Raw genomic sequence first — 461,373 nt, 5'->3', positions numbered from 1 at the left:
CTCGATGTCCGGGGTGGCCGTGGGGTCGTCGAGGTCGATGGTCCTCGCGAGTTCGTCGATGCGATCGGCGGCAGCCAGGTATTCGGCCATGCCGGGGCCGTCGTCGGGACCGGCGCCGGTGTAGCGCCGCTGCACACCGTCGGGCCAGAGTTCGATGTGCTCGCCTGTGTTGTACGTCGGGAAGGTGGGGCAGTCGAAGCGCTCGGCGAGGGCGAGCAGATGCTTCTGGGTGGGGCCGACCCATTGTCCGCCGTGGTCGACGACGACACCGTGGCTTCTCCGTTCGGAGCACACCCTTCCGCCGACTCGTTCGGATCCCTCGAGGATCACGGAGTCGATGCCGTCGTCGTGCAGCGAGAGTGCGGCGGACAGGCCTGCGTACCCCGCGCCGACCACAACGGTCCGAACGCGGGCCGGTAGGGCAGTCGGGTGATCCTTCGTGTTCATCATGCCCAGCATCCTGTTCTTGATTGGCTCGCCAGTCAATACTCAATTCTGGTTTCCTGCGCGAGGATTCGAGGGTTGACACGATGTGACGCGTGCCACAGACTATTGATAACTGGCCCGCCAATCAGAAATGGGGATCGCGTGGACGACTCATTCGAACAGGAACTCGAGAGGCGATTGCTCCTCCTGGAATCCCCCGGCGGAGGCGGGATGATCCTGCCCGACCTTCCGTGGCGGGACGTCGCGGCGGCGATCGCCGGGATCGTCGCCACGATCTCCGTCATGCTGTGGTGGGGGTACTGATGCTGGAAGGGCAGCGGCAGGACAGCGCCACGGCAGTGGGAAGTGCGGGCGGAACCGGCGACGACGGCACGGACGCCACGCTGAACGAACTGCCACTGATGCCGGCGGAGCGGATCTGGGGTTTCTGGGACTACTCGGCGGTCAACATCGGCCTGGCCGTGGCCACCTGGGCGTTTCTGCAGGGCGCGGCCGTCGCGTACTACGTCGGCGCGGTACAGGCGATCGCGAGCATCGTCATCGGCTACGCGATCAGCGTCTTCCTCGTCTCGCTCGCGCCGTGCCTGCCGTCGGCGAAGTACGGCATCGAGCAGTTCGTCGGACTGCGAAGCGTGTTCGGCAGCAACGGCGCCCGAATCGTGATGGTCGTGATGTCCACGCTCTTCGCGGCGGCGTGGTCGGCAGTTCTGGCTATCATGTTCGGGCACGGCCTGGTCAACGTCATCGACAACGTCTTCGGGGTCGAGATCTCCCAGACCGGTGCGGCAGTGAGCCTGCTGGGGTTGGTGGCGGTGGCCCTGTCCTGGCTCGTCCTCGCACGGGGGCCGGTCTCGGTCGAGTCGGTGTGCCGGGTGATCGCACCCGTCCTCGTCCTCATCATCGTCGGGATTCTCGTCATGGTGTTCACCAAGCGATCCTGGTCCGAATTGGCCAGTCTGCCACCGCTCGACCCGGAGAGCGATCCGCACACCAGTTTCATGGTCGCGATCGAGCTGAACATCGCCGGTGGGTTCGCGTGGTGGCCGAATATCGGAAACCTCGCCCGGCTCACCCGTGGTCCGCGTGCGGCGTTCTGGCCGAACTGGCTCGGACTCTTTGCCGCGTCCGTGGCCGCGGCCGTCGTCGGTGTGTTTGCAGCGCTGGCGCTGAACCTCGAGGATCCCACCGAGTGGATGATCCCGCTCGCGGGAGTCGTGCTGGGCGTCCTGGCCCTGATCGTCATCGGTTTCGCCAACGTCACCGCCATCCTCTCCCAGGGATACGCCTCCATGGTGGCGCTCAAAGGCGGTGGCGGGAAGCTACTCCGCGGAACGCCCTGGCCGGTGCTGGTGGCATTCATCCTCGGACCCGCGGCGATCCTCGTCTTCTTCCCCTCGGCCGTCTACGACAACTACGGTCGATTCCTGTCCTGGGGTGCGATCCTCGTGGCACCGCTGTGCGCCGTGCAGATAGTCGACTTCTTCCTGCTGCGTAGAGGTGTTCTGCGGATCCGCGACCTGTACCTGCCCAGTGCCCGCTCCTGCTACGGGTACTGGGGCGGTGTCAACGCCTTCGCGTTCGCCTCCGTGGCGGCCGGCGCGGCGACGTACGCTCTGCTGCTCAATCCGGTCACCTACATTCCATCCTCGATCTTTCCGTACACCACCGCCTCGATTCCGGCGTTCCTCGTCGCCGGCACGCTCCATGCCGTGTTGACCAAGATGTTCGTGCAGCCGCTCGGACTCGGCGGCTACGACCGCCTGCCGCGGGTCGCAGCCGGTGTCGAAAGGTGAAAGATATGCCGTCACAGCTCTTTCCCCACCTGTTCTCCCCGCTTCGCATCGGGAACGTGACGCTCGCGAACCGTGTCGTGTCCTCCGGGCACGACACCGTGCTCGTGCAGCAGGGGAACGTGACCGACGAACTGGTCGCCTACCACGAAGCCCGCGCCGCCGGTGGTGTCGGCATGATCGTGGTCCAGGTCGCCGGTGTTCACGAGACCGCCCGCTACACGTCCCACGTGCTGATGGCGACGAACGACGACTGTATCCCGGGCTACCGGCGCATCGCCGACGCCTGTCACCGCCACGACTGCGTCGTCGTCGGGCAGATCTTCCATCCCGGCCGGGAGATCCTGGAGTCGCAGGACGGGTCCACTCCGGTCGCGCTGGCACCGTCCGCGGTGCCGAGCGAACGCTTCCACGTGATGCCGAGAGCGATGACGGCGGGCGAGATCGACGCGGTCGTGCAGGGGTACGGCGACGCTGCACGTCGACTGCAGCGCGCCGGACTCGACGGCGTCGAGATCGTCGCGAGCCACGGCTATCTACCCGCGCAGTTCCTCAATCCGCGCACCAACCTCCGCGTGGACCAGTACGGCGGGTCGGCGGAGAATCGCCTGCGGTTCCTCCGGGCGGCGCTCGCATCCGTCCGTGCGGCGGTCGGCCGCGACTTCGTGGTCGGGATGAGGATTTCCGGCGACGAGATGGGCAGCGACGGACTGCGGCCGGACGAATCACAGGCGGTGTGCGCGTCGCTGGACGCGGACGGACTGTTCGATTACGTCAGTGTGTGCGCCGGGAGTTCGTCGAGTCTGTCGGGCGCGGTACACATCGCCGCCCCGATGACCGAGTCCGCCGCCTACACGGCCCCGCTGGCGGCGGCCGTCAAATCCGTGGTCCGGGTTCCGGTGATCGTGGCAGGCCGGATCAATCAGCCCCACGAGGGCGACGCGGTGATCGCGCAGGGGCAGGCCGACGCGTGCGCGATGACCCGCGCCCTCATCTGCGACCCCGCGATGCCGGCGAAAGCCGAACGCAACGACGTCGATTCGATTCGCGCGTGCATCGGCTGCAATCAGGCGTGCATGGGGCATTTTCAGCGAGGGTGCGCGATCTCGTGCATCCAGCATCCGGAGACCGGTCGCGAACTGCGCTTCGGGACTCTGCAGATCACGCGCCGGCCGAAGAGCGTCATGGTGATCGGCGGCGGACCGGGTGGGCTGAAAGCGGCCGCGGTGGCCGCGGAACGTGGGCACCGGGTGACCCTGTACGAGGCGGCGTCCCGGGTGGGAGGCCAGGTGCTGCTGGCCGAACTGCTCCCGGGCAGGAGCGAGTTCGGTGGCGCCGTCACCAACCTGGAGGGTGAGGCGCGCCGGGCCGGCGTGCGGTTCGTGACCGGGACGACGGTCGATCCCGGACTGGTCAGGTCGGAGCAACCGGACGAGCTGATCGTCGCGACCGGCGCGCGGCCGTTCCGGCCAGAGATCGAGACCCTCGACGAGCCGCACGTGGTGGAGGCGTGGGACGTGATCCGCGGGCGCACACTCCCCGCAGGCAGGGTCCTCGTCGCCGATTGGCGCGGCGATTGGATCGGGCTGGGTGTCGCGAACCACGTCGCCCGGCTGGGCCACCGCGTCACGCTCGCGGTCACCGGATACGCTGCGGGCGAACACCTCCAGCAGTACGTGCGGAACGCGATGGTGGCCGCGGCGGTGGAGGCGAAGGTCGAGATCATTCCCAACGTCCGGCTGCGCGGTGCGGACGACGACACGGCCTATCTGCAGCACACGCTCACCGAGCGGCCGGTGCTGGTCGAGGGTGTCAGTGCAGTGGTACTCGCCCAGGGACATGCGTCGGTCACCGACCTGCTGGAGGTCGACGGGTTTCCGCGGGAGCGGATCCATGCCGTCGGCGACTGCCTGTCGCCGCGCACCGTGGAAGAAGCTGTGCTGGAAGGGCTCACCGTCGCATCGGCGCTCTGACGGCTACTTCGCGGTGCGTTTGGCGGCGGTCGACGCGACCCGGTGCTTGTCGACGGTGATGGCGTCGATGAAGTCGTCGCACACGGCCCGCATCCGCGTCGGAGTCATCAGGGTGGAGCCGGTGAGCACCTGGATCGCGAGGCCGTCGAGAAGACCGAGGAGCATGTCGGTGGCGGCCCCGGGATCCTTCACCCGCAGAGCCCCCTGTTCGACGCCTGCCTCGACGGTCTCCCGGACCACCCCGCGCCACTCTCCGTACACGGTGTCGTTGAGCTCCTGGAGTTCGACGTTGCCGAGTGCGGAGGCCCACAGCTCCACCCACACCCGCCAGGCCGTGATCGTCTCCGGTCCGGCGGGCAGGTACGACTCCACGAGCCGGTGGAGCCGCACGAGCGGAACGTCGCTCTTCTCCATGATCCATCGCCGTCGTTCCAGCGAGTGCTCGAAGTTGAACTGGAACGCCGCATGCAGCAGCGCATCCTTGGAGTCGAAGTAGTAGTGGATCGTCCCGTTGCTCACCCCGGCCCGCGCCGCGACGTCGGCGATCCGGACGGCGCGGAAGCCGAGTTCGGCGATGGCTTCACACGTCGCTTGAAGGATCTGTTCTCGACGTTCCGCTTCAACGCTGGGGCGTGGCATCGCGCTCTCAACTCCTTGGATGTGACGTTTCGTCTACAGAGACCGTAGTCGAGAGTTCGGCCGAACCAGCGTAGCCGTCACACCTGCTGCGTTGCCCTGCTGTTCTCGCGGATGTGCAGGAGAGTCGGGCGGTCCGCGTCGAACGCCGCCGTGATCGCGTCCGTCAACTCCCCGGAGGACTCGACTGTCCGTCCGTGACAACCCATCGCCCGCGCCACGGCGGGGAAGTCGATGCCGCCGAGCGCGACCGAGTGGACGGTGTCGCCGCGGTCCGCCATCTCGTTGCGGATCTCGCCGTAGCCGCCGTTGTCGACGACGACGATCGGCAGCGGCAGTCGGAGTTGCGCGGCCGTCGCGAGCTCGGGAAGAGTGAACATCACCCCGCCGTCGCCGAGAATCGCCAGGACCCGGGCGTCCGGGTCGGCCACGGACGCGCCGATCGCCGCGGGCAGACCGTATCCCAGCGTTCCCTGTCCCGTCGGGTACAGGAATCCGCCGGGGCGGTGCACGGTGAGGTTCGACAGTGCACCGTAGTAGCAGGCCATCGTGCTGTCCCCGGCGATCACCGTGGATTCGTCGACGGCCGGTGCGATGGCGGCCATCATGTCCAGCCACGGAGCGCCTTCGGCGGCGGCATCGGCATGCAGCCCCTGTCGGAGCGACGCAGCCCGCTCGTGGGCGCCGGAATCCTCGCGCATCTTCGTGACGTCGAGCAGTTGCAACACCGTGGTCCCGGCATCACCCAGCAGGCGGATGGCGGGATCGGCGTTCGTGGTCATCGACGTGGGGTCGACATCTATGCGAATCAGCTTGTCATCCAGTTCGACCGGGCCGTACCAGAAATCGGAGGGTGCGAATTCCGTGCCGATGGCGAGAACGCAATCGGCGGTCTCGAGCACCGCGCGGACCGATGGATGGTGAACGCCTGCTCCCACCGACAGCGGGTGGTCCTCGTCGAGGACTCCCTTCCCGTTGGTCGTCGTGATGACGGGCGCGGACAGACGTTCGGCGAGGGCACGAACCTGCGGGGCCGCCGAGCGGGCCCCGCCGCCCACGACCAGCACGGGAGACTGCGAGGCGGCGAGACGCTGCGCCGCGTCGGTCACCGCGTGCGGGGGAGCGGCGAGCGGAGCGGACTCGACCGGCGCCACGATCCGCCCGTCCGCTTCCGCGTCGAGGATGTCGACCGGGATCTCGATGTGCACCGGTCGCGGTCTGCCCGAGCGCATGGCGGCGAAGGCGTAGGCGATCGCGCGGGGGATCTCGGCGACGCTGGTCACCCGGTGGCTGTAGGACACGATCGCCTCGAGCGCGGCCTGCTGATTCTTCACCTCGTGGAGGTAGCCGTTTCCCCTCCCCGGATGGGTGAGCGGCAGGGCCGGTGAGATGAAGAGAACCGGAACCGAATCCGACCACGCCTGCGCCGCTGCGGCAGCGGCATTGAGGATGGCGGGGCCGGTGGTGGTCAGGCACACGCCGGGTTTGCCCGTCACGCGGGCATATCCGTCGGCGGCGTAACCGGCCCCCTGCTCGTGCCGGGTCAGGACGGAGCGGATCGGCGAGTCGGCCAACGCGGCGTAGACGGCGAGGTTGTGGGTGCCCGGAATTCCGAAGACCGTGTCGACTCCGTGTGCGGCGAGAGCCGCGACGAGTGCCCGGCCGCCGTTCTGGCTTGTCATCGATGCCCTCCCATGGGCTGTGCAGTGTTCGTGTGCGGATGGTGCGCGGGTACCCGGACGGGTGCGGGGCGAAGTCGTGTCTCCGCCCCGCACCCGTAGAAGTCAGTCCAGGTTCCGGGAAATGACGAGCTTCATGATGTCGGACGTGCCTTCCTCGATCTCCTCCAGTTTCACGTCGCGCATCCACTGCTCGACGGGGTACTCGCGGGAATAGCCCCAACCGCCGAGCGTCTGCACCGCGGCGTGCGTGACGAACATGGCGGTCTCGGACGCCGTCAGTTTCGCCATGGCGGCGATGCCCCGGGCGTTGCCGCCGCTGTCGATGATGCGGGCGGCGTGATGGACCAGCAGCCGGGCGGATTCGATCCGCGTCGCCATGTCTGCCAGCCGGAAGGCGACGGCCTGATGCTCGATGATCGGCACTCCGAACTGCTTCCGTGTCTTGGCGTAGTCGAGGGCGTACTCGTAGGCGGCGCGGGCGGCGCCGACGGCGGCCGCGCCGAGCACGACCCGCGAGATGTCGAATGTGCCCATCAGACCGTAGAAGCCCTGTCCTTCCTCGCCGAGACGATTCTCCTCGGGGACGAACACGTTGTCGAAGAAGATCTCCCGGCACACGATGGCGCGCTGGCCCATCTTCTTCATCGGCTCACCGAACGTCATTCCCTCGGCGCCCTTCTCGAGGAGGAACGCGGAGACGCCACCGGACCGCTGGGTGCGGTCGGTTTTCGCGAACACGACGTAGAACCGGGCGGCGCCGGCGTTGGAGATCCACGCCTTCTGCCCGCCCAGCCGGTAGCCGCCGTCGACGCGCTCGGCCGTGGTGACGATCGACGCCGCATCCGAGCCGGATCCCGGCTCGGTGGTGGCCAGCGAGGTCATCGGGGCGTTCGGTCCGGTGAGGGGGCCGAGCCACTGCTTCTTCTGCTCCTCGGTGCCGAGGACCATGATCGGATCGGAGAAGAAGCCGTTGGAGCACACGAGGTTTCCGATGCCGGGGTCACCCCAGCACAATTCCTCCTGCACCAGGCACTGGGTGAAGACGTCGCTCATGCCGCCTCCGCCGAACTCCTCGGGGATCATGAAATCGGTGATGCCCACCGCGGCGGCCTTGGCGAAGATGTCGACGGGCGTCACGACATCCGCCTCGTCGACCTCCCGGCCGCGCGGCCGGATCTCCTTCTGCGCGAAGTCCCGGCACAGCTCGATGATCTGCTTCTGCTCGTCGGTCAGGGGCCAGGCGGGGATGTTGGTGGTGGTCATGTCGCGGTTCCTTCGCTTCGAATATGGTTGTGTCGGTGCGGGACTGTGGACTCTGGGGTGTGTGGGGTACGACGGGTCAGCGCTGCACCGCCGTCAGCTCGGTGAACTCCTCGACGCCGAACCGGCCGAGCTCCCGGCCCAGGCCGGAGGACTTCCAGCCTCCGAACGGGGCCTCGGGGTTGAACGGGGCGCCGTTGATGTCGACCTGGCCGGTGTCCATCCGGGCCGCGACGCTCAGGGCCCGTTCCGGGTCGGCCGACCACACGGCGCCGCCGAGCCCGTAGTCGCTGTCGTTGGCGAGCCGGATCGCGTCCTCGTCGCCGTCGTGCGGGAGGACGACCAGCACCGGCCCGAAGATCTCGTCGCGCACGATCGGGTCGTGCGGTCCGACGTCGGCGAGCACGGTCGGTCGCAGGTAGTGGCCCGTCTCGAGGCCTGCAGGGACGCCGGACCCTCCCGCCGCCAGACGGGCCCCGCCGGCGACCGCCGCGTCGACCGCCTCCGCGATCGATCGTCGCTGCGCAGCCGAGATCACCGGGCCGAGCTGCGTCGAGCGGTCCCGGGGATCGCCCACCAACAAAGTGTCGGCGTGGTCGGCGGCGAGTTCGACCGCCTCCTCGTAGCGTGCGCGCGGCACGAGGAGGCGAGTCCACGCACTGCACGTCTGACCCGAGTTGAGCATGGCGGCATCGACGGTTGCGGTGACCGCTGCCGACAGCGGGGCATCACCCAGCACCACGGAGGCCGACTTGCCGCCGAGTTCGAGGCACGCGCGTGTGAGGGATTCGGCGGCGGCGTGTGCGACGCCCCTGCCGACGGCGGTGGAGCCGGTGAAGGACACCACGTCGACCCCGGGATGTGCGGCCAGTGCGGCCCCCACCGTGCGACCGCTGCCCGGAACCAGGTTCAGGACCCCCGCCGGAACGCCGGCATCGAGTGCGGCGTCGGCGAACAGGTAGGTGGACAGCGGGGTGAGCTCGGCCGGTTTGACGACGGTGGTGCATCCCGCCGCGAGGGCTGCTCCCACCTTGGCCGCGAGCTGGTAGAAGGGGTAGTTCCACGGCGTGATGCACGCGACGACACCCGCCGGGCGGCGCAGCAGCAGCGTCCGGCCCAGCCGTTCCCGGAAGGGAAGGTCCCTGGCCAGCCGCGCATACGATGCGAGGATCTCGATACCGAGGTCGATGTGCGCTTCCTCGGCCACGGTCACCGGGGCTCCCACTTCCGCGACGGTGGTGTCCACGAGGAGTTGCCTCCGCGCGCGCAGTTGGGTGCACAGATCGTCGAGAATTTCCGCGCGATCCTCGGGAAGGCTCGCACCCCAGGCTGTTCCGGCGGAGCGTGCCGCCGCGACGGCGGCGTCGACGTGGGCGGCACCGGCCGACCCGGACCGGCCGATCACGGACTCGGTGGCCGGGTCGTGCACCTCCGTGCACTCGGTGACGGGAATCCAGTCCCCGCCGACGAGGATCGAGTCGCGTTCCCAGGCAGTGTGAATCGTGGTGGTCATCGGGCCGCCGCTCGCGAATCCGTGTACACGGACTTGCCGAGCCACTGACCGCCGTCGGTGACGAGGACCTCTCCGGTGACGTAGCCGGAGCGGTCGCTGAGCAGGAAGGCCGCCGATTCGGCAACCTCTTCCGGCGTCGTGAAGCGAGCGGCCGGGACGCTCGACAGCACTCGGACGCGGTCCTGTTCGGTGGGCCACAGTGCCGCCCCGGCACCTTCGGTTTCGGTCGGTCCCGGTGCGATGCAGTTGATCCGGACGCCGCGGCCGCCCCACTCCACGGCCAGGGTGCGCGTCATCGCGACGACACCCGCCTTGGCCGCCGCACTGTGGACGGTGCCGGGATGACCGTGCCACGCGTAGCTGGCGATGGTGTTGAGGATGGTGCCGCGACCGGTCGCCAGCATGTGGCGGCCTGCAGCGCGGGTGCAGTAGAACGTGCCGTTCAGGACGATGTCCACCACAGCCTTCCACCCGCCCGGCGAGAGGTCCTCGCTGGGAACCACGAAGTTGCCTGCGGCGTTGTTGACGAGGGCGTCGAGGCGGCCGTAGCGATCGACCACCCCGTCGATCGCCGCGTCCACGGCGTCGGAATCCCGCACGTCGCACACCACGGCCTCGGCTTTGCCGCCGACGCGCTCGGCCGCCCGGACGGTGTCCTCGAGCGCGTGCTGCCTGCGGCCGAAGACGACGACGGTGCCGCCCGCGGCCGCCCACCGCATCGCGACGGCGCGTCCGATGCCGGAGCCGCCACCCGTGACGACGGCGACGCGGTCGCGGAATTCGTCGGCGGTGTTCGGGACGAGGCCGGGGGAGTGGGTCTCGGTCATCGCATGGTTCTCCTGTGCTGTCTCGGGATGTGGACTCACGGGGCGGGTGTCGGTTCGGCGGCCACGACGAGCGCGTCGACGGTGAGCGCTCCGTCCGGGGCGACGCGGACCGGATTCAACTCGATCTCGGCGATGTCGGGCCGTTCCGCGATCAACCGGGACACCCGCGTGACCACGTCGACCAGGCCGTCGACGGACACCGCGGGGCGTCCCCGCCATCCGCGGAGAAGCGGCATGCACCGAAGGTTTTCGAGCATCGCGAGGGCGTCCTCGGGTCCGACGGGGGCCGATTCGAGACGGATGTCCTGGAGCACTTCGGTTTCGGTGCCGCCTGCGCCCACCACGATCACCGGACCGAGGTCGGGATCACGGCGTGCGCCGACCAGGATCTCCACGGTGCCCGCCCGGGTGTCCTGCTCCTCGAGCACGTAGTCACCGTCGCCGAGCCGGGCATGCATGTCCTGGAAGGTGCGCGCCAGTTGTTGGGGACCGTCGATGCCGACCGCGACCCCGCCCGCCTCGCTCTTGTGCTCGAGCCAGCTCGCCTTGAGGACGAACGGGGCCCGCAGACGGCCGGCCAGTGCGACCGCCTCCTCGTGGGTGCGTACGACCCCGCCGTCGGGGAAGGTGACACCGAGTTCGGTGAGAAGTTCACGCGCGGCCCAGTAGCCGGACCGGAGCATGTCCTGCGGAACAGGCTCGGAGAGAGGGTGATTCGACGGCTGCGGCGGTCGCAGGCGGGACAGCCCGGACAAGGCGCGGACCGCGGAATCGACCGTGTCGAACACGGGGACGCCGTGCCGCCGCAATGCCTGCGCGGTGCTCGATTCCGGAGCCATGGTGTGGACGACGACGGGCTTGCCCGTCGCCGCGGATGCCCGGCCGATCCGTTCGGCCACGGCCGCTTCGCGTTCGGCGAGACTGGGAGCGTCCCGCGCGTAGCAGCCGAAGTACCCGGTCAGCACCACGGCGTCCGACTCGTCGGCACGGAGAAGGTGTTCGACGACGCTCGCGTAACTTCCCAGATCCTGCTCGCCGGCGCCGGCGAGGTCTACCGGGTTGTTGCTGGCCGCGCCCGTCGGTAGTTGCAGTGCAATGGATTCGGCGAGCCCGGGTGAGAAGTCGGGAACGGTCAATGCGCTCGCACTCGTCACGTCCGCGGCGATCGCGCACTGCCCGCCACTGTCGCCGACGATGGCGACGCGGTTGCCGGCGGGAACGGTGGTGGAGAGGAATGCCCGGGCGACGGTGATCAACTCGTCGGGGGTGCTCACGCGGAGTACGCCTGCCGCGCGGCACGCGGCGTCGACGACGTCCATGGCAGAGGTGAGGGAGCCGGTGTGGGAACGCGCCAGGCGGGTGCTCGCGGCGCTGGCGCCGACCGTCAGCAGCAGGGTCGGTCGTCCGGTGTCGCGCAGGGCGCACAACGTCCGGAACAGGGATTCACCGTCGCTGAAGCTTTCGAGGTACAGGGCGATCACGCGCGTCGGGTCGTGGCTGCCGAGATCGGCGAGCAGTTCGGCGGCGGTGACGTCGGACTGGTTACCGATGGAGACGAACCGGGAGACGCCCACGCCGTACCGGGCGCCGAGCGCGGCGAGTTCGGAGCCGAGTTGGCCGCTCTGCGAGATGACGGCGAGCGGCCCGGGTGTGAACCGTCCCCACGCCAGGGAGAGGTCGGTGGCGCTGTCGTAGATGCCGAGACTGTTGGTGCCGACGAGTCGTGCTCCGGCACTGCGGATCCGGGCCGCGAGTTCGGCTTCGCCGGGAACTCCTGCGGTGACGCCGAGGAATCCGCGGACGCCGAGTGCGAGGGCCTCGTCCACCACGTCCGAGACGAACGGCGCCGGCACGCAGAGGGCGACGAGGTCGGGGACCTCGGGGAGGGCGGACAGGTTCGGATGGCATGGGTGTTCGAGGAGGGTGTCGGTTCTCCTGTTGACCAGATGGACTCGGCGGCGGTGCTCGCCGGTCAGGGCGCCGCTCGCCAGCCAATAGCCCCACTTCGCGGGATCGGCGGAGGCGCCGACGACGGCTACCGAGGCAGGGTCGGAGAACACGCTCAGTTGTGTGACGGACTCGGCCACCACAGTGGTCATAGGGGACTCTCCTCGATCTCGCGTTGCTGTCGATCGGAAAATAGATAACTGGCGCATCAGTCAATTTAGATTGTGGCGGCACTCACAGGGGCTGTCAACCCACCTCTCTCCGTCGCGGCGGGGTGCCGCCCGGGGGTGGCGCGCTCTTGACATCGAGTGTGATCGCCCTCACGATGATTCATAACTGGCCCACCAGCCAACTATTCGACACCCTCTGTCCTGTCATCCGCGAGGAGCGTTCATGAAGACTGTGCATGATGGATCCACCACGGGGGACACGATGATGTCCTCGGCGGGAATCACCGACGCCGAGGCCGGTCAGCTGCCGCGCGGAATCCTCCCGACGTGGGCAGTGTTCGGCGTGTCGCTCGGCATTCTGGCGCCCGCGTCCACGCTGGCCCTCGCGATCGGTGTCGTCGTCACGATTGCCGGCAACCTCAGCTGGATCACCTGGGCCGTGACCTCGGTCCTGGTCCTCGGGTTCGCCGGCGGCATCGGCTGGCTGGCCAAACGCTTCACCACCACCGGAGGAACGTACGGACTCGCGGCCCGCGCGGCAGGGAAGCCCGCCGGATTCTTCGTCATGGTCACCCACCTCGCGTCGTCACTCGTCGCGGGACCCGCGTGCGTGATCGGCTCGGCGATCTACCTCGACGCCTTCCTGCAGAAGGTGGGTCTGCCCGCGAGCACGTGGACACTCGGCATCTGCGCCGGGGCCGTCGCGGTCGCGGTGACCGCCCTGAACCTTCGTGAGGTGAAGCTGTCCGCGAAGCTGCTGCTGGTGATCGAATTCTTCACGGTGGCAGTGATCGTCGTGCTCCTGATCGTGGTCCTCGCGAATTCGGACACCGGTCCGATCGACAGCAGGCAGTTCGACTTCCACGGGTTCAGTGCCACAGCGATTCTCGCGACCGCAGGATTCTCCGTGTTCTCCCTCGCCGGATTCGACCACGCCGCCACCCTGGGCCGCGAGGCGCGTCATCCCAAGCGGGCCATCAGCTTCGCCGTCGTCGGATCGGTCCTGGCCTGCGGGGTGCTCTACATCGTCGCCACCTACATCATCGTGCTCGGCTTCCGCGGGTTCCCGATCGAGAACATGAACGCACCCCTCGACACCCTGGCGGAGCACAACGGCGTCGGGTGGCTCGGCTATCTGATCGACATCGGTGTCGCCATCAGCTTCTTCGGGTCGACTCTCGGCGTCATGGCAGGCACCAGCCGGACCGTGTACACCCTGGCCCGCGACGGTCTGCTGCCCGCTCGCCTCGGCAAGGTCAGCGCCCGCCACGGCACCCCCGCCGGTGCGGTGACGACCCTCGGCGCCATCTATCTGGTGGCGGGGCTCCTCGGCGTGGTCGTGACCGCGGCGGAGACGTCGTACGGCCTGCTCGGGACGTACGCCGGCTACATGCTGATCGCCGCCTACGGACTCACCGCGCTGGCGGCCGGCTACTGCGCCGTCCGGTCGCGGTCGCTGCGCCTGGGCATCGGACTCGCGACCGTCCTCGCCGCGATCGGGTCCGTGCTGGTGTACTGGTACAGCTTCAACCCGTTCCCGTCCGGAGCACGAGGTGTGGTCGCGTGGATCTTCTTCGCGACCGTGCTCGGCTACATCGCCCTGTACTGCTACCTGCGGCTCCGCAAGCCGCTCGTCTTCGCGCGGATCGGTGAATCCGACCGGAGGACGACCCTCGAGGTCGATGCGGACGAGCAGGCGGGCGCGGTGCGCTGACGGTCCCGCACCCGGACGAACGGGACGCTCGTTGCGTCAGATCGAACGAGCGTCCCGTTCGTCCGGCGGTGGCAGGAGTCGGGCGCGTCCGGAGTCGTGCTCGGCGATCGCCGGTGCGACGAACTGCTCGAGCATCGTGCGTTCGTCGGTGTCGTCGACGCCCGGCACGGTGAGCAGTGAGACGATGATGCGAACGAGCCACCGTGCCTTCCGGGACGTCTCCTCTCCGGAGAACCCCGCCTGCCCCAGGAAGGCGGTGCCCAGCGACTCGATGACGTCCGACGAGTGGGCGATCTGCGCGGCGAGGCCGGAGTCGCCGAGCTGGAACCAGGCGGCCAGAGTCGGGTCGGCGCGCACCAGCCGGATCGCGGCCAGCATCGCCTCCACGATCACGTCCTTCGGGTCGCCGGCCGCTGGCACCTCGTCCGCGACCAGCGCGCCGATGCGCCGGGCCTCGCGGTGGACGAACGCCAGCTGCAACGACTGCCTGCTGTCGAAGTAGCGGTACAGCGTGGCGCGAGAGCATCCGGCCGCCCGGGCGACCTCGGCCATACCGACGGCGGCGATGCCGTTCTCGACGTACAGCTGGGCCGCGACGTCGAGGATGCGCTCGGCGGCGAGGCGGGGGCGTTCGTCCCTCATCCAGTCGGCGGTCATGCTTCTCGCACCCGGAACGGGACGCTCGTCGGGCGGCGCACGTAATTGCCGTCCGCGTAGACGACGGCGTCGATGTCGACGGTGAAGTCGGGGCAGCGGGCCAGCAGTTCCTCGAGCGCGATCCGCGCCTGCATCCGCGCCGCGGCCGCACCCAGGCAGTGGTGGGCCCCGTGGCTGAACGTGAGGATCTGCTTCGGACTGCGACGCACGTCCAGGACCTCGGAATCCGGCCCGAACCGGCGCGGGTCGCGGTTCGCGGAGCCGTACAGCAGGAGCACCTTCCGTCCCTCGGGAACGACGATGCCGTCGATCTCGACGTCGCGGGTCACCGTTCGGGCGAGGCCCTGGACGGGGGCCGTGAGCCGCAGCAATTCCTCGACGGCGTCGCCGACCAGCTCCGGATGTTCGATCAGATCACGACGCTGATCCCGGTGTTCGGTGAGCAACTGGACTGCGCCGCCGAGCATCCCGGTGGTGGTGTCGTTGCCGCCGGTGACCATCGTGAATGCGAAACCGAGGATGGAGAGCAGCCCGGTGACGTCGCCGTCGGCTCCCATCCCTCCCGCGACGAGGTGCGAGATCGTGTCGTCTCCGGGGTCGGTGCGCCGCCGCTCGATCAGTCCGGCGAAGTAGCCCATCAGATCGGTGACCGCACCCGTCGCCTGCAACGTGTCGCCCTGCGCATTGGCCGCGACGATGGCCTCGGTCCACCCGTCGAACTGCGCTCGGTCCTCTTCGGGGACACCGAGGTAGTGGGCGACGACCATGCTCGGCAACGGCTTGAACAGTTCTTTCACCACATCGCCGTCACCGGCCTCGCGCAGTCGTTCGATGCGCTCCACCACGAACGCCCGGACGTCCGGCTCGACGGCGGTGACCTGCCGTGGGGTGAATCCCTTCGACACGAGACGGCGGAACGCGGTGTGGTCGGGCGGGTCGAGCATCACCAGCGGCGGATTGTCCTGCAGGCCGATCTTCTCCAGCTCGCCGTACGTCGTCGTGAGGCCGGCCGCGGAGGAGAACGTCTCGGCGTCGCGGGCCGCCGCGTAGACGTCGGCGTGCCGGGACAACACCCAGTAGTCGTTCTCGGGTGCGCCCTCAGGGACGACGTGATGGACGGGGTCGTGGTCGCGCAGGCCGGCGTACATCTGCCACGGAGCACGCCACGATTGTCCGGACCTCGGCACGAACGAGACGCTCGACACATATGCGGTCATGTATCGATGGTGAGACACATAACCCATTGTGTCAATGGTGGGGCTACGACCTCTCTAGCCGAACAGGGCGAACGCCACGACAGCGAGGATCAGGACGAGTACCGGTGTGAGGATGAGCAGCAACCCGAGCAGTCCGGGATTCTTCACCGGCCGATGGTCGATGGCGCCCTTGCTGAAACTGCTGAACGGCGACGCGTAGTACACCGGGGGAGCCGGGTGGTACCGGTTGTCGACGGTGATCTGCGCCCTGCCCTGCTCCCAGATCCACGGGACCGAGATCTGGATGTGGTGCACGCCCGGCGGCGCCGGAATCTCGTTGTGGCCCCACCGAAGCGGCACGTGAAACCCGTTGATGCGGGCATTGGGGGTCACCAGCATCGGGCCCATCGGCGGCTTCTTCGCGTCGATGACGAGCGCGGTGGGTGAGGAGACGGGCTGCACGAAGGGCGACAGTATCACCCTGCGGCAGCCCGAAAGTGGTGGCCTACTGGCCGGCCGCGATCCGGGCCTTCTCCAGAGCCGCGAGGGTGCGGAGCACGGTGGCGCGCTGCTTCTCGAGGTCGCTGATCCGGGCACGCGCGGCGAGGCCGGCGGGCTCACCGATCAGGTTCATCTGGGCGTCGATGGCCGAGAGCTGATCGAGCAGGCCCGTGACGCGCGTTTCCAGTGCGGCGACGTCGACGGCGTCGGTGCGCACCGGTGCCACCGGCGGCGTGGCGGACGTGCGGGACGTGCTCGGGCGGGTCGACGCAGACGCCGACGACGTTCCGGAATGAGCGGTGCTGCGCGGCTCCGACACCACGCTGGCCGCCCGGGGACGGAGCGCCTTGCGCACGGCGGCCGGGTCCGGGAGTTCCGCGAGCTTCATCTCGTTGAGTTCGCGGCGCGCATCGCGGGCGTTGACCCGGTGCTCACGCTCTTCGTCATCGTCCGACTGCAACGTGCCGCCGAGCGGCCGCAGGCCGTACATGCCGAGGAAGCGGCGGGCCTCGTCGATGACCGATTCCTTCTCGCGGCAAGTGCCACAGCGAGGTTCGTTACGGAACATCTCGACGGCGTTGTCGTCTCCGCACCACACGCACGCCCCCGGCGACCAACGCCGGACGTTTCGAATTGCAGCGATATCGATAGGGCCGGAGAGAGTCTGCGCGTCGATCACGACGAGCCACAGTAGGGGAATTCGAGCGTGCGAGTCACATCGCCGTAAGTACGACCTGCGGTTCTGTGGCCAAGCGTGACGAAGATCATGCCGAGGCTCGCAAAGTGCTCCGCAAACGCTGTGTGCCACACGTGTTTTCCCGACCGGTAAGTTTCATTCTCCGGCGCCGATGACGGTGGTCAGCCAGTCGACGAGCGGCCGCATCGAACGCCAGGCGGTGCGCACTTCGTCAGCGGCGCGGGGAGTTTCGATCCAGTCGGGGGAGAGGTAGCTCCGGCTGGCGGTGAGAGACTTGTGACGCATCAGGTCGAGTCGCGGGTGGTCCTCGGCGACGCCGCGGGGACGGGTCTTGAGTGTGTCGCCACCGATCTCGAACCCCGACGATCGAACCTTCTTCACGAGCCGGACGAGTTCGCGGCCCCTCCGGTCGTCGTCGACGGCGTCACGGAAACGCCCGACCTGGACCGGGGTATGCGAGTAGAAACCGCCGGCGACGAACAGTCCGGCCGCATCGATCTGCACGTAGTAGCCCACACCGGGGCGGGTTTCGACGAATCCGCCCTGATGGGTCTTGTAGGGCGTCTTGTCCTTGGAGAACCGGACGTCGCGGTAGGGGCGAAACACCTTGCCCGCGCCGAATTCCGATTCGAGTTCCGCGAGCAGGGCGGTCATGGGTGCGCGCACGGAGTCGTCGTAGACGGATTTGTGCGCGGTCCAGAAGCTCTTGCTGTTGTCTGCCTCGAGGTCCTCGTAGAAGTCGAGAGCAGCGGTGGGGATCCCGGTGAACACAGGGGAAAGGCTACGCCTGTGAGTGGTTGACGAGTCCAGAGACTCGTCAACCACTCACAGGCGCGAAGCGCCTAGGCGTTGCCGTTGAACAGCGACGTGACCGAGCCGTTCTCGAAAACTTCCTTGATGGTGCGAGCCAGCAGCGGGGCGATGGACAGCACCGTGAGGGTCGGGAACTTCTTCGACTCGTCGATCGGAAGCGTGTTGGTGACGATGACTTCCTTGGCGCCACACGCGGCGAGACGCTCGGCCGCCGGATCGGACAGGACGCCGTGGGTGGCGGCGATGATCACGTCGCCCGCGCCGGCCTCCTTGAGGATCTTCACGGCGCCGGCGATGGTTCCACCGGTGTCGATCATGTCGTCGATCAGGATGCAGGTGTGGCCTTCGACGTCACCGACGACGCGGTTGGACTTCACCTGGTTGGGCACCAGCGGGTCGCGCGTCTTGTGGATGAACGCCAGCGGCGCGCCACCGAGGGTGTCGGCCCACTTCTCGGCGACCCGGACGCGACCGGAGTCGGGGGAGACGACGGCGATGTTCTCGGTGCCGTAGTTGCCGCGGATGTACTCGGCGAGCTGACCCTGGGCGTGCATGTGGTCGACGGGGCCGTCGAAGAAGCCCTGGATCTGATCGGTGTGGAGGTCGACCGTGATGATGCGGTCGGCGCCTGCCGTCTTGAGGAGGTCGGCGATCAGGCGAGCCGAGATGGGCTCACGGCCGCGGTGCTTCTTGTCCTGGCGTGCGTACGGGTAGAACGGCAGGATCGCGGTGATGCGCTTGGCCGATCCGCGCTTGAGCGCGTCGATCATGATCAGCTGTTCCATCACCCACGTGTTCAGCGGGGCCGGGTGGCTCTGCAGCACGAAGGCGTCGGAGCCGCGGACCGACTCCTCGAAACGGACGAAGATCTCGCCGTTCGCGAAGTCACGGGCAGTCTGCGGGGTGACCCGCACGTCGAGTTCCTTCGCCACCTGTTCGGCCAGCTCCGGATGCGCGCGACCAGAAAAAAGCATGAGGTTCTTCTGGTTGTCGATCCAATTCGCGGTCACTGCTCTATGCCATCCTTTAAATCTTGCTTCTCGGTTTCGTGCAGATCTGAACTGTGGTGCGGTCCCGCGGCGGCTGCCGCCTCGGCGGCGGCCGTACCGGGCCGATTTCGTTGCACCCAGCCGTCAATATTGCGCTGCTTCCCGCCGGAGACCGCGAGTGCCCCCGGTGGTACGTCGAAACGCAGCACCGTGCCGGCGCCGGTGTAAGCACCGTCACCGACCTGTACCGGAGCGACGAACATGGTGTCCGACCCGGTCCGGACGTGTGACCCCACCACCGTACGGCTCTTGGCGACGCCGTCGTAATTGACGAACACGCTCGACGCACCGATGTTGCTGTGCTCGCCGATCGTGGCGTCGCCCACGTAGGTCAGGTGAGGAACTTTGGAGTGCGCCCCGATGTCGGCGTTCTTCGTCTCGACGAATGCGCCGAGCTTGCCGGACGCACCGAGGACGGTGCCGGGACGGAGGTAGGAGAAGGGGCCGACGGTGGCGCTTGCGCCGATCGTCGATTCCGAGCCGTGGGTGCGCACCACGCTGGCGCCTTCGCCGACCGACACGTCGGTGAGCGTGGTGTCGGGACCGATCACCGCGTCCTCGCCCACGGTGGTGGTGCCGAGCAGTTGCACTCCCGGATGGATGGTGACGTCGCGAGCGAGCGTGACGCCGACGTCGATCCAGGTGGTCGACGGGTCGACGACGGTGACTCCGGCCCGCATCCAGTTCTCGACGGTGCGGCGGTTGAGTTCGGCGGCCAGCCTCGACAGCTGGACTCGATCGTTGGCGCCTGCGACCTTCGCCGAGTCGGACAGGTGGGCGGCGAAGACGGGTGCACCGGCCTCGCGGGCGATCTTGACGACGTCGGTCAGGTACAGCTCGCCCTGCGCGTTGTTCGCGTTGAGCTGCCCGAGCGCGGAGCGCAGGAACGCGGCGTCGAACGCGTACACACCTGCGTTGACCTCGGTGATGGCCGCCTGCTCCTCGGTGGCGTCGGCCTCTTCCACGATCTCGGCGATCTCACCGTCGTGGGGTTGGCGCACGATCCGCCCGTAGCCCCGGGGCTCGGGAGCGGTGAACGTCAGCACCGTGACCGCTGCGGGGGTGGGTTCGCTGTGGTGCTCGTCGACGAGAGCGTGCAGGGTGTGGCCGTCGAGCAACGGGACGTCCGCTGCGGTGACCAGCACGGTCCCGCGAAAATCGGCGGGCAGGGCGGACAGGCCGCATTCGACGGCGTGCCCGGTGCCGTTCTGCTCTTCCTGGATGGCGACCGCGATCGGGCGGCCCAGTTCGGTCTCCAGGGCGCTGACGGCGACCCCGACTCGTTCCTTGTCGTGCCCGACGACGGTGACGAGGTGGGTCGGATCGACCTCCGCGGCGGCGTGCAGGGAATGCGCCAGCATCGTGCGCCCGCCCAGGGTGTGCAACACCTTGGGGGTCTTCGACCGCATCCGAGTTCCCGCGCCGGCGGCGAGGACGACCACGGCGGTCTGCACTGGCATGAAGCTCCCTCTGGATCGTTCTGCTCTTACTGTTCTCGACAGCTCCACCTGCAGGAATTCGCTCCGCAGGCTCCGCTCCGCCGCCAGGACTCGAACCTGAACTATCTGAACCAAAATCAGAGGTGCTGCCATTACACTACGGCGGATTGCCACACACACGGGGTGTCACGCCCGTTTGCGCGAGAGAATCCTCGCATGCCGACCCGCCGCCCGTCGAACCGCTGCGGAAATTTGTCTCGAACGCCCCGATAGAGTGGGTGCTACCTGCAGTGTTTCGACGCTGCCCGCGGCACTTCGTCGTCGCGAGTGTCAGGAAAGGATGGTGCCTCGGTGCCCCGACCCACGGACGTGGACGCCACCCCCGAGAGGGCGGTCCGCACCCGGATGACCGGAACGCAACGCCGGGAGCAGTTGATCGAGATCGGTCGTGCCCTGTTCGCCGAGCGAGGCTACGAGGCGACGTCGATCGAGGAGATCGCACAGCGCGCGCACGTCTCCAAGCCGGTCGTCTACGAACACTTCGGCGGCAAGGAGGGCCTCTATGCGGTGGTCGTGGATCGGGAGATGTCGCGGCTGCTGGAGATGGTGACGTCGTCGCTGAAGCAGAACCGCTCCCGGATCCGGGTCGAACGGGTGGCGCTCGCGCTGCTGACCTATGTGGAGGAGCACACCGACGGATTCCGCATCCTCGTCCGCGACTCTCCGGTGGCGGCACCGGACGGAACGTATTCGAGCCTGCTCAACGAGGCCATCGGTCAGGTCGGGCACATCCTCGCCGGCGATTTTTCGCGGCGTGGCTTCAATCCCGATCTGGCCCTGCTCTACGCGCAGGCGCTGGTCGGAATGGTGTCCACCACCGCGACGTGGTGGCTCGACGAGCGGACGCCTCCGAAGGAGGTCGTCGCCGCGCATCTGGTCAACCTGTGCTGGAACGGGTTGACCAATCTCGAGGCGGATCCCCAGCTGGGCACCGATCGGCCCCGCACGACGCCTCAGTGAACGTGTTCTCGTTTTCCGACTCGCGGTTCAACTTCCGTGGGGCTGCGCCTGTCAAGTGCTAGGGTTCGCTGGAGTTTGCGCGCCCCGTCGGGGGGGTTGTTCGGGAGGCAGTCGATGGCGAGACAGGTTCGAGCAGAGGTAACTCGGGCTTCGGTCCTCATGGCGGCGGCCGACGTATTCTTGCGGCTCGGCTACGCGAACGCGGGTCTCAACGAGATCATCGAGCAGTCGGGTGTGACCAAAGGTGCGTTGTACTTCCACTTCAGTTCCAAGGAAGACCTGGCCCGCGGTGTCATCGACGAGGGGCAGATCCGGCTCACCGCCGGAATGACGTCCGTCAGCGACGGGCCGACGCCGGCGCTGGAAGCGCTCGTCGCCTTGTCCTACGTGGCGATCGAGGCGGCGAGTTCCGATCCGATCGTCGCGGCGATGTTGCGACTGCAGCACGAGATCGGCGACTACCAGGGGACGCACGGCAACGTGGTCTCCTCGTGGCAGCAGGGTTTCGAACGACTCGTGGCACGAGCGGTCGAGGAGGGCGACGTCCTCGCGGAAGACGACGTCTCCACGGGAACTCTGTCCACATTCCTACTCGGGTCGTTGCTGGGAGCCCACGTGGTCGCGACCGCGACCGGCGCCTTCGACGATCTTCCCCGTCGCATGGAACGGGTCTGGTACTTCATTCTTCCCGGACTGGTCGAGCCGTCGAAGCTCGTGTATTTTCGCCAGTTCGCATCCCGGCGCCTGCTGCGCTAGAAAACCGCTTCCGCGGGAAGAGGTTTCCGCGACCAGGTGCGGGATCGTCGCCACATTGTTAGGTGTGTCACAGGCTGGAGTCGGGCATTCGCATTAAACACACCTCGAATCCAATAGAATCGGCCGAAAAATACTTTGAGTATGTACTTTGCCAGACAAAACGGTTCCACATCCTAGTTGAAAGGAATGCGTCGGTACCGCCGTGGTTTGCCCAGTTAGGCACTGGGCTTTGCGAGGCCAATGACGCCGTCTTGGGTTACCGGAGGATGTATTGTGAAATCTCGTCCCCCGAATTTCCGGGTGGTCGAAAGATAACCGCCATTGCCAGCCCAATGAGCCGATGACATCGGAGGGTGCCCGATGCCGTTCGTCATTGTCGAACGCGAAGAGACGCTGGTCGCTGGACTGGCCGTCCGTAGCCCCAAGCGGGCGCTCGGAGAAGCCCGCGACAAGGCTCTCGAAAAGACGTGGTCGACTCTTCTATCGCAGAACGTGGATCGGCCTCTGGCCTCCGCCTATGTCGACCACGCGCCCGAGATCAATTCGTACTACACACAAATCGTCGGCTATGAGTGCTCCTCTCTCGATCAGGTCGGACGCGGGCATCTGGTGTCGCGGATTCCTGCGGGAACGTATGCCAAATTCTCCTCGGTCGGAACGTTTCCCGATCTCTTCGACGCCCTCTGGGGGCAGATTCGCGACGCGGAGGAATCGCATCAAATTCAGCGGTCCTACACCGGTGATTTCGAGTTCTACCCGCACGCATTCGGGATCGATCTGTACGTGGCGATAGTGCCACCCGCCACCAGGCAGGGGCAGCAATGAGTTTCGAGATCGTCAAGCGTGAGTCGACCGACTTCGGTGGGCTCACTCTGCCGCGCATAGAACTGGGTCCCTCGGCGCACGCCACCGACCTGATGAAGTTCACGCGTGAGCGTGTCCAGCAGCGAGGGGTCGAGGAACTGACCACCGTCTACGTCGCCGTCCCGGATCTGGGATGGACCGCGGTGATCGGATACCGCTGCATCGACCTCGATCACCTCGACATCGGCGACGTGCTGGTGCGCGTCCCGTCCGGCTACTTCGCCAAGTTCACCCCCGACGGGCGGTCGTCCGACCCGATCGAGGACGTGTGGATTCAGGCCGAGCTGGCGGAGAAGGAAGGGCGCATCGAGCGTGCCTACGCGGAGGAGATCGAGGTCTTTCGCGCGCCGAGCAGCGTCGAGCTGTTCATTTCCCTCAGCTAATAACAGGCGGAACTTACCGACCTGAAGTTTGTTTTTGGGCCCATTTGTGGCATCACAGGTGACAAATCCGGAGTAAACGCGGAAAATGGGTAGCCGCGGGGCTGTGACCGGGTGTTCGTGTGTCCAGTTCTTGGGGTCTTTACGTAACCCGTGAGTCCCCGGAATTGCCGCACCGACGCCCGATGGGAATACCAATGCCTGTTGAACAGCTGACGAATCCGCAGATGGATGTACGGTCGACGGAGACCATACTCGATCGAACTCTGAGTGTGTGGGATCCGCGGGCGGAGTGTCGCTTCGTCGTCGCCCGGCCCGCCGACGAGCCGACGCTCTGGGAAGAATATCTCGAGGGAGCGGTCGCGGGCTATCGCAAGTACGGGGCCGAGAAGGCGCTCGAGTACCGCCGGATTCAGGCCGGCGACACCACCGCACTCTTCTTCGTCGCCATCGACTCGAACGGCACGGTCGCGGCCGGCGTCCGCGCCCAGGGGCCGTATCTTGTCGCTGATCAGGCGCACGCGATCACGGAATGGGGAACCGATCCCGGCGCTCCCGCCGTCCGCCGGATGATCGAGGACCGGTTGCCGTTCGGTGTCGTGGAGGCGAAGGGTGCATGGGTGGCGGACACGGCCTCCCGGCGGGGTGAACTCGTCGGTGCACTGGGCCGTTTCGCCACCTTCTCGATGGATCTGCTCGACGTCCAGTTCATGCTCGCGACCGCCGCCTCCCACGTCCTGGACACGTGGCGAACCACCGGTGGGGTGGTGGCCGACCATATTGCTCCCGTGCCCTATCCGGATGACCGCTACGAGACGCGGCTGATGTGGTGGGATCGGAGTAGGCGCAGGGGCCGCGCCGAATCCATGCAGCTGGCCCAACTGTTACTCACGACGTCCCGACCGACGCCGTCGGCAGGCATCGCGACGGGGACGGGAGGAAACGTCGTCCGGCCGATGCGGAGCGTCTCGTGAACGAATCCCGCGGTGAGTACACCGCCCTGCTGCTCGACGAGGGCCACTCCGGGGACGCGGCGGTACTCGACCGTCTCCGCCGCGACCCCGCGGTAGTCTTCGTCGATCGGCTCGGCCAACAGTTCGACAGTCTCCGTTCCCTCGTGCCCACGCCGGGACCCGGTGTGCTGGACGAGGCTCCGGTGTGGGCGTACTACTCGTGGCGACGGACCGTGGTGCGTCTGCTCGGCCCCGTATCGTTCCGGCTGCTGCGGCTGGACCGGAATCGGAACAAGATCACCGTGCAGGAGCAGGAACGCCTCAGGGACGTGACCGTCGGGATCGTCGGTCTGAGCGTCGGTCACGCGGTCGCGTTGGCCCTCACGCTGGAAGGTGCGTGTGGGAGCCTGCGGCTCGCGGACTTCGACACCCTCGAACTGTCCAACCTGAATCGGGTTCCCGGAACGGTTCTGGATCTCGGCGTGAACAAGTCTGTGGTCGCTGCCCGCAGGATCGCGGAGATCGACCCCTACGTCACGGTGACGTTATGGGAGGACGGTCTCGACACCGGGTCGGTGGCCGAATTCCTGGACGGCACGGACGTGGTGATCGACGAATGCGACTCCCTCGACGTCAAGGTGTCCCTGCGACGGGAGGCCAGGCGGAGGGGATTGCCGGTGCTGATGGCGACCAGCGACCGGGGTCTGCTGGACGTCGAGCGATTCGACCTCGAACCCGATCGGCCGGTCTTCCACGGAGTGATCGGTGATGTCGACGTGGAATCGCTGGCGGGGCTCGGCTCGCGGGACAAGATTCCGCTGGTCCTCCGGATTCTCGACGCGGGACAGCTGTCGGCGACGATGGCGGCATCGTTGGTGGAGGTGGACGAAACCATCTCCACGTGGCCTCAGCTCGGAGGCGAGGTGCTGCTCGGCGGGGCGGAGGTCGCGGCGGCGGTGCGGCGCATCGGACTCGGACAGCCGCTCTCGTCGGGTCGGTGCCGCATGGATCTGGATCGGCATCTCGATGCCCTCACCGATCCGCCGAGACCGCACGATCTACCGGAGCAGCCCGCGGATCGTGCCGTGCCCGCAGCGGTCTCGCACGACCCCGTCGACGCGATCGTGCATGCCGCGTCCCGCGCGCCGTCCGGCGGCAACGTCCAGCCGTGGACGATCGCGGCGGACGAGGTGGGGCTGACCATCTCCGTGGCCCCGGAACATACGACGGCCATGGACGTCGGGTACCGCGGCAGTTGTGTCGCAGTCGGCGCCGCGCTGCACAACGCCCGGATCGCCGCGTCGGCCGCGGGACTGCTCGGCGCCGTGACGGTCCACGACGGGGACCGTGGACTTCCCGTCGCCACGATGACGTTCGGCAGCGGCAACGACCGGGAACTCACCGACCGCTACGAGCAGATGCTCGACCGGACCACCAATCGCAGGCCGGGCGTGCCCCGGCCGTTGGACGACACGCAGGCGGGACTTCTCGCGGAGGCGGCATCTCGCGAGGGTGCACGCCTCTGCCTGGTCACCGACCGGGACGACGTCGCGACGATCGGCGCCATTCTCGCGGAGTCGGACCGCATCCGATTCCTCACGCCGACCCTGCACCGCGAAATGATCGGCGAGTTGCGGTGGCCGCCCCTGGATTCGGTCGAGACCGGCATCGACGTTCGCGCACTCGAACTCGATTCGGCGGAATTGTCGACCCTCGCGCTGCTGCGGAGACCCGAGGTCATGGAACGACTCGGCGCACAGGACGCGGGACGCGCCCTCGGCAAGTCCACCGCGGACCGCGTCGCGTCGAGTTCGGCCGTCGCGGTCGTCGCGATTGCCGGCAGCACCCCTCGGGACTACGTGCGCGGCGGTGAGGCGACCGAGAGCGTGTGGATCCACGCCCAGGCGCTCGGACTCGCCGTCCAACCGATTTCACCGGTGTTTCTCTACGGTGTGGAAAGTGGGGAACTCGAGCAACTCTCACCACGGTATGAGGCACCATTGGAGAGGCTGCGGGAGGAACTGTTCGACGTCGTCGGAGCGAAGGCAGGTGAAGCGCTCGCCATGGTGTTACGGCTCAGCCATGCGCCGGGCCCGTCGGTTCGGAGCGAGCGCCTCGCCGACCGGGTTCGCAGGCGGATATCGTAAGGACAGGAGGGCCAGTGAACACCGAGAAGCAAACCGAAAAGCTCGAGACCCTGGTGACAACCGTGGCGTCCCGGCTCACGCCCGTCGATGCGGTCTCGTTCAGGAACGTGGCCACCCGCGTGTTGCAGGATCTCGTGGAGCACTTCGAGGTCGACACCAGCTTCCTCAGGTTCACCGACCACGAGATCGCGGCGACAGTCCTGGTCGCGGAATACCCGCTGCGGCCCTTCATCCCCGACCCCGACCCGCTCGGCGTCGTCTATTTCAAGGACGCCGACTCGACGTTCGCCCAGATCGAGCACCAGAAGGAAGTGGCCATCTTCCGTCCGGAGGTGTCCGGTCCGGACTATAACGAGCGGGTCCGTGAGGCTTCCGGGGTGCCGCAGGTGTCGCTCGCGGCCGTTCCGCTGCTGTCCGGTGACACGACGACGGGCACGCTCGGATTCATCAAGTTCGGCGACCGCGACTGGACCCCGCCGGAACTCGACGTCCTCAAGGCCATCGCCGCGCTGCTCGCCCAGGTCCAGGCGCGCATCGTCGTCGAAGAGCAGTTGCGCTACTCGGCCGACCACGATTCCCTGACCGGTCTCAGTAACCGGCGCGCGCTCTACCACCACCTGGACACCCGCCTCGCCGAGTCCGAACCCGGGCCGGTCGCGATCCTGTTCCTCGACCTGGACCGGCTGAAGCCTCTCAACGACTTCTTCGGTCACGGAGCCGGCGACGGGTTCATCTCGACGATCGCGGACCGGCTCAGATCGAGCAGCGAAGCCGACGACCTCGTCTCCAGGCTGGGCGGCGACGAATTCGTGCTCGTGCTCGGCGGATCAGTAGGTCTGGAGGAGGCGGAGGCGCGGGCGCAGCACATCCGCGACGTCGTGACCGAACGGGTGCGTCTCGGCCGCGAGGTGGTCAGCCGCAGTGTCAGCATCGGCGTCGCGGCGGGATATCCGGGTAAGGCCACCACCAGTTCACTTCTCAGCCAGGCCGACCAGGCCGTCATGGTCGCGAAGACCAAGGGCGGTAACGCGATCAGCGTCTTCACGGACGAGATGCAGGAGGAGAGCGAGAAACGCAACATGATCGAGCTCAGTCTGCGTGCGGCCATCGCGGACGAGTCGCTGTTCCTCGAGTACCAGCCCGAGGTCGACCTGCGGACCGGCCGCATCATCGGGGTGGAGGCCCTGGTGCGGTGGAATCACCCGCTGCTCGGGTTGCTGCAGCCGGCGTCGTTCATCGACGTCGCCGAGGCGACGAATGTGGCGGGGGAGCTCGGGCGCTGGGTGATCCGGAAGGCCTGCCGGCAGTGGGCCGACTGGCGGTCGCAGGTTCCCGAACTGGATCTGGATCTCCGCGTCAACGTCTCGCCGGGGCAGTTGGCCGGTCTGGATTTTCTCGACGTCGTCGCGAGTGCGTTGACGGAATTCGACCTTCGGAAGGGCGCGCTGTGCCTGGAGATCACCGAGAACGCTGTGCTCAGTGACCTGACCTGGACGCGTGAAGCGCTCGAAGGGCTGCACGCGATGGATGTCGAGGTCGCGATCGACGACTTCGGCACCGGGTACAGCTCCCTCAGCCACCTCAAGGCGCTGCCGGTCGGGACGCTGAAGATCGACAAGGGCTTCGTGATGAACCTCGACAGCAATGCGGGGGACCGGGCGATCGTGAAGTCCATCATCGGCCTTGCCGAATCGTTCGGCCTGGAGTTGGTCGCGGAGGGCGTCGAGAACGTCGAGTCGGCCCGGCAACTTCTCGACATGGGATGTCATCGGGCGCAGGGCTTCCTGTTCAGCCGACCGGTCTCGGCGGAGAAGATCGGCAAGTTGCTGGTGGCCGGAGCCATCGAGGTCGGGCTGTAGCTCGCCTACCCGCGCGGCGCGACGGCGAATTCTCGGAGGAATCGCTCGCGCCGCATTTGCTGTTTCATTGCGTCGTGAAGACAGCGTTACAGACTCGGGGTATGTTTATGCCCACACCGCAGTACCTCTTGTCTTGAATCGCCGGTGTGCGGTAACTTCTCGAAGGGTTTGCTGGAGAGTCGCTGAGGACAGCTTCCGGCACGGAATGTGGGACTGTCGAAGACTGGAGCAGGGGGATCGATGTCTGGTGGTTCTGTCTCGTCGATCCCCGAGTCCCGTATCGGATGCGACGTGATGACGGTCGGGCACGTGCGAAGCAGCGTCGAGCGGTTCGGCGACCGCTACCTGACCAGAATCTTCACGCCCCACGAACTGGAAACCTGCGAAGGGCCTGCGCGGGCCCAACGGCTGGCCGCCCGGTTCGCGGCCAAGGAGGCCGTGGTCAAGGTGTTGCGACCCGGGGACGTCGCCTTGCCGTGGCAGTCCATCGAGATCCGCCGCGAGAGCTGGGGCGGATGCGGAGTGCGCCTGTCCGGCAACGCGTCGGCCCTCGCCGAGCGGCAGGGGCTCGGCGAATTCCACGTCTCGATCTCGCACGAGGCCGACGTCGCGATCGCGATGGTCACCGCGTCCCGGTACGGGACACCACCCCATCACCAAGGAGAACGCCACCCATGAGCGAGCAGACGATCCGCAAGGTTCTCGGCGACCACGCCCGGTTGTCCGTCGATGCCACGAGCATCGCCGTCGGGGCCGACCTCTACGAACTGGGTTTGACGTCGCACGCGAGCGTCAACGTCATGCTGGCGCTGGAGGATTCGTTCGACATCGAGTTCCCCGACGAATTGCTGCGCAAGAGTACGTTCGCGAGCGTGGATTCCATTCGGGGCGCACTCGTCGAACTCGGAGTGGCATGAGCATCGCCCTCGCGAGCGGCACCGGGATCCAGTCCGCGCAGTCGTGGGGACCGGCGGCGCGAGCCGAGAGAGTCGTGGCCGAGGTGGCCGCGCGCTGGGCCGTCGATGTCGATCGGGACGCGCGCTTTCCGCAGGAAGCGCTCGACGCGCTCCGGGACCAGCGGTTGCTCTCGTGTGCCGTTCCCCCGGAGCTGGGTGGCGAAGGCGCGACGCTTCGCGAACTGTGCACGATCGCCCGGACCCTCGGGCGGCACTGTGCCGCGACGGCGATGGTGTTCGCGATGCACCAGACCCAGATCCTCTCGCTCGTACGACATCCGGGTGGCGACGGCGTCTCCGGCTTCCTGCGTGACGCGGTCGCCGGTCAGTATCTGCTCGCGTCGGCGACGACGGAACTGGGCATCGGGGGCGACGTGCGGCGCAGCACGTGCGCGGTGGAGCAGTCCGGCGGGGTGGTGTCGCTGATCAAGAACGCCCCCGTGATCTCCTACGGCGAGTACGCCGATGCGATCCTCGCGACCGCGCGGCGTACCCCCGACAGCCCGCCGAGCGACCAGGTGCTCGTCGTCTGCCGGCGCGCCGATGTGACGCTCGAGCGCACCGGTGAGTGGAACACGCTGGGGCTGCGCGGTACCTGCAGTCCCGGTTTCGTGCTGCGTGCCACCACCACAGCCGATCTCGTCGTCGCGGTCCCCTACGCGGAAATCTCGGCAGCGACGATGCTTCCGGTGTCGCACTCGGTGTGGTCGGCCGTGTGGCTCGGCATCGCCGACGCCGCGCTGGAAAAGGCGCGCCGGTACGTGCGAGTGGCAGCGCGGAAGCAGCCGGGTGTGGCCTCGCCCGCGGCGTCGCGTCTCGCCGAGGCGGCCGCCGTGCACCAGCAGTTCTCGGACGTCGTGTTCGCCGCGGCGCGCCGGTTCGACGACGCCGATGCGGCGCCCGCCGGTTCACCGGAGGCCGAAGTCGCGGGCGGAGTGGGCTATTCGCTGGCGATGAACAACCTGAAGGTGACGGCGTCGACGCTGGTTGTCGACCTCGTCGGCAGGGCCCTGCTGATCTGCGGGATCGCCGGCTACCGGGAAGACACTGAGTACTCGCTGGGCCGGCACCTGCGCGATGCGCACGGGGCGGCCGTCATGGTCAACAACGATCGAATCATGGCCAACTCGGCGCAGATGGCCACGGCATACCGGGGGACGATATGAGCACGGATACAGCAGTGGAGCGGGAAGAGACGAGCGAACTCGAGCGGGCCCGCCGTGCGTTCCGGGCGGAACTGCTCGAGGCCGGACTCCTGGTGGACACGTCCGTCGCCGGCCTCTACGGACGGTCCGGGTTGTTCGAGGACATCGTCGACGGCATCGACGCCGTCGTGCGGGCAGCGGGCCCGGGTGCGTCCGCGGCTCGATTCCGGTTCCCTCCGGTGTTCCCGCGCACCAGTTTCGAGCGCACCGACTACATCGCGTCGTTCCCCAACCTGACCGGTGCGATCAACACGTTCACCGGCACCAACGCCGAGCACGCCCAACTGCTGGCGGCGCGAGACGACGGCGAGAGCTGGGACAAGTGGCTCGAACCGACCGACACGATGCTGGTATCGGCGGCGTGCCACCCCGCGTACCCGATGTTCACGGGTGTGCTCCCGGACGGCGGTGCGCTGCTCGACGTGTACGGCTACTGCTTCCGGCACGAGCCGGCGTTCGACCCCGCCCGCATGCAGGCGTTCCGGATGCACGAGTTCGTGCGGATCGGCACGGCGGACCAGGCCGCGACCCACCGTGATTCGTGGATCGAGCGCGGGCTCGAGGTGCTGTCCGACCTGTGGCTGGACGCCGCGCCGGTGGCCGCCAACGACCCGTTCTTCGGCAGGGTCGGACGCATGCTCGCCGCCAACCAGCGCGAGGAGAACCTCAAGACCGAGCTCACGGTGCGCCTGTACGGCGATCTCGACGAGGGCACCGCCGTCGTCTCGTGCAACTGCCATCAGGACCATTTCGGTCTCACGTTCGACATCGCCACCGCGGACGGCGGTGTCGCCCACAGTGCGTGCGTGGGATTCGGGATGGAACGCATCGCGCTCGCGATGCTGCGGACTCACGGCATGGACCCGTCGCGCTGGCCGAGTGCAGTGAAATCCCGGATGTCGCTGTGACGTTGCGGCTGATCGACATCTCGCCGGACGGGTACGAACCGCACCCCATCCACTCCGGCGAACGGACGTGGACCGAGACCAACTGCTACCTCGACCTGTGGGTGGAGGTACTCCACTCGCTGGGGCTCGATCCGGTGCCGGCCGCGGCGTGCGCGTTCGGCGCCCGGTTCGACGGATCGCAGTGGACGTTCCTGAAGTTCAAGCCGGAGGATCTGTTCGCGCTCTACGGGATCGACGTGGGGGAGATGAACGTCTGGCGCCGGGTCCTCGACCACGTGGAGGACAATCTCGCGGCGGGAATGCTGTCCACCGTCGAGGTGGATGCGCACTGGCTCCCCGACACGGCAGGCACGGGTTACCGCGAGGGCCACATTAAGACCACGATCGTCGCGAACTACATCGACCGGGAGGGCGGTGTGCTGGAGTACTTCCACAACAGTGGGTATCACCGGCTGGCCGGTGACGATTTTCGCGGGTTGTTCGGGCTGGACGTCGCCGGGTCGACGACATTCACCCCCTACGTGGAGCAGGTCCGGTTCGACGGGGATCCGGGGTACCGGCCGGCGCGCTTCGAGGCGGTGCTGCGGCATCATCTCGCCACCCGACCGGACGGAAATCCGGTGCGCGACCTCGGTGAGCGGGTCGTCGCCGACGTGCCCTGGATTCGTAGCGCGGGCATCGACACGTTCCACCTGTGGACGTTCGGGGTGTTGCGGCAGTGCGGTGCCACCGCCGAACTGGCTGCCGACGTGTGCGAGTACCTCGAGCGCAACGGGTTCGCGGGGGCAGCGGCGTTCGCGCCGGGCTTCCGGGCGGTGGCGCAGGGCGCGAAGAGCGTGCAGTTCCAGATGGCGAGGGCCGCTCGCGGACGCAGTGTCGACCCGTCGGTGCAACTCGACGGGATGGCCGAGGCGTGGGAATCCTCGGTGGGTGGCCTGGCGCGAGTGGTCGGACGCGCGTAGTGGATCTTCTCGCCGACGCTCGGTGGCGTTGTGTGGCAACGGAACCGGGTTCGGTCACCGATCCCGCGGGTCTGGCTTGTGTGCCGGGTCCATGGTATGTCGCGCAGGTGCCGGGTACCGCGGCAGGCGCGATCCGGGCGACCGACGGCGCTGCGGCGGCGCGGGCGGCGAAGACCGATGCGGTGGACTGGTGGTTCGTCACCGACGTGTCCGGCGGCGGTCCGGGTCCGTGGCGGCTCCAGTTCGACGGCCTCGCCTCGCACGCGGAGGTGTGGGCCGGCGACGACCTCGTCCTGACGTCGGAGTCGATGTTCGTGCCGGCCTCGGTCGAGCTCGCCTCTCGCCCCGGCGGGGTCACGCTGGCGATCCGTTTCCCGTCCCTCGAGGCCGTGCTGCGCCGCCGGCGGCCACGCGGACGCTGGCGGTCGTCGCTGGTGAGTGCGCAGGGCCTGCGCTGGATCCGCACGAGCCTGCTCGGTCGCGCCCCGGTCTTCGGCGGTGTGCCCGCCCCGGTGGGTCCGTGGCGGGCGGTGCGCCTGAACGACCGCGCCGCGCCTGTCCTGTCGGACCGTCACGTGGTCACCGCCGTGGCGGACGGCACGGGCGTGCTGGACCTCGCCGTGCGCGTGCATCGTTCGGCCGGACCGGCCCCCGTCGTGCGGCTCGGCGACCTCGCCGTGGTCGCGACGATCGTGGACGTCGGGGACGCACAGGAGGTCCGCGCCCACCTGCGCGTCCCCGACGTCCGGTTGTGGTGGCCGCACACCCACGGCAATCCCGTGACGTATCCGCTGAGCGTCGATCTGGGGGAGCACGTCGTCGACCTGGGTGCGGTCGGATTCCGCACCGTGTGCGCGGCGCGCGGCGACGGCGGATTCCGGCTGTCGGTCAACGGGGTCGACGTGTACTGCCGCGGCGCCGTCTGGACGCCGGTGGATCCGGTCGGGCTGGGCGGCCGGGATCAGACGCGGGCCACCCTCGAGCGGGTGGTCGAGGCCGGCCTGAACATGGTCCGCGTGCCGGGCACGGCGGTGTACGAGGACGCCGCATTCTGGGACGACTGTGCCGAACTGGGTGTCATGGTGTGGCAGGACGCCATGCTGTCGACGTTCGACCCGCCCGACGACCAGCCGTTCCTGGACCTGTTGACCGCGGAGGTCGAGGCCGTGCTGCGGCCGCTGTCCGGTAACCCCGCGCTCGTCGTGTTCAGCGGAGGCAGCGAGACCGAACAGCAGCCGGCGATGCTCGGATTCCCGGCGCCGCACATGACGGCGGTACACGACGTGATTCCGGCGGTGGTCGGTAGGACGGCGCCGGGGGTGGTGCCGGTGTCGTCGTCACCGTCGCCGCCGCCGGGCGGCGACGCGCTCGCGACCCACGTGGGGACGGGTATCGCGCACTACTTCGGTGTCGGGGGCTACCGGCTTCCGCCGTCCGACGTCCGCCAGGCCGGGGTGCGGTTCGCCGCCGAATGCCTCGCGTTCTCGATCCCCCCGTCGGACGCGGCGATCGAGGCCGAATTCGGCAGCCTCGCGGCGGCCGGCCACCATCCACGGTGGAAGGCGGCCGTGCCGCGGGACAACGGGGCGTCCTGGGATTTCGAGGACGTCCGCGACCACTACGTGCGGACGCTGTTCGGCGAGGAGCCGTCGACGGTCCGCTGGAGCGACCCCGAGCGGTATCTCGCCCTCGGCCGGGCCGCCGTCTGCGAGGCGTTCGCGGCGACTCTCGGTTACTGGCGGCGGCCCGATTCGGGATGCGACGGCGCCCTGGTGCTCGCGCTCCGCGACCTCGAACCCGGTGCCGGGTGGGGGCTGCTCGACTCCGACGGCAGGCCGAAGGCACCGTGGTTCGTGATGCGGCGGATGTCGCTGCCGGTCGCGGTCCTGCTCGCCGAGGACGGGTTGGACGGACTGCGGATCGACGCGGTCAACGACTCCGACCACACGGTCGTGGGGGAGTTGCGGGTGCAGGTGCACACCCGCACCGGTACCCGGGCGTTCGACGTCACCGAACCGGTGACCGTGGCTGCGCACGCGGCGCGCCGGTGGTCGCTCGACACGGTGCTCGGCCGGTTCACCGACGCGACCCACGTCCACCGCTTCGGCCCCCGCGGCTACGACAGCGTGACCGTCACCCTGTCGAGCGAGGACGGTGTCGCCGAGTCCGTTCACCTCGTCGGCGGACCGGCGCGCGCCCTTGAACGCACCGTCGGCTTGACGGCGGTCGTGCGGCAGACGGCGTCCGGCGACTGGGTCGTCGACGTCGGGACCGACGGCGCTGCGCAGTACGTTCACCTCGACCTCCGCGGCTTCGAACCGGCGGACTCCTGGTTCCACCTGCCGCCCGGCGGAGCACGGACGGTGCCGGTGCGCAGGACCGGGACAACGGACGCGGTGACCGGGCACGTGCGGGCGTTGAACTCGATGACCGTCGCACCGGTGGTGCAGGCCTCCACCTGATACGGACCCCGGTCCGTCCGTGTGCGATATCGACTAGGCTGGCTCAGTCCGCAACTGGCCGCTCGTCCCGGCCCGAGCTGTTCGCCGGCAGTTCGTCATCACTGCTCAGGAGTGCGTCGTTGTCTTCCCCGCTCATCGCTGCCGAGCCCTCGTCCGACACCCCGCTCGCCGGTCTGGCGAAGATCGCGCTGGGCGACGCAGTCATCGCGCAGGTGACCGAGGCGCTCGGGCGGCATCACCTCGACATCGTCGCGCCCGCGCCCGCCCGGCCGTTCGTGGCCGCGGCTCTCGCCGAGCGCACCCATCTGCTGCTGGTCACCGCGACCGGTCGCGAGGCCGACGACCTCACCGCCGAACTGCAGGAGATGATCGGCGACGCCGTGGCGCAGTTCCCGTCGTGGGAGACGCTGCCGCACGAACGGCTGTCGCCGAGCGCCGACACGGTCGGTCGCCGCGTGGAGGTGCTGCGCAGACTCGCGCGTCCGGACGACCGCTCGTACGGGGCGCCGCTCCAGGTCATCGTCACCACCGTCCGCTCGCTCGTGCAGCCCATGGCGCCGGGTCTCGGTGAGATCGAACCCGTCACGCTGCGGGTCGGCGTCGAGCACGACTTCGACGGGCTGATTCAGCGGCTCGTCGAAATGGCGTACACCCGCGTCGACATGGTGGGCAAGCGCGGTGAGTTCGCCGTCCGCGGTGGCATCCTGGACCTGTTCTCACCCACCGCGGATCATCCCGTGCGCGTCGAGTTCTGGGGTGACGAGGTCACCGAACTGCGCGCGTTCTCCGTCGCGGACCAGAGGTCGCTGCCGGAACTCGACATCGACGCCGTGATCGCCCCGCCGTGCCGCGAACTGCTCCTCACCGAGGACGTTCGCGACCGGGCCGCGCAGCTCGCGGTCGACAACCAGGCCGACGCCGCGCTCGTCGAGATGCTCGACAAGATGTCGGCCGGCATCCCGGTGGAGGGCATGGAGGCATTGCTGCCCGTGCTGCGGCCGGGGCAGCTCCAGCTGCTCACCGACGTGCTGCCCGAGGGCGCGCACGTGCTGCTGTGCGATCCGGAGAAGATCCGGACGCGGGCCACCGACCTGGTGCGCACCGGTCAGGAGTTCCTCGAGGCGTCGTGGACGGCGGCCTCGATCGGCGGCGCCGCCCCGCTCGACACCTCCGTGCTGAAGGGCGACGGTATCGACCTCGGCGCCTCCGCCTACCGCTCGCTCAGCCAGGTCCGTGAATCAGCGGAGACGACGGGTCAGCCGTGGTGGACGCTGAGCCCGCTCGCATCCGGCAACGGCGAGGAACTGGAGCTGGCGGTCACGCCGGCGCCGCAGATCCGCGGTTCGGACGACCTGCTGTCGGAACTGTTCGTGAGCCTGCGCGCCCACGTCACCACCGGCGGGCGGGCCGTGATCGTGGTCGCGGGCGCCGGTACCGCGCATCGGGTGCTCGAGCGTCTGCGCGAGGCCGAGGTGCCCGCGGCGGAACTCGTGCCCGGTTCGGAGCCCCCGCGAGGACAGGTCGGGGTGCTGCGCGGTTCGCTCCACGACGGCCTGGTCTTCCCTGGCGACGACTCGACTGCCGGACTCGTCATCGTCACCGAGGCCGATCTCACCGGCAACCGGGTGGCGGCGGTCGGCGACGGCAAGAGGCTGCCGGCGAAGCGCCGCAACCAGGTGGACCCGCTGGCCCTGACGGCCGGGGACATGGTGGTGCACGACCAGCACGGCATCGGACGATTCGTCGAGATGGTCGAACGCACCATCGGCGGCGCCCGGCGCGAGTACCTCGTGATCGAGTACGCCGCCAGCAAGCGCGGACATCCGGGCGACCGTTTGTTCGTGCCGATGGAGTCGCTCGACCAGCTGTCGCGGTACGTCGGCGGCGAGCTGCCCGCGCTCAGCAAGCTCGGCGGTTCCGACTGGGCCAACACCAAACGCAAGGCGCGCAAGGCGGTTCGTGAGATCGCCGGTGAACTCGTCCAGCTGTACGCGGCGCGGCAGGCCGCACCCGGTCATGCGTTCGGCCCGGACACCCCGTGGCAGAAGGAGATGGAGGACGCCTTCGCGTTCACCGAGACCCACGACCAGCTGACGGTCATCAGCGAGGTCAAGGCCGACATGGAGAAGGCCGTCCCGATGGACCGCGTCGTCATCGGCGACGTCGGCTACGGCAAGACCGAGATCGCGGTGCGGGCGGCGTTCAAGGCCGTGCAGGACGGCAAGCAGGTGGCGGTCCTGGTGCCGACGACGCTGCTCGCTCAGCAGCATCTGCAGACGTTCACCGAGCGCATGGCCGCGTTCCCGGTGACGGTGCGCGGGCTCTCCCGCTTCACGGATGCGGGGGACTCCAAGGAGATCATCGCCGGCATGGCGGACGGCGAGATCGACGTCGTCGTCGGCACACACCGGCTGCTGCAGACCGGGATCCGGTGGAAGGACCTGGGCCTCGTCATCGTCGACGAGGAACAGCGCTTCGGTGTCGAACACAAGGAGCACATCAAGGCGCTGCGCACCCACGTGGACGTACTCACGATGTCGGCCACGCCGATCCCGCGAACACTCGAGATGAGCATGGCGGGCATCCGCGAGATGTCCACGATCCTCACGCCGCCGGAGGAGCGGCACCCCATCCTCACGTACGTCGGCGCGTACGCCGACAAACAGGTGGCCGCGGCCATCCGACGGGAACTGCTCCGCGACGGGCAGGTGTTCTACGTCCACAACCGGGTCAGCTCGATCGACAAGTCGGCCCAGCGGATCCGCGACCTCGTCCCCGAGGCGCGGGTCGTGGTGGCGCACGGGCAGATGAACGAGGACACACTCGAGCGGACCGTGCAGGGCTTCTGGGAACGCGACTACGACGTGCTGGTGTGCACCACCATCATCGAGACGGGTCTCGACATCTCCAACGCCAACACGCTCATCGTCGAACGCGCCGATTCCCTCGGCCTGTCGCAGCTGCACCAGTTGCGCGGTCGCGTCGGGCGTAGCCGGGAACGCGGCTACGCGTACTTCCTGTACCCGCCGGAGAAACCGCTCACCGAGACGGCCTACGACCGCCTCGCGACCATTTCGCAGAACTCCGACCTGGGCGCAGGCATGGCGGTCGCGATGAAGGACCTCGAGATCCGCGGTGCCGGAAACGTGCTGGGCGCCGAGCAGTCCGGTCACGTCGCGGGTGTCGGGTTCGACCTGTACGTGCGGCTGGTGGGGGAGGCGGTCGAGGCGTTCCGGGCGGCGGCCGACGGCAAGCCGATCACGACGGAGGACGCCCCGAAGGAGGTCCGTATCGACTTGCCCGTCGATGCGCACATCCCTCCCGATTACGTCACCAGCGACCGTCTGCGGCTCGAGGGTTACCGCAAGCTCGCGGCGGCCACCGAACTCGACGGCATCACGGCCGTGGTCGACGAACTCGTCGACCGGTACGGACCGCTCCCCGAGGAGGTCCGCCGACTGGTCTCGGTGGCCAAGCTGCGTCTGCTGGCCCGTGAGTACGGCCTCGAGGAAATCGCCGTGGTCGGGACGCAGCTGAAGATCGCGCCGATGGCCCTGCCCGACTCGAAGCAGTTGCGTCTCAAGCGGATCTACCCGAGCGCGCAGTACCGTGCCACCACCGGGATGGTGCAGCTGCCGCTGCCCCGGGCGGGTTCGGGCGGAATCGGCGCGGAGCGGGTGCGGGACGTGGAGTTGCTGCAGTACATCGCCGACTTCGTGCTCGCGCTGGACGGCAAGGCCGCCGGGTCCGTGGTGATGGAGGCCTGACCCGATGACGGTGGTCCTGCTCGACCCGTTGCGGCCCACGACGATCCCGATGGAGGCCGTCGGGGTGGTCGGTGACGGAGTGGAGTTCACCGACGAGGTACCCGAGGCCGTGCGGAGATTGCTGACCGAGGCGCCGGGGGCCGCCGTCCTGGTCAGTAGCAATCCCGACGATCCCACCGTGCGTGACTGGGTCGCGTCGGGGTCCCGCGTCATCGCGGCGCCGAAGGTCCCGGGCGACAACCTCGTCGAGGCAGCCGAGGTGATGGACCGATTGTGGAGTTACGGCGGCTGGGAAGTGACGCAGACGCACCGCACCCTGTCGCACTACCTCGTCGAGGAGACGTACGAGGTTCTCGACGCCATCGAGTCGTCCGAACCCGGTGATCTGCGTGAAGAGCTCGGAGACCTGCTGCTGCAGGTCCTGTTCCATTCGCGGATCGCCTCGGCGTCGGGCAATTTCGACGTGGACGACGTGGCCGCGACGCTGGTTGCCAAGCTCGTGCACCGCAGCCCCCACCTCGGGGAGGACGTCGTCGGGCCGATCGACATCGCGGAGCAGGAACGGGCATGGGAGATCCGCAAGGCGGCGGAGAAGGCGCGGAGTTCCTGCCTCGACGGCGTCGCGATGAGTCAGCCGGCGGCGTCGCTGGCTGCGAAGGTCGTGGCCCGCGCGAGCAAGGCGGGTTTGCCGTCCGAACTGGTGCCCACGGAGATCACTGCCGACAGCGCGGCGGTGGTCGCCGCCGAGTCGAGGCTGCAGGCGGCGACGCACGATCTCATCGCCCGGATCCGCGCGGCCGAGAATGCTGCGCGCGCGGCGGGGAAGACCGAGCTGGCTCCCGCGGACTGGCTCGGTTACTGGACCTCCTGATACAGGTTCGAACAGCCCTATCGTTCGAGTTTGCCAATATGTAACTGAGTGATGAATCACCCTCGTGTCTGTAGTGCGAGAAAAACAAACCTGAGGTAGTTTAAAGCGCGCATAGAAGACCGTTTGGTTGCAAACACGCGTTTCGAAGAACCGCGAGGTCCATCGACAGGGGTGTTTGTGGGCTTCGCGCACTGCACGTGGTGGGTACCTGAGCTCCCGGTCGGGCGAGGGCCGGTACCCACAGGGGACCACACATTGTCATGCTTCCGGGCCGACTCGATTGCCCGACGATGAGAGACGGACACATGAGCCTGTACACGCCTGACCGCCTGGAACCTTCCGACGAGACAGACGCGCACGACATCGACGAGGCCGGTACCGCCGACCGCGCGCCGGGCCGCCCGACGGTCACCGTCGTCGTGCCCGCGATGAACGAAGCGAGGAACCTCCCGCACGTCGCCGCGCGGATGCCGGCCGACATCGACGAGATCGTCTTCGTCGACGGACATTCCGTCGACGACACGGTCGAGGTGGCCAGGAGCCTCTGGCCGGACGCCACGGTCGTGACGCAAAGCCGAAAGGGCAAGGGCAACGCCTTGGCCTGCGGTTTCCTCGCCGCCACATCGGACATCATCGTCATGATCGACGCCGACGGATCCACGGACCCGGCCGAGATCCCGCTGTTCGTCGGGGCTCTCGTGGCAGGCGCGGACTTCGCGAAGGGAACCCGCTTCGCCGCCGGCGGCGGAAGCTCGGACATCACGTTCAGCCGAAAGCTCGGAAACAAGGCGTTGAACGCCATCGTCAACCTCAAATTCGGGGCCTCGTTCAGCGACTTGTGCTACGGCTACAACGCATTCTGGCGCCACCACGTCCCGGTGATGGCATTGCCGTCCGTCGACACGACCGAGGCACAGTGGGGCGACGGCTTCGAGATCGAGACACTCATCAACGTGCGGGTCGCCAACGCGGGCCTGAAGATCACCGAGGTGCCGAGTTTCGAACAGGACCGCATCCACGGCGAGAGCAATCTCAACGCGGTACGTGACGGGCTCCGGGTGCTGCGCACCATCAGGAGCGAACAGCGCACCTCCGCACCGGACGTGTCCCCGGCTCCCGTCTCGCGAGGCTGAGCACCCATGACGGTGTCCACTCTCGTGTCCTGCTCCGTCGTGATCTGCGCCTACACCACCGAACGGTGGACCGACCTGTGTGCCGCAGTCGATTCGGTGCTCACCCAGAACGTGCCCGTGCTCGAGGTCCTGGTGGTGATCGACCACTCCGAGGAACTGTTCTCGCGTGCCGAACGGCACTTCGCCGGGGAGACCCGGGTGACCGTGCTGCGTAACGCCGGGTCGAAGGGGCTCTCCGGAGCCCGCAACACGGGCGTGCGGGCGGCGAGCGGCGACATGATCGCGTTCCTCGACGACGACGCGCGCGCCGAACCCGACTGGTACCGCGTGTCCGCCGCCCACTACTCCGATCCCGACGTGCTCGGTGTGGGGGGATTCGCCAGTCCGGTGTGGCCCGCGGACCGTCCCGTGTGGATGCCCGCCGAGTTCGACTGGGTGGTCGGCTGCAGCTACGTCGGGCAGCCGACACGCATCGAGCCGGTGCGGAACTTCATCGGCTGCAACATGTCTCTGCGGCGCACCGTGTTCGACGCCGTCGACGGGTTCAGCGACGGGATCGGCCGGGTCGGAAAGACGCCGGTCGGGTGCGAGGAGACCGAACTCTGCATCCGGATCCGAGCCCACCAGCCCACTGCGCAGCTGCTGTTCGATCCCGCGATGAAGGTGGCACACCGCGTCAGCGACGACCGCACCACGTTCCGCTACTTCCTGTCGCGCTGCTTCCACGAGGGCGTGTCGAAAGCACTGGTCTCCGATCTCGTCGGGTCCGGCGACGCGCTCAGCAGCGAGCGGGTGTACACCGCGCGTGTCCTCCCGCGAGCCGTCGTCACGGGCATCGCATCCCCGCGGCACGGCGGACTGGCCCGCGCCGGCGCGGTGGTCGCGGGGCTCACGGCGACCACTGCCGGCTACGTCCGGGGTCTCGTCGGTCTGCGATCGAAGCGGGGGACGGCATGACCGGGACACTCGATCGCCGGATCGACCTGGTACCGGCTCTCGTGAGCGATCACGCGCCGACGTGGGACGGGGCCGTCTGGGTCGGCGAACTGCGCGGTCCCGTCCGGGAAGACACCGAATACCGGCTGGAGCGCGCCGAGGGGTATCGGCGCGCCCGGCTGCTCGTGCGAGAAGATCGCACCCTGCGGGGATTCGTCGAGCTGGACATCGAGGACGGCCGACTCGGGGCCGACGCATTGCGGCGCGCACTGGACGGGCTCCTTCCGGGAGCGATGGTCGAAAGCGCCGCCGCCACCGACGGATCCGGCCCTTCCGTCACCGTGGTGGTGTGCACCCGGGACCGGGTCGACAGCCTGAAGGTCGCCCTGGAATCGATCCTGTCGCTCGATCATCCCGGCTACGAGGTGATCGTGGTCGACAACGCATCCCGCACGGATGCCACGCAGCGGTACGTCGCCGGACTCGGTGACCCCCGTGTCCGCGTTGTGATCGAGCCCCGTCCGGGCCTGTCCAGGGCGCGCAATGCGGGCGTCCGCGCGGCGAGCACGGAGATTGTCGCCTTCACCGACGACGACGTCGTCGTCGACCCGCACTGGCTCACCGAACTCGTCGCCGGCTTCGGCGCCGGGAATGCGGTGGCCTGCGTGTGCGGGATCGTCCCGAGCGGTGAGATCCGCACACCGGCGCAGGCGTACTTCGATCAGCGGGTGGGGTGGGCGAGTTCCTGCGTCCCACGGTTGTTCGACCTCGCGCACCCACCCGCCGACGTGCCGCTCTTCCCGTTCCAGGTCGGGGTCTACGGCACCGGTGCGAATTTCGCCGTCGACCGGCAGGCCGTGTTCGCGCTGGGTGGTTTCGACGAGGCGCTCGGGGCGGGAGCCCCCACCGACGGTGGCGAAGACCTCGACATGTTCTTCCGCGTGCTGCACTCCGGGCGGCAGCTGGCGTACCGGCCCGGGGCGGTCGTGTGGCATCGGCACCGGGCCGACAACGAGGCGCTCGCCGTCCAGGCGCGCGGCTACGGACTCGGACTCGGCGCCTGGCTGGCCAAGATCGCCGTCGACCCCCGCACCGCCTGGCTCGCGGTGCGCATCGCCGTGCGGCAGGCGCCGACGTTTCTCCATCTGTCGCGCAAGATGTCCCGCGTCGCCACACCTCCGGACGGTCTCGCCGACGATCTCCCCGTGGGGATCGGAGCCACCGAACTGCGGTCCATCGCACGTGGCCCGTTCGCCTATCTGAAGGCCCGAGTGGAGGGCCGGCATCCGGCACCGATGAGAGGGATGACCCATGACTGCCCATCCTGATCTCGCAGGCACCCGGTTCGCCACCTGGTTCGGACCGGAGGACGCGCCGCTGTTCGGCGTCGTCGATCTTCCCGCCGACGGCCGCTGCCGCGGCGCCGTCGTCCTGTGCCCGCCGATCGGCAAGGAACAGGTCGACTCGTATCGCGGAATGGTCTACCTCGCCCAGCAATTGCGGGCGCGGGGGCTTCTGGTGTTGCGGTTCGACTACCGCGGCACCGGGGACTCGCCGGGCGCCCAGGACGATCCCGACGCGGTCGCCGGATGGCTCGACGGCATCCGGAGGGCCGTCGACTACGTGCGCAGCTGCGGCGTCACGGACATCGGTCTCGTCGGCCTCCGGATCGGCGCCCTGCTCGCCGCGCAGGTCGCCGCGACGTGCGGTCCGGTGCGGGCCGTCACCCTGTGGGATCCGGTGGTCCGCGGCCGCGCCTACCTGCGCAAGCAGACCGCGCTCCACCAGATGGTGGTCGGTCCCGAGGACACGGACGATCCGCGGGTCACCCTCATCGGTGCGGTGCTCGCACCGGCCGCGGCGACGGCCTTGTCGGCGATGAGTCTGCGGGCGGCCACCCCGCCGCCGGGCGCGAAGATCCTGATGGTGTTGCGGGAGAGCGAGGTCGATTCCGTCGGGATGCGCGAGGCCGTCGCTGCGTGGAACGCCGAGAACTTCACCGTGCACGACTACGAATCGTTCCTCGAGCCGGCGGACTTCGTGGTCCGGCTCCCGTTCGGCGACATCGACCGGATCGCCGACCGGATGTCTGCGTCCTTCAGCGACCACCACACCGGTGCCGCACTCGAACTCCGTACCACCGCCGTCGTGGATCGGACCGTCGACGGCAGGCAGGTCACCGAGACTCTGAGCTTCGCGGGAGCGTCCGAACTCTTCACGATCCGCACGTCCGTCGTGGCCGAGCGGGGTGCAGCGGACAACCCTGCGACACCGACGGTGATCTTCCACGGCACCGCCGGCGAGCACCGCGTCGGACCGGTCCGGCTGTGGGTCGAGACGGCGCGCGAACTCGCGGCCCACGGGATCGTCAGCGTTCGCTTCGACCGCCGCGGCACCGGCGACACCGGCATGGTTCAGCACGGCGAATCCACCACCATCTACACGGACGAATCCCGCGACGACGCCGTCGACATCATCTCCGTCAGCGGTGCGCAGCCCGAAGCGGTTGTGCTCGCAGGAATGTGCTCGGGGGCGTGGAATTCGAGTTACGCCGCCCTCCGGCGTCCCGTCCGGGCGGTGATCCTGGTCAACATGGCGGACTGGACCATTACCCGTCAGGCGTTCGTGAAACAGTCGACGATGGACGCCGACCGGGGGTCCCTGAAGGGCGCAGCGCTCACGCTGCTCCACCGGCACGCGGCGACGGCGAAAAAGCACCTGCGGGTGTGGATGCCGTACCGCTGCTGGTTGTGGCTGGGCCGGGCAGGCTTGCTGCAGGTGCCGGAGGTCATGCTCGCCCCGCTGAACGACCGTGGCGTGCACACCACCGTCCTCCTCTCGCCGATCGACTACACCGCGTTCGTCGAGAACCAGGGAGAGCGCAGCCTTCGCCGGCTCCGGCGCGCCGGCTGGAACGGACGCCTGGTGACGTACCCGTCCGGCGATCACTCGCTGTACAGCACCGCCCTGCGGGACAGAGTCCTGCGGGACGTCCTCGCCACCGTGCTCGGTGAACTGACCGTGGACCGTGTCGACGACGCCCGTGACGATTCCCGGCCGGAGTTGGTCGGGTAGCCATGGGATCCCCGACAGCGACGCAGTCGCAACTACGCGCGAGGCACCGTGCCGAGCAGCCACCGCGCTCCGCGGGGCGGAACCTGCAGATCAACTCGATGGCACTGATGCTGTCGAGTGTCGTCACCGGTGTCCTCGGCCTCGCCTTCTGGGGCGCGGCGGCGCGATTGTTCCCCGCCGACCAGGTGGGCGTGGCGTCCGCTCTCATCTCGACGGCGATCATGCTGTCGACGCTGTCGAATCTCAGCCTCGGCTCGATGTTCGAGCGCTTCCTGCCCGTGGCCGGCCACCGCGCGGGACCGTTGCTGGTCAAGGGTTTCGCCGCCGTGGCCACGCTGGCCTTCGTGTCGGCTGTCGGGCTCATCGTCCTCGGTCCGCGGGACACGCTGTTCGAGAACAACCTGGAAATAGCGATCTATCCGGTGTTCGTCGTCGTCCTCGCGCTCTTCGCCCTGCAGGACCAGACCGTGTCCGGGCTGGGCGTTGCCCGCTGGGCGGCGTCGAAGAACGTTTTCCACGCGCTGGCCAAACTGCTCGCGGTCGTGGTGCTCGCGGCGTCGGGGTCGGCGCTCGCCATCGTCGCGTCCTGGGGGGTCACCGCGGCGATCGCCGTCGTGGTCGTGTTGACGTCGATGGGCCTGCGCATCCGGTCCGACCCTCGATACCGGCAAGTGCCCTCGCTGCCCTCCAACAAGGAACTCGGAGTGTACTTCGGTTCCTCGTACGGCATTTCGGCGCTGGGGGCCATCGCCCCGCTCGTCGTCCCGCTGATCGTCGTCACCCGGGTCGGTACCGCGGCGAACGCCTACTTCGCGGTGACCTGGTCGATCGTCAGCGCCCTCTACATCATGGTGAACCTCATGGTGGGCCCGTTCGTCGCCGAGGCCGCTGCGCATCCGGACAAGATCGTCAGCCTGTCCCGCCGGTTCGTCCGCACCATTGCCGTGGTCGCGGTGGTGGGCGGATTCGGCCTGGCCTTCGTCGCGCCGTTGGCGCTCGGATTCATCGGTGACGAATACCGTGCGGAAGGGACGCCCCTGCTCCATCTCGCCGCGGTGTTCGTGCCCCTCACCGTCATCGGCGCCGTCTACGACGGTCTCGCGAGGGTGTACCGCCGGCTGACCCTCGCCGTCGTCACGCAGTGCCTGGCCACGGTGGTCATCATCGTCGGCAGCCTGGTCTTCAGCTCGTCGATCGGGGTCGCGGGTGTGGGCTGGGCGTATCTCGCCGCCGAGACGCTCACCGCCGTGATCCTCGCAGGACCGCTCATCTCCTGGCTCCGCCGACTCCGGAACCGCGCCAAGTGGGAGCGGTGGCTGGCGAAGAAGACCGTGAACCAGAAACCGATGTGGCAGGTGTCCGATGTCGACGCATAGCGCGAGCTACCGCGATCTGATGCGCAGCGCGAGCCGGATGATCACCGCGATCGGTCCCCTCCGGCTGCCGAGCATCGGCGAGATCCGGGACACGCTGACCCTGCTCGCGCACGCGGGCGGGCGGCACACCCCGATCGGCCTCGTCCCGACCACCGAGTCACGCCGATGGGAGCACCGACCGCAGGACTTCCTCGGGCAGATACGGGAACTCGGACCCTGTACCCGGGAGGAGGTGCCGCAGCTGCTGACCCGGCTGGCACGTTCGGGTGCGTCCGCGCACCCGCTGAACGTCGCGGTCGCGGGCGATTTTCTGCTGCTCGACATCTCCCACGGACTCGGCGACGGGAGGCTCGCGCTGTCGCTCGTCCGTGCCGTCGCCGGGGGACGCACGGGGACACCGGTTCCGGAATGGGCGCGGACGCGGGACACCGCACTGCCGCTCGCACGCGCCCTGACCCGGACGTTCGCGTCGTCCCCCACACGTGTCGCGAGGCTCCTCGAATCCCTGCCCGCTGCCGCACACGGCCCCGGATCGGCGGAGATGGTGCCGTGGCACGGCGCGCCCACCGCCGTCGTCGCGTCCGCAGCATCCGGGACCACTGCGGAACTGCGTCGCTGGCGGGATCGGGAGATGCCCGGGGCGTCGGTGTCGTCGTTGTTGTTCGCGGCCGTCGCGCGGGCGATGCGCAGCCACGGCCTGACGATCGACGACAAGGTCGACGTTCTCTTCGACTGCCGCCGGTATCTCCCGGAGGGTGCGACGGTGAACGGCAACTTCGCTGCCCTGGTGCGTTTCTCGCTGTCGGATCCGGGTGACCCGGCCGAGATGAGTGCGGCGATCGCACAGGCCACGGCGTCGGGCAGGCCGCTCGCCTCGCTGGCACTCAGCACCGCCACGTTCCGCAGGCGGGTGGCTGCCGGGAGCGCGCACGCGCGGGCCACTCACGTCGCGGCCGAACCCCGGACGAGGCTCGTGTACTCCGACATGGGCGAGGCCGCGCTGCTGGCAGACCTCGACTGGACCGACGAGCCCGGCAGGCGTCTCGTCACCGCGCTGAGCGAACCGGCCGACCCTGCATCGATCGTCTTCACCTCGGTGCGGCGCGGCCCGGAATTGGACGTGTCGGCGTCGTTGCACGACAACGTCTTCGACCCGGAACTCGTCCGCATCGCACTCGCGGACGCACTGTGCGACCCACTGTCTCTACTGTCTCGAAGGATCTTCTGACCATGCCCTCACACGTCCTCGAGACATCGAAGCGGACTTCGCTGTACCTCACCGTCGCCGTACTGCAATTTTTCGTCGTCGAATTCCTCGTCGCCGGCACGTGGCGCGGGCACTACAGTTACTCCGCCAACTTCATCAGCGACCTCGGTGTCCCGTTCTGCGGCACGGACGGAAACGCGCCGTGCAGCAAGACGTCACTGCTGATGGATGCGGCGTTCGTGGTGACCGGACTCGCCTACGTGGTTGCCGCCGTCCTCTGGCATCGCATCGAACGGGTGCTGCCGCTGGTCCCTGTCGTCTTCCTGGTGGTCGCCGGAATCGGCGGAGTGGTGGTCGGTCTCGCGCCGTCGAACACGCACTGGGAAGTGCATTCGCTCGGCGCCACGCTGTTCCTCATCTTCGGCAACCTCTTCACACTGACGACGGCACTCACCGTCTGGCCCCAGATATCCGGACCGGCAACGTACGTCGCGCTCGCACTCGGGACACTCGGACTGGTGGGGTACTTCTGCTTCACATACTCGTGGGACCTCGGTCTCGGCGTCGGTGGTATCGAACGCGTCGCGGCGTACTCGGCGATCTTCGGGTTCGTCGTCTGCGTTCACCTCGTGACACAACTGCAGTCGGTTCGACGTTCGGCTGTCGTCCAGGTCGGAGACAGCGCCGGTGCATAGACAGCTGAACCGTCCGCGCCGGACCCGCGCCGTGTCTTCGGCGATGGTGTTCGTCGCGCTCGCCTGCATCGGCGCCACCGGGTGGTATGCGTCGAGCGATGTCGCACAGGCATCGAGGAAGGGCGAGTCGGTGCTCATGTTCGACGATTTCGTCGGGCCCGCCGGAACCTCGCCCGACCCCCGGTACTGGGGACACGCGGTCGGGGGAGGAGGCTGGGGTAACGACGAGGCGCAGGTCTACACGGACGATCCCGCCAATTCCCGGCTCGACGGCGAGGGCAACCTCGTGATCGAAGCCCGTCCCGACGGGTCGGGCTACACGTCCGCCCGGCTTGTCACCCTCGACCGCTTCGCATTCCAGTACGGACGGGCCGAGGCCCGCATCAAGCTGCCGAGCGGGCAGGGCCTGCACCCGGCGTTCTGGTTGATGGGCACGGATGTCAACCGCGTCGGCTGGCCGCAGTCGGGGGAGATCGACGTGATCGAGACGATCAACGACGCGTCGTTCTACCACAGTGCGCTGCACGGCCCGTCCGCGGACGGCACACCCTGGGAGGTGAAAGCCGAAGGCAGCGGGAACATGTCGGACGATTTCCACGACTACTGGGTGGAGCGGTCGCCGGACCGGATCGCATTCGGCATCGACGACGCGGTGACGGGCGAGTTCTCGCGCGCCGACCTGGCCCCGGGGCAGGAATGGGTGTTCGACAAGCCGTTCTCCCTGTTGCTGAACGTCGCAGTCGGCGGACGGTGGCCGGGCGACGTCGGAGCCGATACGACGTTCCCCGCCGCGATGCTCGTCGACTGGGTGAGGGTGACCGATGAGTGATCTCCTCACTGCCGAGCGTCTCGACACGAGGGCTCCGGAGCTGACCCGGTACTACGACGTCGCCGCGTTGGCCTCGGCGGTCGCGGGACTGGCGTCCCTGGCGCCGCTGCCGTCGTCGGTGAGTGCGGTGCTGCTGGCGGTGTTCGTGTTGATCGGACCGGGTCTCGCGGTCGTGACGTGGTTGCGGCTACCGGTCGCCGCGGCCGTTGCGGCCGTCCCCGTCCTCGGACTGTCCGTGGTGACTGCGGCCACCACTGTCCTGGCCTGGTTCTACCGATGGCCCGCGACGGGTCTGCTGCTCGTGATCGTCCTGGCCGTCGTCGCGTCCGCGCTGCGGCATCGGTGGCACGACACCGGCGCCGAGCCGGTGCGCGCGGTGACCGTGCAGCAGGTGTCGTGTCGTCTGGCGCAATGGTGGCACGCTGCCCGCCGCAACCGGCCCCTGATCCTCGTTGCCGTGGCGCTCGCCGTGTGGGTGGCGGTCCTCTTCGGGCTCGGCTCGACCGCATATGCACAGTTCGGCCTGCTGTTCGTCGGAAGCGGTCCCGGCCTGGTGGTGTGCGCCCTGATGATGCTCGGCGCGTTCGTCTGGGCTCTTCGCGAGAGGGCTGTCGGGACCGCCGCCGCGGCCGTGCTCGGCGTGATCGTGGTGGAACGGCTCACCCCGACCCTCATCACCGACGTTCCCATCTACGGGTGGACGTACAAGCACCTCGGCGTGGTCGACTACATCCAGCAGTTCCAGACACTGCCGCCCAAGGGCGTCGACATCTACGGCGAGTGGCCGGGCTTCTTCACCGCGTTCGCGTGGTTCGGCGACATCACGTCCGCGGACATGATGTCGATCGCTCACTGGTTCGCGCCGGTGATCCACGTGCTGCTGGCGGTCGTGATCGCTGCGATCGCCCGGCTCCTCGGGTTCGGCATGCGGGTGGCACTGACGGCCGCGATGGTGGCGGAACTCGTCAACTGGGTGGGGCAGGACTACTTCTCGCCGCAGGCCATTGCCCTCGTCATGGCACTGGGTGTGGTGGCACTGCTCGTGGTGTCGACGGAGCACCGATCTGCGGCGTACCTGTCGATCCTCGTCTTCGCCGCTCTGGTGCCCACTCATCAGCTGACCCCGTACTGGCTGTTCGGCGTGACGGTGGCCCTGGCGGTGACGCGGAAGATCCGGCCCTGGTGGATCCCCGTTCCCTACTTCGCGATCCTCGTCGCCTATCTCGTTCCCCGGCTGGACATCGTGGCACCGTACGGGCTGCTGTCCGGTTTCAACCCGGTCGACAACGCCGCCAGCAACGTGACCGCCGTCGGCACGTTCGGGAAGATCTTCACCTCCGCCGTGTGCCGGTCCCTGTCCGCGGGCATCATCCTGCTCGCCGTGGTCTGCGCGATCCTCCTCTGGCGTCGCAAACGTCCCGCCTGGGTCGCGACCGTCATGGCGTTCAGCTCGTTCGCGCTGCTGGCCGGTCAGAGCTACGGCGGTGAGGCGATCTTCCGGGTGTATCTCTACGCCGTTCCCGGGTGCGCGATTCTCATCGCACCGATCCTCGTGGACGCTCTCACGATCAGGTTCCGGTCCGGACTGCTCCGTCGAGTCGTCCCGGTCGGACTCGCGAGCGGACTGGCATACGTGACATTCGCTGGCCTGCAAGGCTATTTCGGGCTGTGGTCGCTGGTCATCGGATATCAGTCCCAGGTGACGTTCGCGGAGGACATCCTCGCGAACGAGAAGCCGCCGGCGACGATCATCTCCCTCTATCCCGCCGGTCTCCCCACCCGGGTCAGCGCCGACTACCTCGAGTTCGCCGTCGTCGACAAGGATTTCGATCAACCCTTGCTGGCCTTGCCCCCGGCCGTGCTGGAGGGCTTCCCGCACGGCGGCCAGATCGAGATGCTCACCGCGGATGCGGCGGAACGCGACGGCGACACGTATCTCGTGTTCAACACGCAGGGCACTGCCGCCATCCGCTACTACGGCTATCTACCGGACGGATCCGTCGAGAACTTCGAGGACCAGATGCGGTCCAGCCCCGACTGGTCCGTGTACGCGCAGGACGACAACAGCACGATCTTCCGTTACACGGGGCCGCGCCGGTAACGGCCACGTCGCGTATTCGGTCACGACCGGTCGCGGCGACGCCTAGCATCGGCACATGCGGCGGATGCGCTCGGCCCTGTTCGAGATTTCGTTGACGTGCTCGGTGGCGCTGTGCGCGCTGTCCCTCACCCCGGCTGTTGCCGCCGCCGTGCCCGGCGGTGCAGGCGTCCGGACCGCCTACCCCGGATACACCGTGATCGGCAGCGACGAATTCGACGGACCCGCAAACGCGGCACCCAATCCATCGTTCTGGGGCTACGACCTCGGCGGCGGCGGGTGGGGCAACAACGAGAAGCAGGTGTACACCGACTCCCGGCAGAATTCGCGACTCGACGGCAACGGTCGTCTCGTCGTCGAGGCCCGCAGAAACGGTGGCGGATTCACGTCGGCTCGACTCGTGACCCGTGGAAAGTTCGACTTCACGTACGGGGTGATCGAGGCACGGATGCAGGTGCCGTCCGGCCCGGGAATCCATCCCGCGTTCTGGACGCTCGGAAGCAACATCAACAGCGTCGGGTGGCCCGCCTGCGGGGAAATCGACATCCTCGAGGTGATCGGGGACGGTTCGCGGTACCACGCGGGAGTGCACGGCCCGACCGTCGGCGGCGGACACTGGGAACGCTCGACGGACGGCTCGATCGGTGCGAACCTCAGCGCGGGTTTCCATGACTACGCCCTGATCAAAGCGCCCGGCCGCATCTCGGTGGGCATCGACGGGAACATCGTCGGCACCGTCACCACGGCGGACCTGCGACCCGAGGAACGCTGGGTGTTCGACGCCCCGGCATACCTGCTGCTCGATGTGGCCGTCGGCGGGAACTGGCCCGGCCCGGTCACGTCGTCGACACGCTTTCCCGCCACCATGCTGGTGGACTGGGTGAGGTTCTCCCAGTGACGTCCGGGACCCACGAGTTTCGGGTGTGAATAGAATCAAGTTCATGGCCGTGTCGAACTCAGAGTGCCGCTGCGGCCACCCATTCGCCGCTCACGAGCACTACCGCAAGGGCACGTCCTGCGCACTGTGCGACTGTCCGCGGTTTCGGCGGCCGCTTCCCCGGCTGATCCGGAAGCTCGTCGGCCGCTGACCGCGATCCGCGCACGGCAGCGGTGCGGATCAGGCAGCGATGTCGCACGTTCGTACTTGCCCATCTGCCTTACGGCGCGCAGAAACATACCATAGGTATCTTTTTGCACTATATTTCAGTATGCACATCGTGCAAAGATGGACCTCTGGATACTTTGAATCCGATAATTTACTGACGGCAGGCGGCAGTTCGGGTGGTGGCGATGGAACATCGGACAGCCGCGCGGGTGGGGACGTCGCCGAGTGCAAAGGCCGTGGTATGGAGCGGCGGTCTCTGGCTGATCGCGGCGATGTTTGCCGTACCGGCATTGCTGTTCGCGCTGGCGCTGTGGCGAGGGTGGGGTGGGACGTTTACGACCACGGTGGTTGTCGACGTCGGCTTGCTGGTGTTTGCTCTCGTCGCGACCGGGTGTACCGCGTGGGCTGCCCGGAGAGGACACGGCAGTCGCCGCCGCAGCTGGCTGGCGTTGGCGGGTGGGCTGGCGGCCTGGTCGGTCGGCCAAGCCATCTGGTGCTACTACGTGGTGTGGCAGGGCAGTGATCAGATACCGTTCCCCTCCTCGGCGGCTGCTGCGTACCTGCTGTTTCCGGTCGGCGCATGCGCGGCGCTGTTGCTGTTCCCGGCAGGTGACAGCGGACAGTCCCGTACCCGGCTGATTCTGGACGGAATCATCGTGGCCGGTTCACTGTTCGTGATGTCGTGGGTGAGCGTGCTCGGCAGCGTCTACCGCGCGGGGAGCGCCACCCCGGTCGCCCTCGTGTTGTCCCTCGCCTATCCTGTCGCGGATCTGGTGATTGCGACGATGGCAATTGTGGTGCTGACCCGAGCGCGGGCTGGGCAACGCTTGACCATGGGACTGCTGTGCATCGGGATCATTCTGATGGCGTTGTCGGCCAGCGCAGTCTCGTACTTGACCGCGTTGGGCACGTATCACAACGGCGGCGTTACCGACCTGGGCTGGGTGGCCGCCTTCGCCGCGATTGGGCTGGCGGCGCTGTCGAGCACCCGCGAGCAGTCACTCGAGCCGGTTCCGGCCCAGATTCCGTCTCGGACACGGTTGTGGTTGCCGTACCTTCCGTTGCTGCTGGCCGCCGCCGTCGGCCTGCAGCGGGAGCTGCCCAGCCTGGGCTCCGGGCCGATTCCCGCTGCGATCGTGGTCCTGGTGATCGCCTTGCTGGCACGGCAGTTCATCGTGTTGGCCGAGAACCGACGGTTGTTGCTCACCGTGGCCCGGCAGGCCTTTCGCGACCGACTGACCGGACTGGCGAACCGTGCCTTGTTTCTCGACCGGCTCGACCAAGCCTTACAGCGCCAGCGCCGGGAACTCACACCGATCGTAGTGCTCTGTGTGGATCTCGACGATTTCAAAACCGTCAACGACAGCCTCGGCCATCCCGCGGGGGACGAGCTGTTGATCCGCGTCGCGGAACGGCTCACCGGGTGCATGCGGAGCACCGACACCGTCGCACGGCTCGGAGGCGACGAGTTCGCGGCACTGGTCGAAGGCAGTGTCCAAGATGCCCTGTCGGCCGCAGACCGGGTACTGGAGGCATTCACCCCGCCGTTCATCATCGACGGTGTCGTGCTCTCCATCCGCCCCAGCATCGGGCTCACCATTTCCACGGTCGCCGGCGCGACGACCGAGAGCTTGCTCAAACAGGCAGATCTGGCAATGTATGCGGCCAAGCGCTGCGGTGGTGGTTGTCTGCGCAGTTACGTGCCGGACCCAGCCGACTCCGACACCATGGGCGCGCTGACCTGCGACGACAATCCGACTCACAGCCTCGGACCCGGGGAAATCACGAACGCACCGCGACACGCACGACACGTGACGGATCAGGCTGTAGCGGGAAGGGACATCGTGTCGGTGCCGAGGTCTGCACACAATCGACACCGACCGGGTCCGGTGAGCTGGGTGTCGCCATCCGATCGGGCGCGGCGGGGCGTCATGGCGGGGCTGGTGATTCTGCTGATCGGTGTGGTCTTGTTCGGGATCTTGATGGGGGCAGGTGATCAAACGGGTTGGATCGTGCTGCACCGAGTGCTCTACAACGGACTGGCCTTGTCGGCTGCCTTTCTGGTTGCGGCTCGCGCGTGGTGTATTCCGACCGAGCGACGGGCGTGGTGGCTGATCGCGCTGGGGATGACCAGCTGGTGTGTGGGCGATGCCGTGGCGATGTCGTGGCTGCCTGATGGCCAGACCCCATCGGTGGCCGATCTGCTGAAACTGGCGTTCTACCCACTTGTGTACGCCGGGTTGGTGGTGCTCGTGCGCGCGCAAGCGCGGCGGTTGCCGACCGAGATCTGGTGGGACGCCATCACCGCAGGGTTGACGCTGGCGGCGCTGGCAACGGCCGTCGCATTCGGTCCGATCGACTCGGTCGCCGACGGATCACCCGCGGCGGTGATCGTCGGGTTGGCCTACCCGGTGGGAGACATGCTTCTGTTGGCACTCGCGGTCGGGGCACTCGCGGTGCTGGGGTGGCGGGCCGAGCAGCGGTGGGTGCTGCTGGTCGCGGGGTTCATGATGTTTGCGGTGGCCGACACTGTCAACCTGTTCCGCACTGCTGCCGGTCACGGGGAGACTACGTGGATCGATGCGCTCCCGCACGCCGCCGCGATACTTGTGGCCGTGGCCAGTTGGCGAGCCCCTGGCCGAAGGCAGTCCGGTCAGCTATCGGGACTGGGTATCTGGATACCCCCGCTGGTGTGCACCGCCGCTTCGGTGGGGCTGCTGGTCCTCGACCACGATGCACGGTTGCCGGGATTCGCGGTGGTGCTCGCCGCGCTCAGCCTCGTCACGGTCGCGGCCCGATTCGCGGTGACGTTCCGGGAAGTCGTCGTCCTGGCCGACAGCCACCGCCAGGCGAGCACCGATGACCTCACCGACCTGGCCAATCGGCGGGCGATCATGGCGGCGCTGACGGCCGCATACTTCGACCGGGCGGCACAGTCGGGGACGGGCCCGGGCCCGGGGCCGGGCCTGCTGCTGATGGATGTGGACCGCTTCAAGGAGATCAACGACTCGTTCGGACGTAATGTGGGCGATCAATTGCTGTGCCAGATAGCGGACCGGCTGGCTCGGTCCGTGCGACCGGGTGATCGGCCGGCACGCCTCGACGGAGACGCCTTTGCGGTCCTGCTGCCGGCAGGGATCGACCTCACGGACGCCCGGGTATTGGCCGGCCAGCTCCTCGAGGCAGTAAACGAGCCTTTCGATCTCGACGAGGTCACGGTGCGCGTCGAGGCGCGGATCGGGATCGCCCTCTGCCCGCAACACTGCACAAACCCCCAGGATCTGCTGCAGTGCGCCGGAGTGGCTGTGTATCGCGCCAAGTCCACGCGCCGCACGATCGCCGTGTACGACACTACCGAGTACCAGCGCAGCATCGAGGAGAGACAGACCATCGACGAGCTGCGCACGGCGATCGCTGGTGGCGAGCTCACGTGCTACTACCAGCCGAAGGTCAGTGCCTGCGACGACCAGGTGCACAGCGTCGAGGCTCTCGTTCGGTGGGAGCATCCCCTCCGCGGCTTGCTCCTACCCGATCAATTCCTTCCTCAGGCCGAACAGTCAGGACTGATGCGTCCACTGACAGCGAGAGTGCTGGAGCTTGCGCTGGGTCAGGCGCGGAGCTGGCTCGATCGCGGTATATCGCTGACCGTCGCAGTGAATCTATCGGTCACGAATTTGCTCGACGCAGACCTGGTTGCAGAGATCGACCGACTCCTGGACGACCTTCGGTTACCCGCCGACACGTTGATCCTCGAGATCACCGAAAGCGTCCTGATGACCGACTACAGGCGCGCCAGAAGGGTGGTCGAGGCGCTGCAGGGTCTGGGAATCGGATTGTCGATCGACGACTACGGCACCGGCTGGTCCTCCCTTGCCTATCTGCAGGACCTCGCCGTCGATGAGCTCAAACTCGACCGGATCTTCGTCGCCCGCCTCGCCAGCGACCCTCGATCCGTCGCGATCGTCCGATCGACCGTGGAGCTCGCACACAGCCTGGGCGCATCTCTGGTCGCCGAAGGCGTCGAAGACGAAGACACCCTGCGTGCCTTGCGTCGATACGGCTGCGACGTCACCCAGGGGCACTACCACGGCCGCCCGCTGCCTCCCGACCAGCTCGACCTTCAGTTGCTCGGCCGACACCGTTGATGCATACGCGGTGTCAGGTGCGCGGGATCGAGAGGCCCTACGTGAACAGGCCCTGACCCCAGTACTGCCCCTCGGCGAGGCCGGGCGGGCACGCGAAGACGGCGGAACCGACGTGCTGGATGTACTCGTTCATCGCGTCGTTCCGGGACAGGTTGAGCTGCATCGGCACGAACTGTTCCTGCGGGTTGCGGCAGTAGGCGATGAAGAAAAGTCCGGCGTCGAGGTGGCCGAAACCGTCGGAGCCGTCGGTGAAGTTGTATCCGCGACGAAGGATCTGGATGCCGCCGAGTTCCTGAGCGGACGCCAGCCGCACGTGCGCGTCGACGTCGATCACCGGGTCGTGACCCTTCTTGGAATCGAGGTCGAGTTCGTCGAACTCCGCCTTGCCGCTCAGAGGAGCGCCGGTGCCCTTGGACCGTCCGATCACGCGTTCCTGCTCGCCGAGCACGGTGCGGTCCCACTGCTCGATGAGCATGCGGATCCGCCGCGCCACGAGATACGCGCCGCCGCCCATCCACGCCTGGTCGTCGCCGGACGCCACCCACACGTGCTCGTCGAGGACGCCGGGTTCCTCGGCCTTGATGTTGTTCGTTCCGTCCTTGAACCCGAACAGGTTTCGCGGTGTGTCCTGGGTGGTCGACGTCGACGAGGTGCGGCCGAATCCCAGCTGGGACCAGCGGACGGAGGCCGTCCCGAACGCGACGCGCGCCAGGTTGCGGATGGCGTGCACGGCCACCTGCGGGTCGTTGGCGCACGCCTGGATCGCGATGTCGCCGCCACTGCGGGCCGGGTCCAGGTTGTCCGCCCGGAAGTGCGGAAGCTCCTCGAGCGCGGCGGGTTTCTTGGACGCGAAGCCGAAGCGATCGTCGAACAGTGAGGGCCCGAACCCGATGGTGAGCGTCAGCTGCGATGCAGGCAGGCCGAGCGCCTCACCGGTATCACTGGGCGGAACGTAGACGCCGTCACCGATGGCACCGTCCGGGGTGGCCTCCTCGCCGGCGGTCATCCGCTCGGCCATCACAGTCCATTTCTTCAGGAGCGCTTCGAGTTCCTCACGGGACTTCGTGGTGACGTCGAACGCCACGAAGTGCATCCGGTCCTGCGCCGGCGTCACGATGCCTGCCTGGTGTTCGCCCCGGAAGGCCACGACGTCGGCGTGCGAGATCGGGGGTTCGGCTGCGGTGGCGCGCCCGACCAGTGCACCGGCGCCGGCGAGGGCGGCTCCCGCCCCGACGGCGCCGAACAGACGTCGTCGGGACACACCCTTGCGCTCGTCCACCGAGGTGGTCGTGTCGGTCGTACCGGTCGGATCAGTCATGATTATGCGCCTGCTACCACGCCTTGAACCTGGCTGACCTCTGCCGAGAGGGCGTCGATCTTGCGCGAGAGTTCTTGGCGCTGTTGTTCGTTGACAGTGTCGTAGAAGACGAACCCGTCACCCTGGCGGTATTGAGCGAGTTCGGCATCGAGGTCCGCGAAACGCTGCGTGATGTTCGCGGCCAGTTCGGGATTGCGTTCGTCGATGATCGGCTGAAGTGCGGCGACCGCGGCCTGTGAGCCGTCGACGTTGGCCTGGAAGTCCCACAGGTCGGTGTGCGAGAAGATGTCCTCCTCGCCGGTGATCTTCGACGTCGAGATCTCGTCGAGCAGACCCTGAGCGTCGCCGGCGATCTTGGTGGGATCGATCGTGTAGTCCTCGGCGTTCACCTGGTCGGCGAGGTACTGGACGTCGACGACGAGCTGGTCGGCGATCGCGTTGGTGTCGGGCTGGGGGCCGGTGACCCACAGATCCTTCTCGAGCCGGTGGAAGCCCGTCCATTCCTGCCCGGGTTCGAGGTCGGCCTCCCGCAGGTCGAGCTTGGGGTCGAGCTCACCGAAGCTCTCGGCCTCGGGCTCGATGCGCTCGTAGTAGGTGCGGGAGACAGGGAAGAGTGCCTTGGCCTGATCGATGTTGCCCGCCTTGACGGCGTCGACGAACTGCTGCGTGGTGTCCTGCAGGGCGACGACCTGACTGCGGATGTAGCGGCGGTAGCCGTCGGCGGCCTCGGCGAGCTGTCCGCTCTCGTCGGACGCGCTCATCGAGTCGCCGGTGACGGTGAACTCCTGGCGGATGCCGTCGCCGACCATGCCGGGCTTGCACGCGAGCTGGTAGGTGCCGGCGTCGGGCAGCGACACGATGAGCTGGCGGGTGAGCCCGGGACCGATGTTCTCGACCTCACCCATCGCCCGGTCGCCCTCGGCGAAGACGTAGAACTCGGTGACCTTGGTGCCGTTGTTCGTGACCTGGAACGTGCTGTTCCCGGTGGTCCCGGAGTCGGCGCTGACGTCGCACGTGTCGTCGTTCGCGGTGACGGTGATGTCGTCGGTGCTCGCGGTCGACTTCTCGGTGCAGCCAGCGAGCGCCAGCGGCAGCAGAGCGACGGAGGCGAGGGCGAAGCTGGTTCGGCGCGTGGTCTTCATGGGCGGAAGTTGCCTTTCATGAAACGGTTTCGTCGGGGGCGGGAGAGGCGGTGCGCTCGGGGGCCGCATCGGCTGCGGGTGCCGCGGGGGCCGGTGTGGGTGCGGAGACGGGCCGGAGGAACAGGAACAGGACCACGACGACGTACACGACCCAGGCGACGGCCTGCAGCACCGTCGGGTCGGGCCGGAAGTTGAAGATGCCGGCCAGGACGGTGCCGTACCAGCTGGACGCGTCGTAGCCGTCCGAGATGTCGAAGGCGAGTGCCGAGCCGCCGGGCAGGACGCCGCCGATCTGCAGGGCATGGATGCCGTACCCGAGGATTCCGGCGGCGACGATGATCAGGAAGATGCCGGTGTATTTGAAGAATTTCGCGAAGTCGAGCCGGACGGCGCCGAAGTACAACAGGACCGTCAATATCGCGGCGGCGACGATACCGAGCAGGAGGCCGACGAGGGGCCAGGCGCTACCCGCTGTGTTCTCGGCGTACCCGACCATCAGGAGCGCCGTCTCGACGCCTTCCCGGCCGACGGCGAAGAACGCGAGGGTGAGCACCGCGATGGGCCCCGCGACCAATGCTTTCTCCATGCCCGCCTTGAGGTCGTGCGAGATGGTCCGCGCGGCCTTGCGCATCCACAGCACCATGACGGTGACGATCGCGACCGCGACGAGGGACGCGACGCCGGCGATGATCTCCGCGGTGAGTCCGGTGACGGTGGACGTTCCGTAGTGGATGACGAGGAAAATCGCCGCCACCATCGCGACGGCGATGCCGACGCCGAGCCAGACCCACTTGAGTGCGTCCTTGCGCTCCGCTTTCACGAGGAACGCGGCAAGGATCATGACGACGATGCCTGCCTCGAGGCCCTCGCGCAGACCGATCAATCCACTGCCGAACAGCTGTGTGGCGATCGACGGCGCGGTCCCTGCGGCGAGGACTGACATGCACACTCCTGGGCGAGGCGGGGTCGAGCCGAGTGGTCCGCAAGGTTGGGTAGGCAACCTTGCGGTAGGCAAGGCGAACCTTAGCCCTGAAGAAAACATACACCGCGCCTGCTTGTCCGAAGAAGCCCTCACCAGCACTTTTATAACCCTTTACCTTTGGTGTGTTGCCTCGCCGCGACCCGGCGCGGTGTGTGGACCGTCCCGCGTGGCCGGGATCGGCGAGTTTCGTGTGGATGATGGAGACGTGAACCGATATCCCGCGCGGCCGATACGTCGTTCCCGATGGCCCGGACCGCTGTTCGCTCTTCTCGCGGCGACGGTGGTCGTGGTTCTCGCCTACGGCGCGTGCTCGCGGGAGCAGCAACCGAGGATCGCGATACCGGAAGGCATCCCACCCGGTCCGGGGGCGGCGACCCCTCCGATCGACATCAACGCGCCGGGACGTTCGGCGGATCAGATGCACCAATGGTCCGCCGGGTTGGCCGACTCGATCGGTGTCGGAAGTACCGCGCTCGAGGCATACGGCTACGCGGCGACGGTGATGGCCGAGACGAAGCCGGAATGCGGGATCGGGTGGACCACCCTTGCCGGAATCGCGAGCGTGGAGAGCCGGCACGGCACCCACGCCGGTTCGACGGTCGGGCCCACCGGTCAGGTCACCCCCGAGATCCGGGGAATCCCCCTCGACGGGGGACCCGGTGTCGCCGAAATCCCCGACACCGACGGCGGGGCGATGGACGGCGACCCGGTGCACGACCGCGCGATGGGTCCGCTGCAGTTCATTCCCGAGACATGGAAGCGGTGGGGTGTCGACGCGAACGGTGACGGCGTGGCCGACGCCGACAACATCGACGACGCGGCGCTGACCGCCGCCCGCTACCTGTGTGACCGGGGCGGCGACCTCACCGGTCCGGAGGGCTGGCAGTCGGCGCTGATGGCCTACAACCTGTCGGGGGAGTACCTCACGCTGGTACGCGACCGGGCGTCCGCCTATTCGGTGGGGGTTCGACCGTAATCGGTCCGTCACCCCTCCGTGGCGTGATCGACGCCACATCGGTAGGTGTCGCGCGGGCGGATCGCCGTCCGCGGGGCGCGCCATCCCGCGCCGGTTTCGGTGTGCCGTTACGCTGTGTGCTGGCACGATCTGGTGTCCCTGGCACGATCGGATCGGTCGGTGCACAGTGCGAAGCCCATATAAGGAGAATCAGCAAGTGTCCATCATTGAGCAGGTCGGAGCCCGTGAGATCCTCGATTCCCGTGGTAACCCCACGGTGGAGGTCGAGGTGCTGCTCGACGACGGAAGTTTCGCTCGCGCCGCGGTCCCGTCGGGTGCATCGACCGGTGAGCACGAGGCCGTCGAACTGCGTGACGGCGGCGACCGGTACGGCGGCAAGGGTGTCGAGAAGGCCGTCGAGGCCGTCCTGAGCGAGATCGCTCCGGCCATCATCGGGATCGACGCCACCGAGCAGCGGACCGTCGACCAGGCCCTGCTGGACGCCGACGGCACCCCGGACAAGTCGCGTCTGGGCGCCAACGCGCTGCTGGGTGCGTCGCTGGCAGTGGCCCGCGCGGCCGCCGAGTCGTCGGGTCTGGATCTCTTCCGTTACGTCGGCGGCCCCAACGCCCACGTCCTGCCCGTCCCGATGATGAACATCCTCAACGGTGGTGCGCACGCCGACACCGGTGTCGACGTCCAGGAGTTCATGGTCGCCCCGATCGGGGCCGCCACGTTCAAGGAGTCGCTGCGCTGGGGCGCCGAGGTGTACCACGCCCTCAAGTCGGTACTGAAGGAGAAGGGCCTGGCCACCGGTCTCGGTGACGAGGGCGGCTTCGCCCCCGACGTCGCGGGCACCAAGGAAGCGCTGGATCTGATCAGCGTCGCGATCGGCAAGACGGGCCTGGTGCTGGGCACCGACGTGGCGCTGGCGCTCGACGTCGCCGCCACCGAGTTCTACACCGACGGAACCGGCTACAAGTTCGAGGGCAGCAACCGGACCGCGGAGGAGATGGCGGCGTTCTACGCCGAGCTGGTCGATGCCTACCCGATCGTGTCCATCGAGGACCCGCTGGACGAGGACGACTGGGACGGCTGGGTCTCCTTGACCGATCAGATCGGCAACAAGGTCCAGCTCGTCGGTGACGACCTGTTCGTCACCAACCCGGAGCGTCTGGAAGAGGGCATCGTCAAGGGCGCCGCGAACGCGCTGCTGGTGAAGGTCAACCAGATCGGCACGCTGACCGAGACCCTCGACGCCGTCGACCTCGCGCACCGCAACGGCTACAAGACGATGATGAGCCACCGGTCCGGTGAGACCGAGGACACCACCATCGCCGACCTCGCGGTCGCCGTGGGCAGCGGTCAGATCAAGACCGGTGCCCCCGCCCGCAGCGAGCGCGTCGCCAAGTACAACCAGCTGCTGCGCATCGAGGAGAACCTGGGCGACGCCGCCCGCTACGCCGGCGAGGTCGCGTTCCCGCGGTTCGCGTTCGAAGGCTGACGTTCGACAGTCGAGTAAGGGGTGTTGGGGTAGGTGGCACAGCGCGGCAGGCCGCGGTCGTCCGGAGCGAGTCCGGGCGGCCGCGGCTCCGGGCGTGGTGAACGGGCCCGCGGAAACCGGGCGGACGGCGCTCCCGGAGCGCGGCGCCCCCGCACCACCAAGTCGACGACGCCGGGGGAGGCCGACGGCAAACCGGACGCAGTCGACGGCGCCGACACCGGCAAGGTGCTCCCCGGCCGCGCCCGCCCGAGACGGGTGGGCGCGGCCGGGGCCGCCCGCGCAATTCGATCCGAGCACACGATCCTCGGGCTGTCGACCGGCCGGGCGCTCGTCCTCGTCATGGTCGTGCTGCTCCTCGCGCTCACCCTCGCCGTTCCGCTGCGCAACTACCTCACCCAGCGTGGGGAGGCGGATCGTATTGCGGCGGAACAGGTTCAGCTCGAGAAGGATCTGCAGGAACTGCGGATACTCGAGGAGCGCTATTCCGACCCCGCCTACATCGAGGCGCAGGCACGCGGCCGGCTCCGGTGGGTGAAGCCCGGCGACACCCCGTTCCAGGTGCAGCTGCCCGGCGACTACAAGGAACCGGAGAAGCCGGAGGAGAAGGACGCCGAGATGGCAGGCCCCTGGTACTCCGACCTGTGGAAGACCATTTCAGAACCGCCGGCCGCACCCGACGTGCAGCCGGCACCGGCTCCGGTGCCCCCCGTGGTGCCGCCGCCCGTACCGCCAGAACCAGGAGAACCCACCGGGTGACCACTTCGTCCGACCCGTCCAGCCCCGTGCCGCAGGAAGACCTCGACGCCGTCGCCGCCCAGTTGGGCCGCGAACCGCGTGGAGTGCTCGAGATCGCGTACCGCAGTCCCGACGGCACGCCGGGCGTCGTGAAGACCGCGCCCAAACTTCCCGACGGAACCCCGTTCCCGACGCTGTACTACCTGACCGATCCGCGACTGACCGCGGAGGCCAGCCGGCAGGAGTCCGCGGGAGTGATGCGTGAGATGACCGAGCGTCTCGGGCAGGACCCGGAGCTTGCGGCCGCGTACCTGCGCGCCCACCAGTCGTATCTCGCCGAGCGCGACGCCATCGAGCCCCTGGGAACGGACTTCACCGGTGGCGGAATGCCCGAGCGCGTCAAATGCCTGCACGTGCTGATGGCCCACTCGCTGGCGAAGGGGCCGGGCGTCAATCCGCTGGGCGACGAATCGGTGGCCCTCGCCGCGTCCGCGGCAGGCGGCAAGCTGAGGGGCACCGCGATTCCCGCGGACTGGCCCGGCATCGACGACGTCGAAGGTCCCGAGCAGTGACGCGCGTCGCCGCCGTCGACTGCGGCACGAACTCCATCCGCCTGCTCGTCGCCGACGTCGACGAGCACGGCGCACTTCGCGACGTCCGTCGCGAGATGCGCGTCGTCCGGCTGGGCCAGGGCGTGGACGCCACCGGACGACTGGCACCCGAGGCCATCGAACGCACCCGAGTCGCGTTGAGCGAGTACGCCGGAATGATCGCGGACGCCGGCGCCACCGCCGTCCGGATGGTGGCCACGTCGGCCACCCGCGACGCGTCCAATCGGGAAGACTTCTTCTCGATGACCCGCGAGGTGCTGGGCGCCGTCATCCCCGGCGCCGGGGCCGAGGTCATCACCGGCGACGAGGAAGCACGGCTGTCGTTCAACGGGGCAGTCGGGGAACTCGATCCGTCGCAGGGACCGTTCGTGGTCGTGGACCTCGGCGGCGGTTCCACCGAAGTGGTCCTGGGTGACGAATCCGGCGTCCACGCCGCCTTCTCCACCGACATCGGATGCGTGCGCATCACGGAGCGCTGCCTCCACGACGATCCGCCGACACCCGCACAGGTCGAGGAGGCCCGCGCGTTCGCGCAGGAACGCCTGGACGAGGCGTTCGCGCGTGTCCCCGTCGAACAGGCACACACCTGGGTCGGCGTCGCCGGAACGATGACCACCATCGCCGCGCTCGCCGAAGAACTGCCCGAATACGACGCCGAGCGAGTGCACCTGTCCCGCATCCCGATGCCCCGGCTGCGCGAGGTCTGCAACTCGCTGATCGCCATGACCCACACCGAACGGGCCGCGCTCGGCCCGATGCACCCGGGCCGGGTCGACGTCATCGGCGGCGGCGCGATCGTGACCCTGACGCTGGCCGACGCATTCGAGAAGAAGGCGGGCATCGACCAACTCGTCGTCAGCGAACACGACATCCTCGACGGAATCGCATTGTCGATCGCCTGAGCTAGGGTGATCTGCGCACGGTCGCCGAGCGACACCCTCGGCGACCGGTAGCCCCTATAGCCCAATTGGCAGAGGCAGCGGACTTAAAATCCGCACAGTGTCGGTTCGAGTCCGACTGGGGGCACCCTCACTGAGGCGTGCTTCGGCGGCGGCTCAGGACGTTCGGGCGAGTTCCGCCCGCATCTGGGTGAACAGGAACAGTCCGGGGCGTCCGGAGATCTGCTCGTACTCGCGCACGACGTCGTCCATGAACTCCGGCACGGCTGCGTCGTCGAGGTGCGCGGTCCAGTCGGTGGATCCGACGGTGCACCACCGCGCGAATTCTTCCCGGGAACCGAAATCCCATTCGACGTCGCGCACGACGAGGACGGTGGTGTCGAGTCCTGCTGCCTTCGCGACGTCGCGGAACTTCTGCGGTTCGATGTGGACGAACGGCGCCGTGAAGTCGGTGAAGAACTCCGCCCATCGCGGGCGCGCCGCCACGGCCATCAAGACATCTTCGACACTGGTCCGCGGGCTCGCGCACACCATCTGGATGATCACCCGTCCGCCGCCCACGACGCTGCGGGCGATCGCCGCCAATGCCACCTGCAGATCGGGGATCCAATGCAGGGCGTTGAACGACACCGCGACGTCGAACTCGCCGTCGAACGGGAGGGCGCGGGCGTCGGCGATACGGAACTCGGCGCGGGTGCCCTCCGGCACGACTCTCGATTGGGCCTTCGCGATCATCCGCGGCGACGCGTCCACTCCGACCACCGAACCGCCGGGGAGCCGTTCGGCGATCCGGAGCGTGACGAATCCGTCGCCGCATCCCACGTCGAGTAGCCGTTCACTGCCCGCGAGGGCGAGTTCCGCGATCGATTGCTCCGCGACGGCGCGCTGGAGGGCGCCGACATCGGCGTATCCTTCGCCGTCCCAGTCGACCATGACGGCCAGGCCTCAGGCTCCCTGGTGGTGAGGGCTCGAGTGTGTGCCGCCGCCGGCCCGCGCGATAGATGCGCGGACGCGGGCCGTGGCCTGCCAGATCTGGGTGCTGTCGTGGACGCTGATAACCGGTATGCCCTGCTCACGGGCGTGCTGCATGCTCAGCGCGTCCTGGGGTGAGCCGACCCCGTCGAGGACGTCCTCGGTGACGATCGCGCAGAGCGCGGGGCCGTCCATCTTCCGGACGGGCTCGAGTCCGTGGACCACCATCCACTGCTTGACCATCGCCCAGTGCGACACCTCTTTGTACCGCGTGGGGTTGCCGATGAAGAGAACCCGACGGGAGCGGCGGGCGCGAGCGATATCGATGTGCGTGACGGTAGCCATGGCGGAGGGTTCCTGTCCGTTGCGGGATTCCGTACTGTCAATCCCCACTCGCAGCGGTTTCGTTACGCGTCGGTCCAAGAAGTTCGCCATTCCCGCGTACGTGAGTGAGAAAGAGTGCTCGAACACGCTTTGCCGCTCACGTACGCACGGTCCGTCAGCTACCGAACGGACTGCCGGACGAGCCTCCGCCGCCCGGTCCCGACGTCTCGGTGACGGTGACGACGGTGGGTTCGACGGTGCCGTTGGTCAGCGGCGGAATGCTTCCCCACTGCTCGAACGACGGCACGCTCGAGCAGGACCATTGCACCGCGTACTCGCCGGGGTCGACGGTGGCCCGCAGCTCGCCGTCGTCTCCGCCCATCACGACGGTCGGGCCCACGGTGGCGGCAGGCAGGGTTCCGTCGACGGGGACGATGTTCATCACGCACACCACCGCCCCGGACACGTCGTACCGGACGTCCATGACCACCGCATTCCCGTCGACGCCGATGTCGACTGTGACGTCTTCGGGTGCCGCGGACGCGGAGGGTGCGGCGAGCAGGCCCGCGCCGGCGACAGCGGCGGCGATACCTACGGTTCGTGCAATCGTGACCTTCATCGGTGCATCCTTCCGGACTTCTCGGTTGCCGGTTGATACGAGGCAAGAGCCACCCGGGAGTATCGCACCCCGAACCCTCATCTGCTGGGATGTGGAAGGTGGAACACTGCTGGTCTGGGAGTTCAGCGTGTCGATCCGACACCCGGTGCATCGAAGGAGACGGCGAAGTGCTCGGACGGAAGAACTACACGAGGGAAGAAATCGATCACGCCGAGGCGTCGATCGCGGAGCAGGTCGCCGCGTACACGACGCTGACGGGAGCGATTGCGGGCGAGGTCACGGGCAAGAAGGTCTTCGCCGCACTCGAGGACTTCGAGCCACTGTTCTTCGACAACATGGTCCTGGTGCTGGACCGCTACTTCGTCCACCGGATCCGGGCGGTGACGGGTAAGGACGGGAACCCGCTCAACGAAGTCGAGATCATCGCCGACTCGTTGATGAACAACGACGGCGTCCTGCGCGGCATCAGCGTCCTGAAGTACGCCCCCGGCCAGTCCGTTCTGAAGCTCGAGATCGGCGACCGGATCCGCTTGGGCGCCGACGACTTCGAGCGGCTGTCGGCGGCGTTCTTCGCAGAACTGCGGTCGCGGTTCCTGACATGAGCGTGTGGTTCACGTCCGATCTGCACCTTCGTCACGCACGGCTGGTGGAGATCCGCGGCTTCGACGCGGAGATCGACGCGCACGACGAATCCATCCTCGACGCACTGGGCGCCGCCGTCGGGAGCGGCGACCAACTCTGGATACTCGGCGACGTCACCGTCGGAGGTACGGCCGCCGAGGACTGGGCGCTGCGCACGCTCGACGAGTTCGCGCGGAACCGGAATGTCGAACTGCATCTGATCCCCGGCAATCACGACTCGTGCCACCCGATGGCGAACCGCAACAGTCACATCCGGCAGCGAGTGTTCCTGGAGACGTTCGCGTCCGTGCAGTTGTTCGCGCGGCGGAAGATCGCCGGCGAGACCGTGCTGCTCTCCCATTTCCCGTACGTCGGCGACCATACGGCCGAGGACCGGGGCGTGAAGTACCGGCTGCAGGACCAGGGAGACTGGTTGCTGCACGGGCACACTCATCAGGACGACGTGCTCGACCCGTCCGTGCATCCGCGGCAGATCCACGTGGGCTGGGACAGCTGGCGCAGGCCCGTGCACGTCGACGAGATCGCCGAGATCATCGGGTCGGACGCGGCGACTCGGTGACCGGTATGGCGTCGGCGCGGTATCTGCCGGGCGTCGATCCGTGCGCGTTCTTGAACAGCCGGGAGAAGTGGGCGGCGTCGGCGAAACCCCAGCGGGCGCCGAGGGCGGAGACGGGCAGATCGCGGTAACGGGGGTCGGCGAGATCGCGACGGCACTGCTCGAGGCGGCGGCGTCGAATCCATCCGCTCACCGTGTCGCCGTCGGCTTCGAACATCTTCTGCAGGTGCCGCACCGAGATGTGATGCGCGGCGGCGATCGAGTGCACATCCAGCTCCCGGTCTGCGAGCCGCTCGTCGATGAAGGCGGTGACCCTGGCGCGTAGTGCGTCCGCGCGCGACTGCGGCAGCGGCCCGTCGGCGAGGTGAAGTTGCTCGGCGAACGCGGCCGCGACCAGGTCGAGGACGGCGTCGCCGAGGTGCACCGCGACGGTGGGGGAGGCGTCGACGATCTGCTCGCCGAGCCCGCGCAACAGCGGGGTGACGACGGCGCCGAGCCCCTGCCTGCCCGACACCCGGCGCGCGGTGAGCTGGGCGATGCCGGCGGGCGGAACGCGGAGGAGGTGCCGGGGGAACATCACGACCAGCATCCGGAACCGGTCGTCGAACGACAGCTGATACGGCCGGGTCGTGTCGTAGATCGCGAAATCGCCGGGGGTGAGCGCGGCTTCCCGGCCGTCCTGGCTCAGGACGCAGTACCCGCGGATCTGCAGTCCGAGTTTGAAGTAGTCGGGGTTGGCGGCGCGGATGGTCCGGGGCGTTCGGCGAATGACGTGCGGGGCGGCCGTGACCTCGCTGATCCGGATCGCACCGACCGTCGCGCCGCGCACGACGCCCCGGAAGTCGGCGTGGTCCGCCGAGGTCATCTCCAGGGGGACGAACGCGTCGCTGACCGACTCGCGGAACTCGTCGAACGAGACGAGGCCGTGTTCGACCGGACGGATGAGCCTGCTCACGGCCACCATCTACCTCAATTGCGTTTGACGGCTTCGCGTGCGGCGGTGCCCGACGCGAGCTTCTCCAGCAGGCCGATCAGGTCGAGCCGTTCCGAAGGTGTCAGCGACTCCGTCCACGTCTGCTCGCGCTTGTTGTGCGCCGAGTACGTGCTGACGATGGCATCGTGCCCGGCGTCGGTCAGTTCGAGGGCGACCGCCCGGCGGTCGCCGGCGGACGGTCGCCGCGTCACGAGACCGTCGCGCTCGAGCGTGTTCACCAGGGCCGACACGGCGGACCTGCTCATCCCGGACAGTGAGGCGACCCGCTTGGCTTCGCACGGTCCGGCGAGCCACACCACGAACAGCACCCGGAATCCGGGCCAGCTCCACCCGCTGGGCCGGTGGACCGTCGACTCGAGATCGTAGACGAGGGCACTGGTCACGCGGTGCAGCGCGAGGACCAGCCGCATGGAGACCGGATCGACCTCGGGCAGTTCGTCGACGGTCTTGCCCACCGCGAAGTCCACGAAGGACAGGAAGTCCAGGTTGCTCTGGTCGGTCGTCTCCTCGGGCATGACCACAGGTTAGCGTCGGAACACGTATTGTCAAAGCATTGATCAACTAGCCCCCGTGAGTACTTGTCAACGCCGGGCGGTTAACAAGTACTCACGGGGCGTCAGCCAGTAACCCTCGCGGCGTTGCCCGCGTCGACGGGCAGGACGATGCCGCTGATGTGTGCGCTGCCCTCGGCGGCGAGGAACAGCACGACCCGGGTGATCTCGGCGGCGTCCAGCCACGCCACGGGCTGGGCGTGCAGGCTCCGGAACACCGGTTCCACGTCCTGTGCTCCCGGCATCTCCAGGTCCGGCCGCATCATCCGGTAGAGGGCGTCGTTGTGAATCATCGGTGTCGAGATATTGCCCGGTGCAATCGCATTCACCGTGATGCCGTGCGAGGCGAGATCGAGCGCCGCGCTCTTGGTGAGCCCGATGACGCCCCACTTCGACGCCGCGTACGCGGCCATGTTGGCGTTGCCGGCCCGGCCGAGCATCGACGAGATGGTGACGATCCGGCCGTATCCTCGCCGGATCATGCCGGGCGCCACCGCTCCGACGGTGTTGAAGACGCCGGTGAGGTTGGAACCGATCGCCTCCGACCACTGCTCCTGCGTGAGCGACTGCACCGGGGCGGCCACCGAGACACCGGCATTCGCGACCGCGACGTCGATTCGCCCGAACTCGGACTCCGCCTCCGCGACCAGTGCGTCCATCGCGACTCGGTCCGCGGCGTCTGCCTTGGCGGTGATGCACCGGCGGCCCGTGGCGCGCACCAGCTCCGCGGTCTCGTCGAGGTCGGCGGCGGTGGCCAGGGGATAGCTCACGGCCGGGCTGTCCTCGCAGCGGTCGCACAGAACTATGTCTGCTCCGCGTTCCGCCAGTGCGACCGCGTGGCTGCGGCCCTGGCCGCGGGCACCGCCGGTGACCAGGGCGACCCGGCCTTCGAAGTCTTTCATCGTCGCTCTCCTGTCCGGGCGGATCAGCGCAGCTTGATGCTGCCGCCGTCCGCCATCAATGTCTGTCCGGTCATGTACCGCGAATCGTCGGACGCGAGGAACACCGCGACGGGCGCGATGTCGGTCTCGGGATCGCCGATCCGCTGGAGCGGAACCTTCGCCACGGACGCGGCGGCGCGGTCGGGGAATCGTTCCTGCCAGGCGAGGACGCCCTCGGTGGCGGCGAACGGGCAGATCACGTTCACCCGGATCTGATCGGCCGCCCACTCGTTGGCCGCCACCCGGCTGACGCCGCGAATCGCTTCCTTCGCCGCGGCGTACGACGTCTGGGTGGGCATGCCGTCGAGCCCGGACCCGGACGCGAAGTTGATCACCGAGCCCTTCGCCGCCTTCAGCTGTTCGTAGCAGGCCTGCATGAGGTGCACGACCGGATAGAACCCGGTCCGGAACGAGAGGTCGAACATCTCCTGGGTGTGGTCGATCAGCAGTGCCTGCCGCGATGCGTGGGCGTTGTTGACCAGCACGTCCACGGATCCGAACGCCGCGACGGCGGCGTCCCGGATCTGTTCGGCGGACTCGCGCCGGGAGATGTCGACGTTCAGGAAGCGAGCAGACGATCCCAGTTGCTGCTCGAGATCCCGGCCGCGTTCGTCGTCGATGTCGACGAACAGGACGTTGGCGCCCTCGCGGACGAACACCGTGGTCACGGCCCGGCCGATGCCTCCGGCGCCGCCCGTCACGATCGCCGTCTTTCCGTACAGCCTCATCGTGTGCTCCTTCTGCGAGTGTGGCTCAGACACCGGCGGTGTCGCCGGTCGCCAGCGCGACCTTCTCCAATTCGGCGACGCTGAACGCGGCATAGTTCTCGTACGGTCCGCGGCCGGCGAAATAGGGTGTGAGAAGCTCCTCGAGCTCCTCGGGTGAGAACGCGGAACCCGCTGCATCGAAGCGGTTCTCGACCTTCGGTGCCGCCATCAGCGCGACCATCTTGCCGTACACGACGAACACCTGGCCGTTGATCTCGTCGGCGGCGGGGGAGGACAGGTAGCGGACGAGGGTGGCGACCCGTTCGGGGGACAGGGGGTCGAGTCCGGTGTCGGCCGCGTTCTCGCCGAACGCCTCGGCGGTCATGGCCGTCCTGGCGCGGGGGCAGATCGCGTTGGCGCGTATCCCGTAGCGGGACAGACCCTGTGCGGTCGACAATGTGAGTGCGGTGATCCCGGCCTTCGCGGCCGAGTAGTTGGGCTGGCCCGGCGATCCGAACAGGAACGCCTCGGATGATGTGTTGACGATCCGCCCGTATACCGGGCCTCCGGCGGCCTTGCTCGCCTCGCGCCAGTGCACGGCCGCGGCGCGCGAGGTGGCGGCGTGCCCCTTGAGGTGGACGCGGATGACGTCGTCCCAGTCCGATTCGGAGAGGTTGAAAATCATTTTGTCGCGCAGGATTCCGGCGTTGTTGACGAGGATGTCCATCGATCCGAAGGTGCTGACGGCCTCGTGCACGAGGCGTGCGCCCAGCGACCAGTCGGAGACGTCACCGGTCACGGCGGTGGCGCGGCCGCCTGCCGCCGCGATCTCCGCGGCCACCTCGTGTGCGCCGTCGCCCATGTCGTTGACGACGACTGCGGCTCCCGCGGCGGCGAGGGCGAGGGCTTCGGCCCGGCCGAGGCCTGCGCCTGCGCCGGTGACGACGGCGGTGCGTCCGGTGAGGCTGAGTGATTCCGTCATGGGAACTCCTGATTCGCGAGAAGAATTAGATTTCATTCTAGTTGTATCGCATGAACTACTGATCAGTCACTAGAGAAGCGCGATCTAATGGAGGAATGTTTTCTACTTTCCCTGCCGATTCGGCATCGACGACACCGGCCGCAGGCAGGTCTCGGTGAGTGGGAACTGTGGTCGACGTCACTGGGTGGCATGCCAGGTTGGGCGTGCTGATCCTCTCGAATCCCCCGGAGCCACATATGCATAACATGCCCCTGTCCCCAGGTGAGGCGGAGCGCGCACCGCTCTCACGCGGGAGGTCGTTCGCCCTCCTGGCCTTGATCATCCTTCTGGTCGAGGTCATCCCGCTCGCCTACAACTTCGTCACCCCCGCGCTGCCGGAGATCGCGAAACACTTCGGCACCGCGAACGTCGGCTGGGTGATCACGATCGTCACGCTCGTCCTCGCAGCTTCGACTCCGCTCGTCGGCAAACTCGGCGACATCTATGGCAAGAAGCGGATGATGCTCGTGTCCGCCGCGGTGTTCGGCGCCGGTTCGCTACTCGGTGCGCTGGCCCCCAACTTCGAACTCTTCCTCGTGGGCCGCGGACTCCAGGGTGCGGGCATGGCGATCCTCGTGCTCGCCTACGGGCTGATCCGAGACATTCTGCCCCCGTCCATCATTCCCGTGGCCGTGGGATTCGTCGCCACCGGAATGGGGGCCAGCACCATCCTCGGCCCGATCATCGGCGGCTACCTCATCGACCACTTCGGCTACACCGGCGTGTTCTGGGCGCAACTCCTCCACGTGGCGGTCGTCGGAATCGCGGTCGCGGTCTTCGTTCCCGAGACCACACTGCGGACGCGATCGAGGCTCGACGTGCTCGGCGCGGCCATCCTCGGCCTCGGTGCATTCGTGCTGCTGTTCGGCATCGGCAAGGCCACCGCATGGGGTTACACGGCCCCGCAGACGCTTCTGTGCGTGGGCGGCGGTCTCGCCATTCTCGCCGGCTGGCTGCTGTACGAACGCACGCCGAAGGAACCGCTCATCGACCTCCAGATGCTCAAGCACGGGCCTGTTGCGAAAACCCTGGCCGCCAGCGGTTTCGTCCAGTTCGTCCTGGTCAGCCATTCGATGCTCATCCCGATGTTCGTGATGACCGATCCCGACCTCGGCCTCGGCTACGGATTCGGAGTCACCGCGCTCGCCGTCGCGATCTACACCGTCCCCACGGGCGTCGTGTCGATGATCGCGGGCCCGGTCGGCGGATACTTCACCCGTCGCATCGGCCCGGCTCCGGTTCTGGTGTTCGGCGGCGCCTCCCTCGCGCTCGGGTCGTTCCTGCTCGCCACCCTGCACGACTCGACCGTCCAGATGATGTTCGGGCAGTTGGTGATCGGCCTCGGACTCGGTTCCGCGTCGGCGACGTTGCCGAACCTCATCATGCGCACCGTGCCCGCGGAGACGCAGGGGATCGCAGGCGGGATGCTCAACCTGTCCGGCTCGCTGGGCAGTGCGATCGGCAGTCAGGTGATGATCGCCATCGTCGCGATCCCCGGTGTCGTGCTGGTGGGACGCGCCGCGCAGTACTCGGAGAGGGGGTTCGTCTACGCCTTCTTCACACTCGCCGTCGCCGGACTGCTGGCATCGGTGATGGGACTTCTCCTCACCCGCAACAAGATCGAGCGTCCGGTCGACGTGGCGTCGCCGAAGACTGAGATGGTCGCCTGACCTCCCTGCCACGCAGACGACACGAGGCCCGCAGCATCTGCGGGCCTCGTGTCGGTGTGGCAGAGCCCGTGCTCAGACGCGCACACCCGCCGCCAGCAGGGTGCGCGCCTCCTCGCGACCGTCGAGCAGCCGATTGACGCGCCGGGTCACCTTCCACTCGCCGTCGATCTTGGCGAGCTCCCACCGGTTGGCGGTGATCCGGTGGACGCGGAACCCGTCGTCGTCGTGAATGATCAACTGCGACTTGCACGTGGCCACCGCGGTGTCACCGTCGACACGCACGTGCCCGGGCTCGAGCATGTGCGCGCAGCCACCGCCGATCCAGCCCTGATGCGCCTGCGACTGCACCATCGCCGTGATGGCCGCGTGCCCGCGCATCACCCCGGTGTCCACGTCGTACACGCCGTCCTCGGTCCACAGCCGCGCGACCGCGTCGGCCGAACCGCTGTCGATGGCGGGACCGTAGGCGGTCATCAGCTCGAGGATGGCGAGCTTGTCTTCGAGTGCGGTGACGCGTTCAGCGAGCGCGCGGACGAGTTCTTCGGTGCCGGTCATGGACGGATCCTGTCTTCGGTTACGGTGCGGAAGGAGAGGCCGAGTTCGTCGCCCAGAAGCCGGAGGGCCTCCAGTTGTTCGCAGTAGTGGGCTGCGCTCGTGGACGCGAGGGTGGCGCTGACGACGGTCGTGCCGGCGTCGCGTCGTCGTTCGAGGGCGCGGGCGACGGAGTCGCGGGAGCCGATCGGGTCGAGTGGCGCGCCCGCGCTGAGGACCACCTCGAAACCCTCGGGGAGGTCGACCTTGGCGAGTAGCGCGCACGACTCGTCGAGGGACAGGCCGAACGGCACCCATCCGTCGCCGAGCGTTGCAGCGCGGCGCAAGGAACGCAGTGTCCGCCCCCCGATCCACAGCGGGACCCGCGGCTGGACGGCATGCGGTTCGACGACGACGCCGTCGAAGTCGTAGAACGTGCCGTGGTACTCGGGCCGGGGTTGCGACAGCGACGCACGGAGCGCGGCGAGGGCGTCGTCGGCGCGGGCGCCCCGGTCGTCGAAGTGGGCGCCGAGCAGGTCGAATTCCTCGCGCAGGCTGCCCACGCCCAGGCCGAGTACGAGCCGGCCGCCGCTGACGACGTCGAGCGTGCCGTAGCGCTTCGCGATCGCGAGGGGGTGGTGATAGCCGAGTACCAGAACCTGGGTGGCGAGGCGGATACCGGTGGTCTGGGCGGCGAGGAACCCGAGGGTGGCGAGCGGGTCCCAGTAGGTGCCGCCGCGCTCGACCGCGACGTCGGTGGGCACGGCGACGTGCTCGCTGCAGGTGAGGTGGTGGTAGCCGAGGCGGTCGGCCGTGCGGGCGATCGCGGTCAACTCCGCGATGCCGGCGCCGAGTTCCCAGTCCGCGCGGACGGCGGGGTGCGCGATGACGATGGGCGGCGCGATTCCTATGTGCATCAGTTCGTTACTCCGCTGTCGGGGGTCGGTCTGTCGTCACCGTTGTAGTGGAGGCGCCCGGTGGGCGCGCGGGCATTCCCGGTGACCGGACGCGGCGAATGTCCGATTTCTTCCCCGCGGCGGGCACGGCTGGTACATTTTAAGAATTCATTTCAATTTTTGTCGGGCGTATGCGTGTGACCAGGATATTTGGAGGCGTCGATGACTGTCGTCGATTCGGATGATGCACTGTCGGTACCCGCTGCGAAGAAGGATCTGCCACCGTCGATGGTCGAGCGGATGACGCTGATCCTCGACGCGTTCGACGGCCGGACGTCGCGCCTGACCCTCGAGGAGGTCGCGTGCCGCACCCGCCTGCCGCGGTCCACGGTGCACCGCATCCTCGACCAGCTGGTCCGCCTCGACTGGGTGGACCACGCGAGCTTCGGTTACTGCCTCGGACGGCGCGCGATGGGGCTCGGAGGGGGCGACAACGGTCACAGCCAGGTCCGGGCCGCGGCGGCCCCGCTGCTGCACGAACTGCACATGCAGACCGGCATGGTGGTGCACCTGGCCGTGCTGGACGGCGCGGAGAGCGTGTACCTGGACAAGGTGGGCGGACGGATGGCCGCGAGCCTGCCGTCGCGGGTGGGTGGGCGCGTGCCCGCCTACACGACCGCGGGCGGCAAGGCGATGCTGGCGTGGGTCGACCCGGAGCAGGTCGACAGCATGTACGAGCCGCGGCTCAACCGGAGCACGGACCGCACGATCACCGAACTGTCCACGCTGCACCAGGAACTCAACCGGATCCGGCAGCGCCGCGGACTCGCGTTCGAGCGTGGGGAGGCGGTGCGCGGAATCGGGTGTGTCGGTGTCGCGGTCCGCAGCGCCGACGGGCCGGTGGCCGGCATCTCGCTGTGCGGCGACGCGCGCACCGTCCAACTCGAACGCGTCGCCCCGCTCGTCGTCGACGCCGCCAGGGAAGTCACCCGGACGCTCCACCCCGAACTGGGAACACCCCGCCGCGGCCGCCGGACCCCGGAGATCCCGGACAGCTCGTGGTCGACCGAGACCCTGGACCAGCTCCTCGCGGTGCAGTCCGGGCAATGGCTGTAGCGCCCGTGCGCGCGTGACGAGTCTCCGGACTCGTTACGCGCGCACGGGCCGCGGAGCGGCGTCGAGGCCGAAACCGCCCCGGAAGAACACCATCGGACGTTCCTCGCACACCGATTCGAGTTCCAGGACCCGTCCGATCACCACGTCGTGGTCGCCGGCGGTGTGCACCGACTGCACGCCCGCGTGCACGCGCACGAGGACCCCCGGCAGCGACGGCGTCGACCACCGCGACGGCTCCCAGGACAGGCCGTCGAACTTGGAACCCCGGCGCGAGCCGAACCGGAAGCAGAGGTCCGTCTGGTCCTCGCGCAGCACGTTGATCGTGAAACGCCCCGACCGCCGGATGCGCGGCCATGCCCGCCCGCGGTGATCGGCACAGAACAGGATCAACGGCGGCTCCAGGGACACCGACGCGAACGACTGACACGTGAAACCCACCGGACCTTCCGTGTCGAGGCCGGTCACCACCGTGACCCCGCTGGCGAATTGGCTGAGGGCACGGCGCATCTCGTCCGGTGACGGTGCGTCCGAGCGTGTCCCGGGCTGGGTGCCGGCCGGTTCGGTTGCCATCAGACCGCCTCCGATTGCTCTTCCGTCGCCGACCCGTTCGACGATCGTCCCCGAGGCTAGGGACGGCGCCGAACGGTCACGAGATGCCGTCTCGGTCAGTGGAAATCCCCGGCCGATGGCTGCGCGAGCAGGGCGATGTCTCGCTGACCGGGATCGCTTCTGTCCGAGCCGGGAGCGCGCTGGCAACGTGACCGACCATGACGACTGACTCGAGTTACGAGGGCACCCTGAAGGAGCTGAAGACCGACCTCGGCGTGCTTCGCTACCACGAGGCCGGCGACGGCCCGCCCCTCCTGCTGCTGCACGGCTCCGGCCCCGGTGTGACGGGGTGGCGCAACTTCCGCGGCAACCTCGGCGTCTTCGCCGAGCACTTCCGCACCTTCGTCCTGGAATTCCCGGGATTCGGGGTCAGCGACGACTTCGGCGGCCATCCGATGCTCACCGCAGGCGACGCCGTGCTCCGCTTCCTCGACGGGCTCGGACTCGACGAGGTCGCGATGCTCGGAAACTCGATGGGCGGCATCGTCGCCACCCAGTTCGCCATCGCGCACCCCGACCGGGTCGCCAAGCTGATCACCATCGGCGGCATCGGCAGGAACCTCTTCAGCCCCGGCCCCGGTGAGGGCATCAACCTCCTGATGGAGTTCACGGACGACCCCACCCGGGAGCGACTGATCGCGTGGCTGCACTCGATGGTGTTCGACCCCGCGATGGTCACCGAGGAACTGATCGAGGAACGCTGGACGCAGGCCACCGATCCCGAGACCCTCGCCAGCGCCCGCAAGATGTACAGCAGGGCGGCGTTCGAGGCCGGCGCCCGGGCCGCACTCGAGTCCGATGCGGCCCCGTACTGGGCTCAGCTGCACAAGGTGAAGGCGCCGACACTGCTCACCTGGGGTCGCGACGACCGGGTCAGCCCGCTGGACATGGCGATCATCCCGATGCGGTCGATTCCGCGGGCGGAACTGCACGTGTTCCCGAACTGCGGGCACTGGGCGATGATCGAGCAGAAGACGGCGTTCGAGAGCGCCGTCCTCGCCTTCCTGCTCCGCAAGGACGGCAGCGGGCGATGAGCGGCACCGAAGAGAACTTCGACACCACAGTCGATTTCCTCGTCGTCGGCAGCGGTGGCGGCGGCATGGCCGCGGCGATCACCGCGGCCGACCGGGGACTCGACACCCTCGTCATCGACAAGGGCGCCACGTTCGGCGGATCCACCGCCATCTCCGGCGGCGGCATCTGGATTCCCAACGCCCCCACACTGCGGGAGAAGGGTGTGATCGACTCGCGGGAGTCGATCCGCCGCTACCTCGACATCATCACCGAGGGCACGGTTCCCGCCGACCGTCTCGACGCGTTCGTCGACAAGGGCCCCGAGCTGATGGAACTGCTCGACCGCAGCCCGCACATGAAGCTCTACTGGGTGAAGGGCTACTCCGACTACCACCCGGAGTACGACGGCGGCCGTCCGCTCGGACGCACCATCGAATGCACGCCGTTCGACACCCGGGCGCTGAAGGAGGACGAGCAGTACCAGCGTCCGAACAGCATGAAGGGCCCGCTGGGACTGTGGGTCACGTCCAAGGACTACCACGACCTCGCCATGGTCAAGCGCACGTGGACTGGCCGCAAGGCATCACTGGTCGCGGCGTGGCGGGTGGCGTCCAACGTGATCCGCCGACGGCACATGGCCACCGGCGGACGCGCACTCGTGGCGCGGATGCGGATGGTCCTCAAGGACGCCGGGGTGCCGCTGTGGCTGAAGACGTCGATGACGGAACTGATCGTCGACGGCACCGGAGCGGTCGTCGGTGTTCTCGCCGAGCGTGACGGACGGACGGTCCGGATCGGTGCCCGTCGCGGCGTGCTGCTCGCGACCGGCGGGTTCGACCACAACCAGGACATGCGCGCGAAGTACCTGCCCAGGCACGGCGTCCCGGACGTCAGTGCCGGTGCCCGGGAGAACACCGGCGACGGCATCGTCGCCGGCCAGAAGCTCGGCGCCGCAGTCGACCTCATGGACGACGCGTGGTGGATGCCGTCGGTGTTCCACCCGATGGGCGCCGTGATCCCGCTCGTGTCGGAGCGGTGCATTCCGCCGTCGGTGATCGTCAACGGCCGCGGTGAACGCTTCACGAACGAGTCGTCGCCGTACGTGAACTTCGTCCACGACCAGCTCGACGGCGGCCACGTCCCGGCGTGGTTCGTGATGGACGGCAAGGCGAAGTCGCGGTACCCGTTCGCGCAGGTGCTGCCGGGTGTGCCGTTCCCGCAGGGGTTCTACGACTCCGGAGTCGTGCACAAGGCGGACACCGTGCGTGACCTCGCCGACGCGATCGGCGTCAAGGCCGACACCCTGGTCGCGACCATCGACCGGTTCAACGGCTTCGCCCGCACCGGCAAGGACGAGGACTTCGGCCGCGGCGACAGCGCGTACGACCGGTACTACGGCGACCCGACGATGAAGAACCCGTGCCTCGACGAGATCGTCCAGGGACCGTTCTACGCGATCCGGTGCGAGGCCGGCGACCTGGGCACCAAGGGCGGCCTCGTCACCGACGCCGACGCGCGGGTGCTCCGCGAGGACGGCTCCGTCATCGATGGCCTGTACGCCACCGGCAACACGTCGGCGTCGGTGATGGGCAACGAATACGCCGGTGCGGGCGCGACCATCGGTCCCGCCATGGTGTTCGGCTACATCGCCGCGCTGCACGTCGCCCACGTGAGTGGCAAGGCGTCCCCGGGCACACGACAGCACTCACGTGCGGGAGAGGTGGCGTGATGCTGAGCGATGCCCAGCGACTGTCCGCCGCCCACCTCCTGCGGAACGCCGAACGGGACCGCGCGCCGATCGACCCGTTGACCACCGTGTTCCCGGGGATCGACGTCGTCGACGCCTACGAGATCGCGCTGATCAACATCCGGGCGCGGCTGGGCGCGGGGGAGACGGTGTACGGCCACAAGGTCGGGCTGTCGTCCGAGGTCATGCAGAAGATGATGGGTGTCGACGAACCCGACTACGGGCATCTGCTGTCGAGCATGGTGTACGCCGAGGGGACGCCGATCGACACCGCCCGGTTCTGCTACCCGCGCATCGAGGTGGAGATCGGATACGTCCTCGGTGAGACCCTGCCGGGGGAGGGGTGCACCGAGGCGGACGTGCTGGCGGCCACCGAATACATCGTTCCCAGCATCGAACTGATCGACTCCCGCATCACCGACTGGAAGATCGGGCTCGCCGACACGATCGCCGACAACGCGTCCTCGGCCGGGGTGATCCTCGGCGCCGGACGGGTGGAACCGGCGAACGTCGACATCGGCGGGATCTCCGCCGTGCTGTTTCAGGGCGAGGAGGAGATCGCGCGGGGCGAGGCGTCGGCGGTGCTCGGCAATCCCACGAAGGCCGTCGCCTGGCTGGCCCGGAAGGTCGCGAGCTTCGGAGTGCGACTCGAGGCCGGGCACGTGATCCTGCCCGGGTCGTGCACCCGCGCGATCGACGCCCGGCCCGGCGACGTGTTCCGCGCCGATTTCAGTGACATCGGTTCCGTATCAGTAGAATTCAAGTAAAGGCGACAACTGTGACCAAGGCTCTCGCCGCGATCGTCGGATCCGGCAACATCGGCACCGACCTCCTGTACAAGCTCCTCCGCTCGGAGATCATCGAGCCCCGCTGGATGATCGGCGTCGACCCGGACAGCGAGGGACTGAAACGCGCCGCGGACCGGGGTGCGATCGCCAGCGCCGAGGGCGTCGACTGGTTGCTCGCCCAGGACGAGCGCCCCGACATCGTCTTCGAAGCCACGTCCGCCTACGTGCACCGGGTGAACGCACCCCGTTACCGGGAACTCGGCATCCAGGCCGTCGACCTCACCCCCGCCGCGCTCGGACCCGCCGTGGTGCCCGCCGTGAACATGGGCGAGCACCGGACCGCGCCGAACGTCAACCTCATCACGTGCGGCGGCCAGGCGACCATCCCGATGGTCCACGCCGTCTCCCGGATCACCGAGGTGGCGTACGCCGAGATCGTCGCCAGCGTCGCGTCGCCGTCCGCAGGCCCGGGCACCCGCGCGAACATCGACGAATTCACGATCACCACGAGTCGGGGCATCGAGACGATCGGCGGGGCGAAGAAGGGCAAGGCGATCATCATCCTGAACCCCGCCGAACCGCCGATGTTCATGAAGGACACCGTGTTCTGCTCCATTCCCGCCGACGCCGACCGGGACGCGATCACCGCGTCCATCCACGACGTCGCGGCATCCGTGCAGGCGTACGTCCCCGGCTACCGTCTGCGCGCCGAACCGCAGTTCGACGACCCGACGCCGATCAGCGGTGGCCTCGCCCGGGTCGGCATCTTCCTCGAGGTCGAGGGAGCGGGCGACTTCCTGCCGCCCTATTCCGGCAACCTCGACATCATGACCGCCGCCGCCACCAAGGTCGGCGAGAGCTTCGCGACGCAGATCCTCGGCGCAAGCGTCTGAGCGCGTCCGCCCCAATCACTCTTCGAAGGAATACCGATGCCTTACAGTGCTGATCTCGACATCCGGGTGACGGACTCGTCCCTGCGCGACGGCTCCCACGCCAAGCGACACCAGTTCACCGTCGAACACGTCCGCTCGATCGTTGGGGCGCTCGACACCGCCGGGGTCCCGGTCATCGAGGTCACCCACGGCGACGGACTCGGCGGTTCCTCGTTCAACTACGGCTTCAGCCACACCCCGGAGCAGGAGCTGATCAAGGCCGCTGTGGAGACGGCGGAACAGGCCAGGATCGCGTTCCTCATGCTCCCCGGACTGGGTGTCCAGTCCGACATCCGTGAGGCCGCGGACAACGGCGCGAGCATCTGCCGCATCGCCACGCACTGCACCGAGGCCGACATCTCCGTGCAGCATTTCGGTCTCGCTCGCGAACTCGGGCTGGAGACGGTCGGCTTCCTGATGATGTCGCACAGCCAGCCGCCGGAGGTACTGGCCGCACAGGCCCGGATCATGGCCGACGCCGGCTGCCAGTGCGTGTACGTGGTGGACTCGGCCGGGGCACTGATCCTGAACGCCGTCAGCGACCGCGTGTCCGCCCTGGTGGCCGAACTCGGCGACGACGCGCAGGTCGGCTTCCACGGGCACGAGAATCTCGGGCTCGGTGTCGCCAACTCGGTGCTCGCCGTCGAGGCCGGCGCCCTGCAGATCGACGGCTCGACCCGGCGTTTCGGTGCGGGCGCGGGCAACACCCCGGTCGAGGCATTCGCCGCCGTGACCGAGAAGCTCGGAATCCGCACCGGCATCGACACTCTGAAGATCATCGACGCCGCAGAGGACGTCGTCCGGCCGATCATGGACGGCGACTGCCTGCTCGACCGGCTGTCGCTGACCATGGGCTACGCGGGTGTCTACTCCAGCTTCCTCAAGCATGCCGATTCGCACGCCCGCCGGTACGGGGTGTCCGGTGCGGAGATCCTCATCGAGGCCGGTCGACGCAAGCTCGTCGGCGGTCAGGAGGACCAGCTGATCGAGATCGCCCTCGGTCTCGCAGACCGGAAGTCCGCGAGTTCCGCAGTCGCCGAGAAGAAGTCCGCCTAGGCGTTTCGCCGGGCACCGACACCAGAAAGCCGAGATCATCATGGGCCAGGTTCTTGACCGGATCGAACAGTACGCGGACGAGATCCGCGCGGAAGGCGCCGAGGGCGACAAGCTGATGCGCCTGTCCGACACCTCCGCGAAACGGTTGCGCGACTCCGGCGTGATGCGGATGCTGCAGCCCAAGGAGTACGGCGGCTACGAATCGCATCCGCGTGAGTTCGCGGAGACCGCGATGGGCATCGGCGCCATCGACGGGGCCGCGGGCTGGGTGAGCGGCATCGTCGGCGTCCACCCGTGGGAACTGGCGTTCTTCGACCGCAAAGCGCAGGACGAGGTGTGGGGCGAGGATTCCGACATGTGGATGGCCTCGCCGTATGCCCCGATGGGTGTGGCCGTGCCCACCGACGGCGGCTACGTTCTCAACGGACGGTGGTCGTTCTCCTCGGGCACCGACCACTGCGGGTGGATCATGATCGGCGCCGCGGTCGGTGACCGGGACGGCAACCGGGTGATGCCACCGAAGATCCTGCACGTGCTGCTCCCGCGCTCGGACTACGACATCGACCAGGACAGCTGGAACGTCGTCGGGTTGCGCGGCACCGGGTCCAAGGACCTGATCGTGAAGGACGCGTTCATCCCGCAGCACCGGACGCTGGCCGCCGACAAGGTGTTCGACGGCTCCGCGCCGAAGGAGTTCGGCCGCACCCAGACGCTCTACAACTTCCCGTTCTCGTGCATCTTCCCGCTCGGCATCACGTCGTCGTTGATCGGCATCGCCGAGGGCGCGCTGGCCTGCCACCTGAATGCGCAGCGTGAACGTGTCACCGTGTCCGGCACCGCGATCAAGGACGACCCGTACGTGCTGTTCGCGATCGGCGAGGCGGCGGCGGAGATCGCGGCGTCGCGCGCGGCGATCCTCGAGACGGTCGACCGGTTCTGGGACCTGACCGAGAAGGGCCAGGACGTCTCGTTCGAACTCCGCTCCATCGGCCGCCGCACGCAGACGGCCGCCGCGTGGCGGGCGGTGCGCGCCGTGGACGAGATCTTCGCCCGCTCCGGTGGCGGTGCGCTCCAACTGAAGACACCCCTGCAGCGCTTCTGGCGGGACGCCCACGCGGGCCTCTCGCATGCCATCCACGTGCCGGGATCGATCTTCCATTCCTCGGCCCTGACCCAGCTCGGCGGAGAACCTCAGGGTATCCACCGCTCGATGATCTAGGCGCTCCGCGCCCGTGCGTGGTTAGCGAGTCCAGAGACTCGTCAACCACGCACGGGCGGCGGAGCCGCCTTCAGGAAAGGACTTTCACATGACCGACATTCGAGGACTCGGCTACCTCAGGATCCAGACGAAGGACGTGCCCCGCTGGCGTGAGCTGGTGGTGGACGGGCTGGGCATGGCCGAGGGTTCCGGCCCCGAGCCCGACGGCCTGTACCTGCGCGTCGACGAGCGGCGGTCGCGGCTGATCGTCCTCCCCGGTGACACGGACACGGCACTCGCGGTGGGGTGGGAGGTGCGCGACCAGTTCGCTCTCCAGCGGGTGCGTGAGCAGGTGGAGAAGTCGGGTGTCACGGTCGACGTCCTGTCCGAGGAGGAGTCGCGCTACCGCGACGCCGAGCAGGTGATCGCGTTCGACGATCCGTCCGGCACACGGGTGGAGGTGTTCTTCGGGCCCGTGCTCGACCACAGTCCGGTCGTCACCCCACACGGCGGGCGATTCGTCACCGGCGCACAGGGTCTGGGGCATGTGGTCCTCCCGACGCCGGCATTCGAAGAGGCCTACACGTTCTACACCGAGGTGCTGGGTTTCCTGCCCCGCGGGGCGATCCGGCTCGGGCCGGCCGACGCCCCGGGACCGGCCCGCCGGGTGCGGTTCATGGGCGTCAATGAGCGCCATCACAGCCTCGCGTTGTGCCCTGCGCCGCACAGCGGCGAACCCGGGATGGTGCATCTGATGACGGAGGTCGACACGCTCGACGCCGTCGGCCAGGCGCTCGACCGGCTCGGCAAGCTCGGCTTCTCCATCTCGTCGACCCTCGGCCGCCACACCAACGACCGCATGGTGTCGTTCTACGTGCGTGCCCCCGGCGGCTGGGACCTCGAGTTCGGCACCGAGGGGATGCTCGTCGACGAGACGCACTACACCGCCGAGGAGATCACGGCGGACAGCTACTGGGGTCACGACTGGTCGGGTTCCGAGCCGCTGGCGGCGTTCTCGTGACGTTGTCGCGCGCCGGGATCGGAGCGGTGGCCGCGCTCGTCATTCTCGGTGGAACCGCCTGTTCCACGGCGACATCCGAGACGGCGACCGACCCGGCGGAGCTCCGGCCGGGCCAGCTTCTCTCGTCCCGCGCCGTCGCGGACGGTCCCGCACTGCCGAGCGCCGGACGGAACGAGATCATCACCTACGCGTCGCAGGACGGCAACGGCGAACCCGTCGTGGTGTCGGGGACCGTGTCGATTCCCCGCACGCCGGCACCCGAGGGTGGGTATCCCGTGATCAGCTGGGCGCACGGCACGACCGGAGTCGCGGACGCCTGCGCCCCGTCCGCGGATTTCGTGGGCGGCCCTGCCCACGGCTATCTGTCCGGGGTGAACGCGTCCCTCGACGATTGGGTCGCCAAGGGATACGCGGTGGTGAGCACGGACTACCAGGGTCTGGGCACGCCGGGTATCCATCCGTACATCAACGGTGACACGGAGACGAACGCCGTCGTGGACATCGTCCGCGCCGCCCGCGCGATGGATCCGGCTGTCGGCCCGACGTGGTTCGTGATCGGCCACAGCCAGGGTGGGCAGGCGGCGTTGTTCACCGCGGCGCAGGGCGGGGAGCGCGCCCCGGAACTGCATCTCGGTGGTGCCGTGGCGATCGCCCCGGGCAACGGGCTCGACCAGACGCCGCAGTACTTCCGCTCGGGTGTTCCGGGTATCGAAGCGGCCGAAGCCTTCCTCCCGCTGATCCTCCTCGGAGCCCAGGCGGCCGACCCCGCGATCGACCCGTCGGCGTTGCTGACGGAGCAGGCGCAACCGCTGGTGACGGCGGCGCGGACGGGGTGCATCGACGACATCCGGAAGGTGCCGCCCGTACCCGCCGGTCAAGTGTTCCGTCCCGACGCCGACCTGAGACCGCTGACGGACTACCTGGCCCGCCAGGAGCCGTCGCGAGTCCACGTGCAGGTGCCGACGCTGGTCGCGCAGAGCTCCGGCGACCTGGTGGTGAGCAAACCGTCGACGGACCTGATGGTGAAGACGTTGCAGGACAACGGAAACGAACTCACGTATCGGACGTACGAGGGTGCGGACCATCGCGGAACGATCGGGGTGTCGCAGAAGGATGCGCAGGATTTCGTCGCCGGGATCCTTGCTCGCTGAGGATGCCGGGACCTCACCCTGACCACCGGCCGTCATCAGCGTGTTGACAACACACTGTTGATTGTGTGGGGTGGTCGGGTGACCACCGAGGGTTCGGCGCAGGCTGTCCGGCAGCGGCTGAACCGGGTTCGTGCCCGGGCCGGCGACCGTGATTCGGAGGCCTGAGCGGTGCCGCTCGTCCCGCTGCCGGACGCGTCCGAGCGTTGCGGTGGCAAGGCCCGCAACCTCGGCCTGCTGCTACGTGCCGGATTCCGGGTGCCCGCAGGATTCGTGATCCCCGATCCGCTCGGCGATCCCGGGTGGGAGCGGGAGATCGAGGCCGGACTGCGCCGTCTCGGTCCGGGTCCGGTCGCGGTGCGCTCGTCCGCTCTCGCGGAGGACGGCCTGGAGTCGTCGTTCGCCGGACAGCTGGCGAGCACGCTCGGGGTCACCACCGCCGCCGAGGTGATCGAGGCGGTGCATCGCAGCGCCTCCTCCGGCTCCTCGCCCGAGGCCGTCGCGTATGCGGATCGCACAGATCGGGACGCCCCCGCGACGGCCGGGGTGATCGTGCAGGTGATGGTGCAACCCGAGACGGCCGGAGTCATGTTCACCCGGCACCCGGTCACCGGGGCCGAGCAGGTGGTGATCGAGGCGGCGGGGGGCCTGGGCGACGCAGTCGTGGCCGGGACCGTCACTCCGGAGTCGTACCTGGTCGACGGTGTACACGTGCAGACAGCGAGGCACCGGGGCGGGCAACTGCTGTCCACTGCCCGGGCCTGCGCCCTCGCTGCTTTGGGACGTGACATCGAGAATCTGTTCGGGCAACCGCAGGACATCGAGTGGGCGATCGCCGGAGACGAAACCTGGGTCCTGCAGGCTCGCCCGATCACGACCGCTCCCACCACCGCACCGCCAGTGCGAGCAACGCCGGGCGAGGTGCTGCTGACAGGCATCGCAGCCAGCCCGGGCACCGCCGTCGGGCCTGCGCGGATCATCGGCAGCCTGGACGACTTCGCCCGCTTTCGTCCGGACGACGTGCTGGTCTGCCGTACGACCTCGCCGGCGTGGACCCCGCTCCTGGCTCGCGCGTGCGCGGTGGTCACCGAGACGGGCGGGATGCTGGCGCACGCCGCGATCGTGGCCCGCGAGTTCGGCATCCCGGCGGTCCTGGCGGCGCCGGGGGCCATGACCGCCCTGGCCGAGGGCCGGCTGGTCCGTGTCGACGGCACCCGGGGGCACGTCGGCACCGCCACCGGGATCGGTGGGCGGAACTGATGTCGCACCGCACACCGACGGACATCCTGGTGCTGCACGCCGTGCGGATCCTGGGCTACGCGGAGACCGACCGCATCGCCGCCCGGTTCGCCCTGCCTGCAGGACTGGCCGACGAGCACCTGCTCGACGCCGAGGCGCGTGGGTGGGTCACCCACATCGCCTTCGCCGGGGACAGCGGATGGTCCCTGACCGAAGCCGGGAAGGTCCACGGCGAGCGACTGCTCGCCGCCGAGCTCGACCGATGCGGAACCCGCACCGTGGTGGTGCGGGTCCACCGGGACTTCCTGCCGCACAACGTCGCCGTGGCGGACAGTTGCACCGCCTGGCAGTTGGCCGAGATCGGCCTCGGCGAGGCGACCGTGACCATCGACGAGACGATCTCCCGGCTGGGGACCGCGGCGGACGCCCTCGCCGAACTCGAGGCGCGCCTGGTCGCCGGCCAGGACCGGTTCGCCGGGTATCACCAGCGGTTCGCCGGCGCCGTCGAGCGGGCGGGCACCGAGCCGTCCTGGATCACTGCAACCGACCGCGACTCCTGCCACCGCGTCTGGTTCGAGTTCCACGAGGACCTCATCGCTTCCCTCGGCCTGACCCGATGACACGGCTAGTCTCGAACTATGGGCCTACGACTGCGCGACAGCATCGGACGTCAGCTGCGCGAGCTTCGCTACGAGCCGACGGCGAAGCGGATTCGTGCGGTGCTGAACGGGACCACGGTGGTCGACAGTGACCGTGCGATCCTCGTCTGGGAGCCGCGGCGCGTCGTTCCCGCGTACGCGGTGCCGGCGGAGGACATCGACGCGGAGTTGTCGCCGGAGCCAACGGGTTCGGTGCCGGCGGGGGAGACCGGCGACGTCGGCTTCGCCCTGCCGGACGTGACGACGATGCCGGTGCTCGATCCGCGGGTGCCGTTCTCGGTGCACAGCACGGAAGGGGAGCCCGTTGCGATCCGCACCGCCGGCGCCGGGTACGCCCGGGGGTTCCGGCCCGGAGACCAGGACCTGACCGGGTACGTGGTGCTCGATTTCGACGGCTTCGACCGCTGGCTCGAGGAGGACGACGAGATCGTCGGACATCCGCACGACCCGTTCCAGCGCATCGACGTTCGCCGCACGTCCCGGCACATCCGGGTGATGCTGGGCGACACCCTCCTCGCCGACACCCGGCGGGCGAAAATGCTGTTCGAAACACTGCTGCCGGTCCGCTACTACCTGCCGGCCGGCGACGTCGTCGCGGAACTGCAACCGAGTGCGACGACGTCGTACTGCGCCTACAAGGGCGAGGCCGCCTACCGGTCCGCGGTCACCGCCGGCGGAGTGCTTCACGACATCGCGTGGCGATACGACGAGCCCCTCGTCGACGCGTCGGAAGTTCGGGGGCTCGTGGCCTTCTTCGACGAGCGGCTCGATCTGGTCGTCGACGGTGTGGCCCGCCCTCGGCCGGTGACTCCCTGGTCCTAGGTCTCCTCGCCGGCACCGGTGTCGGTGCGCCCGAGGACGACCTCGAGCGCACGGGCCTCGTGCGCGTGCCCGAGCAATTCGTATCCGACGACCGTGACGACCGGTGCCAGCATCACCACGATCAGACACCACGCCATCGACACGCCTTGCGCCGCCAGCACCAGTGCGAGCGCGATCGTGGCCGCGGTCAGGACGAGGAGCAGAATGTGGAACGGGTCGGGCACCCGCAGCAGATACGTGTACAGCGCGTAGACGCCCAGAAGGAAGATCGCGACGGGCGCGGCGACGGAGAGCACCGTCGCCGTCCCGCCGATATGGGAGGCGTGTTCGATGTAATACGCCGCCACGTGTAGTCCGGCCCCCACCGCGGCCAGCGACGCGAAGAGCGCGATGTGGCTGTAACCCCAGACGAACGACCGGCTGCGGTACACCTCGAGCACCTCGGCCGACGGCAGGGTGTAGTACACCCACCACAGTCCGAACGTGAGTCCGATGCCCGCCACCGCGACGAGTACCGCGTCCAGTGTCCAGCCCTGGTGTTCGACCACGGCGGACAGTGATGCCACGGTGCCGATCACACCCTCGCCGAGTGTGATGATGACGAGCAGGCCGTGACGCTCGACGATGTGGTGTGCGTGCCAGGGCGTTCCGCCCTTGTACCGTTCGGCGATGACGGGGCTGGTCAGCTCGACGAGTATGAGTATCGCGCCGAGGCCGAACGCGTATTCGACGGTGAGGGGAGCGATCACCAAGGCGACCCAGCCGATCTGCGCGATGACGAGCGTCGTGGCGTACGTCAGTGACGCGGAACGGTGCTCGGGGTCGTGTTTGGCGGCGCGCAGCCATTGAAACACCATGGCGACCCGCATGACGATGTAGCCGGACACCATCACGGAATTGTCGAGTTCGACTCCACGGTCGATGGACGCGAACATCGGAGGCATACCGAGCGCCAGGATGACGACGCCGATCATCTGGATCATGGTGGTGACCCGGTAGATCCAGTCGTCGGTGTCGTAGGCCGACGCGAACCAGGAGAAGTTGATCCACGCCCAGATGATGGAGAACATCGCGAACGCGAATCCCGCCAGCCCGGCGGCGACGTGTCCTTCGGCGACGAGGTGCGCGAACTGATCGCCCGCGACACCGAACGCGACGACGAACGTCAGGTCGAACAGCAGCTCCAACGGCGTTGCCGCACGGTGCTCCTCGTGTGGATCACGCCCGACCATCCTCTGGACACGGTGGGCGAGGTTCCTGCTGTTCGGTGCCGGTTGTCCGGGCGCGTTCACGGCGGTCCGCTACGGAGTTCCCTGGTCTGCCTGCACCACGAGGTCCGCGACCGCGCCGGGCTGGGACACCAGGACGGCGTGCGACGCCGGGATTTCCGTGATCCGGGCTCCCGCGCGCGTGGCCATGAACCGCTCCGCCGCCGCCGGAATCACACGATCGTTCTGAGCGACCAGGGCCCAGCTCGGTGTCGACGCCCACGACGGATCGGCGGTCGGTTCGAGGTTCGCGACGAGCGCCGCCGACTTCTGGTGCGCGATCATGCCTGCGACCGTGGCGTCCGGGACGTCCTGTGCGAACACGTCGTGGAAGCGGCCGGGATCGATGTAGCCGTCGAGGTTTCTCCCGGCGATTCCGGTGGGATCGTTCTCGACCACCTTCACCTGCAGCACCGGCGGGAGCAGTTGGCTGCCGGGGAACCGGATCGGGTCGAGGTTCAGCATGACCGGCTCGCCCTGCGCCGGGGCGAATGCCGCCACGTAGACGAGGGCCTCGACGTTCGGCGAATGCACATTGGTGATGACCGCGCCCCCGTACGAGTGACCGACGAGGACCACCGGTCCCGGGATGTCCGCGAGCACCTTCTCGATGGCGGCGGAGTCGTACGCCGGTCCGCGCAACGGGTTGTCCGGGACCACGACTTCATATCCTCGGCCGCGCAGTTCCGCGGCCACCGCATCCCAGCTGGTCGTGTCGGCGAACGCACCGTGGACCAGCACCACCGTCGGCAGATCCTGGGCGAGGGCCGGTCCGGCGCCCACGGTGAGCGTTCCGGCGGCCGCGATCGCGCATGCGGCAACGGCTGTTCGAAGTCGAAGAAGTCGCATCACTCGTCTCCCGAGTCAGGAAAGAACACAGTGGTCAGGGGTGAAGGGGCCTGCGCGCCAGGTGTAGTCGTGCGACGAGAGGCACCGTAGGAGGAGAGACGCCGTCGTACGAGAGCAACGCCGTGGCCTGGCCCTTCGTCGCTGAGGTTACTCGCCTGCAGCGCGGTCGGCATCATTTCGGCTAGCGTGATCGGAGGGGGACGTTCCACTCGTGTATGCACGCTCCGCCGTCGTCAGGAGGAACCCCGTGGATCTCGCGTTGCGCGGCACCGTCGCCGTGGTCACCGGAGCCAGCAAGGGTATCGGGCTCGCCATCACCCGGGCGCTCGCCGCGGAAGGCGCGTTCGTGGTGGCGGGGGCGCGTTCGCCCAGCCCCGAACTGGAAGAACTCGTCCGCAGCGGAACGGTGGAGGCGGTGAGCGTCGACCTGTCGACCCCCACCGGCCCGGGCGAACTCGTCGCCGCCGCCACTGCCCGGGGCAGTCTCGGCGTCGTCGTCAACAACGTCGGCGCTGCCCACCCGAGACTGACCGGTTTCCTCGACGTGACCGACGAAGACTGGATCACGACGATGAATCTCAACCTGATGTCGGCGGTGCGAACGATCCGCGCCGCCCTGCCCACGATGATCGCGGCGGGCCGAGGTTCCATCGTGACGACCAGTTCGGTCAACAGTTTCCTGCCCGACCCCACCGTCATCGACTACTGTGCGTCCAAGGCCGCGCTCACCAACTTCTCGAAGGCTCTGTCGAAAGAGGTGGGACCGTTGGGTATTCGGGTGAACACCGTCAGTCCCGGCCCGGTGTCGACCGCTCTGTGGCTCGGCGACGACGGGGTCGCCGCCACGGTGGCGCGCGCCGCGGGCGGCGACCCGGACGCAGTGGCGGAGCGTGCCGCGAAGCAGGCGGTCACAGGCCGGTTCACCCGCCCGGACGAGGTGGCGGATCTCGTCGTGTTCCTCGCGAGCGACCGGGCGGGCAATGTGACGGGGTCCGACTTCGTGATCGACGGCGGACTCGTCACCACCCTCTGACGTCGGCGGTTACCGGCGGCCCAGCAACTTCCGCATTCCCTCGGCTGCCCCGCGCACGAGTGCGTCGCGGGGGAAACCACTGCGCTTCCGGGCCGCGTCGTAGTTGCCGCCCGCCACCCAGACCGGCCCGTCGGCGATGTGTGCGAGCCCCTCACGGGCAACGTCTTCGGGTTCGGCGACCTTCATTCCGGGAAGGTCGAAGTTCAGGCCCGCCCGGACCATCGCCGGCGTGCGGGTGACGCCCAGGACCAGTTCGACCACGTGGACGCCGAACGGCGCGAGTTCGAGCCAGAGGCTTTCCGCGAAGATCCGGCCGAACGCCTTGGACGCGGCGTAGATGCTCTGGTCCTCCGAACCCAGGTACCCGGCCAGCGAACCGACCAGCACGATGCCGCCTCGGCCACGGTTCTTCATCCTCGTGCCGAAATGCTGCGAAAGGTGCAGCTGAGAGGTGATGTTCAGGTCGATGACACGCTGGAAGCCGGCGAGGTCTCCGCTGACGAACTCGTGTCCGTAACTGTTGGCTCCGGCGTTGAAGATCAGCAACCCGACCTCGACGTCGTCGGTGGCCGTGCGGATCCGGTCGAGGGCGTCCGGATCGAGGAGATCGAGCGCGAGGGTGCGCACCAGGACGCCGTGGGCGCGGACCGTGGCCGCGGTCTCCTCGAGCGGCCCGGGCTTACGGGCGATCAGCACGAGGTTGATCCCGGCGCGGCCCAGTTCCTCGGCGAAACTCGCGCCCACACCCTCGGAGCCGCCTGCGATCACGGCCCACGGACCGTAGTGTTCGGTGTCGATCATGTTGTGTCCTTACGGAAATCGTTCAGTGGGCGACGACGGGTGTCGGGACGGGGTCGGGATCGCGCACCGGGACGACGCCCGCCTCCGCGGCCCGGGTGATCGACGCCGTCAGCGCCGAACATCCTTTCCGGGGAGCGCCGGGGCGCCCCGGCCCCGCGCTGCCGATCTCGCGGCACCGGGCGCGGGCCGCGTCGTCCCACTGAACGGAAGTGTGTTCCCAGCTGTTCTTCTGGACCAGGACGCGCGCGCCGCACTCAGTGCACTGCAGCGGTTGCATCGGCTTCGCGCGCCTTTCGTGCGAGGTTCTCTTCCACTTCGCGCTTCCACGACTCGACCGGCCGGGTGGTGTCGAGTTCGAACTCGAATCGCTCGGTCATCTGCGGGGTCACCGCATCGACGTCGACGTAGAACTGCTCGTACCACCGGCGCAGCTGGTAGACCGGGCCGTCCTCCTCACACAGGAGCGGATTCTCGATGCGGGTCTTGTTCTTCCAGATCTCGATGTCCTGCTCGAAACCCTTCGCGATGAACGTGCCGAAATTCTTCGCCATCTCGGTGGCCGCGTCGCCGTCGAGATCCTTCGACTTCTTGACGATGATGCCGTACTGCAGCACGAATCTGTCGGCGCTGACGGGGTAGTGGCAGTTGATCAGCACGGAGTCGACCTCGTGCGTCTCGTATTGGTACGTCAGGTCGTCGACCATGAACGACGGGCCGAAATATGTGGCATCCGAGCGGCTTCCGGCCATCTTGGGTTGACCCGGCGCGTGCGGGCGCATGTCGTCGCGGGCCTGCCCGCGCATGAACTGGCTGGCGACGTGGCCCTCGAAGACGTTCTTGAAGTAGGTGGGGAACGAGTAGTGCACATAGAAGAAGTGCGCCATGTCGACGATGTTGTCGACCACCTCGCGGCAGTTGGTGTCGACCGTGGTCCGGTACCAGACCCAGTCCGTCCATTCGTCGTCGAGAGCGCCGTCGATGCGGGGAATCGTGACGTCCGCGGGCGGCGGATTGCCCTCCGGATCGTTCCACACGAACAACATCCCGTCCTGGTCGAGCGCGTGCCACGACCGGGTCCGGGCGAGCGGCGGAACCCGGCGCGCGTATGGAATCTTCTTGCACCGGCCGTTGGCACCCCACCGCCAGTCGTGGAATGGGCACGCCACCTCGTCGCCTTTGACCGTGCCCTGGCTGAGGTCGCCGCCCATGTGCCGGCAGTAGCCGTCGAGCACGGCGAGATCGCCCGCACTGTCGGCGAAGACGACGAGCTTGGTCCCGAACGCTTCGACGGAATGCGGCCTGCCGTCCCGGAATGCCTCGGACATTCCGATGCAGTGCCATCCTCGGGCGAATCGGGTGGGCGCTGCGCCCGTGTCGATTTCGCGTACCTCGACTGTCTCGGACTGTTGGGTGGTCACGATGCGTCCCGTCCTCTCCTGGGCTTGTGCGGTGCCCTGCACGCTAAGTGAGCGTGGACGGCCCGCATCGTGTGGTCCCACTGGACGGGACCGGGCGGTGGGGCGGCGTTTCCCGTTGAGCGAGATGCCTGTCCACGCACGGGTGTGATCGCCCTACCCTCCGACAGATGACGAACGAGGTCCTGAGATCGGTCCGCGGCCTGCTGCCGATGATCGCGGAACGCGCGGACAAGGTCGACGAGTCGCGGCGCGTGTCCGAACAGGTGATCCGTGAACTCGGCGACGCCGGATTGTTCAAGATGCTGCAGCCCAGGCGGTACGGCGGCACGGAAAGCAATCCGGTGCACTTCTACGAGGTGGTGCGCGCCGTGTCCGGTGTGTGCGGCTCGACGGGCTGGCTGGCGTCCGTGCTCGGGGTGCACCCGTGGCACCTGGCCCTGTTCGACGACCGGGCGCAGCGTGACGTGTGGGGCCACGACGATTCGGTGCTCGTGTCGTCCGCCTACGCACCCGTCGGACGGTTGGTCCCCGTCGAGGGCGGGTACCGGCTGACGGGGGACTGGCATTTCTCCTCGGGCTGCGAGCACGCGTCGTGGGCACTGCTCGGCGCGATGGTGGTCGGGACCGAGGGCCGCCCGGTCGATTTCATGACGGCGCTGGTGCCGCGGTCGGACTACCGCATCCACGACGTATGGGACGTGGTGGGGATGCGCGGCACCGCCAGCAACGAGATCAGCGCCGAGGACGTGTTCGTTCCCGACTACCGGATCAAGAGGAATTACGAGACGGCGCAACTGCGCGGACCCGGACAGAAGGTGAACCGGGGACCGCTGTACCGGCTGCCGTTCGCCACGCTCTTCACCACCGCCGTGGCGACCCCGGGAGTGGGTGTCGTCGCGGGATGCTACGAACGCTATCTGACGTTCATGCGGGAACGAGTGCGGCTCAGCCTCGGTGGCGGAAGATTCGTCGACGACCAGTTCGCCCAGGTCGCGGTGGCCCGGGCGTCGTCCGAGATCGACGCCGCGATCTTGCAGATGGATCGCAACGTGCGTGAACTGTGGGAACTGGCCGAGGCCGGTGAGGAACTCCCCATGGGCCTGCGGCTGCGGGTGCGCCGCGATCAGGTTCGCGCGACCGAGCGAGCCCTCGACGCGATCGACCTGCTGTTCAAGACCGCCGGCGGAAGTTCGCTGTCGCGCGGCAACGCGATCGAACGGTCGTGGCGCGACGCCCACGCGGGCAGCGTGCACGTGGCCAACGAGCCCGAACGCGCCCTCGCCCAGTTCGGCAGGGGCGCGTTCGGGCTCCCGGTGGAGGACAACCTCGTGTAGTCAGCTCCGCATGTACTGAACTGCCCGGTAGGAGAAGACCATTGCGGTGCCGAGCGGCACTCCCGGGCCGGGATAGAACCGGCCGCTGAGCGATGCGCTGGTGTTGCCCGCCGCATACAGTCCGTCGATGGGTGTGCCGTCGGCGCGCAGGACCCGGGCGTCGGCGTCGGTCCGGACCCCGCCCTTGGTGCCGAGATCGCTGAGCACGATGCGGGCCGCGTGGAACGGGCCCTGCGACACCGGGCTCAGTGCCGGATTCGGTGGCGCGTCCGCACCCGTGCCCGGCGGGCAGAAGAAGTTGTCGTACGGGTCCTCTCCCCGGTGGAAGGCCTCGTCGACGCCGTGCTTGGCGAAGTCGTTGAACTGTTCGACGGTACGGCGCAGAGCGTCCGCGGGAACGCCGATCTTCTCCGCGAGTTCCTCGACCGTGTCGGCCGAGACCCAGGTGCCCGCCGCGTGATGCTTCTCGGCGGAGATGTTCGGAATGGAGATGGCAGGCAACACCGGCCCACCCTCCTTCGAGTCGAACACGAGATACGAACTGCCGCTTCCGTGCTCGATCATCGCTCGACCGAACTGGTCGTACGGCAGGGACTCGTTGAGGTACCGCTCTCCGGACGTGTCGACGAGAATGCCGCCGCGCACGCCCACCATGAACGCGCCGGAGCCGTCCGGAAGTTCGACCCCGGGGCACCACCACGCCTCGTCGAGGAGTGCGGTGTCCGCGCCGATCTCCACCGCCGCCCGCAGGAGGTCGCCGGTGTTCGCGCCGCGCGGGCCCATGCTCCAGTCCGCCTTGCCCGGCGTTCCGTTCTCGGTGCGCAGCGCCGCGTTGCCCTCGATCCCGCCTGCCGCGAGCAGCACGCCGCGCGTCGCCCGGATTCGGACGGTCTCGCCGGCGGCGTTCGTCGCCTCGACGCCGACGACACGGCCGTCCTCGACGATCAGCGACCGCGCGGCGGTCTCGGTGCGCAGTTCCGCGTGCCCGGTGCCGTGCAGAGCCATGAGAAGACGGCCGATCAGGGCGCGGCCACCGTTCAGTGTTCCCTCCGGATGCGGTTCCCCGGCCCGGTCGACGTCGGCCTCGGGCCGGATGACCTCACGCAGGTCCCCGACCTCGTCGCTCGGCAGGTCGAGCGGGTTGATCGCGCGACCGTAGTCCATCCGGCCGGGCGCCTTGTAGTAGTCGGGGAACGCGCGCCACTCGAATTCGATGTGGGGATCGCGTTCGAGGAGGTCGACGACCTCGGGCGCGGTGGCGACGTACGCCTCCTGACGGTCGATTTCCTCGTCACCCACCACTGCGCGCAGGTACGTGCGCGCTTTGTCCGTGGAGTCGCCGATGCCGGCGCGCTCCTGCACGGCGGTGCCCGGCAGCCACACCGCGGCGCCGGAGTACGCGGACGTGCCGCCGAACAGTGGGGTCTTCTCGAGGACGAGGGTGCGCAAACCCTGCGAAGCGGCCGTGTAGGCGCCGGTCAGCGCGCCGCCCCCCGAACCGACCACCAGCACGTCGCACTCGGTTGTCCAGTCCTGCATCGTCGTTTCCTCCGTTGATGGTCTGTGGTGACTGGCGGTCCAGTCGTGGGGTTCACGCAATCGCATCCTGGGGACCTGCGGCACGTGCGGTCCCACTCACCGGACGAAATTCGATGCTTTCCCGAACCAATGCGAGAATCGACACCGGATCCGGGGCTGTGTGCGGAGTGAAGGGGGATCGAGGGTGCCGAGAATCGCCGAAGTGCGGGACGCTGCCGAACCGAGTTCGGAGGAACAGCGGGCCCGCCACGTCCGCATGCTCGAGGCCGCGATCGAACTGGCCACCGAGAAGGAACTCGCCCGAGTCCAGATGCACGAGGTGGCCAAACGTGCCGGCGTCGCGATAGGGACGCTGTACCGGTACTTTCCGTCGAAGACGCATCTGTTCGTCGCGGTGATGGTCGACCAGATCGACCGCATGGGTGTCGGGTTCAAGAAGAGCGCACCCCCCGGTGAATCGCCGCAGGATGCGGTGTACAACGTGCTCGTCCGCGCCACCCGCGGGCTGCTGCGACGGCCCGCACTGTCCACCGCGATGATCCAGTCCACGAGCACCGCCAACGTCGCGTCCGTGCCGGATGCGGGGAAGGTCGACCGGGCCTTCCGGCAGATCATGCTGGACGCCGCCGGGATCGAACATCCGACGGAGGAAGACCTCACGGCGCTGCGCCTGCTGGTGCAGCTGTGGTTCGGCGTCATCCAGTCCTGCCTCAACGGCCGGGTCTCGATTCCCGATGCCGAGTCCGACATCCGTAAGGCGTGCGACCTGCTGCTGGTCAACCTGTCGCACCGCTGACAGCTCGCCGGGGTCGGGTCGCGTCACCGTCGACCTCGAAGTGAAGTTCATTCCTGACACCTGAGCTGCGCCGAAAAGCTATTTCGCAAGGCAAAGGGCATTGATGTCTCTTCAAAAATAGAATACATTTCAAAAATGAGCGCGGACATGTCCGCGAGCCAGAAGAACCCAAGGAGCGGAACATGGGCAACGCCGTCATCGTCGACGCGGCACGGACACCGATCGGGCGCCGGCGCGGGGCACTGTCCGGACTGCACCCGGCCGAACTGCTCGGCGCCGCACAGCGGGGTGTCCTCGAACGGGCCGGTGTCGCCCCGGCGGACATCGGGCAGGTCGTCGGCGGATGCGTCACCCAGGCCGGTGAACAGTCCAACAACGTGACCCGGCAGGCGTGGCTGCACGCGGGACTGCCGTACGCGACGGCGGCCACGTCGCTCGACTGCGCCTGCGGGTCTTCCCAGCAGGCCGTGCACGTCGTGGCGGGGCTCATCGCGTCCGGCCAGATCTCCGCCGGAATCGGGTGCGGTGTCGAGGCGATGAGCCGGGTGTTCCTCGGCCAGGCCGTCACACCGGAGACCGGCAACCCGTACCCCGGCGACTGGTCGATCGACATGGGCGACCAGTTCACGTCCGCCCAGCGGATCGCCGACCTGCGCGGACTCGAGCGCGGCGACGTCGACGCCTTCGGGCTCGAGTCACAGCGCCGCGCCGCCCAGGCCTGGGCGGAAGGACGGTTCGACCGCGAGATCGTTCCCGTCACCGCCCCCGTCGTCGACAAGTCCGGCGCACCCACCGGTGAACTCGCGGTGGTCACCCGGGACGGGGGACTGCGGGAGACGACAGCAGAGGCCCTGGCGGCCCTGAAACCCGTGATCGACGGCCACATTCACACTGCGGGCAACTCGTCCCAGATCAGCGACGGCGCCGCCGCCGTCCTGCTCATGGACGGCGGCCGTGCCCGCGAACTCGGATTGCGGCCGCGCGCGAGGATCGTCGCGTCCGGCATGGTCGGCTCCGACCCGTACTACCACCTCGACGGGCCGATCGAGTCGACGCGGATGGTCCTCGGGCGCGCCGGAATGTCGTTGGGCGACATCGATCGCGTCGAGATCAACGAGGCGTTCGCGTCCGTCGTGCTGTCGTGGGCGCAGGTGCACGGGGCCGACCTGTCGAAGGTGAACGTCAACGGCGGCGCCATCGCCCTCGGACATCCGGTGGGCTCCACCGGGGCCCGGCTGATCACGACCGCCCTGCACGAACTGGAGCGCTCCGACACCTCCACCGCGTTGGTCACGATGTGCGCCGGTGGCGCACTGTCCACCGCAACCATCATCGAACGCATCTGACCCCGAACGATCGACGAGGCCGACATGACAATGGGATTGACCGAAGAAGAACGCGACCTACGCGACTCGGTGCGGGGCTGGGCCACGCGGACCGTGACCCCGGCCGTGCTCCGGGAGGCCGTCGAGGCCAAGACCGAGCGACGACCGCTGTTCTGGAAGTCGTTGGCGGACCTGGGTGTACTGGGACTGCACCTGCCCGAGGACGTGGGCGGGGCCGGGTGCGGGCTGGTCGAACTGGCAGTGGTCACCGAGGAACTGGGCCGGGTCCTGCTGCCCGGTCCCTTCCTCCCGACCGTTCTGCTCGGCGCCGTCCTGCACGAGTCGGGGCGCGCGGGTGAGCTCTCCGGGCTTGCGGACGGTTCGACCCTCGGCGCGGTGGCCCTGCAGCCGGGTTCGCTGCGGCTCGCCCGGGACGGCGGAGTGGTGACGCTGGACGGCGAGTCCGGGTACGTCCTCGGCGGGCAGGTGGGCGACCTGTTCCTGCTCGCGGCGAGGGACGGCGACGAGACCGTCTTCGTGGCGCTCGCCCGCGACCGGCTCGACGTGACCGACCTGCCCAGCCACGACGTGGTGCGCCGCAACGCGACCGCGGCGGCGAACGGACTCGAGATCACCGAAGCCGATGTTCTGCAGATCGATTCGCAGCGCGTCCTCGATCTGGCGGCCACCTTGTTCGCCGCCGAGGCCTCGGGCGTCGCGGACTGGGCCGTGACCACCGCCGCCGACTACGCCAAGGTGCGCCACCAGTTCGGCCGCCCCATCGGCCAGTTCCAGGGCGTGAAGCACCGGGTGGCACGCATGCTCTGCCTCGCCGAACAGGCCCGCGTGTGTGCGTGGGACGCGGCCCGTGCGATGAATTTCGGAAGCAGTGCCAGGGCCGCGACTGCTGCGCCGCGCTGCAGTGCGGCGGAGGAATCACTCGCGGCCGCGGTCGCCGGAGCCACCGCCCCCGACGCGGCGTTCTCCGTCACCAAGGACTGCATCCAGGTGCTCGGGGGCATCGGCTACACCTGGGAACACGACGCCCATCTGTACCTGCGCCGGGCGCAGTCGCTTCGGATCCTGCTCGGGTCCACCGCATCGTGGCGGCGGCGCGTTGCCCGCGCGACCCTGGGTGGCACCCGCCGGGTGCTCGGCATCGATCTGCCGCCGGACGCCGAGCGTATCCGCGCCGACGTCCGCGCGGAACTCGCGGCCGCCGCCGCACTGGACGAGACGGAGTGCAGGGCGTACCTGGCCGAGAAGGGTTACACCGCACCGCACCTCCCCACACCGTGGGGCAGGGGAGCCGGCGCCGTGGAACAACTCGTGATCGGGGACGAACTGCGCGCGGCCGAGCTGAAGCCCCACGACATGATCATCGGCAACTGGGTGGTGCCCACGCTCATCGCGCACGGCAGCGAAGAACAGTGGCAGCGCTTCGTGCCGCCGTCGCTGCGCGGCGACCTCGTCTGGTGCCAGCTGTTCTCCGAACCCGGCGCCGGATCGGACCTCGCCGGCCTGAACACCAAGGCCACCAAGGTGGACGGCGGTTGGGTGCTGCAAGGGCAGAAGGTGTGGACGTCGATGGCCCGGGACGCGGACTGGGGCATCTGCCTCGCCCGCACGGATGCCTCGGTTCCCAAACACAAGGGATTGTCGTACTTCCTGATCGACATGTCGGGCAGCGACGGCCTCGACATCCGGCCACTGCGCGAGATCACCGGCGAGGCACTGTTCAACGAGGTGTTCCTCGACAACGTGTTCGTCCCGGACGAACTCCTGGTGGGCGAACCGGGCGACGGCTGGAAGCTCGCCCGGACGACCCTCGCCAACGAACGCGTGTCGCTGTCGCACGACTCCTCGCTGGGTTCCGGCGGCGAGGCTCTGCTGACGCTGGCGAGCGAACTGCCCGGCGACATCGACGACGAGCAGTTGACCGTGCTCGGCAAGGTCCTCTGCGACGCACAGTCCGGCGGCCTGATGGGGCTGCGCACCACCTTGCGATCGATCGCGGGCGGGCAACCGGGCGCCGAGTCGTCGGTCGCGAAACTGCTCGGCGTCGAACACATCCAGCAGGTGTGGGAGGTGGCGATGGACTGGGCCGGACCGCGCGCCCTGCTCGGCGACCAGCCCCGGACGTCCGGCACGCAGATGTTCCTGAACTCGCAGTGCATGTCGATCGCGGGTGGCACCACCAATGTCCAGCTCAACATCATCGGCGAACGACTGCTGGGTCTGCCGCGTGACCCCGAGCCCGGAAAGGGAGTGTGACCTGACATGCCGATCGACGTGAACGCTGCCCTGACCGCGGAACCGGCGGTGCGGGAGGTGGCGTGGACCGAGCGCGACGTCATTCTCTACCACCTCGGACTCGGCGCCGGCGAGAACCCACAGGACCCCGCGGAACTGCGCTGGGTGTACGAGAAGGACTTGCAGGTGCTCCCGACGTTCGCGCTCGTCGCGGGGCACGGAATCTCGGCCGGCGACGCACCGGCGGCCGGGCTGAACCTGCCCGGCATCGACATCGACCTGCGCAGGATCCTGCACGGCGGACAGTCGCTCACCGTGCACGCGCCCATCCCCGCCTCGGGCAGGGCCCGGGTGTCCTCGCGGGTGGCGGATGTGTGGGACAAGGGCAAGGCCGCCGTCATCGTGCTCGAACAGACGGCCACCGACTCGGGCGGGAACCCGTTGTGGACCACGGGGATGCAGATCTGGGCCCGTGATGAGGGCGGGTTCGGCGGCTCCCCGGGACCCGAGTCGGTGGCCACGGTGCCCGACGGGGAACCCGACAAGGTGCTCGTATCGCGCACCGGGACGGCGCAGGCCCTGCTGTACCGGCTCAGCGGCGACCTCAACCCGCTGCACGCGGACCCTGATTTCGCGGCCGCGGCCGGGTTCGAAAGGCCGATCCTGCACGGGCTCGCGTCGTACGGTGTGGTGTGCAAGGCCGTCGTCGACGGGATGCTGGACGGCGATCCCACACGACTGCGCCACTACGCGGTGCGGTTCGCGGGCTCGCTGTACCCGGGCGAGACCGTCGAGACCGCGGTCTGGCAGGACGGCGACCGGCTGACCCTGCGGGCGACGTGCCCCGACCGCGACGGGCAACCTGTCCTGACCCAGGCGACGATGGAGGTGACCGGGTGAACGTCGATACACATCCCACCCACGAGAACAGCCCGCCGGGGACGGTGCTGACGTCGCCGCCCGACGGATCTCCCGTCGACCGGGCGACCGAGGCCGCCCGCCGCGTGGTCGACGCGCTGCTACGCACCGATCGTGGCAACGCCAACCTCGAACGTGTCGCGGAAGAGCTGAACAGCATCGCCGAGCACCTCGAGGAACACGCGCCTGCCGTCGCCGAACGGCTGATCGACATGTGGAACGGCGAGGGCGTCACCCGGCACGATCCCGTCACCGGACCCGAGAACGCGCTCGCGCCGCCCGTCGTCCTCGAGGGGCTGTCCGACGGATCGGTCCGGGGCACCGTCACGCTGACCATCCCGTACCAGGGTCCGCCGGGGCACGTCCACGGCGGTGTGTCCGCGCTCCTGCTCGACCACGTCCTCGGCGTCGCCAACGCCTGGGGTGGAAAAGCCGGCATGACAGCGCAGTTGAGCACCCGCTACCACCGCCCGACGCCGCTGTTCGAACCACTCACCCTGACCGGGAAGCTGATGTCGGTCGACGGCCGCAAGATCACCACCGTCGGCGACATCCGGACCGCGGACGGCCAGGTGTGCGTCTCGGTCGAGGGACTGTTCGTCGACAAGACCGTGCCCCGCCCACGATGACACCGATCAGGAGTAGACGATGAGCAGGAACAGACAATGACGTCACCCGCCCGTTTCGAGAACAAGGTCGTCTTCGTCACCGGCGCGGCGCGCGGGCAGGGCCGCGCCGAGGCCGTCCGGTTCGCGTCCGAGGGCGCCGACGTCATCGCGATCGACGCCTGCTCCGAATTCGCGTCCACGCCGTATCCCGGCGCCACAGAGGATGACCTGGCCGAGACGGTCCGGCTCGTCGAGGCGACCGGTCGGCGGATCGTCGCCGCCACCGCGGACGTGCGCGATTTCGACGGCCTCTCACGGGCCCTCGCGGATGGCATCGAACGGCTGGGGCGCCTCGACGTCGTGATCGCGAACGCGGGCATCTGCTCGGGGGCGTTGTCGTGGGAGATCACCGCGGAGCAGTGGCAGGAGACTGTCGACGTCAACCTCACGGGAACCTTCCACACCGCGAAGGCGGCGATCCCGTACCTCATCGAACAGGGGGAGGGCGGCGCCGTCGTTTTCACCAGTTCGGTGTCCGGGCTGAAGGGAACCCCGTTCACCGGGCACTACGTCGCCACCAAGCACGGCATCACCGGGCTCGCCAAGACGATGGCGAACGAACTCGGTGAGCACCGCATCCGCGTCAACACGGTGCACCCGGCGGGCGTGGACACCGGCATGAAGGTGCGCGACCTGCACCCGCTCATCGCCCGGTACGCGTCGACGCTCGGCTCCATCTACCAGAACTCGCTGCCCTACAGCATCCTCGCGCCCGAGGACGTCGCCGCCGTCGTCGCCTGGGTCTGTTCCGACGAGGCGAAATACATCACCGGGGCGCAGATTCCCGTCGACCTCGGCAATCTCATTCGCTGAGGTTCGCACGCTCGGTTGTCGCCGAATGTCACAGTGGTGCAGTGCGACTGCGCCACTGTGACATTCGGCGCCCTGCTGACGGTCAGACGGTGATGTCCCGGCGGACCATCTTGCCGGTCGCGTTGCGGGGCAACAGGTCCGTGGTGATCCGCCAGCGGGTCGGGACCTTGAAATACGACAGGCGATCGGCGGCGTACTCGCGCAGCTGCGCCTCGGTGGTCGCGGCACCCGGTCGCAACACCACGACGGCCGCCACCTCCTGCCCCAGATCCTCGTGGGGCGTCCCGATCACCGCGCACTCGAGCACATCCGGGTGTTCGTCGAGGCACTGCTCGATCTCGGTGGGGTACACGTTCTCCCCGCCGCGCAGAATCAGATCCGAGCGACGTCCGGTCAGCCGCAGGCGACCGTTCTCGACGAGTCCGTAGTCGCCGGTCCGGAGCCACCGGCCCGGGGCGATCGCCGCGGCGGTGGCGGCCTCGTCCTCCCAGTAGCCGAGCATCACGAACGGGCTGCGCACGCACACCTCGCCCTCGACGCCGTCGGGCAGCCACTCCCCGTACGGGTCGCGGATCTCCATGCTCACCGTGATGATCGGACGTCCCAGAGTGCCCGGGAACTGCTCGAGTTCGGGGGCGGTGGCGACGGCGATCGCCGTACTGCACTCGGTGAGCCCGTAACTGTCCACGAGGGCGTTGCGCGCGAACGGCACCTTCTCGCGCAGGCGTTCCTTGAACGCGACCGACGACGGTGCGGACGCCAGCGAGAACGACGTGAGCGACGACAGGTCGTACTTGCCGAGGTCGTCGTGTTCCACGAGACGCGACGCCATGGTGGGCACCGCTCCCCAGTTGGTGACCCCTTCCCGCTCGACGAGACGGAGCACGGCATCCACATCGAAACCGCCCTGGTGCATGACGACCGCGCCGCCCGTCGCCAGCCGCGGAATCACCAGATTGTGCAGGCTCGCGATGTGGAACAGGGGAGACGTCAGGAGGTAGCGAAGCGAACTCGGCACCGTCGGATCGACGGGCCGTCCACTGAATTCGCCGACCACGGCGTCGCTGAACCGGTGGTAGTCGACGACGGCCAGAATATTGCGCTGAGAGTGCAACGCTCCCTTGGGCCTGCCGCTCGTGCCGCTGGTGTAGAGGATGGCGGCGGGATCGTCCTCGTCGACGTCGGTGTGCGGCATCGGGGACCCTGCGTACCGCGCGAAGATCGCAGGCAGATCCGCCTCCGTCGTCAGGACCGGAAGATCGGTGCCGACCGCGGCGAGCGTCTCCGCGCGCTTCGCGTCGGCGACCACCACGGTGGGGCGACTGTGCGTCAGCCCGTACTCGACCTCCCGCGGCACCCACCAGCCGTTCAACCCGACGCTGATGGCGCCGAGCACCTGCGTGGCCCAGAACGCGACCACCCACTCGGGGGTGTTCGCGGCCAGGATCGCCACCCGGTCACCCTTCCGGACGCCGTAGTCCTCGCGCAGCGCCGTCGCCAGGGCCGCGACCGCGGCGGCGTGCTCGGTATAGGACATCCGGCGATCGGCGGTCACGAGGTAGTCGCGGTCGCCCCACCGGAGCGACGTGGTGAGGAGTTCGCCCACCGAGCGCCCGCGGTTCTTCATCACCGGCATCCGGGTGCCGAGTACCGGCTCCTCGACGAGCTCGAACCGGCCACCAGGTCCGGTGAGACGGGACATCACCTGATCCAGGTGCAACTGTGGATCTGTAGGGGCAGTCATCGGGGCGACCTTTCGTCCTCGGGCACTCGTACCGACACAAGATGGCACGCCGTGACGGGCGCCCGGACGTGGTTACCACTCAGCGAGACTGCCACGATCCGTGACATCCCGGCGCCGCTACGTTCGACAGCGAATCGCAGCTGGAGGAACTCATATGACGATAGATCTCGACCCGCCCACAGTGAAGGTCGATCCGCTCGCCCCGGCCACACTCGGGCCGATCACCCTGCGCAATCGCGTGATCAAGGCAGCGACGTACGAGGGCCTGACCCCGAGGGGGCTGGTCACCGACGAGCTCATCGAATTCCATCGGCAGCCCGCCGCCGGAGGCGTGGGCATGACGACCGTCGCGTACTGCGCGGTCGCCGCGGACGGCCGTACGTCGCCCGGCCAGATCCAGTGGACCGACGAGGCGATGCCGGGCCTGCGGAAGCTGACCGACGCCATCCACGCCGAGGGTGCGGCAGTGTCTGCGCAGATCGGCCACGCGGGACCGGTCGCGGCCGCAAAGTACATCGGATCCCCGGCCCTGGGTCCGTCCCGCGCGTTCCGGATGACCACTCAGAACTTCTCCAAGCCGGCCTCCACGGCAGATATCGCCCGGATCGTCGAGGCACACGCCGACGCGGCTCGCCGCGCGGTGGAGGCGGGATTCGATGCCGTGGAGATCCATTTCGGCCACAACTACCTGATCAGCTCGTTCCTCAGCCCGAAGGTCAACAAGCGCACGGACGAGTACGGCGGATCCCTGGCGAACCGCGCCCGGTTCGCGCTCGACACCGCCCGCGCCGTACGCGACGCGGTGGGGGACAGGATCGCGATCCTCGCCAAGCTGAACATGGACGACGGTGTGCCCGGGGGCTTCTGGGTGGACGAGGCCATCCAGGTGGCGCAATGGCTCGAACGGGACGGTTCGCTGGACGCGCTCGAGCTCACCGCGGGCAGTTCGCTGCTGAACCCGATGTACCTGTTCAAGGGCGACGCGCCGCTCCGTGAGTTCGCCGCCGTCATGCCGCAACCGACGAAACTGGGAATCCGGTTGGTCGGCAAGCACTTCCTGAAGGAATACCCCTACCGCGACGCCTACCTCCTCGAGGACGCCCGCCAGATCAGGGCCGCCGTGACGATGCCGCTCGTCCTACTCGGTGGCATCACCGGCAAGGCGACCATGGACCTGGCGATGGCGGAAGGCTTCCAGTTCGTGGCCGTCGCACGGGCACTCCTGCGGGAACCCGACCTCGTCAACCGGATCACGGAGGAGACCCACACCCCCGGTCTGTGCATTCACTGCAACAAATGCATGACGGCGATCTACGGTGGCACCCACTGCGTGCTCCGCGTGCCGTGAGCGTGCACACCGTGTCGACAGGAGAGATGGAGTTGGAACGCACCACGATCGCCCGGATGCTGCTCGACCGGCTGGGTGACGACAGGCTGGGAGTCCGTACCCGGGACCAGGATTGGACCTGGGACGAGACGGTGCGCGAGAGCGCGGCCCGCGGCGCCGTCGCGTCCTCGCTGCGGCGCGACGGACCGTTCCACGTCGGTGTCCTGCTCGAGAACACCCCCGAGTTCCTGTTCTGGCTGGGCGGCGCGGCGCTCGCCGGGGCCACCGTCGTCGGCATCAATCCGACCCGTCGCGGGGCGGAACTCGAGGCCGAGATCCGGTACGTCGACTGTCAGCTGATCGTCACGGACACCGCCGGGAAGGCGCAGCTCGCCGGTCTCGACCTCGGGCTGTCCGACGACCGGTTCCTGCTGGTCGACGATCCGGGCTACACCGAACTCGTCGCGTCCCACGCGGTGGAGTGTCCGGTCGAGGAGCCCGGGATCGACGCGTCGACGCTGTTCCTTCTGCTGTTCACATCCGGCACCACCGGCGCGTCGAAGGCGGTGCGGTGCAGCCAAGGCCGGCTCGCCCGGCTGGCGTACGCGAACACCGCCAAATACGGGCACGTGCGCGACGACGTCGACTACTGCTGCATGCCGCTGTTCCACGGCAACGCGTTGATGGCGCTGTGGGCGCCCGCCCTCGCCAACGGCGCCACCGTCTGCCTGCCGCGCAAATTCTCCGCGTCCGGATTCCTGCCCGACGTCCGGTTCTTCGGCGCCACGTTCTTCACCTACGTCGGCAAGGCGCTGGCGTATCTGATGGCCACACCGGAGCGACCCGACGACCGTGACAACACGCTCGTCCGCGGTTTCGGGACCGAGGCGTCCCCGGAAGACAAGACCGAATTCGTCCGCCGGTTCGGCGCCGAACTGTACGAAGGGTACGGCTCGAGTGAGGGTGCCGGTTCGGTGACGCTCGACCCCGACGCCCCCGAGGGCGCGCTCGGCAGGCCCGCGAACGAGAACATCCTCATCGTCGACCCCGACACCCGAGCGGAGAAGGCCCGGGCGCGGCTCGACGAGCACGGACGCGTGCTCAACCCGGACGAGGCGATCGGCGAGATGGTCGACAAGGCCGGCGCGGCGCGGTTCGAGGGCTACTACAAGAACGAGGACGCGATCGCGGACCGCATCCGGCACGGCTGGTACTGGACGGGCGACCTCGGGTACGTCGACGAGGCCGGCTTCATCTACTTCGCCGGCCGGAAGGGCGACTGGATCCGCGTGGACGGGGAGAACACCTCGGCGCTGATGGTGGAGCGGATCTTGCGGCGACACCCGAAAGTGGTCGCCACCGGCGTGTACGCCGTCCCCGACCCGCGGTCGGGCGATCAGGTGATGGCGGCCGTCGAGGTGTCCGACCCCACCGATTTCGATCCGGCGGAGTTCGCCGTGTTCCTCGGTAGCCAGGACGACCTGGGCACGAAAGCTGCACCGAGATTCGTCCGGGTGTCGACGGACCTGCCGGTGACGGGATCGAACAAGGTCCTCAAACGCACGCTGCAGGAGCAGCGCTGGCGTTGCGGCGATCCGGTCTTCCGGTGGGTGGGACGTGGTGTTCCGGAGTACCACGAGATGACCGAGAGTGAGAAGGCCGCGCTGGAGCAGGAGTTCCACACGCACGGCCGGCAACGATTCCTGCAGGTGTGACGGTGAGGGTGACATGAAACTGGGTGTGGTGATTCCCGTCGAGCTGGGACGGGCGGGCGAGCCCGAGTGGATACTCGAATTCGCGAGGGCTGCCGAATCACTCGGATTCGACGAGATCTCGGCCGTCGAGCATTCGGTCGTCATCGCGGACACGGCGAGTGCCTATCCGTACTCGCCCACCGGGAAGTCGCACCTACCCGACGACTGCAGCCTGCCGGACCCGCTGGAACTGCTGTCGTTCGTCGCCGGCGCCACGACGACCCTGGGTCTCGCGACAGGCGTGCTGGTCCTGCCCAACCACCACCCCGTGGTGCTGGCGAAACGCCTCGCCACCCTGGACCGGCTGTCCGCGGGGCGCCTCCGTATCTGCCTCGGTCTCGGCTGGATGCGCGAGGAGATCGAGGCCTGCGGCGGCGACTTCGACCGGCGCGGCGCTGTCTCCGACGAGGCGATCGCGGTGATGCGGGCGCTGTGGTCGGGCACCACCGCCGTCGACTTCGCGGGCGAACACTTCTCCTTCCGCGGCGCCCAGAGCTGGCCCAAACCCCACCGGGATTCGGGAGTGCCGCTCTACATCGGCGGACACAGCCCGGCGGCCGCACGGCGGGCCGGGCGGCTGGGCGACGGCTTCCAGCCGCTCGGCCTGGCCGGCGACGACCTAGACCTTGCGATCGCCCGGATGCGGGCGGCGGCAGCGGACGCCGGCCGCGATCCCGCCGATGTCGACCTCGTGCTGGGTGCCACGCTGCCGCGGCTGGACGAGGCCAAACTCGACCGGTCCCGGGAACTGGGCGCGAATCGGCTCGTCTTGTCGGCGTCCCGGCACGCGCACTCGCTCGGCGAGGTCATCGACGAGATGGCAGCCTGCTCCGCCCGGTTGGGACTCAGTCCGGCACGGTGACCGGCACGTCCTCGCTGAAGTCGACGATCAGTTCGCGCCGGGAGAACTGCCAGCCGGTGTCGCCGAGCACGAACCGGTCGTGGTAGCGCAGTGCGATCCGATTGTCGCGGAATCCGTTTCGGCCGGCATAGACATGGTGCGCCGTGCAGTACGTCTCACCCGACGCGCTCGACCCGTTCACGTCGATCACCTGCTGGTGCACGACGTGCCGGGTGGACTGCAGATGCGAGACCGCGTCCACGACGGCGGACGCGAGCACGTCACTGCCGCGGAGTTCCGTTGCCGCGCCGGTGCCCGTCAACGCAGGCGGCAGGACGAACGTCGCGTCGGAGTCGAACAACGCCGCGAGCATTGCCGCCTCGCGCCGGTCGACGGCCCGCGCATAGCGGGCGGTGAGTTCGGTGAGAGCGAATCCGGTGGCCATTCCACCATTCCAGCGGACATCCGGCCTCGGCGACAGCCGCCTCCCGCTGACCGAGACATCGGCAGTGCGGTGTGGGAGTGCTGGTTAGCGTCCAGAACACACGTGGCGACAGCCACGCACAGGCTTGAGGAGAACGCCGATGGATGTGAGGGAATCGCCCGGGCAACGGGAACTCCGGCGGGAGTTGCGCGCGTACTTCGCGGCGCTGCTGCCGGAGGAGACGCGGCGGATCGCGGGTGAGCAAGGTGTGGGCGGAGAGCATTTCCGCGATATCGTGCGGCTGCTGGGCAAGGACGGCTGGCTGGGTGTCGGCTGGCCGGTGGAGTACGGCGGGCAGGGACGGTCGATCGAAGACCAGTTCGTGTTCTTCGACGAGGTGCAACGGGCCGGACTGCCGTTCCCGTTCGTCACCGTCAACACCGTCGGCCCCACCCTGATGAAGTACGGCACCGAGGAGCAGAAGGCGCGGTTCCTTCCCGGCATCCTGGCCGGCGACATCGTCTTCGCCATCGGCTACACCGAACCGGAAGCCGGCACCGACCTCGCCTCGCTGCAGACCCGGGCCGTCCGCGACGGAGATTCGTGGGTGGTCGACGGCAACAAAATCTTCACCAGTGGGGCCAACACAGCCGACTACGTGTGGCTGGCGTGCCGCACCGATGCGGACGCACCCAAGCACAAGGGCATCTCGATCCTCATCGTGCCCACCGATGATCCCGGTTTCAGCTGGTCGCCGATCCACACCGTGGGCGGGCTGACGGTCACGTCGACCTACTACAGCGGAATCCGGGTCGGCGATCAGGACGTCGTGGGTGACGTCGACGGCGGGTGGCAGCTGATCACCGCCCAGCTCAATCACGAACGCATCGGGCTCGCGGCGCTCGGCGGACGCACGCTCGGCCTGTGGCAGCAGGTCCTCGACTGGGCCAGGCAGAACGGTGCACTCGACATCCCGTGGGTGCAGATGGACTTCGCGCGCACTCACGCGAAGCTCGAGGCGATGCGACTGCTGAACTGGAAGATGACCGCCGCGGTCGCGCGGGATGCGTTGTCGGGAGCCGACGCCGGTGCCACCAAGACGTACGGCACCGAAACCCACGTCGACGTCTACCGCACTCTGCTCGGGATCCTCGGCGCCGCCGGACGGCTGCGTCCGGGCTCACCCGGCGCGATCCTCGCCGGCCAGATCGAACAGATCTCCCGTCAAAGTGTGGTGAACACGTTCGGCGGCGGCGTCAACGAGGTGCTCCGCGACATGGTCGGCACTCTCGGCCTCGGACTCGTCCGCGAGAAGAGGGTGAAATGAGCGAACTCCTCACCCGGCTGCGCGCGTTCGAGGGACGGACGATCGTCCCGGCCACCTGGGGCCCCGACCCCGTGAACACTCCGATGATCCGGCACTGGGTCGAGGCGATGGGTGACACGAGCCCCGTCTACCTCGACGACGACGCCGCGCACGCCACCGGCCGCGGCGGCGCCGTGGCACCCGCCCAGATGCTGCAGGTGTGGACGATGCGCACGTACGCCGACAAGATGACCGGCGCCGACCCGTCACCCGTCTGGACGGAGTTGATCGCCACATTCGACGAGGCGGGATTCACGTCCGTCGTCGCCACCGATTCCGACCAGGAGTTCTTCGCCGAACTGCGCCCCGGCGACCGGGTGAGCACGACCGAAGTGGTCGAGTCCGTGTCCGCGGAGAAACAGACAGGTCTCGGCGCCGGACATTTCGTCACCACCCTCAAGACATACCGCAACGGCGACGGCGAGATCGTCGGCACCCAGCGGTGGCGGACACTCCGCTTCCGGCCCGCCGAGCGTCCGGCTCCGCGCGCACTGCGCCCGCGGCCCGCCATCGACCACGACAACGCCTTCTGGTTCGCGGCCGCACGCGAGCACCGCCTCGTCATCCAGCGGTGCGCGAGCTGCGGGGTGCTGCGGCACCCGACCGGACCGATGTGCGGGGAGTGCCGCTCCACCGAGTGGGACACCGTCGACGCGTCGGGGCGGGGCACCGTCTACACGTTCGTCGTCAATCACCACCCGAAGATCGACGCCTTCGACTACCCACTGATCGTCGCGGTGATCGAACTCGAGGAGGGCACCCGCCTGATCGCCAACATGACGGGTGTCGAACCCGAACACGTGCACATCGGAATGCCGGTGGAACTGGTCTGGATCGACGCCGACCCGGAACTGACGCTTCCCGCATTCCGGCCCACCCCATTGGAGGACCACTGATGGATTTCACCTTCAGCGAGGAGCAGGAGGCGGTGCGCGGACTGGCCGCGGACGTGTTCGCTGCCACGTCGCGACCCGAGCGGATCAAGGACGTCGAGTCGACCGCCGACCGGATCGACCGGAAACTGTGGCGTGAACTTGCCACGACCGGGCTGCTCGGCATCGCCCTGCCCGAGAACCTCGGTGGCGGCGGCATGGGACTCCCCGAACTGTGCGTCCTGTTCGAGGAGCAGGGCCGGACCGTGGCGCCGGTTCCGTTGTGGCCGCACGTGCTCGGCGCGCTCGCGATCACCGAGTTCGGGACGCCGGACCAGCGCGGCGCGCTGGTTCCCGCCGCGGCCGACGGCAGCCTGATCCTCACGGTCGGACTCGAGGAGTTCGGGCCGTACGTCACCGGCGAACCGGCGACGACGGCACGCGAGGTGGACGGCCGGTGGCAGGTGCACGGCGCCAAGGCCGCGGTGCCGGTGGCGCATCTCGCCGAACGCCTCCTCGTCTCCGCGACCACCGGCAGCGGTCCGGCGCTGTTCCTGGTGCACCCCGGCGCCGCGGGAGTGACCGTGCAGCAGGCGGAGTCGACCACCCACGAGATCTGCGCGAACGTCACGTTCGACGCTGCCCCCGCGGAACCGGTCGGCCCGGCGGACGGTACCGCGGTGCGGTGGCTGCTCGAACGGGCGGAACTGGCACTCGCCGCGCTGCAACTGGGCGTGGGGGAAGGCGCGGTCGGCCAGGCCGTGACGTACCTCAACGGACGCACCCAGTTCGGCCGCCCGCTCGCGACGTTCCAGGCCGTCACCCATCAGCTCGCGGACTGCTACATCGACCTCGAGGCCATGAGGGTGACGCTGTGGCAGGCCGTCTGGCTCCTCGCGAGCGGGGAAGATCCGGGAACCGCTGTGCTGGTCGCGAAATGGTGGGCGACCGACGGCGGCCAGCGGGTCGTTCACCGCACGCAGCACGTACACGGCGGAATCGGCGTCGACACCGACTACCCGGTGCACCGGCACCTCCTGTGGGGCAAACAGCTCGCCGCCACACTCGGCGGCGCCGGCTCCGACCTGGCACGCCTGGGCGCGCAGCTGGCGGCCGGGGTCGAGGTGGTCGCATGACCGCGACCGTCGGCGCCACGGGCTACGAGACCGTCACGATCGGCGATCGGCTGCCCGAGTTGGTGATTCCGCTGACGCGCACCCTGATCGTCGCCACCGCCCTCGCCACCCGCGACTTCCAGGACGTGCACCACGACCCGGCACTCGCGGTGGAACGGGGATCGACGGACGTGTTCATGAACATCCTCACCACCAACGGGCTGGTGGGGCGATTCGTCACCGACTGGGCAGGCCCGCACGCGTCCCTGCGGCGGATCGCGGTGCGGCTCGGTGCCCCCAACTACCCCGGCGACGAGATGACCCTGACCGGTGAGGTGGTCGCGAAGGACGACGGTCTCGTCACCGTGAAGATCCGCGGCGCGAACAGCCTCGGTGATCACGCCACCGGCACCGTCGTCGTCGCCTGGCCTGCACGAGGAGACCTGTGATCAGCCCCCTGTCGGGCGCCGCCGCCATCGTCGGCATCGGCGCCACGGAATTCTCCAAGCACTCGGGACGAAGTGAACTGCAACTGGCGTGCGAGGCGATCGTCGCCGCACTCGCCGACGCGGGCATCGACCCGTCCGCGGTCGACGGACTGTCCACGTACACCGCCGAGACGAACGGGGAGGTGCTCGTCGCCCGCAACACGGGCATCGGCGAGCTGAAGTTCTTCTCCCGCATCGGTTACGGCGGCGGCGCCGCGTGCGCCACGGTCCAGCAGGCGGCGATGGCCGTCGCCACGGGCATCGCGGACGTCGTCGTCTGTTACCGCGCGTTCAACGAACGATCCGGTGTGCGTTACGGACTCGGGCAGCACGACCGCCCGATGGACAGCACCGCGGACCGGGCGGCATACGCCTGGCTGACCCCGCAGGGACTGTCGACGCCCGCCCAGTGGGTGGCGATGTTCGCCCGCCGGTACATGCATCGGTACGGCGCCACGAGCGAGGACTTCGGCCGGGTCGCGGTCGTCGCACGCAAGCACGCCGCCGACAACCCCGCCGCCTGGTTTCACGGGCGGCCCATCACCCTCGACGACCACCAGAAGTCGCGGTGGATCGCCGAACCGCTGCACCTACTGGACTGCTGCCAGGAAACCGACGGCGGCCAGGCCCTCGTCGTCGTCTCCGCCGAACGCGCCAGGGACCTCCGCGCCACCCCGGCGATCGTCAAGGCCGCCGCGCAGGGCTCCGGCAAGGACCAGCACATGATGGCCAGCTACTACCGGCCCGACATCACCGGAATACCCGAAATGGGCGTCGTGGGCAGGCAACTCTACGGGCAGAGCGGTCTCGCGCCCGACGACATCTCGGCGGCGATCCTCTACGACCACTTCACCCCGCTCGTCCTCCCGCAACTCGAGGAACTCGGGTTCTGCGACCCCGGCGAGGCGAAGGATTTCATCCGGGACGGCAACCTCGAGGTCGGCGGCCGCCTCCCGGCCAACACCCACGGCGGCCAGATCGGCGAGGCCTATCTGCACGGCGTCAACGGCATCGCCGAGGCAGTTCGCCTGATCCGCGGAACGTCGACGACACAACCGGACGGCATCGGCAACGTGCTGGTGACCGCGGGCACCGCCGTGCCCACCAGCGGCCTGATCCTGGGCAGAGAGGACTGATCATGACGACAACCGAACGCACGACGGCAGGAGCATGGCGAGGCGAGGACCTCGGCACCCGCACCGTGAGTTACGACGAGCGCGACGCCATCCTGTACGCCCTGTCGGTGGGTGCACGGGCCACCGAACTGGACCTCGTCTTCGAGGAGCGTCTGCGGGTGCTGCCCACGTTCGCTCTCACCCTCGCCCAGTGGGCGCCGGACGAACTGGGGTCGCGCGGCGCTTTCGACACGAAGACGGCGCTGCACGGATCGCAGGAACTGACGGTGCTCGCGCCGCTTCCGCGTCGCGGCGAGATCGCGTTGTCGGCGTCGGTCGGCGAGGTGTGGGACAAGGGCTCGGCCGCCGTGTTCGAGGTGCGCGTCGAGTCCGAGTTCTTCGTCGCCACCTGGTCGCTGTTCGCGCCGGGCGCCGGCGGCTTCGGTGGCGATCGAGGTCCCGCGAAACCGTCTCGGCCCGAGGGGAAACCGGTCACGGAGGCCGTTCTGCCGACCGCGGAGAACCAGGCGGCGCTGTACCGGCTGACCGGCGACCGGCACCACATCCACATCGACCCGGCGGCGGCCGAGCGGATCGGACAGCCCCGGCCGATCATGCACGGGCTGTGCACCCTCGCCGCGAGCACGCTGGAACTCGCCCGAGCGCTGGACGTCCACCCGGCCGACCTCGCCCGGCTGGAGGGACGGTTCGCCGCACCGGTCTACCCGGGCGACGCACCGACGTTGCGAGCCTGGGGTGATGCGGAGGACGCGTCGTTCGAACTCGTCCAGGGCGACCGGCCGCTCATCGCCGGGGCCCGCGCCGCGTTCGGCTGACCGCACGGTCGCCCGCCGAATGTCGCACCGGTGCAGTTGAACCGCACCGGTGCGACATTCGGCGAGGACGTCAGGAGTGGGTCGCGAGGTACCGCGCGGGGTATTCGCCGCCGCCGTGGACGGCGAGATCGGCGCCGTTCACGTACGACGCGTGCGCGCTCGCCAGGAAGAGGCACGCGTCCGCGATGTCGGACGGCACCGCCATCCGCCCCATCGGCAGGGTCCGGGTGACGGCGGCTCCGCCGTCGTCGCCGTAGACGGACGCCGCGCTCTCGGTGCGGATGAGACCCGTGGTGATGTGGTTGATCCGGACCTTCGGAGCCCACTCGAGCGCAAGCGCTTTCGTCAGAACCAGCAGGCCGGCCTTCGCGGCGCTGTACGCGGCGGTGCCGGGTTGCGGATCGTGAGCGGAGACGCTGCCGATGTTGACGATGGCACCACCGTCGGACTGCTGCTGCATCACCGTGTTGGCGGCCTGGGCGACGGTGAAGGGCGCCAGCAGATTCAGTGCGACGATCTTCTCGACGAAACGGGGGGAGACGGTGGCCGCGTCGGCGTCGGGCGAACCGCCCGCGTTGTTGACGAGGACGTCGAGGCGGTCGTACCGCGCGACGGCGTCGTCGATCAGTGCGGCGGCGTCGGCATGGTCGCGGACGTCGGTCGCGCGGAACGCGGCGATGCGATCGCCGTGCGCGGGCAGGGACTCCGGCGCGGAGCGGCCGCACACGAGCACGTTCGCCCCCGCGGCGAGAAACGATTCGGCGACGACGAAACCGATGCCCTTGGTGCCGCCGGTCACGACGACGGTGCGGCCACTGAAATCGAGAGGAGGGGGGATTGTCACGGGAGACCTTCGGAGTGAGGGAGCGCAGGATTCCTGGCGCTCGAATGAGATCGGGTGAATCGGCACGGATGCCGAAAACAAGCAAATGCTTGGTTCGATAGTAGGGGAACGGGAGTGGACATGGGCAAACTCGACGGCAAGGTCGCGCTGATCACGGGTGCGGGACAGGGGATCGGACAGGGAATCGCCCTGGCCCTCGCCCGGGAGGGCGCGGCGATCGCCGTCGCCGGACGGACCGAAGCGAAACTGCACCGCACGTGCGAGCGGCTCACCGAACTCGGCGCCAGCAGCGAACCGGTGGTGTGCGACGTCAGCAGACGCGCAGACATCGCATCCGCCGTCGAGCGGACCGTGGACGTGTTCGGCGGCGTCGACATCCTGGTCAACAACGCCAACGACTGCAGACCGGGACCGATCCTGTCAGTGATCGACGAGGAGTACGAGCGGTCGTTCGCGACGGGGCCGCTCGCGACGCTGCGCATGATGCAGTCGTGCCATCCGCACATGAAGTCACGCGGCGGCGGCGTGATCGTCAACCTCGTCACGTCGGCGGCTGTGCGCTGGGATGCGAGCAACTACGGCGCCTACGGTTCGATCAAGGAGGGGATGCGTTCGCTGACCAGGTCGGCGGCGTGCGAGTGGGGCCGGGACGGCATCCGGGTGCTGTCCGTGGCCCCGCACGCCAAGAGTCCGGCGCTTTCGCGGTGGATGGAGCAGAATCCGGACGAGGCGGCGGACTTCGTGGCGGGCATCCCGCTCGGACGGGTCGGCGACGCCGAAACAGACATCGGGCGCGCCGTCGTGTTCCTCGTCAGCGAGGACGCCGGCTACCTCACCGGGGCCACCATCCCCCTGGACGGCGGGCAGTCCCGTTGGGGCTGACGGCGATGATGCGGGTCCCGCCCAGCGGGAAGAGCTGCGGTCGCCGCCGTCGATCTGCACTAGTTTCGGCAGGATCGAATTACCGTAGCGAGAGGGCACCGTCGCGATGACGACCGTTGAAACACCACGCAGTTCGCGATCAGTAGTGGTCACCGTGGCCGCTGTCGTGGAGGAGACGTCCGACGCCCGGTCGCTGGTGTTCGACGTCCCCGACGAGCGTCGGCACGAATTCGCGTACAAGCCCGGACAGTTCCTGACGCTGCGGATCCCGAGCGACCGGACGGGATCGGTCGCGCGGTGCTACTCGCTGGCCAGTTCGCCGTTCACCGACGACCTGCCGAAGGTGACGATCAAACGCACCGCAGGCGGGTACGGTTCGCACTGGTTGTGCGACAACGTCGGCGTCGGCGACCGCATCGAGGTCCTGCCTCCCGCGGGCGTGTTCACTCCGGCCAGCCTCGACGAAGACCTGATCCTGTTCGCCGCGGGCAGCGGAATCACCCCGGTGATGTCGATCCTCAAGTCGGCGCTGAGCGAGGGCGACGGGAAAGTCGTCCTGGTGTACGCGAACCGGGACGAGAAGTCGGTCATCTTCGCCGACGAGTTGCGGGGACTCTCGGCCCGCCACGAACACCGACTGACCGTCGTGCACTGGCTCGAGAGCGTGCAGGGTCTGCCGACGCCGCGGCAGCTGGCGAATCTGTCGGACCGGTTCCCGGACCACCGCGCGTACCTCTGCGGACCGCGTCCCTTCATGGACGCGATCCACGAGTCGCTCGCACTCGCCGGCGTCCCGCGCGACCGGGTGCACGCCGAGGTGTTCACGTCACTGTCCGGGGATCCGTTCGCGGACGTCGTGGTCGAGGAACTGCCGGACACGGGTACGGCGTCGACGGTCGAGGTGCAACTCGACGGCGAAGCGCACAACCTGAGCTGGCCACGCCAGGCAACACTCGTCGACGTCATGCTCTCCAAGGGCCTCGACGTCCCCTACTCGTGCCGCGAGGGCGAATGCGGTTCCTGCGCATGCACGGTGGTCGAGGGAGAGGTGGACATGGACAACGCGTCGATCCTCGATCCCGAGGACATCGCGAGCGGCTACATCCTCGCGTGCCAGGCCCGCCCCGTCAGCGAGCATGTGCGGATCGAGTTCTGACGGGCGTCCGCGCTATTTCTCCGTCTGCGCGGCCGCGGCGCGCGCATTGAGGTCGGCGAGGCGGATCGGGTACCGCGGTGGGCGATCGACGATCACCTGCCGGGTGACGGCGAGGTCGCGGTCGACGTGGAGCAGTTCGCCCGACTGCAGCGGAGTCCAGCCGGGATCCTCGTCCATCTGCTCGCTGGCGACGACCACCGCCGGATTGTCGGCGAGATGTTCGGACCTGGCACGGATACGGCCGGGAGTGCTCGCGTGCTGGAGGTGGCGACCACCGCTCGGACCGCCCGCCCGCCGCTCGAGGAAGAGCAGGTCGTGGGTGTCCGGGTATCGTAGCGCCCACAATTCGCCGGGTGTGGTCAGCAGAATGTTGAGCGCGTAGATCGGCACGTTGTCGGCCAGCCATCGGGCGGCCGACGTGATGCCTGCCGTGACGTCGCCGCCGTTCCTCCCGATGTGACCGGTCACCAGGGCGAAGACGCGTTCCGAGTCGGTGTCGCCGTGAACGAGGGCGAGATCGGACCCCAGTTCCGCCTCGAGCTTCGGCAGGTCCTCGACCACGCCGTTGTGGGCGAACATGCGACCGTCCTGGGCGAACGGATGGGTGTTCTGGGGAAGCAGTTCACCGGTGGTTGCGAAACGGATGTGCGCCACGAACGTGGCCGAATACCGATGCTTCGCCTCCTGTGCGAACTCCGTGTCCTCGTACGCGGCGAGCGGTTGCTTCTCCACCACCGGAGTTCCGTCCTCCGCGAACGTGCCGAGTCCGGTGCCGTCCGGCTCGCGGTGACTCTGCTGGGCCAGACTGTCCGGGGCGTCCAGCAGCCAGAACGACGCGCGGACGCGGTGCGGGGCTGCGGACAACCCGAACAATCGGCACATGACTCCCTCTCGGGTGGGATGGATCAGCGGTAGTCCGGGTTGGCGAAGTCGGGGCGGCAACCGGCGTCCCATTCCGAACGTTGATTTCCGTATGCGGGGAACCCGCCGGCGTTCTTCAGCATCGCGGCGACGTGCATCAGGTTGTACGTCATGAACGTGGTGTTGCGGTTGGTGAAATCGTTCTCCGGGCCGCCCGACCCTTCGTCGAGATACGACGGGCCCGGGCCGGCCTCGCCGATCCATCCGGCGTCGGCCTGCGGTGGGATCACGTATCCGAGATGCTGGAGGCTGTAGAGGATGTTCATCGCGCAATGCTTGACACCGTCCTCGTTGCCGGTGATCAGACAACCCCCGGCCCGCCCGTAGTACGCGTACTGGCCGTTGTCGTTGAGAATCGACGAGCACCCGTACAGCCGCTCGATCACCTGCTTCGTGACGGAACCGTTGTCGCCGAGCCAGATCGGACCGGCGAGGACCAGGATGTCGGCGTCCAGCACTCGCCGAAACAGTGAGGGCCATTCGTCGCTCGGCCACCCGTGTTCGGTCATGTCCGGATAGACGCCGGTCGCGATGTCGTGGTCCACCGCCCGGATCTGGTCGACCGAGACGCCTTCCCGTTCCATCAGGCCGACACTGCGGTCGATCAGGCCCTGGGTGTTGCTCACTTCGGGAGACCGCTTCAGGGTGCAGTTGACGAACAGGGCACGCAGACCGCTGAAACGGGGGGTACCGTCCTGCGGCGACGGATCGGTCATCAGTCCTCCCACGAAAGAGTCCGGAAGTCCACGATATGCCGCGGCGGTCCCTGTTCGTGGCAGAAGAGTCCGCCCGGTCCGGGACGATTCCGGACCGGGCGGACCCGGATGTTCTCTCAGCCCAGGGCGGAGATCGCCTTCGCGACGCCCTCACCGTAGGCGGGGTCGCATTGGGTGCAGTTGTCGATGTGCCGCTGCACGACCTGCTGCGACGCGCCGTTGATGGCCCGCGCGGTGTTCTCGAACAACACCTGCTTCTGCTCGTCGCTCATGTTGTTGAACAACACGCGCGGCTGCGAGAAGTAGTCGTCGTCGTCCTCGCGGAAGTTGAACCGGTCGGCGAACGCGCCCACGCCCTGCGCGGGATCGCGGTACCGGCTCTGCTCCTGCCACTTGCCGTAGCTGTTCGGCTCGTAGTGCAGGGTGCCACCGTTGTTGCCGTCGACCCGCATGGCACCGTCGCGGTGGAAGTTGCTCACCGGGCAGCGGGCCGCATTGACCGGGATCTGATAGTTGTTCACACCGAGGCGGTAGCGCTGCGCGTCACCGTAGGAGAACAACCGGCCCTGGAGCATCTTGTCGGGGGAGAAGCTGATGCCGGGCACGACGTGCGCCGGGTTGAACGCCGCCTGCTCGACCTCGGCGAAATAGTTGTCGGGGTTGCGGTTGAGTTCCCATTCGCCGACCTCGATCAGCGGGTAGTCGGCCTTCGGCCACACCTTCGTCAGGTCGAACGGGTGGTAGGGGACCGTGTCGGCGTCGGCCTCGGGCATGATCTGCACGCACAGCTTCCACTTCGGGAAATTTCCGGCCTCGATGGCGTCGAAGAGGTCCCGCTGATGGCTCTCGCGGTCGGCGCCGACCAGGGCCCCGGCCTCGGCGTCGGTGAGGTTCTCGACACCCTGCTGCACACGGTGGTGGAACTTCACCCAGAAGCGTTCGCCCTCGGCGTTGATGAAACTGAAGGTGTGTGAACCGAATCCGTGCATGTGCCGGTACGACGACGGGATGCCGCGGTCGCTCATCACGATGGTGACCTGGTGCAGTGACTCGGGCAGCGATGTCCAGAAGTCCCAATTGTTGTCGGGGCTGCGCAGATTCGTGCGGGGATCGCGCTTGACGGCGTGGTTGAGGTCGGGGAACTTCAGCGGGTCGCGGAAGAAGAAGACCGGGGTGTTGTTGCCGACCAGGTCCCAGTTGCCTTCCTCGGTATAGAACTTGACCGCGAAGCCGCGGATGTCGCGCTCGGCGTCGGCGGCGCCGCGCTCACCGGCGACGGTGGAGAAGCGGGCGAACAGCTCGGTCTTCTTGCCGACCTCGGAGAAGATCTTCGCGCTGGTGTACCGAGTGATGTCGTTCGTGACCGTGAACGTTCCGAACGCACCGGAACCCTTGGCGTGCATGCGGCGTTCCGGAATGACCTCGCGGTCGAAATGTGCGAGCTTCTCGAGGAACCAGACGTCCTGCAGCAACTGCGGCCCGCGGGGCCCGGCGGTCACGACGTTCTGGTTGTCGGGGACGGGTGCGCCTACGGCCGTGGTGAGCTTGTCGCTGGTGTTCGCAGTGGTCTCTCGGCTCACAGTGGATCCCTTCGTTGCTGGCGGTCGCTCTGGGTTTTCTGGAACTGGCTGTCGGGCAAGAGGCTTCGCCGACGCCGGCGGATCGAACCACACTTACGGAGCGCGACGTGGTGGTGGCCGGCTCCCGCCCTTGTGTGTGTTCACGGTCACACTGCACCACCGTTTCTTGAATTAGTCAAGAAAGCGCGGGCTAACTTTCGATCGGAGTCGCTGTCTCCAACGCCGCAACCAGGAACTCTTCCGGAACCTCCGGCCAGTCGGACTGCCAGCGGCCGGCCCGCCTGTCCTCGAGAAGAGCCGTCAGCGCGGGCACCATGCGCGGCCCGCCGTCGATCAGATAGCGCACGAAGCCGATTCGTGCACACGTCGCGGCGATGGACGCCAGCACCGGCTCGGCTTCGTCGACGCGGCCCGCCGCGACCAGGCATGCGACGAGAAGGCGACTGGCCTGCATGGCCGCCCTCGGCCGGCTCTCCCGTTCGACCCTGCGCACCCATTCCTCGGCGCGGCGACACGCGACATCGGGATCGACGGCCAACTGTTTCCGGATCTCGGTGGCGTCGTCGAGTTGGGCGACGATCTCGGCGAAACCGAAATCGGGTTCCCGGGTCGCCTTCCCGCCACCGGCCGCCGGCTGGGGTGACGCGGGCAGACCGAGCCGGACCCGCTCGTTCTCGACCCGGGCCCGCAACCGCGGAAGGCCCAGCGACGCCGCCGCGGACGCACCCTCGTCGAGGTGGCGGGCAGCGGACGCGAGATCGCCGCGCCCCGCCTTCAGCCGCGCGCCCGTGACGAAGCGGGCGATCATGAAATCGACGATGCCGCCCTCGGGGCCGAGCTCGTAGCTCTCGTCGAGGAGTCGTTCGGCCTCGTCGAGATGGCCCAGTTCGTACATCAGCTCGCCGAGGAGTGCGCCTGCGAGTCGTGCGGCATGCGAATGGGTGCCTGCCAACTTCGTCGCAGTCTGCACGGCCAACCGGAAGTTGTCCTCGGCCGCGGCGATGTCGAGTTGTTCCATCGCGGCGATACCGGCGAAGCTGTACCCGTACATCCTGCTGAACGGTCCGACGGTCCGCTGGTGGTACCCGGTCGCCCAGTCCTGCAGTCGGCGTGCCTCCACGAAATCGAATTGGGCGATCGCGGCGGCGGAGGCGAGATTCGACCCCGCCGAAACCACCCACGCGCGTAGAGTCTCCGGGCGGGCAAGGCATTCCGCGATGAGGTCGGGGACGCCGGCGATGCGATCGGACGACACCGCGATCACGGCGCGGACGATGTCGGCCTCCACACGGATGTCGGCCTGCTCGGTGTCGCTCAGCGTCGAGGACTCGAGGGCTGACGCGACCAGCGAGAGCGACCGCAGCGTCGGCGCCACCCGCTGCAGCAGGATGTTCGCCCACGCGACCGCGATCTGGATACGCGGACTGGACTCGACCAGCGGCCGCGGCAACTTGTCGACGAGGCCGAGCAGCGCGACCATCCGCGAGTGCTCCACCAGGTACATGCCCTGCTCCTCGACCACCGCGACGGCCACGTCGCGATCGCCCGCCGCCAACGCGTGATCCACTGCGTCGCTGACGTAGTGGTGGTCGGCGAACCAGTGCGCGGCCGCACGGTGCAGGTCTGCGATGCGTGAGGGATGATCGCGCTCGAGGCGGCGGCGGAGGTACTCGGCGAACAGGTGGTGGTACTCGAACCACTCCCGGTCCTCGTCGAGGCTGCGCAGGAACAGATCGCGCGATTCGACCTGTTCGAGCAGGGCCTGACCGCGGGTCACGTTCGCCAGCACGCAGGCGAGGTCGCCGCACACCCGCTCCGTGACGGACGTGGCCAGCATGAAGTCGAGCAGTGCAGGTTCGAGAGTGCTGAGCACGTTCTCCGCCAGGTATTCACCGATCGCGTGGTGGCGGCCCGACATGTGCCGGATGAGGTCACCGGGATCGGTGCGATCACGCAGCGACAGCGACGCCAGTTGCAGCGCCGCCACCCACCCGTCCGTGGTCTCCTCCAGCGCCTCCACGTCGGAGTCCTCCAGGTGCAGTCCCCCGAGGTCGACCAGGAACCGCTGCGACTCGGTGATGTCGAAGCGCAAAGCCACGGAATCGATTTCGACGAGCTCGTCGCGCACCCGCATCTTGGCCAGCGGAAGTCCCGCTTGGCTTCGGCTGCTCACCACCATCTGCAGGTGGTGGCAGCCGTTCTCCAGGATGAAGTCCATCGCGGCGATCGTGTCCGGCGACGTGACCCGATGCCAGTCGTCGATCATCACCACAACGTGGCGCCTGCTGTCGTGGACCTGATTCACCAGCGACGTCAGCACATACCGTTCCGCTTCGGCGCCGTTCTCGTCGAGTGCCTGCCCCAACTCGTCCGCCAGGCTCGGTTCGGCACGGCGGATCGCCTCGACGAGGTGGGACAGGAACCACACGACGTTGTTGTCGTCGTTGTCCACCGTCAGCCAGGCGACGGCGGAGCCGTCCTCGATCAGCACGTCGCGCCACTGGGCGGCCACCGTGCTCTTCCCGAAGCCGGCGGGTGCGTGGATGAGCGTCAACCGCCTCCGCTGACCCAGCCGGAGCAGTTCCAGGAGACGGGTGCGTTCCACCAGGGACCGCATCGGGGTCGGCGGCCGGAAGCGGGCCGCGGCGCTCGGCGGGGTGGCACCCGACCGCCTGCGGTAGCTGCGACTGTGCCCGGACGTCGAGGACTGCGTGGTCGGCACAGCCGTGTGCTCGGTGCGCGGGAATTCGTCCGCCGCCGCGGGGAGCGCCATCTCGTCGACGTCGAGCCCGTGCCTGCGCTCGATGTCGCGTAGTTCCTGGCCGAACTCCGCGGCCGAAGCCGGGCGGTCGGTCGGTTCCTCGGACATGGCGCGCTCGATGGCCGCGCACACGTCGTCGGGAATATCCTCGCCCCGCAGGTCCGGAACGGGTTGCGTGGCGATGCGGAGGAACTGGGCGACGAGCCGCTCCCCGCTCCGCCGCTCGAACGCGGCATGCCCGGTGAGCAGGCAGAACAGGGCGGCACCCAGGCTGTACACGTCGGAAGACGCGGACGGTGCGTCGCCGCGGAGGACCTCCGGCGCCGTGAACGCGGGCGAACCGGTGATCATGCTCGACGTGGTCTCGAATCCACCCGTGACCCGCGCGATGCCGAAGTCCGTGAGCTGCGGTTCGCCGTACCCGGTGAGCAGGATGTTCGCCGGCTTGACATCACGGTGCAGGGTGCCGAGCCGGTGCGCCGTCTCCAGGGCGCCCGCCAGCTTCACGCCGACGCGCAGCGTTTCGCTCCACGGCAGCGGCCCTTCACGGCGAATCCAGGCGTCGAGTGAATTGCGCGAGTGGTACGGCATCACGATGTACGGCCTGCCGCTGCGCGTCACCCCCGACTGCAGGATGTCGACCACATGGGGATGCCCCGACAATTTCCCCATCGCACGCTGTTCACGCAGGAAGCGTTCGCGGTCCTCGCCGTCCAGATCGGACGACAGCACCTTGATCGCGACCGTGCGGTCGAGCGCCGTCTGGAGGCAGCGGTACACGACCCCGAACCCTCCCCGGCCGATCTCGCGGGCGTCGTCGAATCCTTCCGAGGCCAGCTCCGCGACGATGTCGGTCACGACGATCCGCTTGGTAGCCTGCGGATCCGAGTCGGTCGGCCCGGAACTGCTTTCCGGGTGTCGTGGCACACTCAATGAAATCACCTTCTCGGTGCACTGACGCCAGCATATCGCGGTCGCACGACACGAGAGCGGTGTTCGAGAACGAGTAGACCCGAGGAGAATTCGACGGTGACGGATACCGGCATTGCAGCAGCGGACACGAGCCTGGCCGAGCGGACCCTGGCCCAGCTCCTCGACGCGCGGATCAGTTGCAGGGCTTACCTACCGACGCAGGTGCCGCGCGACGTGATCGAGAGGATCCTCGAGCTCGCGCAGCAGACGCCGTCGTGGTGCAACACGCAGCCGTGGCAGGTCGCGATCACCGAGGGAGAGGGAACCGAGCGGTTCCGTTCCGGGCTGGCCGAGTACGTCCGCACCCACCCGCAGGAGTCCGACTTCGAGTGGCCCCGCGAATACATGGGCGAGCACAAGCAACGCCGCCGCGAGTGCGCCATGCAGCTGTACTCCAGCGTCGGCATCGCGCCCGGCGACCGGGCCGCGTCGGCCGAGCAGACGATGAAGAACTTCGACCTGTTCGGCGCGCCGCACGTCGCGATCGTCACCACCCACGAAGCGCTCGGCACGTACGGCGCCGTCGACTGCGGCCTGTACGTCGAGACGTTCCTCCTCGCCGCGCAGAGCCTCGGAGTGGCGACCATCCCGCAGGCCGCTGTCGCGGGAAGTTCGCGGTTCATCCACGACTTCTTTTCGCTCGACGAAGACCGCAGGGTCGTCTGCGCGATCTCGTTCGGCTACCCCGACACCGAGAACCCCGTCAACGGATTCCGCACCTGCCGGGAACCCGTCGCCAACGTCGCGCAGTGGGTGTCGCAGTAACGTGCTCGACTCCGAAGTGTTCGACCGGGACGCCCTGTTCGCCCGCCTCCGTCGCCGCCCCGACGTCGAGGCACCCAACCTGACGGCCGTCGACGCCGCCGACCGGCTGATCCTCGACGAGGCCGCGGAGGCCCTGTCGGCGGCACGTCCCGGGACGCTCGCCGTGATCGGCGACCACTACGGTGCGCTCACCCTCGGCGCCGCGGTGACACACGGCTCCACCGGGATCCGCGTGCACCAGGACCCGCTGACCGGCGAACTGGCGCTCGCCGCCAACGCCGCGACGGTCGGGCTCGCCGACCGCTACCGGGCGTGCGCGCTCGGTGGGGATCTGCTCGCGGGCGCAACCGTCGTGCTGATGCAGCTACCGCGGAGCCTCGGCGAACTGACCGAGGTTGCCGAGGCGATCGCCCGCCACGCCGACCCGTCCGTCGTCGTCTACGCGGGCGGACGCAACAAGCACATCTCCACCGCCATGAACGACGTGCTCCGTCGTTCGTTCTCCGACGTCCGCGCAACCCTCGGCAGGCAGAAGTCGCGGGTGCTGATCGCTCGCGGCCCGGTGCAGGCGGCGCAGCAGACGTACCCCGTCACCGATCATCTCGCCGAGATCGGGCTGGACGTGGTCTCGTACGGTGCCGCGTTCGCCGGACCCAAGCTGGACATCGGGACCAGATACCTCCTCGACTTCCTTCCCCGCGTGAACCCCCGGGCCCGTGCCGCGGTCGACCTCGGGTGCGGAACCGGCATCCTCGCCGTCAGCCTGGCCCGGCTCCTCCCGGAGGCGTCGGTGATCGCGACCGACCAGTCCTCCGCGGCGGTGGCGTCGGCGGCCGCCACCGCCCGCGCCAACGGACTCGACGGACGGGTCAGCACGCTGCGCGACGACGCCATGTCCACCCTCGCCACCGACAGCCAGGATGTCGTCCTGTGCAACCCGCCGTTCCACGTGGGCGCGGCCGTCCACACCGGTGGCGCGTCGAAGATGTTCACCGAAGCCGGGCGAGTGCTCCGGCCCGGCGGCGAGTTGTGGACCGTGTACAACTCGCATCTCGGGTACCGGGGCCGGTTGCAGCGGCTCGTCGGTCCGACCGACGTCGTCGGCCGGAATCCCAAATTCACGGTCACCCGGTCGGTGGCCTGACCGCCACGCCGACCGGCGTCCGTCTGGCGGGTGTCCCCGCGGCACCGGTAGAGTCCGAATTGTCCGACCCGAAAGCGACGAACGGGAACTTGCGGTGGGTGCGGGACGTTCAACGTACAAGAAACCCGGATCCACCCGGCGAGCCACGAGAAGGGATGTGCACGGTGCGCACCACCAGTAACCCGGTGTTCCGCAACCTGCCCAAACAAGAGGGCAGCGGCGGATACGCCTCGTTCGGATCTACGACGGCCGGCGCAGCGCAGGTCACGCAGCAGTTCGGTCAGCCGCAGTACACGCAGGCCGAGCCCTACCGGACGGGCCCCGACTACCGTTCGATGACCATCGACGACGTCGTCACCAAGACGGGTGTCACGCTCGGCGTGCTCACGGTGTCGGCGATCATCTCCTACTTCCTGGTGAGCAACAATGCGAACCTCGCGGGCCCGTTGGTCATCGGTGGTGGCCTCGTCGGTCTCGTGCTGGTCCTCGTGGCCACGTTCGGCCGCAAGATGGACAACCCGGGCATCGTTCTCGCCTACGCGGTGGCGGAGGGCCTGTTCCTCGGCGCCCTGTCGTTCATGTTCACCGACATCACGTTCGGTGGAGTCGGGGGAGCGGCACTCATCGCCCAGGCCGTACTCGGCACGTTCGGCGTGTTCTTCGGCATGCTCGTCGTCTACAAGACGGGCGCGATCCGAGTCACGCCCCGCCTGACGCGGATGATCATCGGCGCCCTCATCGGTGTCGTCGTCCTCGTCCTCGGCAACGTGATCGCCAGCTTCTTCACCGAAGGCGGCCTCGGTCTCCGCGACGGCGGTCCCCTGGCGATCATCTTCAGCCTCGTCTGCATCGGCATCGCCGCATTCAGCTTCCTGCTGGACTTCGACGCCGCCGACCAGCTGATCCGCGCCCAGGCGCCGGAGAAGGCAGCGTGGGGTGTCGCATTCGGACTCACCGTCACCCTCGTGTGGCTGTACGTCGAGATCCTGCGACTCCTGAGCTACTTCAACAGCGACTAGTAGTCCCACGAGAAGGCCCCCGAGAGCATGCTCTCGGGGGCCTTCTCCGTCTGCGGGGCCGGGTTCGATTACCTCGGAGGTAATCGACGCACGTACCCGGGCGGAGGAATGTCGTGTGCAGCAACCGCCTCACTCGAAGGAGCACGACATGAGCGCGTACGGAATGGCCCACCTCCAGAACGTCGACATGGGTCCGCAGATCATCGAATACCTCGAACGCATCGACGGCACCCTGCGCCCCTTCGCCGGCAAGTTCATCGTCCACGGCGGACGCCAGGACGTGGTCGAGGGGACGTCCGACGGCACGTTCATCGTCGTCGAGTTCCCCGACCGCGAGCACCTCGAAGGCTGGTACGCGTCCGACGCGTACCGGGAGATCCTCCCGCTGCGCCCGTGAGTGGTTGACGAGTCTCTGCACTCGTCAACCACTCACGGTCCGGAGGGCCTAGCTCAGGCGCTCGAGGACCATCGCCATGCCCTGCCCGCCGCCGACGCACATGGTCTCGACGCCGAACGTCTTGTCCTGCTCGCGGAGGTTGTTGAGCAGGGTGTTGGTGATGCGGGCGCCGGTCATGCCGAACGGGTGGCCGAGGGCGATGGCGCCGCCGGAGATGTTCAGCTTGTCCTCGTCGATCTTCAGTTCACGGGCGGAACCGAGAACCTGGACCGCGAATGCCTCGTTGATCTCGAACAGGTCGATGTCGGAGATGGACTTGCCCGCGATCGCGAGGGCCTTCTTGACGGCCTCGATCGGGCCCAGGCCCATGATTTCGGGGGACAGCCCGGACACCCCGGTGGACACGATGCGGGCGAGCGGGGTCAGGCCGAGGGCCTTGGCCTTGGTGTCGGACATGATCACGAGCGCGGCGGCGCCGTCGTTGAGGGGGCACGCGTTGCCGGCGGTGACGGTGCCGTCGGGCCGGAACACCGGCTTGAGTTGGCTGATGCCCTCGTAGGTGGTGCCGGCGCGCGGGCCGTCGTCGGTGCTGACGACGGTGCCGTCGGGGAGGGTGACCGGGGTGATCTCCCGCTCGAAGAAGCCGTTCTTGATGGCGTCCTCCGCGCGGTTCTGGGAGCGGACGCCCCAGCGGTCCTGCTCCTCACGCGTGATGCCGGTGGCCGAGGCGACGTTCTCGGCGGTCTGGCCCATGGCGATGTAGACGTCGGGAATCTGCTCGTTCTCGCGCGGGTCGGTCCAGGCGACGCCGCCCTCGGCGAGCTTCGCGGTACGCGCCTCGGCGTCGGTGAACCTCGGGTTCTTGGTGTTCGGCAGGCCGTCGGCGTTGCCGGTGACGAAGCTGGACACCGACTCGACGCCGGCGGAGATGAACACGTCGCCTTCGCCGGCCTTGATCGCGTGCAGTGCCATGCGGGTGGTCTGCAGCGAGGAGGAACAGTATCGGTTGACGGTGACGCCGGGCAGGAAGTCGTAACCCAGTTCCACCGCGACGACGCGGGCGATGTTGAAACCCGACTGACCGGCGGGCTGGCCGCAGCCGAGGAGCAGGTCGTCGATCTCGGTGGGATCGAGTTCGGGGATCTTCGCCAGAGCCGCGGCCACCATCTGCGTCGTCAGATCATCCGGGCGGATGGTCTTGAGCGAACCCTTCATGGCTCGGCCGATCGGTGAGCGTACTGCGGAGACGATGACTGCCTCGGGCATGAAAACTCCTTTGTCAACTGCGGGGGTCTGCACTGTGTTGCAGACCACCCGTTTTGTGGCCTTCCCGACAACTTACGTTGCCGGGTGGCACCGGGGACATCGCCATCTCACTCAGCGACCCGTCGCGTCCTGGACGCAGACGCCTCCTCGATCGCGAGGAGTTCGTCGAGGCGGGCAGGCGAGCGTCGCCTGGCAGTGCGCCGCCACAGGAAACGGTTGAGCGAGGCGGTCATTCGGGTCGACAGCTTGCGCGACTCCGCCGCCTCCGACACCTCGGGCAGGTCGGGGAGCGGTCCGCCGTGCCACATGCCCAGGGCGGTCGCGAGAACGGGCACGATCTGCATCGCCGCCAACTCGTAGCCCGCCGCGGACGGGTGGAAATGGTCGGAGGAGAACATTCGGTCGGGGGCCGCCAGGAACTCGGGGGCCAGCAGGTCGGCCAACGCCACCGGGTGGCCACCCGCCGCGCTGGTTGCGGCCGCCTGCGCCCTCGCCAGGCGCAACCCCCACGTCCGGACGACGGTTCGCAGGGGCTGCGGAATCGCGGTCACCACCCCGAGGTCGGGGCACGTTCCGACCACGACCGCGCAGTCGCGGGCGCGGAGCCGTTCCACCGCTTCCCCTAGCCTGCGCGCCGACGCCCGAATCGAGTTCTTGGACGTCACGTCGTTCGCGCCGACCAGGATCACCGCGGCGTCCGGCGGCGGTCCGGCGACGAACATCGCGTCCACCTGCCCGCTGAGCCCGCGGGACGTGGCGCCGCCGATGGCCTTGGTGCTCAGCCGGATCCGCTTGCCGGTCTCGTCGGCGAGGCGCCTCGCGATCTGCACGCCGGGCACCTCGTCCGCCGACAGGCACCCCACCCCGGCGGCCGTGGAATCGCCGAAAATCATCAGATGGACGTCGTAGGGCGTGGTCCGTAGCCAGCGTTCGGGGACCGCGGCGCCGGGGGAGTAGACGCCGTCGGCCTCCGGCGGCTTGGCGACGTTGCGTCCGATCACACCGCGGGCCGCCGTCGCCTGGGACATCAGATAGGAGTACGCCGCCCACGACAGCGTGCCTGCGCTCGAACCCGCCACGACAGCCGCGGCACCGGCTTTCACTCCGGTCTGCCAGGTCCTCTTGGGCACTGGTCTCACCTTTCCGCTACCTGGTGCTCATCTCACGGGTTCCAGCGGACTGCGTCCGCACCAATCTAGTCGGATCGGGGCCCCCGTGCCGGACGTCTGTGAGCATCGGATCAGGGCATCTGGGAGCATGGAGGCATGCGCATCGCGGAACACGTCGTCGACCTGATCGGCAACACCCCTCTCGTCAAGCTCTCTTCTGTCATCGGGGAGAACCACGGGACCGTTGCAGCCAAGATCGAATACCTCAACCCGGGTGGAAGCTCGAAGGACCGCATCGCGGTCAAGATGATCGACGCCGCGGAGGCGTCCGGTGAGCTGAAGCCGGGTGGGACCATCGTCGAGCCCACGTCCGGCAACACCGGCATCGGCCTTGCCCTGGTGGCCCAGAAGCGCGGATACAAGTGCGTGTTCGTCTGCCCCGACAAGGTCAGCGAAGACAAGCGGAACGTTCTCAAGGCCTACGGCGCCGAGGTCGTGGTGTGCCCCACCGCGGTCGCGCCCGAGCACCCGGACAGCTACTACAGCGTCTCCGACCGGCTCGCACGCGAGCTCCCCGGCGGCTGGAAGCCCAACCAGTACTCCAACCCGGGCGGCCCGCAGAGCCACTACGAGACCACCGGCCCCGAGATCTGGGCCGACACCGACGGAAAGATCACCCACTTCGTCGCGGGCGTCGGCACCGGCGGCACCATCACCGGCACCGGCCGCTACCTCAAGGAGGTGTCCGGCGGCAAGGTCAAGGTCATCGGCGCCGACCCCGAGGGTTCCGTGTACTCGGGCGGCACCGGTCGCCCGTACCTGGTCGAGGGCGTCGGCGAGGACTTCTGGCCGAGCGCCTACGACCCGTCCATCCCCGACGAGATCATCGCCGTGTCCGACGCCGACTCCTTCGAGATGACCCGTCGTCTCGCCCGCGAAGAGGGCCTGCTGGTCGGCGGCTCCTGCGGCATGGCCGTCGTCGCCGCACTCGAGGTCGCCAAGCGTGAGGGCCCCGACGCCGTCATTGTCGTCCTGCTGCCCGACGGTGGCCGCGGATACCTGTCGAAGATCTTCAACGACAAGTGGATGGCGTCCTACGGCTTCCTCCGCACACCGCTCGACGGCAAGCCCGACGAGAAGACCGTCGGCGATGTGCTGCGCGGCAAGTCCGGCGAACTCCCGGACCTCGTCCACACCCACCCGTCCGAGACGCTGCGCGACGCCATCGAGATCCTCCGCGAGTACGGGGTGTCGCAGATGCCCGTCGTCGGTGCGGAGCCGCCCGTCATGGCCGGTGAAGTGGCGGGCAGCGTCACCGAGCGCGACCTGCTCAGTGCCGTGTTCGAGGGACGCGCACACCTCGCAGACCCGGTCGAGAAGCACATGAGCAAGCCGTTCCCGCTCATCGGTTCCGGTGAGCCCGTGTCGGCCGCCACCAAGGCGCTCGGCGACACCGACGCCCTGATGGTCGTCGACGACGGCAAGCCCGCCGGAGTCATCACCCGCCACGACCTTCTCGGGTTCCTCAGCGCCGGCTCCTAGACGACACGTCGAGGGCCGGGCACGACAACACTGGTCCCCGCTGCGCACGGAACGTACGGTGCACAGCGGGGGACCGGTCCGGTGTCCGTGAGGGGGAAATCACAGTGAGTGCTCGTCTACGTCGTGTCCTGGCGGTCCCGGTCGCCCTGCTCGGGTTGGCGGCCGCCGGATGCGGGAACAGCATCGAGGGTGCCGCCGTCGCACAGTCGGGGTCGTCGCCCGTGGGATCGGTGTCCTCGGGCACATCGTCTTCGGACGCGTCCGAAGACTGCGCCGCACTCACGAAGGCACTCGGCCGGCTGGTGTCGGACCGGCCGCATCTCACCGAGGCCGTCCTGCCCGGATCGACCGATCCGACGTGCTCGTGGTCCAAGGGGCCGACCAACGTGATGAGCACCATCACCGCTTCGGTGAAGCCGCAGGTGACGGATCCTGCCGTCCTCGTCGAGATGCGGAACGGGACGAACGTCGTCCCGGATTCCCGTTCCGCCGAGTTCGGCGGGGTGGTTCTCGACGTCGTGGCCATGGCGCTGCTCACCCCGGAACACAGCATCATCGTCAACGCGCTCGACCCCTCCGTCAGCGACGCGACCAAGCTCGACATCGCCTTCGCCATCGCGGAGTATCTGGAGAATTAGGTCCCCACTAGGCTGGGGGCCATGAGTGAGCAGCGCAGCAAAGCGGACAACATCAGCTGGCAGGGGTTCTCCACCAAGGCCGTGCACGCAGGATTCGACCCGGACCCGCAGACGGGCGCCGTCAACGTCCCGATCTACGCCAGTTCGACGTTCGCGCAGGACGGCGTCGGCGGCATGCGTAACGGATTCGAATACGCCCGCACCGGCAACCCCACCCGACGACCGCTCGAGGCCAACCTCGCCGCCCTCGAGTCGGGCACGTACGGTCGCGCCTTCGGCTCGGGCATGGCCGCCACCGACTGCCTGCTCCGTGCCGTGCTCCGCCCCGGCGATCACCTCGTCATCCCGAACGACGCCTACGGCGGAACGTTCCGCCTGATCGACAAGGTCTTCACCCAGTGGGGCATCGAGTACACGCCCGCCGCGGTGTCCGACGTGGACGCGGTCCGGGCCGCGATCCGGCCCAACACCAAGCTCGTGTGGGTCGAGACGCCCACCAACCCGCTCCTCAACATCGGTGACATCGAGGCACTGTCCGACGTGGCACACGACGCCGGCGCGAAGATCGTCGTCGACAACACGTTCGCCTCGCCGTACCTGCAGCAGCCGCTGCAGCTCGGCGCCGACATCGCGCTGCACTCGACCACCAAATACATCGGCGGACACTCCGACGTCGTCGGCGGCGCACTCGTCACCAACGACGAGGAGCTCGACACGGCCTTCGCGTTCCTGCAGAACGGTGCAGGCGCGGTCCCGGGGCCCTTCGACGCGTTCCTCACGCTCCGCGGCATCAAGACCCTCTCCCTGCGCATGGAGCGGCACAGCGACAACGCCGAGAAGGTCGTCGAACTGCTCACCGGGCACCCCGCCGTGTCGCAGGTCATCTACCCCGGACTCGAGTCGCACCCCGGCCACAAGGTCGCGGAGAAGCAGATGCGCCGCTTCGGCGGCATGATCTCGGTCCGCCTCGCCGGCGGCAAGCAGGCCGCGCTGGACTTCTGCTCGCGCACCGAGATCTTCACGCTGGCCGAGTCGCTCGGCGGCGTCGAATCGCTGATCGAGCACCCGGGCGCCATGACCCACGCCTCGACCGCCGGTTCGCTGCTCGAGGTCCCGGACGACCTGGTGCGGCTGTCCGTCGGCATCGAGGATGCCGCCGACCTCGTGGGCGACATCGAGCAGGCGCTGAAGTAGCAGGCGGCTCCGCCGCCCGTGAGTAGTTGACGAGTCTCTGGACTCCTTAACCACTCACGGGGCGCGGAGCGCCCTATGCTGGCCCGCGTGGAGCCTGTCACGCTGGATCAGATCAGAGCAGCTCGTAAGCTGCTGGACCCCGTCATGCGCCGGACGCCGGTGATCGCGTCCCGGGCGCTGTCGGAACGATGCGGGCACGTCGTGACGCTGAAGTGCGAAAATCTGCAGCGCACAGGGTCTTTCAAGCCCCGTGGTGCATACAACCGGATCGCGAATCTGTCGGTCGCCGAACGGGCCTGCGGGGTCGTGGCGGCGAGCGCGGGCAATCACGCGCAGGGCGTGGCCTGGGCGGCCACCGAGCTGGGCATCCCGTCCACCGTCTTCATGCCCACCGGCGCGCCCCTTCCGAAACTCGTCGCCACCAAGGCGTACGGCGCCACCGTTCACTTGACCGGCGACACCGTGGACGACGCGCTCGTCGCCGCGAAGGAGTTCGCGGACGAGACCGGCGCCGTCCTCATCCATCCCTTCGATCACGTCGACATCGTCGCCGGGCAGGGGACCGTGGGGCTCGAGATCCTCGAGCAGGAACCCGACGTCGGCACCCTCGTCGTCCCGACCGGCGGTGGTGGGCTGATCGCGGGCATCGCCGCGGCGGTCAAGGCCACCCGGCCCGACGTGCGGATCGTCGGCGTCCAGGCCGAGCAGGCGGCCGCCTGGCCACGTTCGCTGGCCGAGGGCCGCCCGATTCCGCTGGAGACCATGTCGACCATGGCCGACGGCATCGCGGTCGGCCGGCCCGGCGACGTGCCGTTCGCGCACGTCGGCTCGCAGGTCGACGCCATCGTCACGGTCAGTGAGGACGCTCTGTCCCGGGCGCTGCTCCTGTGCCTCGAACGCGCGAAGCTCATCGTGGAGCCTGCGGGCGCGGCGGCGGTGGCCGCGCTGATCAGCTGCTCGACGGAAGAGCTGGGACTCACCGGGAAGGTGTGCGCGGTGCTGTCCGGCGGCAACATCGACCCGTTGCTGCTCACGCACGTCGTCAATCACGGTCTCCGGGCGGCCGGACGGTATCTCGGTGTGCACGTGACCATTCCAGACCGACCGGGTGGTTTGGTCAGCCTCCTCGGCGTGATCAGCGGCAACGGCGCCAGCGTCGTGGACGTCGTTCACTCCCGCACCGGCGGCGCGCTCGCGCTCGACGAGGTGGAGGTGTTCCTCACCGTCGAGACCCGTGGTCCCGGCCACCGGCAGGATCTCCTCGACGCCCTGCGTGACGCCCAGTACGCGGTTCGCCTGCAGGAGTAGCCGGATCTAGCTCGGCCATCCGCCGAGGGTGATGACCCGGAACTCCTGATCCACCAGCCGGGCCGGCAGTTCGAGGGTGGTGAGCCAGTCGATCGCACCGCCGCCCATGCCGACCGCCGCCGTACTCGACGCATGCGCGGTGGTGCATGACTCGGCCACCACGGACACCGTCCGCCACAACGAGATCGAGTCGGGGTGGAGGGGCTTGACGGTGCTGGCGGTCGCTACGGCCGCACCCGACGGGATCGACACCTGGCAGGTGGGGTCGCCCGGCAGGTCCTGTACCTGGACCTGCCAGCCGCCCGGTGGCGTGGTCCCGGCGGTGGCGATGTCTCCGCCGAGCGCCACCAGGACGCCACACCCGAGCAGCTCGGCTGTCGTCGACGCGCAGTGGTCGGCGGAACTCGCCCGTGCGGTGGCCGTCAGGTCGAGCTCCACACCGGACGGGAGCGTGACCTCGGTGCCGTCGACGGTGATCGACCGCCACGACTGGGGTGCCGGGGCCGACGCAGTGGGGTCGAGTGCGCCCTCCGTGGTGCGTGCGGCGGCGAGGGCGTCGGTGAGGAACCGCGCGAACATCGGTGTGACCGTGTTCGGGCCCGCGTCGAGCGAGCGGATCTCGGCGTCCGCGCGGTCCCGGTTGACTGCGGCATCGGCGGCCGCGAGGTAACCGCGGATCAGGTTCGACGCCGAGCTCAGGGCGTCGGGGTCGGTGACGACGATGCGTGCGTGCACACCCCAGGTGGACCATTCGGTTGCGCTGCGTGCACTGGTCATGTGGTGGATCTCCGGTCGCGGGATCTCAGGAACCGCTGGACACGGCGTCCGGCGCGCCGAATCCTGCCGAGACGAGGGGCGCTGCCACCGTCGAATCGGGGGTCGCGGGGTCCGCTGTTGCCGCCATGCCGCCACCGGCGACCAGTCCGGCGATTCCGGCTGCCGCGAGGACGCGGCGAACGGGAAGCAGGCGGGAAATCCGTCGGTCTTCACTCATGCCGACCAGCTTCCCCGAAGAACCTTAGAACAACCTGGGAAGAATCTGTCTCTCGTCGTGGAGTGCGCAGGAGTGCAGCGCACGCCCGGCGAGTCGCCTGCAGTCCTGCGCAGTCCGCCTCGACAGCCGCGATTCGCCAGGTGCCGCTCTCCCGCAGGTCACGGTAGGAAACGGATCAATCCCGCAGAATCGCCTCGCATCTGCTGTGCCCCGTCGTAACGTGAACTCACTCGGTTAGGTGCACCGAGGAGGAGGAGCGCACGTATGTCAGTTGATGCAGCGGCGATCATCGTGGCGATCACCACCGCAGCGGGGGCCATCGTTCAGGGAGCGGACATACCGCAGCCGGTGAAAGATCAAGCAGCAGAAGCAATTCAGGTGGTCGAGCAGGCCTCACCCGACGTTCAGAAACAAGTAAACGACGCGATATCGACCCTCCCGGAACCGGCCCGAGTGCAGGCCGAGCAGATGGTGGCGCAGGCCTCGGATGTGGTGAAGCAGGCAACCGACCCCTACATTCCGCCGCCGCCCGCCGTCGAGGCGGCACCGCCTCCTGCCCCGGTTCCCCCACTGGCACTCCCGGACACGCCGCTCGACCAACCCCCCGCGATGAGCGCCCCCGACGTCGGAACGGCGATCGGGGGCCTTGCCGCTCTGCCGGGGGTCCCGGCCCTGATCAGCGGACTCGGATCGCTGATCCCGTCCGTCCCCGCCGGTTTCCCCGGGGTGTCGCTCGCGCCGGTCGGTGCCATCGCCGTCTTCGCGCCGTGGATCCGCAAGGCCGGGTCGCTGTGCGAGGGCATCAAGCCGCCGACGCTGGCGGCCCTGTACTCGGTCGAGAACGGTTTCCGCTACGGCGCGACCTCACCCGTGTCCCGGGCAGGAGCCCGCGGTCCCGGTCAGTTCATGCCCCCTGCCTGGGCCAAATACGGCAAGGACGCGGACGGCGACGGCAAGGTCGACATCAACGGTGTCGCCGACCCGATGATGGCGTCCGGTCAGATGCTGTGCGACCTGTTCGGGCAGATCGAGGGGTGGAAGAAGGAGGGTGTGGTCAAGGGCGACACCCTCGACCTCACGATCGCCGCCTACAACGCCGGGGCGGGTGCGGTCCGGACCGCCGGTGGCATGCCCGCCGGCAAGTTCGACTACGAGCACGAAACGCAGCCGTACGTCGCACGGATCCGATCACTGGAGGAATCGTTCGCGCGGATGCTGTCGCCGTTCTTCTACGGTGCGGCCGCCGGTGACACGAGCCGCGTCGTCGAAGCGGCCATGCGGTTCATCGGTCTGCCGTACGTGTGGGGCGGCGGCAACATCAACGGACCGTCCGGCGGCGGTTTCGACTGCTCGGGTCTGACGTCGTTCGCCGTGTACGCCGCAACCGGCGTCACATTGCCCCGCACGTCGGAAACGCAGTGGAAAGTCGGTGTGGAGGTGCCGCTGTCGCAGGCCAGGCCCGGAGACCTGCTGTTCGGCAACTGGCAGTCGGGTGGTCCGGGACACGTGGCGATCTACGTCGGAAACGGTCAGATGCTGCACGCCCCGACGACGGGCGACGTGGTGCGCATCGGTCCCGTGTTCGCCGACATGAAGGCCCGCAGGGTCTTCTGATTCCGCCCACAGGCGTCGATGCAGAAAACTCCGGCCCGGGCGCTGGGCCCGGACCGGAGTTTTCGGCGGTGGATCCGAGATCAGCTGTGGTACGGCTCCGCGCTGACGAGCGTCACCTTCATGCTGCTGCCGTTGGGCAGCGTGTATTCGCGGGTTTCGCCGACCTTCGCCTCGAGCAGTGCGCCACCCAGCGGGGAGTTGGGGGAGTAGACCTCGAGCTTGTTGTCGCGTGCACCCTCTTCGCGGGTGGCGATCAGGAATGTCTCGGTGTCCTTCTCGTCGCCGTCGTAGTACACCTTCACCACGGAACCGGGCAGTGCGACACCGGACTGGGTGGGCGCTTCGCCGACCTTCGCGCTGTTCAGGAGTTCCTGAAGCTGGCGGATGCGTGCCTCCTGCTGACCCTGCTCTTCGCGGGCCGCGTGGTAGCCACCGTTCTCCTTCAGATCGCCCTCTTCGCGACGCTCGTTGATCTCGGCGGCGATGACCGGACGATTGGCAATGAGCTGGTCGAGTTCGCTCTTGAGCCTGTCATGTGACTCCTGGGTCAGCCAGGTCACCTGGGTCTCGGTCATCTCGATCACTCCCTCGTAGTTGGAGCCGCCGGGCTCCCTCGACAGACCACTGCAACAGCAGTGATCAACGGCTCGGCGCAATGCGACGGCCGGGGCCGTTCGTTTTCCGCCTTGCCGCCAATGCAGCAATACACGGTTCCAAACCGGAACCGTGTACCAGGCGATTCTAGCACGATCGGGGAGTGCAAACCCCTAATAACCCGAACGGTCGCTCGGGTGTGCTGGTCTCAGCCGCCGGTCAGATAGGCGGGAACGTCCAGGCTGCAGCCGTAGATGTCACCCATCGCGGGCGGGCGCGACGTGTAGACGGGGGCGGTGACTTTCACCGTCTGGTCTTCGCCGCCGGCGATGTAGACCTCGCGGCGGCCGGTCTCGGAACCGTCCTTGGAGCGGGAGCGGACGATGCAGACCGCCGCCTGGGACGGATCCTCACGGGTGACGGTGAACGTGATGTCCAGCTGCGAGTCGCTCACCAGATCGAACGACGTGGCTTCACTGTCGATCTCGGAGACGGCGAACTTGTTGTATGCGACGACCGCCACGATCACGCCCACGACCACGACCGCCGCGGAAAGCGCCCACACGAGCCAGCGCTTCGGGCGCGCAGGCTTTGCCGCGGCTGTGTATCGGCCCGGGGGAAGCGTTCTCGTCATCTCTCAACTCTCGTACCGCTCCGGTTCCACGTAACTCACAGCACTCGAGCGGGGGCACGGCTGCAAGCGGAACTCTCGGGTGGAACTATAGAGGACGTGCGTCAGTGCGCCGTCAGCGATGGCGGAGGGCGAGAGCGTGCGACACGGACAAGCCGGCAACGGCTACTGGCGAAGTTGAGGTGAACGAATACGTGAGCGGATTCCGGCTCATGGCCGTCCATGCCCATCCCGACGACGAGTCGAGCAAGGGTGCCGCGACAACGGCCCGTTACGCCGCAGAGGGCAACGAAGTGAAGGTCGTGACGTTGACCGGGGGTGAACGTGGCGACATCCTCAACCCCGCGATGGACGTGCCCGGGGTGCGTGACCGCATCCACGAGGTTCGCATCGAGGAGATGGCCGAGGCGGCGCGCATCCTCGGAGTCCAGCACCAGTGGATGGGATTCGTCGACTCCGGTCTACCCGAGGGCGACCCGAAACCGCCGCTGCCGGAGGGCTGCTTCGCGCTCGTTCCGCTCGAGGAGTCGACCGAGGCACTGGTGCGTGCGATCCGCGAGTTCCGTCCGCACGTCATGACCACGTACGACGAGAACGGCGGCTACCCGCACCCCGATCACATCCGCTGCCATGAGGTGTCGATGGCCGCGTACGAGGCCGCTGCCGACCCGGAGCGGTTCCCCGACGCCGGGGAACCGTGGAAGGTGCAGAAGGTCTACTACTCGCACGGCTTCATCCGGAAGCGTCTGCTGCAGTTCCAGGAGGAGTACGACCGCCGCGGCGAAGAGTTCCCGATGGCCGAGTGGCTCAAGAAGTGGAAGACCGAGCAGGGCGACCTGATGGCACGCGTCACCACCCAGATCACGTGCGGCGACTACTTCCCGCAGCGTGACGACGCGTTGCGGGCCCACGCGACGCAGATCGACCCGAACGGGTCATTCTTCGCGGTTCCGCTCGAGATTCAGCAGAAGATCTGGCCGACCGAGGAATTCGAGCTCGCCAAGACCCGCGTCACCACCTCCATCCCGGAGAACGACCTGTTCGCGGGCATCCATGAGGACGGACAGCAGTGAATGCGTTGACGGTGAGCATCGTGGCCGGCGCGGCGGACGTCCTGGCGCAGACGCCGAGCACCCCGTCCGGTCCCGAGTTCGGCAAGGCGTCGCCCATCGGCCTCGTCGTCATTCTCGCGCTGCTCGCGGGTGTGGTGCTGCTGGTGCGGTCGATGAACAAGAAGCTCAAGAACCTGCCCGAGACGTTCGAGCCGGAGCACCCCGAACCGGACCAGGAAGTGGACGAGGGCACCGACCGCGGCGCGATCCACGGTGGCGGGCCGAGCAGCACCGAACCGCCGAAGCCCACGGACACCCCGCCGAACCTGCAGAAGTAGTCGAACAGGAGCTGGACATGGACCCGCGCGCACAGAACACACTCGGTGGGTCCACCAGCCCCTATCTGCGACAGCACGCCGAGAACCCCGTGCACTGGCAGCAGTGGGGTCCGGAGGCGACCGAATGGGCGCGAGCGGGACGTTCCGATCCTGTTGTCGATCGGATACTCGGCGTGCCACTGGTGCCATGTGATGGCCCACGAGTCCTTCGAGGACGAGGCGGTGGCGTCGCTGATGAACGAGCATTTCGTGTGCGTCAAGGTGGACCGCGAGGAGCGTCCCGACCTCGATGCCGTGTACATGAACGCCACGGTCGCGATGACCGGCCAGGGTGGCTGGCCGATGACGTGCTTCCTCACGCCCGGCGGCGCCCCGTTCTACTGCGGCACCTACTACCCGGCCGAGCAGCGTGGCGGCATGCCGTCCTTCACCCAGCTGCTGAGTGCCATCGCCGACACGTGGCGGGACCGCCGCGGTGACGTCGACGACGCGGCCGCCTCCGTGGTCGCCGAGCTGCGGCGGGGAGCCGGCGGCATCCCCGAGGGCGATGTCCGGGTGGACGCGGCCCTGCTCGACGCGGCCGCCGGAGCCGTGCTGCGGGACGAGGACGCCGACCGCGGCGGGTTCGGGGGCGCCCCCAAGTTTCCGCCGTCCGCGCTGATGGAAGGCCTGCTGCGCACGTACGAGCGGTCCGGCGACGACGACGTGCTCGGTGTCGTGGCGCGGACGGCGTCGGCGATGGCGCGCGGCGGCCTCTACGACCAGCTCGGCGGCGGTTTCGCCCGGTACTCGGTCGACGCCGCGTGGGTGGTGCCGCACTTCGAGAAGATGCTCTACGACAACGCCCAGCTGCTGCGCGCCTACGCGCACCTGGGCCGGCGCACGGGCTCGGACCTGGCCGTCCGTGTCACCGAGGAGACCGTCGAGTTCCTGCTGCGCGATCTGCGCACCGACAACGGGTCGTTCGCGTCCGCCCTCGACGCCGACACCGAGGGCGTCGAGGGACTCACGTACGTGTGGACCCCCGAGCAGCTCGTCGAGGTTCTCGGTACCGAGGACGGGGAGTGGGCGGCCCGGGTGTTCGCGGTGACCGCGGACGGCACGTTCGAGGCAGGCACGTCCGTCCTGCAGCTTCCGCGCGATCCGGACGACTGGGACCGCTGGCGCCGGATCAGGGGCACGCTGCTCGCCCGGCGTGCGGCGCGGCCGCAGCCGGGGCGCGACGACAAGGTGGTCACCGCCTGGAACGGCCTCACGATCACCGCGCTCGCCGAGGCCGGCGCCGGGCTCGGCAGGCCGGAGTGGGTGGCCGCCGCCGTGGACTGCGCGCGTGCGGTCCTGGGGTTGCACGTCGTCGACGGGCGCCTGCGGAGGGCGTCCCTGGGAACGTCGGTGGGCGAATCGGCCGGGGTGCTCGAGGACTACGCCTGCCTGGCGACGGGCCTCCTCGCGTTGTATCAGGCAACCGGCGACAGCGAGTGGCTGACGCGCGCGCAGGCGCTGCTGAACCGCGCCCTGATCCATTTCGCCGACGACGAGCGGCCGGGCAGCTGGTTCGACACCGCCGACGACGCCGAGTCCCTGGTGACCCGTCCCCGCGACCCGGTCGACGGTGCGACGCCGTCCGGGGCGTCGTGTCTGGTCGAGGCGCTGCTCACCGCGGCCGCGGTGGCCGACGGGGAGGCGTCGGGACGTTATGCGACCGCGGCCGCCGAATCGCTCGACCGGGTGGCCCTGCTGCTGGAGCGGGCACCGCGATCGGCCGGGCACTGGCTCGCGGTGGCGGAGGCGTCGGTGCGCGGCCCGATCCAGGTGGCCGTGGCAACCGACGGCGACTCCGTCCTGCTCCGGGAGGCGCGCAGACTCGCGCCCGGCGGTGCCGTCGTGGTCGGCGGCGAACCGGACTCGTCCCCGCTTCTCGCCGACCGGCCGCTGGTCGGCGGCGCGTCCGCGGCGTACGTCTGCCGCGGGTTCGTGTGCGACCGCCCGGTGTCGACGGTCGAGGATCTCGGTGCCGCGTTGAGCCGGTAGTCCGGCCTACCGGAACACCACCAGCCACACGGCGATGTAGTGACACAGCGCGGCGATGACGGTGGCGGCGTGGAAGAACTCGTGATGCCCGAACGTGGTGGGCCAGGGGTTGGGCCACTTGGTGGCGTAGAGGATCGCGCCGACCGAGTAGAGGATGCCGCCGATCAGCAGCAGCACCATCGGGACGACGCCGACCTCGTGCGTCAGTTCGGGGGCTACCGGAACGATGGCCCAGCCGAGCAGCAGGTAGAGCGGCACTCCGACCCAGCGCGGTGCCGTCGGCCACAGCATTTTCAGCGCGACCCCGGCGAGCGCTCCGGCCCACACGACGATCAGCAGCGTCCGGCCCGTGTCGGGCGGAAGTCCCAGCACCGCGAACGGGGTGTAGCTGCCGGCGATGAACAGGAAGATCATCGAATGGTCCGCGCGCTTCATCCACGTGCGGGCCGAGACGGTGTTCCAGTGGATGCGGTGGTAGGTGGCGCTGACCCCGAACACACCGCACACCGTGAGGCTGTAGACGGCAGTGGCGAGCGCCGCTTCCCCGGACACCTGGGTGCCCGACAGCGTGACGAGGACGATGCCGGCGATCACGGAGACGCCGAACGCCCACAGGTGGATCCACCCTCGCAGTCGGGGTTTGACGGGCAATTCGTCGAGGCCGAAAGCGGTCACTGAACACCTCTTCTCGCTGTGCGTGGCGCTAACCTACGCAACCGTAGGTTAGCTTGTGGTGAGAGCGTACCCGTCGGTAGCAGGAAGTCGTGCGCTGTGTGACGGCCGTCGCGGATCACCTTCGGCTGCGGCGTAGTCTTGCGTGTCATGGTGATCTCCAGGTGAGTGCGCGAGGACTGCTGTACAGCATCTACGAGCGTCGGCTACTCACGCGGCTCGACGGTCTACAGCACCCTCGGCACATTGCCGTGATGTGCGACGGCAACCGGCGGTGGGCCCGGGAGAACGGCTTCGAGGACGTCAGCCACGGCCACCGCATGGGCGCCCTGAAGATTTCCGAGATGCTCGGCTGGTGCGACGCCGCGGGCATCGAGATGGCCACCATCTACCTGCTGTCCACCGAGAACCTGCGCCGCGACCCGGAGGAACTCGACACCCTGCTCGAGATCATCACGGACGTCGTCGAGGAGATCTCCGGTCCGGACAAGAATTGGAGCGTCAAGATCGTCGGCGCCCTCGACCTCCTGCCCGCCGAACAGTCGCGGCGTCTGCGCGACGCGGCCGCCGGGACCGAGGGTCGCACCGGGACCCACGTCAACGTCGCGATCGGGTACGGCGGCCGTCAGGAGATCGCCGACGCCGTGCAGTCGCTGCTCAGTGAGAAGCTCCTTGCGGGACTGTCGGGGGACGCACTCGTGAAATCGATCACAGTCGACGGCATCGACGGTCACCTCTACACGTCCGGCCAGCCCGACCCCGACCTCGTGATCCGCACGTCGGGGGAGCAGCGGCTGTCGGGGTTCCTGCTGTGGCAGAGCGCCTACTCGGAGATCTGGTTCACGGAGGCGTACTGGCCCGAGTTCCGCCGCGTCGACTTCCTCCGCGCGCTCCGCGACTACGCCGCCCGCCACCGCCGCTTCGGCGTCTGACGTGAGTGGCGAAGCGTGCCGGAACACACTTCGCCACTCACCTACAGCTTCCGCAGCCGCAGCCGGTTGATCGAATGATTGGCGTCCTTGCGCAGCACGAGCGTCGCGCGCGGACGCGTCGGCAGGATGTTCTCCACGAGGTTCGGCCGGTTGATGTTGTGCCAGATCTCCTGAGCAGCAGCCGTCGCATCCCGATCGGACAGCCCGGCGTAGTGATGGAAGTGCGCGTCGGGGTCGGAGAACGACGTCTTCCGCAGCGCGAGAAAACGCTGGATGTACCAGTTCTCGATGTCCTCGATGCGGGCGTCGACGTAGATCGAGAAGTCGAACAGGTCCGACACCATCAGCCGCGGACCGGTCTGCAGCACGTTGAGACCCTCGATGATGAGGATGTCGGGCTGCCGGATCAGGTGGTACTGGCCCGGGATGATGTCGTACGAGATGTGTGAATAGACAGGCGCGGCCACCTCTTCGGCCCCCGACTTCACCTCGGTGACGAACCGGAGCAGCTTGCGGCGGTCGTAACTCTCGGGAAAGCCCTTGCGGTGCATGATCCCGCGGCGGTTCAGCTCGGCCGTCTGGTAGAGGAAGCCGTCCGTCGTCACCAGGTCGACGCGCGGGTGGTGCTCCCAGCGCGCGAGGAGGGCCTGGAGGACACGGGCGGTGGTGGACTTGCCGACCGCGACACTGCCTGCGACGCCGATCACGAACGGCACCTGCTGGTCGGGGTGCTTCTCGCCGAGGAACGTCGCGGTCGCGGCGAACAGTCGCTGCCTCGCCGCGACCTGTAGGTGGATGAGACGCGACAGCGGCAGGTACACCTCCGCGACCTCTTCGAGGTCGATCTGCTCGCCGAGGCCCCGCAGCCCGTACAGCTCTTCCTCGGTGAGGACGAGTGGCGTCGACTTACGCAGTGTGCGCCACTGCTTCCGGTCGAATTCGACGTACGGACTGGACTCGCTCGTCCGCGCCATCAGTTCCGCTCACACTCGGGTACACGGGGGAGTGAGCGGTCCATGCCCAGAATCTCTGCCGTCGTCGTTGCGCTGGCGAGTAGCGGTTGCATAGTCGGATTGTGCTTGGTGCCACAGGCTGCGCTGTCGGCGGGTCGGGCAGACGCGTCTGCGACTAAGGTCGGACGGCATGGAATCCGTTTCGTTCGTACGCGAATACTTGCTGCTCGGGCTGGGTTTCGACCGGCTGGAGGAAGGATTCGTCGACGCGTATACCGGCGATCCCGCGCTGCGCAGGCAGGTGGAGAACGCGCCGAAGCCCGATCCGCGCGACCTCGCGCGCACGGCGGCGAACCTCCGCGCGGAACTGCCGTCGGCGAGTCTGTCCGAGGAACGGGCCCGGTTCCTCGACGTCCATCTCCGTGCCCTCGAATGCTCGGGGCGCAAGTTCGCGGGTGACGACGTCGGCTTCGTCGACGAGGTCGAGGCGTACTTCGACGTCCGCATCGAACGCGGCGACGAGGAGCAGTACCGGGAGGCGCACCGGAAGATGGACGCCGTGCTGCCCGGAACGGGCCCGCTCGCCGAACGCATCCGGGCCCACCGCGCGAAGGACGCGATCCCCGCGGAGCGGTTGCAGGAATGCGTCGACGCCTTCTCGAGCGCCCTGCGCGACCTCGTGCGGGAGCACTACGCACTGCCCGACTCGGAGGTCGTCGAGTACGAGGTGGTGGGCGACAAGCCGTGGTCGGGGTTCAACTACTACCTCGGCGACTACCGTTCCCGGGTCGCGATCAACTCCGACCTCGAGCAGCACATGTCGAACCTGCCGCGCCTGATCGCCCACGAGTCGTACCCGGGCCACCACACCGAGCACTGCCGCAAGGAAGCCGGACTGGTCGGGTCGGGACAGCTCGAGCAGACGTTGTTCGTCGTCAACACCCCGCAGTGCCTGATGGCCGAGGGCCTCGCGGATCTCGCGCTCGAATCGATCGTCGGGTCCGACTGGGGGCTGTGGGCGCAGGAAATCTACGCCGACCTCGGCCTCCGATTCGACGGTGAGCAGGCACAACGCCTGTCCGGGGCGTCCGGGCAGCTGCTCGGTGTGCGGCAGGACGCCGCGATGATGCTGCACGACGAGGGTCGCAGCCACGACGACGTCGCGGCGTTCCTGCAGCAGTGGAGCCTGTCGACCCCCGAGCGTGCCCGGCAGTCGCTGCGCTTCCTGTCGTCGCCGCTGTGGCGGGCGTACACCAGCACCTATGTGGAGGGGTACCGCCTGCTCGGTGGCTGGCTGGCCGAGGTGCCCGTCGGCGCGGAGCGGTCGGAGCGGTTCCGTCGACTGCTCGACGAGCCGCTCGTTCCCAGCGTCCTGCGTGCCGGTGAGGGGTACCTCACCGCGGGCGGTTAGGAAGTCCTCACGGGTTCTTCGTAGACTGGGAGCATTCGTTTCCGCATCCAGCTTGGAGATCCCTCGATGACCGCTGTGCCCGGTACCGACGTCAACACGGCCCCCCTCGCCGAACTCGACCCCGAAGTCGCCCAGGCCATGGCAGGTGAGCTGGCCCGTCAGCGCGACACGCTGGAGATGATCGCCTCGGAGAACTTCGTTCCCCGCGCGGTCCTCCAGGCGCAGGGCAGCGTCCTCACCAACAAGTACGCCGAGGGATACCCGGGTCGCCGCTACTACGGCGGTTGCGAGCACGTCGACGTCATCGAGGACCTCGCCCGCGCCCGCGCGAAGGAACTGTTCGGCGCCGACTTCGCGAACGTCCAGCCGCACTCCGGCGCACAGGCCAACGCGGCGGTCCTGATGGCCCTGATGAACCCCGGCGAGAAGCTCCTCGGCCTCGACCTGGCGCACGGCGGCCACCTCACGCACGGCATGAAGCTGAACTTCTCCGGCAAGCTCTACGACGTCGAGTCGTACGGGGTCAGCAAGGAAGACCACCGCATCGACATGGACGAGGTCCGCAAGATCGCCGTCGCCGCGCAGCCGAAGGTCATCGTCGCCGGCTGGTCCGCGTACCCGCGTCACGAGGACTTCGCCGCGTTCCGTTCGATCGCCGACGAGGTCGGCGCGTACCTGTGGGTCGACATGGCGCACTTCGCGGGCCTGGTGGCGGCCGGGCTGCACCCGTCGCCCGTTCCCTACGCCGACGTCGTGTCCAGCACCGTTCACAAGACGCTCGGCGGGCCGCGCTCCGGCCTGATCCTCGCCAAGCAGGAGTGGGCGAAGAAGCTCAACTCCGCCGTCTTCCCCGGCCAGCAGGGCGGGCCGCTGATGCACGCCATCGCCGCCAAGGCCGTCTCCTTGAAGATCGCGGGCACCGAGGAGTTCAAGGACCGCCAGCAGCGCACCTTGACGGGCGCGAAGATCCTCGCCGAGCGTCTGACCGGCGCGGATGTCGTCGACAAGGGTGTCAGCGTTCTCACAGGCGGCACCGACGTGCACCTCGTGCTCGTCGACCTGCGCAACTCGCAGCTCGACGGCCAGCAGGGTGAGGACCTTCTCCACGAGGTCGGCATCACCGTCAACCGCAATGCGGTGCCGTTCGACCCGCGCCCGCCGATGGTCACGTCCGGCCTGCGGATCGGCACGGCGGCGCTCGCGTCGCGTGGGTTCGGGGACGAGCAGTTCACCGAGGTCGCCGACATCATCGGCACCGCGCTCGCCGGATCGTCCGACGTCGAGACGCTGAAGTCCCGCGTGTCGAAGCTCGCCGCCGACTTCCCGCTGTACGAGGGTCTCGAGGACTGGCGCCTGATCTAGGCGGCTCCGCCGCCCGTGCGTGGCCTGCGAGTGCAGGGACTCGTTAACCACGCACGGGCGCCGCAGGCGCCTCCACGTAACTTGATGTTCACCGACACGCCCGCCGCTCGCACGGCCGTCCGGCGTGTTTGGCAGTACCGTCGGGGGTAACAGGCAGCGGGGAAGTTGCTTGTACGGGAGGTCCTGATCGTGGCTGACACACTCAGTGCGAGGGGGCCGGCGCCCGGCCCTCGTGTGGTGACACACCAGGGACGGACCGGTCCAGCGAACCGAGTTTGCGTGGGTGCCACGCAGACCTAGGAGCCAACGTGACTGCTTCACGCTCCGTCTCAGCCCGCGTCGGACGTTCGTCCGCCGCCCCCAGGAAATCGTCGGATTCTGCAGTTCGTACGTTCGTACTCGACACCTCCGTACTGCTGTCCGATCCCTGGGCCGTCACCAGGTTCGCCGAGCACCGTGTGGTGCTTCCCCTCGTCGTGATCAGCGAGCTCGAAGGGAAGCGGCACCACCACGAGTTGGGATGGTTCGCAAGAGAATCGCTGCGCATGCTCGACGACCTCCGTCTGGAATACGGTCGTCTCGACCAGCCCGTGCCGATCGGCACCGAGGGCGGCACCCTGCAGGTCGAGCTGAACCACACCGACCCGTCGGTTCTCCCGGTCGGATTCCGCACGGACAGTAACGATTCGAGGATTCTGGCCTGCGCACTGAATCTGGAGGCCGAGGGTGGCGACGTCGTCCTGGTCAGCAAGGACATCCCGCTGCGGGTGAAGGCTGGTGCGGTGGGACTTCCCGCCGACGAATACCACGCCCACGACGTCGTTCCGTCGGGTTGGACGGGTATGACCGAACTGGACGTGGCGTCCTCGTCGATCGACGAACTGTTCTCCGAGGGTGTCGTCGACCTGGAGGAGGCCCGGGAGCTTCCGTGCCACACGGGCATTCGGCTGCTGGGCGGTTCGTCGAGCGCGCTGGGCCGCGTGAACGCCGAGAAGCGGGTGCAGTTGGTGCGGGGGGAGCGTGAGGCCTTCGGTCTGCACGGACGTTCGGCCGAGCAGCGGATCGCCCTGGACATCCTGCTGGACGACAGTGTCGGCATCGTGTCGCTGGGCGGCAAGGCGGGCACCGGCAAGTCGGCGCTGGCGTTGACGGCGGGGCTGGAGGCGGTGCTCGAGCGTCGTACCCAGCGGAAAGTCGTTGTCTTCCGGCCGCTCTACGCGGTGGGCGGGCAGGAACTCGGCTACCTGCCGGGTAGTGAGAGCGAGAAGATGGGCCCGTGGGCCCAGGCCGTCTTCGACACTCTCGACGGCCTCGCCAGCACCGAGGTGATGGACGAGGTGATCAGCCGCGGCATGCTGGAAGTGTTGCCACTCACGCATATTCGCGGACGGTCACTGCACGATTCGTTCGTGATCGTGGACGAGGCGCAGTCGCTGGAACGCAACGTGCTGCTCACGGTGCTCTCCCGCCTCGGCACCGGCTCCCGGGTGATCCTCACCCACGACGTCGCGCAGCGCGACAACCTGAGGGTAGGACGTCACGACGGTGTGGCCGCGGTGATCGAGAAGCTCAAGGGGCATCCGCTGTTCGCGCACATCACGTTGACGCGCAGTGAGCGTTCGCCGATCGCGGCGCTCGTGACGGAGATGCTGGAGGAGTTCGGGCCGACGCCGTAGGCGACTGCCCCACAGCGTGTTCCGCCCGATGTCGCACGGTCCGTGCGACATCGGGCGGAAACGTCAGAAGGCGCGCACGATCCCTTTGAGCGTGCCCCACAGGAAGTCCCGGCTGCTGAAGTAGTCGCGCCAGACGGCGATCTTGCCGTCCTTCATCTCGAACGTGCCGCACACCCAGAATTCGCTGCGCAGCCGCTTGTAGATCAGGACGTCCGTGCGTTCGGTCAGCACGGCCGTTCCGTCGCCGGCGATGTGGTGCAGACGCACGTCGAATCCGACACCGGGGCGGCTCATTCCGCGGAGAATCCGCATGACGGCGCCGAGTCCGCGGATCTTGGGCAGGGACACGTTGTGCCACACGATGTCCTGGTGCAGATACTGCTGCGCGGCGTCCGGGTCGCCGGCGACGAGCGCATCCAGGAATGCCCGGACCACCTGGACGTCTGCCGTGTCGGTTCGAGCGGTTCCCGTGGGTGCGTGCGAGTTCGTGCTCATGGTCTTCTTCCCGTCGATGTGTCGGCTCAGCGGGCGAATGTCCCGCGGCCTTCCGTGTCGTAGTACTCGAGTGTGACGTTGTTGCCGGCGAACGTGGCCTTCGAGATGGTTCCGGGCGGGGCGTTCTCACCGCGGGGTGTGAAGGTGAAGGTGTCGCCGTCCCAGTGGGTGAGTGGGAAGGTCTGCCCGGCGGGCCCGAGCTGGAGCGTCAGCGCGCCGTTGCTCTCGGTGACGACGGCGGGGCCCCAGTACGGGTTGCCGTAGGTGCCCACGTAGGTCGGGAGGGGTTGCGGCGGTGCCGGGTTCGCGGGGGCCGTCTGGCCGACGAGACTGCCCTCGGGCTCGTCCATCGGCGCGATGGCCTGCCGGTACAGTGACCTCCAGTCCTCGCGGATCTCCCCGAACTGCACGAGGTCGGCGAACTCGGCGGTGAGGGACTCGGGGATGCCGATGGGCGACCCGTTGGTCAGGGCGACGATGGCGACGTCGGCGGACGGTATCGCGACGAAGTTCGTCGCCACCCCGAGCTGGAACCCGCCGGAGTGGCTGAGGGAGACCCGCCCTGCCGGGGTGGTCGAGACGTTGAACCCGTACCCGTACGACCCCGGCCGGCTGTCCATCGACCGCGGTGGGCTGGACACCATCTGAGGACTGACCGCGGGGAGCAGCGCTTCGGGGGACACGATCTCCTTGCCCTCGAACGTTCCGTCGGCCAGCAGCATCGCCAGCCATTTGCCCATGTCGTTGACGGACGAGCTCACTCCGCCTGCGGGGGACTGGGCGTCGGGGTCGCGCACCGCATCGGCGACGTACTTGCCGTCGACGAGTTGATGCGCGACTGCCCGGTCGCTGCGGGCCTGATAGTCGGCGAATCGAGAACTCGTGGACGACATCCCCAGCGGCTGGTAGATCGTCTGCTCGGACAGTGTCGCCCAGTCCGTCCCGGACGCCGCCGCGACAGCCTCCGCCGCCGCGGTGAGGCCGAAGTTGGTGTACTCGTAGGTGATCCGGAACGGGTTCAGCGGTTCGAGCCGGAGCTTGTCGAGCACCTGCTGCTGGTTGTACCCCAGGTCCTCGAGCAGATCGCCGGCATGATCGGGCAACCCCGACCGGTGCGAGTACAGATCACCCACCGTGACGTGCTCGGTGACCCACGGGTCGGCGAGCGCGAAACCGGGCAACTTCGACACCACGGGAGTGTCCCAGCCGATTGCGCCGGCATCGACCTGATGGGCGACCACCGTGGACCCCACCGGCTTCGACATCGACGCCAGCTGAAAGACGGTGTCGGCGTCCACCTTCTGATCGGTGCCCGCCTCGCGCACCCCGAACCCCTTCGCGTAGACGGTCTGCCCACCGTGGACGACGGCGACCGCCATACCCGGAAGTCCGGAACTCTCCATCAACTCGTTCGCGAGGTCGTCGAGACGGCCCACGGCGTCGTCGATCTGACCGTCCGGGATGTCGACGCCCGCGACAGTGCCCGGGTTCGGCGGCTGGGAAGACTCCGAGGTGGGGGTTGCGCCGGACGTCGCGGCGGACCCGGAGTCGTCGGTGTCGGAGCCACAACCCGTCACGAGTGACCCGCCGAGCGCGAGAGCCGACAGGAGGATCGTCAGGTTCCGATGTCTGCGCATTGGTGATCCTCTGCTCGGGCCCGGGGAACACTGCCAGCCTAACGACTGCAAGTCCATGACCTGGCCGTTTTCGTCACAACGCCGGCGTTGTTCCCGTCGAATTCACCGGTGGTCGACCCGGCGCCGGGTCGCGGACGCTACGGTGTGCGGATGCCGATTGAAAAGAATGACTCGCAGCTGCTCAGTGAGCTGGCCCCGGTGGTGGACGAGAACCTCACACGTCACATCGCCGAGGCGGACGGCTGGCAGCCGCACGATCTGGTTCCCTGGGACCAGGGCAAGAACTTTGCGTTCATGGGTGGAACGGATTGGTCGGCAGATCAGTCGACGCTGAGCGACGTCGAGGCGCTCGCGCTGACCGTGGGTGTGCTGGTGGCGGACAACGTCCCCGCGTACCACCGGGAGATCGCCAAGCACCTCGCCCTGGTGGGCCCGTGGTGGCGCTGGGTGGGTCGCTGGACCGCGGAGGAGAACCGGCACTCCATCGTGCTGCGGAACTACCTGATGGTGACGCGCGCCGTCGATCCCGTCGCCCTCGAGCGCGCCCGGATGGACGAGATGGTCCGCGGGTACGCGATGCCGCCGATGCACCTGCTCGAGATGCTCGCGAACTCCGCGTTCGAGGAGAAGGCCGCGGCAGTGCGTCATCACAATACGGCAGCGCTCGGCGAGGACGCGCTGGTGGCCGTGATCGCCGAGCGGCTGGCCACGGACGACGAACTTCAGTCGCTGTTCTACCGGAACATCGTCGAGGCCGCGTTCGAGCTGGTACCCGATCAGACGATGCGGGCCATCGCGTCGCGGATCGCCGCGTTCGACGTGCCGAGCGTGGCACTGCCCGGCGGAACCGACAGCACCGCAGTGCTCGCCGAGGCCGGCATCTACGACCCCGCCCAGCAGGGGGAGAAGGTCTTCGCCCCGCTGCTCCGCTCGTGGAACATCGCCGGGCGCGCCGATCTCGGCCCGGAGGGCGAGAAGGCCCGCGACGAGCTGTCCGCGCTGCTGTAGGACTTCTGCGCGAGAGGGCCCGCACTCCGGCGAGTGCGGGCCCTCTCCGTCGGCAGGGTCAGTCCTTCACCTTCGCCATCGCCAGCACGTCGAGACGCTTGTCGAGTTCTTCCTCGCTCAGCTTGTCGCCGATCAGACCACGGTCGACGACGGTCTCGCGGATGGTCTTCTTCTCCTTCAGCGCCTGCTTGGCGACGGCCGCGGCCTCCTCGTATCCGATCGCGGAGTTCAGCGGCGTCACGATGGACGGCGACGACTCCGCGAGGGTCTTGAGGTGCTCGGTGTTCGCGACGAGCCCCACGACGCACCGGTCGGCGAACAACCGCGAGACGTTGGCCAGCAACGTCAACGATTCGAGGAGGTTCCGCGCCATCATCGGGATGTAGACGTTGAGCTCGAATGCGCCCGCGGCACCGCCCCAGGCGACCGCGGCATCGTTACCGACCACCTGAGCGGCGACCTGGGTGGCGGCCTCCGGCAACACCGGATTGACCTTGCCGGGCATGATCGAACTGCCGGGCTGCAGGTCGGGGAGGCGGATCTCGCCGAGACCGGTGAGCGGCCCCGACCCCATCCAGCGGATGTCGTTGGCGATCTTGGTCAGGGACACCGCGATCGTGCGCAGCGCACCGGACGCCTCCACCAGGCCGTCCCGCGCCGCCTGCGCCTCGAAACTGTTCTTCGCCGGTGTGAGGGCGTCGACGCCCGTCGCCTTGACCAGTTCGGCGACGACCTTCGGGCCGAATCCGTCGGGGGCGTTGAGTCCCGTTCCGACCGCGGTGCCGCCGATGGGCAGCTCACCGAGCCGGGGCAGGCAGGCGACGACCCGCTCCATCCCCGCCTCCATCTGGCGGGCGTAACCGCCGAACTCCTGGCCGAGGGTCACCGGGACGGCGTCCATGAGGTGGGTGCGGCCCGACTTCACGACGTGCTTCCACTCGGTGGACTTGTCGAGCAGGGCCAGGCGCAGATGGTCGAGGGCGGGGAGGAGGTCCTTCACCGCGGACTCGGTCGCCGCGACGTGCGTCGCGGTGGGAAAGGTGTCGTTGGACGACTGCGACATGTTGACGTCGTCATTGGGATGGACGACCACACCGTTCGCCGCGGCGATCGATGCGATCACCTCGTTGGCGTTCATGTTGGAACTGGTGCCCGAGCCCGTCTGGAAGACGTCGATGGGGAACTGATCGTCGTGCTTGCCCTCGGCGATCTCGCCCGCCGCGGCGATGATCGCGTCCGCCTTCTCGGCGTCGAGGAGGCCGAGGTCCTTGTTGACCTGCGCACAGGCCGCCTTCAATAGACCCATTGCGCGTATCTGGGTGCGCTCGAGACCTCGACCGCTGATCGGGAAGTTCTCGACGGCGCGCTGAGTTTGCGCGCGCCACAGGGCATCCACGGGCACCCGCACCTCGCCCATGGTGTCGTGTTCGATCCGGTACTGCTGCTCGTTGCTCTCGGTCATGCGTCAAACATGCCACTTCTGAGCGCGTCGTGGGGGCGCTCCCCGTACGCCTTTCCGGTAGCCGGAGCTACCGGAAAGGCGCACGGGCAGCGGAGCTGCCTAGAACGTCGGCGGCACGGCGCCGTCCTCGCCCGTGAAGTCCACGGACGAGTACTCGCGCAGCTTCTCGAGACGGTGGTACGCGTCGATCATGCGGACGGTGCCCGACTTCGACCGCATCACGATCGACTGGGTCGAGGCGCCGCCACCGTAGTAGCGGACACCGCGGAGCAGGTCGCCGTCCGTGACACCGGTGGCGCAGAAGAAGACGTTCTCACCGGACACGAGATCTTCGGTGGTGAGCACGCGGTCCAGGTCGTGGCCTGCGTCGATGGCCTTCTGGCGCTCGGCGTCGTCGGTCGGGGCCAGCCGGCCCTGCAGCGATCCACCCATACAGCGCATGGCCGCGGCGGCGATGATGCCCTCGGGCGTGCCACCCGTGCCGAGCAGGATGTCGGTGCCCGACTCCGGACGCGCGGCGGCGATCGCACCCGCGACGTCGCCGTCGGAGATGAGACGGATCCGGGCGCCGGTGTCCCGGACCTCTTCGATCAGCCGGGCGTGCCGGGGACGGTCGAGGATGCAGACCGTCACGTCGGAGGGGGACGCCTTGCGGACCTTCGCGACGCGCTTGATGTTCTCGGCGACGGGCGCTGTGATGTCGATGACATCGGCGGCGTCGGGGCCGACGGCGATCTTCTCCATGTAGAACACGGCGGACGGGTCGAACATTGCGCCGCGCTCGGCGACCGCGAGGACGGAGATGGCGTTCGGCATGCCCTTGGACATCAGAGTGGTGCCGTCGACCGGATCGACGGCGAAGTCGCAGTCGGGTCCGTCGCCGTTGCCGACCTCTTCGCCGTTGAACAGCATCGGGGCTTCGTCCTTCTCGCCCTCGCCGATGACCACGACGCCGCGCATCGAGACCGAGCTCACGAGCTGGCGCATGGCGTCGACGGCGGCGCCGTCGCCACCCTCCTTGTCGCCGCGGCCGACCCAGCGACCGGCAGCCATCGCACCAGCCTCGGTGACTCGGACCAATTCCAGAGCAAGATTTCGGTCCGGGGCCTCGCGGCGACTCGAAGTGGTGCTAGCCGTCATGGGCAGTGCCTCCTGGTGCAGTCACGGTCGACGTTGTACGTCGACGCTGTGTCGGTGGCCGTCGGCCGCCGAGTGTCGGGTGGATCTCGCTGCTGATTCTCCCAGAAAGAAGTGTGACGTGCGCTGCTGGGGCGCGAATCACGGGACCGAGAATCGTTGTTCCGGGACCGACCCTGGATACTGGTGGGCGTGGCATCTGATAAACCCCGCATCCTGCACAACAACCGCGACATGGTGTGGTCGCTCGTACCCCTTGTCCTGTTCTGCGTACTGATCGCGGGTATCGCCAGCCAGTGCACGTTCAGCCCGGGCGGGCCCACCAGTGGCCCGATCCCCAGCTTCGACGTCGACGCGGCGCTGAAGTACGACGCGCAGGACCTTCCGTTCCCGGTACGCAAACCGGAGACGCCGGAGGGCTGGACGCCCAACTCGGGCAGCCGCAGCATCGTCAGCGGCGACGGCGGCGGCGATTCGAGCACCGTCGGATTCATCACCGAAGCCGGCCGCTACATCCAGCTGACGCAGAGCAATGCCGCCGAGACGGTGCTGGTGCCGTTCGTCGCGGGTGGTCCGCGTACCGCGACGGGAACCGAGGACGTCGCAGGTCACAGCTGGATCGTGTACGGCGGGGAGGGTGTCGAGCCGATCTGGGTCTCCGACTTCGGCGACGTCCGGCTCCTCGTGACGGGCAGCGCGTCACCCGAGGCGTTCGAGCAGCTCACCACCGCCGCGGCCGACGCCCCGATCCTCGCCGCCTGACGACCGGGGGAGTGTCAGCCCTCGTCCTCGGCGTGGGCGAGCGCCGTCTCGACGCGCTTGCGCGCCCCGGCGAGGTGCTCCTCGCAGCGTTTGGCCAGGGCCTCGCCCCGCTCCCACAGTGCGAGTGACGCGTCGAGGTCGAGGCCGCCCTGTTCGAGCACCTTGACCACGTCGACGAGTTCGTCGCGCGCCGCCTCGTAGCCGAGCTCGGCGATGTCGGTGTCGTTTCCGGTGGGATTGCTCATGTCCTACTTGTCCTTTCCCATCACCGCGGCACGGATTGCGCCGTCGGCGACTCGAACGCGAATCTGGGTTCCCGGTGGGGCGTCGTCGACCGAACGCAGTACCTCGGGATCGCCGTCGGGCACGATCCGCTGAACCACGGAGTAGCCGCGGGCCAGGGTCGCGGCCGGCCCGAGGGTCGTCAGCCGTGCACGCAGGTGCTCGATCGTGGTGCTCTCCGCGGCGATCGCCCGGCTGATGTCGCGTCGCCCGGCCTCCCGCAGTCGCTCGACCTCGTCCGACCGGTGGTCGAGTGCGCGCAGTGGGTCGGCGAGCACCGGCCGGCTCCGCAGCTGGGAGATCAGGTGCGACTCGCGCTGCACCCAGTTGCGCAGCGCAGCGGCGCTCCGCGACCGCAGTTCGCCGACGAGTGCCTGCTCGGCGACGGCATCCGGTACGACCCGCTTGGCGGCGTCCGTCGGTGTCGCGGCGCGCAGGTCGGCGACGTGATCGCTGAGCGGACTGTCCGGTTCGTGGCCGATGGCGCTGACCACCGGAGTTCGGCAGGCGACGATCGCGCGGCACAGCGTCTCGTCGGAGAACGGCAGCAGATCCTCCACACTGCCGCCGCCGCGCGCGAGGATGATCACGTCGACGTGCGGGTCGGCGTCCAGTTCCTTCAACGCGTCGAGGATCTGCGGAACGGCGGTCGCGCCCTGCACCGGGGTGTTGCGCACCTCGAAGCGCACGGCGGGCCAGCGGCGCTGCGCCACGCTGAGGACGTCGTGCTCGGCGGCGCTGGCGCGGCCGGTGATCAGGCCGATGGTGCCGGGCAGGAACGGCAGCGGACGCTTCAGCCGGGGGTCGAACAAGCCCTCCGCGGCCAGCAGCGCGCGCAACCGCTCGATCCGGGCGAGGAGTTCACCGATCCCGATCGCGCGGATCTCCGTCACGCGCAGCGAGACCGAACCTCGTCCGGTGTAGAACGACAACTTGCCGAACATCACCACCCGGCTGCCCTCGGTGAGCGGGACGGGGGAGTTCTGCAGCAGCTGCGGGGAGCAGGTCACCGACAACGACATGTCGACGGACGGATCCCGCAGCACCAGAAACGCGGTCCGGGTTCCCGGACGCGCGTTGATCTGGGTGATCTGTCCCTCGACCCAGACACTCCCGAGCCGGTCGATCCACTGTGCGACCTTGGCCGACACGGTGCGGACCGGCCAGGGCTGCTCGGCGGTGCTGGGTCCGGTACTGGCTGCGCGGGGCTGTGCGGAGGTCACTTGGCCTTGGCGGAGGTGATGCGGTTGGTCAGCATGGTCTGGAACGGCGCGCGTGCCAGGGTCGCGTTCTCGTAGTCCAGCAGCGTCGTGAGGTCCTCGACGGACAGGCTGCGCAGGCGCGCCCGCAGCTGGGCGAGCGTCAGCGTGCCGTAGTCGAGCACGACGGCGATCTCGGGTTCGGCAACCGTCGGCGCGGAGGTCGCGGCCTTCTTGCCCGCGGGCTTCGCGGGGGCGGCGCCGTTGGTTGCGGCCACGGGAGCAGCCTTCGGAGTCGAGACCTTCTCGGGAGCGCTCTCGTCCTGCGGACTCAGCGAGTACAGGGCGAACCGGCCCGGTCCGGCGGGCCGCTCGTCGGTCGCGCCGTCGGCGCCGGGCGCCGGGTCGGTGTCCTCGTCGAAGACGGCCCAGGCCGGCTGCTCGTCGTCGTGGGTCCAGTGGATCAGTGCGAAAGCCTGGTCGCCCTTGATGGCCAGCGCCGTCATGGACTGCTGAACACGCATCGTGGTCTGCAGTACCTGACTGACCGCGGTCATGGGCAGGGTCGCCGCGGTGGTCGGCAGTCTCCTGGCCTCTTCGACGGCCGTCACGGCGATTCCAGCGGCGACACGCGCCACGAACGGGGGACGAATCATTCCCACAGCCTGCCTGACAACGGCACGTTTGGGTAGCCGACGTGCCCACAGCGTCGACGACTTCGGTGCGACGATGCGCACACTACCCGGCCGAGGCCCCGCGAAAGTGTCGTCCGTCCGGGGTGACCCGTAGTCTGGAACCATGTCTTCGGCTGTTCCACTCAATGTGGGTATCACACGTTCTGCAGATTCGGGGGCGTCGCGCGCCGACGGCGAGAAGCGCGTACTGCTCGCGGAGCCCCGCGGCTACTGCGCCGGCGTGGACCGCGCCGTCGAGACGGTGGAGAAGGCGCTCGAGAAGCACGGCGCCCCGATCTACGTGCGCAAGGAGATCGTCCACAACCGGCACGTCGTCGAGACGCTCACCGATCAGGGTGTCGTCTTCGTCGACGAGACCGACGAGGTTCCGGAGGGTGCGCTGCTTGTGTTCTCCGCCCACGGCGTGTCTCCCGCGGTCCACGAATCGGCCGCGGCGCGCAACCTGCGCACCATCGACGCCACGTGCCCGCTGGTCACGAAGGTCCACCAGGAAGCCAAGCGCTTCGCCCGCGACGACTTCGACATCCTCCTGATCGGCCACGAGGGCCACGAGGAAGTGGAGGGCACAGCCGGCGAGGCCCCCGATCACGTGCAGCTGGTCGACGGACCCGACTCCGTCGACGCCGTGACGGTCCGCGACGAATCGAAGGTCATCTGGTTGTCGCAGACCACGTTGAGCGTCGACGAGACGATGCAGACGGTCGCCCGGCTGCGGGAGCGTTTCCCGAATCTGCAGGACCCGCCGAGTGACGACATCTGCTACGCCACCCAGAACCGTCAGGTCGCGGTCAAGGCGATGGCGCCCGAATGCGACCTCGTCATCGTCGTCGGATCCCGCAACTCCTCGAACTCCGTTCGGCTCGTCGAGGTCGCACTGAATGCGGGCGCGAAGGCGTCGTACCTGGTCGATTACGCACGCGAAGTGGATCCGGCCTGGCTTGACGGGGTCCGGACGGTCGGGATCACCTCCGGAGCGTCGGTGCCGGAGATTTTGGTGCGCGGTGTGATCGATCTGCTCGACGAGCACGGATTCCACGACGTTCAGCCGGTCACCACGGCCAACGAGACGCTGGTCTTCGCACTGCCGCGCGAGCTTCGCGCCGCGCGGCACTGATCGGACCGCTACCGGCGCTGACCCTGCTCTAGCGGGGCTGCTCCGTCTCGAACGGCGGCTCGTAGCGGTCGCGGTAGCGCACCTGCGGAATGGGGTGGGCAGGCACGTCGGGGTTGGGCCGGGGTCGCGGCGTCGTCCGCGGGGGGACCGAACGCGGCGCCTGAGTGGTGCGTGGAGGTGCCGGGCGGGGTGCCTGCGCCGCCCGGTCGACCATCGGTGGTGGGGGCGTGGTGCGTCCGCCCGACGAGGACGAGCGGCGCGGCGGTGGGGTGGCGGCCCGACGCGCCGAGCGGGGATGATCCCGTGCAGCGTCCCTGTCACGCGCCCGTGCACTGTCCTTCTCACGCGCCCGACGCGGCGGTGGAGACTCCTCCGACCCCTCGGCTGCGCGCCGAGGGCGGGCGGCGCGTGGCGTCCGCTGCGCGCGTCGGCGCTCGGAGGTGCGGGCGGGACCGGTCTTACGTTGCTGCAGCAGGAAGAGGCGGAGTCCACCGATCAGCAGGGTCACCACGGTGGCGGCGAGCATCACCGGAAATCGGTTGACCAGCGGATACGCGACGTTGATCGCCAGGTCTTTCAGTGCGGTGCTGTTCTCCTCCGCGATCAGGCTCTGTCCGAGCGGCACCGCGACGAACAGGATCAGCGGTGGCTGGACGATCGCGGTGAACAGCGCCCGATTGCCGGCAGCGGCCACGGCGAGGACACAGCCGAGGAAATAGAACGTGGAGAACGCAGCCGTGAGTTCGGTGCCACGAGCCGCATCGACAGCGAATCCGACAAAGGTGACTCCGACGGCCAGGAGAATGACACCCCACCAGGGGAGACCGGGGACCGTAGGGACAATCGACCGCCTGTCGAGCGGCACCCCAGAGCGAGCACGTTGGGTTGCAGACACACAACGACAGTAGCGGCAACTTGTTAACTAGCCTCGTTGGCGTGACCGGTAGAGCCTGAGAGATCCTCGAGATTTGTGCGTCGCGGCCACGAATCGACGGCGCTGACCTCGGTGACGTCGCCGTCGAACACGTCGAGGTCGTGAAGCTTGCGGGCGGTGACTGTGACCCGGGACTCCATCGACGCGACGGTGAGATTGAACGAGTCGACCGCCTTGCCGAGTTGTGAGCCGAGCCGGTCGAGGTGCGCGCCGACCGTGCCGAGCCGCGAATACAGCTCCCGGCCGAGCTGGTGGATCTTCGCGGCGTCCTGAGACAGCGCCTCCTGACGCCAGGTGTGCGCGATGGTCCGCAGCAACGCGATGAGGGTGGTGGGGGTGGCGAGGATCACGTTCCGCGCGAACGCGTGCTCGAGCAGTCCGGAGTCGGCGGTCAGCGCCGCGTCCAGGAACGGATCACCGGGCACGAACAGCACCACGAACTCCGGCGTCGGGTCGAACGACTCCCAGTACGTCTTGTCGGCCAACTGGTCGACGTGCGTGCGCAGCTGCCGGGCGTGCCGGGAGAGGTACTGTTCGCGGGCCGCCGGATCTTCGGTCTGCGCGGCGTCCAGGTACGCCGCGAACGGGACCTTGGCGTCGACCACGATCTGCTTGCCGCCCGCGAGGTACACGAGCAGATCCGGACGGACACCCTCCTTCGACACCTGGGTGTCGAAGTCGCAGTGCCGGACCATCCCGGCCAGTTCGACCACCCGCTCCAGCTGGATTTCGCCCCACCGGCCCCGGATCTGCGGCGCCCGCAGCGCCGTGACGAGCCTGTTCGTCTGCGTGGACAGCATCTGTGACGTGCGGTGCATGCCCTCGACCTGCTCACTGAGCCCGGCGTATGCGTGAACCCGGTTGCGTTCGACGTGGTCCACCTGATCCGCCAGGGCGCCCACGGCCTCGTGTAGCGGTCCGACAAGTCGCGAGATCTGCTCGCCGATCGCACCCGAGTGGCGGCGCGCGGAATCCTCGCTGACCGCGCCGAGCGACTGCCGCAGCAGGGCCTCGTTCTCGCGCAGCGCGGCGAGCTGTGCCTCCGCTCGCGCCGCCCGATCGCCACTCCGGGCCGCGTGCAGCAGCCACCCGAGGGCGGTGCCCGCGGCCAGCGCCAGAAGCATTCCGAGTGCAGCGAGTGCATTCATGTGGCTCATGGTGCACCGACCCACCGACATGTGGGGCACCGCCCCAGCGACATGTGGGGCACCGCCCCAGCGACACGTCGAATCGCTCGGACGCCACGCGGCCGAGGTGTTCGAGGTTGTCGGCACGGTGCTCTACGGTCTCGAGACATGAGGATCCTGCACACTTCTGACTGGCACATCGGACGCACGTTCCACGGGGTGGACCTGCTCACCGACCAGGCCGATGTGCTCGAGGCGATCGCCGCCCTCGTCGCCGAGCACGGCGTGGACGTCGTCGTCGTTCCCGGAGACGTCTACGACCGGTCGATCCCCAGCGCGGACGCCGTCACCGTGTGTAACCGCGGATTCGAAGCCATCCGGAACGCAGGCGCGGTCATCGTCGCCACGTCCGGCAACCACGACTCCGCCGCGCGGCTCGGGGCGGGTGCCGCCTTCTCTCGTGCGGGCGGGCTGCACCTCATGACGACGGTCGCCGGGATCGGCGCGCCTGTCGTGCTCGAGGACGAGCACGGTCCCGTCGCGTTCTACGGCATTCCCTATCTCGAGCCCGAGATCACCCGTGCGCAACTGGACGTACCGACCGCTCGGTCGCACGCCGAGATCCTCGACGCCGCGATGGACCGGGTCCGCACCGACCTCGACGCGCGGAACGACACCGGTCCGCGCACCAGGTCCGTGGTGCTGGCCCACGCGTTCGTCGTGGGCGCCGAGGCGACCGGGTCGGAGAGATCCATCTCCGTCGGTGGCGTCGAGACGGTGTCGGCCTCGGCGTTCGGCGGGGTCGACTACGTCGCGCTCGGCCACCTCCACTCGCCGCAGACTCTCGCCGAGAACATCCGGTACTCGGGCTCGCCGTTGCCGTACTCGTTCGGTGAGCGCACCCACAGCAAGGCGGTCTACCTGGTGGATCTCGACGCCGACGGACTGCGTGCCGTCGACCGGGTCGACTTACCGGTGGTCCGCGGTCTCCGGCAACTGACGGGGACGGTGCAGGAGTTGCTCGAGGACGACAGTTTCCGCGACGCCGAGGACTGCTACGTGTCGGCGGTGCTCACCGACACGGAACGTCCGGTCGACGCCATGCGCTCACTTCAGACGCGATTCCCGTTCGCCGTTCACCTCGAGTGGCAACGCCCCGACGGCAGCGACGATCTGCGCTACCGCGACAAGGTGCACGGTCGCAGCGATCTGCAGATCACGCGCAGCTTCATCACCGACGTGCGCAGCGAACCGTCGACCGGCGAGATCCGGCTGGTGGAAGCTGCACTCGGCTTCGCCGACCGGGCCGGCGAGGACACCGCCGAGGTCGTCGCGCTGGAACAGACGGCATGAGGCTGCATCGACTCGAGGTCGAAGCCTTCGGGCCGTTCGCAGGATCGGTGGAAGTCGACTTCGATCGGCTCGGCGCGGACGGGCTCTTTCTGCTGCACGGTCATACCGGAGCCGGTAAGACGACGGTCCTCGACGCGGTGGCGTTTGCGCTGTACGGCACGGTGCCCGGGGCGCGGAAGGACGGCAAACGCCTCCTGTCCGACCACGCGCCCGCCGGTTCGGTTCCGACGGTGACGCTCGAGGCGACGATCGCGGGCCGGCATCTGCGACTCGTCCGCAGCCCGGAGTTCGAGCGCCCCAAGCGCCGTGGGTCGGGCACCATCAAGGAGAACGCGAAGGCCACGCTCACCTGGCTGGACGGTCGCGGCGAAAACCTGTCACGGATCCCCGACATCGCCGACGAGGTCGGGCGGCTGATGGGCATGAGCGCCGACCAGTTCTTTCAGGTGGTCCTGCTGCCGCAGGGCGAGTTCGCGAAGTTTCTGCGCGCCGACACCGAGGAACGCGGTCAGCTCTTGGAGAGGCTGTTCGACACCACCCGATTCGGGACGGTGGAGGAATGGTTCCTCGACCGCAGGCGCACCAGCGCCCATGACCTGGACGAGCATCAACGGGCCATCGACGTCCTGCTGGCGAGGGTCGCGACGGCTGCGGGCATCGAAGGCGGCGCCGACGCCGATCCGGTGACCTGGGCCCACAAGCTCGAGGACGAGGCGCGCGAAACCCGCGACCTGGCCGCCGACGACCTGCAGAAAGCCAAGAGTCAGGCGAAGGTGGCTCGTGACGCGCTCACGGAGGCGCGCCGCGTCCTCGAACTGCAGACCCGCCGGCAACGAGCCGAGACGGAACTCGACGCCCACGCCGCGGGTGCCGAGCAGCGGGCGGTCCTCGCCGCCGAACTGGCGGATGCGCGCCGGGCCGAACCGGTCGCGACCGTGGCGCGCGACGCCGACGCCGCCCGCGCCAAGGCCGCGGTCGCCGCGCGGAACGTCGGATCGATCACGGTCGGTCTGCGTTCGACGGTGGGCGGCGCCGATCTGGTGGCGGAGTTGACCTGGCCTCCGACCGCTGACGAACGGGACCACATCCGGTCGAGTATCCGTGCCTGGCGTGACGTGATCGTGCGCCTCGACGGGGCACTCACCGAATCCGTCGCCGCCGACCGGCTCGCCGTCGAACTGGAGCGGCTGCGCGCCCGGCAGGTCGAACTCGCCGAGGCGGGTGACGCTCTGTCCCGGGAGCGGGAACAATTGCCTCTCGCTCTGCGGGAAGCGGAGAAAGCCCTCGACTCGGCGCAAAAGGCCCGCGCCGCACTGCCCGCCCTCGTCGATGCCCGGGACCGGGCAGCCGACGCTGCCTCGGCGGCGGCGGATCTCCGCACCCGCCGCACCGAACGGGATCGACTCGACCGCGGCGTGCTCGATGCCCGGCGAAAGCATCAGGACGCGCGGGAGCACTGGCTCGACCTGCTGCAACGCCGGATCGCGGGCATGGCCGCCGAACTGGCGGGCACGCTCGAGGACGGTGTCCCGTGCCAGGTGTGTGGTTCACCCGAGCACCCGCAGCCCGCCGAACCGTCCGAGCTGTCGGTCACGAAAGCCGACGAGGACAAGGCCCTCGACGCGGAGCAGAAGGCCGCGGCAGCGCTGACGACCGCGACCGAGAAGCTGGGCGCGGTGGAGCGCGCGATAGACGTGCTCGTCCAGCGCGGCGGCGACGGTGACGCGGACGAACTCGCGCAGGCCCTCACCGCCGCGGAGACGGCGGTCGGGGAGGCGACCGCGCTGGGCGGTGAGGTCGAGCGCCGGTCCGCAACACTCACCGAACTGCGGGACCGCGAGGCTCACCTGCAGGAACGGTCGCGGGACGTGGGCGTCGACGCCGCCACCGTCGCCGAGAGGATCGCGGCGAGTACGACACAGCTCGGGGAGATCCGGGCCCGGGTGAGCGAGGCCGCAGGCGACGACCCGAGCGTGGAGGCTCGTCGCGCACGACTCGACGCCCTTTCCGAATCCGCATCCGAGCTGCTCGACGCGCGGGACGCCGGTGCCGCAGCCGAGTCGGCGGCCCGTGAACTCGTGGCCAAGGCCGAAACACTCGCCGGGGACGCCGGATTCGACGGCACCGCCGACGCCGTGACCGCGGTCCGGACGGCCGCCCGCCAGGGTGAGATCGAGGCCGTCCTCGCCGCGGCGCGGGACGCCGAGGTCGGGGCGCGCAGCGTGCTCGACGACCCCGAGGTCGTTGCCGTCGCCGAGGCGGAGCCCGTGGAATTGGCGTCCGTCCAGCACGCGCACGACGTGGCCGCGGAGGTGGTGAACGTCGCCGTCGCGGCCGCATCCGACGCGGAGCGCCGCCTGCTCGATCTGGAACGGTTCGTCGGTCAGCTCGACAAGGCCGCCGAGGCGATTGCGCCGATGCAGGCCGCGCACGAGGAGCTGGCGGCGCTCGCCGAGGTGATCGCGGGCCGTGGCCAGAACGCCAGGAAGATGTCGCTGCGGTCGTATGTGCTGGCGGCCCGGCTGGAAGAGGTGGCGGTCTCGGCATCCGCGCGGCTCGGCCGGATGTCGGCGGGACGTTACGAGTTCGTCCACAGCGACGAGGCCGGTCCGCGGGGCCGCCGCGGTGGTCTGGGGCTGGACATCCGCGACGACTACACCGGGGTGGTGCGTTCGGCCAAGACCCTGTCCGGCGGTGAGTCGTTCCTGGCGTCGCTGTCGCTGGCGCTCGGTCTCGCCGACGTGGTTGCGGCGGAGTCGGGAGGCGTCGTCCTCGACACGATGTTCATCGACGAGGGATTCGGCACCCTCGACGCGGACACCCTCGACTCGGTGATGGGTGTGCTCGACGAGCTTCGTGACGGCGGCCGGGTGGTCGGGATCGTCAGTCACGTCGACGAGATGCGTCAGCGAATCCCGAGCCGGCTGCACGTGATTCGCGGACGCACCGGCTCCACCGTGGAGGTCGTCGCCGGCTGACCGCCGCTCAGTCCGCCTTGGGTGCGACGGCGGCCTGATCGACGGTGACGCCCTCCCGTTCGGCGTCGTCGAGGTCTTCGTTCGCGGCGACGGCGTCGGCGATGTTGCTTTCGGCGCTGTGCTCGTCGATCTGCTCACCGATGTAGCGCACCACCACGGCGGCGACGGCGGCGGCGGGCACCGCGAGGAAGGCGCCGACGATCCCGAACACGGAGCCACCGGCGGTGACGGCCAGCAGAACCACGACGGCGTGCAGTTTCATGCTCTTGCTCTGGAGAACGGGCTGGAGCACGTTGCCCTCGATCTGCTGCACCACGAGGATGATGATCAGCACGATCACCGCGGTGGTGAGACCGTTGGCCACCAACGCGACGAGCACAGCGAGAGCGCCGGCGACGAACGCACCGACGATCGGGATGAAGCCACCGATGAACGTCAGGATCGCGAGGACCGGTGCCAGAGGCACACCGAGAATCAGCAGTCCGGCGCCGATGAAGACGGCGTCGATGAGGCTGACCAGTGCCTGCGTCCTGATGAACCCGCCGAGCGTGTCCCACATGCGTCCCAGCACCACTTCGAGGTGACGGCCGGCGCGGCCGCCGCTGACGGAGTGCAGCCACGGGATGAACCGCGGACCGTCCTTGATGAAGAAGAACGACAGCACCAGCACGAGGCCGAGCGTGATCAGCAGGGAGCTGGCGGTGCTGACCCCGGTGAACACACCGGATGCGATGACCGTTCCACTCTCCTGGACCTTCACGATGATGGTGTGGATGCCCTGGTCGATCTGATCGTCCTGCAGGTTGATCGGCGGACCCTTCAACCAGTCCTGCACCTGGTTGATGCCCTGGGTGGCCTTGTTGGCCAGCTCGGGGGCCTGGCTCACGACGGACGGCACGATGCCCGCGATGATTCCGGCCACGACGGCGATGAACACGACGAGGGACGTCGCGGCGGCCGCCGCCGGTGGGATGCGCCGCCTCGTCATCGCCCGCGTCGGCGGCCACAGCACCGTGCACACCACGACGGCCAGGAGCACGGGGAGGACGATCACCCACAGCTTTTCGATGATCCACCCGAACAACAAGGCACCCAGCGAGATGGCCACGAGGACCAGCGACCATTTGGCCACCCACATCGCACCCACCCCGATGAGATGCCCGCGGTCCGGTTTCGTGACTGTGCTCCCGGACGGCGCCGGGGCTTCCTTCTCCGTCACAGATGGTCCTCCCTCACCGTGTCTGCTCAGCCGATCAGTACTGACAGTACTGGGGGACGCCGGGACGGGTCGGTGAGGTCAGCAGCAGCGGGCACCCGGGTTCGTGTCGGCGTCCGCGTAGCGCGCCTTCCAGTACTCGCGCTCGGTCGGCACCTCGGCGTCCGGATGGTTCCGGCGAAGGTGTTCGACGTATCTGCTGTAGTCGTGGTCGCCCATCAGCGACCCGGTCCACCACCAGGCGGTCCGGACGGCCCCCACGACCCTATTCATCATGGTGATGTGCCCTGTCCGTGTGGGTGTGTGCGGCACCGGGCGCGCGCACGGCGCCCGAAGCGATCAGTTCGTTCCATTCCTTTTCGAGTGCCTTCTCGGCGGCGGTGGGGACGAATCCGGCCGGGGCGAAGATCTTCGACGGTTCCTCGGGCGCTTCGGTGGTCGGCAGTCCACCGGCCCGGAACGCCTTGATGCAGACGAGCGCGCCGGCCACCACGACGACGAGGACGAGTCCGGCGAACACGATGGACAGGGTGCCCTGGATGAACGTGTTGCGGATGACGGCGTCGATGGCCTCCGGGGTCTTGGCCGAACCGAAACTGGTCTTGCCGGCTTCCTTCGCTTCCTTGAACGCGGCGTGCTGGGACCAGTAGCCGACGGAGGTGTTGCCGGAGAAGATTTTCTGCCAGGACGCGGTCATGGTCACGATGAGATCCCAGACGAGGGGGACGCCGGGAATCCATGCCCACTTGAAGAGGCCCTTCTTCATCACGACGGCGAGCACCACGGTGAGGGCGATTGCGGCGAGCAACTGGTTCGCGATGCCGAAGAGCGGGAAGAGGGTGTTGATTCCGCCGAGCGGGTCGGTGACGCCCATCAGGAGGATGGCGCCCCACAGGCCGACGACGGCCAGCGAGCACACCCAGGCTCCGACCCGCCACGACGGATCCTTGAATTTGCGGGCGGGTCCGCCGAAGTTGCCGAGCGAGTCGGACAGCATGAACCGGGCGACACGGGTACCGGCGTCGACGGTGGTGAGGATGAACAGCGCCTCGAACATGATCGCGAAGTGATACCAGAACGCTTTGAGGGCGGCGCCGCCGAGGAACTGGCTGAGCACTTGCGACATGCCGAACGCGAGCGTCGGCGCACCGCCGGTGCGCGAGATGATGGACTCCTCGTCCACGCCCGCCGCCGCCTGCGAGAGGGTGTCCGCGGTGATGTTCGGGCTGGACAGTCCGAGGCTGTTCACATACGCAGCGGCCGTCTCGGGGGTCCCACCGGTGAGGGTGGCCGGCGCGTTGAGCGCGAAGTACAGGTGCTGGTCGATGATGCACGCGGTGACGAGCGCCATGATCGCGACGAACGACTCGGTCAGCATGCCCCCGTAGCCGATCAGGCGGGTCTGCTTCTCCTTCTCCAGCAGTTTGGGGGTGGTGCCGGACGCGATCAGGGCGTGGAAGCCGGACAGCGCGCCGCACGCGATGGTGATGAACAGGAACGGGAACAGCGATCCGGCGAAGGCGGGACCGTTGCCCTGGATCGCGAAGGTGGTGACGTCCGGCATCTGAATGGTGGGTCGTGCGACCAGGATGCCGATGGCGAGCAGGAGGATCGTGCCGATCTTCATGAACGTCGACAGGTAGTCGCGCGGGGCCAGCAGCAGCCACACGGGCAGAACGGATGCGGCGAAACCGTAGGCGATCATCAGCCAGGCGATGGTCACCTTGGAGAGCGTGAACCAGTCGGCGCCCCATCCGGTGTCGGCCACCCAGCCGCCCGACACGATGGCCAGGAGCAGCAGCACGACGCCGATCAGCGACACCTCCGCGACCTTGCCCGGGCGCAGGTACCGCAGGTAGACGCCCATGAACAGGGCGATCGGGATGGTCATGGCGATGGAGAACACACCCCACGGGCTTTCCGCGAGCGCGTTGACGACGACGAGGGCGAGCACCGCGATGAGGATGATCATGATGACGAAGACGCCGATCATGGCGGCGACACCGCCGACGACGCCGAGTTCGTCGCGGGCCATCTGACCGAGGCTGCGTCCGCGGCGTTTCGTCGAGATCCACAGGACGAGGAAGTCCTGGACGGCTCCGGCGAAGACGACGCCGATGATGATCCACAGCGTGCCGGGCAGGTAGCCCATCTGCGCGGCGAGGACGGGGCCGACGAGGGGGCCTGCGCCGGCGATGGCGGCGAAGTGGTGCCCGAACAGCACCCGCCGGTCCGTCGGCATGTAGTCCTTGCCGTTCTCCAGGATCTCGGCGGGGGTGGCCCGGTCGTCACGGGGTTGGACGAGTTTGCGCTCGATCAGCCGCGCGTAGAAGCGGTAGGCGATGAGGTACGTGCAGACGGCGGCCACCACGAACCAGACGGCGTTGATGTTCTCGCCGCGGACGAACGCGATCATCACCCAGGCGATGCCGCCGAGAAGGCCGAGGACGGCGAACGTGATCCGCGCCGCCGGTGAGATGGGGGTGCGGTCCACGACGCCGACCGCTGGCAGGTCCGGATCCGTTTTCAGGTACTCGATCTCGGATTCGGGGGCGGCTCTCAGGGCCATCGCGAACTCCTTCCCAGCGCCCCCGTCGTCATTGTGTGCCAGGGGTGACGCCGTCGACAGTTGCCACATCTTTTGTGGCCCCCGTCACCCTATTGTGCCGACGTTCGGTTCGACGAAAAAACGACGTCAGAAGCGAGACGAATCGGCGTCGATCCAGTCGGTGAGCCAATCCGAGGGCGGATCCTCGAGCAGTTCGCCGGGCATCAGCCACTCGTACAGTTCCGCATAGGTGCGGGTGGTGACGCCGTCGATCCGCCGGTTGAGCATCGCCGGTGTCAGTTGGTCGAAGCTGTCGAGACCCATCGATGCCAACATCTGCTGGGCGCCGGCCACCGTCGACTTCTGGAACCGGAACACCCTGGCCGCCTTGTCGGGGACGTCGAGTGCGCGGGTTCGCGCCGGGTCCTGCGTCGTCACCCCGACGGGGCAGCGGTTGGTGTGGCACATCTGCGCCTGGATGCACCCGACGGCGAACATCATCGCGCGGGCGGCCAGTGTGAAGTCGGCGCCCTGGATGATCCGTTTGACGATGTCGGATGCGCTGGCGACCTTCCCGGACGCGCCGATCTTGATGCGGTTCCGCAGTCCGGCGCCGGTGAGCGCGTTGTGCACGAGCATCAGCCCCTCGGTCAGGGGCATGCCCATGTTGTCCTCGAATTCCACTGGACCGGCCCCGGTTCCGCCCTCGGAGCCGTCGACGATGACGAAGTCCGGGGTGACGTCGCGTTCGAGCATCGCCTTGCAGATGCCGAGGAACTCGGTACGCGATCCGACGCACAATTTGAACCCGACGGGTTTGCCGCCGGAGAGCTTTCGCAGGGTGACGATGAAGTCGATCAGCTCGTTCGGGGTGGAGAACGCGGTGTGCGAGGGCGGGGAGATCACTGTCTGTCCTGCCGGCACGCCGCGGGTCTCGGCGATCTCCCGTGACACCTTCGCTCCGGGCAGCACACCGCCGAGCCCGGGTTTCGCGCCCTGCGACAGCTTGATCGAGATGGCCTTCACCTGGTCTGAGGCCGCGTGTTCGGCGAACTTGCCGGGGTCGAAGTGGCCGTCGTCCGTCCGGCAGCCGAAATAGCCGGACGCGATCTCCCAGATCAGGTCGCCGCCGTGTTTGCGGTGGTACGGGCTGATCGCGCCTTCGCCGGTGTCGTGGGCGAACCCGCCGCGTGCGGCCCCGGCGTTGAGGGCTTCGATGGCGTTGGCGGAGAGCGAGCCGAAGCTCATCGCCGACACGTTGAGAAGCGCGATGTCGTAGGGCCGTTCGCAGTCGGGGCCGCCGAGGCGGACGGTCGGCGGCTCGGGCGGCGCCATCCGGGCGCGCAGCGAATGGGCCATGAACTCGTAGCCGACGGCGTGCACGTCCCGTTCGGTGCCGAACGGTTCCTCGGCGAGGGTGCCCTTGGCGCGCTCGTAGACGAGGTCGCGGGTGTCGCGGTCGAAGGGTGTTCCATCCGTGGACGATTCGATGAAGTACTGCTGGATCTCGGGGCGGATCTTCTCGAGCAGGAACCGTGCGTGCCCCAGCACCGGGTAGTTCCGCAGAATGCTGTGCCGCCGTTGCAGCAGATCCCACGTCCCCAGGGCTGCGAGCGCGAGAACGACGACCGCGGCGAACCACCACCCGGTCGCCACACCGAGGGTCAGGGCGAGAGCGCCCAGTCCGAGGATCCATAACGCGAGGACGATCAACCAGCGGGTCACTCGCTGAGACTAGAACCTCACGTGAGTGCCGACGCGTACTCCGGCGCACTTTCCCACTCACATGGGGAGGCAGGTGGAATAGTGGACGCACGAGGTCAGCTGCCACGACAGGGGGAGTCATGTCGGAGTCACCGAGCAATCCGGAATCGTCGAGCAATCCGGTGCCGCCGAAGCCCGGCGACACGGGTGCGTACGGCTACCAGTACCCGACGCAGCAACAGCAGCCGGCGCAGTCGCAGCCGTACCCGGGGCAGTACGGCCCGCCGCCGCTGCCGCCCTCGAACGCCGGGTGGGCGGTGGCCGCCGTCCTCTTCTTCTGGCCGCTCGCGTTCGCGGCGTTCAACCACGTCCACGACGTCTACCCGAAGTGGGCGATGGGCGACTACCAGGGCGCCCAGTACGCGTCGGACCGTGCCAAGGCACTCGGCAAGATCGCCCTGTGGATCTGGGTGGCGCTGATCGTCGTCTTCGTCGTCGGGTACGCCATCCTGATCATCGCGCTCGTCGCGAACAGCGATACCTCCAGCTGGTGAGGCCGATGGTCGTTGATCGGACGCCGACGCCGTAGAATCCAACGACCGTGAGCCTTACCCTCGGAATCGTCGGACTGCCCAACGTCGGCAAGTCCACCTTGTTCAACGCGCTGACCAACAACGACGTGCTGGCCGCGAACTACCCGTTCGCGACCATCGAACCCAACGTCGGCCTGGTCGAACTGCCGGATCCGCGGCTGTCCGAGCTCGCCCGGATCTTCGGTTCCGAGCGCATCCTGCCCGCCACGGTGTCGTTCGTCGACATCGCCGGCATCGTCAAGGGCGCCTCCGAGGGCGCCGGCCTCGGCAACAAGTTCCTCGCCAACATCCGCGAGGCCGACGCCATCTGTCAGGTGGTTCGCGTGTTCAACGACGACGACGTCGTGCACGTCGACGGCCGCGTGGACCCGGCATCCGACATCGAGGTGATCGAGACCGAGCTCGTCATCGCCGACATGCAGACGCTGGAGAAGGCGCTGCCGCGTCTGGAGAAGGAAGCGAAGAAGAACAAGGAACTCAAGCCCATCCACGAGGAGGCGCTGAAGGCGCAGGAAGTCCTCGACGAGGGCAAGACCCTGTTCAGCGCGAAGGACAAGCTGGACTTCGCGCTGCTGCGCGAGCTGAGCCTGCTCACCACCAAGCCGTTCCTGTACGTGTTCAACGCCGACGAGGCCGTGCTCACCGACGAAGCGAAGGTCGCCGAACTGCGCGCCTCCGTCGCCCCCGCGGACGCCGTGTTCCTCGACGCCAAGGTCGAGCAGGAATTGCTGGAGCTGGACGAAGAGGACCGGCAGGAGATGCTCGACTCGATCGGACAGTCCGAGCCCGGCCTGCACGCACTCGCCCGCACCGGCTTCCACACCCTCGGCCTGCAGACCTACCTCACCGCGGGCCCCAAGGAATCGCGCGCCTGGACCATCCACAAGGGCGACACCGCCCCGCAGGCTGCCGGCGTCATCCACACCGACTTCGAGCGCGGCTTCATCAAGGCCGAGATCGTCTCCTTCGACGACCTCGTCGCCGCCGGATCCATGGCCGCAGCCAAGGCCGCAGGTAAGGTCCGCATGGAGGGCAAGGACTACACCATGGCCGACGGCGACGTGGTGGAGTTCCGCTTCAACGTCTGACGGCTGCGCCCCGCACGAGCACTCCGACGACTCCTGCGCCGACGAGTGAGATCAACCCCGTGGTGACGGCGGCGTAGTTCCAGCCCGACACCATGCCGTCGACGGTGCCTGCCGGGTCGAGGGCGATGATGCTGACGACGGTGACGCCGATGGACGAGCCGAGGTAGCGGGCGGTGTTGTTGGCGCCGCTGCCGAGTCCGCCCTGGTCGGCGGGCACGCTGGCGACGGCTTGGCGGCCGAGGCCGGCGTTGAGCAGCCCGCTGGCGACGCCGGCGAGCAGCAGTCCCGGGACGAGGCGCAGCAGGGACGAGTCGGGGGAGAGGCCCGTCATCGTGAGCATGGCGACGCCGACGCCGGCTAGGCCGATGACGAGTTGCGGCGACCCGGCCAGCCGAGCGGGAAGTCGGCGGGCGAGCAGCGACGCCACGACACTCGTGCCCGACCACAGGGCGATCACGCCGGCCGCGGCCAGCGTGCTGACGTGCATCGTCTTGACCAGGAACGTGCACGCGAACGACATCAGGCCGATGATGCCGGCCCCGGTCGCGAGGGCCGCGAGGGTGGCGGCCAGGAAGTCGCGTCGACGGAACAACGCGAGGTCGAGCATCGGGAACGGTCGCCGCCGCTCGACCGCGACGAAGGCGAGGGTGAACACGGCTGCGCCGACACCGCAGAGCACGGTGGCGGCGGTGTTCCCCTGCCTGCCCTCGACGAGTGCGACGAGCACCAGGACCATCGCGGCGCACAGCGTGACCGCTCCCGGAACGTCGATCCGCTTCGGGACGGCGGAGCGTGATTCCGCCAGTGCACGTGTCGCGACCTGTCCGATCACGAGTGACGCGACGGCAAGTGCCCAGTACAGGCCGCGCCACCACCCGGCGAGGTCGAGGAGGCCCGCGAGGACGGGGCCGACGGCGATGCCGGCGCCGACGCTCGCGCCCCAGATCCCGCTCGCCGTCGCCCGCGCCGCCGGCGTGGTGAATGCGTGTGCGACGGCGCCGAGGCTGGCCGCGATCAATGCCGCGCCCGCAACTCCCTGGATCAGTCGCCCGACGATGAACAGGACGGGTTCCTGACTGACCGCGCCGACCACGGCGCCCACCGCGAGAAGCCAGGCGCCCCAGTGGAACACCCGGCGCCTGCCGTAGTCGTCGGCGAGTGCGCCCGCGGTCAGCAAGACCGCGGCGAGGCCCACGCTCATCGAACTGAGAATCCACGTCTGTGCTGCCGGGCCTGCCGAGAGAGCCGCGGCAACGGTGGGCATGTTGCCCAGCGGGGCGCAGAACGCGACCAGGGCGACGAACGTCCCGAGCGATGCGACGGACAGTGTGGTCCCCGGGCGGGGCGAGCGTGCGCGAATCGGTGGGGCAAGCGCGGTTGGTCTGTTCACAAGACTGAACTTAGAACTAATTTGGTCTGGTGACAAGACTGAGGTGCGATAGCATGTGGGCGTGGCACTGGGAACCGGGTACTCGCAGCAGAACTGCAACCTCGCTCGCGCCCTCGAGGTGGTGGGTGAGCGGTGGACGATGCTCGTGCTGCGCGACTGTTTCTACGGCGTCCGCCGCTTCAGCGATCTGCTCGCCCACCTCGACATCTCCCGCGCCGTCCTCACTGATCGGCTGACCGCTCTCGTCGAGGCCGGCGTCCTCGTCCGGGTCGCAGACGGCGGTCATCCCGAGTACGAACTCACCGAGGCCGGAAAAGCTCTGTGGCCGAGCATCTATGCGCTCTCGCAATGGGGTGAGCAGTACGTGTCGCCCGGCAGCTACCCCGGCCGCGTGTTCTCGCACGCGGAGTGCGGAACGCAACTCGATCGTTTCGGGCAATGCCCCGACTGCGGCACGATCCCGGGCCCCGAGGACCTGGTGGTCGCGCCCGGACCGGGGGAGGCCGTCCATCCCCGCAGCGACGCCGTCGCCGTGGCTCTGCGTGCACCCCGCCGGATGCTCACTCCGCTGCGTCCGCGCAGCGACGCCTGATCGGCGCGACCCTTACGCCGCGACGCGCAGAGGCGGTTCGAACGTCGCCCGCACCTGCAGCCACTGGGCGAGGATCTGGCATCCGGTGAGCCCGCTCGCATCGAGTGGTTCGCTGGCGTACGCGACGTGTCGCCCGCCCCGTGCGTTGACGACGCGCACACCGCGCCAGACGAGGCGCGGCGGAAGGTAGCCGAGCACCTCGATCGCCGCGGTCCGCAGGCGGCGCAGGTCGGTGCGCCACTGCCGAGGGCTGACACGTGTCTTGGTCGCGTTCTGGAAGCTGTTGTGGCGGATCAGTTCCCACGTCTGCGCAAGCCACGTCCGCATCGCGCGAAACGACATCCACCGGGTGAGGTCCGCGATGTCGCGCACATAGCTGTCTTCGCTGGCATTGCAGATCATGTCGTCCGGGTGCGCGATCCACTGCACCGGCACCGAGTCCGGGATCGGGGCGCCGTCGCCCGCGACACCGCGCCCGCGGCAGCCCGGTACCACCCCCGCGGGCTGCTCGGGGTCGGAGACCAGACCCACCGCGGAGAGGTTGTCGGCGCGCAGGGCCCCGGTGGCGATCTGCCCGAGCACCTCACGGATCACGGTGCATCCCTGCGAGTACCCGATCAGCATGACCGGTCCGGGAGCGTCCTCCATGGCGTCGATCAAGCGGCGGACGCCGACCTCGGTGCTCTGCCGGTAACTCAGTCCGCCCGCCGCGACCGGCCCGTACGACGCCGGATAGCCGACCCACCGCGACGCGAACCGGTCGTCGAGGGCGTCGGTGACGTCACGCAACAGTCCGGTGACGTGGCGTCGGTGGTCGTCGGGGTGGGACTCTCCGGTGCCACCGATGGCGAGAACGGTCACCTGGGACATGGTTCCCATCATGCCGACCGCGAGTAAGGATCCGTTCGGTCGACCCTGAGAAGTTCCTGGCAATCGGACGCCGTGGGTGTCACCCGATCGCCAGCGCGATCAGGGCCACCAGCGGGGGCACGCTCTGTGACAGTGCGCCGACGACGCCGTCGCCGCGCTGTCGGCTGAGTGCCATGCGGTCCGACACGGCCAGGGCGATGCCCGCCAGGAACATGAAGAGGCAGGTGTAGACGACGAGGGTGCGACCCGGAGTGTCGTGGCCCGCCCACCACAGGATGACGCCGGCGATGGCGCCGGAACCGAGGAACAGGTTGTAGAAACCGACGTTGAACGCCCACAGATGGGCGGCGGGCACGTCGCCGCTCGGGATCCGGAAGATGCCCTCGTGTACCGACGGCCTGCGGAACAGGAACGATTCCCACACGAACGCCAGCAGGTGCACGCCTGCGGCGATCAGTGTGGCGATCTGCGCGACGATGATCACGGCGCACCTGCCCCGGTCGCGAGTTCGACGCCGTACCGATCGGTGACCTCGTGCAGCAGCCGGTCCATTTCCTCCGGCGAGTGCCTGCCACGGCCGACCGCGTCGAGATCACCGAAGAAGCCGCTGTTGGACGCCCCGGCGGTGACGAGGAGGAAGTCGGCGGACTCGGAGAGGACCGTGAACGTATTCATCGTTCCCGCCTCGATGGCGATGGTTTCCCCGGCCTCGAGCTCGTATCCGGTGTCTCCGGCCTGGACGAGAATCCGGCCGCGCAGCACGTGGTAGGACTTCGACCACGGCTCGGCGTGCAGCGGGCCGTCCGGTGCGTACCGGGACGCTTCGACGAGGAAGACTTCGTACGCCCGGCCGGCGTGATCGCCACCGACCAGGACCGTGATGTCGGCGTCCGGTGCGGTGAGGTGCCTGCCGTCGCCTGCTCTGATGACGTGAACGTGGGTGGACATACCGCGACCGTAGAACCGGCGCACCTCGCTGCCCATCCCCGAAATCTGGGATGGTGGTGTGCCTGTGACCAGCGCATACTGTGTTCATGCTAGAGGTCCGGGCGGAAAAGCTGCGCCGGGAGGTGCTTGCGGTCGCGGGATCGGGTGCCGGTGTCACGCAGCTGCACGAGCGCGCCATCGAACTGGTCGGTGAGACAGTGCGCAGCGACCTGACGTGCTGGGCGATGCTCGACCCGGAGACACTCGCGATCAGTTCGATGACCAGCGGGCGCAGCCGGATACCGCAGCAGTACGAGCCGCTGCTCGCCGAATCCGAGTACAACGGCGACGATCCGGGCACGTTCGCCGAACTCGCCCGCAGTGGCCGAACCGTCGCGCGGGCCTCGGACCTACCCGCGGACGACGTGGCGCACAGCATCCGTCACGGCGCGGTGTGGGCGCCGCTGGGGCTCGGCAGCGAGGTCCGCCTCGTGTTCCGCGTCGACGGCGTGTGCTGGGGCGCAGCCGGATTCGTGCGGTCCGGACCGGATTTTACCGACCGTGAGCTCGAGTTCCTCACGCTCGTGGCCCCCGGCCTGGCGGTCGCGACACGGGCCGCGTCCGTGCACGCCCCGGCGATCTCCGGTGGCGGTGACCAGGGTCCGGCGGTGGTGCTGACCGATGCCGCCGGCGATCCGGTTGCCCTCACGGCCGCTGCCCGCGGTTGGCAGGATCGCTTCGACGCGGTGGCCCCGGGCAGGCTTACCGTGGTGTTGCGGGCCGCCACGTTCGGGGCGCGGTCGAGCGGTTCGGGGATCTTCAAGGCGCGTGTCCGCGATGCGGAGGGAGGCTGGATTCTGGTGCGCGCCACGGCCCTGATCGGCGGCGACGAACCGCAGACGGTGGTCACCCTCGAACCCGCCGTCGGTGGCGAGCTCACGGGACTGCTGCTCGCGGCGTATGCGGTGACCGCACGCGAGCGTGACGTGTGTGCCGACGTGATGGCCGGCTACGCGACGTCCGAGATCGCGGACCGCCGCGGCATCACGGTGAACACCGTCCAGGACCACCTGAAATCGGTGTACGCGAAGGCCGGGGTCCGCAGCCGCGCGGAACTCGCCGCGCGGCTGCGGACCGGTCGCGAGCACTAGCGGCGGCTCACGAAGTGTTCGCGCCTGCGGTCACTGTCAGCGCGGTTCGGGCCGCTCCTGGTAGCACTTGAAACTCAGTGCGAGACGGCCACGCCCGTGTGTCATCGAACGCAGCGCGACCGGATAGTCGGTGACCTCGCTCGTCGGCACCGACGCGATCACGGTGATCTCGCCGTCCCCTGCCGGTTCGGTGCCCTCGATCTGGCCGCGCCGCCGTCCGAGATCCGCCATCACGTCACCTTGGAGCGCCGACGGCACCGTGACCTCGACGTGGTCGACGGGTTCGAGGACGAGAGTGCCCACCTTGTCGATGGCCGCACGGAGGGCGAGTGCCCCCGCCATCCGGAAGCTGAAATCGTCGGAGTCGACCGAGTGATGTTTGCCGTCGAGAACGGTGGCCCGCAGGTCGACGAGCGGAAATCCGTGCCGGCCTCCGCGTCCCATCGATTCGGCGATTCCCTTGCCGACGGCGGGAATGAGGGACTTGGGTATCACGCCACCGCGGGTCTCGTCGACGAACTCGTAGCCCTCGTCCCGGGGGAGCGGCTCGAAGCGGACGGTCGCCACCCCGAACTGGCCGTGGCCGCCGCTCTGCTTCTTGTGGCGGCCCTCCGTCTCCACGGTGCCGAGCAGCGTCTCGCGGTAGGCGATCTTGACCGGTTCGGTCTGGAGGGTGATGCCGTACCGCCGCTTCAATCGGGTCAGCGCCACCTGCACGTGCACGTCGCCGGCGCCCCGGACCACCGTCTGATGGGTTTCGCTGTCGCGGGTCACCTCCAGCGTCGGGTCGTCGCTGACGAGCTCCGCCAGGGCGGTCGCCAGTTTGTCCTCGTCGCCCGCGCTCTCGGCGGCCACGGCAATTCCGTAGACGGGACGCCGGTGCACGATCGGGGGCACGGTGAGGGACGAGCCGATCGGCGCGAGGGTGTCGCCCGTCGAGACGTCGGTCAGCTTGATGGCGCCGACGATGTCGCCCGCCTCCGCGGTGTCGATCGCGGTGTGTTTGCTGCCGAGGACGCGAAGGAGGTTGTGCAGGCGCTCCTTCGCACCGGTGCGCTGGTTGACGAGGATGTCGTCGGCATGCACGGTGCCGGAGAGGATCTTCAACAGCGCCACCTGTCCGACGTATTCGTCGGTCTGCGTCTTGAATACGTACGCGAGCGGGTCTCCGGACGGATCGCACCGCACCTCCGCGACCCCGTCGCCGACGACCTCGATGCCGGGGACCTCCGACGGTGCGGGCGCGATCCGGCACACGAAGTCGAGCAACCGGTCGACGGCGATGGCATCGACGGCCGACCCGCACAGCACCGGCCACAGCGAGCCCGCGGCGAAACCCGCGCGGAGGGCATGCTCGAGTTCGGCCACGGAGATGTCCTCCCCGTCGAGATACTTCGAGAGCAGGTCGTCCTCGATCTCGACCACGTCCTCCACGAGATGCTCGTGCTGTTCGTGCTCGCGGTCGGCGATGTCGGCGGGCAGTTCGTCGCTCGTGTTCGCGGACCCGCTGTCGTAGAGGATGACGTGCTCGGTGAGGAGATCGGCGACCCCGGTGAACGCCGACGCTTCGCCGACGGGCAGGTCGACCGGCTCGACTCCGGACCCGAAATGGTCGCGGATCCCGGCCAGGACGACATCGAACGACGCCCGCTCCTTGTCCATCTTGTTCACGAACAGGATGCGCGGGATGGATCGCTCGCCGGCCACCTGCCACAGCAACTCGTCGTTCACCTGCAGACCGCTGACTCCGTCGATCACGAACACGGCGACGTCCGCGACCCGGAGCGCGGTCATCGCGTCGCCGACGAAATCGGCGTAGCCCGGCGGGTCGAGGAGATTGATCCGGTAGTCGCCCCACGAGAAGGAGGCCAGGCCGAGCGTCAGCGACTGGGTGCGGTCGTGTTCCTCCGGCTGGGTGTCGAGCACGGTGTTACCGCTCTCGACGCGTCCGGGCCGGGTGACGACACCGGCGCGGAACAGCATCGCCTCCGCGAGCGTCGTCTTCCCGTTACCCTGATGTCCCACCAGAGCGATATTGCGGATCAGATCCGTCTCGGTCGTCACTGCTACCCCCACCACAGCACTGTCGTTGGGTCGCTCCCGACGATACCGCGCGCGCGACCGCCGGCGAGGCGTTATCTTCCACCTGGACAGGTGGGCGCGACCTCGTTCCACCACACCCGCTACCGAATGGAGACCGGCATGGCCTCGGACGACTTCCTCGTCGAACGTTCCACCGTCATCGATGCGAGCCCCGACGTCGTTCAGCCGCTTCTCGACAACTTCCGGCAGTGGCAGTCGTGGTCGCCGTGGGAGAACGTCGATCCCGATTTGAAGCGCACGTACTCCGGCCCGGAGTCGGGCGTCGGCGCCGCCTACGCCTGGGAGGGCAATCGCAAGGCGGGGGCGGGGTCGATGGTGATCACCGAGTCGGTGCCCGGTTCGAAGGTCGTGCTCGACCTGAAGTTCCTCAAACCGTTCAAGGCCGACAACGTCACGACGTTCCTCCTCGAGCCGAACAGCGCCGGGACCACCGTCCGCTGGCAGATGACCGGTAAGACCAACCGTTTCTTCAAGATCGTGGGAGTCCTCTTCCCGATGGACAAGATGGTGGGCAAGGACTTCGAGAAGGGGCTCGCGCAGCTGAAGTCGACGGCCGAGCAGCGTCAGTAGTCGTTTCCCGTCGTCAACTCGAGGTCGGTCATGGTCTTGAAGCGGGGCGTGCCGTCGCTGTCGTTGCGTGCCTGTTCCATCACGAGGCGGGCGGCCCGTCCGTTCAGGTGGAGCGTCGCGACCTGATCGCCGAAGAACGGTCCGGCGACCTTCGACCAGTCGATGGGGACGGGTGGCACCCGCGACACCCGGCCGAGGATGAAACGCACGGTCCGCTCGGTGGCGCGCCGCCACGAGATCCGGAACGTCACTTTCATGGCGGCCGGAACGTAGTTGTGCAGGGGCGAGCACGTCAGCTGATACACCAGTGACTGCAGCTTCTCGGCGTAGTGCGCCTGCGCGACGTAGGCGTGGTGGACGTCGCCGGACAGCACCGAGATGGTGGACGGCGCCCGGCCGGCCGGCCGGGCCTTGCGGCCTGCGCCGACCTCGGCGAAGAGGCGGGCCAGCCGGTCGAACGAGTCACGGAACGCCGCCCAGTGCTCGAGGTCCGCACCCCGCCGGATCTTCTCCGCCACGGCCGCCACCCGCGGGCCGCGGGACCCGGCGGCGAGCCGTTCGTCCCAGGACTCGAGGTCGTGAAGGGCGCGGGGCAGCAGCCACGGCAGTGACGTCCCGACGAGCAGGTGGTCGTAGTCGCCCTCGGTCTGACGTTCGATCCACGCGAATTCGGGGTCGGACACCATCTCGCGGCGACCGCCGGAGAGGATGCGACCGCACCGCGAGTCGATGACGAGCAGCCTCGCGGCCCCGAGGTCCCGGCGATACGACCATTGCATGCCCTTGGCCCCGTCCGCTTCCTCGTCGGCGGCCGACGCGAACTCGCGGAGCATCGGCTCGACGTCACCGCCGTGCTTCCGAACGCGTTGGTACAGTTCGTTTTCGGCGAGGTGGCTCGGCGCCAGGTTCCCGAGGTGCTGGTAGACCCAGTACGAGGACAGCGCGCCGACGATGCGCTCCTCCCACCACGACGTGGCCTCGATTTCGGCGCGCCAGGACTCCGAGGTGTTCCAGTCGTCCCGGACGTCGTGGTCGTCGAAGATCATCGACGTCGGCACCGTCGACATCAGCCAGCGCACCTGAGGGTCCGTCCACGATTCGGCGTAGAGCCAGGTGTACTCCTCGAAATTGCGCACCTGCGGCCCCGGTGGTTCGTTCACGTCGTGGATCTCGGCGACCCGGGCCTCGGTCTCCGGGGAGAGTTCGTCGGCGTACACCTGGTCCCCGAGCAACAGCAGGGCGTCGGGCCACTGGTCCGGGGACTGTTCGGCCATCCGCACCGCGTACGCGTCCAGGGCGTCGGCGCCGAGATGCCGGTTGCCCTCCGTCGTGGACATCGTGGCGAACCGGCACGACCCGAACGTGAGGACGAGCGTGTCGTCGTCCTCCCGGAGCGTGCGGATCACCGACGGGACGGCACTCGGTAACGGCCACACCGGGCGGCCGTCGAGGGTCACCTCGTACGGGGTGGTCGACCCGGGCTCCAGACCCTCCACGACGACGAGTGCATAGTGGTGACCCGACACGTTCCACGTGCGTTCCTCGTGGCCGAGGACCCGGACGGTGCACGCCTCCGACGTCTCGACCCACACCGTCGCGTCGCTCGTGCCGACATGTCTCAGCAGTGGCCCCAGAATCAGCTCCGCCATGACGTCATCCTGCCGATGTTCGTTCCATGCAGTCAGCTTACGGACGTCGGCGTCGGCGAGGGCGCGACATCCGAAGATGCTTGTCGGACAGTATGTGTCGGCGGGTGCCGGTAGCCTGTCGCGCATGGCTGAACCAGTGAAGGGCCCCGCGTCCTATTTCCCGTCGATCGAGGAGAAGTACGGTCGGCCGATCAGTGAATGGCAGACGCTCATCCGGTCGTCCGAGCTGACCAAGCACATGGAGTTGGTGAGCTGGCTGAAGTCCGAGCACGGCCTCGGTCACGGCCACGCCAACGCGCTGGTCGCGCACACCCTGAAGGAGGACGCCGCCGGCTGACCGTCTCGGCGCGGGTGCGGCGGGATCCTGACCTCTCGCCGCGATGAATCCGGTATTCGGCCGCGGGCTATCATTCCGACGACGAATCTGGTGTCGAGGGTTCTGCTGTCGAAGGGAATCGAAGTGAGCACGAAAATCGAACAACTGGAGTTCCAGGCGGAGACCCGCCAACTCCTGGACCTCATGATCCACTCGGTGTACTCCAACAAGGACTCGTTCCTGCGGGAGCTCATCTCCAACGCCTCCGATGCGCTGGACAAGTTGCGGCTCGAAGCCTTCCGCAACAAGGAACTCCACGTCGACACGTCGGATCTGCACATCGAGATCGAGGTGGACGCGGAGCAGCGCACGCTCACCGTCCGCGACAACGGCATCGGCATGTCCCACGAGGAGGTCGTCGACCTCATCGGCACGCTGGCCAAGTCCGGCACCGCAGACCTGCGCCGCAAGTTGAAGGAAGCGAAGGACGCCGCCGCCTCCGAGGAACTGATCGGACAGTTCGGCATCGGCTTCTACTCGACGTTCATGGTCGCCGACAAGGTCACGCTGCTGACGCGGAAGGCCGGCGAGAGCGAGGCCACGCGCTGGGAGTCGAGCGGCGAGGCCACCTACACGATCGAGGCGGTCGACGACGCCCCGCAAGGCAGCTCCGTCACCCTGCACCTCAAGCCCGAGGACGCCGAGGATCACCTGCACGACTACACGTCGGAACGGAAGATCAAGGAACTCGTCAAGCGTTACTCCGACTTCATCGCGTGGCCGATCCGGATGAACGTCGAGCGCACGGTCCCCGCGGAGGGCGACGGCGAGGACGAGGTCACCACGACGTCCGAGACGATCAACTCGATGAAGGCGCTGTGGGCGCGCTCGAAGGACGACGTCTCCGAAGAAGAGTACAAGGAGTTCTACAAGCACATCGCCCACGCCTGGGACGATCCGCTCGAGGTCATCCCGATGAAAGCGGAGGGCACGTTCGAGTTCCAGGCCCTGCTGTTCATCCCGTCCCACGCCCCGTTCGACCTGTTCATGCGGGACGGGAAGACGGGTGTGCAGCTGTACGTCAAGCGCGTCTTCATCATGGACGACTGCGATCAGCTGATGCCGGAGTACCTCCGCTTCGTCAAGGGTGTGGTCGACGCTCAGGACCTGTCCCTCAACGTGTCTCGTGAGATCCTTCAGCAGGACCGGCAGATTCGCGCGATCCGGCGCAGGCTCACCAAGAAGGTCCTCACCACGATCAAGGACCTGAAGGCCGAGCGGCCCGACGACTACCGCACGTTCTGGGCGGAGTTCGGCCGTGCGGTCAAGGAAGGCCTGATGTCGGACACCGACAATCGGGAGGTGCTACTGGGTATCTCGTCGTTCGCGTCCACCCACAGCGAGGACGAGCTGACCTCGCTCGAAGACTACGTGGCGCGGATGAAGGACGGTCAGGACCAGATCTTCTACGCCACCGGTGAATCCCGGCAGCTGCTCGAGAGTTCACCGCACATGGAGGCGTTCCGCGCGAAGGGCTTCGAGGTGCTGCTGCTCACCGATCCCGTGGACGAGATGTGGGTCGGTGCCGTCCCCGAGTTCGACGGCAAGTCGTTCCAGTCGATCGCCAAGGGGGAGGTCGACCTCGACACCGAGGAAGACAAGAAGGCGCACGAGTCGGAGCGGGAGGAGCAGGAGAAGGACTTCGCCGGCCTGCTCTCCTGGATGGCCGACGCGCTGAGCGAGCAGGTCAAGGAGGTGCGGCTGTCGACGCGGCTGACCACGTCACCGGCCTGCATCGTCGGCGACGCGTTCAGCATGTCGCCGGCACTCGAGCGGATGTACCGGGCGTCCGGGCAGCCCGTTCCCGTCACGAAGCGCATCCTCGAGCTGAACCCGACCCACCCGCTCGTCACCGGGCTGCGGGAGGCGCACGGCGAACGCGACGAGGATCCGGCGCTGGGGGAGACCGCGGAGCTGCTCTACGGGATGGCGTTGCTGGCCGAGGGCGGCGAACTCGAGGATCCCGCCCGGTTCACCACCATGCTCGCCAACCGTCTCGCCAGGACGGTGTAGTTCACGTTGCTGGTATTGGTCACGGGGGGAACAGGTTTCGTCGGGGCATGGAGCGCGAAGGCGGCGGTGGACGCCGGCCACCGGGTGCGCTTCCTCGTGCGGGATCCTGCTCGCCTCGTGACCAGTGCCGCGGCACTCGGACTCGACACGTCCGATCACGTGGTCGGTGACATCACGGACGCCGAGTCCGTGCGCCGCGCGCTGGACGGCTGCGACGCCGTCATCCACGCCGCGGCCGTGGTCGCGGTCGACCCGCGCCGCGCGGAGGAGATGCTGCAGACCAACCTGGCCGGCGCACAGAACGTGCTGGGAACCGCGGTCGAGTTGGGCCTCGACCCGATCGTCTACGTCTCGAGTATCGCCGCACTGTTCCAGCCCGACGCCCGGATGCTCACTCCAGACCTGCCGGTGTGCGGGCCTCCCGACGCCTACGGCCGGAGCAAGGCGCGTGTGGAGCAGTACGCTCGCGACCTTCAGGCCGACGGCGCACCGATCGCGATCACTTATCCGGGCATGATCGTCGGCCCGCCGGCCGGGAACCAGTTCGGCGAGGCCGCCCAGGCAGTCGAGGCCGCCGTCCACCTTCGGGGTCTGCCAGGGCGGAGCGCCGCGTGGACGATGGTCGACGTCCGGGAGGTGGCGAGCGCGCACGCCGCCCTCCTCGAGCCGGGGCGCGGCGCCCGCCGGTACATGCTCGGTGGTCCCCGGATTCCGATCGCGGGGATCTCCGAGATGCTGAGCGTGATCACGGGCAAATGGATGGGGGTGTTCCCCGTTCCGGACGTAGCGTTGCGCCTGGTTGGCAGGCTGGTCGACACCGTCGACCGGTTCGTCCACATCGACACCCCGATCTCCGAGGCCGCGATGGAGTACTACACGCGAATGCCGGACACCGACGACCGGCCGAGTGAAAGCGAATTGGGTGTGAAGTACCGCGATTCGGCGGAGACCCTGGCCGACACCGTCGCGGGGCTGACGGAGGCGGGCCGACTGTGAGCTTCACGCGTGCGGAGTTGGAGTCGTTCCGCGATGCCGAGGTTGCGGACCTCATCGGACCGGGCTGCCGACTGTTGTTCGTCGGGATCAACCCGGGACTGTGGACGGCCGCGACGGGGGCGCATTTCGCGCGCCCGGGCAACCGTTTCTATCCGGCTCTGCTGGCCGCGGAGATCATCGAGCGTCCGATCGATCCGACGGCAGGGATGTCGGACGCGGATCGCGAGCACCTGATCGAGCGGGGCGTCGGCATCACCAACCTGGCCCCGCGCGCCACGGCGAAGGCGGACGAGTTGACCGGTGAGGAGCTTGCCGTCGGCGCCGAGCGCTTGCGCACCGTGGTCCGCGACACCACTCCCCGGGTGGTCGCCGTCGCCGGAATCACCGCCTATCGCACGGCTTTCGGGGAGCGTGCCGCGAAGAAGGGCAAGCAGCCGCGCGACCTCGAGGGCGCGGAGTTGTGGCTGGTCCCGAACCCCAGCGGGCTCAACGCCCACGAAACCGTCGCCACGCTGGCCGCGTCGTACCGGGAGGCGGCGATCGAGGCGGGAATCGTATCCGGCTGACCGGGCAGGTCGCTAGGCTGCGGAGATGACCGTCGTCTACAACCTCGTCTTCGTCTGCCACCTGCTCGGCATGGCCGCCCTCGTCGGCGGCTATTTCGCGGTGCTCGGGGCGCCGCGGATCTCCGAGGTCATGGTGTGGGGTGCGCGGCTCCAGTTCGTGACGGGACTGATCCTGGTCGGGCTCGGCGAGGCCGCACTGGACAAGGACTACAACCACGTCAAGATCGGTGTGAAGCTTCTGCTCTCACTGGTGGTGGTCGCGCTCGCCGAGATCGTCCGGGGCAAGCAGAACAAGGGGCAGGAGAACCCGAACCTGGTCCACGTGGTCGGTGGGCTCGGCATCGTCACCGTACTGGTGGCAGCTCTCTGGACCTGATCTCACAGGGTTCACTTCTTCGGTGGAGCAAGGATTTTCATCGCCAGTCGCTGCGCGGACTCGGGCATCCGGTCCTTCATCGACATCGCGAATTCGCCTGCCTTCGTGCGCACGGACGTGCCCCTGCCAAACCGCCGGTTGAACGCGGATCCCTCGGTCGGCTGATCGAAGTGCAGGGGCGGGGCGCCGTCCGCGGCGCCGAGAGCGCGCCCGATCACCATCCGCTGAATCTCGCTGGTGCCCTCGAAGATGGTGTACAGCTTGGCGTCCCGGTACCACTTCTCGACGGGGTGGTCGCTGATGTACCCCCACCCGCCCATCGTCTGCAGTGCGCGTTCCGTGGTCTTCACCGCGACCTCCGACGCCGCGAGTTTCGCCATCGAGCCCTCGCCGTGGCGGAACTCCACGCCCGCCGCCGCCATCCACGACGCCCGCCACGTGAGCAGTCGCGCGGCGTCGATCTGGGTCGCGAGGTCGGCCAGCGGAAACGCGATGCCCTGGTTGTCGATGATCGGGCCGCCGAATGCCTCCCGGCGGTTCGCGTATTCGGTGGCGTATTCGAGCGCGGCGCGGGCGATGCCCAGCGCCTGAGCTGCGACCATGGGGCGGGTCTGCTCGAACGTGCCGAGGGTGGAAGATTTCCGTCGCGGCGCGCCGGTGGCCACCTCCTCCTGCACCTCGCGGGCCTTCCGCATGCGGTTCTGCAGCTTGTCGTCGCCACCGAGCAGATGGTCGGCGGGCACCCGAACCTGATGGAATTTCAGTTCCGCCGTGTGCGACGCGCGGCAGCCAAGCTTGTCGAGCTTGCGGACGAGTTCGATGCCTGGGCTTCCGCCGGGGACCACGAAGAGCGCCTGCCCGCGATGGCCCAGATCCGGATCGACGGTGGCGTTCACGACGTGCACGTCGGCGATTCCCCCGTTGCCGATCCACATCTTGTGCCCCTCGATCACCCACTCGTCGCCGTCGCGCGTCGCGGTGGTCCGCAGATTGCGGACGTCGCTGCCGCCCTCGGGTTCCGAGATGCACAGTGCGGCGAGTTTCAGGTTGCCGGGCTCGCCGAAGCACTCGGGCGCCCACCGCAGCATCTGCTCCGGCGTCGCGGCCTGCCCGATCGACGACAGCGCCAGCGCGGGCATCACGACGGCCAGCCCGATTCCGGCGCAACCCCAGAACAACTCCTCCATGAACAGGGGAAGAGATAGTCCCGTCGGGTCGCCGATGAGGTCGCGGTAGAACAGCGGACTGTAGAAGCCCTCTTGTGCGGCCTTCTCGAGAACGTCCCACGGGAACTCCTGCGCGCGGTCGTGCTCGGCCGCCACCGGCCGGATCACATTCTCCGCGAAGGCGTGCGTCCGCTCGACGAGGTCTTTCTGCGCCGGAGTGAGAGCGAGGCTGAAAGTCATGGCAGTCCCTCGGTTGCCTGTTGGTGTGCAACAACGTAACACTCACGACCTGCCGCGACCGGGGTTCCCGCGATCTTGGATGGTGAGATGATGATCCCATTATCTGGTCGAGGTTGCTAGCGTCGGAGGCATGAACGGCGACGAGACGGTCTACACCCACGGACACGACGAATCGGTGCTGCGGAACCATCGATGGCGCACCGCCGAGAACTCCGCCGGCTACCTGCTCCCGCACCTGCGCGCAGGCATGACGTTGCTCGACGTCGGGTGCGGGCCGGGCACGATCACCGCCGACCTCGCGGGACTCGTCGCTCCCGGAGTCGTCACCGCCGTCGAGATGACCGATGAGGCGCTGTCCCTGGCCCGGAACGAGTTCGCCAAGCGGGGAGTCCCGAACACCCTGACCGTCGTGTCCGACGTCCACGCCCTCGACTTTCCCGACGACAGCTTCGATGTCGTGCATGCACATCAGGTCCTGCAACACGTCGGAGATCCGGTGCAGGCATTGCGCGAGATGAAGCGGGTGTGCAGGCCCGGCGGGATCGTCGCCGCCCGCGACGCGGACTACGGCACCTTCACGTGGTTTCCGGCGACACCGGCACTCGACGAATGGCTGACGCTGTACAAGGCCATCGCGCGGGCGAACGGTGGTGAACCGGACGCGGGCCGCCGCCTGCGGGCGTGGGCGCACGAGGCGGGTCTCGGCGACGTCGTGAACACTGCGAGCACGTGGTGTTTCTCCTCCGACGAGGATCGCGAGTGGTGGGGAGGGTCCTGGGCCGATCGCTCGCTGCAGTCGAACTACGCGGACCGGGCGCTCGAGTTGGGGCTCGCTACCGCGGCGGACCTGGAACGCATCGCGGCGGGCTGGCGTTCGTGGGTGCGGGAGGACGACGGCTGGTTCGCGCTCCTGCACAGCGAGATCCTCTGCCGCGTGTAGCAGCGGGGAGGGAAAATCTCGCGACGAGTGCCCGAGGATGGAACACTCGCCCCATGACGACGTTACGGGTGGGTCGACTGTGGTTGGCGGGACTGATGGTGGCTCTGATCGGGCTGGTGCTGGTACCCGGCGCCTCCGCGGCCCCGGACCGAGCGGTCTTCTCCGGCGCCTCGGACCAGGTGATCACGGTCTACGCCCCGTCCGCGGGGGCAGTGGTCGCCGAACTGACCGCGTGGGAACGGAATGCGGACGGCACGTGGCAGGTGTTCGCGGGCCCCGTCCCCGCCGACGTCGGCGGGGAAGGAATCGGTGCGGCGAACGAATTCTCCACCCGCACGCCGGCCGGTGTCTTTCCGCTGGCGCAGGCGTTCGGCAGGCAGCCCGCCCCCGAGACGGCGATGCCGTACTTCCAGTCGGATCGGCGGGACTGGTGGGATTCGAATCCGCTCTCGCCGACGTACAACACGCACGTCCGGCAGGATGCGAGCCCCGGTGGTAACAGTGAGAACCTGTACGCGGCCGGTCCGCTGTACGACTACGCGGTCGCGATCGGCTACAACGCCGCCCGCATTCCGGGTCTCGGGTCGGCGATGTTCCTGCACGTCACGGACGGCACCACCACCGAAGGCTGCGTCGCGATCGACCGCGACACGTTGACCACACTCCTCGGCCGGCTCGACCCGGCGAAGAATCCGGTGATCGAGATCGCGGTAGGTGCGTAGCACCCGTGAGTGGTTGACGAGTCCAGGGACTCGTCAACCACTCACGGGCGGCGGAGCCGCCTACAGGCCGGGACGCTTGCCGATGGTGAGGGTGGGGGTGGAGACACCGGCGAAGAAGTCCTCGCCCTTGTCGTCGACCACGATGAACGCGGGGAAGTCCTCGACCTCGATCTTCCAGACCGCTTCCATGCCGAGCTCTTCGTACTCGACGATCTCGACCTTCTTGATGCAGTCGAGGGCGAGACGCGCCGCGGGACCGCCGATGGACCCGAGGTAGAAGCCGCCGTACGACTTGCACGCGTCGGTGACCTGCTTGGAGCGGTTGCCCTTCGCGAGCATCACCATCGAGCCGCCCGCGGCCTGGAACTGCTCCACGTAGGAGTCCATGCGACCGGCGGTGGTGGGTCCGAAGGAACCGGACGCCATGCCGTCGGGGGTCTTGGCCGGACCGGCGTAGTACACCGGGTGGTCCTTGAGGTACTGCGGCATGTCCTCGCCGGCGTCGAGCCGCTCCTTGATCTTGGCGTGGGCGATGTCGCGTGCGACGACGAGCGGGCCGGTGAGCGACAGTCGTGTCTTCACCGGGTGCTTGGACAGCTCGGCGAGGATCTCCGGCATCGGCTTGGTGAGGTCGATCTTCACGGCCGCGCCCTTGCCGGTGCCGGAGACACCGTCGGTCTCGGCGTCGAGCTGGGCGTCGGTGACCTCGGGGAGGAACCTGCCGGGGTTGAATTCGAGCTGCTCGAGGAAGACGCCCTCGGGGGTGATCTTCGCCTTGGCCTGCCGGTCCGCCGAGCAGGACACGGCCAGTGCGACGGGCAGTGACGCACCGTGGCGGGGGAGGCGGATGACGCGGACGTCGTGGCAGAAGTACTTGCCGCCGAACTGTGCGCCGATGCCGATCTGACGGGTCAGCTCGAGCACCTTCTCCTCGAGCTCCAGGTCGCGGAAGCCGCGGCCCGTGATCGCCCCCTCGTTCGGGAGTTCGTCGAGGTAGTGCGCCGACGCGTACTTGGCCGTCTTGAGCGCAAACTCCGCGGACGTGCCGCCGACGACGATCGCGAGGTGGTACGGCGGGCAGGCTGCGGTGCCGAGGGCGCGGATCTTCTCCTCGAGGAACCGCATCATGCCGTCCGGGTTCAGAATCGCCTTGGTCTCCTGGAACAGGTAGGACTTGTTGGCGCTGCCGCCGCCCTTGGCCATGTACAGGAACTTGTAGGCGTTCTCGTGCCCGCTCGCCGTGTCGGCGTAGAGCTCGATCTGGGCGGGGAGGTTGCTCCCGGTGTTCTTCTCGTCCCACATCGTGATCGGCGCGTTCTGCGAGTACCGCAGGTTGAGCCGGGTGTAGGCGTCATAGACGCCCCGGGCGATGGCCTTCTCGTCGTCGCCGGGGGTGAGGACGTGCTGGCCGCGCTTTCCCATGACGATCGCGGTACCGGTGTCCTGGCACATCGGCAGCACGCCTGCGGCGGAGATGTTGGCGTTCTTGAGCAGATCGAGTGCCACGAACTTGTCGTTGCCCGACGCCTCGGGATCGTCGAGGATGCTCGTGAGCTGCGTCAGATGGTCGCTGCGCAGGTAGTGCGAGATGTCGTGGAGCGCGGTCTCGGTGAGCAGCCGCAGCGCCTCGGGCTCGACGGACAGGAAGGTGCGGCCGTCGGGTCCTTCGACAGTCGACACCCCCTCGGTGGTCAGCAGCCGATACTCGGTGGGGTCCTCACCGATCGGCAGCAAGTCCTCGTAGAGGAAGTCGGCCATTCTATCTCCTGGACAGCGGGTTGTGTGAAGTTCGTATTCAGGCTAGCCGCGGGCTCCGGCGGCCCTGTGACGCGGGGGCATGCTTCGACCTGCGCAGTGGCGTGGCTCACAGAGGTTTCGGAGGCGAATCCGTACACTTGACTTGATGCGTGTACACGAAGCAGATCGGCCGGCCGAATGACCCTTGAAGTCCAGTACGCCGGAACTGTCGACGGCGAGAAGTCCGGTGCACGCGCCAAGCGTCCCGTGCTGCATGCCTACCTGGACATCGCGATCGTGGTGGTCGTCCTCGCAGCCACGAATCTGATCGCGCACTTCACCACCGCGTGGGCGAGTATCGCCACCGTTCCGATCGCCGCTGTCGTGCTGCTCGTTCTCACGCGGCGCCGCGGGCTCGGCTGGGCAGAACTGGGGCTCTCGCCCCGGCACTGGCGAAAGGGTTCGCTGTACGCGCTGGCGGCGATGGGACTCGTTATCGGCGTCGTGGCGATCGGCGCAGCCCTGCCGATCACCCGCCCCTTCTTCATGGCCGACCGGTACGCCACCCTGTCCGGTGCGCTCATCGCGTCGATGATCGTCATCCCGTTGCAGACGGTCATCCCCGAGGAGCTCGCGTTCCGCGGCGTGCTGCACGGCACCCTCGACCGCGTGTACGGCGCCCGTGGTGTCTTCGCGGCGGGTTCGCTGATGTTCGGTCTCTGGCACATCGCGTCTTCGCTGGGACTGACGTCGGGCAACAAGGGGCTGTCCAGCTTCCTCGGCGGCGGCGTCCTCGGTCAGGTGCTCGGCATCCTCGCGGCGGTGGTCGCGACCGCGGCCGCGGGCGTCGTGTTCACCTGGCTCCGTCGCCGCAGCGGCAGTCTGATCGCGCCCATCGCGCTGCACTGGTCATTGAACGGCGCGGGTGCGCTCGCCGCCGCCATCGTGTGGCACACGACCATGGCCTGAGTCCGGAGTCAGCAGGCTTCCGGCGTGCCGAGCCATTCCAGCAGCTTCTCGTACACCGACTCGTGGTTGAGCATCGTGAAGTGGTTCGCGGGCGCGAGGTGCATGCCGTCCTCGTCGCGGAAGCCGATCATCCGCGTCCGGTTCCGGCCGGACGCACTCGGCACGAGCACCATGCCGTCGCCGAGCAGGCGGCCCAGCGGATGCCTCGGGCTGCGCGTGATGGTCGCGGAGACGAAGCAGTACGTCACGCCGTCGAGCAGGGGGACCTCGCTGCACGCCGCGGCGCGGAGCGTGTCGGGATCGCGATCGCGCCAGTCCTCGTCGACGAGCGAACCCTGGTTCAGATCCCGGATGCCGGCGCTCCTTCTGCGCAGGAGCCCGGAGATCGCGCGCGTCTCGGGCAGCACGGCCAGTCCGGCACTCGCGTAGTGGACGGCCTGCTCCAACGGGGCGCCGAGGTGAGGCGAGCCGAGACTCACGACGTGCCGAACCCGTCTCACCCACGGGCGGTCGTCGAGGAAGGCGATCCGGCAGGCGCTGCGGGCCACGAGGCCACCCATGGAATGCCCGACGAGTGCGATCGACTCGACCTCGACCGGCCAGTTCTCGGTGACCGCATCCAGAAGGTCGGACAGGCTCCTGCCGTTGTCCGAGATGTGCCTGCCGGAGTTGTACCGGATCTGCAGCGCCGTGTACCCCAGGTCCGTCCCGAGCCGTTCACCGTAGGTGGGACGGCGGCCCAGCGACCACGCGTCCTCGGTCTCGACGAGGCCGTGCAGGAAGACGACGATGCGGCCGCCGGCGCGCGGGAAGGCGTCGGCGAGCGTGGGCGCGTCCGGGGCGAGCGCGACACCGTTCACCCGTATCGCCAGGGGCTCGGCGAGCGGTGACCCCTCGGATTCCAGTACGTCGCCGATCAGCCCCTGGATCGCGGCGATCGCCTGGGCCCCGCGGCGAGTCTGGGACGGCGCGACGTTCTCCGGCGACGGGAGGTCGAGGAACCGTCCTGCGAGGGAACCACTGAGACGTGCGGTGTCGGCGACGAGTGCGTACACGGCGCCCGAGATCTCGTCGTGGAGCAGCTTGGCGGGGATCGTGTGGGAGCCGACGCCGAGTCGGATCCCGGCGAAGACGCGATCCGAGATCGCGCGGTGGATGCTGCCGATGCCGGTGGCGGCGCCCCCGATTTCTTCGAGGGCCAGCCGGGCGAGGGCCCGCACCTCGGTGCGGCGTCTGATCTGCGCGTCGGTCACGAGATTTGAGTGTACGCATGTGCACTGAAATGTGCGCGTGTTACGAGGGTGTCGCGAATATGCCCCGCGGCCGATTATTTCGGGAATAAATCAACGGTGAAGCGGAAAAGTTGATCTTCGACGGCCGGTTCAATTGGTCGACCGACCAATTCCGGGAAAATCGCTGGTGACGCGGATAATGAACATGTTCACGTTGTGAATTACTCGTCGTGATAGATACGTGATTGAGTCGGATCAATGGGGCCGACAACGCCGTGACGGGGTCCGCGCGCCTGAGCGTGCGAACCCCGTCACGGGTGTTCAAGTCTTGTGCCAGCGGAAATGCTAGCCAATCGTGGCCGCGGCCGCGGTTGCGGCGTCTGCGCCACCGCCCAATGCGTCGGCGGAACCCGAGAAGAAGTCCAGGGCACCGGCGAGGTCGGAGAAGGCGGAGAAGAATTCGGACAGGAAGGCGAGATCCATGCTTTTAACTCCTTGCTCGGTTGTGGGCATTTATGTCGGCGCTGAGCGGGCGCCGGATTCCTTCCTACCGTTATTGAAATGAGATCGCAATCCGAGGGTTTAACCGAAATGAAACGCGAGACGAATTACCGGGTTCCGACCAGGTGAGAAGCCCGTGTCCGGATTCACATCCGGCGGGCGGGATCCCACGATGTGGGAGCCGGGCAGTGCCCGAATACCACCGTCGACGGGCGTCGGCGGGGCTATCCTCGTCCCACGACGTGTAGCGCCTTCCGGACATACCGACGTATAGGGGAACCCATCATGCGCAAGACCATCGTCACCGGTATCGCGGTCGCCGCCATCGCGCTGCTCGGCGCGGCCGGTTGCTCCGACGACAGTTCGAACGAGGCTCCGATCGCGACCACGACGACCTCGTCGGCGTCCGACCGGGTGGAAGGCGCGATCAGTAGCGTGCAGGCCACGGCGTCGTCCGCCGTGAACACCGCGCGCGAGGCCACGCAGAACGCGATCAACTCGGCCATCGCGGCGGTCCCGATCGGATTCGAGTCGGGAACCGCCGAGCTCAACGCCGTCTCGGACGTGACGGTCAGGGCGGTGGCCGCCGCCATGAAGGCCGGCGACAGCAAGATCGAGATCGAGGCCTACGCGAGCAACACGGACGAGGCGGCCGCCGAACTCCTGGCCGATCAGCGCGCCCAGGCCGTCGCCAACGCGCTCGAGGCGCAGGGTGTCGACAAGAGCCGCATCTCGGTCGACGGAACGGCTAACCCGCCCGAAGGTGTCAACGTCGATCAGGTGGAGATCACCGTCGAGGACAGCTGACCGGCCCGGTCAGTGCAGGACCGCCCGGTGCTCGTTGCTGTACGGGACGTGCTCGGCGGTTCTGCCCTCGCGGAGTTTGAGCACCCACTCGGGGTCGGACAGCAGCGCGCGGCCGACGGCCACGAGATCGAACTCGCCGTTCTCGTACTGCCGGAGCAGGCGGTCGATACCGGCGGTGTTCGAGGCGCCGTCCGAGGTGAAGGCTGTCGTGAACACGTCGTCGAGACCCACCGAACCGACCGTGATGGTGGGGAGTCCGGTCAGCCGTTTGGTCCAACCCGCGAGACTGAGTTCCCCGTCGTCACCGGCCAGCTCGGGGAACGCCGGTTCCCAGTGCCTGCGGGTAGACGGGTGCAGTACGTCGACACCGGCGGCGACGAGGGGCGCGAGCACCGCCGCGAGTTCGTCGGGGGACTGCGCGATCCGCGAGTCGTAGTGGTTCGACTTCCACTGGCTGAAGCGGTAGACGATCGCGAAGTCCTCGCCGACGGCGTCGCGGATCGCTGCGACCACCTCGACGGGGAACCGGGTGCGGGCCTCGAGCGACCCGCCGTAGCCGTCGGATCGGACGTTGGTGCGGTCCCACAGGAACTGGTCGAGCAGGTAGCCGTGCGCACCGTGCAGTTCGATGCCGTCGAAGCCCACGTCGCGCGCATTGACGGCGGCCGCGACCCAGGACTCGCGCAGCGCGCCGAGATCGGACGCGGTGAATTCACGTCCCAGGCGAGTCCCGTCGAGGGCGATCCCGGACGGGCTGGCGGTGGTCACCTCCGGATTCAGGCGGGGCTGCGGGCCACGTTCGACGCCCAGGTGCCACAGCTGCGGGATGATCTGCCCGCCCTCGTCGTGGACTGCGTCCACCACCGATTTCCAGCCCGCGAGGCTGTCGTGCCCGTAGAGGAGCGGCACCCGGGTGTGCGATCCGGCGGCCGGGTCGGGGATGTACGTCCCCTCGGTGATGACGAGTCCGACCCCGCCCGCCGCGCGCCGGCGGTAGTACGCCGCCACATCGTCCCCGGGAATGCCGTCGGGGGAGAATGCCCTGGTCATAGGCGCCATTGCAAAGCGATTCCGTAGCCGGAGGGATTTGACGGCGAACGGCTCGAAGAGGCCGTCCACGGGCAGCGGTGTTTCGGTCATGCCTGTCTGCAACTGATCTTGGTTACGCACTATTCCTGCATACGACCTGCTGTGTAGTTGTAATCTGAAGTCACAGTCGACACTCGCTGCCGGCGCGTGGGCTCTCGCCCGCGCCCGGTCTGACGGGAGGGTGCACTGATGGGCACGAACGACGGAAAAGCTGCCGATCTGGTGCTGTTCGGTGACGTGGTCACCATGAACGACGCCGCGCCACGCGCTCGGGCGGTCGCGGTGCGCGACGGGCGGATAGCCGCCGTCGGCAACGACTCCGCGGTGTTTCCGCTGATCGGGCCGGCAACGATCACGGTCGACCTGCACCGCGCATGCATTCTCCCGGGCTTCATCGAGGCGCACGGTCACCCGCTGAACTCCGCGGTGCTGCTCGGCGAACCGGTGGTGGACATCAGACCGGTCACGATCGCCGACGCGGGGGACGTGGTCGACGCGGTTCGCCGCGCCGTCGACGAACACCCCGACGGCGCCGTGCTCAATGGCTGGGACCCCCTGCTCCAGAAGGGGCTGCCCGAACCGACCCGCGAATGGCTCAATTCCGTCGCCCCCGACACGTCCCTGGTGATCCTGCACAACACCGGGCACGTCGCCTACTTCAACGACGTCGCCGCGCGGGAGTCCGGATTGAGCAAGGACACGCCGGACCCGGAGGGCGGCAGCTTCGGCCGCGACAAGTCGGGTGAACTGGACGGTTCGGCATTCGAGGCGCCCGCCGTGATGGTGGTGGCCGCCACGATCCTCGCGGGTGCCGCCGAGCGGTTGCCCGAACTCCTCGCCGCCGAGTGCGCGCGGATGAACGCGGCAGGCATCACGACCGCCAGCGAAATGGCCTTCGACCCACGGTTCCGCAGCGCCCTGACCGCGATCGCCCGATCCGGTGCGCTCACCACCCGACTGCGGTTGTACGAGATGTCGAACCCGGAGCGCGCCTCCGAGGTGTCACCCGGGGTCGGCAACGACCTGCTGCGCCAGGTGGGCATCAAGATCTGGTCGGACGGCTCGCCGTGGGTGGGCAACGCGGCCACCAGCTTTCCGTACCTCGACACGGAGGTCACCCGGTCGCTCGGGCTCGCCGGAACGCGCGGCGAGGCCAATTACACGGAGGACGAGATTCTCGAGATCAGCAAGCCGTACTTCGAGAACGGCTGGCAGATCTCCTGCCACGCCAACGGTGACGCCGCGGTCGCCCTGGTCCTCGACGCGTGGGAGCGGATGCTCGCCGACTCCCCACGCGAGGATCACCGACTCCGGCTCGAGCACGTCGGGGCGATGACCCCGGACCAGTTCCGCCGAGCGACCGAACTCGGCGTCACGTGCAGCCTTTTCGTCGATCACCTCTACTACTGGGGCGACGTGCTCGTCGACGACCTGTTCGGCCCCGAACGCGGAGCATGTTGGGCGGCTGCAGCTTCCGCGATCAAGGCGGGACAGCGGATCTCGTTCCACAACGACGGCCCGGTCACCCCGACCAACCCGCTGCGCAACATCGCCGACGCCGTCACCCGCCGCACCCGATCGGGGCGCGTGCTCGCTCCCGAGGAACGGATCTCCGTCCCGGATGCCCTGCGCGCCGAGACGATCAACTCGGCGTGGCACCTACGGAGTGAGGACGCCATCGGGGCGATCGTCGCCGGCATGCACGCCGATCTCGTCGTGTTGTCGGCCAACCCGCTCCTGGTGGAGCCAGACGACATCGCGGACCTCGAGGTGCTCGCCACGATCCTGGAGGGTCGAACGGTCTTCGGAAAGCTGGAGTGATCCGGGTGGCGCCCGGGTCGAGGGCTCTGCGGTCGATCGGGACGTCAGCCGGAAACTGGATCCGGACTTCGGGTTACACCCGCAAATGGCTGGTTCTCGGCGTCGTGATCGGGATCGTCGCCGGGCTCGGAGCGGTCGTGTTCTACGTCGCGCTGTCGGAAGCGACGCAACTGCTGATCGTCGGCATCGGGGGCTACCACCCGCCGACCGCGGCGGGCGATGGTGGGGCGGTCGGCAGCAGGGAGTTCACGAGACCGTGGGCGATCCCGCTCGTGGTGTGCCTGGGTGGTCTGGTATCGGGCATCATCGTGTTCACGCTGGCTCCGGAGGCCGAGGGGCACGGCACCGACGCGGCGATCGAAGCCGTCCACCGGGACCCCCGCATGATCCGCGTCCGGGTCGTCCTCGTGAAGCTGGTCGCGTCCGCGATCACGATCGGGTCCGGCGGGTCCGGCGGTCGCGAGGGACCCACCGCACAGATCTCGGCGGGTTTCGGATCGCTCCTCGCCCGCAGGCTGGACCTGTCCCCACGGGACGGTCGAATCGCCGTGGCGATCGGCATCGGCTCCGGCATCGGCGCGATCTTCGGCGCCCCGCTCGGCGGCGCGGTGTTGTGCTGCACGATTCCCTACAAGGAAGACTTCGATTTCGAGGTGCTCGTGCCGGCGCTGGTCACGTCGATCGTCAGCTACACCGTGTTCGGCAGCTTCCTCGGTTTCGGGCCACTGTTCGGGCACGCCGCGCAGGACTACGTGTTCGACACCCCGGTCCAGCTGGTGTGGTTCGCGCTCATCGGTGTGCTCGGCGGCCTGATCGGATTGCTGTACAGCGGGACGTTCTACACGGCCGTCGATCTCACCCACCGTCTGCCGGGCAGCCGGATCGTCAAACCGGCGGTCGGCGGGCTGCTCGTCGGACTGATGGCTCTCGTGTTGCCGGAGGTGCTGGGCAGCGGTTACGGCTGGATTCAGCAGTCCATGGGCCGCGGCGACCTCACGGCCATCCCGCTGTGGGTCGTGCTGCTGTTGCCGTTCGCGAAGATCCTCGCGACGTCGCTGTCCATCGGCTCGGGTGGATCCGGCGGCATCTTCGGCCCGGGAATGGTGATCGGGGCGTTCACCGGCGCCGCAGTGTGGCGACTGCTGGAACCGATCGCCCCGGGAGTCCCCGACAATCCGGCGCCCTTCGTCATCGTCGGCATGATGGCCTGCTTCGGCAGTATCGCCCGCGCTCCTCTCGCGGTCATGTTGATGGTCGCGGAGATGACGGGGAGCGTCGGCGTGCTGGTGCCGGGGATGATCGCTGTCGGACTCGCTTATCTCATCGTGCGGCGATCGGGGAAGACGATCTACCGGGCGCAGCGCGAGAACCGTGCGGAGGCTCGGCTCGCCCCGGGATGATCGGATCGGGGTCCGTGTGTGGAGGGCCGGGTGGATTCCGGCATGCTTGTGGCCATGACTGTTCACGTTCCTCAGTACGTCGACCTCCTCTGGCCAGCGCTTCAGGCTGCCATTGCTCTCGGTGGTTCGGCGTCCAACGAGGAGCTCGACAGCGCCGTCGTTGAGCGAGAAGGGCTTTCGTCCGACGTGCAGGGTGTGCTGCACGGTGACGGTCCCAGCACCGAGATCGAGTACCGGTTGGCGTGGGCCCGTACCTACCTCAAGGGGATGGGTCTGCTCACGAACAGCAGGCGCGGGGTGTGGAGTGTGACGGAGAAGGGCCGCGAGGTCGCCGCGAGCGAGATTCGACCGCTGCACGCCGAGTTCTCCGCCGAGAACCGCAAGAAGAATGCCGCCCGCAAATCGGCGAAGGCGGCGTCCCGCCGCAACGACGAGCCGGATGCCAACATCGCCGAGGCCGAGAACGACGCGGACTGGAAAGACCTCCTCCTCGATACGGTCCTGAAGATGTCGCCGCCCGCGTTCGAGCGGCTGACCCAGCGGTTGCTGCGGGAGGCGGGATTCTCGAGCGCGTCCGTCACCGGTCGCGGCGGCGACGGGGACATCGAGGGGCTCGGCGTGTACCAGTTGTCGCTGCTCAGTTTCCCCGTGTTCTTCCAGTGCAAGCGCTACAGCGGCAGCGTCGGGGCGGGGGCGGTGCGCGATTTCCGCGGCGCGATGGCGGGCCGCGGCGAGAAGGGCCTGCTCATCACCACCGGGACCTTCACCGGTGACGCCCGCACGGAGTCCAAGAGGGACGGGGCACCGCCGATCGACCTCATCGACGGCGACCGGCTGTGCGACCTGTTGAAGGAGCATTCACTGGGTGTCCAGACCACCACGCGTCTCGTCGAGGACGTCGAGGTCAGGTCCGATTACTTCCACTCGCTGGAGCCGAAATGATCAGCGTCGGGTCACCGCCCCAGCGCCAGGACACTCTTTCCCGTTGCGGTATGGCCACGAAGCGATCACACAGGCCCTGAAGCGGTGCCGACAGCGTCTTCCCGTGTGTAAAGAGGAAGTTAAATGCACATGTCACTGACGTGAAAAGCGACCGAGGGAAGTCGATATGACGACCACATCGCCGTGGCCGTTGATGGGCCGCACGGTACGGCCGCCGGCGGGGATGCTGGCGGACCGGCGGTTCGCGATGCTCGTCGACCAGTTCTTCGGACTCTTCCACGACGCCAGCCAGGGCGGCGGCGCGCTGGCCGTCTATCTCCACGGTGAACCGGTCGTCGACGTGTGGGCCGGGTGGGCGAGCCGCGACACGTTCTGGCAGGACGACACCGTCACCCTCACGTTCTCCACGGGCAAGGGCGTCGCGTCCACCGTTCTGCACCGTCTCGCCGGACGCGGGATCATCGACTACGAGGCGCCGGTGGCGCAGTACTGGCCCGAGTTCGCCGCCGAGGGCAAGGACGAGATCACGGTGCGCGAACTGCTGTCGCACCGCGCCGGACTGCACCGGGTACGCGGGCTCGTGCCCGGACCGCTGAGTCTGATGGACCATTCCCTGGTCAGCGCCGCACTGGCCGCGGCGACCCCGGATCAGCGTCGGCTGAAGGTCCCCGGCTACCACGCGGTGACATTCGGTTCGCTCGTCGCCGAAATGACGTCCCGCGCGGCCGGAAAACCCTTCACGGAACTGGTGCGCACCGAGGTCGCCGAACCGCTCGGGGTGAAGGAATTCTGGTACGAGGTGCCGCCGGCCGAGCGTGCCCGGATCGCGAGGACCTTCCCGCACATCAACCCGTTCGGCGTTCCGTGGGGAGCCACGTCGTTCGCGATGTCGCGGCTGCCCGGTCTGCGCAACGTGGCCGACGCCGGGATGCCCGCCGGTTTCGACGCCCTCGTCCGCAACCCCGCGATCCACGACAGCGTGATGCCGGGGTGGAACGGCGTGTTCAGCGCCCGCGCGCTGGCGCGGATGTACGGGGCGCTGGCGAACGGCGGAACGGTCGGCGGCGTGGAGTTCCTCCCACCCGACGTCGTGGCGACGCTGAGTCAGGTGCAGACGACGGCCCGCGACTACGTTCTGGGCATTCCGATGAACTGGCGGCTCGGCTACCACGCGGGGATGGTGGCACGTCGCAGGCAGCCGTCGAATACTTTCGGGCACTACGGGTTGGGCGGGTCGGGTGCGTTCGCCGACGCCGACACCGGGCTGTCGATCGCCTTCGTCACCAACCGGCTCGGCAACATGCTGACCCCCATCGCCGATCTCCGCCTGCCGAAGCTCGGCTCGACGGCGCTCGCCATCGCCGAGAAGCTGTAGCCGGGCGGCTCGCGCCGCCGGTGGAACCAATTCGATGTAGACGCGCCGTTTTTCGATCGACGCGAGCCTCCGGTCTGGAGGGCGGGGGACCGGTAGCATCGGGTCCGTGACCGACGCGACCGCCCACACCAGCCGTCCTGATCGGTTGCGTGTCCTCGTCTACAGCGACGATGCGACCACCCGCCAGAAGGTCGTTCTGGCGCTGGGGACGCGTCCGCACCCCGACCTCCCGGAGTTGGAGTACGTCGAGGTGGCGACCGCGCCCGTGGTGATCCGGCAGATGGATGCCGGCGGTATCGACCTTGCCGTCCTGGACGGGGAGGCGGTGCCCGCGGGCGGGATGGGGATCGCGAAGCAGTTGAAGGACGAGATCGACGACTGCCCCCCGATCCTGGTCCTGACCGGCCGCCCCGACGACGCCTGGCTGGCCACGTGGTCGCGGGCCGAGGCCGCGGTGCCGCACCCGCTCGACCCGATCCGGTTGTCCGAAGCGGTCATAGCGCTGCTACGCACCCGCCTCTCAGCTTAGGCTCTCCTGACTCCGTTTCCCGCTGCGCGAAGGTGCATCGAGCGCCTGTGCCGCAGGGGTTTTCCGTACTTCGAGATCGCCTGGAACTCGCACGGTCAAATCGACCGGGCTCGACGACTTCCCTTGTACGCTGTGGCATAACTCACAAGAGCGTAGCTTCGGAAACGACCGTCCGGGAATCGGGCGGACAGGCTCGGGAAGAGGGGAGCTGAGACGGCATGAATGTCTACGTGCCGATCCTCGTGCTCGGGGCGATTGCGGTCGCGTTCGCGGTCTTCTCCGTGATCGTGGCGAGGATCGTCGGTCCGAGGCGCTACAACCGTGCCAAACTCGACGCCTACGAGTGCGGCATCGAGCCGACACTCTCGCCTCTGGGTGCGGGCCGCATCCCGGTGAAGTACTACCTGACGGCCATGTTGTTCATCATCTTCGATATCGAGATCGTGTTCCTCTATCCGTGGGCCGTCCATTTCGATGCTCTCGGCTTCTTCGGTCTCGGGGCCATGGCCCTGTTCATCTTCAACGTCTCCGTCGCCTACGCGTACGAGTGGCGGCGTGGCGGTCTCAGTTGGGACTGACCTGTCCCCCCCAGCGATCCAAAAGCTAAGTCGGAAGAGAAGAGTCGGATATGGGCATCGAGGAGAAGCTGCCGAGCGGCTTCCTGCTGACCACGGTCGAAGGGCTCGCGGGCTATGTCCGCAAGGGCTCGCTGTGGCCGGCGAGTTTCGGGCTCGCCTGCTGCGCGATCGAGATGATGGCCACCGCCGGCGGACGCTTCGACATCGCCCGTTTCGGCATGGAGGCGTTCCGGGCGTCGCCGCGGCAGGCGGACCTGATGATCGTGGCCGGCCGGGTGAGCCAGAAGATGGCCCCGGTGCTGCGGCAGATCTACGACCAGATGGTGGAGCCGAAGTGGGTGCTGGCGATGGGCGTCTGCGCGTCGTCGGGCGGCATGTTCAACAACTACGCGATCGTGCAGGGCGTCGACCACATCGTGCCGGTGGACATCTATCTGCCCGGGTGCCCGCCCCGGCCCGAGATGCTGTTGAACGCGATCCTCACCCTGCACGAGAAGATCCAGCAGATGCCGCTCGGCGTTCACCGCGAGGAGGTGGCACGGGCGGCGGAGCAGGCGGCGCTGGCCGCCACCCCCACCATCCAGATGAAGGGCCTCCTGAGATGACCGGAGCGAGCGGCCGTGGTTCGAGGGAGCGAAGCGAACCGAGCAGAAGGGGCCGGGGCCGTGCGGTCTGGACTGAGGAGCGAGGGAGCGTAGCGAACCGAGCAGAAGGTGCCGGGGCCGTGCGGTCTGGACTGAGGAGCGAGGGAGCGTAGCGAGTGAGTGACGAGGGAAGACCGCACGACAAGGCCCCGGCGCCCGCGAGCGAAGCGAGCAATGTCCCAGAACAGATCGGTGTGCGCAAGGGGCTGTTCGGGGTGCGGGGTAGTGGGGATACGTCGGGGTACGGGCGGTTGGTGCGTCCGGTGTTGTTGCCGGGGAGTACGCCGCGGCCGTATGGGGGGTATTTCGATGATGTCGCGGATGGGCTGGGGGCGGCGTTGGCGGAGTCGGGTGTGGGTTTCGAGGTGGCGATCGAGTCGGTTGTGGTGTTTCGGGGTGAGGTGACGTTCGGTGTGCGGCGGGAGTTTTTGCCGTTGGTGGCGCGGGCGTTGCGTGATGAGCCGGATCTGCGGTTCGAGATGTGTCTGGGTGTGAATGGTGTGCATTTCCCGCAGGATGTGGGCCGGGAGTTGCATGCGGTGTATCCGTTGTTGTCGATTACGCACAATCGTCGGATCCGTCTGGAGGTGGCGGCGCCGGATGCGGATCCGCACATCCCGTCGTTGTATGAGGTGTATCCGACGAACGATTGGCACGAGCGGGAGACGTACGACTTTTTCGGGATGGTGTTCGATGGTCATCCGTCGTTGACCCGGATCGAGATGCCGGATGACTGGCCGGGTCATCCGCAGCGGAAGGACTATCCGCTCGGCGGCATTCCCGTCGAGTACAAGGGCGCGGAGATCGCGCCGCCCGACGAGCGGCGGGGGTACAACTGATGAGCGAGGACACGGTTTTCACTGTCGCCGGTCAGGACTGGGACGAGGTTGTCGATGCGGTGAAGGCGTCGTCGGGTGGTGCGGGTTCGGAGGGCGGCGAGGAGCGGATCGTCGTGAATATGGGTCCGCAGCATCCGTCGACGCACGGGGTGTTGCGGCTCATCTTGGAGATCGAGGGTGAGACGGTCACGGAGGCCCGGTGCGGGATCGGTTATCTGCATACGGGGATCGAGAAGAACCTCGAGTATCGGACGTGGACGCAGGGCGTGACGTTCGTGACGCGGATGGATTACCTGTCGCCGTTCTTCAACGAGACGGCGTATTGCCTCGGTGTGGAGAAGTTGCTCGACATCACGGATCAGGTGCCGGAGCGGGCGAGTGTGATCCGGGTGATGTTGATGGAGCTCAACCGCATCTCTTCGCATCTGGTGGCGTTGGCCACGGGCGGCATGGAGTTGGGGGCGGTCACGGCGATGTTGTTCGGTTTCCGGGAACGTGAGCTGGTTCTGGACGTGTTCGAGATGATCACGGGGTTGCGCATGAATCATGCGTACATCCGGCCGGGGGGTTTGTCGCAGGATCTGCCGGAGGGTGCGGTGGAGAAGGTGCGCGAGTTGCTCACGTTGATGCCGGAACGGCTGCGGGACATGGAGAATCTCCTCAACGACAACCGCATCTGGAAGGGGCGCACCCAGGGCATCGGGTATCTCGACCTGACGGGGTGCATGGCGCTCGGCATCACGGGTCCGATGCTGCGTGCGACGGGTCTGCCGCACGATCTGCGCAAGTCGCAGCCGTATTGCGGTTACGAGAATTACGAGTTCGACGTCAGCACCGATACGGGGTGCGACGCGTACGGCCGTTACTTGATCCGGGTCGACGAGATGAAGGAGTCGTTGAAGATCGTCGAGCAGTGCCTCGACAAGTTGCGGCCGGGCCCGATCATGGCGGAGGACAAGAAGATCGCGTGGCCGGCGGATCTGACGTTGGGTCCCGACGGTCTGGGCAATTCGCCAGGGCACGTCCGCGAGATCATGGATTCGTCGATGGAGTCGCTGATTCATCACTTCAAGTTGGTGACGGAGGGTTTCCGGGTGCCGCCGGGCCAGGTGTATGTGGCGGTGGAGTCGCCGCGGGGTGAGCTCGGTGTGCACATGGTGAGCGACGGCGGAACCCGACCGTACCGGGTGCATTTCCGGGATCCGTCGTTCACGAACCTGCAGTCGGTGGCGGCCACGTGTGAGGGCGGCATGGTTGCGGATGTCATTGCCGCGGTCGCGAGCATCGATCCGGTGATGGGGGGCGTGGACCGATGACCGAGCAAGCAGCACCGAAGCAAACCCCCATCTTCATCGAGTTCGGGCCCCGGCCGGAGGAGCACGGGCTGCTGGTGCGGCCGGGGGCGCGTGAGGAGTACCCGCCGGAGGTCGGTGCGCGGTTGGATGCCGATGCCGACGTCGTCGTCGCGCGGTACCCGAATTCGCGTTCCGCGCTGCTGCCGCTGCTGCATCTGGTGCAGGCGGAGGACGGCTGCATCACGCCGGCGGGGATCGAGTTCTGTGCCTGCCGGCTCGGGTTGACCGGCGCCGAGGTGGCTGCGGTGGCGACGTTCTATTCGATGTACCGGCGCGATCCGACGGGCGACTACTACGTCGGTGTGTGCACCAACACGTTGTGCGCGATCATGGGCGGCGACGCGATCCTCGCCGCGCTGGAGGAGCATCTCGACCTGCCGCATGGCGGCACGTCCGCGGACGGCAAGGTCACGCTGGAGCACATCGAGTGCAATGCGGCGTGCGATTACGCCCCGGTGGTGATGGTCAATTGGGAGTTCTTCGACAACCAGACCCCGGAGTCGGCTCGCTCGCTCGTCGATTCCCTGCGTTCGGGGGAGCGGGTGTCGCCGAGCCGCGGCGCGGCGCTGTGCACGTTCCGGGAGACCGCGAGAATTCTCGCTGGGTTCCCCGACGAGCGTCCGGGTGCGCTGGCGGAGGGCGGCTCCGCGGGCGACGCCACACTGGCCGGCCTGCGGGTGGCGCACGAACGGGGTATGGCAGCGCCGGATCCTGCGGAGACGTCGCTGATCCCGGAGCCGCCGTCGCGGGACACCGAGCCGGTGGCGGCGGAATCGGCGAAGGACCAGCCGGCGCCTGCCCCGTCCGCGACGGTGCCGCCGGATCGGTCCACCTCCGAGACGGATCCGGCGGCCACCGACCCGGGTCGAAAGGGAGACTGACATGCCGCTGACCCCTGTCCTCAGCCGTTACTGGGACGAGCCCGAGTCCTGGACCCTCGACACGTACCGTCGCCACGACGGGTACGAGGGCCTGCAGAAGGCGCTGCGCATGGAGCCGAACGAGGTCATCTCGACGGTCAAGGAGGCCGGCCTGCGCGGTCGTGGTGGTGCCGGGTTCCCGACCGGGATGAAGTGGTCGTTCATCCCGCAGGGCGACGACAAGCCGCACTACCTCGTGGTCAACGCCGACGAGTCCGAACCGGGCACCTGCAAGGACATGCCGCTTATGCTGGCCACGCCGCACGCGCTCGTGGAGGGCGTCATCATCGCGGCGTACGCGATCCGCGCCGGGCACGCGTTCATCTATGTGCGCGGCGAGGTGGTGCCGGTGCTGCGCCGGCTGCAGGCAGCGGTCGCGGAGGCGTATGCGGCGGGCTACCTCGGCACGAACATCCTGGGCACCGGTTTCGACCTCGAACTGGTCGTGCACGCGGGTGCGGGGGCGTACATCTGCGGGGAGGAGACGGCGCTGCTCGATTCGCTGGAGGGGCGCCGCGGTCAGCCTCGGTTGCGTCCGCCGTTCCCCGCGGTGGCCGGTCTCTACGCGTCACCGACCGTCGTCAACAACGTCGAGTCGATTGCGAGTGTCCCGCCGATCATCGTGAACGGCATCGAGTGGTTCCGGTCGATGGGCAGCGAGAAGTCGCCCGGCTTCACCCTGTACTCCCTGTCCGGGCACGTGACGAAGCCCGGACAGTACGAGGCCCCGCTCGGAATCACCCTGCGGGAGTTGCTCGAGTACGCGGGCGGAGTCCGCGCCGGGCACCGATTGAAGTTCTGGACCCCGGGCGGTTCCTCGACGCCGATCTTCACCGACGAGCATCTCGACGTCGCCCTCGACTATGAGGGTGTCGGCGCCGCCGGATCGATGCTGGGCACCAAGGCGTTGCAGATCTTCGACGAGACCACGTGCGTGGTGCGTGCCGTGCTCCGCTGGACCGAGTTCTATGCGCACGAGTCGTGCGGCAAGTGCACGCCCTGCCGGGAAGGCACCTACTGGCTGGTGCAGATCCTGGAGCGGCTCGAGAGGGGGGAGGGGACCGACGCCGATCTGGAGAAGCTGCTCGACATCGCCGACAATATCCTCGGCAAGTCGTTCTGCGCTCTCGGTGACGGTGCGGCCAGCCCGATCATGTCCTCCATCAAGTACTTCCGCGACGAGTACCTCGCACACTTCGAGCAGGGTGGCTGCCCGTTCGACCCGCATCAGTCCACGCTCATGGCGGGAGTGCATGCATGAAGCCTGCGAGTGTAGCGAGCGATGTTTCGGCGCGGAGGCCGCGCGTTCTGGACCGAGGAGCGAGGGAGCGCAGCGAGTGAGCGATGAGGGAAGGGCGCGCGTGAAGGGCTCCGCGCCGGCGAGCGTAGCGAGCCATGATACGAGCCTTGACGCAGTGAACGTTGTCATCGACGGTGTCGAGGTCAGTGTCCCCAAGGGCACGTTGGTGATTCGTGCCGCGGAGATGATCGGCATCCAGATCCCGCGGTTCTGCGACCACCCGTTGCTCGACCCGGTCGGCGCGTGCCGTCAGTGCCTCGTCGACGTCGAGGGGCAGCGCAAGCCGCTCGCCTCCTGCACCACGACCGTCACCGACGGCATGGTCGTCCACACCCAGCTCACGTCGCCCGTCGCCGACAAGGCGCAGAAGGGCGTGATGGAGTTGCTGCTGATCAACCATCCTCTGGACTGCCCGGTGTGCGACAAGGGCGGCGAGTGCCCCCTGCAGAACCAGGCGATGTCCAACGGGCGCGCGGAATCGCGTTTCGGGGAGGTCAAGCGCACGTTCCCCAAGCCGATTCCGCTGTCCACGGAGGTCCTGCTGGACCGCGAGCGGTGCGTGCTGTGCGCGCGGTGCACCCGGTTCTCCCAGCAGGTCGCCGGCGACCCGTTCATCGAACTCATGGAACGGGGCGCGCTGCAGCAGGTGGGGATCTACGCGAAGGAACCGTTCGAGTCGTACTTCTCCGGCAACACCGTCCAGATCTGTCCGGTGGGTGCGCTGACGGGTTCCGCGTACCGCTTCCGGGCCCGCCCGTTCGACCTGGTCTCCAGCCCCAGCGTCTGCGAGCACTGTGCGAGCGGGTGCGCCCAGCGCACCGACCACCGGCGGGGGAAAGTGCTGCGCCGGCTGGCGGGCGACGATCCGGAGGTCAACGAGGAGTGGAATTGCGACAAGGGGCGGTGGGCGTTCGCCTACGCCACCGAGCGCGACCGGACCACGACCCCTCTGGTCCGCGGCGACGACGGCACGCTGGCACCCGCCTCCTGGTCGGAGGCCCTGGCCGTCGCGGCGCGGGGACTGGCCGCCGCGCGGGGCAACGCGGGTGTTCTCGTCGGGGGCCGGTCCACCTGGGAGGATGCCTACGCCTACGCGAAGTTCGCGCGAACAGTGCTCGGCACCAATGACATCGACTTCCGCAGTCGCGCGCACTCCGGCGAGGAGGCCGAGTTCCTGGCTGCCCGGGTGGCGGGGCAGCGACTCGCGGTCACCTACGAGGATCTCGACGCCGCGCCGGTCGTTCTTCTCGTCGCATTCGAGCCGGAGGAGGAATCGCCGATCGTCTTCCTGCGGCTGCGCAAGGCCGCGCGCGCGAAGGCCGTTCCGGTCTACTCGATCGCCCCGTATGCGTCCCGTGGCCTGGAGAAGATGTCCGGCCGCCTGCTGCGGTCCGCGCCGAGTGCGGAGGCGGAGGTCCTCGACGGACTCCGCGCGGGAGACCTGGACCCGGGCGTCACTGAACTGCTGCGCCGGCCGGGTGCGGTCATCGTGGTCGGGGAGAGACTCGCCGGGGTGCCGGGGGCGCTGTCCGCGGCAGTCCGACTGGCCGACGACACGGGGGCCCGGCTGGCCTGGGTGCCGCGACGGGCCGGCGAACGCGGCGCGCTCGAGGCGGGTGCGCTGCCCGGACTGCTCCCGGGTGGCAGACCGGTGGGCGATCCGGAGGCGCGGCGGCAGGTCGCGTCGGTGTGGAACGCCGCGGGCCTGCCGGACACCGCGGGCCGGGACACCGCGGGCATCCTCGCCGCGGCCGAGGCGAAGACGCTCGGGGCGCTGGTGATCGGCGGTGTCGAGGCCGACGACCTCCCCGACCCGCAGGCCGCGCTGGCCGCGGTCGAGGCGGCAGGGTTCGTCGTGAGTCTGGAACTGCGCCACAGTGCGATCAGCGAGCGCGCGGACGTGGTGTTCCCCATCGCTCCGGTCATGGAGAAGCCGGGCACCTTCCTCGACTGGGAAGGGCGCACACGCGATTTCGACGCCGCCCTCCGGGCCACCGGGTCGATGCCCGATCAGCGCGTGCTCCACGCGATCGCCGGCGAAATGGGTGTCCCGCTGGGTCTTCCGGACGCCGCCACCGCACGGCGCGAACTCGAGAGGCTCGGCGCCTGGAACGGTGACTTCCCGGATCCGCCCGACCATCCGCAACCGCCGCGGCGGGAACCCGGGCCGGGGGAGGCGGTGCTCGCCACCTGGCGGATGCTGCTCGACTCGGGGCGGCTGCAGGACGGGGAACCGCACCTGGCAGGCACCGCCCGCACTCCGGTCGTGCGGATGTCCGCGGCCTCGGCGGCCGAGTCGGGTGCCGCTGACGGGGATCCGGTCACCGTGACGACGGAGCGGGGCGGCGTCACCCTGCCGCTGGTGATCACCGACATGCCGGATCGAGTGGTGTGGCTGCCCCTCAACTCGCCCGGGTCCGCCGTCTACAAGCAACTGGCCGCCCGGTCGGGGAGCGTCGTGAACGTCCGCCGCGCGGCAGGCACCAACGGGATGGTCCCGGGAGGTGCGCTGTGACGATCGAGGCCGTCTACCCCGACCCGGCGCTGTTCGGCCACGACCCGTGGTGGCTGGTTCTCGGCAAGGCCCTGGCCATCTTCGTGTTCCTCGTCCTCACTCCGCTTCTGACGATCCTGGCCGAACGCAAGGTCATGGCCTGGATGCAGATGCGCGTGGGCCCGAACCGGGTGGGTCCGCGGGGCATGCTGCAGAGCCTCGCCGACGGCATCAAGCTCGCGCTGAAGGAAGGGATCGTCCCGAAGGGTGTGGACAAGCCGATCTACATCCTGGCGCCGATCATCGCCGCGGTACCCGCGTTCATGGCGTTCGCCGTGATCCCGTTCGGCCCGGCGGTGTCGATCTTCGGGCACTACACGCCCTTGCAGCTGACGGACCTGCCGGTGGCCGTCCTCTACGTCCTCGCGGCCACGTCGATCGGCGTCTACGGCATCGTGCTCGCCGGCTGGGCGTCCGGCTCCACGTACCCGTTGCTGGGAGGGCTGCGCTCGACGGCGCAGGTGATCTCGTACGAGATCGCGATGGCGTTGTCCTTCGCGGCCGTCTTCCTGGACGCCGGAACGATGTCCACGTCGGGCATCGTCGCCGCCCAGGACCACACCTGGTACGTCTTCCTGCTGCTGCCGTCGTTCCTCATCTACGTCACGTCGATGGTCGGCGAGACCAACCGGGCGCCCTTCGACCTGCCCGAGGCCGAAGGCGAACTGGTCGGCGGGTTCCACACCGAGTACTCCTCGCTGAGCTTCGCGATGTTCATGCTCGCCGAGTACGTGAACATGGTGACGGTCTCGGCGCTCGCCACCACGCTGTTCCTCGGCGGCTGGCATGCCCCGTTCCCGCTCAGCCTGTGGGACGGCGCGAATTCCGGCTGGTGGCCGGTGCTGTGGTTCACGCTGAAGGTCTGGGGTTTCCTGTTCGTGTTCGTCTGGTTGCGCGCCACGCTGCCCCGGCTGCGGTATGACCAGTTCATGGGTCTCGGCTGGAAGATCCTGATCCCGATCTCGCTGGTGTGGGTCATGATCGTCGCCACCGTCCGGGCCTTCCGCAACGAGGGTTACGACGTCCGGTCGATCGCCCTCGTCGTCGCGGGCCTCGTCGTCGCCCTCGTCGTGGTGATGCTGCTGTGGAAGCGGCTGCGCCCGGGCCGCGTTCCCGCACCCGAGAAACGGGTCGAGCCGCAGGGACGCGCGGAACCGTCCCCGGAGACACTCGAACCGTTCGACCCCATGGCCGGTGGATACCCGGTTCCGCCGATGCCGGGTCAGACGCTGCCCGCGTTCCGGCGCACGCCCGTCTCCGTCACCTCCGCGCACTCCACCGGATCGACCCAGGAGAACAGCGATGACTAAATTCCTCGGCCCCATAGCGGGTTTCGGCGTGACCTTCTCGACGATGTTCAAGAAATCGAACACCGAGTTCTACCCGGAGGAGAAGGTGCCGACGGCTGCCCGCTATCACGGCAGACACCAGCTCAACCGTTACGCGGACGGGCTGGAGAAGTGCATCGGGTGCGAACTGTGTGCCTGGGCGTGCCCCGCCGACGCGATCTTCGTGGAGGGCGCCGACAACACCGACGAGGAACGCTTCTCGCCCGGCGAGCGGTACGGCCGGGTGTACCAGATCAACTACCTGCGCTGCATCGGGTGCGGGCTGTGCATCGAGGCGTGCCCGACGCGGGCGCTGACCATGACCAACGAGTACGAGATGGCCGACGACAACCGTGCCGGCCTGATCTACGAGAAGGACCGGCTGCTGGCCCCGCTCGAGTCCGGCATGGTCGAGTCGCCGCACCCGATGGCCCCGGGCACCACCGCCGAGGACTACTACCGCGGCGCGGTGACCGGGGGAGCGGCGGCTGCGCCGCAGGATGAATCCGGGGTCGACGACACGGCGGGGGACAGGCCGTGATCGAGGGAGGAGAGCCGACGTGGTGAACACGATGCCGTCCGCGGTCCAGCTGGTCGCGGAACCCTTCACGCAGACCTCGACGGGCGAGGGTGTGCAGTTCTGGGTCCTCGCGACCGTAGCCGTGATCGGCGCGCTCGGAGTGGTCAGCGCAACCAAGGCCGTCTACTCGGCGATCTTCCTCGCGACGACCATGATCATCCTGGCCGTGTTCTACATCGCCCAGGGCGCGCTCTTCCTCGGCGTCGTGCAGATCGTGGTCTACACCGGCGCGGTCATGATGCTGTTCCTGTTCGTGCTCATGCTCATCGGCGTCGACTCCTCCGAGTCCCTCGTGGAGAACCTCCGCGGTCAGCGGGTGGCCGCGATCGCGGCGGGACTGGGATTCGGACTCCTGCTGATCGGCGGCATCGGGAGTGCGTCCGTCTCCGCGTTCACCGGTCTCGATCAGGCCAACGCGGGGGGCAACGTCGAGGGGCTCGCCGAACTCGTGTTCATCCGGTACGTGTGGGCTTTCGAACTGACCGGTGCGTTGCTGATCACGGCGACCATCGGTGCCATGGTGCTCGCCCACCGGGAGCGTTTCGAGCGGCGGAAGGATCAGCGTGAGCTGTCCCAGGACCGCGTGCGCGAGGGTGCCCGTGTCACTCCGCTGCCCAGTCCGGGTGTGTACGCGCGGCACAACGCGGTCGACATACCGGCGTTGCTGCCCGACGGCACCTTCTCCGAGCTGTCCGTCAGCCGGTCGCTCGAACGGCGGCCGAGCCTGCCCGCCCGGGCGCTGGGCACCGCGGACGTCGCGACCCCCGAACCCGGTGCGACCGACGAGGGGAGTCGGCGATGAACCCCGAGAACTACCTCTACCTGTCGGCGCTGCTGTTCACGATCGGTGCGGCCGGGGTGCTGATCCGCCGCAACGCGATCATCGTGTTCATGTGCATCGAACTGATGCTCAACGCCTCGAATCTGGCGTTCGTGACGTTCGCCCGGATGCACGGCAACCTCGACGGTCAGGTCTTCGCGTTCTTCACGATGGTCGTCGCGGCCGCCGAGGTCGTCGTCGGTCTGGCGATCATCATGACCATCTTCCGTTCCCGCCGTTCGGCTTCCGTCGACGACGCCAACCTCCTCAAGAACTGACGGGTCCACGATGACGCACATCCTCGAGAAGGTGACTTTGCCCGACGACGACGACCCGATCGGCGGTGCGGCATGAGCGGAACGCTCTCGTCGGCCGTGTGGCTACTGCCCGTTCTGCCGCTCTTCGGAGCCGCCGTGCTCCTGCTGGCGGGAAGGCGCAGCGATGCGTGGGGCCATCTCCTCGGCTGTGCGACGGCGCTGGTCTCGTTCGCGCTCGGCGTCGTCTTCTTCGTCGACATGCTGGGCCGGGACGCAGCCGAGCGGGTCGTGCACCAGACCCTGTTCAGCTGGGTGCCGGTCGGTGAACTCCAGGTGGATTTCGGTCTCCAACTCGACCAGCTGTCCGTGTGCTTCGTCCTCCTGATCACCGGGGTGGGTTCGCTGATCCACATCTATTCGGTCGGCTACATGGCGCACGATCCGGAGCGACGGCGATTCTTCGCCTACCTCAATCTGTTCCTCGCGGCGATGCTGCTGCTGGTGCTGGCCGACAACTTCCTGGGTCTGTACGTCGGGTGGGAGGGCGTCGGTCTCGCCTCGTACCTGCTCATCGGGTTCTGGCAGTACAAGCCGTCCGCCGCGGCGGCCGCGAAGAAGGCGTTCGTCGTCAACCGCGTCGGCGACATGGGACTGGTCCTCGCGATCATGATCATGTTCTCGACCTTCGGCTCGATCGAATTCGCCGACGTGTTCACGCGTGCCGACGCCGCGAGCGAGGGGGTGCTCACCGCGATCGGGCTCGCGCTGCTGCTCGCCGCCTGCGGCAAATCGGCGCAGGTCCCGTTGCAGTCCTGGCTCGGTGACGCGATGGAGGGCCCGACACCAGTGTCGGCGCTCATCCACGCCGCGACCATGGTCACGGCGGGTGTGTATCTGATCGTCCGGTCCAACGCGATCTTCGACCTGGCCCCGGGCGCCCAGCTCGCCGTCGTGATCGTCGGCGCGGTGACGCTGCTGTTCGGCGCGATCATCGGCTGCGCGAAGGACGACATCAAGAAGGCGCTGGCGGCATCCACGATGAGCCAGATCGGGTACATGGTGCTGGCCGCCGGTCTGGGGCCGGCCGGGTACGCGTTCGCGATCATGCTGCTGCTCACCCACGGCTTCTTCAAGGCCGGCCTGTTCCTCGGCGCAGGCTCGGTGATGCACGGCATGAACGACGAGGTGAACATGCGCCGCTACGGCGGTCTGCGCACCGTCATGCCGATCACGTTCGTCACGTTCGGGCTGGGATACCTGGCCATCATCGGGATTCCGCCGTTCTCCGGCTTCTTCTCCAAGGACAAGATCATCGAAGCGGCGTTCGCCGCCGAGGGCGTCCAGGGCGTCGTCCTCGGAACGGTCACGCTGCTCGGCGCGGGACTGACTGCCTTCTACATGACCAGGGTGATGCTGATGACGTTCTTCGGACGTCGCCGATGGGCGCCGGACGCCGACCCACACGAATCGCCAGGGGTGATGACGGTGCCGATGATTCTGCTTGCGGTGGGTTCGGTCGCCGCAGGCGCCCTACTCGCGGTCGGCTCCTCCCTGCAGCACTGGCTGGAACCGGTCGTCGGCGCCCACCACGGCGAGCCCGTCCTGCCCGTGTGGGCGATCACCGTACTCACTCTGGTGGTGGTGCTCGCGGGAGTCGCGGTGGCCTACCGGCAGTACGCCAGGCAGCCGATCCCCGAGGTCGCGCCGGCGGAGGTCACCGCGTTCACCGTCGCGGCCCGCAAGGACCTGTACGGCGATGCGTTCAACGAGGCGGCGCTGATGCGTCCCGGGCAGGAGCTGACGCGAACACTCGTGACCGTCGACGGCAGGGGAGTCGACGGTGCCGTCAACGGGTTCGCCGCGCTCGTCGGCGGCACGTCGATGCGGGTGCGGCGCCTGCAGACCGGGTTCGTCCGGTCGTACGCGCTGTTCATGTTCGCCGGTGCGGCCCTTCTGGTCGCCACGATGCTGGTGAGGCTGTGGTGAGCGGCTTCCCGTGGCTGACCGCCCTCTGGGTGCTGCCACTCGTCGGCGCCGGTGTGGTCCTGGCATTGCCCGTCCACAAGCGCGCGCTCGCGAAATCCGTCGCCGTGGGCGTGTCCGTGGTGGTGCTGTGCCTGGCAGTCGTGCTGGCGATCCGGTTCGATCCGACCGGCGAGCAGTACCAGTTCGTGGAATCGCACGCCTGGATCCCGGCGTTCGGCACCCGGTACATCCTGGGCCTCGACGGCATCGCGCTCGTCCTGGTACTCCTCACCACCGTTCTGGTGCCGCTGCTGTTGCTCGCGGGGTGGAACGACGGTGACACCGCGCCCGACTACGGGCAGCGGCGGATGGCCCACACATACGTGGCGCTGACGCTGATGGTCGAGGCGATGGTGATCGTGTCGTTCACCGCTCTCGACGTCCTGCTCTTCTACATCTTCTTCGAGGCCATGCTCATCCCGATGTACTTCCTGATCGGAGGATTCGGTGGGGCGGGGAGAACGTACGCCGCGGTGAAATTCCTGCTCTACAACCTGTTCGGCGGCCTGATCATGCTGGCCGCGGTCATCGGGGTGTACGTGGTGACGGCGCGTCAGGACGCCTTCGGAGGCGGCACCTTCGACTTCCGGGTGATCGTCGCCGAAGGGCTGGACGCCGACCCCGGCGTGCTGAAGGCACTGTTCCTCGGGTTCATGTTCGCGTTCGCGGTCAAGGCGCCGTTGTGGCCGTTCCACACGTGGCTGCCGGGCGCCGCGGTGGAAGCCACCCCCGCGAGCGCGGTGCTCATGATGGCCGTCGTCGACAAGGTCGGGACGTTCGGCATGCTCCGCTACTGCCTGCAGATGTTCCCCGAGGCGTCGGCGTACTTCGCGCCGTTCGTCACGGTGCTGGCGGTGATCGGCATCATCTACGGCGCGGTGCTGGCCATCGGCCAGACCGACGTGATGCGACTGATCGCCTACACGTCGATCTCGCACTTCGGGTTCATCATTCTCGGCATCTTCGCCATGACCAGCCAGGGACAGGCCGGATCGACGCTGTACATGGTCAACCACGGCATCTCGACCGCGGCGCTGTTCCTGATCGCGGGGTTCCTGGTGTCGCGGCGCGGCACCCGCCTCATTGCCGACTACGGCGGCGTGCAGAAGGTGGCGCCGGTGATGGCGGGCACGTTCCTCGTGGCGGGGCTCGCCACGCTGTCGCTGCCGGGCCTGGCGCCGTTCATCAGTGAGTTCCTCGTCCTGGTCGGCACGTTCTCGCGCTACCAGATCGCTGCCGTGGTCGCGACTTTCGCGCTCGTCCTCGCCGCGATCTACGTGCTGTGGCTCTATCAGCGGATGATGACCGGGCCGCTGAAGGAGGGCAACGAGACCGTCCGCGATCTCGTGCGCCGTGAGATCGCGGTCGTGGCGCCGCTGATCGCCCTGCTGCTCGTCCTCGGCGTCTACCCCAAGCCCGTGCTGGACGTCATCACCCCCGCGGTGAGCCACGTCCTCGTCACCGTCGGTCAGCACGATCCTGCACCCACCGTCGCCGGGCAGGACCCAGAGGGAGGCACACACCGATGAGTACCTCCGAACTGCTACTCGCCCAGTCCGCGACGTTGCGTGCGCCGGACATCGAATACGGTCAGCTGGCACCCATGTTGATCGTGTTCGGCGTGGCGGTCGCCGGCGTGCTCGTCGAGGCGTTCCTGCCCCGGCGCGGCCGCTACTCCAGCCATCTCGTACTCGCGCTCGGGGGACTCACCGCCGCGTTCGTGGCCGTCGTCATGCTCGCCGGGACCAGCGACTCCGCCGTCGGGGGCGCGGTGGCCGTCGACGGTCCGACGCTGTTCCTCCAGGGAACCATCCTGCTGATCTCGATCCCCGCGATCCTGCTCATCGCCGAGCGGAGCGTCGACAGCGGGGTCGGTGCGGCGACCGCGGAGGTCACGGCCGCGAGTGCAGCCGAGCCGGAAGGCGGAACCGACGCCTTCACCCCGCAGGCGTTCGCCGTCCCCGGCAGCGTCGCCGAACGGGAGGCCACCAAGAATGCCCCGGGGCATACCGAGGTCTTTCCCCTCACCCTGTTCGCGGTCGGCGGGATGCTCCTGTTCCCGGCATCCAACGACCTCCTCACGATGTTCGTGGCGCTCGAGGTGCTCTCGCTGCCGCTGTACCTGCTGTGCGGACTGGCGCGGCGTCGCCGTCTCCTCTCGCAGGAGGCGGCGCTCAAATACTTTCTGCTCGGGGCGTTCTCGTCGGCGTTCTTCCTGTTCGGGGTGGCGTTGCTGTACGGCTACGCCGGCACGGTCGAGTTGCCGCGGATCGGCGACGCGCTCGCCCGGGGCACCGACGACAAGACGCTGGCGCTGATCGGTACCGCGCTCCTGTCGGTGGGCCTGCTGTTCAAGATCGGCGCCGTCCCGTTCCACTCGTGGATTCCCGACGTCTACCAGGGTGCGCCGACGCCGATCACCGCGTTCATGGCGGCGGCCACCAAGGTCGCGGCAGTGGGTGCGATGCTGCGCATCTTCTACGTGGCATTGCCCGACCTACGCGCGGACTGGCGGCCCGTGATGTGGGGCGTCGCCATCCTCACCATGGTGGTCGGTGCGGTCATGGCGGTCACGCAGAACGACGTCAAGCGGATGCTCGCGTACTCGTCGGTCGCGCACGCCGGGTTCATCCTCACCGGCCTGATCGCGGCCAACCGGGCGGGTCTGTCGTCCACGATGTTCTATCTCCTGGCGTACGGATTCAGCACGCTCGGCGCGTTCGCCGTCGTCACCCTGGTGCGGGACAGCCGGGGCGAGGCGACGGACCTGTCGCGCTGGGCGGGGCTGGGGCGGCGTTCGCCACTGGTGGGTGGCGTCTTCGCGCTGTTCCTGCTGGCGTTCGCCGGAATCCCCTTGACGAGTGGGTTCGTCAGCAAGTTCGCGGTCTTCCAGGCCGCCGTCGAGGGCGGTGCCGTTCCGCTCGTCCTCGTCGGTGTCGTCAGCAGCGCGATCGCGGCGTTCTTCTACGTCCGCGTCATCGTCCTGATGTTCTTCTCGGAGCCGCAGAGCGACGCCCCGACGATCGTGGTGCCCAGCATGTTCACCGCCGCGGCCATCGCGGTCGGAGTGGTGGTGACGGTGGTGCTCGGAATCCTGCCGCAGGGTGCACTCGATCTCGCAAACCAGGCTGCGGTGTTCTTCCGCTGACTCGGGGCGCTGCCAGGCCGGTGCGGGTCGCGAGTGCCCGATGTGACGGATGTAGTCCAAGTGGCTGGCGGGACCCGTGTGAGTGTGGTGGAATGCAAACCGGACAACATACCGACTGAGCGAGAGTGAATGTCGGAGACACGCCGGAGCGCGACCGATCGGATATGGGGGCCACAGTGCAGATTTCTCGACGAGACCTGTTCCGGTACGCGGCAGCGGGATCCGCCGTGGCCGGGATTGCGGCGCTCACGTCCACCACGTCCTCGGTCGCCGTCGCGAAGGCAGACAGCCTCGGCATCCTGATCGACTACGCCGGTGGGGTGCCGTCGGCGGACGCCATCCTCGAGGCCGGCTATGCCGGCGCCATCCGCTACGTGTCCGACCGCCGTCCCGGCGCCGAATGGATGGAAGGCAAGCCGATGCTCGCCGACGAGGCGCAGGCGTTGCTCGACGCCGGACTGTCGGTCGTCTCGTGCTACCAGTTCGGCAAGGGGCCGACGGCCGATTGGCGCGGCGGGCTCGAGGCGGGGAAGCGGCACGCGGAGCGCGGACTCGAATTACACCTCGCTGCAGGCGGTTCCGAGGACCGGCCCATCTACGCGTCCATCGACGACAATCCCACGCCCGCCGATTTCCTGACCATGATCGCCCCGTATCTCGCCGGGTGGGAGTCGGTGGTCGGCAAGGCCAATACCGGTATCTACGCCAATTCCAAGACACTGGATCTGGCGGTCCTCGCCGGGCTCGGGTCGTGGTACTGGCAGCACGACTGGGGCACGCCGGAGGGGTACGTCCACCCGTCGGCGCACCTGCATCAGTACGAGATCGATGCGAGCAACGTCGACGGGGTGGGCATCGACCTCAACGACATTCTGAAGCCCGACTACGGGCAGTGGTGACGGCTAGGCCGCCGGTTGCCCGCCCATCCTCGAGAGCCACTCCCGGGCGTCGTCAGGTAGCCTGCCGACGGCTTCCGCTGCGCGGCACCACTTCTTGGCCGCGGCGAGGAAATTCATCGGGTTGTACGCGTCTTCCTCGCGCGACCACAGGTTGTCGCCGGCGTAGTGCAGGATCGTGATGTTGGCTGCGGCGTGTTCCGAACCGTCGCCGGGATCCTCCATGGGGTTGTCTATCTCGCAGATCACCCATCCGCGGTCCTCGTCGATCACGTACCAGTTCGCCGGGAACGAGGTCATCCGGCTGCCGGGGAAGGCCGACATGGTGCGCGTGACCCATGTCCGAATGGCCTCGCGTCCGTCGAAGTCTCCGAAGGCGTGCTCGACGTACGTGGCGTCCTCCGTGAAGAGGTCGGCGAAGCCGTTCCAGTCCCCGAGTTCGACGCAGCGGCTGACGGTCCGCTGGTAGTGCGCGAAGGCCTCTTCGAGCTCGGCACGACTCCACGGCATGTGTGCATCCCTTCTCTCGTCCGGCGCCCCGATTGTGAGCGCCTCGCAAAATAAGAACACGTTTCAGTTCGAGTGTGGGGCGTTTTCCGGTGGATGGGAGTGTGAAACGCTCCTCGGGGCAACTCCGATTACCTGTTGTCACTCTTTTCACTCTGAACCCGGAGGTTCTCCCGATGGAACTGCTGGTCAATTTCGTGTACACCGTCGCCTCGGTCCTCTACACCGCGCTGTTCGTCAACGGATCCTGATGAAAGATGTGCACACTACACACTGTGTGTATGGTGCACAATAATGCCTCGGGCAGAATGACGGTAACTAGGGGAGGTGTCGGTGTCCGAACGCGACGAGGTGGCGGCAGATGTCGAGAACGAATTGACATTGCTGTCGCGCTATCACGCCCATGCGCAACGGGCGGGATTCCAACTCGACCGTTCCGCCTACCTCCTCCTCGGACGTCTGGAACTGGAACATCCGCTCAGCCTCAAACAGCTTGCCGAGGCATTCCGGCTCGACATCTCGACGATCAACCGGCAGATCGGCGCCCTGCTGAAGCGCGGGCTCGTCGATCGCGTCCCCGACCCGGACGGGGGAATGGCCCGCAAGGTCGAGGCCACTGCGCTGGGGCTCGAACAGCTTCACGCCGACCGGGCGCTGGGCCGAAAAGGAGTCGAGCGCATCATCGCCGAGTGGAGCGACCACGACCGGGACGAGCTGCGGCGGCTGCTGACGAAGTTCAACGGTGAGATCGAGAAGTACGACGGCAACTCCTGGCCGCGCGCCGGACGGACGTCCTGACCGGATCGCGTCAGGACTGGACGTGCGCGGTCGCGTCCCGGGCGAGGTCCGGTTCCTCGGCGATGACCGTGAGGTGAGGGTGTTCCGGCGGCGAGTCGTGCCACCCCTTCCACGACATCAGGGACCACCGCGACAGCCCCGACAGCGCAGACCCGAGGCTGGCGAACGAGCCGGTGCTCAGTGCCGAGCCGGCCGACCCGACCGACCCGATGGAGAGCACCGAGCCGACACTCCCGATGGACAGGATGGAGTAGGCGGAACCGATCGAGAGGATCGATCCCTCCGAACGGATCGACAGTATGGAACGCCGGGCGTGTCGCGATCGCAGTGAGTGGTCTGGTGTGTGGTGCGTCGAGGGCATCCCTCGGTCTACCACGGTGGTGCCGTCGGCAAACAGAGAAGCGGTGCAGACATGAGCGAAGGGCCCTTCCGGAAAAATCCGGAAGGGCCCTTCGCGTCAGCTGTGGAGAGTTACGCGACCTGGAACATGCCGACGGTGGGGAGGAAGCTGCACGTGATCGGCGCGGCGCCTTCCTTCTGCGTGGTCAGTCCGCCCGACACGACCGCGAGGACGCGACCCGGGCCGGTGTCCGCGATCGCCGACAGGGTTGCCGGTCCGTCGGGGTTGATCTTGGCCTCGTTGGTGAGGTTCTGGGTGGCGCGCCGCTGGTTGTCCAGGTTGATCCACGTCACGGTCAGTGGATTGGGCTGTTCGGCGGCAACGGAACTGGTTCCGAGGGCGGTGAACACGAAACCGGCCTGACCTGCCTTGGGTCCGGGCGGGGGCAGCTGGGCGGGACCGGGGACCGCGAGTGCGGTGCCCACGGAGTCGGCGCCCTCTCCGATGCAGCCCTTGCCGATGGTCGGGTAGAGGAACTGCGCGATGACGGGTGCGTTCTCCTGCGGGATCTCGGGTCCGCCGCCGCCACTGCCGTCGAGGAACGTGATGACGCGCTCGAGGGTGGACTTGAGCTCGGGCGGGATTCCGGGGGCCTCGAGAAGGTTGCGGGCCTGGTCCAGGATCGCGTCCTGAGGTCCTGCTGCGATGTCTTCGGTACCAGCGGCTGCGCCGATGATCGCGGGTGCGAACGATGCGAGCATCTCCACGGGGATGCCTTCGGGCACGGGCGGCGGCGTCGGCTGCGCACTCGCCTGGGCCGGCACTGCCATAGCGGCTGCTGCGGCAACAGCGAGAGCAGTCACTGCTCTGCGCATACCTCGGGTTCGAAGCACAGTCTCCCCATCCTTAGTCATAACAGCGTGGACGACAACTCAATCCACGTCTGACGGCTCGGGGGGTCACTCTATGTACAGCGCCCCCGGGTTGTACAGCTCACGAGTTCGTTCACCGATAGCTGCGGCATCCCGGTGGGAGTGTATGGCATACAGACCCCGACGGTGATCTTCCGGTGACCATAGCTTGTGGCACGTGTGGTTCGTGTGATTGGTGATGCAACTGTTACGCGCGGCTACGGACACCTCGGGGGCCGCGGAGGGCGCCGTCTACGCTGTGCGGGACCGTTTCGGGATCGGCTGAGACATCTACACACCTCACGGGGAGAGCGCCACACTGTGTCCGACCATGCAGCGTCCGACGACGGAGCAGCCTCCGACGACCCGTCCTCCGAGCGTTCTCCCGCGTCCCGGGGAGCGTCCGCCCTGCACGGCTTGTTGCGGTGCGCGCCTGTGCTTCTCGTGTTGTCGGTGCTCGGGCGCATGGCGTGGACGCTGTTGAGTCCCAACGGGATGAACCTCGTCGACCTGCACGTCTACGTCGACGGTTCCGAGGCGCTCCGTGGTGGCAGTCTCTACGACTTCACCTATTCGGAAGTGACACCGGACTTTCCGCTGCCGTTCACCTACCCACCATTCGCCGCGCTGGTCTTCTTTCCCCTGCATTACCTGCCGTTCCCGCTGGTCGGGGTCGGCTGGCAACTGCTCACGATCCTCGCCCTGTACGCGCTGGCGCGAATGAGCCTGGGGCTCGTGCTCGGTGACGCCGCGCACAGCCCGCACTGGCGGGCGGTCGCGGTGCTGTGGACCACGGTGGGGGTGTGGGTGGAACCGGTGCGCACCACGCTGGACTACGGCCAGATCAACGTGTTCCTCGCGCTGCTCGTGATGACCGCGGTCCGCAGCTCCCGGTGGTGGCTGTCCGGTGCGCTCGTCGGTTTCGCCGCCGGGATCAAATTGACCCCGGCGATCACCGGCCTCTACTTCCTGATGCAGCGCCGGTGGAAGGCCGCGGTCTTCTCGGGTGTCGCGTTCGCCGCGACCGTCGGAGTCAGTTACCTCCTGATCGGCTCGGAGGCGCGGGAGTACTTCACCCACCTGCTCGGTGACGCCGATCGCATCGGGCCGGTCGGCTCGGTGTGGAATCAGTCCCTGCGCGGCGCGTTGTCGCGGCTGCTCGGGTACGACGTCGAGACGGGCGTCCTCTGGATGTTTGCCGTGGCGGTCACGGTGGTCCTCGCCGTCCTGGCCTGGCGGGCGATCGCCCGGGACGATCGGCTCGGCACCCTCGTCATCGTCGAGTTGCTGGGGCTGCTCGTCTCACCGATCTCGTGGTCGCACCACTGGGTGTGGGTCATTCCGATGCTGATCTGGTTGCTGCACGGCCCCTACGGATCGATGCTGGGCACCCGGATCCTCGCCGGATACTGGCTCGTCACCACCCTCATCGGCGTGCCGTGGGTTCTCAGCTTCTTCCAGGACTCGATCTGGCTGATCTCCCGGCCCGCGGTACTCGCGTGGCTGGGCACGGTCGACGTCGTCGGCGCATTCGGTGTCTACGCCTGGGTGGCCTACGCCGGACGCCGCACACAGCGTGCCGCCGCGGTCACCGGCACGATCAGCCCGCCAGTGCGTCGATCTGCGCAGCAAGATCCAGATCCAGCTGCGTGAGCCCGCCGGCGGAATGCGTCGACAGCGTGTAGGTGACCTTGCGCCACCTGATGTCGATGTCCGGATGGTGGTTCGCGGCCTCCGCCGCCTCCGCGACCTTCCCGACCAGCTCGACGGCGTCGGGGAAACTCGGCGACTCGACGGTGCGGACGAGGGAATCACCCGCCCGCCGCCACCCGGGCAGTTCTGCGAGCGCGGTGTCGATCTCTCCGTCTGACAGCAACTCGGCCATACCCCATGATGGTGCGGTGCCAGTGGAACGTGCAAGGCCTGCCGACCACACCGGAGAGGTGGTGGCGGCCGCGATCATCGTCGACGGCCGGCTGTTGCTCGCGCAGCGGACGCGGCCCCCGGAACTCGCGGGACAGTGGGAGCTGCCCGGGGGCAAGGCGGAGGCGGGGGAGACCGCCGACGACGCGCTGCGCCGCGAACTGCGAGAAGAGCTCGGGGTCGAGGTGTCGGGCGGCGACCGGATCGGTGAGGACGTGCCGCTGCCCGACGGCCGGGTGCTCCGCGCGTACCGGGTCGAACTGGTGTCGGGAACGCCCGTCGCACTCGATCACGCGGAACTGCGGTGGGTGGACGGACGGGAACTGGGGGAGATCGACCTCGTCGGCAACGACCGCGGGTGGGTGCCGGACCTGCGGCTGCACTTGAAAGGGTGGGGCTGACCTCAGGCTGCGCGGGCCTTCTTGAGCCCCTTCTTCAGTTCCTTCTTGGAAGCGCCCTCGTTCTCGAGCTTCTTCATGCGCATGATGACCACCGGGCACTTGATGCAGCGCGTCTTGCTGCGGCAGCACTTCTTCTTCGGTTTGAGACCCGAGACCTTGCTGGCCTTCACCTTGCCCATACTCGGCGCGGCCTTCCTACTACGGTGAACACCGGTATCTGCCGGCTCCACCCAGGTTAGCGTCCCCTCAGCTTTCGGCCCCGATCCACACCCGAGACAGGCCGAATTCGACGTGGCGCAGATCACTTTACGCTGGTCGGGCAGGCCCCGGGCGGCCGGCGATGCGCGAAGTAGGCGCTCGGGCGGGTAGTATTCACGTGGCCGCGATGCCTGCACTGGGCGATTTACCATCGCCTCGACGAGGATTCTGAATCGAGATGACAAGGCGGCCGCCAGAAAGCCGTGCGAGGGAACTTTCGCGTGGCCGAATCAACTCAGCCAGGAGAGCCACCGCGTGACCATCACCAGCTTCCGTAACGTTGCCATCGTCGCACACGTCGACCACGGCAAGACCACCCTCGTCGACGCCATGTTGCGCCAGTCGGGGGCATTCGAGGAGCGCGCCGAACTGGTCGATCGCGTCATGGACTCCGGCGACCTCGAACGCGAGAAGGGCATCACCATCCTCGCGAAGAACACCGCCGTCCACAAGCATCACGGTGACGGCAGTGTCACGGTCATCAACGTCATCGACACCCCCGGTCACGCCGACTTCGGTGGCGAGGTCGAGCGCGGCCTGTCCATGGTCGACGGTGTCGTCCTGCTCGTCGACGCGTCCGAGGGTCCGCTGCCGCAGACCCGCTTCGTGCTGCGCAAGGCGCTCGCCGCGTCGCTGCCCGTCATCCTGGTGGTCAACAAGACCGACCGGCCCGACGCCCGCATCGAAGAGGTCGTCTCCGAGAGCCACGACCTGCTGCTCGACCTGGCCTCCGACCTCGACGACGAGGCAGCGGAAGCCGCCGAGCTCGCCCTCGACCTTCCCGTTCTGTACGCCTCCGGCCGCGAGGGCAAGGCGTCCAAGGTTCAGCCCGAGAACGGTCACGCACCGGACGCCGAGAACCTCGACGCCCTGTTCGAGGTGCTCCTCAACTACGTGCCCGCGCCCAAGGGCAACGTCGACGCGCCGCTGCAGGCTCACGTCACCAACCTCGACGCCTCCGCGTTCCTCGGCCGCCTCGCGCTGGTCCGTATCCACAACGGCGAGCTGACCAAGGGTCAGACCGTCTCCTGGTGCCGCGAGGTGGACGGCGAGCCCGTCGTCACCAAGGCCAAGATCACCGAACTGCTCGCCACCAAGGGCGTCGAGCGTCAGCCCGCCGAGAAGGCCGTCGCCGGTGACATCGTCGCCGTCGCCGGTTTCCCCGACATCATGATCGGCGACACCCTCGCCGACCTGGAGAACCCGGTCCCGCTGCCGCGGATCACCGTCGACCAGCCCGCCATCTCGGTGACCATCGGCACCAACACCTCGCCGCTCGTCGGCCGGGTCAGCGGACACAAGCTGACCGCCCGCATGGTGAAGTCGCGTCTCGACCAGGAACTCGTCGGCAACGTCTCGCTCAAGGTCCTCGACATCGGTCGCCCCGACGCCTGGGAGGTCCAGGGCCGTGGTGAGCTCGCGCTCGCCATCCTGGTCGAGCAGATGCGCCGCGAGGGCTTCGAGCTGACCGTCGGCAAGCCGCAGGTGGTCACCCGTCAGGTCGACGGCAAGGTGCACGAGCCCTTCGAAGAGCTCACCATCGACAGCCCCGAGGAGTACCTCGGCGCCATCACCCAGCTCCTCGCCAACCGCAAGGGCAAGATGGTGCAGATGGCCAACCACGGCGCGGGCTGGGTCCGGATGGAGTTCATCGTTCCCTCGCGCGGCCTGATCGGCTTCCGCACCGACTTCCTCACCGAGACCCGCGGCACCGGCATCGCGAACGCCGTCTTCCACGGCTACGCGCCGTGGGCCGGCGAGATCCGCGCCCGCCACACCGGCTCGCTCGTCTCGGACCGCACCGGTTCGGTCACCCCGTTCGCGATGATCCAGCTCGCCGATCGCGGAACGTTCTTCGTCGAGCCTGGCGCCGACACGTACGAGGGCATGGTCGTGGGCATCAACCCGCGCCAGGAGGACCTCGACATCAACGTCACCCGCGAGAAGAAGCTGACCAACATGCGTCAGTCCTCCGCCGACGTGATGGAGACTCTCGCCAAGCCCATCAAGCTCGAGCTCGAAGGCGCGATGGAGTTCTGCGCCGGCGACGAGTGCGTGGAGGTCACCCCGGAGGTCGTGCGCGTGCGCAAGGTGCACCTGTCGGCCACCGACCGTGCCCGTGAGCGTTCGCGTTCCAAGGCCCGCGACAAGGCGGCCCTGTAGTCGGCTCGTCCGACCACGTCAGACACAACCGGGCGGATGTACCTTCGGTCGATCGGCGACCGAAGGTACATTCGCTCGTGGGTTTCCGGAGCCTTCCGGTCTCTCTGAGGAAAGGCGGCGCGGTGGTTGCTGGGGGTCGACTCGAGAGAGTTCGAGGAGTGCGGGGCCGAAGGCGTGGGAACGGTGCGGCAGTGACCGCGCTCCTGCTCGCAGTGTCGACGGCGATGCTCACGTCGTGCACCGCCGATCCGCCCCCGCCGGTCGAGAGCACCGACAGCCCCAAGCCGACGGTGTCGCCGACCGAGAAGCAGCCCGTCGTCGTGGCCATCGACGACGTGGGCAGCGGATTCAACCCGCACCTCCTGTCGGACCAGTCGCCGGCGAATTCCGCGGTCAGCGCACTCGTGCTGCCGAGCCCGTTCCGGCCGGTGCCCGATCCCGCCCGCCCGGGCGGAAGCAACTGGATTCCCGACTCCTCGCTCGTGATCTCCGCGGACGTCACGTCGCAGGAGCCGTTCATCGTCACGTACCAGCTGCGGAACGAGGCACAGTGGTCCGACGGTGCGCCCATCGCCGCCGAGGACTTCCGCTACCTGTGGCAGCAGATGATCAGTGCCCCCGGCGTGGTCGACCCCGCCGGCTACGAACTGATCGAGGACGTCAGGTCGTCCGGTGGCGGCAAGACGGTCAGCGTCGTGATGAAGGCCGCCTATCCGGCGTGGCGTGAACTCTTCACCGACCTGCTGCCGTCACATCTCATCAAGGATTCCCCCGGTGGCTTCGCGACCGGTCTGTCCGAGAACATCCCGGTGTCCGGCGGGCACTTCCACATCAAGTCGATCGACCGCGGACGCGACGAGATCCTGCTCGAACGCAACGACCGGTTCTGGGACAAGCCGGCAACTCCCGACCAGATCCTGATGCGCCGCGACGGCACGCCGTCGCAGCTCGCCGACTCGATGCGCAACAACGACACCCAGATCGTCCAGATTCACGGGGGCACAGCCACTTCCGCCCAGCTCGCGGCGATCCCCACGGTGCGGACCGGTGCGTCGTTCCAGCCGCGCGGACTCGACCTCACACTGAACGGCCGGGTTCCCGAACTCGCGGACGTCCGGGTGCGGAAGAGCCTGCTGGAGCTGCTGGACACCGAACTGCTCGCCGTCGTCGGCGCCGGCAGCGAGGCGGCAGCGGTCCCGGCACGCTCGCAGGTCTACGCCCCCTCCGATCCCGGTTACACCGCCACCGCCCCCGCGCGGCCGAGCCGCGAACAGGTGCTGGCGCAGCTGGCCGAATACGGATACGTCGCCGAAACACCCACGGACACCGTCGTTCCCGCAGGCGCGGCCCCGTCGACCCGGCTCGTCCGCGCCGGCGTCCCGCTGACGCTCGTCATCGGGACACCCGAGGGTGACGACACCGCGAGTGCGGTCGCCAACACGGCAGCCGACCAGTTGCGCGGCGCCGGCGTCGACGCCACCGTGACGTCCCTGCCCGCCGAGGAGCTGTACGGGGAGTCGCTGAGCAAGGGCGACATCGGAGCAGTCGTCGGATGGTCGCGCGCCGGGTCCGACCCCGCCACGGCGCTCGCGTCCCGTCACAGCTGTCCGCCCGCAGTGGTCGCGGCAACTCAGCAGAACACCGAAACCACCGGCCCGGAACGTGATGCGGTCTCGGAAGCCGAGGCCCCGTCGAACCTGTCGGGAGTCTGCGACCCCACCCTGCAGCCGTCCATCGACGCCGCGCTGCGTGGGGTCGGCGATGTGCCGCAGGCTCTCGCCGACGCCGACCGCAAACTCTGGGATCTGGCTGCGGTGCTGCCGATCATGCAGGACCGCACGCTGGTCGCGGCGGGACCCGGTGTCGACGGGGTGTCGCTGTCGGGCGCCGTGCCGGTCGGAATATTCAGTGACGCAGCGGACTGGAGCAGGATCAAGGAATGAGTGAGCGGCGACTTCTGCTGGTCCATGCCCATCCCGACGACGAGACCCTCACCACCGGCGGCACCATCGCGCGCTACGCCGCCGAGGGTGCCGACGTTCACGTCCTGACGTGCACGCTCGGCGAGGAAGGCGAGGTGATCGGCGAGGAGTGGGCGCAGCTGGTCGCGGACGCCGCGGATCAGCTCGGTGGGTTCCGGATCGGCGAGCTGACGTCCGCGCTGTCGTGTCTCGGTGCGGGAAGGCCGCGGTTCCTCCTGGGGGCGGGGCACTTCCGTGATTCCGGCATGGCGGGCACGGCGTCGGCGGCCGATCCGCGCGCCTTCGTCAACGCAGACCTCGACTCCGTGACGGCTGCGATGGTGGCGGTCATCCGGGAACTGCGGCCGCACGTCGTGGTCACCTACGACCCCGACGGCGGGTACGGGCACCCCGACCACATCCAGGTGCACACGATCACCACCGCGGCCGTCGAGGCGGCGGGTTCGGCGCGGTACCCGGACCGCGGTGAACCGTGGGACGTCGCGAAGCTGTACTGGACGGTGACCGAGGCGAGCGCGCTCGAGTCGGGAATCTGCCGAATCGGCGACATCCCCGACGGCTGGCGGCTGCCGGAGCCCGGCGAATTGCCGAGCGTCCCGGACACCGATGTGACGACGGTGATCGACGTGCGGGGCGTGCTCGACGCGAAGACGAAAGCGCTGTCGGCGCACGCCACCCAGGTGACGGTGGCGCCGAGCGGTACCGAGTACGCGCTCTCCAACGACATCGCGCAGCCGATCCTGGCGGAGGAGCATTTCGTGCTGGTCCGCGGCGCCGCCGGGGATCGGGACGCCGACGGCAGGGAGCGGGACCTCTTCGCCGGCATCGGTCACTGACCGCAGGTATCTGTGACGAGGGTTGCGTATTACACTGTGGCCCACGTCACGCAGCGGCCCCGGTCGAGTCCGTGTGACACCCGTCAGGAGAGGCGATAGATGTACAACTGGGATGTTCAGAACGCCATCGTCGCGTTCGTCGATACGCTCCGGCCGTCGTGGCCGGCCCAGCACGACCTGTACTACGGCGTGCTGTACGGATTCGCCGACATGCAGAGCCATTTGCTGACCCTGCTGGGCTACCCGCCCGTCGCCTGATCCACTATTGACACATGACCGTCGGCACCGCAGCGAAACCCGGGCACCTCGATGTTCTGGGGAGGGTCACCCTCGCGCTGCTGGTGTTCGACGGTTTTCTGTGCGCCGTCCTCTCGGTGCTCTTCCTGCCGGCCTACCTCGGCGCCACACCGTTTCCGATCAGCATCCTCGCCGCCGCGGTCGCGAACCTGGCGCTGGTGATCGCTGCCCGGTCGACGACCGGCCGGGTGGGGACGGGAGTGCTGCCGCTCGCGGGGTGGGGGTTCGGTTTCCTGCTCTGCATGTTCGGCGGTCCGGGCGGCGACGTGCTCCTGCTCGCGTCCGTCTGGACCCTCCTGCTCCTGTTCGGCTCCCTTGTCCCGGCGGCGGTCTACCTGTGGAAAGTCAGCGCGAAGGCGGCCTTCGGACCTGTTTCGCCGTCGGTGGGCGAGGGTACGCGGTAGCCACCAGCAGCCTGCTGAAGGAGCATCGCGATGGCAGATCAGAACTTCACGACCGACGACGCCGGCATCCCGGTATCGAGTGACGAACATTCGCTCACCATCGGGACGGACGGGCCCATCCTCCTCCAGGATCACTACCTGATCGAGAAGATGGCGCAGTTCAACCGCGAACGCGTTGCGGAGCGGCAACCGCACGCGAAGGGAGGCGGGGCGTTCGGACGGTTCGAAGTCACCGAGGACGTCTCCGCCTACACGAAAGCCGACCTCTTCCAGCCCGGAAAGAAAACGGATCTGCTGATCAGGTTCTCATCCGTGGCCGGTGAGCGCGGTAGCCCCGACACGTGGCGCGACCCACGCGGATTCGCGGTCAAGTTCTACACCGACCAGGGCAACTACGACATGGTCGGGAACAACACGCCCGTCTTCTTCATGCGCGACCCGATGAAGTTCCAGGACTTCATCCGGTCGCAGAAGCGGCGTGCCGACAACAACCTCCGCGACCACGACATGCAGTGGGACTTCTGGACGTTGTCCCCGGAGTCGGCTCACCAGGTCACGTGGCTCATGGGCGACCGCGGCATCCCGCGCACCTGGCGGCACATGAACGGGTACTCCAGCCACACATACATGTGGGTGAACGCCGCGGGCGACAAGTTCTGGGTGAAGTACCACTTCAAGACCGACCAGGGCATCGAGTTCTTCACGCAGCACGAGGGCGACCAGATGGCGTCCATGGACACCGACTACCACACGCGAGACCTGTGGGAGCACATCGAGGGCGGCCAGTACCCGAGCTGGACCTTGAACATGCAGATCATGCCGTTCGAGGATGCCGACGACTACCGGTTCAACCCGTTCGACCTCACCAAGGTGTGGCCGCACAGCGACTACCCGCTGATCCCCGTCGGCAGGATGACACTCGACCGCAACCCCACCGACTACCACTGTGAGATCGAGCAGGCCGCGTTCGAGCCCAGCAACCTGGTCCCCGGCATCGGCCCGAGCCCGGACAAGATGCTCATCGGCCGGCTGTTCTCCTACCCGGACGCCCACCGTTACCGGATCGGAGCGAATTACAAGGAGCTGCCCGTCAACAGGCCGCACGTGCCCGTCCGCTCGTACTCGAAGGACGGCAACATGCGCCACCACAACCCCGGGGATCCGGTCTACGTGCCGAATTCCAAGGGCGGCCCGCACGCCGACCCGTCGCAGGTGGGGGAGACCGCCACCTGGTACAGCGCCGGCGACATGGTCCGCTCGCCCTACGCGCTCCACAGGGACGACGACGACTGGGGTCAGGCCGGGACGATGGTCCGGGAAGTGCTCGACGACGCCGCCCGTGACCGCCTGGTGGACAACATCGTCGGCCATCTGCTGAACGGCGTCAGCGAACCCGTCCTGGCGAAGGCGTTCGAGTACTGGCGCAACGTCGACAAGACCCTCGGCGATCGGATCGCCGACGGGGTCGGGAAGAAACAGTCGGAGACCGACCCGAAGGCGGGCGAACAGGCCAATGCGGCGCGCAGCAGCGCGCAGGCGAAGGCCTAACGCTCGAACGCCACCGGGTGCCGAGGCTGGTACAGCATCATCTCGCCCGCCCCGGGAATCTTCAGGGACGTGGTGAGGCCGTACCCGTCGTCGCGGATTCCGCGGGTGAACTCGGCGCCCTTGGCTTCGAGTTCCGCGACGGTCGACTCGATGTCGTCGCACATCAGGGAGATTTCGTGGTGCGGCCGAGTCGACCACGGCTCACCGCCCCGCTCGTCCGAGGTGGGGTGCACACCCATCTCGGACGGTCCGGTGCGGAAAATCAGCCAGCCGCCGCCGGCGTCGACGTGTGACCAGCCGAGCACGTCGCGGAAGAAGTCGCGGGCCGCCTCGGCGTCGTCGGCGTAGACCAGTGTGTGCACAGCGGTGATCATGTGGGCAGCTTAGTTTCATTCGTCCGTCACACTGGGGGAATGTCGAATGACGAACTGTCCGGACTGACCATCGCCGTCACCGCCGAACGCCGGGCCGCCGAGTTCATCACCCTGCTCGAACGGCACGGGGCCGCCATCGTCCACACACCGGCGATCCACGTGCTGCCGCTCGTCGACGACTCCGATCTTCGGTCCCGTACCGCCGACATCATCGCGTCGCCGCCGGACCTCCTCGTCGTCAGCACCGCCGTCGGGTTCCGGGGGTGGCTGGACGCGGCGCGGGCCTGGGACGAGGAGGACGCACTGCTCGCCGCCCTGCGGTCGGCGCGGATCATCACCCGCGGTCCCAAGGCGAAGGGCGCCGTCCGCGGCGCCGGCCTGCGCGAGGAGTGGTCGCCGGAGACGGAATCGTCCGAGGAGGTGCACGAACACCTCGTCGCGGAGGGTGTGCGTGGTTTGCGCGTCGCCGTCCAGTTGCACGGCACCATCACCGAATGGGAACCGATGACCGACCTCAGCGTCTCCCTCGCCGGCGCCGGGGCCGAGACCACGGCCGTGTCGGTGTACCGGTGGATCAGACCTGAGAACCAGCAGCCGCTGCTGACACTGCTGGATCAGATCATCCGAGCCGAGGTCGACGCCGTCACCTTCACCAGCGCGCCCGCCGTGTCGTCCCTCCTCAGCACCGCGAAGGACACCGACCGAGTGGAGGCCCTCCTGCACGCGTTCCACGGTCCGGTCGCACCCGTCTGCGTCGGCTCGGTGACGGCCTCGCCCCTCACCGCCCTCGGCGTCGACACCATGCAGCCCGCCCGCCCGCGGCTGGGCAGCATGGCCAAATACATCATCGAGGAACTCCCGAACCGGCGGTAGCCGGACGAACGGGACGGTCGTTGCGTCAGATCGAACGGGCGTCCCGTTCGTCCGGGGTGGGGGAATCACCCGATCAGCCCGGCGACATGGGCGGCGTCGGACAGCACCGACTCGAGCATGGCGGGGGTGAGCCGGCCGGTGAAGGTGTTCTGCTGGCTGACGTGGTAGCAGCCGAACAGGTGCAGGGGACGGTCGGCGCCGGGGAGTTCGACGTGCGCGCCGTGCCCGAACTTGGGTCGAGGCCGGGGGACGGCCCAGCCGGCGTCGTCGAGGACGGGGAGCAGCGACTGCCAGCCGAATCCGCCGAGCACGATCACCGACCGCAGGTGGGGTCGCAGGATGCGCAGTTCGGCGTCGAGCCAGTGGCGGCAGGTGTCGCGTTCGCCGGGGGTGGGTTTGTTCGCGGGCGGCGCGCAGTGCACCGGGGACGTGATGCGGACGCCGAACAGCTCGAGGCCGTCGCCGATGTGGGTGGCGGTGGGCTGGCTCGCGAGTCCCACGGCGTGGAGTGCGGCGTAGAGGAAATCGCCGCTGCGGTCGCCGGTGAACATGCGCCCGGTGCGGTTCGCGCCGTGGGCGGCGGGGGCGAGACCGACGATCAGCAGGGACGCATCAGGTGGACCGAAACCGGGAACCGGACGGCCCCAATAGGTTTCGTCGCGGAACGACGCGCGCTTCTCGCGTGCGACCGTCTCCCGCCACTCGACGAGGCGGGGGCAGGCTCGGCATTCGATCAGCTGGGCGTCGAGACCGGCGATGTCGGTCAGCGCCGCGCCCACACGTCACCTCCGCCGGGTGTCACCGACTCGACGAGCGACCACGCCCGATCGGCGGGCAGGTCGATCACCAGGTATTTTCCGGTGCCCGCGGGAGTGGCGGCGATGACGGTCGCCACCCCGGCCCGCCGTTGGAAGAACGTCTGACGGACGGTCCACCCGATGATCCCGTCGGCTTCGAGACTGTCCCGGGCGCGGTCGAGGGAGCCGCTGCGGGTGATCAGCCACCCCGGCAGCACCGCATGGCCGAGGCCGCGGTACCGGTCCCAGGCCAGCACCACGCCGCCGACGGCGAGCGCGACGATCGCGGCCCACGCGGCCCAGAACACGGGCCGATCGAGGATCACGAAGACCAGGGCGACGGCGAGCGCGATCTCGGCGGGGATCAGGGCCCGCGTGTAACGCCGTCGCTGGGCGACCGGCCCGTGCGGGGTGAGCGGCACCGCGGCCTGACGGTGGTCGCCGATGACGGTGGCCATCACCCGCTCCGCTTCCGCGTGCGGAGCCTGGGGGAGCAGGAGTGAGGACTCCCGCCTCTCGGCGCTGACGCCGGTCATGACGGCATCCAGTCGGGCGCCGCCCGCGAGCCGGAGGAGGAGCGGCTCCTTGAGGGTCGTCCCGCGCAGGCGGGCGCGATCCAGGGTGGTCTGGCGGGTCTTCAGCAGACCGTGGCTGACGTGCAGGGTGCGGCCGTTGTCCGTCAGCGTCATGTTGCCGTACGTCAGGAGGTACCGGATGCAGGCCAGCGCGCTGGCGGCGATCAGGAGGACGACGATCCCGACGACGACCGCGATGGCGATCCCGATGCGCTCGGCCGATTCGATGCCCTCGGCCACCGTCGACGAGCGGGCGATCTTCGCGCCGATTCCGTACTGGAACGCGAGACCGACGATCGCCGCGATGGTCACCACGCCGGTCACCGAGAACGGGGCGTAGCGGACCCAGGCCGGTGTCCAGTGGCCGATCTCGGTGACCGCGGGCTCCTGCGTGACAGCGGTCTGCTCGACGTCGGCGGGGGGCCGGCGGGCGAGCAGTGCGGCCCGCAGGTCGGGAACCAGCCCGGTGGAGAGGGCGTTGAGTTCGAACTTCGCCGCGTCGGGTTTGGAACCCACTTGCTGCCCGGTGCCGATCCGCACGATCGACAGTCCGAGCAGGCGATGCAGGACCCCCGCCTCCACGTCGACGGATCGGATGCGGTTGCGTGGTACCGACAGCAGGCGTTTGCGGAACAGGCCCTGCCGCAGTTGCACGTGGACCGGGCCGATGCGGTAGCTCGTCGTGAACCACCGCGAGATGCCGAACACCACGAACGCGACGAGGGCGACGAGACTCCACACATGGTTGCCGCTCTGGGTGCCGATCACCAGCGAAATCAGCAACACGGGCAGAAGTTTGACGATCTCGTTGACAGGGTGGACGAGGAGCATCCGGCGGTCCAGGCGCAACCAGGGCTGTTCCTCCTCGGCGGCGACCGCGGCCTCGCCGTGCGCGATGGGGGGAGCGATTCCCGGTTCCGGTGCCGCACTCATGTGGCGTCACCGACATTGGTGCCCGCGATCTCGGTGAGCCGCGCGACGGTGCGGTCGGCGGTGTCCTGATCGAGCGCGGAGATCTTGACGGCACCGGCGGACGACGCCGTGGTGACGGTGACGGTCGCCAGCCCCAGCATCCGGTCGATGGGCCCGCGTTCGGTGTCGACGGTCTGGATGCGGGAGATGGGCGCGATGCGTCGTTCCTGGGTGAACCAGCCGCTGCGGGTGTAGACCGCGGTGTCGCTGATCTCCCAGCGGTGCACCCGGTACCGCCACAGCGGGACGACGGCGACGTGGAGGATCGCGAGCACGATTGTTACCGCGAGGACCGTGACGTGCACCCACACGGGCCACCAGTGGAAGACGAGAGCGACGGCCTGCACGACGAAGAGTGGAAGCCAGAGGAGGGCGGCGTTGATCGCCCACAGTTGCTTGGCCTTGGGGCTCGGCCGCCACAGCGGGTCTGCCATCGTGACGGTGGTGGGCACACTCATGCCCCCACTTTGGCCGTGCCCCGGCATTCTGTCGAGAACCGACCTATCGTGGGAGAACCCCCCGAAGTGAAAGGAGCGCAGACATGACGTCATTCGATGCGGCCGATTCTCCGGAGGTTCCCGAGGCAGACCGGCTGGAGCAAGAACTCGCCGTGGACGACGACAGTTCCGACGAGGTCGAAGAAGTGTCGTCGCTGGAGGTGAACGAGGCGGACGTGGCCGAACAGAGCCGGGCGGTCCCGGTCGACGAGGACTACCCCCGCGGGTAGCGATCCACCGGCTTGCGGGAGTCTGGGTGGCACCGGTTGTCATCGATGGCGCATGATCGCTGGGTGACCCATTCAGGTGAAGAATCCGGCCGACCCACGATGCTTCCCATGCCCGGTGTCCCGGCGCCGGCTCCGTCCGGCGCGTCTGCGCAGGAAGTGGCCCCTTCCGCCTCTGCTATGCGGCGGGTGCTGCGACGTGCCCGCGACGGCGCCACTCTGAACGTGGACGAGGCGACGACCCTGCTGCAGGCCCGCGGCGGCGACCTGGCCGACCTGTGTTCGTCGGCGGCGAAGGTCCGGGACGCCGGGTTGCTGGCGGCGGGCAGACCCAGGGCTGTCACGTACTCGCGCAAGGTGTTCATTCCGCTGACGCGGTTGTGCCGGGACAAGTGCCACTACTGCACGTTCGTGACCGTGCCCGGCAAGCTGCGGGCCGAGGGGCGCGGCGCGTATCTGGAACCGGACGAGGTGCTGGAGATCGCCCGGCAGGGCGCCGAATTGGGCTGCAAGGAAGCCCTGTTCACGTTGGGTGACCGTCCCGAGGATCGGTGGCCGGAGGCCAAGCAGTGGCTGGACGAGCGGGGCTACGATTCGACGCTGGACTACCTGCGGGCGATGTCGATCCGGGTGCTCGAGGAGACCGGGCTGCTGCCGCACCTGAACCCGGGTGTGATGAGCTGGGAGGAGATCTCTCGCCTCAAGCCGGTGGCCCCGTCGATGGGCATGATGCTCGAGACGACGTCCACCCGGTTGTTCACCGACAAGGGCGAGTGCCACTACGGCAGCCCCGACAAGGATCCGGCGGTACGGTTGCGCACGCTCACCGACGCCGGGCGGTTGAGTGTGCCGTTCACGACGGGCATTCTGGTGGGCATCGGCGAGACCGTGCGGGAACGGGCGGAATCGATCATGGCGATCCGCAAGTCGCACAAGGCGTTCGGGCACGTTCAGGAAGTGATCGTCCAGAACTTCCTCGCCAAGCCCGACACCGCGATGCGCGATGCCCCGGACGCGGGGCTCGAGGAGTTTCTCGCGACCATCGCCGTGTCCCGGCTGCTGCTGGGCCCGGGGATGCGCATCCAGTCGCCGCCCAACCTGGTGTCGAACACCGAATGCCTGGCGTTGCTGGGTGCCGGTGTCGACGACTGGGGTGGCGTGTCGCCGCTGACCCCGGACCACGTGAACCCGGAGCGGCCGTGGCCGAACCTGGACACCCTGGCCGCGATCACCGCGGAGGCCGGGTTCGAGCTCACCGAGCGCACGGCGGCGCAGCCGCAGTTCGTGCTGGCCGGCTCGCCCTGGATCGATCCGCGGATCACCGGGCACGTGCAGGCCCTCGCGGACCCGCACACCGGGCTGGCGAAGCCCGACACGACGCCGGTCGGGTTGCCGTGGCAGGAGCCGGACGAGTCCTGGGAGTCGGCCGGCCGGGTGGATCTGAACACCGAGATCGACACCGAGGGCCGCAACACCGAGACGCGCAGCGATTTGGGCAGCGCGTTCGGGGACTGGGAGACCGTCCGCGAGCAGGTGCTGGAGTTGAGCGGCCCGGTGCGGGTGGACACGGACGTCCTCGCGGCGCTGCGGGCCGCCGAGCGCGACCCGGCGGGCTGCACCGACGACGAATACCTGGCGTTGGCGACGGCCGAGGGTCCAGGGCTCGAGGCGATGGTGGCGCTGGCGGATGCGCTCCGCAAGGACGCCGTCGGCGACGAGGTGACCTATGTGGTGAACCGGAACATCAACTTCACCAACATCTGCTACACCGGCTGCCGCTTCTGCGCGTTCGCGCAGCGCAAGGGTGACGCGGACGCGTTCACGCTGTCCACCGGCGAGGTCGCGGACCGGGCGTGGGAGGCGCACGTCGCGGGCGCGACGGAGGTCTGCATGCAGGGCGGCATCGACCCGGAACTCCCGGTCACCGGGTACGCCGATCTGGTGCGTGCGGTGAAGGCGCGGGTGCCGTCGATGCACGTGCACGCGTTCTCCCCGATGGAGATCGTCAACGGCGCCTCCCGCGGCGGGCAGAGCATCCGGGACTGGCTGACGGAACTGCGTGAGGCGGGTCTGGACACCATTCCCGGCACGGCCGCGGAAATCCTGGACGACGAGGTGCGGTGGGTGCTCACCAAGGGCAAACTGCCCACCGCCACCTGGATCGAGGTGGTGACCACGGCGCACGAGCTGGGTCTGCGGTCGAGTTCGACGATGATGTACGGCCACGTCGACAACCCGAAGCACTGGGTCGGGCATCTGCGGGTGCTGCGCGGAATCCAGGACCGGACAGGCGGATTCACCGAGTTCGTTCCGCTGCCCTTCGTGCATCAGAGCGCGCCGTTGTATCTGGCGGGTGCGTCGCGGCCGGGCCCGACCAACCGGGACAACCGGGCCGTCCACGCCCTGGCCCGGATCATGCTGCACGGGCGGATCCCGAACATCCAGACCAGCTGGGTCAAGCTGGGCGTCACCGGCACCCAGGTGATGTTGCAGGGCGGCGCCAACGACCTCGGCGGCACCCTGATGGAGGAGACCATCTCCCGGATGGCGGGTTCGGAGCACGGATCCGAGAAGACCGTCGCCGAACTGCGGGCCATCGCCGAGGGCATCGGCCGCCCGGCACGCGAACGCACCACCACACACGCACGACGCGAGGGAAGGACGCCGGCCGCATGAGCGAGAAGGACCGGCTGGGCGACGACAAGGTCGTCGGCATCCTGGATCGTGCCGCGCGGGGTATAAACCCCGTGCTCGATCTGGCCCTCACGGATCCGTTCGGCATCAAGAGCCGGACGTTCACCCCGACAGCGGAGGACCGGGGCGCCGCGGAGGCGCTGCTCGACGGCATCGCCTGGGTTCTCGACACCGTGCAGTTCCCGGGGACGGCGTCGTGGGAGAGGGCGAGCGACGACGAGCGGGCACGGTGGTGGGTGACGCGGATCGGCGCGTTGAACACGATCGCGGTCGCGTTCCCTGGCATGTTCGGTGTGCTTCTCAATCGGCTCCCGATCCAGGACGTGCTCGGGTTCGCGAATCAGGCCGTCGTTCTCGTCGCCGTGGCCCGGGAACACGGCGTGACGAACCGATCCGAGCAGGTGGATCTGCTGGCGTCCGTGCTCTGCCGGCGTGAGACGGACGCGCCTGCGGTGCTCGCCGATACGACGCGATCCGATTCGGCGGACGGCCCGTCGATGTGGCACCCGTTCGCGCTGATGGGAGCGCTGTGGAGCACTGCCCGCACGGTGCGCGCGCTCAGTGACGAAATCGACAAGCGTCCTGGGCCGGGCTCGACCTACTCGCTGCTGGGCAACATCCCGGTGGTCGGTGTGGTGGCCGGGTATCTCGGCGAACGGGGCGCGCTGGTCAGAGCCGTGAAACAGGGCGAGCAGTGGATCGCGTCCCGGCCGCCGCTGCCCGCGGCGGTGCGCCGGGTCAGGTAACCCTCACCGCAGAGAGGTCCGCCGGGCAGGCGATAATAGTTTCTTCCGCGGGGTACAAGCGGCCCGTACCTCGTGCTTACTCGTGTCAGAAAGGCAGGGAGAGCGGCAGTGCCCTACACGATTGCTGAACCGTGCGTGGATGTGTTGGACAAGGCGTGTATCGAGGAATGCCCTGTCGACTGCATCTACGAGGGCGGGCGGATGCTGTACATCCATCCGGACGAATGCGTGGACTGCGGCGCCTGTGAACCCGTCTGCCCCGTCGAGGCCATCTTCTACGAAGACGACGTCCCGGACCAGTGGAACGGCTACATCGCCGCGAACGTCGACTTCTTCGACGACCTCGGTTCCCCCGGCGGCGCGGCGAAGCTGGGCAAGGTCGACTACGACCCGCCGTTCGTCAAGGCTCTGCCCCCCATGGGCGAGGACTAGATGTGCCTCGTATCCCGGTAGCCACAGCACTTCCCGACTTTCCGTGGGACTCGCTCGAGTCGGCGAAGGCGAAAGCCTTCGCCCACCCGGGTGGCATCGTCAACCTGTCGGTGGGAACCCCGGTCGACCCGGTTGCCCCGCTCATCCAGGACGCGCTGACCGCGGTCGCCGAGGTTCCGGGATATCCGACGACGCACGGCACGGAGGAGTTGCGTAACGCCGCGGTGGAGGCGCTGCGTCGCCGCTACGGAATCACCGGAATCGATCCGGCAGCGGTGCTGCCCGCGATCGGCACGAAGGAGCTCATCGCCTGGCTGCCGCGCCTTCTCGGGCTCGGCGCCGACGACCTCGTGGTCATCCCGGAGCTGGCGTACCCGACCTACGAGGTCGGAGCGCTGCTCGCGGGTGCGCGGGTGATTCGGGCAGACGGTCTCAACCGGCTCGGTCCGGAGGGCGCGTCGCTGATATTCGTGAACTCGCCGTCCAACCCCACCGGCAAGGTGCTCGGTCTCGAGCATCTGCGCAAGGTGGTCGACTGGGCGCGCAGCCGCGGCGCCATCGTGGCGTCCGACGAGTGCTACCTGGGATTGAGCTGGGAAGGCGAAGCCCTCTCGATCCTCGACGAGCGGGTGAACGACGGCGATCTCACCGGACTCCTCGCGGTGCACTCGCTGTCGAAGACCTCCAACCTCGCGAGTTACCGCGCGGGGTTCGTCACCGGTGACCCGGCGTTGGTGGCCGAACTGCTCGAGGTCCGCAAGCACGCGGGCATGATGGTGCCGTTGCCGATCCAGTCGGCGATGACCGCCGCGCTCAGCGACGACGACCACGAGAACGAGCAGCGTGAGCGGTACCGCCGTCGCCGCGAGATCCTCCTCGCAGCGGTGCGCGGCGCCGGGTTCACCGTCGACAACTCCGAAGCCGGGCTGTACCTGTGGGCGACCCGCGGCGAAGCCTGCCGGGACACCGTCGAGTGGTTCGCCGAGCGCGGCATCCTCGTGGCACCAGGGGAGTTCTACGGTCCCGGCGGGGGCACTCACGTGCGCATCGCCCTCACGGCCAGCGACGAACGCATCGCGGCCGCAGCCGAACGACTGGTCTGACCCGAGTCGGCCCGGACGGAGTGGTCACGGTGCAAGTATTGGGCCGTGACCCTCGACGACGTCGCCGACGAACTGTACGGCCTCGACCCCGGTGAGTTCGTCGAGGCGCGCACCGCGCAGGTGACCGCAGCGCGGGAGAATAAGGACCGCGCGCTGGCGACCGAGATCGGGAAACTGCGGAAGCCGACCGTCGTCGGCTGGCTGGTCAACCTGCTCGCCCGCGAGCTGCCCGACGAAATCGGCGCGCTCCTCACCCTCGGGGACGCCCTCCGTGACGCGCAGCGACACCTGTCCGGCCCGGACCTCCGGCGGCTGAACACGCAACGGCAGCAGGTGGTGCGCGCGTTGGCGCGCAAGGCCGGTGAACTCGCCGCAGAGCGAGGCCGGACGGTCGGGGAGGACGCGCTGCGGGATGTCGGCCAGACGCTGCACGCCGCTCTCGCCGACGCCGAGACCGCCGAACAGGTGCGGCGCGGCCGGGTGGTGACGGCGGCGAGCTACAGCGGTTTCGGTCCGGCCGGACTCGCCGTGGTCCAGGGAAAGAGCGTGAAGTCCGAACCTGCCGCCACGCCCCCGGCCGAGAAGCCGGGGAAGAAGTCGAAGAAGAAGTCGGCGGAACGCGACCGCGACGCCGAACGCGCGGCGGCCGAGGCCGAACTGGCGGACGTCACGTCGCAGGCCGACGAGGTCCGCGGCGAACTGAACGACGCGAGAACGGAACTGGAGCAGGCGCGGTCGACGCTGACGGAGATCGACCATCGGATCGAGGAACTGCGCGCCGAACTCGAACACGCCGAGCAGGAGCGGCAGTTCACCCGGAACTCGGAGAAAGCCGCGGCGGAGGCAGTGCACCGGGGGGAACGCGATCTCGACGCGGCGGAGCGGCGCGTCGACGAAGCGCGGCGCGCAGTCGACGACCTCGGCTGAGGGATGGGCGGAACCTTGACCTGCAGCGCACTCGAGGTTTTACCCTGATTTCATGTCCTTCACTCAGCAGGAACTCGACTACCTGGCGTCACAACGCCTGGGCCGGCTCGCGACAGTTCAGCCGAATGGAACCTTGCAGGTCAGTCCCGTCGGCTTCCACTACAACGCCGGCACGTCCACGATCGACATCCAGGGCTACAACATGGCGGCGAGCCGCAAGTTCCGCAACGTCGCCGACAACGGGAAGGTGGCATTCGTCGTGGACGACGTGCCGTCCGTCGACCCGTGGCGGGTCCGCTGCGTCGAAATCCGCGGGCGCGCCGAGGCCCTCGACGCCGAGGCCGCCGAGGCGAACGATCTCGGCGGACCGACCATTCGCATCCACCCCGAACGGATCATCAGTTTCGGTCTCGGTGCCACCGACCAGGACGTCCATCAACTCGTGTCGAACGCGCGCGACGTGTAACGGCGAACTACGCGATGTCCGGTCGGTAGCCGACGGCGAGGACGGCGACGGTGGACGGCGGTGTCAGGACGGTCGCGGTGCCGGTCGGCCGGTTCGCCGGGGTCCCGTATCCCTCGGTCGACCACGGGACGACGGTGTCACCCAGCACGACCGCGGGTCCGCCGTCCGACAACGCGAAGGCGCCGTCGGGCAACGACGACCACGCGGCCTCGTGCGTCCGCTGGTGAGAACCGATCAGCCGCTCCCCGTGCAGCCGGGCGTCCATCTCCTCCGCGCCGGGCAGTCCACCCCCGTTGGCCGACTGCCACGCGACGCGAAAGTCGTTGTACCGCTCGCGCCGGCACAGGGCGCACGGCCGGTGCCCGGCCGCGAGGGCGACCGCCTCGTCGTGGAAGAACAGGACCGTGTAGTGGCCCGCGCTCCACTGGTCGACGGTGCGGGCCGCGTAGTCGGTGACGCAGATGATCCACCGCCTGCCTGCATGGTTGCGCACGACGGTGTGCCCCCGGTGCAGGCAGCCCCTGTTCCCCATGAACCGGCCGCGGAGTGGAATCGCGACGATCTCGGATCGGGGTGACACGCGATTCCGTTCGGCCATGTGCCGATGGTAGCCAGCCGACCCGCGCGTCAAAACGGGATGAGTACCCCAGTCCGGCGCTAACCTGGGCTCAAGGGTTCCGCTCGGACGGGTGTCCCCGTCGGCCCGCGGTCCCGGTCACAGTTCCTCACGATCTGAGGGCAGGAGGCAGGCAGCATGGACGCCATCACCCAGGTTCCGGTGCCCACCAATGAGCCGGTCCACACGTACGCGCCGGGCAGTCCCGAACGTTCCCGTGTGCAATCCGCACTCACCGACATCGCTACCAATCCCGTCGACATCCCGCACGTGATCGGTGGCAAACACCGGCACGCCAACGGGGACCGCGTCGACGTCGTGCAACCCCACCGGCACACCGCTGTGCTCGGCACGCTGCGCAGCGCCACCCACGACGACGCGTCGGCGGCGGTCGAGGCGGCCACGGCCGCGGCACCGCACTGGCGGGCACTCTCGTTCGACGACCGGGCCGCGGTCATCCTGCGCGCCGCCGATCTGTTGTCCGGGCCGTGGCGCGAGACGCTCGCGGCGGCGACGATGCTCGGCCAGTCGAAGTCGGTCCAGCAGGCGGAGATCGACGCACCGTGCGAGTTGATCGACTTCTGGCGCTTCAACGTTCACTTCGCCCGCCAGATCCTCGCCGACCAGCCGATCTCGTCACCGGGTGTGTGGAACCGGCTCGAATACCGTCCGCTCGAGGGCTTCGTCTACGCCATCACGCCGTTCAATTTCAGCGCGATCGCTGGCAATCTGCCGACCGCGCCTGCGTTGATGGGCAACACCGTGATCTGGAAGCCGTCGTCGACGCAGACCGTCGCCGCGTACTGGACCATGAAACTGCTCGAGGCCGCGGGAATGCCTCCGGGCGTGATCAATCTGCTCACCGGCAGCGGGCAGGCTGTGTCGGAGGTGCTGCTGAGCGACCCCCGCCTCGCGGGTATCCACTTCACGGGTTCGACCCGGACGTTCCAGCACTTGTGGAGCGAGGTGGGCGCGAACATCGGGAAGTACGCCGGCTACCCCCGGCTGGTGGGGGAGACCGGCGGCAAGGACTTCGTGGTCGCGCACGCCTCGGCCGACGAGGACGTACTGCGGACGGCGCTGGTCCGCGGAGCGTTCGAATACCAGGGCCAGAAGTGTTCGGCCGCCTCCCGCGCCTACGTCCCGAAATCGCTGTGGCGGCGGATGCGGGACACGTTCACCGCGGAAGTCGATGCCCTCACCTACGGTGACGTGACGGATCTGGAAAATTTCGGCGGCGCCCTCATCGACCGGCGCGCGTACGACAAGAACGTCGCGGCCATCGAACGCGCCCGCAGCGCTGCCGGCCTGGAGATCGCTGTCGGCGGCAAGTACGACGACAGCGTCGGCTACTTCGTCCGCCCCACCGTGCTCCTCGCGGACGACCCCGCCGACGAGGCGATGACCACCGAGTACTTCGGGCCGATCCTCACGGTGCACGTGTACGACGATTCGGCCCCGAACGCGTTCGCCGACGTGCTCGCCAAGGTCGATTCGGCGGCCCCGTACGCGCTGACCGGTGCGGTGATCGCCGACGACCGCCAGGCCGTCGAGCAGGCAACGTCTGCTCTCCGGTTCACTGCCGGAAACTTCTACGTCAACGACAAGCCGACCGGTGCCGTCGTCGGGCAGCAGCCGTTCGGCGGAGCCCGCGCCTCGGGCACGAACGACAAGGCCGGGTCCAAGCTCAACCTGCTGCGGTGGGTGTCGGCCCGCACCATCAAGGAGACGTTCGTCCCGGCCACCGATTACCGCTATCCGCACATGGGGTCGGAATGAAAGCGCCACCGGTTCTGGCGAATCCGCTGCGCCCGGCGATCCTCGCGGCGGCCCGGTCGTCCCGGGTCAAGCGGGCGGTCACCGGCGCCCCGGTCACACGGAAACTCGTCGACCGCTTCGTTGCCGGAGAGAGCCGGGAATCGGTGCTCGCGGCCGTCCGGGAGATCCTCGATTCGGGCCGATCGGTGTCGATCGACTTTCTCGGTGAGGACACGCGTGACGCCGAGGGAGCCCAGGCGACGGTCGACGAGTATCTGGCGCTCGTCGCCGATCTCGGTGCCCTACCCGAAGCGGCGGACGGGACTTCGGGTGTTCGCCGGCTCGAGGTATCGATGAAACTGTCGGCGCTCGGTCAGGCCCTCGCCGGCGACGGTCGCAGGATCGCCACCGACAACGCCCGCACGATCTGCGCCGCCGCGGAGGCGGCAGGGGTGTGGGTCACCGTGGACGCCGAGGACCACACGACCACCGATTCGACGCTGGCGATCGTGCACGAACTCCGCGACGACTATCCCTGGCTCGGTGCGGTGGTGCAGTCGTATCTGCGACGTACCGAGGACGACTGCCGTGCCCTCGCCGGCCCCGGTTCGAGGGTCCGGCTCTGCAAGGGCGCGTACCGGGAGCCCGAGTCCGTGGCCTTCCAGGACCGCGCCGCCGTGGACGCGTCGTATCTGCGATGCCTGGGGATCCTCATGGAAGGCGCCGGGTACCCCATGGTGGCCTCGCACGATCCGGCCGTCATCGACGCGGTCGCCCCGCTGGTCGGGCGCACCGGCCGCGCCGCGGACGCCTACGAGCATCAGATGCTGTTCGGGATCCGGGACGTCGAGCAGCGTCGGCTCGCGAACGAGGACAAGCAGGTTCGGGTGTACGTGCCGTACGGAAGTCAGTGGTACGCGTACTTCATGCGGCGACTGGCCGAGCGTCCCTCGAACCTGCGGTTCTTCCTGCGGTCGGTGGTCACCCGGGACTGACCGGCGTTGTCGCGGATCGGTTCCCGCGGGGTGCGTCGTTGTAGAGTTTCGCGGTGACGACTTCGGGCGGGGGATGGACCAGCGCGGTCCTCTTCGCCGTCGTTCTCGTGCTCGCGACGCTGCTCGGTTCGACGCGCATCGGCGAGGTCCGGCTCACCCGTCCGCCGCGCACGGCGGTGGTGCTGTGGTTGCTGATCGCCGTGCCGTCGCTGCTGCAGGTCGTCGTCCCCGCCGTCCTCGACGCCCTCGAGCGTGACCCCACCCAGATCCGGGACCACCAGTGGTGGCGGATCGTCACCTCGGTTGCGGTGCAGGACGGGGGACTGGCCGGAACCGCGGTGAATCTGCTCGTTCTCGCCTGGGTCGCCCCGCTCGCGGTCCGGGTCTGGGGTGGAGTGCGGGCCGTCCTGCTGTTCGTGGCGAGCCAGATCATCTTCGGCCTGTTCACCGCGTTCCTGTTCCCGTCGCCCGGGGCGGGCAACTCGGGTGCCACGCTCGCGCTGGCCGCGTCCCTCGCCGGTCTGGTGGTGATGCAGTCCAAGGAGTGGCGCGCACTCGCCGCGAGCGGCGGCATCGTTTTCGCCGGTGTCCTGCTGGTGGTCGTCGACGACGCCCACGGACTGGCTGTGCTGACCGGGGCGCTGCTGGGTGCGGCACTGGCCACCGTCAGTCCGCCACCGGGAGACCCACCGGAGCGCGTCCGGGCCCTGTGAGAAGCTGACCGTGTGCTGCTGCGATCTCTGAATCCTCTGGCCGTCGCCCAGGGCGACGACATTCCCGATGCCATCCGGATCGGCGACACCACCCTGTCGCGCGGTGATGTGCTCGGTGCGGCGACATCCGTGGCCGAGCGCGTGGCACGCGCGGATCGGGTCGCGATCCTCGCCACCCCCACCGTCACCACCGTCCTCGCCGTCGTGGGCTGCCTCATCGCCGGTGTGACCGCGGTGCCGGTGCCGCCCGATTCCGGCCCCGCCGAACTCGAGCACATCCTGCGTGACTCCGGCGTGCAGGCGTGGCTCGGCGAGTCGCCCGCGGACACGGCGGGCCTGCCCGTCGTTCCGGTCCGCGTCCACGCCCGGTCGTGGCACAGCTACCCGGAACCGCCCGAGTCCTCCATCGCGTTCGTGCTCTACACCTCCGGCACCACGGGACCGCCCAAGGGCGTGCTGATCAGCAGGAAGGCCATCGCCGCCGGCCTCGATGCCCTCGCCGACGCCTGGCAGTGGACCGGCAACGACACACTGGTGCAGGGACTTCCGCTGTTCCACGTCCACGGCCTCATCCTCGGTGTGCTGGGACCGTTGCGTATCGGCAGCCGTCTGGTCCACACGGTCAAACCCACCCCGGCGGCCTACGCCGCGGCACACGGAACGATGTACTTCGGTGTCCCCACCGTGTGGGGTCGCATCGCCGACGATCCCGAGTCGGCGCGCGCGCTGTCGGGTGCGCGCCTGCTGGTGTCGGGCAGCGCCCCGCTGCCCGTGCCGGTGTTCGAGAAGCTGCACGAGCTGACCGGGCTCGCACCCATCGAGCGGTACGGCATGAGCGAGACGATGCTCACGCTCAGCACCCGGGCCGACGGCGAGCGTCGCCCGGGGTGGGTCGGGGTGCCGGTCCGCGGCGTCGAGACCCGGCTGCGCGACGAGCGCGGCAGCGACGTCCCCCACGACGGCGAATCCATCGGCGGTCTGCAGGTGCGCGGCCCGATGCTCTTCGACGGCTACCTGGGCCGGCCCGACGCGACGGCCGAATCGTTCACGGACGACGGCTTCTTCAAGACCGGCGACGTCGCCGTCATCGACCCGGAGGGATTCCACCGTATCGTCGGCCGCGAATCCACGGACCTCATCAAGTCGGGTGGATTCCGCGTCGGCGCGGGGGAGGTGGAGACGTCTCTCCTCGGCCACCCGAGCGTCCGGGAAGCCGCGGTCGTCGGCCTTCCCGACCCGGACCTCGGTCAGCGGCTGGTGGCCTTCGTGGTGGGGGACGACGTCTCGGAAACCGAGCTGATCGAGCACGTGGCCACCGAACTGTCGGTGCACAAGCGGCCCCGCGAGATCCGTGTGGTCGAGTCGCTTCCGCGGAACGCGATGGGCAAGGTGCAGAAGAAGCAGCTGTTCTGAAATCGGTAAGGTGGCGTGCGATACCGGCCCAACACGGATTGGCAGGCGCACAGTGAGTGTCGAGAGCATCGTTCAGAGCACCCGAATCGTCCTCGCCTCGCGGCCGGACGGCGCGCCCACCGCCGACAACTTCCGGCTCGAGGCGGTGAACCTCCCCGATCCCGCCGAAGGTCAGGTGCTGATCCGCGTCATCTACCTGTCCCTCGACCCGTACATGCGCGGCCGGATGAGTGCCGCGGAGTCCTACGCCGACCCCGTCGAGATCGACGAGGTCATGGTCGGCGGCACCGTCGGACAGGTCGTCGAGTCCCGGCACCCGGACTTCGCAACCGGTGACTACGTTCTCGGGTACGCGGGTTGGCAGTCGCACGCAGTGGTCGACGGCAATCACCTCCGTGCACTCGACCGCGACACCGCGCCGCTGTCCACCGCCGTCGGAGTTCTCGGCATGCCCGGATTCACCGCGTACTCCGGCCTGTTGAAGATCGGGCAGCCGAAGGCAGGCGAGACGGTGGTCGTCGCGGCGGCCAGCGGTCCGGTCGGCTCCGCGGTCGGGCAGATCGCGAAACTGAAGGGCGCCCGGGCCGTCGGGATCGCGGGCGGACCGGAGAAGTGTGCGTACCTGCTGGACGAACTCGGATTCGACGCCGCCGTCGACCATCGGTCCCCCAACTTCGCCGAGGAACTGCGCGCGGCGTGCCCCGACGGCATCGACGTCTACTTCGAGAACGTCGGCGGTGCGGTGGCCGCGGCCGTGCTGCCGCTGCTCAACCTGTATGCGCGAGTTCCGGTGTGCGGCCTCATCGCGCAGTACAACGACACCGAGACCCCCGATGGCCCGGATCGGCTGCCGGGGTTCTTCACCCGGGTGCTGGTCAAGAGCCTCACGATCCGCGGATTCATCCAGCGCGAGTTCGTCTCCGAGATGTACGCGGACTTCCAGCGCGATGTGTCCGGGTGGATCCGGGAGGGCCGATTCGCCTACCGCGAGGACATCGTCGACGGGCTCGAGAACGCGCCTGCGGCGTTCATCGGTCTGCTTCGGGGCAGCAACTTCGGCAAGCTCGTGGTCCGGGTCGCCGAGGAGGACTGACGGGCCGTATTCGCCCTGGACAGGGCGCTGTCGTGATACAACGGTGACAGAAGCGGACCCTCGTTATGTTTGCGTGATGTCGATGGTGCGGGAGTTCGTTGTCATCCACATATGGGAGTGATCAGATCCATGACGACTCATAGTTCGGGGGCGGGTTCGCAGATCCTCGTCGACGGCAGGCCCGCCTCCGCGCCGCTGCGCGACACACTCACGGTCGCACAGAAGCTGGTCCGGCATTTCGCCGACAACGTGACCCCGTGCGGTTCGCTTCCCGGCGAACAACTGCAGAGCGACGTCATGGATTTCACGATCGTCTGCCTCGGTCTCGGTATCCAGATGCTCGACGAAGGCATCAGCCCGACGGACGAGGACCTCGCGGAGGTGCGCAACAGTTCCGCGCGCTGGGCCCGCGAGGGATTCCCGTTGAAGCTCGTGCTCCGCATTCTCCACGAAGGCATTCAGGAGGCCGGGGACCTCGTCGCCTCGAACGCCCGAGAGGAAGACCTGCCCGAACTCCTGGTCATCCAGAAGGTGATGTTCACCCTCCTCGAATGCGTGACCGTCGCCGCCACGACCAGCTACGTGGAGGAACTCGAAGCGGTCAACAGCGAACGGGACGGTGCCGCGATCAACCTCGTGACGGCGCTGCTCAGCGGCAGAAAGGCGGCGACCGCCGCGCGGCACGCGGGCGTGGAGCTGGCCGACGAGTACGTGGTCCTGGGGCTGTCGATTCCGTCGCATCCCACGGAGGCCGTGACCCACCGGCGCAAAGCCGTCGTCGCCCGGCAGAAGCTCCGGCGGTTGCAGATCGAGCTGGCGGACGCCTCGGGCGGTGCCGCCCTGTGTTCGCTGAGCCCGGACGGCGGAACACTGTTGCTGCCGGGTTCGCCCGAACGGACGTGGATGGTCTCCCTGCTCGACCGCATCGGAGCGGCAGCCGGGGTTCCGCTCACCGCCACGGCAACCCGGGTTCGCACCGCCGGTATCCCCGCGGCGGCGGACCAAGTCCACGAACTCCTCGACCTGGCCGATCAGCTGGCGCTCGAACCGGGTCTCTACGAGATGGACGATCTGGCGCTCGAATACCAGCTCACCAGGCCCGGGCCAGGCCGGACCCACCTGGCGCGACTCCTCGAACCGTTGCAGGGCTCACCCGAACTGATCGAGACGCTCGAGGTGCACATCGGCCACGACCTCAATCGGCAGCGCACCGCGAAGCAGATGCACCTTCACACCAATACGGTGGATTACCGGCTCAAGCGGGTGGCGCAGCTGACGGGCTGCGACCCGACGCGCCCGTCCGGGTTGCGGCAGATCCAGGCGGCGCTCGTGGCCCGCCGGCTCGAGGTCGCGCAACCCGATCGCTGACGTGGCCCTGATCCGGGCGCCCGTCACCGGCGCAGCGTCGTACGCTGCACCGTTCGCTACGATGTGGGCCGGATCATATTCGGTCCGGGTGTGTCGGTGGTCGTCTCGTGACCGAAATGTTAGGGGAGGCAGGCGATGGCCGGAGGGCGGCATTCGAGCGCGGGGCCGGAGCGCGGTGGTCGCTCGCCCGGGTTCTACGCGGTGTGCGCTGCCGTCGTGATCGGGCTCGTGGCCTCCGTGGTCGTCGTCGTTCAGGCAGTCCGCTCCTGGGCCGACGACTGCGATCAGGTCACCGACTACACCCTCGCCGCCGACCCGAGCATCGCGCCCGCCCTGAGCAGCATTCTCGGCGAAGCGAACGACACCGACCTGGGCTGCGCGAACGTCGCCGTCAGCGCAGCGACGTCCGGCGACATCGCGGGACGACTCGGTAAGGGAACCGACGCCCCCGACCTCTGGATACCCGACACCGGGGCCTGGGTGGGCAAGGCGGCGCTCACCGCGGCCGGCCCCGTCGAGGTGATGACGGGGTCGATCGCATCCTCGCCTGTCGTCCTGGCGTCGCGGGAGGAGGACGCGCCCACCTCGCCGACGTGGCTCGCCGCCCTCCAGATCAAGAACATCCAGCTGGGCAACCCCCTCGTGACAGGGGTCGCGCAGGCCCCGATCAATGCCGCGCTGGCCGAAGGTCAGGCCGACCCCGTGTCCGCGGGAACCGTGCGGGCGGCGCTGGTCCCGCTCGCACAGGAGGAGAGTGCGCGCACCGCGGACGAGCCCATCGGCGAGGAGATGCTCCAGGGCGTCGTCGACAACGGTGGAGTCGCCGTGGCCACCGAACAGTCCGTGCTCGATTTCTCCGGTGAGGGCGACGGCGCGCGCACGCTCACCGCGACGGTGCCGCCGACGGGCAGCAACTTCATGAACTTCCCGCTCGTCGTCACCTCGCCCGCACCCGACCGGCATTACAGGGCCACCCAGGTGGCACGTGCCGTCGCCGCTGTTCTGGGCGGTGAGGATGCCCGCGCGGTACTCGCGGAGAACGGATTCCGCGGACCGGACGGGAGTCCGCCCGCTGACGGTCGCGGCGTCGGCCGGGTCACCAAGCTGGCGCTCGAGGACGAGACGGCGCTACAGGACGCCCTCGGTGGTTGGGCGTTGATGGCGTTGCCGATCCGCACGCTCGTCGCGATCGACGTGTCGGGGTCGATGGAGACCCCCGCAGGCAACCGGTCGCGCATGGACCTCACGGTCGACGCCGCACTCGCCGGCAACGCGATGTTCCCGGACAGCGTGTCCGCCGGGTTGTGGGCGTTCTCGCAGGGGCTCGGTGGGGGACCGCAGGACTACAAGGAGATGGTCCCGATCCGCCGCTACGACACGGTGGTCGACGGACTCACTCAGCGCCAGCTGATGGCGCAGCAGGCGGGGAAGGTCGACGCACTGATCGGCGGCGGCACCGGTCTGTACGACACGACGCTCGCCGCGTTCCGGACGGTGCAGGAGACATACGACCCGCGCGCCGTGAACAGTGTGATCATCCTGACCGACGGCGCCAACGAGGATCCGGACTCCATCACGAAGGAACAGCTCCTGAGCATCCTGCAGCGTGAGATGGATCCGGCACGCCCCGTCATCATCGTGACGATCGGCATCACCGATGACGCCGACGCGGTCACGCTCGCCGAGATCTCGCGGGTGACCGGAGGGTCGAGCTATGTCGCGAAGGATCCCGCCGACATCGCCAACGTGTTCGTCAACGCGCTGGCCGCCCGCGGTCGCCGCTAGCGGAATCCCGTTCCGGCGCAGTCGGACTTTTCGGCCGCACCCCTAGTCAGCCACCGGTCGGTAGTGCTTTGGTGGAAGGTGGGGGTGGACCCATTCGAGGAGTTCGTCATGGCCAAGCCGTTCAGAGGTGTCGTCAATCTCGATATTCGTGACTCGATCCCGGACTGGGGTCCGTACGAGCAACCGAAGGCGACGCCCGGTTCACCGAACGTCCTCTACATCGTGCTCGACGACGTCGGTTTCGGTGCGATGGGCTGTTACGGCGGGCCGATCGAGACCCCGAACATCGACCGGATTGCCGCGAACGGGCTGCGGTACGGCCAGTGGCACACCACCGCCCTGTGTTCCCCGACACGATCCTGCCTGCTCACCGGGCGGAACCACACCACCAACGGTATGGCGTGCATCAGCGAGTGCGCGGTCGGCTTCCCCGGCGGGAACGGTCACATCCCTCCCGAATGCGCCACCCTCGCCGAGATCTTGGTCGAGCAGGGCTTCAGCACCGCGATGGTCGGCAAGTGGCACCTGTGCGCCGAGGACGAGATGAACCTGGCGTCGACCAAACGGAACTGGCCGGTCGGCCGCGGCTTCGAGCGCTTCTACGGCTTCCTCGGTGCCGAGACCAACCAGTGGTATCCGGATCTGGTGCACGACAACCATCCCGTCGAGCAGCCCGCCACCCCGGAGCAGGGCTACCACTTCAGCGTCGACATCACCGACCATGCGCTCGAATACCTCGGCGACGTCAAGGCGATCGCCCCGGACCGGCCGGTGTTCCTGTACTACGCGCCCGGCTGCGCGCACGCACCCCACCACGCTCCGCAGGAGTGGGCCGACCGCTATCGCGGCAGATTCGACGACGGCTACGAAGCGATGCGCGAGCGGACCCTGGCCCGGCAGAAGGAGATGGGCCTCGTACCCCCGGACACCGAACTGCCGCCGCTCAATCCGATCGGCACCCCGGAAACCCGCACCGGACCAGACGGCCAGCCGTTCCCACCGCTGGACTTCACGCGCCCCTGGGACACCCTGTCCGACGACGAAAAGCGGCTCTTCGCGCGCATGGCCGAGGTGTACGCCGGTTTCCTCTCGCACTGCGACGACCAGATCGGCCGACTGCTGGCCTACCTCGAGGAGATCGAACAGCTCGAGAACACCATCGTCGTGGTGGTCTCCGACAACGGCGCCAGCGGTGAGGGCGGCCCCAACGGTTCGGTCAACGAGAACAAGATCGCCAACAACGTGCCGGACGACCTCGCCGAGAACCTGGCCAAGCTGGACCAGCTCGGCGGCACCGAGACCTACAACCACTACCCGAACGGGTGGGCGATGGCGTTCAACAGCCCGTTCAAGATGTGGAAACGCTACTCCTTCAACGGCGGCACGTCCGACCCGTGCATCATGTCGTGGCCGGCCGGGATCGAGGCTCGCGGCGAAACCCGCGACCAGTACCACCACGCCATCGACATCGTCCCGACCCTGCTCGACTGCCTCGGTGTCGAACTTCCCGACACGGTGAAGGGCTACACCCAGCACCCGATTCAGGGCGTGAGCATGCGTTACAGCTTCGACGCCGGAAACATCCCCACCGCCAAGCACACCCAGTTCTATTCGATGCTCGGCGGGCGGGGCATCTGGCACGACGGCTGGAAGGCCGTCACCACCCACCCGACACTGAGCGGGTGGAGTCACTTCCCGGAAGACACCTGGGAGCTCTACCACACTCAGGTGGACCGCTCCGAACTCCACGACCTCGCCGAGTCGGAACCAGGCAGGCTCGCCGAGCTCGTCGGCCTGTGGTTCCACGAGGCAGGTGCGAACCAGGCGTTGCCGCTCGACGACCGCTCAGGCGTCGAACTGCTCACCACCCCGCGCCCCCAGCTCGCGCCACCGCGCAATCGCTACGTGTATCGACCCGGTGGCGCCGAGGTACCCGAGGCGGTGGCCGTCAACCTTCGCAACCGCTCCTACTCGATCGGGGCGCTCGTCGACCTCCCCGAACCGGGTGCTGCCGGGGTGCTGTTCTCCCACGGTGGCAGGTTCGGTGGGCACTCGCTCTACGTCAAGGACAATCGGCTGCACTACGTGTACAACTTCCTCGGCAGCGAACAGCAGAAGATCGACGCGACCGAGGACCTGCCGACCGGAGAGAACCTCATCCTGGCTGCGTCGTTCGAGAAGGACTGTGAGGACCCGCCCGGTACCGCCCGGGGAGTCCTGAGCCTTTACTACGGCGACCGCAAGGTCGGTGAAGGTCGGATCCGGACCCAGCCCGGCAAGTTCAGCATCGGAGGCGGCGAGGGCCTCAATGCCGGCCGGGACAGCGGCGAACCCGTCACCGACGACTACCCGGGTACATCGCCGTGGGCTTTCACCGGTGGGACGTTGAACCGGGTCGCGATCGACGTCAGCGGCGAACCGTTCGTCGATCTCGAACGCGAAGCCGCCGCCATGCTCTCGCGCGAATGAGAGCGGAAGGTCGCCATGACAGAACCCCTTCCGAGCTGGCGTGAGGGTGCCGGCAAGTCGGCCATCCTGGGATTCGTCGGGCGTGTGACGGCGGAGGACGTCCCCGTCGAGGATCGAATCGCGGTCTTCGACAACGACGGCACGCTGTGGTGTGAGAAGCCGATGCCCATTCAGCTCGACTTCATCCTGCGCCGGCTCGTCGTCATGGCCGAGCACGATCAGGATCTTCGCACCCGTCAGCCTTGGCAGGCCGCCTACACACAGGATTACGGCTGGTTGAACGACGTCATCACGCAGCACTACAACGGCGACGACAGCGGGGTGGGAGTACTCGCCGCAGGTGTGCTGGCCGCGTTCGCCGACGTGACTGTCGAGGAGTTCGAGGCCCGGGCGGACCAGTTCCTGCGCACCGCCCGGCATCCCACCCTCGACCGGGACTACCTGGGGTGCAGTTACGCGCCGATGGTGGAGTTGCTCGACTACCTGGCCGTCAACGAGTTCCGGAACTACATCGTGTCCGGCGGCGGCCGCGATTTCATGCGGCCGATCAGTCACGACGTCTACGGCATTCCGCGGCAACGGGTCATCGGCAGCGGGGTGTCACTGGTCTGGAATCACGACGGCCGCAGCGGGGCGATCTTCCGAAGAGCCGAGGCGGACGTTCTCGACGACGGACCCGAGAAGCCGGTGCAGATCTGGAACCGGGTCGGTAGGCGGCCCCTGCTGGCGGCGGGAAACAGCAACGGGGACATCCCGATGCTCCAGTTCGCGGAGGCACCGGACCGGCCGTCGTTGCGGCTGTTGCTGCGCCACGACGACGCCGCCCGCGAGTTCGACTACGTCGCGGGCGCCGAGCAGGCGCTCGAACTGGCCGAGGCCGACCGGTGGACGGTGGTCAGCATCGAGAACGACTGGGCGACGGTGTTCGCGCCACTCCCTGACCAGGTCAGATGAATCCGATGGACTCACTTCGCGTTTCGTCCGCCCAGGAGGCGCTCTGGCTGGCGCAGAAATTGGCGCCGGGACTGTCGAACAACATCTCCGCGTATCTGGACATTTCCGGCGAGATCGACCCTTCGGTGATGGACGACGCGTTGCGGCGAGTGGCCGAAGAGGCTCGCTCCGTGCTGGTGAATTTCGTCGAAAACGAGGACGGCCCCCGCCAGGTCGTGCGGGACTCCAAGTCCTGGACGCCGTTTTTCATCGACGTCAGTGCCGAGGCAGACGCCGAATCTGCGGCGAAAGCGTCGATGGCCGAGATCGGCGCCGTGCCCTTCGACCTGGAACGAGACGCGCTGTATCGAGCGGGCTTGATCAAGGTTCACGACGCGCGATTCTTTCTGTGCGCCGTGTGCCATCACATTGTGATGGACGGGTTCGGCGTCGCCATTCTTGCGAGTCGAATCGGTGAGATCTACACAGCGATGAGGACGGGAACGCCGATCCCCGACTCCGGATTCGGCGGACCGGAGTTGATCGTCGACGAAGATGCCCGCTATCGACGCTCCGATCGTTTCAGCCGCGACAAAGAATTCTGGAGAAACTACACCACCGCGCTGCCCGAACCGCTACGACTGTCCCGGCACCCGAGTTCACCGGTTCCCGTGACATTGCATCACAGCCAGACGGTGCCGGACGACGAGACTACGCGATGGCTGACGGCGGCAGAGTCGATCGGGATACCGATGCCGGGGTTCCTGGCAGCAGCGGTGGCCGGCCTCTTTCATCGCCTGTCGGGCATGTCGGAATTCATGATGCGATTGGCCGTCGCCAATCGGGTCGGCGCCGCCCGGCGAACACCGGGTTTGGTGTCGAACGCGGTGCCCTTCCGTGTGGAGATCCCACCGCGGTCGCTTTTCGCTGCAGTCGCCCACAACGTGGGTACCGAGATTCGTTCCATCCTTCGTCATTCCCGCTACCAGGGCTCTGATGTCAGGAGAGACAGAGGATTGTCCGGATCCGTGGAGAATCGGTTCGGTCCGATTCTCAATATCATTCCGTTCTTCGAGTCGATCGATTTTGCAGGCAATCCGGCATCCATGCGCGGCGTGTCGTTCGGCCCCGTGGACGACCTCTCGATTTCGATCTACTACGGCGGTCGGGGCAGCGCCGGCATGCACATCGAGATCGACGCGAACGGCGCGCTGTACAGCAGTGAGGATGTCAGGCTGTATGCAGATCTGCTGATGGCATTCGTCCGTGCGGTCGTCGCCGATCCGGGCGGCCGGATAGAGCAGCACGACATCCTTCGGCCCACCGACCGCGAACTGGTTCTGCGGACCTGGAACGACACGACGGTACCGGTACCGGGGGCCACCATTCCCGACCTGGTCGAACGGCGGGCCGCCACGACGCCCGATGCGGTGGCGCTCACTTTCGGCGATCGGCACTGGACATACCGGGACGTCAATGGTCGAGCGAATCGGTTGGCGCGGTATCTCATCGCGCGCGGTGTCGGACCGGAATCCATCGTGGCAGTGGCGATGGAGCGATCCTCCGAATTGATCGTCGCGCTCCTCGCGGTCCTCAAGGCCGGCGGCGGATATCTTCCGATCGACCCGAACTATCCCAGTGCGCGTACCGCTTTCATTCTCGCCGACGCAGCCCCGCTGTTGGTTCTGACCGACGACGAGACCTCGGAATCGTTGCCGGACAACGATATTCCGTGTCTCGTGTTGGACCTGGCCGACGCCGCCGCAGAGGGCATGTCAGCGGCGATCGATCCAGTCGACGACGAGAGGATCGCCCCGCTGAGACCGGGCAATGCCGCGTACGTCATGTACACGTCCGGATCGACCGGCACCCCGAAAGGGGTGTGCATCACTCACGGCAATGTGACGTCGTTGTTGGCCGGAACCGATCGGTGGTGCGGTTTCGGAGGCTCGGACGTGTGGGCGTGGTGTCATTCGCAGGCCTTCGACTTCTCGGTGTGGGAGGTGTGGGGGGCGCTCGTACACGGCGGCCGGGTGGTGATAGTGCCGTGGGACGTGGTGCGCTCACCCGCTGAACTGTGGAGTCTGGTGCGTCGGGAGCACGTGACGATCCTCAATCAGACCCCGTCCGCGTTCTACGAGTTCGCAGATGCCGAACGCGAGGACCTTTCCCCGGACTCTGATTCGGTGCTGCGGATGGTGGTGTTCGGCGGAGAGGCATTGGACCCGGACCGGCTACGCGGGTGGTTCCCGGGGGATCGTCCGAAGACTCCGATTCTGGTGAACATGTATGGAATCACCGAAACCACTGTGCACGTGAGCCATCTGGAGTTGACGGCAGGCGTGGGCGACGGCGGTCGAAGCCCGATCGGGATGCCTATCGGTAACGTGCGGGTGTTCGTGTTGGGGTCGGGATTGGTGCCGGTGCCGGTAGGTGCGGCGGGGGAGTTGTATGTCTCCGGGTTCGGGGTGGGCCGAGGATATGTAGGCAGGCCGGGGTTGACGGCGGAACGGTTCGTAGCGTGCCCGTTCGGAGAGCCCGGTTCGCGGATGTACCGATCCGGAGACGTGGTGCGGTGGACGTCCGACGGCGTGCTCGATTTCGTCGGACGCGTGGACGAGCAGGTGAAGGTGCGGGGATTCCGGGTCGAGCCCGGGGAGATCGAGACGGCACTGATGTCGCATCCTGCGGTGGCGCAGGCGGCGGTGATCGCCCGTGAACCCCCCACCGGCGCCGGTCGTGCGGACGGGGACACCAGAACCGATACGCAGCTGGTGGGGTATGTGGTGCTCGACAGGGGTACCTCGCTCGTCCGTGACAGGGCGCGGGAGGCGGAGCTGGTTTCGCAATGGCAGCGGGTGTACGACGACCTGTACTCCGGGGACGAGTCCCCGGCCGGTGAACAGACGAACCCGACAGAGTTCGGGGAGGATTTCGGGGGGTGGAACAGCAGCTACACCGGAAAGCCTATCCCCCTCGACCAGATGCGGGAATGGCGCGCGGCGACCGTGGCACGGATCCGCGAGCTCTACCCGACTCGGGTGCTCGAGATCGGAGTCGGAACAGGGCTGTTGCTGTCGCAGTTGGCGCCGCACTGCGAAAAATATTGGGGCACCGACTTTTCCGCTCCCACGATCGACGCTCTGCGATCGCAATTGGCGGACCGGCAGGCCCCGTGGGTCGATCGGGTGCACCTGCGGGTCCAGGCGGCCGACGACCTCGAAGGCGTGCCGCACGGTGTGTTCGACACAGTGGTGCTGAACTCGGTCGTGCAGTATTTCCCGAACGCGGGGTACCTGCTCGACGTGATCGGCGCAGCACTGCAATTGCTTCGGCCCAGGGGCGTGCTGTTCCTCGGTGACGTGCGGAATCTCGCGTTGCTCCGGGAATTCGCGACAGGCGTGCAGGTCGCCCACGCAGATGCCGACTCGACTGCCGCAGTGATACGCGATCGGGTGCGCCGGGGAATTGCCGCCGAGCAGGAGTTGCTGCTCTCGCCGGAGTTCTTCACAGTGTTGCCGAGGCTGTTCCCCGGCATCGGAGCCGTCGACATTCAGCTCAAGGGTATCCGGGCAGTCAACGAATTGAGCTGTTACAGATACGAAGTCGTGCTCCGTAAGAGTCCCCTCGCGACCCGGTCGCTGGCCGATGTGCCGTCCACGTCGTGGCAACGATTCGGCGATCCCACCGCGCTGCGGAAGTACCTGACGGGCCGGCGCCCGGATTGTGTTCGGGTGACCGGGGTGCCGCACGCGGGGCTGGCACCCGACATCGATGCCGCACGCGCTCTCGACGACGCCGCGGACCGCGATCACGTCCCCACTCGGCGTGACGCGGACAGTCGAACGGACGCGATGCTGCCGCAGGACTGTCACGACATCGGCGAGGACCTGGGGTTCGCGGTGTCGGTGACCTGGTCACCGACACCGGGCGTGATGGACGTGATATTCACCGACATCACGACCCGGGTGCACCGAAACGCGCAGGCATCGGTCGCGGTGTCCGATGTCTTCCTGCCCGACGGTCCACTCGGCGACATCACCGAGTACGTCAACGACCCCGGTGCGAGCAGACTGTCGTCCGAAGTTCGACATTTCGTGGCCGGGCGACTGCCGGAGTTCATGGTGCCCGCTGCGGTGGTGGTGCTGGATCGGTTGCCGTTGACCGTGAACGGCAAGCTCGACCGGAAAGCGTTGCCGGCACCGGAGTTCATCGGTGGCGTGTTTCGGGCCCCGCGGTCACCGGTGGAGGAGACTCTCGCGTCTCTCTACGGTGACGTGCTCGGTCTTCCGCGGGTGGGGATCGACGACAGTTTCTTCGACCTGGGTGGGCATTCGTTGTCGGCGACGCGGTTGGTGGGGTTGCTCCGCAACGCGCTGGGGGTGGAGGTGCCGATCCGGGTGGTGTTCGAATCACCGTCGGTCGCGGAGTTGGCGCCCCGGCTGGGCGAGGCCGCGGTGGCGAGGGTGCCGTTGCTGCCCCGGGTGCGGCCGGAGCGGGTGCCGTTGTCGTTCGCGCAGGCCCGGTTGTGGTTCCTGTATCGGTTCGAGGGTCCGTCGGCGACGTACAACATTCCGGTGGCAGTGCGGTTGACCGGCGCCCTCGACATCGAGTCGGTGGTCGCGGCGGTCGGCGATGTCGTGGCTCGGCACGAGAGCCTGCGGACGGTGTTCGGGGAGGACGAGGGGGTGCCGTTCCAGCGGATCCTGCCCGCGGAGAAAGCCCCGATTCCCGTGCACACGGAGACGATCGATCAGGCCGGGTCGAGGGAAGCCGTTGCGGAGGCGGCGGGATATCGCTTCGATCTGTCCGGCGAGATCCCCATCCGGGCAACGTTGCTGGAATGTGGGTCGCGAGAGCACATCCTGGTATTGGTCCTGCACCATATCGCGGGGGACGGGGGTTCATTGGCGTCCCTGGCCCGCGACATCGCGGTCGCATATGCGGCGCGGACCGAGGGCGAGATGCCGGGATGGGCGCCGTTGCCGGTGCAGTACGCCGATTACACCCTGTGGCAACGAGAGCTTCTGGGCAGCGCAGATGATCGGGGGAGTGTGCTTGCCGCACAGGTCGAGTATTGGCGGGCCGAGTTGGCGGGACTGCCCGACTGCATCGAGCTGCCGACCGATCGGCGACGTCCGGCCGAACCGAGTTACCGGGGCGGGACCGTGGAGTTCTCGATCGCACCGGACCGTGTTTCGGCGGTCACGGAGCTTGCCCGCAGATGTGGGGCGACACCGTCGATGGTGTTGCAATCCGTGCTGGCGGTGCTGCTCCACCGGCTCGGCGCGGGGGAGGACGTTGCGCTCGGCGGGCCGATCGCGGGCCGTACCGACGAAGCATTGACCGAATTGGTGGGATTCTTCGTCAACACCTGGGTGCTACGGGTGGATGTGTCGGGGAACCCGGGATTCGATCAGGTCGTCGACCGGGTGCGGGGGAAGGCACTGGGCGCGTACGAGAATCAGGATGCGCCGTTCGAGCGGCTGGTGGAGTTGCTGAACCCGAACAGGTCGACGGCCTACCATCCGTTGTTCCAGGTGTCGTTCGCGATGCAGAACAATGCTTTTCCCGACGTCGAGTTCCCGGGGCTGGAATGGACCCCGCTGCCGGCGCCGACCGGTACGTCGCGGTTCGATCTGTCCTTCACTCTCACTCCCGACGGCAGGCAGGGTCTGGCCGGGGTGGTCGAGTACGCGAGTGACCTGTTCGACCGGGGCACGGTGGAGACCATCGCGACCCGGTATGTGGCGTTGCTCGAGAGAATCGTGGCCGATCCGCAGGGACGGATCGAGGGGTACGAGATCCTCGAGCCCGACGAGCGCGAGCGGGTACTCCGGAGCTGGAACGACACGAGTGCACCGATCCCGGACTCGACGATTCCCGGCTTGTTCGGACAGCAGGTCGCCGCGACTCCGAATGCGGTGGCGGTCACGTTCGGTGAGGAGAACTGGACCTATCGGGAGCTGGCCAGTCGAGCGAACCGGCTGGCACACCGCCTGATCGGTGCGGGTGTCGGCCCGGAGGTGCTGGTGGCGGTCGCATTGGAGCGATCACCCGAGTTGATCGTTGCGCTGCTGGCCGTCCTCGAGGCCGGGGGCGCATACCTCCCCATCGACCCCCGGTATCCGAGTGCGCGTACCGCATTCATCCTCACCGATGCCTCACCAATTCTGGTCCTGACCGACACCACCACCGCACGCACGCTGCCAAACAACGGCATCCCCACACTATTGCTCGACGCGCACTCGGACGAGGTCGGTCGACGGGAGGGCATCGCCCCCGGCGACAACGACCGCAGCAGCCCACTCCGGCCGGACAACACCGCATACGTGATGTACACCTCCGGATCGACCGGCACCCCGAAAGGGGTCACGATCGACCACCACAACGTCGTCAACTGCATGGTGCAGGTGGCCTCCAGTCTCGGTGCACCAGGGCTGGCGCGGGTGCTGGCAAGCACGTCGGTGAGTTTCGACGTGTCGGTGTTGGAGACTTTCGCCGCGTTGTGCGCCGGCGGGAGTATTGACGTGGTCCGGGACGTTCTCGTACTCGGCGAACGCCGCGGCTGGACCGGGAGTGTGATCAGCACCGTCCCGTCGGCGTTCGCGGAGGTACTCGATCAGATCGAGAGCACGGTGAGTGCCGAGACGGTGGTGTTCATCGGTGAGCAATTGTCAGGTCGATTGCTCAGTGCAGTGGGTGCCGCAATTCCTGGTGTCCGAGTTGTCAATGGGTACGGTCCGACGGAGACCACCGTCTACGTGACGAGCCAGCGGGTGGAGCCGTCGGACGAGTGGGTCGGTGGGTCGGTGCCGATCGGTGTGCCGGTACGGAATTCGCAGGTGTTCGTAGTGGGCGCGGGGCTTCGGCCGGTTCCTGTGGGTGTGGTGGGGGAGTTGTACATCGCCGGGATTCAGTTGGCGCGCGGGTATCTGGGCCGGCCGGGCCTGACTGCCGAGCGGTTCGTCGCATGTCCGTTCGGGGCGGTGGGTGCGCGAATGTATCGATCGGGGGATCTGGCGCGGTGGACGGCTGATGGTGTGCTCGAGTTCGTGGGGCGTGCTGATGAGCAGGTGAAGGTGCGCGGGTTCCGGGTGGAGCCGGGGGAGATCGAAGCGGTACTACTGAAACACCCGGCGGTGGCGCAGGCAGTGGTCATTGCCCGGGACACCCCGGCGACTGCCGGGGTGGGGCGGCAGCTGGTGGGGTACGTCGTTCTCGCGCCCACCGGCACCGTCACGGGTGTGGAGGTGCGGGAGTTCGTGACGGGGCGGCTCCCGGAGTACATGGTGCCGGCGGTGATCATGCTGGTGGATCAGTTGCCGTTGACGGCGAACGGCAAGCTGGACCGGAAAGCGTTGCCGGCACCGGAGTTCACCGGTGGAGTGTTCCGTGCGGCGCGGTCACCGGTAGAGGAGACGCTGGTCTCGCTTTTCGTCGAGGTACTGGACGTTCCGCGGGTGGGGATCGACGACAGCTTCTTCGATCTCGGTGGGCACTCGCTGTCCGCGACACGTCTGGCCGGCCGGATCCGCACGGTGCTGGGGGTGGAGGTCCCGATCCGGGTGGTGTTCGAATCCCCGACGATCGCCGCACTGGCGCCGCGACTCGGTGACGGTGCGGTTCGGACACCGCTGGCTCCGCGCGTGCGGCCCGACCGGGTGCCGTTGTCGTTCGCGCAGGCCCGGCTGTGGTTCCTACACCGCTTCGAGGGCCCGTCGGCCACCTACAACATTCCGGTTGCGGTGCGACTCACCGGTGACCTCGATACCGAGGCCCTGGTGGCAGCGATCGGAGACGTGATTGCCCGGCACGAGAGCCTGCGAACGATGTTCGGCGAAGCCGAGGGTATTCCGTTCCAGGAAATCCTTCCCACCGACCAGGTGCCCGCGGCGGTGCAGATCATCGAGGTCGGGGCCGACGGAATACCCGCGGCAGTGACCACCGCTGCCGCGTATCGGTTCGACCTGGAACACGAGATTCCGATCCGGGCAACCTTGTTGGAATCCGGTTCCCGAGAGCACATCCTGGTGTTGGTGCTCCACCACATTGCGGGGGACGGGGCGTCGCTGACGCCGCTGGCCCGTGACATCGCCGTCGCGTATGCGGCCCACACAGAGTCCCGGGTTCCGGGGTGGGCGCCGTTGCCGGTGCAGTATGCCGATTACACCCTCTGGCAACGAGAGGAACTGGGCAGCGAGCTGGATCCGGGCAGTGTGCTCGCCACCCAGCTCGACTACTGGCGGGCCGAACTGGCGGGACTACCCGACTGCATCGAGCTACCCGCCGACCGGCGACGTCCGGCCGCACCCAGCTACCGCGGCGGTGTGGTGGAGTTCTCGATCGACCCCGAACATGCCACGGCAATCACCGAATTGGCGCACAGCAGTGGGGCAACACCCTCGATGGTGTTGCAATCGATGCTGACGGTACTACTCCGCAGACTCGGTGCAGGGACCGACATCGCGATCGGCGGGCCGATCGCGGGCCGCACCGACGACGCGTCGGCCGAGTTGGTGGGGTTCTTCGTCAATACGTGGGTGTTGCGCGTCGACGTGTCCGGGAATCCGCGATTCGACAAGGTGCTCGAACAGGTGCGGGGGAAGGCCCTGGGTGCATACGAGAATCAGGATGCGCCGTTCGAGCGTCTGGTGGAGCTCCTGAACCCGACCCGATCGACGGCCTGTCATCCGTTGTTCCAGGTGTCGTTCGCGATGCAGAACAACGCTTTTCCCGACGTCGAGTTCCCCGGCCTGGAATGGGCCGCACTGCCGGCGCCGACCGGAACGTCGCGCTTCGACCTGTCCTTCACCCTCACCCCCGACAAGCGGCAGGGCCTGACCGGGGTCATCGAGTACTCGAGCGATCTGTTCGACCGGGAAACCGTCGAGGGCATCGCTGCCCGGTACGTGCGCTTGTCGGAGCTGATCGTCGCGGATCCGCAGGAGCGGATAGAAGGGTACGAGATCCTCGTACCTGATGAGCGCGAGGTGTTACTCCGGACCTGGAACGACACCGCAGCCCCCTTCTCGGAGACCACCGTCGTGGACCTGTTCGAGCGACGAGTGGCGGCGACACCCGACGCCGCAGCGGTGACCTTCTCCGACCGGAGCTGGACGTACCGAGAAATCAACACCCAGGCGAACCGGCTGGCGCACTATCTGATCGGCGCCGGGGTCGGCCCGGAAACTTTGGTGGCCGTCGCACTGAGGCCGTCGGAAGAGTTGGCCGTCGCGTTGTTGGCGGTGCTCAAGGCCGGCGGCACCTACCTTCCCCTCGACCCGAACTATCCCAGTGCTCGTGCCGGGACAATTCTCGCCGACGCCGCTCCGCAGCTGATCCTGTCCGACACAGTCGCCGTTGCCACGCTCCCCGACCACGATAGGGACCAGGTACTGCTCGATGCCGACCTGGACCTCGACGGGGACGCGACCGTTGTCGGGGGGCGCGCTGATCTCGATCCCGTCGACACCGATCGGATCAGCCCGCTCCGCCCCGGTCATGCGGCGTATGTGACGTACACGTCGGGGTCGACTGGTGCTCCGAAGGGTGTCACCGTAAGCCACCGAAGCGTGGTGTCGTCGGTCGCGGGGACTGGCGACCGTGTGGGTGTGGACGCTACGGATGTGTGGGTCTGGTGCCACTCGGTGGCGTTCGATTTCTCGGTGTGGGAGTTGTGGGGTGCGTTGGTACACGGTGGCCGGGTGGTGGTGGCGCCGTGGGACGTGGTGCGCTCACCGATTGATTTGTGGGAGTTGGTGGTTCGGGAACGCGTGACAGTGCTCGGTCAGACGCCGTCGGCGTTCTACGAGTTCGCGGAGGTCGAGCGTGTGGACTCTGCGGTGGGGGCTGGTTCGGTGTTGCGGACGGTGGTGTTCGGCGGAGAGGTGCTGGATCCCGCCCGGCTGCGGGGCTGGTTTCGGGGCGAGGATTCCCTCCATCCACACGTGAGGTTGGTCAACGGTTACGGCCCGACGGAGACGACGGTCTTCGCGGCACTGTATTCGCTACCCGAATCTCAGGGCGCTCGTGACCGGGTGAGTGTGCCGATCGGCGATCCGGTGGGCGGGGTGCGGGTGTTCGCGTTGGGTGCCGGATTGATGCCGGTCCCGGTGGGTGTGGCGGGGGAGCTGTACATCGCCGGGGTGCAGTTGGCGCGCGGCTATCTGGGTCGGCCGGGGTTGACGGCGGAGCGCTTCGTGGCGTGTCCGTTCGGGGAGCCGGGTGCCCGAATGTATCGATCCGGCGATCTGGTGCGCTGGACCGCTGAGGGTGTGCTCGAGTTCGTCGGCAGAGCGGACGAGCAGGTCAAGATTCGGGGATTCCGGGTCGAACCCGCGGAGATCGAGTCGGTTCTCCTGCAGCATCCGGCCGTGTCGCAGGCCGCGGTGATCGCTCGGGAAACCCTGATCGGCATCGAGTTGGTGGGGTATGTGGTTCTCGATTCCGGGACCGGCACCGACTCCGCGGGGTTGCGGGAGTTTGTGGCTGGGTTGTTGCCGGGGTTCATGGTTCCGGCGGTGGTCACGGTGGTCGAGGGGCTGCCGTTGACGGTGAACGGCAAGCTGGACCGGAAAGCGTTGCCGGCACCGGAGTTCACCGGTGCAGTGTTCCGTGCGCCGCGCTCGCCGGTGGAGGAGACGCTCGTCTCGTTGTTCGCCGATGTTCTCGGTGTTGCGCGGGTGGGGATCGACGACAGCTTCTTCGATCTCGGTGGCCACTCGTTGGCGGCGACACGTCTGGTCGGCCGGATCCGCACGGTGCTGGGGGTGGAGGTCCCGATCCGGGTGGTGTTCGAATCCCCGACGGTCGCCGCACTGGCGCCGCGACTCGGTGATGGTCCGGTCCGGGTGCCGCTGACTCCGCGGGTGCGGCCCGAGCGGGTGCCGTTGTCGTTCGCGCAGGCCCGGTTGTGGTTCCTGCACCGGTTCGAGGGCCCGTCGGCCACGTACAACATTCCCGTGGCGGTGCGATTGACCGGCGACCTCGACACTGCGGCGCTGGCGGCCGCTGTTGCGGACGTCGTCGCCCGGCACGAAAGCCTGCGTACAGTATTCGACGACCCGGACGGTGCACCGATTCAGCGGGTGCTCTCCGCGGAAGAAGTACCAACTCCGGTGCGCGTGGAGATGGTCGACCCGCCCAGCGTGATCGCTGCGGCGACGGCAGCGGCGGGGTACCGGTTCGACATCGCACACGAAATTCCCATCCGAACAACATTGTTGGAGACCGGACCCCGGGAGCACATCCTGGTGATGGTCCTGCACCACATTGCGGGGGACGGGGGCTCGTTGGCACCGCTGGCCCGGGATGTGGCTGTCGCGTATACGGCCCGCGCGGACGGACACGCCCCGGGGTGGGTGCCGTTGCCGGTGCAGTACGCCGATTACACCCTGTGGCAACGGGAGCTTCTGGGCAGCGCAGATGATCCGGGGAGCGTGCTTGCCGCACAGGTCGAGTATTGGCGGGCCGAGCTGGCGGGACTGCCCGACTGCATCGAGTTGCCGACCGATCGTCGACGTCCGGCCGAACCGAGTTACCGGGGTGGGACGGTGGAGTTCTCGATCGCACCGGACCGTGTCGCGGCGGTCACCGAATTGGCCCGCAGCAGTGGGGGGACACCGTCGATGGTGTTGCAGTCGGTGTTGGCGGTGCTGCTCCACCGGCTCGGCGCGGGGGAGGACGTTGCGCTCGGCGGGCCGATCGCGGGCCGTACCGACGAAGCATTGACCGAATTGGTGGGGTTCTTCGTCAACACGTGGGTGCTACGGGTGGATCTGTCGGGAAACCCGGGATTCGATCAGGTCCTCGACCGGGTTCGGGGGAAAGCCTTGGGCGCCTATGAGAATCAGGATGCGCCGTTCGAGCGGTTGGTGGAGTTGCTGAACCCGACTCGGTCGACGGCCTATCATCCGTTGTTCCAGGTGTCGTTCGCGATGCAGAACAATGCTTTTCCCGACGTCGAGTTTCCCGGGCTGGAATGGACCACGCTGCCGGCGCCGACCGGAACGTCGCGGTTCGATCTGTCCGTCACTCTCACTCCCGACGGCAGGCAGGGTCTGGCCGGGGTCATCGAGTACTCGAGTGATCTGTTCGACCGGGGCACGGTGGAGACCATCGCGACCCGGTATGTGGCGTTGCTCGAGAGAATCGTGGCCGATCCGCAGGGACGGATCGAGGGGTACGAGATCCTCGAGCCCGACGAGCGCGAGCGGGTACTCCGGGACTGGAACGACACGAGCGCACCGATCCCGGACACGACGATTCCCGGCTTGTTCGGACGGCAAGTCGCGGCGACTCCGGACGCGGTGGCGGTGACGTTCGGTGACGAGAACTGGACCTATCGGGAGCTGGCCAGTCGAGCGAATCGGCTGGCGCACCGCCTGATCGGTGCGGGGGTGGGCCCGGAGGTGCTGGTGGCGGTCGCATTGGAGCGATCACCGGAGTTGATCGTCGCGCTGCTGGCCGTCCTCGAGGCCGGGGGCGGATATCTGCCGATCGACCCCCGCTATCCGAGTGCGCGCACCGCATTCATCCTCACCGACGCCGCGCCACTGCTGATCCTCACGGACACCCCGACCGCACGCACGCTGCCAGACAATGACATCCCCCGGATACTCCTCGATGTCATCCCGGACGAGGACGGACACGACGAGGACGGACACGTAGAGGGCCTCACCCTCGACGACAGTGATCGCACCACGTCACTGCGACCGGGCAACACCGCGTACGTGATGTACACGTCCGGATCGACCGGTACCCCGAAAGGGGTCACCATCGACCACGCCAATGTGGTCAACCTGGCGTTGCACGGGTGGCCGGATGGACCCGGTGACCGAGTGTTGCTGCATTCGTCGATGGCGTTCGATGCATCGGCGTACGAATTGTGGCCGACGCTGCTCGGAGGAGGCCAGTTGGTTGTCGCTCCGCCCGGATCGCTGGACCTCGAGGTGCTCGAGCGGGTCGTCTCCACTCCTCGCGTGACATCGATGTTCGTGACGACCCCGCTGTTTCACCTGTTGAGTGATGCTTCGGAACATGCGAGGGGAGCGCTCGACCAACCACGTCAGGTGGTCGCCGCGGGCGATGTGTTGTCGCCGAGCGCCGTACGACGTGTCCTCGCTCGCCATCCGCAGGTAACCGTGATCAACGCGTACGGGCCGACAGAGGCCACGGTCTGTGCCACCGCGTACTCGATACCCGGTTCGATGACGTTGGAGGACAAGGTCACCGTGCCGATCGGAGTGCCGATCGGCAATGCCCGGGCATTCGTACTGGGCGACGGCTTGATTCCGGTCCCGGTGGGTGTGGTCGGGGAGTTGTATATCGCCGGATCAGGCGTGGGCCGCGGGTACATCGGTCGGCATGGGTTGACGGCGGAACGGTTCGTGGCGTGTCCGTTCGGCGAGCCGGGCACACGGATGTACCGCTCGGGTGACCTGGTGCGGTGGACCACCGACGCTGTGCTGGACTTCGTCGGCCGCGCAGACGAGCAGGTGAAGATTCGCGGAATCCGAGTCGAACCCGGAGAGATCGACACGCTGTTGGTCTCGCACCCCGCGGTGGGGTCGGTGGTGACGGTCGACCGGGTAGGTCCGTCGGGGCAGAAGGTGCTCGTGTCGTACGTGGTCCCGGCGCCCGGGGCCGAGGTGGACATCGAGGCGTTGCGGGTGCTCGCGGCCGGGCGGCTACCGGACTACATGGTGCCGTCGGCGATCATCGTCGTCGACCGGATACCTCTCACACCGGTCGGCAAACTCGACCGCAGAGCACTTCCCGAGCCTGACCTCGCATCCGACACGCCGTTCCGGGCTCCACGAACCATCGCCGAACAGACATTGGCGACGGTGCTGGCCGATGTCCTCGGCGTCGACCGGGTGGGTGTCGACGACGACTTCTTCCGGCTCGGCGGGGACAGCATCATGTCGACCCAGGTGGTGGCGCGGGCGCGGGCCCGAGGCGTGCTGGTGTCGGCCCGAGACGTGTTCGAGCGACGGACAATCGCCGGGCTGGCCTCCGTCGCGCATCCGGTGCGGGATGAAGACTCCGTCCGCTTCGAGGACGTACCGTTGCCGAGTCCGACCCCGGAACAGCTGTCCGCCGTCGCGGCGCGATATCCCGAGGCCGTGGACGTGTGGCCGCTCGCACCACTGCAAGCAGGTCTGGTCTTTCACGCGATGTCGGCGTCGGAAGCGCCAGATGTGTATGCGGTGCAGACGGTTCTGGGTCTGACCGGACAGGTGGATGCGGACCGCGTGAAGGCCGCGGCGCAGGCGATGCTCGATCGGTATGCGAATTTGCGGGTCGCGTTCCTCACCGACGGGGTGGACGAGCCGGCGCAGGTGGTGCTCGAGGGCCTCGCGGTGCCGTGGTGGGAAGCCGACATCAGTGATGTCGAGGCCCGCGAGCGAGACGACGAGTTGGCGCGGCTTCTGTCGGACGATGCGGACACCGGGTTCGACGTGTCGGCGCCACCGCTCCTGCGTTTCGGGTTGGTCACGATGGGCGACGGTGATGTCCGGCTGGTCGTGTCGTATCACCACGTGCTGCTCGACGGATGGTCGATGCCGTTGCTGATGCGGGAGATGCTGACCGTCTACGGTGCCGACGGGGACTGCGCCGTACTCGAACCCGTGGCCCCGTATCGCCGGTATCTGGGGTGGCTCGCGACGCAGGATCGGCAGCAGTCGCTGGAGGCGTGGGAAGACGCGCTCGACGGTGTGGAGCCTGCGCTGCTCGTTGCGGGGCGTTCGGAATCGGCACGGGGATCGTCCGTGCTTCGGCGTGAGCTCGACGAGGGTTTGTCTTCGGAGATAACGGAGTTGGCGTCGCGGTTGTCGGTGACGGTGAATACGCTGGTGCAGGTTGCGTGGGCGATCGTGCTGGGCATGCTTACCGGCAGCCGTGACCTGGTATTCGGTGCGACGGTATCGGGTCGGTCCGGTCTGGTACCCGCCATCGAGTCGATGGTGGGCCTGTTCATCAACACGATCCCGGTGCGGGTCCGGCTCTATCCGGAGGAATCCATTGCCCGGTTGATCGCCCGGGTTCAGGCGGAGCAGGCGACGTTGATCGAGCATCATCATGTTCCCTTGCCGGAGATCCAGCGGGTCGCCGGCAGAGGGGCCCTGTTCGACACCTTGACGGTGTTCGAGTCGTACCCGATCGACCGGCGGAGCCTCGCGTCCCTTGCCGAATCGATCGGCGCCCCCGCGATCACGTCCTTGGATTCGCATGGGGGAACGAATTATTCGCTGACACTCGCGGTGGAAGCCGGTGAGCGGACGTCCATATCGCTGTGGCACGATCCAGCCTTGTTCGACGACGACCAGGTGCAGCGGATCGCGGACAGGTTCCACCGGGTTCTGGAATCACTGGTGGCTGCGCCGGAGGCCGCGACGGGAGATGTCGACCTCCTCGCCCCGGAGGAACGAACCCTGCTGGTTCCCGTGCATGGCGCGGCGGCGGAGGCCGTGAGGACTCTGCCGGAGATCCTCGCTGCGGCCGTCGCACACGATCCGGGTGCGGTGGCGGTCGTGTGCGGGGAGCGCTCGCTCACCTACCGCGAATTGGACGCCGAGACGAGTCGTATCGCGCGGGTGTTGATCGCACACGGGGTCGGTCCGGAATCCACGGTGGCCGTGGCCGTGCCACGATCGGTGGAGTCGGTGCTGGCGGTGTGGGCGGTGGCGAAAGCCGGTGGTGCGTTCGTTCCTGTGGATCCGTCGTATCCGGCGAGTCGGATCGAGTACCTGATCACGGATTCCGCCGCGGGGTTCGGAATCACGGTCGCCGAGTGCATCGGTACCCTGCCGCGAACACTCGACTGGTGGGTACTCGACGATCCGGAGGTGCGAGCCGAGTATTCCCGTCGGCCCGCTGAATGGGTGACCGATGCGGAACGGGTCGCTCCATTGCGGGTCGATCATCCGGCGTACGTGATCTACACGTCCGGGACGACGGGTGAGCCGAAGGGCGTCGTCGTACCGCATCGGGGCCTGGGCAATCTCGCGGTGGAGATGGCGGAGAAGTTCGATGTCACGGCGGACGCACGCGTGCTGCAGGTGGCGTCGCCGAGTTTCGATGCGTCAGTCCTGGAGTACCTGCTGGCGACGGGCTCGGCAGCGGCGACGGTGATTGTTCCCGCGGGCGTGGTCGGTGGTGAGGAGTTGGGTGGGGTCATCGAGAGTGCGGCGGTGACACACGCGTTCCTCACCCCGACGATGCTGGCCACGGTACCGGTCGAGCGGATGTCGTCGGTGCGATGCCTGCTCACGGGTGCGGAGGCGGTTCCGGTATCGGTGGTGGAGTCGTTCGCTGCGGGACGGCGAATGCACGACCTGTACGGGCCGACCGAGGCGACGGTGGCGGTGGCGATCTCGCCGCCGTTCACCCCGCACGGTCCCGTGACCCTGGGCGGTCCGGTGCGGGGTGCGTCGGTCGTGGTGCTGGACACGTGGCTGCGTCCGGTGCCGCCGGGGGTGCCGGGCGAGTTGTACGTGGCCGGGGACCCGCTGGCCCGGGGATATCACCATCGGGTGGGACTGACCGCGGAGCGATTCGTGGCGAATCCGTTCGGCGGACCGGGCGGGCGGATGTATCGCACGGGCGATGTGGTGCGGTGGGTCGAGTCGGAATCCGATCCGGTGCTGGAGTTCCTGGGGCGTAATGATTTCCAGATCAAGGTGCGGGGTCGACGGGTCGAGCCGGGAGAGATCGACGCTGTGCTCGCGGAGCAGTCCGGGGTCGGATCCGTGGTGACGATCGATCGGAAGGGCCCGTCCGGGCAGACAGTGCTGGTGTCGTACGTGGTTCCCGCACCCGGGGGAGCGGTGGACGCCGAGATCGTGCGGACGGCGGCGGCGGGCCGCATGCCGGAGTACATGGTGCCCTCGGCGATCGTGGTGCTCGAGAAGTTGCCGCTCACACCGGCCGGCAAGCTCGACCGCGGGTCGTTGCCGGAGCCGGAGTTCTCGTCGAACCGGGCGTTCCGGTCTCCGCAGACCTCGACCGAGGAGATCCTCGCCCACGTGTTCGCCGAGGTACTCGGCGTGGAGCAGGTGGGGGTCGACGACGGATTCTTCGATCTGGGCGGCGACAGTATCCGGTCGATCCAGCTGGTGTCGCGCGCGAAGGCGCAGGGTGTGGTGTTCACGGCACGGGATGTGTTCGAGCATCGGACGGTTGCGAGGCTGTCCGAGGTCTCAGTCCTGAACCGCGATTCCGATCACGTCGTGCTCGAGGAGTTGCCCGGTGGCGGAGTGGGGTCGATGCCGTTGACGCCGATCGCCCGGTTCCTCCTCGCGCGGGGTGATGGTTTCCGCCGATTCGCGCAGACGATGGTGCTGGAATTGCCCGACGGTATCGATCGAGCCGGGTTGGTCGCCACCCTCGACGCCGTCCTGGTCCGCCATGACATGTTGCGGTCACGGCTGATCACCGATGACGCCGGGGCGCAGAAACTTCGGGTCGATCCGCCGGACACCGTCCACGTGGACCGTCTGATTCGACGGGTCGAGTGTGATGATGCACCGGGTGATCCGGAGTGGCTGCGGCTGGCATCGGCCGAGTGGGATTCGGCGCTGGGGCGGTTGGATCCGGCGGCGGGCGTGATGGTGCAGTTCGTGTGGCTGGACCGCGTGCCCCGACGCGGCGACGAGCCGGCGGATCGTCCGGGCCGGCTGCTCGTCGTGGCCCACCACCTCGTCATCGACGGCGTGTCGTGGCGAATCGTCATCCCGGACCTGGCGGCGGCATGGACGCGGGTGCGTACCGGCGAACGGCCCGCACTGCCGCTGACCGGGACGTCGATGCGGCGGTGGGCACACGGGCTGGTGGACGAGGCAGCGCGGCCCGAGCGGGTGGCCGAGTTGCCGTTGTGGCAATCGATCCTGGAGGGCCCCGACCCGACGTTGGGTTCGCGCAGGTGCGACCCGATCCTCGATGTGCTGTCCACAGTGCAGCACCTGCCGATGCAGGTGCCCGCACACGCGACGGCGTCGCTGCTCACGACGATCCCCAAGGTTTTCCATGCGGGAGTCGACGATGGTCTCCTGGCCGGGTTGGCGATGGCGTTGACCCGCTGGCGCCGTCGCCGTGGGGTGATCGAGTGGTCGTCGTTGATATCCCTGGAGAATCACGGTCGCGAGGCGCACGTCCTCCCCGGGGCCGATCTGTCCCGCACGGTCGGCTGGTTCACCACTGCCTTCCCGATACGTCTCGACATCGCCGGCGCCGATCTCGACGACGCGTTCGCCGGCGGGTCCGCAGCGGGCACCGTGATCAAAGCGATCAAGGAACAGGTGCTGGCCCTGCCCGACCGGGGAATCGGATACGGGCTGCTTCGCCATCTGAATGCGGACACCGCCCCGGAACTCGACAAGTATCCGGGCGGACAGATCAGTTTCAACTATCTGGGACGGATCTCGGCTGCGGATGTTCCCGAGGAATTCCGCGAACTCGGATGGATGCCCGCGATCGAAGGAAACGAGCTCTCCGCGACGAGCGAGCCGGACCTGCCGGCGGTGGCCACAGTGGACATCAACGCGATGGTGACCGATGGTCCGGACGGTCCGCACCTCGGCGCGACGTTCGGATTCCCCACCGGAGTGCTCTCCCGCGACGACGTTCAGGAACTGGCCGACCTGTGGTGCGACGCACTTTCGGCGCTGGCGCGGCACGCGGAGGGGCCCGGGGCCGGCGGGCTGACACCGTCCGATGTGCCGCTGGTGCCGGTGTCGCAGCGCGACATCGAGACCTGGGAGGACCGGTACCCGGGGGTGGTGGATGTATGGCCACTGACCGCCATGCAGTCCGGCGTGTTGTTCCACTCGATGCTGGCCGGTGCGTCGTTCGACGCGTACACCACCCAACTCGTTCTGCATCTCGGCGGAACGGTCGATCCAGAACGGATTCTCGCTGCGGGGCAGGCAGTGCTGGATCGCCACGCGAACCTGCGGACCGCGTTCGTCCACGAATCCGACGGCGGTCCGGTACAGGTGGTCCTGGACTCGGTCGCGTTGCCATGGTGCGAGGTCGACCTGAGGAACTTCCCGGAAGGCGCGCGGGACAGCCAGTTCGAACAGCTTCTCGTCGAGGATCAGGCTGCACATTTCGATCCCGCGACGCCGCCCTTGATGCGGTTCACGCTCGTGACGATGGCACAGGATCGGTACGAGCTGGTGATCACCCATCATCACGTACTTCTCGACGGATGGTCGATGCCACTGCTGGCCAAGGAAATACTCGCGCTGTACGTTTCGGGAGGCGGCGCCGCCGCGTTACCGAGAGCCGCCGGATACCGGAACTTCCTGGTCTGGCTGGCCGAGCGCGACCGCGTCGAATCTTCTCGAATCTGGGCCGAGGCCCTCGAGGGGGTCGACGAGCCGACCCTACTGGCACCCGCGCACCCGGAGCGGGACACCGCTTCGGGGGAGGAACACGTGTCGGTCGAACTACCTCCCGATCTCTCCGCGAGTGTGTCGGGAAGGGCCACCGAACTGGGTGTCACGCTGAACACCGTCATTCAGGGGGCGTGGGGGATTCTGCTCGGCCAGTTGTGCGCCCGGCGGGATGTCGTGTTCGGCGCGACGGTCTCCGGCCGGCCGGCCGGACTGGCCGGCGTCGAGTCCATGGTGGGCCTGTTCATCAACACGCTGCCGGTGCGCGTGCAGTCCAGACCGGGCGACACTGCTGCGGAGTTGTTGACCCGGTTGCAGGAGCAGCAGGCCACCTTGTTCGACCACCACTACCTCGGGTTGACGGAGATCCACCATGCGGCCGGGGTGCGAGAACTCTTCGACACCCTGGTCGTGTTCGAGTCGTACCCGGTCGATCGCGCCGCGTGGGCTGCCGCAATCCCTATCGACGGAATGACCGTCACCGGTGCCCGTGCGATCGACGCGTCGCACTACCCCATGACTCTGATCGCGAGCGTCGACTCCCAACTTCGGTTGACCGTGGCGTATCTACCGAACCTGTTCGGCGCGGCAGAAGTGGACACGATCGCCCGGAGGCTAATCCGTATCCTGCAGGCAATCGCCGCCGACCCCCAGGGTGCGGTCGACCGCATCGACATCTTCGAAGCAGGTGAGCGTCGGCTGGTGCTGGACGTGCGCAATGACACCACGGTCGCCGTGCCGGAGGTGACACTGCCCGACCTGTTCGCGCTCCAAGCGGCCCGCACACCTGATGCGGTGGCCTTGACGTCCGGCGACGAGCAGTTGACATATCGCGAGGTCGAGGAGCGAGCGAACCGGTTGGCTCGGAGACTGATCGCGCACGGAGTCGGTCCGGAATCCCTCGTCGGTGTCGCCGTACGACGTTCGATCGATCTCGTGGTGGGAATCTACGCGGTCGTGACGGCGGGTGGAGCGTATGTGCCGATCGACCCCGACTACCCCATCGAACACACCCGGCACGTGATGGAGTCCGCGGCACCGGTGTGTGTGCTGACACTGTCCACCGATCGCGTGCAGATCCCTGGCGACATCCGCGTCGTGGAGATCGACGGCAGGCAAAGAACTGACATCGACTCCTCACCCGTCCGCAACGAGGATCGCATCGCCCCGTTGAGACCGAACAACACGGCGTACGTGATCTTCACGTCCGGGTCGACGGGTCGTCCGAAAGGGGTCGCTGTCAGCCACGCCGCGATCGTGAACCAATTGCAGTGGATGCGTGACCACTTCGGCTTCGACCACCACGACGTGGTGCTGCAGAAGACTCCCGCGACATTCGATGTCTCCGTGTGGGAGATGTTCCTGCCGCTCCAGATCGGGGCACGTCTGGTGATCGCCAAGGCGGAGGGGCACCGCGATCCGATGTATCTCGCGGAGATGATCAGATCACAGAAGATCACCACCGGTGACTTCTCTCCGTCGATGCTCGCCATGATCCTGGACAAACTCGAACGGGCTGATTGCGAATCGTTGCTGCGCGTCCTCTGCGGCGGTGAGAATCTGTCGCCCGCGACGGCACACAATTTCATTGAGCGGAGTGGCACTGCGGTACACAACGTGTACGGGCCGACCGAAACCGCCATTCAGGTCACTCATCACCGATGCGGTCCTGCGGACGCCACGAGCGTGCCCATCGGCACGCCGGTGCGGAACACGCGGGTATTCGTGCTGGGTCCGGGGCTTGGCCCGGTTCCGGTGGGTGTGGCGGGGGAGCTGTACATCGCCGGGGTGCAGTTGGCGCGCGGCTATCTGGGTCGGCCGGGGTTGACCGCGGAGCGGTTCGTGGCGTGTCCGTTCGGGGTGGTGGGTGCCCGAATGTATCGATCCGGCGATCTGGTGCGCTGGACCGCTGACGGTGAGCTCGAGTTCGTGGGGCGTGCGGATGCGCAGGTGAAGGTGCGCGGGTTCCGGGTGGAGCCGGGAGAGATCGAGACGGTGCTGCTGTCACATCCCGTGGTGGCACAGGCCGTAGTGGTCGCCCGCGCCACCGGCAGCGGCGCCGAGTTGGTGGGGTATGTGGTTCTCGAACCGACCGAGACGGTGACAGGTGCAGGGTTGCGGGAATACCTGGCCGGGAGACTGCCGGAATTCATGGTTCCGGCGACAGTCACGGTGGTGGACGGGTTGCCGTTGACACCGAACGGGAAGTTGGATCGGCCGGCTTTGCCGGCACCGGAGTTCTCCGGTGGCGCATTCCGTGCGCCGAGTACACCGGTGGAAAAGACTCTGGCGTCGCTCTTCGGTGAGTTGCTCGACGTTGAGCGGGTGGGGATCGACGACAGTTTCTTCGACCTGGGCGGGCATTCGTTGTCGGCGACACAGTTGGTGAGTCGCATCCGGTCGGTGTCGGGTGTGGAGGTGCCGATCCGGATGGTGTTCGAATCCCCGTCGGTGGCGGAGTTGGCGCCCCGACTGGGCGAGGCAGCGGTGGCACGGCCGCCGCTGCTCCCGCGGGTGCGACCGGAGCGGGTGCCGTTGTCGTTCGCGCAGGCCCGGTTGTGGTTCCTGCACCGGTTCGAGGGCCCGTCGGCCACGTACAACCTTCCGGCGGCGGTGCGATTGACCGGCGCCCTCGACACCGCGGCGGTGGCAGCCGCTGTTGCGGACGTCGTCGCCCGGCACGAGAGCCTGCGAACGGTGTTCGGTGACGACGAGGGTGTGCCGTTCCAGCGGATCCTGCCGGCCGATCAGGTTGCCGCGAGACTGCCGGTTCCGATCGTCGATGTCGACGACAGCACTGTGCTGGGCGCGGTCGCGGAGGCCGTGGGCTGTCGATTCGACTTGTCCACAGAGATTCCGTTGCGGGCGTGCATTTTCAGGGTTTCCGAATCGGATCATGTGCTGGTGATGGTCCTGCACCACATTGCGGGGGACGGGGGCTCGTTGGCACCGCTGGCCCGGGATGTGGCTGTCGCGTATGCGGCCCGGACGGACGGACACGCCCCGGGGTGGGTGCCGTTGCCGGTGCAGTATGCCGATTACACGTTGTGGCAGCGGGAAATTCTGGGCAGCGAGGACGATCCGGACAGTCTCCTGACCGCCCAGTTCGACTACTGGCGGGCCGAGTTGGCGGGACTGCCCGACTGCATCGAGTTGCCGACCGATCGGCGACGTCCGGCCCAACCGAGTTACCGGGGCGCGACGGTGGAGTTCGCGATCGCACCGGACCGTGTTTCGGCGGTCACCGAATTGGCCCGCAGTAGTGGGGGGACACCGTCGATGGTGTTCCAGTCGGTGTTGGCGGTGCTGCTCCACCGGCTCGGCGCGGGGGAGGACGTTGCGCTCGGCGGACCGATCGCGGGCCGTACCGACGACGCGTTGACCGAGTTGGTGGGATTCTTCGTCAACACCTGGGTGCTACGGGTGGATCTGTCGGGGAATCCGGGATTCGATCAGGTCCTCGACCGGGTGCGGGGGAAAGCCCTGGGCGCGTACGAGAATCAGGATGCGCCGTTCGAGCGGCTGGTGGAGTTGCTGAATCCGACCCGGTCGACGGCCTACCATCCGTTGTTCCAGGTGTCGTTCGCGATGCAGAACAACGCTTTTCCCGACGTCGAGTTCCCCGGGCTGGGGTGGGAGGTGGTGTCGGCGCCGACCGGTACGTCGCGGTTCGATCTGTCCTTCACTCTCACTCCCGACGGCAGGCAGGGTCTGGCCGGGGTGGTCGAGTATGCGAGCGATCTGTTCGACCGGGGCACGGTGGAGACCATCGCGACCCGGTATGTGGCGTTGCTCGAGAGAATCGTGGCCGATCCGCAGGGGCGGATCGAGGGGTACGAGATCCTCGAGCCCGACGAGCGCGAGCGGGTACTCCGGGACTGGAACGGTACGAGTGTACCGATCCCGGACTCGACGATTCCCGGTTTGTTCGGACAGCAGGTCGCCGCGACTCCGAATGCGGTGGCGGTGACGTTCGGTGAGGAGAACTGGTCCTATCGGGAGTTGGCCAGTCGAGCGAATCGGCTGGCGCACCGCTTGATCGGTGCGGGGGTGGGCCCGGAGGTGCTGGTGGCGGTCGCGTTGGAGCGATCACCGGAGTTGATCGTCGCGTTGTTGGCGGTCCTCGAGGCCGGGGGCGCATACCTCCCCATCGACCCGAATTATCCGGGCGCACGAATCGGGACCATCCTCACCGACGCCGATCCGCTGTTGGTCATCAGCGACACCATGACCGAAAACGTGTTGCCCGACAACGGCATCCCGCGATTGCTTTTCGATTCCGTGTCCGACGAGGGCGGGCATTCGGAGGAGGGAAGCCCCGGCGCCCACGACCGGGCGAGACCGGACAACACCGCGTACGTGATGTACACCTCCGGATCGACGGGTGTTCCGAAGGGTGTCGCCGTGAGCCATCGAAGTGTGGTGTCGCTGTTCGCCGGCACTGCAGGGTGGGCGGGTTTCGAGACTGGGGACGTGTGGGGGTGGTGTCATTCGGTGGCGTTCGATTTCTCGGTGTGGGAGTTGTGGGGTGCGCTGCTACACGGTGGCCGGGTGGTGGTCGCGCCGTGGGACGTGGTGCGCTCACCGATCGAGTTGTGGGAGTTGGTGGTTCGGGAACACGTGACAGTGCTCGGTCAGACGCCGTCGACGTTCTACGAGTTCGCGGACGTCGAGCGTGAGGAGCCCGGCGTGGGGGCGGATTCGGTGCTGCGGATGGTGGTGTTCGGCGGAGAGGTGCTGGATCCGGAAGGGTTGCGGGGCTGGTATCGGGGCGAGCGCCCGAATCCACCGATTCTGGTCAACGGGTACGGGCCGACCGAGACAACGGTCTTCGCGGCAACCTTCGTGCTTCCGGACTGGGCTGAACTCGCCGACCGGGCGAGTGTGCCGATCGGGGCACCGGTGGGCAACACGTCGGTCTTCATACTGGGTGCGGGCTTGATGCCAGTTCCGGTGGGTGCGGTGGGGGAGCTGTACATCGCCGGGGTGCAGTTGGCTCAGCGGTACGTGGGACGGCCGGGGGCGACGGCAGAGCGGTTCGTCGCGTGCCCGTTCGGGGAGCCGGGTGCACGGATGTATCGATCCGGGGATCTCGTGCGGTGGACTGCCTGCGGTGTCCTCGAGTTCGTCGGCAGAGCGGACGAGCAGGTCAAGATTCGGGGATTCCGGGTCGAACCCGCGGAGATCGAGGCGGCTCTGCTGCAACATCCGGCCGTGACTCAGGCCGTGGTGGTTGCCCGGGACACCGCCACCGGCACCGGCCTGGTCGGCTACGTGGTCTCCGACACCGCCGGCCCCGACACCGGTGTCGAGGTCCGTCGATTCGTGGCCGGGATGCTGCCGGACTTCATGATTCCGGCGGCGATCATCGCCGTCGACCACCTGCCCTTGACGGTGAACGGGAAACTCGATCGGAGAGCGTTGCCGGCACCGGAGTTCACCGGTGAGGTGTTCCAGGCACCACGGTCACCAGTGGAGGAGACGCTGGCGTCGCTGTACGCCGAGGTGCTCGGGGTTTCCGGGGTGGGGATCGATGACGGATTCTTCGACCTGGGTGGGCATTCGTTGTCGGCGACGCGGTTGGTGGGACGGATTCGGTCGGTGCTGGGCGTGGAGGTTCCGATCCGGATGGTTTTCGAGTCCCCGACGATTGCCGAACTCGCACCCCGACTGGGTGAGGACATCGAACCCGGCCTGCTCGACCCGTTCGCGGTGATCCTGCCGATCCGAAGTGAAGGAACCGGACCGCCGCTGTGGTGTATCCACCCGGGTGGCGGTCTGAGCTGGTGCTACATGGGCCTTCGCGCCCACCTCCCCGACAGGCCCGTCTACGGTCTGCAAGCGCGGGGATTCGATGGAGTCACGCCGCTGCCGGACTCGATCGAGGAGATGGCCGCCGACTATCTCGACCAGATCCTCACCGTTCAGGAAGACGGCCCGTTCCTCCTGCTGGGATGGTCGTTCGGTGGCCTTGTCGCCCATGCGATCGCCACCGCACTGGAACGCCGAGGGCTCGAGGTTGCGCTCCTCGCGATGATGGACAGCGTGCCCGGTGCCGGGGATCTCCCCACCGGCGAGGCGGTGCCGTCGGATGAGGACATTCGACGGTCGATCCGGTCGTGGGCGCAGAGGCGCTACGGTGAGATCGTCGATTCGCCCGACTACGCGCCAATCTGGGACGCCGCACGGGCAATCTATCGGAACGACCTGCGGCTGTCCGTTGACCATTCACCGCAGATCTATCACGGTGACGTGGTGTTTCTCCGTCCGACATCGACGGATGACGGATCGATTTCGGACGAGTCCGCGTCCGATAGGTGGCATGCATACGTCACCGGCGACATCGTGACTCACGACATTCACAGCACGCATGCCGATATGGACCAGCCCAGTCCCCTCGCCGAGATCGCGCGGATCATCAACCACGAATTGGCCACACCGGGTCGGCGCACACGACAACCGGAAGGCTGATGACGGGAGGGCCGCTACCGGAGTGCGTGCAGGTTCGATTGGGCAGCCGTATGCGGAATTCTCCGATTTCAGCTGGTTGTAGCGTTGTATCGCACCGTGTACGCCCTGTCCTTGATTTCGCTCGAAACTGATGGATTCCATGAGTTACGCGTGTAATCTGCGAGTTCATGACGGATTCCGACACTCGTCGGTTCTCTGTGATCCATGGCGGCTCGTCTCCGTCGCGAAATGTTGACGCCGACCTGCTGGCCGATCACGACCGCGCCGATGTCGTGGCTCTGCACCGGGTGCGGTTTCGCGGCAGCGGTGGGGATGACGAGGAGTATCGGTTCTTCGTCGACACGGTCGCGGAGTACCAGTGGGCGCGTGACGCCGCGGGACTGGCACGCAGAACGCTGGATCACTCGGTGAGTCCGCTCATCGAGGTATGCGACTTTTCGGTGTGGTGGCGTGGCACCTGACACCACAACAGTCGGACCGCTACTTCGCGGGTCCGGGGAAGGGCTCGCCGAGCACGGTGCGCTCGAAGGTCAGCCGGATCGATGGATACTTCGTGTTCCTCGAACAGCGCTACGCGGGCGAGATCGGCCACCGATTCGGCGTGTTGGTGGAGTCACCGGTGGACGAGTTCAATCGGCCGGTGCATCGAGGCGACTTCGGCCTGCGTATCCCGCCGTCTCAGGGCGGGCACGCTCACCGTCCCCCGCACACGCAACCGAACGCACACCCTCTACCTCAACGACGTCACTCGCGTGCTGATGCGCCGCTGGCTCTCTCATCGGCAGGACAAATGGCCGACCAGCCCCCATCCGCATCTGCTCATCTCGATGTACGGCGCCCACGCTCCGAACACCCGCCCCTGGCGCAGCGCACCATCACCCTCATCTTCCGCGGACTGGACCTGCAGGCGCACCGCGTTCGCAGTGACCGCATTCTGTACGAGGCATCCGTCACCGAAGATCCCGTCCTCCTGATGCGGGTTTTCGGAATCAGCACTGTGACCGCGATGCGCTACCTACACGCCGCGCATCCACACCGCTCTCAGCCACCCCACTGAACTTCGGAACCGATTCTGGCTGCGACATCTCATGAGTGATCCGGGCACAAGAGATCGGGCGTGACCGTCCATCCGGCTGCGGTGAGCCATCGTTGCACCGGTTTGGTCAGGTCGCCGCTCTTCGCTTTCTCGGCGAGAGTTCCGGCGAGGATGGGTCCGTCGCTGCAGATGCTGCAGGCGATGTCGAATGTTGGTTGTCCGGGTTCGCAATGCCGGCAGTGGTGGCGGCTGGTGACCGTTCCGTGGTGGTCGGGGTCGGGGTGGAGCCAGCCACCGCGAGCTCGGCACGTTGGTGTGCTGCCTCAGCGCGTGTGGTGGGCTCGTGACCGCAGGTTGGGCACGTCCGGGACGTGGGTGCCGCTGGATCCGCGACCAAGGCGATGTCTTGCGTGGCCGGTGCGATGCCCACCCTTCGCTTGTTCAGATGCCCATAGACCGTGGTGCGCGGCACTTTCAGCATGTCGGCGATCTGCGCGACGGTGTGATCGCCTGCGTCGTATAGCCGTTGAGCGAGTTCGATCTGGTCCGGGCTGAGCTTCGAGGGCCGGCCGCCCTTCCGGCCGCGGGCCGGGCAGCGGCGAGGCCGTCGCGGGTGTTGGCCACGATCAGCTCGCGCTGGAACTCGGCCAGGACCGACAGCATGCCGAACATCGCGCGCCCCTCGGCAGTCGCGGAGTCGATGCCCTGCTCGAGCACCTTCAGGCCGATGCCCCGCTCGCGCAGTTCGGCGCCGAGCGTGATCAGGTGCAGCATCGACCGTCCGAGGCGGTCGAGCCGGGTGATCACCAGGACGTCGTCCTCGCGAAGCCGCCCCAGCACCAGATCGAGTTGGGGCCGTGACGCTTTGGCACCGCCCGCGTGGTCGACGTGGGTGTTCTCGGCGGCCACCCCGGCGCGGCGCAATGCGTCGACCTGATGGTCGGGGTTCTGGTCTGTGCTGGAGACCCGTGCGTAGCCGATCAGCATGTGTCGAAAATATCTCACCAAGGGGTTTTTCGACATAGTTTCTCGACACGGGCTGTCGACGCCTTTTCAGGCAATTTCCGCATTTCGGAGCGGTTGTCGAATAACCAACAATTCTCGACAGGAATGCACCGAGCACCCATCGGACACCCAGGCCGCCGGAGGGCTGGCAGCGGCCGACGGGGCGGCCACGAATGAACGCTTCGATCCACTAGATGATTTATATAGACCGCCTGACGGTTTATGTGCTAGCTTCGTGTTATCGGAACATGACCTGGATCACTCCCCACCCCAGCCGGTGGGGGTCCGTCACAGACATGACTTGTCGGGCTGTTTTTACGGAGGAGCACCATGCACTCGACCATCGATCAATCGTCGCTCTCGTCGTCGTCCTTCGAGGCGCCGGTTCTGGTTCGCATGGAGGGCGTGAACAAGTACTTCGGCACCCACCACGTGCTGACGGACGTCGACCTCGACATCACCACCGGCGAGGTGCTGGTGGTGATCGGCCCGTCCGGGTCGGGAAAGTCGACCCTGTGTCGCACCATCAACCGCCTCGAGCCGATCAGCTCGGGCCGGATCCTGCTCGACGGCGTCGAACTGCCCCAGGAAGGCAAGCACCTCGCGCGGCTACGTGCCGAGGTCGGAATGGTGTTCCAGTCGTTCAACCTGTTCTCGCACATGACGATCCTGCAGAACGTCATGCTCGGGCCGACCAAGGTTCTCGGCGTTCCGAAGAAGGAGGCCGAGGCCACCGCCCGCAGGCTCCTCGACCGGGTCGGGGTGGGAAATCAGGCGGAGAAGATGCCGGCCCAGCTTTCCGGCGGACAGCAGCAGCGCGCGGCGATCGCGCGCGCCCTGGCGATGAAGCCGAAGGTGCTGCTCTTCGACGAGCCGACGTCCGCCCTGGACCCGGAGATGGTCAACGAGGTCCTCGAGGTGATGAAGGAACTCGCCGAGACCGGTATGACGATGGTCGTGGTCACCCACGAGATGGCCTTCGCGAAGTCGGCAGCAAATCGGGTGATCTTCATGGACGCCGGACGCATTGTCGAAGAGGCCGATCCGCACGAGTTCTTCGCCAATCCCCAGACCGAGCGCGCCAAGGACTTCCTGTCGAAGGTCCTGCACTGACCGCCGCACCGTCGACACGAAAAAGGTTGTCTGTCATGAGGTTTTCCCGTAAGGCGATCGTGCCGCTGGTGGCCGTGGTCGCCATCGCCGGCATCGCCCTGTTCGGTACCCGCTCGACCGTGACCACGGGCATCACCCCGGCGGTTGCTCAGTCCCCGCAGTTCGCACCCGGCACGACGATGGACAAGATCGCTCGTGAGGGGGTGTTGCGGGTGGGAACCCGGTTCGATCATCCCGGGCTGTCGGCGCGCAACCTGCGCGGCGAGCAGGAGGGATACGAGATCGATCTGGTCCGGTACATCGCCGGCAAACTCGGTGTCCCCGCCGACCGGATCGAGTGGACCGAGGCAAACTCCGCCAGCCGCGAGCAACTACTGCAGCAGGACAAGGTCGACGTCGTCGTCGCGACGCTGTCGATCAACGACAAGCGACGTCAGGTGATCAGCTTCGGCGGCCCCTACCTCGACATCAACAACGACCTGGTGACGGTGAAGGGCAATCCGAAGAACATCACCGATCCCCAGACCCCGAACGGGGTGACGGTGTGCTCGACCCTCGGTGGGGCGGTGTCGGCGTCGCTGCGCAAGAACTTCCCACAGACGAACCTGATCGAGTTCGACGTCTCCTCCAAGTGCATCGATGCCCTCAAGAACGGGTCGGTCGACGCGCTCGCCACACAGGGGCCTATCGGCGCCGGGTACGTCAGTAAGGATCAGAAGGACATCGAGCTGATCAACAAGCCCTTCGCGGTCGAGTCGTGGGGGGTGGGCATTGCCAAGGGCGATGTCGCGTTCTGCGAGTTCCTCAACAGCGCGATCACCGATTACTACAGCGACGGCTCCGCTGAGGAAGCCTGGGCCGACAGTCTCGGCCGTTACACCAAGCAGCAACCGGTCATGCCGGAACTGCAGCCCTGCACCTAGATCTCTCGTCTCACTTCCGAGGACATCCCATGCACACCGTAGTCGACCATTTCGGCGCCCTGATGGAGGGTTTCGCGGTCACGCTCGCGCTGATCGGCGTCTCCACCGTCCTGGCGCTGATCGGCGGAACGATCCTCGCGTCGTTCCGTGTCTCCCCGATTCCACTCCTGCAATCGATCGGGTCGGGATACGTCGAGACGTTCCGTAACGTCCCCACCGCCGTCATCTACTTCATGACCCTGTTCGCGTTCCCCCAACTCGGCATCAAGATCCCGTTCTTCTGGGCGGCCGTCGCCGCCCTGGCGATCTACTACTCCGCCTTCTTCTGCGAGGCCGTCCGCTCGGGCATCAACGCGATCCCGGTCGGGCAGTTCGAAGCAGGACGCTCCATCGGACTCACCTTCGGCGGCTCCTTGCGCTACATCGTGCTCCCGCAGGCGTTCCGCAGTGTCGTGCCCCCGCTGATCAACGTCTTCATCGCACTGACCAAGAGTTCGGCGATCGCCAGCGCGTTCGGTGTCGCGGAACTGCTCACCCGCGCCGAAGGCGTGATCGCCGAGGAGAGCCAGGCGGTGCTGTGGATCCTCGCGGCCACCAGCCTCCTGTACCTGGTGATCACCATCCCCGCCGGGACCATCGCCAACATCGTCGAGAAGAAAGTTGCGGTGGCGCGATGACAACGACAGCAACCAAACCGGCAGCTACCAAACCCACGATCGCCATGTACGACGTACTCGGACCGCAAGGTCAACGGAAAGTCCGCAACGCCACCTGGGTCGGTGCCGCCGTGGTCGCGATCATCGTGGCCCTGGGGCTCTACCAGCTCGGCTCCCACGGTCAGCTCAGTCCCGATCTGTGGTCGGTGCTGCTCGACCGGGACCTGATGCGCAGCGTCTTGAAGGGTCTGCTCGCCACGATTCAGTGCGCGATCGTCTCCATCGTGCTCTCGGTGGTGTTCGGCATGATCCTCGCGGCAATGCGGATGTCGGACAGCAGACTCCTGCGGGGCGTTGTGCGGGTATGGGTGGAGATCTTCCGCGGTCTGCCGCTGCTGGTGCTGATCTTCTTCATCTTCCTCGGCGCACCCCAATTCGGGGTCATCGTCCCGACGTTCTGGGCATTGGCCCTCGGCATCTCGCTCTACAACAGCGCCGTGATGAGCGAGATCTTCCGCGCCGGCATCGCGTCGTTGCCCCGCGGGCAGGCCGAAGCGGCGGCCGCGATCGGCATGCGCAAGACCCAGATCTTCCGCATCATCCTGCTGCCGCAGGGCATCCGGATCATGCTGCCCGCCCTGATCAGCCAGGTCGTGACGATCGTGAAGGAAACCTCCCTCGGCTTCGTCATCGGCTACACCGAACTGCTGCGCAGCGGCCGGGTCGCAGTGGAATACCTCGGCGGACAGTATGCCATCCCGGTCTATGTCTTGATCGCGATCATCTACCTGCTGATGAACGTCGGGCTGTCGAAGCTGGCGCGCCGAATCGACGCCCGCTCGTGAGGTAGGAGAAGCCCTTTCCCTCGGCCGATATTTCCGGGTGGAGAGCGCGATCAGTGCCGGTATCTCGACCGCCCGTACCCCGGTCGAGATACCGGCATTTTCTATGCGGAGCCGACGGGGGATGAGCGCAGTACCGGCATCACCTGCCGTGACGCGAATGCGCAGAAGCGACGCATCGAGGCTCGCGCTGGCCGTTGGCGACTCTCGGGGGGCCGGGCGCCGTGCCCGGACGGGTTCAGTCCAAACCGGGCAGGCCGATGGCCGAAATCTCCTCTGCCGCGGCCCGCGTGCATTCGATGTAGTGGGGTGTCCGGTCCTCGGTGAACCGGCCGGTGGGACCGCCCAGCGTCAACGCGGCCACGACCGTGTCGTGGGAGTCGATGAGCGGGAAGGACAGCCCCGACGAGCCGAGCTCGCGCTCACCGTGGACGAGCTGATATCCGCGTTCGCGCCCGGCCTCGACCGTCTCACGCAACTGGTCGGCGAAGTCGGGGCCGTGCGGGGAGTCCGCGGCCACCTCGTCGATCAGTTCGGGGGCGGCCAGCAGCAAAATCTTGCCGGCGGCGCCGGCCCACAGCGGGTACGGCACTCCGAGCGGGATGACGCTTCGCACGGTCGCGGTGCTCTCGCACTGGGCGACCACCACCCGGGACAGGCCCTGCCGGATGTACAGGTTCACCGTCTCGCCGGTGTCCGCGCTGAGCTGGCGCATGATGTCGACGACCTCTTCCGGCGGCGCCCAGGTCTTGCCCGCCAGACGCACCCAGCGCAGCATCTCCGGGCCGAGGCTGTAGGACCCGTCCGTGCGGCTGGTCAGGACGCTGCGCGCACACATCGTCGCCACCAGGCGGACGACGGTCGTTTTCGGCAGTTTCGTCCCCTCGACGAGTTCCTTGAGGCTGCGGGAGGGGTGCGCTGCGTCGAACAGTTCGAGCAGGTCGATCACCCGGGTGACGCTGCGGACACCCGCGTCGGCGACGGCCGGCTTCTCTGCTGAATCCGTAGGTACTGCAGTCACCCTCTGGTCCTCCCTGCTCAGCAACTCTTCCGATGCACCACTCTACGGTTCGGAGAAACCGATCACCACGGATACGGGCGAATCAACGACCGGGCTAAACCATCAGGCGGTGTACGTAGACCGCTAGATGGTTTGAGTGGTAGGGTTAGACACGTCACATAACGACACCTTTTGTTTGGTGGGATTCGCCCACGGAAAGGATCTTCCGATGAAGCTGCTCGACGGAATCCGAGTCTTGGATCTCACCAACGTCCTTGCCGGCCCTTACGCGAGCTACCAGCTCTCACTGATGGGTGCCGACGTCATCAAGGTCGAAGTACCCGGCAGCGGCGACCTGGCTCGACAGCTCGGTGCCGACACCGCGCTGTCGAGCCAGAAGCTCGGCGCCTCGTTCGTGGCCCAGAACGCCGGTAAGCGCTCGATCACGGTCAACCTCAAGAGGGCGGCCGGCCGGAACGTGTTCGACCGGTTGATCGCCGGCGCCGACGTCCTCGTCGAGAACTTCCGCCCGGGCGTGCTCGCCCGGCTCGGCTACTCCTGGGACGAACTGCACGCGATGAACCCGCGGCTGGTGTACTGCGCGATCTCCGGTTTCGGGCAGACCGGGCCGATGCGCGAACGCCCCGCCTACGACCAGATCATCCAGGGCCTGTCCGGGATGAGCGCGGTCACCGGCACACCCGACACCGCACCGTTGCGCGTCGGTTTCCCCGTGTGCGACACCCTCGGCGGGATGACCGCCGCCATGGCCATCAACGGCGCTCTCGCGTCCCGCGCCCGGACCGGCGAGGGCGTCTACCTCGACGTGTCGATGCTCGAAAGCTCACTGACCGCACTGGGCTGGGTGGTCTCGGACTACCTCATCGCCGGCCGGCAACCCAGCGCGAACGGCAACGAGAACCCCACCGGCGCACCGTCGGCGACGTTCCAGACCGGATCCGGCGCCCTCAACATCGCGGCCAACAAACAGGAACAGTTCGAGATCCTGTGCAAGCTGATCGGCCGCGAAAACCTCATCGACGACCCCCGGTTCGCCCTGCGCGACGACCGCAAGAACCGTCGCCCGGAACTGCGCGTCGAGATCGAGTCCGCCCTCGCCGCCAAGTCCGCCCGCGAGTGGGAGCCCCTTCTCAACGAGGCAGGGGTGCCCGCGGGACTGGTCCTCGACGTCACCGCTTCCCTCGACCTCGACCAGATCACCGAGCGTGAACTGGTCCACCAGGTCGACCTGCCCGACCGCACGGTCAGCGTCCTCGGCACCGGCTTCCACGTCAACGGCCGCCCCCTCGCCCCGGCGTCGGCGCCCCCGACGCTGAGCGAACACACCGACGAACTGCTCACCGATCTCGGCTTCACCGCCGACGAGATCACCGACCTGCACACGGAAGGCGCGGTATGACCACCACCGAACGCCGCCCGGTCCCCGGCGCGGATCAGACCACCATCGACGACGTCACCGGCTGGTGGCGCACCGATATCAGCGACATCTCACCCGGCGTCATCCGCTACCGCGGCTACGCCATCGAGGACCTGATCCCGACCACCTCCTACGCCGGCATGGTCTGGCTGATGATCCGCGGGCAGCGCCCCACCCCCTGGCAGGAACGACTCCTCGACGCCGCCCTGGTCGCTGCCGTCGACCACGGACCGCAGGCACCCTCGATCGCGGCCTCCCGCATGGCCGCCACCTGCGGGGTCGGCCTCAACAACGTGATGGCCACCGGCGTCGGAATGCTCGGCGACGTCCACGGCGGCGCAGGGGAGCAATGCATGAGTGTGCTCGCCGACATCGTCGAGCAGGCCACCGACCCCACCGATCTGCGCCCCGTCGCCGACCGCATCGTGGCCGACTACCGTTCCGCCAAAAGGTACGTGCCCGGGTTCGGGCACCGATTCCACCCCCGCGATCCGCGCCGCGACCCGCTGCTCTCGCTGGTCGCCGCGGCCCGCGACGAAAGCGCGGTGTCCGGCCAGTACCTGCACGCCGCCCTCGCCCTCGAGCAGTCCCTCGCCGCCGGACGGACCCGACCGGTCCCGATGAACATCGACGGCGCCACCGCCGTGGTGTACGCCGAACTCGGCTTCCCGCCGCCCCTCGGCCGCGGACTGTTCGTCCTGTCCCGCTCGGTCGGCATCCTCGCCCACGGCTGGGAACAGACCCAGCAGGGCGGCCGCAACAAGGGACCGATTCCCCGCACATTACTGCCCACCTACACCGGCCACCCCGCCCGCGCCGTCGAGGACACCACCCATGCCGATCGATAACCCCACCACCGGCATACCGGCCGCGCCGACGCGCTCGACCTGGGGACAGTTCCAGACCACGCCCGACCGGGGAATGGCCAACTACGCCGGCCCCGACCACGTTCGCGACGCCGCCACCCTGATCCAGCGAGGAACTGTCTTCGGCCTCGACTACCCCCTCGACGCGTTCGTGCCCTCGCTGGCGACGCTGCGCAGCGCCCCCGAACATCACGTGGTCTCCCGGCACCGCGACCACCGCGACGACTACCTGGACGGATTCTGGCCGCAGGCCGCCAGCCACCTCGACGGGTTGCGGCACCGCCGCCACGCCGAGCACGGCTTCTACAACGGCACCCCCGACGATGCGATCGTCGCCGGCAATCCGGCCCTCGGCATCAACCACTGGTCCCAGCACCCGATCGCCGGCCGAGGAGTCCTCATCGACATCGGCCGCCACCGCACCCACCTCGGAAAACCGATCGATCATGCCGGCGGCGAAGCCCTCGACATCTGCGAACTCGACGACACCTTGGCCGCCCAGGACGTGCAACTGCGCACCGGTGATCTGCTGCTGATCCGCACCGGCTGGGCACAGTGGTTCCTCGACGAGGCCACCGCCGACCAGCGCGCACGGATCCACACCAGCAAGACCTGCACCGGCCTCGCGCAGTCGCAGGCCGCGATCGACTGGTTCGCCGACCATCAGGTCGCCCTCGCCGCCTCGGACACCTTCGCGCTCGAACGCCTGCCCGCAGTAGCTGATTCACCGTTCGGCGGCGACACCGACCACGGCATGATGCACCAGGAACTCATCGCCCTGCTCGGTCTGCCCATCGGCGAGCTGTGGAAACTCGACGAACTCGGCGAGGACTGCGCCCTCGACGGCCGTTACGAATGCCTGCTGACCGTCAAACCCCTCAACCTCACCGGTGGCGTCGGCTCACCCGCCAACGCCACCGCCATCAAGTGACCACCGGGTACCGTGCCGCGGCGCTGTCAACCGAGGACGGATGGACCGAGGTGATCGACGACGGTTTCATCACCCTGGTCGGCCCCTTCTACACCCGCTCCGACCGCGGAGGCACCGAGGTGGCGGTCGTGTGCCCGGACAAGCACCGCAACCGGCGAGGGATCGTCCAGGGCGGGCTGGTGATGACGTACGCCGCTCCCATCCACGTCGGCGACGTCCTGCGCGCCCGCCCCCACACCGCACCCGGGACCCGGTCGCTGCTGTTCATGCGAACCGACCTCACCGTGGAGGACACCCTGGTCGCGACCGCCACCGGGGTATTCAAACCCCTACGGACCGCACCCCTCGTCGAGGAGTGAGATTCGGCACGACCCTGAGCCCGCAGAAACCATCCGAAGGAGGTGTCGTGGTGCAACCCGACAAGCTCGTCGCAGCGTTCGCCCGTATCCCCACCGCCACCATTGGTGACGCCCAGGACCGCTTCGGCTGCCCGACCGGAATACGGCCCATGTGGCCGGGAGCGACCATCACCGGGCGAGCGTTCACCGTCTGCACCCGAGCCGGAGACAACCTCTACATCCACAAGGCGCTCGACCTCGCCGCCCCCGGCGACATCCTCGTCGTCAACGGCGGCGGCGACGAAACCCGCGCACTCATCGGCGATCTCATCGGAACCCGCGCACGAGCCATCGGGCTGGGCGGCTTCGTGATCGACGGCGCGGTCCGTGACGTCGCCGCCCTCGAGCAAATGGGCATGCCCGTCTTCGCCCGCAGCACCACCCCCGCCGGACCCTACAAACACGGACCAGGCCGACTCGGTGAACCCGTAGCCATCGGCGGAACCGTCGTCCAGGCATCCGACATCGTGATCGGCGACGCCGACGGGATCGCCGTCGTCGCAGCACGCGTCGCGGACGACGTGCTAAACAACGCCAGACAGATCGCCGACAACGAGATCGTCAAACGCACCCGGTACGCGATGTCAGGCGAGGATCGGCAGCGTCCGCCGAGTCCTTGAACGGTAAAGTCAAGGGCTTGCTAACCCAGCCATATTTGGTGGGTTGCGCACCGAATCCGTACGGGTTCATGGTGACGTACGACCGAGAATCCGGGAACTCGCGCGGGTTTCACTACTGGCGATCGCATGGGAATCCAGTGCGAACACCCTCCCGAACAGGAACACTCACACGATGGACACTGTCAGGTTCTTCGAACTCGCAACCGAATTGTTCGAAGTCCTCGGCGTCCTCGCGATGGTTGTCGGGTTCGTCTTCGCCTTCTTCCTCGCGGTGCGCGCGTGGAGGAGGACCGGCGACGGTGCTCAGGCGTTCAAGACCCTGCGGGAATCGCTCGGGGGCGCGATCCTGCTCGGCCTGGAACTGCTCGTCGCGGCTGACATCGTCAAGACGGTCACCTCCACGCCGTCGCTGACCGATGCCGCCGTCCTGGGAGTGATCGTGCTGATCCGTACCGTGCTGAGCCTGTCCATCGAGATCGAAATCGACGGTGTCGCACCGTGGCGGAAGGCGTTGGTGACCGGTCCGCAGGTGCTCGCCCGCGCGGCACGTTCGTCCGCTGGTCAGGAGCCGGCTTCGGACCGGTGAGTTGCCGCCGAACCGGTCACACGGTCTGCGGCCGCTTGCGCAGCCGGGTGTTGAGCACACCGAGCACCGCGATGACGAGGAACAGGACGCACGTCGAGATCAGCTGGGTGCGGGCATCGGAGTCGAAGAGCATGAGCACGACGAAACCGGCGAGCATGGCGAGCGTGAGGTAGCTCAGCCACGGGAACAGCCACATCCGGACGGTCAGCTTGCCCTCGCGTTCGAGCCGGGGGCGCAGCCTCAGATGCGACACGACGATGAAGATCCAGATGACCAGGAGCGCCGAACCGACGGCGTTCAGGAGAAGTCCCAGGAGGTCGTCCGGCAGCCACCAGTTGAGCAGCACGCTGACGAAACCGAAGAACACCGACAGCAGAACCGCATTGAGGGGCACCCCGGAATTCGAGATCCGCGCCATGAACGCGGGACCGTCGCCGCGCCGGGACAGCGAATACGCCATCCGCGACGTGCCGTAGATGTTGGCGTTGAACGCCGACAGCAACGCGACCACGACCACCAGTTCCATGAACCCGGCCACGTACGGGATGTGCGCCTGGTTGAGGACCGCCACGAACGGTCCGCTCTTCAGGTCCGAGGAATCCCACGGAAGAACGAGGACCATGATCGAGATCGAACCGAGGTAGAAGACGCTGATTCGCCAGACGACGCTACGCACCGCCACGGCGATCGAGCGCTCGGGATCCTCGGATTCGGCGGCGGCGATGGTCACGATCTCGATGCCGCCGAAGGCGAACGCCACGACCAGCAGGCCCGCGGCGACACCGGCGAAGCCTTCGGGCATGAAGCCGCCGTGGCCGAAGAGGTTGGTGGTTCCCACCGGCTCGGTGTCTGGCAGCAGGCCGAACACCAGCAGCACACCGATCACCAGGAACGCGATGATGACGGTGACCTTGATGGCGGCGAACCAGAACTCGAACTCGCCGAAGTTACTGACCTTCGCCAGGTTGACGGCCGCGAAGAAGATCACGAACACGAGGGCGACGACCCATTGCGGAACGCCGGGCAGCCAGCCGCTCACGATGCCGGAGGCGCCGGTGATCTCGGCGCCGAGCACCATGATCAGCATGAACCAATAGAGCCAGCCCATGACGAATCCGGCCCATTCGCCGATGCCGATCCGCGCGTAGTGCGAGAAGGACCCGCTGGCGGGGATCGCCGCTCCCATCTCGCCGAGCATGCGCATCACGAAGACGACGATGATGCCGGCGAGCAGGTAGGAGACGAGGACGGCGGGACCGGCGGTCGCGATACCGACACCGGTACCGAGGAACAGCCCGGCACCGATCGCGGAACCGAGGCCCATCATCGTGAGATGACGGACCTTCAGGCCCCGGCCCAGTGTGCTGGTCGAATCGGTCATGGTGCCGGGTGTTCGCGTACCGCTCACGGGATCAGTCGTTTGCGTGCAGAGCGGCGTTCAGTTCCACGCCGGTGCCCTTCCACGGCACGACCTCGACGGCTCCCGACACGGAGTTGCGGCGGAACAGCAGGTTGGACTGGCCGTTGAGTTCCTTGGCCTTCACGACGGTGCCGTCCGGCCCGGTGACCTTGGTTCCCGCGGTCACGTACAGGCCGGCTTCGAGGACGCAGTCGTCGCCGAGCGAGATGCCGAGACCGGCGTTGGCGCCGAGCAGGCAGCGCTTGCCGACGGAGATGGTTTCCTTGCCGCCACCGGACAGGGTGCCCATGATCGAGGCGCCGCCGCCCACGTCGGATCCGTCGTCGACGACGACACCCGCGGAGATACGGCCTTCGACCATGGAGTTGCCGAGCGTGCCGGCGTTGAAGTTGACGAAGCCCTCGTGCATCACGGTGGTGCCGCTGGCCAGGTGGGCGCCGAGGCGGACGCGGTCGGCGTCGGCGATGCGGACGCCGGACGGGACGACGTAGTCGACCATGCGCGGGAACTTGTCGACACCGAACACGGTGACCACGCCGCGGATGCGCAGGCGCGACCGCACCTTCTCGAAGCCCTCGACCGCGCAGGGACCGAAGTTGGTCCACACCACGTTGGACAGCAATCCGAACAGACCGTCGAGGTTGACGCCGTGCGGGGTCACGAGGCGATGCGAGAGGAGGTGAAGGCGCAGGTAGGCGTCGTGGGCGTCGACCGGCGGCGCCGAGAGGTCGGCGATGGTGGTGCGCACCACGACCTGGTCGACCTCACGCGCTTCGTCGGGTCCGGCGAGGAGTGCCAGATCGGAGGGGATGTCGCCACCCTCGATCCGCACGGTGCCCGCGTCGTCGAAGTTTCCCAGCTCGGGCGCCGGGAACCAGGTGTCGAGGACCGTGCCGCCGACGGTCACGTTGGCGATGCCTACTGCTGATGCTCCCTGTGTGCTCACGGCAGTAAAGGTTACTGCCTCATTACTCGGGCATTCCCAGCGGTCGTTATCGGGGCGTGATCGAATCGAAACCGAGCGGGTTCCGGCCATGTGGGGGACCATCCACGGGGCACGTGAGACACACCGGGAAAGGTAGTGGGAATGCGCATTTCGCACTGGGGTCGATTCATCGGAGGAGGCGTGCGGGCCGTGGCCGCGGGCGCACTGCTCGCCGGGGCCGTGTCGGTGGTGGCGCCGCAGACCGCGTCCGCCGCTCCGGTGTGCCCGGGCGCCGGCCAGGCACCGGTCCTCGTCGGGCGGGTGCCGGGAGCGGCGCTCGAGGGCGTCGCCGTGGACGGCGGCGGCCGCCTCTACACGACGGACCTTCTGAGCGGGCGGGTGTTCCGCCTCGACGCCCCCGGAGCCCCCGCGGTCCCGGTCGCGACGGTGCCGGACGGCGGCGCCGGGGCGCTGGCCTGGGCGTCGGACGGATCGCTGCTGGTGGGGTACGGCGCGGACGCCCGCGTGTTCCTCGGCGACATCCTGCGTCCGGGTGCGATCGCGAAGCTGAACACCGCAACGAACGTGCTCACACCGTTCGTCTCGGGCCTGAGCGCGGCGAACGGACTCGACGTCGCCGCCGACGGAACGGCATACGCCACCAACGACTTCGGCACCCAGATCGGGCGGGTGTTCCCCGACGGGCGGGTGGAGCCCCACTGGGCGACTCTGCCCAGCGCCAACGGCGCGGTGCTCGGCGCGGACGACCGGTACCTCTACGTGTCGCGGACGTTCGTGAATCCGGGCGTGAGCCGGATCCCGCTCGCGAACCCCGGGGCGCCCGAGAGCATCCTCGACCTGTCCGGACTCGACAACTTCGCCGCACCCGACGGCCTGGCCCTGGACTCGCGAGGCCGTCCGGTGGTCCCGGCCAACGTGCGCGGCGAGATCTGGCGCCTCGACTCGCCGGGGCAGTACTGCGTGCTCGCGTCCGGTCTGCCCACGTCGAGCATGGTCGTGTACGGGCAGGGATCCGGCGGCTTCTCGGCGGGACGGCTGTTCCGCATCGGCTTCGACGGTGCGATCTACGAGATCCCGGGTGGCTTCGACGGGTAGCAACGCCCGAGCGGGCTGACTGGTCGGCTTAGGGTGGACGGGTGAGCCCACTCGACCTCCACGCCGATCCCATCGACCTCACCGCCGCCCTGGTGGACATCCCGAGCGTCTCGCACGACGAGTCGGCGATCGCCGACGCCGTCGAGTCGGCGCTGCGGGAGCAGACCACCGGTTTCGAGGTCATCCGCAACGGCAACGCCGTGCTCGCCCGGACCGATCGGGGACTGCCGAGCCGGGTGATGCTCGCCGGTCACCTCGACACCGTGCCGATCGCGGACAACATCCCCTCGCGCCGTGAGGGCGACCTGCTGCACGGATGCGGAACGGTCGACATGAAGTCGGGCGACGCGGTGTTCCTGCATCTCGCCGCCACCACCCGGAACCTCGCGCACGATCTGACCCTGGTCTTCTACGACTGCGAGGAGATCGCGGCCGTCCACAACGGGCTCGGACGGATCGAACGCGAGATCCCCGAGTGGCTGCGCGCGGACGTCGCGATTCTCGGCGAGCCGACCGGAGGTCTCATCGAGGCGGGGTGCCAGGGCACGTTGCGGGTGACGCTGACCACCCGCGGCACCCGCGCGCACTCCGCGAGATCGTGGCTGGGCGACAACGCGATCCACCGCTTCGCCCCGGTCCTGCAGCGCCTGTCGGACTACACCGCGCGGTCGGTGGACATCGACGGCTGCGTGTACCGGGAAGGGTTGTCCGCCGTGCGGATCTCCGGCGGCGTCGCGGGCAACGTGGTTCCCGACGCGGCGGAGATGGACGTGAACTTCCGCTTCGCCCCCGACCGCAGCGCCGAGCAGGCCATCGACCACGTGCGGGAGGTCTTCGACGGTCTCGAGCTGGGTTTCGAGGTCACGGACCTGTCGCCGGGGGCCCTGCCCGGGTTGGGCGATCCGGCGGCTGCGGCCCTGATCGAGGCGGCGGGCGGCGAGTTCCGCGCCAAGTACGGGTGGACCGACGTCTCGCGGTTCTCCGCCCTCGGCATCCCGGCCGTCAACTACGGCCCCGGCGACCCGAACCTCGCCCACAAGCGGGACGAGCACGTGCCCGTGCAGCAGATCACCGATGTGACGACGGTGCTGCGCGCCTATCTGAGCGCCCCGTGACTGCCCGGTGCCCCGAACGGGCCACCCGCTAGCCTGGGGCGCATGGCACCCGAGAAGAACACTCACGGCCGGAAGTCCTCGTCCGTGAAGCACCGGGGTCCGGTGCAGTTGAGGCGCGCCCGCAAGGACGACACCACCACCACCGACGAGCGGTTGCTCGACGAGCGGGGCTCGACCGACTGGGTGCACACCGACCCCTGGCGGGTACTGCGGATCCAGAGCGAGTTCATCGAGGGGTTCGGTGCCCTGGCCGAGGTGCCGCGCGCGGTCACCGTCTTCGGTTCCGCTCGCACACCGGACGGTCACCCGGAGTACGAGGCGGGACGAGCGCTGGGTGCGCGCCTGGCCGAGGCCGGCTACGCCGTCATGACCGGCGGCGGTCCCGGCGTCATGGAGGCGGCCAACCGCGGTGCCAGCGAATCGGGTGGTTACTCCATCGGCCTCGGTATCGAGCTGCCGTTCGAGGAGGGCCTGAACGAGTGGGTCGACCTCGGCATCAACTTCCGCTACTTCTTCGCGCGCAAGACGATGTTCGTGAAGTACTCGCAGGCGTTCATCTGCCTGCCCGGCGGGTTCGGGACGCTCGACGAGCTGTTCGAGGCGCTGACTCTGGTGCAGACACGGAAGGTCACGAGATTCCCGATCGTCCTGTTCGGCACCGAGTACTGGTCCGGGCTCGTGGACTGGTTACGAGGAACTCTCCAACGCAGCGGCAAGATCTCGGAAGGTGACGTCAACCTCTTGCACGTCACGGACGATGTGGAGGAAGCGGTGCAGATCGTCATACGGTCGCAGCAGGGTGTCGACGAAGCTGCCCTGCTCGGGACGGAGGACCAGTGGTGATGCCGGAAACTGTTCCGACACAGACGTTCTCGGTGTGCGTCTACTGTGCGTCCGGCCCCGTGGACGACCACTTCCTGGAACTCGCGGCCCAGGTCGGCACCGAAATCGGTAAGCGCGGTTGGCAACTCGTGTCCGGCGGCGGCAACGTCTCGATGATGGGCGCGGTCGCCGAGGCCGCCCGCGCCGCCGGGGCGACCACTGTCGGTGTCATCCCGAAAGCCCTGGTGCACAGGGAGGTCGCCGACGTCGACGCGGACGAGCTGGTGGTCACGGACACCATGCGCCAGCGCAAGCAGATCATGGAGGACCGGGCCGACGCGTTCGTCACGCTGCCCGGCGGTATCGGTACGCTCGAGGAGCTGTTCGAAACGTGGACCGCGGGCTATCTCGGCATGCACGAGAAACCGGTGGTTCTCCTGGATCCGCACGGTCACTACACGGGCCTGCTCGACTGGCTCGACGGACTGCGGGGCGGCGGTTTCGTGGCGCAGCGCGCCCTCGACAGGCTGCTCGTGCGGACCGATGTCGCGGAGGCGCTGGACGCCTGCGTCTCCTGAGGCGCCGTCCGGTCCGCGTCGTGGCGCACGTTGTTACCGTGCAGTAAGGTGACCTGACTCATACTGCAGGCCTGAGGGGATGTCATGCGTTCTGAAGCTCGTTCGACGATCGGGGTGGTCGACCTCGCGAAGAGGCTGCCGGCCATGATTCCGGAGCTGCCGATCATGGCGAAGGGGGTCCTCGGCCTGATCCGGACCCCCGACGCGAAGGAGTCGATCGGCCTCGTCTTCCAGCGCGCTGCCGCAGCGCACCCGCGCCGTACGTTCCTGCGGTTCGAGGGCGAATCGCTGAGCTACCGGAATGCCAACATCCGTGTGAATCGCTACGCCCACGTGCTCGCCGACCTCGGAGTGGCACGCGGGGACGTCGTCGGGATCCTGGGCAAGAACTCGCCCGAGACGCTGCTCATCGCACTCGCCGCGGTCAAGCTCGGGGCCGCCGCCGGGATGCTGAACCACAACCAGCGCGGAGACGTGCTCGCGCACAGCATCTCGCTGCTCGACAGCCAGGTCCTGGTGGTGTCCGAGGCGTGCGGCGAGGCCATGGACTCGCTCGACGAACCGCCCGCCGTGCCCTCGGTGCTGTACTTCGACGACCTCGATCGCCTCGCCGAGAAGGCCGGAGACGGCGACCCCGAGGTGTGCGAGCAGATCCAGGCCCGGGAGAAAGCGTTCTACATCTTCACCTCCGGCACCACGGGACTGCCGAAGGCCAGCCTGATGAGCCACTTCCGCTGGCTCAAGAGCATGTCCGGACTCGGCAACATGGGGGTCCGGCTGCGCGGAAGCGACGTCCTCTACTGCTGCCTGCCTCTCTATCACAACAACGCGCTGACGGTGTCCCTGTCCTCGGTGCTCGGGTCGGGTGCGACGCTCGCACTGGGCAAGCAGTTCTCGGCGTCCAAGTTCTGGGCCGACGTCGAACTGAACCGGGCCACCGCGTTCACCTATATCGGTGAGCTGTGCCGGTACCTGCTGAACCAGCCCGAGAAGCCCGGCGACCGCGACAACTCCATCCGGCTGATGGTCGGGAACGGTCTCCGTCCGGAGATCTGGTCCGAGTTCACCACCAGGTTCGGGATCTCCCGGGTGGCCGAGTTCTACGGCGCCAGCGAGTGCAACATCGCGTTCGTCAACGCCCTCAACGTCGACCGGACGGCAGGCATCTGCCCCCTGCCGCACGCCGTGGTCGAGTACGACGAGGACAGCGGATCGCCCCGGCGGCACTCCGACGGCAAGCTGCGGAAGGTGCGCACCGGCGACGTCGGCCTGCTGCTGTCGAAGGTGACGGACCGGGCGCCGTTCGACGGATACACCGACGAGGAGGCCACCGACAAGAAGCTCGTCCGCGACGGCTTCGACGACGGCGACTGCTGGTTCGACACCGGAGACCTGGTGCGCCGCCAGGGCTGGTCGCACGTCGCGTTCGTCGACCGGCTCGGCGACACGTTCCGCTGGAAGGGGGAGAACGTCGCCACCACCGAGGTCGAGGGCGCACTCCTCGCGCATCCCGCGGTCGAGCACGCCGTCGTCTACGGCGTCGAGATCCCCGGGACCGACGGTCGCGCCGGGATGGCCGCGGTGACGTTGCACGAGAACGAGAAGTTCGACGGCTCCGACGTCGCCGAGTTGCTGTTCCAGCGGCTGCCGTCGTACGCGGTGCCGCTGTTCGTCCGCGTCGTCGACTCGTTGGAACAGACATCGACGTTCAAGAGCCGCAAGGTGGAACTCCGCAAGGAGGGCTACGACGTCGAGGACACCGACACGTTGCACGTGCTGTCCGGGCGCGGCGACGGCTACAAGCCCTCGTACGACGGTTACGTCGACGAAGTGGCGAAGGGTTCGCTGCCGAAGGGGTAATGCGGCTACGCCGCCCGTGAGTACTTGTTAACCGCCCGCGGTTAACAAGTACTCACGGGTGGTTTCGATAGTGCTGCGTGCCAATATTGGTGACATGGCCGAGACAGACGTACCGCCCGCGCCCGACCACCCGTCGCCCACGCTGTGCGGGCGCCCCGTGGCGGTCGATCGAGCGCTCGTGATGGCCATCGTGAACCGGACACCCGATTCGTTCTACGACCGCGGTGCCACGTTCACCGACTCCGCTGCCATGTCGGCGGTCGAGCGGGCTGTGGACGAGGGGGCCGACCTCGTCGACATCGGGGGTGTGAAGGCCGGACCGGGTGACGTCGTCGACTCGGCGGAAGAAACCCGGCGGGTGGTGCCGTTCGTGGCCGCGATCCGCGAGCGCTATCCGGAATTGCTCATCAGCGTCGACACCTGGCGCAGCGACGTGGCCCGGCTGGCCGTCGCCGAGGGCGCCGATCTCATCAACGACACGTGGGCAGGCGCCGACCCTGCGCTCGTCGAGGTGGCCGCGGAGACGGGCGCCGGCATCGTCTGTTCCCACACCGGGGGAGCGGTCCCGCGGACCCGGCCGTTCCGTGTCCGCTACACCGACGTCGTCGCGGACGTCCTCGCGGAAGTCGTGTCGGCCGCCGAGAACGCGGCCCGGCTGGGTGTGCCCGCCGACTCGATCCTCATCGATCCGACCCACGATTTCGGGAAAAACACCTATCACGGGCTCGAGTTGTTGCGGCGAGTGGAAGATCTTGTAAATACCGGATGGCCAGTGCTCATGGCGCTGAGCAACAAGGACTTCGTCGGGGAGACTCTAGGGGTAGATCTCGTCGAGCGGTTGGAGGGAACATTGGCAGCGACAGCGATGGCCGCCGCAGGAGGCGCCCGTGTCTTCCGTGTCCACGAAGTTGCCCCCACGCGTCGAGTGGTGGACATGGTGGCCGCGATTCAAGGCCGGCGCGCACCGTCCCGCACCGTGCGGGGGCTGGCATGAGTGCCGTGGGGGCCCGGGCGGCCCGCACGATGGTGGCGGAGGAGCGAACCCCGCGCAGCTGGGCCGAGGCGAACAGCTGGGACCAGCCGTCGTGGAGCATCGCCGAACTCGAACGGGCGAAGGCCGGGCGCACCGTGTCGGTGGTCCTGCCCGCGCTCAACGAGGAGGAGACCGTCGCCGCGGTGGTGGACACGATCCACCCCCTGCTCGGTGGCCTGGTGGACGAGTTGATCGTCCTCGATTCCGGATCGACGGACCTGACGGCGGAACGCGCACGCGCCGCGGGCGCCACCGTCATCAGCCGGGAGGAGGCGGTGCCGGCGTTCCCGCCGGTGGCGGGCAAGGGCGAGGTGCTGTGGCGTTCCGTCGCCGCGAGCACCGGTGACCTCATCGCCTTCGTCGACTCGGATCTCATCAACCCGGATCCGGCCTTCGTCCCGAAGCTGCTGGGACCGCTGTTGACGGCCGACGGCATCCATCTCGTGAAGGGCTACTACCGCCGTCCCCTCCGCCTCAGCGGCACGGAGGACGCCAACGGGGGTGGCCGGGTGACCGAACTCGTGGCGCGCCCCATGCTGGCCTCGCTCCGGCCGGAGCTGACGTGCGTGCTGCAGCCGCTGGGCGGCGAGTACGCGGGCACCCGGGAGTTGCTGTCGGCGGTTCCGTTCGCGCCCGGCTACGGCGTCGAGATCGGGCTGCTGCTCGACACGTACGACCGTCTCGGACTCGGTGCGATCGGCCAGGTCAATCTGGGGGTGCGCAAGCACCGCAACCGCCCGCTGTCCGAACTCGGGGTGATGAGCAGGCAGATCATCGGCACGATGATGCGGCGCTGCGGGGTGCCGGATTCCGGGGCGGGTCTGACCCAGTTCCTGGTGGACGGCGACTCCTTCGTTCCGACGACGACGGACGTCGCGCTGGCCGATCGCCCGCCGATGAACACGGTGTGCCCCTGACCGCGCGCCCCTGAGGGAGGTTGCTGTCGGACGTCCGTGACAGGATCGGGGCATGGTGACAGCCCTGCTCTATCTGCTCGTCATGGCGTTCGTCGGCGCGATGCTGTTCCTCGCCGCCAGTGCGGTGTTCGGCCGTTCCGAGGAACTCGCGCCCCTGCCGCCCGGCACCACACTCACGGCCCTGCCCGCCGAAGGTGTGACGGGCGCCGACGTGGAGGCGTTGCGCTTCCAGCAGACGCTGCGGGGTTACAAGGCCAGCGAGGTCGACTGGGCGCTGTCCCGGCTGGGACGTGAAATCGATTCGCTGCGTGAGCAGTTGGCGGCGTTCGAAGCCGCGTCCGAGCGCCCGGGTGACGCCTCGTGACGGCCGTCGAGGACCGCGTGCGGTGCGCGTGGGCGGTCGACACGGACGGGTCCCGGCTGTACCGGGACTACCACGACCTCGAATGGGGTCGTCCGTTGCACGGCCGTGACGAGTTGTACGAACGGCTGTGCCTCGAAGCGTTCCAGTCGGGACTGTCGTGGATCACGATTCTCCGCAAGCGGGAGGCCTTCCGGGCCGCGTTTGCCGGGTTCGATCCGGAGGCGGTGGCGCGGTACACGGAACGGGACGTGGCGCGCCTGCTCGAGGACTCGTCGATCGTGCGGAACCGGGCCAAGATCGAGGCGTCGGTGAGCAATGCGCGGGCCCTCCTCGAGTTGTCGGACACCGACCTGGACACCCTGCTGTGGTCGTTCGCCCCGCCGCCGCGCCCGAGCCGCCTGGCCACCGTGAACGACGTCCCGGCCGTCACACCGGAGTCCACCGCGATGGCGAAGGAATTGAAGCGCCGAGGGTTCAAGTTTGTGGGCCCGACCACTGCTTATGCACTCATGCAGGCCACTGGGATGGTGGACGACCACGTGACCGCCTGCTGGGTCCCGATCACTGCCTGAACTGCCGGTGGACCTGCCTATTTGTGACTCAGGTTCCCGGTACTCGTGTCCATAGGGAAGAATGGATGTCACAAGCCTCGCCGAGTGTTGGCGGGGTGCCAAAATTTGTCGAGGCGCAAGCAGGCAGCGCAGATCTGGAGGGAGCAGAGGATGGCGGCCATGAAGCCCCGGACCGGGGACGGTCCCCTCGAAGCAACCAAAGAGGGACGAGGAATCGTCATGCGGGTTCCGCTCGAGGGTGGTGGACGTCTGGTTGTCGAGCTCACCCCGGAGGAAGCTGCCGCACTCGGTGAAGAGCTCAAGGGCGTCACCAGTTAGTCGAGTGCGGAGAGAACCTCACAGGGCAGGCCCCGTCGCCGTTCTCGGTGCGGGGCCTGTTCCGTGTCCGGAACCGGGAGGCGAACGTTCGTGCTGGCCGATGTGACCGACCTGCTGGCGTGCCCGCAGTGCCGGTCCCGCGTGGAACTCGACGAAGGCGCGATCCTGTGCGACCAGGGCCACACCTTCGATGTGGCGCGGCAGGGTTACGTGAGTCTGATGACCGGGGCCGGTGGCAAGTTCGACGGCGACAGCCCCGAAATGATCGCCGCACGTGCGGACTTCCTCGGCGGCGGCAGCTTCGACCCGCTGATGGACGCCGTCGCCGATGCGGTGGTGGCGGTCACCGGGCCCGGCGACGATCCCCGGATCCTCGAGATCGGCGCGGGCACAGGCCACTACCTGGCGCGCGTGCTCGACGCCGTCCCGACGGGCCGGGGGATCGGCCTCGACGTGTCCAAGTACGCGGCCCGGCGCATCGCCAAGGCACACCCCCGCGCCGGAGCGGTGGTTGCCGACGTGTGGCAACACCTTCCGGTGCGGGACCACGTGCTCAGCCACGTCCTGTGCGTGTTCGCGCCGCGCAACGCCGACGAGGCGCACCGGGTGCTCGCCGAGCGCGGCTCCCTGGTGGTCCTCACCCCCACGGAGCGGCACCTGGGGGAGCTCGTGGACCTGCTCGGCATGGTCCGGGTGGACGACCGGAAGGTCGAACGGCTCGGGGCGGCGATGTCCGGGCGGTTCGAGCGCACCGGCCACGTGGCGGTGGAGTACCCGATGTCGTTGTCGCACCTCGACGTGGCCCGGCTCGTCGGGATGGGGCCGTCCGCGCGGCACGTCACCCCCGACCGGCTCGCGTCCTCGATCGCGGCGCTGCCGCAGGAGTATCCGGTGACGGCGTCGGTGACGGTGTCCACCTACGCCCGGCTCTGAGCTCCTCGGTCAGCGCCGGGACAGCGCGTCCTGGTAGACGTCGAGGGTCTGCTGCGCGATGGCCGCCCAGGAGAACTCGGCGATCGCCCGCGCCCGTCCGGCCTTGCCCATCGCCTGGGCTGTGCCGACGTCGGCGGCGATTGCGTTGACCGCCTCGGCCAGCGCCTGTTCGAACGCCTCGGGCTCGTACGAGTTGTAGTGCACCAGACGGCCGGTCACCCCGTCCTCCACCACCTCGGGGATACCGCCGACGTCGGACGCCACGACCGCGGTCTCGCAGGCCATGGCCTCGAGGTTCACGATCCCCAGCGGCTCGTACACGGACGGGCACACGAAGACGGTTGCGGCCGACAGGATCTCCCGCACCTGGTCGGTGGGGAGCATTTCCCGCACCCAGAACACGTTGCCCCGGTGCGCCGCGAGCGCGGCCACGGCCTGCTCGGTCTCGGCGGCGATCTCCGGGGTGTCGGGGGCTCCCGCGCACAGCACCAACTGGATCTCGGGCGCGAAGTGGTGTGCTGCGGCGATCAGATGACCGACGCCTTTCTGCCGGGTGATACGGCCGACGAACGCGACCATCGGCTGGTCCGGATCGACGCCGATCTTCGCGAGGGCGGAGTCCCTCGGACCTGCGGGGCCCGCGTGCCAGACCGACGTGTCGATCCCGTTGCGCACCACGTGGACCCGGTGCGGGTCGACGAACGGATACGCGTCGAGGACGTCGAGTCGCATCCCGGCGCTCACTGCGATCACCGCGTCGGCGTGCTCGACGGCGTTGCGCTCGGACCACGAGGAGATGCGGTAGCCGCCGCCCAGCTGCTCCGCCTTCCACGGCCTCCGCGGCTCGAGGGAGTGGGCTGTGAGGATGTGGGGCACGTCGTACAACGCGGACGCCAGATGGCCCGCCAGGCCGGTGTACCAGGTGTGGGAGTGCACGACGTCGGCGCCGGTCGCGGCGTCCGCCATGCGCAATTCGGCGGACAGCGTCGCGAGTGCCGGATTGGCCCCGGCCAACGCGGGGTCGGGGGTGTGCACGACCGCTCCGACGCGCGGAGCGCCCATACAGTGCACGTCCACCTCACACAGCTGCTTCAACTGAGCAACCAGTTCGGTGACGTGTACACCCGCACCGCCATAGATCTCCGGTGGGTATTCCTTGGTCATCATCGCCACCCGCACCGGCCTAACGTAACCGTCCGGACGGCTTCGGGCCACCGCTCTCGGACACATTCAGGTATCGGAGAAACGGTGACTCGGCGCTTCGCTGGCGGGGGGAGTGGCCGCCCGATAGGTTGACAGGGTGAGGAGCCAGCCACATGTGCTTGGAATCGTGCTCGCCGGCGGCGAGGGCAAACGTCTCTATCCGCTCACCGCGGATCGGGCGAAGCCCGCTGTGCCTTTCGGAGGCGCCTACCGGCTGATCGATTTCGTGCTCAGCAATTTGGTCAATGCGGGATACCTCCGCCTGTGTGTTCTGACGCAGTACAAGTCGCACTCGTTGGACCGCCACATCTCTCAGACGTGGCGACTGTCCGGGTTCGCGGGTGAATACATCACTCCCGTTCCCGCGCAGCAACGTCTGGGCCCGCGCTGGTACACCGGTAGTGCGGACGCGATCCTGCAGTCGCTGAACCTCGTCTACGACGAGGATCCCGAGTACATCGTCGTGTTCGGTGCCGACCACGTGTACCGGATGGACCCGGAACAGATGGTGCAGCATCACATCGAGTCGGGTGCCGGGGTGACGGTGGCCGGGATCCGGGTGCCGCGCAGCGAGGCGTTCGCGTTCGGCTGTATCGACAGCGACGAGTCGGGGCGCATCGTCCAGTTCCTCGAGAAGCCGGCGCATCCGCCGGGAACCCCGGACGACCCCAACATGACGTTCGCGTCGATGGGTAACTACGTGTTCACCACCAAGGTGCTGGTCGACGCCATCCGGGCCGACTCGGAGAACTCCGACTCCGACCACGACATGGGCGGCGACATCATCCCCGCGCTCGTCGAGGCGGGCGAGGCGTCCGTGTACGACTTCAAGGACAACATCGTTCCCGGCGCCACCGACCGCGACCGCGGCTACTGGCGCGACGTGGGAACGCTCGACGCGTTCTACGACGCACACATGGATCTCGTGTCGGTCCACCCCATCTTCAACCTCTACAACCGCCGCTGGCCGATCCGCGGTGAGACGGAGAACCTGGCGCCGGCCAAGTTCGTGCAGGGCGGCCTCGCGCAGGAGTCGGTGGTCGGGGCCGGGTGCATCCTGTCGGCGGCCACGGTGCGCAACTCGGTGCTCAGCTCCAACGTGATGGTCGACAGCGGCGCGACGGTGGAGGGCAGTGTCCTCATGCCGGGTGTGCGCATCGGCAAGGGCGCCGTCGTGCGCCGCGCGATCCTCGACAAGAACGTGGTCGTCGGCGACGGCGAGATCATCGGAGTCGACCTCGAGCGTGACAAGCAACGGTTCGCCGTCAGCAACGGCGGCGTCGTCGCCATCGGCAAGGGCGTCTGGATCTAGCGGGAGGGCCCCGGAGACGGGGCTCTCATAGTTTGGATGCGCAGAGCAGGCCGTCGCCGATCGGCAGGAACACGCGGATCAGCTGGTCGTCCTCGGCGAGCGCCTTCGCGGCCTCGCGGACGGCGACGGTCGCCGCGTCACGCTGGCTCGGGTCGACGACCCGGCCGCCGTGCAGGGCATTGTGCAGCACGATGGCGCCGCCCGGACGCAGCAGGCGAACCCCTTCGCGGACGTAGTGCGGGTGATCGACCGGTGCGCTGTCGACGAACACCAGGTCGTACGCCCCGTCGGCGAGCCGCGGCAGGACGTCGAGCGCACGGCCGTTGATCAGCCGGGTCCGGGCGGGTGCGATGTCATTGGTCCGGAACGACAGCTTGGCGGCCCGCTGGTGCTCGGGTTCACTGTCGATGGTGGTGAGGACGCCGTCCTCGCGCATGCCCCGGAGCAGCCACAAACTGCTCACACCCGCGCCGGTGCCGACCTCGACGACCGTCTTGGCGTCCAGCATGCGGGCAAACAGGGCTAGAGCAGCACCGACCGCGGGAGGTACCGGTCCGGCACCGAGGTCGTCCGCCCGCTCCCTGGCCGCACCGAGGGCCTCGTCTTCACGGACAGCCCCTTCTGCGTGGGTGAGTATCCGTTCGGCGTTTGTCTGCACGCACATGAGGCTATCGGGGTCTCGTCATCGCCGCTGCGAGGCGCGCTCGACAACAATGCCGCGACCTGCCCGGCCGCGATTCTCAGGAATACCTCAGCTTGCTCACACCGCACACATATCGCGGTGGGAAAGAGTATGTCCAACGCCAGATCCGAAGACCGCCCGGCGGGGAGATCACGACGACGGAGGAAAGTCCGAGAATCCGGGAACAAATCCCGGCCCTCGGGAGTTGACGCCTATACCACGTCCAGTGATCTGCGGTCCTGAGTAGGAGGATCCACTTAACTCGATGAGCAACAACACGATGGCTCCAGACGAGAGAAACACCGACGAGCAGCTGTCGGACGCCGAGCTGACGGGCACCGCTGTGTTCGATGCCACAGGCGAGAAGTCCGCCATGCCGTCCTGGGACGAACTCGTCCGCGAGCACGGCGACCGAGTCTACCGACTGGCGTACCGGCTGTCGGGCGACGCGCAGGACGCCGAGGACCTCACTCAGGACACGTTCATCCGCGTGTTCCGTTCCCTGTCCGATTACCAGCCCGGCACGTTCGAGGGCTGGCTGCACCGCATCACCACCAACCTCTTCCTCGACATGGTCCGCCGTCGCAACCGCATCCGCATGGAGGCGCTTCCGGAGGACTACGATCGGGTCCCGGCCGACGGGCCGAACCCCGAGGAGATCTATCACGACGCCCGCCTGGACGCGGATCTGCAGGCAGCGCTCGACTCGTTGGCCCCGGAGTTTCGCGCCGCGGTCGTGCTGTGTGACATCGAAGGACTGTCCTACGAGGAGATCGGTGCCACACTGGGTGTGAAGCTCGGAACCGTGCGTAGCCGCATTCACCGCGGCAGGCAGGCTCTGCGTGAGCATCTGGCTGTGAACGGAAAGGTTGACTCCGATCAGATCGGCGTCGGGTAGTTACCAGGAGGGACGAATGACGCAGGGGCGTGTACCTCGCCAGTTTGGCTCCACCGAACACCTGGCGAGTGAGGCGATCGCCGCCTTCGTCGATGGTGAACTCCGCATGTCCGCTTATCTGCGCGCCGCCCACCACCTGTCGATCTGTCCCGAGTGCGCATTCGAGGTGGACTCGCAGCAGCAGGCCCGGCGTGCCCTCCGCCGCAGCGGCGACGTCGCCATGCCGTCCGGCCTCCTCGGTCTGCTGAGCCAGATCCCCAGTTGCAACCAGGGCGATCCCGCCGACAAGTCCCCGTTCGACTCCCACACCCCGGATTCACCGCTCACGAGCGCGTACTCGATCACGAGCCGGATCTGGTCCCGGCGCCGGCGCCGTTGAGCGCATCCGGACCGACGACGGCGGTGTCCGTGCTCAGCGGGGCATCGGTGATACTGGGGCGCGTGACTGACGCACACGAGGGGGACACGACAGCGTGACGGCGGATTACAAGACTCCGGGTTCCGACACGACGGCACCCGACGGTCCCGTGGCGGACGAGTCGGGCACGCTGCGCCCGGCGGACGCCCCACGACTCGATCCGAGGCCCGTCTACCGGCCGAAGATCGACGCAGCGTCCAGCCGCGCGTTCGGCCGGCCCGGTGGCGTCACCGGTTCTTTCGCCCCGTCGGACGCCCGGCGTGAGAGTGAACCCTCGGTGAAGGTCGGTGCCCCCGACCCCGTGCTGGCGGAGGCGTTCGGCCGGCCCGACGGCGAGGTCGACACCATTCAGCGTGATCCCCACGAGAAGCCCGCGACCACGGCGGGCGCGGCACCGCCCGCCGACCCCTGGCGTGATCCCGACGCCGGCGTCGAGCTCGGCTCGCCGGCGTTGCACGTCGAAGAACATTCCCGCCCGCCCGCCCCGGCGCTCAGCGCCCGCGAGGTCCTGTTCGGCGGCAAGGTGGCGCCGAAGGCGCTCGTCGCGCTCGGCGGAATCGCCCTCGCGATCGGTCTGGTCGGCGGCCTTCTCGCCGCCGTGATCACCGCCGATCGCAGCTCGCTCACGAGCCAGAGCGTCACCCTCGTCCAGGGCGGCGGCGAGGAAGACCTCGGCCAGTCGCCCGTCGCGCAGGTCGCGGATGCCGTGCTGCCCGCCGTCGTGTCCATCCAGGTGGCGGTCGGCGACCAGGGCAGTACCGGTTCCGGTGTCGTCATCGACGGCGCCGGCTACATCGTCACCAACAACCACGTCATCTCCGCCGCGGCCACCGCACCCGACGGCGGCAAGATCCAGGTCATCTTCTCCGACGGGACCAAGGCCGAGGCCCAGATCGTCGGTCGCGACATCAAGACCGACCTGGCCGTACTCAAGGTTGCCGCCGACAACCTGACGGTCGCGGAACTCGGCAAGTCCGGGGACGTACAGGTCGGCGAGGACGTCGTCGCCGTCGGATCGCCCCTCGGGCTCAGCAAGACCGTCACCCGCGGAATCGTCAGCGCCTTGCACCGTCCGATGCGACTGTCCGGCGAGGGCTCCGACACGAACGCCGTCATCGACGCCGTCCAGACCGATGCCGCCATCAACCACGGCAACTCGGGCGGCGCGCTCGTCGACGACACCGGCCGGGTGATCGGCATCAACACCGCCATGCTCAGCGAGTCCGGTGGCTCGGTGGGTCTCGGCTTCGCGATTCCCATCGACGACGTCACGACGGTCGCTCAGACCCTCATCCGGGACGGCCGGATGCACCACCCGGACATCGGCGTCAACGCCCGCACCGTCGTCAACGACGACACCAGCGGCGCCCAGGTGGCCAATGTCCGTTCGGACAGCCCGGCCGCGCGGGCCGGGATCGTCGAGAACGATGTGATCGTCAAGGTCGGCGACCGCACGGTCACCAGCGCCGACGAACTGGTCGTCGCCGTCAACCTGCAGAAGATCGGCGAACCCGTCCGGGTTCAGCTGATCCGCGAGGGCCGGCTCGTCGATGTCGACGTGACCCCGGCCTCCGATTGACTCGAGAGGTTGCTGTGAGATCGCTCCGTCACCTGGGCACACGCCCTCACCGCACAGTAGGCTGACCACGTGTTCGGCAACATTGGTTGGGGCGAGTTCATGGTCCTCCTCGTCGCGGCTCTGGTCATCTTGGGACCCGAGCGGCTTCCGGGTGCGGTCAGCTGGGTAACGAAATCACTGAGGCAGGTCCGTGAGTATGCGAGCGGCGCCAGCCAGCAGCTCAAGGACGAGCTCGGTCCGGAGTTCGAGGATCTGCGCAAGCCGCTGTCGGACCTCAATCAGCTGCGCGGCATGACACCGCGCGCGGTCATCACCAAACACCTGCTCGACGGTGACGATTCGATTCTCACCGGCAACTTCGACAAGCCGAGTCCGGTGTCGTTCGACAAGTCGGGGACGAAGGCCGTCAGCGCCGATCCGTCGACGCCCGCTCCGCCGCAGAACAAGCCGCTCGCGAACGGCGAGCGCCCCCCGATCGACCTCGACGCAACATAGGCCCTCCGGGCTCGTGCGCCTTTCCGGTTGCTCCAGCAACCAGAAAGGCGCACGGGCGCGGAGCGCCTAGAGGTGGCGGGTGGTGTCGATCCCCAGCGACATTCCGGCGAGTCCCCGCTTGCGGACGGCGAGTTTGTCCGCGATGTCGCGGAGTGCCGTCGCGGCCGGCGAGTCCGGGTGGCCGAGGACGATGGGAACGCCTTCGTCGCCGCCTTCACGGACGGCCTGCTCGAGCGGGATCTGTCCCAGCAGCGGAACCTTCGCGCCCACAGCTTTGGTGAGACGGTCGGCGACGGCCTGCCCGCCGCCGGACCCGAAGATGTCCATCCGGGTGCCGTCAGGCATGTCCATCCAGGACATGTTCTCGACGACTCCGACGATGCGCTGACGGGTCTGCAGCGCGATGGCGCCTGCGCGCTCGGCCACCTCGGCGGCCGCCTGCTGCGGGGTGGTGACGACGAGGATCTCCGCACCGGGGATCAGCTGTGCGACGGAGATGGCGACGTCGCCGGTGCCGGGCGGCAGATCGAGCAGCAGAACGTCCAGGTCGCCCCAGAAGACGTCGGCGAGGAACTGCTGCAGCGCGCGGTGCAGCATCGGGCCACGCCACACGACCGGGGTGTTGCCCTGGGTGAACTGGGCGATGGAGATCATCTTCACGTCGTGTGCCACGGGCGGCATGATCATGCGTTCCACCTGCGTGGGCTTGGCGTCGGTGCCGAGCATGCGGGGAACGGAGTGTCCGTAGATGTCGGCGTCGAGAACACCCACCGACAGTCCGCGGGCGGCGAGTGCGGCGGCCAGGTTGACGGTGACACTGGACTTGCCGACGCCGCCCTTTCCGGACGCGACCGCGTAGACGCGGGTCAGGGAACCCGGCTGGGCGAACGGGATGACGGGCTCGGCCGAGTCTCCGCGCAGTGACTTGCGGAGTTCGGTGCGCTGCTCGTCGCTCATCACGTCGAGTTCGACGCGGATCGCACCGACACCGGGAACGTCCGCCACGGCCTTGGTGACACGGTCGCTGATCTCGGTCCGCATCGGGCAACCTGCGGTGGTCAGGTAGATCGCGATGTCGACGCTGTCGTCGGACGCGATGTCGACGCTCTTGACCATCCCGAGTTCGGTGATCGGTTTCCGGATCTCGGGATCCTGGACGCGCGCCAGGGCGCTACGTACAGCGGACTCGCTCAGGACTGGCATGACTCAATGGTAAGGATGCGCGCTCAGTGGATGCGCGGCAGGTCCGCGGCCGCCGGGATGACTCCGCTGGAGTAGCCGGCGGACCAGGCGAGCACGTTGGCCACGTAGGCGGCGGAGTTGTTGTAGCGGTGCACGGCCTTGGCGGCCTGAATCGGATCCTTGACGTTCAATCCGCCGTCGCACAGGTATTTTCCGGTGGTCAGCGCGGAGTCGAAGAGGTTCTGCGGATCGGCGACGCCGTCGCCGTTGCCGTCGCCCGCGTAACGATTCCACGTCTCGGGGAGGAACTGGGTGGGTCCGACGGCGCGGTCGTAGTTGGCGTCGCCGTCCAGCTTGCCACCGTCGGTGTCGCGGATCACCGCGTTGCCGCCGAGGGTGCCGTCGAGGACGGGGCCGAGGACGGGCTTGAGCATGTTGCCCTTGTCGTCCGCCTTGCCGTCGTAGGCGTGAGTGGACTCGACGCGGCCGATTCCGGCGATGAGCGTCCAGTACATGCCGCAACCCGGCTGTTCGACGGCGAGCATGCGTTCCGCGTTCTGGTAGGCCGCGACGCTGATGGACGGGATGCCGAGCGCGCCCTGGGCGATGCTCGCCGGGAGGGGCGGGGTGGCCTGGACGGGTGCGAGTGCCGGCGCAGCGGGCGCCGCTTCGGCCGCGGGTGCGGCTTCGGCGGCGGTCTCGGCCACGGGGGTGACCGCTTCCGCGGCCTCGGGTGCGGTGTCGGTCGCCTCCTGGGCGACGTCGGCGACCTCCGACGAGGAGCTCGTGGAAAGGAAAGGGACCTTGGGTGCGGCGCCGGCGGTGTTGGCTGCGGTGATCAGTCCGATGGGGACGAGTCCGGTAAGCGCGATGACCGAATTGCGGCGGATATGGGAATCCGTCTTCTTGTTGTGCCGACCCACTCGATTGCCTCCTGCGACCCCCGTCTTGGGGTGTTCCGTTCAACTGACCGGATCGAGGCTACCTGATTCGATATGTTTCCGTTATCCAACCGTGATCAAACGGACTTGCATCGCACGGTTCCGTTACTCCGAAGGCACGTGAGCGACGGTAACCAACACGGCAAGGTCACGCCAGGACGTGGACGTGCCGCGGGTGTCGGACGGATGGGCCGGTCGCTCAGTCAGGGGCCCAGGCGCCGGAACGCGCCGCCGCGCGCCCTGCAAGCAGAGCGCGCGGCGGAAGAGGGGGTGATTACCGGGGAACGGCGTCGGCCGGAGGGGCGCCCGGGACAGGTTCGGCCGGGGCGGGTGTGGCGGATGCCGGTGCCCCGGGGTCGGCGGGCGGGCAGAAGATCAGACAGGGCAGTTGCGGCAGCGGCGGGAGTCCGGGAATCGGCGGGGCCGGAGCGGGCGTCGTGGGAGTGGCCGCACCGTCCGTGGATGGCTGTGGGGTGGTCGCGAGATCGTGTGGGAGGTCCGCTTCGGCCGCGGCGGCGTCGGCGAGACGTCCGGGGGAGGGCGAGGCCGACTCCGACAACTGGCTCGGCGTCGGCGTTCCACCGTTCCTGTAGGCGTTCGACCAGGTGATGACGTTGGCCGCATACGCAGCAGAGTTGTTGTACCGCAGGACCGCGCGGGTCTCCTGGAGCGGATCGCGGAGGTCGAGACCGCCCGAGCAGAGGTACCGGGCGGCCGCCAGCGTCGCATCGAACACGTTGTTGGGATCGGCCACGCCGTCCGCGTTGCCGTCGGAGGCGTACTTGGCCCACGTGGACGGAATGAACTGCATCGGTCCGACGGCGCGATCGTGCCCGGGGTCGCCGTCCGTGGCGCCGCGGTCGGTGTCCCGGATGACCTCGTTGCCCGCCAGCCGGCCGTCGAGAACGGGGCCCAGAATCGGGGTGATCGTGGTGCCGACCGAGTCGGTCCGGCCGCCGCCGGCGTGACCCGATTCGATGCGGCCGATACCGGCCAGCAGATGCCACGGCAGACCGCATTTCGGGGACTCCGCCATCATTTCGAGTTCCGCGGACCGGTACGCGTTGAGCACGATCTCCGGGATGCCCAGAGCGCTCAGGATCACCGGTGCGGCGATGAGCCCGGTGCCGGACGGCGACGTCGGAGATGTGGGATTTGTCACCGTGGGCAACGGCGCGGGCGCGGGCGCCGGGGGAGCAGCCCTCTGGGACCGCGCGATCCGGGGTGTGGGTGCCACGATTCCCGACGGCGGGAAGTACGCGGCCTGGGGCGTGGTTCCCGGCGTGATCGAGGCTGCTCCGAGCGTCGTCGCCCCGCCGGTGGACGAGACGGCACTGGTGCCGACGGATGCGCCGCTGACAGCAGAACCGCCGGTCGAGGACCCGAGGGTGGCAACTGCGCCCACTGCCAGGGCAGTCACCGTCAACAGTCCACGTATCCGCACTCGATCACCCCCTGCGGTGCTCTTCGTTTCGCACACCGCATACATCCGAGAAGATGTGAGTGACGTTACATATACGTGATCGACCCTGCCGGAGTTTGCGGGGATTCGCCGACTCTCATTTGCGCCGGGTACGGGTGTCTTCCTCGTCGCCCAGCAGCGACTTGATCTCGTCGAGCTCGCGCCGCAGGTAGTCGCGGGTGGCGACCTCACCGATCGCGATGCGCAGAGCCGCCAGTTCCCGGGCGAGGAACTCGGTGTCCGCCTTCGTCTGCTCCGCGCGCGAGCGGTCCTCTTCGAGGGAGACGCGGTCGCGGTTCTCCTGGCGGTTCTGCGCCAGCAGGATGAGCGGCGCCGCATACGCGGCCTGGGTGGAGAACGCCAGGTTGAGCAGGATGAACGGGTACGGGTCCCACTGCAATCGGACGGCGAAGACGTTGATGAGGATCCAGACGATCACGATCACCGTCTGAATCATCAGGTAGCGGCCCGTGCCGAGGAACCGGGCGAAGTTCTCGCTGGCCCGCCCGACGGCCTCCACGTCGTAGGTGACCCGGAAGCGGCGGGTACCCCGCGGGGTGTCGAGGCGCTGCCGGTCGGACAGGCTCCGGGCGGCTGCGCTGGCTGACTTCTCGCTCATCCGTCGATCTCCTCTTCACGCCAGTCCTCGGGGAGGAGATGGTCCAGGACATCGTCGACGGTGACTGCCCCGATCAGATGGTCCTCGTCGTCGACCACCGGCCCGCACACCAGGTTGTACGTCGCGAAGTAGCGGGTCACCGACGTCAGGGAATCCTCGGGTGCCAGCCGCGGCATGTCGGTGTCGAGCAGTCCGCCGACCAGGCTTGCGGGCGGCTCTCGCAGTAACTTCTGCAGGTGCACGCAGCCGAGGTAACGGCCCGTCGGCGTCGCGGTGGGTGGGCGGACGACGAACACCATGCTCGCGAGAGCGGGGGTGACGTCCGAGATCCGGGCACGGGCCAGCGCTTCGGCGACCGTCGTCGACGCGGTGAGGACCACCGGCTCCGGAGTCATCAGACCACCCGCGGTGTCGGGCGAGTGCTCGAGCAGCCGGCGGACCGGCTCGGAGTCCTGCGGGTCCATCAGCTGCAGCAGCGATTCGGCCTCGGTCTCGGGAAGCTCGCCGAGGAGGTCGGCGGCGTCGTCGGGATCCATGGCCTCGAGGACGTCCGCGGCGCGCTCGACCTCGAGGTGCATGAGCAGGTCCGTCTGGTCGTCGGAGGGTAGTTCCTGGACGACGTCGGCGAGGCGTTCGTCGTCGAGTGCGAGGGCGAGTTCGTGGCGGCGTTTCTCCGGCAGGAGCCGCATCGCGTTCGCGACATCGGCCGCGCGCATGCCCTCGAACTGGGTGAGCAGTGCCGAGACGCCCTGGCCGGGCATCGCCAGGTCGGTCTGCGTGAGGCCCTGGACGTGCTGCCACTCGACGACGTGCATGGCGGCGCGGCGACCGAGGCGGCCCCGGTGCCCGCGCACCGCGACCTTCGACACCACCCAGTCCCGGGTGCGGGTCTGCTCGATGCCCAGATCGACGACGATGATGTCGGCGTCCCGCAGTTCCTCGAGTTCCGGGTCGTCCACGCGCACGTGGGAATCCGCCACCTGGGCGAGGGCGAGTACCTCGCCGGGCCGCTGCTGGAATCGGCGCAGACTGACGTTGCCGGTGGTGAGTGTCACCGAGCTCGGTTCGATGGCGGTGACGCGGAGCATCGGGACGAAGATGCGTTTGCGCGTGAACAATTCGATGACCAGTCCGAGGACGCGCGGCTGCTGCCGGCCGACGCGCGCGGTGATCACGACGTCCCGGACGCGGCCGATCGACTCCCCGTCGGGGCCGAGCACCACCAGGCCGGCCAGCCTGGCTGCAAAAACCTTGTTCGCAGCTGCCATGATTGCCAGGCTAGATCCTTGTACAGAAATACAGGGAATCGAACACCTGCGAAAGTGGAGGATCGTCCGTCATGAGTTCCGTCTACAGGCCACGGCGATCGGTGCTCGCCGTTCCGGGCAGCAGCCGCAAGATGATCGACAAGGCGAAGGGGCTGCCCGCGGACGAGATCTTCCTCGACCTCGAGGACGCGGTGGCGCCGCTCGCCAAGCAGGAAGCGCGCGGCACCATCGCCGAGGTGCTCGCCGAGGACGGGTGGGGCGACCAGATCAAGGTGGTGCGGGTCAACGACTGGACCACCGAGTGGACGTACGCCGACGTCGTCGAGGTCGTCGGACGCGCGGGCGCCCATCTCGACGCGATCCTGCTGCCGAAAGTGCCGGACGCCAGCCATGTTCAGGCCCTCGACCTGCTGCTGACCCAGATGGAGAAGGCCAACGGGCTCGAGGTCGGCCGGATCGGCATCGAGCCGCAGATCGAGAATGCGATCGGGCTCACCAACATCGATGCCATCGCGACGGCCAGCCCTCGCGTGCAGACCCTGGTGTTCGGGCCCGCCGACTTCATGGCGAGCATCAACATGCGCACGCTGGTCGTCGGGGAGCAGCCGGACGGCTACGACCGCGGCGACGCCTACCACCACATTCTGATGACCATCCTGATGGCCGCCCGCGCGCACGGGGTGCAGGCCATCGACGGCCCCTACCTGCAGATCCGCGACGTGGAGGCGTTCCGTCGGTCGGCGCAGCGCACGGCCGCGCTGGGCTTCGACGGCAAGTGGGTTCTGCATCCCACCCAGATCGAGGCGGCGAACGACGTGTTCAGCCCCCGTCAGGACGATTACGACCGGGCCGAACTGATCCTGGACGCCTACGAGTTCCACACCTCCGCGGCAGGCGGCGGGCGCGGTGCCGTCATGCTCGGCGACGAGATGATCGACGAGGCGAGTCGCAAGATGGCGCTCGTGATCTCCGCCAAGGGGCGCGCCGCGGGTATGAAACGGACCACCGAGTTCGTCCGACCTGACGAGAAATAGCCTCAGCAGGCAGAATGGTTCTCACAGGACCGATCCTGAGAGAACCACACGAGGAGACCAGCTGACGATGACGAATCCACTCGGACAGTCCAACGGGGCGCGGCGTGGGGCTCTGCCGGAACCCCCCACGGGCTGGCCCATCGGTTCGTATCCCACCTACGCGGAGGCGCAGCGCGCCGTCGACTACCTCTCCGATCAGGAATTCTCGGTGGAGGACGTCACCATCGTGGGTGTCAACCTCATGCAGGTCGAGCGGGTGCTGGGCCGCCTCACATGGGCGAAAGTGATTGGCGGGGGCATTGTTTCGGGTGCCTGGCTCGGCGTGTTCTTCGGTTTGCTGCTGGGCATCGTCACGGGCGGTTTCCTGGCGCCGCTCGTCGTCGGCATCGTCGGCGGCATCATTTTCGGGCTGATCTCCACGACGATCCCGTACGCGGCGACGCGGGGGACCCGGGACTTCGCGTCGACGATGCAACTGGTCGCCGGACGGTACGACGTGCTGTGCGAGCCGAAGTCGGCGGAGAAGGCCCGGGACATGCTGGCCAAACTGGCGCTCTGATCGGCGCGCTCGCCTCGACCTGCGGGTTGCGGTCGGGTCACGGATTACGTCCTATTCGCGACGTTCGCGGCGATTTCACCCAGTTCGCCGACGATGTCGGATAGGTTTACGGCGCAATGCGTGGGCCCCGGCCCTCGCCGAAACCGTGACCTGTCGGTGGAGTGCGCGTTCCGGCAGGAACAAATGTGCGGGCCCGCGTGCCCAGCCGTACCGCGACTGGATCCGTGAGGGCCGCTCGAGGAGGCGGCTGTGCTGCATCGCACCAAGCCCGGACGCTCGCTGAAGTGGGGACTGATCGGTGCGGCCACCGTCCTCACCGTTCCTCTGCTGGCTGCGTGCGGGTCGTCCGAAGAGGGCATCGTCCTCAGCTTCTACACGGCTGCCGACGGCGCCGAACAATATGCGGAGGCCGCGGCAAACTGCACGGCCGCGGCCGGCGGCCGGTACACCGTGGAGCAACGCACGCTGCCGAAGGGCGCGGACGATCAGCGGCTCCAGCTGGCCCGCCGCCTCACCGGAAACGACACGTCGCTCGACATCATGACACTCGACGTGGTGTGGACCGCCGAGTTCGCCGAGGCCGGCTGGGCGGTGCCGCTTCCACCCGGCATCGCGGCGGAGGTCAGCGAGGGCACGCTCGAAGGCCCCCTCGAATCCGCGAAGTGGCAGGACCAGTTGTACGCCGCGCCGCTGAACACCAACACCCAGTTGCTCTGGTACCGCAAGGACCTCATGCCGGACGGGCAGCCGCCGCAGACGTGGGATCAGATGATCGACATCGCGGAGGGCCTCGCGGCGGAGGGCCGGCCCAGTTGGATCGGGGTGCAGGGCAAGCAGTACGAGGGCCTGATGGTGTGGTTCAACACCCTGCTCGCGAGCGCGGGCGGGTCCGTCGTCGCCGAGGACGGGACCACGGTGACGGTTGCCGACGGCGACGCCGCGCTGAAGGCGCTCGAGGTCATGAAGCGGGTGGCCACCGCGGAGGGTGCCGACCCGTCGGTTTCCCAGGGCGACGAGGCGTCGTCCCGGCTGGGGATGGAGAGCGGAAAGGCTGCGTTCGAGGTCAATTGGCCGTTCGTGCTGCCGGGCATGATCGAGAACGCGGAGAAGGGGGACCTGCCGTTCATCGACGAGAAGGGCAACCCGACGTCCGTGGACACGGGCAACACGGTGCTCACCGTCGACGGTCAGCAGAACTTCCTCCCGGCGCCGTACCCGTCGGTGATCCCCGGGCGACCGGCCGAGGTGACGATCGGCGGGTTCAACATCGCGGTCGCGAAGACCAGTCAGCACCCGGACCTGGCGTTCGAGGCGGTGTCGTGCCTGCGGAACGAGGAGAACCAGCGCAACAACGCTGTCAACGGTGGTGTGCCGCCGACGTTGGCGAGCCTGTACGACGACCCGGCGTTCCAGGAGGCGTACCCCGCGTGGCGTGAGGTGCGGGAGAGTCTCGAGACGGCCTCCGTCCGCCCGGTGTCACCGGCGTACCAGAGCATTTCGACCCTGATCACCGACACGCTGAATCCGGTCGGTGACATCGACCCGCCGCGCACCGTCGACGAACTCGCCGAACAGGTACGCAAGGCGGTCAACTCGGAAGGGCTGATCCCGTGACGAGCGAAACCGTGCAGGCGGACCGCGCCGAAGAGCCGAAAGTCGCGTCGAAGAAGCAGATCTCGGAGGGGAAGAAGGCCGAACGCCGACTGGGTTTGTGGTTGGTGGCTCCCGCCGCGATCCTCATGGTCGCGGTCACGGCCTACCCCGTCGTCTACGCGGTGTGGCTGAGCCTGCAGCGTTACGACCTCCGCTTCCCCGACGACCGCAAATTCGTGGGCCTCGCGAACTACGTGTCGGTGTTGTCGGACGCGTACTGGTGGCAGGCCTTCGCGGTGACGGTGGGCATCACGGTCGTGTCGGTGGTCATCGAGTTCGTCCTGGGCCTGATCCTGGCGCTCGTGATGCACCGGACGCTGGTCGGGAAGGGCATCGTGCGGACGGTGGTGCTGATCCCGTACGGCATCGTCACCGTGGCCGCCGCGTACAGCTGGTACTACGCGTGGACCCCGGGCACCGGGTATCTCGCCAACCTGCTGCCCGACGGCAGCGCCCCGCTGACGCAGCAGATTCCGTCGCTGGCGATCATCGTGCTCGCCGAGGTGTGGAAGACGACGCCGTTCATGGCGCTGCTGCTGCTCGCCGGACTGGCCCTCGTCCCCGACGACCTCCTCAAGGCCGCGCAGGTCGACGGCGCCGGGGCGTGGACGCGGCTGGTGCGGATCATCCTGCCGCTGATGAAACCCGCGATCCTCGTGGCGCTGCTGTTCCGCACCCTCGACGCGTTCCGGATCTTCGACAACATCTACGTCCTCACCAAGGGCGCCAATGACACCGGATCGCTGTCGATCCTCGGCTACGACAACCTGTTCAAGGCGTTCAACCTCGGAATCGGCTCGGCGATCAGCGTCCTGATCTTCCTCTGCGTCGCACTGCTCGCGTTCGTGTTCATCAAGCTGTTCGGCGCCTCGGCTCCCGGGTCCGACACGGAAGGAAACCGATAGCCATGGCCGTCGTCGACACACCTCGCCGCAAGATCAGCTGGTCCGTGGTCAATCTGCTCGTCCTGCTCTACGCACTGGTCCCGGTGCTGTGGATCGCCAGCCTGTCGTTCAAACCCGCGGGAACGATCAAGGACGGCAAGTTCATTCCGCAGAAGTGGACACTCGACAACTACCGCGGGATCTTCCAGACCAACGCGTTCACCAGTGCGCTGATCAACTCGATCGGCATCGGGCTCATCTCCACGGTGATCGCCGTCGTCATCGGCACCATGGCCGCCTACGCCATTGCCCGGCTGGATTTCCCGGGCAAGAAGCTGCTGGTCGGTGTGGCTCTGCTGATCGCCATGTTCCCCCAGATCTCCCTCGTGAGCCCGCTGTTCGACATCGAGCGCAGACTCGGGCTGTTCGACACCTGGGCGGGTCTGATCCTCCCGTACATCACGTTCGCGCTCCCGCTGGCCATCTACACATTGTCCGCCTTCTTCAAGGAGATCCCCTGGGAGCTCGAGAAGGCGGCCAAGATGGACGGTGCCACACCGGCTCAGGCGTTCCGGAAGGTCGTGGCCCCGCTGGCGGCGCCGGGCATCGTCACCGCCGCGATCCTGGTCTTCATCTTCTGCTGGAACGACCTGTTGTTCGCGATCTCGCTGACGTCGACGGAACGGTCCATCACCGCGCCTGCCGCGATCGCGAACTTCACCGGCGCCTCCCAGTTCGAGGAGCCGACGGGCTCGATCGCCGCGGCCGCAATGGTGATCACGATCCCGATCATCATCTTCGTGCTGTTCTTCCAACGACGCATCGTGGCCGGTCTGACCTCCGGCGCAGTGAAGGGATAATTCTGTGGCCGAAATCGTGCTCGACAAGGTGACGAAGCTGTACCCGGACGGCGCCAAGGCGGTGAGCGACGTCGACATCACGATCGCCGACGGCGAGTTCATCATTCTGGTCGGACCGTCCGGTTGCGGGAAGTCGACCACTCTCAACATGATCGCCGGGCTGGAGGACATCTCCTCGGGTGAACTGCGCATCGCGGGGGAGCGGGTCAACGAGAAGGCGCCGAAGGACCGCGACATCGCGATGGTGTTCCAGTCGTACGCGCTGTACCCGCACATGACGGTGCGGCAGAACATCGCATTCCCGCTCACCCTGGCGAAGATGTCGAAGTCGGACATCGCGGCGAAGGTGGACAACGCCGCCAAGATCCTCGACCTCACCCAGCACCTCGATCGCAAACCGGCCAATCTGTCGGGCGGACAGCGGCAGCGGGTCGCGATGGGCCGGGCGATCGTCCGCAGCCCCAAGGCGTTCCTGATGGACGAGCCGCTGTCGAACCTCGACGCCAAACTCCGTGTCCAGATGCGCACCGAGATCGCCCGGCTGCAACAGCGGCTCGGCACCACCACGGTGTACGTCACGCACGACCAGACCGAGGCGATGACCCTCGGCGATCGGGTGGTGGTGCTGCGGGGCGGCGTGGTCCAGCAGATCGGGGCGCCGCAGGATCTGTACGACCACCCGAACAACCTGTTCGTCGCGGGTTTCATCGGCTCGCCGTCGATGAACTTCTTCCCGGGGCAGCTGACCGCCGACGGGGTGTCGACGCCGCTCGGCGAGTTCATGCTGCCCCCGGAGACGCGCGACAGGATCGGGTCGTCGAACACGGCGAAGGACGTCGTCGTCGGGATCCGTCCCGAGCACTTCGAGGACGTGGGGCTCGTCGACGAGGGGCAGAGGGCGGCCGGTGCCACGTTCACGGCCAACGTCGAGGTGCTCGAGTCGATGGGTTCGGACAAGTACGCCTATTTCACGGCCGAGGGACCGCAGGTGACTTCCCGGGAACTCGAGGAGCTCGCCGCCGACTCGGGGACCGCGGTCGCGGGCGGCGGGCAGCTGGTCGCCCGGTTGTCGACCGAATCGTCCGCGGCGCACGGCAGGCCGGTGGAACTGTGGTTCGACCGGGCGAAGATCGCCCTGTTCGATCAGGACTCGGGAGCCAACCTCACCCTCTGATCGGAGCGCTCACCCGAACCACTGGTGTTCGCTCCGCCGAGGCCACCGACCGTGCCCCACTCGGCCGCGAGGGCGGTCGCGTGGACCTCGTCCTCCTCCTCGTCGGACGGGGTGCGGGTGGTGCGCGTGATCCCGAAGAACGGCAGCAGCCCGGCGAGGGCGGCCGCGGTCGCGCCGACGGCGAACGCGATCACGTACGCCGATTCGGTCGGGACGTCCGTTCCGTCGATCGTGATGCCGGCGAGCAGGGTGGCGAGCAGCGCACTGGCGAACGAACTGCCCACGGACCGGGCGATGGAGTTGATGCTGTTCGCGACGCCGGTCTCGTCCTGCCGGACCTCGGCCACGAGCAGCGACGGCAGCGACGCGTAGGCGAGGCTGATGTACGTGTTGACCAGCAGGATGGCCGCGATCACCTCCCACGTGCGGTCGTGGGCGAAGACGAACACGACGAAACCGCTGACGCCGACGACGCTCGCGGCGATGAGGACGGCACGGGAACCGAAGCGGTGGATCAGTTTTCCGCTCAGGATCGACGCGAGGACGCCGCTGATCGCGCCCGGCAGCAGGTACACGGTGCTGGCCTCGAGGACGGTGGCCCCGAAGCCGTATCCGGCCACCGCGCGCGGTGTCTGGACGAAGTACGAGCTGCCCAGGAACATCACGAACATCGACATGCCGACCACGAGCGCGGACAGGTGGGTGACCAGGACGGGTGGGTTGGTCAGCAGCCGGGGCGCGACGAGCGGGTCGGTGATCCGGCGTTCGTAGAGGAACCAGCCGATCAGGACCACGACTCCGGCGATGCCGCTGACGATGGTGACGGGAGACGTCCAGCCCCAGGTGCCGCCCTCGGCGAGCGGCAGCAGGACCAGGACCAGGCCGGCGGCGAGACCGGCCGCACCGACCCAGTCGATGGAACCCGTTCCGGCGCGCGGGCGGCGGGGGATGGCGATCCAGGCGAGGACGAGTCCGGCGGCGGTGATCGCCGACGACAGCCAGAAGATGCGGTGGAAGTCGGCGCCACCGGAGACCAGCACACCGGTGAGGACGATGCCGAAACATCCGCCGAATCCGAGGGTGCCGGAGAAGATCCCCATCGCCCCGGTCAGCTCCTCGGCGGGAAGCTCATCACGCAGGACCGCGATGCCGATGGGGAACAGCGCGAACGACACGCCCTGGAGCACGCGGGCGAAGATCAGCACCCCCACGGATGTCGACAGCGCACCGATCAGGGAGCCGAGCAGCACGACCACGAGCACCCCGAGCAGGACGGGTCGTTTGCCGCGGAGATCGGCGAGGCGGCCGAGGACGGGTGTCGCGGTGGCGGCCGCGAGGAGGTTCGCGGTGAGGAGCCAGCCGACGGCGGTGGGGCCGACGTCGAGTTGCGCACCGATGGTCCCGACGATCGGCACCACCAACGTCTGCAGAACGGCGACAATCATCACGACGAAGCACATGACGGGCAGGAGAGCCCTGGCTGCGGTTGTCGATCCGGCGGCCATGGGGGTCCTCCTGTGGGGGTCGGTGAACGAGCGTAATGAAACACGGTACTGGGGCTAACTAACAAAGGGGTTCACGGTGGGGTCTGAACGCATGTCGAATCGAGCGCTGGGCCGGGCGACACTGGCCCGGCAATCGCTGCTGAGCCGTTCGGACACGTCCGCTCTCGACATGATCGAGCACCTCTGCGGACTGCAGGCCCAGGCGCCCGCCCCGCCGTACTTCGCACTGTGGGCGCGGTTGACACGATTCCGCGCCGAGTCGCTGTCGGATCTCATCGAGAACCGCGCGGTGGTGCGGATCGTCGCGATGCGCGGGACGGTCTTCGCCCTGTCCGCCTCGGACGCACTTTCGTTCCGACCGCTCACACAACCGCTGCTCGACCGCGACCTCCACACCAACACGCAGTACCGGTCGAGCCTCGACGGGATCGACCTGGGCGCCCTCGCCGCCGCGGGACGCGAACTGGTGCGCGACGAGGCCCGCACCCAATCGCAGATGCGGCCCCTGCTCGAGGAGCGGTTCCCCGGCCGCGACGGGGCCGCCCTCGCCCACGGGGTGCGGGGACTGGTCCCGATGGTCCAGGTTCCGCCGCGCGGGCTCTGGGGCAGGTCGGGGCAACCGGCGCTGTCGACGCTGGAGTCGTGGGTGGGCCGTCCACTGTCCGCCGCGCCGTCCATCGACACGATGCTGTTGCGCTACCTCGCCGCGTTCGGCCCGGCGAGTGCGCGGGATGCCCAGGCCTGGTCGGGGTTGACCCGGCTCGGTGAGGTCCTGGACCGGTTGCGGCCGGAACTCCGGGTGTTCGCGGGGGACTCGGGGCCGGAACTTTTCGACCTTCCCGACGCACCCCGGCCGGACCCGGGCACCCCCGCCCCCGTCCGCATCCTCGCTCCGTTCGACAACGTGCTGCTCTCGCACGCGGACCGCGGACGCCTCCTCGACGACGACGTGCGGAAGAAAATCTTCACCCAGAACGGCATCATCAAACCGGCTGTCCTGGTGAACGGCAGGGTCGCGGCGTTCACCACGACGGTGGTCGAGAAGTCCCGTGCGGTACTCGACGTGGAACCGTTGGCGAACATCGCGAAAACGCACCGCACCGCGATCGAGGCGGAGGGCAGGCGACTGCTGAAGTTCGCGCACCCCGACGCGCCCGAGCGTGTCGTGCGGTTCACGGGCTAGCCGGTTTGTGCCTGCGCGGTGCGAGGTGACTGAGCTCGGCGATGATCTCGTCGTTCCAGACATGCTGGCGCACAAGGCGGTACCGCTCGCGTGCCACCCACAGGTACGCCTCGGCGTCGGTGTGGTCGGGCAGCATCTGCGCGGCCCGCAGCATCCGGACCACCGGCAGGAACTCCTCACCGAACCAGCGCCGGGCCACGGTCTCACGGCTGAGGAATTCGCCCACCTCCTGCATGAGCCGGAATCCCCATGCCTCGACACTCTGGCTGATCTCGGCGTACTCCCAGGGATCGGTGACCACCACGGCCGCCCGCTGGGGCCCGCTCAACGGCACCCGCGTGAGGAACAGGCGCCGGTGGTCCTTGATGACCAGGTCGCCGCGCTGCGCGATCCCGTCGGGGGAGATCTTGGTCTGGATCTCGGTGACGTAGGCGTCGATCGTGCTCCAGTGCATCGCGTACGCGATGGAGACGCGGTGGTGGCCGTCGCTGACGAAGTGCATGGACCCGATCCGATACACCTGGATCGGCGGCACCGACTCGCCCCGGCGCTGCGCGGCCGCCAGCCGTTGCCAGCGCTCGCGCACACGGGTGGACGTGGGCCGGAAGAACCGGTCGAAGTCGCGGGTCCGGTCGACGCTTCCGACGATGGAGTTGACCGGGATCACCTGCAGTCCGAGCGATCGTTCCCCGACCCGTCCGACGGCAGCGACCACCTCGTCGAACGGCAGGATTTCGTTGACGTCGTCCGGCTCGCGGCGCAGCCAGCTGACCAGCCGCGACAACTCGGCGCGGCGACGCTGGCGGGTGAAATCGTTCTCCGCGTCGGCGGCGGGGAACCCGGTGTCACGTGCCATGCCGGCGCCTGACGATGGTGGGGTCGGCGCCCGGGGCCAACTCCATCAGGGTGAATCCCACGGTGTTGATCACCGTCGTCGCGCCGAGCGTGCGGTCCTCGGCGGCCCGGCCGTACGGGTGGACGTGCCCGTGAATCATGACGCGGGCCTGCAACCTGCCCGCCAGGGTCTCGAAGCATTCGAAACCCCGGTGCGGCGGATCCTCCTGGTCGCCCACTCCGCGCGGTGGGCTGTGCGTGAGCAGCACATCGATGCCGGACGCGCCCGAGCGGCGTGCGTGCCACGCACTCGTCAGAGCCAGGTTGCGCGCCCGCCGCCGCTGCTGCCGCTCGGTCCACTGATTGGGGCCGTCGTTGTAGCGGATCGACCCACCCAGGCCCGCGATGCGCAGGCCCGCGATCCGCACGATCCGACCGTCCGCGTTGACCGCGCCGCAGGGTCCCGGCCACGCCGAGGGCAGACCCGCCCGCATCCATCCGACACGTCCCGCGGAGTAGCCGGACAGATCGGCGTCGTGGTTGCCCGGCACGAAGACACACGGCGCGTCGAGCGCGTCGATCAGGTATTCCAGGTAGTCGAACGGGAGATCGCCCGCACCGAGGATCAGGTCGACGTCCATGGCACGCACCTGCGAACTCCACAGCGACTCGATCGTCTCGTCGGACACTGCGAGTACCGAGACCATGCTCCGACGCTACCGGCTCGCGAGGCCGGAGGACGGGTGAGCGGCTTCGGTGGTTTGATTGCGGGGTGACTGACAGCGTTGTGGCCTCCGTTCGCGCGCACCTGCTGGGGCAGATCGGGGGACCGGAGCCGACCGCCGCATCGGTGACGTTCCTGGGCGTCGAGCCGCTGGACGTGCTGCGGTTCGCACCCGACGACGAGGATCTGGTTCGCTACGTGACCCTGGGGTGCTCCCGGCACCCGATGGGCGACCCCGGCGAACTGGTGGCCGACCCGCTCCGTGGCCCCCGCGCCGAACTGATCCTCACCCTGCGCGGCGGCGCCGGGGTGGCGTCGGGAGTGGCGCGCACACTCGCGGTCCTGGCGGCGGCGCCGTCGGTGGAAGGGGTGGTTCTCGTCGAGGATGCGCTGCTCGACCTGGGGGAGCCGCTGTGGAAGGACACACCGTTCACCGCCGTGCTGCTCGGTGAGTCGGCCATCCCCGACCTCCCGCTGCCCGAACCCGCGGAGGCCGTGCGGTTCCTCGCGGTCGTGCCGATCACCGGCACCGAGGCGGCGTGGGTCCGACTGCGCGGCGCAGGCGCACTACGCGACGCCTGGGCGGAGGCGGGCATCGACGTCCGCGATCCGCACCGCGGTGCCGCGTCCCTCTAGAGCCAGTGGTTCCGGCGGAACGTGACGAACAGGCCCACCGTCACCGACGCGATCACCAACACCACGCCGTGATAGCCGTACTGCCAATGCAATTCGGGCATGTTGTCGAAGTTCATGCCGTAGATGCCCGCGATCATCGTCGGCACGGCCGCGATGGCCACCCACGCCGAGATCTTGCGCATGTCGGTGTTCTGCTGCACGGCGATCTTGGCGAGGGCGGCATCGACGAGTGAGCTGAGGACCTCGTCGTATTCGGCGATCCGCTCGGCGACGGTGGTGTGGTGATCGAGGACGTCGCGGAAGTAGCGGCGAATCTCCTTCGGCACCGGATTGCCCGGGGATCGCGTCAGCCGGAGCAGCGGATTGGACAGCGGGTTCACCGACTTGCGGAGTTCGACGATCTCGCGCTTGAGAAGGTAGATGTGTTCGACCGCGACGCTGCTGCGCGGACTGAACACCGCCTCCTCCATGCCGTCGACGTCCTCCTCGATGGCCTGGGTGACCTCGAGGTACGTGTCCACCACGTGGTCCGCGACCGCGTGCAGCACCGCGTAGGGGCCAAGGGCGAGCCGCTCCTGGTTCGCCTCCAGCGCATGGCGGACGTTCGCGAGCGGGGAATGGTCACCGTGCCGGACGGTGATGACGAAGTCGGCGCCCACGAACACCATGATCTCGCCGGTCTCGACGATCTCGCTGGCAGTGGCCACCGACTCGTGCGGCACGTAGTTGACCGTCCGCAACACGAGGAACAGGACGTCGTCGTAGCGTTCCAGCTTCGGCCGCTGGTGGGCGTGGACGGCGTCCTCGACCATCAGCTCGTGCAGCCCGAACGTCTCGGCCACACTCTCCATCTGCCCCTCGTCGGGGGCGAGAAGCCCGACCCACACGAACCCCCGACCCTGCTCGCGGACCTCGGCCATCGCGGCCTGGTGCGTGTACTTGCCGGGAAGCCTCGTGCCGTCGACGTACACACCGCAATCCACGATGGCGCGCGCCGTCGGGATGCGGATCCTGGGGGCCGGGTCCTTGTCACCGTTGCGCTGATCCTTGTCGCTGCCGCGCTTGGGGAGCGAGGGCACAGACGGCACCGGGCCCTCCCTTCACCGTCGAGTCGGACATACTGCTGGTGAATCGTACGTCAGCACCCGCTCCGGGCCGGCGGTGTCGCACGACACGCCAGGCTTCCGGGCCGCACGCTCGGACCCCGTGCCGCGACACCTGACAGACTGGTCTGGTGCTCATCGATCTCCACACCCATTCGACGGCCTCCGACGGAACCGACAGCCCGGCGGACCTTGTGCGCGCCGCGGGGGCGGCGGGACTCGACACCGTGGCGATCACCGATCACGACACGACGGCGGGGTGGGCCGAGGCGGTCGCAGCGTTGCCTGCGGGGCTCGCGCTGGTGCGGGGCATGGAGATGTCCTGCGAGGGGCGAGGCGAGGACGGACGCCCGGTTGCGGTGCATCTCCTCGCCTACCTGTTCGATCCCGCGCACGCCGCGTTTGCGCGCGAGAGGGAACGGTTGCGGAACGAGCGGATCGTGCGCATCCGCGCCATGGCGGAGCTCATGATGGAGGACGGTCTCCCCATCGACGCCGACGAGGTGCTCGCGGAAGCGGGACCTGCGGCGGGGCGCCCGCACCTGGCGAGGGCCCTGATGCGCGCCGGTGTGGTCGGCAGCGTCGGTGAGGCGTTCGTGGATCTGCTGGCCCCGCGCGGCCGGTACTTCGTCGACAAGTCGGACACCCCCCTCGACGACGCCGTCCAACTGGTGGCGGAGGCCGGGGGAGTGAGCGTCCTCGCCCACGGTCGGGCCCGCACGAGGGGACGGCTGCTGTCCCTCGATCACGTCCGCGACCTGGCGGGAGCCGGTCTGCACGGACTCGAGGTGCATCACCCCGATCACTCGTCGGACGACGCGCGGGTACTGCAGGAACTCGCCGACGAGCTCGGTCTGGTCGTCACCGGCTCCTCCGACTACCACGGCACGAACAAGGCCATCCGGCTCGGTGAGTTCACGACGGACGCCGACGAATTCGACACCCTCGTATCGAAAGCATCCGGGGTGCAGGTGGTCTCGGCATGAACACGCACGAGTCCGAGCGGTACGACCCCTACGGTCCGACCGTCCCGAGGACGGTGACGGCCACCGAACCGCGACGCAGTCCGCTCGTGGTCCGCGCGCTGCGCGCCCTCAGCGGGGCCGTCGCCGCCGGCGTGGTGATCCTCTGCCTCGTCGTGATCGGCTCCGCCTACGTGGGCGGCGGCCGTGGCTTCCCAGGCCCCGGGGCGATCTCCATCACCGCGCACGTGGTTGCGTCCGTGTTCGTGATCGTGGCGCAGCGGATTTCGGACCGCCGCGACGGTCTCGTCGCCGTGGTCGCATCCGTCGCCGTTCTCGCGGCGGCGGCGCTTCTGCTGGCCACCCAGTGGTGGGGTTGACGGACACTCGGTGCGTTATGTGAAACCGGCTCTCACAGTGACCCGCCGGTAACTTATTCTCACAGGTAGAGGCCAGAAAACGTGAGACATCTGACTGTCGTGGCAATTTGATTGTGCATCGATATTCGTGCCAGACTTAGCACCACTCCGACGTCGGCGCCACCGCCCTTCGGCGGGGGTTTATGGCAGTGTTGCCAGGGCTCACCCGCCCGTGCCATGACGCTTCGGACGTTCTGCGGCCATCGTGATCGCGCACCCCGGAAGCTTCACCCTCAGTTGTCGTTCGTGGAGTAACTGTGAAGATCAGCGCCGATCCTCACGGTTACTTCTCAGTAACCCGGCCCCGAGTGAGCCTGGACTTAGCAGGAGTGTCATCGTGTCCATCGTGTCCGAACCCACCACACCGCAGAAGGTCGAGCTGACCGACGAAGAGATCTTCGCCGGCCACATCGGGGGGAAGCTCTCCGTCGAGACCACGACCGCCCTCGATACGCAGCGCGCCCTGTCCATTGCCTACACACCCGGCGTCGCACAGGTTTCCCGCGCCATCGCCGCCGACGAAACCCTCGCCGACCGGTACACCTGGACCAGCCGCCTGGTGGTCGTCGTCTCCGACGGCTCCGCGGTGCTCGGCCTCGGGGACATCGGCCCGCGCGCGTCCCTTCCCGTGATGGAGGGCAAGTCCGCCCTGTTCAAGAACTTCGCGGGCCTGAACTCGATCCCGCTGGTCCTCGACACCAAGGATCCCGACGAGATCGTCGAAACCCTGATCCGGCTGCGCCCGAGCTTCGGTGCGGTCAACCTCGAGGACATCTCCGCACCGCGCTGCTTCGAGATCGAAAAGCGCGTCATCGAGGCGTTGGACTGCCCGGTCATGCACGACGACCAGCACGGCACCGCCATCGTCGTCCTCGCCGCCCTCAAGGGTGCGGTCAAGGTCCAGGACCGCGACATCCACGATCTGCGGGTCGTCATCTCCGGTGCCGGCGCCGCCGGAGTCGCCTGCGCGAACATCCTGCTCGCCGCCGGGATCGCCGACGTGACCGTCCTCGACTCGAAGGGCATCGTCTCCGCCGACCGGCAGGACCTCAACGAGATCAAGGTCGACCTGGCCGCGCGCACCAACCCGGCCGGCCGCCGCGGCGGCACCGCCGAAGCCCTCGACGGGGCGGATGTGTTCCTCGGGGTGTCCGCCGGGACCGTGCCGGAGGAGCTGATCGCCACCATGGCGAAGGATTCCATCGTGTTCGCGTTGTCGAACCCGGACCCGGAGATCCACCCCGACATCGCCCGCAAGCATGCGGCGATCGTGGCCACCGGACGCAGCGATTTCCCGAACCAGATCAACAATGTGCTTGCCTTCCCCGGCGTGTTCCGTGGCGCCCTGGATGCCGGTGCCCGCCGGATCACCGAAGGTATGAAGCTCGCCGCCGCCGAGGCAATCCTCTCGGTCGTCGGTGACGAGCTGGCTGTAGACAAGATCGTTCCCAGCCCGCTCGATCCTCGCGTCGCCCCCGCTGTCGCGGAGGCAGTCGCCGCCGCTGCTCGTGCAGAAGGCGTCACCGACTAGCGAGAATCCGTCGAGCACCCCGATCCGGAACCCGCACCCACGGTTCCGGTGTCGGGGTGTTTGCCGTTGGGGGACTTCTTCGCTACGACGCGCGCTCGGCGATCTGTTCGGCGCTCGGGTTGCGGCGCAGGCGGCCGGTCCCCGGAACGGACGCCCACACCGCCAGCGCCAGCAGGCCGTCCACGACGAGGGCGAGGATCGTCACGAGCAGCGCACCGACGAGCACCCGGTCGTACTGGCGCAGGGCCAGTCCGTCGAAGATGTAGCGCCCCAGGCCGCCGAGGTTGACGTACGCGGCGACCGTTGCGGTCGCGATGATCTGCAGGGTGGCGTTACGCAGCCCGCCGAGCATGAGCGGCAGCGCATTCGGGGCCTCGACACGCGTGAGGACCTGCCATTCGGTCATTCCCATCGCGCGGGCGGCGTCCACGACCGTTCGGTCGACGTTCGCGACACCCGCGTACGTGCCCGCGAGCACCGGCGGGATTCCGAGGATCACCAGCGCCAGGATCGGCGGGATCAGACCCAGTCCGAGCAGCAGCACCAGGAACGTCAGCAGACCCAGTGTCGGCAGCGAGCGGAGCGCGTTGACGAGACCGACCACGACCACGTCACCCTTGCGCAGATGTCCGATGATCAGACCGATCGGGACCGCGACCACCGCGGACAGTGCAACTGCCAGGAAGCTGTACCAGAGGTGTTCGAGAATGCGGGCGCCGATTCCGGTACTGCCCGACCAGTTACCCGGATCGACGATGTACTCCCATGCGCCGCCGAAGATGTTCACGAAGCCTCCCCTGCGGCCGGGGCCGCCGACTGTCCCGCGACCAGCGGCGTGCGCCGGACCTTCTGCTGCCGGGTCCACGGTGTCAGTGCCCGGCCGACCAGGAACAGCAGCAGGTCGAACGCGAGGGCCAGAACGACGATCGCGATGATCCCGGCGAGAATCTGGTCCGGGTAGTCACGCTGGTAGCCCTGGGTGAACAGGGTGCCGAGACCGCCGATCCCGATCAGCGAACCCACCGACACCAGCGAGATGTTGGTCACGGCCACCACTCGCACGTTCGCGACGAGAACGGGTAGCGCGAGGGGCAATTCGACGGTCAGGGCCCGGCGGAGCCGGGTGAAACCCATCGCGGTGGCCGAGTCGACGACGTCGGCGGGAACGGAGTCGAGGGCCTCGGGCACGGCGCGGATGAGCAGGGCGGTGGAGTAGATCGTCAGCGCGATCACCACGTTGAGCGGGTCCAGGATCTGCAGTCCGACGACGGAGGGGATTGTCACGAACAATGCCAGCGACGGGATCGTGAACGCGATGCCCGCGACGATCAGCGTGATCTTCCGCAGCCAGGACGCACCCCGGATCGCGGTCCCGACCGGGACCGCGATGAGCAACCCGATCAGCAGCGGAACCAGCGCGAGGTAGAGATGGGTCTTCGTCAGGTCGACGACGACCGAGAAGTTGTCGATGAGCCACCGCATGGGATCACGGCCCGTCCGGGGTTGCCGGTTGGGCAGTGAAGTAGTGCTCACCCCTCGCACGATCCTCGGCTGCCCGCTGCTCGGCCAGCTTCGCGATCACCTCGGAGCCGAGGATGCCCCCGGTGACCGCGCCGTCGGCGTCGACGGCCACACCGATGCCCGACGGAGAGGAGATGGCCGCGTCCAGGGCCTGCCGCAGGTCGGCGCCGGGGGAGAAGAGGGATCCACCGGCCGCGGTGCATTCGGAGACGGGCCGACCGGCCCGCGCCCCCTCGACGCCGGTGACGTCGATCCACCCCCGCGGTACGCCCGCGTCCGTGACGACCAGGACCCATTCACCCTGTTCGAGCCGGAGCCCGGGCAACTCCTTCTCGGTCGCCGTCCGGATGGTGTGCAGCGGAACCTGATCTGCCGTCCGGAACGACAGCCCGCGGTACCCGCGGTCGCGTCCCACGAACGAGGCGACGAAATCGGTGGCCGGCGCGGACAGCACCGTGTCGGGCGCGTCGTACTGCTGCAACCGGCCACCCGGTCCGAAGACCGCCACCCGGTCACCGAGTTTGACGGCCTCGTCGATGTCGTGGGTGACGAACACGATCGTCTTGCGCATCTCGGCCTGCAGGCGCTGCATCTCGGCCTGCAGATCTTCGCGGACAACGGGATCGACGGCGCTGAACGGTTCGTCCATCAGCAGGATCGGGGGGTCGGCAGCCAGTGCCCGCGCGACCCCCACGCGTTGTTGCTGCCCGCCGGACAGCTGGCCGGGATAGCGGGACGCCAGCGCCGGGTCGAGTCCGACGCGTTCGAGCACCGCCAACGCGGCCTTGCGGGCGTTGCGTCGTGAGTCGCCGCGCAGCACCGGCACGGTCGCGACGTTGTCGACCACCGTGCGGTGCGGCAGCAGTCCTGCGCTCTGGATGACGTAGCCGATGCCGAGCCGAAGCTTCACCGCGTCGGTCTGGGCGATGTCGCGGCCGTCGACCGTGATCGTTCCCGCGGTCGGGGTGATCATCCGGTTGATCATCCGCATCGACGTGGTCTTGCCACAGCCGGACGGCCCGACGAAGACCGTGAACGATTCGGCGTCGATCTCCAGGTCGAGGCCGTCGACCGCCGTCGTACCGTCCGGGTACTGCTTGGTGACTCCCGAGAATGTGATCACGGCAGGCTCCTCACGAGACCGGCTTGTCGAGCCCCTGGTCCGTCACCCACTGCTTCGCGGCCGCAGCCGGCTCGGTTTTCGCGTCACCCGACACGGAATCATTCAGCGCGACAAGCTCTTCGGTGGTCAGCTTCGCCGACAGCGCGTCGAGCGCCCGGGTCAGCTTGTCGGAGGACTTGGTGGCACGCACCACCGGGACGACGTTCTGCGCCGCGAAGTTGTTCTGCGGATCCGCGAGCACGACGAAACCGTTCTGCGCGATCGCCGGGGACGTCGTGAAGATGTCGGCGGCCGTGATCTGCCCCGACGCGAGGGCGTCCACCGTGGCCGGACCGCCGCCGTCGGCGATCGGGACGAAGTTGTCGGCCGTGATGTCGAGGCCGTACTTGGCCTTCAGGCCGGGCAGGCCACCGGGACGCTCCTGGAACTCGGCGGGTGCACCGAATTTCACCTCGTTCGAGTGCGCCGCGAGATCCGCGATCGAGGTGAGGTTCCAGCGCTGCGCCGTCTCCTTCGTGACGACGACGGCGTCCTTGTCCTCGGCCGGGGCCGGGGTGGTGATCGTCAGCTCCGAGCCGAGCGCGGCAGGCAGCGCGGCGTCCACGTCGGCGGCGCTCGTCGCCGTCGAGTCCGGGTCGAGATACTGCAGCAGGTTGCCCGTGTAATCCGGGATGACGTCGATCGAGCCGTCCTTCAGCGCAGGGATGTAGGCCTCACGGCTGCCGATGTTGAACTTCGTCGTCACATCGAACCCGTTGGCGCGGAGCACCTCGGTGTAGATGTTCGCGACCGTCTCCGATTCGGGGAAGTTCGCCGATCCCACGATGATCGTGTCGGGGTCGTCACCGGATCCCTCGCCGCCGGCGGTCAGGGGGTCGGATCCGCCACCGCACGCCGCGAGCGACACGACGGCCACCGTCGCGAGAGCGATACTGCCCACGGAGCGGCGGGTGAGGCCCGACAGAATTCGTGAGGTGCGCATGAGCGTCCTTCCCGTTGTCACCGGCGCCGGACCTGCCGACGGAAACCGGTGGACGCGTGTCCGCGCCATCGGTTGGCCAGTGTAACGATAGGGGCGGACAGAGCACGGTTTTCGACCAGCTCGAGGTAAACGAAAGGCGCGACGTGGCACACACACGCACAGACGGATCGGCCGAGCGCCCGGCGGCATGGTCCCGGGCACTGATCGCCGCGTCCGCGCTGCTGCTGGTCGCGGGGGTGGTGTCGGGATGCGCAGGCGGTGACACGACCCTCGACGGTTCCGCGGGGCAGGGGACGGGCGAGATCGTGGTGGGTGCGGGTGACGGAGCGGAGAGCCGGATCCTGGCCGAAATCTATGCGGGTGCCCTGCGTTCGACCGGGGCGCCGGTCACCACCGAGGGGGGCCTCGGCGACCGGACCGCGTACCTCGGCCAGCTCGATGCCGGAAACGTCACGCTGGTGCCGGAGTTCACGGGCCGGTTGCTGCGCTACTACGACCCCGAATCGACGGAGACGGAACAGGACGAGGTGTTCGAGGCGTTGAGCAAGGCTCTGCCGCAGGGTCTTTCGATCTCCGACTTCGCGGCCGCCGAGGACGGATCGGCGCTGGCGGTGACCCAGCAGGCGTCGGGGCAGCTGGATCTCACCACCCTGGACGAACTCGTTCCCTCGTGCAGCAGGAGCACAGCCGTGCTCGCCCCGGCGTTCGAGGCCGACGCGCTTCCCGACCTCACCGGCTGCACGTTCGCACAGATTCGGACGGTGGGCGACGACGCCGCCGCCGTCGGCGAACTCGACGCCACGGCACCGGCGGACGGAGTCGTGCGGGTGGCCGGGGTGACCACTGCGTCACCCGCCGTCGCGGGCGCGGACCTGGTGCTGCTGGCGGACGACGAGCACGTGTTCACCGCACAGAACGTGGTGCCGCTGTTCCGGATCGGAACTCTCACCGAAGCCCAGCTGAAGGCGTTGAACGTCGTGGCGGGTGAGCTGACGACCGCGGACCTAGCCGACATGATCGGCCAGGTCCGCGGTGGTGCCGATTCAGCCGACGTGGCGCGGGTGTGGCTCGACGCTCATCTGTGAACCCAGGAACGCGCCGAGTTCCGCGACCGCGTCCGCGGCCTCGCGGACCAGGGACGCCTGCAGGTGGGCAACGTGCCACAGCCGGGCGTACTCGGTGAGGGTGACGTCCACATCCGACTCGTTCAGCTTGTCGACGAACTCCACGATCTGCGGGTAGAGCACCTCGTCCACCCCGACGTGGATCAGTGTCGGCGGCAGTCCCGCCAGATTTCCGTGCAGCGGTGCGTAACCCGGATCGTGTGCGTCCCCGTTGCCCAGGTACTTTTCGGCGGCGTCGAACGACCACGCCGTGTTGACCACGAGATCCCGGTCCCGGGACGTGTCACGCCTGCCTGGATCGACCCACGGAGCGATCAGTGCCAACGCGGCCGGCGTCACACCGTGCCGGTCGATCAGCCGTCGCGCGGTGGCGACCGTCAGGCCGCCGCCCGCCGAATCGCCCGCGATGGCGAGTTGCTCTGTCTCGTAGCCATGTTCGGTGTTCAGCTCCAGGTATGCCGCGACCGCGTCCTCGAGCCCGGCCGGAAACGGATGTTCCGGAGCCAGCCGGTAGTCGAGGGTGTAGACGACGCTGCCGGATTCCCTGGCGAGGTGAGCCGCCAGCGAACGGTGCGTGGCGAGCGAACCGATCGTGTACGCCCCACCGTGCAGGTAGAGCACGGCGGTCCGGCGTTCGGTGGCTCCCACCGTGATTCGCTCCGCCGGCCGCCCGGCCAGCGAGGTCGGGCGGACGACGGCACCTGCAGGCACCTGCTGCAACGGAGCGCCGAGGTCGAGGATCGCCCTCTGGACGGTGTACGGAAGCCGGGCGTTGAGGCCGAGGCGGTAGAACGGCCGGAGGGCCGTCGCGACGACCGGCAGCGGCAGGTGGAAGCTCATCGGTACCTCAGTTCGACTTGGGGAGGACGCGTCCGGCGACGAAAGCAACCACACGCTGGTAGCTCGGCCCGACGAGCCGCACCCAGGCGTCGAGGAACTTGGCGTCGGCGCCGATCAGGACGCGCGGCTTGCTCTTGCGGACACCGTTCACGATGGTCTCGGCCGCCGCCTCCGGAGTGGTGCGTGCGAGTTTCTGGTCGAAGAACTGCGCGAACGTGTCGAGGTCCTCGCCCGGGCCCGCGGTGGCGTTGCGGGCGATGGCCGTCTTGATGCCACCGGGGTGCACGCACGTCACCTTGACGGGGTGCTTGGCGATCAGCATCTCCTGGCGCAGCGACTCGGTGAAACCGCGCACCGCGAACTTCGCCGAGTTGTACGCGCTCTGGCCGGGCATGGACAGCAGACCGAAGAGGCTCGAGACATTCACGACGTGGCCGTCGCCCGACGCGATGAGATGCGGCAGGAAGGCCTTGGTGCCGTTGACGACTCCCCAGAAATCCACGTCCATGATCTTCTCGATGTCCTTGAACTCGGACTTCTCGAACTCACCGTGGTAGGCGATGCCGGCGTTGTTGTACACCTGGTTGATCTTGCCGAAGTGCGCCCGCACCTTGTCGGCGTATGCGAGCACCGCCTCGCGCTGGGTGACGTCCAGGTGATCGGCCTTGACCTCGGCGCCCAGCGCCTCGGCCTGGCGTGCGGTCTCGGCGAGCCCGACCGTGTCCATGTCCGAGATCGCCAGCCTGGCACCCCGGCCCGCCAGGTTGAGGGCGAGCGCCCTGCCGATACCGGAACCGGCTCCGGTGATCACGACTACCTTGCCTGCGAACTCGCTCACTGTGCTGTCACCTTGTCGTCGTCGAGGTCGATCTGTGCCGGGATGGCGGCCGGGCCGGGGGTCGTGCCGTTCACGTGCACCGGTGCAGCCAGATCGGCGGTGGTCACGCTGTCGTACGCGGTGAGGTCGAAGCGCTTCGTCTCGTTCCGGAACTGGAACGTGAAGCCCGGCCACAGCGTGGTGTTGTTGCCGTGCTTGTCGAGGTACCAGCTCGCGCACCCACCGTTGTTCCAGACGCTGTGCGACAGCTTCTCCTGGAGTTCCGCGTTGTACCGGTCCTGGGCGTCCTGCCGGACCTCGATCTTGCCGATGCCGTACTTGTCGAGCGTCTGCAGGGCGTCGACGAGGTAGTTGAGCTGCGACTCGATCATGAAGACCATCGAGGTGTGGCCCAGGCCCGTGTTCGGGCCCACCAGGAAGAACATGTTGGGGAAGTTCGCGATCGCGGCCCCCTTGTAGCCCTGCTGTCCGCCTTTGTCGAAGACGTCGGCGAGCGAGCGGCCGTCCTTGCCGAAGATGCCCTCGAACGTGGGGGAGTCGGTGACGTGGAAGCCGGTGGCGACGACGATGGCATCGACCTCACGGACGGTGCCGTCCTTCGAGACCACCGAGTTGGCCGTGACCTCGGCGATGCCGTCGGTCACCAGGTCGACGTTGTCCTGCGCCAGGGTGGGGTAGTAGTTGTTCGAGATCAGCATGCGCTTGCAGCCGATCTGGAAGTTCGGCGTGACCTTCTTGCGCAGATCCCTGTCCTTGATCTGGCGACGCAGGTGGCGCTCGGCCGCGAACTGCAGCGGCTTCATGAAGACGGGGGCCTTCGCGAGTCCGACGACCTGGCTCTCGCGCATCCAGTAGATCCCGGCGCGGCACAGTTTCTGAAAGCCGGGGAGATACTTGAACGCGGTGTGCTCGAGCTTCGTGTACTCACGGTCCGCCCGGGGCAGGATCCACGGCGCCGTGCGCTGGTACACGTCGAGGTGCGACACCTTCTTGCCGATGGCGGGCACGATCTGGATGGCCGAGGCGCCGGTACCGATGACGGCGACGCGCTTCCCCGCCAGGTCGGCGTCGTGGTTCCAGCGGGCGGAGTGGAAGATCTCGCCCTCGAAGCCTTCGATGCCCTTGATGTCGGGGAGGGACGGCTCGCACAGTGCACCGACCGCAGACACGAGGACCTTCGCGACGAAGTTCCCCTTCGTGGTGGTGACCTCCCAGCGGGTGGTCGACTCGTTCCAGTGGGCGGACTGCACGTCACAGCCGAAGAGGTGCTTGTCGCGCACCTTGTACTTGTCGGCCACCGACTGGATGTACTTCTGGATCTCGGGCTGCGTCGAGAACGACCGAGTCCACTCCGGGTTCAGCGCGAACGAGTAGGAGTACAGATGTGAGGGAACATCACACGCCGCGCCCGGGTACGTGTTGTCTCGCCAGGTACCACCGACGTCGGTGCCGCGTTCGAGCACGAGGAAGTCTGTCTTGCCTGCCTGGGTCAGCTTGATCGCCGCGCCGAGGCCGGCGAACCCGCTGCCGATGATCAGCGTGTCGATGTGCCGGACCCCTGCGGTGGGGGCGGAAGTATCTGTGACGGGGAGACTCATGTAAGAAACAATAGGGCGCTATTGAGGGGCAGTCAATAGCCTATTGACCTTCATTCAGTAGTCTTGTCTCATGGACGTCGTGAAGCGGACCCGTCTCAGCCCCGAACAACGGCGCGCGCAACTCATCGACCTCGGCGCGAAGATGCTGGCGCAGCGCCCGTTGGAGCAGATCTCCGTCGAGGACATTGCCGATCAGGCCGGTGTCTCCCGCGGCCTGCTGTTCCACTACTTCGCCTCCAAACACGACTTCCACCTCGAGATCGTGCGACACACCAGCAGCGAGATGCTCGCCCGCACCGCCCCCGACCCGTACGTCGGGGAAGCGCGGGATCCGATGCAGATCCTGCGCTCGGTGCTCGCGTCCTACGTCGACTACGTCAGCGAGAACCGTGGCACCTACGTGTCGCTCCTGAGGGGGACGGCGAGTGGCGACCCGGACATGCGCGCCGTCTTCGAGCAGACCCGCGCCGTGATGTCCGAACGGACCCTCGAACAACTCCCGGCGATCGGCATCGAGCCCACCAAGGCCGTCGCACTCGCCGTCCGGGGCTGGATCGCCTACGTCGAGGAAGTCACGATCACCTGGCTGCGCGACCCGCACCTGACCCGAGACGAAGTGATCGAACTCAACGTCCAGGCCCTTCCCGCGCTCGCCATCGCCGCCGCACCCGAGATCGCCGCAGCGCTGGTGTCGGCCACCACGACCCGACACCCCTAATACTCGGGGCGCACCCGTAGTACCCGCGGGTGACACCGGTTTCGTTCCCCGGCGTGACGTGGCGACGCATGCGACGTTCCTAGCGTTCTCGTCATGACCACACTCGATCTCCGCTCCCGCGTCGTCGCGTCCCGCCAGGTGCCGCTGGCGGTGATGGTCGCAGCGATGTCCGCCCTCGCGCTGGTGTGCGCCGTCGGACTCGTCGTCGACGACCGGACCGTGCTCGGAGTGTCCGTGTGGCTCAAGCCACTGAAGTTCGCGATCTCCTTCGCGCTCTACGGGGCCACCCTGGCGTGGATGCTGACCCTCCCGCATCGAGGCAGCAGATGGACACGGGCCATGGCGACGGTGTTCGCCGTGACCGGCATCCTCGACGTCGGATTCATCGCGGTCCAGGCCGCGCGCGGAACGTTCAGCCACTTCAACACGTCCGACGACGCCGTCAACACGATCGGGCAGTACGTGTTCATGACCGGTGTCCCCGGACTGTTCGTCGCGAACCTCGTGATCGCCCTGATCCTGCTGTTCCAGCGCGTGGGAGATCGTCCCCTCACCCGAGCCATCCATGCGGGCCTGTTCCTGGCGGTGGCAGGCATGGCACTCGGGTATCTCATGGGATTCCAGGGCCGGCAGTCGACGACCGACGCGAGCGGCCGCGCCGTCGAACTCGCCGCACGGCACAGCGTCGGCGTCACCGACGAGAATCCGGGACTGCCCGTCACCAACTGGAGCACGTCCGGCGGCGACCTCCGCATCCCGCACTTCGTCGGACTGCACGGGCTGCAGGTGATGCTGATCGGCGCCCTCGTCCTGAGCGTTCTCGCGTCGCGGATTCCGTGGCTCCGCAGCGAGGGACCCCGCGCCTCCCTGATGGCCGTGCTGGCGCTCGCCTACACCGGACTGCTCGCCGTGCTCACCTGGCAGGCGTTCCGCGGCCAACCGCTGATCCACCCCGACGCGCTCACCCTCGCCGCCCTCGGCGGACTACTCGCCGCCACCGCCCTCGGAGTCCAGGCCGTGAGGTCCTGGGCAGAGACGGGGCAGCAGGCGCCTGCCTAGAGATGCCGCAGGAAGCGGTCGGGTCCGTCGAGGAACGACCGCCAGTTGCGGACGAGGTCGAGCTGATTCCACTCGGGGAAGTCGATCCCGTCGTCGGTGAGTTCCCAGATCCCGGCGCCGGGCGCGGCGGCGAGCAGGGGAGAGTGCGTCGCCATGATCACCTGCGAACCCTCTTCGGCGAGATCCGCGATCACGCCGAGCAGCGCCAGGCAGGACTGGAACGACAGCGCGGCCTCCGGCTCGTCCAGAATCCACAGCCCCACGCCGATCGGACGGTCGGCGACGTACCGCAGGAACGACTGACCGTGCGAGAGCTGGTTGAACGACTGATCGTCGTTTCGGGGCCGTGACTCGTCGGCCGCACCGAACAACGAATGCATCGACTCGGCACGCAGGAAACACCCGCCGTACGGCTGCGGCCGGGCGCCGACACACGTGAGATGAGTGCCGAGGTCCGCGTCCTCGGGGCTGGATCCCGCCGACCACAACCGGTCCTGCGCCCCGCGGAACCCGCCCTGCCAGGCCGCGGCGATCGACTCGACGAGCGTCGACTTCCCGACCCCGTTCTCACCCACGATCACCGTGACGGGCCGCTCGAATGCCAGCCCGTTTTCGCACAGTTCCGCCACAGCGGGCAGGTCCAGATACCACGAAGCCGGGTCGAATCCGCTCCGTGGAGTGAACTCGACCCGGCTCAGTGGCAGATCAGTCAATCAAACGCTCAGCTGAACGCTTCGTCGATGATCTCCTGCTGTTCCACAGCGTGCACCTTGCTCGAACCCGAGGACGGTGCCGACATCGAACGACGCGAGATGCGCTTGATTCCGGACAGCTTGTCGGGCAGCAACTCGGGCAGAGCGAGACCGAAGAACGGCCACGCACCCTGGTTGGCCGGCTCCTCCTGAACCCAGCGGAACTCGGTGGCGTTCGGGTAGCGGTCCAGCGTCTCGCGGAGACGACGGCTCGGAACCGGGTACAGCTGCTCGATGCGGACGATCGCGATGTCCTCGCGGTTGTCCTTCTGCTTCTTCGCCAGCAGTTCCCAGTACAGCTTGCCGCTGACCAGGAGGACACGACGCACCTTGTCGCGTTCGGCGTCGCCCGTCTCGTACGTGGGCTCCTCGAACACCGAGCGGAACTTGCCGGTGGTGAAGTCCTCGACGTCGGAGACCGCAGCCTTGTTCCGCAGCATCGACTTCGGTGTGAAGACGACCAGCGGGCGGCGGATTCCGTCGAGCGAGTGACGACGCAGCAGGTGGAAGTAGCTGGCCGGGGTGGACGGCACGGCCACGGTCATCGAACCCTCGGCGCACAACTGCAGGAAGCGCTCGATACGACCGGACGTGTGGTCGGGACCCTGACCCTCGTGGCCGTGCGGCAGCAGCAGCACGACGTCGGACAGCTGGCCCCATTTGGCCTCACCGGACGAGATGAACTCGTCGATGATCGACTGCGCGCCGTTGACGAAGTCACCGAACTGCGCCTCCCACAGCACGAGCGCGTCCGGGTTGCCCACGGAGTAGCCGTACTCGAAGCCGACGGCGGCGAACTCGCTGAGTGCGGAGTCGTAGACCAGGAACTTGCCGGGGTTCTCGCTGCCCAGGTTCTGCAGCGGGGTGTACTCGGCGCCCGTCTTGCGGTCGATCAGGACCGAGTGACGCTGCGTGAACGTGCCGCGCTTGGAATCCTGGCCGGACAGGCGAACCATCTTGCCCTGGTCGACCAGCGAACCGAACGCGAGCAGCTCGGCGAAGGCCCAGTCGATCTTGCCTTCGCGGGACATTTCGCGGCGCTTCTCGATGACCGGCTTGACGCGCGGGTGCACGGTGAAGCCCTCGGGCACGTTGACGAACGCGTCGCCGATCCGCTCGAGCACCGAGTCGTCGACGGACGTCTTCAACTTCGTGGGCAGCACCTGGTCGAGCTCGACCGACTCACTGGGCTCCGGCGTGTACTTCTCGAGTTCGCGAACCTCGTTGAACACCCGTTCCAGCTGGCCCTGGTAGTCGCGCAGTGCGTCTTCGGCTTCCTTCAGCGAGATGTCGCCGCGGCCGATCAGGGATTCGGTGTAGCTCTTACGAACGCTGCGCTTGGTGTCGATCACGTCGTACATCGCCGGCTGCGTCATCGACGGGTCGTCGCCCTCGTTGTGACCGCGACGGCGGTAGCAGATCATGTCGATGACGACGTCCTTCTGGAACTTCTCCCGGAAGTCGACAGCGAGCTGGGCGACCCAAACGCAGGCCTCGGGGTCGTCGCCGTTCACGTGGAAGATCGGCGCGCCGATCATCTTCGCGACGTCGGTGCAGTACTCGGACGAACGCGAGTGCTCCGGGGCGGTGGTGAAGCCGACCTGGTTGTTGACCACGATGTGCACGGTGCCGCCGGTGCGGTACCCGCGCAGCAGTGCCAGGTTCAACGTCTCGGCCACGACACCCTGACCGGCGAACGCGGCGTCGCCGTGCAGCATGAGCGGCAGGACGGTGAAGCCGTCCTCGCCCTTGTCGAGGATGTCCTGCTTGGCGCGGACCAGGCCCTCGAGGACCGGGTCGACCGCCTCGAGGTGCGACGGGTTGGCCGTCAGCGACACGGTGATGTCGTTGTCGCCGAACATCTGGATGTACGTGCCCTCGGCGCCGAGGTGGTACTTCACGTCGCCGGAGCCGTGCGCGGCCGCCGGGTTCATGTTGCCCTCGAACTCGGTGAAGATCTTCGAGTACGGCTTGCCGACGATGTTCGCGAGAACGTTGAGGCGACCGCGGTGCGGCATGCCGATGACGACCTCGTCGAGCTGGTGCTCGGCGGCCTGGTCGATGACGGCGTCCATCATCGGGATGACGGACTCGGCACCCTCCAGGGAGAAGCGCTTCTGCCCGACGTACTTGGTCTGCAGGAACGTCTCGAACGCCTCGGCAGCGTTGAGCTTGCTCAGGATGTACTTCTGCTGAGCGACCGTGGGCTTGACGTGGTGCGCCTCGACCCGGTCCTGCAGCCACTGCTGCTGCTCCGGCTCCAGGATGTGCGTGTACTCGACGCCGACGTGGCGGCAGTACGCGTCGCGCAGCACGCTGAGCACGTCGCGCAGCTTCATCTTCTCCTGGCCGTGGAAGCCGCCGACCTTGAACTCGCGGTCGAGGTCCCACAGGGTCAGGTCGTGCGTGCGGACGTCGAGGTCCGGGTGGCTGCGGAACTTGTCCTTGACGAACTGCAGCGGATCCGTGTCGGCCATGAGGTGACCACGGTTGCGGTACGCGGCGATCAGCTCGAGAACACGGGTGTTCTTGTCGACGGCGCCTTCGGGCACGTCCTTGCGCCAGCGGACCGGCTCGTACGGGATGTGCAGCGCGTGGAAGATCTCGTCGTAGAACTCGTCGCTGATCAGCAGGTTGTGGATGGTCCGGAGGAAGTCGCCGGACTCGGCACCCTGGATGATGCGGTGGTCGTACGTCGAGGTCAGCGTCATGAGCTTGCCGACGCCGATCTCGGCGAGGCGCTCGTCGCTCGCGCCCTGGAACTCGGCGGGGTACTCCATCGCGCCGGCACCGATGATGGCGCCCTGGCCGTTCATCAGTCGCGGCACGGAGTGCACGGTGCCGATGCCGCCGGGGTTGGTGAGTGAGATGGTGACACCCGAGAAGTCCTCGGCGGTGAGCTTGCCGTCACGCGCGCGCCGGACGATGTCCTCGTAGGCGCTGTAGAACTGCGTGAAGTTGTGGGTGTCGGTGTTCTTGATCGCGGCGACGACGAGGGACCGGCTGCCGTCCTTGCCCGGCAGGTCGATGGCCAGACCGAGGTTGGTGTGTGCGGGGGTGACCGCGTTGGGCTTGCCGTCGATCTCGGCGAAGTGCCGGTTCATGTTCGGGAACGCCTTGACCGCCTGAACGATCGCGTAACCCAGCAGGTGCGTGAACGAGATCTTGCCGCCGCGGGTACGGGCGAGGTGGTTGTTGATGACGATCCGGTTGTCGAACATCAGCTTCGCAGGGATGGCGCGAACGCTGGTGGCGGTCGGAATGGCCAGCGAGGCCGACATGTTCTTGGCGACGGCAGCAGCTGCGCCGCGGAGAACCTTCGACTCCTCCACTGCAGGCGCGGGAGCGGACGCCTTCGCGTCCTTCGCCGCGGTCTCCTTCGCGGGTGCGGCCTTCTTGGGGGCCTCGGTCTTCGGGGCAGCAGCCTTCGGAGCTGCACCGTTGGGTGCAGTCTTCGGCGCGGCGCCGTTGGCCGCCTTGGTCTGAGGCTTGGGTGCGGTCTCGGACTCGGGAACCGGGGGAGTCGACGCCTTGGCGGAGGGAGCGGCAGCAGGTGCGGCGGTGGTGGTGCCGTTCGTGCCTTGTCCGTTGGCTGCGCCTGCCTTGGCGGCGGCGTCGGGAGAGTAATCCGTCAGGAATTCGTGCCAACTCGCGTCCACGGACGACGGATCGTCCTGGAAACGCTGGTACATCTCGTCAACCAACCACTGGTTCTGTCCGAACTGGGATGTAGAGCTGCTGCTCACGGCAGGTGTTCGCCTCGTTTCTATTTCGGTACCCGATCAGAGCGCCTATATACATGAGACTAGCCCTCGCGTGTGACGTGTAGATCGCCAGGCCTGCACGTGTGAGCTGTCTCACGGCCAACCGATGGGGTCACCATCGATGACGGTTCTCGCCCCGCGATTATTCCCCGACCCGGTCTCCGCCGCATCCCACAGTCCCGAATAGTGGCCACCGGCATAGCGCAGGGTGGCGTGCGATCCGGTTTCGACCACCCGCCCCTTGTCGATGACGAGGATCACATCTGCCCGGGCCGCGGTGGCCAGTCGGTGGGCCACCACCACCGACGTCCGGGTGCGGGTCACACGGCTGCTCGCCTCGAGAACTACCTGCTCGGTGGCCGGATCGAGCGTCGCGGTCGCTTCGTCGAGCAGCAGTAGATCGGGGTCGACCAGCTCGGCCCGGGCGAGCGCGATCAGCTGGCGCTGGCCCGCCGACAGTCCCTGCCCGCGCTCGCCGATGGGGTGATGCATCCCACCCCGGAATCCGGCGATCGTGCCCAGCGCTCCGACCGCGCGGGCGGCGTCCTCGATCTCCTCGCGGCTCGCATCCGGGCGGCCGTACGCGATATTCGTGGCGACGGTCCCGGTGAACAGATGAGCTTCCTGGGGGACGACGCCGAGCCGTCCGCGGTACGCGCCGAGCGGGTACCGGCGGAGGTCCACGTCGTCGACGAGCACCGCGCCGGACGTCGGGTCGTAGAACCGGGCGAGCAGTTTCACGATGGTCGACTTGCCCGCGCCGGTCCGGCCGACCAGGGCGACGGTGGTGCCGGCGGGGATGTGCAGATCGATGTCGGTCAGGGCGTCGCTGTCCGCGCCCTGATAGCGGAACCCGACGTCCCGCAGGCACAGCTCGCCGCGCAGGTGCCCGTGGATCGGCTGGAGGTTCTCGCGCGAGGTCGCCCGCTCGATGGAACTGGGTGTGCGGAGCAGATCCCCGATCCGGAGCAGACCCACACTGGCCTGCTGGTACCCGTCGAACACCTGCGACAGCTGCTGGATGGGCCCGAACAGCAGCCCGAGGTACAGCACGAAGGCGACGAGCGTCCCGGTCGTCGTGTCGCCGCCCGCCACCTGGCGCGCACCGACGAACACCACGGCGGCCAGGGCGAGGTCCGAGAGGAACGCGATGAACGGGAAGTACAGCGAGATCGCCCGCTGTGACCGCATCCGGCTGCGCCGGTAGCTGTCGGCCCGCTCGGCGAACCGGCGGGCGGCGAACCCTTCGCGGCGGTACGCCTGGGCGGCCCGGAGCCCGGCGATGTTCTCCTGGAAGTCGGCGTTGACGAGCGAGATCCGCTCACGCGAGACCGTGTACGCCACCGAGGAGATCCGGCGGAAGATCAGCGTCGCGACGACGAGCGGTGGGATGACGGCGAGCGCCACCAGCGCCAGCGTGACGTCGGTGGCGACGAGGGCGACGGAGATGCCGAGGACCGTCAGGACACTCACCACGGCGGTGGACATCCCCGTCTGGATGAACGACGACAACGCGTCGACGTCGGTGGTCATCCGGGTCATGATGCGGCCGGACAGTTCGCGCTCGTAGTAGTCGAGCCCGAGCCGCTGCAGGTGGGCGTAACTGCGCACCCGCAGCCCGAACAGCACACGTTCCCCCGCCCGGGCAGTGAGGACCGTCATCAGGGCGACGACGAGCCAGCCGGCGACCACGAGGGCGACGCCGACCCCCGCCGCGGTCCAGAGCGTGGCGGAGTCCTGCGGGACGACACCGCGGTCGATCGCGAACCGGACGATCGAGGGGAACGCGATCCCGGCGAGCGAGTCGAGCGCGAGGCAGACGACGACGGCGACGAGGAGGGCGCGGACCGGTCGCAGGATCCGCGACAGCCGGAAGCCGGGCTCGGGCAGGCGCAGGTTCCGGGTGTCGATGCCCGGGCTCTCGACGGCGGGCGGAAGGGCATTCACGGCCTGCCGGAGTTCCGGGGTCGCGGCCACGTTGCCCAGCGCTCCCGCCATCGGTCCGCCTGCGGCACGGCCGCCGCCGGGGCCCGCGCCGGGAGCCGGGGTGCGGCCGGACGAGGCGGACGCGACGGGCACGTCCCACTCCTCGGCGTCCTCCGGCCACAACTCGGACTCGGACGGCATGCGCTGATACGGCATCGGCTCGCTCGGGGCGGGGACGCTGACGTCGATGGGACCCGCGCTGTCGGGGGAGGAGAACAGTGCGCGGAAGAGCGGGCACCGCTCGTCGAGTTCGGCCACCGTCCCGGAATCGATGATCCGTCCGCCGTCGAGCACGGCGACGCGGTCGGCGAGCGACAGTGTCGAACGGCGATGCGCCAGTATCAGCGCCGTCCGGCCGCGATTCGCGCGCAGCGCCGCGAAGATCGACGCCTCGGTGGTGGCGTCGACGGCGGAGGTCGCGTCATCGAGGATCAGCACCCGCGGGTCGGTGAGGAGTGCGCGTGCCAGCGCAATCCGCTGCCGCTGCCCGCCGGAGAGTGTGAGACCCCGTTCGCCGACCACGGTGTCGTAGCCGTCCGGCAACGCGGAGACGAATTCGTCGGCGGCGGCCATGTCGGCGGCGGCACGGATCTCCTCGGCGCTGGCGTCGGGCCTGCCGAGGGCGATGTTGGCCGCGATGGTGTCGGAGAAGAGGAACGGCTCGTCGAACACGAGGCCGACGGCTTCGCGCAACTGCTCGGCGCTCAGGTGTGCGACGTCGAACGACTCGCCCCCCGACGTGAGGGACACGGAACCCGAGGACGGGGCGTAGAAGCGGGGGAGCAGCAGTGACAGCGCGGTCTTGCCGGAGCCGGCCGTCCCGACCACCGCGACCGTCTCGCCGGGCGCGATGCGCAGGTCGAGTCCGCGGAGGATGTGCCGATCCGATTCGAATCCGAACGTGACCGAGCGCAGATCCACACCCAGCGGTCCGCCGGGCAGTGCGGTGGGGTGCGGCGGGTCCGCGACCTCCGGTTCGGCGTCGATCACCTCGTACACGCGCTCGACGGCCGCCCTGGACAGCTGGGCCATGATCACGACCGACGACAGCGTGCGGGTGACGCCGGTCATCGTGGCGACGTACGTGGCGAAGGCGAGGAACGTGCCGATCGTGATGGCGCCGTGGAGGGCGAGGTAACCGCCGACCGCGATGACGCCCACGAGACCCAGCTGGGGCAGTGCCGCCATGGTCGGCGCGAAGCGTGCATTGATCCGGGCGGCCCGCAGGCGTTCGGCGTACAGCGTGCGGCTGTGGTCTTCGAGCTGGTCGACGGCCCGGCGCTCCTGGCCGAACCCCTTGACGACGCGGACCCCGGTGACGGTCTCCTCGACGTGCTGTGCGAGGTCGGCCGCCCGCTGCTGCGCCGACCAGGTGGCCGCGAACAGTTTCGGGCGCATCGCGTACACGACGAGGCACACCGCGGGGACGATCACCAGCGCGACGACGGTCAGTAGCGGTGACAGCCAGGCCATGATGCCGAGCGCGAGGACGAATTGGAGCAACGCGCCTGCCGACAACGGGACCATGGCGAGCAGGCCCTGCACCAGCTGGAGGTCGGTGATGGACCGGGAGACCACCTGGCCGGTGCGGATCTGATCCTGCCCCCGCCCGTCGAGCCGTTGCAGCGCACCCAGCAGGCCGAGCCGCAGGTCGTGCTGGACGTCGAGCGACAGCTTCCCGGCGAGCATCCGGCGGCCGTACTGGCAGCCGAAGCGGACGCACGCGAGCAGTGCGATGAGCAGCGCGGCGATGCCGATCACGTGAGTGATGCGACCCGAGCCGGCGGCGTCGACCGCGTACTTGGTGAGGAGGGGGAACGAGATGTCGATCCCGGCGGCGACGACCGTCACGGACAGGGCGCCGAGTGCGACGCGGCGGTGCGCCCAGCACTCACCGCTCAGCCGTCGAATCCAGCCCGGCCGTGCCTGATCTTGCTCCAGCGTCTGCTCCCGTTCGATCACCGAACCGGACGCACTCTCACTTGCCACTGGATCCACGTTAGCGCCGGGTACCGACAGGAGCGGCACCCGGCGCGGTGTCAGGTGATGTCGCGCTGCCGGGTGAGCGCCCAGCCGCCACCGACGAAGACCGCGGTCCACACGATCAGGGCGAGGGGCGCGGTGGGCCAGAGCGTCAGCCAGTCGATCTCGTTGCCCGCGGCCGCGTTCGCGACCGTCCCGAGGGTGGCGGACACGGGGAGGACACTTCCGACGGAGCCGATGCCGATCCCGCTGAGGATCGACCGGAGGATCATCTCGCCGAGGGTGTACCAGACCACGAGGGCGATGCAGCTTCCGACGGACGAGCCGGTGAGCATCGACACGCCGCCGCCGATGAGCGCCCACAGCGCCCCGCAGATCAGGGCCGCCCCGAGCATGGCGAACAGGGATCCGCGCAGTTCGAAGGTGTCACCGCCGAACGTCAGCAGCAGGGCGACGCTGACCACCTCCACCACGAGGCAGTAGAAGAAGCCGAAGGCCGCGGTGACGGCGAGCTTGGTGCCGATCACCCCGTCCCGGCCGCGAGCGGTGAGGAAGGTGGTGGTGAGCGTCTTGTACCGGAATTCCGTGCCCACGTTCACCGCCCCGAAGAGTGCGGCGAACAGGACGACGAGGGCAACCGCGACCGCCAGGCCGAACAGGGTGGCGGCGAGGTTGGCCTCGCTCGGATCGGCCTCGAACGCGTCGGTGAACGCACGCATCACCGGCAGGGTGATCGCGCTCGAGAACATCCCGACGATCAGCGGTGCGAGACCGAGCATCCACCAGAACCGCAGTGTGGTGACCTTGCGGAATTCCGCGGTGAGCAGCGCTGTCATCGCGGACCTCCGGACATCGGACCGTGCTGGGGGTGTGCGGGTGGTGGACCGTAGCCCGGTGGCGGGGCGTACCCGGGAGGCGGACCGTAACCCGGCTGCGGGGCGTACCCGGGAGGTGCGTACCCGGGCTGGGGCGCGTACGCCGGCGGTGGGCCGTACCCCGCGGGCGCCGCGGCGCTCGCTCCGGCCACGTACTGGCCTGCGGTCATCGACAGGAAGAGTTGCTCGAGGTCGATGTGATCACCGACGGCGCCGAAAATCGTGACCCCGGCTTCGGCGGCGACGGACTCGACGAGTTCGAGGGACGCGCCGACGACGGCGAGGCGCCCGTCCGCGAGCGACCGGGCATCGACGATGCCCCTGGCGGCCAGGGCGGTCGCCAGCGCGGGCGGGCTCGAGGACGCGACGAGCAGCCGGCTCTGCTGCGACTTGCGCAGCTCCTCCATCCGTCCCTGATAGACGAGGGACCCGCGGCTGACGATCACGAGATTGTCGACGGTCTGCTCCACTTCGCGGAGGATGTGGCTCGAGATCAGCACGGTCCGGCCGGATGCGGCGAAGCCCTTGAGGAACTCGCGGAGCCAGGCGATGCCCTCGGGGTCGAGTCCGTTGGCCGGTTCGTCGAGGATCAGGATGCGCGGATCACCCAGCAGCGCCGTCGCCAGCGACAGCCGCTGACGCATGCCGAGTGAGAAGCCGCCCGCCTTGCGCCCGGCTACGTCCTCGAGCCCGACGAGCGCGAGCACCTGTTGTGCGCGTGCGTCCGGTACACGGATCGCGGACGCGTACACCTTCAGGTGGTCGAGTGCCGTCCGGTTGGGGTGCAGGCTCTGCGAGTCCAGGACGGCACCGACCGTGCGCGCGGGGTCGACGAGGAGGCGGATCGGGACACCGGCGACCGTGGAGGTGCCGGCCGTCGGCTTCACGAGACCGAGGATCATCCGCAATGTCGTGGTTTTACCCGACCCGTTGGGCCCGAGGAATCCGGTGATCGATCCCTGCGGCACGGTGAAGCTGAGGTCCGTGACCGCGTCCACGTTCTTGAAACGCTTCGACAGCCCCCGCACCTCGATCGGCGCCGTGAAACTTCCCGGGATTGCTGTGGTCAACCCGTCCTCCCCTGCCACAATCGAATGGAACTGTTTCGACCCTACTGGGCTGCCGTGCCGAGATTCACCAACTGACGTACAGGGCGTCTGCGACGGCGCATGCTGAAACCACTTGATTGGGGACGCACATGAGCAAGCACCACCACCATCACCATCGCGACGTCATTTCCCCCGCGTACACGGGGCGCCTCTCGATCGATCCGTTTCCGGCGCTGCGGCTGCCGGACGAGGAAACCGATCCCGAGGCCGCCTATCGGTTCATCCACGACGAGTTGATGCTCGACGGCAGTTCGCGGCTGAATCTGGCCACGTTCGTCACTACGTGGATGGATCCCGAGGCCGACAAACTGATGGCCGAGACGTTCGACAAGAACATGATCGACAAGGACGAGTATCCCGCGACCGCGGCGATCGAGTCCCGCTGCGTGTCGATGGTGGCCGATCTGTTCCACGCTCCCGACCTGTCGACCACCGACCCGTCCAGCGCCACCGGCGTCTCGACGATCGGTTCGAGCGAGGCGGTCATGCTCGGTGGTCTCGCGCTCAAGTGGCTGTGGCGGGCGAAGCGGGAGGCGGCCGGGAAGGACACTGCGCGACCGAATCTGGTACTCGGCAGCAACGTCCAGGTGGTGTGGGAGAAGTTCTGCCGCTACTTCGACGTGGAGCCGAAGTACCTGCCGATGGAGAAGGGCCGCTACGTCATCACGCCGGAGCAGGTGCGGGAGGCGGTCGACGAGAACACGATCGGAGCGGTCGTGATCGTGGGCACCACCTATACGGGGGAGCTCGAGCCGGTGTCCGCGATCGCGGACGCTCTCGACGAACTCGCCGCGTCCGGCGGCCCGGACGTCCCGATCCACGTGGACGCGGCGAGCGGTGGCTTCGTCGTTCCCTTCCTGCAACCGGAGTTGTTGTGGGACTTCCGGGTTCCGCGCGTGGCCTCGATCAACGTGAGTGGTCACAAGTACGGGTTGACGTATCCGGGGATCGGGTTCGTGGTGTGGCGTGACCGTGAGCATCTTCCCGAGGGGCTGGTGTTCCGGGTCAACTACCTGGGCGGCGACATGCCGACGTTCACCCTGAACTTCTCGCGGCCCGGCAATCAGGTGGTGGGGCAGTACTACAACTTCCTGCGACTCGGGCGGGCCGGCTACCGGTCGATCATGGAGACGCTGCGCGACACCGCAGTTCGCGTGGGCAGACGCATCGCCGAGATCGACGGCTTCACCCTGATCACGGACGGCACCGACATTCCGGTGGTGGCGTTCGAACTCGTCGGCGACCCCGGGTTCACGGTCTTCGACGTGTCACACGAATTGCGGGCGCGGGGGTGGCAGGTGCCCGCCTACACGATGCCCGCCGATGCGGAGGACGTGGCGGTCCTGCGCATCGTCGTACGCGAGGGCTTCAGCGCCGATCTCGGATCCCTCGTCGCCGAGGCGATCGAGGAAGTGTGCGCCGAACTCCGCGAGAAGGGTGGCGGGCGTTCGACGGAACAGCACTTCGCCCACTAGGTCACGCTTCGATCGCGCGGAGTTCGTCCGGCCAGCGGGCCGGGGCGGGCCCGAACGCTTCGCGCGCGTTCTTGACGACGCCCTTGCCGATGGCCCGGTTGCCTGCGCCGCCGATGGCCGCGCCGATGCCTGCGGGCACGAGTTTGCCGAGGATCAGCGCGCTGCGGCGGGCGGCGTACTTGGTGATGAACTTGCGGACCAGGGTGCTGTTCATGCCCTTCATGGTGGGGCCGGGGATGCGGCTCGTGATGGCGCTCGCCCAGTTCTTCGCCGTCACGCCCGTCGCCTTCTGGACGATCTCCATGCCCGATTCGCCGAGCGCCACCGACAGGACCAGCGCACGCCGCTGCTGGTGGTCGGCGGCGGAGATGCCGTGCACCGACGCGACCGCGAGAGTGAGCAGCGCCGCCGCTTCCAGGAAGAACGCCGATTCGGCGCCCACCGCGGCGATGGACGCGACGGTCCCGACCCCGGGAATGGCGGCGGTGGCCCCGACTGCGCTGCCGCTGCCCGTCACGGCCAGCAGGAACATCTTCTCCATCCGCTCGACGATCTGTGCGGGCGACTCACCGGGGTGCGAGCGCCGGACCCATTCGACGTACTTGGCCACCGCGGGAGCCTGGAGACGGCTTCCGTTGTCGAGGACCGAGACCAGTACCTTCTCCACCGGTCCACCATTGCCAGCCATCGGGGCTCCCGTCTCGCCGTGTGCTTCGAGTGTGCTGGCACCGACTGTAGGTGAGTGAACGCTGTGGCCGGTGTCGGCGCCGTTGCCTAGGCTGGTTTCGTGAGCGTCGCAGACAGCGATACCGCGGTGTCGTCCGGGGCCTTCCGGCGCCCGGCGGAACCGTTGCGCGCGCTGGTCACGGGATACGACGGCTACCGGCTGGCCGGATTCGAGCCCGGGATCCACCTCGGTCTGCCGTCGCCGTGCCTCACGGTGATCGTGACGATCGACGAGCCGCTCGACATCGCCGCCCAGGCGACGCCCGAGCAGGCGCCCGGTCGTTTCGACACTCTGGCCAGCGGCATCGCGACGGCGCCGGTAACGATCCGGCACGACGGCAATCAGCACGGCGTCCACCTGGCGCTCAGTCCCCTCGGCGCCCGGGCGCTGCTGGGGGTGCCCACCGCCGCCCTCGGCGCCTGGGTCGTCGGACTCGAGGAACTGCTCGGTCCCGACGCGGGGGGACTGACCGAACGGCTGTCGCTCGAACCCGGCTGGGACGAGCGGTTCGCGATCCTCGACGAGGTCCTGACGCGCCGCGCGGAGCCGGCGGAGATCGACCCGCACCTCACCCGCGCCTGGCATCTGCTCGTCGCCGACGGCGGTATCCGGGTCGGCGAGGTCGCGCGCGAGGTCGGCTGGAGCCGAAGGCATCTGGTGAACAAGTTCGTCGCGGAGTACGGCGTGACGCCCAAGGACGTGGTGCGGTTGTCCCGTTTTCATCGTTCGCACCGGATGCTCAAGGGTGCCGCCGGGCCGACGCTCGCCGACGTGTCCGTGGTGTGCGGGTACTACGACCAGGCCCACATGGCGCGGGACTGGCGCGACCTCGCGGGCGTCGCACCGTCGCGGTGGCGCGAGATCGACCCGTTCTCATTCGTCCAAGACCCCTACCACGACGATGGTGCAGAGTGAGGACATGACTACTTCGACGCACACCACATGTGTATGGCCCACGCTCGTCTACCGCGACGCGCGCGCCGCGATTCGCTTCCTCGTCGACGCCTTCGGGTTCGCCGAGAACGCGGTGTACGGCGAGGGCGACCGGGTCGATCACGCAGAACTCGGCTGGCCGAAGGGCGGCGGGATCATGCTCGGTTCGCCCAGCGAGGACTCGGTCATCAGCGACCTGCCGCCGGGGACGGGCTCGGTGTACCTCGTCGTCGACGACCCCGACGCGCTCCACGAGCGCGCCGTGGCCGCCGGTGCCACGATCGTCCGCGGACTGCGGGACGAGGACTACGGATCGCGCGGCTTCACCTGCCGCGACCCCGAGGGTGTGTTCTGGAGTTTCGGCACCTACACCGGCGCGTAGACCGCCCGATCACGCCCCGTGCCCGGCCGGGACCTCCTCGCCGGGCCTCGGCGGAGGTGGCGGCGTGCCGTCCCCGAACGGCCTGCCGCCGAGTTGTTCACGCCCGTGCGGCTCGAGCCAGCCGGACAGGTCGGGACCCTTCGGCACGATCCGGGTGGGATTGATGTCGGTGTGCACGATGTAGTAGTGCTGCTTGATCTGGGTGAAGTCGATGGTGTCGCCGAACCCGGGGGTCTGGAAGAGATCGCGGGCGTAGCTCCACAGCACGGGCATCTCGTCGAGTTTGTTCCGATTGCACTTGAAGTGTCCGTGATAGACCGCGTCGAACCGGGCCAGGGTGGTGAACAGCCGCACGTCGGCCTCGGTGATCGTGTCGCCGACGAGGAACCTGCGGTCGGTCAGACGGTCCTCGAGCCAGTCGAGGCGGGCGAACAGGCGGTCGTACGCGGATTCGTACGCCTCCTGGGATCCGGCGAAGCCGCACCGGTACACCCCGTTGTTGACGTCGCGGAACACGAGATCGGCGACCTCGTCGATCTCGTCGCGCAGCGGCTCGGGGTAGAGGTCGGGCGCGCCCTCGCGGTGGTATCGCGTCCATTCCGAGGACAGATCGAGGGTGATCTGCGGGTAGTCGTTGGTGACCACCTGCCCGGTGGGGACGTCGACGATCGCGGGCACGGTGATGCCGCGGGGGTAGTCCGGGAAACGTGCGAAGTACGCGTCCTGCAGGCGCGGGATCTTCAGCACGGGGTCGAGCCCGTCCGGATCGAGATCGAAAGTCCAGCTGCGCTTGTCGTGGGTGGGGCCGCACAGCCCCATCGACAACACGTCCTCGAGTCCGAGCAGTCGCCGGACGATGATCGCGCGGTTGGCCCACGGGCACGCCCGGGCGGCGACGAGGCGGTAGCGGCCCGGTTCGACCGGATAGCCGTCACGGCCGTCGGCCGTGATGCGGGTGGGGATGTAGTGGGTGTCGCGCGTGAACTCGGCGCCGGATTCGACGTAGGCGCCTTCCGTGCTGTGCGGTTCTGCCGTTCGGTCTGTCATGGTCGACTCGTCCCCGTCTTTCGATGTCTCTCAGAGCGTACTTCGGGAGATCGTGACCGCGGCGTACGTTCCCAGTTCCCGGTACCCGGCTCGGGCAGCGAGCGCGCGCGAGGCCAGATTGTCGCGGGGTGAACGGCATTGGGCGATCAGGCCGCTGTCGAGCGCGTCGTCGGTGGCGATCCCGGCGACCGCGGCGCCCAGCCCCCGGCGCCGGAACGCCGGAGCGGTCAGGACACCGACATCGGCGAGGAAACCCTGGAACTCGGCGTACCCGGCGGAGCTGACCGGTTGCTCCGCGTCGTCGAGAATCGTGAACCATCGGTCGCGGTCACCCAGATGGGCCTCGGTGACGTCGTCCGGGGGACACGCCTCCTCGACCTGCCGGACGTGGTCGTGTTCGTGGGAGACGAGCGGTGGCTGCCCGGTCGCGGGTTCCTGGTAGTCGGTGCCGAACGCGAGCACCACGGGACCGGCGCACCGTCCGGACCGATCCTGGGTGAGGGCGAGCAGGGTCGCGGATTCGGTCAGTTCCTCCGATGTGTGCCCGTCGGCACGCTCGATCGCCCACCGCGGGCCGACGAGCGCGGACGTCTCGCCCAGGCGCAGGAATCGGATCGTGTCCGTGTCGTCGTCCACCCGGACCGCGCGGTCGTCGGCGTCCGGCCGGGTGGACAGTGCGTCGTCGGGCAATCCCAGTTCGCGTGACCAGGCGAGTCGAATGATGTCGAGGTGATGGGAGTCCACGGGACCCACGGTAACCGCTTGTTCCCCGTCGGCCCGGACGGTATATTCCACGTGGAGTATTCGACTTGGAGTAGTGGAGGTGGTGACCGTGGCACTCACGCCGCTCGGTGTCACCATCCTCGGTCTGCTGTGTGAGCGGACGATGCATCCGTACGAGATGTACCAACTCGCCGCCGCCCGGCGTGGACGCGTCGTGAAGATCCGGCCGGGGTCGCTGTACCACACCGTGAGCAGGCTCGAAGGTGAAGGACTGGTGCGCACCACCGGTACCGACCGGGCGGGAAACCGGCCCGAACGCACCATGTACGAGGTCACGGATGCGGGCCGGGAAGCGCTCGCCCAACGGGTGAGCGACATGCTCGCCACCCCGGTGCACGAGTACCCGCAGTTTCCCCTCGCGCTGGCGGAGGCGCACAACGTCGACGCACCCACCGTTGTGGAACTGCTCCGGGAACGGCTCGATCACCTCACCCGCGAGATCGACGAACTCGAGACCGCCGCCGCCCTCGCCTGTTCCACCGAGACCCCCAGGATCTTCCTCCTCGGCAACGAATTTCTCGTCACCGTCGCCCGCGCGGAGCACGAATGGCTCAGCGCCCTGGTGGCCGATATCGACTCCGGAGCCCTCCCGTGGCTTTCGCCGGAACTTCTCGAACGACTCACACACTCACGCCGGATCCCATCCGGTTCAGCAAAGGATTGATGATGGACACCGAGCGCACCGCACCACCCACGTCGCCACCCGAGCACCGAAATCCCTGGCCGGCGCTGTGGGCCCTCGTCATCGGCTTCTTCATGATCCTCGTCGACAGCACCATCGTCGCGGTGGCCAACCCGGCGATCATGAACGACCTGCACACCGACATCAACAAGGTCGTCTGGGTCACCAGCGCGTACCTGCTGGCGTACGCGGTGCCGCTGCTGGTCACCGGTCGCCTCGGTGATCGGTTCGGGCCCAAGAACATCTACCTGATCGGGCTCGTCCTGTTCACCGGGGCGTCGCTGTGGTGCGGACTGTCCGGCACCATCACCATGCTCATCGTCGCCCGGGTCTTCCAAGGACTGGGCGCCGCACTGATGACGCCGCAGACGATGGCCGTCATCACCCGCACGTTCCCGCCGGACCGCCGCGGCACCGCGATGGGTCTGTGGGGCGCCGTCGCCGGGGTCGCCACCCTGGTGGGACCGCTCGCGGGCGGTGTGCTGGTGGACAATCTCGGCTGGGAGTGGATCTTCATCGTCAACGTCCCCGTCGGCGTGATCGCGTTCGTGCTGGCCTGGCGACTGGTGCCGTCGCTCGAGACCCACGAGCACAAGTTCGACATCCCCGGGGTGGTCCTCAGTGCGCTCGGCATGTTCTTCCTCGTGTTCGGAATCCAGGAAGGCAGCTCCTACGACTGGTCGGCGACCGTGCTGGCATCGATCGGCGCCGGCCTCGTCCTGCTCGGTGTCTTCGTCTGGTACCAGTCCTGGAACAAGAACGAGCCGCTCCTGCCGCTGGGCCTGTTCAAGGACCGCAACTTCTCGCTCGCCAACGTGGCGATCACCTCGATGGGATTTGCGATCACCGCGATGGTCCTGCCGCTGATGTTCTACACGCAGGCGGTGCGGGGTCTGTCGCCCACACGGTCGGCCCTGCTGCTCGTGCCCATGGCCGTCCTCACCGGCGTGTTCGCTCCGTTCATCGGCAAGCTCGTGGACCGCACCCACCCGCGGTACATCGCGGGCGCCGGATTCCTGCTGTTCTCGATCGCACTCGGCTGGCTGTCCATGGTCATGTCACCCGACGTGGCGATCTGGAAGCTGCTGCTGCCCATCGGACTGATCGGCCTCGCCAACGCGTGTATCTGGTCGCCGCTCGCCGCCACGGCCACGCACAACCTTCCACCCCATCAGGCGGGCGCCGGAGCAGGCGTCTACAACACCACCCGCCAGGTCGGCGCCGTGCTCGGCAGCGCCGCGATCGGCGCACTCATCACGGCCCGCCTGTCCGCTCAGGGACTGAACGCCGACAGCCAGGAGGCCGGTGTGGGGGAGATGCCCGAGTTCGTGAAGGAACCGTTCGCGACGGCGATGTCGCAGTCGATCTGGCTGCCCGCCGCCGTCCTGCTTGTCGGGTTCGTCGCCTCGGTGTGCTTCGCGCGACCGTTGCGCGAGAAGAAGCCCGGAGTCAGTGCGGGCGACGCAGCCAGTCGGGAAACATCACTGCAGGGTTGAGGTAGTCCGCGGGATCGAACGCCTGCTTGATCGTCCACATCGCGGTGATGTCCTCGCGGATGAGGGCGAGGTCCAGATAGTTGCGCTTGTGTGCGCCGACGCCGTGCTCGGAGGCGATGTTGCCGCCGTGATCGCGGATCAGTTCCGTGACCGGCCGGTACAGCACGGACTCGTCGGGGCAGCGCAGCACGTTGAGGTGGACGTTGCCGTCGGCGACGTGCCCGAAGAACACCGGGATCGCGTCGGGTGCCCGGCTCGTCACCATTGCGACCGCGTCGGCGACGAATGCGGCGAGGGTGTCCAGCGGGAGGGCGGCGTCGAACTTCAGCGGGGGTCCGAACAGTCCGACCACGTCCGCGAACGCGTCCCGCGCCGACCACACCCGGGCGCGGCCTGCGGGATCGATCCCGACGGCGGGTTCGTCGTCGGGAGCGCACTGCTCAAGCGCCTCCGCCAGCTCGTCGGTGAGGTCGCGGCGGCCGGCCAGCTCCACGAGGAGATACCACGGTAGACCCGTGGGAACTGCGAAACCCAGCCGCGAGGAGGCCAATTCGAGCCCGCGGCCGTCGAGCATCTCCACGGCGTCCACCCCCTCGAGCCGCCGGACGACGCGAGCCGCGTCGATCAACCCGGGCAGTTGTGTGAAGCCGGCGAGGGCCGTCACGCGGAACTCCGATACGGGGCGGAGCGCGAGATCGACGGTCGTGACCACGCCGAGAGTGCCCTCGCTGCCGACCCACAGCGCGGGCAGGTCGTATCCGCAGTTCTCGGCGCCCACCCGCATGCTGCGCCGCACGATCGCCCCGTCGGGGAGCACCACCTCCAGGCCCAGCACCTGCGCGGACATGTGGCCGTACCGCACGGTGTGCAGCCCACCGGCATTGGTCGACACCATGCCGCCGATCGTCGCGGTATCGCGGGAGGCGATGTCGACGCCGAACAGCAGTCCCGCGTCGGACGCGGCGTGCCGGAGCGTCGCGAGGGTGACCCCGGCGCCGACGGTGACACGCAGGTTCTCGCGGTCGACGGCGCCGACCGCGGTCAGCCGTTCCGTCGACAGCAGCACGTCGTCGTACTCGGGAACCGTGCCCGCTTCGAGTCCGGTCCGGCCACCCTGCACGGTGACCTTCACACCCGCTCGGCGGCAGATGCCCAGCACGGCCGAGACTTCCGCGGCATCCGCGGGCCGGGCGAGTGCGCTCGCCCGCCCGCTGTAGCGTCCCGTGTGGTCGGTGGCGCGGGCTGCGAGCACGTCCGCGTCCACGGTCACGAACCGTTCTCCGACGACGTCGGCCAGCGCCGCGCGCAGCGAGTCCACACCCCGATCGTAGGCGGAACGCGTGTGGCAGTCTGGCGGCATGACTGAGCCTGCCGCTGCGGCGCATCCCACCCGACTCGAGCGTGTCCGTACCGACGCCGGCGCCGAGATCGCGATCCTGACGTTCGCCCACGGCGCGCTGAACCTCTTCGATCAGGCGATGTTCGACGCCGTGCAGGCCGACGTCGCGGCGCTCGCCGAGAATCCGCCGCGCGCGGTGCTGCTGCGTGCCGAGGGCAAGGTCGTCTCCGCGGGGGTGGACGTCCACGTGTTCGACGGGCTCACCGCGGAACAGGGCGCGGATCTGTGGCAGGAGCTGTTCGCCGAGATCTGCCATCCGCTCGAGGCGCTGCCGTGCCCCGTCGTGTACTCGGCGCACGGACTGACGCTGACCGCGGCCTTCGAGATCGCGCTCGCCTGCGACATCATCCTCGCCGCACCGAAGGCGAAGTTCGGACTGGTCGAGACCGTGGTGGGGCTGACCCCGTCGATGGGCGGTCCGCAGCGGCTGGCCGAGCGGGCGGGGTCCGGCCGCGCCCGGGAGCTGGTGATGACCGGCGACCTGTACGACGCCGCGACGCTGCGCGACTGGGGTGTGGTCAACGCCGTCCACGAGGACGTCGACGCGGAGGCCCGCGCCCTCGTCGCACGCCTGGCGGACGGGCCGACGCGCGCACACGACGCCACGAAGCAGATCATCTCCGCGTGGCGGTCGGGCGGAATCGCGCACGCCGACTCGATCACGCCCGACGTGTCGGGTGCGCTGTTCGAGACCGAAGACCTCCGGGGTGCGGTCCGCAGCTTCCTCGACGTCGGACCGGGCAAGGCGACGTACCGCGGACAGTAGGCGTCGGCGATCCGCTCCCCGCAACTGTGACGGGCGTCATATAGTCGTGGCAACGTCCCGGTCGCGCAGCAGTGTCGTCAGCGGAGGTGCAGATGCCGTCGTCCCTCGTCGAGTACCCGAGTAGTGGTCCCTTCTTCCACGACGACCGGGTGGTCCGTGGTCGCGACGGCCTGCTCCGGTACGGCGGGCTCAACCCGTCGCTCACCGAGCTGCTCGACATTTCGGTACACCGCTACGCGGGCCGGGTCGCCGTCGAGGAGGACGGTGGCCGGTCGCTCACGTTCTCGCAACTGTGGACGTCCGCGGCGCGGGTGGCCGGCGGGCTGAAGTCGAAGGGCGTCGAGATCGGCGACCGGGTCGCCGTCCGGCAGCCCATGGGGGTCCGCTGGGTCGAGGCCTTCCTCGGGGTGTTGCTCGCCGGCGGCGTTCCGGTCGGGGTGAGCCCGGCACTCGACGACGCGCGGACCGGCGAGGTGCTCGCCGACAGCGAGTCGGTGCTGATCCTCGACGGCGAACTGCCGGAAGGAATCTCGTTCATCGACGACGGCGCGAGCCCCGACGAGCTGGTGCTGCTGTCGTACACGCCCGGACCGTCGGAGTCCCCGAAGGGCGTGGAGCTGAGCAACGAGAACGTCCTCTCGACCATCGAATCCGTGCTCCACGCGCGCGGGTTCAGCTCCGAGGGACTGCGGAATCTGCTCGTCGAACCCGAACTGCACACCGTGGGTTCGCTCGTCGAATTGCTCTCGACGCTGGTGGTGGGCGGAACGGTCCTGTTGACCGGGAGCACCGACGCGGCGTCGTGGCGCGGCACCGGCGCCGACGTGCTCACCGCGGCGCCTGCCGTCCTCCTGCGGGCCGTGGAGAACTCGCGGGTGACGAGTTTCGGCCGGCGGGCGGTGCGCTGGATCGACTACAGCGGTTCCGGCCTGTCCCTGGAGCAGTCGCAACTCCTCCGGCGGACGTTTCCTGCGGCCAGGCACTTCCTCGGGTGGGGGATGACCGAGACGTGCGGGGCGGGCCTGGCGCTACCCGACGAGTGCGCTCTGACACACGCGGGCAGCGTGGGGGTCGCCTTCGGCGGGATGGAGGTGGCCCTCCTCGGCCCCGACGCCGGCCGCGGTGTCGGCGAATTGCTGTGTCGCGGTCCGGGAGTCAGTCGCGGCTACTGGAATCGGCCCGAGGTCACCGCGAAGACCTTCACGGGTGGCTGGTTTCACACCGGCGACACCGCGAATATCGACGGCGACGGCTTCGTCCGTATCGTCGACCGCGACACCGCTGCCTAGGTGGTGCGAAAGGCAGGTATCCACCCGTGAGCTCTCCCGTCGCCGAGCTGCACATGCACATCGAGGGTTCCCTCGAACCCGAGCTGATCTTCGCGCTGGCCGAACGGAATTCCGTGCAGCTGCCGTACGCGGACCTCGACGATCTCCGATCGCGGTACGAGTTCATCGATCTGCAATCGTTTCTCGACCTGTACTTCGCCAACATGCAGGTGCTGCGGACGGCGCAGGATTTCGCGGACCTCACCCGTGCCTATTTCGCGCGGGCGTCGGCGGGCGGTGTCGCGCACGTGGAGTTCTTCTTCAACCCGCAGGCCCACGTCAATCGTGGTGTCCCGCTGCACGAGGTGCTCGACGGGATCATGGACGCGGTGGCAACCAGTGAGCGGGAGTTCGGCCTCAGCAGTGCCGCGATCGCCGCGATCCTGCGAGACCGTCCCGTGCACGAGGCGGAGGACGTGTTCTCGGAGATCATCCGATTGCAGACGCCGATCGTCGGGCTCGGGTTGGACTCGGCCGAGGTGGGAAACCCGCCGTCGCTGTTCGAGGACGTGTTCGCCCGCGCCCGGTCGGAGGGGCTGCACGTGGTCGCCCACGCAGGGGAGGAAGGCCCGCCGGAGTACATCTGGCAGGCGCTCGACCTCCTCGGCGCCGAGCGCATCGACCACGGGGTGCGGGCGCTCGAGGACCCGGCGCTCGTGGCGCGTCTGGTGGACGAGGAAGTGCCGCTGACGGTGTGCCCGCTGTCGAACGTGCGACTGTGCGTCGTCGACTCGCTGTCCGAGCACCCGCTGCGGACCATGCTGGAGGCGGGTCTGCTCGTCACCGTGAACTCCGACGACCCCGCGTACTTCGGCGGGTACGTCGACGACAACTTCGCCCAGCTGCGGGATCAGCTCGGCCTCACGGATGCCGAGCGCGAAACCCTCGCGCGCAACTCGATCAAGGCGTCGTTCGCGAGCGACGCGCGCAAGGCACAACTGCTCCGGGGCTGACGGTTTCGCGGCTGGCCCTTCCGGCGGTCAGTCGATCAGCCCCGTGTCGCCGAGGCTCGCGACGACGGCCAGGACGTCGCGGTCGCGGCCGTACGGGCCGACCAGGCAGAGGCCGACGGGAACTCCGTCGTCGGTGCGCAACGGCACGGTCGCGTTGGGCAGGCCGGAGATGGTCGCGAGGCACGTGAGCATGCCGGTGGCGCGCATCGTGTTCCGGAACCGGTCACCGCTCGGGTAGCTCGTCCGCTCGGGGGCCGTGGACGAGGTCGCCGGGAGCAGGAGCAGGCTGTCGCCCACGTACGCGGTGATCGTCTGCGACGCCTCGCCGAGCTTGATCAGCTTCCGGCCGTACGTGGATTCCCAGATGCGGCTCGCGTCGGCGAAATTGCGGCCGGGTTCGTCGCCGAGCGACGTCATCGCCCCGCTCACCCAGTCGCCGTGCAGCCGCCACGCCTCGTAACCCTGCACGGCGACGACGGCGTCGTACCAGTCGGGAAGCCGGCCGATGTCCGTGTCGGTCCACGTCAGCCGGGGGAGGGAACTCTTCTCCCACGCGGTGAGGGCGCGCCGCACCGCACCGAGCGCCCCCGCCTCGGCGACGGCGTTGATGCCGTCCGAGGTGAGCGCGCTACGGAACGGGGTCTCCGCCGTGAGCGGGAGAAGCGCGCCGGAGACCGCGACGAGGGTGTCGAGGTCGCCGCAGACCCACGCCGGGGTGTCGAATGTGGGCGACAGCGGGAACAGCCCGTCGGTGGAGACGGCGCCCCGGGACGGCGCGAAGCCGTACAGGCCCTGATACGAGGCGGGGATGCGGACGGAACCGGTGGTGTCGATACCCAATCCGATGTCGGCGGAACCCTGCGCGACCGCGCTCGCGGCGCCCGACGTCGCGCCGCCGGGCAGGCAATCCTCGGCGCGGGGGTTGGGCGGTGTGCCGAATTGCTGGTTGATGCCGGAATGCCCGTACCCGAGGTCGTCGGTCTGCGCCAGGCCCACGACGCGGGCGCCCTGACCGAGGAGGCGCGCCACCACTGCGGCGGTCCCCGTCTCGACAGGCGCCTCGGCGAGCCGCCGTCCGCTGCCCGCACCGATCTGCTGTCCCGCAACGGCATACAGGTCGGTGACTGCGAGTCGCATGCCGGCGAGTGGCCCGTCACCGGTCGGCGCGACCAGCGGATCCCCCTGCACGCGCCACGTCGCCTTGTCGACCGGCACGGTTTCGGACACCGCTCCGCCACCCGGAACGGACAGGCCGTCGGGAAGCGGTGGAACCTCCGGATCGTGCAGGCGTTCCCCGCACGCGCCGAGCATCACGGCACCGAGCGCCGCCGCCCCGGACGCACTCGCGGCGCGAAGGAAGTCGCGACGGTCGAAAGATCGACTGGGGGCCACCTAGCCCACGTTAGCGACCGAGGACCTGCTGGAGGTACGCGTTGCCGAACATTCGCTCGGGGTCGTACTTGTCGCGCACGGCGACGAACTCGTCGAAGTTCGGATACGCGGGCCGCAAGTCGTCGGCGGTGCGGCCGTGCAGCTTGCCCCAGTGCGGTCGCCCGTCCACTCCCCGGGCGATGGCCTCGACCGCGGAGAAGTACGGCTCGTGATCGCGGCGATGGTACTGGTGCACCGCGATGTACGCCGTGTCCCGGCCGTTCGCCGTCGACAGCCACACGTCGTCGCCCGCGGCGAAGCGGACCTCGACGGGGAACGCGACCGTGAAACTGGATTTCTCCACCCACGAATCGATCGCCGCGAGAGTCTCGGGGAGGGCCTCGGTGGGAACCGCGTATTCCATCTCCCGGAACTTGACCCGGCGCTCCGACGCGAAGACGCGGTAGCTGCGGTCGGTGAACTCGCGTGCGCTCAGCATGCGCGACGACAGCCGATTGATCTTCGGGATCGCCGTCGGCGCGAGGCCTGCGACCCTGTTGATGCCCTCGAACAGGACGTTGGCGAGCAGTTCGTCGTCGACGTAGGCGCGCACCGGGTGGAGTGGAGAGGCCGGGGTGTCACCGGGTAGCCGGGTGTTGCGTTTCGTCAGGACGCGGCGGGTGTGGGGAAACCAGTAGAACTCGAAGTGGTCGATCGTGGTGCGGTCGTGGTCGAGCCGGTCGAGGGTGGCGTCCAGTGACTCGGGCTTCTCGACGGCGTGCATCACATAGTTCGGCACGCACTGGATCGTGACCTTCGAGATGATGCCCACGGCGCCGAGCCCCAGGCGTGCCGCCTCGAACAGTTCGGGGTTCTCGGTGGGGGAGCAGTCGGCCACCGAGCCGTCCGCCAGCACCACCTGCAGGGCGCGGACCTGAGTGGCGAGACCTCCGAAACGCGCTCCGGTGCCGTGTGTTCCGGTGGACAGCGCACCCGCGATGGACTGCACGTCGATGTCGCCGAGGTTGATCATCGCCAGGCCACGGTGCCAGAGTTGCTCGCTCAGGTCGTGCAGCCGCGTGCCGGCGAGGACGGTGACGAGGGCGCCCGCCGGTTCGTCGAGGGTGACGGATTCGATCCCGGTGAGGGCGTCGAGGCTGACGAGGATCCCGTCGGTGACGGCGACCCCGGTGAAGGAGTGGCCCGACCCCACGGCCTTGACCCGCTGCCCGTGCTCCGCGGCACCGCAGACGAGCGCGCTGAGCTCCTCTACCGAGCGCGGAGTCGCGAAGCGCAGCGGGTTCGCCGTCTCGGTGCCCGCCCAGTTGCGCCATGTGTCCTGTGCCATTCGCCCATCATGAACCTGGACGCTCGTCCAGGCAAATGGCGGGTTGGTCGGGCGTCCGTGTTGGTCACGGGCGAGGCCCTCGCAGGTTCTACGATCAGAGGATGCTGAACAGGCTTCCTGCGGATGAACGTCGTGCCCAACTCGTCGAGTCGGCACTGGCCATCGCGGAGCAGCGCGGCGTCGCGTCGGTCACGGTGCGTGCCGTGGCGGAGGAGGCGGGCGTCTCGCTCGGTGTGGTGCACTACTGCTTCGAGAGCAAGGAGGAGCTCCTCGCGGCGATGGGTGAGAGTCTTGTTCTGCAGCTCAGCGCGTCGATGCGGCTGGCGTTCGGTCAGGTGCGGCACGCGCCGGATCTCCGTGGGATCGACGGTCTGCGCGAGCTCCTCCACATCGGGATCAGCGGAATGTGGCCGATCATCGAGGCCACCCCGGACCGCCAGTTGCTGACGTACGAGATCACCGCGCAGGCGTTGCGGCACCGGGCCTCCGGGAGCGAGCGGGCCGGCGACATCGCCGGTCAGCAATACCGGACCATGGACGAGGAGGCGATCGAGTTCCTCGCCGAGTGCGCCCGCATCGCCGAAGTCGGCTGGGCCACCCCGGTCGAGGCGATCGCGCGATTCGGGCTGGCCATCCTGGACGGGCTCGTGCTGCGGTGGCTGGTGGACCGCGACAGCGAGGCGATGATCGCGGCGCTGGACGACATGGTGCACGTGATCGCGTCGAAGGCGGTCGAGCGGGCCTGAGCGGGTCCGATTTGATCTGGACAATCGTCCAACTCGGTGGTTGACTGGCGTCGCAGACCGATGGACAAGATTGGACGAACTGTGACGCCCACGCTCGACCGTCTCATCGCCTCGACAACCGAGGTCGACCCGCCGTTGGCCGCGCTCGACCTGACCACGCTGCGCGCCAACGCCGCCGACCTGGTGCTGCGCGCGGGCGGCATCCCCGTCCGCGTCGCCAGCAAATCCGTTCGCTGCCGCGCGGTACTCCAGGTCGCCCTCGGGGAGAATCTCACCGGGGCCGGCGGGTTCCGCGGGATCATGGCGTATTCGCTGCGCGAGGCGATCTGGCTCGCCCGCCGCGGCGCGGACGACGTCCTCATGGGCTACCCGACGGCCGACCGCGGCGCCCTCGCCGAACTCGCGGCCGATCCCGAACTGCTGAACCGGATCACGTTGATGGTCGACAGCGACGACCACCTCGACTTCGTTCTCGCCGCGGCAGGCACCACGTCGCTCCGGGCCCGGCTGTGCATCGACGTGGACGCCTCGCTGCGGCTCGGGCCCGTCCACATAGGGGTCCGCCGTTCCCCGCTGCGCGAACCGTCCGCCGTCGCCGCGTTCGCGAAGCGTGCCGCGGGGCGGGGGTTCGCCGTCGTCGGCGTCATGTTCTACGAAGCGCAGATCGCGGGTCTGCCCGACTCCAGTCCGCCGATCGGCTGGATGAAGCGGGCATCCGCGAAAGAACTCGCGACCCGTCGCGGTGCCGTGGTGAACGCCGTGCAGTCGGAGGTCGGGGTGCTCGAGATCGTCAACAGCGGGGGCACCGGCTCGCTCGAGGTGAGCTCCGCGGACCCGGTCGTGACGGAGGTGACGGCCGGTTCCGGTCTGTACGTCCCGACGCTGTTCGACGGATACCGCGCGTTCCGTCCGCACCCGTCGCTGTACTTCGCCCTGTCGACGGTCCGGCGGCCGAGTCCCGGCATCGCGACGCTGTTCGGCGGCGGCTACATCGCCTCCGGTCCCGCCGGGGGCGCTCGCGTGCCCAAGCCGGTGTGGCCGCCGCGGCTGAAGCTCCTGCGCAACGAGGGCGCCGGGGAGGTCCAGACCCCGGTGACCGGAAAGGCGGCAACGGATCTCGGCATCGGCGACCGGGTGTGGTTCCGGCACGCGAAGGCCGGCGAGTTGTGCGAGCGGTTCACCGACGTGCACCTCGTCGAGTCGGACGGCTCCCGCACCGTGGTGCCCACTTACCGCGGCGAAGGTCAGTGCTTCGGCTGACCGGTGAGCCGCATGAAGGCACCCAGCTCGGTCAGACCCTCCGGGGTGCTCGGCATGTACTGCGTCAACGATTCCGACCGGATGATGATCGCAGCCCACTTACCGCGGGATACCGCGACGTTCATCCGGTTCCGCGACAGCAGGAACGACATGCCGCGCGGCACGTCCTCGATCGCGGACGCGGTCATCGACACGATGGCGACGGCCGCCTCCCGCCCCTGGAACTTGTCGACCGTGCCCACCTCGACCTTGTCGAGGCCGACCGCGGCCAGATCGCGTTCGATCAACCCGACCTGCGCGTTGTACGGCGCCACCACCAGGATGTCGGACTCGTCGAGTGGGCGGGTGCCCTCGAACTCGCTGGGGTCGGTCCAGCCGGAACCGAGCAGCTTCGTGATCCGGTTGACCACCTCCCGCGATTCCTCGGGGGATTGGGTGGCGTTGCCCTGGTGGTCGACGAAGACGGTGTGCACACCCGGTTCCATGCCGTCGAGTCGGCGTGCGGCACTCGCCGATTCCTGCGAACGCAGCTTGCCGTCGTAGGACAGTGTCGACACGGGTGCGCACAGTTCCGGGTGCATCCGCCACGTGCGTTCGAGGAAATAACCCCGGCTCGCGGGCAGCGCCCCGTGCCCCTCGGCGAGCCACCCGAGTGCCGACGCGTCCACCGGTTCCGGATGGGTGCCCTGGCTGACCTGCGGAAGCTGCTGGGGGTCGCCGAGCAGCAGGAGATTGCGTGCCGCACCGCCCACCGCGATGGTATTGGCGAGAGCGAACTGCCCGGCCTCGTCGATGACCAGCAGATCGAGGCTGCCGGGCGGCACGCGGTCGGTGTTTGCGAAATCCCAGGCGGTCCCGCCGATCACGCAGCCCGTTTCCTCGGCCTGGTCGATGAAGCCGGGGTAGTCGTTGGAGCTGATGTCGGTCCATGTCGCGGCGCGATGCCGCCCGTCCTTCTTTGCGACGAGCTCGGCGGGGAGCCCGGCCTTCACGACGCCGCCGAGCATGTTCTCGATCACCGAATGCGACTGTGCGACCACGCCGATCCGCCAGTGGTGCTGCTCGACGAGCGCCTTGATCACCCGGGCCCCGGTGTACGTCTTGCCGGTGCCGGGAGGCCCCTGCACCGCGACGTACGAGTCTTCGAGGTCGAGCAGGGCCGCGGTGATCGCGCCCGCGTAGTCCGTGCCGTCGACGGGTGGTAGCGGATGTCCGCTCCGGGTGCGAGGGTCGGACCGACGGAGAATGTCCACCGACGCGCACAGCGGGAGTTCCGGCAGCGGTGAGCACATGGAGTCCGCCGCCACCGCGATGGACGATTCGATTCGGTTGGTCGTGATCGGGGGACCGGGCGTGATCGCCGTCGGAAGTTGCACGTACTCCTCGCCGCTGAGAAGTTCCTCGACGATCACCACGTCGCGGCGCCGGCCGTCCTTCCCGACGTCGAGAACGTTGACCGTGCACGTTCCCCGCTGCTGCGGATTGTCGCCCGCGACCGCCTCGGGTGCGGGAGTGTCGTAGAGCGCATACATCGTAGTCTTGGGCCCCACCGTGCTCCCCGTCCCGAAACGGCCGGTGAGCTGCAGGCGCCGGCGCAGCTTGCGCTGCCGCGGGCTGCTCTTGTGCCAGTTCTCCTCGACGACCGCGGACGACACCACCAGAACGTCCCGGATGTCCGACAATTCGTCGTGCGGTACGACCAGCCGATCGAAATGCGCCCACCAGAACGGTTTCCGCTCGCGGCGGTGATAGCCGACCGCCGCCGCCATGAGCGCGGCGGCCTGCTGGTCGTGTCCCCGGTGCTCGCTCGGCCCGTACCCGGCGAACTCGCGCAACGCCGCCTCCGCGTGGGTGCACTCCTCGGTGACCGCGGTGGGCCCGTCGCCGGGCGGCCGGAGGGCGACACCGTGCGTCTCCGCCTGCCCGATCAGCCAGTCGCGCAGCCGCAGCGTGGAATCGCAGTCGTACTCGTTGTAGTCGGCGATGCCCTGCAGCAGCGCACGCGCCTCGTCCTCGCGGCCGTTGTCGCGGTGATCGCAGTAGTCGGCGTACGCGACCACCGACGCCGCGGCGTTGGTGACGTCGCCGTCGCGCGGTTGCTCCGGCATGTACAGCGGTTCGAGTTTCTTGATGCTGTAGGACCGTTCGCCGATGCGCAGGCACCCGCGCACCACCGGATACAGATCGACGAGGACGTTGTCGCGCAGCAGTGTGTCGACGGTCTCCTCGCCGACGCCGTGCCGTCCCGCCAGCCGCAGCAGTGCCGACTTCTCGTACGCGGCGTAGTGGTAGATGTGCATGTTCGGGTACTGCTGACGACGCGCGGTCACGTAGTCGAGGAAGTCGACGAGCGCCTGCCGCTCCTCGGTGCGGTCGTGTGCCCAGAACGGCCGGAACACGGCGGCGTCGGCGGGACCCTCGACCACACCGAAGAGGTATTCGAGACCCCAGTCCGTGGAACCGTTCTCGGCCCAGAGCGGGTCGCCCTCGAAGTCGAAGAAGATGTCGCCGTCGTCCGGTTCGGGCAGACCGCCCAGAGCCTGCGGGGCGTACACCTGGAACTCGGGGGTCCCCGAGGACTCCTGCCGCAACTGCAGGGCGGCCTGCGCGCGAAGCGATTCCAGGGTGCGCTCGGGCAGTCCCTCGACACTGCCCGCGTGCGCGGCGAGGGCGTCGAGGGTGCCGATCCCGGCCGCGATCAGCCGGCTGCGCTGCGTCGAGCGCATTCCGGCGACGAGCAGGAGGTCGCGGTGCTGCTCCACCTCCGGGGTGCACGTGTCGCACCGGCCGCACGCCGTGTACCGGGGGTCGCCCCACTCCGCGAGGGACTGCTCGTCGCGGTGCTCGTCGAGAATTCGTTCGAGCGAGGACCGTCGCGCGGAGTACACGGGAACGATGTCGCCGAGCGAGTGCGCCGAGTCGCTGTCGTCGCCGAGCAGCAGGTGGACGTCCGGGGACGTCGGGATCCCGTTGTCGGCCAGCGCTTCCGCGTACGCGGCGAGCTGGAGCAGGGCCGACACCTTCGCGTGCCGTGACAGTTTGGTGTCGTAGACGGCGTACGTGTCGCCGTCGCGGACGAGGAAATCGCAGAAACCCAGGAAGCGGCCATCGAAGAACGTGCCCTGGTACACCACGTCGGCGCCGCCGCGGATCGCCTCCACGGTGGCCAGGTTCGCGTCGAACAGACCCACCGCGGTGTACTCGGGACGGTCCATCGTGACCACCCCGTCGCCGTACTCGGCACGGAACTGCTCGAGCCGGCGGTGTTCGTGAGCATCGCCCAGGCTCGAGGTCCGTCGCAGCATCGGATCGTCGTCGACGGACGTGGCGGCGGACCCGGCGCCGGCGAGTCCGAGCGTGGCGTCCAACCGGCGTAGCAACGCGAACTCGCAGGTGGCGGCCGCGGAGAGGTCGCTGGCGCTGTAGACGATGGTGTCGTCGAGGAGGAACACAGCTACGTCCCCAGTTCTGCCGGTGAGTTCACCCGGCCGATTGTGCCATCGGGGTGCGACAGGCCCAGAATGGCAGCCATGCCTTTCTTCGACGGCCACTCCGGACGAGTCCACTACCGGCACTGGAGCGCGGTGGGAGGTCCCGTCGCCCAGTTGGTGTTTCTCCACGGCATGGGGCAGCACACGGGTCACTACCACCGGTTCGCGCGCGGACTGACGCCCGCCGGAATCGGGGTGTGGGGAATCGACCAGGCCGGTCACGGATTGTCCGAAGGCGACAATCCGGGATCCGTGGCGGACCTGGCGGAGGACGCCGCGCTTCTCACCGGCCTCGCAGGCAGGCACGCGCCGGATGTTCCGCTCGTGCTCATGGGGCATTCGCTCGGTGCCGCGGTCTCGATGGAACTTCTCGCGTCCGGTGACCCCGGTTTCCGGTGCGCGATTCTGTGCGGGACACCGAAGACCGCCGCCGTGCAGCAGACGGCGGACGCGCTGGGGTCACTCGGGATACCGCTGCTCGCGGTTCACGGTGTCGACGACCGCATCGCACCGATCGACCCCGTGCGGGACTGGGCGGCGGGGATCGCAGGACTCGAATTCCGGGAGTTCGACGACGCCGGACACGACCTGCTTCACGAGAAGGTCCACGCCACCGTGACCGCGGTGGTCCGCGACTTCATCCTGGGCGCTGCGCACCCGTGAGTGTTCGAGGAGTCTCTGCACTCCCCGAACACTCACGGGCGGCGGAGCCGCTTACGCGTAGATGGCCTCGATGGCCGCGCCGTGCTCCTTGTGGATGACGTTCCGCTTGAGCTTCAGCGTGGGGGTGAGCTCACCGGTCTCCTGCGTGAAGTCGACTTCGAGGATGCGGTACTTCTTGATCCGCTCCGGGTTGGACACCTTCTTGTTGCCCTCGGCCACCGCCTCGTCGATCTCGGCGACCAGGTCGGGGTTCTTCACCAGTTCGGACACCGGGGTGTCGGCGGCCAGCCCGTGACGTTCCTTCCAGCCCGGGAGGGTTTCGGAGTCGAGGGTGATGAGCGCGCCGATGAACGGCTTGCCGTCGCCGACCACGAGGCACTGGCTGATCAGCGGGTGCGCGCGGAGTGCGTCCTCGAGGACCGCAGGCGCGACGTTCTTGCCGCCCGCGGTGACGATGATTTCCTTCTTGCGGCCGGTGATCGAGATGTAGCCCTCTTCGTCGATCGAGCCGAGGTCGCCGGTGTGGAACCAGCCGTCCCGGATCGAATCCGCGGTGGCCTGCTCGTTGTGCCAGTAACCGCCGAACACGACGGGACCCTTCAGGAGCAGTTCGCCGTCCTCGCCGATCTTGGCGGCATGGCCGTCGATCGGCTTGCCGACGGTGCCGACCTTCTGTGCGCGGGTGGTGTTCACGGAGATGGCGGCGCTCGTCTCCGTGAGGCCGTAGCCCTCGTACACCGGAACGCCGATGCCGCGGAAGAAGTGACCGAGGCGTGCACCGAGTGCGGCGCCGCCGGAGACGGCGCGGTCGCACTCGCCGCCGAGGGCGGTGCGCAGCTTCGAGTAGACGAGCTTGTCGAACAGGGCGTGCTTGAGCTTGAGACCGAGCCCGGCGCCGCCGTTGTCCTGTGCCTCGCTGTACGCGATGGCGGTGGCGGACGCCTTCTCGAAGATGCTGCCCTTGCCGCCGTCGTACGCCTTCTGCTTGGCGGAGTTGTAGACCTTCTCGAACACGCGCGGCACCGACAGGATGAAGTGCGGCTGGAACGCGGCGAACTGGTCGAGCAGCGTCGTGAGGTCGGCGGTGTGCGCGACGGTGACCTTGGCGTCGAACGCGCCGAAGGAGATGGCGCGGGCGAAGACGTGCGCGAGGGGTAGGAACATCAGGGTGCGCCTGCCCGCGTACATCGCGTCGCTGAGCGCGAGCTTCACGGCGGCGGACTCCGCGTAGAAGTTGGAGTGCGTCAGCTGCACGCCCTTGGGGCGGCCGGTGGTGCCCGACGTGTAGATGAGGGTGGCGGGGGAGGACGCGCGCACCTGGTGACGACGCTCGTGCAACTGCTCGTCGGTGACGCCTTCGCCGCGCTTTGACAGTTCGTCGATCGCGCCGCCCTCGATCTGCAGGACCTCACGCAGGTCCGGCGCGGCGTCGGTGACGACCTTCAGCGCGTCGGCCTGCTTGGCGTTCTCGACGACCAGCAGCGATGTGCCGGAGTCTTCGAGGATCCACTTCGCCTGATCGGGTGCGGACGTTTCGTAGATGGCGACGGTGCACCCGCCTGCCGTCCAGATCGCGTAGTCGATGACGACCCACTCGTACCTGGTCGCCGACAGGATCGCGACGCGGTCGCCGAGCTCGACGCCGGAAGCGATGAGCCCCTTCGCGACGGCGGACACCTGCTCCGCGAACTCGGCGGCGGTGACGTCTACCCACCCACCGTTGCCGGGGCGCTTGAACGGAACGAACTTCGGGTCTTCCTCGGCATGACGGAAGACCGTGTCCGCCATGGAGGCGTCCTCCGGAATTGAGAACGACTGCGGTACCGAGAATTCACGCACTATGACCCCTCCACTGAAACGACATGACGGATGTGCATTCGATCACATTTGTCCCAGTTTCGCACCAGGGTCGATGTCCGTTATGTGTATTTCTTATCTGGACCAGCGGAGATAAGTGTAACTCTGCGTAAACTGATAACTCAGGCGGCCTCTTCCAAACGGCGAGAGTTCGCCGACAGCCAGCGCCGGATCGCGTAGTTCAACTGATCCGGATCGACACCGAGTTCGGTCGCCGTCGCCTCGAGGATCTCCTCGGCGAGGCCGTCGTCGGTGGCTTCCGAAATGCCGAGCGCGCCGCTGATGAACACGTCCGCCACCCGATTCGGCCGGACCCCGGGGATCCCGGCGAGCATCAGGAAGTGCGCCCACGTGACGTCGCTGCTCTCCCCGCACACCTCGATCCACGCGTCGTGGATCTGCTCCAGGGCAGCTTCGTCCCGGGCGGCCTCGAGAAGGTCGTCGATGCTGTTGATCCGGAGCTGGTGTAGTCGCTCCGCCGCCAGCTGGATGTGACGCGCCTCGATCGGCACACCGGTCGCGGAGTACCGCCGTTTGTACGAACCGACCTTTCCTGCCCACTGATCCGAGCTGCCCGCCTCCTCGAACGTGCGGAGTAGGTCGCGGGCGCCGTCGGTGAGGGGCTGATCGGGGTGCGCCCGCCGGTACGCCAGGTAGCGGTCCACGACGGCGACCTCGCTGTGCCCGGCGCTCGACTGCACCGATTCGATGATGCAGAGGGCGAGGCTGTGCCGGTAGGCGTCGGAGGTGACCCAGCCGGACGGGTCGCCCAATCGGTCGCGACAGGCGGTGACGACGGTTTCGACGGTATCGGCAGAGACGGTCACGAGATCCTCCAAAGGCAGTCTGTTCTGTGCTCTGTCCGGTGTATCGACAGGGCCTCCGGGAACGTTGCACTGGAGCTGAAGATTCCTCGAGAACTACCGTCAGTGGTGGGTCAGCAGGTCTGTGACCTCGGTGTCCGAGAGTTGATGGAAATCGTCGTACGCGTTGCCGACGCCACCGAGATCGGCCGGGGTGTACAGGCAGACCACCTCGTCGGCGGTCACGCGCAAGCGGCCGACTGCCTCGGGGGCCGCCACCGGAACCGCGACGATCACGCGTGCCGCGCCCAGTTTCTTCACCGATTGGCAGGCCACCGCCGCGGTCGCGCCCGTGGCCATACCGTCGTCGACGAGGACGGCGGTGCGCCCCTTCAGTGACGCTCGCGGCTTGCCGCCGCGCAGCACCCGGGCCCTCCGTTCGAGCTCGCGGCGCTCCTTCGCCTCGACCATGGCGAGCGCGGTCTTGCTGATCCGGGCGATGCGCAGAACGTCGTCGTTGATCACCCGGGATTCACCCTCGCCGATGGCGCCCATGGCGAGTTCCGGCTGCCACGGGACACCCAGTTTGCGGACGAGGACGACGTCGAGGGGCGCCGACAGGGCGGCAGCGATCTCGAACGCGACGGGGACGCCGCCGCGCGGCAAGCCGAGCACCACCAGATCGGTGCCGCGCAGGTGCTCCAGTGCGGCCGCCAGTCTGCGACCGGCGTCGGCGCGACTGGTGTACAACATCGAACGCTCCGTGATCGGGGAGAACGGATCGTCTCCGACGCTACTCCCGATCGGGCCGTTCAGATCTCGCTGACGGTGAATCGGCGCAGGGCGAGGGCGGGATTCTTCTCCCGCACCTCGGTGATCCGCTCCGCGCTCACCGCGGCGACCGCGGTGCCCACCCGCTCACCGAGCGACGCGAGGGTCACACCCATCGGATCGACGATCATGCTGTTCCCGGCCCCGGTGCGCGCGCTCTGGTCGGCGGCGGCCACGTACACGGTGTTCTCGATGGCGCGTGCCCGCACGAGAGTGGACCAGTGGTCCTCCTTCAACGGTCCGGGCACCCACTGTGCGGGCAGCAGCAGCACGTCGGCGCCCGCGTCGACGATGCGGCGGGTGACCTCGGGGAACCGGAGGTCGTAGCAGGTCTGCATGCCGAACGTGAGGCCGTCGACGGCGAAGGTCTCCGGGACGCCGATCTCACCGGCGCGGATGACGTCGGATTCCTTGTAGCCGAACGCGTCGTAAAGATGGAGTTTGCGGTAGGTGGCGACGATGTCGCCGCCCGGTCCGAGCGCGACGAGGGTGTTCGAGATGCGATCGTCTCCGGGCAGCTGCTCGTTGACCCCTGCCACCAGATGGACGCCGAGTTCCTTCGCCGTCGCGGCCAGCCCGCCGACGAACTCGCCGTCCAGGCCCTCGGCCGACTCGACGATCCGCTCGTCCGTTCTCGGCGCCGTGAACATCGCATACTCCGGCGCCACCACCACCTTCGCACCGCGGCCCGCGGCCTCGGCGGCGAGCGTGCGGAGGGTGCGCAGGTTCTCCTGCTTGTCCTGACCGGGAGCGAACTGAATGACAGCGACATCGACCATGCCGTCCACGCTAGGCGACGAGGTGCGGCAGGTGTCTCCCGTCCCGGTCGCCGCATATTTCCGCGGCGTGGCGATGCGCGGTGGACTCGTGCACTAAACTGCTGGTCAATGAGTGATATCGAGCGTGACCCCGAACCCCCCACTTTTGCCGACCTCGACATCGATGATCGGGTCTTGAAGGCACTGTCCGATGTGGGCTACGAGTCGCCCTCGCCGATCCAGGCAGCCACCATCCCGCCCCTCCTCGCCGGCAACGACGTCGTCGGCCTGGCGCAGACCGGCACCGGCAAGACCGCTGCGTTCGCGGTACCGATCCTCTCGAAGATCGACCTGACGCAGAAGTCGCCGCAGGCATTGGTCCTCGCGCCGACGAGGGAGCTGGCGCTGCAGGTCGCGGAGGCGTTCGGCAAGTACTCCGCCCATATTCCGGGCCTGCATGTCCTGCCCATTTACGGCGGTCAGAGCTACGGCGTCCAGTTGTCGGGATTGCGGCGCGGCGCACACGTCGTGGTGGGCACGCCCGGTCGCGTGATCGACCACCTGGAGAAGGGCACGCTCGACCTGTCCAAGCTCTCCTACCTCGTCCTGGACGAGGCCGACGAGATGCTGAAGATGGGATTCCAGGAGGACGTCGAGCGCATCCTCGCCGACACCCCGGAGTACAAGCAGGTGGCGCTGTTCTCGGCCACGATGCCAGGGGCCATCCGCAAGATCTCGAAGCAGTACATGCACGACCCCGTCGAGATCACGATGAAGTCGAAGACGTCGACCGCGTCCAACATCTCGCAGCGGTACGTCCAGGTGGCGCATCAGCGCAAGCTCGACGCCCTGACGCGTGTCCTCGAGGTCGAGGACTTCGAGGCGATGATCATCTTCGTGCGCACCAAGCAGGCCACCGAGGACCTCGCCGAAAAATTGCGGTCTCGTGGCTTCTCCGCGTCGGCCATCAACGGCGACATCGTGCAGGCTCAGCGTGAGCGGACCATCGGCCAGCTCAAGAGCGGCGCCCTCGACATCCTCGTCGCCACCGACGTGGCCGCGCGTGGCCTGGACGTCGACCGCATCTCCCACGTCGTCAACTACGACATCCCGCACGACACGGAGTCGTACGTCCACCGGATCGGCCGCACCGGTCGCGCCGGGCGCGCGGGCGAGGCGTTGCTGTTCGTGGCACCGCGCGAGCGGCACCTGCTCAAGGCCATCGAGAAGGCGACCCGTCAGCCGCTGGCCGAGATGCAGCTGCCCAGCGTCGACGACGTCAACGCGCAGCGTGTGTCCAAGTTCGGCGACTCGATCACCGAGAGCCTCACGTCCGACAACCTGGCGTTGTTCCGCAAGATGATCGAGGACTACGAGCAGGAGCACGACGTCCCGCTCGCCGACATCGCCGCCGCGCTCGCGGTGCAGTCGCGCGACGGTGAGGCGTTCCTCATGGCACCCGAACCGCCGCCCGCGCCCCGCCGCGAGCGTGAGCCCCGCGAACGCCCCGCGCGCCGGTTCGACGACGGCCCCCCTACGCGGTCGCGTGGACCGGAGGGCCAGGAGCTCGCGACGTACCGCATCGCGGTCGGCAAGCGGCACCGTGTCGTGCCGGGTGCGATCGTCGGTGCCATCGCGAACGAGGGTGGGCTGCGACGCAGCGACTTCGGGCACATCAGCATCCGCCCCGACCACAGCCTGGTGGAGTTGCCCGCCGACCTGTCCAGCGAGACTCTGGAAGCCCTGCGTCGCACCCGCATTTCCGGTGTGCTGATCCAGTTGCAGCCCGATTCGGGTCCGCCGTCGGGCCGACCGCGCGGTGGCCGCGACGATCGGGCAGGCGGGAAGTTCCAACGCGACCGGGACAGCAGGAAAAGGCCGCGCGAGTAGTCCTCGCGCGGCCCTCCGGAACGGAATCCCCGGCGGTTACGCCGGGGGAGCGGGAGCCGGGGCGGGCTGTGCCGCCTCGGCGGGCAGCGGGCCCTCCTCGGGAACGAAGAACGAGCCGACCGTCGGCAGCACGTAGCAGGTCGCGTTGGTGTACCCGACGGTGCCGAAGATCGATGCGACGACGGTGCCCGCACCGGTCGTCACGACCTTGTTCAGCGCCGGGTAGCCGCCCTCGGTGACGCCGTCGAGGGGCAGGATTCCGCTGGCGCCGGTGCTGGTGTTGATCCACGCGACGTTGAGGCCCGACGACTTCACGACACCGGGGTACGCGGACAGGGCCTGGAAGCTGATCTCGTTGGCCTTCACCTCGGCGGTGGGCCCCGTGGTGCCCGATGCCAGCGTCAGCGTGACCGGTGCGACGGTGCCGCAGCCCACGGTCGGCGCGGTGTAGAGGAACGGCGTGTACGCGCCCGCGACATCACGCAGCACAGTCGACGTGGCCAGTGCCTCGACCGCGGCCTTCTCCTCGGGCTTGTCGGCCTGGGTGCGCAGTTCGGCGAGTCCGGGGACGTCGTCGGGGGTGGCCGGTTCCGCCGCTGCCGTGCCCGAGAGACCGAAAGTCGCCGCGATACCGACCGTTGCCGCCGCGATCGTGCGTCGCATCACGCTCATACCGTCCACCTGAACTCCTCGTTGTCTCGTCGGGCGGCTCTGCAGCGCCGCCCGGACGGAGAATTTACCCGAGAGAACGGAATCAGTCAGGACCAGCTGCCGCCGCCGGCCAGCGTATCGGCGCGCGCGCCGTCGAGGGACTGCCGGATGATGTCGGCGTGACCGGCGTGCCGGGCCAGTTCCTCGATCTGGTGCAGCAGCATGTAGCGGACCGTGAAGACGACTCCCGACGCCATCCACTGCGCCACGTCGGCGGGCAGGTCGACGTCGCGATCCAGATCGGTTTCGGCGGCGACCGCGGCCTCGGTGGCGCGCCGTGCGTCGTCGAAGCGGGCGAGGAGGGCGTCGACGGTCTCGTCTTCGGTGACGTTCCATGCGGCCATCCACGCGGCCACCGGGTCGTCGCCGACACCGCGCGGGGCCCCGGTGATGCGGGAGGTCATCGCCTCTTCGCCGTCGATCACGTGTTTGAGCAGGGAAGCCAGGCTCATCTCGCTGGCGCTGGGCACACTGCGGGCCTGCTCCTCCGTCAGCCCGGACAGCGCGTTGCGGAAGGCGGTGCGCTGGTTGTCCAGCATGAGGAGAAGGAGTCCGCGCTCGTCGGAGATGGGGTTCTGGGTGCTGGGTGTCTCGGTCATGCATTCAGTGTTGCGCGGATAGCGGACACCTACTGTCCTCGATCAGCGACTTTTCGAGCTCATTGGCGGGACGTCGCGACCCTCGCCACCTCCGCCGGGTCGATCAGATGGGAGTGGTCGTCGTCGCCGACGTCGATCTGCACGACGTCGATTCGCCCGTTGAACTTGGTTTCTCCCACGTAGTGGGCGCTGACCGGCATCCCGTAGTCGTCGCCGATGTCGGTCGTCTCGTCCGCGGAGAAGATCATCGGCTGCGTCTGTTCGACGCGGCCGGAGCCGACGCTGCGGCCGTCGTAATAGAGGGTGACGTTGCCGCCCTTCGCGAGACCGCCGCCGTCGTAGGCGAACTCCGCTCGAATCTGACGACTGCCTGCGGGCAGGTCTTCGGTGGCCTCGGTCGTGAACTCCTTCATGCCGAGGAGGTTGTAGACGAACGCAGCCCGCCCCTCCTTGACGTAGAGGGCCCATCCGCCGAAGCGACCGCCCTGCGCGATGACGACACCGTTGGTGGTGGCGTTCTTCGCCGTCTCGACGGCCGCGGTCACCGAGAACGACCGGTTCTTGATGTCGATGACACTGTGCTCGCTGAGCCGCTTCATCCCGGGAAACAGCACCTGCCTGCTGCCGGACACCAGTTGGGGCCGGCCGGCGATCGTCGGGTTGAGGCGTTCGAACCGGCGGTCGTCGATGGGCAGCACGTTGTATTTCACCGCTTCGATCAGCCACAGGCGCTGCAACGCCGCGAGCTTCTCGGGCATCTCCGCGGCCAGGTCGTGGGCCTGCGTCCAGTCGGTGGTCCCGTCGTAGAGCTCCCACACGTCGTCGTCGAGCGCGGGCAGCACCTCGTTCGATAGCCACGGAGTGCTGTGCCGGGTGACGGCGCTCCAGCCCTTGTAGTAGATGCCGCGGTTGCCTGCCATCTCGAAGTACTGCAGGTCGTGGCGTTCCGGGGCGTCCGCCTCGTCGAAGCTGTACACCATGCTGGTGCCCTCGATCGGGGCCTGTTGCACCCCGTTCACGAACGTGGGTTCCGGCAGCCCGGAGGCCTCGAGCACCGTCGCCGCGACGTCGATGACGTGGGTGAACTGAGACCGGGTCTCGCCTCGGCTGCCGATGCCGGCGGGCCAGTGCACGATCGTGCCGTTGCGGGTGCCACCCCAGTGCGAGGCCACCTGCTTGGTCCACTGGAACGGCGCGCACATCGCCCACGCCCAGCCCGCCGAGTAGTGGTTGTAGGCGTCCGTGGTCCCGAGTTTGTCCTTCACTTCCGCCATGAACTCCGGCGTCTCGATCGCGGCGAGGCCGTTGAAGTTCGCCATTTCGTTGAATGCACCGTTGAGCGTGCCTTCGGCGGAGGCACCGTTGTCGCCGATGATGTAGTACACGAGCGTGTTGTCGAGAGCGCCGATCGCGTCGATCGCGTCGATCACGCGGCCGACATGGAAATCGGTGTGCTCGAGGAAACCCGCATACACCTCCATCTGACGTTCCAGCACCGGCTTCAGCGCATCGTCCATCTCGTCCCACGCCGGGATCGCATCCGGGCGCGCGGTCAATTCGGCGTCGGCGGGCACGACCCCGCGCTGCTTCTGCTGCTCGAGGATCGACTCACGCTGCGCGTCCCAGCCGCCCGCGAACCGGCCGGCGTACTTGTCCGCCCACTCCGGCGGCACGTGGTGCGGTGCGTGGGTGGCGCCCGGGGCGAAGTAGACGAAGAACGGCTTGTCCGGGGCGAGCGCCTTCTGGGTGCGCACCCAGTCGATCGCGTGGTCGGCGAGGTCCTCGGTGAGGTGGTAGCCCTCCTCGGGTGTCTTGTCGGGCTCGACGGGGGCGAAGCCCTCGTAGAGCGCCGGGTAGTACTGGTTGTTCTCGCCCCCGATGAACCCGTAGAAGTACTCGAAGCCGCCGCCACCGGACGGCCACGCGTCGAACGGGCCGACCGGCGAGGTCTGCCACGGCGGCACCTCGTGGCACTTGCCGAACTGGGCCGTCGAATAGCCGTTGAGTTTCAACGTCATCGGCAATGCGGCCTTGGTGTTCGGACGGAGCCCGGACGAACCGGGCGCCGACGTCGCCGTCTCGGTGATCATGCCCATTCCGACCGAGTGATGATTGCGGCCGCTGAGCAGGGCCGCACGGGTCGGTGCGCACAAGGCGGTGGTATGGAACCGGGTGTACGTGAGCCCCCCGGCCTGCAGTCGCTCCGCGGTCGGTGTCTGCGCGGGCCCGCCGAACGCGCTGCTGGCGCCGAATCCCACGTCGTCCAGGAGGACCACCAGCACATTCGGGGCGCCCTCGGGTGGCAGCAGCGGCTCGATGGGCGGGAACGAGGTGTCCGGATCCTTCGCGTCGTAGGTCGTCAGGCCGAGATGCTGCCGATCGGGAATCGGTAGAACCTCGCGACGCTCGCCCGTTCGATCCACCATGGCTACTCATTCCGTTGTCTCACATCGGAACGCCCGACGGCGCCCGCCGAAATCAGAATAGCCGCAGGCTGCAGCGCCCCGAGCGCGTTTGGACCGGACGGGCAGGACGCGGCCCCGCCCACCGAAACCTGGGGAGGCTGCGCGCGTTTCCAGCGGTTCGGGCAGGACCGACCTACGATCGAGGCACGTGTCCGGGGAACGCCCCCGTTCCTGTGATCGAGTCGCGAACCGAGGTGCTTATGGCCCTGGAAGATTCGTCGTCGGCCTTCGCCGACCCGTCCCGGGAGGGCGCGGCCCCACCGGAACACGACCTCGAAGGCCACATCATCGAGGCCCGGTCCGAGGACTTCTTCCACGCCAGAGAACTGCAAGTGGACAACGAGTGGTTCAAGACCGCGGTGTTCTACGAGGTTCTGGTTCGCGCGTTCTTCGATTCCTCGGGCGACGGAACGGGCGATCTCCGGGGGCTGACGTCCAAGCTCGACTACCTGTCCTGGCTCGGCGTCGATTGCCTGTGGCTGCCGCCGTTCTACGATTCACCGCTCCGCGACGGCGGATACGACATCCGCGACTTCCGTGCGGTGCTCCCGGAGTTCGGGACGGTCGAGGATTTCGTCCAGCTCTTCGATCAGGCGCACCGCCGCGGGATCAGAGTCATCACGGACCTTGTCATGAACCACACGTCCGATACGCACGCATGGTTCCAGGAGTCGCGCACCGACCCCGAGGGCCCGTACGGCGACTTCTACGTGTGGTCGGACCGCGACGGGGGGTATCCGGACGCGCGCGTCATCTTCGTCGACACCGAGACGTCCAACTGGACGTGGGATCCGGTGCGCAAGCAGTACTACTGGCATCGATTCTTCTCCCATCAGCCGGACCTGAACTACGACAATCCCGACGTCCAGGACGCGATGATCGACGTGCTGCGGTTCTGGCTGGACCTCGGAATCGACGGCTTCCGGCTCGACGCCGTGCCCTATCTGTTCGAGCGGGAGGGCACCAACTGCGAGAACCTGCCCGAGACCCATGCGTTTCTCAAAAAATGCAGGGCCGTCATGGACGCCGAGTACCCGGGGCGGGCGCTTCTCGCCGAAGCCAATCAGTGGCCGTCGGACGTCGTGGAGTATTTCGGGGAGCCGGACGTGGGCGACGAGTGCCACATGGCGTTCCACTTCCCGCTGATGCCCCGCATCTTCATGGCCGTGCGGCGGCAGAACCGGTTCCCGATCTCCGAGATCCTCGCGCAGACCCCGCCGATTCCGAGCTCGTGCCAGTGGGGAATCTTCCTCCGGAACCACGACGAGCTGACACTCGAAATGGTGTCGGACGAGGAGCGGGACTACATGTATTCCGAGTACGCGCAGGATCCGCGGATGAAGGCGAACATCGGCATCCGGCGACGTCTCGCGCCGTTGCTCGAGAACGATCGGAACCAGCTCGAGCTGTTCACCGCGCTGCTGCTGAGCCTGCCGGGTTCGCCCGTCCTCTACTACGGTGACGAGATCGGCATGGGCGACAACATCTGGCTCGGCGATCGGGACTCGGTGCGGACACCGATGCAGTGGACTCCCGACCGCAACGCCGGATTCTCCCGTGCCGATCCGGCCCGAATGTATTTGCCGGTCATCATGGACCCGACGTACGGCTACCAGTCGGTGAACGTCGAGGCGCAGATGAACTCGACCAACTCGTTGCTGCACTGGACTCGCCGCCTGATCCAGGTTCGCAAACAGCATCCGGCGTTCGGAACCGCCTCGTTCACCGAACTCGGCAGCGCGAACCCGGCCGTCCTGTCGTATGTGCGGGAGACGCCGCCGAGCCAGGATCGGCCGTACAGCGACGTCATTCTGTGCGTCAACAACCTGTCCAGGTTCCCGCAGGCGGTGATCCTGGACCTCACCCAGTTCGCCGGCCGAATCCCCGTGGAGCTCACCGGTTCCGTTCCCTTCCCCTCCATCGGGGACGACGGGTACATGATCACACTCCCCGGTCACGGATTCTTCTGGTTTGCGCTGCAACCGGATCCGAAATCCGACGGCGCGGTGAGCGGACACCCGGTCAGCAGCGAAGCGGAACAGGCGGTGCAGCAGTGAACGAACCCAGCAGTGAACGCATTCCCGACGAGACCCTCGAGCGGCAACTCGTCCGGTGGCTGCCGGACCGGCGGTGGTTCGCCGCCAAGGGCACCACCATCTCGGGGGTGCGGATCCTGCTGCGCCACGAGCTGATGTCGGTCTTCGGGTTCTCCGCCGAGCATCTCCTGGTGTCGGTGGAGTTCGAGGCAGGGCAGCAGCAGGTGTACCAGATACCGCTGGGGTTCCGCAGTCATCTGCCCGAGGACCTCGAGCCGTGGGCGCTGCCGGACGGCGACGGGAACATCATGATCGCGTACGACGGCCTGCACGATGCCGAGATCATCACCCTGTACGCCGACCTGCTGTCCGAGGCCGAGGGGACCGGGCCGGTGCAGTTGAAGACCGTGCCGGGCACCGTGATCGAACCGGGACTCCGCGGGCGGACGCTCGGCGCGGAGCAGTCGAACACGTCGGTGGTGCTGGGGGAAAAGCTCCTGATGAAGATCTTCCGTCTGGTCACGCCGGGCGTGAACCCCGACGTCGAACTGCACCTCGCGCTCGCCGAAGCGGGCAGCGAATACGTGGCGACGCTGCGGGCGTGGATGGAGACGGACGTGGCCGGGATTCTGACCACCCTCGCCATGGTGCAGGATTTCGAGGCCAACTCGGCGGACGGGTGGAGTATGGCGCTCGGCAGCGTCCGCGACCTCCTGATCGAAGCGGATCTCCACGCCGCGGAGTTGGGGACGGACTTCGCCGGTGAGTCCTACCGGATGGGCGCCGCGGTCGCCGAGGTGCACGCGACCCTGGCGCGTGCGCTCGGTGCGGAGGAACGACAGGTTGCGTCGACGACTGTGGAGGCGATGACGCGCAGGCTGGACGCCGCCACCTCGATCGTGCCCGAACTGGGAGAGGTGGCTGCCGCCGTTCGGGACAAGTTCGCCGAGGCGGAAGCGCTGGGCGCCACCACCGTCCAGCGGATTCACGGCGACCTCCACCTCGGTCAGGTGCTGCGGACGCCGGAGCGGTGGCTGCTCATCGACTTCGAGGGGGAGCCCGCCAAGACGCTCGACGAGCGCCGGGAACGGGACAGTCCGTTGCGGGACGTCGCGGGAATGCTGCGTTCCTTCGACTACGCCGCCCATCATCTGCTGGCCGATTCGGTGCCGATGGGAGCGATGGGCGCGGCGTCGCAGCGGGACTTCCGCGCGAGGGAGTGGGCCCAGCGCAACGCCGACGCCTTCTGTGAGGGCTATGCCTCCGTGTCGGGCACCGACCCACGCAAGGCGGCGGCGTTGCTCCGGGCCTACGAACTCGACAAGGCGGTGTACGAGACCGTGTACGAGGCGAGGAACCGCCCGAATTGGATCGGCCTGCCCCTCTCCGCCATTCGCAGACTCACCTCAGCACCTCGGTGAGGGTCGGGGACGAGATCGTGCCCGTGTCGAACTGAGTGCGGTACAGCTCCTCGTACCGGCCGCCCGCGGCGAGCAGTTCGGAGTGGGTGCCGCGTTCGACGATGCGCCCGGCCTCGACCACGAGGATCAGATCGGCAGCGCGGACGGTCGACAACCGGTGCGCGATCACGACGGCGGTCCGGCCGGCGAGGGCCTCGCCCAGCGCCTCCTGGACGGCGGCCTCGGACGTGGAGTCGAGGTGCGCCGTCGCCTCGTCGAGGATGACGACCCGCGGATGCGCGAGCAGCAGGCGCGCGATGGTCAGCCGCTGGCGTTCGCCTCCCGACAGCCGGTAGCCGCGCTCGCCGACGACGGTGTCGAGGCCGTCGGGCAGAGCGGCGACGAGGTCGGTGAGCCGCGCCCGTTCCAGCACCTCCGCGAGTTCGGCCGGCGTGGCGCCCGGGCGGGCGAGCAGCAGGTTGGCCCGCACGGTGTCGTGGAAGAGGTGCCCGTCCTGAGTCACCATGCCGACGGTGGCCCGCACGGAGTCGGCGGTCAGATCGCGCACGTCCACCCCGCCGAGTTTCACCGAGCCCGCGTCCGCGTCGTAGAGGCGGGGAACCAGTTGGGCGATGGTGGACTTGCCTGCTCCGGACGATCCCACCAGCGCGACCATCTGCCCGGGTTCGGCACGGAACGACAACCGGTGCAGCACGTCGACGCCGCCGCGGGTGTCGAGGGTCGCGACCTCCTCGAGCGACGCCAGCGACACCTTGTCGGCCGAGGGATACGCGAACTCCACGGAGTCGAACTCCACCGACACCGGGCCGTCGGGCACCGCGACCGCGTCGGGCTTCTCTGCGATCAGCGGCTTCAGGTCGAGGACCTCGAAGACGCGCTCGAAGCTCACCAGCGCGCTCATCACGTCCATGCGCGCGCTGGCCAGTGCGGTGAGGGGAGAGTACAACCGGCTCAGCAGCATCGCCATCGCGACGACGGCTCCCGCGTCGAGTTGTCCGCGCAGTGCGTAGAACCCGCCCAGTCCGTAGACGAGCGCGAGTGCGAGCGCCGACACGAGCGTGAGTGCGGTGACGAACACCGACTGCAGCATCGCCGTGCGGACACCGATGTTCCGCACCCGCCGGGCACGGACCGCGAACTCGGCGGACTCGTCCGACGGGCGGCCGAACAGCTTGACGAGCGTGGCACCGGGCGCCGAGAACCGCTCGGTCATCTGCGTGCTCATCACCGAATTGTGGTTCGCCGCCTCACGATTGAGTTGCGCCAGCCGCGCGCCCATCCTGCGGGCGGGCAGGACGAAGATCGGCAACAGCAACAGCGCGCACAGCGTGATCTGCCAGGAGATCCCGATCATCACGATGAGCGTGATGCCGAGCGTCACCAGGTTGGACACCACGCCCGACAGTGTGTCGCTGAACGCGCGCTGTGCACCGATCACGTCGTTGTTGAGGCGGCTGACCAGCGCGCCGGTGCGAGTGCGGGTGAAGAAGGCGATCGGCATCCTCTGCACGTGGTCGAACACGGCTGTCCGCAGATCGAGGATCAGGTTCTCACCGATGCTCGCCGACAGCCACCGCGTCCACAGGGCCAGCGCGGATTCGAGTACTGCGATGACCGCGATGAGTGCCGCGAGGCGCACGACGACGGACACCGCGTCGCCCCCGACGATGGCGTTGACGACACGGCCCGCCAGCACCGGGGTGGCCACGGCCAGCGCGGCCGTGACGACGCTGAGCAGCAGATACCACCCGAGGCTGCGACGGTGCGGCAGGGCGAATCGGGCTATCCGCCGCAACGTCGTGCGGGAGAAGGGTCGACGATCCTCTTGGGCGTGCATCGCGTTGTACATCGCGTTCCACGCCGTGACTTCCATGCTCATGCCAGCGGCCTCCTGTCGCTATCCCCCCACGGTAGAGCCGGGGTATGACACGACGGTAGAACCTCAACTTTACTCGAGGTCAAGCCGCGGGCGTGAAGCGCTACTTCGCGACGTCCACGACCACCCGCGTCGGATCGGACAGGGCCGACACCGTGAAGGGACGGTCCGGTTGCGTCACGCCGATGAACGACTGCGTGACGCCTTCGAACACGAGCGCGCCGTTGACCTCGGTCACCGTGCCGCCGGGAACACCGGGCACCGGGTTGGGGCCCGAGTATCCCTCCACATCACTGTCGAACGGGTACGCCGAGCCGTCGATCTGTACCTGCAGGATGCCGTTGCCCGACACCGGGATCGTCTTGCCGCTGCCGTCCTGCACCGCCTCGTCCACGTACGCGACCCGCCAGCCCGGCGTGCCCTTGCCTCCGAGTTCGTACACCACGCGGTCGAATCCCTCGTGCTCGCCGACGCGGACGTCGGTGACCGTGAGCTTCGCGGACTCGGACGCCGCGGACGATTTCGGTGACGCGTCGGTCGGGATCGGCGCCGACTCGGATTCGAGGGCGCTACTGGTGGTGGCGGCCGCGGCCGGTGACGTCGCCGCCACACTGCTGGCGGAGTTCGACTCCGAGCATCCGGTGAGCGTCAAGGTCAGGGCGCAGGCGGCGAGCGCGGCGAAGGGACCGATCCGGTGGTTGATCATGATCCGATCGTAAGCCGGGTGAGATCAGACTCGAGGGAGCCCCTGGCGTGGCGTCGCGATCGCGTCCAGGTACAGCCAATTGCCGTCCTCACGGACGAATCGGCTGTTCTCGTGCAGCGATTCGCGGTGGCCGTCCAGGACGTAGTGCGCGCGGAACTCGACGGTGCCGGTGGTGTCGAGCAGTCCGCCGCCGCTCGTGCCCAGGATGTCGAGGCGGGTCCAGCGCTGCTCCGGATCGAGGTCCAGGGTCCCGGGCCGCGTGCTCGGATGCCAGGTCGCGAGCAGGTAGTCGGCATCCAGGACGGCGAACGCGCTGAACCGGGATCGCATGAGGCGCTCGGCCGTGGGCGCCTTCGTCTCGCCGCGGTGATACCTCCCGCAGCACTCGTCGTACGGTTCACCGAGCAGGCAGGGGCATCGAACGGTCACGGCTCCAGTATGGACGGCGGTCACACGAGCTTGTGGGTGCGGTCCTTCCAGTACGGCGCGCGGAGTTCCCGCTTGAGGACCTTGCCGGTGGGGTTGCGGGGCAGCAGGTCGACGACGTCGACCGTCGTCGGGCACTTGAACTTCGCCAGACGCTGGCGGGTGTAGTGGATCAGCTCGTCCGGTTCGATATTCGTCCCGGTCACCGGCACGACGACGGCCTTGACCGTCTCACCCCAGTGATCGTCGGGCACGCCGATCACCGCTACCTCCGCCACGGCCGGGTGTTCGACGAGCACCCGTTCGATCTCGGGGGAGTACACGTTCTCCCCGCCGGTGATGATCATGTCCTTGAGCCGGTCCTCGATGAACACGAAACCGTCGGCGTCCGCACGGCCCATGTCGCCGCTGCGCAACCACCCGTCGGCGGTGATGGCCTCCGCCGTCGCCTCGGGCTTGCCGAGATACCCGGGCGTGCGTTGTTCCGAACGCCACCACAGTTCGCCCGTCTCGCCGGGGGCGACGTCCTCGGCGGTGGCCGGGTCCACGATGCGCATCTCCACACCGGGAATGGGCTGTCCCGCCGAGGCCATCCTCTCCTCCTGCGCCTCGTCGCGATGCACCTCGGGTAGCAGGGCGGTGACGACACCCGCGCATTCGGTCATTCCGTAGACCTGGACGAACTCCGCCTCCGGCCAGGCGGCGAGCGCGCTGCGCAGCAACGGCAGCGGCATCGGCGCCGCGCCGTACGTGATGCGATGCAGCGCACCGAACGCGGCCACGGCCTGCTCGCCCGCGGCGAGCACTCCGGCGATCACCGGCGGCACGAGGAACGCGATGTTCGCGCCCGCCGCGAGCGCGCCGAACAGGGACGGGGCGTCGGCCTCCCTGGTGAAGTGGCAGCGGGCGCCGGCGTGCACGCCCATGATCGCGTAGCAACTCCCGCCGACGTGGAACAGCGGCATGGCGACGAGCAGGCAGTCGTCGTGCCGCGCGGGCAGGATCTCGAGCACCGCGGTGCTGTGGGCGATCAGGTTGCGGTGGGTCAGCTGAACTCCCTTCGGCCTGCCGGTGGTTCCCGAGCTGTACAGGATCAGTGCGGTGGCATCCGCGGCGACATCCGGCGCCGACTTCAGCACGGACGCCTCGCCGAGCCACGGCTCGAACTCGTCGTGTTCTCCGCCGACGGTGACGATCTGCTCGATGCCGGTCAGCCGGTCGCGGAGCGCCATGACCTGTTGGAGAAACTCGTTGCCCACGAACAGGATCCGTGCCCCGGAGTCGTTGATCACGTAGTCGAGTTCCTCACCGGCCAGTCGCCAGTTGGGAACTGCGGCGGCCGCGCCGAGGAGCGAGGCGGCGTAGGTGACCTCGAGGCAGGACAGATGGTTCTTGTCGACGAACGCGACCGTGTCACCGGCCCCGATTCCGCCCTCCGCCAAGGCTCCCGCGATGTGCAGGATCCGGTCGTGCCATCCGGACCACGTGTATTCGGTGCCCTGGAACTGCACGGCGACGTCGTCCGGACGGACCTGCGCCCAGTGCGCGAGTCGGTCGAAGATGATCTCGTTGTCGGCGTCCGACATGCGCCCACCTCTCGTCTGTGACGTCAGTCACATCAGGCTAGTAGCCGGTGATCCGATCAGTGACGTTTTGCCTCACGCGGCCGAACTGCTTCGGCTCTGTGCGTCCGCGCGTCGCAGCGCGGCGGTGCCGATGGCGCCGACCACGATCAGGGTGATGCCCAGCCAGTCGGGGTCGTTGTCGGTGACGAGCATGGCGATCCCCACGCCGACCACGAACGGCGGCAGGAAGTCGAACAGTTTGACGAGGGGCGGTGCCACCTCTTCCGGTTCTCCGGGCTCCCGCGGCGCCTGCGCGCTCGCCACGTCCGGATACCACTCGGTGAAGGACAGCGCGAACAGCAACGCCCCGATCGGGATGATCCAGCCCGTCCAGAAATTGTCCGGCTGGTCGAGGACCAGGTCGCCGTACAGTCCCGCCGCCGCCGACACCGTGAAGGACAGCGCCCACACCAGCGTGATGAGCTGATTGACCTTGAGGAACAGCGGCGAGGTCCAATACTCCTCGGGTGTGGTCTCTTTCGCGTACGGCAGGGTGAACGGATTGCGCAGCAGCAACGACCCGAACGCGAATGCGACCAGCGCCAGGCTCGACATTTCGCCCGACCACTTCTCCAGCCAGGTGATCAGGTCGTCGGAGGCGAACAGTCCGATCGCGGCGAGGCCGCCGAAGTAGAGGATGTCGAACACTTCGAGGGGTTTGAGGGTTCCGCCCCGGCGGTGGCCGAGGAACAGGAACAGGATCGACAACCCGAGAGCGGTGGCGACCGATTCCTCGAACCGCCCGGGGCCGGACAGCAGTGACATCAGGATCCACGGCGCCAGCCCGGCAAACGGTGACTGCAGGAACGCGTCGAGGAACCGCGATCCCGCCCGGGGTTTGGGGGATTCGATGGCCATGAGGCTCTCCTTCGCGCCGGCGATACCGGAATTCTCCCAGGTCGGTACTTCCGTTGTGGGCGTTTCCGTGCGGGTCTCCGTGTCCGAGATCACGTCCGCGAGGATCGAAGATCAGGGTGGTCCCTGATGGCGGGCCGCCGCGGGTGTCGACAAGATGGAGGAGTGCGCCGCGCGTGCACCGTCCCGGCCCGTCACCACGGGGCCGGACCGCCACAAGAGGAATGACGAAAGGCGATCATGAGCACGCATGCCCCCGCTGTCGCTGCCCGTGCTGTCGAGCTGTCCAAGACGTACGGCACCGGCGACACCCAGGTCCACGCGCTCAGCGCGGTATCCGCGGAGTTCGCCCGTGGTGAGTTCACTGCGATCATGGGACCGTCCGGTTCCGGTAAGTCGACGCTGATGCACTGCCTGGCCGGTCTCGACGCGGCCAGTTCGGGTTCCGTCCTCATCGGCGACACCGAGTTGACGACGCTGACGGACAAGCAGATGACGCAGCTGCGACGCGACCGGATCGGCTTCGTGTTCCAGGCGTTCAACCTGGTGCCGACGCTGACGGCACTGGAGAACATCACGCTTCCGCTGGACATCGCGGGCCGCAAGCCGGACGCCGCGTGGCTCGAGAACGTGCTCACCAAGCTCGGACTGCAGGACCGTCTCGAGCATCGCCCCGGCGAATTGTCCGGAGGTCAGCAGCAGCGCGTCGCGTGTGCCCGTGCCCTGGCCGGGCAGCCGGAGATCATCTTCGGCGACGAGCCCACCGGCAATCTCGACTCGAAGTCCTCGGGTGAGGTGCTGTCGATCCTGCGGGCCGCGGTGGACGAGTTCCACCAGACCGTCGTCATCGTCACGCACGATCCCCGCGCGGCGGCCTACGCCGACCGGGTGGTCTTCCTCGCCGACGGCAAGATCGTCGACGAACTGCGTGATCCGACGGCCGATTCGGTACTCGACACGATGAAGCGACTCGACGAGCCCGCCCACGCCCTCGCGTCCGACGCGGCGGTCTGACCGCATGGCGTCCACATCCAGCGCTCCGATGCGCAAGGTGTCGCTGCGCAACCTGGCGGCGCACAAGGTCAGGCTGGCACTGACGGTGCTGTCCGTGGTGCTCGGCACCGCCTTCGTCGCAGGCTCCTTCGTCTTCACCGACACGCTCCAGAAGACGTTCGACTCGATCTTCGAGAACACCGCGCAAGGGGTCGACGTCCGGGTGTCGAGCGAGGAGCGCAACTCCAGCGGAGTGCCCCTCGCCGACCTCGACACCATCACCGCGCTCGGCGGAGTGCGCGCGGTCGCACCTGCCGTCAGCGGGCAGATCGTCCTGATCGACTCCGACGGCGCCGCCGTCCAGACGGGTGGTGCGCCGAGCATCGGCGAGTCCTACCTGCCGCCGGGTCAGGCGCTCGGTGAACCCGACGAATACGTTCAGGGCGGGCCGCCTGCCCAGGTCGGCCAGATGGCCGTCAACGCCAGTGCCGCCGACCGTGCGCAACTGGCGGTCGGCGACACCACCAAAGTTCTCGTGCCCGCTCGTGGCATGGTCGACGTCACCGTCTCGGGCATCTACGACACCGGCAACGAGACCGGCGGATTCATCGGCGCGACGTTCGTCGACTCGCAGGCCCGCGAACTCTTCACCGACGGCAAGCACGTCGAGTACATCGACGTCGCCGGGACGGGTCTGTCCCAGACCGAACTGCGCGACGAGATCGCCGCGGCCCTTCCCGACGCGAAGGTCCAGACCGGCGACGAGGTGCGCGAGGAGACCAAGGCGCAGGTGACGGAGGCGCTGAGTTTCATCAACTACTTCCTCCTCGCGTTCGGTGCGATCGCCCTGCTTGTCGGCACATTCATCATCTACAACACGTTCTCGATGATCGTGGCCCAGCGTCTGCGGGAGCTGGCGCTGCTCCGCGCGATCGGTGCCAGCCGCAAGCAGGTGGGACGTTCCGTGGTCTTCGAGGCCCTCGTGGTCGGCGTGATCGGCAGTGCGATCGGGATCGCCGCCGGCGTCGGCCTGGCCTACGGCCTGCGCGGACTGCTGAACGCGTTCGACGTCGGTCTGCCCGAAGGTCCCCTGCAGGTGGGGCCGCGCACGATTCTCATCGCCCTCGTGGTCGGGGTGCTCGTGACGACGATCAGCGCGTACGCACCCGCCCGGCGCGCGTCCAAGGTGCCGCCGGTCGCGGCGATGCGGGAGGAATTCGCGTCCACCGGTGACTCGCTGCACGTGCGCACCATCGCCGGTGCCGTCCTCGGTGTCCTCGGCGTCGTGGGACTCGTCATCGGATCGCGGGGCACGGGTGGAGGCGCCGCCGCCGTCGTCGGTGCCGGAGCGCTCGGTCTGATCCTGGCCGTGCTGTTCGCCGCCCCCGCGTTGTCCCGGCCGATTGTCGGGGCCCTCGGAGCGGTGCTGGCCAAGCCGTTCGGCCCGGTCGGGCGCCTGGCCCGCACCAACGCCGTGCGGAATCCGCGCCGCACCGCCGCCACCGCGTTCGCGCTGACGCTCGGTCTGATGCTCGTGTCCGTGATCGGTGTGTTCGGCGCGTCCGCGAAGGCCAGCGTCAACCAGCTCGTCGACTCGGGGGTGTCCGCCGACTACGTGCTCACCGGACCCAACCAGATCGGTGTGCCCAGCGGCGCGGCGAGGGCCGTGCGGAACCTCGACGACGTCCAGAGCGCCGCCGCCCTGCATCCGGTGTCCGTCAAGGTCGACGACGAGCAGCAGCAGGGCGCGTCGCTGGACGGCCCGCTCGAGGGCGTCCTCGACTACAAGCTCGTCGAGGGCGGCGCCGATCTGACGGGCAACCACCTCGTCGTGTCCCAGACGACGGCCGCGCAGAAGGGCTGGACGCTGGGGACGACGGTCCCGATGACGAGCGCCGACGGGAAGGTCGTCGACGCCGAGGTCACCGGCGTCTTCGAGGACAACCAGCTGGTCGGCGACTGGCTCGTCTCGGACGACGTGTACCGCCAGGTGATGCCCGCGGCGACCATTCCCGACCTGGCGGTCCTCGTCGACGCGAAGCCAGGTGCGGATCTGACGCAGCTGCGCGCCGACCTCGAATCCGCGACCAAGCAGTTCGTCGTCGTTCAGGTGCAGGACCGGGAACAGTTCAAGGGAACACAGGGGCAGCAGATCGACACTCTCCTCGCCATCCTGTACGGACTGCTCGCGCTCGCCGTCGTGATCGCGATCCTCGGCATCATCAACACACTCGCGCTGTCGGTGGTCGAGCGCAGGCGGGAGATCGGCATGCTTCGCGCGGTCGGAATGCAGCGGTCCCAGATGCGTCGCACGATCTACCTGGAGTCGATGCTGATCGCCGTGTTCGGTGCGGCCGTCGGCGTACTGCTCGGCATCGCGTTCGGCTGGGGCTTCGTGAGCACCCTGAAGGATCAGGGTCTCGACCAGGTGACCGTGCCGTGGGGGCAGGTGGTCGCGATGCTGCTCGGATCGGGCGTGGTCGGCGTGCTCGCAGCACTGTGGCCGGCGAGTCGCGCCGCCCGCACCCGGCCTCTCGAGGCCATCGCCGATCTCTGACCCGTGAGTACTTGTTAACCGCCCGCGGTTAACAAGTACTCACGGGCGCGGAGCGCATAATGTGGTCGCGTGCAGAGAATTGTGATCGTGGGAGCGGGCCTGGCAGGTCTGCGGACAGCCGAGGAACTCCGGCGGGCCGGATACGAGGGTGACCTGGTTCTTCTCGGCGGTGAACCGCACCTTCCGTACGACCGCCCACCGCTGTCGAAGGAAGTGATGCGCGGGGAGAAGAGCGACACCACGCTCAAGCCGCGGGAGTTCTTCGACGAGAAGAACATCGACTTGCGTCTGGGGGTCGAGGCGGCCTCGGTGGACACCGGATCCCGCATCCTGAGACTCGCCGACGAGACCGAACTCGGCTACGACGAACTGGTGATCGCCACCGGCCTCGTGCCGCGGCGCATCCCGGGGCTGCCGGACCTCGCGGGCGTCCACGTTCTCCGTTCCATCGACGAGAGCCTGGCGTTGCGCGCGGACCTCGCCGAGGGCAAGCGCGCACTGATCGTCGGTGCGGGGTTCATCGGCTGCGAGCTGGCGGCGAGCATGCGGGTCGGTGGTCTCGACGTGGTGCTGGTGGAGCCGCAGCCGACGCCGCTCGCGTCCGTGCTCGGCGAGAAGATCGGCGGATTCGTCGCCCGGCTGCACACCGGCGAGGGGGTCGATCTGCGGGCTGGTGTCGGGCTCACGTCGCTGGTGGGGTCGGACCGGGTCACCGGATCCGTCCTCGGCGACGGAACCGAGGTGGACGTCGACGTCGTGGCGATCGGGGTCGGCTCGGTGCCGGTCACCGCGTGGCTCGACGGCTCGGGTGTCGAACTGGCCAACGGTGTGGTGTGCGACGGAGTCGGACGCACGGCGGTCCCGCACGTGTGGGCGGTCGGCGACGTGGCCGCGTGGCAGCTGCGGGTGGGCGGCCGCAAGCGCGTCGAGCACTGGAGCAATGCCGGTGAGCAGGCCAAGATCCTCGCCGGGGCGTTGACCGGGACCGGCGACGAGAACGCCGCCGCTCAGGTGCCGTACTTCTGGAGCGACCAGTACGACATCAAGATCCAGGCACTGGGCACGGTAGCGGCCACCGACGAGGTGCACGTGATCAAGGACGACGGCCGCAAGTTCCTCGCCTACTACGAGCGGGACGGCATCCTGGCCGGTGTCGTCGGCGGTGGAATGGCGGGCGGCGTGATGAAGATGCGGGGCAAGATCGCGGCGGGAACTCCGATCGGCGAGGTCCTCGAGGCCGCGTCGGCGTAGGCGGCCGGGCGGGGGCGCGATAGATTCTCCGGGTGATTGTTGCGCTCATCGACTCGGGTCTCGGCATGCTGCCGACGTCGGCGTGGCTGCGCAAGTTGCGACCCGAACTGGATCTGATCCTCGCTCTGGATCCGGACGGGGCTCCGTGGGGTCCCAAGCCGGAGCAGTGGGTGATCGACCGTGTTCTCGCGACCGCGCAGCGCTGCCTCGACCGCGGGGCCGAGGTGATCGTGCTGCCGTGCAACACGGCGAGCGTCACCGCGCTCGACCACGTCCGGGAGTTCGTCGGACCGGCTGTTCCGGTCGTCGGCACGGTTCCGGCGATCAAGCCGGCGGCTGCCGCATGTGAGTCGGTGGCCGTCTGGGCGACCGCGGCGACGACGGCGAGCCGGTATCAGGCCGATCTGATCGAGAAGTTCGGGAACGGGAGTTCCGTGGTGGGTGTCGCGTGCCACGGTCTCGCCGAGGCGATCGACCGCGGCGAGCGGGACGCGGCCACCGCAGCCATCGCCTCCGCCGTGGAGCGCACACCCGACGATGTGGGCGGGGTGGTGCTGGGATGCACTCACTATCCGTTGATGGCCGACGAGATCGCGGCTCAGCTCCCCGCCGGGGTGCGGTTGTTCGACAGCGCCGAGGCGGTGGCGACGCAGACTCTCCGCCGCATCGATGCGTTGAACCGTCCGAGCGCGGGGGAGGGCACCGTCGAGGTCTTCCTCAGCGGCAGGCCCGGACGTCTACCCGCGAGCGCCGAGGCGTTCCCCGCCGGTCAGCTGTTGTCGGCGGGGCGTTCTCAGCCGAGCTGAACCATCCCGGCCGCCACGACGCGTGCGACGTTGTCGAGTTCCTCGCCGTGCCGTCGCGGCAGGTCGTCGAGGTCGTGGAGGCGGTCGCTGCCCGCGACGGAGAACATCGCGGCCACCCACGCCGTCGCGCAGGCCCGGAGCGTCCCGGGTTGCACGGGGTAGGGCGAACTGGCCTGCAGGAGACGCTCGGTGATGTCGCTGAGGTAGTCGCGGAACCGGCGCAGGTGCGCACGGACGTCCGGGTGGGTCTCGGCCTCGCGCCAGATGATCACGCGCATCACCGACGAGTGGTGATCGCGCAGATTCAGCGCGTTGTCGAGGTTGACGAGGCTGGCGGCGGGGTCACCCGGAGTCACCAGGGGGCCCACGTCGCCGAAGGGTTCGGTGGGCAGTCTCTCGGAGAGCAGCGCCAGCAGGATGTCGGTCTTGGAGGGGAAGTAGTAGAACACCAGTCCTTTCGGGACGTGCGCGGCGGAGGCGATCGATGCGGTGGACGTGGCATCGAATCCGTGTACGGCGATGAGGGATTCGGCGGCGTCGAGAATCAGTTCCCGGGCGTCGCCGTCGATCTTCGCGCTGCGCCGCCGCCGGCCTTTCCGCGGTTGGGGGCCACCGGGCTTACCGAGATGGGGTGTTGGCATGGGCCTTTCCGGACGTGAACGGCGGGGCACAGGCCGTAAGCCTGTGCCCCGCCCCAATCGATGTTCTCGGTGCTGTGGTTGACGGATCAGTGATGTGTCGCCAGCCCTCCGTGTCCGTGCATCCGGGAACTCATCATCGGCAACCCGGTGACAGCCACGACGACTGCCAGGACACCGACGACCCATGCGGTCCACGACGCGCCCGTGAATGCGTCGAAGTTCATCACCCACGGGGAGAGGAACAACAGCACTCCGAAGACGGCCATCGCGTACTCGGCCACAGTCATCTCCGGGCGGCTCATATGGACGAGACCGGAGAGGGCCACGAGTACACCGAGCACGATGAGTGACCACATCGCGGCGTTGTTGGTGTCGAGCCACAACGGCGAGAGCGCCGCGAAGGCTCCGATCACGATCGCCACCACATCTTGCATACGACTCCACGATCTCATGTCCAGCCTCCTCGAAATGGATTGTGTCCACCTCGAGTACACGCCTGATTGACCGACCGATCAATACCTGGCTCGTTGCAGTCGGATAACGCGAACTGCAGGTCAGCGCATGTTTTGTGACCTTTGTTCTCGCGGTCGGGCGACTGTCGGTGTCCTGTGGGACAGTGTCTTCGTGACGTCCACCGCAGACGACGTGAAGCGCGCACTCGGCCAGTTGTCGAAGAAGACCGACGCCATCAATCTGGCACGGTTCTTCAAGACCGGTCCGGGGGAGTACGGGGAGGGCGACGTCTTCATCGGCGTGCGGGTTCCCGCGACGCGCAGCGTGGTTCGTGCTCACGCCGATCTGGACCTTCCGGAAGTGACGGTGCTGCTCGACAGTCCGGTGCACGAGCATCGACTGGCAGGGCTGCTGGTACTCGCGACGCAGTTCGACCGGGCGGCGAAGGCAGGCGACGACGCCCTGCGTGAGAAGATCGCGTCTTTCTACCTCGACCTGGTGATGCGGGGACGGGTGAACAACTGGGATCTGGTGGATTCGTCCGCCGACCGGATCCTGGGCGCGTGGCTGTACGACCGGCCGCGCGACCCGGTGTTCGCGCTGGCCGCGGACGACGACCTCTGGCGGCGCCGCGTCGCGCTGCTCAGTACGTTCGGTTTCATCCGCCGGGGCGACGCCTCCACGACGCTCGAGGTCGCGGAGTCCGTCCTCGGTGATCGCCGCGACCTCACGCAGAAGGCGACGGGGTGGATGTTGCGCGAGGTCGGCAAGCGCGTCGATCGCGACCTGCTCACCGGTTTCCTCGACCGGCACGCCGCGGCGATGGGCCGCACCGCCCTGACGTACGCGTGCGAGCATCTGACCGCCGAGGAGCGCGCGGGCTACCGCGCGATGCGGTGACCGGATACCCGCTACATTCGGTGGCATGACTGCTACCGCGCCCACTCGGCGCCGCCGACGTGCCGGGCTGATCCTCGGCACCGTCGTCGCCGTGATGGCCGTCGTGGCGGGTGGTGTGTTGTGGCTGGCGCCGGACCGCTACCTGCCGTGGGACACCGCAGAGTTCCCTGCCGTCGACACGTCCGCGTTGTCGCCGCAGCAGGCACGGATCGTCGGGCTGCTCGAGGCCGAGCACGGCAGGCAGCGGCCGGGCACGTTCTACGCCGAAGGGGTCGAGGAGCCCTGGTGCGCGGACTTCGTCAGCTGGATCATGCGGGAAGCAGGCCGGCCGCTGTCGAATCCGAATTCCGGGCACTGGCGGATCCCCGGGGTCTACACGTTGCAGGAGTACTACGAGTCGCAGGCGCGGTTCGAGGAGGTCGGTGGCGGATACCGCCCGAACGTCGGGGACGTCGTGCTCTACGACAACAGCAGCTGGGTCGGCCAGCACACCAACATCGTCGTCGCCGTCGACGGGGACACCGCTACGACGGTCGGCGGCAACGAGTTCGGCCGTATCCGCGTGCACACCGTGGACTGGTCGAGCGACTCCGCCGTCGTCGGCTTCGGCCGGCTCGGGTGAGGGGCGTCAGAATTCGATCTTGAGGTGATCGGTGACCGGCCGGGCCTGGCAGCCCAGAATGTAGCCGCTCTCGATGTCCTCGGGGTCGAGGATTTCGCTGTTCTCCATCTCGACCTTGCCCTCGAGTACGGTGCACGCACAGGACCCGCACTCGCCCTCCTGGCAGGAGTACGGCACGTCGATTCCCTTGGCCAGCATGATGTCGACGAGGGTCTGCTTGCGGGGCCAACTCAGGTTGTGGATCTCGCCGTCGAGTTCCACCTCCACGGTGGCGGCGTCGGCGGCCTCGTCCTCGGTGACCTCCACGACGTCGGCGTCACGGAACGGGTCGCCGGCCAGCGAGTTGAACACTTCGGCGTGCACCTGGGTGCGCGGCATCCCGGCGTCCGCGAGGGCCTTGTGGATCGTGTCCATGAACGGCGCCGGTCCGCACATGAATGCTTCGTGCCCGAGGTAGGGCGCGACGGCGGAGGCGAGCTGATCGACGCCGGGCAGTCCCTGGACCGTCTCCAGCCAGTGAATGGACACGAGCCGTGAGGGGTACCGGCCGGCGAGCGTGCGGAGTTCCTCCGCGAAGATGACCGACTTCTCGTCGCGGTTGGCGTAGAAGAGCACGACCTTCCCGGACCCCTCGGTGAGGGCGGACTTGAGGATCGAGATCACCGGAGTGATGCCACTGCCTGCCGCGAACAACAGGAAATCGTGGTCCAGTGACTTGGGGGTGAAGACTCCCGACGGGGGGAGGACTTCGAGGGTGTCTCCGACGGCGACGTTGTCGCAGAGCCAGTTGGACCCGTAACCCTCCGCCGTCCGCTTGACGGTCACCTTGGGGGCGTCGTCGGTGAACGGCGAGCTGGCCAGCGAGTAGCACCGGGCGACCGATCCCGTGCGGTCGCTGGGGATGCGCAGGGTGAGGAACTGGCCCGGCTTGTAGGCGAACTTGTCGGCGAGGTCTGCCGGCACGTCGAAGACCAGTGACAGGGAGTCGGGGGTTTCCTCGACCACGCCCGACACGGTGAGCACCACCGATCGTGAGCTGTGCGGCACCTCGACAGTCGTCATCGTGTGTGCAGTCCTTCCGTACTTCGCAGCGCCGGAACGCTCGCTTGCCTGCTCCAAATATAGAACAGGTTCTAGTTTTTGCCTAGCGGGTGGGCTCCGCGTGAAGTGGACAGCCTATCGAGTGCCGCCCCCTCCGGCTCGGCCCGGCCACACCTGCCCGTTCGGGCAGTTTGTGCGCCGCGGTCGGACGGTTCGGCCCCGCAGGCCTGTATCCGGGGTCCGAACTAGGTCACAGTGGGTTCCAGGTGAGACGCCGATCACATCACTTGCGTCCCCTTCCACAACGCTTCAGATCCGACATCGACTAATCGAGGAGACGGCCATGGCCATCGAGCTCAACCAGATCTGGGACTTCCCCATCAAGGAATTCCACCCGTTCCCGCGGGCACTGATGGGAGTGGGCGCCCACGACATCATCGGCGTCGAGGCGAAGAACCTCGGATTCAAGAGGACCCTGCTCATGACCACGGGCCTGCGCGGCTCGGGCATCATCGAGGAACTGGTCGGCAAGATCGAGTACCAGGGCGTCGAGGTCGTGCTCTTCGACAAGGTCGAGTCCAACCCCAAGGACTACAACGTCATGGAGGCGGCCGCGCTCTACCAGAAGGAGAAGTGCGACTCGATCATCTCCGTCGGCGGCGGCTCGAGTCACGACGCCGCCAAGGGCGCCCGTGTGGTGGTCGCGCACGACGGCCGCAACATCAACGAGTTCGAGGGATTCGCGAAGTCCACCAACAAGGAGAACCCGCCGCATATCGCCGTATCCACCACGGCCGGTACGGGTTCGGAGACGTCGTGGGCGTATGTCATCACCGATACGTCGGACATGAACAACCCGCACAAGTGGGTGGGATTCGACGAGGCGACCATCGTGACCCTCGCGATCGACGACCCGCTGCTGTATTACACCTGCCCCCAGCACTTCACGGCGTACTGCGGATTCGACGTCCTCGCGCACGGCAGTGAGCCGTACGTGTCGCGTCTCGACTTCGCGCCGTCGCTCGGCAATGCGATCTACTCGGTGGAACTGGTCGCGAAGAACCTGCGGGAGGCCGTGTTCGAGCCGCGAAACCTGAAGGCCCGCGAGGGAATGATGAACGCGCAGTACATCGCCGGCCAGGCATTCAACTCCGGCGGCCTCGGCATCGTGCACTCCATCTCGCACGCCGTCAGCGCGTTCTTCGACAGCCACCACGGGCTCAACAACGCCATCGCCCTGCCCCGTGTCTGGGAATACAACCTGCCGTCACGGTACGAGCGCTACGCCCAGCTGGCGGGCGCCCTGGGGGTCGACACCCGAAACCTCACCACGGTGCAGGCCGCGGACGCGGCGGTCGAGGCGGCCATCCGCCTGGCGAAGGACGTCGGCATTCCGGACAACTTCGGTCAGGTGCGCACCGACTCGTACGACAAGAACCAGATGAACACCAAGAAGTACGAGGGTCGCGGTGACACCATCCGGGGCGACGAGAAGACCGTGCGGGCCATCTCCGAGCACATCCAGGGCGACTGGTGCACGCCGGGCAATCCGCGCGAGGTGACGGTCGAGTCGATGATCCCCGTGGTCGATCACGCGATCAACAGCGCGTACTGACCGATCACAGAAGCTCGCGTCCGGGGCGGGAGCCTCACCCCAGCCCGGCCCCGCCCCGGATGCGTTCCCACCACCACACCGCTGACGAAGGACGGACGCCCCGATCATGACTGCACCGCACACAGCCCCGGAACCGGAGGACATCCGCTTCGCCGACGGCGCGGAACTGAAGGAGGCGTTGCGCGAGGTCGACTACATCGCCGACGACGAGTTCGCGGTCGTCGTCCACCTGGCGACCGCGCTCGAACGCCCGCTGCTGCTGGAGGGGCCTGCCGGCGTCGGCAAGACGGAGCTGGCGAAGTCGCTGGCCGAGGCGTCGGGGCGAAAGCTCGTCCGGCTGCAGTGCTACGAAGGTCTCGACGACAACCGGGCCCTGTACGAGTGGGACTACGCGAAACAGCTTCTGCACGTGCAGATGTTGCGTGACCGCATCGGTGAGAAGATGGCCGCGTTCGACGACGTCGCCGAGGCGTCGCAGTTCCTGGCCGCTCAGGATTTCGGGTTGTATTCGGAGAAGTTTCTGTCGGTCCGTCCGCTGCTCGAGGCGATCCTGTCGCCGGAACCGGTGGTGCTGCTCGTCGACGAGGTGGACCGCACCGAGGAGTCGATGGAGGCGTTGCTCCTCGAAGTTCTCGCGGAGGGGCAGGTCACCATTCCCGAAGTGGGGACGTTCGTCGCGCGGTCGGCGCCGTGGGTGATCCTGACGTCCAACGACACTCGCGAACTGTCACCCGCTCTCAAGCGTCGTTGCCTGCACTACCACCTCGGCTACCCGACGCCGCAGCGTGAGCGGGACATCGTGACGGCCAAGGCCCCCGAGGTCGAGGACGCCGTCGCGGCGGAGGTGGTGGATCTGGCTCGCACGTTGCGGCAGTTGCCGCTCCGCAAGAGTCCGTCCATCGCGGAGGTCATCGACGCGGCGCGGGCGGCGGTGGTCCTGAAGTCGACGGGGGTGGCCGTGAGTTCGCAGGCCGCGGTCCGAGACATCCTGCTCACCGCCCTGCTCAAGTACACCAGCGACGTCGAACTGGTCCGCACCCGGCTGTCCGGCGATCAGCCTTTCCCGGCGGAGGTCGAGGAGACCGCTCCGGCCGGGCCGGTGGAGCGGGTGACGGTCGCATCGCGGCCGGCCAACACCACCACAGCAGTATTCCGCGGGCGCGGTGGCCGCGACCGTGGCGGCATCGGTGCGGGCCGGCAGGGCAGGCGCTGACGATGCTCCGCCCGCAGCCCGACCCGTCCCCGTCCCTTCCCGCGCAACTCCTCGACGTTCTCGCGGCGTCCTTCGGAAAGGTGTTGCGCCGCTACGGCGTCGCCGCGTCGCCCGCCGAGGTCATCGAGGTTCGCCGGGTGTTCGGCTTGGTCGGCGGCCGGGACCTGCCCACACTGAGGGCGTCGTTGCGCGCGGTGTGCGCGAAGTACACGTACGAGCAGGCTGGATTCGACCGCGCCTTCGACGTGTTCTTCGCATCGGTCAGCGACGCGGCACCGGACGCGCGTCCCCCGTCCCGGACCGAGTTCGCGGAGGGCCTGCCCTCCGCGCTGGAGGTGGCGGACAACGCGGAGACCGCCCGGTACGCGGAATACAACGAGCGCGCCGCCGAGGTGGGCGACCACTTCGACACCCCCGAGGCGCAGAAGGGTTTCAACCCCCACAAGGACGACGACGATGTCAGCATGACGTCGAGCGACGCGGATCTGTCCGTCGATTCGGAAGCCGAATCCGGACGACGCGGCGTCACGTACACGGTGGAGGTCGAGCGGGCGGCGAGCACCGCCGTCGGTGACCTGGCGTCGTCGACGAGCGGTGCCGTCGTCGGATCGTTGTCCTGGGATGATCCGGAGTCGATTCTCGCGTGGCTCGACGCCTACGACCCGAGCAAGGTCTACGCCGATTCCGATGGGGTCGAGCCTCTCACCGCGGCCCAGTTGAACCGGCTGGCGGAGGCGGTGGAGGCCTTCGTCGGCGCGCTGGCGGACGCCCGGGACCTGAGCGCCGGACCTGCGAAAGGACCGGAGACTGCGAGCGGCACGGTGGCGGCCACGACCCGCGCCGAAGTGAATCAGGCGTGCTACGAGGTGCTTCGGCGGATGCGCGGGCCGTCGCGTCCCCGCCCGCGCGAACTGGCGCGGGGCCGGCTCGACATGCGCCGGACCGTGCGCGCGAGCCTGCGGACCGACGGCATACCCTTCCACCTCATGGTGAAGGCGCCCCGCCCGGACCGGGTGCGGGTGCTGATCCTCGCGGACGTGTCGCTGTCGGTACGACCCGTCACCGCCTTCACCCTCCGGCTGGCACAGGCCATGCACCGCCGGGCGAGCCGCTGCCAGGTCCTGGCGTTCGTCGACCGGCCCGTCGACGTCACGGACACCCTCCTCGCCGGGACCGACGACGACGCGCTCGCATCGGTGCTCGCCGACCCGCGCATCGATCTGGAGGCGAGCAGCGACTACGGCAAGGTTTTCTCCGAGGTGCTGACCGAGTTCGGCACCGACGTGAACTCCCGCACCTCGGTGGTGGTCGTCGGCGACGGGCGGTGCAACGGCCTGCCCCCGGGTGTGGACGAGTTCGCCGAACTGCGTCGCAAGGTACACCGGCTGGCCTGGATCACCCCGGAACCCGAGCGGTACTGGAATCAGGCGTCGTGCGCGATGCCGGAGTACGCAGAGATCTGCGACCGTGTCGTCGTCGCGCGAGATGCCGCCCAGCTGATGTCCCGCGCCGCCGAACTGGGGCACGCGCTGCGGTGAGATCCGTCCACCTACCCGATCGGGTAGGTACCGTGCCTGTCCTTCGGTGGGTGTGGGAGCTCGTCCCGGACCGTAAGGTCTAGGTCAGGGTCTTGTAATCTGGATCACATGCACGCAGGTGTCGGGAGGAGTGTCGACTTGTCCGTGTCCTATCCGTCCACCCGCACCACCGCCCCGGGCCGGCTGGTGAAATTCCATGCACCCGAGATCGTGTTCGGTATCGGGTCGATGGTCGAGGCCGCGCACGCGGTACTCCGCCTCGGTGGGGCCAGGCCGATGCTCGTCACCGATCCCGGTCTGATCGACGCCGGCTGGGCGGCCGAACTTCAGGATCAGCTGCGCGAGCAGGGCCTCACCCCCGTCGTGTGGAGCGCGTTGACGCCCAACCCCAAGGACCACGAGATCGCGGCCGGGCACGACGCGTATCGCGAGGGCGAGTGCGACGTCCTCGTCGCCCTGGGCGGCGGCTCGGTCATCGACGCGACGAAGGGTATCGCCGTGCTCGCCGCGAACGGGGGCAACATCCTCGACTACGAGGGAGTCGACCAGGCCACCAGTCCGATCCCGCCGCTGGTGATGGTGCCGTCCACGTCGGGTACGGGCGCCGACGTGTCGCAGTTCTGCATCGTCACGGACACGAGGCGGGGCACCAAGATCACCATCATCGGCCGCGCGCTCGTGCCGGACGTGACCGTGATCGACCCCAGGCTGCTGACCACCATGCCGGAGTGGCTCAATGCGGCGACCGGCCTGGACGCCCTCACTCACGGCATCGAGGCGTTCGTGTCGCTGGCCCACAACCCGCTCACCGACCACCATGCGCTCCGCGCGGTCGGGCTGGTCACCGACACCCTCGTCCGCACCATCGAGGAGCCGATGGAGATGGAATCGCGCGCCGTCATGGCGCAGGCGAGTCTCGAAGCCGGCCTCGCGTTCACCAATGCGATTCTCGGTGCCGCGCACGCGATGAGCCATCAGGTCGGGGGACTGCTCGACCTGCCGCACGGAGTCATCAACGGCATCCTTCTTCCGCACGTGATCCGTTTCAACGCCACCGACGACGCCACCCCCTTCGTCGCCATCGCCGCCGCTCTCGGTCTCGAGGAGCGTCGAGGAACACCCGAGGAGGCTGCTCTGGCGGTCGCGGACCGGGTGGAACGCCTCGCCCGCGAGGTCGGAGTTCCGAAAGGTCTGGGGCAGTTGGGCGTTCGCGAAACCGATCTGTCACGCCTGGCCGAGTTCGCGCTCCGCGACGCGTGCATGTCGACCAACCCGCGCACAGCCACCCAGGAGCAGATGGTGGCGCTGTTCCGGACTGCGCTGTGAGCGCATGAACGCCCCGGACCTGTCGACGCTCACCGGACTGCGGTCCGGCAAGCCGACGTTCTACCCCCAATATCGTGGCGCCGCGGAACGTCTCGAACGTGTCGTCCATGCTCTGGAACTCATCTCGCGGGCCCTCGTCCGCACAGTGGAGGGCCCCGAGACCCTCATCTGCGCGGTCGCCGAGGCGGCCCGGGCGCACCTGGACGCGCGGTGGGTCGCGTTCGCCCTCGCCGACGGCATGCTGCCCGACGCCGGCCCGCGCCGGCTCGTCCTGGGGCCGGACGCGACGCCGTTCCTCGTCGACAACGTCGAGGGCCCACCACTGCCGGACGAAGTCGTGACGTGTCTGGCCGACATCCGGTCGGCGCGCACCGGGCGCGCTCCCGTCATCGACGCGCACCACGCCTTCGTGCCGATCGTCCTCGAGGGTGGCGTAGTGGGAGCCTTCGCGGCCTGGACGGCCGAGCACCGCACGCTCGATACCACCGACGGCGCAGTTCTCAGCATCCTGGCGAGTCAGACCGCCGTGGCACTGCAGAATTCGGCGCTCTACCAGCGGGGTCAACTGCTGCTCGAGCGGGCCGAGCACGCGTACTCGGAGGCGCGTCGCAACGCCTCCGATCTGGCGGTGCGCAATGCAGAACTCGAATCCACCCAGCGTCAACTCGGAGCGGCCCACCGGCACCAGGTGCTCGACGAGGAACGGCACCGGATCGCCCGCGAACTCCACGACAGCGTCACGCAGGCGGTGCTGTCGGCGGGCATGCAGATCGAGGTGTGCCGGAGCGGTGTCCCGGACGACGAACGCAGTGAGAGGCTCGACCTTGCAAAGGAATTGACGCGCCGCGCCGTGGAGCAGTTGCGCTCGGCGATCTACGCGCTCAATCACTCCGGCGGCTCCGACCGGACGTCCCTGCCCGAGATGCTCGAGCAACTCGGGGTCGTGCACATGCCCGACGAGCTCGCGGTCACCGTCCGCGTCGGCGGCACACCCGCTGAGCTGTCCAGCGACCGGGAACACGCGCTGCTGCGGATCGCGGGGGAGGCACTGTTCAACGCGGCTGTCCACGCCAACGCGACGCGCGCCGTCCTACGGCTCACGTACTCGGCCGATTCCGTGTTGCTCTCCGTCGCCGACGACGGAGACGGAGATCCCAAGCGGATGCGCCTGCTGCTGCGGATGGCGGCGAACAACGACCTCGACGGGCACCACCGTGGGTTGGCGAACATGCAGGCCCGGGCAGCCGAGTTGGGCGGCACTCTCGAAGTGGCGCGGGCCAGGATCGGCGGAGTCCGGGTGGCTGCCCGGATTCCGTTACATTCCGACAGTGAGGTGGATCGATGACCATACGAACCTCGGTGCGCGACCAGACCGGGTCCGCTCGCCCCACGTCGGTGGTGAAGCTCGTGCTCGTCGACGACCACGCGATTCTCCGTCAGGGTCTGCGTTCAGTCCTCGAGCGGGAGCCGGATCTCGAGGTGGTCGGGGAGGCGTCGTCCTTGCAGGAGGCGCTGGCCGTCGTCGGTGACGTCGCGCCGGATGTCGTGCTGATGGACTTGAAGTTGTCGGCTGCCTCCGACTACGAGGGACTGGCACTGTGTGCGCAGCTGTCCGCCGCGGACGGCAAGATGGGTTTGCTCGTGCTCACGACGTTTCTCGACGAGCAACTCGTCGTCCGCGCCATCCACGCCGGCGCCCGCGGATACGTGGTCAAGGACGTCGACACCACCGAACTGGTGCGCGCCATTCGCGCCGTGTCCCGCGGCGAGAGCGCGTTCGATTCACGCAGCGCGTCGGCGGTGATCCGGTCGCTCAACGGTCAGACGACGCCGCGGGACGGGCTCACCGAGCGTGAACTCGAGGTCCTGCAACTCCTGGCCAAGGGGCTTTCGAATGCGAAAATTGGTGAGCGGCTGTTCATCTCGGCTACGACGGTGAAATTTCACGTCAGCAACATCATGCGTAAACTCGACGTCAGCCGCCGGGCGGAGGCCGTGTACGAGGCGGGCAAACTCGGTTTGATCTGACCCGGGCCCGTCGCGGCGGGCGCCCCGGAACCCGTCGTGACCACCCGTGAACCGGCGTAGCGTCCCCATCATGGCTGCGATCTCGGTGGAGAATCTCGTCAAGACGTTCGGGCCGACCCGCGCACTCGACGGCCTCGACCTCGAGGTGGGGACCGGGGAGGTGCACGGATTCCTCGGCCCCAACGGGTCCGGCAAGTCGACAACCATCCGGGTACTCCTCGGCCTGCTGCGCGCGGACTCGGGCAGTGCCACGCTGTTGGGCGGAGACCCGTGGCGCGACTCCGTGTCGCTTCACCGGCGGCTCGCCTACGTTCCGGGTGACGTGAACCTGTGGCCCAATCTCACCGGCGGCGAGGCGATCGACCTCCTCGCGGGATTGCGCGGTGGGCTCGACGAACCCCGGCGCGCGGAACTCCTCGAGCGCTTCGAACTCGATCCGACGAAGAAGGCGCGCACGTACTCGAAGGGCAACCGGCAGAAGGTCGCGTTGGTGGCCGCGTTCGCGTCGGACGTCGAACTGTATGTGCTCGACGAACCCACGTCCGGGCTGGATCCGTTGATGGAATCGGTGTTCCAGGACTGCGTCGAGGAGATGTCCGACGCGGGGAAGACGGTCCTGCTGTCGAGTCACATCCTCGCGGAGGTCGAGGCGCTGTGCGATCGGGTGAGCATCATCCGGGAGGGCCGCACCGTGGAGACCGGCACCCTCGCGGAACTGCGTCACCTCACGCGCACGTCGATCACCGCCGATACGCAGCGGCCGGTGACCGGACTCGATGCCGTCGAGGGGGTGTACGACGTGCGAGTCGACGGCCTGCACACCCGGTGCGAGGTGGATACCAGCGCGATCGACGGGGTGCTGCGCCATCTGCTGACATTCGGGATCATGTCGCTGACATCGACGCCACCGACGCTGGAAGAGTTGTTCCTCCGGCACTACGGGGACGAACTGGCCCGAGAGGGCGAGAACCACCGGCGGGCCGAGTCCGGGACGCGGACGCGATGAGTACGGTGACGGCGCCGGCGACGGCCGGCCGCGGCCAGTACGCGGGCACCGTCCGGCTCGTGCGGCTCGCCCTGCGCCGCGACCGCATCCAATTGCCGGTGTGGCTGCTCGCTCTCGCAGCGCTGCAGGCATTCTCGGCGTCGAGCGTGCTCGGCCTGTATCCCACGGAGCCCGACCTGCGCAGTTTCGCGATGGCCACCGCGGCGTCGCCGGTCGCGCTGGCCACCAACGGTCTGGTGTCGGGGTACAGCGCCGGCGCCGTGCTCGCCTGTCAGATCGTCATGCCTCTGTCGCTGGCCGCCTGCCTGATGACCACCCTGCTGGTCGTGCGGCACACCCGCCAGAACGAGGAGACCGGCCGCGCCGAACTCGTCGAGGCCGCCGTGGTGGGCCGGAAGGCACTGCTCACCGCGGCCCTGGCGGTCGCGGTCGGTGCCAACCTCGCTCTCGGACTGCTCAACGTCGTGGTGCTGATGGCGGCGGGTCTGCCACTGGACGGGTCGGTGGCGCTCGGCGCGGCCGTCGCCGGTGCCGGTATCGCGTTCGCGGCGATCGCCGCGGTGACGGCACAGGTGACGGACAGTGCCCGCACCGCCAACGGGCTGGCCGGGGCCGCCCTGGGCGTGGCATTCCTGTTGCGTGCGGTGGGGGACATGACGGGGACGGTGACGGAGAACGGCACGCGGGTGGTGAGTGGCTGGCCGACGTGGGTATCGCCGATCGGCTGGGCCGAGCAGGTCCGCCCCTACGACGACAACGCCTGGTGGGTGCTGGCGTTGCCCGCCGTGTTCGCACTCGTGGTCGGCTCGGTCGGCTTCGCCCTCACGGAGCACCGGGACGTCGGCTCGGGGCTCGTGCCGACCCGCCCGGGTCCCGCCCGCGCGTCCCGTTCGCTGCCGACGGCCGTCGGATCGGCGTGGCGGATGCAACGGACGATCCTGTTCTGGTGGGCATTTGGAATCGCCGTCCTCGCCGTGGTGTACGGCGCGATCGCAGACCAGATCGACGACTTCCTCGGCGAGGGCGAGCAGGTGGCCGACATGATGGAACAGCTCGGTGGCGGCACGACGAACATGGTCGACGCCTACTTCGCCGCGATTTTCGGCATGATGGCGATCGCGGTCGCGGGTTACGCCGTGCAGGCTTTGCTGCGGATGCGCGGAGAGGAGTCGGCGGGGCGACTCGAACCCGTTCTCGCGACAGCGGTCTCGCGTCCGCGGTGGATTCTGGCGCACGTCGGCCTGGTCACGGTCGGCATCGTCGTCCTCCAGGCGCTGACCGGGGCGGCGACCGGTCTCGCATACGGTCTGGTGACCGAGGACGTGCCGGGGAAGGTCGTGAACCTCACGGGGGCCGCCCTCGTCTTCGTACCGGCGATCGGGGTGGTCGCCGCAGTGGTGGTGTTGGCGTTCGGCGGCGTCCCGGCCTGGTCGGCCGGGCTCTCCTGGGGCGCGCTCGCGGTCTGCCTGATCTTCGGATTCCTCGGATCGCTGCTCGGGCTACCACAGGCGGTCCGCGATCTGTCGCCGTTCACGCACGTCCCGCCCGTTCCCGCCGCGGAGGTGACGGCCACTCCGCTGCTCTGGCTCGCGGTGGTCGCCGTCGTCGTCGGTGCCCTCGGAGTGGTGCTGTTCCGTCGGCGAGACCTCACGAACTCGTAGCGGCACAGGGAGGCTGGGTCGACGGTCAGCGACGGAGGTCGGCGTCCAGCATGCGGATCAACTCACCGACCCGTCCACCGCCTCCCGGCGCCGCCGGAAAGCGTCCGAGCACCTCGACGACGACTGGTGTCGCACGATGTACCGCTTGCTCGACGTGTCCGGCACCGACGGTCCTATCGTCACCGGCGACGAGCTCGGCCGCCCTGGCCGCGTGAGCGCCCGCGCCCAGAATGTGTTTTACCTGGGTGGCCTTGGCCAACGGATGCAGATAGGCGGCGCCTGCCGCAGACATCGCTGCCCACGCTGCCTCGCGCGCAGCCGCAGTGTCCGTGCCCTTGGCTGCCGCGAGCGCGGCCCACGCTGTGTCGCGCAGAGATTTCCCTCGCTCACCACCCCGCGCGAATTCCCACGCAGCAGTGATCGCGTCGCGGGGCCGCGAGTCGTGCGGCTGATCGGCCTCGAATATCTCGAGGACCACCTCGGCACACTCCACGGCGAATGCGGTGACCTCACGAAGTTCCTGCGTGCTCAGAACGATCTCGTTCGCTTCCCCTGCCATCGTTCCATTTTCGACCATCGGGGCCGGTGCCGTACCGCGCGTTCACGCTGTGTCTTCCCCGAACAGGGTCCGCATGTCGGCGACGTCGTACTCGGCTACCGACGCCGACAGCATGTCCGCGCCCTGCTCATCGCTCGGGCCGTTGCCGCGGAAGGTTTCGACCGCCGCATGCGACTCCCAGCGCTCGAAGACGTTGATGCGGCCGGGGTCGATCAGGTCGGCGGTGATGGCGAAGTCGAGGCAGCCGACTGCACCGCGTGCCTGTTCGACGACGCCCACGCAGCCTGCGAGATAGGACTCGCGCTGCTGCGGTTCGACGGTGATGTGTCCTGCGACGATGACCATGGGTTCGCTCCTCTTCCTGGCGTATTCGTGGCGAGCGGCTCATCCGATACAGACAGCGTGCGCGCCCGAAACTCATCGCGATTATCATGCCCACCATGGGGGCATCGGAGCCGGAGTGCGGCGGGTGGACTGTCGATCTCCGTGGCCGGTTGGACGAACTGGTCGACGGGTACCGGGCTGCTCTGCGCGGCAGTCTGGACGGTCTGGACGAGGAGCAGGCGCGTCGGCGTCTGGTGCGCTCGAAGACGACGCTGCTCGGATTGGTCAAACACGTCACCTACGTCGAGGGCGTGTGGTTCGACCAGGCGGTGACCGGTCGCTCGTACCGGGAGATCGGCATCGCGAGCACCCCGGACCGGTCGTTCACCCTCACCCGGGCCGACACCATCGCATCCGTGCTCGACGCCCACGCCGAACGTTGTGACGCATCCCGGCGGACCATGGCCGCTCTGGCGCTCGACGACACAGTCGACGGCCGGGGCGAGCGCACCGTGTGGGCGCTGTACGTGCAGGTACTGCGTGAACTCGCCCAGCACGCCGGTCACGCCGACATACTCCGCGAGCAGGTCCTCGCCGACCGCATCCCGTGATCGCTGGCGGTCGTGTGCCCTACTGGGGGCGGATCGGATTGCAGCCGACGCTGACGTAGGTGACGATCCCCTCCTGCAGTCCGCACGTGGTGAAGGCGCCCGTCGAGACGCCGACCTCCCACCACGGGGCACCGATTCCGCCGACGCACGATCCGGTCGACGGTGTTCCCGTCGGCACCCACAGGCCATCGCGGCGATAGCCCTGAATCCACGGAATGTGCGAGACACCCCCGGGTCCCGGAATCGCTCGTGGCGTCAGGCCGAAGCACTCGACGGTCCCGATGTGGACCGCAGCCATACCATCAGGCACGCCCTGCGCCGTGCAGTGCGAGGTGCCCGATGTGGGCGTGGTGCCGGTGTGACAGTCGGCCGACGGTTCGGCCTGGGCGGGTGCAGCGGCAACCGCGACCACCGCGGCGGCGAGGGCCGACGATGCGGCCGCTCCGGCGAGGAACCTGCGGATCCTGTGGGTCATCGGATTCTCCTTCGGGTCCGGCGGCCCCGCTCCTGACGATCGGGCCCGTACGGTGCTTCTGTCGCTGCGGCATCGGATTTCGTTAGCCGTGCGGCGATGAGCCCGGGTTCAACGGTGGCCGGCGCCGCGGTAGATCCGTTGACGACCGTCGACGGTGTTCGCGACGATGAACCGTTGTGGCGCCGACCGTGAGCGGCGGGCCGAGCCGAGAGGGACCGAGGTTGTGGAGGACCCACCGGAGGACGCGTATGGGCGGGTGACGAATCCGGAGCGGTTCGCCTCGCTGATCCCGGCCGCCGAGGTCCTGATCGCCGATCTGGGACGTCGGTTCGATGTCGTTGTCGACCGCGGACCCGCACCGCCATCGAGGTCTCGGACGGTGGCGACCCTCGAATTGGTGACGATCACTCCGGTTCAGCGGGATCAGGCCCCGCTGACGATCACCTTCACCTCGTTCCCCGGCCTGTACCTGAGGGCGGGAGCGTGGCAGGACTTCGCGCTACCGGCATGTGGCTGCGACGCCTGCGAGGAGGACGCGGAGGACGTCCTGCGCGAGTTGGCCGAGTACGCGGAGGCGCTCACCGCCGGACGGCTGTCCGAACGGATCACGGGCCGCCACCGCGCTGTTCTCGAGTTCTCCTGGGAAGGCGACGACTGGCGTCGCCACGGAACGACGACGCTGTCTGCGGCGGACGTGAAGGAGCTGCGCGCCCGGCCGGTGCAACCGCCGGCCGATGGCCATTGGTGGCCGTGGTCACCACGCCGCTGACTCAATCCAGGCCGCGTGACCAACACGCGGCTCCAGCGTCGGGGGAGATGGTCGAACCTGCGCGACGGACCTGTCGGAGCCTTCTATTGCTGTGGTCGCGTTCGATTGCTAGAGTCGAACAAAGTTTCGAATGACCTTGGGGGAGGTGGTTGTGGGGGAAGTGATGGCGGCGGATCTGGACGAGTTGCGTGCGTTCACGGCGCGGCTGCGATGCGTCGAGGCAGGTGGGGACGCCGGGTTGGGGATCGAGTGGCTCGATGCGATCGAGTCGTTGAAGTCGGTCGGGTGTGCGGTGCAGGCGGTGATCACCGACGGTGTCGCCACGTGTATTCGTGCGGATCGGAGGGCTCGGGGGTTGCCGCGATCCGAGTGGGGCCGCGGGATTGCGTCGCAGATTGCGTTGGCGCGTAGGGAATCCCCGAATCGTGGCGGTCGGCATCTCGATTTCGCGCAGGCTCTGGTGCACGAGATGCCCCACACGTTAGCCTTGTTGCGGTCGGGCCGGTTGAACGAATGGCGTGCCACCCTGTTGGTGCGCGAAACGGCGTGCCTGTCGGCGCAGGATCGGGGAAACGTGGACCGCCGGTTGTGTTCGGACCCGGCCACTCTCGACGGGGTCGGCGACCGCGGGCTGATCGCGCAGGCGAAAGCGTTGGCGGTGGAACTCGACGCCGCGTCCGTGATGCGTCGGCATCATAAGGCGGTGTCGGAGCGTCGGGTCACGACCCGTCCGGCGCCGGATTCCATGGCGTATCTGAGCGTGCTGATGCCGGTCGAGCAGGCGGTGTGCCTGCAGGCCACGCTCGGCCGGGATGCGGACAGCCTGATCGCCACCGGCAACAGTGGTGGTCGCACCCGCAATCAGCTGATGGTGGACCTGTTGTTCGACCGCGGCACCGGGGCATCAGTGGCGTCGGGTGTGCCGGTGGCGGTGAACCTGGTGCTCTCGGACGAGACACTGCTGGCGGGCGGGCACGAGGCCGCGCAGCTGCAGGGGTTCGGACCGGTGCCGGCCGGGATCGCCCGGCGACTGTTGGCGGACGCCGTTGATGGTGACGTGGAGACGTCGTTGCGGCGGGTGTATTCGTGCCCGCAGTCGGGGGCGTTGACGGCGATGGAATCGCAGTCGCGCACGTTCCCGAAAAGCCTGAGGACGCTGATCGACCTGCGGGACCGGACGTGCCGCACGCCGTGGTGTGATGCGCCGATCCGGCATCACGACCACATTCGCTCACGCCGAGAATCCGGTGCCACGACGGCAGACAACGGGTCCGGGCTGTGCGAGGCCTGCAACTACGCGAAGGAAGGCGACGGATGGACCGCCCGCCCGGTGCACAACCCCGGCGGCACCCACCTCATCGACCTGGGCACCCCGACCGGGCACCACTACCGATCGGCCGCGCCGCCGCTCCCGGACCCGGCGCATCTGCGGGCATCGTGAGGTGGTCAGCAGTCGATGACGAGCCAGCCGCCGTGGTGCTCGAACACCTCGAACGGGCGTCCCGTCGATTCACCGACCTTCGTGAGCGACGGGGTGTCGAAGGTGCGGATGTGGCCGTGGCAGGCCGTTGCCTCGTCCTCGTAGGGGACGGCGACGACGACCCTGTCGCGGGCAACCCGGATGGCCTCGGATATCACTGCGGCCCCGATGTTTTCGTCGACATGTTCGAGGAGGTGGATGGCGGTGACGGTGTCGGCGCTGTCGTCGGGAACCGGCACGTGCGCGGCGTCGCACACGAGCGTGCGCAGATCGAGTCCGAGTTCCGGGGCCACGGCGTCGAGGAGGCTCATGGTGCCGGGCAGGATGTCGGTCGCCGTGACGGACCGCCCGGCGCCGGCGAGTCGGAGCGGAAGGAATCCGAAGCACGACCCGAGGTCGAGGACGGAACCGCGGACCAGTTGTTCCGCCTTCTCGTGGATCGGTGCGAAGTCGGCGGTGCCGTCCAGCAGTTCGTTCAGGGAGTTGCGGTAGTAGACGGTCCACGCCTCGAGCGCACCGTCGACGGTGGAGCGGACCAGTCCGACCATGGTCGACTCGAATTCGTCCTGACCGAAGTCGGCGTCCTCGATGGACGCGGTGACCGAGGCGACGAGTCGTTCACTCAGATCTTCGGGTGTCAGAGCGTGTGTCACCCGCAGCTGGTCGCCGTCACGGGTGAGTGTGAGCGGCCCGGCTGCGACCCGCTCGACTGTGACGTGACCATGTGACCACAGCCCCGATTCGCACGGTGCGAGAGAGTCGAACGCGGGTGTGTCGAGAGTGGAAGTCATTCGAGGCAACCTTGCCGAGAGGTGATGGCGGGAGTGGGTCAGGTTCGGGTGTCGGGCTCGCCGAGGGAACTCAGCCCATCGTAGAGCGATTGCATTCCGCTGGCGAGTAGTTCGTTCAGTTCGAGCGAATCGTCGTCGAGCCACTGCTCGTACGCCGACATCGCAACGCCGAGTAGAAGATAGCCGACTGTCCGTGGAACGTGGTCGGTCGGTGAGGTTCCGAGTCGGCTCGCGACGTACTCGGCGATGACGTTGCGCCACCCTTCGTACATCACCACCGAATATGCCTGCAGGGCGGGGACCCGGAGGATCAGCCCCATGCGTTTGCGGTGGTTGATTTCCTCGCTCGCGGGAAACGCGTTGAACTGCAGGAGTGCTGCGGTGAGTCCGTCGACGATCGGGATGTCGTCGGGTTGCGCTGCGAGTTGGGCGCGCATTTCGGCGAGGTGGGCGTCGAAGTCTCCCCACGGGATCGCGTTCTTGGACGGGAAGTAGCGGAAGAGGGTGCGCCGCGCGATGCCGGACGCTTCGGCGACTTCGTCGACGCTGGTGGCGTCGAACCCCTGTTCCGTGAACAGTTCGATCCCGACGGTACTGATCCGATCCTGCGTCGTGGACGGGCGCCGCCCTATCCGACTGGATGGTTTTCGACGACTTCTCAATTTTCGTCCCCTCCCGATCTGTCATTCTGCACTCGATGCCATTACAGTGGTGAGGCGAGTCACAGGGACGGTCTCCTATGGCGGGGAACATCCCTCCGGCTCGCGCCGTATCACCGAACAGTAGGAGGAAATCATGTCGGATCGCGACAACAACGTGCTGGAAAACGACTTGGTCGAGGAATCTCTGGTGGAAGAGGTCTCGATCGACGGCATGTGCGGCGTGTACTGATCATGTCCGCTCCAGCTTCTGCTTCAGTGGCCGGCAACGCCGGTATCGATCTCGATGTGGGCTGGAAGCTTCATCCGCAGGTGGCGCTGCGTCCCGAACCTTTCGGGGCGCTGCTCTACCACTTCGGGACGCGCAAGCTGTCGTTCCTGAAGAACCGCACGATCGTCGCGGTGGTCGAAGCCCTTCCCTCACACGCCGACGCCCGGTCCGCACTGCGGGCGCAGGGTATCGGGGACGACACTGCCGCGCAGTATGCGCGAGCGCTCGGCACCTTGGCCGAGTCGCACATGATCGTCCCCGCCTGACCAGCTCTCTCCACCCGTACCAGAGGACACAGCCCATGACCTCCATGCTCGAAAGGCCTTCCGCCCCGGTCGGCCGCCTCGTCGACCAGTTCGAACTCGGTCTCGACGCCCCGATCTGCCTCACCTGGGAGTTGACCTACGCGTGCAACCTGTCGTGCGTGCACTGCCTGTCCTCCTCCGGCCGGCGTGACCCGCGGGAGTTGAGCACCGAGCAGTGCAAGTCGATCATCGACGAACTGCAGCGTATGCAGGTTTTCTACGTGAACATCGGTGGCGGTGAGCCGACGGTTCGCTCGGACTTCTGGGAGCTGGTCGACTACGCGACCGCCCACCAGGTGGGGGTGAAGTTCTCCACGAACGGGGTGAAGATCGACAAGAAGGTCGCCGCCCGGCTCGCGGCCAGCGACTACGTCGACGTGCAGATTTCCCTCGACGGTGCAACGGCCGAGGTCAACGACGCCGTCCGCGGTCCGGGTTCGTTCGCGATGGCGGTGCGGGCACTCGAGAATCTCTCCGAGGCCGGTTTCAAGGACGCCAAGATCTCCGTGGTGGTCACCCGGCACAACGTGTCGCAGCTCGACGACTTCAAGGCCCTCGCCGACAAGTACGGCGCCACCCTGCGCATCACCCGGCTGCGACCGTCGGGGCGCGGCGCGGACGTGTGGGACGAACTGCATCCCACGCAGGCGCAGCAGCGTGAGCTCTACAACTGGCTGGTCTCCAACGGCGAGGGTGTGCTCACCGGCGACTCCTTCTTTCACCTGTCCGCGTACGGCGACGCGTTGCCCGGTCTGAACCTGTGCGGCGCCGGACGGGTGGTGTGCCTGATCGACCCGATCGGCGACGTCTATGCCTGCCCGTTCGCGATCCACGAACAGTTCCTCGCGGGAAACATTCTGGCGGACGGCGGTTTCCAGCAGGTGTGGCAGACGTCGGAGCTGTTCCAGGAGCTGCGGTCCCCGCAGACCGGCGGTGCGTGCAGCAAGTGCAACCACTACGACTCCTGCCGCGGCGGATGCATGGCCGCGAAGTTCTTCACCGGACTGCCGATGGACGGCCCGGACCCCGAATGCGTGATCGGCAACGGCGAACTGGCGTTGGCTGCCGCGGGGGAGATCCCGAAATCCAGTGTCGACCACTCCCGCACCGGCCAGCGCCGGACTCCGCGGGCGCCGGTTCCGTTGACGCTGATGGTGCGTCCGCCGGCCAAGATTTGTGACGAGAACCCGCTTGCGGGCATGGACCAGACGTAAGTCGTCTGCCAGGTACGAGAGGTATTGCCATGGGTAAGAATCCGTTCTTCGAGACGGTGGCGGAGGCTCAGCGTCGCGCGAAGAAGCGCCTGCCGAAGTCGGTGTATGCGGCGCTGATCGCCGGTTCCGAGCGGGGCGTGACGGTCGACGACAACATCGCGGCGTTCGCCGAGCTGGGGTTCGCGCCCCACGTCGTCGGTTTGTCCGATAAGCGTGAGCTGTCCACGACCGTGATGGGACAGCCGATTTCGCTGCCCGTCGTGATTTCCCCGACCGGTGTGCAGGCCGTGCACCCCGACGGCGAGGTCGCGGTCGCACGGGCGGCGGCGGCACGGGGAACGGCGATCGGGCTGAGCTCGTTCGCGAGCAAGTCGATCGAGGAGGTCACGGCGGCCAATCCTCAGACGTTCTTCCAGATGTACTGGGTTGGTACCCGGGACGTGTTGATCCAGCGGATGGAACGCGCCCGTGCCGCCGGGGCGACCGGCCTGATCATCACCACCGACTGGTCGTTCTCGTACGGACGCGACTGGGGTAGCCCGGCCATCCCCGAGAAGATGGACCTCAAGGCGATGCTCCAGTTCGCCCCCGAGGGCATCACCCGTCCGAAGTGGTTGTACGAGTTCGCGAAGACCCGCAAGATCCCGGATCTGACCACCCCGAACCTGGCGCAGCCCGGTCAGGAACCGCCCACGTTCTTCGGCGCCTACGGCGAGTGGATGCAGACGCCGCTGCCGACGTGGGACGACATCGCGTGGCTGCGTGAGCAGTGGGGCGGGCCGTTCATGCTCAAGGGTGTCATGCGGGTCGACGACGCCAAGCGTGCCGTCGACGCCGGCGTCACCGCGATCTCCGTGTCGAATCACGGCGGCAACAACCTCGACGGCACCCCGGCGCCGATCCGCGCGCTGCCCGCCATCGCGGAGGCCGTCGGCGACCAGGTCGAGGTGCTTCTGGACGGTGGTATCCGCCGCGGCAGCGACGTCGTGAAGGCCGTCGCGCTCGGTGCGAGGGCGGTCATGATTGGCCGCGCGTACCTGTGGGGCCTCTCGGCGAACGGTCAGGCCGGCGTCGAGAACGTGCTCGACGTCCTCCGCGGAGGTATCGACTCGGCGCTGCTCGGGCTGGGTCACTCGTCCATCCACGACCTCACGCCGTCCGACGTCGTGATCCCGCCCGGATTCGCCCGCGTGCTCGGCGCCGACTCCTGAACCCACGAACGGCGTAGATGTCTGCGCAACTGACAGACCCGATCACCCTGGCCGGACGCCACGCCCCGTCCAGGGTGCTTCTGGGTCCGCACCCCACCAACCTCGGTGCGGGAAGAACGCTTTCACCGCGGCACGTCGCGTACTACGAGCGTCGGGCACGTGGTGGCGCGGGGATCGTCGTCACCGAGGTGGCGTCGGTCCATGCGTCCGACTGGCCCTACGAGCGCGCTCCGCTGGCGTCCGACTGTGTCGGCGGCTGGCGGGACGTCGTCGCCGCCTGCCGTCCGCACGGCACGCTGGTGCTGGTCGGGCTGGGGCACACCGGACTGCAGGGGTCGAGCGCGTATTCGCAGGCGGTGCTGTGGGGGCCGTCGGGAATTCCCGACGTGATCTCCCGTGAGATGCCGATGCAGATGGAGCAGGCGGAGATCGACAGTCTCGTCGAGGGCTTCCGGGCTGCGGCCGCCGCGGCCGTGTCCGCGGACGTGGACGGGGTCGAGCTCGACGCCGGACCGAGAGGGCTGCTGCGACAGTTTCATTCGGACCTCACCAATGTGCGCGACGACGAGTACGGCGCCGACCCGCTGCGCCTCACCCGGGAGGTCCTCGCTGTCGTCCGCGAAGAGTTGGGCCCCGGCCGGGTCCTGTCCCTGCGGCTGAGCTGCGACGAGGCGACGTCCTGGGCGGGGATCACGCCGTCGATCGCCGCCGGACAGGCACGGGAACTTGCCGAGGCTCTCGACCTGCTGGTGGTGGTCCGGGGCGGACCGTTGTCAGCGAACGCCTACCGCCCCGACTTCCACCGGCCACCCGCGTTCAACATCGAACTCTGCCGGAACATCCGCACGGCCGTCGCAGGCGCGGTCCCGGTCGTCCTCCAAGGCAGCGTCGTCGATCCGGCCGACGCCCGGCGGGCGCTCGACGAGGGGGTCGCCGACGTCGTCGAGATGACGCGTGCCCAGATCGCCGACCCCGACCTCGTCGTCAAGATCCGGCGCGGTGCCGGGCCGCGGCCGTGCGTCCTGTGCAATCAGACGTGCCAGGTGCTCGACCCCCGCAATCCGGTCGTCACCTGTGTCGGTAATCCGACGGCCGGGCACGAGACCGTCGATCCCGCCGAGGACATCGCCGATGTGGCCGCCGGCGCGGTGCTGGTGGTCGGCGGTGGTCCGGCCGGTCTCGAGGCGGCCCGAGTGCTGGCCCTGCGCGGTCACCGCGTCACCGTAGCGGACGCGTCGGCCCAGCCCGGCGGGATGGTGCGGGCCGCCGCGGGTACACCACACCTCCAGGCACTCACCGACTGGCTCGAGGACGAATGCCGCGGGCTCGGAGTCGAATTCCTTCTCGGTACGGCTGTGTCGGACGCCGAACTCGACGCTGCGGAACGCGCGGGGGCGACGGTGATCCTCGCGACCGGCAGCAGGCCTCGGCCGCTGCCGTTCCCGGTCGAGGGGCACGTCCGGTGCGTTGGCGCCGCAGACTTGCCGGACGGAGGCACGCCGACGGAAGGGCCGCACGTCGTCTTCGACCCGGTCGGGGGGCCGGTCGGCGTGGCAGTCGCCGAACGGCTCGCGGCGCAGGGGCGGGACGTGAGCATCGTGACCCAGGATTCCGTGGCCGGCTCGCGACTCGGAATGACCGGAGACCTCGCCGACGCCAACACCCGTCTGCAACGAGCCGGGGTGACGCGCCACCTCGACAGCCGCATCGTGTCGATCGGCGACGAAGGTATGCGGATCCGCAACCGGTACACCGCCGAAGAGTCGGTGGTGCCGTGCGCCGTGCTGATCGACTGCTCGCATCGCCTCCCCGACGACACACTCGGCTCGTCCCACAGGGATGCGGTGCGGGTCGGCGACTGCGTGGCCCCCCGCACACTGCTCGAGGCGGTCCGGGAGGGTCGCATCGAGGCGCTGGCCGTGACCGCCTCCCGGCGGAACGAGTTCGACCACCATCCGTTCACCCTCGTCAACGAGAGATAGGACATTTCATGGGACAGTTCGACGACAAGGTCGCGTTCATCACCGGGGCTGCCCGTGGGCAGGGGCGGACGCACGCGGTGCGGTTGGCGCGGGAAGGTGCGGCGATCATCGCCGTGGACATCTGCGGGCCGGTGTCGGAGTACAACAGTTACGAACCGGCGACGCCGGACGACCTGGCCGAGACGGTGCGGCTCGTGGAGTCCGAGGGCGGCAAGATTCTCGCCGAGCAGGCGGACGTGCGTGACAGTGCGCAACTGAAGGCTGTCGTGGACCGGGGAGTCGAACAGTTCGGCCGGCTCGACATCGTGATCGCGAACGCCGGGATCTGCAACTGGAACCGCTTCTGGGAGATGCCCGACGAGCAATGGGAGACGCTGATCGACGTGAACCTCACCGGCGCGTGGAAGACGCTGAAGGCTGCGATCCCGGCGCTGATCGAGGGAGGTCGCGGGGGTTCGATCATCGTGATCAGCTCCGTCGCGGGGATCAAGCCACTTCCGGGGCAGGCGAATTACGCCGCCTCCAAGTTCGGGCTCGTCGGCCTCACCCAGACCGCGGCAAAGGAGCTGGGCGAATACGACATCCGGGTCAATTCCGTTCACCCGTACGGGGTGAAGACTCCGATGGGCACCGATCCCGGCAGCCTCGTGATACTCGAGAAGCACCCGCACTATCTGTCGAGTTTCGGCACCATCCTCACCGACCACCCGCTGGCCGACACCGACGACATCACCGATGCGGTGCTGTGGCTGGCCGGTGACGGTTCGCGGAGGGTCACGGGCAGTCAGGTCGCCGTCGACATGGGTAACACCAAGGTGTGAGCGTTTCCGCGTACCGCCACCTGTTCACCCCATTGCGCCTGGGTCCGCTGACCCTGCGCAATCGGGTGGTCTTCTCCGCGCACCTCACGGGATACGCCGTCGACGGCCTGCCCACCGCGCAGCACGCCGCCTACTATGCGGCGCGCGCGAAGGGTGGTGCGGGCCTGATCATCTCCGAGGAGCATGCCACGCATCCGGGTGACTGGCCGTACGAGAAGGTGATCGCCGGCTACCGGCCGGAGGTCGTCCCGGGCTACCGGCGGATCACCGACGCGGTCCACGAGCACGGTGTCCCGATCCTGGCTCAGGTCAACCACAACGGCGGCCAGGGATCGAGCATGTACTCGCGGCGGCCGCTGTGGGCGCCGAGTGCCGTCCCCGATCCGCTGTTCCGTGAAGTCCCCAAGGCGGTCGATCAGCGGGAGATCCGGACCCTCGTCGACGGGTACGCGCGTGTGGCCGAGCACTGTGTCCGAGGCGGATTCGACGGGATCGAACTGCAGTGCTCCCACTCGTCGCTGGTGCGCAGTTTCCTCGCTCCCGCCACGAACCAGCGCACGGACCGTTACGGCGGATCGCTGGAGAACCGTGCCCGGTTCCTCCTCGAGGTCGTCGAGGAGGTGCGGGCCGTGATCGGCCCGGACCGTGTACTCGGGGTGAGGCTCGCGGGGGAGGACCTGTTCGACGGTGGAGTCCACCTCGACGAGGCCGTGGAGGTGGCCGCTCTGGTGGAGGCGGACGGCCGGGTCGACTACATCAACACGTCCATCGGGATGGCCACCGAGACGCTCCACATGATCGAGGCGTCCATGGCCGTCCCTCGCGGCTACGCGCTGTTCGTCCCGAACGCCATCCGGCGACGGGTAGGTCTTCCCGTGGTCGGTGTCGGCCGATTCTCGGACCCGCACCAGGCCGACCAGGCTCTGGACGAGGGGCACTGCGACCTGATCGGAGTGGTGCGCGGCCAGATCGCGGACCCGGACTTCGCGGCGAAGGCCCTGGCCGGCGAGGAAGCAACCATCCGAACGTGCCTGGCGTGCAATCAGGAATGCATCGGACGCATGGGGCTCGGCCGATGGCTCGGGTGCGTCGTCAACCCCCGCGCGGGCAGGGAATCGGTCCTGCTGCCCGCACCGACCGTCCGCGGCAGGCGGGTCTTCGTGGTCGGCGGGGGACCGGCCGGGTTGAAGGCCGCGGCGACCGCGGCGCAGCGGGGTCACGACGTGACGTTGTTCGAACGCGCGACTGTTCTCGGCGGCCAGGTGCGGACGGCCGCCGTCGTGCCGGGGCGCCGTGAGTTCCTCGACCTCGTCGTCGATCTGGAATCGGAATGCGCTCGGCGCGGTGTGGACGTGCGGACCGGCACCGACGCGACTGCCGAGACGGTGGTGCAGGGACGTCCCGACGTGGTGGTGCTCGCGACCGGGGCGCGTCCGCGCCGACCGCGCTGGGCGGGCGCGTCGGACCGGGTGGTGGACGTGCGCGACGTGCTGGAGGGTCGCACGCGTCCGGCCGGGACGGTGCTGGTGGTCGACGAACTGGGATTCCATCAGGGCACGTCCGTCGCGGAGTTCGTCGCCGACGCCGGATGTGCCGTCACGATCTGCACACCGGGGATGATCGTCGGCCAGGACCTCGGCATCACGCTGGACCTCGAGGGATGGAACCGGCGGGCGCACGGCAAGGGCATCACGCAGGTGACGGACGTGGTGCCGACCGGGTGCGAGGCCGTCGACGGCGGTCGGCTCGCGGTCACGCTCCTGCACCACCCGACCGGTGCGCCGCGGCAGCTCACCGTCGACTGGGTGGTGTCCTCGGCGCATCAGCAGCCGGAGGACGGGCTCTGGAAAGATCTGGCCGACAGCGGTATCGAGGTTCATCGCATCGGCGACGCCCTGGCTCCGCGCCGCGCGCATTCCGCCGTCATCGAGGGGGAGCGGGTCGCGCTCGCGCTCTAGTGCGAGCAGCAGCCGGTTCCGCGTCGCCTAGCATCGGAGGATGCCCCATTCCGGACACCTCGACGACGCGGTGTGGCCCGAACTCGTGTCCCGTGTGTCGACGGTCGTGGTCCCGGTCGGTTCCCTCGAGCAGCACGGACCGCACCTGCCACTCGACACCGACACCGCCATCGCGGACGCGGTATCCCGCGCGCTGCCGCACGTACTGGTGGCGCCCCCGATCGCCTACGGCGCCAGCGGCGAGCACGAGGGGTTTCCCGGGACCGTCTCGCTCGGGGCTGAGGCACTCGAGGCCGTGCTGGTCGAGTACGGCAGGTCCGCGTGCCGGTGGGCCGACCGCGTGCTTTTCGTCAACGGGCACGGCGGAAACGGGCCCGCACTGGTCAAGGCTGCCGCCTTGCTTCGGTACGAGGCTCGCGATGTGGCTTGGGTGCCGTGTGCGGTACCCGGGGCGGACGCCCATGCCGGGCGTACGGAAACGTCCTTGTTGCTACACCTTTCACCCGGTCGGGTGAGGTTGTCCAGGGCTGAAGCCGGTAATACGGAACCTATTGCGAGGTTGATGCCAAGACTGCGTGAAGGCGGTATGGTCGCCGTGTCGGCCAACGGCGTGCTCGGTGACCCGACGGGCGCTACGGCCGCGGAGGGGGCGCAGATCTTCGGCGTGCTCGTTCACACAGTCACCAAGGCACTGGCCCGGTGGGAACCGGGCCCCGATGGAAGGCTCCGGTGGGAACCGGGCGCCGATGGGAGGCTCCAATGACCCGCACGGGCGTCCTCGAGTTGCCGAGGGCGGATTTCCGGCATGCCGACGCGACTAATTTCCGGCATGCCCTGCCAGCGCTCTCCGATCCGCATACGATCGACTGATGCGCCAAGCTCGACTTCCCGATGGATTCGGGATCCGAATCGACCCCAAGGTACGCGCATATTCCGGAGGTCGAGTGCTGATCGGCGGTTCGCCGACTCGGATGCTGAAGCTGGCGCCCACCGCGGCGGCCATGATCGGAGACGGCTACCTCGAGGTCGTCGATCCGCAGTCCGCGGTCGTCGCACGCCGCCTCCTCGATTCGGGGGTCGCCAACCCGCGCCCCATGAGTACCCCGTCGCCCCGGGATGTCACCGTTGTCATTCCGGTGAAGAACAACGCGTCGGGGCTGCACCGGGTGCTGGCCTCGCTCCGCGGACTCGAGGTCGTCGTCGTCGACGACGGCTCCGACGTCCCGATCGTCGCCCCCGTGCTGCAGAACGGGTGCGGAGGCCACGTCACCGTGCTGCGTCACGAGACGGCCAAGGGGCCGGCCGCGGCACGGAACACCGGTCTGCGTTACGCCGCAACTCCGTTCGTGGCGTTCCTCGACTCCGACGTCCTGCCGCGCACCGGCTGGATCGAGGTCATGCTCGGCCACTTCAGCGATCCCGCGGTCGCACTCGTCGCCCCGAGGATCGTGGCGCTCGAACCCGAGGCGAGCACACTCGCGCGGTACGAGCACGCCCGCTCCTCTCTCGACCTCGGGCGCAAGGAGTCCGCGGTCCAGTCCGGCGGCCCGGTGTCGTACGTGCCGAGCGCCGCGATGATCGCCCGCCGCGAGGTGCTCGACGAGTTCGGCGGCTTCGACGAGTCCATGCACGTGGCGGAGGACGTCGACCTGTGCTGGCGACTCCAGGAGTCCGGCTGGCGACTGCGGTACGAGCCCGTGGCCCACGTCGCGCACGATCACCGTGTGACGTTCGGAAAGTGGTTCGACCGCAAGCTGTTCTACGGCACCGGTGCGGCGCCGCTGGCGGCGAGGCATTCGGGGATGGTTCCCCCGCTGTCGATGTCGCCGTGGACGTTCTTCGCGTGCCTCGCCGCCGCCACGTGCACCCGACTGGGCCTGCTCGGCGCCGTCGCCACACTCGCGATGATGCTGCTGCGCCTGCGCCGCATGTTCACGGGCCTCGACCAGCCGACCCGCATCGCCGCGATCCTCGCGGCCCAGGGCTTCGCCGGCGGTGCCTGGCAGCTGGCGTCCGCGATGTGTCGCCACTACTGGCCGATCACTCTGCTGGCGGTGCTGCTGTCGAAACGGATTCGCCGTATCGCGCTCGCGATCGCCGTCGCCGAGGGCGTCGCCGACTGGGTGACCCACCGGGAGCCCGGAGGGCTGGGGCCCGTGCGGCACACGGTGTTCAAGCGGATCGACGACGTCGCGTACGGCGCCGGGCTCTGGAAGGGCGCCATCACCGCCCGTGACCTCGACGCATTGAAGCCCCGGTTGAAGTCGTAGTGGCCGATCCGATTCGCGCCGCCGACGTCGTGGTCGTCGGCGGCGGTTCGAGTGGATGCGTGGTGGCCGCCCGGCTCAGCGAGAATCCTGAGCGATCGGTTCTCCTCCTCGAGTCCGGGCCCGGCTACCGAACGGTCTCCGACTGTCCCGTGCTCGACTACCGGACGCTGCCGGTCGGTCCGGGCAGCGTGTTCGCGGAGACGTACGGCGTGGAGTTGGCGCCGAGCGTTCCCTCGGCCATGGTGCGGGGACACGTCCTCGGTGGTTCGGGCGCCGTCAACGGCGCCTACTTCGTCCGTGGGACGGAAGCGGATTTCCGGCACTGGCCCGCCTCGTGGTCGTACGAGAACGTGCTGCCCGCCTTCCGGGCACTCGAGCGTGACGCCGACTTCGACGACTCCCGGCACGGCACGACCGGGCCGATGCCCGTTCGCAGGCAGCCCGCGGAACGGCTGAGCGAGATCAGCGCTGCCTTCCGCGCCGCGGCGCTCGGTGCAGGACATCCCGAGGAACCCGACAAGAACGGCGACGGCGCCGGCGGTGTCGGTCCGGTGCCTCTCAATGTCGACGGCAACCGCCGTGTCAGCACGGCAGTGGCGTACCTGCTGCCGGCGTGGGGGCGGCCCAATCTGACCGTCGAAGCGAATTCCGATGTCGTCCGAATCCTGTTCTCCGGTAACGAGACCGTCGGGGTGGAGGTGGAGTCGGACGGCGTGCGGCGCACGGTCCGCACCGGTCGGGTCGTGCTGGCGGCGGGTCCCGTCGAAACCCCGGTGCTGCTGATGCTTTCGGGAATCGGTCCGGCGGAACACCTGATGGACAACGGCATTCCCGTCGTCCTCGACGCGCCCGGTGTCGGCAGCGAGTTCAGTGACCACCCCGAAGTGGCTCTGCCGTACCGTATCCGGGACTCGCTCCGCCGCGACGACACGAGTCCGGTCGTCGAAACGGTGCTGAATGTCGGCGACCTCGAGATCCGTCCGTACACGGCGCCGTTCGACGTGCTCGTCCCCGGATCCGGGCAGCCCGACCCGATCCTCGGGATCGGGCTCATGGTGACGGACAGCCGGGGCGACATCCGGCTCACGTCGGGGCACCGCCGGGACCGTCCCCGAATCGAATACCGCTACGCGCAATCCGCCGCCGACCGCCGGGCGCTGCGCGAGGGGCAGGCCATCGGATCGGAACTGCTCCGTTCACCGGAACTCGGACCGCTGCTCGAACCGCTGACCCGGGAGGTGTCCGACCGTGCGGTGCTCGCCCACCTGGGGACGTCGCTGCACATGTGCGGCAGTTGCCGGATGGGCGGACGCGACGACGTGGGCGCGGTGGTGGACGAGTGGTGCAACGTCCGCGGAATGGAAGGGCTGACCATCGCCGACACCTCGGTGTTCCCGGTGGTCCCGAGCCGTGGGCCGCACGCCACGGCGGTCATGGTCGCCGAGCGCGTCAGTACCTTCCTGCGGGAGTGACCGAGGGGGCGACACAGGCCCGTGTGATGCGGGTTACAGTAGGCAGAGACGCCGTGGAGGAGTTCGATGCAAAGTCAACCGCCCACAGGGGGCAATCCGTGGGTCGCCGTGCGCCCGGGAGACGACGTCGCGATGCTGGCACGCAGGGTGTCGTCGGCGCATCAGTTGTTCGTCGAGCGTCGTGCACCCGCCGGCCGTGCCCCGGACGGTGAGGGGAATTCCGTCCGTTCCGTCATCCTCGACTCGTGGGTGCGCAGCACCAGCAAGGGAGTGAACCCGGACGGGTCGGCCCGCGCCGTCGATCTGGCGGCTGCCGATCTCGCCGCCTACCGGGCGTCGCACCCGATGTCGATCATCCGCCCGGTGGTCCGCAAACTCCTCGTCGAGGACGCCGCCGACACCGGACTGCTCGTTGCCATCACGGACGAGAAGGGCCAGCTGCTGTGGGTCGAGGGCGATTCGTCCGCCAAGGACCGCGCACTGGAGATGAACTTCGTCGAGGGCGCCGACTGGAGTGAGGACACCGTCGGCACCAACGCCCCGGGTACCGCCCTGGCGCTCGACCATTGCGTGCAGATCTTCGGTGCCGAGCATTTCAGCCGCTCGGTGCACGACTGGAGTTGTTCTGCGGCGCCCGTCCACGACCCCGCTACCGGACTGATCGTCGGGGCCATCGACATCACCGGCGGTCCGCGGGTGGCGGTGCCCGAGGTGCTCTCGTTGATCCGGGCGACCGTCGCGGCAGCCGAGGCGGAGTTGCGACTGCACCAGCTGCGTTCACCGCACCCGCTCGTCGAGACGGTACTGCGGTTGGAGGTGCTGGGATCGGGACGGCCGACTCTGATCCGTGGGGGCGAACGCATCCCGCTGTCGCAGCGGCACGCGGAGATCCTCCTGCTCCTCGCGGAGCACCCTGAAGGCCTGAGTTCCGACCGTCTCGCGGTGCTGCTCGACGAGAACGAACTCGACGCCGTCACGATTCGTGCCGAGATGTCGCGCCTGCGTAAGGTTTTCGGTCCCGTCAATCTCGGTTCGCGGCCGTATCGGCTGCTCGCCGAACTGACGTCGGACGTCCGGCAGGTCCGCGGAGCCCTGGACCGTGGTGAGCTCGCCGCCGCCCTCGACGTCTACTCGGGTCCGGTCCTTCCCGGGTCCGAGGCGCCCGGGGTCGAGGATCTTCGCGACGAGTTGCGGGCACGCGTCCAGGCGGCGCTGCTGCGGGAAGGTGATCAACGGTTGCTCGCCAAGTGGACCACATCCGTCCACGGCCGCGAGGACGTCGCCGCATGGGAGGCGTATCTGGCGGGCCTCGACCCGCGTTCGCCCCTGTATTCCCAGGTCAAGTCCAGGATCGATCTGTTCGATCAGCAGTACGCAACGTAGTTGCAACGGTACGGTCCCTAGTGTTGTGAGTCACACCCAGAAGTTCCACCGAGTTTCACGACACCAGGGAGTTATCGATGACCGTGTATGCCCGCCCGGGTTCGCCGGACGCCGTCATGTCCTTCCAATCGCGTTACGACAACTGGATCGGCGGCCAGTGGGTTGCGCCCGTCAAGGGCCAGTACTTCGAGAATCCGACACCCGTCACCGGGCAGCCGTTCTGCGAGGTCGCGCGTTCGACGTCCGAGGACATCGAACTTGCGCTCGACGCCGCACACGCTGCGGCTCCGGCCTGGGGTAAGACGTCGGTGGCCGAGCGCGCCATCATCCTGAACAAGATCGCGGACCGCATCGAGGAGAACCTCGAGTCCATCGCGCTCGCCGAGTCCTGGGACAACGGCAAGCCGATTCGCGAAACCCTGAACGCCGACATTCCGTTGGCCATCGACCACTTCCGCTACTTCGCCGGTGCGATCCGGGCGCAGGAAGGCGCACTGTCGGAGATCGACTCCGACACCGTCGCCTACCACTTCCACGAGCCGCTCGGTGTCGTCGGCCAGATCATTCCCTGGAACTTCCCGATCCTCATGGCCGTGTGGAAGCTCGCTCCCGCACTCGCCGCGGGCAACGCGGTCGTTCTCAAGCCCGCCGAGCAGACCCCGGCGTCGATCCTGCACCTCATCTCGATCATCGGCGACCTGCTGCCCGCCGGTGTGATCAACATTGTCAACGGCTTCGGCGTGGAAGCAGGCAAGCCGCTCGCCTCGAGCCCGCGGATCCGCAAGATCGCGTTCACCGGTGAGACCACCACGGGTCGGCTCATCATGCAGTACGCGTCGCAGAACCTGATCCCGGTCACCCTCGAACTCGGTGGCAAGAGCCCCAACATCTTCTTCTCCGACGTGCTCTCCTCGAACGATGACTACCAGGACAAGGCGCTCGAGGGCTTCACGATGTTCGCCCTCAATCAGGGTGAGGTGTGCACCTGCCCGTCGCGTTCTCTGATCCAGGAGGACATCTTCGACGAGTTCCTCGCGATGGCAGCCATCCGCACCAAGGCCGTCCGCCAGGGCGACCCGCTCGACACCGACACGATGATCGGCGCGCAGGCCTCGAACGATCAGCTCGAGAAGATCCTGTCGTACATCGAGATCGGTAAGGGCGAAGGCGCCAAGGTCGTCACCGGCGGTGAGCGGGCCGAACTCGGCGGCGACCTGTCCGGCGGCTACTACGTGCAGCCGACGATCTTCACCGGTCAGAACAAGATGCGGATCTTCCAGGAGGAGATCTTCGGTCCCGTCGTTTCCGTCACGTCGTTCAAGGACTACGACCAGGCCGTCGAGATCGCCAACGACACGCTGTACGGCCTCGGCGCCGGCGTGTGGTCGCGGGACGGTGGCGTCGCCTACCGGGCCGGACGTGACATCCAGGCCGGCCGCGTGTGGACCAACACGTACCACCAGTACCCCGCGCACGCCGCATTCGGTGGCTACAAGCAGTCCGGCATCGGCCGCGAGAACCACCTGATGATGCTCGAGCACTACCAGCAGACGAAGAACCTGCTGGTCAGCTACGCCCAGAAGGCTCAGGGCTTCTTCTGATGGACGCAGCCCGGGCGCCTCAGCGCCTGAAGGCAACCGCCGGGGCGGTGGAGCTTCTCCGCCGCCTCGGCGGTACCCACGGGGCGCTGATGATGCATCAGTCCGGCGGGTGCTGCGACGGCTCCGCGCCGATGTGTTATCCCGACGGTGAATTCATCGTCGGCGACCGCGACGTGCTGCTCGGCGTCCTCGACCTGCGTCTCGGTGTCGGGGAGACCTCGTCCACCCGGCCCGAGGGTGCCGATGCGGTACCCGTGTGGATCTCCGGTTCGCAGTTCGAGGCGTGGAAGCACACTCAGCTGGTGCTCGACGTGGTGCCCGGTCGCGGATCGGGATTCAGCCTGGAAAGTCCCGAAGGCATGCGCTTTCTCAGTCGTGCGCGTGCCTTCACCCCGGAGGAGAACACCAGCCTCGCCGCGGAGGAGGTCATCGTGGGCCAGCGGTGGGAGCAGGGCTGGAGGCCCGCGCCGTCCCCCGAACCGCAAGTGGTCGCCGAAGCCGTCGACGCATGTCCCGTGCCCGCCCGCCGCCCGGTCCCATAGCACCCGAAGCGCGGTACGCCTCGGTTTTTACGTCGTGGTCACGTTCTGCTGACACGACGAGTACACAACTCGTTCACCATTGGCCTCGGCCGTCCGATCCCGCTCCTCGAGCGGGGCGGGGCGGGGCACCATTCGGATCGACGTAGGGGACGGAATGTCACTCGTAGAACCATCCAAGAATTCCGGAACCGGTCAACATCACGATGCTGCCGATTTCCACTCGGAAGACAGCAGCTATCTGGAAAAACGCACGCTCCGTAAGGGTTCGGCGGGCTGGGTGCTGCTCGCCGGCCTCGGTGTCAGTTACGTGATCTCCGGCGACTACGCCGGATGGAACAACGGGCTGGCCGAGGGCGGATTCGGCGGTCTGCTGATCGCCGGTGTCGTCATCGCGGGCATGTACCTGGCCATGGTGCTGGGCATGGCCGAGATGTCGTCCGCACTGCCCGCCGCCGGCGGTGGCTACACGTTCGCCCGGCGTGCACTCGGACCGTGGGGCGGATTCGCCACCGGCACGGCCATTCTCATCGAATACGCGATTGCGCCTGCCGCCATCGCGACCTTCATCGGCAGCTACGTCGAGTCGCTGAACCTGTTCGGGATCACCGACGGGTGGTGGGTGTACCTGGCGGTCTACGCCATCTTCATCGGAATCCATCTGACCGGGGCCGGCGAGGCACTCAAGGCCATGTTCGTCATCACGGCGATCGCACTGGTCGGTCTCGTGATCTTCGCGGTGTCCGCGGTCGGTCTGTTCGACGCGGGCAACCTCACCGACATCGCCGCGACCGACGCGGTGGGGGCCTCGAGTTTCCTGCCCTTCGGTGCATTCGGCATCTGGGCGGCCGTCCCGTTCGCCATCTGGTTCTTCCTCGCAGTCGAAGGCGTGCCGCTGGCCGCGGAGGAAGCCCGCGAGCCGGAGAAGAACGTGCCGCGCGGAATCATCATCAGCATGCTCATCCTCATCGTCACGGGGGCGGCGGTCCTGTTCCTCGCCACCGGAGCGCTCGGTGCCGAGAGCCTGTCGACGTCCGGCAATCCGCTGGTCGAGGCGCTCGGTGACGGGACCGCGGCGAAGGTCGTCAACTACATCGGACTGGCCGGCCTCGTCGCCAGCTTCTTCTCGATCATGTACGCCTACTCGCGGCAGACGTTCGCGCTGTCCCGCGCCGGTTACCTTCCCAAGAACCTGTCGATCACGAACTCGCGGAAGGCGCCCACGCTCGCCCTCATCGTGCCGGGCGTCATCGGGTTCGTGCTGTCGCTCACCGGTGAAGGCGCGATGCTGCTGAACATGGCGGTGTTCGGCGCGGCCGTCAGCTACGTGCTGATGATGGTCAGCCACATCGTCCTCCGCAGGCGCGAGCCGGAGATGAAGCGGCCGTACCGGACACCGGGCGGAATCGTCACCACGTCGTTCGCGCTCGTCATCGCGGCCGCCGCGGTGATCGCCACCTTCCTCGTCGATCCGGTCGCCGCGCTGTGGACGTTGATCGCGTTCGCGGCCTTCATTGCCTACTTCGGCCTGTACAGCCGGCATCACCTCGTTGCCAATTCGCCCGACGAGGAGTTTGCTGTTCTTGCGAAGGCAGAGGAAGATCTCGATTAACGGCTCCCCGCGAGAGGCGGAGGATTTCACGCTCAGACCGCATGCACATCCGACCCGAAAGGGGAAGACGCATGGCTGACGTCGTCAACACGAGTGTGGCCCCGTTCTGCCACAGCCAAGATCACCCTGGCAGCGTTCCTGTCTCGGCAGTCGATGAATCCGCACTCCCGACACTGGAAGGTTCGTTCCGCGAGCCCGAGTCGCTGCTTGGCTCTCGCGAAACAACTCGAACACGTCATCGTCGTGTACGCGGGCGCGACCAAAACCACCTTCCGGCCGGCCCGCGCGGCACACTCGATCAGTTCCTGCTTCGATACGCCGATCGCTGCATCGGTGGCCTTTCGGGCCATCGTGGATTTGGCGAGGAACTTAGGCGTGAAGTCCTCGACCGCGATCAGATGGTGATGGTCGACAACACTTTTCGCCCAGGCCCTCGCATCATGCCGGGCCTGCCGAGCAGCCTTCTTCTGCAAGGTCGCTGCGGCCTTGCGGGCCCGCTGGTATCCCTTCGACTGCGGCCCACGCTTGCCGCTGTGTCGTCGGGCCATCTTCCGCTGCGCCTTGCCCAGCTCGGCGGCGCAGCGCTTACGATGTCCCAGATACGGCAGGTCGAACTCCGGACTCGTGGTCGTGGCCGTGACGGATACGCCCCAGTCGATGCCGATCCCACTGCCCTCATCGGCAGCGGGGGTAGCGACGGCTTCGCGTCGCACCACGAACGACGCGTACCAGTGCCCGAGCGAATCTCGATGCACTCGCACACTGGTCGGCTCGGCTGGGAGCTCGCGCGACCACACCACTGGAATCACGATGCCCTTCGCCAGACACAGTCGACCGCCACGGCAGGAAAATCCTCTGGAGCTGTATTCGAGCGACGGAAGCGTGTCCCGGCGCGGCTTGAACTTCGGGCGCCCGCGGCCCTTCACTGCAAACGAGTGCTCCAGAGATTGCGCATACGTGCGCAAGATCTGCTGCTGAGGAACCTGCGCACCCTCCCGCAGCCATGCATTATGGCTGCGGGCATCGGTCAGAAGTTTTCCGAGCTTGGCGAACGTCGGCTTGCGACCGGTCTTCTGCTGGCGCACAGCCTCGTTCCACAGATACCGGCAGCGATGCCACTCCGATTCCAGCGCGCGCACGGCCATCGCGCCTGGCCGAAGCCGAAAGCTGTACCGCACGATTTCCTCCACAGCATTACCGTAGTCAGGAGCACCGACATGAACAGACGTCACACTCGCCGCATCTGCCTGAGGAGCTGCATCCAGATTCGAAAAGGTGGGGCACACACCCGTGAGTCCCAATGACCACCTACAGTCACGGCGTCGCGGGAACCGGGTACACGTTCGACGGTCTCGTCGACCTCATGGCCAAGGCGACACCGCTCCGCAGCGGAGACGAGCTGGCCGGGTGCGCGGCGTCCTCCGACGCCGAACGCGCCGCCGCGCAGTGGGCGCTGGCCGACGTCCCGCTCGGCACGTTTCTGAACGAACTCGTCGTTCCCTACGAGGACGACGAGGTCACAAGGCTCATCATCGACTCGCACGACCGGGTCGCGTTCGGTGAGATCTCCCACCTGACGGTCGGCGGCCTGCGTGACTGGCTGCTCGACGTCGCTGCGCGGGACGGCGCGGCCGAGACATTCCGCCGCGTCGCCCCCGGGCTGACACCGGAGATGGTCGCGGCGGTCAGCAAGATCATGCGCAACCAGGACCTCATCGCGGTCGCGCGGGCCGTCACCGTGACCGCGGCGTTCCGGACGACGCTCGGCGTACCGGGACACCTGGGAACCCGGCTGCAGCCCAACCATCCCACCGACGATCCGCGCGGCATCGCGGCCGCCACGCTCGACGGCCTGCTGCTCGGCTGCGGTGACGCCGTCATCGGAATCAACCCGGCCACCGATTCGCCGCACGCCACCGCGGAACTGCTCCACCTGCTCGACGACATCCGTCAGCGCTTCGACATTCCGGCGCAGTCGTGCGTGCTGTCGCACGTGACCACCACGATGGGCCTGATCGAGGAAGGCGTTCCCGTCGACCTCGTGTTCCAGTCCATCGCCGGAACGCAGGGAGCCAATTCCAGCTTCGGGGTTGATATTTCGCTGCTCCGTGAGGCCAACGCGGCCGGCCGGTCCCTGAAACGCGGCACCGTCGGCGACAACGTCATGTACCTCGAAACCGGTCAGGGATCGGCGCTCAGTGCCGGCGCCCACCTCGGCACGGGTGGCAGGCCCGTCGACCAGCAGACCCTCGAGACCAGGGCGTACGCGGTGGCCCGCGATCTCGAACCGCTGCTGATCAACACGGTGGTCGGGTTCATCGGACCGGAGTACCTGTACGACGGCAAGCAGATCATCAGGGCCGGGCTCGAGGATCACTTCTGCGGAAAGCTCCTGGGCCTGCCGATGGGTGTCGACGTCTGCTACACCAATCACGCCGAGGCCGACCAGGACGACATGGACACGCTGCTCACCCTGCTCGGGGTGGCAGGCGCGGCCTTCGTCATCGCGGTACCCGGCGCGGACGACGTCATGCTCGGGTACCAGAGTCTGTCGTTCCACGACGCGCTGTACGCGCGTCAGGTCCTCGGACTCAGGCCGGCGCCGGAATTCGAGGACTGGATGCGCCGCCTCGGGATGGTCGACGACGCGGGACGGGTCCTGCCGGTCGACGCCGCGGCGTCGCCGCTGCGGGCGCTGACGGTGGCACGATGAGCGATCCTGTCGTTCAAGACTTCTGGGCGGAACTGCGGGCCACGACGCAGGCGCGTATCGGTCTCGGCCGCACCGGTGACGCCCTGCCCACGCAGCGCGTCCTCGAGTTCCGCTCGGCACACGCCGCCGCACGTGACGCCGTCCACCAGCCGCTCGACGCGGAGGCGCTGGCCGCGCAGGTCGAGGCCGTGGGCCTGGGCAGGCCCGTGGTCGTCACGAGTCAGGCATCGGACCGCAGCGAGTACCTGCGCCGGCCCGACCTGGGCCGCACACCGGCAGACCTGTCCGCGGTTCCCGCGGGAACCGCGGAGGTGGGGTTCGTCCTCGCCGACGGATTGTCGCCACGGGCGCTCACCGATCACGGGGTGCCCCTGCTGTCCGCGCTGGTCGACGAGTTCGCCGGGACGTACTCGCTGGCGCCGCCGGTGATCGCGACCCAGGCCAGGGTGGCGCTCGGCGATCACATCGCGCAGGCACTGGGCGTGCAGACGCTCGTCCTGCTGATCGGGGAGCGGCCGGGATTGTCGGTGGCCGACAGTGTCGGCGTCTATCTCACGCACCTCCCGCGTCCCGGACGCACCGACGCCGACCGGAACTGCGTGTCCAACATCCACCCACCCGAGGGCCTCGGCTACGAACTCGCAGCCCGCGTCGTGGCGGGTCTCGTGTCCGGCGCGAGGAAACTGGGCCGTTCCGGAGTGGAGTTGAAGGACACGTCCCGTGCGGATGCGCTCGCAGCCCCCTCGGAGATCCTCGAACTGTAGTCGTGTTATCTAAAGGGCGGCAGGTCCGACCGGGCCTGCGGAGAACCGCCCTGGACGGGGTGTGACGAGGAGAGATCTATGGCCTTCGCTGGCAATGTGGACGAGTTGGCCCTGCTGCAGGCGGTCCGGTTGAAAGAGCAGGTCAGCGCGGCTGTTCTGGCCGAGCATCTCGGTGTGAGCGCCGCGTCCGCGCAGGCCGCCTACGACGCACTGCTGACCCAGGGCAAGGCGCAGGAAGTCTCGGACGGCCGGGTCGGGCTCACCGAGGCCGGACTGTCGGAGCTCGAGGACCAGCTCGACGCCGAGCGGGTGTCCATCGACGAGGACTCCATCGCGGAGGTGTACGAGAGCTTCGTGCCGTTCCACGAGGAGTTCGTCGGATTGATCGATTCTGCCGACGCCGTTCAGCTGGCCGACCTGGACCGCCGTGCGTCGGTCGTGTTCGACGACTTGTCTGCGTTCGTGCCCCGGTTGTCCCGCTACCAGGACCTGTTCGCCGACGCCCTCGCGAAAGTGGCTGCGGGGGAGACGAAGTGGATCTCGGAACCTGTGATCGACTCGTACGCCACCGTGTGGACCGAGCTCCGCAAGGAGCTGCTCGGCGCGTCCGGCACCGCCGAGTGACGTGACACCCGTCACCACCCCCCTATCCGGGGGTGGTGACGCAGTGAGCCGGATCACTACTTTTCCTCTCATCCGGGATACGCCCACCAGGGTGTTCCCCACGGACCACGGAGGAATCGAGTGACCACAGTCTCCAACTCGGGTGCGGGCGCCCCCCACGCCCCCACACCGGTGCGCCAGGGCGGTACCAGCGTCCGCAAGGTGGCCATCGCCAGCGGCATCGGCACGACCATCGAGTTCTACGACTTCTTCATCTACGGCACTGCCGCAGCCCTGGTGTTCCCCACGGTGTTCTTTCCCGCCCTCGGCTCCACCGCCGGCACCGTCGCCTCCTTCGCGACCTTCGCCGTCGCGTTCGTCGCCAGGCCCGTGGGTGCCATGCTGTTCGGCCACTACGGTGACCGGATCGGACGTAAGAAGACTCTGATCTCCACGCTCATCCTGATGGGTGTCTCGACGTTCCTGATCGGCCTGCTGCCCGGTGCCGCGACGATCGGGGTCGCGGCACCGATCCTGCTGGTGCTGCTGCGTTTCGGTCAGGGATTCGCCGTCGGTGGCGAATGGGCAGGCGCCACGCTGCTGACGGCGGAGTACGCACCCCCGGGCAAGCGCGGCCTCTACGCGATGTTCCCGCAACTCGGCCCCGCAGTGGCTTTCATCCTCTCCAGCGCCACGTTCCTCGTCACCGGCACCCTCCTCGGCGACACCAACGAGGTCTTCCTCGAATACGGGTGGCGGATTCCCTTCCTGTTCAGTGCCGTCCTGGTCGGAATCGGCCTCTACATGCGCCTGGCGATCGAGGAGACGCCGGTGTTCCGCGCGGCCCAGCAGGCCGACCGCGCCGACGCCGCCCCGCGGACCCTCCCGCTGATGGACGCCTGGCGGTACCAGACCAAGGAGATCCTCCTCTCGGCCGGCGCGCTCGCCACCCTGTTCGCGTTCTTCTACATGGGCACAGCGTTTCTCACCAGCTACGGCACCAAGACCCTCGGGTTCAGCCGCCCGTTCGTGCTGACGGTCGGGATCGCCTCGGCCGTGGTCTTCGGATTCACGATCGTCGTCTCCGCGCTGTACTCGGACCGGATCGGGCGTCGACGGGTCATCATGATCTCCTGCGGACTGGCCGTCGTGTGGGCGCTCGCGCTCTTCCCGCTGCTCGACACCGGTTCACCCGTCGCGTTCACGATCGGCGTGATGGTCACACTCGCGATCTTCGGAATCGCTTACGGGCCCTGCGGCGCTCTGCTTCCGGAAATGTTCCAGACGCGCTACCGCTACACCGGCGCCGGTCTCGGCTACAACCTCGCCGGCGTGCTCGGCGGCGCCGTGCCGCCGTTGATCGCCGCACCCCTGGCGTCCGCGTACGGCAGCGTCGCGATCGGCGTGATGCTTGCCGTCCTCGGCGTGTTCAGCCTGCTGTGCACGAAGGCCCTGGTGGAAACGAAAGACGACGCACTCTGACAGGGCCGGCGAGGGGTGTCCGGACTTCGCACAGATACCGGCGCCCCTCGCCGTGCAGTATGCCCTGGATCACATCAACCAAGAGTAAGTTCGACCGCGGAAGGGCCTTCGGGTCCGCCCGTCCCGTAGGTGCCCGAACGGGCTCCTGGAGAGGAAGAGTGATGACAACCCCGCTTCCCAGCTACACCAACGGCGTGTGGGACGCCCCGATGCTCGGTGACACCATCGGAGACAACTTCGACCGGACCGTGGCTGCCCACGCCGATCGTGACGCCCTGGTCGACCGGCCCTCGGGGCGGCGGTGGACGTATGCCGAGCTGAGGCGGGACGTCGACGCCGTGGCGGCGGGGTTGCTGAAGCGGGGTATCGGGAAGGGCGACCGGGTGGGGATCTGGGCGCCGAACTGCCCGGAGTGGACGCTGATCCAGTTCGCGACGGCCAAGATCGGCGCCGTGCTCGTCAACATCAACCCCGCCTATCGGGCGCACGAGTTGAAGTACGTGCTCGATCAGGCCGGTATCCGTCTGCTGGTGTCGGCGCCCGAGTTCAAGTCGTCCGACTATGCGGCCATGATCGAGGAGGTCCGGCCGCAGTGCCCGGACCTCGAGATGGTGGTGCTCCTCGGCAGTGCCGAGTGGAGTCGGCTGGCGTCGGACGGCATGGCCGCACACGCCGCCGACCCGGCTCGGCTGCCGGCCGCGCAGGCGGCCCTGTCCTCGGACGACCCGATCAATATCCAATACACTTCGGGGACAACCGGATTCCCCAAGGGTGCGACGCTCAGTCACCACAACATCCTGAACAACGGGTACTTCGTCGGCGAGTTGTGCCACTACACGGAGAACGACCGCGTCTGCATCCCGGTGCCGTTCTACCACTGCTTCGGGATGGTGATGGGCAACCTGGCGTGCACGAGTCACGGCGCGACGATGGTCATTCCGGGGCCGTCCTTCGACCCGAAAGCGACGCTGCAGGCCGTCGAGGCGGAGAAGTGCACGTCGCTGTACGGGGTGCCGACGATGTTCATCGCCGAACTCGCCGAACCGGACTTCGCCTCGTTCGACCTGTCGAGCCTGCGGACCGGGATCATGGCCGGATCGCCCTGCCCGGTGGAGGTGATGAAGCAGGTCATCGAACAGATGGGGATGGCCGAGGTCTCCATCTGTTACGGCATGACCGAGACGTCGCCGGTGTCGTTGCAGACCCGGTCGGACGACACGATCGATCAGCGCGTGTCGACGGTCGGCCGCGTCGGTCCGCATCTCGAAATCAAGATCGTCGATCCGGCAACGGGGTTGACCGTTCCGCGGGGCACGCCGGGCGAACTGTGCACCCGGGGGTACTCGGTGATGCTCGGGTACTGGAACAACCCGGAGAAGACCGCGGAAGCGATCGATGCCGGCCGGTGGATGCACACCGGCGATATCGGGGTGATGGATTCCGACGGCTACGTCGCGATCACCGGTCGGATCAAGGACATGGTCATCCGCGGGGGCGAGAACGTCTATCCCCGCGAGATCGAGGAGTTCCTGTACACGCATCCGGACATCCTCGACGCCCAGGTCATCGGGGTGCCGGACGCGAAGTACGGGGAGGAACTGATGGTGTGGGTGCGGATGAAGGACGGTGCCGAACCCCTGGACGCGGCGAAGGTGCGCGAATTCTGCACCGGCAAGCTCGCCCACTACAAGATCCCGAAGTACGTGCATGTCGTCGACGAGTTCCCGATGACGGTGACGGGCAAGGTGCGCAAGGTCGAGATGCGCGAGCAGTCCCTCGACCTGATCGGGCGCACCTGACCCGCCTCGTCACCTGGTCCGCAGCAACGTCGCCACGGCGACCTGCCCGCGCCGCTCGGCATGCTGCAGGGCCGTCCGGCCGTCCGCGTCCTCGATGGACCGATCGGCGCCCGCGTCGAGCAGCAGGCGGACGACGTCCTGATACCGGTCGGATCCGTCGCCGTAGACCACGGCCTCGAGCAGGGCAGTCCAGCCCGGCTCGTTGACGTGGTCTACCGGTACACCCGCCCCGATCAGCATCCGCACGGTGTCGACGTGGCCGTGCTCGGCTGCCGGGATCAGCGCGGTTCCGCCGAACCGGTTGGTGCTGGCGACGTCGGCGCCCCGGTCGAGGGTGAGCGCGAGAATCTCGTTCAATCCCTCCGCGCCTGCGTACAGGAACGCCGAGTCCTCGCGGGCGTTCTTCGCGTTGACATCTGCTCCGGCGTCGATCAGTGCCCGCGCGGCGGCGACGTCGTCACGGGCGACGGCGTCGAACAGCGCGCGTTCCAGTTCGGGCGTCGACACGGGGGCGGCTCTTCAACCCAGCGACCCGGCGATCGCGTCGAGACCGGCGGCCGCGCAGGCCTGATCCCGCATTCCGTCGGGGGCGCCACCCACGCCGATACCCGCGATCGACCCGCCGGCCGACTTCACGCTCACCCCTCCGGCGAGGAACAACGTGCCGGGAAGGTCGGCGACCGTCGCGCCGTCACCCTTGGCCCGTTCGCTCAGATCGCTGGTGTTCGCGCCGAACGCGGCAGCGGTGTACGCCTTCTGGCGGGCCGCCTCCACGGTGTGCTGAGCGGCATTGTCCCCGCGCAACATGGCCTGCACGTTGCCGGCGCGATCGACCACCGACACGGTGACGAAGCCGAGCCCGTCGGCCTGGCACTTCGCGAGCGCCGCCTGCGCGGCGGCCTGCGCAGTGCCGATACCGAGACGGTTCTGGCCGACCACGCCGTCAGCACCGTCGATCGGGGCGGGCGCGGCGGCGGTCGCGACCGGAGTGGACGTCGGACTCGCCTCGTCGGTCGCGGACGTGCCGCACGCCGAGGTGGCGACGATCGCGGCGAGCGGGACGGCGATCGCCAGAATGCGGGGCAGGCGGTGGAAGGTGCGCATCGGAAGGCCTTTCGGGAAGCGACGAGCTGACCTGACCAGCCTGGCCCGGCGGTGCCGGTGACCGCATCGGGCCGACGGCGCTCCCGAACTCATCCGTCCGGCCCCGGCAGATCATCCGAACGGTGGATCCGCGACCCACGGCGGATCCGTAGGATCACTCGACGTGACGACACCCGTGGACGCAGCGGACAGGTCGGGCGGCGCGGGTCTGCGCGGCCCGCTCGCTACCGCCATACATGTGTCGTTCTACGTCCTCCTCGCGACGTCGACGGCCCGGTACCTGACGTACCACGGAGTGAGCGGGCAGTTCGTCGTGGTGGTCGCGTTGATTGCCGCGCTCGCCGCGCTGTACACGTTCACCGCCGTGGTCGCACGGCGGGAAGGCGCGTGGGAACCGTGGGTGTGGCCGGTCCTGACGACGTGGGCGGTGCTCGTCTGGCTCGCGCCGAGTTTCGCCTGGTGCGCGTTTCCCATGTTCTTCCTGTGCACGAGGGCGTACCCGAGCCGGATCGCGTACCCGGTCGTCGGGGTTCTCGCCGTCCTCACGTCGCTGGCGTTCTTCACCTTCTCCGGGCGCAGCGAGTGGGCCGTGCTGGTGGGACCGCTGTGCACCGGAGCGCTGATCGTCATGGCGTACAGCCAGATCGAGCGGGACGGCCGGGAGCGGGTGCGGCTGCTCCGCCAGGTGGCGGAGACCCGGTCCCGGCTCGCGGAGACCGAGCGGGAGGCGGGGGTGCTCGCCGAACGCGAACGACTGGCCCGCGAGATCCACGACACCGTGACGCAGGGACTGACCAGCAGCCTGCTTCGGCTCGAGGCGGCCGAGCAGATCTGGGCGCAGGCAGATCCGCGGACGGAGGCACGGGCACGCGAAGATGTCCGGGTGGCGACCGGGACGTTGCGCGAGAGCCTGGCGGAAACACGCAGTCTCGTGCACCATCTCGCGGCGCCCAACCTGGAATCCCAGCCGATCGATGCGGCACTGCTCGCCGCCGCGCGTACCCACCACCCGCGGGCAGAGCTCCGGGTCGTGGGTACTCCGATCGCGATTCCGGCGGAGGTGACGCACGCGCTGCTGCGGATCACTCAGAGCGCGGTGTCCAACATCGCCCGGCACGCCCACGCCGAGACCGTGGGTGTCACGTTGACGTACCTACCGGACGCCGTCGCCCTCGACATCTTCGACGACGGCACCGGTTTCGACCCTGCGCCCGCCGGATCTCCCTCGGCGCGCGGCGGATACGGCCTGCGCGCGATGCGCAGTCGCGTCGAACAACTGGGCGGCACGTTCACCGTCGAGAGCGCACCGGGCGAGGGCACCGTGGTGGCCGCCCAGATACCGTGCGCGAGAGGAACCGCGGCATGACGACCGTGACCGTGCTGCTGGTCGACGACCACGTGGTCGTTCGCGCCGGACTGCGAGCGCTTCTCGACTCGCAGCCGGACATCGAGGTAATCGCCGAGGCGGGCACGGGGGAGGACGCCGTCGCCGCCGTGAGCACATTCCGGCCGCAACTCGTGACGATGGATCTCGCCCTCGGAGCAGGCATCGACGGGGTGGAGGCCATTCGCCGCATCCGGCAGGTCGATCGGGACCTTCCGGTGCTGGTGTTCACGACGTACGACACGGACGCCGACGTGGTGCGCGCCATCGATGCCGGTGCCATCGGATACCTCCTGAAGGATTCGACACCCCCGGAGATCTTCGCCGCCGTGCGCGGCGCGGCCGCCGGCCAGAGTGTGCTGTCGCCGCCCGTCGCGTCGCGACTACTGCAGCAGATGCAGCGCCCCGAGGAGGCCCTCACGCCGCGGGAGGCCGAACTGCTGACCCTGCTGGCCAAGGGCATGACCAACAAACAGCTCGGCAAAGCCCTGTTCATCAGCGAGGCGACCGTGAAGACCCATCTCGCCCACATCTACGCGAAGCTCGGTGTCGACACCCGGGCCGCAGCGGTGTCCGTGGCCCTGCGGCGGCAGGGCATTCGCTGAACCGAGGGGGTGCACAGCGGTACGCCGCGTGAACCTTTTGGCAACGATTTGCCGAAGCCCTGTCGAACGGGTGTCCAGGTGGTTATGTTCGAAATGAGCGGTGACCTTCCGCTCGCACCATGAATTGCGTGTTGAGAGGACAAGGGCCATGGTCGGCAACATCATCGGCACCATCATCTTCGGTGCGGTCATCGGCGTTCTGGCGCGTCTCGTGATTCCGGGAAAGCAGGCGATGGGGTGGGTCATCACCGTCGTCCTCGGCATCATCGGTGCGCTGCTCGGGTACTGGGTGTGGGAGGGGCTGCTCGACAAGGGGGACACCGGCGGGATCGACTGGATCCGGTGGATCATCAGCATCGCCGTAGCGGCCGTGCTGACCCTCGGATACACCTCGATGACGAGCAAGAACAGGGTGTAGACGCCGCATCGCACCGCCACGAGAAAGGTCCCGTCCGGTCGTCCGGGCGGGGCCCTTTTGCGGCTTCGCCGCTCACGGGCGCAGGCAGAGAAGCGTCATGTCGCGCAGCACTTTCCGGGTGCGCGAGGGGGTGGTGGGATCGGCGCTGTGCGGGGTCGAGTTGATGAGCCCGAACGTGGCGTGCGCCTTGGTGCGGGCATCCGTCTCGTCCAGTGACGTGTCCACCTGCAGCAATATCTTCACCCAGATCTCGACGTAGCGCCGCTGCGTCTGCCGGACCTCCCGGCGGGCCTCGGCGGGCAGGCTCTCCAGATCCCGGTCCTGGATGCGAATGAGGTCGGGTTCGCCGAGCGCGAAGTCCAGATGGAAGTCGATCAGACCCTCCAGGGCCGCGTCCGGTGTGGGGGCCTCCGCGACGACGAGTGACCCGCCCTCCAGCAGTCGCGTGCTGATCCCGACGAGCAGTTCGACGAGGACGGCGTCCTTGTTGGGGAAGTGCCGGTACACGGCGGGGCCGCTGATTCCTGCTGCGGAACCGAGGTCCTCGAGGCGGACGCCGAGGAAGCCCCGTTCGGCGATGAGGCGGGCGGCGGCGTCGAGCAGCTGGCGGCGACGATCCGCCTTCATCTGCTCCCGGCGCGTGATCGGCGCTTCGGTGCCGTCGACGTCTGTGGTCATCGCCTTGCTCTTTCTCGGATGTGGTCTGGACAACTCAGTTAATCACAGTTATCTTAGTTTCAGTTATCGAGTATTAACTCACTCGGCACGGGCGTCAAGACGAGAAGGCGGCAGGATGGCACTGAGCGGAACCACTGCACGGGAGGGCTACCGGGCAGAGCACACGAAACTGGTGGACGAGCTGAAGTCGAGGCTGGCCGTGGCCTCGCTCGGCGGCAGCGAGAAGTCGCGCGAGCGGCACGTCAGCCGAGGCAAGCTCCTGCCGCGCGATCGAGTGGACACCCTGCTCGACCCCGGAAGCCCGTTCCTCGAGATCTCCCCGCTCGCGGCGAACGGACTGTACGACGACGAAAGCCCCGGAGCGGGTGTCATCGCCGGCATCGGCCGGGTGTCCGGCCGGGAATGCGTGATCGTCGCCAACGACGCGACCGTCAAGGGCGGCACCTACTATCCGATGACGGTGAAGAAGCACCTGCGGGCGCAGGAGATCGCGCTGCAGAACCAGCTGCCCTGCATCTACCTCGTCGACTCCGGCGGCGCGTTCCTGCCAAGGCAGGACGAGGTGTTCCCGGACCGGGAGCACTTCGGCCGCATCTTCTACAACCAGGCCACGATGAGCGCGCAGGGCATCCCGCAGATCGCGGCGGTCCTCGGCTCCTGCACCGCTGGCGGCGCCTACGTGCCCGCGATGAGCGACGAGGCCGTCATCGTCCGCAACCAGGGCACCATCTTCCTGGGCGGCCCGCCGCTGGTGAAGGCAGCCACCGGTGAGGTCGTGACGGCGGAGGAACTCGGCGGCGGCGACCTGCACTCGAAGGTCTCCGGTGTCACCGACCACCTCGCGGAAGACGACCAGGACGCGCTGCGGATCGTGCGGAACATCGTCGCGACCCTCGGCCCGCGCGCCGAGCGTCCGTGGGACGTGATCAGCGCCGTCCCCGCGTCGGCGCCGCAGACCGACCTCTACGACGTGGTCCCCACCGACCCGCGCACCCCGTACGACGTCCACGAGGTCATCGACCGCATCGTGGATGGCGCCGAGTTCCAGGAGTTCAAGGCGGAGTACGGCAAGACCCTGGTCACCGGTTTCGCGCACATCGAGGGCCACCCGGTCGGCATCGTCGCCAACAACGGCGTGCTGTTCGCCGAGTCCGCGATGAAGGGCGCGCACTTCATCGAACTGTGCGACAAGCGCAAGATTCCGCTTCTGTTCCTGCAGAACATCGCCGGCTTCATGGTCGGTCGCGACTACGAGGCGGGCGGCATCGCCAAGCACGGCGCCAAGATGGTGACCGCGGTGGCGTGCGCCCGGGTCCCCAAGCTGACCGTCGTGATCGGCGGCTCCTACGGTGCGGGCAACTACTCGATGTGCGGGCGGGCGTACTCGCCGCGGTTCCTGTGGATGTGGCCGAACGCCCGGATCTCCGTGATGGGCGGCGAGCAGGCGGCGTCGGTGCTCTCGACGGTGCGCAGCGAGCAACTCGACAGTGCGGGCAACCCGTGGTCGGCCGAGGACGAAGAGGCGTTCAAGGCGCCGATCCGCGAGCAGTACGAGGCGCAGGGCAATCCGTACTACTCGACGGCCAGGCTGTGGGACGACGGCATCATCGACCCCGCCGATACCAGAACTGTTCTCGGACTGGCGCTCTCGGTGTGTGCGAACGCACCGGTCGAACCGGTCTCCTACGGCGTTTTCCGGATGTGAGTGGAATGACTGAAATGACTCGGATAGATACCGTTCTGGTAGCCAACCGCGGCGAGATCGCGGTGCGCGTGATCCGCACCCTGCGGGCCATGGGAATCCGGTCCGTCGCCGTGTTCAGCGAGGCGGATCGGGACGCGCGGCACGTCCGTGAGGCCGACACCGCGGTGCTGCTCGGTCCGGCCGCGGCGCGGGAGAGTTACCTCGTCATCGAGAAGGTGATCGCGGCGGCGCAGGCCACCGGCGCGCAGGCCATCCATCCCGGTTACGGGTTCCTGTCGGAGAACTCGAAGTTCGCCGGGGCCTGCGCGGACGCGGGGATCGCGTTCCTCGGCCCGTCCGCTCACGCCATCGAGGTGATGGGCGACAAGATCACCGCCAAGAACGCGGTGGCGAAGTTCGACGTGCCCGTCGTACCCGGCATCGCCCGTCCCGGACTGTCCGACGACGAACTGATCGCGGCCGCCGAGGACATCGGATACCCGGTCCTGGTCAAGCCGTCGGCAGGTGGCGGCGGCAAGGGCATGCGACTGGTGGAGGAGCCGGGCGCACTCGCCGAGGCACTGCGCAGCGCGCGCCGTGAGGCGGCGTCGGCGTTCGGCGACGACACGCTCTTCCTCGAGCGATTCGTGTTGCGGCCCCGGCACATCGAGGTGCAGATCCTCGCGGACGGGCACGGGAACGTCGTCCACCTCGGTGAGCGTGAATGCAGTCTGCAGCGTCGCCACCAGAAGGTCATCGAGGAAGCGCCGTCGCCGCTGCTGGACGAGGCGACACGCGCCCGGATCGGCGAGGCCGCCTGCAACACGGCACGCAGCGTCGACTACTCGGGAGCGGGAACGGTCGAGTTCATCGTCTCCGCCGACAAGCCCGACGAGTTCTTCTTCATGGAGATGAACACCCGGCTGCAGGTCGAGCACCCGGTCACCGAACTCGTGACGGGCCTGGACCTCGTCGAATGGCAGGTGCGAGTGGCCGCCGGTGAGCCTCTCGGCTTCACCCAGGACGACATCACCCTCACCGGTCACGCCATCGAAGCCCGCGTCTACGCCGAGGACCCGAGTCGCGGATTCCTCCCCACCGGCGGACTCGTGGCCGACGTGGTCGAACCCGCCGGCCCCGGTGTCCGCGTCGACTCCGGGCTGCAGCCCGGCACGGTCGTCGGCAGCGATTACGACCCGATGCTGGCGAAGGTCATCGCCCACGCCGACGACCGCGCCGGCGCGCTGCGGAAACTGGACCGGGCGCTGGCCGGCACCGGTGTGCTGGGAGTGGTCACCAACATCGAGTTCGCGCGCTTCCTGCTCGCCGATCCCGACGTGGTGGCCGGCAACCTCGACACCGGTCTGCTCGACCGACGGCTCGAGGACTTCGTCGCGGCGGAGGCCACCGATGCCGCCCTGATCGCCGCTGCTGCATTCCGCTGGTTGCAGCGCTGGCCCGAGCGGGCACAGGCCGATCCGTGGGACGTTCCCAGCGGCTGGCGGGTCGGGGTTCCCGCGCCCACCAGCATCCGGTTGTCCTCTGCCACCCGCACCGACCACGTGCGGATCACCGGCAGCCCGGCCGAGGCCACCGCACAGGTCGAGGACGGCGACACCCTGTCCCTGACCGCGGCGCTCGACGGCACCACCCTCTCCGTGGTGATCGACGGCAGGCGCGAAACCTACCGCGTCGCCCAGACCGACGGGCACATCTGGCTCGCCGGTTCCGACGGCACGACGATGCTGCGTGAGGTGCGTGAACTCAGTGTCCGCACCGGCGACGTCCACGCCGGCGAGGCCGAGATCACCAGCCCCATGCCCGGATCCGTCATCGCCGTCGGCGCCGAGGCAGGTGCCCACGTCACCGCAGGCCAGACACTCGTCGTGGTCGAGGCGATGAAGATGGAGCACTCGCTCACCGCCCCCGTCGACGGCGTCGTCGACATCCTCGTCGCACCCGGTGACCAGGTGATGGTCGACCAGCTGCTCGCACGAGTCACCCCGCACACCGACACCACCGACACGAAAGAAGACGCGTCATGACCGAATTCCTTGCCACCGGCCAGCTTCCCGACGAGTACCAGCAGTTGGCGAAGACCGTCGCCGACTTCGCCAAGAATGTGGTGGCACCGGTCGCGGCGGAACACGACGCCAACCACACGTTCCCGTACGAGGTGGTGTCGGGGATGGCCGACATGGGCCTGTTCGGTCTGCCGTTCCCCGAGGAGTACGGCGGAATGGGTGGCGACTACTTCGCCCTGTGCCTGGCGCTCGAAGAACTGGGCAAGGTCGACCAGAGTGTCGCGATCACCCTGGAAGCAGGCGTGTCGCTGGGCGCGATGCCGATCTACCGGTTCGGCAACGAGGAGCAGAAGCAGGAGTGGCTGCCGCAGCTGACGAGCGGCAAGAGCCTGGCCGCGTTCGGGCTCACCGAGCCGGGTGCCGGAAGCGATGCCGGCGGGACGAAGACCACCGCGAAGTTCGACAGCGGTGAATGGATCATCAACGGCAACAAGCAGTTCATCACCAACTCCGGCACCGACATCACCAAGCTCGTCACGGTCACCGCGGTGACCGGTACGAAGGACGGCAAGAAGGAGATCTCCACCATCCTCGTGCCGACGTCGACGCCGGGCTTCACCGCCGAGCCGGCGTACAACAAGGTCGGCTGGAACGCCTCCGACACCCACCCCCTCACGTTCTCGGACGTGCGCGTTCCCGAGGAGAATCTGCTCGGCGAGCGTGGCCGCGGGTACGCGAACTTCCTGCGGATCCTCGACGAGGGCCGCATCGCCATCGCCGCGCTCAGCGTCGGCGCCGCCCAGGGATGCGTCGACGAGTCGGTCAAGTACGCCAAGGAACGTGAGGCGTTCGGACGGCCCATCGGACACAACCAGGCCATCGCGTTCAAGATCGCCCGCATGGAGGCGCGCGCCCACACCGCCCGCACCGCGTACTACGACGCCGCCGCCCGGATGCTGTCCGGCAAGCCGTTCAAGAAGCAGGCCGCCATCGCCAAGCTCGTCGCCTCCGAGGCCGCGATGGACAACGCCCGGGACGCCACCCAGATCCACGGCGGCTACGGATTCATGAACGAGTACACCGTGGCCCGGCACTACCGTGACAGCAAGATCCTGGAGATCGGCGAGGGCACCACCGAGGTGCAGCTGATGCTGATCGCGCGGGAGGCCGGCCTGTGACCGCCACAACCGAACCGAAGCGAATCGTTCAGCGGGGCCTGTGGTTCGAGGAATTCGAACTGGGGGCGGTGTACGAGCACCGTCCCGGCCGGACCGTCACCGAGGCCGACAACGTCCTCTTCACGACGCAGACGATGAACACCCAGGCCCTGCACCTGGACGCCGCATACAGCGAGAACACCCAGTTCGGTGAGCGCCTCGTCAACTCGATGTTCACCCTCTCGACGCTGGTCGGGTTGTCGGTGGCACAACTGACGCAGGGGACCATCGTCGCGAACCTGGGGTTCTCGGAGATCAGCTTCCCGAAGCCGCTGTTCCACGGCGACACGCTCTACGCGGAGACGAAGATCGCGGACAAGCGCGAATCGAAGAGCAGGCCCGGCGAGGGCATCGTCACCCTCGAGCACACCGGCCGCAACCAGAACGGCGACGTGGTGGCGATCGCAGTCCGCAAGACCCTCGTCCAGAAGAAGCCGTCATGAGCTGGGAACTGCCCGGGCCCGCCTGGCTGTTCTGCCCGGCCGACCGGCCCGAACGGTATGCGAAAGCGGCGGCGGCAGCCGACGTCGTGATCCTCGACCTCGAGGACGGGGTGGCACCCGCGGACAAGGAAGCGGCGCGAGTCGCCCTGATCGACACCCCGTTGGATCCGGATCGCACGGTGGTGCGGGTCAATCCGGTCGGAACCGAGGACCACGAGCGCGACCTTCTGGCACTCGACGGCACCCGTTACACGAGGCTGATGCTTGCCAAGTGCGAGTCCGCCGGCCAGGTGCTGTCGCTGGCGCCGCGTGAGGTGATCGCCCTCGTCGAATCGCCGCTCGGTGCGCTCGCGGTGAGCGAGATCGCGCTGGCGGCGAGCACGATCGGCGTGATGTGGGGCGCCGAAGACCTCGTGGCGGCGATGGGCGGCAACTCCAGTCGCCGCGGGGACGGCAGCTACCGTGACGTCGCCACCCACGTGCGGTCGTCGACACTGCTGGCCGCCAAGGCGTACCAGCGGCTCGCCCTGGATTCCGTCTATCTCGACATCAAGGACCTCGACGGGCTGCGCGCCGAGGCAGTCGACGCCGTCGCCGTCGGATTCGACATCAAGGTCGGCATCCATCCCAGCCAGATCGCGGTGATCCGGAAGGCGTACGCACCGTCGGACGAGGACGTCGACTGGGCGACGCGGGTTCTCGCCGCCGTCGCCGACGAGCGAGGAGTCTTCGCGTTCGAGGGAAAGATGGTGGACGCGCCGGTTCTGCGTCACGCCGAGGCGATCCTGCGCCGCTCCCAGGTCGATTCGAAGGGGCCAAGCACGTCCGAGTCGCCGCGGTAGGCGGCGAAAGAGCGCGGAACGGCCGCGCGCTCGGGGAAGATGGTGCCCATGACTGCCGATCCGCAATGGGTGCCCACCGAATCCGACGTGCGCGACGCGGTCGTCACCGATTTCGCCCGGTTCGTCGCCCGGCGTCACAGCGTCCGAGTCGACGACTACCGAGCGCTGTGGCGCTGGTCGGTCGCCGACCCGGCGGCGTTCTGGCAGGACGTGTGGGACTACTTCCAGATCCGGTCCGCCACCGATCCCGGACCGGCCCTCGCGGACAACGCGATGCCGGGTGCCGTCTGGTTCCCCGGGGCGACCCTCAACTACGTCGACCACGTCTTCCGGAACGCCCGCCCCGGCACACCGGCGATCCTGTACGCAGGTGAGGGCGCCACCGACATCTCCGTCGGGTGGGACGAGTTGCGGTCCGCGGTGGCGGGCCTCGCCGCGACTCTCCGCGAGCACGGAGTCGGGGTCGGTGACCGGGTCGTCGGCTACCTCCCCAACATTCCCGAGGCCGTCGTCGCGTTCCTCGCCACGGCGTCGCTCGGCGCCGTGTGGGCCGCGTGCGGACAGGACTACTCCGCGCCGGCCGCGCTCGATCGACTGGGTCAATTGCAACCGAAAGCGCTGATCACCGCGGACGGCTACCGGTTCGGGGGCAAGGAACACGATCGGCTCGCGGCGGCGGCCGAGCTGCGCGGCGGATTGCCGTCGCTGGCCCTCACGGTAGTCGTGCCGCATCTCGATCCGGACGCCGTCGCCGACTGCACCCTCACCTGGGCGGAGGCCACCGGCCGGGACGACGCACTCGAGTCCGTCGCCGTCCCGTTCGACCACCCGTTGTGGGTGGTGTTCTCCTCGGGAACCACGGGCCTGCCGAAGGGCATCGTGCACGGTCACGGCGGCGTTCTCCTCGAGCACGTGAAGTCGCTCGCGCTCCAACTCGACGTCGGCCGCGACGACACCCTCTTCTGGTACACCAGTCCCAGTTGGATGATGTGGAACTTCCAGACGGCGGGACTGCTGGTGGGGGCCACCATCGTCTGTTACGACGGAAGCCCGTCCTTTCCTACGCCGGATGCGTTGTGGGCCTTGGTGTCACGTCTGGGCGTGACCGTGGCCGGCACCAGTCCCGGCTATGTTCTCGCGTGCGACAAGGCGGGGGTGGTCCCCGTGCGAGAGCACGACCTGAGCGCGCTCCGCGCGGTCGGGGTGACCGGGTCCACGCTGCCGGCGGCGTCGTCACTGTGGTTGTCCGAGAACGTCGGTCGCCGAGTTCCCGTCGTGTCGATCACCGGTGGGACCGACGTGGTGTCGGCGTTCGTCGGGGGAGCGCGGAGTGTGCCGGTCTGGCCGGGGGAGCTGTCCGCCCCGTGCCTGGGTGTCGCCGTCGACGCGTTCGACGAGTCGGGGCAGCCGGTGCGAGGGGAGGTCGGTGAACTGGTCGTGACGGCGCCGATGCCGTCCATGCCGGTGTCGTTCTGGAACGATCCCGACGGAAAGCGTTACCGTGAAGCGTATTTCGATGTGTTTCCCGGAGTGTGGCGGCACGGCGACTGGATCACGATCACCGATCGCGGGACCGTCCTGATGCACGGAAGATCTGATTCCACGTTGAACCGCAACGGAATTCGGATGGGTAGCGCCGACATCTACCAGGTGGTGGAGAAGCTTCCGGAGGTTGCCGAGGCGCTTGTCGTCGGTGTCGACCTGGCGGACGGCGGATACTGGATGCCGCTGTTCGTGGTCCTGTCGGAGGGGGCGGAACTCGACGACGCGCTGAAGCAGCGCATCCGCGGAGCGATACGTGAGCAGGCCTCTCCGCGGCACGTGCCCGACGACATCATCGAGGCGCCGGGGATTCCGCACACCCGGACCGGCAAGAAACTCGAGGTGCCTCTCAAGCGCATTTTCCAGGGTGCGGACGCGGGGCGCACGGTGGACCGCAGCGCCGTCGACGACCCCGCCCTGCTCGACTGGTTCGCGCGGCACGGACGCTGAGCGGCGCGTCTGTCGACGTCAGTGCCGTTGGGCGCCAACGGTTAGGTTAGTCTTACTTTGGTTACTCCCTGGTAGCGTCGTGGAGTTCGACGTTCCCATGTCGGCGAATGTGAGAAATCTCCCGTCGGCCTCCAATCGGCCGCGCCGCCGCGATCGCGACTAATCGGACATCGAGAGTGTCACGCCCCGGGAGGGCGTTCCAGATGTTGGGATGCGGCCTGGGGGTTGTCGGTTCACGTCCCTTCGCCGGGGACGCGTGTCTGCGTCCTCGTGGCAGGTCAGCGGGCAATCTTCCGGAGCCTGGGAGCTCACTTGAACGTCCAAGTTTTCGTTCGACGGGGATGCGCGATTGACCTGGTCGGTTATTCCCGATGTGCAACTGCGGGTGCTCGCCGTTTTGAGACCTGCGCGGGGCTTTGGTAGACACGGTGGTTGGCAAAAACTGCGGTCACGGGGGGCAGTGAGTGTTCAACGCCGCGGCCGATCAGCAGATCGGTTGCACCGTGCACGAATAACAGTCGGGAGGCGGAACATGAAACTGGATACGACAGTTGTACACCTAGCGAAATTCCGACTCTCGGTACGGTATCCGCATTCTGGTTGTACACAGTGCCCGGAATGTGGTTCGGCCTGTTGAATATGTGCGCGTCGAAGATCGAATTCAGGCCTGGTTCTGGAAGTATCGAGGGTTGGGTACGTCACACCGGCGCCGGTAACGGCAGTGGATCCGACACCGATGTAATTCCCGGCGCTACCGCAGAACCGTACGAACCGAAATTGTCACCACCGAGCGAGAGGAGGCCGAAGCAATGATCGCGACGATGTTTCGCTCCTCCACCAGCGCCGTAGACTCGGCTCTCGACTCGGGGGATGACGAGCACCGATTGGGTGGCCGCTTGTTGGATCGATGAGAGAACGGAGCCACGTATGAACCCGCTCACCGCAGATAGTTCGGGATGTAAGGGCCTTGGAGTGTTCAGCGTCGTAGGCAATCGGGTTTCGGACGATCGTCTGACATCGACTCCGAGTGTGGTGGAACTCTTCGATCAGCGCAGGGCGTCCCATGCCCGGCACGTCCCCGCTCCGCGAGATGCTTCGAACCGGCTAGGCCTGTTCATGTGATGGCGTTCATCGGAAGACCGGCCCACGACGCAGTCCGTGGGACCGAGAGCTACGAACCACCAAAGACACAGGCGGCAGTCGCCACGCGTTCGAGAACGGAGTAACCCTTGGGGTCGGGACAAGCAGCGGGTAGTAGCGGTGCTCCGGAAGGGGCGTTTCCGCTGTCGGCTGCGCAGCGAGGCATCTGGTTCGCGCAACACGCGATGGGCGACGTTCCTCTCACCATCGCCCAGTACATCGAGCTTCGCGGTGACATCGACCTCGACCTGCTGACCGAGGCCACGGTCCGTACCGGCCGGGAGTTCGGCTCCGGCTTCCTCCGCCTCGTCGAGATCGAGGGGATGCCCTACCAGTACGTCGACAAGTCCCTCGACGACGCCATCACCTACGTCGACCTCCGCGCCGAGGACGATTCCGTCGACGCCGCCGAGAAGTGGATGCGGGCCAACTACAGCGCGCCCGTCGACCTCCTCGAGGACCGCCTCGTCGTGGTCTACCTGCTGCACGTCGGGGAAAATCACTACTTCTGGTTCTGCCGCATCCATCACATCGCGCTCGACGGTTTCGGCGCGATGGCGCTGATCGCACGCATCGCCGAGATCTACACCGCGCTGGTCGAGGGCACCGAGCCGCCCGCGTGCCGCGCCGAGGACCTGGTCCGGATCGTCGAGGACGAGCAGCGGTACCGGAACTCCGAGCGGTTCGCGAAGGATCGCGAATACTGGGCCGAACGCACCGCGCACCTGCCCGAGGCCCCGAGCCTGGCCGGTCGTGCGGCCATGGTGGGCAAGTTCGCGCGGCTTTCCTCCGAGGCCCTGCCCGAGTCCACCGCCACCCTTCTCGACGAGGCTCTCGGCGGCAGCAACGCCAGTTCCGCGCCCATCGTGGTGGCCGCATTCGCCGCGTACCTGGCCCACATGACCGACCGGACGGACGTCGTCCTCAGCCTCCCGGTCTCGGCGCGCACCACCGCCACGTTGCGCCGCTCCGGCGGAATGGTGTCGAACATCGTTCCGCTCCGACTGCAGATCACCCCGGAGATGACCGTCCCCGAACTGGTCAAGAGCGTCCAGATCGAGCTGACCGGTGCCCTGCGTCGCCAGCGGTACCGGCACGAGGACATCCGCCGGGACGCCGGAGCGCCCCAGGGCCAGCGTGGCTTCTTCGGTCCGTCGATCAACATCATGATGTTCCACAGCGAGATCAAGCTGGGGACGGTCACCGGACACCAGAACGTTCTCACCACCGGACCGGTCGAAGATCTCTCGCTGAACATCTACCAGGGTGTGGCGGGCAGCAAGATCCACATCGACTTCGAGGCCAATCCCAACCTGTACTCGGCGGACGAGCTGGACCGTCACCACAGCCGCTTCTTCGACTTCTTCGAGCGCTTCCTCGGCGCCGGCGACGACGCGTCGGTGTCGGACCTCGCCGCGATGAGCGACGAGGAACGCGGACAGGTCGTGACCGGGTGGAACGGCGGCGTCGTGTCACCGCCGACGGGGACCGTCGTCGACCTGTTCGACGCCCAGGTCGGGCGCACGCCCGACGCGACGGCACTCGTCTTCGACGGCGAGAAGCTCACGTACGCCGAGTTCGACGCGCGGGTGAACCGTCTCGCCCGGACGCTGATCGGCAGGGGAGTGGGTCCCGAGGCGAAGGTCGCGCTCGCGATCCGCCGCTCGCTCGACTCCATGGTTGCGATGTACGCCGTCGTCAAGGCGGGCGGCGCGTACGTGCCCCTCGACCCCGACCACCCCGCCGAGCGCACGGCGTACGTGCTCGAGAGCGCCCGCCCGCTGTGCATCCTCACGGTCGCGCGGGACGGCCTCGTCTTCCCTGCCGATCAGGACGTCCTGGAGATCGACGCCCTCGATCTGAGCGGCGTGCCGGCGGACCCGATCCGCGACGACGAGAGGGCCGCGGACCTGCGGCCGGCGAACCCGGCCTACGTCATCTACACGTCCGGGTCCACCGGACGTCCGAAGGGCGTGGCCGTGAGCCACGCTTCCGTCCTCAACCAGGTCACGTGGATCGCGGCGCGCTACGGGCTCGGCGCGGACGATGTCGTGCTGCAGAAGACGCCGACGACGTTCGACGTGTCGGTGTGGGAACTGTTCGCCGCACTCGCCTCCGGGTCGCGTCTGGTGATCGCCGCGCCCGAGGGGCATCGCGATCCCGCCTACCTCGCCGACGTGATCGCACGCGAGAAGGCCACGGCGACGTCGTTCGTCCCGTCGATGCTGTCGGTGTTCGTCGCCGAGGCCGACCGCGAGCAGCTCGCCAGCCTGCGCGTCGTTCTCGTTGCGGGAGAGGCATTTCCGCCCGCAGTCGCCGCAGCGTTCCGCGTGAAGTCGGACGCCGGGTTGCACAACCTGTACGGCCCCACCGAGTTCACCGTGCACGCCACCGCAGGCGAAGTGGATCGGGAGACCCACCACACGATCCCGATCGGCACCCCGGTGTGGAACACCGAGGCGTACGTGCTCGACGGCCACCTCCGGCCCGCTCCCATCGGATCCGCGGGAGAGCTCTATCTCGCGGGCGCTCAGGTCGCGCGCGGCTACGAGGGCCGGCCGGAGCTCACGGCGGAACGCTTCGTGGCCAATCCATTCGGTGCCGCGGGAACCCGCCTGTACCGTACCGGCGACCTCGTCAAGTGGCGCGTCGACGGCAGCATCGAGTACCTCGGTCGCACCGACTTCCAGGTGAAGGTGCGCGGCCTGCGCATCGAACTGGGCGAGATCGAGGCCGCGATGTCCTCGTATCCCCATGTGGCGCAGTCCGTTGCGGTCGTCCACGACAGCTCCCTGGGGCAGCGGCTCGTCGGTTACGTCGTCCCCGAAACCGATTCGGCGGTGGACGTCGAGGATCTCACGGTCCACGTCGGCCGCGCGGTGCCCTCGTACATGGTTCCCGACGCCGTCATGGTGATCGCCGAGATGCCGGTCGGCGCGAGCGGCAAGCTCGACCGGAAAGCCCTGCCCGAACCCACGTTCGCGGCGGAATCCAGTGAGTACGTGGCCCCTCGCAGCACCATGGAGGAGTCGATCGCAGGACTGTTCGCCGAGGTTCTCGGCCTGCCGCGGGTCAGTGTCGGCGACTCGTTCTTCGCGCTCGGTGGCGACAGCATCGTCTCGATCCAGCTGGTGTCCCGCGCGAAGGAAGCCGGTGTCCTGTTCACGGCCCGCGACGTCTTCGAGCGCAAGACCGTGGCCTCGCTCGCCGAGGTCGCGAAGTCGGCATCCGACTCGGCGACGGTGCACGTCCTCGAGGAGCTGCCGGGCGCCGGTATCGGCATGATGCCGCTGACACCCGTCGTGCACTGGATGACGGAGCTGGGCGGCGACTTCCACCGCTTCTCCCAGTCCATTCTCCTGGCCCTGCCGCCGAAGGTGGAGCGCGACCGCCTGGTGCGCACGCTGACGGCCGTCGTCGATCGCCACGACGCTCTGCGTTCGTCGTTGCGCCGCACCGACTCTCCGGCCGGATGGTCGCTGGAGGTCGCACCGATCGGCTCCGTCGACGTCGACCGGCTCGTCGACCGCGTCGAGTTCAGCGAGGGACCCGGCACCGACTCGTTCGAGGCGCTGGCCGCGCACGCCCTCGAGCGCACAGTGGACACGTTGGACCCGGCGACCGGCAGCGTGGTGCGTTTCGTCTGGTTCGCGCCCGCAGAGGACTCCGCAGATCTCGCACCGCGGGACGGCGAGGACGGCGACAGCGGAGAGGTCGAGCGCACCCCGCAGTCGGGACGACTGCTCGTCGTGATCCACCACCTCGCCGTGGACGGTGTGTCCTGGCGAGTGCTGGTGCCCGACTTCGCATCCGCGTGGGCGCAGATCGCCGCCGGGGCAGACCCGCTGCTCCCGGCGGTCGGCACCTCTGTGCGCCGCTGGGCGCACGGACTCGCAGACAACGCCCGGAGTGCCCGCCGCGTCGCCGAACTCGACTACTGGCGCACCACCCTCGACGGTGAGGACCCGCTGATCGGTTCGCGGGCCCTCGACGGCCGCGACACGGTCTCGACCACCGGCCGGGTCCGGCTGGAGGTCCCGGCCGACGTCACCGACGGTCTGCTGACCGACGTGCCCCGCGCCTTCCACGGCGGCGTCAACGACGGTCTCCTCACCGCCCTCGCCCTCGCCGTCGCGGCGTGGCGCGCCGAACGCGGCGTCACCGAGTCCTCGACCCTCGTGCACCTCGAAGGTCACGGCCGCGAGGAGACGGTGCTGCCCGGCGCCGATCTCGCCCGTACCGTCGGCTGGTTCACCAGCATGTTCCCGGTCCGGTTGTCGGCGCCCGGCGTCGACGTGCGCGATGCCCTCGCCGGTGGTGCGGCCGCAGGTCAGGCCGTCAAGTCGGTGAAGGAACAGCTCGCACGGGTACCCGAGCACGGCATCGGCTACGGAATGCTCCGATACCTCAACGCCGAGACCCGCGCGGTTCTCGCGGCGTTGCCGAGCCCGCAGATCAGTTTCAACTATCTCGGTCGCGTGTCGGTCGGCGAGATCCCCGACGCGTTCCGGGCTGCGGGCTGGGTGCCCGACACCGACACGATGGAGCTGACCGGTACCCGCAACAGCGAGATGCCGGTGCACTTCGCCCTCGACATCAACGCGATGATCGTGGATGTCGAAGGAGAACAGCGACTTTCGGCCACCGTCGACTTTCCCCACGGCGTTCTCACCGACTCCGAGGTCGGCGAGCTCACCGGTCTGTGGACGCGTGCGCTCGAAGGTCTCGTCGAGCACACGAAGCGGCCCGGGGCCGGTGGCCGGACGCCGTCGGACCTCGACCTCGTGTCCCTGAGTCAGAGCCGGATCGACACGCTCGAGAGCGACTATCCGGCGCTCGCCGACGTCTGGTCGCTGGCCCCGCTGCAGGTGGGCTTGCTGTTCCACGCGTCGCTGGCCGATACCGCCACCGACGTGTACACCACCCAGCTCGTCATGGATCTGGGCGGATCCGTGGACACCGGCCGTCTCCGCCGTGCCGCGGAGTCGCTCGTCGCGAGGCACCCCAACCTGCGCTCCGCGTTCGTCGCGGGCGACGACGGCACCGGCATGCAGGTGGTCGTCGACCGGGTGGAGGTGCCGTGGACGCAGGTCGACCTCTCGGCCGCGTCCGAGTCCGACCGTGAGGCGGAACTCGATGCGCTGATGCTCGCGAACCGGACCGACCGGTTCGACATGACCGCACCGCCTCTCGTGCGATTCCTGCTGGTCGAGACGGGCGAGGACCGCTACCGGTTCGCCGTCACCAACCACCACATCCTCCTCGACGGCTGGTCTCTGCCGATCCTCATCCAGGATCTGCTGACCCTGTACGCGGTGGACGGCGACGCGCTGGCACTGCCGCAGCCGCGTCCGTACCGCAGCTACCTCGAGTGGCTGTCCGCGCAGGACCCGCAGGTGCCCGTGGCCGCATGGACGAAGGCCCTGGGCGGTATCGAGGAGCCCACCCTCCTCGCACCCGCGCACGCGGAGACCGCCCCGACGCTCACCCCCGGTGAGCTCGTGATCGATCTGCCGGACGACCTGCTCGCCGACATGACCGCGCGCTCGCGCGAACTCGGCGTCACCATGAACACTCTCGTCCAGGCTGCGTGGGGAATCGTGCTGGGCAGGCTGACCGGGCGGGACGACGTGGTGTTCGGCACCACCGTCTCGGGCCGTCCGCCGCAGGTGCCGGGCATCGAGTCCATGCTCGGGCTCTTCATCAACACCCTGCCGGTGCGGGTCCGCGTCCGGTCCGGCGACGCCGTCCGCACCCTGCTCGACCGCATCCAGCACGAGCAGACCGAGTTGCTCGATCACCATCACGTCGGGCTCACCGACATCCAGCAGGGACTCGGCCTCGGCGCGCTGTTCGACACGCTGATGGTCTACGAGTCCTACCCGCTCGACCGTGAGGCTCTCACGAAGAGCAGCGACATCGAGGGCCTCCGCGTTCTCGACGTGACATCCAACGACGCCACGCACTACCCGCTGGCGATCGTCGCGATGACCGACCCGCGGCTGCACCTGACGGCCAAGTTCCTTCCCGAGATCTTCGAGGCCGCCGAGGTCGAGGAGATCATGGTGCGGGTCGTCCGCGTGCTCGGCGCGCTGTCCGGGGACGTCGACACACTCGTCGCGGACATCGACATCCTCGCCCCCGGCGAGCGGGCCTCCCTGCTGGCGGCGCACGGCACCGACGCCGCCGCACCGCTGTCGCTGCCGGAGATCCTCGCCGCGACCGCGGCGGAGAACGGCGAGCGCATCGCTCTCGTCGCGGACGGCGAATCGCTCACCTACGCGGAACTCGACGCGCGCTCGAACCGGCTCGCCCGCGTGCTCGTCGACCGCGGTGTGGGACCGGAAACGTCTGTGGCGCTCGGGATGACGCGTTCGCTGCACTCGGTGATCGCAACGTGGGCGGTGGCCAAGGCCGGCGGCGCCTTCGTGCCCGTCGACCCCCGCTACCCGTCCGAGCGCATTGCACACATGGTTGCCGACTCCGGCGCGATCCTCGGCCTGACCGTGGCCGCCCAGCGGGACACCCTTCCCTCGGACGTCGAATGGCTCGCCCTGGACTCGTCCGAATGCGACGCGCTCTGCACCCCGAAGTCGGCGGCGCCGGTCACGGATTCCGAGCGGACCGCGTCGGTACAGCTCGAGCACCCGGCGTACATGATCTACACGTCCGGCACCACCGGCCTGCCCAAGGGCGTCGTCGTCACCCACACCGGTCTGGCCAACTTCTCCGCCGAGCAGCGCACCCACTACGGGGTGAGCCCGTCGGCGCGGACCCTGCACTTCGCGTCCCCGAGCTTCGACGCGTCCGTCCTCGAACTGCTGCTCGCCTTCGGCTGCGGCGCGACGATGGTCGTTGCCCCGGCAGACCTGTACGGCGGTGAGGAACTCCGAAACTTCCTCGCGGACAACGAGGTCACCCACGCCTTCGTCACTCCCGCCGCGCTCGCGTCGGTGGAGCCGGCCGGACTCGACCGGCTCGAGGTCGTCGTCGTCGGCGGCGAGGCGTGCCCGCCGGAACTGGTGGAACGCT

General features: G+C 68.1%; 395 protein-coding genes, 2 tRNA genes and 1 pseudogene (2 of these 398 running past the window's edge). 255 read left to right on the top strand and 143 right to left on the bottom strand.

Annotation, left to right across the window (positions count from 1 at the left end; all coding sequences use genetic code 11):
* On the bottom strand, window positions 1-459 hold the beginning of the coding sequence (locus OYT95_RS08020) for a flavin monoamine oxidase family protein (RefSeq protein ID WP_328286557.1). The gene continues 942 nt to the left of window position 1, outside the view; the window shows 459 of its 1,401 coding nt (coding positions 1-459); its start codon is at window positions 457-459; its stop codon lies off the left edge, out of view.
* Window positions 460-588: 129 nt separating this feature from the next.
* Here OYT95_RS08020 and OYT95_RS08015 point away from each other — a divergent pair, with 129 nt between their 5' ends.
* The 3 genes from OYT95_RS08015 to OYT95_RS08005 are packed head-to-tail and all read left to right on the top strand — an operon-like array spanning window position 589 to window position 4,210.
* Window positions 589-750, top strand: coding sequence for a hypothetical protein (locus tag OYT95_RS08015; RefSeq protein WP_268791148.1), 162 nt, complete (start codon window positions 589-591; stop codon window positions 748-750).
* The gene (locus tag OYT95_RS08010) at window positions 750-2,240 is read left to right on the top strand and encodes a cytosine permease (RefSeq protein ID WP_268791147.1); all 1,491 of its coding nucleotides are present in this window, start codon (window positions 750-752) and stop codon (window positions 2,238-2,240) included. Before OYT95_RS08015 ends, OYT95_RS08010 begins: the two co-directional genes overlap by 1 nt.
* A gap of 5 nt (window positions 2,241-2,245) precedes the next feature.
* A complete protein-coding gene (locus OYT95_RS08005; RefSeq protein ID WP_268791146.1) occupies window positions 2,246-4,210 on the top strand; it encodes an oxidoreductase in 1,965 nt (654 codons plus the stop codon).
* A 3-nt stretch (window positions 4,211-4,213) separates the two neighbouring features.
* Here OYT95_RS08005 and OYT95_RS08000 read toward each other — a convergent pair whose 3' ends face one another.
* The 6 genes from OYT95_RS08000 to OYT95_RS07975 all read right to left on the bottom strand — a co-directional run bounded on the left by OYT95_RS08000 (window position 4,214) and on the right by OYT95_RS07975 (window position 12,227).
* Complete coding sequence (locus OYT95_RS08000; RefSeq protein ID WP_037243902.1) at window positions 4,214-4,849, bottom strand: TetR/AcrR family transcriptional regulator; 636 nt, start codon at window positions 4,847-4,849, stop codon at window positions 4,214-4,216.
* 77 nt (window positions 4,850-4,926) lie between these two features.
* Window positions 4,927-6,528 (bottom strand): thiamine pyrophosphate-binding protein, encoded by a 1,602-nt coding sequence (locus OYT95_RS07995; RefSeq protein WP_268791144.1) that lies wholly within the window; start codon window positions 6,526-6,528, stop codon window positions 4,927-4,929.
* 102 nt (window positions 6,529-6,630) lie between these two features.
* Window positions 6,631-7,791, bottom strand: a complete 1,161-nt coding sequence (locus OYT95_RS07990) for an acyl-CoA dehydrogenase family protein (RefSeq protein WP_268791143.1) — start codon at window positions 7,789-7,791, stop codon at window positions 6,631-6,633.
* Between the two features lie 76 nt (window positions 7,792-7,867).
* A complete protein-coding gene (locus tag OYT95_RS07985) occupies window positions 7,868-9,301 on the bottom strand; it encodes an aldehyde dehydrogenase family protein (protein WP_268791142.1) in 1,434 nt (477 codons plus the stop codon).
* Window positions 9,298-10,128, bottom strand: coding sequence for an SDR family oxidoreductase (locus OYT95_RS07980; RefSeq protein ID WP_268791141.1), 831 nt, complete (start codon window positions 10,126-10,128; stop codon window positions 9,298-9,300). Before OYT95_RS07980 ends, OYT95_RS07985 begins: the two co-directional genes overlap by 4 nt.
* 35 nt (window positions 10,129-10,163) lie before the next feature.
* Complete coding sequence (locus OYT95_RS07975; RefSeq protein WP_268791140.1) at window positions 10,164-12,227, bottom strand: acetate--CoA ligase family protein; 2,064 nt, start codon at window positions 12,225-12,227, stop codon at window positions 10,164-10,166.
* Between the two features lie 241 nt (window positions 12,228-12,468).
* Here OYT95_RS07975 and OYT95_RS07970 point away from each other — a divergent pair, with 241 nt between their 5' ends.
* Window positions 12,469-13,959, top strand: a complete 1,491-nt coding sequence (locus OYT95_RS07970; protein ID WP_268791139.1) for an APC family permease — start codon at window positions 12,469-12,471, stop codon at window positions 13,957-13,959.
* A 36-nt stretch (window positions 13,960-13,995) separates the two neighbouring features.
* On the opposite strand, the gene OYT95_RS07965 is transcribed toward OYT95_RS07970, so the two are convergent.
* The 8 genes from OYT95_RS07965 to OYT95_RS07930 all read right to left on the bottom strand — a co-directional run bounded on the left by OYT95_RS07965 (window position 13,996) and on the right by OYT95_RS07930 (window position 20,478).
* Window positions 13,996-14,616, bottom strand: a complete 621-nt coding sequence (locus OYT95_RS07965) for a TetR/AcrR family transcriptional regulator (protein WP_268791138.1) — start codon at window positions 14,614-14,616, stop codon at window positions 13,996-13,998.
* The gene (locus OYT95_RS07960) at window positions 14,613-15,833 is read right to left on the bottom strand and encodes a cytochrome P450 (RefSeq protein ID WP_268791137.1); all 1,221 of its coding nucleotides are present in this window, start codon (window positions 15,831-15,833) and stop codon (window positions 14,613-14,615) included. Before OYT95_RS07960 ends, OYT95_RS07965 begins: the two co-directional genes overlap by 4 nt.
* Window positions 15,834-15,887: 54 nt before the next feature.
* Window positions 15,888-16,274 carry a hypothetical protein gene (locus OYT95_RS07955; RefSeq protein ID WP_112300473.1) on the bottom strand — a complete coding sequence of 129 codons (387 nt, stop codon included), beginning with the start codon at window positions 16,272-16,274 and terminating at the stop codon, window positions 15,888-15,890.
* A 43-nt stretch (window positions 16,275-16,317) separates the two neighbouring features.
* Window positions 16,318-16,992 carry a hypothetical protein gene (locus tag OYT95_RS07950; RefSeq protein ID WP_174233823.1) on the bottom strand — a complete coding sequence of 225 codons (675 nt, stop codon included), beginning with the start codon at window positions 16,990-16,992 and terminating at the stop codon, window positions 16,318-16,320.
* A gap of 153 nt (window positions 16,993-17,145) precedes the next feature.
* Window positions 17,146-17,781: a DUF2461 domain-containing protein gene (locus OYT95_RS07945; RefSeq protein ID WP_037243928.1), complete on the bottom strand. Its 636-nt coding sequence runs from the start codon at window positions 17,779-17,781 to the stop codon at window positions 17,146-17,148.
* A 71-nt stretch (window positions 17,782-17,852) separates the two neighbouring features.
* A complete protein-coding gene (locus tag OYT95_RS07940) occupies window positions 17,853-18,797 on the bottom strand; it encodes a ribose-phosphate diphosphokinase (protein ID WP_397494164.1) in 945 nt (314 codons plus the stop codon).
* Between the two features lie 32 nt (window positions 18,798-18,829).
* The gene (gene glmU, locus OYT95_RS07935; protein WP_268791136.1) at window positions 18,830-20,332 is read right to left on the bottom strand and encodes a bifunctional UDP-N-acetylglucosamine diphosphorylase/glucosamine-1-phosphate N-acetyltransferase GlmU; all 1,503 of its coding nucleotides are present in this window, start codon (window positions 20,330-20,332) and stop codon (window positions 18,830-18,832) included.
* A 75-nt stretch (window positions 20,333-20,407) separates the two neighbouring features.
* A tRNA-Gln gene (locus tag OYT95_RS07930) sits at window positions 20,408-20,478 on the bottom strand.
* A gap of 238 nt (window positions 20,479-20,716) precedes the next feature.
* Here OYT95_RS07930 and OYT95_RS07925 point away from each other — a divergent pair.
* The 26 genes from OYT95_RS07925 (at window position 20,717) to OYT95_RS07800 (ending at window position 56,020) form a co-directional block, all read left to right on the top strand.
* Window positions 20,717-21,331 (top strand): TetR/AcrR family transcriptional regulator, encoded by a 615-nt coding sequence (locus tag OYT95_RS07925; protein ID WP_268792216.1) that lies wholly within the window; start codon window positions 20,717-20,719, stop codon window positions 21,329-21,331.
* A gap of 114 nt (window positions 21,332-21,445) precedes the next feature.
* Window positions 21,446-22,087, top strand: coding sequence for a ScbR family autoregulator-binding transcription factor (locus tag OYT95_RS07920; RefSeq protein ID WP_105413256.1), 642 nt, complete (start codon window positions 21,446-21,448; stop codon window positions 22,085-22,087).
* 360 nt (window positions 22,088-22,447) lie between these two features.
* A complete protein-coding gene (locus OYT95_RS07915) occupies window positions 22,448-22,912 on the top strand; it encodes a GyrI-like domain-containing protein (RefSeq protein WP_112300468.1) in 465 nt (154 codons plus the stop codon).
* Window positions 22,909-23,334: a hypothetical protein gene (locus tag OYT95_RS07910; protein WP_112300466.1), complete on the top strand. Its 426-nt coding sequence runs from the start codon at window positions 22,909-22,911 to the stop codon at window positions 23,332-23,334. Before OYT95_RS07915 ends, OYT95_RS07910 begins: the two co-directional genes overlap by 4 nt.
* 194 nt (window positions 23,335-23,528) lie before the next feature.
* On the top strand, window positions 23,529-24,305 hold the full coding sequence (locus OYT95_RS07905; protein ID WP_268791135.1) for a hypothetical protein: 777 nt from the start codon (window positions 23,529-23,531) through the stop codon (window positions 24,303-24,305).
* Window positions 24,302-26,431, top strand: coding sequence for an Rv1355c family protein (locus OYT95_RS07900; RefSeq protein ID WP_268791134.1), 2,130 nt, complete (start codon window positions 24,302-24,304; stop codon window positions 26,429-26,431). The genes OYT95_RS07905 and OYT95_RS07900 overlap by 4 nt, the downstream gene beginning before the upstream one ends.
* Before the next feature lie 14 nt (window positions 26,432-26,445).
* Window positions 26,446-28,290, top strand: a complete 1,845-nt coding sequence (locus OYT95_RS07895) for a putative bifunctional diguanylate cyclase/phosphodiesterase (protein WP_268791133.1) — start codon at window positions 26,446-26,448, stop codon at window positions 28,288-28,290.
* Window positions 28,291-28,530: 240 nt separating this feature from the next.
* Window positions 28,531-28,968 (top strand): holo-ACP synthase, encoded by a 438-nt coding sequence (gene acpS, locus OYT95_RS07890; protein WP_268791132.1) that lies wholly within the window; start codon window positions 28,531-28,533, stop codon window positions 28,966-28,968.
* Window positions 28,965-29,207 (top strand): acyl carrier protein, encoded by a 243-nt coding sequence (locus OYT95_RS07885; protein WP_112300458.1) that lies wholly within the window; start codon window positions 28,965-28,967, stop codon window positions 29,205-29,207. The genes acpS and OYT95_RS07885 overlap by 4 nt, the downstream gene beginning before the upstream one ends.
* A complete protein-coding gene (locus OYT95_RS07880) occupies window positions 29,204-30,412 on the top strand; it encodes an acyl-CoA dehydrogenase family protein (protein ID WP_268791131.1) in 1,209 nt (402 codons plus the stop codon). The genes OYT95_RS07885 and OYT95_RS07880 overlap by 4 nt, the downstream gene beginning before the upstream one ends.
* Window positions 30,409-31,359, top strand: coding sequence for an amino acid--[acyl-carrier-protein] ligase (locus OYT95_RS07875; protein ID WP_268791130.1), 951 nt, complete (start codon window positions 30,409-30,411; stop codon window positions 31,357-31,359). The genes OYT95_RS07880 and OYT95_RS07875 overlap by 4 nt, the downstream gene beginning before the upstream one ends.
* Window positions 31,356-32,321, top strand: a complete 966-nt coding sequence (locus OYT95_RS07870; RefSeq protein WP_268791129.1) for a DUF1839 family protein — start codon at window positions 31,356-31,358, stop codon at window positions 32,319-32,321. Before OYT95_RS07875 ends, OYT95_RS07870 begins: the two co-directional genes overlap by 4 nt.
* Window positions 32,322-32,353: 32 nt before the next feature.
* Window positions 32,354-34,783 carry a glycosyl hydrolase gene (locus OYT95_RS07865; protein ID WP_268791128.1) on the top strand — a complete coding sequence of 810 codons (2,430 nt, stop codon included), beginning with the start codon at window positions 32,354-32,356 and terminating at the stop codon, window positions 34,781-34,783.
* Window positions 34,784-34,902: 119 nt separating this feature from the next.
* Window positions 34,903-38,550, top strand: a complete 3,648-nt coding sequence (gene mfd, locus OYT95_RS07860; RefSeq protein ID WP_112300428.1) for a transcription-repair coupling factor — start codon at window positions 34,903-34,905, stop codon at window positions 38,548-38,550.
* A gap of 4 nt (window positions 38,551-38,554) precedes the next feature.
* A complete protein-coding gene (locus tag OYT95_RS07855; protein WP_268791127.1) occupies window positions 38,555-39,421 on the top strand; it encodes a MazG family protein in 867 nt (288 codons plus the stop codon).
* A 305-nt stretch (window positions 39,422-39,726) separates the two neighbouring features.
* Window positions 39,727-40,554 carry a glycosyltransferase family 2 protein gene (locus OYT95_RS07850; RefSeq protein WP_128639323.1) on the top strand — a complete coding sequence of 276 codons (828 nt, stop codon included), beginning with the start codon at window positions 39,727-39,729 and terminating at the stop codon, window positions 40,552-40,554.
* A 6-nt stretch (window positions 40,555-40,560) separates the two neighbouring features.
* Entirely contained in the window at window positions 40,561-41,511 is a 951-nt protein-coding gene (locus OYT95_RS07845) for a glycosyltransferase family 2 protein (RefSeq protein WP_268791126.1), read from the top strand.
* Complete coding sequence (locus OYT95_RS07840) at window positions 41,508-42,818, top strand: glycosyltransferase (RefSeq protein ID WP_268791125.1); 1,311 nt, start codon at window positions 41,508-41,510, stop codon at window positions 42,816-42,818. The genes OYT95_RS07845 and OYT95_RS07840 overlap by 4 nt, the downstream gene beginning before the upstream one ends.
* Window positions 42,802-44,565, top strand: a complete 1,764-nt coding sequence (locus OYT95_RS07835; protein ID WP_268791124.1) for a serine aminopeptidase domain-containing protein — start codon at window positions 42,802-42,804, stop codon at window positions 44,563-44,565. The genes OYT95_RS07840 and OYT95_RS07835 overlap by 17 nt, the downstream gene beginning before the upstream one ends.
* Window positions 44,566-44,567: 2 nt before the next feature.
* Complete coding sequence (locus OYT95_RS07830; RefSeq protein ID WP_112300417.1) at window positions 44,568-45,941, top strand: lipopolysaccharide biosynthesis protein; 1,374 nt, start codon at window positions 44,568-44,570, stop codon at window positions 45,939-45,941.
* Window positions 45,928-47,169 carry a hypothetical protein gene (locus OYT95_RS07825; protein WP_268791123.1) on the top strand — a complete coding sequence of 414 codons (1,242 nt, stop codon included), beginning with the start codon at window positions 45,928-45,930 and terminating at the stop codon, window positions 47,167-47,169. Before OYT95_RS07830 ends, OYT95_RS07825 begins: the two co-directional genes overlap by 14 nt.
* A 2-nt stretch (window positions 47,170-47,171) precedes the next feature.
* Window positions 47,172-47,843, top strand: a complete 672-nt coding sequence (locus tag OYT95_RS07820) for a DUF998 domain-containing protein (RefSeq protein ID WP_268791122.1) — start codon at window positions 47,172-47,174, stop codon at window positions 47,841-47,843.
* Window positions 47,844-47,874: 31 nt separating this feature from the next.
* On the top strand, window positions 47,875-48,672 hold the full coding sequence (locus OYT95_RS07815) for a glycoside hydrolase family 16 protein (protein WP_112300412.1): 798 nt from the start codon (window positions 47,875-47,877) through the stop codon (window positions 48,670-48,672).
* Window positions 48,665-50,773, top strand: a complete 2,109-nt coding sequence (locus tag OYT95_RS07810; RefSeq protein WP_268791121.1) for a hypothetical protein — start codon at window positions 48,665-48,667, stop codon at window positions 50,771-50,773. The genes OYT95_RS07815 and OYT95_RS07810 overlap by 8 nt, the downstream gene beginning before the upstream one ends.
* Window positions 50,774-50,828: 55 nt before the next feature.
* Window positions 50,829-51,668, top strand: a complete 840-nt coding sequence (locus tag OYT95_RS07805; RefSeq protein ID WP_112300408.1) for a glycoside hydrolase family 16 protein — start codon at window positions 50,829-50,831, stop codon at window positions 51,666-51,668.
* Window positions 51,669-52,060: 392 nt separating this feature from the next.
* Window positions 52,061-56,020, top strand: a complete 3,960-nt coding sequence (locus OYT95_RS07800) for a diguanylate cyclase domain-containing protein (protein WP_268791120.1) — start codon at window positions 52,061-52,063, stop codon at window positions 56,018-56,020.
* A gap of 37 nt (window positions 56,021-56,057) precedes the next feature.
* Here OYT95_RS07800 and efeB read toward each other — a convergent pair whose 3' ends face one another.
* From efeB to efeU, 3 genes are read right to left on the bottom strand one after another with little or no spacing between them, the layout of a single operon-like run.
* Window positions 56,058-57,338 (bottom strand): iron uptake transporter deferrochelatase/peroxidase subunit, encoded by a 1,281-nt coding sequence (gene efeB / locus OYT95_RS07795; RefSeq protein ID WP_037244049.1) that lies wholly within the window; start codon window positions 57,336-57,338, stop codon window positions 56,058-56,060.
* Window positions 57,339-57,340: 2 nt separating this feature from the next.
* On the bottom strand, window positions 57,341-58,480 hold the full coding sequence (efeO, locus tag OYT95_RS07790; RefSeq protein WP_037244051.1) for an iron uptake system protein EfeO: 1,140 nt from the start codon (window positions 58,478-58,480) through the stop codon (window positions 57,341-57,343).
* A gap of 16 nt (window positions 58,481-58,496) precedes the next feature.
* Entirely contained in the window at window positions 58,497-59,423 is a 927-nt protein-coding gene (gene efeU, locus OYT95_RS07785; RefSeq protein ID WP_268791119.1) for an iron uptake transporter permease EfeU, read from the bottom strand.
* Window positions 59,424-59,667: 244 nt separating this feature from the next.
* On the opposite strand from efeU, the gene OYT95_RS07780 reads away from it, so the two are divergent.
* The 6 genes from OYT95_RS07780 (at window position 59,668) to OYT95_RS07755 (ending at window position 64,293) form a co-directional block, all read left to right on the top strand.
* Window positions 59,668-60,438, top strand: a complete 771-nt coding sequence (locus OYT95_RS07780; RefSeq protein WP_268791118.1) for a lytic transglycosylase domain-containing protein — start codon at window positions 59,668-59,670, stop codon at window positions 60,436-60,438.
* Between the two features lie 196 nt (window positions 60,439-60,634).
* Entirely contained in the window at window positions 60,635-61,921 is a 1,287-nt protein-coding gene (gene eno / locus OYT95_RS07775; RefSeq protein ID WP_037244056.1) for a phosphopyruvate hydratase, read from the top strand.
* 33 nt (window positions 61,922-61,954) lie between these two features.
* On the top strand, window positions 61,955-62,677 hold the full coding sequence (locus tag OYT95_RS07770; RefSeq protein WP_268791117.1) for an FtsB family cell division protein: 723 nt from the start codon (window positions 61,955-61,957) through the stop codon (window positions 62,675-62,677).
* Complete coding sequence (locus OYT95_RS07765; protein ID WP_037244061.1) at window positions 62,674-63,228, top strand: DUF501 domain-containing protein; 555 nt, start codon at window positions 62,674-62,676, stop codon at window positions 63,226-63,228. Before OYT95_RS07770 ends, OYT95_RS07765 begins: the two co-directional genes overlap by 4 nt.
* Window positions 63,225-64,169 carry a Ppx/GppA phosphatase family protein gene (locus OYT95_RS07760; RefSeq protein ID WP_037244064.1) on the top strand — a complete coding sequence of 315 codons (945 nt, stop codon included), beginning with the start codon at window positions 63,225-63,227 and terminating at the stop codon, window positions 64,167-64,169. The genes OYT95_RS07765 and OYT95_RS07760 overlap by 4 nt, the downstream gene beginning before the upstream one ends.
* Before the next feature lie 50 nt (window positions 64,170-64,219).
* Window positions 64,220-64,293, top strand: a tRNA-Leu gene (locus OYT95_RS07755).
* A gap of 29 nt (window positions 64,294-64,322) precedes the next feature.
* Here OYT95_RS07755 and OYT95_RS07750 read toward each other — a convergent pair.
* From OYT95_RS07750 to OYT95_RS07740, 3 genes are all read right to left on the bottom strand, one after another.
* Window positions 64,323-65,099 carry a class I SAM-dependent methyltransferase gene (locus OYT95_RS07750; protein WP_268791116.1) on the bottom strand — a complete coding sequence of 259 codons (777 nt, stop codon included), beginning with the start codon at window positions 65,097-65,099 and terminating at the stop codon, window positions 64,323-64,325.
* A 12-nt stretch (window positions 65,100-65,111) separates the two neighbouring features.
* A complete protein-coding gene (locus OYT95_RS07745; protein ID WP_037244075.1) occupies window positions 65,112-65,483 on the bottom strand; it encodes a hypothetical protein in 372 nt (123 codons plus the stop codon).
* A 154-nt stretch (window positions 65,484-65,637) separates the two neighbouring features.
* Window positions 65,638-66,081 (bottom strand): hypothetical protein, encoded by a 444-nt coding sequence (locus OYT95_RS07740; RefSeq protein WP_128639311.1) that lies wholly within the window; start codon window positions 66,079-66,081, stop codon window positions 65,638-65,640.
* Between the two features lie 167 nt (window positions 66,082-66,248).
* Here OYT95_RS07740 and OYT95_RS07735 point away from each other — a divergent pair, with 167 nt between their 5' ends.
* Window positions 66,249-66,683, top strand: a complete 435-nt coding sequence (locus OYT95_RS07735) for a hypothetical protein (protein ID WP_268791115.1) — start codon at window positions 66,249-66,251, stop codon at window positions 66,681-66,683.
* Window positions 66,680-67,282, top strand: a complete 603-nt coding sequence (locus OYT95_RS07730) for a metallophosphoesterase (protein WP_268791114.1) — start codon at window positions 66,680-66,682, stop codon at window positions 67,280-67,282. Before OYT95_RS07735 ends, OYT95_RS07730 begins: the two co-directional genes overlap by 4 nt.
* Here OYT95_RS07730 and OYT95_RS07725 read toward each other — a convergent pair.
* The 5 genes from OYT95_RS07725 to OYT95_RS07705 form a co-directional block, all read right to left on the bottom strand.
* The gene (locus OYT95_RS07725) at window positions 67,254-68,243 is read right to left on the bottom strand and encodes a helix-turn-helix domain-containing protein (protein WP_268791113.1); all 990 of its coding nucleotides are present in this window, start codon (window positions 68,241-68,243) and stop codon (window positions 67,254-67,256) included. The genes OYT95_RS07730 and OYT95_RS07725 overlap by 29 nt on opposite strands.
* Window positions 68,244-68,248: 5 nt before the next feature.
* Window positions 68,249-68,788 (bottom strand): MarR family winged helix-turn-helix transcriptional regulator, encoded by a 540-nt coding sequence (locus tag OYT95_RS07720; protein WP_268791111.1) that lies wholly within the window; start codon window positions 68,786-68,788, stop codon window positions 68,249-68,251.
* A gap of 101 nt (window positions 68,789-68,889) precedes the next feature.
* A complete protein-coding gene (locus OYT95_RS07715) occupies window positions 68,890-69,726 on the bottom strand; it encodes a mycofactocin-coupled SDR family oxidoreductase (protein ID WP_268791110.1) in 837 nt (278 codons plus the stop codon).
* 23 nt (window positions 69,727-69,749) lie between these two features.
* Window positions 69,750-70,493 (bottom strand): SDR family NAD(P)-dependent oxidoreductase, encoded by a 744-nt coding sequence (locus OYT95_RS07710; RefSeq protein ID WP_268791109.1) that lies wholly within the window; start codon window positions 70,491-70,493, stop codon window positions 69,750-69,752.
* A 25-nt stretch (window positions 70,494-70,518) separates the two neighbouring features.
* The gene (locus OYT95_RS07705; RefSeq protein ID WP_128639304.1) at window positions 70,519-71,454 is read right to left on the bottom strand and encodes a 3-oxoacyl-ACP reductase; all 936 of its coding nucleotides are present in this window, start codon (window positions 71,452-71,454) and stop codon (window positions 70,519-70,521) included.
* A 245-nt stretch (window positions 71,455-71,699) separates the two neighbouring features.
* Here OYT95_RS07705 and OYT95_RS07700 point away from each other — a divergent pair, with 245 nt between their 5' ends.
* Window positions 71,700-73,163 (top strand): MFS transporter, encoded by a 1,464-nt coding sequence (locus tag OYT95_RS07700; protein ID WP_268791108.1) that lies wholly within the window; start codon window positions 71,700-71,702, stop codon window positions 73,161-73,163.
* 72 nt (window positions 73,164-73,235) lie between these two features.
* Here the strand turns inward: OYT95_RS07700 and OYT95_RS07695 are convergent, their stop codons facing one another.
* Complete coding sequence (locus OYT95_RS07695) at window positions 73,236-73,718, bottom strand: nuclear transport factor 2 family protein (protein WP_037244103.1); 483 nt, start codon at window positions 73,716-73,718, stop codon at window positions 73,236-73,238.
* The gene (locus tag OYT95_RS07690; protein ID WP_268791107.1) at window positions 73,715-74,611 is read right to left on the bottom strand and encodes a TIGR03619 family F420-dependent LLM class oxidoreductase; all 897 of its coding nucleotides are present in this window, start codon (window positions 74,609-74,611) and stop codon (window positions 73,715-73,717) included. Before OYT95_RS07690 ends, OYT95_RS07695 begins: the two co-directional genes overlap by 4 nt.
* A 201-nt stretch (window positions 74,612-74,812) precedes the next feature.
* Between OYT95_RS07690 and OYT95_RS07685 the strand changes: the two genes are divergently transcribed.
* Window positions 74,813-75,706, top strand: coding sequence for an IclR family transcriptional regulator (locus OYT95_RS07685; RefSeq protein WP_268791106.1), 894 nt, complete (start codon window positions 74,813-74,815; stop codon window positions 75,704-75,706).
* A gap of 33 nt (window positions 75,707-75,739) precedes the next feature.
* Here OYT95_RS07685 and OYT95_RS07680 read toward each other — a convergent pair whose 3' ends face one another.
* Window positions 75,740-76,276, bottom strand: a complete 537-nt coding sequence (locus tag OYT95_RS07680; protein WP_112299047.1) for a flavin reductase family protein — start codon at window positions 76,274-76,276, stop codon at window positions 75,740-75,742.
* 197 nt (window positions 76,277-76,473) lie between these two features.
* Here OYT95_RS07680 and OYT95_RS07675 point away from each other — a divergent pair, with 197 nt between their 5' ends.
* The 11 genes from OYT95_RS07675 (at window position 76,474) to OYT95_RS07625 (ending at window position 87,939) form a co-directional block, all read left to right on the top strand.
* On the top strand, window positions 76,474-77,349 hold the full coding sequence (locus OYT95_RS07675) for an alpha/beta fold hydrolase (RefSeq protein ID WP_037244113.1): 876 nt from the start codon (window positions 76,474-76,476) through the stop codon (window positions 77,347-77,349).
* The gene (locus OYT95_RS07670) at window positions 77,346-79,058 is read left to right on the top strand and encodes an FAD-binding protein (RefSeq protein ID WP_112299048.1); all 1,713 of its coding nucleotides are present in this window, start codon (window positions 77,346-77,348) and stop codon (window positions 79,056-79,058) included. The genes OYT95_RS07675 and OYT95_RS07670 overlap by 4 nt, the downstream gene beginning before the upstream one ends.
* A complete protein-coding gene (locus OYT95_RS07665; protein WP_268791105.1) occupies window positions 79,058-79,843 on the top strand; it encodes a 2-keto-4-pentenoate hydratase in 786 nt (261 codons plus the stop codon). Before OYT95_RS07670 ends, OYT95_RS07665 begins: the two co-directional genes overlap by 1 nt.
* An 11-nt stretch (window positions 79,844-79,854) precedes the next feature.
* Window positions 79,855-80,757 (top strand): acetaldehyde dehydrogenase (acetylating), encoded by a 903-nt coding sequence (locus tag OYT95_RS07660; RefSeq protein ID WP_268791104.1) that lies wholly within the window; start codon window positions 79,855-79,857, stop codon window positions 80,755-80,757.
* Between the two features lie 36 nt (window positions 80,758-80,793).
* The gene (dmpG, locus tag OYT95_RS07655; protein WP_268791103.1) at window positions 80,794-81,852 is read left to right on the top strand and encodes a 4-hydroxy-2-oxovalerate aldolase; all 1,059 of its coding nucleotides are present in this window, start codon (window positions 80,794-80,796) and stop codon (window positions 81,850-81,852) included.
* A 40-nt stretch (window positions 81,853-81,892) separates the two neighbouring features.
* Complete coding sequence (locus tag OYT95_RS07650) at window positions 81,893-83,071, top strand: acyl-CoA dehydrogenase family protein (protein WP_268791102.1); 1,179 nt, start codon at window positions 81,893-81,895, stop codon at window positions 83,069-83,071.
* Between the two features lie 88 nt (window positions 83,072-83,159).
* Window positions 83,160-84,071, top strand: coding sequence for a biphenyl-2,3-diol 1,2-dioxygenase (bphC, locus tag OYT95_RS07645; protein ID WP_112299053.1), 912 nt, complete (start codon window positions 83,160-83,162; stop codon window positions 84,069-84,071).
* Window positions 84,068-85,222, top strand: a complete 1,155-nt coding sequence (locus OYT95_RS07640) for an alpha/beta hydrolase family protein (RefSeq protein ID WP_268791101.1) — start codon at window positions 84,068-84,070, stop codon at window positions 85,220-85,222. Before bphC ends, OYT95_RS07640 begins: the two co-directional genes overlap by 4 nt.
* Window positions 85,223-85,390: 168 nt before the next feature.
* The gene (locus tag OYT95_RS07635; RefSeq protein WP_268791100.1) at window positions 85,391-86,479 is read left to right on the top strand and encodes a PEP/pyruvate-binding domain-containing protein; all 1,089 of its coding nucleotides are present in this window, start codon (window positions 85,391-85,393) and stop codon (window positions 86,477-86,479) included.
* Window positions 86,479-87,078, top strand: coding sequence for a hypothetical protein (locus OYT95_RS07630; protein ID WP_268791099.1), 600 nt, complete (start codon window positions 86,479-86,481; stop codon window positions 87,076-87,078). Before OYT95_RS07635 ends, OYT95_RS07630 begins: the two co-directional genes overlap by 1 nt.
* Before the next feature lie 18 nt (window positions 87,079-87,096).
* On the top strand, window positions 87,097-87,939 hold the full coding sequence (locus OYT95_RS07625) for a DUF427 domain-containing protein (protein WP_268791098.1): 843 nt from the start codon (window positions 87,097-87,099) through the stop codon (window positions 87,937-87,939).
* On the opposite strand, the gene OYT95_RS07620 is transcribed toward OYT95_RS07625, so the two are convergent.
* Both OYT95_RS07620 and OYT95_RS07615 read right to left on the bottom strand, forming a co-directional pair.
* A complete protein-coding gene (locus OYT95_RS07620) occupies window positions 87,936-89,171 on the bottom strand; it encodes a low temperature requirement protein A (RefSeq protein ID WP_268791097.1) in 1,236 nt (411 codons plus the stop codon). The genes OYT95_RS07625 and OYT95_RS07620 overlap by 4 nt on opposite strands.
* A 69-nt stretch (window positions 89,172-89,240) precedes the next feature.
* A complete protein-coding gene (locus tag OYT95_RS07615) occupies window positions 89,241-90,056 on the bottom strand; it encodes an alpha/beta fold hydrolase (RefSeq protein WP_037231416.1) in 816 nt (271 codons plus the stop codon).
* 247 nt (window positions 90,057-90,303) lie between these two features.
* On the opposite strand from OYT95_RS07615, the gene OYT95_RS07610 reads away from it, so the two are divergent.
* On the top strand, window positions 90,304-91,089 hold the full coding sequence (locus OYT95_RS07610; protein ID WP_128639287.1) for an SDR family NAD(P)-dependent oxidoreductase: 786 nt from the start codon (window positions 90,304-90,306) through the stop codon (window positions 91,087-91,089).
* A 9-nt stretch (window positions 91,090-91,098) separates the two neighbouring features.
* Here the strand turns inward: OYT95_RS07610 and OYT95_RS07605 are convergent, their stop codons facing one another.
* Genes OYT95_RS07605 through OYT95_RS07595 form a run of 3 tightly spaced genes read right to left on the bottom strand, consistent with a single transcriptional unit; the run spans window position 91,099 to window position 93,308 of the window.
* The gene (locus OYT95_RS07605; RefSeq protein ID WP_268791096.1) at window positions 91,099-91,890 is read right to left on the bottom strand and encodes an SDR family NAD(P)-dependent oxidoreductase; all 792 of its coding nucleotides are present in this window, start codon (window positions 91,888-91,890) and stop codon (window positions 91,099-91,101) included.
* Window positions 91,891-91,912: 22 nt separating this feature from the next.
* Entirely contained in the window at window positions 91,913-92,167 is a 255-nt protein-coding gene (locus tag OYT95_RS07600; RefSeq protein WP_268791095.1) for a hypothetical protein, read from the bottom strand.
* Window positions 92,145-93,308 carry a Rieske 2Fe-2S domain-containing protein gene (locus OYT95_RS07595; RefSeq protein ID WP_268791094.1) on the bottom strand — a complete coding sequence of 388 codons (1,164 nt, stop codon included), beginning with the start codon at window positions 93,306-93,308 and terminating at the stop codon, window positions 92,145-92,147. The genes OYT95_RS07600 and OYT95_RS07595 overlap by 23 nt, the downstream gene beginning before the upstream one ends.
* Window positions 93,309-93,475: 167 nt before the next feature.
* On the opposite strand from OYT95_RS07595, the gene hsaA reads away from it, so the two are divergent.
* Window positions 93,476-94,642 (top strand): 3-hydroxy-9,10-secoandrosta-1,3,5(10)-triene-9,17-dione monooxygenase oxygenase subunit, encoded by a 1,167-nt coding sequence (gene hsaA / locus OYT95_RS07590; RefSeq protein WP_268791092.1) that lies wholly within the window; start codon window positions 93,476-93,478, stop codon window positions 94,640-94,642.
* On the opposite strand, the gene OYT95_RS07585 is transcribed toward hsaA, so the two are convergent.
* A complete protein-coding gene (locus OYT95_RS07585) occupies window positions 94,643-96,181 on the bottom strand; it encodes an FAD-dependent oxidoreductase (RefSeq protein ID WP_268791091.1) in 1,539 nt (512 codons plus the stop codon).
* Between the two features lie 184 nt (window positions 96,182-96,365).
* Between OYT95_RS07585 and OYT95_RS07580 the strand changes: the two genes are divergently transcribed.
* The 6 genes from OYT95_RS07580 to OYT95_RS07555 all read left to right on the top strand — a co-directional run bounded on the left by OYT95_RS07580 (window position 96,366) and on the right by OYT95_RS07555 (window position 102,954).
* Entirely contained in the window at window positions 96,366-96,977 is a 612-nt protein-coding gene (locus tag OYT95_RS07580; protein ID WP_037231430.1) for a TetR family transcriptional regulator, read from the top strand.
* Window positions 96,978-97,159: 182 nt separating this feature from the next.
* The gene (locus OYT95_RS07575) at window positions 97,160-98,323 is read left to right on the top strand and encodes a steroid 3-ketoacyl-CoA thiolase (RefSeq protein ID WP_128639281.1); all 1,164 of its coding nucleotides are present in this window, start codon (window positions 97,160-97,162) and stop codon (window positions 98,321-98,323) included.
* Window positions 98,324-98,347: 24 nt separating this feature from the next.
* Window positions 98,348-100,576, top strand: coding sequence for an acyl-CoA dehydrogenase (locus tag OYT95_RS07570; protein WP_128639280.1), 2,229 nt, complete (start codon window positions 98,348-98,350; stop codon window positions 100,574-100,576).
* Between the two features lie 6 nt (window positions 100,577-100,582).
* Complete coding sequence (locus OYT95_RS07565; RefSeq protein WP_128639279.1) at window positions 100,583-101,455, top strand: MaoC/PaaZ C-terminal domain-containing protein; 873 nt, start codon at window positions 100,583-100,585, stop codon at window positions 101,453-101,455.
* The gene (locus tag OYT95_RS07560) at window positions 101,452-102,102 is read left to right on the top strand and encodes a PaaI family thioesterase (RefSeq protein WP_128639278.1); all 651 of its coding nucleotides are present in this window, start codon (window positions 101,452-101,454) and stop codon (window positions 102,100-102,102) included. Before OYT95_RS07565 ends, OYT95_RS07560 begins: the two co-directional genes overlap by 4 nt.
* 36 nt (window positions 102,103-102,138) lie before the next feature.
* Window positions 102,139-102,954 (top strand): mycofactocin-coupled SDR family oxidoreductase, encoded by an 816-nt coding sequence (locus tag OYT95_RS07555; protein WP_128639277.1) that lies wholly within the window; start codon window positions 102,139-102,141, stop codon window positions 102,952-102,954.
* Between the two features lie 82 nt (window positions 102,955-103,036).
* Here the strand turns inward: OYT95_RS07555 and OYT95_RS07550 are convergent, their stop codons facing one another.
* The gene (locus OYT95_RS07550) at window positions 103,037-104,698 is read right to left on the bottom strand and encodes a class I adenylate-forming enzyme family protein (RefSeq protein ID WP_268791090.1); all 1,662 of its coding nucleotides are present in this window, start codon (window positions 104,696-104,698) and stop codon (window positions 103,037-103,039) included.
* A 154-nt stretch (window positions 104,699-104,852) separates the two neighbouring features.
* Between OYT95_RS07550 and OYT95_RS07545 the strand changes: the two genes are divergently transcribed.
* From OYT95_RS07545 to OYT95_RS07535, 3 genes are read left to right on the top strand one after another with little or no spacing between them, the layout of a single operon-like run.
* On the top strand, window positions 104,853-106,046 hold the full coding sequence (locus OYT95_RS07545) for an NADH:flavin oxidoreductase (RefSeq protein WP_268791089.1): 1,194 nt from the start codon (window positions 104,853-104,855) through the stop codon (window positions 106,044-106,046).
* Window positions 106,047-106,072: 26 nt separating this feature from the next.
* On the top strand, window positions 106,073-107,740 hold the full coding sequence (locus OYT95_RS07540) for an AMP-binding protein (RefSeq protein WP_268792215.1): 1,668 nt from the start codon (window positions 106,073-106,075) through the stop codon (window positions 107,738-107,740).
* A 13-nt stretch (window positions 107,741-107,753) separates the two neighbouring features.
* A complete protein-coding gene (locus OYT95_RS07535; protein WP_268791088.1) occupies window positions 107,754-108,641 on the top strand; it encodes an LLM class F420-dependent oxidoreductase in 888 nt (295 codons plus the stop codon).
* On the opposite strand, the gene OYT95_RS07530 is transcribed toward OYT95_RS07535, so the two are convergent.
* Entirely contained in the window at window positions 108,625-109,065 is a 441-nt protein-coding gene (locus tag OYT95_RS07530; protein ID WP_268791087.1) for a nuclear transport factor 2 family protein, read from the bottom strand. The genes OYT95_RS07535 and OYT95_RS07530 overlap by 17 nt on opposite strands.
* Window positions 109,066-109,204: 139 nt before the next feature.
* On the opposite strand from OYT95_RS07530, the gene OYT95_RS07525 reads away from it, so the two are divergent.
* The 6 genes from OYT95_RS07525 to OYT95_RS07500 are packed head-to-tail and all read left to right on the top strand — an operon-like array spanning window position 109,205 to window position 114,836.
* Window positions 109,205-110,371, top strand: coding sequence for an acyl-CoA dehydrogenase family protein (locus OYT95_RS07525; RefSeq protein WP_268791086.1), 1,167 nt, complete (start codon window positions 109,205-109,207; stop codon window positions 110,369-110,371).
* Window positions 110,368-111,306, top strand: a complete 939-nt coding sequence (locus OYT95_RS07520; protein WP_268791085.1) for a bifunctional MaoC family dehydratase N-terminal/OB-fold nucleic acid binding domain-containing protein — start codon at window positions 110,368-110,370, stop codon at window positions 111,304-111,306. Before OYT95_RS07525 ends, OYT95_RS07520 begins: the two co-directional genes overlap by 4 nt.
* On the top strand, window positions 111,306-112,418 hold the full coding sequence (locus tag OYT95_RS07515) for an acyl-CoA dehydrogenase family protein (protein ID WP_268791084.1): 1,113 nt from the start codon (window positions 111,306-111,308) through the stop codon (window positions 112,416-112,418). The genes OYT95_RS07520 and OYT95_RS07515 overlap by 1 nt, the downstream gene beginning before the upstream one ends.
* A complete protein-coding gene (locus OYT95_RS07510; RefSeq protein ID WP_037231458.1) occupies window positions 112,415-112,846 on the top strand; it encodes a MaoC family dehydratase in 432 nt (143 codons plus the stop codon). Before OYT95_RS07515 ends, OYT95_RS07510 begins: the two co-directional genes overlap by 4 nt.
* Entirely contained in the window at window positions 112,843-114,021 is a 1,179-nt protein-coding gene (locus OYT95_RS07505) for a lipid-transfer protein (protein ID WP_268791083.1), read from the top strand. The genes OYT95_RS07510 and OYT95_RS07505 overlap by 4 nt, the downstream gene beginning before the upstream one ends.
* A 2-nt stretch (window positions 114,022-114,023) precedes the next feature.
* Entirely contained in the window at window positions 114,024-114,836 is an 813-nt protein-coding gene (locus OYT95_RS07500; RefSeq protein WP_268791082.1) for a MaoC/PaaZ C-terminal domain-containing protein, read from the top strand.
* Window positions 114,837-114,906: 70 nt separating this feature from the next.
* Here OYT95_RS07500 and OYT95_RS07495 read toward each other — a convergent pair whose 3' ends face one another.
* Entirely contained in the window at window positions 114,907-115,680 is a 774-nt protein-coding gene (locus OYT95_RS07495; RefSeq protein WP_268791081.1) for an SDR family oxidoreductase, read from the bottom strand.
* Between the two features lie 120 nt (window positions 115,681-115,800).
* Between OYT95_RS07495 and OYT95_RS07490 the strand changes: the two genes are divergently transcribed.
* Window positions 115,801-116,562 (top strand): SDR family NAD(P)-dependent oxidoreductase, encoded by a 762-nt coding sequence (locus tag OYT95_RS07490; protein WP_268791080.1) that lies wholly within the window; start codon window positions 115,801-115,803, stop codon window positions 116,560-116,562.
* Window positions 116,563-116,668: 106 nt separating this feature from the next.
* Window positions 116,669-117,718, top strand: a complete 1,050-nt coding sequence (locus OYT95_RS07485) for a ferredoxin--NADP reductase (protein ID WP_268791079.1) — start codon at window positions 116,669-116,671, stop codon at window positions 117,716-117,718.
* A 12-nt stretch (window positions 117,719-117,730) separates the two neighbouring features.
* Here OYT95_RS07485 and OYT95_RS07480 read toward each other — a convergent pair whose 3' ends face one another.
* The 4 genes from OYT95_RS07480 to OYT95_RS07465 form a co-directional block, all read right to left on the bottom strand.
* Complete coding sequence (locus tag OYT95_RS07480; protein ID WP_037231471.1) at window positions 117,731-118,600, bottom strand: class II glutamine amidotransferase; 870 nt, start codon at window positions 118,598-118,600, stop codon at window positions 117,731-117,733.
* Between the two features lie 23 nt (window positions 118,601-118,623).
* Window positions 118,624-119,355, bottom strand: a complete 732-nt coding sequence (locus tag OYT95_RS07475) for a flavodoxin family protein (protein WP_037231473.1) — start codon at window positions 119,353-119,355, stop codon at window positions 118,624-118,626.
* Window positions 119,356-119,471: 116 nt separating this feature from the next.
* On the bottom strand, window positions 119,472-120,935 hold the full coding sequence (locus OYT95_RS07470) for a catalase (RefSeq protein WP_112299082.1): 1,464 nt from the start codon (window positions 120,933-120,935) through the stop codon (window positions 119,472-119,474).
* Between the two features lie 190 nt (window positions 120,936-121,125).
* Window positions 121,126-124,623 (bottom strand): serine/threonine-protein kinase, encoded by a 3,498-nt coding sequence (locus OYT95_RS07465; RefSeq protein WP_128639265.1) that lies wholly within the window; start codon window positions 124,621-124,623, stop codon window positions 121,126-121,128.
* A gap of 102 nt (window positions 124,624-124,725) precedes the next feature.
* On the opposite strand from OYT95_RS07465, the gene OYT95_RS07460 reads away from it, so the two are divergent.
* The 4 genes from OYT95_RS07460 to OYT95_RS07445 all read left to right on the top strand — a co-directional run bounded on the left by OYT95_RS07460 (window position 124,726) and on the right by OYT95_RS07445 (window position 127,993).
* Window positions 124,726-125,433, top strand: coding sequence for a nitroreductase (locus OYT95_RS07460; RefSeq protein ID WP_128639264.1), 708 nt, complete (start codon window positions 124,726-124,728; stop codon window positions 125,431-125,433).
* A gap of 1 nt (window position 125,434) precedes the next feature.
* A complete protein-coding gene (locus tag OYT95_RS07455) occupies window positions 125,435-126,577 on the top strand; it encodes a class I SAM-dependent methyltransferase (protein ID WP_037231481.1) in 1,143 nt (380 codons plus the stop codon).
* 164 nt (window positions 126,578-126,741) lie between these two features.
* Window positions 126,742-127,596 (top strand): Bax inhibitor-1/YccA family protein, encoded by an 855-nt coding sequence (locus tag OYT95_RS07450; RefSeq protein ID WP_174484670.1) that lies wholly within the window; start codon window positions 126,742-126,744, stop codon window positions 127,594-127,596.
* Between the two features lie 148 nt (window positions 127,597-127,744).
* On the top strand, window positions 127,745-127,993 hold the full coding sequence (locus OYT95_RS07445; RefSeq protein ID WP_235214484.1) for a DUF1330 domain-containing protein: 249 nt from the start codon (window positions 127,745-127,747) through the stop codon (window positions 127,991-127,993).
* Window positions 127,994-128,041: 48 nt separating this feature from the next.
* On the opposite strand, the gene OYT95_RS07440 is transcribed toward OYT95_RS07445, so the two are convergent.
* Both OYT95_RS07440 and OYT95_RS07435 read right to left on the bottom strand, forming a co-directional pair.
* Window positions 128,042-129,259, bottom strand: coding sequence for an acetyl-CoA C-acetyltransferase (locus tag OYT95_RS07440; RefSeq protein WP_128639263.1), 1,218 nt, complete (start codon window positions 129,257-129,259; stop codon window positions 128,042-128,044).
* 107 nt (window positions 129,260-129,366) lie between these two features.
* Window positions 129,367-130,389 (bottom strand): SGNH/GDSL hydrolase family protein, encoded by a 1,023-nt coding sequence (locus OYT95_RS07435; protein ID WP_037231487.1) that lies wholly within the window; start codon window positions 130,387-130,389, stop codon window positions 129,367-129,369.
* Between the two features lie 135 nt (window positions 130,390-130,524).
* Here OYT95_RS07435 and OYT95_RS07430 point away from each other — a divergent pair, with 135 nt between their 5' ends.
* The 4 genes from OYT95_RS07430 to ilvA all read left to right on the top strand — a co-directional run bounded on the left by OYT95_RS07430 (window position 130,525) and on the right by ilvA (window position 135,050).
* A complete protein-coding gene (locus OYT95_RS07430; protein ID WP_005255744.1) occupies window positions 130,525-131,910 on the top strand; it encodes a cystathionine beta-synthase in 1,386 nt (461 codons plus the stop codon).
* Between the two features lie 104 nt (window positions 131,911-132,014).
* Window positions 132,015-132,548: a hypothetical protein gene (locus OYT95_RS07425; protein ID WP_268791078.1), complete on the top strand. Its 534-nt coding sequence runs from the start codon at window positions 132,015-132,017 to the stop codon at window positions 132,546-132,548.
* Window positions 132,549-132,569: 21 nt separating this feature from the next.
* Window positions 132,570-133,742 (top strand): cystathionine gamma-synthase, encoded by a 1,173-nt coding sequence (locus OYT95_RS07420; RefSeq protein WP_268791077.1) that lies wholly within the window; start codon window positions 132,570-132,572, stop codon window positions 133,740-133,742.
* A gap of 75 nt (window positions 133,743-133,817) precedes the next feature.
* Entirely contained in the window at window positions 133,818-135,050 is a 1,233-nt protein-coding gene (gene ilvA, locus OYT95_RS07415) for a threonine ammonia-lyase (protein ID WP_037231491.1), read from the top strand.
* A 6-nt stretch (window positions 135,051-135,056) separates the two neighbouring features.
* Here the strand turns inward: ilvA and OYT95_RS07410 are convergent, their stop codons facing one another.
* Together OYT95_RS07410 and OYT95_RS07405 are read right to left on the bottom strand one after the other, a co-directional pair.
* Window positions 135,057-135,827, bottom strand: a complete 771-nt coding sequence (locus OYT95_RS07410) for an FAD:protein FMN transferase (RefSeq protein WP_037231494.1) — start codon at window positions 135,825-135,827, stop codon at window positions 135,057-135,059.
* Window positions 135,828-135,852: 25 nt separating this feature from the next.
* Window positions 135,853-136,044 carry a hypothetical protein gene (locus OYT95_RS07405; RefSeq protein ID WP_268791076.1) on the bottom strand — a complete coding sequence of 64 codons (192 nt, stop codon included), beginning with the start codon at window positions 136,042-136,044 and terminating at the stop codon, window positions 135,853-135,855.
* Window positions 136,045-136,308: 264 nt separating this feature from the next.
* Here OYT95_RS07405 and OYT95_RS07400 point away from each other — a divergent pair, with 264 nt between their 5' ends.
* Window positions 136,309-137,658 (top strand): C40 family peptidase, encoded by a 1,350-nt coding sequence (locus tag OYT95_RS07400; RefSeq protein ID WP_112299089.1) that lies wholly within the window; start codon window positions 136,309-136,311, stop codon window positions 137,656-137,658.
* 80 nt (window positions 137,659-137,738) lie between these two features.
* On the opposite strand, the gene greA is transcribed toward OYT95_RS07400, so the two are convergent.
* Together greA and OYT95_RS07390 are read right to left on the bottom strand one after the other, a co-directional pair.
* Complete coding sequence (greA, locus tag OYT95_RS07395) at window positions 137,739-138,233, bottom strand: transcription elongation factor GreA (protein WP_005238978.1); 495 nt, start codon at window positions 138,231-138,233, stop codon at window positions 137,739-137,741.
* A 227-nt stretch (window positions 138,234-138,460) separates the two neighbouring features.
* On the bottom strand, window positions 138,461-138,886 hold the full coding sequence (locus OYT95_RS07390; protein ID WP_128639261.1) for a DUF4307 domain-containing protein: 426 nt from the start codon (window positions 138,884-138,886) through the stop codon (window positions 138,461-138,463).
* Window positions 138,887-139,077: 191 nt separating this feature from the next.
* Between OYT95_RS07390 and mca the strand changes: the two genes are divergently transcribed.
* The 3 genes and pseudogenes from mca (at window position 139,078) to OYT95_RS07375 (ending at window position 142,304) form a co-directional block, all read left to right on the top strand.
* A complete protein-coding gene (gene mca, locus OYT95_RS07385) occupies window positions 139,078-139,956 on the top strand; it encodes a mycothiol conjugate amidase Mca (RefSeq protein ID WP_037231689.1) in 879 nt (292 codons plus the stop codon).
* Window positions 139,953-140,273 carry a hypothetical protein gene (locus tag OYT95_RS07380; RefSeq protein WP_025432157.1) on the top strand — a complete coding sequence of 107 codons (321 nt, stop codon included), beginning with the start codon at window positions 139,953-139,955 and terminating at the stop codon, window positions 140,271-140,273. Before mca ends, OYT95_RS07380 begins: the two co-directional genes overlap by 4 nt.
* Window positions 140,274-140,290: 17 nt before the next feature.
* Window positions 140,291-142,304, top strand: a pseudogene (locus OYT95_RS07375) (thioredoxin domain-containing protein).
* 6 nt (window positions 142,305-142,310) lie between these two features.
* On the opposite strand, the gene trhA reads toward OYT95_RS07375, so the two are convergent.
* Window positions 142,311-142,979, bottom strand: coding sequence for a PAQR family membrane homeostasis protein TrhA (gene trhA / locus OYT95_RS07370; protein WP_009479104.1), 669 nt, complete (start codon window positions 142,977-142,979; stop codon window positions 142,311-142,313).
* A gap of 161 nt (window positions 142,980-143,140) precedes the next feature.
* Here trhA and OYT95_RS07365 point away from each other — a divergent pair, with 161 nt between their 5' ends.
* Window positions 143,141-143,908: an isoprenyl transferase gene (locus OYT95_RS07365; RefSeq protein ID WP_037231504.1), complete on the top strand. Its 768-nt coding sequence runs from the start codon at window positions 143,141-143,143 to the stop codon at window positions 143,906-143,908.
* A 41-nt stretch (window positions 143,909-143,949) separates the two neighbouring features.
* On the opposite strand, the gene coaA is transcribed toward OYT95_RS07365, so the two are convergent.
* Window positions 143,950-144,882, bottom strand: coding sequence for a type I pantothenate kinase (gene coaA / locus OYT95_RS07360; protein ID WP_005253716.1), 933 nt, complete (start codon window positions 144,880-144,882; stop codon window positions 143,950-143,952).
* Between the two features lie 169 nt (window positions 144,883-145,051).
* On the opposite strand from coaA, the gene OYT95_RS07355 reads away from it, so the two are divergent.
* The 3 genes from OYT95_RS07355 to OYT95_RS07345 all read left to right on the top strand — a co-directional run bounded on the left by OYT95_RS07355 (window position 145,052) and on the right by OYT95_RS07345 (window position 149,310).
* Complete coding sequence (locus tag OYT95_RS07355; protein ID WP_268791075.1) at window positions 145,052-146,272, top strand: DUF885 domain-containing protein; 1,221 nt, start codon at window positions 145,052-145,054, stop codon at window positions 146,270-146,272.
* A gap of 66 nt (window positions 146,273-146,338) precedes the next feature.
* Window positions 146,339-147,634, top strand: coding sequence for a serine hydroxymethyltransferase (gene glyA / locus OYT95_RS07350; RefSeq protein WP_037231507.1), 1,296 nt, complete (start codon window positions 146,339-146,341; stop codon window positions 147,632-147,634).
* 308 nt (window positions 147,635-147,942) lie between these two features.
* Window positions 147,943-149,310 (top strand): PhoH family protein, encoded by a 1,368-nt coding sequence (locus tag OYT95_RS07345; RefSeq protein WP_037231509.1) that lies wholly within the window; start codon window positions 147,943-147,945, stop codon window positions 149,308-149,310.
* 63 nt (window positions 149,311-149,373) lie between these two features.
* Here OYT95_RS07345 and OYT95_RS07340 read toward each other — a convergent pair whose 3' ends face one another.
* Together OYT95_RS07340 and OYT95_RS07335 are read right to left on the bottom strand one after the other, a co-directional pair.
* Window positions 149,374-149,805, bottom strand: a complete 432-nt coding sequence (locus OYT95_RS07340) for a limonene-1,2-epoxide hydrolase family protein (protein ID WP_011597956.1) — start codon at window positions 149,803-149,805, stop codon at window positions 149,374-149,376.
* A 26-nt stretch (window positions 149,806-149,831) separates the two neighbouring features.
* Window positions 149,832-151,442 carry a serine hydrolase gene (locus OYT95_RS07335; RefSeq protein WP_268791074.1) on the bottom strand — a complete coding sequence of 537 codons (1,611 nt, stop codon included), beginning with the start codon at window positions 151,440-151,442 and terminating at the stop codon, window positions 149,832-149,834.
* A 150-nt stretch (window positions 151,443-151,592) separates the two neighbouring features.
* Between OYT95_RS07335 and OYT95_RS07330 the strand changes: the two genes are divergently transcribed.
* Window positions 151,593-152,450, top strand: a complete 858-nt coding sequence (locus tag OYT95_RS07330; RefSeq protein WP_112299149.1) for an acyl-ACP desaturase — start codon at window positions 151,593-151,595, stop codon at window positions 152,448-152,450.
* Between the two features lie 58 nt (window positions 152,451-152,508).
* Here OYT95_RS07330 and OYT95_RS07325 read toward each other — a convergent pair whose 3' ends face one another.
* Together OYT95_RS07325 and glpX are read right to left on the bottom strand one after the other, a co-directional pair.
* Complete coding sequence (locus OYT95_RS07325; RefSeq protein WP_037231515.1) at window positions 152,509-153,912, bottom strand: class II fumarate hydratase; 1,404 nt, start codon at window positions 153,910-153,912, stop codon at window positions 152,509-152,511.
* A 99-nt stretch (window positions 153,913-154,011) separates the two neighbouring features.
* Window positions 154,012-155,052 (bottom strand): class II fructose-bisphosphatase, encoded by a 1,041-nt coding sequence (gene glpX, locus OYT95_RS07320; protein WP_037231517.1) that lies wholly within the window; start codon window positions 155,050-155,052, stop codon window positions 154,012-154,014.
* 189 nt (window positions 155,053-155,241) lie between these two features.
* On the opposite strand from glpX, the gene OYT95_RS07315 reads away from it, so the two are divergent.
* Window positions 155,242-155,811 carry a DUF4245 domain-containing protein gene (locus OYT95_RS07315; RefSeq protein WP_037231519.1) on the top strand — a complete coding sequence of 190 codons (570 nt, stop codon included), beginning with the start codon at window positions 155,242-155,244 and terminating at the stop codon, window positions 155,809-155,811.
* A gap of 14 nt (window positions 155,812-155,825) precedes the next feature.
* Here the strand turns inward: OYT95_RS07315 and OYT95_RS07310 are convergent, their stop codons facing one another.
* From OYT95_RS07310 to OYT95_RS07300, 3 genes are read right to left on the bottom strand one after another with little or no spacing between them, the layout of a single operon-like run.
* Window positions 155,826-156,056, bottom strand: a complete 231-nt coding sequence (locus OYT95_RS07310) for an exodeoxyribonuclease VII small subunit (protein ID WP_015889667.1) — start codon at window positions 156,054-156,056, stop codon at window positions 155,826-155,828.
* Window positions 156,057-156,059: 3 nt separating this feature from the next.
* Window positions 156,060-157,316 carry an exodeoxyribonuclease VII large subunit gene (gene xseA / locus OYT95_RS07305; protein WP_005253706.1) on the bottom strand — a complete coding sequence of 419 codons (1,257 nt, stop codon included), beginning with the start codon at window positions 157,314-157,316 and terminating at the stop codon, window positions 156,060-156,062.
* Window positions 157,313-157,948 (bottom strand): lipid droplet-associated protein, encoded by a 636-nt coding sequence (locus OYT95_RS07300; protein ID WP_037231692.1) that lies wholly within the window; start codon window positions 157,946-157,948, stop codon window positions 157,313-157,315. The genes xseA and OYT95_RS07300 overlap by 4 nt, the downstream gene beginning before the upstream one ends.
* Window positions 157,949-158,090: 142 nt before the next feature.
* Here OYT95_RS07300 and OYT95_RS07295 point away from each other — a divergent pair, with 142 nt between their 5' ends.
* Window positions 158,091-159,101: a 4-hydroxy-3-methylbut-2-enyl diphosphate reductase gene (locus tag OYT95_RS07295; RefSeq protein WP_037231523.1), complete on the top strand. Its 1,011-nt coding sequence runs from the start codon at window positions 158,091-158,093 to the stop codon at window positions 159,099-159,101.
* Window positions 159,102-159,129: 28 nt separating this feature from the next.
* Here the strand turns inward: OYT95_RS07295 and OYT95_RS07290 are convergent, their stop codons facing one another.
* Complete coding sequence (locus OYT95_RS07290) at window positions 159,130-159,996, bottom strand: DUF6542 domain-containing protein (RefSeq protein WP_268791073.1); 867 nt, start codon at window positions 159,994-159,996, stop codon at window positions 159,130-159,132.
* 23 nt (window positions 159,997-160,019) lie between these two features.
* The gene (locus OYT95_RS07285) at window positions 160,020-161,183 is read right to left on the bottom strand and encodes a DNA recombination protein RmuC (RefSeq protein ID WP_268791072.1); all 1,164 of its coding nucleotides are present in this window, start codon (window positions 161,181-161,183) and stop codon (window positions 160,020-160,022) included.
* 147 nt (window positions 161,184-161,330) lie between these two features.
* Between OYT95_RS07285 and OYT95_RS07280 the strand changes: the two genes are divergently transcribed.
* Both OYT95_RS07280 and OYT95_RS07275 read left to right on the top strand, forming a co-directional pair.
* Window positions 161,331-162,515 (top strand): exonuclease SbcCD subunit D, encoded by a 1,185-nt coding sequence (locus tag OYT95_RS07280; RefSeq protein ID WP_128639253.1) that lies wholly within the window; start codon window positions 161,331-161,333, stop codon window positions 162,513-162,515.
* The gene (locus OYT95_RS07275) at window positions 162,512-165,493 is read left to right on the top strand and encodes an AAA family ATPase (RefSeq protein WP_268791071.1); all 2,982 of its coding nucleotides are present in this window, start codon (window positions 162,512-162,514) and stop codon (window positions 165,491-165,493) included. The genes OYT95_RS07280 and OYT95_RS07275 overlap by 4 nt, the downstream gene beginning before the upstream one ends.
* Window positions 165,494-165,500: 7 nt before the next feature.
* Here OYT95_RS07275 and OYT95_RS07270 read toward each other — a convergent pair whose 3' ends face one another.
* From OYT95_RS07270 to OYT95_RS07255, 4 genes are all read right to left on the bottom strand, one after another.
* On the bottom strand, window positions 165,501-166,712 hold the full coding sequence (locus OYT95_RS07270) for an AI-2E family transporter (protein WP_037231535.1): 1,212 nt from the start codon (window positions 166,710-166,712) through the stop codon (window positions 165,501-165,503).
* Window positions 166,713-166,790: 78 nt separating this feature from the next.
* Window positions 166,791-166,982 carry a YbdD/YjiX family protein gene (locus OYT95_RS07265; protein ID WP_037231693.1) on the bottom strand — a complete coding sequence of 64 codons (192 nt, stop codon included), beginning with the start codon at window positions 166,980-166,982 and terminating at the stop codon, window positions 166,791-166,793.
* Entirely contained in the window at window positions 166,975-169,278 is a 2,304-nt protein-coding gene (locus OYT95_RS07260) for a carbon starvation CstA family protein (protein WP_037231695.1), read from the bottom strand. Before OYT95_RS07260 ends, OYT95_RS07265 begins: the two co-directional genes overlap by 8 nt.
* 126 nt (window positions 169,279-169,404) lie before the next feature.
* Complete coding sequence (locus tag OYT95_RS07255) at window positions 169,405-170,982, bottom strand: FMN-binding glutamate synthase family protein (protein WP_268791070.1); 1,578 nt, start codon at window positions 170,980-170,982, stop codon at window positions 169,405-169,407.
* A 119-nt stretch (window positions 170,983-171,101) separates the two neighbouring features.
* Here OYT95_RS07255 and OYT95_RS07250 point away from each other — a divergent pair, with 119 nt between their 5' ends.
* Together OYT95_RS07250 and ychF are read left to right on the top strand one after the other, a co-directional pair.
* A complete protein-coding gene (locus OYT95_RS07250; RefSeq protein WP_268791069.1) occupies window positions 171,102-171,515 on the top strand; it encodes a CD225/dispanin family protein in 414 nt (137 codons plus the stop codon).
* 47 nt (window positions 171,516-171,562) lie between these two features.
* The gene (ychF, locus tag OYT95_RS07245) at window positions 171,563-172,642 is read left to right on the top strand and encodes a redox-regulated ATPase YchF (protein WP_128639249.1); all 1,080 of its coding nucleotides are present in this window, start codon (window positions 171,563-171,565) and stop codon (window positions 172,640-172,642) included.
* Here the strand turns inward: ychF and OYT95_RS07240 are convergent.
* Entirely contained in the window at window positions 172,632-174,032 is a 1,401-nt protein-coding gene (locus tag OYT95_RS07240) for an MFS transporter (protein ID WP_268791068.1), read from the bottom strand. The two genes, ychF and OYT95_RS07240, sit on opposite strands and share 11 nt — an antisense overlap.
* Window positions 174,033-174,087: 55 nt before the next feature.
* Here OYT95_RS07240 and OYT95_RS07235 point away from each other — a divergent pair, with 55 nt between their 5' ends.
* The gene (locus tag OYT95_RS07235) at window positions 174,088-174,624 is read left to right on the top strand and encodes a winged helix-turn-helix transcriptional regulator (protein ID WP_081792332.1); all 537 of its coding nucleotides are present in this window, start codon (window positions 174,088-174,090) and stop codon (window positions 174,622-174,624) included.
* Between the two features lie 12 nt (window positions 174,625-174,636).
* On the opposite strand, the gene OYT95_RS07230 is transcribed toward OYT95_RS07235, so the two are convergent.
* From OYT95_RS07230 to OYT95_RS07220, 3 genes are all read right to left on the bottom strand, one after another.
* The gene (locus tag OYT95_RS07230; RefSeq protein ID WP_128639234.1) at window positions 174,637-175,506 is read right to left on the bottom strand and encodes a cutinase family protein; all 870 of its coding nucleotides are present in this window, start codon (window positions 175,504-175,506) and stop codon (window positions 174,637-174,639) included.
* 67 nt (window positions 175,507-175,573) lie between these two features.
* Window positions 175,574-175,978 (bottom strand): DUF1304 domain-containing protein, encoded by a 405-nt coding sequence (locus OYT95_RS07225; protein WP_112299106.1) that lies wholly within the window; start codon window positions 175,976-175,978, stop codon window positions 175,574-175,576.
* Complete coding sequence (locus OYT95_RS07220) at window positions 175,975-176,442, bottom strand: hypothetical protein (protein ID WP_268791067.1); 468 nt, start codon at window positions 176,440-176,442, stop codon at window positions 175,975-175,977. Before OYT95_RS07220 ends, OYT95_RS07225 begins: the two co-directional genes overlap by 4 nt.
* An 86-nt stretch (window positions 176,443-176,528) precedes the next feature.
* Here OYT95_RS07220 and OYT95_RS07215 point away from each other — a divergent pair, with 86 nt between their 5' ends.
* Window positions 176,529-177,572 carry a helix-turn-helix transcriptional regulator gene (locus OYT95_RS07215; protein WP_174233770.1) on the top strand — a complete coding sequence of 348 codons (1,044 nt, stop codon included), beginning with the start codon at window positions 176,529-176,531 and terminating at the stop codon, window positions 177,570-177,572.
* Window positions 177,573-177,608: 36 nt separating this feature from the next.
* Here OYT95_RS07215 and OYT95_RS07210 read toward each other — a convergent pair whose 3' ends face one another.
* Window positions 177,609-179,636 carry an elongation factor G gene (locus OYT95_RS07210; RefSeq protein WP_037231550.1) on the bottom strand — a complete coding sequence of 676 codons (2,028 nt, stop codon included), beginning with the start codon at window positions 179,634-179,636 and terminating at the stop codon, window positions 177,609-177,611.
* Between the two features lie 138 nt (window positions 179,637-179,774).
* On the opposite strand from OYT95_RS07210, the gene OYT95_RS07205 reads away from it, so the two are divergent.
* Window positions 179,775-180,245 (top strand): SRPBCC family protein, encoded by a 471-nt coding sequence (locus OYT95_RS07205; protein WP_128642169.1) that lies wholly within the window; start codon window positions 179,775-179,777, stop codon window positions 180,243-180,245.
* Here OYT95_RS07205 and OYT95_RS07200 read toward each other — a convergent pair.
* Entirely contained in the window at window positions 180,239-181,894 is a 1,656-nt protein-coding gene (locus OYT95_RS07200) for an alkaline phosphatase D family protein (RefSeq protein ID WP_268791066.1), read from the bottom strand. The genes OYT95_RS07205 and OYT95_RS07200 overlap by 7 nt on opposite strands.
* Window positions 181,895-182,018: 124 nt before the next feature.
* On the opposite strand from OYT95_RS07200, the gene OYT95_RS07195 reads away from it, so the two are divergent.
* The 5 genes from OYT95_RS07195 to OYT95_RS07175 all read left to right on the top strand — a co-directional run bounded on the left by OYT95_RS07195 (window position 182,019) and on the right by OYT95_RS07175 (window position 186,221).
* Window positions 182,019-182,231 carry a DUF4287 domain-containing protein gene (locus OYT95_RS07195; RefSeq protein WP_087556750.1) on the top strand — a complete coding sequence of 71 codons (213 nt, stop codon included), beginning with the start codon at window positions 182,019-182,021 and terminating at the stop codon, window positions 182,229-182,231.
* A 123-nt stretch (window positions 182,232-182,354) separates the two neighbouring features.
* Window positions 182,355-184,283, top strand: coding sequence for a molecular chaperone HtpG (gene htpG, locus OYT95_RS07190; protein WP_112299153.1), 1,929 nt, complete (start codon window positions 182,355-182,357; stop codon window positions 184,281-184,283).
* A gap of 6 nt (window positions 184,284-184,289) precedes the next feature.
* Window positions 184,290-185,279, top strand: coding sequence for an SDR family NAD(P)-dependent oxidoreductase (locus tag OYT95_RS07185; protein ID WP_128639231.1), 990 nt, complete (start codon window positions 184,290-184,292; stop codon window positions 185,277-185,279).
* The gene (locus OYT95_RS07180) at window positions 185,276-185,845 is read left to right on the top strand and encodes a mismatch-specific DNA-glycosylase (RefSeq protein ID WP_128639230.1); all 570 of its coding nucleotides are present in this window, start codon (window positions 185,276-185,278) and stop codon (window positions 185,843-185,845) included. Before OYT95_RS07185 ends, OYT95_RS07180 begins: the two co-directional genes overlap by 4 nt.
* Window positions 185,846-185,870: 25 nt before the next feature.
* Window positions 185,871-186,221 (top strand): hypothetical protein, encoded by a 351-nt coding sequence (locus OYT95_RS07175; protein ID WP_037231559.1) that lies wholly within the window; start codon window positions 185,871-185,873, stop codon window positions 186,219-186,221.
* Between the two features lie 11 nt (window positions 186,222-186,232).
* On the opposite strand, the gene OYT95_RS07170 is transcribed toward OYT95_RS07175, so the two are convergent.
* Entirely contained in the window at window positions 186,233-187,627 is a 1,395-nt protein-coding gene (locus OYT95_RS07170; RefSeq protein WP_037231561.1) for an acyl-CoA dehydrogenase family protein, read from the bottom strand.
* 130 nt (window positions 187,628-187,757) lie between these two features.
* Between OYT95_RS07170 and OYT95_RS07165 the strand changes: the two genes are divergently transcribed.
* Together OYT95_RS07165 and OYT95_RS07160 are read left to right on the top strand one after the other, a co-directional pair.
* The gene (locus OYT95_RS07165) at window positions 187,758-188,567 is read left to right on the top strand and encodes a methyltransferase domain-containing protein (protein WP_037231563.1); all 810 of its coding nucleotides are present in this window, start codon (window positions 187,758-187,760) and stop codon (window positions 188,565-188,567) included.
* A 53-nt stretch (window positions 188,568-188,620) separates the two neighbouring features.
* Window positions 188,621-189,289 (top strand): L,D-transpeptidase family protein, encoded by a 669-nt coding sequence (locus tag OYT95_RS07160; protein WP_128639229.1) that lies wholly within the window; start codon window positions 188,621-188,623, stop codon window positions 189,287-189,289.
* 60 nt (window positions 189,290-189,349) lie between these two features.
* On the opposite strand, the gene OYT95_RS07155 is transcribed toward OYT95_RS07160, so the two are convergent.
* Window positions 189,350-191,047: a fumarate hydratase gene (locus OYT95_RS07155; RefSeq protein ID WP_268791065.1), complete on the bottom strand. Its 1,698-nt coding sequence runs from the start codon at window positions 191,045-191,047 to the stop codon at window positions 189,350-189,352.
* Between the two features lie 177 nt (window positions 191,048-191,224).
* Between OYT95_RS07155 and OYT95_RS07150 the strand changes: the two genes are divergently transcribed.
* The gene (locus tag OYT95_RS07150) at window positions 191,225-191,995 is read left to right on the top strand and encodes a CPBP family intramembrane glutamic endopeptidase (RefSeq protein ID WP_128639228.1); all 771 of its coding nucleotides are present in this window, start codon (window positions 191,225-191,227) and stop codon (window positions 191,993-191,995) included.
* Window positions 191,996-192,003: 8 nt separating this feature from the next.
* Here OYT95_RS07150 and OYT95_RS07145 read toward each other — a convergent pair whose 3' ends face one another.
* Both OYT95_RS07145 and OYT95_RS07140 read right to left on the bottom strand, forming a co-directional pair.
* Entirely contained in the window at window positions 192,004-193,248 is a 1,245-nt protein-coding gene (locus OYT95_RS07145) for an esterase/lipase family protein (protein ID WP_268791064.1), read from the bottom strand.
* A 324-nt stretch (window positions 193,249-193,572) separates the two neighbouring features.
* On the bottom strand, window positions 193,573-193,710 hold the full coding sequence (locus tag OYT95_RS07140) for a hypothetical protein (RefSeq protein WP_009479155.1): 138 nt from the start codon (window positions 193,708-193,710) through the stop codon (window positions 193,573-193,575).
* Window positions 193,711-194,013: 303 nt separating this feature from the next.
* Between OYT95_RS07140 and OYT95_RS07135 the strand changes: the two genes are divergently transcribed.
* On the top strand, window positions 194,014-194,535 hold the full coding sequence (locus OYT95_RS07135) for an OmpA family protein (RefSeq protein WP_037231574.1): 522 nt from the start codon (window positions 194,014-194,016) through the stop codon (window positions 194,533-194,535).
* 9 nt (window positions 194,536-194,544) lie between these two features.
* On the opposite strand, the gene OYT95_RS07130 is transcribed toward OYT95_RS07135, so the two are convergent.
* Window positions 194,545-195,675 carry an NADH:flavin oxidoreductase gene (locus OYT95_RS07130; protein ID WP_268791063.1) on the bottom strand — a complete coding sequence of 377 codons (1,131 nt, stop codon included), beginning with the start codon at window positions 195,673-195,675 and terminating at the stop codon, window positions 194,545-194,547.
* A gap of 138 nt (window positions 195,676-195,813) precedes the next feature.
* Here OYT95_RS07130 and OYT95_RS07125 point away from each other — a divergent pair, with 138 nt between their 5' ends.
* The 20 genes from OYT95_RS07125 to OYT95_RS07030 all read left to right on the top strand — a co-directional run bounded on the left by OYT95_RS07125 (window position 195,814) and on the right by OYT95_RS07030 (window position 218,938).
* The gene (locus OYT95_RS07125; protein ID WP_037231580.1) at window positions 195,814-197,445 is read left to right on the top strand and encodes an amidohydrolase; all 1,632 of its coding nucleotides are present in this window, start codon (window positions 195,814-195,816) and stop codon (window positions 197,443-197,445) included.
* On the top strand, window positions 197,442-198,845 hold the full coding sequence (locus tag OYT95_RS07120) for a chloride channel protein (protein ID WP_268791062.1): 1,404 nt from the start codon (window positions 197,442-197,444) through the stop codon (window positions 198,843-198,845). Before OYT95_RS07125 ends, OYT95_RS07120 begins: the two co-directional genes overlap by 4 nt.
* A 42-nt stretch (window positions 198,846-198,887) precedes the next feature.
* Window positions 198,888-199,787 (top strand): restriction endonuclease, encoded by a 900-nt coding sequence (locus tag OYT95_RS07115; RefSeq protein ID WP_268791061.1) that lies wholly within the window; start codon window positions 198,888-198,890, stop codon window positions 199,785-199,787.
* 166 nt (window positions 199,788-199,953) lie between these two features.
* On the top strand, window positions 199,954-201,162 hold the full coding sequence (locus OYT95_RS07110) for a serine hydrolase domain-containing protein (RefSeq protein WP_268791060.1): 1,209 nt from the start codon (window positions 199,954-199,956) through the stop codon (window positions 201,160-201,162).
* A 106-nt stretch (window positions 201,163-201,268) separates the two neighbouring features.
* Entirely contained in the window at window positions 201,269-201,691 is a 423-nt protein-coding gene (locus OYT95_RS07105; protein ID WP_268791059.1) for an Rv3143 family two-component system response regulator, read from the top strand.
* A gap of 218 nt (window positions 201,692-201,909) precedes the next feature.
* Window positions 201,910-202,269: an NADH-quinone oxidoreductase subunit A gene (locus tag OYT95_RS07100; RefSeq protein WP_005239104.1), complete on the top strand. Its 360-nt coding sequence runs from the start codon at window positions 201,910-201,912 to the stop codon at window positions 202,267-202,269.
* Window positions 202,270-202,319: 50 nt separating this feature from the next.
* Window positions 202,320-202,874, top strand: coding sequence for a NuoB/complex I 20 kDa subunit family protein (locus OYT95_RS07095; RefSeq protein WP_005239105.1), 555 nt, complete (start codon window positions 202,320-202,322; stop codon window positions 202,872-202,874).
* A 227-nt stretch (window positions 202,875-203,101) separates the two neighbouring features.
* The gene (locus OYT95_RS07090) at window positions 203,102-203,752 is read left to right on the top strand and encodes an NADH-quinone oxidoreductase subunit C (RefSeq protein WP_268792213.1); all 651 of its coding nucleotides are present in this window, start codon (window positions 203,102-203,104) and stop codon (window positions 203,750-203,752) included.
* Entirely contained in the window at window positions 203,752-205,068 is a 1,317-nt protein-coding gene (gene nuoD / locus OYT95_RS07085) for an NADH dehydrogenase (quinone) subunit D (protein ID WP_112299120.1), read from the top strand. The genes OYT95_RS07090 and nuoD overlap by 1 nt, the downstream gene beginning before the upstream one ends.
* The gene (nuoE, locus tag OYT95_RS07080; protein WP_268791058.1) at window positions 205,065-205,988 is read left to right on the top strand and encodes an NADH-quinone oxidoreductase subunit NuoE; all 924 of its coding nucleotides are present in this window, start codon (window positions 205,065-205,067) and stop codon (window positions 205,986-205,988) included. The genes nuoD and nuoE overlap by 4 nt, the downstream gene beginning before the upstream one ends.
* A gap of 1 nt (window position 205,989) precedes the next feature.
* The gene (gene nuoF, locus OYT95_RS07075) at window positions 205,990-207,288 is read left to right on the top strand and encodes an NADH-quinone oxidoreductase subunit NuoF (RefSeq protein ID WP_268791057.1); all 1,299 of its coding nucleotides are present in this window, start codon (window positions 205,990-205,992) and stop codon (window positions 207,286-207,288) included.
* Between the two features lie 154 nt (window positions 207,289-207,442).
* Window positions 207,443-209,842: an NADH-quinone oxidoreductase subunit G gene (locus OYT95_RS07070; protein WP_268791056.1), complete on the top strand. Its 2,400-nt coding sequence runs from the start codon at window positions 207,443-207,445 to the stop codon at window positions 209,840-209,842.
* Entirely contained in the window at window positions 209,839-211,191 is a 1,353-nt protein-coding gene (gene nuoH / locus OYT95_RS07065) for an NADH-quinone oxidoreductase subunit NuoH (protein ID WP_037231597.1), read from the top strand. The genes OYT95_RS07070 and nuoH overlap by 4 nt, the downstream gene beginning before the upstream one ends.
* Window positions 211,184-211,750: an NADH-quinone oxidoreductase subunit NuoI gene (gene nuoI / locus OYT95_RS07060; protein WP_112299125.1), complete on the top strand. Its 567-nt coding sequence runs from the start codon at window positions 211,184-211,186 to the stop codon at window positions 211,748-211,750. Before nuoH ends, nuoI begins: the two co-directional genes overlap by 8 nt.
* Window positions 211,751-211,781: 31 nt before the next feature.
* Entirely contained in the window at window positions 211,782-212,591 is an 810-nt protein-coding gene (locus OYT95_RS07055; RefSeq protein WP_268792212.1) for an NADH-quinone oxidoreductase subunit J, read from the top strand.
* Complete coding sequence (gene nuoK / locus OYT95_RS07050; protein ID WP_005239116.1) at window positions 212,588-212,887, top strand: NADH-quinone oxidoreductase subunit NuoK; 300 nt, start codon at window positions 212,588-212,590, stop codon at window positions 212,885-212,887. The genes OYT95_RS07055 and nuoK overlap by 4 nt, the downstream gene beginning before the upstream one ends.
* A gap of 72 nt (window positions 212,888-212,959) precedes the next feature.
* A complete protein-coding gene (nuoL, locus tag OYT95_RS07045; RefSeq protein ID WP_037231602.1) occupies window positions 212,960-214,852 on the top strand; it encodes an NADH-quinone oxidoreductase subunit L in 1,893 nt (630 codons plus the stop codon).
* Window positions 214,849-216,420: an NADH-quinone oxidoreductase subunit M gene (locus OYT95_RS07040; protein WP_174484671.1), complete on the top strand. Its 1,572-nt coding sequence runs from the start codon at window positions 214,849-214,851 to the stop codon at window positions 216,418-216,420. Before nuoL ends, OYT95_RS07040 begins: the two co-directional genes overlap by 4 nt.
* A complete protein-coding gene (gene nuoN / locus OYT95_RS07035) occupies window positions 216,417-218,039 on the top strand; it encodes an NADH-quinone oxidoreductase subunit NuoN (protein ID WP_268791055.1) in 1,623 nt (540 codons plus the stop codon). Before OYT95_RS07040 ends, nuoN begins: the two co-directional genes overlap by 4 nt.
* A 164-nt stretch (window positions 218,040-218,203) precedes the next feature.
* Window positions 218,204-218,938 (top strand): DUF1906 domain-containing protein, encoded by a 735-nt coding sequence (locus OYT95_RS07030; RefSeq protein ID WP_105421357.1) that lies wholly within the window; start codon window positions 218,204-218,206, stop codon window positions 218,936-218,938.
* A 3-nt stretch (window positions 218,939-218,941) separates the two neighbouring features.
* Here the strand turns inward: OYT95_RS07030 and OYT95_RS07025 are convergent, their stop codons facing one another.
* On the bottom strand, window positions 218,942-219,445 hold the full coding sequence (locus OYT95_RS07025) for a nuclear transport factor 2 family protein (RefSeq protein ID WP_037231611.1): 504 nt from the start codon (window positions 219,443-219,445) through the stop codon (window positions 218,942-218,944).
* Between the two features lie 101 nt (window positions 219,446-219,546).
* On the opposite strand from OYT95_RS07025, the gene OYT95_RS07020 reads away from it, so the two are divergent.
* A complete protein-coding gene (locus tag OYT95_RS07020; RefSeq protein ID WP_156046582.1) occupies window positions 219,547-219,693 on the top strand; it encodes a hypothetical protein in 147 nt (48 codons plus the stop codon).
* Between the two features lie 76 nt (window positions 219,694-219,769).
* Window positions 219,770-220,240, top strand: a complete 471-nt coding sequence (locus tag OYT95_RS07015) for a MarR family winged helix-turn-helix transcriptional regulator (RefSeq protein WP_037231613.1) — start codon at window positions 219,770-219,772, stop codon at window positions 220,238-220,240.
* A 10-nt stretch (window positions 220,241-220,250) separates the two neighbouring features.
* Here OYT95_RS07015 and OYT95_RS07010 read toward each other — a convergent pair whose 3' ends face one another.
* Together OYT95_RS07010 and OYT95_RS07005 are read right to left on the bottom strand one after the other, a co-directional pair.
* The gene (locus OYT95_RS07010) at window positions 220,251-220,601 is read right to left on the bottom strand and encodes a hypothetical protein (protein WP_037231615.1); all 351 of its coding nucleotides are present in this window, start codon (window positions 220,599-220,601) and stop codon (window positions 220,251-220,253) included.
* 110 nt (window positions 220,602-220,711) lie between these two features.
* Complete coding sequence (locus OYT95_RS07005; protein ID WP_174484672.1) at window positions 220,712-221,494, bottom strand: Rv1157c family protein; 783 nt, start codon at window positions 221,492-221,494, stop codon at window positions 220,712-220,714.
* A 318-nt stretch (window positions 221,495-221,812) separates the two neighbouring features.
* Between OYT95_RS07005 and OYT95_RS07000 the strand changes: the two genes are divergently transcribed.
* A complete protein-coding gene (locus tag OYT95_RS07000) occupies window positions 221,813-223,144 on the top strand; it encodes a mannosyltransferase (protein ID WP_268791054.1) in 1,332 nt (443 codons plus the stop codon).
* On the opposite strand, the gene OYT95_RS06995 is transcribed toward OYT95_RS07000, so the two are convergent.
* Window positions 223,092-223,376 (bottom strand): 4a-hydroxytetrahydrobiopterin dehydratase, encoded by a 285-nt coding sequence (locus OYT95_RS06995; RefSeq protein WP_037231622.1) that lies wholly within the window; start codon window positions 223,374-223,376, stop codon window positions 223,092-223,094. The two genes, OYT95_RS07000 and OYT95_RS06995, sit on opposite strands and share 53 nt — an antisense overlap.
* Window positions 223,377-223,434: 58 nt before the next feature.
* Here OYT95_RS06995 and OYT95_RS06990 point away from each other — a divergent pair, with 58 nt between their 5' ends.
* A complete protein-coding gene (locus tag OYT95_RS06990; RefSeq protein ID WP_037231624.1) occupies window positions 223,435-223,815 on the top strand; it encodes a (deoxy)nucleoside triphosphate pyrophosphohydrolase in 381 nt (126 codons plus the stop codon).
* 2 nt (window positions 223,816-223,817) lie between these two features.
* On the opposite strand, the gene OYT95_RS06985 is transcribed toward OYT95_RS06990, so the two are convergent.
* Window positions 223,818-223,985 (bottom strand): hypothetical protein, encoded by a 168-nt coding sequence (locus OYT95_RS06985; protein WP_162130660.1) that lies wholly within the window; start codon window positions 223,983-223,985, stop codon window positions 223,818-223,820.
* 343 nt (window positions 223,986-224,328) lie between these two features.
* Here OYT95_RS06985 and typA point away from each other — a divergent pair, with 343 nt between their 5' ends.
* From typA to OYT95_RS06955, 6 genes are all read left to right on the top strand, one after another.
* Window positions 224,329-226,236 (top strand): translational GTPase TypA, encoded by a 1,908-nt coding sequence (gene typA / locus OYT95_RS06980; protein ID WP_005239154.1) that lies wholly within the window; start codon window positions 224,329-224,331, stop codon window positions 226,234-226,236.
* A 122-nt stretch (window positions 226,237-226,358) separates the two neighbouring features.
* Complete coding sequence (locus OYT95_RS06975) at window positions 226,359-228,179, top strand: ABC transporter family substrate-binding protein (protein ID WP_328286537.1); 1,821 nt, start codon at window positions 226,359-226,361, stop codon at window positions 228,177-228,179.
* Entirely contained in the window at window positions 228,176-229,054 is an 879-nt protein-coding gene (mshB, locus tag OYT95_RS06970; protein WP_128639211.1) for an N-acetyl-1-D-myo-inositol-2-amino-2-deoxy-alpha-D-glucopyranoside deacetylase, read from the top strand. Before OYT95_RS06975 ends, mshB begins: the two co-directional genes overlap by 4 nt.
* 99 nt (window positions 229,055-229,153) lie before the next feature.
* A complete protein-coding gene (locus tag OYT95_RS06965; RefSeq protein WP_167344029.1) occupies window positions 229,154-229,312 on the top strand; it encodes a hypothetical protein in 159 nt (52 codons plus the stop codon).
* Window positions 229,313-229,326: 14 nt separating this feature from the next.
* Window positions 229,327-229,755, top strand: a complete 429-nt coding sequence (locus OYT95_RS06960; RefSeq protein WP_037231632.1) for a hypothetical protein — start codon at window positions 229,327-229,329, stop codon at window positions 229,753-229,755.
* A 30-nt stretch (window positions 229,756-229,785) separates the two neighbouring features.
* The gene (locus OYT95_RS06955; RefSeq protein ID WP_037231634.1) at window positions 229,786-231,303 is read left to right on the top strand and encodes a catalase; all 1,518 of its coding nucleotides are present in this window, start codon (window positions 229,786-229,788) and stop codon (window positions 231,301-231,303) included.
* Here OYT95_RS06955 and OYT95_RS06950 read toward each other — a convergent pair.
* Window positions 231,300-231,677: a VOC family protein gene (locus tag OYT95_RS06950; RefSeq protein WP_037231636.1), complete on the bottom strand. Its 378-nt coding sequence runs from the start codon at window positions 231,675-231,677 to the stop codon at window positions 231,300-231,302. The genes OYT95_RS06955 and OYT95_RS06950 overlap by 4 nt on opposite strands.
* Before the next feature lie 39 nt (window positions 231,678-231,716).
* Here OYT95_RS06950 and OYT95_RS06945 point away from each other — a divergent pair, with 39 nt between their 5' ends.
* Complete coding sequence (locus tag OYT95_RS06945) at window positions 231,717-232,550, top strand: uroporphyrinogen-III synthase (protein WP_112299134.1); 834 nt, start codon at window positions 231,717-231,719, stop codon at window positions 232,548-232,550.
* 65 nt (window positions 232,551-232,615) lie between these two features.
* Here OYT95_RS06945 and OYT95_RS06940 read toward each other — a convergent pair whose 3' ends face one another.
* From OYT95_RS06940 to OYT95_RS06930, 3 genes are read right to left on the bottom strand one after another with little or no spacing between them, the layout of a single operon-like run.
* On the bottom strand, window positions 232,616-233,329 hold the full coding sequence (locus tag OYT95_RS06940) for a uracil-DNA glycosylase (protein ID WP_112299135.1): 714 nt from the start codon (window positions 233,327-233,329) through the stop codon (window positions 232,616-232,618).
* Window positions 233,314-234,855 carry a PH domain-containing protein gene (locus OYT95_RS06935; RefSeq protein ID WP_268791053.1) on the bottom strand — a complete coding sequence of 514 codons (1,542 nt, stop codon included), beginning with the start codon at window positions 234,853-234,855 and terminating at the stop codon, window positions 233,314-233,316. The genes OYT95_RS06940 and OYT95_RS06935 overlap by 16 nt, the downstream gene beginning before the upstream one ends.
* Window positions 234,852-235,352 (bottom strand): PH domain-containing protein, encoded by a 501-nt coding sequence (locus OYT95_RS06930; protein WP_112299137.1) that lies wholly within the window; start codon window positions 235,350-235,352, stop codon window positions 234,852-234,854. Before OYT95_RS06930 ends, OYT95_RS06935 begins: the two co-directional genes overlap by 4 nt.
* An 83-nt stretch (window positions 235,353-235,435) precedes the next feature.
* Here OYT95_RS06930 and OYT95_RS06925 point away from each other — a divergent pair, with 83 nt between their 5' ends.
* The 7 genes from OYT95_RS06925 (at window position 235,436) to OYT95_RS06895 (ending at window position 241,986) form a co-directional block, all read left to right on the top strand.
* Window positions 235,436-235,621, top strand: a complete 186-nt coding sequence (locus OYT95_RS06925; protein WP_005239177.1) for a hypothetical protein — start codon at window positions 235,436-235,438, stop codon at window positions 235,619-235,621.
* A 45-nt stretch (window positions 235,622-235,666) separates the two neighbouring features.
* Window positions 235,667-238,294, top strand: a complete 2,628-nt coding sequence (locus tag OYT95_RS06920) for a bifunctional FO biosynthesis protein CofGH (RefSeq protein ID WP_442972549.1) — start codon at window positions 235,667-235,669, stop codon at window positions 238,292-238,294.
* Window positions 238,291-239,058, top strand: a complete 768-nt coding sequence (locus OYT95_RS06915) for a hypothetical protein (protein WP_037231651.1) — start codon at window positions 238,291-238,293, stop codon at window positions 239,056-239,058. Before OYT95_RS06920 ends, OYT95_RS06915 begins: the two co-directional genes overlap by 4 nt.
* A 108-nt stretch (window positions 239,059-239,166) precedes the next feature.
* Window positions 239,167-239,490 (top strand): ferredoxin, encoded by a 324-nt coding sequence (gene fdxA / locus OYT95_RS06910; RefSeq protein WP_005263360.1) that lies wholly within the window; start codon window positions 239,167-239,169, stop codon window positions 239,488-239,490.
* Between the two features lie 2 nt (window positions 239,491-239,492).
* Complete coding sequence (gene dapC, locus OYT95_RS06905) at window positions 239,493-240,593, top strand: succinyldiaminopimelate transaminase (RefSeq protein WP_268791052.1); 1,101 nt, start codon at window positions 239,493-239,495, stop codon at window positions 240,591-240,593.
* Between the two features lie 45 nt (window positions 240,594-240,638).
* Window positions 240,639-241,520: a hypothetical protein gene (locus OYT95_RS06900; RefSeq protein WP_268791051.1), complete on the top strand. Its 882-nt coding sequence runs from the start codon at window positions 240,639-240,641 to the stop codon at window positions 241,518-241,520.
* A gap of 52 nt (window positions 241,521-241,572) precedes the next feature.
* Entirely contained in the window at window positions 241,573-241,986 is a 414-nt protein-coding gene (locus OYT95_RS06895; RefSeq protein WP_037231662.1) for a PPOX class F420-dependent oxidoreductase, read from the top strand.
* A 7-nt stretch (window positions 241,987-241,993) separates the two neighbouring features.
* Here OYT95_RS06895 and OYT95_RS06890 read toward each other — a convergent pair whose 3' ends face one another.
* Entirely contained in the window at window positions 241,994-242,584 is a 591-nt protein-coding gene (locus tag OYT95_RS06890) for a hypothetical protein (protein ID WP_268791050.1), read from the bottom strand.
* A gap of 156 nt (window positions 242,585-242,740) precedes the next feature.
* Between OYT95_RS06890 and pruA the strand changes: the two genes are divergently transcribed.
* The 12 genes from pruA to OYT95_RS06830 all read left to right on the top strand — a co-directional run bounded on the left by pruA (window position 242,741) and on the right by OYT95_RS06830 (window position 282,060).
* Complete coding sequence (pruA, locus tag OYT95_RS06885) at window positions 242,741-244,381, top strand: L-glutamate gamma-semialdehyde dehydrogenase (RefSeq protein ID WP_268791049.1); 1,641 nt, start codon at window positions 242,741-242,743, stop codon at window positions 244,379-244,381.
* A complete protein-coding gene (locus OYT95_RS06880) occupies window positions 244,378-245,355 on the top strand; it encodes a proline dehydrogenase family protein (protein WP_037231669.1) in 978 nt (325 codons plus the stop codon). The genes pruA and OYT95_RS06880 overlap by 4 nt, the downstream gene beginning before the upstream one ends.
* Window positions 245,356-245,408: 53 nt before the next feature.
* Window positions 245,409-246,068: a rhomboid family intramembrane serine protease gene (locus OYT95_RS06875; protein WP_268791048.1), complete on the top strand. Its 660-nt coding sequence runs from the start codon at window positions 245,409-245,411 to the stop codon at window positions 246,066-246,068.
* Window positions 246,069-246,080: 12 nt separating this feature from the next.
* The gene (locus tag OYT95_RS06870) at window positions 246,081-247,481 is read left to right on the top strand and encodes an acyl-CoA synthetase (protein ID WP_268791047.1); all 1,401 of its coding nucleotides are present in this window, start codon (window positions 246,081-246,083) and stop codon (window positions 247,479-247,481) included.
* 52 nt (window positions 247,482-247,533) lie between these two features.
* Window positions 247,534-248,574 (top strand): NADP-dependent oxidoreductase, encoded by a 1,041-nt coding sequence (locus OYT95_RS06865; RefSeq protein ID WP_112299147.1) that lies wholly within the window; start codon window positions 247,534-247,536, stop codon window positions 248,572-248,574.
* 129 nt (window positions 248,575-248,703) lie between these two features.
* Window positions 248,704-249,942, top strand: coding sequence for a PucR family transcriptional regulator (locus OYT95_RS06860; protein WP_268791046.1), 1,239 nt, complete (start codon window positions 248,704-248,706; stop codon window positions 249,940-249,942).
* A 135-nt stretch (window positions 249,943-250,077) separates the two neighbouring features.
* A complete protein-coding gene (locus tag OYT95_RS06855) occupies window positions 250,078-251,727 on the top strand; it encodes a substrate-binding and VWA domain-containing protein (protein ID WP_268791045.1) in 1,650 nt (549 codons plus the stop codon).
* Between the two features lie 108 nt (window positions 251,728-251,835).
* Window positions 251,836-254,196, top strand: coding sequence for an arylsulfatase (locus tag OYT95_RS06850; protein WP_268791044.1), 2,361 nt, complete (start codon window positions 251,836-251,838; stop codon window positions 254,194-254,196).
* 15 nt (window positions 254,197-254,211) lie between these two features.
* Complete coding sequence (locus tag OYT95_RS06845; protein WP_268791043.1) at window positions 254,212-255,150, top strand: HAD family hydrolase; 939 nt, start codon at window positions 254,212-254,214, stop codon at window positions 255,148-255,150.
* 5 nt (window positions 255,151-255,155) lie between these two features.
* Complete coding sequence (locus OYT95_RS06840; RefSeq protein ID WP_268791042.1) at window positions 255,156-281,003, top strand: non-ribosomal peptide synthetase; 25,848 nt, start codon at window positions 255,156-255,158, stop codon at window positions 281,001-281,003.
* A gap of 167 nt (window positions 281,004-281,170) precedes the next feature.
* Window positions 281,171-281,464 (top strand): hypothetical protein, encoded by a 294-nt coding sequence (locus OYT95_RS06835; RefSeq protein ID WP_268791041.1) that lies wholly within the window; start codon window positions 281,171-281,173, stop codon window positions 281,462-281,464.
* Complete coding sequence (locus OYT95_RS06830) at window positions 281,431-282,060, top strand: hypothetical protein (protein ID WP_268791040.1); 630 nt, start codon at window positions 281,431-281,433, stop codon at window positions 282,058-282,060. Before OYT95_RS06835 ends, OYT95_RS06830 begins: the two co-directional genes overlap by 34 nt.
* Before the next feature lie 106 nt (window positions 282,061-282,166).
* On the opposite strand, the gene OYT95_RS06825 is transcribed toward OYT95_RS06830, so the two are convergent.
* Window positions 282,167-282,580, bottom strand: a complete 414-nt coding sequence (locus OYT95_RS06825; protein WP_268792209.1) for a helix-turn-helix domain-containing protein — start codon at window positions 282,578-282,580, stop codon at window positions 282,167-282,169.
* The gene (locus OYT95_RS06820) at window positions 282,514-283,026 is read right to left on the bottom strand and encodes a recombinase family protein (RefSeq protein WP_268791039.1); all 513 of its coding nucleotides are present in this window, start codon (window positions 283,024-283,026) and stop codon (window positions 282,514-282,516) included. The genes OYT95_RS06825 and OYT95_RS06820 overlap by 67 nt, the downstream gene beginning before the upstream one ends.
* 414 nt (window positions 283,027-283,440) lie before the next feature.
* On the opposite strand from OYT95_RS06820, the gene OYT95_RS06815 reads away from it, so the two are divergent.
* From OYT95_RS06815 to OYT95_RS06800, 4 genes are read left to right on the top strand one after another with little or no spacing between them, the layout of a single operon-like run.
* A complete protein-coding gene (locus tag OYT95_RS06815) occupies window positions 283,441-284,157 on the top strand; it encodes an amino acid ABC transporter ATP-binding protein (protein WP_281272526.1) in 717 nt (238 codons plus the stop codon).
* A gap of 35 nt (window positions 284,158-284,192) precedes the next feature.
* The gene (locus OYT95_RS06810; RefSeq protein ID WP_112302117.1) at window positions 284,193-285,080 is read left to right on the top strand and encodes a glutamate ABC transporter substrate-binding protein; all 888 of its coding nucleotides are present in this window, start codon (window positions 284,193-284,195) and stop codon (window positions 285,078-285,080) included.
* Window positions 285,081-285,109: 29 nt separating this feature from the next.
* The gene (locus OYT95_RS06805; protein ID WP_213576648.1) at window positions 285,110-285,757 is read left to right on the top strand and encodes an amino acid ABC transporter permease; all 648 of its coding nucleotides are present in this window, start codon (window positions 285,110-285,112) and stop codon (window positions 285,755-285,757) included.
* The gene (locus OYT95_RS06800) at window positions 285,754-286,581 is read left to right on the top strand and encodes an amino acid ABC transporter permease (RefSeq protein WP_268791038.1); all 828 of its coding nucleotides are present in this window, start codon (window positions 285,754-285,756) and stop codon (window positions 286,579-286,581) included. Before OYT95_RS06805 ends, OYT95_RS06800 begins: the two co-directional genes overlap by 4 nt.
* A 235-nt stretch (window positions 286,582-286,816) precedes the next feature.
* Here the strand turns inward: OYT95_RS06800 and OYT95_RS06795 are convergent, their stop codons facing one another.
* Window positions 286,817-287,599 carry an IclR family transcriptional regulator gene (locus OYT95_RS06795; RefSeq protein WP_268791037.1) on the bottom strand — a complete coding sequence of 261 codons (783 nt, stop codon included), beginning with the start codon at window positions 287,597-287,599 and terminating at the stop codon, window positions 286,817-286,819.
* A 208-nt stretch (window positions 287,600-287,807) separates the two neighbouring features.
* Here OYT95_RS06795 and OYT95_RS06790 point away from each other — a divergent pair, with 208 nt between their 5' ends.
* The 6 genes from OYT95_RS06790 to OYT95_RS06765 all read left to right on the top strand — a co-directional run bounded on the left by OYT95_RS06790 (window position 287,808) and on the right by OYT95_RS06765 (window position 292,417).
* The gene (locus tag OYT95_RS06790; RefSeq protein WP_268791036.1) at window positions 287,808-288,998 is read left to right on the top strand and encodes a CaiB/BaiF CoA transferase family protein; all 1,191 of its coding nucleotides are present in this window, start codon (window positions 287,808-287,810) and stop codon (window positions 288,996-288,998) included.
* Complete coding sequence (locus OYT95_RS06785; RefSeq protein ID WP_268791035.1) at window positions 288,995-289,864, top strand: citryl-CoA lyase; 870 nt, start codon at window positions 288,995-288,997, stop codon at window positions 289,862-289,864. The genes OYT95_RS06790 and OYT95_RS06785 overlap by 4 nt, the downstream gene beginning before the upstream one ends.
* The gene (locus OYT95_RS06780) at window positions 289,851-290,813 is read left to right on the top strand and encodes a cyclase family protein (RefSeq protein WP_112302122.1); all 963 of its coding nucleotides are present in this window, start codon (window positions 289,851-289,853) and stop codon (window positions 290,811-290,813) included. Before OYT95_RS06785 ends, OYT95_RS06780 begins: the two co-directional genes overlap by 14 nt.
* Window positions 290,810-291,172 (top strand): PaaI family thioesterase, encoded by a 363-nt coding sequence (locus tag OYT95_RS06775; protein WP_268791034.1) that lies wholly within the window; start codon window positions 290,810-290,812, stop codon window positions 291,170-291,172. Before OYT95_RS06780 ends, OYT95_RS06775 begins: the two co-directional genes overlap by 4 nt.
* A gap of 47 nt (window positions 291,173-291,219) precedes the next feature.
* The gene (locus OYT95_RS06770) at window positions 291,220-291,831 is read left to right on the top strand and encodes an RraA family protein (RefSeq protein WP_112302253.1); all 612 of its coding nucleotides are present in this window, start codon (window positions 291,220-291,222) and stop codon (window positions 291,829-291,831) included.
* 172 nt (window positions 291,832-292,003) lie between these two features.
* On the top strand, window positions 292,004-292,417 hold the full coding sequence (locus OYT95_RS06765) for a DUF1622 domain-containing protein (protein WP_268791033.1): 414 nt from the start codon (window positions 292,004-292,006) through the stop codon (window positions 292,415-292,417).
* Window positions 292,418-292,433: 16 nt separating this feature from the next.
* On the opposite strand, the gene OYT95_RS06760 is transcribed toward OYT95_RS06765, so the two are convergent.
* Window positions 292,434-293,798 (bottom strand): amino acid permease, encoded by a 1,365-nt coding sequence (locus tag OYT95_RS06760; RefSeq protein WP_268791032.1) that lies wholly within the window; start codon window positions 293,796-293,798, stop codon window positions 292,434-292,436.
* Window positions 293,799-293,829: 31 nt separating this feature from the next.
* The gene (gene dapD, locus OYT95_RS06755; RefSeq protein WP_037206621.1) at window positions 293,830-294,783 is read right to left on the bottom strand and encodes a 2,3,4,5-tetrahydropyridine-2,6-dicarboxylate N-succinyltransferase; all 954 of its coding nucleotides are present in this window, start codon (window positions 294,781-294,783) and stop codon (window positions 293,830-293,832) included.
* A gap of 141 nt (window positions 294,784-294,924) precedes the next feature.
* Between dapD and OYT95_RS06750 the strand changes: the two genes are divergently transcribed.
* The 11 genes from OYT95_RS06750 (at window position 294,925) to OYT95_RS06700 (ending at window position 304,390) form a co-directional block, all read left to right on the top strand.
* Window positions 294,925-295,878 (top strand): SMP-30/gluconolactonase/LRE family protein, encoded by a 954-nt coding sequence (locus tag OYT95_RS06750; RefSeq protein ID WP_112302126.1) that lies wholly within the window; start codon window positions 294,925-294,927, stop codon window positions 295,876-295,878.
* Window positions 295,879-295,919: 41 nt separating this feature from the next.
* Window positions 295,920-296,993 carry a succinyl-diaminopimelate desuccinylase gene (gene dapE, locus OYT95_RS06745; protein WP_268791031.1) on the top strand — a complete coding sequence of 358 codons (1,074 nt, stop codon included), beginning with the start codon at window positions 295,920-295,922 and terminating at the stop codon, window positions 296,991-296,993.
* A gap of 42 nt (window positions 296,994-297,035) precedes the next feature.
* Window positions 297,036-297,836 carry a TIGR00730 family Rossman fold protein gene (locus OYT95_RS06740; protein ID WP_037244330.1) on the top strand — a complete coding sequence of 267 codons (801 nt, stop codon included), beginning with the start codon at window positions 297,036-297,038 and terminating at the stop codon, window positions 297,834-297,836.
* The gene (locus OYT95_RS06735) at window positions 297,836-298,393 is read left to right on the top strand and encodes a TIGR00730 family Rossman fold protein (RefSeq protein ID WP_268791030.1); all 558 of its coding nucleotides are present in this window, start codon (window positions 297,836-297,838) and stop codon (window positions 298,391-298,393) included. The genes OYT95_RS06740 and OYT95_RS06735 overlap by 1 nt, the downstream gene beginning before the upstream one ends.
* Before the next feature lie 84 nt (window positions 298,394-298,477).
* Complete coding sequence (locus tag OYT95_RS06730; RefSeq protein WP_037244333.1) at window positions 298,478-300,253, top strand: long-chain-acyl-CoA synthetase; 1,776 nt, start codon at window positions 298,478-298,480, stop codon at window positions 300,251-300,253.
* A 94-nt stretch (window positions 300,254-300,347) separates the two neighbouring features.
* Window positions 300,348-301,247, top strand: coding sequence for a dihydropteroate synthase (gene folP / locus OYT95_RS06725; protein WP_037244335.1), 900 nt, complete (start codon window positions 300,348-300,350; stop codon window positions 301,245-301,247).
* Entirely contained in the window at window positions 301,244-302,203 is a 960-nt protein-coding gene (locus OYT95_RS06720; RefSeq protein WP_011598038.1) for a glucosyl-3-phosphoglycerate synthase, read from the top strand. The genes folP and OYT95_RS06720 overlap by 4 nt, the downstream gene beginning before the upstream one ends.
* 52 nt (window positions 302,204-302,255) lie before the next feature.
* A complete protein-coding gene (locus tag OYT95_RS06715) occupies window positions 302,256-302,567 on the top strand; it encodes a DivIVA domain-containing protein (protein ID WP_128639192.1) in 312 nt (103 codons plus the stop codon).
* Complete coding sequence (locus tag OYT95_RS06710) at window positions 302,564-303,139, top strand: DNA-3-methyladenine glycosylase I (protein ID WP_128639191.1); 576 nt, start codon at window positions 302,564-302,566, stop codon at window positions 303,137-303,139. Before OYT95_RS06715 ends, OYT95_RS06710 begins: the two co-directional genes overlap by 4 nt.
* Window positions 303,140-303,289: 150 nt before the next feature.
* Entirely contained in the window at window positions 303,290-303,457 is a 168-nt protein-coding gene (locus tag OYT95_RS06705) for a DUF3117 domain-containing protein (protein ID WP_003936084.1), read from the top strand.
* Between the two features lie 90 nt (window positions 303,458-303,547).
* Window positions 303,548-304,390, top strand: coding sequence for a putative RNA methyltransferase (locus OYT95_RS06700; protein WP_128639190.1), 843 nt, complete (start codon window positions 303,548-303,550; stop codon window positions 304,388-304,390).
* A gap of 9 nt (window positions 304,391-304,399) precedes the next feature.
* Here the strand turns inward: OYT95_RS06700 and glgA are convergent, their stop codons facing one another.
* Window positions 304,400-305,569 (bottom strand): glycogen synthase, encoded by a 1,170-nt coding sequence (glgA, locus tag OYT95_RS06695; RefSeq protein WP_037244345.1) that lies wholly within the window; start codon window positions 305,567-305,569, stop codon window positions 304,400-304,402.
* 121 nt (window positions 305,570-305,690) lie between these two features.
* Between glgA and glgC the strand changes: the two genes are divergently transcribed.
* Window positions 305,691-306,905, top strand: coding sequence for a glucose-1-phosphate adenylyltransferase (glgC, locus tag OYT95_RS06690; protein ID WP_005239253.1), 1,215 nt, complete (start codon window positions 305,691-305,693; stop codon window positions 306,903-306,905).
* 25 nt (window positions 306,906-306,930) lie between these two features.
* Here the strand turns inward: glgC and OYT95_RS06685 are convergent, their stop codons facing one another.
* On the bottom strand, window positions 306,931-307,569 hold the full coding sequence (locus OYT95_RS06685; protein ID WP_005239255.1) for an O-methyltransferase: 639 nt from the start codon (window positions 307,567-307,569) through the stop codon (window positions 306,931-306,933).
* A gap of 283 nt (window positions 307,570-307,852) precedes the next feature.
* On the opposite strand from OYT95_RS06685, the gene sigE reads away from it, so the two are divergent.
* The 4 genes from sigE to tatB all read left to right on the top strand — a co-directional run bounded on the left by sigE (window position 307,853) and on the right by tatB (window position 310,977).
* Entirely contained in the window at window positions 307,853-308,485 is a 633-nt protein-coding gene (gene sigE, locus OYT95_RS06680) for an RNA polymerase sigma factor SigE (protein WP_037244349.1), read from the top strand.
* A 16-nt stretch (window positions 308,486-308,501) separates the two neighbouring features.
* Window positions 308,502-308,864, top strand: a complete 363-nt coding sequence (locus tag OYT95_RS06675; protein WP_268791029.1) for an RNA polymerase subunit sigma-70 — start codon at window positions 308,502-308,504, stop codon at window positions 308,862-308,864.
* 94 nt (window positions 308,865-308,958) lie between these two features.
* Window positions 308,959-310,482: a S1C family serine protease gene (locus OYT95_RS06670; protein WP_328286536.1), complete on the top strand. Its 1,524-nt coding sequence runs from the start codon at window positions 308,959-308,961 to the stop codon at window positions 310,480-310,482.
* 69 nt (window positions 310,483-310,551) lie between these two features.
* A complete protein-coding gene (gene tatB, locus OYT95_RS06665; RefSeq protein ID WP_268791028.1) occupies window positions 310,552-310,977 on the top strand; it encodes a Sec-independent protein translocase protein TatB in 426 nt (141 codons plus the stop codon).
* Window positions 310,978-311,043: 66 nt separating this feature from the next.
* Here the strand turns inward: tatB and OYT95_RS06660 are convergent, their stop codons facing one another.
* From OYT95_RS06660 to OYT95_RS06640, 5 genes are all read right to left on the bottom strand, one after another.
* Window positions 311,044-312,180, bottom strand: coding sequence for an Mrp/NBP35 family ATP-binding protein (locus OYT95_RS06660; protein ID WP_268791027.1), 1,137 nt, complete (start codon window positions 312,178-312,180; stop codon window positions 311,044-311,046).
* A gap of 23 nt (window positions 312,181-312,203) precedes the next feature.
* Entirely contained in the window at window positions 312,204-313,082 is an 879-nt protein-coding gene (locus OYT95_RS06655) for a lytic transglycosylase domain-containing protein (RefSeq protein WP_268791026.1), read from the bottom strand.
* A gap of 292 nt (window positions 313,083-313,374) precedes the next feature.
* Window positions 313,375-314,544: a lytic transglycosylase domain-containing protein gene (locus OYT95_RS06650; protein ID WP_268791025.1), complete on the bottom strand. Its 1,170-nt coding sequence runs from the start codon at window positions 314,542-314,544 to the stop codon at window positions 313,375-313,377.
* Window positions 314,545-314,659: 115 nt separating this feature from the next.
* Complete coding sequence (locus OYT95_RS06645; protein ID WP_037244369.1) at window positions 314,660-315,181, bottom strand: DUF1003 domain-containing protein; 522 nt, start codon at window positions 315,179-315,181, stop codon at window positions 314,660-314,662.
* Window positions 315,178-316,449 (bottom strand): magnesium transporter MgtE N-terminal domain-containing protein, encoded by a 1,272-nt coding sequence (locus OYT95_RS06640; RefSeq protein ID WP_005264648.1) that lies wholly within the window; start codon window positions 316,447-316,449, stop codon window positions 315,178-315,180. The genes OYT95_RS06645 and OYT95_RS06640 overlap by 4 nt, the downstream gene beginning before the upstream one ends.
* A gap of 71 nt (window positions 316,450-316,520) precedes the next feature.
* On the opposite strand from OYT95_RS06640, the gene OYT95_RS06635 reads away from it, so the two are divergent.
* The 6 genes from OYT95_RS06635 to OYT95_RS06610 all read left to right on the top strand — a co-directional run bounded on the left by OYT95_RS06635 (window position 316,521) and on the right by OYT95_RS06610 (window position 322,613).
* The gene (locus OYT95_RS06635) at window positions 316,521-317,483 is read left to right on the top strand and encodes an HpcH/HpaI aldolase/citrate lyase family protein (protein ID WP_268791024.1); all 963 of its coding nucleotides are present in this window, start codon (window positions 316,521-316,523) and stop codon (window positions 317,481-317,483) included.
* Between the two features lie 67 nt (window positions 317,484-317,550).
* A complete protein-coding gene (locus tag OYT95_RS06630) occupies window positions 317,551-318,042 on the top strand; it encodes a general stress protein (protein ID WP_005239275.1) in 492 nt (163 codons plus the stop codon).
* A gap of 249 nt (window positions 318,043-318,291) precedes the next feature.
* Complete coding sequence (locus OYT95_RS06625) at window positions 318,292-319,656, top strand: ABC transporter substrate-binding protein (RefSeq protein WP_172650345.1); 1,365 nt, start codon at window positions 318,292-318,294, stop codon at window positions 319,654-319,656.
* On the top strand, window positions 319,653-320,600 hold the full coding sequence (locus tag OYT95_RS06620; protein WP_037244372.1) for a carbohydrate ABC transporter permease: 948 nt from the start codon (window positions 319,653-319,655) through the stop codon (window positions 320,598-320,600). The genes OYT95_RS06625 and OYT95_RS06620 overlap by 4 nt, the downstream gene beginning before the upstream one ends.
* Before the next feature lie 2 nt (window positions 320,601-320,602).
* On the top strand, window positions 320,603-321,439 hold the full coding sequence (locus OYT95_RS06615) for a carbohydrate ABC transporter permease (protein ID WP_005239292.1): 837 nt from the start codon (window positions 320,603-320,605) through the stop codon (window positions 321,437-321,439).
* A 4-nt stretch (window positions 321,440-321,443) separates the two neighbouring features.
* Window positions 321,444-322,613 (top strand): ABC transporter ATP-binding protein, encoded by a 1,170-nt coding sequence (locus tag OYT95_RS06610; RefSeq protein ID WP_037244375.1) that lies wholly within the window; start codon window positions 321,444-321,446, stop codon window positions 322,611-322,613.
* On the opposite strand, the gene OYT95_RS06605 is transcribed toward OYT95_RS06610, so the two are convergent.
* Complete coding sequence (locus OYT95_RS06605; protein ID WP_268791023.1) at window positions 322,583-324,118, bottom strand: MFS transporter; 1,536 nt, start codon at window positions 324,116-324,118, stop codon at window positions 322,583-322,585. The two genes, OYT95_RS06610 and OYT95_RS06605, sit on opposite strands and share 31 nt — an antisense overlap.
* 76 nt (window positions 324,119-324,194) lie before the next feature.
* On the opposite strand from OYT95_RS06605, the gene OYT95_RS06600 reads away from it, so the two are divergent.
* Window positions 324,195-325,301: a winged helix DNA-binding domain-containing protein gene (locus OYT95_RS06600; protein WP_442972548.1), complete on the top strand. Its 1,107-nt coding sequence runs from the start codon at window positions 324,195-324,197 to the stop codon at window positions 325,299-325,301.
* On the opposite strand, the gene OYT95_RS06595 is transcribed toward OYT95_RS06600, so the two are convergent.
* Complete coding sequence (locus tag OYT95_RS06595; protein ID WP_268791021.1) at window positions 325,291-326,157, bottom strand: chromosome partitioning protein ParB; 867 nt, start codon at window positions 326,155-326,157, stop codon at window positions 325,291-325,293. The two genes, OYT95_RS06600 and OYT95_RS06595, sit on opposite strands and share 11 nt — an antisense overlap.
* On the bottom strand, window positions 326,147-326,842 hold the full coding sequence (locus OYT95_RS06590) for a metallophosphoesterase family protein (protein WP_268791020.1): 696 nt from the start codon (window positions 326,840-326,842) through the stop codon (window positions 326,147-326,149). Before OYT95_RS06590 ends, OYT95_RS06595 begins: the two co-directional genes overlap by 11 nt.
* 65 nt (window positions 326,843-326,907) lie before the next feature.
* Here OYT95_RS06590 and OYT95_RS06585 point away from each other — a divergent pair, with 65 nt between their 5' ends.
* A complete protein-coding gene (locus tag OYT95_RS06585) occupies window positions 326,908-327,495 on the top strand; it encodes a suppressor of fused domain protein (protein WP_268791019.1) in 588 nt (195 codons plus the stop codon).
* On the opposite strand, the gene corA is transcribed toward OYT95_RS06585, so the two are convergent.
* Window positions 327,492-328,583 carry a magnesium/cobalt transporter CorA gene (gene corA / locus OYT95_RS06580; RefSeq protein WP_037244390.1) on the bottom strand — a complete coding sequence of 364 codons (1,092 nt, stop codon included), beginning with the start codon at window positions 328,581-328,583 and terminating at the stop codon, window positions 327,492-327,494. The genes OYT95_RS06585 and corA overlap by 4 nt on opposite strands.
* A gap of 146 nt (window positions 328,584-328,729) precedes the next feature.
* Between corA and OYT95_RS06575 the strand changes: the two genes are divergently transcribed.
* The 3 genes from OYT95_RS06575 to OYT95_RS06565 all read left to right on the top strand — a co-directional run bounded on the left by OYT95_RS06575 (window position 328,730) and on the right by OYT95_RS06565 (window position 331,510).
* Window positions 328,730-329,584 carry a PHP domain-containing protein gene (locus OYT95_RS06575; RefSeq protein ID WP_037244392.1) on the top strand — a complete coding sequence of 285 codons (855 nt, stop codon included), beginning with the start codon at window positions 328,730-328,732 and terminating at the stop codon, window positions 329,582-329,584.
* Window positions 329,581-329,940 (top strand): hypothetical protein, encoded by a 360-nt coding sequence (locus tag OYT95_RS06570; RefSeq protein WP_112302140.1) that lies wholly within the window; start codon window positions 329,581-329,583, stop codon window positions 329,938-329,940. The genes OYT95_RS06575 and OYT95_RS06570 overlap by 4 nt, the downstream gene beginning before the upstream one ends.
* 376 nt (window positions 329,941-330,316) lie before the next feature.
* Window positions 330,317-331,510: an NAD(P)-dependent malic enzyme gene (locus OYT95_RS06565; protein ID WP_037244400.1), complete on the top strand. Its 1,194-nt coding sequence runs from the start codon at window positions 330,317-330,319 to the stop codon at window positions 331,508-331,510.
* An 82-nt stretch (window positions 331,511-331,592) separates the two neighbouring features.
* Here the strand turns inward: OYT95_RS06565 and OYT95_RS06560 are convergent, their stop codons facing one another.
* Genes OYT95_RS06560 through OYT95_RS06545 form a run of 4 tightly spaced genes read right to left on the bottom strand, consistent with a single transcriptional unit; the run spans window position 331,593 to window position 335,136 of the window.
* Window positions 331,593-332,297, bottom strand: a complete 705-nt coding sequence (locus tag OYT95_RS06560) for an ABC transporter permease (protein WP_005253728.1) — start codon at window positions 332,295-332,297, stop codon at window positions 331,593-331,595.
* On the bottom strand, window positions 332,294-332,992 hold the full coding sequence (locus tag OYT95_RS06555) for an ABC transporter permease (protein ID WP_005239327.1): 699 nt from the start codon (window positions 332,990-332,992) through the stop codon (window positions 332,294-332,296). Before OYT95_RS06555 ends, OYT95_RS06560 begins: the two co-directional genes overlap by 4 nt.
* 4 nt (window positions 332,993-332,996) lie before the next feature.
* Window positions 332,997-334,154, bottom strand: a complete 1,158-nt coding sequence (locus OYT95_RS06550) for an ABC transporter ATP-binding protein (protein WP_112302142.1) — start codon at window positions 334,152-334,154, stop codon at window positions 332,997-332,999.
* Between the two features lie 10 nt (window positions 334,155-334,164).
* On the bottom strand, window positions 334,165-335,136 hold the full coding sequence (locus tag OYT95_RS06545; RefSeq protein ID WP_112302143.1) for an ABC transporter substrate-binding protein: 972 nt from the start codon (window positions 335,134-335,136) through the stop codon (window positions 334,165-334,167).
* A gap of 143 nt (window positions 335,137-335,279) precedes the next feature.
* Here OYT95_RS06545 and OYT95_RS06540 point away from each other — a divergent pair, with 143 nt between their 5' ends.
* Window positions 335,280-336,221 (top strand): ABC transporter substrate-binding protein, encoded by a 942-nt coding sequence (locus tag OYT95_RS06540; protein WP_268791018.1) that lies wholly within the window; start codon window positions 335,280-335,282, stop codon window positions 336,219-336,221.
* Here the strand turns inward: OYT95_RS06540 and OYT95_RS06535 are convergent.
* From OYT95_RS06535 to OYT95_RS06525, 3 genes are read right to left on the bottom strand one after another with little or no spacing between them, the layout of a single operon-like run.
* Window positions 336,180-337,100: an alpha/beta hydrolase gene (locus OYT95_RS06535; RefSeq protein ID WP_128639185.1), complete on the bottom strand. Its 921-nt coding sequence runs from the start codon at window positions 337,098-337,100 to the stop codon at window positions 336,180-336,182. The two genes, OYT95_RS06540 and OYT95_RS06535, sit on opposite strands and share 42 nt — an antisense overlap.
* 7 nt (window positions 337,101-337,107) lie before the next feature.
* Entirely contained in the window at window positions 337,108-337,938 is an 831-nt protein-coding gene (locus OYT95_RS06530; RefSeq protein ID WP_268791017.1) for an SDR family NAD(P)-dependent oxidoreductase, read from the bottom strand.
* Complete coding sequence (locus tag OYT95_RS06525; protein WP_268791016.1) at window positions 337,935-339,536, bottom strand: flavin-containing monooxygenase; 1,602 nt, start codon at window positions 339,534-339,536, stop codon at window positions 337,935-337,937. The genes OYT95_RS06530 and OYT95_RS06525 overlap by 4 nt, the downstream gene beginning before the upstream one ends.
* 70 nt (window positions 339,537-339,606) lie before the next feature.
* Between OYT95_RS06525 and OYT95_RS06520 the strand changes: the two genes are divergently transcribed.
* Window positions 339,607-340,254, top strand: coding sequence for a TetR/AcrR family transcriptional regulator (locus tag OYT95_RS06520; protein ID WP_268791015.1), 648 nt, complete (start codon window positions 339,607-339,609; stop codon window positions 340,252-340,254).
* Window positions 340,255-340,347: 93 nt separating this feature from the next.
* A complete protein-coding gene (locus tag OYT95_RS06515) occupies window positions 340,348-341,313 on the top strand; it encodes a hypothetical protein (RefSeq protein WP_268791014.1) in 966 nt (321 codons plus the stop codon).
* Here the strand turns inward: OYT95_RS06515 and OYT95_RS06510 are convergent.
* The 5 genes from OYT95_RS06510 to OYT95_RS06490 form a co-directional block, all read right to left on the bottom strand.
* Window positions 341,310-342,026 (bottom strand): AAA family ATPase, encoded by a 717-nt coding sequence (locus OYT95_RS06510; RefSeq protein ID WP_128639183.1) that lies wholly within the window; start codon window positions 342,024-342,026, stop codon window positions 341,310-341,312. The genes OYT95_RS06515 and OYT95_RS06510 overlap by 4 nt on opposite strands.
* 8 nt (window positions 342,027-342,034) lie before the next feature.
* Window positions 342,035-345,757 carry a multifunctional oxoglutarate decarboxylase/oxoglutarate dehydrogenase thiamine pyrophosphate-binding subunit/dihydrolipoyllysine-residue succinyltransferase subunit gene (locus OYT95_RS06505; protein ID WP_409372256.1) on the bottom strand — a complete coding sequence of 1,241 codons (3,723 nt, stop codon included), beginning with the start codon at window positions 345,755-345,757 and terminating at the stop codon, window positions 342,035-342,037.
* A gap of 165 nt (window positions 345,758-345,922) precedes the next feature.
* Window positions 345,923-349,804 (bottom strand): ABC transporter ATP-binding protein, encoded by a 3,882-nt coding sequence (locus OYT95_RS06500; RefSeq protein ID WP_268791013.1) that lies wholly within the window; start codon window positions 349,802-349,804, stop codon window positions 345,923-345,925.
* A 50-nt stretch (window positions 349,805-349,854) separates the two neighbouring features.
* Window positions 349,855-350,634, bottom strand: coding sequence for an ABC transporter permease (locus OYT95_RS06495; RefSeq protein WP_037244427.1), 780 nt, complete (start codon window positions 350,632-350,634; stop codon window positions 349,855-349,857).
* Entirely contained in the window at window positions 350,631-351,743 is a 1,113-nt protein-coding gene (locus tag OYT95_RS06490) for an ABC transporter ATP-binding protein (protein ID WP_268791012.1), read from the bottom strand. The genes OYT95_RS06495 and OYT95_RS06490 overlap by 4 nt, the downstream gene beginning before the upstream one ends.
* 128 nt (window positions 351,744-351,871) lie before the next feature.
* Between OYT95_RS06490 and OYT95_RS06485 the strand changes: the two genes are divergently transcribed.
* Entirely contained in the window at window positions 351,872-353,257 is a 1,386-nt protein-coding gene (locus tag OYT95_RS06485) for a glutamate decarboxylase (RefSeq protein WP_268791011.1), read from the top strand.
* Window position 353,258: 1 nt separating this feature from the next.
* Here the strand turns inward: OYT95_RS06485 and OYT95_RS06480 are convergent, their stop codons facing one another.
* Window positions 353,259-353,945: a hypothetical protein gene (locus OYT95_RS06480; RefSeq protein WP_037244431.1), complete on the bottom strand. Its 687-nt coding sequence runs from the start codon at window positions 353,943-353,945 to the stop codon at window positions 353,259-353,261.
* Window positions 353,946-354,044: 99 nt separating this feature from the next.
* Between OYT95_RS06480 and OYT95_RS06475 the strand changes: the two genes are divergently transcribed.
* Window positions 354,045-354,899, top strand: a complete 855-nt coding sequence (locus tag OYT95_RS06475; protein ID WP_268791010.1) for an AraC family transcriptional regulator — start codon at window positions 354,045-354,047, stop codon at window positions 354,897-354,899.
* Between the two features lie 4 nt (window positions 354,900-354,903).
* Window positions 354,904-355,299 carry a VOC family protein gene (locus OYT95_RS06470; RefSeq protein WP_037244984.1) on the top strand — a complete coding sequence of 132 codons (396 nt, stop codon included), beginning with the start codon at window positions 354,904-354,906 and terminating at the stop codon, window positions 355,297-355,299.
* A 9-nt stretch (window positions 355,300-355,308) separates the two neighbouring features.
* On the opposite strand, the gene OYT95_RS06465 is transcribed toward OYT95_RS06470, so the two are convergent.
* Both OYT95_RS06465 and OYT95_RS06460 read right to left on the bottom strand, forming a co-directional pair.
* Entirely contained in the window at window positions 355,309-356,346 is a 1,038-nt protein-coding gene (locus OYT95_RS06465) for a glutathione S-transferase family protein (RefSeq protein ID WP_128639179.1), read from the bottom strand.
* Between the two features lie 30 nt (window positions 356,347-356,376).
* Window positions 356,377-357,099, bottom strand: a complete 723-nt coding sequence (locus tag OYT95_RS06460; RefSeq protein ID WP_052033806.1) for a GNAT family N-acetyltransferase — start codon at window positions 357,097-357,099, stop codon at window positions 356,377-356,379.
* Window positions 357,100-357,169: 70 nt separating this feature from the next.
* Here OYT95_RS06460 and OYT95_RS06455 point away from each other — a divergent pair, with 70 nt between their 5' ends.
* Both OYT95_RS06455 and OYT95_RS06450 read left to right on the top strand, forming a co-directional pair.
* Window positions 357,170-357,793 (top strand): PadR family transcriptional regulator, encoded by a 624-nt coding sequence (locus OYT95_RS06455; protein WP_037244989.1) that lies wholly within the window; start codon window positions 357,170-357,172, stop codon window positions 357,791-357,793.
* A gap of 2 nt (window positions 357,794-357,795) precedes the next feature.
* Window positions 357,796-359,307 carry an MFS transporter gene (locus tag OYT95_RS06450; protein WP_037244437.1) on the top strand — a complete coding sequence of 504 codons (1,512 nt, stop codon included), beginning with the start codon at window positions 357,796-357,798 and terminating at the stop codon, window positions 359,305-359,307.
* On the opposite strand, the gene OYT95_RS06445 is transcribed toward OYT95_RS06450, so the two are convergent.
* On the bottom strand, window positions 359,261-360,625 hold the full coding sequence (locus OYT95_RS06445) for an FAD-binding oxidoreductase (protein ID WP_268791009.1): 1,365 nt from the start codon (window positions 360,623-360,625) through the stop codon (window positions 359,261-359,263). The two genes, OYT95_RS06450 and OYT95_RS06445, sit on opposite strands and share 47 nt — an antisense overlap.
* Before the next feature lie 40 nt (window positions 360,626-360,665).
* Here OYT95_RS06445 and OYT95_RS06440 point away from each other — a divergent pair, with 40 nt between their 5' ends.
* The 3 genes from OYT95_RS06440 (at window position 360,666) to OYT95_RS06430 (ending at window position 363,753) form a co-directional block, all read left to right on the top strand.
* Window positions 360,666-361,472 (top strand): enoyl-CoA hydratase/isomerase family protein, encoded by an 807-nt coding sequence (locus OYT95_RS06440; protein ID WP_037244441.1) that lies wholly within the window; start codon window positions 360,666-360,668, stop codon window positions 361,470-361,472.
* Window positions 361,473-361,564: 92 nt separating this feature from the next.
* Entirely contained in the window at window positions 361,565-362,761 is a 1,197-nt protein-coding gene (locus tag OYT95_RS06435; RefSeq protein ID WP_112302154.1) for a class I adenylate-forming enzyme family protein, read from the top strand.
* 26 nt (window positions 362,762-362,787) lie between these two features.
* Window positions 362,788-363,753: an adenosine deaminase gene (locus tag OYT95_RS06430; RefSeq protein ID WP_268791008.1), complete on the top strand. Its 966-nt coding sequence runs from the start codon at window positions 362,788-362,790 to the stop codon at window positions 363,751-363,753.
* Window positions 363,754-363,780: 27 nt separating this feature from the next.
* On the opposite strand, the gene OYT95_RS06425 is transcribed toward OYT95_RS06430, so the two are convergent.
* Complete coding sequence (locus OYT95_RS06425) at window positions 363,781-365,145, bottom strand: amidase family protein (protein WP_268791007.1); 1,365 nt, start codon at window positions 365,143-365,145, stop codon at window positions 363,781-363,783.
* Window positions 365,146-365,155: 10 nt separating this feature from the next.
* A complete protein-coding gene (locus OYT95_RS06420; protein ID WP_268791006.1) occupies window positions 365,156-366,472 on the bottom strand; it encodes a D-arabinono-1,4-lactone oxidase in 1,317 nt (438 codons plus the stop codon).
* Between the two features lie 101 nt (window positions 366,473-366,573).
* On the opposite strand from OYT95_RS06420, the gene OYT95_RS06415 reads away from it, so the two are divergent.
* Window positions 366,574-367,218 carry a TetR/AcrR family transcriptional regulator gene (locus tag OYT95_RS06415; protein WP_128639177.1) on the top strand — a complete coding sequence of 215 codons (645 nt, stop codon included), beginning with the start codon at window positions 366,574-366,576 and terminating at the stop codon, window positions 367,216-367,218.
* 60 nt (window positions 367,219-367,278) lie between these two features.
* On the top strand, window positions 367,279-368,478 hold the full coding sequence (locus tag OYT95_RS06410) for an amino acid deaminase/aldolase (RefSeq protein ID WP_268791005.1): 1,200 nt from the start codon (window positions 367,279-367,281) through the stop codon (window positions 368,476-368,478).
* Here the strand turns inward: OYT95_RS06410 and OYT95_RS06405 are convergent.
* Window positions 368,463-371,930, bottom strand: a complete 3,468-nt coding sequence (locus OYT95_RS06405; RefSeq protein WP_268791004.1) for a TM0106 family RecB-like putative nuclease — start codon at window positions 371,928-371,930, stop codon at window positions 368,463-368,465. The genes OYT95_RS06410 and OYT95_RS06405 overlap by 16 nt on opposite strands.
* 78 nt (window positions 371,931-372,008) lie before the next feature.
* On the opposite strand from OYT95_RS06405, the gene OYT95_RS06400 reads away from it, so the two are divergent.
* Window positions 372,009-372,632, top strand: a complete 624-nt coding sequence (locus OYT95_RS06400) for an alpha/beta hydrolase (protein WP_268791003.1) — start codon at window positions 372,009-372,011, stop codon at window positions 372,630-372,632.
* A 51-nt stretch (window positions 372,633-372,683) separates the two neighbouring features.
* Here OYT95_RS06400 and OYT95_RS06395 read toward each other — a convergent pair whose 3' ends face one another.
* The 4 genes from OYT95_RS06395 to OYT95_RS06380 form a co-directional block, all read right to left on the bottom strand.
* Complete coding sequence (locus tag OYT95_RS06395) at window positions 372,684-374,471, bottom strand: AMP-dependent synthetase/ligase (protein ID WP_128639174.1); 1,788 nt, start codon at window positions 374,469-374,471, stop codon at window positions 372,684-372,686.
* 140 nt (window positions 374,472-374,611) lie between these two features.
* The gene (locus OYT95_RS06390) at window positions 374,612-375,316 is read right to left on the bottom strand and encodes a hypothetical protein (protein WP_007295739.1); all 705 of its coding nucleotides are present in this window, start codon (window positions 375,314-375,316) and stop codon (window positions 374,612-374,614) included.
* Window positions 375,317-375,415: 99 nt separating this feature from the next.
* Window positions 375,416-376,045 carry a phosphoribosyltransferase gene (locus OYT95_RS06385; protein WP_037244469.1) on the bottom strand — a complete coding sequence of 210 codons (630 nt, stop codon included), beginning with the start codon at window positions 376,043-376,045 and terminating at the stop codon, window positions 375,416-375,418.
* Window positions 376,046-376,104: 59 nt separating this feature from the next.
* On the bottom strand, window positions 376,105-376,902 hold the full coding sequence (locus OYT95_RS06380) for a carbon-nitrogen hydrolase family protein (RefSeq protein WP_112302158.1): 798 nt from the start codon (window positions 376,900-376,902) through the stop codon (window positions 376,105-376,107).
* 108 nt (window positions 376,903-377,010) lie between these two features.
* Here OYT95_RS06380 and OYT95_RS06375 point away from each other — a divergent pair, with 108 nt between their 5' ends.
* Window positions 377,011-378,771, top strand: coding sequence for a DEAD/DEAH box helicase (locus OYT95_RS06375; RefSeq protein ID WP_037244475.1), 1,761 nt, complete (start codon window positions 377,011-377,013; stop codon window positions 378,769-378,771).
* Between the two features lie 36 nt (window positions 378,772-378,807).
* Here the strand turns inward: OYT95_RS06375 and OYT95_RS06370 are convergent, their stop codons facing one another.
* The 3 genes from OYT95_RS06370 to OYT95_RS06360 all read right to left on the bottom strand — a co-directional run bounded on the left by OYT95_RS06370 (window position 378,808) and on the right by OYT95_RS06360 (window position 382,507).
* A complete protein-coding gene (locus OYT95_RS06370; RefSeq protein ID WP_037244993.1) occupies window positions 378,808-379,443 on the bottom strand; it encodes a hypothetical protein in 636 nt (211 codons plus the stop codon).
* Between the two features lie 86 nt (window positions 379,444-379,529).
* Window positions 379,530-380,081: a DinB family protein gene (locus OYT95_RS06365; protein WP_112302159.1), complete on the bottom strand. Its 552-nt coding sequence runs from the start codon at window positions 380,079-380,081 to the stop codon at window positions 379,530-379,532.
* 59 nt (window positions 380,082-380,140) lie between these two features.
* On the bottom strand, window positions 380,141-382,507 hold the full coding sequence (locus OYT95_RS06360) for an arylsulfatase (RefSeq protein ID WP_268791002.1): 2,367 nt from the start codon (window positions 382,505-382,507) through the stop codon (window positions 380,141-380,143).
* A 239-nt stretch (window positions 382,508-382,746) separates the two neighbouring features.
* Between OYT95_RS06360 and treS the strand changes: the two genes are divergently transcribed.
* Both treS and OYT95_RS06350 read left to right on the top strand, forming a co-directional pair.
* Window positions 382,747-384,603, top strand: coding sequence for a maltose alpha-D-glucosyltransferase (gene treS, locus OYT95_RS06355; RefSeq protein ID WP_268791001.1), 1,857 nt, complete (start codon window positions 382,747-382,749; stop codon window positions 384,601-384,603).
* Window positions 384,600-386,003 (top strand): maltokinase N-terminal cap-like domain-containing protein, encoded by a 1,404-nt coding sequence (locus OYT95_RS06350; protein WP_268791000.1) that lies wholly within the window; start codon window positions 384,600-384,602, stop codon window positions 386,001-386,003. Before treS ends, OYT95_RS06350 begins: the two co-directional genes overlap by 4 nt.
* Here the strand turns inward: OYT95_RS06350 and OYT95_RS06345 are convergent.
* The 5 genes from OYT95_RS06345 to OYT95_RS06325 all read right to left on the bottom strand — a co-directional run bounded on the left by OYT95_RS06345 (window position 385,984) and on the right by OYT95_RS06325 (window position 391,587).
* A complete protein-coding gene (locus OYT95_RS06345; protein WP_268790999.1) occupies window positions 385,984-387,882 on the bottom strand; it encodes an ABC transporter ATP-binding protein in 1,899 nt (632 codons plus the stop codon). The genes OYT95_RS06350 and OYT95_RS06345 overlap by 20 nt on opposite strands.
* 100 nt (window positions 387,883-387,982) lie before the next feature.
* Window positions 387,983-388,585: an AMIN-like domain-containing (lipo)protein gene (locus tag OYT95_RS06340; RefSeq protein ID WP_037244487.1), complete on the bottom strand. Its 603-nt coding sequence runs from the start codon at window positions 388,583-388,585 to the stop codon at window positions 387,983-387,985.
* 24 nt (window positions 388,586-388,609) lie between these two features.
* On the bottom strand, window positions 388,610-389,038 hold the full coding sequence (locus OYT95_RS06335) for a YchJ family protein (protein WP_037244489.1): 429 nt from the start codon (window positions 389,036-389,038) through the stop codon (window positions 388,610-388,612).
* Window positions 389,035-390,597 carry a long-chain-fatty-acid--CoA ligase gene (locus tag OYT95_RS06330; RefSeq protein WP_268790998.1) on the bottom strand — a complete coding sequence of 521 codons (1,563 nt, stop codon included), beginning with the start codon at window positions 390,595-390,597 and terminating at the stop codon, window positions 389,035-389,037. The genes OYT95_RS06335 and OYT95_RS06330 overlap by 4 nt, the downstream gene beginning before the upstream one ends.
* Window positions 390,598-390,669: 72 nt before the next feature.
* The gene (locus tag OYT95_RS06325) at window positions 390,670-391,587 is read right to left on the bottom strand and encodes a hypothetical protein (RefSeq protein WP_112302164.1); all 918 of its coding nucleotides are present in this window, start codon (window positions 391,585-391,587) and stop codon (window positions 390,670-390,672) included.
* A 144-nt stretch (window positions 391,588-391,731) separates the two neighbouring features.
* Here OYT95_RS06325 and OYT95_RS06320 point away from each other — a divergent pair, with 144 nt between their 5' ends.
* From OYT95_RS06320 to OYT95_RS06305, 4 genes are all read left to right on the top strand, one after another.
* On the top strand, window positions 391,732-392,505 hold the full coding sequence (locus tag OYT95_RS06320; RefSeq protein WP_005239421.1) for an ABC transporter ATP-binding protein: 774 nt from the start codon (window positions 391,732-391,734) through the stop codon (window positions 392,503-392,505).
* A gap of 4 nt (window positions 392,506-392,509) precedes the next feature.
* Window positions 392,510-395,041, top strand: a complete 2,532-nt coding sequence (locus tag OYT95_RS06315; RefSeq protein WP_112302165.1) for an ABC transporter permease — start codon at window positions 392,510-392,512, stop codon at window positions 395,039-395,041.
* A gap of 69 nt (window positions 395,042-395,110) precedes the next feature.
* A complete protein-coding gene (locus OYT95_RS06310; RefSeq protein ID WP_268790997.1) occupies window positions 395,111-396,292 on the top strand; it encodes an NAD(P)/FAD-dependent oxidoreductase in 1,182 nt (393 codons plus the stop codon).
* 32 nt (window positions 396,293-396,324) lie between these two features.
* Window positions 396,325-397,098, top strand: a complete 774-nt coding sequence (locus tag OYT95_RS06305; RefSeq protein WP_037244503.1) for a glutamate racemase — start codon at window positions 396,325-396,327, stop codon at window positions 397,096-397,098.
* Here OYT95_RS06305 and OYT95_RS06300 read toward each other — a convergent pair.
* Together OYT95_RS06300 and OYT95_RS06295 are read right to left on the bottom strand one after the other, a co-directional pair.
* Window positions 397,086-397,739, bottom strand: coding sequence for a TetR/AcrR family transcriptional regulator (locus OYT95_RS06300; protein ID WP_009479291.1), 654 nt, complete (start codon window positions 397,737-397,739; stop codon window positions 397,086-397,088). The two genes, OYT95_RS06305 and OYT95_RS06300, sit on opposite strands and share 13 nt — an antisense overlap.
* 86 nt (window positions 397,740-397,825) lie before the next feature.
* Window positions 397,826-398,191 carry an SPW repeat domain-containing protein gene (locus tag OYT95_RS06295; RefSeq protein ID WP_025432213.1) on the bottom strand — a complete coding sequence of 122 codons (366 nt, stop codon included), beginning with the start codon at window positions 398,189-398,191 and terminating at the stop codon, window positions 397,826-397,828.
* A gap of 109 nt (window positions 398,192-398,300) precedes the next feature.
* Between OYT95_RS06295 and OYT95_RS06290 the strand changes: the two genes are divergently transcribed.
* Window positions 398,301-399,092 (top strand): DNA alkylation repair protein, encoded by a 792-nt coding sequence (locus tag OYT95_RS06290; protein ID WP_245973316.1) that lies wholly within the window; start codon window positions 398,301-398,303, stop codon window positions 399,090-399,092.
* A 25-nt stretch (window positions 399,093-399,117) separates the two neighbouring features.
* Entirely contained in the window at window positions 399,118-399,714 is a 597-nt protein-coding gene (locus OYT95_RS06285) for a CHAP domain-containing protein (RefSeq protein WP_037244512.1), read from the top strand.
* A 6-nt stretch (window positions 399,715-399,720) separates the two neighbouring features.
* On the opposite strand, the gene OYT95_RS06280 is transcribed toward OYT95_RS06285, so the two are convergent.
* Window positions 399,721-400,776 (bottom strand): ferredoxin--NADP reductase, encoded by a 1,056-nt coding sequence (locus tag OYT95_RS06280; protein WP_037244515.1) that lies wholly within the window; start codon window positions 400,774-400,776, stop codon window positions 399,721-399,723.
* A gap of 322 nt (window positions 400,777-401,098) precedes the next feature.
* On the opposite strand from OYT95_RS06280, the gene mdo reads away from it, so the two are divergent.
* The 8 genes from mdo to OYT95_RS06240 all read left to right on the top strand — a co-directional run bounded on the left by mdo (window position 401,099) and on the right by OYT95_RS06240 (window position 411,142).
* Window positions 401,099-402,370: an NDMA-dependent methanol dehydrogenase gene (gene mdo / locus OYT95_RS06275; RefSeq protein WP_037244517.1), complete on the top strand. Its 1,272-nt coding sequence runs from the start codon at window positions 401,099-401,101 to the stop codon at window positions 402,368-402,370.
* Between the two features lie 106 nt (window positions 402,371-402,476).
* Window positions 402,477-403,583, top strand: a complete 1,107-nt coding sequence (locus OYT95_RS06270) for a MadB family AAA-type ATPase (RefSeq protein WP_112302170.1) — start codon at window positions 402,477-402,479, stop codon at window positions 403,581-403,583.
* Between the two features lie 2 nt (window positions 403,584-403,585).
* Window positions 403,586-405,121, top strand: a complete 1,536-nt coding sequence (gene madC, locus OYT95_RS06265) for a MadC family VWA domain-containing protein (RefSeq protein WP_112302171.1) — start codon at window positions 403,586-403,588, stop codon at window positions 405,119-405,121.
* A 138-nt stretch (window positions 405,122-405,259) separates the two neighbouring features.
* Window positions 405,260-406,447: an iron-containing alcohol dehydrogenase gene (locus OYT95_RS06260; protein ID WP_304363920.1), complete on the top strand. Its 1,188-nt coding sequence runs from the start codon at window positions 405,260-405,262 to the stop codon at window positions 406,445-406,447.
* A gap of 4 nt (window positions 406,448-406,451) precedes the next feature.
* On the top strand, window positions 406,452-407,792 hold the full coding sequence (locus OYT95_RS06255; RefSeq protein WP_268790996.1) for a MadS family sensor histidine kinase: 1,341 nt from the start codon (window positions 406,452-406,454) through the stop codon (window positions 407,790-407,792).
* Window positions 407,789-408,475 carry a MadR family response regulator transcription factor gene (locus tag OYT95_RS06250; RefSeq protein WP_037244527.1) on the top strand — a complete coding sequence of 229 codons (687 nt, stop codon included), beginning with the start codon at window positions 407,789-407,791 and terminating at the stop codon, window positions 408,473-408,475. Before OYT95_RS06255 ends, OYT95_RS06250 begins: the two co-directional genes overlap by 4 nt.
* Window positions 408,476-408,545: 70 nt before the next feature.
* Window positions 408,546-409,481, top strand: a complete 936-nt coding sequence (locus tag OYT95_RS06245) for an ABC transporter ATP-binding protein (protein WP_268790995.1) — start codon at window positions 408,546-408,548, stop codon at window positions 409,479-409,481.
* Window positions 409,478-411,142 carry an ABC transporter permease gene (locus tag OYT95_RS06240; protein ID WP_128639158.1) on the top strand — a complete coding sequence of 555 codons (1,665 nt, stop codon included), beginning with the start codon at window positions 409,478-409,480 and terminating at the stop codon, window positions 411,140-411,142. Before OYT95_RS06245 ends, OYT95_RS06240 begins: the two co-directional genes overlap by 4 nt.
* A gap of 25 nt (window positions 411,143-411,167) precedes the next feature.
* Here the strand turns inward: OYT95_RS06240 and OYT95_RS06235 are convergent, their stop codons facing one another.
* Entirely contained in the window at window positions 411,168-411,701 is a 534-nt protein-coding gene (locus OYT95_RS06235) for a putative immunity protein (protein WP_052033798.1), read from the bottom strand.
* Window positions 411,702-411,743: 42 nt separating this feature from the next.
* Window positions 411,744-412,046 (bottom strand): putative quinol monooxygenase, encoded by a 303-nt coding sequence (locus tag OYT95_RS06230; RefSeq protein WP_037244539.1) that lies wholly within the window; start codon window positions 412,044-412,046, stop codon window positions 411,744-411,746.
* Between the two features lie 95 nt (window positions 412,047-412,141).
* On the opposite strand from OYT95_RS06230, the gene OYT95_RS06225 reads away from it, so the two are divergent.
* The gene (locus tag OYT95_RS06225) at window positions 412,142-412,636 is read left to right on the top strand and encodes a DinB family protein (protein ID WP_200887715.1); all 495 of its coding nucleotides are present in this window, start codon (window positions 412,142-412,144) and stop codon (window positions 412,634-412,636) included.
* 19 nt (window positions 412,637-412,655) lie between these two features.
* On the opposite strand, the gene OYT95_RS06220 is transcribed toward OYT95_RS06225, so the two are convergent.
* Window positions 412,656-413,111 carry a hypothetical protein gene (locus OYT95_RS06220; RefSeq protein WP_112302178.1) on the bottom strand — a complete coding sequence of 152 codons (456 nt, stop codon included), beginning with the start codon at window positions 413,109-413,111 and terminating at the stop codon, window positions 412,656-412,658.
* Window positions 413,112-413,334: 223 nt separating this feature from the next.
* Between OYT95_RS06220 and OYT95_RS06215 the strand changes: the two genes are divergently transcribed.
* A complete protein-coding gene (locus tag OYT95_RS06215) occupies window positions 413,335-413,880 on the top strand; it encodes a DUF6226 family protein (RefSeq protein WP_268790994.1) in 546 nt (181 codons plus the stop codon).
* A gap of 130 nt (window positions 413,881-414,010) precedes the next feature.
* Entirely contained in the window at window positions 414,011-415,321 is a 1,311-nt protein-coding gene (locus tag OYT95_RS06210) for a DUF222 domain-containing protein (protein ID WP_442972547.1), read from the top strand.
* Between the two features lie 5 nt (window positions 415,322-415,326).
* Here OYT95_RS06210 and mftM read toward each other — a convergent pair whose 3' ends face one another.
* A complete protein-coding gene (mftM, locus tag OYT95_RS06205) occupies window positions 415,327-416,151 on the bottom strand; it encodes a mycofactocin oligosaccharide methyltransferase MftM (protein ID WP_112302181.1) in 825 nt (274 codons plus the stop codon).
* 38 nt (window positions 416,152-416,189) lie between these two features.
* Window positions 416,190-416,813, bottom strand: a complete 624-nt coding sequence (gene mftR, locus OYT95_RS06200; protein ID WP_005239471.1) for a mycofactocin system transcriptional regulator — start codon at window positions 416,811-416,813, stop codon at window positions 416,190-416,192.
* A gap of 133 nt (window positions 416,814-416,946) precedes the next feature.
* Here mftR and mftA point away from each other — a divergent pair, with 133 nt between their 5' ends.
* The 14 genes from mftA to eat all read left to right on the top strand — a co-directional run bounded on the left by mftA (window position 416,947) and on the right by eat (window position 433,449).
* On the top strand, window positions 416,947-417,042 hold the full coding sequence (mftA, locus tag OYT95_RS06195) for a mycofactocin precursor MftA (RefSeq protein WP_005573048.1): 96 nt from the start codon (window positions 416,947-416,949) through the stop codon (window positions 417,040-417,042).
* A 2-nt stretch (window positions 417,043-417,044) separates the two neighbouring features.
* On the top strand, window positions 417,045-417,347 hold the full coding sequence (mftB, locus tag OYT95_RS06190) for a mycofactocin biosynthesis chaperone MftB (protein WP_080578158.1): 303 nt from the start codon (window positions 417,045-417,047) through the stop codon (window positions 417,345-417,347).
* A 35-nt stretch (window positions 417,348-417,382) separates the two neighbouring features.
* Window positions 417,383-418,600 (top strand): mycofactocin radical SAM maturase, encoded by a 1,218-nt coding sequence (gene mftC / locus OYT95_RS06185; RefSeq protein WP_268790993.1) that lies wholly within the window; start codon window positions 417,383-417,385, stop codon window positions 418,598-418,600.
* A 29-nt stretch (window positions 418,601-418,629) separates the two neighbouring features.
* A complete protein-coding gene (gene mftD, locus OYT95_RS06180; RefSeq protein ID WP_037244552.1) occupies window positions 418,630-419,811 on the top strand; it encodes a pre-mycofactocin synthase MftD in 1,182 nt (393 codons plus the stop codon).
* Between the two features lie 17 nt (window positions 419,812-419,828).
* A complete protein-coding gene (locus OYT95_RS06175; protein WP_268790992.1) occupies window positions 419,829-421,793 on the top strand; it encodes a mycofactocin system FadH/OYE family oxidoreductase 1 in 1,965 nt (654 codons plus the stop codon).
* Between the two features lie 8 nt (window positions 421,794-421,801).
* Complete coding sequence (locus OYT95_RS06170) at window positions 421,802-422,614, top strand: mycofactocin-coupled SDR family oxidoreductase (RefSeq protein ID WP_037244558.1); 813 nt, start codon at window positions 421,802-421,804, stop codon at window positions 422,612-422,614.
* The gene (locus OYT95_RS06165) at window positions 422,611-424,572 is read left to right on the top strand and encodes a mycofactocin system FadH/OYE family oxidoreductase 2 (RefSeq protein ID WP_268790991.1); all 1,962 of its coding nucleotides are present in this window, start codon (window positions 422,611-422,613) and stop codon (window positions 424,570-424,572) included. Before OYT95_RS06170 ends, OYT95_RS06165 begins: the two co-directional genes overlap by 4 nt.
* 40 nt (window positions 424,573-424,612) lie before the next feature.
* A complete protein-coding gene (gene mftE, locus OYT95_RS06160; RefSeq protein ID WP_268790990.1) occupies window positions 424,613-425,335 on the top strand; it encodes a mycofactocin biosynthesis peptidyl-dipeptidase MftE in 723 nt (240 codons plus the stop codon).
* 106 nt (window positions 425,336-425,441) lie between these two features.
* Window positions 425,442-426,842: a mycofactocin biosynthesis glycosyltransferase MftF gene (gene mftF / locus OYT95_RS06155; protein WP_105412694.1), complete on the top strand. Its 1,401-nt coding sequence runs from the start codon at window positions 425,442-425,444 to the stop codon at window positions 426,840-426,842.
* Entirely contained in the window at window positions 426,842-428,314 is a 1,473-nt protein-coding gene (gene mftG / locus OYT95_RS06150; RefSeq protein WP_268790989.1) for a mycofactocin dehydrogenase MftG, read from the top strand. The genes mftF and mftG overlap by 1 nt, the downstream gene beginning before the upstream one ends.
* Window positions 428,315-428,380: 66 nt before the next feature.
* Window positions 428,381-429,697 carry a helix-turn-helix domain-containing protein gene (locus OYT95_RS06145; RefSeq protein ID WP_112302188.1) on the top strand — a complete coding sequence of 439 codons (1,317 nt, stop codon included), beginning with the start codon at window positions 428,381-428,383 and terminating at the stop codon, window positions 429,695-429,697.
* 77 nt (window positions 429,698-429,774) lie between these two features.
* Window positions 429,775-431,298: an aldehyde dehydrogenase gene (gene adh, locus OYT95_RS06140; protein WP_268790988.1), complete on the top strand. Its 1,524-nt coding sequence runs from the start codon at window positions 429,775-429,777 to the stop codon at window positions 431,296-431,298.
* Window positions 431,298-431,840, top strand: coding sequence for a DUF779 domain-containing protein (locus OYT95_RS06135; RefSeq protein WP_268790987.1), 543 nt, complete (start codon window positions 431,298-431,300; stop codon window positions 431,838-431,840). Before adh ends, OYT95_RS06135 begins: the two co-directional genes overlap by 1 nt.
* Window positions 431,841-431,994: 154 nt before the next feature.
* Window positions 431,995-433,449 carry an ethanolamine permease gene (eat, locus tag OYT95_RS06130; protein WP_268790986.1) on the top strand — a complete coding sequence of 485 codons (1,455 nt, stop codon included), beginning with the start codon at window positions 431,995-431,997 and terminating at the stop codon, window positions 433,447-433,449.
* A 32-nt stretch (window positions 433,450-433,481) separates the two neighbouring features.
* Here eat and OYT95_RS06125 read toward each other — a convergent pair whose 3' ends face one another.
* Window positions 433,482-434,594: an RNA-guided endonuclease InsQ/TnpB family protein gene (locus tag OYT95_RS06125; RefSeq protein WP_268792206.1), complete on the bottom strand. Its 1,113-nt coding sequence runs from the start codon at window positions 434,592-434,594 to the stop codon at window positions 433,482-433,484.
* Between the two features lie 155 nt (window positions 434,595-434,749).
* Between OYT95_RS06125 and OYT95_RS06120 the strand changes: the two genes are divergently transcribed.
* The 5 genes from OYT95_RS06120 (at window position 434,750) to OYT95_RS06100 (ending at window position 440,810) form a co-directional block, all read left to right on the top strand.
* A complete protein-coding gene (locus tag OYT95_RS06120) occupies window positions 434,750-436,162 on the top strand; it encodes an ethanolamine ammonia-lyase subunit EutB (RefSeq protein WP_037244580.1) in 1,413 nt (470 codons plus the stop codon).
* Window positions 436,159-436,926 carry an ethanolamine ammonia-lyase subunit EutC gene (gene eutC / locus OYT95_RS06115; protein ID WP_037244583.1) on the top strand — a complete coding sequence of 256 codons (768 nt, stop codon included), beginning with the start codon at window positions 436,159-436,161 and terminating at the stop codon, window positions 436,924-436,926. The genes OYT95_RS06120 and eutC overlap by 4 nt, the downstream gene beginning before the upstream one ends.
* A gap of 78 nt (window positions 436,927-437,004) precedes the next feature.
* Window positions 437,005-437,550, top strand: a complete 546-nt coding sequence (locus OYT95_RS06110; RefSeq protein WP_037244586.1) for a hypothetical protein — start codon at window positions 437,005-437,007, stop codon at window positions 437,548-437,550.
* A gap of 120 nt (window positions 437,551-437,670) precedes the next feature.
* Entirely contained in the window at window positions 437,671-439,011 is a 1,341-nt protein-coding gene (locus OYT95_RS06105; RefSeq protein ID WP_370180607.1) for an MFS transporter, read from the top strand.
* A 161-nt stretch (window positions 439,012-439,172) separates the two neighbouring features.
* A complete protein-coding gene (locus tag OYT95_RS06100) occupies window positions 439,173-440,810 on the top strand; it encodes an AMP-binding protein (protein WP_037244592.1) in 1,638 nt (545 codons plus the stop codon).
* 9 nt (window positions 440,811-440,819) lie between these two features.
* Here the strand turns inward: OYT95_RS06100 and OYT95_RS06095 are convergent, their stop codons facing one another.
* Window positions 440,820-441,317, bottom strand: coding sequence for an ankyrin repeat domain-containing protein (locus OYT95_RS06095; RefSeq protein ID WP_128639131.1), 498 nt, complete (start codon window positions 441,315-441,317; stop codon window positions 440,820-440,822).
* Window positions 441,318-441,329: 12 nt separating this feature from the next.
* Entirely contained in the window at window positions 441,330-441,914 is a 585-nt protein-coding gene (locus tag OYT95_RS06090; protein WP_037244599.1) for a GlcG/HbpS family heme-binding protein, read from the bottom strand.
* Between the two features lie 163 nt (window positions 441,915-442,077).
* On the opposite strand from OYT95_RS06090, the gene OYT95_RS06085 reads away from it, so the two are divergent.
* The 3 genes from OYT95_RS06085 to OYT95_RS06075 all read left to right on the top strand — a co-directional run bounded on the left by OYT95_RS06085 (window position 442,078) and on the right by OYT95_RS06075 (window position 444,321).
* Window positions 442,078-443,280, top strand: a complete 1,203-nt coding sequence (locus tag OYT95_RS06085) for a sensor histidine kinase (protein WP_268790985.1) — start codon at window positions 442,078-442,080, stop codon at window positions 443,278-443,280.
* Window positions 443,277-443,903: a response regulator gene (locus OYT95_RS06080; protein WP_268790984.1), complete on the top strand. Its 627-nt coding sequence runs from the start codon at window positions 443,277-443,279 to the stop codon at window positions 443,901-443,903. Before OYT95_RS06085 ends, OYT95_RS06080 begins: the two co-directional genes overlap by 4 nt.
* 148 nt (window positions 443,904-444,051) lie before the next feature.
* A complete protein-coding gene (locus tag OYT95_RS06075) occupies window positions 444,052-444,321 on the top strand; it encodes a GlsB/YeaQ/YmgE family stress response membrane protein (RefSeq protein WP_268790983.1) in 270 nt (89 codons plus the stop codon).
* 72 nt (window positions 444,322-444,393) lie between these two features.
* Here the strand turns inward: OYT95_RS06075 and OYT95_RS06070 are convergent, their stop codons facing one another.
* Window positions 444,394-444,999, bottom strand: a complete 606-nt coding sequence (locus OYT95_RS06070) for an SACE_7040 family transcriptional regulator (protein ID WP_128639127.1) — start codon at window positions 444,997-444,999, stop codon at window positions 444,394-444,396.
* Window positions 445,000-445,114: 115 nt separating this feature from the next.
* On the opposite strand from OYT95_RS06070, the gene OYT95_RS06065 reads away from it, so the two are divergent.
* The 7 genes from OYT95_RS06065 to OYT95_RS06035 form a co-directional block, all read left to right on the top strand.
* Window positions 445,115-446,704, top strand: a complete 1,590-nt coding sequence (locus OYT95_RS06065) for a carboxyl transferase domain-containing protein (protein ID WP_037244611.1) — start codon at window positions 445,115-445,117, stop codon at window positions 446,702-446,704.
* A gap of 14 nt (window positions 446,705-446,718) precedes the next feature.
* Complete coding sequence (locus tag OYT95_RS06060; protein WP_037244615.1) at window positions 446,719-448,728, top strand: acetyl/propionyl/methylcrotonyl-CoA carboxylase subunit alpha; 2,010 nt, start codon at window positions 446,719-446,721, stop codon at window positions 448,726-448,728.
* Window positions 448,725-449,885, top strand: coding sequence for an acyl-CoA dehydrogenase family protein (locus tag OYT95_RS06055; RefSeq protein WP_005253824.1), 1,161 nt, complete (start codon window positions 448,725-448,727; stop codon window positions 449,883-449,885). Before OYT95_RS06060 ends, OYT95_RS06055 begins: the two co-directional genes overlap by 4 nt.
* Window positions 449,882-450,367: a MaoC family dehydratase gene (locus tag OYT95_RS06050; RefSeq protein WP_005239560.1), complete on the top strand. Its 486-nt coding sequence runs from the start codon at window positions 449,882-449,884 to the stop codon at window positions 450,365-450,367. Before OYT95_RS06055 ends, OYT95_RS06050 begins: the two co-directional genes overlap by 4 nt.
* Entirely contained in the window at window positions 450,364-451,209 is an 846-nt protein-coding gene (locus tag OYT95_RS06045; protein WP_037244618.1) for an HpcH/HpaI aldolase/citrate lyase family protein, read from the top strand. Before OYT95_RS06050 ends, OYT95_RS06045 begins: the two co-directional genes overlap by 4 nt.
* A gap of 48 nt (window positions 451,210-451,257) precedes the next feature.
* Window positions 451,258-453,201: an acetoacetate--CoA ligase gene (locus OYT95_RS06040; protein WP_268790982.1), complete on the top strand. Its 1,944-nt coding sequence runs from the start codon at window positions 451,258-451,260 to the stop codon at window positions 453,199-453,201.
* 1,325 nt (window positions 453,202-454,526) lie between these two features.
* Window positions 454,527-461,373: the 5' end (the start) of a non-ribosomal peptide synthase/polyketide synthase gene (locus OYT95_RS06035; RefSeq protein ID WP_328286556.1), read on the top strand. The gene runs 26,879 nt beyond the window's last position; only the first 6,847 of its 33,726 coding nucleotides appear in the window; its start codon is at window positions 454,527-454,529; its stop codon lies off the right edge, out of view.

The sequence above is a fragment of the Rhodococcus sp. JS3073 genome (assembly GCF_026810085.1).
GTDB classification, from domain to species: Bacteria; Actinomycetota; Actinomycetes; order Mycobacteriales; family Mycobacteriaceae; genus Rhodococcus_F; species Rhodococcus_F wratislaviensis.
The sequence above is the reverse complement of the archived record's forward strand: the minus strand, read 5'-3'. Positions and strand labels throughout refer to the sequence as shown.

Bases quoted from the DNA above. Each gene is read 5' to 3' on its own strand.
- OYT95_RS08010 (WP_268791147.1), top strand. From the start codon at position 750: ATGCTGGAAGGGCAGCGGCAGGACAGCGCCACGGCAGTGGGAAGTGCG.
- OYT95_RS08005 (WP_268791146.1), top strand. From the start codon at position 2,246: ATGCCGTCACAGCTCTTTCCCCACCTGTTCTCCCCGCTTCGCATCGGG.
- OYT95_RS08000 (WP_037243902.1), bottom strand. From the start codon at position 4,849: ATGCCACGCCCCAGCGTTGAAGCGGAACGTCGAGAACAGATCCTTCAA.
- OYT95_RS07995 (WP_268791144.1), bottom strand. From the start codon at position 6,528: ATGACAAGCCAGAACGGCGGCCGGGCACTCGTCGCGGCTCTCGCCGCA.
- OYT95_RS07990 (WP_268791143.1), bottom strand. From the start codon at position 7,791: ATGACCACCACCAACATCCCCGCCTGGCCCCTGACCGACGAGCAGAAG.
- OYT95_RS07985 (WP_268791142.1), bottom strand. From the start codon at position 9,301: ATGACCACCACGATTCACACTGCCTGGGAACGCGACTCGATCCTCGTC.
- OYT95_RS07980 (WP_268791141.1), bottom strand. From the start codon at position 10,128: ATGACCGAGACCCACTCCCCCGGCCTCGTCCCGAACACCGCCGACGAA.
- OYT95_RS07975 (WP_268791140.1), bottom strand. From the start codon at position 12,227: ATGACCACTGTGGTGGCCGAGTCCGTCACACAACTGAGCGTGTTCTCC.
- OYT95_RS07970 (WP_268791139.1), top strand. From the start codon at position 12,469: ATGAAGACTGTGCATGATGGATCCACCACGGGGGACACGATGATGTCC.
- OYT95_RS07965 (WP_268791138.1), bottom strand. From the start codon at position 14,616: ATGACCGCCGACTGGATGAGGGACGAACGCCCCCGCCTCGCCGCCGAG.
- OYT95_RS07960 (WP_268791137.1), bottom strand. From the start codon at position 15,833: ATGACCGCATATGTGTCGAGCGTCTCGTTCGTGCCGAGGTCCGGACAA.
- OYT95_RS07940 (WP_397494164.1), bottom strand. From the start codon at position 18,797: ATGCTTTTTTCTGGTCGCGCGCATCCGGAGCTGGCCGAACAGGTGGCG.
- glmU (WP_268791136.1), bottom strand. From the start codon at position 20,332: ATGCCAGTGCAGACCGCCGTGGTCGTCCTCGCCGCCGGCGCGGGAACT.
- OYT95_RS07925 (WP_268792216.1), top strand. From the start codon at position 20,717: ATGACCGGAACGCAACGCCGGGAGCAGTTGATCGAGATCGGTCGTGCC.
- OYT95_RS07920 (WP_105413256.1), top strand. From the start codon at position 21,446: ATGGCGAGACAGGTTCGAGCAGAGGTAACTCGGGCTTCGGTCCTCATG.
- OYT95_RS07915 (WP_112300468.1), top strand. From the start codon at position 22,448: ATGCCGTTCGTCATTGTCGAACGCGAAGAGACGCTGGTCGCTGGACTG.
- OYT95_RS07910 (WP_112300466.1), top strand. From the start codon at position 22,909: ATGAGTTTCGAGATCGTCAAGCGTGAGTCGACCGACTTCGGTGGGCTC.
- OYT95_RS07905 (WP_268791135.1), top strand. From the start codon at position 23,529: ATGCCTGTTGAACAGCTGACGAATCCGCAGATGGATGTACGGTCGACG.
- acpS (WP_268791132.1), top strand. From the start codon at position 28,531: ATGTCTGGTGGTTCTGTCTCGTCGATCCCCGAGTCCCGTATCGGATGC.
- OYT95_RS07885 (WP_112300458.1), top strand. From the start codon at position 28,965: ATGAGCGAGCAGACGATCCGCAAGGTTCTCGGCGACCACGCCCGGTTG.
- OYT95_RS07880 (WP_268791131.1), top strand. From the start codon at position 29,204: ATGAGCATCGCCCTCGCGAGCGGCACCGGGATCCAGTCCGCGCAGTCG.
- OYT95_RS07875 (WP_268791130.1), top strand. From the start codon at position 30,409: ATGAGCACGGATACAGCAGTGGAGCGGGAAGAGACGAGCGAACTCGAG.
- OYT95_RS07855 (WP_268791127.1), top strand. From the start codon at position 38,555: ATGACGGTGGTCCTGCTCGACCCGTTGCGGCCCACGACGATCCCGATG.
- OYT95_RS07850 (WP_128639323.1), top strand. From the start codon at position 39,727: ATGAGCCTGTACACGCCTGACCGCCTGGAACCTTCCGACGAGACAGAC.
- OYT95_RS07845 (WP_268791126.1), top strand. From the start codon at position 40,561: ATGACGGTGTCCACTCTCGTGTCCTGCTCCGTCGTGATCTGCGCCTAC.
- OYT95_RS07840 (WP_268791125.1), top strand. From the start codon at position 41,508: ATGACCGGGACACTCGATCGCCGGATCGACCTGGTACCGGCTCTCGTG.
- OYT95_RS07835 (WP_268791124.1), top strand. From the start codon at position 42,802: ATGACTGCCCATCCTGATCTCGCAGGCACCCGGTTCGCCACCTGGTTC.
- OYT95_RS07830 (WP_112300417.1), top strand. From the start codon at position 44,568: ATGGGATCCCCGACAGCGACGCAGTCGCAACTACGCGCGAGGCACCGT.
- OYT95_RS07825 (WP_268791123.1), top strand. From the start codon at position 45,928: ATGTCGACGCATAGCGCGAGCTACCGCGATCTGATGCGCAGCGCGAGC.
- OYT95_RS07820 (WP_268791122.1), top strand. From the start codon at position 47,172: ATGCCCTCACACGTCCTCGAGACATCGAAGCGGACTTCGCTGTACCTC.
- OYT95_RS07810 (WP_268791121.1), top strand. From the start codon at position 48,665: ATGAGTGATCTCCTCACTGCCGAGCGTCTCGACACGAGGGCTCCGGAG.
- OYT95_RS07805 (WP_112300408.1), top strand. From the start codon at position 50,829: ATGCGGCGGATGCGCTCGGCCCTGTTCGAGATTTCGTTGACGTGCTCG.
- OYT95_RS07800 (WP_268791120.1), top strand. From the start codon at position 52,061: ATGGAACATCGGACAGCCGCGCGGGTGGGGACGTCGCCGAGTGCAAAG.
- efeB (WP_037244049.1), bottom strand. From the start codon at position 57,338: ATGACTGATCCGACCGGTACGACCGACACGACCACCTCGGTGGACGAG.
- efeO (WP_037244051.1), bottom strand. From the start codon at position 58,480: ATGAAGACCACGCGCCGAACCAGCTTCGCCCTCGCCTCCGTCGCTCTG.
- efeU (WP_268791119.1), bottom strand. From the start codon at position 59,423: ATGTCAGTCCTCGCCGCAGGGACCGCGCCGTCGATCGCCACACAGCTG.
- OYT95_RS07750 (WP_268791116.1), bottom strand. From the start codon at position 65,099: ATGGTCGACTGGGACGGCGAAGGATACGCCGATGTCGGCGCCCTCCAG.
- OYT95_RS07745 (WP_037244075.1), bottom strand. From the start codon at position 65,483: ATGGCTACCGTCACGCACATCGATATCGCTCGCGCCCGCCGCTCCCGT.
- OYT95_RS07740 (WP_128639311.1), bottom strand. From the start codon at position 66,081: ATGAAGGTCACGATTGCACGAACCGTAGGTATCGCCGCCGCTGTCGCC.
- OYT95_RS07730 (WP_268791114.1), top strand. From the start codon at position 66,680: ATGAGCGTGTGGTTCACGTCCGATCTGCACCTTCGTCACGCACGGCTG.
- OYT95_RS07725 (WP_268791113.1), bottom strand. From the start codon at position 68,243: ATGGTGGCCGTGAGCAGGCTCATCCGTCCGGTCGAACACGGCCTCGTC.
- OYT95_RS07720 (WP_268791111.1), bottom strand. From the start codon at position 68,788: ATGCCCGAGGAGACGACCGACCAGAGCAACCTGGACTTCCTGTCCTTC.
- OYT95_RS07715 (WP_268791110.1), bottom strand. From the start codon at position 69,726: ATGAAAGACTTCGAAGGCCGGGTCGCCCTGGTCACCGGCGGTGCCCGC.
- OYT95_RS07710 (WP_268791109.1), bottom strand. From the start codon at position 70,493: ATGAGGCTGTACGGAAAGACGGCGATCGTGACGGGCGGCGCCGGAGGC.
- OYT95_RS07705 (WP_128639304.1), bottom strand. From the start codon at position 71,454: ATGACGGAATCACTCAGCCTCACCGGACGCACCGCCGTCGTCACCGGC.
- OYT95_RS07700 (WP_268791108.1), top strand. From the start codon at position 71,700: ATGCCCCTGTCCCCAGGTGAGGCGGAGCGCGCACCGCTCTCACGCGGG.
- OYT95_RS07695 (WP_037244103.1), bottom strand. From the start codon at position 73,718: ATGACCGGCACCGAAGAACTCGTCCGCGCGCTCGCTGAACGCGTCACC.
- OYT95_RS07690 (WP_268791107.1), bottom strand. From the start codon at position 74,611: ATGCACATAGGAATCGCGCCGCCCATCGTCATCGCGCACCCCGCCGTC.
- OYT95_RS07685 (WP_268791106.1), top strand. From the start codon at position 74,813: ATGACTGTCGTCGATTCGGATGATGCACTGTCGGTACCCGCTGCGAAG.
- OYT95_RS07680 (WP_112299047.1), bottom strand. From the start codon at position 76,276: ATGGCAACCGAACCGGCCGGCACCCAGCCCGGGACACGCTCGGACGCA.
- OYT95_RS07675 (WP_037244113.1), top strand. From the start codon at position 76,474: ATGACGACTGACTCGAGTTACGAGGGCACCCTGAAGGAGCTGAAGACC.
- OYT95_RS07670 (WP_112299048.1), top strand. From the start codon at position 77,346: ATGAGCGGCACCGAAGAGAACTTCGACACCACAGTCGATTTCCTCGTC.
- OYT95_RS07665 (WP_268791105.1), top strand. From the start codon at position 79,058: ATGCTGAGCGATGCCCAGCGACTGTCCGCCGCCCACCTCCTGCGGAAC.
- dmpG (WP_268791103.1), top strand. From the start codon at position 80,794: ATGCCTTACAGTGCTGATCTCGACATCCGGGTGACGGACTCGTCCCTG.
- OYT95_RS07650 (WP_268791102.1), top strand. From the start codon at position 81,893: ATGGGCCAGGTTCTTGACCGGATCGAACAGTACGCGGACGAGATCCGC.
- bphC (WP_112299053.1), top strand. From the start codon at position 83,160: ATGACCGACATTCGAGGACTCGGCTACCTCAGGATCCAGACGAAGGAC.
- OYT95_RS07630 (WP_268791099.1), top strand. From the start codon at position 86,479: ATGTCGCACCGCACACCGACGGACATCCTGGTGCTGCACGCCGTGCGG.
- OYT95_RS07625 (WP_268791098.1), top strand. From the start codon at position 87,097: ATGGGCCTACGACTGCGCGACAGCATCGGACGTCAGCTGCGCGAGCTT.
- OYT95_RS07620 (WP_268791097.1), bottom strand. From the start codon at position 89,171: ATGGTCGGGCGTGATCCACACGAGGAGCACCGTGCGGCAACGCCGTTG.
- OYT95_RS07615 (WP_037231416.1), bottom strand. From the start codon at position 90,056: ATGCGACTTCTTCGACTTCGAACAGCCGTTGCCGCATGCGCGATCGCG.
- OYT95_RS07605 (WP_268791096.1), bottom strand. From the start codon at position 91,890: ATGATCGACACCGAACACTACGGTCCGTGGGCCGTGATCGCAGGCGGC.
- OYT95_RS07600 (WP_268791095.1), bottom strand. From the start codon at position 92,167: ATGCAACCGCTGCAGTGCACTGAGTGCGGCGCGCGCGTCCTGGTCCAG.
- hsaA (WP_268791092.1), top strand. From the start codon at position 93,476: ATGACGAACGAGGTCCTGAGATCGGTCCGCGGCCTGCTGCCGATGATC.
- OYT95_RS07585 (WP_268791091.1), bottom strand. From the start codon at position 96,181: ATGCAGGACTGGACAACCGAGTGCGACGTGCTGGTGGTCGGTTCGGGG.
- OYT95_RS07575 (WP_128639281.1), top strand. From the start codon at position 97,160: ATGGGCAACGCCGTCATCGTCGACGCGGCACGGACACCGATCGGGCGC.
- OYT95_RS07570 (WP_128639280.1), top strand. From the start codon at position 98,348: ATGACAATGGGATTGACCGAAGAAGAACGCGACCTACGCGACTCGGTG.
- OYT95_RS07565 (WP_128639279.1), top strand. From the start codon at position 100,583: ATGCCGATCGACGTGAACGCTGCCCTGACCGCGGAACCGGCGGTGCGG.
- OYT95_RS07555 (WP_128639277.1), top strand. From the start codon at position 102,139: ATGACGTCACCCGCCCGTTTCGAGAACAAGGTCGTCTTCGTCACCGGC.
- OYT95_RS07550 (WP_268791090.1), bottom strand. From the start codon at position 104,698: ATGACTGCCCCTACAGATCCACAGTTGCACCTGGATCAGGTGATGTCC.
- OYT95_RS07545 (WP_268791089.1), top strand. From the start codon at position 104,853: ATGACGATAGATCTCGACCCGCCCACAGTGAAGGTCGATCCGCTCGCC.
- OYT95_RS07540 (WP_268792215.1), top strand. From the start codon at position 106,073: ATGGAGTTGGAACGCACCACGATCGCCCGGATGCTGCTCGACCGGCTG.
- OYT95_RS07535 (WP_268791088.1), top strand. From the start codon at position 107,754: ATGAAACTGGGTGTGGTGATTCCCGTCGAGCTGGGACGGGCGGGCGAG.
- OYT95_RS07530 (WP_268791087.1), bottom strand. From the start codon at position 109,065: ATGGCCACCGGATTCGCTCTCACCGAACTCACCGCCCGCTATGCGCGG.
- OYT95_RS07525 (WP_268791086.1), top strand. From the start codon at position 109,205: ATGGATGTGAGGGAATCGCCCGGGCAACGGGAACTCCGGCGGGAGTTG.
- OYT95_RS07520 (WP_268791085.1), top strand. From the start codon at position 110,368: ATGAGCGAACTCCTCACCCGGCTGCGCGCGTTCGAGGGACGGACGATC.
- OYT95_RS07515 (WP_268791084.1), top strand. From the start codon at position 111,306: ATGGATTTCACCTTCAGCGAGGAGCAGGAGGCGGTGCGCGGACTGGCC.
- OYT95_RS07510 (WP_037231458.1), top strand. From the start codon at position 112,415: ATGACCGCGACCGTCGGCGCCACGGGCTACGAGACCGTCACGATCGGC.
- OYT95_RS07500 (WP_268791082.1), top strand. From the start codon at position 114,024: ATGACGACAACCGAACGCACGACGGCAGGAGCATGGCGAGGCGAGGAC.
- OYT95_RS07490 (WP_268791080.1), top strand. From the start codon at position 115,801: ATGGGCAAACTCGACGGCAAGGTCGCGCTGATCACGGGTGCGGGACAG.
- OYT95_RS07485 (WP_268791079.1), top strand. From the start codon at position 116,669: ATGACGACCGTTGAAACACCACGCAGTTCGCGATCAGTAGTGGTCACC.
- OYT95_RS07480 (WP_037231471.1), bottom strand. From the start codon at position 118,600: ATGTGCCGATTGTTCGGGTTGTCCGCAGCCCCGCACCGCGTCCGCGCG.
- OYT95_RS07475 (WP_037231473.1), bottom strand. From the start codon at position 119,355: ATGACCGATCCGTCGCCGCAGGACGGTACCCCCCGTTTCAGCGGTCTG.
- OYT95_RS07445 (WP_235214484.1), top strand. From the start codon at position 127,745: ATGAGCGCGTACGGAATGGCCCACCTCCAGAACGTCGACATGGGTCCG.
- OYT95_RS07440 (WP_128639263.1), bottom strand. From the start codon at position 129,259: ATGCCCGAGGCAGTCATCGTCTCCGCAGTACGCTCACCGATCGGCCGA.
- OYT95_RS07430 (WP_005255744.1), top strand. From the start codon at position 130,525: ATGCGCATCGCGGAACACGTCGTCGACCTGATCGGCAACACCCCTCTC.
- OYT95_RS07420 (WP_268791077.1), top strand. From the start codon at position 132,570: ATGAGTGAGCAGCGCAGCAAAGCGGACAACATCAGCTGGCAGGGGTTC.
- ilvA (WP_037231491.1), top strand. From the start codon at position 133,818: ATGCTGGCCCGCGTGGAGCCTGTCACGCTGGATCAGATCAGAGCAGCT.
- OYT95_RS07410 (WP_037231494.1), bottom strand. From the start codon at position 135,827: ATGACCAGTGCACGCAGCGCAACCGAATGGTCCACCTGGGGTGTGCAC.
- OYT95_RS07405 (WP_268791076.1), bottom strand. From the start codon at position 136,044: ATGAGTGAAGACCGACGGATTTCCCGCCTGCTTCCCGTTCGCCGCGTC.
- OYT95_RS07400 (WP_112299089.1), top strand. From the start codon at position 136,309: ATGTCAGTTGATGCAGCGGCGATCATCGTGGCGATCACCACCGCAGCG.
- greA (WP_005238978.1), bottom strand. From the start codon at position 138,233: ATGACCGAGACCCAGGTGACCTGGCTGACCCAGGAGTCACATGACAGG.
- OYT95_RS07390 (WP_128639261.1), bottom strand. From the start codon at position 138,886: ATGACGAGAACGCTTCCCCCGGGCCGATACACAGCCGCGGCAAAGCCT.
- coaA (WP_005253716.1), bottom strand. From the start codon at position 144,882: ATGGCGCGGACGAGCGAGTCCAGTCCGTACGTCGAATTCGACCGGAAG.
- OYT95_RS07355 (WP_268791075.1), top strand. From the start codon at position 145,052: ATGGAATCCGTTTCGTTCGTACGCGAATACTTGCTGCTCGGGCTGGGT.
- glyA (WP_037231507.1), top strand. From the start codon at position 146,339: ATGACCGCTGTGCCCGGTACCGACGTCAACACGGCCCCCCTCGCCGAA.
- OYT95_RS07340 (WP_011597956.1), bottom strand. From the start codon at position 149,805: ATGAGCACGAACTCGCACGCACCCACGGGAACCGCTCGAACCGACACG.
- OYT95_RS07335 (WP_268791074.1), bottom strand. From the start codon at position 151,442: ATGCGCAGACATCGGAACCTGACGATCCTCCTGTCGGCTCTCGCGCTC.
- OYT95_RS07330 (WP_112299149.1), top strand. From the start codon at position 151,593: ATGCCGATTGAAAAGAATGACTCGCAGCTGCTCAGTGAGCTGGCCCCG.
- OYT95_RS07325 (WP_037231515.1), bottom strand. From the start codon at position 153,912: ATGACCGAGAGCAACGAGCAGCAGTACCGGATCGAACACGACACCATG.
- glpX (WP_037231517.1), bottom strand. From the start codon at position 155,052: ATGACGGCTAGCACCACTTCGAGTCGCCGCGAGGCCCCGGACCGAAAT.
- OYT95_RS07310 (WP_015889667.1), bottom strand. From the start codon at position 156,056: ATGAGCAATCCCACCGGAAACGACACCGACATCGCCGAGCTCGGCTAC.
- OYT95_RS07300 (WP_037231692.1), bottom strand. From the start codon at position 157,948: ATGATTCGTCCCCCGTTCGTGGCGCGTGTCGCCGCTGGAATCGCCGTG.
- OYT95_RS07295 (WP_037231523.1), top strand. From the start codon at position 158,091: ATGTCTTCGGCTGTTCCACTCAATGTGGGTATCACACGTTCTGCAGAT.
- OYT95_RS07285 (WP_268791072.1), bottom strand. From the start codon at position 161,183: ATGAATGCACTCGCTGCACTCGGAATGCTTCTGGCGCTGGCCGCGGGC.
- OYT95_RS07280 (WP_128639253.1), top strand. From the start codon at position 161,331: ATGAGGATCCTGCACACTTCTGACTGGCACATCGGACGCACGTTCCAC.
- OYT95_RS07275 (WP_268791071.1), top strand. From the start codon at position 162,512: ATGAGGCTGCATCGACTCGAGGTCGAAGCCTTCGGGCCGTTCGCAGGA.
- OYT95_RS07265 (WP_037231693.1), bottom strand. From the start codon at position 166,982: ATGAATAGGGTCGTGGGGGCCGTCCGGACCGCCTGGTGGTGGACCGGG.
- OYT95_RS07260 (WP_037231695.1), bottom strand. From the start codon at position 169,278: ATGGCCCTGAGAGCCGCCCCCGAATCCGAGATCGAGTACCTGAAAACG.
- OYT95_RS07250 (WP_268791069.1), top strand. From the start codon at position 171,102: ATGTCGGAGTCACCGAGCAATCCGGAATCGTCGAGCAATCCGGTGCCG.
- OYT95_RS07230 (WP_128639234.1), bottom strand. From the start codon at position 175,506: ATGATGGGAACCATGTCCCAGGTGACCGTTCTCGCCATCGGTGGCACC.
- OYT95_RS07220 (WP_268791067.1), bottom strand. From the start codon at position 176,442: ATGTCCACCCACGTTCACGTCATCAGAGCAGGCGACGGCAGGCACCTC.
- OYT95_RS07215 (WP_174233770.1), top strand. From the start codon at position 176,529: ATGCTAGAGGTCCGGGCGGAAAAGCTGCGCCGGGAGGTGCTTGCGGTC.
- OYT95_RS07205 (WP_128642169.1), top strand. From the start codon at position 179,775: ATGGCCTCGGACGACTTCCTCGTCGAACGTTCCACCGTCATCGATGCG.
- OYT95_RS07200 (WP_268791066.1), bottom strand. From the start codon at position 181,894: ATGGCGGAGCTGATTCTGGGGCCACTGCTGAGACATGTCGGCACGAGC.
- OYT95_RS07195 (WP_087556750.1), top strand. From the start codon at position 182,019: ATGGCTGAACCAGTGAAGGGCCCCGCGTCCTATTTCCCGTCGATCGAG.
- OYT95_RS07175 (WP_037231559.1), top strand. From the start codon at position 185,871: ATGACCGTCGTCTACAACCTCGTCTTCGTCTGCCACCTGCTCGGCATG.
- OYT95_RS07170 (WP_037231561.1), bottom strand. From the start codon at position 187,627: ATGACTTTCAGCCTCGCTCTCACTCCGGCGCAGAAAGACCTCGTCGAG.
- OYT95_RS07165 (WP_037231563.1), top strand. From the start codon at position 187,758: ATGAACGGCGACGAGACGGTCTACACCCACGGACACGACGAATCGGTG.
- OYT95_RS07160 (WP_128639229.1), top strand. From the start codon at position 188,621: ATGACGACGTTACGGGTGGGTCGACTGTGGTTGGCGGGACTGATGGTG.
- OYT95_RS07155 (WP_268791065.1), bottom strand. From the start codon at position 191,047: ATGGCCGACTTCCTCTACGAGGACTTGCTGCCGATCGGTGAGGACCCC.
- OYT95_RS07150 (WP_128639228.1), top strand. From the start codon at position 191,225: ATGACCCTTGAAGTCCAGTACGCCGGAACTGTCGACGGCGAGAAGTCC.
- OYT95_RS07140 (WP_009479155.1), bottom strand. From the start codon at position 193,710: ATGGATCTCGCCTTCCTGTCCGAATTCTTCTCCGCCTTCTCCGACCTC.
- OYT95_RS07135 (WP_037231574.1), top strand. From the start codon at position 194,014: ATGCGCAAGACCATCGTCACCGGTATCGCGGTCGCCGCCATCGCGCTG.
- OYT95_RS07130 (WP_268791063.1), bottom strand. From the start codon at position 195,675: ATGACCGAAACACCGCTGCCCGTGGACGGCCTCTTCGAGCCGTTCGCC.
- OYT95_RS07125 (WP_037231580.1), top strand. From the start codon at position 195,814: ATGGGCACGAACGACGGAAAAGCTGCCGATCTGGTGCTGTTCGGTGAC.
- OYT95_RS07115 (WP_268791061.1), top strand. From the start codon at position 198,888: ATGCTTGTGGCCATGACTGTTCACGTTCCTCAGTACGTCGACCTCCTC.
- OYT95_RS07110 (WP_268791060.1), top strand. From the start codon at position 199,954: ATGACGACCACATCGCCGTGGCCGTTGATGGGCCGCACGGTACGGCCG.
- OYT95_RS07100 (WP_005239104.1), top strand. From the start codon at position 201,910: ATGAATGTCTACGTGCCGATCCTCGTGCTCGGGGCGATTGCGGTCGCG.
- OYT95_RS07095 (WP_005239105.1), top strand. From the start codon at position 202,320: ATGGGCATCGAGGAGAAGCTGCCGAGCGGCTTCCTGCTGACCACGGTC.
- nuoD (WP_112299120.1), top strand. From the start codon at position 203,752: ATGAGCGAGGACACGGTTTTCACTGTCGCCGGTCAGGACTGGGACGAG.
- nuoE (WP_268791058.1), top strand. From the start codon at position 205,065: ATGACCGAGCAAGCAGCACCGAAGCAAACCCCCATCTTCATCGAGTTC.
- nuoF (WP_268791057.1), top strand. From the start codon at position 205,990: ATGCCGCTGACCCCTGTCCTCAGCCGTTACTGGGACGAGCCCGAGTCC.
- nuoI (WP_112299125.1), top strand. From the start codon at position 211,184: ATGACTAAATTCCTCGGCCCCATAGCGGGTTTCGGCGTGACCTTCTCG.
- OYT95_RS07055 (WP_268792212.1), top strand. From the start codon at position 211,782: ATGCCGTCCGCGGTCCAGCTGGTCGCGGAACCCTTCACGCAGACCTCG.
- nuoK (WP_005239116.1), top strand. From the start codon at position 212,588: ATGAACCCCGAGAACTACCTCTACCTGTCGGCGCTGCTGTTCACGATC.
- nuoL (WP_037231602.1), top strand. From the start codon at position 212,960: ATGAGCGGAACGCTCTCGTCGGCCGTGTGGCTACTGCCCGTTCTGCCG.
- nuoN (WP_268791055.1), top strand. From the start codon at position 216,417: ATGAGTACCTCCGAACTGCTACTCGCCCAGTCCGCGACGTTGCGTGCG.
- OYT95_RS07030 (WP_105421357.1), top strand. From the start codon at position 218,204: ATGGGGGCCACAGTGCAGATTTCTCGACGAGACCTGTTCCGGTACGCG.
- OYT95_RS07025 (WP_037231611.1), bottom strand. From the start codon at position 219,445: ATGCCGTGGAGTCGTGCCGAGCTCGAAGAGGCCTTCGCGCACTACCAG.
- OYT95_RS07010 (WP_037231615.1), bottom strand. From the start codon at position 220,601: ATGCCCTCGACGCACCACACACCAGACCACTCACTGCGATCGCGACAC.
- OYT95_RS07005 (WP_174484672.1), bottom strand. From the start codon at position 221,494: ATGACTAAGGATGGGGAGACTGTGCTTCGAACCCGAGGTATGCGCAGA.
- OYT95_RS06995 (WP_037231622.1), bottom strand. From the start codon at position 223,376: ATGGCCGAGTTGCTGTCAGACGGAGAGATCGACACCGCGCTCGCAGAA.
- mshB (WP_128639211.1), top strand. From the start codon at position 228,176: ATGAGTGAGCGGCGACTTCTGCTGGTCCATGCCCATCCCGACGACGAG.
- OYT95_RS06965 (WP_167344029.1), top strand. From the start codon at position 229,154: ATGTACAACTGGGATGTTCAGAACGCCATCGTCGCGTTCGTCGATACG.
- OYT95_RS06960 (WP_037231632.1), top strand. From the start codon at position 229,327: ATGACCGTCGGCACCGCAGCGAAACCCGGGCACCTCGATGTTCTGGGG.
- OYT95_RS06955 (WP_037231634.1), top strand. From the start codon at position 229,786: ATGGCAGATCAGAACTTCACGACCGACGACGCCGGCATCCCGGTATCG.
- OYT95_RS06950 (WP_037231636.1), bottom strand. From the start codon at position 231,677: ATGATCACCGCTGTGCACACACTGGTCTACGCCGACGACGCCGAGGCG.
- OYT95_RS06945 (WP_112299134.1), top strand. From the start codon at position 231,717: ATGTCGAATGACGAACTGTCCGGACTGACCATCGCCGTCACCGCCGAA.
- OYT95_RS06935 (WP_268791053.1), bottom strand. From the start codon at position 234,855: ATGAGTGCGGCACCGGAACCGGGAATCGCTCCCCCCATCGCGCACGGC.
- OYT95_RS06930 (WP_112299137.1), bottom strand. From the start codon at position 235,352: ATGAGTGTGCCCACCACCGTCACGATGGCAGACCCGCTGTGGCGGCCG.
- OYT95_RS06925 (WP_005239177.1), top strand. From the start codon at position 235,436: ATGACGTCATTCGATGCGGCCGATTCTCCGGAGGTTCCCGAGGCAGAC.
- OYT95_RS06920 (WP_442972549.1), top strand. From the start codon at position 235,667: ATGGCGCATGATCGCTGGGTGACCCATTCAGGTGAAGAATCCGGCCGA.
- OYT95_RS06915 (WP_037231651.1), top strand. From the start codon at position 238,291: ATGAGCGAGAAGGACCGGCTGGGCGACGACAAGGTCGTCGGCATCCTG.
- OYT95_RS06895 (WP_037231662.1), top strand. From the start codon at position 241,573: ATGTCCTTCACTCAGCAGGAACTCGACTACCTGGCGTCACAACGCCTG.
- OYT95_RS06890 (WP_268791050.1), bottom strand. From the start codon at position 242,584: ATGGCCGAACGGAATCGCGTGTCACCCCGATCCGAGATCGTCGCGATT.
- pruA (WP_268791049.1), top strand. From the start codon at position 242,741: ATGGACGCCATCACCCAGGTTCCGGTGCCCACCAATGAGCCGGTCCAC.
- OYT95_RS06880 (WP_037231669.1), top strand. From the start codon at position 244,378: ATGAAAGCGCCACCGGTTCTGGCGAATCCGCTGCGCCCGGCGATCCTC.
- OYT95_RS06860 (WP_268791046.1), top strand. From the start codon at position 248,704: ATGACGACTCATAGTTCGGGGGCGGGTTCGCAGATCCTCGTCGACGGC.
- OYT95_RS06855 (WP_268791045.1), top strand. From the start codon at position 250,078: ATGGCCGGAGGGCGGCATTCGAGCGCGGGGCCGGAGCGCGGTGGTCGC.
- OYT95_RS06850 (WP_268791044.1), top strand. From the start codon at position 251,836: ATGGCCAAGCCGTTCAGAGGTGTCGTCAATCTCGATATTCGTGACTCG.
- OYT95_RS06845 (WP_268791043.1), top strand. From the start codon at position 254,212: ATGACAGAACCCCTTCCGAGCTGGCGTGAGGGTGCCGGCAAGTCGGCC.
- OYT95_RS06840 (WP_268791042.1), top strand. From the start codon at position 255,156: ATGGACTCACTTCGCGTTTCGTCCGCCCAGGAGGCGCTCTGGCTGGCG.
- OYT95_RS06835 (WP_268791041.1), top strand. From the start codon at position 281,171: ATGACGGATTCCGACACTCGTCGGTTCTCTGTGATCCATGGCGGCTCG.
- OYT95_RS06830 (WP_268791040.1), top strand. From the start codon at position 281,431: ATGCGACTTTTCGGTGTGGTGGCGTGGCACCTGACACCACAACAGTCG.
- OYT95_RS06820 (WP_268791039.1), bottom strand. From the start codon at position 283,026: ATGCTGATCGGCTACGCACGGGTCTCCAGCACAGACCAGAACCCCGAC.
- OYT95_RS06815 (WP_281272526.1), top strand. From the start codon at position 283,441: ATGGAGGGCGTGAACAAGTACTTCGGCACCCACCACGTGCTGACGGAC.
- OYT95_RS06810 (WP_112302117.1), top strand. From the start codon at position 284,193: ATGAGGTTTTCCCGTAAGGCGATCGTGCCGCTGGTGGCCGTGGTCGCC.
- OYT95_RS06805 (WP_213576648.1), top strand. From the start codon at position 285,110: ATGCACACCGTAGTCGACCATTTCGGCGCCCTGATGGAGGGTTTCGCG.
- OYT95_RS06800 (WP_268791038.1), top strand. From the start codon at position 285,754: ATGACAACGACAGCAACCAAACCGGCAGCTACCAAACCCACGATCGCC.
- OYT95_RS06790 (WP_268791036.1), top strand. From the start codon at position 287,808: ATGAAGCTGCTCGACGGAATCCGAGTCTTGGATCTCACCAACGTCCTT.
- OYT95_RS06785 (WP_268791035.1), top strand. From the start codon at position 288,995: ATGACCACCACCGAACGCCGCCCGGTCCCCGGCGCGGATCAGACCACC.
- OYT95_RS06780 (WP_112302122.1), top strand. From the start codon at position 289,851: ATGCCGATCGATAACCCCACCACCGGCATACCGGCCGCGCCGACGCGC.
- OYT95_RS06765 (WP_268791033.1), top strand. From the start codon at position 292,004: ATGGACACTGTCAGGTTCTTCGAACTCGCAACCGAATTGTTCGAAGTC.
- OYT95_RS06760 (WP_268791032.1), bottom strand. From the start codon at position 293,798: ATGACCGATTCGACCAGCACACTGGGCCGGGGCCTGAAGGTCCGTCAT.
- OYT95_RS06750 (WP_112302126.1), top strand. From the start codon at position 294,925: ATGCGCATTTCGCACTGGGGTCGATTCATCGGAGGAGGCGTGCGGGCC.
- OYT95_RS06740 (WP_037244330.1), top strand. From the start codon at position 297,036: ATGGCACCCGAGAAGAACACTCACGGCCGGAAGTCCTCGTCCGTGAAG.
- OYT95_RS06735 (WP_268791030.1), top strand. From the start codon at position 297,836: ATGCCGGAAACTGTTCCGACACAGACGTTCTCGGTGTGCGTCTACTGT.
- OYT95_RS06730 (WP_037244333.1), top strand. From the start codon at position 298,478: ATGCGTTCTGAAGCTCGTTCGACGATCGGGGTGGTCGACCTCGCGAAG.
- folP (WP_037244335.1), top strand. From the start codon at position 300,348: ATGGCCGAGACAGACGTACCGCCCGCGCCCGACCACCCGTCGCCCACG.
- OYT95_RS06720 (WP_011598038.1), top strand. From the start codon at position 301,244: ATGAGTGCCGTGGGGGCCCGGGCGGCCCGCACGATGGTGGCGGAGGAG.
- OYT95_RS06715 (WP_128639192.1), top strand. From the start codon at position 302,256: ATGGTGACAGCCCTGCTCTATCTGCTCGTCATGGCGTTCGTCGGCGCG.
- OYT95_RS06705 (WP_003936084.1), top strand. From the start codon at position 303,290: ATGGCGGCCATGAAGCCCCGGACCGGGGACGGTCCCCTCGAAGCAACC.
- OYT95_RS06685 (WP_005239255.1), bottom strand. From the start codon at position 307,569: ATGTGCGTGCAGACAAACGCCGAACGGATACTCACCCACGCAGAAGGG.
- sigE (WP_037244349.1), top strand. From the start codon at position 307,853: ATGAGCAACAACACGATGGCTCCAGACGAGAGAAACACCGACGAGCAG.
- OYT95_RS06675 (WP_268791029.1), top strand. From the start codon at position 308,502: ATGACGCAGGGGCGTGTACCTCGCCAGTTTGGCTCCACCGAACACCTG.
- OYT95_RS06660 (WP_268791027.1), bottom strand. From the start codon at position 312,180: ATGCCAGTCCTGAGCGAGTCCGCTGTACGTAGCGCCCTGGCGCGCGTC.
- OYT95_RS06645 (WP_037244369.1), bottom strand. From the start codon at position 315,181: ATGAGCGAGAAGTCAGCCAGCGCAGCCGCCCGGAGCCTGTCCGACCGG.
- OYT95_RS06640 (WP_005264648.1), bottom strand. From the start codon at position 316,449: ATGGCAGCTGCGAACAAGGTTTTTGCAGCCAGGCTGGCCGGCCTGGTG.
- OYT95_RS06635 (WP_268791024.1), top strand. From the start codon at position 316,521: ATGAGTTCCGTCTACAGGCCACGGCGATCGGTGCTCGCCGTTCCGGGC.
- OYT95_RS06630 (WP_005239275.1), top strand. From the start codon at position 317,551: ATGACGAATCCACTCGGACAGTCCAACGGGGCGCGGCGTGGGGCTCTG.
- OYT95_RS06615 (WP_005239292.1), top strand. From the start codon at position 320,603: ATGGCCGTCGTCGACACACCTCGCCGCAAGATCAGCTGGTCCGTGGTC.
- OYT95_RS06605 (WP_268791023.1), bottom strand. From the start codon at position 324,118: ATGGCCGCCGGATCGACAACCGCAGCCAGGGCTCTCCTGCCCGTCATG.
- OYT95_RS06595 (WP_268791021.1), bottom strand. From the start codon at position 326,157: ATGGCACGTGACACCGGGTTCCCCGCCGCCGACGCGGAGAACGATTTC.
- OYT95_RS06590 (WP_268791020.1), bottom strand. From the start codon at position 326,842: ATGGTCTCGGTACTCGCAGTGTCCGACGAGACGATCGAGTCGCTGTGG.
- OYT95_RS06570 (WP_112302140.1), top strand. From the start codon at position 329,581: ATGAACACGCACGAGTCCGAGCGGTACGACCCCTACGGTCCGACCGTC.
- OYT95_RS06555 (WP_005239327.1), bottom strand. From the start codon at position 332,992: ATGCGGTGGCTCATCGACAACTTCTCGGTCGTCGTCGACCTGACGAAG.
- OYT95_RS06545 (WP_112302143.1), bottom strand. From the start codon at position 335,136: ATGCGCACCTCACGAATTCTGTCGGGCCTCACCCGCCGCTCCGTGGGC.
- OYT95_RS06535 (WP_128639185.1), bottom strand. From the start codon at position 337,100: ATGAGCTTCCACCTGCCGCTGCCGGTCGTCGCGACGGCCCTCCGGCCG.
- OYT95_RS06525 (WP_268791016.1), bottom strand. From the start codon at position 339,536: ATGAGTCTCCCCGTCACAGATACTTCCGCCCCCACCGCAGGGGTCCGG.
- OYT95_RS06520 (WP_268791015.1), top strand. From the start codon at position 339,607: ATGGACGTCGTGAAGCGGACCCGTCTCAGCCCCGAACAACGGCGCGCG.
- OYT95_RS06515 (WP_268791014.1), top strand. From the start codon at position 340,348: ATGACCACACTCGATCTCCGCTCCCGCGTCGTCGCGTCCCGCCAGGTG.
- OYT95_RS06505 (WP_409372256.1), bottom strand. From the start codon at position 345,757: ATGTACCAGCGTTTCCAGGACGATCCGTCGTCCGTGGACGCGAGTTGG.
- OYT95_RS06495 (WP_037244427.1), bottom strand. From the start codon at position 350,634: ATGACAGCGCTGCTCACCGCGGAATTCCGCAAGGTCACCACACTGCGG.
- OYT95_RS06485 (WP_268791011.1), top strand. From the start codon at position 351,872: ATGAGCAAGCACCACCACCATCACCATCGCGACGTCATTTCCCCCGCG.
- OYT95_RS06480 (WP_037244431.1), bottom strand. From the start codon at position 353,945: ATGGCTGGCAATGGTGGACCGGTGGAGAAGGTACTGGTCTCGGTCCTC.
- OYT95_RS06470 (WP_037244984.1), top strand. From the start codon at position 354,904: ATGACTACTTCGACGCACACCACATGTGTATGGCCCACGCTCGTCTAC.
- OYT95_RS06465 (WP_128639179.1), bottom strand. From the start codon at position 356,346: ATGACAGACCGAACGGCAGAACCGCACAGCACGGAAGGCGCCTACGTC.
- OYT95_RS06450 (WP_037244437.1), top strand. From the start codon at position 357,796: ATGGACACCGAGCGCACCGCACCACCCACGTCGCCACCCGAGCACCGA.
- OYT95_RS06440 (WP_037244441.1), top strand. From the start codon at position 360,666: ATGACTGAGCCTGCCGCTGCGGCGCATCCCACCCGACTCGAGCGTGTC.
- OYT95_RS06435 (WP_112302154.1), top strand. From the start codon at position 361,565: ATGCCGTCGTCCCTCGTCGAGTACCCGAGTAGTGGTCCCTTCTTCCAC.
- OYT95_RS06420 (WP_268791006.1), bottom strand. From the start codon at position 366,472: ATGGCACAGGACACATGGCGCAACTGGGCGGGCACCGAGACGGCGAAC.
- OYT95_RS06415 (WP_128639177.1), top strand. From the start codon at position 366,574: ATGCTGAACAGGCTTCCTGCGGATGAACGTCGTGCCCAACTCGTCGAG.
- OYT95_RS06410 (WP_268791005.1), top strand. From the start codon at position 367,279: ATGGACAAGATTGGACGAACTGTGACGCCCACGCTCGACCGTCTCATC.
- OYT95_RS06400 (WP_268791003.1), top strand. From the start codon at position 372,009: ATGCCTTTCTTCGACGGCCACTCCGGACGAGTCCACTACCGGCACTGG.
- OYT95_RS06385 (WP_037244469.1), bottom strand. From the start codon at position 376,045: ATGTTGTACACCAGTCGCGCCGACGCCGGTCGCAGACTGGCGGCCGCA.
- OYT95_RS06380 (WP_112302158.1), bottom strand. From the start codon at position 376,902: ATGGTCGATGTCGCTGTCATTCAGTTCGCTCCCGGTCAGGACAAGCAG.
- OYT95_RS06375 (WP_037244475.1), top strand. From the start codon at position 377,011: ATGAGTGATATCGAGCGTGACCCCGAACCCCCCACTTTTGCCGACCTC.
- OYT95_RS06370 (WP_037244993.1), bottom strand. From the start codon at position 379,443: ATGAGCGTGATGCGACGCACGATCGCGGCGGCAACGGTCGGTATCGCG.
- OYT95_RS06365 (WP_112302159.1), bottom strand. From the start codon at position 380,081: ATGACCGAGACACCCAGCACCCAGAACCCCATCTCCGACGAGCGCGGA.
- OYT95_RS06360 (WP_268791002.1), bottom strand. From the start codon at position 382,507: ATGGTGGATCGAACGGGCGAGCGTCGCGAGGTTCTACCGATTCCCGAT.
- treS (WP_268791001.1), top strand. From the start codon at position 382,747: ATGGCCCTGGAAGATTCGTCGTCGGCCTTCGCCGACCCGTCCCGGGAG.
- OYT95_RS06345 (WP_268790999.1), bottom strand. From the start codon at position 387,882: ATGAGCATGGAAGTCACGGCGTGGAACGCGATGTACAACGCGATGCAC.
- OYT95_RS06340 (WP_037244487.1), bottom strand. From the start codon at position 388,585: ATGATCAACCACCGGATCGGTCCCTTCGCCGCGCTCGCCGCCTGCGCC.
- OYT95_RS06330 (WP_268790998.1), bottom strand. From the start codon at position 390,597: ATGTCGGACGCCGACAACGAGATCATCTTCGACCGACTCGCGCACTGG.
- OYT95_RS06320 (WP_005239421.1), top strand. From the start codon at position 391,732: ATGAGCACGCATGCCCCCGCTGTCGCTGCCCGTGCTGTCGAGCTGTCC.
- OYT95_RS06315 (WP_112302165.1), top strand. From the start codon at position 392,510: ATGGCGTCCACATCCAGCGCTCCGATGCGCAAGGTGTCGCTGCGCAAC.
- OYT95_RS06300 (WP_009479291.1), bottom strand. From the start codon at position 397,739: ATGCCAACACCCCATCTCGGTAAGCCCGGTGGCCCCCAACCGCGGAAA.
- OYT95_RS06295 (WP_025432213.1), bottom strand. From the start codon at position 398,191: ATGAGATCGTGGAGTCGTATGCAAGATGTGGTGGCGATCGTGATCGGA.
- OYT95_RS06290 (WP_245973316.1), top strand. From the start codon at position 398,301: ATGTTTTGTGACCTTTGTTCTCGCGGTCGGGCGACTGTCGGTGTCCTG.
- OYT95_RS06285 (WP_037244512.1), top strand. From the start codon at position 399,118: ATGACTGCTACCGCGCCCACTCGGCGCCGCCGACGTGCCGGGCTGATC.
- OYT95_RS06280 (WP_037244515.1), bottom strand. From the start codon at position 400,776: ATGACGACTGTCGAGGTGCCGCACAGCTCACGATCGGTGGTGCTCACC.
- mdo (WP_037244517.1), top strand. From the start codon at position 401,099: ATGGCCATCGAGCTCAACCAGATCTGGGACTTCCCCATCAAGGAATTC.
- OYT95_RS06270 (WP_112302170.1), top strand. From the start codon at position 402,477: ATGACTGCACCGCACACAGCCCCGGAACCGGAGGACATCCGCTTCGCC.
- madC (WP_112302171.1), top strand. From the start codon at position 403,586: ATGCTCCGCCCGCAGCCCGACCCGTCCCCGTCCCTTCCCGCGCAACTC.
- OYT95_RS06255 (WP_268790996.1), top strand. From the start codon at position 406,452: ATGAACGCCCCGGACCTGTCGACGCTCACCGGACTGCGGTCCGGCAAG.
- OYT95_RS06250 (WP_037244527.1), top strand. From the start codon at position 407,789: ATGACCATACGAACCTCGGTGCGCGACCAGACCGGGTCCGCTCGCCCC.
- OYT95_RS06245 (WP_268790995.1), top strand. From the start codon at position 408,546: ATGGCTGCGATCTCGGTGGAGAATCTCGTCAAGACGTTCGGGCCGACC.
- OYT95_RS06240 (WP_128639158.1), top strand. From the start codon at position 409,478: ATGAGTACGGTGACGGCGCCGGCGACGGCCGGCCGCGGCCAGTACGCG.
- OYT95_RS06235 (WP_052033798.1), bottom strand. From the start codon at position 411,701: ATGGCAGGGGAAGCGAACGAGATCGTTCTGAGCACGCAGGAACTTCGT.
- OYT95_RS06230 (WP_037244539.1), bottom strand. From the start codon at position 412,046: ATGGTCATCGTCGCAGGACACATCACCGTCGAACCGCAGCAGCGCGAG.
- OYT95_RS06225 (WP_200887715.1), top strand. From the start codon at position 412,142: ATGGGGGCATCGGAGCCGGAGTGCGGCGGGTGGACTGTCGATCTCCGT.
- OYT95_RS06220 (WP_112302178.1), bottom strand. From the start codon at position 413,111: ATGACCCACAGGATCCGCAGGTTCCTCGCCGGAGCGGCCGCATCGTCG.
- OYT95_RS06210 (WP_442972547.1), top strand. From the start codon at position 414,011: ATGACCTTGGGGGAGGTGGTTGTGGGGGAAGTGATGGCGGCGGATCTG.
- mftM (WP_112302181.1), bottom strand. From the start codon at position 416,151: ATGACTTCCACTCTCGACACACCCGCGTTCGACTCTCTCGCACCGTGC.
- mftA (WP_005573048.1), top strand. From the start codon at position 416,947: ATGTCGGATCGCGACAACAACGTGCTGGAAAACGACTTGGTCGAGGAA.
- mftB (WP_080578158.1), top strand. From the start codon at position 417,045: ATGTCCGCTCCAGCTTCTGCTTCAGTGGCCGGCAACGCCGGTATCGAT.
- mftC (WP_268790993.1), top strand. From the start codon at position 417,383: ATGACCTCCATGCTCGAAAGGCCTTCCGCCCCGGTCGGCCGCCTCGTC.
- mftD (WP_037244552.1), top strand. From the start codon at position 418,630: ATGGGTAAGAATCCGTTCTTCGAGACGGTGGCGGAGGCTCAGCGTCGC.
- OYT95_RS06175 (WP_268790992.1), top strand. From the start codon at position 419,829: ATGTCTGCGCAACTGACAGACCCGATCACCCTGGCCGGACGCCACGCC.
- OYT95_RS06170 (WP_037244558.1), top strand. From the start codon at position 421,802: ATGGGACAGTTCGACGACAAGGTCGCGTTCATCACCGGGGCTGCCCGT.
- mftE (WP_268790990.1), top strand. From the start codon at position 424,613: ATGCCCCATTCCGGACACCTCGACGACGCGGTGTGGCCCGAACTCGTG.
- mftF (WP_105412694.1), top strand. From the start codon at position 425,442: ATGCGCCAAGCTCGACTTCCCGATGGATTCGGGATCCGAATCGACCCC.
- OYT95_RS06145 (WP_112302188.1), top strand. From the start codon at position 428,381: ATGCAAAGTCAACCGCCCACAGGGGGCAATCCGTGGGTCGCCGTGCGC.
- adh (WP_268790988.1), top strand. From the start codon at position 429,775: ATGACCGTGTATGCCCGCCCGGGTTCGCCGGACGCCGTCATGTCCTTC.
- OYT95_RS06135 (WP_268790987.1), top strand. From the start codon at position 431,298: ATGGACGCAGCCCGGGCGCCTCAGCGCCTGAAGGCAACCGCCGGGGCG.
- eat (WP_268790986.1), top strand. From the start codon at position 431,995: ATGTCACTCGTAGAACCATCCAAGAATTCCGGAACCGGTCAACATCAC.
- OYT95_RS06125 (WP_268792206.1), bottom strand. From the start codon at position 434,594: ATGGCCGTGCGCGCGCTGGAATCGGAGTGGCATCGCTGCCGGTATCTG.
- OYT95_RS06120 (WP_037244580.1), top strand. From the start codon at position 434,750: ATGACCACCTACAGTCACGGCGTCGCGGGAACCGGGTACACGTTCGAC.
- eutC (WP_037244583.1), top strand. From the start codon at position 436,159: ATGAGCGATCCTGTCGTTCAAGACTTCTGGGCGGAACTGCGGGCCACG.
- OYT95_RS06110 (WP_037244586.1), top strand. From the start codon at position 437,005: ATGGCCTTCGCTGGCAATGTGGACGAGTTGGCCCTGCTGCAGGCGGTC.
- OYT95_RS06100 (WP_037244592.1), top strand. From the start codon at position 439,173: ATGACAACCCCGCTTCCCAGCTACACCAACGGCGTGTGGGACGCCCCG.
- OYT95_RS06090 (WP_037244599.1), bottom strand. From the start codon at position 441,914: ATGCGCACCTTCCACCGCCTGCCCCGCATTCTGGCGATCGCCGTCCCG.
- OYT95_RS06080 (WP_268790984.1), top strand. From the start codon at position 443,277: ATGACGACCGTGACCGTGCTGCTGGTCGACGACCACGTGGTCGTTCGC.
- OYT95_RS06075 (WP_268790983.1), top strand. From the start codon at position 444,052: ATGGTCGGCAACATCATCGGCACCATCATCTTCGGTGCGGTCATCGGC.
- OYT95_RS06070 (WP_128639127.1), bottom strand. From the start codon at position 444,999: ATGACCACAGACGTCGACGGCACCGAAGCGCCGATCACGCGCCGGGAG.
- OYT95_RS06065 (WP_037244611.1), top strand. From the start codon at position 445,115: ATGGCACTGAGCGGAACCACTGCACGGGAGGGCTACCGGGCAGAGCAC.
- OYT95_RS06060 (WP_037244615.1), top strand. From the start codon at position 446,719: ATGACTCGGATAGATACCGTTCTGGTAGCCAACCGCGGCGAGATCGCG.
- OYT95_RS06055 (WP_005253824.1), top strand. From the start codon at position 448,725: ATGACCGAATTCCTTGCCACCGGCCAGCTTCCCGACGAGTACCAGCAG.
- OYT95_RS06045 (WP_037244618.1), top strand. From the start codon at position 450,364: ATGAGCTGGGAACTGCCCGGGCCCGCCTGGCTGTTCTGCCCGGCCGAC.
- OYT95_RS06040 (WP_268790982.1), top strand. From the start codon at position 451,258: ATGACTGCCGATCCGCAATGGGTGCCCACCGAATCCGACGTGCGCGAC.